The following is a 458,974-nucleotide window of genomic DNA, read 5'->3' on the forward strand; positions in this document are numbered from 1 at the left end:
TCTCTGCGCCGATGGTACTGCAAGGGGGACCTTGTGGGAGAGTAGGACACCGCCGGACTTCAATTGTAAAATAGCCACACCCTTCGGGGTGTGGCTATTTTGCTTTAACCACCAGACAATCATGGCCTCACCAAGGCAATGCCGCGGAATACAGCTTCGCGGAGTAGCGTGATGAGTGGATGCACTCGCGGCCCTCCTGCGAACCTCTCACCTCAGGGCACGCACCAGCATCCTCAACCGCCAGGAGGCGACCATGCAGGTCATCGTGAATACCGATAACAACATCACCCTCAGCGAAGACACGATTGCGTCGATCACGTCGGAGCTCGAGTCCAAGCTTGCTCACTTTAGCTCCCACCTCACGCGACTCGAAGTTCACCTGAGTGACGAGAGCGCCGGCCGGAGCACAGGCGATGACATCCGGTGCCAGCTTGAAGCGCGCCCCGAAAACCGCACTCCTGAACTCGTAACCGACAATGCTTCAACCGTTGAAACTGCAATCAACGGTGCGACTCGCAAGATGCAGCATGTGCTCGAGACGACCTTCGGTCGCGCGGATCAGCACAAGGGCGCCAGCTCGATGGGCGGCGTCGAGCCGAGTTGATGATGCGTTTGTGCGCCTAAGTGCTGCGCGCTCTGTATCTTAGCGAGCAGGGCGCGGCGTGCGGGGCCGCTAACTTCGCATCGACAAAGTGCGTCGCCGCTGCCAGACTGAAAGGCATTGCAATTGCAATAGTACTTAGAAGCGCGGAAAGGCTGGCCGATCGTGGTGGAACAGTACTCGACAGTGGACTATCACACGGGCGGCGAGCCGTTTCGGATCGTCTCGTCGCTGCCGGTGAGCATCGAGGGCGTTGGGGTTCCCGAGAAGCGCGTATACGCGATGCAGTCGCCGGAGCTTGAGCGCATCCGCCAGATTCTCTGTTTTGAGCCCCGCGGCCATGCCGATATGTATGGCGGTTTTATCGTCGAGCCGAACGACGCCGGCGCGCACTTCGGGGTGCTGTTCTGGCACAGAGACGGGTTCTCTACTGCGTGCGGGCACGGCACGATTGCGCTCGGCGTCTGGGCAATCGAGAGCGGACTCATCGCCATAGACCCGAGTGGGATTACCGACGTTGTCATCGATGTTCCCTCCGGACGGGTTACCGCGCGCGTGCACACCGATGACGACAGCGTAACCGGCGTCGACTTCATTAACGTCGCGAGTTACGTGCTTGCCGAACGCGTTCCCGTCGCTACGTCGCTGGGCGAGGTCGTTGTCGATGTGACTTTTGGTGGCGCCATCTACGCGCAACTGGATGCAGCATCGGTCGGACTCACTGTCACGCCCGAGGATGCGGCAGCCGTGATCGCAATCGGGCGGGAGATCAAGTGGGCTCTCAACGATTCGGAGTGTGCCGTGCATCCGTCCGACGAGCGACTAAGCGGCATCTACGGAACTATCGTCTACGAAACGCTGCCACCGCATCCGGGCGGCGCTGTTCACCAACGCAATGCCACGATCTTTGCCGACGGCGAGCTCGATAGGTCGCCGTGCGGTTCGGGCACCTGCGCGCGCCTTGCAACTCTCACGGCGAATGGCACACTCGCGGATGGCGCAACGCTGGTGCACGACTCGATTGTGGGATCGCAGTTTACCGCGCGAGTGCTCGAGCGCGTTGAGGCGGAAGGCTACGACGCGGTGATGCCGCAAGTATCGGGCATGGCGTTCAAGACGGGCGAGCATGTCTTTACCGTCGACGCTCGCGACACCCTCACACCAGGGTTCGTGCTGCGATGAGCGCGGCGCCCCGCTACCTCGACACTGCGGCTCTGTATGCCGCGATCAGCCCGGTCGAAGCTGTTGGTGCAATTCAGGATGCACTGCTCGCCGGCTTCGATACGGGAACCGACCATGTGCGGTCAACCGAGAAGCTGACCCAGGGCGACTTTCTCCTGATGCCCTCGGAGGTCGGGCCCTACGCCGGCATCAAGATCATCACGATCAGTCCGGAGAATCCGGGGCGAGGGCTTGCCCGCATCCAAGGCCTCTACGTATTGTTCGACAGCGAAACCCTGACGCCGCAACTGTTGATGGAAGGTGCGGCGCTCTCGAACATCCGCACGCCAGCAGTGTCGCTGGCGGCCACCGAGGATGCTCTGCTTCGTGCGACGGAACCACTCAACGTTGTGGTTTTTGGGGCAGGCCCACAGGGAATCGATCACCTCGCAACGCTGAAAGCCGTGTTGGGTTCGCGGCGACACATCTCATCCGTCACCTTCGTCGTGCGCACTCCGCGGCCCATTGACGTCGCTGAAGCCGCGGTCGTGGCGGCGGGGAGCGCCGATGCCGAAGCCGCCGTTGCCGAGGCGGGGCTCATAATTTGCGCGACGACAGCCCGCACTCCGCTCTTTGACTCTGCGGCCGTCCGAGATGACGCCGTCGTGATTGCCGTTGGCTCGCACGAACCGGATGCCCGTGAACTCGACTCCGCGCTCATGGCGCGCGCGCAAGTGATCGTCGAAGACGTTCCCACGGCGCTGCGGGAAAGTGGCGACGTGATCCTCGCTATCGAGGAGGGGGTGCTTTCGGCCGAACGTCTACTTACAATGTCTGACGTGATTTGCGGCCGGACCGAACTGGAGGCCGACCGTCCGGTGGTGTTCAAGAGCTCGGGGATGAGTTGGGAAGACCTTGCCGTTGCGTCCGCGATCAGCCGTGCCATGAGTCTCACGAACGATGGCGGAAGTGCTGCCAATGACTGAGCCGACGTTGGCGCCGCGACCGCCGCGCGCGAGCATCCGCCAGTATGTGGCTGACACGCTGCGGGCAGCACTGATCGCGGGGGAGCTAGTGCCAGGTCAGGTCTACTCAGCTCCGGCGCTAGCCAAGCAGCTCGACGTTTCGGCAACTCCGGTTCGCGAGGCGATGCTCGACCTTGCCCGCGACGGAATGGTCGATGTAGTGCCGAATACCGGCTTTCGCATCACCGAGGTCACCCCGCGGGACCTCGACCAGATCACCGAAGTGCGGCTGCTGCTCGAAGTGCCGATCATGGGAGAAGTTGCCGCAGCATCCGGCGCTGAACGGGACACGCAGCTGAACGCGCTGCGACCCATCGTCGACGAGATGGTGGATGCCGCCCGCCGTAAAGACCTCACGGCGTACCTCAGCGCCGATGCGTCTTTTCACACCCGCTTTCTTGCGCTGCACGGCAACAACATCCTCGTGGCGACCGTGCGGGAGCTGCGCGATCGCACCCGCCTACACGGGCTCAAGGGGGTTGCCGATGCGGGCCACCTTGTCGAGAACACGAACGAGCACTACGCGATGATCGATGCGGCGCTTGAGCACGATCGCACCGCGATGGAACAGATCATGCGCAACCACCTCGGTCACGTGCGCACGAATTGGGCAGCCAGCGAATCATCGCGGGACTCACGCTAGAGCGCAGTCACACTGCCGTCGACGACGTCGCTCGGAGGTGCGCACGCCGTTGTACCGCTGGAGCGATCTCAATGGCGGTGAAGCTCGAAGGGCGCACTGCTCCGGTACTGCAGACTCCATCCAGAGGTGTAGCGTGCACTAGCGTGGCTGGCCGTTGGCCGGCACCAACCAAAGGATCACACATGGACGTTGAGAACGAAATTCTGCCCACCAGCAAGGAGCGTCTCGAGGAAATCGGGCAACCCGGTCCGGAAGGTCCTATCTTCATGGTCAACATGCTGAAGTTTAGAGATCACGCCGAGTACCCCGACGGCAGAGAAACCGAGCTCACGGGCCGCGAGGCCTACCACCTCTATGCCAAGGTGGCGGAAGAGTTGATCCGGGGCATCGGCGGAGAAGTGACCTTCGACGGCGACGTGACGTTCCTGAACACCGGCGAAGTCGAAGAGCTGTGGGACGAGATCATGATCGCGCGCTATGGCCAACGGTCCGATCTTGTGGACATGGTCCGCACGGACGAGTGGAAAGCCGCTGCGGTTCATCGCGTGGCAGGGCTGAAAGGCGAACTCAATATTGAAACCGTCGCGTCAGCTACGAGCGTTCAATCGGTGTAACCAGCATCGCTAGGAGCCGAGCCACATTCTGAGCTCGGTCTCCGGCGCGTGGGAGGAGTCGGCCGTTCAGTCCTGAATTGTCGGCTCCTCGGCGAGGGGGAGGTGCAGCTCGAAGGTTGCACCGCCTCCCGAGGTTGGCCGCAATTGCACAGAGCCGTGATGCTGGAGTGCGATCTCCAGAGTGACGGCAAGGCCGAGACCGGCGCCGTCGTGACTGCTCCGTACGCGAGACGGATCTGAGCGGTAGAAGGGCTGGAAGATTTTGTCTCGCTCGTCTTCGGCAATGCCTGGTCCGTGATCCACGATGCTGATCACAGCCTCGTTGTCAATGAGGTTCGCAACGACAGCGACGACGGTATCAGTCGGGGTATGGCGGCACGCGTTCGCGACAAGGTTAAGTAGCGCTTGGTGGAGTTGCGCCGGATTGCCGGTGAGCGGAACGTTCACTACTGCGCCGAGATCGGTCGTGATCGTGCGCGACGGGAAAGCGACCCGTAGATCGTCGACCACGTTCTCTGCCACCGTGACCAGGTCAACATCCTCCTCCACGGCCTCGAGCGGTTTTCCCTCCCGCACCAGTTGCAACATCGAGTTGACGAGCACGTTGAGGCGGATGCTTTCGTCGCCTACGCGGGACATTGCGCGATCGAGAGCGCCCGGAGTGGAAAGCATGTCTTGCGCGTAGAGGTCGCTGTAACCCTTGAGGGCGGTTAGTGGGGTGCGGATCTCGTGAGCGACATCCGCAAGCAGGCGACGCATGTCATTTCGGGCCCGCGTAGCATCGGCGGCGGACTGCTCTCGCTCGGCGAGGGCATCCCGCAGTCGGTTCACCATCCGATCGATATCGGTCGAGAGCTCCGCGATCTCGCGCGAGCCACCCGCTGGTGCAATCGGGGTGTCAAGCCCGCCATCCGCGATCTGCGTAACGCTCCGAGCAACTCCGGCGAGTGGCCGTGCGATCTGCCGGGCGAGGAACCAGGCCATCGCAGCTTCGAGCACTGCGATCGTGACCCCGCCAACCACAAGAGTGCCGCGCAGGCTTGCCAACGCTGCGTTGTAAGAATCGAGCGATAACGCGGTCACGCGAACCACACCATCCGGGGTCGGCGAGATTAACACCCGATAGTTGTCGACCGTGGCTGTAGTGCTCGTGGTCGTTGCCCCGAAGTACGCGAGATCCGCCGCAGCGAATGGGCTTGTGATCCCCAGATTGTCGAGAACAGTACCGTCGGGTGCGACGGTGAACTGGACCGGGAGGCTCTGGTCATCAATGTTCGGAGTGGGTGGCACTTGCTCCGACTCCGTGGTCGGGCCGCTATCGGGAAGAGAATCGGGGCGTGGGGCAGGGGCATCGGGGTCCGCGTCGGCGGGCGGTGGAACAGTGGTCACTTCCGCACGGGCGAGTTCGGCGTCCACTTCTGCGAGCCGACGAGCGCTTTCGCTGACGTCCACAGCAAGGGCGAAGGCGAGGAAGCCTACGACGATCGTCGCGAGAACGGGCAGCAGCAGCATCCACCGCAGAGAGAGGCGTCTCACGGGGCATCCTCGCGCAGAACATAACCTATGCCGCGGCGGGTATGAATGAGGGTCGGATGCCCGTCATCGAGCTTGCGGCGCAGGTAGCCGATGTACAACTCGACCACATTCTCGCTGCCAGAGAAGTCGTCTTGCCACACCTCAACGAGGATCTGGGCCTTAGAGAGCACAACGCCGCGATTGGCCATGAGGTAGTGCAAGAGCCGAAACTCTGTGGCCGAAAGATCAACGAGGGCTCCGCCGCGACGAGCCTGGTGGCCGGCTAGATCAAGAGTGAGCGAGCCAACCTGCAGCATGGTTGTAGCCGTGCTCGGGCTGGTGCGACGCAGGATCGCCGCAACGCGGAACACCAGCTCGTCGACGGTGAACGGTTTGGTCAGGTAGTCGTCGCCACCGGTGGCGAATCCGCGGATGCGATCCTCGGGCTCCGCCAGCGCAGTGAGAAAGAGAATGGGGGTCGTCGACCCGGTGGCGCGCAGTCGGCGGCACACTTCGAGACCGTCAATGCCGGGGAGCATCACATCGAGAACGATGAGATCAGTGGGCTGGGCGAGCGCCGAGCTGAGCGCCTGATGGCCATCGGCGACGCTCATGACCGCATGGCCCTGAAAGCTCAAAGCGGTGGTCACGACGTCACTAATCGCTTCGCTGTCTTCGGCTACGAGGATGCGATGGGCGGGTGACTGCGGTGCGTTCGACACGGCCTGAATCTAGCAAGAAAAACTGTGGCACAGTTGTGGCGCATTCCACAGCGTGACCACAGCAACCGCGCCGAGGGTGTCACTATGAACACAACTGTACGGCGCGACATCCGCCTCAAACGTCCCCCGCTGTTCGCGGGCGTGCTCGTCTTGTCAGCCCTCGCGCTGGCCGCGTGCGCTTCGGCCGACACCACCACCTCGACCTCAACCGACGGTTCCACCACTGCCGTGTCGGCTGGACTCGACCTTGACCTGTTCGTTGATGGAGCGATCGTTGGGGACCCAGCGACCGTTGACTGCACGCTTAACGGCGGCACGGAAACGACCTGTTACGAGATCACGATATCCGGATACCCCACCGACCACGAGATCGGCCCGTTCTGCCCTGACACGACCTCCACTTCGGCTGACGACGCCGGTATTTGGTTCGATGGAGAAGAGGTCTACGACCTCGATGGTGAGTTCATCGCGAACCTCGCGGAGACCTACGGCGATGACGGCTGGCACATGTATGACGAAGACGGCAACGTCTACGTCACCGACACCGTCGAAGCTTTTGAAGCTGCCGCGCGACCAGATGTCGATCCCGATTACCAGAACTACTGCATCGAGGGCAGCTATGACTTCCTCGACAACGGTGAGCCGATCGAGTCGACCGTTCTGATCCCCACCACTCCTGTTGCCGCTGACGCGTCAGCAGCATCGCAGGGCAACCAGGGCATCACTCTTGACGGTGTCGTCATCGCCGAGTCCGCTCCCGTTGACGCCATCCTCGGCGCCTACACGATCGCCTCGTTCGACGACTGCGGCGCCCACTTCAACCCGTTCGAGGGCTACCACCTGCACGGTGCGACAGGGTGCTCCGAAGTTGGCGATGCCGCCGAAGGCGAGACCCCGATCTTCGGTTACGCGATGGACGGCTTCGCCGTGCACAGCCCCTACAGCGACGAAGAGCTCGCCAACGTGGAGCTCGACGAGTGCAACGGACACACCACCGACGAACTCGGTTACCACTACCACGCGAACTCCGCTGAAAAGAACCAGGTTATTCAGTGCCTCGTCGGCGAGACGGTAGCCAGTGACGATGAAGGCGCGGGCGGCCCGCCCGCTGGTGGCGCTCCCGCTGACCCTAACGAATAGCCCCAAAGGCGATTGCAACTGAACCGTTTCTGACGAAACCTTCTGGAGAATCAGTATGAAAACATCCGCCCAATTTGTGTTGGTGCCCTTGGCCTGTCTCGCGCTGTTAGTGAGCGCGTGCACAGCAGCTGACGACTCGACGGACAGCACTAGCGACGCGGTATCGTCGGCGACGGATTCCGAAGTCGCAGCGCTCTTCGCCGACGGAGCGTTGACGTCAGACGCGATCACCGTCGACTGCACCCTCTCCAACGGCAGCGAGTCAACGTGCTACCAATTCGAGGTCGCGAGTCTCTCATCAGCGGTCGATACTGAGGGTCCGTTCTGCCCCGAAACCACCACGGACGAGGGTGGAATTTGGGTCTGGGATGGGGACGAACCTGGTCTCTACGCGCTCGATGAAGACTTCTGGGCCCTCATGGAGTCGCAAGGCTTCGAGTTCGCTGACGCGGATGGCGACATCACGATCGTGGACCCTGCTGGCGGAACTCCGTCGTCATCGACGACAGAGAATTCCTGCCTGCAGGCCACGCCGGATGATAGCTATCACCTTCAGGTGCTGATCCCCACGACGCCCGAGCTTCTCGATGAAGTAACGGACCTCTCGGTGATCTCGCAGATCGGTCTCGCCTTTGATGGTGTGACAATCTTCGGCGACGCTCCCTCGGTGCTCGACACCGGCGGGCTTCCGGCGCTTGATGCCTGCGGTGGCCACATTGACCCCTCGGGGTACTACCACTGGCACTTCGGCGCCGAGTCGATTCAGTCGATCTTGGATGACGCCGGAGCGAACGTGACCTGTGCGATCGAGCAAGATAACGAAGCTCCCGTCGCGCTCGCCTACGACGGCTACGTGATCTACGGCTCAGAAGAGGATGGCGCAGTACCTACCGACCTCGATGAGTGCGGCGGCCACGTTTCTGACACCGAAGAGTTCGGTGAGGTGTACCACTACCACCTCAGCACCGACGCATCCAACCTGCCACTGTGCCGAGTAGGGGCAACGGCAGAGGTAACACTCTCTAGCCCTGACGGCGACAACGTCGCGTTGCCGAACGGCACCGCTGGTGGCGGAGGCGGCGCACCCGGTGACGGTGGCCCGCCCGACGGCGAAGCGCCTGACCAGGGAAACTAGGTAGTGCACCACAGCACCACAGCACGATCCGCACGGCACGGTGGGTTCTCGCCTCTGGCGAGGCTCACCGTGCTGGCCGGGCTTATCGTTGCAACGCTGGCCCTCGTTATGCCGACTGCGGCATACGCTCACGACGGCACGAGTGAAGCCCTCATTCTTACCGTCGATCAGGGAAGAGTTGTCGGGACCGGACTCGTCGAATTCGCCGAACTGGGACTCGAAGACACCAGCGGTGACGGCCTCATCGACGCCACCGAACTAAGCGAACAAGAAGCCGCGGCTGCGGCGACGCTCGTCGGTACAGTTCGCGAAAACGTGACGCTCGCCGTCAACGGCGAGGCGCTTGAGATTATTGGGGCCGGGCTCTCGTTTCAGGGATCCAGCACCGACACCGAACTCGCGGCATCCGAATATGTTGGCGTCGCTTTCGCTTCAGCAGAATTTGAAGGCGAGCTGGATGAACTCGCCGTGACGTGGACATTCCCCTCACCGAGCAACGCGATTCTGCTTTCCGACGCGGAGGGCGCCGTTCTCGGCCACCTCAGCGATGAGGGCGCAGTGTCGTTCACGCTGGGCGCCTGGGCGACCGCAAGTTCATTTCTCTTGCAGGGCTTCGAGCACATTCAGCTCGGCCCTGACCACCTCCTCTTTCTTGTTGTGCTCGCGCTCGGCGTAGTCGGCGTCAAGAAGGGTCGCGCCGTGTGGTGGCCCGCCATCAAACTCGTGACCGCGTTCACCGTCGGGCACGCGATCAGTCTTTGCCTTGCCTACTTCAGCATTGTGTCGATTCCTGCGGGCATCGTTGAACCGCTCATCGCGCTCTCCATCGTTGCCGCCGCGGTTCTCGCACTCCGACGAAAAGCCGGCGAATACCGCTGGTGGATCGCAGGCGTCGTCGGTCTGGTGCACGGCCTCGGCTTTGCATCCAGCCTCTCCGAACTCGGGCTCGTCACCTCTGACCACGTCATTGCGCTCATCTGCTTCAACCTCGGAATTGACATTGCACAGACCATCGTCGTGCTGCTCGTGCTCGCCGTTGCGGCAGTGCTGACTCGACTGGTGCCCAAACGCTTCGAAATCATTCGGGTCAGCGCGAGCATTGCGATCGGGCTCGTCGGACTCTATTGGACCGTCACGCGGGTGTGGCCGTTCTAGGAGGCTGAAGCTAAGGCACTCACGAGCCCGGGTGTCGCCCGCAAGTCTCCCGCACGATCTACCGTGATGACGTCGACATCCCAACGATCAGTAACATCGTCGAGAGCAGCCTGGCCACCCGCCACGATCGTTGTCGCCAGAACATCGGCGGTCACAATGTCATTCGCGACGACACTGACCTGCACGAACTCGGCAGGCTCGAAACTGCCGCCGCGCCAAATGTGATCGCCGCGCTGAGCGCTGCCCGAGGTCGCGATCGCGCGGCGCGGATGCCGCAACTCCAGCGAACACAAGAGCTGCGTTGGGGCGGCAGGGTCGGCGATCCCGGCACGCAGAAGCGCGGGCGCGAGTTGCCCGGCCGGAGAGGTGACCGCGGTGGCTGCGCCGGTGGGGGAGACGAGGATGTCGCCACCCACGTTGATGCTCCACTGCGGGCATCCGACCGACGTGAGGTATTCGCCAGCCTGCTCAATCGCTTCGGCTTTGACAATCCCGTTGAGGTCAATCGTGCCGTCGGGACGGTTCGGAGTGAAGTTGCCGCCGGTGGCAGCGCGCCACTCGAGCGCGCGGGCATAGCTGGCCAACAGGACGCTACTGGCAGAGGGAAGGGTGAGCCGGCTATCGGCAACCTTGCTCAGTTCAGAGTCGGGGCGGTAGAGGCTGAAGCGGTCATCGACCGCGCGAAAGATGCGCTCTAGCTCGGCACGCTCCGAGGCCCAGGCGCTCGGAAGTTCGATTGAAGCAACCGTGCCCATCGTTTCAAAGACGTGCCGCATCACGCACCAGCCTGGTCGAGTGCGGACTGCACCGACGCGAGATAGGCCTGAGTTGTGTAGGTGGCACCACTCACATTCGAGACCTGAGCCGATTGCGATTCGAGCACCGCGGTGCGCAGAATCGGGGCTGCCCGGTTGCTTATTTGCACCGAACGACCATCGTCATCCGTCAGTTGAAGGGCCGTTATGTCGGTGATGGAACCGGAGGAAATCGTCACGGCAACCTGCACATTGCCGAAACGAGTGCTGACGCTTGAACCGGTGTATGTTCCGTCGGTCGGGCCAGTCGCGGCCGTCTCTGGAGCGGCTGCTTCTGGAGCGGTCGAGTCGGTAGTCGATCCCGAAGAAGAACCACTCGACGAATCTGTCGGTGCTGTCTCGGTCGTGGTGGCGTTCGGATCAGTGCCTGCTGCTGAGTCGACCGGCAACGTCAACGACGTGCCGTCACTCGTGGTGACGCTCACGCCTGCTTGGTAGCCGACGATGAGCACGCTCGTGGATGCGAGGATGCTTCCCAGGATCGCTCGTGTTCTCACCAGTCGAACCTTTCTGCGTGAATTTGATGGGAGCGGATGCCCGAAGCGCGCACGTCAACCTCGATGAGGTCGAGCCACGCGGTGGGTCCGCACAGGTACACGTCGGAGTCTGCGAGGTCGGGGAAGGCGCTCTGAAGAGTGACTCCGCGCTCATAGTCCGCTGCGGTCATCCAGCTGTCGACACCCCGCGGGCGGTGGCCGACCATCGAATAACAGGTGGCACCTTTGGCGGCGGCGATCGCCCGAATTTCGTCCCAGTGATAGGTCTCTTCGACGGTGCTGGCCCGCAACAGGATGGTGGCTTCACCCGGAGCAAATGATGATTGTTCGAGCAGGGCACGCACCGGAGTCACTCCAATTCCGGCGGCGATGATGGTGAGCTTGGGTGACGTGCGGGCGGCATCCGAGAACAACCCGTAAGGCCCCTCGATGCTGACGCGTGTGCCTACCGGTATCACCGTGAGTTGGGCACTGCCGGTGCCCAGATTGCGGACGGTGATGCGCGCCGAGCTGGCGGTGGGCATCGCCGACAATGAGATCGGGTGCGAGTGCCACCAGGTGCGTGGTGTCCAAAACCGCCAAATGAAGAACTGGCCTCCGGATGCTCCGAGTGCCCGTAGATCGTTGCCCGCCAGTTGAATCGTGGTGACGCCCGGGGCAATCTCGGTGACTGCGGCCACGCGCATCCGATGGCGGAGGCTCGAGACGAGCGGCTCGGCGAACCGGAACGTCACGATGCTGCCGAGTGCGAGCACGTAGAGTGCGATCCAATACACGCGCTGAAGGCTGCCGTCAGCGAGTACCCCTCCGACACTCAGCTGGTGAGGCAGCGCGAAGGCCACCGACACGTAGCTGAGCAGGTGGATGAGGTGCCAGCCTTCGTAACTGAACCGTCGACGTACCGCGACCAGTGATGACACGACGACGGCGATCATGAGCCCGAGGCCGATGAAGGCGAGCGGCATGTCGGGCAGGGAAAGCATGGGTCCGATTTCGGCAATCGGGTTGATGCCCGTCGACATTCCGTAACCGATCAGGAGGAGCGCACCGTGCCCGAGAAGCAGGTAGAGCGCGGGCTTGCCGAGCGAACGGTGGAGGGCGATGGCGCGATCGTGGCCGATCGTCGCATCGATGAGGGGGATGCGGGCGGCGAGCACCAGCATCACCAGAATGAAGTCGGTGCCGATCAGCCCCGCGACGATTCCGACGCTGGTGAGGATCTCGGTGATCGAAGAGAACTGGCTGAGCCCTCCGGATGCCAAGAAGAGCGCAGCGGCGGCGGCTCCGGAAGCCCACAGCGCGATCACGAGCGCATCGGAACGACGGCCGCGACGCGCGAACGCACGCCGGTAGTCGCCGCCGGCGATGGGGGGCCGGGCGGCGACGCGTCGGGTCGCGGCGTGCGTGGTCATGTGTATACCCTGCGGCTTCAAGCTATGGGATTGCCCGGAACCACCCACCTATTAGCTGAGCGAGCTCCGGGTTGGGAAGAGCGAGGTTCGCGAGCCGCCTCAGGAAGCAGCTTGGTCGAGTGCCGATTGCACCGACTCAAGATAGGCCTGACTCGTGTAGGTCGCACCGCTCACGTGGGAGACCTGAGCAGACTGCGACTCGATAACTTCAGCACGCAGAATCGGTGCCGTTTTGTTGCTGGTCTGGTCAGAGCGACTGTATTTGTCGGCCAGAGTGAGAGCCGCAACCTCGGTGACGATGCCAGCTGAGACTGTCACGGCGACTTGAACGTCGCCGAAACGAGTGTTGATGCGTGATCCGGTATATGTCCCGTCAACGAGATCTAACACGGCCTCCTCTGGCGTGATCACCACGCTCGGAGTGATAGCTGGTGTTGGATCGATTGGAGCCGTCAACGACGTGCCGTCGCTCGTGACAACTCTCATGCCTGCTTGGTGGCTGACTATCAGCACGCTTCCTGCCGCAAGGATGCCCGCCAGCATCGTTCGTGTTCTCACCAGTCGAACCTTTCCGAGTGAATCTGATGAGAGCGCAGTCCGGCGGCTCGCACTTCTGCTTCAACGAGATCGAGCCACGGGGTCGGCCCACAGAGGTACACATCGGAGTCGGCCAGGTCAGGGAAGATGGTGGCGAGGGTGACACCACGATCGACATCGGCGGCAGAGATCCAGCTCGAGGTGGTGCGAGACCGATGACCGATCATTGTATAAAAAGCGGCACCTTTTGTGGCGGCGATCGCCCGAACCTCATCCCAGTGGTAGGCCTCGTCTGGAGTGCTGGCGCGCAACAATACAGTCGCATCGCCGGGATCAAAACTAGCTTGCTCGAGAAGGGCACGCACCGGTGTCACACCGATCCCGGCGGCAATGATCGCCACTTTCGGGCTGGTGCGTGCGACATTCGAGAACAGCCCGTAGGGGCCTTCGAAGCTCACGCGGGTGCCGACCGGCAAAGTTCCTAGTTGAGTGCTGCCTTCGCCGAGGGCTCGAACGGTAATGCGCGCTGACCTGTTGGTCGGCATCGCGGAGAGTGAAAAAGGGTGCGAGTGCCACCACGTGCGTCTCGTCCAGAAACGCCAGATGAAGAACTGGCCACCGGATGCGTCAAGTTCACGCAGCGCATGACCGCTGAACTGAATTGCGGTCACCCCGGGAGCGATCACGTCGACCGCTGAAATGCGAAGGCGGTGACGCACGCTGGACACGATCGGCTCGACAAACCGAAACATCACGATGCCCCCGATCGCCGCAACGTAGAGGGCGATCCAGTAGATGCGCTGAAACGTTCCTTCAGCGAGGACCCCGCCGACGCTGAGCTGGTGCGGAAGCGCAAACACCACCGACGCATAACTGAGCAAGTGAATGAGATGCCAGCCCTCATAGCTGAAACGGCGCCGCACGGCAACGAGCGACGACACCACGACAGCAATCATGAGCCCGAGGGAGATGAAAGCGAGCGGCATATCGGGGAGGGCAAGCATCGGACCGATTTCGGCAATCGGGTTAACTCCTGTGCACAGCCCATAACCGACAATCAACAGGACGGCATGGCCGAGCAGCAGGTAGAGCGCAGGTTTGCCGAGTGAACGGTGCATGGCGATAGCGCGGTCGTGGCCGATGGTCGCATCGATGAAGGGGATGCGGGCCGCGAGCACCAACATCACGAGAATGAAGTCAGTGCCAATCAGACCCGCAACGATGCCCATGCTCGTGATGGTTTCACCGACCGTGAATTGACTGGCGGTTTGCGAGGCTAGGTAGAGCGCGGCAGCGGTAGGCCCGGAGGCCCAGAATGCGATGACAAGGATGTCGGAACGACGGTTGCGGCGGGCATACTTGCGTCGATATTTGGCGGCGGAATTGCGCGGTTGTGAGGCAGCGCGACGGGAAGTGGCCTGGGTATTGGCCTGGGTAGCGGGCATCCTCCCACTCTGCTGCCGCAATCTAAGGGAACGCCAAGAAATGAGGCGCTCTTACATGAGCGAACTCACATGTTTGGCAGAGCAACCGTCACGCGTAAACCGGTTTCGGTATTGTCCAACCTGGCCGTGCCCCGGGCAGCCACGGCGATCGCATGCACCAGAGCGAGTCCGAGACCGCTCCCTCCCGTGGTGGCGGTGCGCGAATTGTCGGGACGGGAGAAACGATTGAAAGCGATCGGGATGAATTCCTCGGACATGCCGGGGCCGGTGTCGTGCACTTCCAACCGCAGTTGCGTCGCATCCTGATGCAGCGTGGCAACAACTTCACCCTTCGCGGCGATCGCGGCCACCGCATTCGACAACAGATTGTCGACGAGTCGACCGAAAGTGTGAACCCCCACGGCATATCGTGCGCTCTCATCAGCCACGTCGACCGTGAACTCTATCCGCGCCGACTTTGCCATGCCCAGAAGCCGCGCTCGGTCGATGCTGCCCATGAACTCATCGAGGAGGCCGCCGGCTGCGGTCTGCATCGTGCCAGGGTCTGTATCTAGTCGATTGAGCTCCAACAGATTCGAAGCCAACGAGGTCAGGCGATTGACGGATGCCTTGGCCAGCGACACGTGAGCGGCAAGAGCAGCCGCATCACCCGAGTCGGAGTGCGCGAGCTCGAGTTGCGTTCTGAGCGCCGCCAGAGGGGTGCGCAACTCATGGGCCGCATCCGACACCATTTGTTTTTCGCGTTCGGTAGAGGCGCGGCTGCTGGCAAGGAAGGCGTTGAGGGTTTCAGCGAGTGCCGAGAGCTCGTCTCGGGCAGGACCAACGGGAAGGGTCGCTTCAGAATCTGCGCTGAACTCTTCGGCTTTGCGACGCATTGCGTTCACCGGCTGGAGGGCGACAGTCGCAAGAATCCACGAGGCGAGAGCGAAGCCGACAAGCAAAACGATGGCGGCGATCACGAGAATTTCGCTGAGGCGGCGCAGGGCGAGTTCGCTGGCGGCCGTGGAACGTGCTGACCACACCATCCACTCGCCGGAGATGGTCGGAACAACAGCGCCGGAGATAACAAACGCGCTCTTTTCATCGTCGCGAAAGTCGAAGGTTCCGGTGGACTGCTCGTGGCTATCGATGGCCTTCCTTACGTCGTACGGCAGCGAGTTGACGTGCACCGTTCCGGAAGGATCGCGAACAAACACCAGTACGCCGGTGCCGGGATTCTCAATCGCGCCGTCGGGGTTTTCAGTGATGTCGGCGATAAGCGGGACTAGGTCGCTTGCGGCAAGAGTGTAATCGGCCTCGATCAGCATCTGCTCGACTGACGCGCGCACCACTAGAAGGGCGATCGTCAAGAGGATCGCAACGGCGGCAACACTGCCCAACGTGATGCGGGCACGGATAGAGAGGGCCGAAAACATCACGCCTTCGCCGATAGCGCGTAGCCGACACCGCGCACTGTGCGGATGGAAAGTGCCGACTGAGTTGGCTGCAGCTTACGGCGCAGATAGCTCACGTACTGATCCACCACGTTGGCATCAATGTGGGCGGTCGTGCCCCAGACCTCCTCCAAGATCACCGAACGGGTGAGCGGTTCACCTTCGTGTGAGGCGAGCATCCAGAGCAGCGCAAACTCTTTAGAACTCATGGGCAGGGGAGTGCCGCCAACGGTAGCGCGCACGGTAGCGGCATCGAGCGTGAGGTTGCCGATGATGAGGGTCGCTCTGCTGATCGCCAGATCTCGACGAACGAGAGCGCGGATGCGGGCCGAGAATTCGACGAAAGCGAACGGTTTCGTGAGGTAGTCATCCGCCCCCGAATCGAGGCCGACCACGCGGTCTTCGACAGCATCCCTGGCGGTCAGTAGGAGCACGGGAAGCAGGTTGCCTTGCTCGCGCAGGTGACGGCAGATTTCGAATCCGGTCATTTCGGGCAACATGACGTCGATCGCGGCGGCCGAGTAGGTGTCGTGGGCGATGGCGATCAGGGCATCGACACCGTTGGTGACGAGCGTGACTTCGTGGCCGTCATCCTCGAGTCCATGTTGGACAAGAGCCCCCATGGTCGCGTCGTCTTCCACGACAAGGATCTTGGTCATGGCGGTCAGACTACGCGAGCGGGCTCGCGCGCAACGGCAGCGAGGGCGCGCCTGTGGACAAGAGCACCCTCACGCTAGTTACTCGCGTCTGAGCGCGCTGGCGGCGCAGACCGATCCCAGGCCGAATTACGTGGCACTATCGGGCGCTGCAGCGCTGATACCGTGGCGGTGCAGCCAGTTCTCACCCGACTGGTGACACCAACACTTCGCTCAAAGGAAACCATGTCGCCGGAATCCGTTCCCATGCCCGATGCCCACCAGCACACCGCTCCCTCAGCGTCAGTGCCGCATCCCGATCGTGGCGACCCGCGCTTGCCGCACCTGCGCAACGCGACCGGGTTCATTGAGTACATGGAAACGGGGTGGGCTACTCCCGACCGCACGCCCGACACCGTGCCGGGCATCGCAGCGGCAACGGCAGCGCACCGCGCACGGCTGAGCCCCGCCTTTGCTGGACGCACGATTGTGGTGGCCGGCGGCACGGCTCCAGTGCGCGTGAACGACAACTACTACGGGTTCCGCCCCGACAGCAATTTCTTCTGGTTGAGCGGATGCTCGGCCGAAGACGCCGTGCTCGTCATGAGCCCCACGGCCGGTGGCCACGACGCAACACTGTTTATTCCTGCTCCGGCATATCCCGGTGAGGCAGATTTCTTTGCGGATGCCGCCCACGGTGAACTCTGGGTCGGCTCCGCCCCCGGGATGCCCGAGTGGACGGCCGCGCTGCAGATTGAGACGCGTCCACTCTCGGAACTCGATGCAGCTTTGGTGCGTGCGAGCGACATCGCGCTGACCGGATCACTGCACGGCGCCCGCCCGCTGTTGCGCGACATCCCGGTCTCGCAGGATCTTGGTCGCGTGCTTTCGGAGATCCGCATGATCAAAGACGAGTGGGAAATCGCCGAACTGCGCGGTGCTGTGAACCACACGATCGAAGGCTTCAAGGCCGTCGCGCGCGAAATTCCGCAGGCCATCGAGTTCGGCGGCGAACGCTGGTTGCAGGGAACTTTTGATCGCTACGCCCGCACCGTTGGCAATGGCACCGGCTACACCACGATCGTCGGCAGCGGAAAGAATGCTCCCGTGCTGCACTGGGTGCGCTGCGACGGCCCCGTGAATCCCGACGCCGCCGTGCTGCTCGACATGGGAGTGGAAGCCCGCTCCTTATATACGGCGGATGTCACGCGCACGCTTCCGGCATCCGGAACGTTCTCTGCCGCCCAGCGTCAAGCGCACGACCTCGTCGAGAAGGCACACCGTGCGGGCCTCGCGGCGGTTGGCCCCGGCAAGATCTTCAGCGACTTTCATCTCGCTGCGCTCGAAGTAATCGCATCAGGTCTGCACGACTGGGGCATGCTTCCGGTCTCGGTCGATGAGGCACTGAGCCCGCAGGGTCAGCACCACCGTCGCTACATTGTCTGCGGCATCGGTCATCACCTCGGTCTCGACGTGCACGACTGCGCACAGTCGAGCTACTCCGCCTACCAGAGCGGCGAACTCGTGCCCGGAATGGTCATGGCGGTCGAGCCCGGACTGTACTTTCACGAGTGGGATAACACGGTGCCACCCGAGCTGCGCGGCCTCGGCGTGCGCATCGAAGACAACGTGATGGTCACCCCAACAGGCCACGAAGTTCTCTCCGAAGCGCTGCCCATTACGGCAACCGGCATCGAAGAGTGGATGCGCAGCCTCTAACCAAGGACAATGGGTGCAGATCGCTCATTTTTTGAAAGGTGCATACATGGAAATCTTCGCCACTGGCGGACTCGTCCTCCTCATCGGAATCGGGGTGGTCATCCTTGTTGTACTTTTCCTGGTCATGTTGCTGATCGCTCGCGCCTGGTTCAAGGTCGCTCGCGCCGACGAGGCTCTCGTCGTTTCGGGTCGTTCGCAGAAGGACGGCCTAGGCAACGATTCCGCCGTCACCGTTATCGTCAACGGCAAGGCTTTGGTCAACCCGATCACGCAGCGCCACGAGACGATTTCGCTGCGTTCGCGCCAGGTGTCAATGACTGCAGAGGCGCAGTCAGCTGACAACGTGACCCTTCAGGTCGAAGCAGTCGCGATCGTGAAGATCGGTTCGGACCCTGCGTTGGTTCGCCGCGCTGCCGAGCGTTTCGCTTCGCAGGATGCCGCCATCGAGCAGTTCACGACTGAGCAGCTTGAAGGTGCTCTTCGTGGTGTTGTCGCAACCCTCTCGGTTGTTGAACTCATGCGTGAGCGCAAGAAGTTCTCTGACCAGATCGCGACGGATGTCTCGACCGAACTGTCGGAGCAGGGACTGATTCTCGACTCCTTCCAGATCAAGGGCATCGGCGACAAGGTTGGCTACATCCAGTCGCTCGGAACCCCGCAGATCGAGTCGAAGCGTCGTGAAGCAGAACTCGCCACGGCTGACGCTAACCGCGAGATCTCGAAGCGCAACATCACTGTTGCCGAGGCAAACCTGATCGAGCAGACCGCGCTCGACAAGAACACCGCAGACTCCAAGGCTGAGGTCGGTAAGGCCAACGCTGAAGCTGAGCAGGCTGAAGCGCTCGCTCGCGCCACGGCCGAGCAGGGCGTTCTGCAGCAGCGTGCCGAGAACCGTCAGGCTGAGCTCGACGCTGACGTGAAGCGCGTCGCTGACGCCAACCTGTACAAGGCGCAGAAGGATGCCGACTCCGACGCCTACCGTCTCGTCAAGGGTGCAGAAGCTCAGGCACAGATCGCGGCTGTTGAAGCAGAGGCAGTGCGCGTTCGCGCCGCCGCTGACGCGGATGCCGTTCGCCTTTCTGGTGAGGCGCGAGCAGCAAGCATCGAGGCAGAAGCTGCGGCTCTCGCCAAGCACCAAGATGCGCTGCTCGCTCAGCGTGCCCTCGAATCCCTGCCGCTCGTTATGGAACAGTGGGCAAAGGGTTACGGTCAGATCGGTTCCGTCACCGTTATCGGCGGCAGCGGATCAAGCGCAGCCGACACCATCGGCAACGAAAGCTCAATCGCTTTGCGTAGCTCCTTCGAATCGATCAAGGCTGCAACGGGTCTCGACCTCGCCTCGATCATCCAGGGCCGTGCCGTTGGTCAGGCTGTTGGTGAAGGTGCTCGCGGCAGCGCCGCCAGCAGCTCACCCACCAACTCGGTTGATGACTCGCTCGCAGCAAAGCTTGCAGAAGTAGCACTCAGCGAGACTTCCGCCGGCGCTACCGAGGGCAGCGACAGCTCGGAATAATCGCATAAAGGCGAAGGGCGGGCATCCAGATCATCGGATGCCCGCCCTTTCGTTCGTTGCGACGTGAACGCTAGTCGTGGTCGCCGATCTGGTCGGGGCGCGCTGCACCGCTGTCTGCGATGCCGAGACCGAGGTAGTTGGCCGTGCGCGCGGCCCGGCGCTGATCGTTGTCTTGGCGCTCCAAGTCGGCTAGCTGGCGCACGATCGCGTGGCCGACTCTTCGGCAAAACTCAGCGGGTTCGACGTCAGCAGAGGGCCATTCTTCGACGATTTCATGAACGATTCCGTCGTCGAGCAGATCCTGAGAACGCACGCGCTGGTCGACGGTCATGCTCGCGGCGTGCGTGGTGTCGCCGAACATGATCACGCTGGCTCCTTCGGGCGGCAGCGGCGCGAGCCACCCGTTCCTGGCTGCAATAACGCGGTCGGCGGGCATGAGCGCGAGTGCGCCGCCTCCGGTACCTTCACCCAAAATTACGGCGACGGTCGGTACGGAAAGATCCAACATCTCGGCTAAGCAGCGTGCGATCTCTCCGCCGAGACCGCCCTCCTCCGCCTCGCGAGAAAGGGCTGCTCCGGGAGTATCAACGACGGTGATGAGCGGCAGCCCTAGTTCCGCGGCGAGAGCCATTCCGCGACGGGCTTGGCGCAGAGCATCCGGACCCAGCTCGGCTTCGCCCTGTGCTCGCCGATCAAGCCCGACAACAACAGTTCCTCGTCCGCCGATGGTGGCCAAGGACACCACGGCCGACTTGTTCGATTCGCCTTGACCGGTTCCGCTCAGGGGAACGATGGAGGTCGCGGCGTAGCGCAGAAGCGAACGCAGGCCGGGGCGCCCGCTGCGGCGCGAAATCTGAATCGACTCCCACGACGATGGAATCTGCGTCGCGGGTTCCTCCGCCGGCGGGGGAGCGGAATCATCAGCGGCAGCGATGATTGCCAGAGCCTCGCCGGCCATGGTGCGCAAATGCTTGGCATCGAGCACGGCGTCGACAATGCCGTGGGCGAAGAGGTTCTCGGCGGTTTGAACACCTTCCGGAAAGTCGGCACCATAGAGCGCCTTGTAGACCTTGGGGCCGAGGAAGCCAACCAAAGCGCCCGTTTGAGCGACTGTGATGTGGCCTAGCGAACCCCACGAAGCGAAAACTCCGCCGGTCGTGGGATGCCGGAGGTAGACAAGGTAGGGAAGTTTCGCTGCTTTGTGCGCCACGACTGCTTCGGTGATCTTGACCATCTGCAAGAACGCCCGGGTGCCTTCCTGCATGCGCGTTCCGCCCGAGACGGGGGCGGCAAGCACCGGCAGGCCCTCTCTGGTTGCGCGTTGGATGGACTCCACCATCCGGGTCGCGGCGTTGACGCCGATGGAGCCACCGAGAAAACGGAACTCACCCACGACGACAGCGACGCGCGCCCCATTGAGTAGGCCTTCGCCGGTGACGAGTGATTCGTCTTCACCGGTCTTGGCGCGGGCCGCCTCCAGTTCGCTGCGGTAGTTCTCCTCGATGGGCAACGGAGCCAGCGGCGAGTTCCAGCTGACAAAGGTGTCATCGTCGAGCGTCATGGCGATGAGCTCGCGAGCACTGGGACGGATGTTCATTGGTTAAGCCAATCACGCACAGAGTCGTTGTGTTGTCCGAGGGTCGGCGGCGCGCTGTGTGCCGTGCGCGTGTGCTCTTCGCCGTCGGCGCTGAAAAAACGCAATGGCGGGCCAGGCAGGCTGATCTCGCCGAGGGTCGCGTGGTCGACATCCACGATGAGTCCCTGCGACTGGGTTTGGTCCCACTCGTACACCTGCTGCAAGTTGCGCACTCGCCCGGCGGGGATGCCTGCCTCCTCGAGAGCGATCAGCAGGGCATCCGCATTCCAATCCGAGAATACTTCTTCTAAGGCGGCGATGAGGGAGTCACGATTGTCTACACGCTGACCATTGGATGCCCAGCGCTCGTCATCGACTGCGATCCCGGTCATGGCGCACAACCGCGCCCAGAGACTCTCCGACCCCACCGCAATTTGCACCGCTCCAGATCCCGTGTGAAAGAGCCCGTAGGGAGCGATGGATGGATGATGATTGCCATTCGCCAGCCCGACTTCGCCGGCGACCGTCCACCGCGTGCCTTGGAAGGCGTGCACTCCGACGACGGAGGCGAGAAGCGACGTGCGAACGACTTGCCCTTTTCCTGTGCGCTCTCTCTCGAGCAGCGCCGCGAGCACGCCATAGGCGCCGTACATGCCGGCGAGCAAGTCGCCGATCGGCACACCAACGCGCTGGGGATCGTCTGGCTTGCTGCCCGTGATCGACATGAGCCCGGCTTCGCCTTGAGCGATCTGGTCGTAGCCTGCCCGTCCGCCCTCGGGACCGTCGTGGCCAAAGCCACTGATCGACAACAACACGAGGCGCGGGTTGAGCTCCTCTAAGCGTGCGGGGGAGAATCCCAAGCGATCGAGCGTTCCTGGTCGAAAATTCTCGAGCAGCACATCAGCCCGCGCAATGAGGTCTGCCAGCAGAGCCGAGTCTGCTGCATCCTTCAGGTTGAGGGTGATCGATTCTTTGTTCCGATTGGTGGAGAGAAAGTAGGTCGACTCCTGAGCTCCGTCGTCGCCGACAAAGGGCGGGCCCCACCCGCGAGTGTCGTCGCCGGTGCCGGGGGTCTCCACTTTGATGACTCGCGCGCCTAAGTCGCCCAGCATCATTCCGGCGTGAGGGCCTGCCAACGCGCGAGTGAGGTCGAGCACGAGATAGCCGCTGAGCGAACCGGTGTCGTTCATGCTCGTGCCTCCAGCGTGGAGACACCGAGCTGGTCGCTGAAGGCGAGGATCATGGCGCTGGTCTCGACCCCAGCGGCGGCGCCAAAGGTATAGAAGTCAGGGCGGATGAGCACGCTCTCGGCGTTGAGCTGGTCGAGCCAGGCAGCGTACGTGCCGTCGACTTCGTCAATCGTGATGACGGCGGGATGCTCACCGGAGAGCGCCACGACGGTGATGCCCCGATCGCGGATCGCAGCGGCGGCCTCAGGGGAGAGAAGCGTGTAGAGCTCTGCCTGCGCCATCATCAGTACCGCCCCTGAATACAGGTCGTCAAAGCGGGCAGCGGAACCGTCGAAGTGAATAGTCGCTTGGGGCGAAAGCTGTCCGCCGTTGGAGAGATGAAGTCCGGGGCCCAGTAGCGGAGCGGGAGGCGCAGGGGGAGCGTGTCCCTTGGCGAGTTCGGCGATCATCCGTTCGTCTCGTTCTGCTGCTTCTGCGGGATCCGTGATGCAGATCACGCGCCCCAATGAGATCGAGAAGTCGATGAACTCGCGAATGTGAGTGAGGCGTTCGGTCTCGTAAGTGTCGAGAACACTCTCGGCGGCGCGACCGTCAAGCACAGCCCCGAGTTTCCAGAACAGGTTCATGACATCGCGCAGACCGGCGCCCAAACCCTGGCCGGCGAAAGGAGGCATGAGGTGGGCGGCGTCTCCCGCCAACAACACGTGGCCCTGACGCCAGCTGGTGGCCCAACCGGCCTGGAAGGTGTACACCGAGTGTCGTTCGAGCTCTGAGTTGTCGGGGCGAATTCCGAACGGTTCGAGCAACTCCCACGCTCGTTCGGTCTTGTTGAGCGACTCGATGGTCTCGTGAGGCAAGCGCATGAACTCCCAACGGCGACGACCGGGCCCGCCCGGAACCATCGTGGCGGGACGAGCGATATCGCAGGTTTGGATCGCGACGTGAGGAAATTCGAGAGAGGGATCGGGGATGACATCGACGACAAGCCAGTCGTAGAAGAAGCCCATGTCGTGCCAGTCGATACCGGCCCACCGGCGAACAGTGCTGTTTGCGCCGTCAGCGCCCACGAGGTAGCGGGATTCAACGATGAGTTCCTCTGCTGTGGCGAGGTTGCTCAGTCGGGTCGAGACAACGTCGTCGTCGGCGATGACCTCTGCCGACCATCCGCGAAGCACGGTCACCGTCGGCAAGGAGAGGAGCACCGCCTCCATGCGGTCTTCAAGCGCAGGTTGGCTGAAGAAGTAAGTGTTGTACCAACCGGATGATCCGATTCCGCTCCAGTCGACTTCGAGAAGGCTTTGGCGCTCGGCATTGCGCCAGACATACATATCGTCGTACGGCTCGGTGATCTCCGGAATCGTGTCCGGGGCCAGACCGATGGATTGCAAGATGCGCGCGAACTCAAAATCATGAGTCACCGCACGGGGCAGGGGATAGCCCTCGGTCTTGCGATCGGCGATGAGGACGCGATGACCGGCACGGCCAAGTTGGATCGCCAGTAGCTTTCCTACGGGACCAAGTCCCACGATCATCACGTCATAGTTGTCGGTTGCCGCTGTTGGCGGCGTAGCTTCATTGCTCACGTCGCCGAGCCTAGAAGTAGCGAAAGCGGGCGCCGAAGTTCTGTCCCGAAATACGGGATGGAAAGTTGTTTGCTTGCCGACAGGGTTTGAGTATGGGGTATCCCGTGCACCACGGGCCGCAATCAAAGGAGATTCGCGATGCACCTCAGTACCCGACGTAGGCGCTTGGCTGGCGGCCTCGCGTTCATCACGGCAACAGCACTTGCCCTGACTGGTTGTTCCCCCATAGGGGCGGATGGAGGAACCTCTGATTCCTCAGAACCCATCCGCATCGGAGCAACAATTCCCCTCAGCGGAGCGCTCGCAGGCTTCGGCAGCTTCCTTCAATGGGGCTACCAGCACGCCGTCGACGAAGTGAATGCTGCTGGCGGCATCATGATCGATGGAACCGCTCGCGAAGTTGAGCTCACTCTCGTCGACGATAAGTCCGACCCCAACGAGGTCACGTCATCGATCAAGACCCTCATCTCTTCCACCAAGGTGGATGCGTTGCTTGGCTCGTGCACCCCTGACTTAGTCAACCCGGGAGCGGTCGTTGCCGATTCTCAGGGCGTTCCGTTCGTCGCGGAGTGCACCCCCATCGAGGTATTCAAGTCCGTGAAGGAGTGGACTTACGCCTGGGACATCTTCTTCTCGGTCGCCGACCAGGCTGTCGCCCCGTTCGAAGCGCTTGAGGCGAATGGGATCGAAACCAACAAGCAAGTGTTCATCCTTCACGACAACGGCCCTGACGGGCAAGCAATCGGTAATGAAATCTGGCCAGCCGTTGCTGCCGACCAGGGGTACACGATCGCGGGAAATATCGAATTCCCCGCCGACAACACCGACTTCTCGGCCGCCATTCAGAAGGCCAAAGAGTCAGGCGCTGACATCGTCTTCATTTCGTCGATCACACCAGCGGCGATCTCCATCCGCAAGCAGATGGCAGCCATCGGGTGGACCCCGAAGGTCATCGTGGCCGAAAAGGGCGCCGAGCCAGTGCAGTTCGCTGAAGCGCTCGGAGACCTCGCCGACGGCATCATCGTCGGAGCCTACTGGGATCCGTCCTTCGGTTACCCCGGCGCAGAAGAGCTGAAAGACGCGTTCGAATCCGAGACCGGCCTGACCTCGAGCCAGCACATCGCTGATAGCTACACGGCAGCAATGGTGCTGATGGATGCCATCGCAGCAGCAGGGTCGCTCGACAAAGACGAAATCAACGACGCCATCGGCGAAACCGACGGCATCTACGCCGTCGGTCCGGTGAAGTTTGATGACGAGCACGCGGCAAAGATCCCCGTCGTGTCGTCGCAGTGGCAAGACGGCGTTCCGATCATCGTGTGGCCGACGGAACAGGCGACAGGGGACTTCCTCTTTCCCGTTCCCTAATCCCGGTGACACAGGGGCCGGCACTGCGGTGTCGGCCCCTCACCCCACCGCCCCTACAACGATGTGGATGACTCTCGGATGAACTCGATTGACCCTGTAGGACTGGCTAACACAGTCCTCGGCGGAGCCCTTCTCGGTGGGCTCATCGCCCTCAGTGCGGTAGGGCTCTCCCTCGTGTTGGGAGTGATGAAACTCGTCAACCTCATGCACGGCCAGATTGTCGTGCTTGGTGCTTACGCCGCCTTCTACTTGGCCGCGTTCTGGGGCATCAGCCCTCTGCTCGCGTTGCCTATAGTCTTTGTGCTTGGCTTCGCCTTCACCGCGCCCGTGCAGCACTTCATCCTCGCTCCCGTCGCCAAGCACGGCGAAGAAGCGGGATTGCTCACCACGTTCGCCCTCGCGATCATTCTCGAGAACCTCTTCATTCGGTTCTTCTCCGGCGACAGCCGATCGCTCGACACGGCCTTCAGCCGCGAAACGCTCGCTATCGGCCCCATCAACCTCCCGACGATTTACCTCATCGGGTTCGCCATTTCGTTGACCGTCTGTCTGGCCGTCTGGATGTTGGTGACCCGCACCTCGTTCGGTCGATCGCTGCGGGCCAGTTCTGAAGACCCGATCTCGGCGGCCATTGTCGGCATCCACGTGAGCCGCGTGCGCTGGGGCACCTTCGCCCTCAACGGAGGGTTGGCATCGATGGGTGGAGTGCTCATCGCACTGTGCTTCTCGTTCACCCCGTCATCCGGTTCCGAATATTTGCTCACCGCGTTCGCAATCATCGTGCTCGGCGGTCTCGGCAACATCATGGGCACCTTTGTGGGCGGAATCGCCCTCGGCGTCATCCAATCACTCGGCGCCTACTTCTTCGGCGACGGTTACCGCACTTTTGTTGGACTCGTCATGCTCATCATTCTTCTGGCCATCGCGCCTAACGGAATCCTCAAACGGAGGCGCTCACTGTGAAGAACGGAATTTCTATCCTGCTCAGTCGCATCGCGACCCCCACTCGTGTGGGCCCGAGAGACTTCATCATCGTCGCCGTGCTGGCCGCAGTCGCCTTCGCCGTGCCGTACTTTGCAGGAACGTATCAGCAAGAGGTCGGCTTTCGCATCCTGCAACTGGGAGCGCTTGCCGCCGCCTGGAATATTGCCGCTGGGTACACGGGGCTAGTGTCGCTCGGCTCGGCCGCGTTCTTCGGAATCGGCGTCTACACGATGGCGATAGCCAGCAACGCGGGCTTGCCGATTGCGCTGTGTGTTGTTCTCGCAGCGCTAGTCGCGGGGCTGTTCGCGCTCATCGTGAGCCCGGCGTTGTTCCGCCTTCGCGGCCTGTACTTCACCGTGGGCACTCTCGCGCTCGCCGAAGCGATGCGCATCTTCGTCGTCAATAGTCCGTGGTTCGGCGGCCAAGCAGGTATCTATCTGACCGCCAGAGCGCCCAAGGCCTATGACCTGTATTGGATCGCGCTGCTGATTGCCGTGTTCGTCGTGGTCTGCGTGCTGCTCTTACTGCGCAGTCGGTGGTCGTACCGGATGCAAGCGGTGCGCGACGATGAAGATGTCGCAAGCCAGCTGGGGGTGCGCACCTATCGCACCAAGCTGTGGGCGTTCGGACTCTCTGGTGCACTCATCGCCATCGTCGGCTCGATTCAGGCGCTCAACCAGGGCATCGTTCAGCCCAACGGTGGGTTCGGGATGAGCTGGACGATCGACATCGTTTCTGTTGCCATCATCGGCGGCATGGGCACCAAGGTCGGCCCGTGGGTCGGTGCCGTATTTATCGTGTTGCTTGGCGAGTTTCTCATCCAGTTCCCCGAGATCCACTTGGCCGTCGTCGGTGTGGTTCTCGTGCTGGTCATCCGCTTTATGCCCAATGGGATCTGGGGCACGCTCACGCTCGCTCTGCAGAAGAACAGGAACTTCTCATGACCGCCGTATTGCAGCTCGAGTCGATTACCAAGTCGTATGGCGGGGTTCGTGCGCTCGATAGCCTTTCGCTCGAAGTAGCGCCCGGCGAAGTTTTGGGTGTCATTGGTCCCAACGGTGCGGGCAAAAGCACTCTCATCGGGGTCATTGGGGGAGCGCTCACGCCGAACTCGGGCACCGTCACGTTCGACGGCCGCGACATCAGCAAACTCAGCTCCGCCGATCGGGCGCGCTTGGGCATCGGTCGCACGTACCAAATTCCACGACCATTCACTCGGATGACCGTGGCCGACAATGTGCGCCTCGCCGCGACAAACTCGGGCCACCACATTTCGCAGCGCGAGCTCGAGCCCTTCGTTGCCGGCATCCTGGAGCGCCTGGGGCTCACCCCTTTTGCCGAAGAGGTTGCGGGCAAGCTGCCCCTGCTGCGCCGCAAGCGGTTGGAACTCGCCCGAGCGTTGGCTCTCAAGCCCCGCGTGCTGCTGCTCGACGAAATCGGAGCCGGCCTGGTTCGCGCGGAGACCGAAGAGCTGATTGCGATCATCCAGAGCCTGCGCACCGAGGTCGAGTCGATGGTGCTCATTGAGCACGTGATGGATGTCATTTCGCAGTGCTGCGATCGCACCGCTGTTCTCGACTTCGGCAAGATGGTCACGATTGATGAGACGCCCAAGGTGCTCGCTGATCCCGTGGTCGCATCGCTTTATCTTGGCTCGGTTGCGGAGAGCGCCGACACTGTCGTGGTTGACGAGGAGAAGCGGGCGGGCATCCGTGCCTCGCTCACGTCGCTTGTGAGCGTAGCGACGTCAGTGCCCGGCACACCTCTGCTCACCGTCGACGACATTTGGGTGCGTTATGGCGGCCTGAATGCGCTCAAGGGCGTCTCGCTCTCGGTGAATGCCGGGGAATGTATCGCCCTCTTAGGGGCGAATGGCGCGGGCAAGACGACGATGGCTCGCTCGCTCGCCGGCGCTGTTCCGTTGACCTCAGGAACGATCTCGTTCGCCGGCAAATCTATTGCGGGCCTCCGCCCGGATGAGGTGACGGCACTGGGGATCGCCCAGTGCATGGAGGGTCGCAAAATCTTCGGAACGCTCTCGATCGAGGAGAACCTGATCGCTGGTGGATTGGATGCGCGCAAGCACGTGAAAGCTGAACGGCTCGAGGCCGTCTACTCGATCTTCCCGATTCTCAAGCAGCGCCGCAAAAACTCGGGAACGGCCCTGTCGGGCGGGCAACAGCAGATGCTCGCTATCGGACGAGCACTCATGTCTGCGCCCACGCTCCTCGTCTTTGATGAGATCTCTCTCGGTCTCTCGCCGATCGCGGTCGACGAAGTGTACGAAGCGCTCGGAGCGATTCGAGATTCTGGCGTCGCGATGATCGTTGTGGAACAGAGCGTGGACCGTGCGCTGGGGCTGGCTGACCGCGCGATGGTGCTCGGCCAGGGCGAGATCACTCTGGAGGGCAAGCCTGCAGAGTTGCTCGCTGATGCCCGGCTGTTGTCGAGTTACCTCGGCTGACCTGCGGGCGGGGTGGCTAGCTAGCTGGCCGAGGGAATGTTGCGAGAGTCGAACAGCAGGTTTCGGGTATCGATGCTTCCCTGCAATTTCATGAGCCGTTCCACGAAGAGCGCCTGCAAGACGTCAAACCGTTCGGTGGGGGCCACGATGGCGACAGCCTGATTGACGCCAGCCGAGTTTTGGATGCACGTGGCGACCGCCGAGATGCCGACGTCGCGTTCCTCGTGGTCGAACGCCAGATTGTTGGCGCGCACTTCATCGAGTTCGGCGATGAACTTGTCGACGTCGGTAATGGTCTTGTTGGTGTGTCCGACGAGTACGTCAGGCAGCACTTCACGCACTTTTTGGTCGGGCAATTGTGCCAGCAGCACTTTGCCAATGCAGCTTCCGTGCAAAGAAAAACTCTTGCCCACTTGAGTGACGGCATGAAGGCGCGCGGTCGAGGCAACCTGGTCGACGACAACGACTTCTCGGCCGCTAAAGATGGCGAGTTCGACATTCTCGTTCACCGCCCGCGCGAGCGAGGTGAGCACGGGGCGCATGCCAGCGACGAGTTGCAAGTGGCTGTTCATCCCGAACTTCAAGACACCGGGACCAAGCGAGTAGCCGCCGGCCGATGACGCTCGAATGACGAAGCATTCACGTTCGAGTTCTTGAATGATGCGGTGCACGCTCGAGCGGGGCAGGCCGCTGCGCTGAGAAAGATCGGTCAGGGAGAGCTGCCCGCGGCCCTCAGCGACAATATTGAGGATCGTTGTGGCGCGGCCGAAGATGGACATCAGCTCACCGGCCACGTTCGAGTGACGATGAGGGAATCGATACCCCAGGTGTGCCCGTCGCGCGAGAATGACATCTCGTACTCTCCCATCGTCGTCAAGAGTGGGGCAGGAGTGAACTCCCACCGGGTATATAAAGCTACGGCTGAGTATCCCAGTTCTGACTCAACAAGGCGAACATTGGTGATGATGTGGCGGTGGTTGTTGGGTTTGCCCCACAGCTCGGAGTAGAGCTCGGTGAGTTGATCGTCACCCGCTACGGTGCGCTGAGGAAACGTGACGGTGGCGCGACGAAAGAGCTCCAGCGCCGCGGGGATGTCTTTGGCGTCGGCGATCGCTCCGTAGCGATAGAGGAGCTGCTGGGCTGCCGAATATGCATCCTCAGTCATGAGTCGCCTCGTACCGTCGCAACAGTGCTCTGCCGTAGTCGTTGCCATTGGGGGTGCGCACGATGGTGTGAATGTGGAACCCCGCAGGCTCGGTGTTGCTGAGGAAGACACCGCAGTGGTGATCGAGTTCGAGGATGACGACGGGGCTCTGTACGCGGATGTAGAACACATCCTCGGGGCCGGTTCCGCCAATCCACGAGATCCAGGTGTCGTCGAAGTGCGCTTCGATTTCTTGTTGCCGGGCTCGGGCCGGGCCCTCGGGCAAGTAATCGATGAACTCGCGCACGAGCTCACGGAGTCGATCGCGCGCATCCGCTTCGAGCTCCGACGCGCGAACTCCCTCGTAAGGAATCACGCGGTTGTCTTGAAACGCGCCGGCAAGGTGGCGCTCATCGCCGGGATGGATGCGGCCCGCCGGCATAGCGGGATCCACCATCGATTCAAAGAGCACGGCGGTGTTCCTCTGAGCCGGAGTCAGCGCAGCCAGCAGTGCGCGAGCCTTCGTCACGCGCGGGGTCAGCGCGGGGTCGTCGTCATCGTGAAGTTTGTCGGGTTCGGCGCCAAAGAAGATCGGCGAGATCACGAGTTGGTCGGCGACGACCGCGCAGTTCAGTGCGAGGTGGTGCCCGAAGATTTGCCAGCCCCACGGTTCGGTGAGCGAAGGGGTTCCGTAGAGAGAAGCGTTGTAGCTGAGGTCGTTCATGATCGGCTCAAGGCCGGTAAGCCAGCCCAGGTAGCCGTTGATGTGCATGAGCTTGCGAGCGAGCGTGGCGCCTTGGGGGCTCAGCGTTGCATCGAGGAGACCGAGGAGCGCTTCGCGAGCGTCGGCGTTGAGAAACTCGAGCCGGAGACCGGTGTCGTGCTGCATGAATTCGGGGTTCGCCCACGATTGCCACTCCACGGCATCCACGGGGTACTGCAGCGTCTCGCGTTGCTCAGGAGTGAGCGCCGCCAGCGCTGCCGTTGCCGCGCTCACCATCGCTGCGACGGGTGCACCGTTGGGGGCTGCTTCGAAGAGGTCGGGGATGATCGTGCCATCAGAAGTGACGCCGACGAACTCTGCGGGGTAGAGCGGCTGCCACCCCCGAATCAGGTCTCCCGTGAAGGCGTCGTGTTTTGCGGCCTCCCGATAGGAGTACGCGTCGAGGCCCCGGAGGCCCACGATCCGTTCATCGTCCGATGGGTATAGGTAGTGCCGGAAACCAGCGTCGTCGCTCATCACGTCGCTATTGAAGCACAGCAGTTGTGCGCTCCCGTAGGAGGTGTCCCGTGAAGTGAGACAGGCAGTTGACCGCGGTCGCTGGCGGGCTGAGGATCGAACTCAAGCAGGGTCGCTTAGCGCTACGCCTGCATCCATCGCTTAGAAAGGCGCGGCATGAGGCTTGTCGGAGCACGACTCTCCCCGGGGAGCGATACGTTCATCGCAGAATTGACGATGAAGGGTGGCGTGGAGGCCGCCCGCATCCTCACGGATCTTGAAACTTTCTGGGCCTCACCGGCCGCAGCCTTGGCAAGCTACTCGTCCGAGGGCGGAACGGTTGTTCCGCTCGACCAATTGCAGTTGGTGCCTCCCGTGTTGCCGGGTGCCCGTGTCATTTGCATCGGGCTCAATTACCTCGATCACGTACTCGAAGGAAGCTATGCCGATGCAGGCTTGCCGGAGTACCCGACGCTTTTCGCACGCTGGACTTCGTCGCTCACCGTGAGCGGTGCACCCATCCCCGTGCCGTCTAATGAGGACGGAATCGACTGGGAGGGCGAGATTGCCGCCTACATCGGTGTGCCTCTGATTGATGCGGATGCGGATAAGGCTCGCGCGGCAGTGATGGGATATTCGGCGTTCAACGACGTCACCTCACGGCGGGCCCAGAAGCTCACCTCGCAGTGGATCTTGGGCAAGAATGGCGACAACAGCGGCCCTCTTGGCGCCCTCGTCACGGCTGACGAAGTCGGAGATTTGCGCGACGGCTTGCGGGTGCAGACTCGCGTGAACGGCGAGCAAGTTCAAGACGGCAATACCAAGAACATGATTTACGAACTGGGCGAAGTTCTCTCGCTCGTGTCGCACAGCTTCACGCTGAAGCCCGGCGACATTATCTGCACCGGTACTCCCTCGGGCGTCGGCTACTCGCGCACCCCAGCCTGGTTACTGCACCCGGGCGACGTGGTCGAGGTCGAGATCGAACGCATCGGAACGATCACCAACCCGATCGTGTCGAACTCACTGCGCAGCGAAAGCTAGTCGTCGTCGCTGACCAGTTCCGAGCCTTCGGGATACACGTCGAGCTGGGGTTTGCGGGCGAGGAAGATGATGCTCGCGATGAGGCCGCCCCACACGAGCACGGCGGCGATGACGAAGAACGTGATGGCGATGCCGCTCATTTGCTGAGTTCCTTCAGTGCTTGGGCGCTGGGCCACGGGGTGAAATCATCCGGATCGTGCTTCCAGCGCAGAGCGGTCATGGTGATCGCGCCGATCAGGATCACCGCGATGGTGCCCCAACCTGCAATCGCGAGGTACCAGAGGGGGTAGCCCTCGTACCCTTCCGTGACGAGCACGATGATTCGCTGGATGAGCATGTAGAGCAGAACGGCCGGCGCCAGAACTCCGACGAGCAGTTGCCACAGGCGCCCCACTTTGAAGGTGGAGACCGAGTTCAAATGTGCCGCCAGCTCTGGTCCTTTGCGGAAGACCCAGATCACCAGGATGGTAGAGGCGATAGCCGCCCCCACGATTCCGATATTGTTCGCCCACTGATCGACGGTGTCGAGAGTGATCACTCCGGTGGTGGTCGAGAACAGCAACACCGAGACGGTCGCTAGCGCGACGCCCACGCGAATCGATGCCTGACGGGCGGTGATCCCGAACTTGTCTTGGAACGCGGATGACACGACCTGCAGCACTGACAACAGCGACGTGAAGCCGGCCATGACGAGCGAGCCGAAGAAGAGGATGCCGAAGAAGGGGCCGCCCGGCATTTGCGAGACGATCGCGGGGAAGGTGACGAATGAGAGGCTCACCCCAGTGATACCTTCGAGCTCATTGACGCCAACGCCCTGCTGGAACGCGAAGAAGCCGAGCGTCGCGAACACTCCGATGCCAGCGATGATCTCGAACGACGAGTTTGCAAAGGCGACGACGAGCGCGGGCGCGGTGACATTAGCTTTGCGGTTGCGGTACGACGAATACGTGATCATGATGCCGAAGGCGATCGACAGTGAGAAGAAGATCTGACTGTAGGCCGCGATCCACACGCTCGGGTCACTCAGGGCGGAGAAATCGGGGGTGAAGAGGGCATCCAACCCGGTCATAGCGCCGTCGAGGAAGAGAGCGCGAACCACAAGGATGAGGAAGGCAACCACCAGCAGCGGCAAGAAGATCACGTTGGCGCGCTGCACTCCCTTGGCGATACCGGAGCCGAGAACCGCGAGCACCGCGACCCACACGAGCACGAGCGGGATGAGCACGGCGGGCACGAACTGCGAGCTGAAGCCGGGGTCAGAGGTTTGAAGGAATTCTCCGAAGAAGAAGCCAGCAGTGTCGTCACCCCAGCGCAGGTCGAAGCTGAACGTGAAGTAGCTGGCTGCCCACGCAACAACGGCGGCGTAGTAGACGGCGATGATGATGCAAATCCAGACCTGGAACCAGCCAAGCGACTCGAGCCACTTGCCGGCCTTGCCGCCGAGACGACGGAATGCGGTCGGCGAGGACCCACGAAAGCGGTGCCCGATCGCATAGTCAAGAAAGAGAATCGGGATGCCGGCCGTGACCAATGCGATCAGGTACGGAATCAGGAATGCCCCGCCACCGTTCTCGTAGGCGACACCGGGGAAGCGCCAAATGTTGCCGAGACCCACGGCGGAGCCGATGGCCGACAGGATGAAACCCCACTGGCCCGACCACTGCTCACGTGGTCGCGAGGCGACGGATCCGTGTTCGCCCGATTGTTGCTGCACCGACACAGTTGCTCCTCTGCGTAATGGCCACCCGAATGGCCGTCGCTGGGGCCACCCCGAAATTGCGGCCCGCTACCCCCGAAGGGGTGTTCTCACGTTAACACTCGGGGGTGCTGCGTTGCGACATGTGACGGTGCGAAGCGGTCAGCGGTCAGCGTGCGGCGATCAGCGTGTAGCGACCAATCGGATGGTTGTTTCGGCAGTGGCGTCTTTGGGCGAACCGGGGGAGACAGTGATTGCTCGTGCCGCGGCATCCAAAGTAATGGTGGCTAATGTTGCCCAGCGGTCACCGAACACTGCGCCGATTGCGGGAACGCAGCAGAGTTGGGCGGCGTCACCCGGTTCGGAGAAGAGGTAGGGGATGAGGGCGCTCGCCGCGGCGGGCAGCGGTGCGGCGGCGGCTCGTTCGGTAAGAACGTCGTAGCGTGCTTGGGTGTCTGGATCGTAGAGCCCCAGTTTTTCGCCCTTGCTCAGTTCGGGGTCAACAAAGTGGTTGGTGTGGATGAGCACGCCATCGGTTGGCTCAAGCACGGCGGCGCCGTCGGGGTTCAGCTCGACGGTGACGGAACCTTCGGGGCTCACGACGGTGATGGCGCTGGACGTGCTCACGGGTGCAGTTCGCAGAATTTCGACCGCTTCGGCCAGGGTCGACGCTTCGGCGAGAACGCGGGCGGCAACAAGGTGCACGGGCACGCCGTCTGGCCGGTCTGCTTGGTGGCCGAGGATGTTGAGCATGATGCCCACTCCGGCGTCATTGATTCCGATTTTTCCGAGGATGCCGTGCTCAGTCAGGCCGACAAAGGTGCGGGGAGTGCCGCTGACTTCGTGCAGGTGCCAGCAGTCGGCGAGGTCGTCGTGCCAGTCCCACGTTTGGGCTCCGACCGGGCTCTCGCGGGCGTTGACGATGGTGGAGCATTCGCCCGGTTTGGTGCCGATCGCTTGAGAGAGAATCTCGGTGCGAGCGTTCACGGCGGCGATCTTCCAGAGCGGCAGGTCGCTTCCTTCGGCTACTCCGCGCATTTCGGCGGCGAGGTCGGCGCTCCAGCGTTCGGTGACGAGCACGGCGTTGTCGGCATGCTTCTGTACATCGCCGAGGCTGATTCCGGATGTCTCGAAGAGGTCGAGATAGATCGCAACGCCGCGTTTCAGAGTCTCAGCAATCGCGACGCCGCGGCTCAGACCGCGGTGGAAGGCATCCGCTGAATTGATCTGAATAAAGGGAGGGGTGGTGCTCATGATGCGATCTCTTCCCGAAGCTTGCGGATCATTCCTCGCTCGGGCTTCCAGCCGGGGCGGGGCGCGCAGGCGAGGAGAAGTTGAGTGTACGGATGCTGCGGGTTGGTGAGTACTTCGGCGGTCGTTCCCCGCTCCACGATGCGGCCCTGGCGCATCACCACAACCTGGTCGGCGATCATCTGCACGACAGAGAGGTCGTGCGTGATGAAGAGGTAGGTGAGGCCGTATGTGGCGCGGAGACTCGCGAGAAGCTCGAGAATCTGGGCTTGGACAGTGACGTCGAGTGCCGCGACAGATTCGTCGAGCACGATGACGGCAGGGTCCGCGGCCAGCGCGCGGGCGATCGCAACCCGCTGTTTCTGGCCGCCCGAAAGCTCGCTCGGCAGAGCGTCAAGGAAACGCGTTTCTAAGCCGACGAGCGTAAAGAGCTCGCTGCAGCGCGCCTCTCGTTCGGCTCGGCTGAGACGCGAATGGGCTCTCAACACTTCGTCGACCGCAACCCGAACGGGGAGCCGACGGTTGAGAGAGCTTTGCGGGTCCTGAAATACCATTTGGATGTCACGCGCCCGACGACGCAGTTCGCGTCGGTTGGCGTGCGCGGCGACGGGCTTGCCGCTGACGGTAACGCTGCCCGAGTCTGGCGTTTCAAGGCCGACGATAATGCGCGCGAGAGTCGTCTTTCCCGAGCCGGATTCTCCGACGACGGCTAGGCACGAACCTTTGTCGACGCTCAGCGTGACCTCGTCGAGCGCCTTTACTTTCTGCTTCGCTCCGGTGTGGAAGGTCTTGTTCAGCGCTTCGACGGTGATAGCTGGGGTAGTCATGAGGTTGGTCCGCCTTCCGGGGTCCAGGTGAGTCCGGCGGGGCGCGATTCCATGAGGGCTCGGGTGTACGGATGCTGCGGGTTGTCGCGAAGCTGTTCAGGAAGGCCGATTTCCACGATTTCTCCCTCTTTCATCACGGCGATCCTGTCGCAGACTGCTGCGGCAAGGTCGAGGTCGTGCGTAACGAACAGCATCGCCATCCCGAGTTCGTGTCGGCACTCGTCGAGGATGGCCATCACCTCTGCTTGGGTGGTGACATCCAGTGCAGTGGTTGGCTCATCGGCGAGCATCAGGCGTGGCTTTCCCGCTATCGCGCCGGCGATGACGACGCGCTGAAGCATGCCGCCGGAAAGCTGGTGGGGGTAGGAACGCAGCACGCGGTCAACGGCATCGATACCGACCTGTTCGAGCAGTTCGCCAGCCCGAAGTTTGGCGGTCTTCGTGGGTTGCCCTTGAGCGTCATGCATTCCCTCAATGAGGTAGCGCTCGACAGGAAGCACGGGGTTGAGCACGGCGTGCGGGTTCTGGGCGATCATCGAGACATCGTTGGCCCGCATCTGGCGGAGAGCTTCTCCGGTGAGACCGCGAACGTCCACACCATCGAAAGTGATCGTGCCGGTGACCCGCGATCCTTCCGGTTCAATGTGCAGGATTGATCGCAGGGTCATGGACTTGCCACTGCCTGATTCGCCAACAAGGCCGACTGCTTCGCCCGCAGCGACAGCGAGCGACACTTCGCGCAGAATCTGCAGATCGGGGCCAATGGTGAGCGAGAGGTTGTCAATGGTGAGCATCAGGCTTTCCTCCCTGCGGCGGCACGGCCACCGAGTCGTTCTCCGACGTAACCGAAGGCGGCCACGGTGATGACGATGCTGAGTCCCGCAAGAACACTTTCTGCGGGGTAGCCGTTCAAGAGTGACTGCTGCCCGCTCGACACCATGAGTCCCCAGTCGGCTGCCGGCGGTTGCACGCCGAGGCCAAGGAACGAGAGTGCCGCGAGCTCGATCATCGCGAACCCGAAGTTGATGGTGGCACCGGTCACGATGAGGGGTGCGACGTTCGGTAGCAAGTGCCGCGCGGTGATCACAATTCCCGGGATACCCTGCAGTTCAGGAGAGCGGATGTAGGGCAGGTTGCGCTCCCGCATCGCCATGCTGCGAACCACCCGCGCGGAATACGGAATGTACGCCACCGATAGAGCCAGTGCCGCGGTGGTGAGGCTGGGGCCGAAGACCGCGATAGCGAGCATGGCGAGCAACAGGTTGGGGAAGGCGAAGAGCAGGTCAAGTACGCGACTGAGGAACGAGTCGACGATGCCACCCCACCAGACGGCGGTGAGAGCAATCAGGGTTCCGAATACTGCCGTAATTGCTACGACGATGAGCGGCCCGGTGAGGCTTGATCGTGCTCCCCAGAGCAGGCGCGAGAAGATGTCGCGGCCCGCCTGGTCTGTTCCGAACAGGTGCTCGAAAGACATCCCTTGGTAGCGCTGGGTGACAGATCCGATGGTCGGGTCGTAAGGAGCGATCAGCGGAGCAAAGAGCGCACCGAGAACGACAACGGCGATGATTCCACACGCAATGAGGCCTAGCGTGCCCATCCGTTCAGCGAATTGTTTCATCGGTTTGTCTCCACTTTCACTCGCGGGTCGATGGAGGCATAGAAGAGGTCAACGAGAAGGTTGATGATGCCGAACGCCGCGACCAGCACGATCGCGATGGCCTGCACGACGGCGAAGTCTTTTCGCTGCACGGCATGAACCAGCAGCGTGCCGATTCCGTCGAGGGTGAAGGCGTACTCGACAACGAATGACCCGGCAATCAGCCCGGCGATGTGAACGCCGACGATGGTGCTCACGGGAAGCATCGAGTTGCGGATGACGTGGCGTCTCATGACGAGACGTTCGGCTACTCCGCGGGCCCGCGCCATCACCGAGTGCTCGGAGTCACGCTCTTCACGAATGGACGTGCGTGTGATGCGCGCCACGACGGCAGACGAGGGGAGGGCGAGTGCGAGCGCGGGCAAAGTGAGATGCCAGACGCGGTCGATGAAGCCGTCGCCCGACCCGAAGACTGGGAACCAGCCGAGGCCGACGCTGAAGATGCTCATGAGGATGAGGGCGGCGAAGAAGGTCGGAACGGCGAAGCCCAAGTTGGAGCCGAGGAGGATGATCTTGTCGACGACGCCACCGCGGGTTCCCGCCAGAATGCCGAAGCCGACGCCGAGAACGATGATGATGAGGGCGGCCATCGTGACCAGCATCAGTGTGGTGGGGAGGCGAGCGGCCAACAGGTCACCGACATCCTGCTGGTTGGCGAGCGATCGACCGAAGTCGCCGTGCAGCACGTTGGTGAGCCAGTTCCAGAAGCGCACTAGGAACGGGTCATCGAGGGAGTACTGCGCTCGAATAGCTTCGAGCACCTCTGGGCTTACCGTTCGTCCTTGAACGAGAAAGTTTTCGGGGCTTCCCGGTGCCGCATACATGGCGGCGAACACGAGGAAGCTGGATGCGATGAGGACGCCGATGAGCGCCGCCAGTCGTCGAAGTATGAAGGTCACGGAATGAGCCTTTTCGTTGGAGCCGAACCCCGGGGGCCGCGGGCGTGAGCCACGCGACCCCCGGGCGTGTGAACTATTCGCCCGAAGCGCCGAGGTCGGCAGCCCAGGGGTAGTACAGGTAAACGAAGGATGCGGGAGCACCCGTGACGCGGTCATTCATGAACAGTCGAACGGCAGGGTCGACGATCGGGATCCAGGTCAGATCCTCCATCACGAGCACTTGCGCTTCGTTCACGAGTTCAGCGCGCGCACTGTCATCGGCGGTTGCAGCGGCCTCGTCCAGCAACGCGTCGATGGAGGAGTTGCTGTAGTCGTTGTAGTTCTGCGATCCACCGGTTCCGGCGATTGCGCGGAGGAACGCGAGCGGGTCAGGAACGTCCATGTAGTTGTAGGTCACGAACGCGTCGTGGCCTTCGCGCGCTGCGGGGTCAGAGAAGAATGCACCGAACTGGGCGCTGGGCACCCCTTCCGGCTCAACAGTCAGGCCAATGGCGCGGGCGCCGTTGGAGATCTCGGAGATGATGTCGGCGTAGTAGGTGCGCTCTGACGGGTACACGATCTTGATCGGCTCGGTGAGGTCGACCTCGGCGTCCTTCAGAACTTCCTTGGCACCTTCGATGTCGATTTCTGCCGAGGCGAGTTCGTCGCGGCCTGCCGTGAATTCGGCGTCGCCATATGACCAGCCGTTGTCGGGAACGAGAGACTGTGACGCGCTCGCCGTGCCTTCAAAGACGGTCGCGGCAATGGCATCCCGGTCGGTCGCCATCATGAGTGCCTGGCGAACGGCGGGGTCGGCGAAGATGCCGTTTCCGGTGCCGATGATGCCGACGATCTGCAACGAGTTGCCGAGGTAAAGGGATCCCTCGGTCGAGCTTTGCAGCGACTTGAGCGCACCGAGCGGCACGTCGTACGAACCATCGATCGCGCCCGTGTCGAGTGCGGTGGCGATAGCGGCTGCGTCAACGATGAAGTTGATGTCGACCTGAGCCGTCTGAGCCTGCTTGTCACTGTTCCAGTAGTTGTCGTTCTTGATCAGCGAGATCGACTGGCCCTGGTCCCAGTCTCCAACGGAGAAGGGGCCGGTGCACATGACCTTGCCGGTCGGGTTGCCGAAGGTGTCGCCAGCTGCTTCGCGGAAGTCTTGCTCCACGATCGTGCCGACGGGGGTCACCATGTAGGAGTTGAAGGCGGCATCCGGCTTCGTGAGGGTAACGGTGACTTCCCAGTCCGCGGTCTTCTCAATGGAAGCGATGTTGCCTACGAGCCCGCCGGCCCAGTAGCTTCCTTCGTCGGCATCCTGATGGCGGCCGAGGCTGTACACGACGTCATCGGCGGTCATTTCCTGGCCATCCCAGAATTCGACGCCCTCGCGAATTGTGTAGATGTAGGTGAGATCGTCGGGGGTTTCGACCTTTTCGGCCAACCCGGGTTCGATCGTGAAGTCGGGCTGCAACTGCATGAGTCCTTCACACAGGTTGGCCACAACGGTGTTCTCGGCGTAGTTGAACGACTTGATCGGGTCGAGCGATGCTGGCTCGCCGAAGGGAAGGTTCCACGTCACCAAATCGAGCTCGCCGGTGGCGGCAGGAGTGAGGGTGAGGAGGTCGTTGTTGTCAACGCTGGATGAGGTGTCGCTGCTGGTGCCTGCTGCGCACCCGGTCAGGGCGAGGGCAAGAATGCTGCCGATCGCTATTGCTTTTTTCTTCATTGAATTGCTCCTAGGTAGATCGAACCTGAACGCTAAGACGCTTGATGTGTGTGAAAACCTAGTTGACCAAAACGTTTTGGGGGAAAAATACCCAAAACGTTTTACATGCCGGAAACTCAGGTAGCCTGCCAGAGTGACCACTAACCCGCCACGCAGACGAGCGACAATCCATGACGTCGCCAAGCGGGCCGGGGTCTCGATCACCACCGTTTCTCACGCCCTCAATGGCAAGGGAGTCATTGCGGATGCCACCAGGAAGCGAGTCGTCGAAACCGCCGCTGATCTGGGATATAGCCCAGATGCGATCGCTCGCGGACTCCGCAGCCGGCGCCTCGGAATCCTGGGACTCGTCATCCGCCCGCTCGACACTCTGGGCTCCTACCAGCCGGAGGGTGTCGACTACTTTTTGCGGTTTGCGGGAGCCGCCGCAGTCGAAGCGTTGGATCGCGGTTACGGGCTTGCGTTAATGCGGGACCCCACCGTCGGCAATGCCCCCGGCATCGCTCTGGCCGCCGATGGCTTCATCATTTCTGACCCGGTGGCCAGCGATCCGGTCATCGAATTGCTCACGCGAAACGGCATCGCTGTCGTGGCAGTGGGGCGCGATATCGAGCGACCGGAATTCACCGCCTGGCTTGGCGCCGGCACTCACACCAACACGGATGCAGTTATCCAGCACTTTCTCGAACGCGGCGCCACGCGCATCGCGATTGTCACCGGAGAAGACAACAACTCGTGGAACGCCGATAGCGAATTGACGTACCGGGCCTGGGCTGCAGAACGCGGGCAAACCCCGCTCGTGTACCACCAAGATGAGGGCTTGGGTGAGGCGGGTGGTCGCGCACTGGCCGAACAGCTGCTGGCCTCAGGCGAGCCGCTTCCGGATGCCATCTATTGCCTGACCGGGCGGCACGCTGCGGGCATGCAAGCTGGGCTGCAAGCGGCCGGCTATCTGATTCCTGACGACATCATGATCGCCTCAGGGTCTGACTCGGAGCAGACCAGAAACAGCGCTCCGCCCATAACTTCGATCGATTTGGCGCCCGAGGCAACAGCGAAGGCTGCGGTCACGTTCTTGGTCGAATTGCTCGATGGCGTGCCCGATGCCGATCCGGATGCCGACCCTGACGGCGACGGCGCTGGCGATCCGGTTCCTCCGGAGGTCGAGTACCGGATCAGAGATCGCGCGTCGACTCGCTCAATGCGCTGAATGACAGTGCGACCCCGAGGATGTTCTCGGCGGCGCGATGACCGGAGCGTAGTGCCGCGGTGACGGTGGCTGGGTCAGCCGTCCACGTTGCTTCGCCCGCAAAGTGCAGCACGTTCTCGACCGGGGTGGCCAGCAGGTCGTGGTCGTCGGGCGTGGACCCCGGGCGCATGTACGCGTACGACCCGTACGAGTAAGGATCGTCTTGCCAGCGCGTCACGAGCACTTCGTCGGGGTGCTCGACGCGCTCGCCGTAGAGCCCGCGCAGAGCATCGAGAACGGACGAGCTGATCTGTTCGTCGCTCCAGTCGCGCGCTTCGATGGCGCTGGGGCCGGCAGCGAACGTGAGCAGGGTGGGAACGCCGTGCAGATCGGTGAGGTCGTACCAGGAATGCCACCACTTGCCCGCCTCGCCCTGCTGGCGAATCGCGTAGACGCTCTCATCCCAGAAGCGAGTGGGGAAGCGCAGAAAGACCTTCTCGAAGTTGTTCATCTCGAAGCCGTCAATGGCGTGGGTGAGCCATTCGGGCAGCGCCGGCTCGAACGCGAGATCGCCGCTCTTGAGCACCCCAATCGGCACCGTTACGACCACGCGATCCGCGGTGAAATCGCCCTGCGCGGTGGCGACCGTTGCGCCCTGCTTTGACCAACGGATGCCGGTGACCACATGCTCGAGGCGAACGTCGAGTCCCTGTGCGAGATTCGTTGCCAGCTCGTCATAGCCGTCGGGGAACACCACCTCGTCGCCCTCGACCGTGTCATCGTCGAGACCGTGCGCATCGAGCAGCCCGGCGTGCACGCCGTACTGCTCCTCGGAGCGGTGCAGCACGAACTCGCGCACGCGCTCCGCCCGATCGGGGTTCCAGCCGAGCGTGGAAAGCGCGACGCCCATCGTCTGCTCATAGCTTGTGCCGAGAGTGGAAGCCTGCACCGCCGTCGCAAGGTGCGCGTCGAACGTGCGTACGTCATCCGCGAACTGGGCGACAGCGTCGTCGCTGAGGCGCTCGCCGGTGGGGCTGTAATAGGCGATGGGGCGGCCGGTGGGCTGGTAGCTGCCAACCGTGAACTCGACCGTGCGCATGCCGAAGGCGTTGACGATATCGGTGAGGGGGTTGTCGTCGACGCCGTGGATCCAGGATGCTCCGCGGTCGGTGGCAACGTCGCCGGAGCGTTCGGTGTGCGTGCGGCCACCCGTGCGGTCGCGGGCTTCGAGCACGAGCACTCGTTGGCCGGACTGGGCGAGAAAGCGTGCCGCGGTGAGCCCGGAGACTCCGGCGCCGACGACGATCGTGTCGAAGGCTGTCGCAGCCGGGTCTGCGGTAGGCGCGCTAGCGATGTCGGTCATGAGGTCACAGTAGCAACGTGGTGCTGGGTTCGGCTGACCTTGACGTCGGTTTAGGGCGAACCCCACGTGGACGGCTCGCGACCGCGAACGTCCGTAACGGGAACCTATTACGGGCGGTAGTCTTCGCGGTCTTCGTAGAGTGAGCGAGCGCTGGGATCTGCGCTTCGGCCACCGTTGGCCGCCCCGCCTAACTGGGTAAACACGAATGCCAGGCGCTTAGCGGCCCGACCCATCAAACTGAGAAACCGTGTGAACATCGTTGGTCCCTTCTCGGTTAGAACAACTATATTCAGCATCGCAGTTCGACTGCAATGCTCGCCTCCGCATCCCGGAGTTCGAACGGCGCCACTGGCGGAGTGCCGAATCCGCGCACCATGTTTCGGCGTGAGATCGTCATGTGGCAGACGCTAGCGTTGGTTTGGGATGAACCCCAATTAGGCAGCCAGTTGGTTAAGTCGCTGCTTCGAGCTCGGCGATATTGGTCAGGATGTACTCCGAGTCCACGAGAAAGATTGCTGGGCTGCATGTCTCGTCAGTGATGTTTACATCGCTGCCAGTCTGGATGTCGAGTGATAACGACCAGCACAAGCTCCTAATGTGACGTGCAGCTACTAGCCCTGAATCGAATCGTGCTAGCCCGGTTGTATATGCAGTAAGCGTCAGACGCTGTTCAGCCGTGTGGCCAGAGACGAGCCAAGTACCGTCCCCTGCAGGGCGAAACTCCGACAAGATCTCTTCATCGGTGAGGTCAAGTATCTGCAAGCTGAATCCACATTGGTCGAGTTTCGATTCGAATAGCTCAACGTCCTCGATAGGTGCTTCCTCCTCGGCTTGGATCTGAATGCAGGCCGAGGCGTCAGCGAATAGGAAGGCGGTGCGCTCTAGCGCCTTTACTTCGAGGTCGGCACCGATCTCATTGGCAGGGACCCCTACGCAGCTTCCAAGCAGACTTGTGCTGGCTAACAAGACGATTACTGATTTCACAGGCCTAGAGGGGCGCAAGTTCTGCCTCCAGGGCGTCAAAATGCAAGTTCGTGTCTACTGCGAAGGCCGGGATGGATGCAGCGGGAGTCCAGATATAAGCCCCGCTTCGGGGATTGCTGATAACGCTAAGCCACTCCTGGCCTAGCTTTTCGAGATGAATTACCTCATCGTTGGTGATCGCACCGCTGAGCTCAGCGAACGATCCAACAGCCGCAACGCCCGCAATGAGTTTTTGGGGCGCACCGTCAGCAGAGCAAAGCAAGTATGACCCTCACTGTCGAAATACGAACATTTTTCGATTTAGGGCGATGCTATCGCTTGTATTACTCCCTGGGCAATAGCGCAGCCGCGTTCGCGAAGGCCTGCTGTGCGGCCGCCAGACGCTCGCTCTGCTGCGCTTCACGGTCGAAATGTCGAGCAGGTAGACAGGTCGGCAAATGTGAGACATTATTGATTTCACATAGTTGAGACCGGAAAATTGGTGTGTGCGAAGACGCGTCGCACACAGCCCCACTTGCGCGGTTCGCTGGAACCGCAACCTGCTAAGGAGCCTAATGAGACGTTTGCTAACCGCGGCCGTATGCGCCGGAATGCTGATCTCTGTTTCTGCATGCACCCAAGTCGAGCCGCCACCGCCCACCGAACCTTCGTCAAGCGCAGCCGCGACTTCGTTGGAGGAGGGCAACGTTGGGCTGTGCCATTCGCTCTCGATCGAACTCATGACGGTGAACGGCGTGGTCTCGGGGTATGAGGCCGGCGAGTTGAATAGGGAATCGTTCGATTACATGATTGCCACTATTGCCGACGGCTTCCCGATCCTTGGAATCTTGCACAAGGACGCGCTTTTGAGCAGCCAAGTCGACGACCTACGTTCGGCAATCACGGAGCTAGGCGCCGACGGTGCCGAACCGGCCGTAGGGGACGCGTCAGCGTTGGGAGAAGCGACGACGGCGCTCGCTGTCGAATGCGATGCAGTCGGCGCACCTTTGAGCTTTTACCAGTAGCCACAGGCGAGTCGCCCTCTCGATGCCGATGACGATGCCGATGCCAGGTGTGAGGTCACAGTAGTAATGCGCCCCCGCATTCGGCTGACCCGCTCGCGATAAAGTGGCGATCACATGAAGAGCTCAGTGAGTCAGTTGCGCGGTCGTGGATTCTTGCGCGACGAAGACCTCGATGCGTCCCGTCATCTGTCGGCGGCCGAACTGACGCGACAGTTGGACTCCACTGACGCTGTCGAGCGATCAGCCGCAGTCCGGTTGCTCTCGCGTGCTGCGGGACCGGATGCTTCGTTGGATCAGCTTTTCGTGGAGCGACTCACACGAGAGACCAAGCTCTATACCAAGCTCGAACTGTGCGAAGCGCTCCAAGCGGGCGGCCAAGAAACCGCCCAGCGGCTCATTCCGCTGCTCGGTGCTATTGGGCGGAATCAGCACGAACAGCCATCCACTGAAGCGTTCAAGAAGACTAGCTACCCGCTTCCGCGAGACATCGTGGCGCGAGTTCTCGCCCGGATGGATCCTGTGGTGTTGCCGCCGTTAATCGCGGCCGTTGTCGACGGGCCACGGACGCGGGCAGTCGAGGCGATCGATGCCGTCGGCTTCCTATGTTTCTACTCAGCGGTGACAACGCCGGATCGGCTGGCAGCGCTGAACGCGCTCACCGAGAAGCTTCGGGGCAACCCTGATGACGAGCTCATGCAGTGGAAGATTGTGCGTGCGCTCGAGAGTTTCAATCATCCCAACGCCAAGCTCCTCCTCGAACGACTCGTCGCGGGAAGTACCAATCCGGTGATAGTCCAGGAGGCTCAGCGATCGCTCGCATTAGTGGTCGAGCAGCCTGCGCTGTAGAGGGTTTTGTGGCGTTCTCCTGCGCCAATCATGCGCAGTAGAAAGATTCGCAACTTTTGCTGGTTCGCCGCATTTTCGAGAAACTACGTCTAGGCGTAGTTTCTTAAAGAGGCTCTCCCAACTTAGGATCAGAACATGGGAATCAGAGCCGCAACAGGTCGCACGCGCACCGCACGCGCGATGCTGATTGCCGCTGCAGCATCCGCCCTTCTGCTCGGTCTCGCTGGCTGCACGGCGGCTTCGGATGCTGGCGCCACGACTGACCCGAACGACGACCGCCCTGTCGTGCTCACGACCTTTACGGTGCTCGCCGATATCGCCGAGAACGTGGCCGGCGACAACCTGCGGGTGGAATCCATCACCAAGGTGGGGGCCGAGATTCACGGCTACGAGCCCACGCCCGGCGACATTGCCAAGGCGGCCGAAGCCGACCTGATTCTCGACAACGGGCTCAACCTTGAGGCGTGGTTCGCTCAGTTCGTCGATGGTCTCGACGTGCCGCACGTGGTTGTTTCTGACGGCGTCGACACGATCAACATTGCCGAGGATGCCTATGAAGGGCTGCCCAATCCGCACGCATGGATGAGCCCCCTCAACGCACAGATTTACGTCGACAATATGGAAGCCGCGTTCGCTGAACTCGACCCCGAAAACGCCGCCGACTACGCCGCCAATGCCGAAGCGTACAAGGCTGAGCTGCAACTTGTGAACGACGAGCTCACGGCCGAACTCGCCGAGTTGCCGGCGTCGCAGCGGGCTCTCGTCTCGTGCGAAGGAGCGTTCTCGTACCTGGCGCGCGACGCTGGACTGAGCGAGCATTACCTGTGGGCGGTCAACGCCGAGCAGCAGTCGACGCCCCGCCAGATCGCGTCGGTGATCGAGTTCGTGCGAGACAACGACGTGCCCGCCGTGTTCTGCGAATCCACAGTCTCCGATCGCGCGATGCAGCAAGTGGTCGAGGCCACTGACACGACCTTCGGCGGAACCCTCTACGTCGACTCGCTGTCGGAGGACGGTGGCCCGGTGCCGACCTACCTCGAGTTGCTGCGCCACGACGCCGAAACCATCATCGCCGGATTGACCGGCGCCACGGAATGAGTGTGCCCGCCATCGACGTGCGCAACGTCACCGTTCACTACGGCGACGTGCTCGCGCTCGACAACGTGAGCCTCAGCCTCGCGCCGGGCCGCATCTACGGCCTCATCGGCATGAATGGCTCGGGCAAGTCGACCCTCTTCAAGACCATTACCGGGATGCTGCGCCCCGACCACGGAACAGTCACGTTGGCAGGTCAGCAGCCTGCACTCGCTCGCAAGGCCGGAGCGGTCGGCTACGTTCCGCAGAGCGAAGACGTCGACTGGGCGTTCCCGCTCTCGGTTCGCGATGTGGTGATGATGGGCCGCTACGGGCACATGGGTTTTTCGCGTCGACCCAAGGCTGCCGATAAGGCTGCCGTCGCCGAGGCTCTCGAACGTGTAGAACTGACGGACCTCGCCGACCGCCAAATTGGCCAACTCTCGGGCGGCCAAAAGAAGCGGGCGTTCGTGGCGCGCGGCATCGCCCAGGGCGCGACGATCCTGCTTCTCGACGAGCCCTTTGCCGGGGTCGACAAACGCTCCGAGGGAACGATCACGAAACTCTTGCGCGAGCTCGCCGCCGAGGGTGCCACGGTTCTCGTCTCGACCCACGACCTCAATGCGCTGCCGAAACTGGCAGACGAGGCAATCTTGCTGATGCGCACGGTGCTGCTGCAATCCACTCCCGCCGAGGTGCTGAAGCCCGAAAACCTTGCGCGCGCCTTCGGCCTCGATGTCACGGCGGGAGACGCCGCGTGAACCCTCTCGACTTCCTTCTCGAACCCCTGAGCTACGACTTCATGGTGCGGGCCCTCGCCACGAGTGTGACCGCGGCTATCGTGTGCGCCGTGCTCTCGTGCTGGCTCGTCCTCATCGGCTGGTCGCTCATGGGTGATGCTGTTTCGCACGCCGTGCTCCCGGGTGTGGTGCTCGCCTACGTCGTCGGCGCCCCCTTTGCCCTTGGTGCGGTCATCTTTGGTTTCCTTGCCGTCGCCCTCATCGGCATCGTGAGAAACACGAGCCGCATCAAAGAGGATGCCGCGATCGGCATTGTCTTCACGACACTGTTCGCCCTGGGAATCGTGCTCATCTCGGTGACCCCGTCGCAGACCGACCTCAACCACATCATCTTCGGCAACCTCCTCGGAGTCTCCTGGGCCGACCTCACCCAAGTGCTCATCCTCGGCGCGATCACACTCACGATCCTGCTCGTGAAGCGCCGCGACTTCACCCTCTACGCCTTCGACGCCACCCACGCCCACGCGATCGGCCTTAACCCCAAGGTGCTCGGCGCTGCGCTTCTCGGGCTCCTCGCCCTTACCGCTGTCGTCGCGCTTCAGGCCGTCGGCGTCGTTCTCGTCGTGGCACTGCTCATCATCCCCGGCGCCACCGCGTACCTGCTCACCGATCGCTTCTCGCGCATGCTCGTGATCGCCCCAGTGATGTCGGCGCTCGCGGCCGTCACCGGGCTGTACCTCAGCTACTACTTAGACACGGCATCCGGCGGCATGATCGTGCTCGTCGAAGGCTGCATCTTCGCGCTCGTTTACCTGTTCAGCCCCACGCAGGGCGTGATCGGCAAGCGACTCGGTGCGATGAAGCGGCAGCGGATGCTCGCCGCCCAGTAGCTCGGAAGACACCGCCAGCGCACCGAACCCGCGCGGTGCGCCTCAAGTCATTCGGCGAGGGTGCCGCCCGATACGTAGAGTGCGTCGGTCGCGCTCCGGCCCAGGCTAATCGGCACAGCGGATTGGCGCACTGCACCACCCGGCGCCTCGCCGCTCGCCCCACCGGTTTCTCCGCCGACGCCACCGAGCACCACCACCTCGAGCGCATCCGAATACGGTGCCCCGGCATTCACGCTGAGGGTCGCTTCGAACCCGATGCCGCGCTCTTCGAAGAACTTGAGCAGCTCGGGGTCGTCGTCGGAGATGCGTTCGACGACCACGGTGCTGCCGGGGGCGACGCGGCTGAGCTGCACGGCATCCGGAATCGTGATCACGCCGTCGGCGCTGGGGATGGGATCGCCGTGCGGGTCACGGGTGGGGTGCTCGAGAAACTCGTCGATGCGTTCGACCATGAAGTCAGAGACGGCGTGCTCAAGGTTTTCGGCTTCGTCGTGCACTTGGTCCCAGGTGTAACCGAGCACGCTCACGAGAAACGATTCGATGAGGCGGTGGCGGCGAACCATCGCGACGGCGTGAGCACTACCCACCGCGGTGAGAGCGATGGAACCGTAGCGGGCATGATCAAGGAAGCCCTGATCGGTGAGGCGACGCACGGCATCCGAGACGCTCGACAGCGTATAGCCGGTGCGCTCGGCGATCACGGTGGCGGTGACGGGCGCATCGGACCATTCGGAAAGGCTCCACACAGTCTTCAGGTAGTTCTGGGTGCTGACCGAGAGCTCTGTGACCGACATGCGCCCAGTCTAAAGCCGAAGATTGAAGTACGGGCAGACGTAGTTAACGAAACTTGCCCCCGCCCGGAGAACATCGGGCGAGGGCAAGCGGGTGAAGAAAGTTAGTTGAAGATTCCATTCAGACCGAGGTCACCGGTGATGTCACCGACGATGTCGTCTGCGTCAACAACATCGTCGAGGATGTCGTCGACATCAACAATGTCAGTGACGTCGGTCACTACGTCAGTGGCGTTGTCGACAACGTCGGTTACCTGAGTGGCGTTGTCGACGACGTCAGAGACGTTGGCGTCGTTCGCTACGTCAGAAACGTTCGCGGAGTCGCTCACGTTGCCAACAGCGGTGTCGTTGCCCGAAGCTACGGGAGCGTTGACCTCGTTGCCTGAAGCAACAGCGTTGCCGTTGAGGAGGTCACCGTTGAGGATGCCGCCGCCGAGAACGTCGCCACCGAGAAGGTCAACGTCGCCGACCTCGGGTGCTACGACGACGGGGATGTCGGTCTGCTTGGGGGAGGAGTAGGAGTATGACTTCGTCGAGGTGTAGCTATCACCGGTTGCTGCCATGGCGGGAGCTGCTGCTCCGACTGCGATGAGGGCTACTGCGGTAGCGGTTGCGCCGAGCGTTGTCTTCTTCGTAAATGCGTTCATGACTGAACTCCTTCTTACGTGGTCGGCCTCCGTAGAGGCTCTGCGTCTCGAGGCTTTCCCGAGGCGCAATGAGTACTCCGGAGTGCGGCCGTAACCGGTTTGGGGGTCATTTCAAAAAAGTTGAAATTCGAGCAATCTGGGGTGCGGATGCGGGCAACTCTCGCCCGCAGATCCGCATGTTTCCGGGGCTGTTGGGCTAGCTGGCAGTCAACTGAGTGGAGTCTGACGAAGTGCCCAGTGCTGCATCCAACGGCTGATTCCAGCTCGCCGGGCGCGCCAAGAACTAACGCCGCGTAGGCCGCGGGGAGTCCTTATTCGGCCGCTGCGGCTTTCACGGCCGTGTACGCCTCGAGGGCTTCGCGGCGGGTTTCGGCAAGATCCACGATCGGTTCGGGATACGCGTCGGTGCCGAGTTCGGGGATCCAGTACGAGACGTAGTCACCCGTGGGGTCGAACTTTTTCTGCTGCAAGACGGGGTTGAACACACGGAAGTAGGGGGCGGCATCCGCACCGGATCCGGCAACCCACTGCCAGTTGGCGGGGTTGCTGGCTTCGTCGGCGTCGACGAGGGTGTCCCAGAACCACTGTTCGCCGGCCCGCCAGTCGATGAGCAAGTTCTTGATGAGGAAGCTCGCGACGACCATGCGTACGCGGTTGTGCATCGTGCCGGTGTGCCAGAGCTCGCGCATCCCAGCGTCGACGAGGGGGATGCCGGTGCGGCCGCGGCGCCACGCGTCGACTTCAGCTACGCCGGCTGGTTCATCAACGTCGCCGAGCTGGTCGACGGTGTAACCCCAAGGGAAGGCGTTGTAGGCGGGGCGGTAGCTGTCGGTCGCGAGGCGCGGGTTGTCGAAGAGCAGGGCGGTGGAGAATTCGCGCCAGCCGATTTCGCTCAAGAACTTGGCGACGTTCTTGCGGGCCGCGGTAGGCACGTCGGCCGAGCCGCTGCCGGAGTCGTTGTCGTTGCCGGCACCGCTACCGTCGCCACGCAGCCGCTGCCAGACCTGGGTGGGGCTGATCTCGCCGAACCGCAGGTGCGGGCTGAGGCCGCTCGTGGCATCCACGGCAGGTTCATCGCGGCAGTGATAGTCGGCGAGACGTTCGGTGACGAAACTCTCGAGGCGATCGTGGGCGCCATCTTCGCCGGGAGTCCAGGTCTCGCGCAGTCCCTCGGCCCAGTCGGGGCGGGTGGGCAGCAGATCCCAGTCGGCGAGGTCGTCGCTCGCGGGGGAGTCGGCAGGCCAACTCAGCTCGGCTGCGGTCGGCGCCGGCAGTGCATCCCGCACCGGACGATCTTGCGCCGCACGCCAATACGGAGTGAAAACCTTGTACGGCTCGCCCTGCCCATTGCGGATATGCCACGGCTCGTTCAACAGGTTGCCCTGATGGCTTTCGACCGTGAGCCCCTGCTCACGCAGTTTCGTTTTGAGGCCAGCGTCAATATCGCGGGCGGCCGTGTAGCGACGGTTCCAGTGCACCGAGGCGGCGCCGAGCTCGTCCACGAGCGCCGGCAGCACGTGCGCGGCAGGGCCGTGACGCAGCGTCAGCTGGCCGCCTAGATTCTGCAGGGCGGCATCCAGAGCAGTCAGGCTGTGATGCAGCCACCACTTACTTGCCGCACCCAGCGGACGGATGCCATCGCCGGTCTCATCATGAATGTAGACGACAACAAGCGGTCGGCCTTCGCTCGCGGCCGCCGTTAGCGCAGGGTTATCGGCTAGTCGCAGGTCGTTGCGCAGCCACACGATGGAGGGCTGATTCTGGTTTCCGCTCACGACTCAACTCTAGGGTCGGCGGCTGACTATTTAGCTGAGCAGGTGAAAGTGCTCACATTGCCACTGCTGAGTGTTCTGGGCTTGGTGGTTGCGGGTGTCGGCCCAGGGTGGGTACACGCGAAATCCGCGCTTGCCGCCGTGGCCGTCGACCGAGACGATGCCGCGGGCGATCAGCACGCTGAGCGGAAAGACGAAGGCGCCGAAGCCGTTGTCGTCGCGGGCGACAACGACGAGCCGCTGAGTGCCGTCGTCGCTGCGGAGGGGTTGCGTCGTGCCGTCAGTGTCTCGCCGCCAGACAGTGACGAAGAAACCGGGCTTAGTCGGGGTGAGCTTCGCGACCCGAATCCGGGTTGCTGCGGGGAGCGTGTTGGCAGCACCGTATTCGGCGTTGTCGGGCTCGACCACGAGTTGATCGTGCTCGGGCAGTGCGTCACCGAGGATGCGGATGGCGTGAGCAACGTCCGGATGCAGCGGGGCAGTGGTCACGGTCATCCGTTCGATTCGGCAGTCGTGCCAGCGTAGGCCGAAGCGAGGGGGATCGCGTGCGGCGCGTGCTGGTAACGCTATGCGTTCTGGGGAATACTCAAGGAATGACCATTCGCACGCCAAGCCCGCTGAATGAACGACATGAGGTGCTTGGCGTTCTGCTGTTCGTCTTCGCGGGATGTGGATTTGTGGTGCTGAGCGCTCTGGCGGGCACTGCGGCCATCATGGCGACTGGGGTGCCCGCGGTGGTTCCGGTGGCCTGGAACGTTGATGCGTTGCACGTTGCTAGCGCAGCATGGTGGCTAGGGCTGCTAGTCGCGCTGGCGGGGTTGGTTATCTGGATTATCCGAGCACAGACGAAAAGGACCTTGCTGCCGTGGGCGATTGTCGACTTCGCCGTGATGGTTTCGCTTGTCGCGACCGTGTGGCTCTGGGCTTTCTAACATCACCCGTTAAATAGTTCGAGGGCCGGTTTCAGAGGCATGAAACCGACCCTCTCCCTTTGCACCAAGAGTGTCCTGCAATCACATTCCGCAGTAGCTGCCACAGCAAACAACTTCTGCTCTATGAATGTATAACGGAAACATAACGCTGTCTAGTTATCATTCTGTTATTTTCAGAAAATTCCTAGAAAACTTTGTCTACCCCCGCGATTGTGGGCGACTACGGGCGGGTAATGAAGCCTTCTTCGACCATCCAGTCGAAAGCAACATCCGCTGGCTGTTCCCCGTCAACATCGACGAGCCCGTTGAGGCGGCGCATCACATCGTTGCTGATGGCGGCCGTGATCGGGGCGAAAACATCCGCAATTTCGGGGTACTGCTCGATGATTTCGGTGCGCACGTTGACGGATGCGCTGTAGGACGGGAAGTAGTTCTTGTCGTCTTCGAGCACGGTCAGATCAAGAGCTTCGATGCGTCCGTCTGTTGCGAAGACTTCACCGAAGTTGCATTCGCCGCGATCGGTTGCAGCATAGACGGCACCGGTGTCGTAGATGCCAATGTTGTTGTCTGCAACGCCGTCAGCAGCGCCACGTTCGATTCCGTAGGTGGTGAGCATGCCATCCAAGCCGTCCTGGCGGGAGTTGAACTCGGGCTCGACGCAGAACGTGAGGTCTTCGGATGCCAGATCTGCAAGTTCAGAGAGAGTGGAGATGTTCTGAAGGTCGGGGAGGGCTTCGGTGCGCACTGCCATGGCATAGGTGTTGTTCATCTCTGCTTGTGGCAGCCACGTGACGCCGTTTGCGAGGTCGGCGTCGTGAACAGCCTGCCATTGCTCTTGAGGGTCGTCGAGGCCCTCCTCTTGAGCCATGTAGACGAGCCAGGCGGTGCCGGTGTAGTCCCATGCGATGTCGGCCTCGCCGGAGAGCATGAGGTTGCGCACCGGTTGGCTGCCGGGCACATTGGCGAGGTCGGTGACGTCGAACCCTGCCGCCTGCATCGCCAAGACGGCGATCTTTTCGAGCACAAGCGCTTCGGTGTAGTTCTTTCCGATGACCGTGATGGGTTGCCCAACCGCATCAGGGATCTCTTGGATCGAACCTGGTCCGGCGGCAGGAACGAATGAGGTCGCTGGCTTGAGCCCACACCCGGTGAGGGCGACGGCGACTGTTGCGAACACTGCGGTGGTCAGCGCCACGCGTGTGCGCAGGCGCTTCCCGCGCTGCGTAGTTGTCGTGATCATGCGAGGCCCTTCGGTTGCGCGAGCTGCTCGACGACCCGGCCGAGCAAATCGATGAGAAGAGCGAGAAGTGCGACGATCAGCGCGCCGGTTATGAGCACACTGCTGAGGTCAAGATTCACTCCGGTTGTGATGAGCAGCCCGAGCCCTCCACCATCGATGAACGTTGCCAGAGCAGCGGTGCCGACGAGCAGCACCAGGGCGGTGCGGATGCCGGAGAGCATGATCGGCACAGCAAGCGGCAGCTCTACTTTGAGGAGCACCGCCGTGGAGCTCATCCCCATGCCGCGTCCGGCTTCGATGAGCCGTTCGTCGACCTGGTCGATTCCGATCATGGTGTTGCGCAGTACCGGGAGCATTGCATAGAGCACGAGCGCGACGACGGCGGCCGTGAATCCGAATCCGAGCCAGAACGCGAGAAGCACGACCAGTCCGATGGAGGGGGCCGATTGTCCGATATTGGCGACGACCAGCACGGGTCTCGTGAGAAAACGCAACGGCTTTCTCGTCAGCAGGATTCCGAGAGGAAGTCCGATGGCCAGCACGATCACTGCAGACACGAAGGTCAACAGAAGGTGTTCACCGATGTAACCGAAGAGGCGTTCGGGGGCAAGCGTGGTGCGTTCGGTCTCAGAGAGATCGGCGGTCGCAAGCCAGATGATGAGCCCAGCGGTCACCACTGTGATGCCCACCAGCTGAAAAATTATTTGTCGCCAGGCACGCCAGCGGGGGTCCTTGGCGAGGGGAGTCGCCACCACATCGGCGACGCTAGGGGCGAGAATCTCGGCAGTCATCAGCGCCCGCCATCGCCGATCGGTTCGGCATCGCTGTCGTCGGTGGTCGCCGGCACGATGTCGAAAGTGTCGGTATTGGTACCGAGCGGGGTGTCTTCTGCGGGGGCTTCAGCCGCAGCGTTGCGTGCGGCGCTGATCGCGTCGGTAACGACGGACACGTCGACGATGCCGATCAGGTTTTGCCGGCTTCCGACCACAATGGCGGCGCCGACATCCGATTCCAGCATCGAGTCGAGCGCGTCATGCAGCGTTGCCTTCAGCCCAACCGTGGGCAGGTTTTCGTTCTTCTGCGTGCCGATGACGTCGATGCGTTTCAGCTGGCGGCGGCTAAGCCATTGCAGTGGCCGCTCCCGCTCGTCAACGATGACGACGTTGTCGTGGCCGGCGCCTTCGAGGCGGGCCAGAACATCCGCAGATCGTTCACCGGGGTGGCCAGTCGTGACTTCGCCCAGCGTGACTTCGCCAACCCTGGTGAGCGTGAGCTGTTTGAGGCCGGCACCAGCGCCAATGAAGTCTTCAACGAATTCGTTAGCGGGGTCAGCCAGGATGCGCTCAGGGGTGTCGTATTGCACCAGGTGCGCGCCCTCAGAGAAGATCGCGATGTAGTCGCCCAATTTCACGGCCTCATCGAAATCGTGGGTGACGAACACAATGGTTTTTTGCACATCTTCTTGAATGTGCAGCAGTTCGTCTTGCAGTCGCTGGCGAGTGATCGGGTCGACTGCACCAAAAGGCTCATCCATCAGCAACACGGGTGGGTCTGCGGCGAGAGCGCGAGCGACACCGACGCGCTGTTGCTGGCCGCCCGAAAGTTGCTTCGGGTAGCGACCACGGTAGAGCGCGGGGTCAAGCGACACCAGTTCGAGCAGTTCCTCTACTCGCTGAGAGATGCGCTCTTTGTCCCAGCCGAGCATTTTGGGAACCATCGCAATGTTCGCTTCAACGGTCATGTGGGGAAAGAGGCCACCGGCTTGGATGACATAGCCGATACGTCGTCGCAGTTGGTCGCCATCGATGTCGGTGACGTCTTCATCACCGATCATGATGCGACCGGATGTCGGTTCGATCAGGCGGTTGATCATCTTGAGGGTGGTCGTTTTTCCACAACCGGATGGCCCGACGAGGGCAACCATTTTGCCGGCGGGAATCTCAAGGGTGAGCCCGTTGACGGCCGGGGCTGCTTGACCGCGGTAGGTCTTGCCGACAGCGTCGAGGAGAAGCCGAACCCCGTAGGAGCCGCCAGTGGCAGAGGATTCGTTGGATGTTTGCAGAATGTTAGACACGGATACCTCGCGAAATGGTGAGGCGGCCGAGGCCGCTGAGCAGTTGGTCCAAAATTATGGCCAAGATCACCACGGCGACTACGCCCGTGACGACAGAGTTGAGAGAGTTAGCGCCGCCGAGGCGGGAGAGTCCGGAGAAGATGAATCCTCCGAGGCCCGGGCCGAGCGCGTAAGCGGTAATGGCGGCGATGCCCATCACCATTTGCGCCGAGATGCGCACACCAGTGAGGATCACCGGCCAGGCAAGCGGTAGTTCTACCTTGGTAAGGATCCCGAGCCGACTCATGCCGAGGCCTTTAGCGGATTCGATCAGCGATGCATCGACGCTCGCCAACCCGACAACAGCATTGCGCAAGATCGGGAGAGTGGCGAAGAACGTGATCACGATCACGGCCGGGGTGACCCCAAAACCGAAGGGCACGATCAGGATGCCGATCAGTGCAAATGACGGAATCGTGAGCCCGATTGCGGTCACTCCGTCGGCGATGCCTCGCAACCAATCAGTGCGGTAAACCAGCACGGCAAGGAGCACCGCAAGGATGGTCGCGATGATCAAACATTGCACTACTAACGAGAAGTGCTGCCAGCTCGAGAATAGAATCCTCGGAAAGGAATCAGCAATAAAATCGCCCATAAACACCCCAAATAAACGTTAGCTACGTTGCGTTGCACGATGCGGTTGGGTGCAAGTACGGCCCTGCCCGAATGGGCGGACTCTGTTGTCTACTGTATCCACAAAGCCTTGCGCGTCAAGCGGTGGACAGCTATCCCGCTCTGTATCCGGCGCTAGTTCAGTGCCACGATCTGGCCGACCGCGGTGTCGAGCTGCACCATGCTGCCAAAGGTTGCACCCTTGAGCGTCATGACGTAATTGGAGCCATCTGCTGAGGGGGCATAGTTGACCACGGTGCCTTCGGGCAAGATCGTGAGCGCGTGCCCGTCCGGTGTCGAGAGGGTGCCGCCGGGGGTGGCAAGGCTGAGGCTGGCGGGCTTGCTCTGCGGCGCGATCTGCTTCAGCACGAACTGCACGGTGCCAAGATGTTGAATGAGTGCCATCCGTTCTTCTTCGGCGGATGCGAACGACGCAGGCGCGGCGACCGGTGCTGGCGTGATGATCTCGGTGGTCTGACCGGTCCCGCCCGTAGCCGCGCTTTCGGCGGGCGTCGACAGGGCTAAGCCTTCCGAATCAAAAGTGAATTCTGTCTGCGCAACTTGGAAGGTGATCGGGGAGTTGAGCGCGGCACCGTTGAGATAGAAGTTGGCGACAAGTGCGGTCATCAGAAGCGTTCCGAAAGCTCCCAGAAGGATGCCAATGATTGGACTTAGTCGGGCGGTAGCCTCCCGGTAGTGGCGAAGTCTGAGGGCATAGAAGCCGTAGGCGATCGCGGTGATTCCCACCGTGGAGGCAATGTATCCGTTCCCTGCTCCCGCCGAAGCGATGGGGAATAGGGCAAGCCCGGCAGCGATGATGCCGAAGAGCAGCGAGAGTCGTCCGGGCCCATTGCGCACCAACTTTCGCGGGGTGAAAGTGTTCGTCGATTGACTCGATGGGTAACGGTAGCTATCTGCCGGGCGATAGTTGTTGTTTTCGGGCGGCGACCAATCCCGTGGTCCAGCTTGCTTCATCGATTCCCCTCGACCCGCACCCCCGCGCGAGCATCACTCAATTCTGGCAGCCTAGTGTCAGGCGGGGACAACCCCAGAAGGGGTGGGCGACTCGGCCGGTTGCGACGGCCGACAGGTGTTCCTTGCCCCACGTTTCCTGCGCAAAGCGGGGAGGCGGCTGACCCCGACCGCGGGTCAATACCGCGAACGCTTCAGAACGCCAGCCCGCCAGCCCGCGACCCACCCTCATTCGCGGGCTGGCGGGAGCGCGCAAAGTGACGCATGCTCGACAGATGATCCTCGGCGCTGGCACTGATAAGTACGCGGCGTTATTCGCTTACGTGGGTGCCACTGCGGTCATGCTCTCCGGTGCCTATCTCAGCTCGCCCGCCGGCGACGAATTCGTTGTGTTCTTTGGCTTAGCCATCTTCTTTGTGTTGGGCCCTCTCGGCGTTATTACGTTTTCCACGCTCGCGCTTCCGATCGTCTTCGTCCTCTGGAACGCCGCGTTACCTTCTGTGCTGGGTCTCGCCATTGTCATCCCGCTATCCGTGGGCACCGCACTGCTCAATGTTGTTGTTGTCTTCGGCTGGATTGCCCGCCTGCGCAGCGGGGTGCGAGTCGCCGACCAGCGTGCCGGTGACACCGTGTTGGGTCGAGTAGCCGCGGCAGTCTTGTTTGTCGTCGCGGGGTTTGTGTTCATCGTGCTGTGTGTAGTGGCGGGATACCTGGCTCTGAGCTCTGGCCAGGGAACAGCCCAACCCGGTGCCGGACCTTACCTGGCATCGTTCTTGTTCGCTGTCTGGTTGGTGGGGCTCGCCGCAGCGCTCGGCGGTCTTGTGCTGTGGGTGCTGAACGAGGTCCGAGGGAGGGGCAGCCTGTCTTGGGCGCTTGCCGACGCCCTTCTCCAACTCGCACTCCTGGCGACGCTGTTGTTCGGGTCGGCTGGAGTCTCGCATCTCGGATAGGAGAAACCGCTCAAGCCGTCGTGAGCTACCCACGGCGCGACATGAGCCACCCTCATTCGCGGGCTGGTGGGGTGCGGCCGTGTGCCCCATGATCAACTAATGACTCTGATCGACAATGCCACGCGCACACCGAAGAAGCGCAAATACATTGTTGGCGCCGGGGTGATGACCGTGGTGGCATTCTCGCTAGCAGGGCCAGGCGTTGTGTTCTCGCCGATCGCCGAGTTGGCCCTAGCCATCTATTTGGGTCCTCTAGGACTTGTCGCGCTCTTCTTGGGAGCGCTCCGACTTCCCGAGGTGTACGGGATTTATGAGTGGATCGCTGCTCTGTTTACCCTAGTAATGGCGGTCGGCATTGCGTTCGTCAATGTCGAAATTCTTGCGCGGTGGCGCAGGCCTGCACCTCCGCTGGAGAGGCCGTTTGAAGCGGAGGAGCGTCGGCATGGTTGGCGCCAGCAGCTCGCCGCCGTTCTGTTCGTGGCGGCTGGGCTCGCGTTTATCTTTCTCTGTTTCTTCGCCGGGGGTACGGCGGGAACCACTGCCGGTATTGCGGTTCGCGAGTCGGCCGAGCGGGCGAACCATCTGATCTTCCTGTCGGCGATCGTGTGGGTGCCGGGTCTTGTCGCCGCGATTGCAGGCCTGCGGCTGTGGATTGTGAATACCCGTCGCGGGGAGCCCGTGCTGCGGTGGGCGATCGCGGACCTCGCGATCATGCTGACGCTCATCGGCATTCTGTGGGCCGACGTCACGCAGGGCGCTGCGCCCTAATCCTGCGCCCTCGGTGCACACTGCGCGCCGCGAGGGGCCGATCGGGCTGAGCCTGCCGCAAGGGCATGTTGGGTTACGCTCACTATATGACTCTCAGTGCCGTCGTCGATCGCTGGGCTATTCAGCTTGAGAGATGGCCTGTCACGGTCGGCTACATCGCCGGGGCCGGGGTGCTGAGTGCACTGCTCATCTGGATCTCTCAATTCGACCTGCGAACCCTTCCGCTGCTGATGATCCTCTACCTTGGACCGCTGGGGCTTGCGGCCGCTGCCCTTCTGGCATTCCCCGTCACCGCGGTGTTTGCTCTAGCGAACTCTGCCTCAGACGTGGCGATCGCGGTTGCGATGGGAGCCGCGGTCGCGATGGCTACCGCGTCACTCAACGTGATCATCGTGAAGGGCAGACGTCGCCGACGAATCGCCGCTGCGACGCCTTCCTCTGAGGGGCTGAGTGGGGACGAGCCGGACGTGGCGCGGAGGTATGGGCTAGCGTTCAGCAAGCTGCTCTTCGCGCTTGCCGGTTGGGCCTTCATCGCGCTCTCCGTGATCGCGGGAGGCGTCATCCTGCTGGCGGATGGAATGTCGTCCGGCGTCTCGGTAGACGAGGCCGACCCGGTGAAATGTGCAGCTGCCGTCATCTGGTGGCCGGGCTTACTGATTGCTGTCGCCGGTCTTGTGACGTGGATTATTCGCGTCGATAAAGGAAGACCCGCTACCGCGTTGGCAGCGATCGATCTCGTGGCAATGCTCGTGCTCATCAGCGTTCTCTTAGACGTCAGTTCCCGCTAGTGAGCGGCGATTCGCGGCACATTATTGATCGTCGGCCCGCGCAGATCGGCTACATCGTCAGCGTGGGTGTCATCGCAGTGGTTGCTTCATCCCTCGGCCTCGCCGGCATCCTTCAAGGATGGATGCTCGTTCTTCTCGTGGTCGTCTGCCTGGGGCCGCTCGGTCTCGCTGTTTTTATCGTGGCCAGTTCGATCGCTCTTTTTGTGACGGCGGTTCCCGCTTGGGCGATTATTGGTCTCGCCGCTGTCGTTTCCCTCGGCGTCGCATCCGTCAATGTCGTCAGCACCCGCCAATGGAGGGCCAGGCGGCTAATCGAACCCGATGCCCTCGCTCCCCGAGACTTTCCGCGTGGCTGGGACCAACTCTATGGAGGCATCCTCTTTGTGTTGGCGGGCGGCGCGTTCATCGTGCTCTCCATCGTCGCAGGCTACGCGGCAGGTACCGCGGGTTATAACGTCCTCGCGTCCAATCTTGCGGATCGTGCTGACGAAGTGAAGTTTGTTGCCTCGGTCACGTGGTGGCCCGGACTGCTCATCGCAGTAGTGGGTCTCTTGTGGTGGAGAATGCGCGTAGGGCAACGGCGGCGAATCTTCTCGTGGGGTGCCCTCGACTTGGCCGCAATGCTGGGGTTAATCGCCGCGGTCGTGCACGTCTCGCGATAGCCCCTGCACTGTGCCAGAGCCGTGGCCGTCGAAAAGCTAGTGCGCCGTGTCGACGAGTTTGAGTCCGACGATGCAGCCGATCAACCCGGTGATGAGCAGCACCTTGATCCACGAGATGGGTTCCCCGCCGAACACCATGGCGTAGGTCACCGTGAGCGCTGCACCAATACCCACCCAGATGGCGTAGGCGGTGCCGATAGGAATCTCGCGCATGGCGTAGCCGAGACCGCCCATGCTTACGAGAATGGCGACACCGAAAATCACGGTTGGCCAGAGCTTTGTGAAGCCCTCCGATTTGCCCAGAGCGGTAGCCCAGACGGCTTCGAGCACGCCAGAAAGAATCAAAACAAGCCAATACACAAGAGTCTCCTTGGCCAGTCTTTTCGCGTACCCGGTACTGATCCGTCGTCGGGAGCCGTCGTTGCGGCTACCCGTTTAGAGTATCAAAGCGGGGGTGAATTGGCAGAGCGGCGGTGTTTGCCGCTAGCGGACATCCGCTACTCGAACGCCCGAACAGACTCAGGCACGCGGATGCCGGAGCGCAGGTCAGGCGTGGCAACAACCTCCACGGCTCGAGCTCCCCACCGCACCTGCCCGCCCCACGCGTCACCAGCGATATCGGCGTCGGTGTCATCGGGCCAGTCGTCGGAGGTGCGCAACGACCACTCCGCGATCGGCAGCGCGAGCACGAGCGTTGCTGCGAGTTCTTTCTTGCTGTTGGGGCGTACTTCGGCCAGGCGGCCGGGGATCAGCTTCTCGGTGATGGCGTTGACGGCGGCAGCTTTCTCCTCGCCCTCCAGCACCCTGAACGATCCGAACAACGCTGCGCTGCTGTAGATGAGCGACGACTCGAAGGCGGAACGGGCCACCACGATGCCACCAACAGCGGTCACCGAGACTGCGACGGGCGCACCAGAAACGAGTCGCATCCAGCGTGAACCGCTCGAGCCGTGCACGATCAACTCATCGCCGAGGCGGGCGACCGCGGTCGGCAGCACCCCGGGGGTTCCGTCGTCATGAACGTAGGCGACGTTCCCGACGATCTCCGAGTCGAGGAGGGCGTCGAGGGCTTCCCGATCGCGCGACATCTTCTCGGGCATCCGGGTGGCATCAGTCGTTGTCATCCGGTCAGTGTGACACGCGCCAGCGTTGAACCTCTACGCCGAGCGAGAGTGGTTCCCTGCGCACGCGAGGGCCGCGCGAGCTGCCTAGATGAAGTCGGGGCTGGGGGTCGAGGCGAAGCGCACCGAGACATCCGGATGACGGTCGTAGCGGTACCCGATGCCACGAACGGTACGAACAACATCTTCGTACGCGCCGAGCTTGGAGCGCAGGCGACGGATGTGCACGTCGATGGTGCGTTCGTTGGGAGCTTCGTCGTCTTCCGCTGACCACAGCGTGGAGATGAGCTGCGCGCGGTCGATGGTCTGTGATTCGCGCAGGATGAGGAACTGCAGTAGTTCGAACTCTTTGTAGGTGAGGGCTGCGGGCGCGTCATCGATGAGCACGCGCTTGCGGGAGAGGTCAACGACCACACCGCTCGCGGGCTTCTCTTCTGGCTCTTCAACCTGGCGGTGCTTGGCGAGAGCAGAAGGGTCCTGCAGGGCGAGGCGCACGACGTCGACGTCGCGTCCACCAGCGCCCACGGGGGCGAGGGCAACGGCGGCGTGAGTTTCGGCGTTCGGTACGAGCTGCTGCGTGAGGAGCTTGAGCTGTTCGACGATCGCGCTGAGGTCGGTGCCAGCGGCGGCAGCCTTGAGCTCGTCGATGCCGACGTAGAGCACGAAGCCACGAGCTTCGGTTCCCTGCGGAACAGCGCGCAAGTGCGGTGCGTCAGCGGCTGGCGCGGCGGGTGCCGGTGTCGGCGTAGCGGGGCGCACGGTGCGAGCGGGCTGCACGGCAATCGACAGGTCGCGGGCCGGCGGAGTGTAGGTCGGTGCCAACGCGGGAGCCGCGGAAGCGAAAGAGGTGCGAGTGGTGCGTTCGATTGTTGCAAGTGACATGGGTCCAGAAATCCTTGGAGAAGGGGTGAAGGGCCTCTGATGATGAGGGTGTGATCCTTCGGAAAAAAATAGTGTGTCGAGCTAGATAGTCGCCGTTATGAGGACGAAGATCTGGGGGCATCCCATCTGGTGAGAATGCCCGGCGCAGGTAGGCCGACTAGGCACACATTCGACAACACGAAACGTCGCTAGCCACCGCGGTGCTCGTAAGCATCGCGCTAGCGGTCCTGGAAGCCACGAGGGCGGTCAGGTCGCGAGTTTGTACAGTCATGGTTGCAATGATGTTTCATGCAGCGCGCCCCTGTCAAGTTGCGCGCGACAATTGTGCTGCTAGACGAGACCGTACAGTCGGTCGCCAGCATCGCCGAGGCCGGGCACGATGTAGCCGTTCTCGTTGAGGCGTTCGTCGAGTGCGCCGAGCACGATCGTGACGTTTTGGCCTTCCATGGCCTTTTCAACAGCGGCGAGACCTTCGGGGGCTCCTAGGATGCAGACGGCCGTGACATCCGTAGCACCGCGGTCGAGCAGGTATTGGATGGCCGCAATGAGCGAGCCACCGGTGGCCAGCATGGGGTCGAGAACGAAGCACTGGCGGTTCGACAGGTCGTCGGGCAGGCGTTCAGCGTAGGTGTCGGGCTTCAGCGTTTCTTCGTTGCGCACCATGCCCAAGAATCCGACTTCAGCGGTCGGAACGAGTTTGACCATTCCTTCAAGCATTCCGAGCCCGGCGCGAAGAATCGGCACCACGAGCGGCTTGGGCGAGCTAATTGCCACACCCTTCGTCGCGGTAACGGGGGTCTCAATGTCGACCTCTTCAACGCGCACCGAACGGGTCGCTTCGTACGCCAAAAGCGTGACTAGCTCTTCCGTCAACGCCCGAAAAGTGGGGGCGGCGGTGTTCTTGTCGCGCAGCACGGTGAGCTTGTGCGTGATGAGCGGGTGGTCGGCAACGTGAACTCGCATAGGCTAAATCTACTTGAGGTACGGACCACTTGGAGAACCGATCGTGACAAAGTTCGATCAATGGATGACGCGGGCCATCGCTGAGGCCAAGCTCACGGCTGATTCTGCTGACGTTCCTGTCGCTGCTCTCGTCATTGATCAGAATGACAATCTCGTCTCCGTTGGGCGCAATGAGCGGGAGCTCACGGGCGACCCCACGGCGCACGCCGAGGTTGTGGCAATCCGAGCAGCGGCCGCGGCCACCGGTTCGTGGCGCCTCGACGAGATGACTCTCGTGGTCACCCTTGAGCCGTGCACGATGTGTGCTGGCGCGATTCTTCAGGCCCGCATCCCGCGCGTGGTGTTTGGGGCGTGGGACGAAAAAGCCGGCGCATCAGGCAGCGTTAATGATTTGCTGCGTGACCGCCGGCTTCCGCACAAGGTCGAGGTTATTGCGGGCATCCAAGAGACTGAATGCGCTGCGCTGCTGACTGACTTTTTCGAAGCCCGACGCTAGCCCGCTAGGCCTGGCTTAGTGCCAGAGCACCGCAACGAACACGTTGATGAGCGCGCCCATGCCCGCAAGGTGCAGGAACGGCAGGGTGGCTTTCTTTTCGCTGGTGCCCGCGCTGAGGGCCTTGGCCTGGCGTGAGCGCGCGATCATGACGGCGACGAGCACAACGATCGCGAAGATCAGCTTCACGGCGATCTTGGCGTTGTTGACGTCTTCGTCGTTCATCTGCACGAGGCCAACAAGGATGAGTCCGGTGACGAGCTGCGTGATGGCACCGATCAGCATCGTGCCGAGTTCGAAGCCTTCTTTGCGGCGCAGCTGAAGAGCGAATGATCCGATGATGAGCGCAAGCCCCAGAATGTGCAGCGCGAGCACGGTGTGAATGATTGGTTCGAAGTTCATGGTTTCGGGTTCCTTCGTTAATCGTTGCCCACGATGACAATGGCATCAGTGGGTGGTGCAGCTTCGGGCGGGCGACGGTAGACATCAGGCTCGATATAGATGACGCGGGCCATCGGCTCTGCCTCACGAATCTCTCGTTCGACACTATCGATACTGGCGGCCACGTCGCTCAGTCGCGTTTGCGCTCCGAAGTCGATCTTGGCCGCAACCATGAGTTCTTCTGGCCCGAGGTAGAGCGTCTTCATGTGGATGAGCGAGCGAACGTCGGGGTGGGCGTTGATGGTGTCGCGAATGAGGTTGCGCTGCTTCGTGGTTGCACCTTCGCCGACGAGCAGGCTCTTCGTTTCGATGCCGAGAACGACAGCGACCAAAATGAGCAGGATACCGATGGCGATCGTGCCGATGGCATCCCACATTGAGTCGCCAGTAGCGATCGTCAGACCGACACCGAAGAGGGCGAGAACGAGACCGAGCAGAGCAGCGACGTCTTCGAGCAGCACGACGGGCAGTTCGGGGGCTTTGGCGTGGCGCACGAAGGCAATCCAGCTCTGCTTGCCCCTCACGAGGTTCGACTCTTTTACCGCGGTGCGCAGCGAGAAACCTTCCAGCACGATGGCAATCAACAGCACCGTGATCGGCAACCACGCTTGCTCGAGAGGGTGCGGGTCTTGCAGCTTGTTGATGCCCTCGTAGAGCGAGAACACGCCACCGACCGAGAACAGAATGATCGAAACGACAAAGGCGTACACGTAGCGCTCGCGACCGTAGCCGAACGGATGCTCGGCATCCGCCTGCTTCTTCGCCTTCTTGCCGCCGAGCAAGAGCAACGCCTGATTGCTGGTGTCCGCTACCGAGTGCACGCTCTCAGCGAGCATCGCACTGGACCCCGAAATCAGAAACGCAATGAATTTGGTGACAGCGATTCCACCGTTCGCCACCATTGCAGCGATGATTGCCTTAGTTCCGCCTGACGCGCTCATGGCATCAATCCTAGGATGTTCACGTGACTACTTCTCTTCCTAGCATTGCAATTGTCGGCGCCGGATCAATGGGGGGTGCCATCCTGCAGGGTTTGCTTGACCCCTCGGTGACTGTAAGCGGGGGCATCCGCGTCACAAATCGCACCGAAGCTAAGGCTGCTGTGGTGCGTTCTGAGGGCGTGGAGTCCTTTGCGCTGGAGAATACTCCTGATGGCAATGCGCGCGCTGTGAAGGGGGCAAAGGTCGTGATGCTGGGCGTCAAGCCCGCCATGATCCCCGACACCCTTACCGCCCTCGCCCCATTCTTGGAACCCGATGCGATCATCATCAGCGTTGCTGCGGGTGTGACAACCGCGCGCATGGAGGGCATCGTCGACAACGTTGTGTTGCGTGCCATGCCCAACACTCCCGCTATCGTCGGCAAGGCCGTAACCGGACTCAGCGCCGGGTCGCGCGCCACCGCGGATGACCTCGCGCTCGGCCGCGCCGTGTTTGAGACGGTCGGCACCGTCGTCGAAACGCCGGAATCGCAGATTGATGCGCTCAGCACCATCTCGGGTTCCGGCCCGGCCTACGTGTTCTTGATCCTCGAGGAGTTTGCTCGCACTGCGGTCGACATGGGCTTCACGCCCGAGCAGGCACTGACCTTGGTGGCGGGAACGTTCGAAGGATCGCTCGCCCTGCTGGCGTCATCCGATAGTTCACCGGCGCAACTGCGTAAGCAGGTTACGAGCCCCAAGGGCACGACCGAGCGTGCGGTTGAACAGCTGCAGGGTGCCGATCTGAAGACGATTTTCGACAAGGCGACCGCTGCGGCGCTCGCCCGGGCCACGGAGCTCGCTGCGGGCTAATCGCTCTCACCTGTTCGCGCCGGGCCATTCGCGCGGCCCCATCCGTGCCGCCTCGCGCATGCGGCTGCGCGACCGCCTTTAGAAGCGGCCGTGCAGTGCGCGCGAACGACGAGACATCGAGTCGATGATCACGGCGAGCAGCAACACTGCTCCCGTGACCATGTAGCGCACCGAGGAGTCAAGGCTCAGCAGCGTGAGGCCGCTTGAGATCGACTGAATGACGACAATGCCGAGCAGTGCAGACCAGGCGCTTCCGCGACCGCCAAAGAGGCTTGCTCCGCCGATGACGGCTGCCGCAATGGCGGTGAGGTTGGTGTCGCCTCCGCCGCTGCTCTGGTTCGCGGCCGCAAGCCGGGATGCGGCCAAGACACCACCAAGAGTGGCGAGCATTGCGCTCACCATAAACACCGAAATGTAGACACGATCAACGCGGATGCCGGCACGCCGGGCTGCTTCAACATTGCCGCCGATGGCATAGATCGAGCGCCCCCAACGCGTGCGCTTGAGCGCAAAGTTGACGGCCATCACGAGCACGACAAAGAGCAGGAACATGAGGCCGATGCCGCGGTCGGTGTTGAGGTACCAGGTTCCCAACAGGAGCGCGACGAGCATGAGCCCGCCGCGAAGCAGGATCGCGGTGCGCGATTCGGGCAGCAGGCCAGCGCGGATGCGGCGGTTGGCCAACGACAGATGGCCACCAACATAGGCGAGGGTTGCCAGCCCGACGAGCACGTAGGAGAGCCACGCAGGCAAAAACATGAGCTGGGCGAACTGCACGATCCATGAATCAAACGGAATATTGATCGAGCCGAGCTTGCCAAGCACCCACAGCTGGAGCCCAAGCACGCCGAGCAGGCCCGCGAGGGTGATGACGAAGCTGGGAACCCCGAAGCGGGTCAGCAAGAACCCGTAGAACCATCCGAAGAGTGCACCAGCGGCGAGCGCGGCGAGGATGGCGAACGGCAGCGGCCAGTTCAGCTGTGTAAACGTGACCGCCAGAATCGCGGCCGCGAGTCCCGAGAGCGACCCGACCGAGAGGTCGATTTGGGCGAGCAGCAATACGAGCACTACACCGAGCGCGATCGTGCCGAGCGCGGCGGACTGCATCGCGAGGTTCACGAGGTTGGCGCTCGACAAGAAGGTGGGGTTCAAGATCTGGAAGACGGTCCAGATGAGGGCAAGACCCACGACAACGGGAATCGCCCCGAGGTCGCCGCCTCGCACGCGTGACCGAAACCCGGCCCAGGATTCTGCGATTCCTGAGGCTGGCGGAAGTTCGACAGCGGGGGTGTTGTTCGTGGGCGGTTGCGTGTCGGAGGCGCTCATGAGCTGAGTCCTTCCTTGATGCGGGTGAAGGTCGCGCCGGTGAGGCCAGCGCGCCGGCTCACCGCGTTATCCGTTGCGCCCGTAATCGCCGCGATGATGTCTTCGTAGGTCACGTCGGCCACCGCAAAGTCACCGTTATTGCGTCCAAGACGCAGCACGACAACGCGGTCAGCCACGGCCTGCACGTCAGCCATGTTGTGGCTCACTAAGACGATGCCGTGACCGCGCTCGCGGAGGTGCTCAATAAGGTTCAGCACCTCAGCGGTCTGAGCGACGCCGAGGGCGGCGGTGGGCTCATCCAACACCACAATCGACGGATTGCCGATGAGCGAACGCGCAATGGCAACGGTCTGGCGTTGCCCGCCCGAGAGCCCCGCAACGGGAGTGCGCACGGACGGAATCTTGGCCGACAGCTGCCGCAAGAGCGCCCAGGTCTGCTGCTCCATCTCGACCTCGTCGAGCGCTCGAGTTCCCAGCTCCCGGCCCAAGAACAGGTTCGACACCACGTCGAGGTTGTCGCACAGCGCCAAATCCTGAAAGACCGTTGCGATACCGAGATCGCGGGCATCCGTCGGGTTCGACAATGACACTTCGTCACCGCGATAGGTAATAGTGCCCGAAGTGGCCGGATGCACGCCCGCGAGTACCTTCACGAGTGTCGACTTTCCCGCACCGTTGTCGCCGACGATCGCCACGACCTCGCCGGGATAAATGTCGAGCGACACATTGCTCAGCGCCTCGATCGCGCCGAACTGCTTGCTGATTCCCCGCAGCGAAAGGATCGGCTCATCGTCTGAGGTGGCCGGAGTGACATCAGTCATTGTGGCTCTCTTCCTTGAGTTCATTGACGTCAATACGCATTACTGAATCCCCGCCGCCGCACACGCTTGGGCATATTCGGTCGTGCAAATTTGCTCAACGGCATAAAAACCATCAGCGACGACGGTCTCCATAATGTTGTCGATCGTCACGATTACGGGAGTGAGCAGCGTTGTCGGAACGCCGTTAGTTTCTTCGCTTTGCCCCACAAGTTGCTTGCCGTCGAGCAGCGCCACCGCGTGCGTCGCCGCGATCTCAGCTTCGCGCTTCAGATCCTTGTAGACGGTCATGTACTGGTCGCCACTCACGATGCGTTGGATGGCGGTGAGTTCGGCATCCTGACCAGTGACGGGAGGCAACGGGGTCACCCCGCCAGCCTTGAGCGCAGCGATCGCACCCCCGGCCGTTGCGTCGTTGGCGGCATAGACGCCGATGAGGCTGTCGCCGAACTGGGTGACCTGGCTCGCCATCCACTCCTGGGCTTTGTCTGGGCTCCAGTCGGGAGTGTCGAATTCGGCGACGACGGTATAGGCGCTGCCATCGATCACGCTGTGCGCGCCCTTCTTGAACAGGCGCGAATTGTTGTCGGTGGGGGAGCCGTTGATCATCACAATGTTGCCCTCGGAGTAACCCTCCTCGGCGAGGCGCTCGACGAGAGCTTTGCCCTGCAGCGCTCCGACCTTTTCGTTATCGAACGACACCCAGAAGGCCAACTCGGGGCTGCCAATCAGGCGGTCGTACGAAATCACCGGAACCTTGTAGGACTGGGCCGTCGCCACGATTGTCACCGCCGCCGAAGAATCAACGGGGTCGAGCACGAGCACGCTAATGCCCTGAGCAAAAGCCGACTCCGCCTGCTGTTGCTGCTTCGCCGGGTCCTGATCGGCATTCGCATAAATCACGTCGCACTCGGGGCACAGCTCAGCAACTTTGGCCTCAAAGAACGGGCGATCGTAAGCCTCGTACCGCGCCGTCTTCGACTCCGGCAGCAGCAGCGCAATCGTGCGCGAACCATCGCTCGAAGCGCCGGGCGTCATCAAGGCGCAGCCACCCAGAGCGAGCACCGCCACAAGCGCAAGAGCGATCAGTCGCATCATTCGCGCACGGACGGATGTCACGAAGCCTCCGCCTCTGCAGGTTCAGCACTCAACGTGGCATCAGCACCAATCGTGAGCTGATCAATCGCAAAAGCGATCGACCCCAACAGTTCGCTGCGCGGCCCCAGCTGGCTCTGCACCAGATCGGCAGCCTGCCCAGACCCCACGATGACCGAACGCTCCATCGCGTGCCGCATCGGGCCCAATAAGAGTTCGCCCGCCTGCGAGAGCTCGCCGCCCACCGCAATGCGCTCCGGATCGAAGACGTTGCTGAGGTTGCCCGCGGCGATGCCGAGATGCCGTCCAGCGTCGGCAATGGCCCGGATGCACGCATTATCCCCAGCGATTGCGCGAACAACCACATCGTGAAGCTTGAGACCGCGACGGCCAGTGCGCACCGACTCAACGATGGCCTGACCACCGGCGAGAGTTTCGAGGCATCCACGATTGCCGCAACGGCAGAGCGCGCCATCTTCGTCGAGAACCATGTGACCGAATTCACCGGCTGTGCCGTGGTGGCCGCGGAACACTGCCCCGTTCAGGATGAGGCCCGCGCCAATGCCGTCGTCGATGCTGACATAGAGAGAGTTGGGCTTGCCGCGTAATGCGCCTGTGCGGTATTCGGCCAGCGCGCCCATGTTGGCGTTGTTGTCGACATACACCGGGCTATTGAGCCGGATGCCGAGAGACTCTGCGACGGGAACGCCGTCCCAGCCGCGCATGATTCCTGTGCGCGAAATGATGCCGGTTGACTGATCCATGGGCGCGGGCATCGCGAGGCCAACCGCCAGGATCTCGTCGTGAGTGGCGTCGACTGACTCGAGCATGTCGGTGATGAGTTGGGCGGCCCGGTTGAGTTCGTTGTCGGCGCGATGGTCTTTCGCGAGCGGCATGTGGTGCTCAGCGACGACAGTGTGCGCGACATCGGAAAGTGCAACGCGCATGTGGCGTTCGGAGAAGTGCACGCCGGCGACAAGGCCAAGCGCGCGGGCAAGCGTGATCTGATGAGCGCGACGGCCACTGCGCGTGCTCATCGTGGTCGCGAGCACTCCGGCGGTGACGAGCTCTTTGACAATGTTGGAGACCGTGGCGGGCGAAAGCCCCGTTACCCCGGCCAACTCGATCTGTGTGAGGCCACCATGGTGCTTCACCGCGTCGACTATGCGAGCGCGGTTAGCTTCGCGGAGCGAAGTTTGCGACCCCGGGGTCGCCCGTTTTTTGCTCACGGAATCAAGATACAGGTAGCGGGTGCGCGCAGATCAGTCCACAAACGGGGCTACGTTGCGAGTGTCGCGAACTTTTCGATGTCGACAGAGTTGCCGCTGACGATCACGAGGTCGTGATTCGAGATCACGGTCTCGGGCGTTGCGTAGGTAAATTCCTTACCGGGCGACTTCACTCCGACCACCGTGATTCCATACTTGCGGCGCACTTGCGACTCGCTCAGCGGCAAACCGCGGATGGGCTTCGGCGGGTACATCTTCACGATGGCGAAGTCATCATCGAACTCGATGAAGTCGATCATCCGGCCCGAAACCAGGTGAGCGACGCGCTCGCCGGCTTCTGCCTCGGGGTAGATCACGTGGTTGGCGCCGATGCGGTTGAGGATCTTGCCGTGCGAGCGGCTGATCGCTTTCGCCCAGATCTGCGGAATCTTGAGGTCAACGAGGTTGGCCGTGATGAGCACGCTGGCTTCGATGGACGAGCCGACAGCCACGACGGCGATCGAGAAGTCTTGCGCGCCGATCTGCTGGAGAGCATCGAGGCTGCGAGCATCCGTCTGCACGGCGTGAGTGACGCGCTCCGACCATTTCTGTACGAGGCTGAGGTCAGCATCGATCGCTAAAACTTCGCGGTCGAGGCGCTGAAGTTGACCGGCAGTGGCCGCACCGAAACGGCCGAGCCCGATTACTAGCACCGGGGCATTGTGGGCGATCTTGTCAACCAACGATGGGCCTCTCTTCTGCTCTCGTGAACAATTGACGGCGCTGACTGGCCGCAAGGGCTGCCGCCAGCGTAACCGTTCCCACTCGTCCAGCCCACATTGTGGCGGCGAGGATGTACTTGCCGCCATCGGGCAGCGTTTCGGTGAGCCCCGTAGAGAGCCCACACGTGGCAAAGGCCGAAATCACGTCAAAGAGCACCCTGTCGAGGGGCTCCTTGGTTATCTGCAAAATAGCGATGGTCGAGATGGCGACGATCGTTGCGCCCCACAGCGTGACGCTGACAGCGAGGCGAAGTACGTCGGTGGGGATGCGACGCTCGAAGGCGTGCATGTCGTTGTCACCGCGAGCTTCCGCAAGGGCAGCCAAGAACAGCACAGCGAGAGTCGTGACTTTGATGCCACCCGCGGTGGAGGCAGAGCCGCCGCCCACAAACATCAGCATGTCGAAGACGAGCAGCGTCGACCCATTCAGCTCATTGATGTCGATGGTGGAGAACCCACCCGAGCGCGTCATGGTCGATAAGAAAGTGGATGTCAGGGGGCGCGAGATCAGGCTTTGCCCACCGATGGTGTTGGTGTTGTTCCATTCCAAAATGAGCACTGCTAGCGCCCCGAGGAAGATCAGCAGCACCGTCGTGAAGAGGGTGAGGCGTGCGTGAACCGAGAGGCGGGCGCCGTCTTTGAGGTTGCGGACTACAGCGAAGATCACGGGGAAGCCGAGGCTTCCGAGGAACACACCGACGCCAATCGCGCCGAGCATCCAAGGGTCTTGAGCGAAGGCTTCCATGCCACTGACCGCCGGCACAAAACCGGTGTTTGTGAAGGCCGATGCCGCGAAGTAGAAGCCCTGCCAAATGGCGGGCCACACGTCGAAACCTTCCACAAGCAGGCGCGGGATGATCACGAGCGAGAGCACGACCTCGATGGCCAGCGCGCTGATTGCTACGGTCGCGAGGAGCCCACCAATTTCGCCAAGACGAATAGCTTGGGATTCAGAAACAGGGCCGACGTGGATGCGCGAGGGGTTCGAGTCGCTCGCGGCGATGAGTCGTTGGCGCAGCCCGAGGCGGCGCGACACGACGAGGCCGAGCATGCTCGCGAGAGTGAGCACGCCGATTCCGCCGACTTGTAGACCGATGAGGATCGCGGAGTTGCCGAAGGCTGACCAGTGCGTCGACATGTCGACGGTGGTGAGGCCGGTCACGCAGATGGCGGAGACGGCGGTGAAGAGTGCATCCACGAGGGGTGTGGCTTGGCCATCCCGAGCCGAGATGGGCAAAACGAGAATGGTCGTGAGCACCACAACGAGCGCCGAGAAGATGGCGATAGCGAAGCGCGCGGGAGTTGCAGCAGCGAAACGATCGATCACATCACGGACGCGGGCGAGGATGCTGCGTTCACGCGGGTGCGCACGCATAGGTGCCCAAGAGCTCATAAATTTATCTCCCCACGCACAGGAGGCCATGGTACTCCTCAGAAACGCCCGGTACCCTATTGCAATGGCCGACATCTTTGACGTAGTAGCCGATTCAACGCGGCGTAGCCTTCTGACCGTGCTGCTTGAGCAGTACATCGCCTCTGATTCTCCGAGCGGCGAGCTGAGCGTAAGTGAGATTGTCGAAAAACTCGATTTGAGTCAGCCGACGGTCTCCAAGCACCTGAAGGTGCTGCGCGATCACGGGTTGGTGTCGGTGCGTGAAGACGGCCAACACCGCTATTACCGCCTCGATTCTTCTCCTCTTGAAGAGATTGAAGACTGGCTGATCCCGTTCTTGAGCGCGGACTTCCAAGAAGACTTTGACGAGGAGCTGCTCGCCTCGACCGGCGCTTTCTCGGCCTGGTCGGGAGCGGATGTTGGAGACAACTTGGGCCGCCAGGTTGCGGATCGCGCCTACCGGGCTCGCACCGCGCTGCACGACGTCGCGGAGGCTGCAAAGCACCTGCCGAGCAGCGTTCGCTCTCGCATCTTCCGCAAGGATTAGGCGGCAGGCGCGCCGGGCGCGCACCTTGAGGGGTGGACAGCGAGTCACACCAGCCCCTATTGTTACCGTTTAGCACTTCAGTCACATGCTGGGTGCTTTGTGCAGTCGTTTCGTGCGTTCTGCAGTTGGTGAAACTAAGGGGCTGGTCCGATGTCACGGGATCTATCTGAGATGCGTTTTCTCACCGTCGCTGAGGTGGCGGACATGATGCGCGTCTCAAACATGACCGTGTATCGTCTCGTTCACTCCGGTGAACTCCCGGCTGTTCGTTTTGGCCGCTCATTCCGCATCCCGGAATCGGCTGTAGCGAGCGCCGTTGCACCCCCAATCTCTGAGGTTGGATAGCGGCGAATCGTCGCTGAGGGTTCATTCCCAGTTCATCGAGACTTTTAAACCCGCCCGGTGCGGTAAACTCTTCCGGTATGTCTTTCCGCGGTTCTGAATCGGACCGGGTCGGTTCGTTCAGAAATCAGTGAGGTTCCTATGGGTTCAGTCATCAAAAAGCGTCGCAAGCGTATGGCAAAGAAGAAGCACCGCAAGCTGCTTCGTAAGACACGCCACCAGCGTCGCAACAAGAAGTAACTAGTCCCAATGACTAGGGGCCGTCTTTCGAGACGGTCACAACTCGAACACCCGAACGTTCATCTGAACGATCGGGTGTTCGGCGTTAACGAGCGTTTTTGCGCACGATCTTGGCTTGCCGCTTCACGCGGCGCCGGGCTTCTTTGAGGCCGGCGCGGCTGAGCGGCAGTACTGGCCAGCCCATTTTTTGGGCATAGTGCGTGAGTTTCACATCCGCGTTCACGGCCACACGATTGCCTACGGCACTCAGTAGCGGGATGTCGTTGCTGGAATCGGAGTATGCCCAGCAGTCTGCCAGGTTGGCCCCGAGCCGCCCAGCGAGCTCTGTGGCGACGGCAGCCTTCTCTGGGCCGTGAAGCACGTGGCCGTCGAGTTCTCCCGTGAGAAAGCCGTCTTCGGCGCGCACGCGGGTTCCGAGGGCGCCCGTAAGGCCGAGCCGTTCGGCGATCACTTGCGCCACAAACTGGGGCGTTGCGGTGATGAGCCACACTTCGTGGCCCTTCGCGAGGTGCTCTTTGGCAAGATCGACGGTTTCGGGCCACAGGTTGGGCAAAATGTCTCGCTCGTAGATGGTCTCGGCGAGATCGATGAGCGTCTGCAGGGAATGTCCGCCCACGATCTCAAGCGCCCGTTCCCGCGCGGAGGTCATGTGCTTGTGGTTTTCTCCCACAGCGACGAACCGAAACTGGTGCCAGGCAAAGCGAGCAATATCTCGCCAGCCCACGATTCCACGCCGCCAGGCTTCCTTGCTCAAATAGAAAGCACTCGCACCACGCATGAGCGTGTTGTCCACGTCAAAGAAAGCCACAACGGCGTTCTGGCTGGGCGGGGGCGACGTTACCTCGTGCATTCGCATTATTCTAGGGTCGTGCCCACGAAACGTCTCACTTTAATTGGCAAGCCGGGATGTCATCTTTGTGACGATGCCCGCGAAACTATCAATCAGGTCATCGCGGCACTGGCCTCAACCATCGAGATCGAACTCACTGAGCTGTCGATTCTGGAGGATGAGCAGTTGAACGCAAAGTACTGGGACGAGATTCCTGTTGTGCTCATCAACGACCGCGTACACACCATTTGGCGTGTCGAACCCGAGCGCCTCAGCGCTGCTCTTCTGGAGGAAACAGAATGATCCGTCACGTTGTTATGTGGAAACTCATCGCCGAAGATCCCGCAGACCAGAAGATCGCAGCGGATGCGATGGCTGCGGCGCTAGAACCTCTCGTCGGCAAGATCGATGGTCTCGAAGCGCTAACCGTGCGCCCGGATGTGGCAACCGTCGCCGGAAATTGGGACGTCATCCTTGTGTCTGATCACACTTCGGTTGAGGCCCTTGCGGCGTACGGAACTCATCCGTTGCACGTGGAGGCGGGTGCTGTGGTGAAGGCAAACACTCGTGAACGGGCCTGCGTCGACTTCGAGCTTTAAGCGGGGGAACGACGCCGCCTCTTGTGGGCCGCTCATGCGCCCGCATTAGGATGTGGGGCACTTACCGCGCTCTCGCGTGGTCCCGAAACGAGGATCGAAAGAGGAAACTATGAAGTTTCAAATCGTCAAAGGCAAGAGCGAGACGCAGCCATTCTTCTGGCGCATCGTTGCGAGCAATGGCCAAACTCTCGCGGTGAGCGAGAATTACGTGGCGAAAGCATCAGCGAAGAGTGCTGTGGAGTCGGTCATCAAGAGCGCCGGTGGAGCCAGCATCGAAGACCTTACGTAATACAGGCTGTCAGCGCTCGCGGGGGATCTTCGCGAGCACGACTGTGTGGCCTGCTACTTACTAACTTCGATCGGGCCCGTCATGTGGTTCTTGATCGAGTCGCGCTCGGCTGCCAGTGATGCCAGCGTTCCACTGTCGAGGCCTGGTTGCAGCATGTCGTCGAAGGGATTGCCCATTCCACTCTTGGAGTGCACTGCTTCGGCGTAGGCCGTTGCTGCTGCCGCTACCTTTGCGCTCGCACGCTGAGCTTTCTTGAGCGAGACAGCACTGCTGCCCACAACCTCAGCATGCTTGTTGAGTGCCTTCTTCAGGTCTTTGAGTGCCGAATCAATTTTCTTTGACATGAGGTCATCCTGTCCTAATTGGCTATGCGCTGGCTATGGGTTCGGTGTGTCGAACTGTGAGGCCCTCGCGAGCCCCCAGGGTGGCTACGGAGTGAGGCGGGTTGGTCCGCGGAAGAGATACGTTGCTTCGCGCAGGTTGGGCAGACCGAGGAGCAACATCAGCACGCGCCCGAGGCCCATGCCGAATCCACCGTGCGGAGGTACGCCGTAGCGGAAGAAGTCAAGGTAGAAGTCGAGCTCGGCCGGGTCCATGCCCTTGTCGCGAATCTGCGCCTCCAGCACGTCAACGCGGTGCTCGCGCTGGGCGCCAGTGGAGATCTCGACGCCGTTGAACACGAGGTCGTAGCTGTTCGTGAGGCCTGCATCATCCGCGTGACGCATGTGATAAAACGGGCGGATACTGGCGGCGTAGTCGGTCAAGAACACGAAATCGTGGTCGTATGTTTCTTTCACGTAGGCGGCGATCTGGCGCTCACCCTCCGGGTCCATGTCGGCGTCGGCGCGCGGCACCGTGTAGCCACGGTCGCTGACGATCTGCTTAGCCTCGGCAAGCGGGATGCGGGGGAAGGGGCGAGTCGGCACCGTCATTTCGATGCCGAACAGCTTCTCGATCTCTTCGCCGTGCTTGTCTTTGACAGCCTGGAAGCCGGCAACCATGAGCTCTTCGTGCAGGTTCATGACGTCTTCGTGGCTGGAGATCCAGCTGATCTCGCTGTCGACCATCGTGAACTCGGTGGCGTGACGCGAGGTAAAGCTGGGGTCGGCACGGAAGCTGGGGGCGATCTCGAAGATCTTGCCGAAGCCAGCGGACTGCGCCATCTGCTTGAAGAACTGGGGGCTCTGCGCGAGGTAGGCCTTGGTGTCGAAGTAGTCGACCTCAAACAGCTCAGCCTTCGACTCGCTGGCGCTGGCCATGAGCTTGGGGGTGTGAACCTCGATGAAGTCGTTCTCGACCCAGTAGGTGCGCCAGGCGTGCTCGAGCGTGGTCTGGATGCGGAAGATCAGGTTGTTGCGCGGCACGCGAAGGTCGAGGAAGCGCCAGTCCATGCGCTTGTCGACGCTGGTGTCTTCGGCGATCGGGGTTTCAGCGATTGCCTCACCAGCAAGTTCGATGCCGTCGAGCTTGATCTCAACGCCGCCGAGCTTCACGCGCTCGTCGTGCTTCAACTCACCGGTTGCGGTGAGGAAGGTGCCCTGAGCGAGGCCCGAAATGATCTCGGCGAGGGGATCCTCGGCCGCGGTGCCGTCGTCGTTGAATGAGCGGGGGTGAACAAGTTGCACCGCACCCGACTCATCGCGCAGCACGACAAACTGCACCTTCTTTTGATCTCGAACAGTGTCGACCCACCCCGAAACGGAGGTTGCTCCATCGCTTGCGGCGGCCAGGTTCTTAGTGAGGGTGCGTGTAGTCACAGCGCCGAGTTTACAAGGGATCACGCAAGAGAAAGTGCGGCAGGGCAGCAGACGTAGACTGAATACCGTGCCAGCAGACCTCATCCATCTCGTTCGCCATGGTGAAGTGCACAATCCCGACCGCATTCTCTATGGCCGTCTCCCCGGGTATCACCTCAGTGAACTCGGTCATAAAATGGCGGATGTCGCCGCCGCAAGCTTCGCCCAGCGGCCCCTCACGGCGCTCTATGCGAGCCCCCTACAGCGCGCTCAAGAGTCAGCGCAACCCTGGTCGGAACGCTACCGGCTGCCTATCACGACCGAAGAGCGCATCATCGAACCATCCAATTGGTTCGAGGGCGGTCGCCTGCGGTTTCCGCAGGTTCTCGGCCAGCCGCGCGCGTGGCCGCACCTGATCAATCCATTCAAGCCCAGTTGGGGCGAGCCCTACGTGAGCATCGAAGCCCGGATGCTCGCTGCCGTTGACGACGCGTGGTCCGCGGCCGACGGTGGCGAAATTGTCATGGTCAGCCATCAACTGCCCATCGTTGTTGTAGCCCGCTCCGTGAAGAAAATGCGGCTCGCCCACGACCCCCGCCACCGCCGCTGCACCCTGTCGAGCATCACGACTCTCGCCCGCGAGGGAGACCATTTCGTCGAGGTTGACTATCAGGAACCTGCGGGAGACTTGCTGGCAGCATCCATCGATTTAGGAGCCGTGTGAATCGCCGTCTCATCGCCGCTATTGTGGCGAGCCTCGCCCTGTTTACTGTGTCGTGCTCCGGCGCCACCGAAAGTCTCGCGCAGCAGTACGAGAACGGATCAGAAGAGGGCTATATCTCCGGCGATGGTTCGACGGTCGAGATCCCGGCCGACAGTCGCGATGAACCCATCACTTACGAGGCAACTCTCGACACCGGCGAGACCGTGTCGAGCGATGACTTTGCCGGTTCTGTTTACGTCGTGAATTTCTGGTACTCGAGTTGCCCGCCGTGCCGCCTCGAAGCGCCCGACTTGGCTGCGCTGAGCGAGCAGTACACCGAGGTTCCCTTCTTGGGCGTGAACGTCTCTGACACTGCCGAAACGTCGCTCACCTTCGCTGACGAGTTCGGCATCCCGTACGCCTCCGTCGTGGATGCCACGACCGCGGGCGTGCAGTTGGCGTTCGCCGGTTCCGTACCCCCGAATGCGGTGCCCACCACTCTCGTGGTCGACCGCGAAGGGCGCGTTGCCGCACGCATCAGCGGTCTGGTGCGCGACCCCAGCATCCTCGCAGCGATGATGGACTCCGTCATCGCTGAGGAACAGTAGTGTCGAGTCCGGTCGGGGAGCTCATTCTCGGCGGCAACCTCCTTCTCGCGATTCCGATTGCTCTCCTTGCGGGCCTCGTCTCGTTTGCCTCGCCCTGTGTTCTGCCTCTCGTACCTGGCTACCTTGGCTATATCGGCGGCTTCACGAGTGCAGAAGAGAAGGGCAGCACGAAGCGCCTTGTTCTCGGCGTGAGTCTCTTCATCCTGGGGTTCACCGTGGTCTTCGTGGCTTTCACGGTGCTGTTTGGCACGGCCGGCCTTCTGCTGCGCCCGTGGCTTGATCTGATCACCCGCATCGCCGGGGCGCTCGTGATCGTCATGGGTGTCGTGTTCATCGGCCAAGTTACCTTCGCCCAACGCACGATCAAGCCGAAGTTCAAAGTCGCGACCGGACTCGCTGGCGCACCGCTACTCGGCGTGGTCTTTGCGCTCGGCTGGACCCCCTGCGTTGGCCCCACTCTCATCGCCGTCGGAAGCATGGTCTTGGATGGCGGAGACCCCGGCCGGGCCGCTATCGTCGGCATCGCCTACAGTCTCGGTCTCGGCATCCCGTTCCTGCTGGTGGCTCTTGGATTGAACTGGGCAACCGGTTCGGTGGCGTGGATGCGCCGCCACATCCGTCTTATTAATCTGATCGGCGGAGCGCTGCTCGTGTTGATCGGTCTACTCATGGTCACCGGTGTGTGGCGTGCAATCGTGACAAGTTTGGGGGCGGTAATCGGTGGCTTCGACACACTCCTCTGATTCAGAAGCTGGCGATTCGGTAACGGGCGGGGATGCCACGCGTCCCAGCGACCACATGGACGCGCCAACGCCTACGCCGGAAAGCAAGATCACGCAGCCGAAGCTCGGGCTTGCGGGCTACGGTCGCTTTTTCTGGCGCCAGCTCACGAGCATGCGCACGGCGTTGTTCCTGCTGCTTCTTTTGGCCGTTGCGGCAATCCCGGGCTCTCTCGTGCCGCAAATCACGTCGGACCCTAACGGCGTCATTGCCTATCGCAACAACTATCCAGACACCGCAGCGATTCTCGACTTCTTTCAAGTCTTCAACACCTACTCCTCGGTGTGGTTCTCGTCGATTTACCTCCTGCTCTTCATCTCCCTCATCGGCTGTGTGCTGCCGCGCACTAAACATCACTTCGATGCGCTTCGTGCTCGCCCACCCAAGACTCCAGCGCGTCTCTCGCGGTTGCAGGGTTTCACCACCCGCACGACAGAGGCGGATGTCGCGACGACGATCGATTCAGCACGTGGCCTGCTGCGCTCGCAGCGGTACCGCACCGAACTGTATGGCGATTCGGTTAGTGCTGAACGCGGCTACCTGCGCGAAACGGGAAACCTTGTCTTTCACGCCGCTCTCGTCGGCGTTCTTGTGACAGTGGGGATCGGCGGCGGCTTCGGCTACACCGGGCAGCGCGTTGTCGTTGAGGGCTATGCATTCAGCAACTCGCTCGCCAGCTATGACTCGTTCAACCCGGGCCGGTTCTTCAGCGATGACGCTCTCGACCCGTACACCGTCGCGCTTGACTCTTTCGAGCCGGTCTACGAAATCGAGAACCAACAGGCGATCGGTCAAGCGATTGACTTCACCGCCAACGTCACGACCACGGTGCGCGGCGACGAGCCTCAGCAGTCTCAAATCAAGGTCAATGAGCCTCTCAGCCTGAGCGGCACCAACCTGTATTTGCTCGGCAACGGCTATGCCCCGGTCATCACCGTGCGCGATGCGGACGACAAAGTCATCTGGTCGCAACCAACGCCGTGCCTGCCGTTCGACGCCAACCTCGGCAGCACCTGCATCATTAAAGTGCCCGACGGACTCGATCAGCAGATTGGGATGCTCGGCTTCCTGTATCCGACCGCCGGAACCCTCAGCTCCGGAGCGCTAGCTTCCGTGTATCCCGACCTGGTGTCACCCGTGCTCACGTTGGAGGTGTACGAGGGCGACCTCGGTCTCGACAACGGGCAAGGCACCAACGCCTATTCGCTCAACACTGACTCTCTCGAACAAATCGCGGGTCGGAGTTCCGACGCTGAAACCTTGCGCCTCACTCCCGGCGACCGGCTCGAACTGCCCAACGGCTTGGGCAGTGTTGAGTTGACGAGCATCCCGCGCTTCGTCTCCCTCGATGTGCACCATGATCCGTCGCAGCTGCCGGTGCTGTTGTTCGCCATGCTGCTCTTTGGCGGCCTCATTACGAGCCTCTTCGTGCCCCGTCGCCGCATGTGGGTGGCCGCCACGACTGACGCCTCTGGCGTGACAACAGTTGAGTATGCCGCGCTGGCTCGTGGCGACGACCCTAACCTCGAAGCGGCAGTCGCCGACTTTGCCGATAAGCATTCCCAGCAACTGAGAGTTAGGGTGGAATCGTGACTGAGACCCTCGTGTCGTATTCGCTGATTGCGGTTTATTCAGCGATGGCAATCTATACCTTTGCGTTCATAATGTTCGCCGTCGATCTGGCACGCCGCTCGGCGGAGTCGAGCGATGCTTCCGCAGCGAGTGCAACCGGGTTGGCTACGGCATCCGCCCAGCAGGCATCTGTCATGCAGGCGGCAAGTTCTGGCGGTACGGCGACGCTGACCGCGAGCCCCGCGTCGACGGGTGATGCCGCTGTTTCTCACTCGCCCAAGTCGTTGCGAATCGCCATGGCACTGACCGTTATCGCGTGGGTGTTGCACGTGAGCGCCGTCATTTTCCGCGGGGTTGCCGCGGGCCGCGTTCCGTGGGCGAATATGTTTGAGTTCACGCTCACCGCAACAGCACTGATCGTCGGCGTTTTCTTGCTGGTGCAGTTCTGGCAAGACCTGCGCTTCCTCGGCTCATTTATCACCGGGTTTGCATTGCTCGCGCTCGGCGTTGGCACCTCAAGCTTCTATGTGGATGTCGTGCCCCTGCCGCCAGCGCTGCAGTCGGCCTGGTTGGTTATCCATGTCTTCGTCGCGAGCCTCAGCACAGGGTTCTTTGCCCTCGCCGCCGGACTCTCGGTGGTTCAGCTCATGCAGTCGCGTCGCGAAGCGGGCAAGGCACTCAAGTTGCGCTTCCTTGACACTCTGCCTGCGGCCGACCGCCTTGAAACTCTCGCCTACCGCCTGACCGTGGTCGGCTTCGTGATGTGGACCTTCACGCTCATCGCTGGCGCTGTCTGGGCCGAGCGGGCCTGGGGTCGCTACTGGGGCTGGGACACCAAGGAGGTCTGGACCTTCATCATCTGGACCATCTATGCCGGTTACATTCACGCCCGGGCAACCCGCGGCTGGCGCGGATCGCGGTCAGCCTGGCTTGCGATCGTGGGCTTTGCAGCCGTTATCTTCAACTTCACCGTCGTGAACCTCTTCTTCAAGGGACTTCACGCCTACTCCGGCCTGTAAAACTCAACTCAGCGGCGCCCACCACGAACGCGGGCTAGGAAGAAAAACGCTGGGGCCGCACCGAGCTGCACCCCAGCGTTTGATTGGGGAGAGCCCCTTCGGGCTCACGGTATTAGTGACTAGCTGGCGGGCGTGAGTTGCATCGGCACGGTGGGGTTTCCCTCTCCCGTGGAGAAGTGGATGATCGGGCCATCGTCACCGCACTCATACGGTGCTGAGTTGATCGGGGCATCCGCCAAGAAGCTATTTGTGAGGTCAGTGCCATCCACGGTGACCCCGGAGACCGTCACCGTGACGGCAATGTCGCTGACTTCCTGAGAGGTCGTAATCACGCTGTCGGTGGCGGAGTAGTCGCCGCTGATACCGCCGGTGATCTCGCCGGTACCTTCGGCGCCGGCAACCTGCAAGAGGATCTCGAAGTCGGGAGTGTAGGTGTAGGTCGCGTCGGTGAAAGCGAGCCCGGTTCCGCCCTCGACTGAGATGTCGAGTCCGTCGTTAGAGCCGCTGACAGCGGAGTAGAAGCCCTGCATCTGATCTTCGGCGATGTACCAGTCACCGATGAGGCACTCGGGGCCGGTGACGGCTTCCTCCTCCGCTTCCTCGGGGGCCGAGGCATCCACTGCGGCATCGGTGGCGGCCGGTTCCTCATCCGGCGGCGTGCACGCGGAGAGCAGCCCGAGGCTGAGTAGGCTGAGCGCGGCTACAGCCTGAAAACGGCGCGATTCAATACTCATGTGTACTCCTCGGAAGTGATTGCCCTCGGAGACAACCAGTTCGTCCACCCTACTGAGCGGCCGCGTTACTGGGCTGAGTAGTTTTTACCTAGTTCGTGACAGCGGACGAGGCGATCTCGCCACCACTGCGTACGTTCGGGATTAGCGGCCCAGCGAGTGAGCAGTGCCTCGTCGGCCTCGATGCGGCGCACTTCGAGGTGCCCGTCGCGAGCGCGCAGGGGAGCAGCGGTAACGTCGGCGGCGAGCAAGGATGCCGTGGCGAGTCCGCAGTCATAGTCGAGGGGATCGATGGCGGCAGCCAAGTGCGCGCCCATCGCGAGCCCCACCGAGGTCTCAAGGGCGCTGGAGACCACAACGGGCAGCCCGGCATTCTTCACGATCTCCACAGCGCGAGAGACGCCGCCCAGGGGCTGTGCCTTGATGACGAGGAGGTCGGCGGCACCCGCGCGGGCGACCGCGAGCGGGTCGGCGGCTTTGCGCACACTCTCGTCAGCCGCGATGGGGATGCCCATGTAGGCGATGCGCGTGTGCAGCTCACCGAGTTCTTCCACCGTCGCGCACGGCTGCTCGACATACTCAAGGTCGAATCCGGCAAGGGCATGCACGGCACGTTCGGCCTCATCGACCGTCCACGCGCCATTCGCATCAATGCGGATGCGGCCAGTCGGCCCCATGACGCGGCGCACTTCGGCGACGCGGGCAATGTCATCCTCGAGGGTCTGATCGGGCTCGGCAACCTTCACCTTGGCGGTGCGGCAGCCATGGAAACGTTCGAGAACCGCTTCGACCAGGTCGGCGGGAACAGCGGGCACGGTGGCGTTAACCCAGATGCGATCACGCACGAGGGGCGGCATCTCGTTGTAGGCATAATCGATCGCGGCCAAGAGCCACGGGGTTGCTTCGACATCGTCGTACTCCACGAATGGTGAGAACTCGCTCCACCCCTGCGGGCCGCGAAACAGGAGTGCTTCGCGTTGATCGATGCCGCGAAAACGGGAGGTCATGGGCAGGGACACCACGTGAGCGGTGTCGAGAATGTCGTTCACTGAAGGGAACATGTTCCCAGTCTGACAAGTTCCACTGTCAGTTAGGGTAATTGCGTGACTAATCCGGGGGATATCGAGCGCATTGCGACCAAAGTGGTGCCCTATTACGTCGTAGGCGTTGTCGACGACGAAGAAACTGAGCTGCCCGCCGACGGCGAGCACGAGCCGACCCCTGACGCCGAAGAGGTGCCAGTTGCGCGGCGATCACGCCCGCGGTGGCTGGGATTTGTTGCCGCAGCACTCGGCGTCGCCACTCTCGTCTTGTTCATCATCGCGATGATCGTCTCTGCTGGCGGGGACTACCCGAACGGCACTGCTCTGGCGTATGCCGCGATCGTGGTGTCAATCTCGGCCGCCATTACCGCCATGCTGTGTCTGATTTTCGGCCTGCAGCGCCGCTGGGCAGCATTTGGGCTTGCCGTCGCCGTTCTCTCGAACCCACTCATCGTGTTGTACGTGTTCCGCTTCTTCGGCAGCTAAAGGGTTCGTCGCGACGAACGAAAGCCGAACATCCCCGGTTCGGCATCAGCCTGCTCTGCACCCCGATGGTTAGGGTGGAGCCATGGCGCCTGTTTCTGAAATTTTCGACGAGAAGTTGTGGCGATCGGTCGCCGGGTTCGATGACCTCACCGACATCACTTACCACCACGATGTGAGCGGAACGATTGCGCGCATCGCGTTCGATCGCCCCGAAGTGCGCAACGCCTTCCGGCCACACACCGTCGACGAGTTGTATCAAACACTGGATGACGTGCGCCAGAATCCTCGCATCGGCGTCGTGCTTCTCACGGGCAACGGCCCGAGCGAGAAAGATGGCGGCTGGGCGTTCTGCTCTGGCGGCGATCAGCGCATCCGTGGCCGTGCTGGTTATGAGTACGAAGGCCAAGAGGGCGCAACGAATCCGACCGCTGCCGCCGGGCTCTCCGCGGCTGAGGCCGAGGCCGACGCGGCTGCCGCTGCGGGAAAGCGCCGCGCCGCCGCCGGACGCCTGCACATTCTGGAAGTCCAGCGCCTCATCCGCTTCATGCCCAAGGTCGTTATCGCTGTTGTGCCTGGCTGGGCAGCCGGGGGAGGGCACTCGCTTCACGTCGTCTGTGACCTCACTATTGCCAGTGCCGAGCACGCCCGCTTCAAGCAGACGGATGTCGATGTCGGCTCCTTCGACGCCGGCTACGGCAGCGCCTACTTCGCTCGCCAGGTTGGCCAAAAGTTTGCCCGTGAAGTGTTCTTCCTGGCCCGCGAGTACGACGCGCAACGCGCCCTTGACGCGGGAGCGATCAACGCTGCCGTGCCGCACGCTGAGCTCGAAGCCACCGCCTACGAGTGGGCGCAAACCATCATGACGAAATCGCCGACCGCTATTCGCATGGTCAAGTTCGCCCTCAATGCGGTCGATGACGGTCTTGTTGGTCAGCAAGTTTTTGCGGGCGAAGCGACCCGCCTCGCCTACGGCACCGACGAAGCCGTCGAGGGCCGCGATTCGTTCCTGCAGAAGCGCGAACCCGACTGGTCGCCCTTCCCTTGGCAGTACTAACGCCCGGAGAGCTCTAACGCCCGGAGAGCTCTAACGCCCGGACAGCTCTAACATTCAGACAGCTCTAACGCTCCCGCAGTTCTAACCCAGAGAGGTTTACCCGTGACCGCTGACACCACTTCGACCCGAGAACTCTGGTCTATCGACGCCCGCGATCCCCGCAAAGTCTGGGCGGCACTGAAGCCGGCACTCGACGGAACGGGAGCCGCGATTCTGCCGCACCCGGCCTCCCCCTCTGGCCTGCCAGAAACCGTGCCCGCGAACGTTGCGGTGATCGTAGAAACGAGCGGATCGACCGGCCGACCCAAGCGCGTGATGCTGAGTGCTGACGCCCTGAAGGCGAGTGCTGCGGCATCCGATGAGCTGCTGGGTGGCCCGGGGCAGTGGCTTCTCGCCGTGCCTGCGCACTACATTGCCGGTATCAATGTGCTGGCTCGCTCCTATTTTGCGGGCACCGAGCCGGTCATGATGTCGACGCGTGACTTCACCGCGGCCACCTTTGTGGAAGCGGCGGCCCAGCTCACGGGGGAACGGCGTTTTGCATCACTCGTGCCCGTGCAATTGGCGCGTCTTCTTGAGTCGGAAGAAGCCGTTGCGGCGCTTTCCACCTTCCAGCGGATTCTGGTCGGCGGCCAGTCGATCCCCGTAGCGTTGTTGGTGGCAGCCCGCGCTCGCGGTCTCGCCGTCTCGACCACGTATGGGTCGAGCGAAACCAGTGGCGGCGCTGTCTGGGACGGCGTGCCGCTGCCCACCGCGCAGGTGCGCCTCGTTGATGACCGCATCGAAATCGCTGGCCCCATGCTCGCCGAGGGATACCTTGACGATCCGCGGCGCAGTGCCTTCTCCTTCCGCGTGCAGGATGGCGTGCGGTGGTACCGCACCGACGATGTCGGCGAGCTCGTCGACGGCGTGCTGCGCGTGCGCGGACGAGCCGACGACATGATCATTTCCGGTGGAGTGAAGGTTTCCATTGCCGAGGTAGAGACCGCTGTGCGCACGCTACCCGGCCAAGACTCGGCCGTCGTCGTTGCCGCTCCCCACCCTGAGTGGGGTGAAGCCCCCGTAGTCATCACGACGCGGGCGATCGCTCTTGATGTGGTGCGCCAAGCGGTGGCAACTCAGTTGTCTTCGGCTGCTGCCGCACCTGCGCGCGTGATGCTGATCGATGAGATTCCTCTGCTTTCGACGGGAAAACCCGATCGACTCGCCTTAGCCACAGTCGTGCTTAAGTAGAATCCCTCCGTGGCCTCTCCTAAAAAGCAACGCATCGACCCCGCAACCGTTTCGACCGCTGCGGCGAAGAAAAAGAGCGGACGTCCCGGTGGGCGACCGCCCAAGGCGCCCAAGATTGCGAAAGCCACCGCGCGCGACTGGATCAGTGGTGCCCGCATCCAAACCCTGCCGTTAGCTTTTGCACCTGTCGCGCTCGGCACTGCCGCGGCCTACGTGCTTCCGCATGACGTTGATGGGGCCGGCTGGCACTGGGTTCGCGCGCTGCTCTGCCTCGTCGTTGCGGTCTCGCTGCAAATTGGTGTGAACTTCGCCAACGACTACTCCGACGGAGTGCGGGGAACGGATGACTACCGCGTCGGTCCTCGTCGTCTCACCGCTTCGGGTGCCGCTCGCCCGCGCACCGTCATCGCTGTCGCCTTTGCCTGGTTCGGTATTGCGGCTATCGCCGGACTCGTCATCGTTGTGCGAACCGGACACTGGTGGATGCTTGCCGTCGGCGCCGCGGCCATTATCGCCGCCTACTTCTACACGGGAGGCAAGCGCCCCTACGGCTACCTTGGTCTCGGCGAAATATTCGTCTTCATATTCTTCGGCCTGGTCGCCACTGTTGGTACCACGTTCGTGCTCGCCGGCACCGTGAACCTCGAGTCGTGGTTGGCAGCCGTTGCTGTCGGGTTGTTTGCCGTTGCAACCCTCATGGTCAACAACATCCGCGATATCGCCCAAGACAAGATTGCCGGAAAGCGCACTCTAGCGGTGCGGATGGGCAACCTGCCATCGCGCATCTTCTACGTCGTCGCGATGCTCGTGCCGTTCGGTATCTTGGGTGTGTTTTCGTTGCTCTACTTCAACGCTTACCTTGTGAACTTCGTGTTGCTCGTGGCGCTGCCCGCCTGCGTGATTGTGCTCACCGCAAAAACGCCAGCCGAGCTGATCTTGGCGTTGCGCCTCACCGGGCTCACCGCGCTGCTGTTCGGTCTAGGGCTCGCGGCAGCAATCGCGTTCTAAACGTCGTTATGAGGCGTCGCTGCGAGGCGTAGGTGTTGTGCTCTGATCGGCGGATGACGCGCTAGCGTCAGCGTCAGCGTCAGCGCTGGCATCCGCTTGCGCCTCAGCAACATCGTGGTCGACAGCGGCATCCTCGGCGTCACGGTCAGGATCGTGGCTGGGGCGCCCGCGACGGGAAGCAAGGTCGAGCGCCACCGCATCCCGAAGCTTCGAGAAAAACACGTACGAAATGGCGAATCCCAGAATTGCGGCGATGAGGGCGGCGATCCACGGCTCAACGTTCGCGATCATCAGCACGGTGAAGGCTGCGGCGAAGACTCCGACGCGGAGAAGAGAGTAGGAGATCCAAGGTTTCACGGCAACAGTCTAGGCTCGCAACCCGCGTGCAGACTGCGAGCATAGAATGGTCGCATGCCTCGCCTATTGGTAGTCCTCGCTTTCGCGCTCGTTGCGGTAGACGTGTTCTCCATTGTGGATGTGATCCTTACCGAACGCAGCCGGGTTCGCGCGATGCCGAAGGTGTTGTGGATCATCGTGATTCTGCTGCTGCCGGTCATCGGTGTTGTGCTCTGGTTCATGCTCGGCAAGGCACGTAGTGCCAGTTCTGGCCACACACGCAGCGTTGCCCCCGACGATGACCCTGACTTCTTGCGCAAGATGCGCCGCCAGGAAGAACAAGATGAGCGCATTCGCCGCCTCGAACAGGAACTAGCAGATCTCGACGATGACGATAAGACCAACTAACTCTCCAGCCACCAACTACTCGGTAGCCCTTCTCGAAGAGTTCGTTCGTCTCGGCGTTCGAGATGTTGTGTTGAGCCCCGGCTCACGCTCGCAGGCTCTCGCATTGGCGGCAGCCGAATTCGAGAAGCAGGGACTGCTGCGGTTGCGCGTGCGCATCGATGAGCGCGTTGGCGCCTTCCTCGCGCTGGGCCTTGCCGTCGAAACAGGTTCGCCCGTGCTGGTTATCACCACCTCGGGCACTGCCGTCGCCAACCTGCACCCTGCGGTTCTTGAAGCGCACCACTCGGCCGTTCCGCTGATCATTATTAGCGCTGATCGCCCCGATTCGTTGCGCGGTATTGGCTCTAACCAGACCACCCAGCAGCCCGGTATTTTCGGCACCGCTGTGCACAAGACGTGGGACGTTGAGGCGCCGACCGGTGCTGCTGGCGAGATGGATGCCGCAGCACAACTCGCTCGCGATGCGATCGCCGCGGTCGATGGCCCCGTGCACCTCAATCTCTCGTTCGACGATCCGCTCTCGGCCCCGTTCGTGTGGGAGCCGACCGCAGCAGACGTGGCCCCCGAGCCGGCAGGCACTCGCGAACCGGTTTTCCCTGACCTTTTTAGTGACCTCGACCCCGTCGTAGAGAACACCACTCACCAGTCGCCGGGTGCGCCAACGACTCTCGCTATCTCACCGTCGCCCGCCACCGTCGTTATTGCGGGCACCGGTGCTGGCCCTCGCGCCGAGCAGGTAGCCCGCGAACTCGGTGCACCGCTCATTGCGGAGGTCGCGAGCGGTGCCCACTTCGGGCCCAACCTGGTGGTCGCCTACCGCGAGCTGCTGAACGCCGCCAACTTCGGCGACCGAGTCGCACGGGTGATCGTGTTTGGGCATCCGACTCTCAGCCGAGAGATTCCTGCGCTTATTCAGCGTCGCGGTGTGCAAACCATTGTGGTGCGGCATCCTTCGGCCGACGACTACAACCCTGGCCGGTGCGTTCGCCTCTTCGTTGACGAGGTTTCGGTCTCGGGCGAAGCCACCGATCGCGCGTGGTTGGGTCGCTGGGTGATGTCGAGCCGTCAGTTGCTCGAAACCGAGAGCATCGCTCCTGATATCGAGGCGGATGCCGGAACCCACGCCAAGTCAGAACTCGCCATCGTGCGCACCCCTGTTGACCGGCGGATGCTCGCCGAAGCCGTCTGGCGCGCCACCTGGCCGCACGACCGCCTCGTCCTCGGCGCGTCACGGTTGATCCGCGAGGTCGACCGTGTGGTGCCGGGCAAGAAGATTTCGGTGCACTCCAATCGTGGCCTCGCCGGTATTGACGGCACGATCTCGACCGCTCTCGGAATCGCGCTCGCGAGCCAAGCCGAAGTCGGCAATGAGGGTGTCACTCGGGTGCTCCTTGGCGATCTGGCGATCTTCCATGACGTGGGCGCGCTGATGTTTGGCGTCGGCGAACCCCGACCGCGCATCCAAGTCATCGTCGGCAACGACAACGGCGGCACCATCTTCGACGGCCTCGAGGTGGCGAGCCAGGCTGGCGACAGTTTCGACCGGGTGTTGCTTACGCAACAGAATGCCTCCATCGAGGCGCTCGCTGTCGCGTACGGCTGGCGGTATGTTTCTGCGGCAACGCGCGGAGAACTCGATCAGGCATTGTCGGCTCACCCCGAGCCGACCATCATCGAGGTTCCGCTCGGGCGCTAACGCCCGAGGTTCTGCCTGCCGTCGAGCACTGTTTCGGTGGTGAACAGAAGCGTGCCGAGTAGCCTTAGGGCATGAGCACACTCACGCCTGTCACCGCCGATTTCGAGCTTGCCAGCATCGATCCGTCCTCCACTCCTGAGTTTGATGGCAGCAAAAAGGATGCCGAAAAAGCTCTCGAGAAGAACGGCGAACGTCTCGCTGCGCTTCAAGAGCGGCTCTTCGCCGAGAGCAAGTTCGGTGGCGAGCGCCGCGTTTTGCTCGTGTTGCAAGCGATGGATACCGCGGGCAAGGGCGGCATCCTGCGTCACGTGATCGGTGGGGTTGATCCGCAGGGCGTGCAGATTCATGCGTTCAAAGCGCCGACCGATGAGGAGAAGTCACACGACTTCTTGTGGCGCATTCGCAAGGAGCTTCCTGAGGCCGGGTTCATCGGTGTCTTTGACCGTTCGCACTATGAGGACGTGTTGATCCACCGCGTGCGTGGCTTCTCGACGCCCGAGACGGTCGAGGAACGCTACGGCATCATTCAGGAGTTCGAGAAAGAATTGATCGCGCAGGGCACGACGATCATCAAGGTCATGTTGCACATCGGCGCCGATGAGCAGAAGGACCGCCTGCAGGAGCGCCTCGATCGCCCCGAGAAGCACTGGAAGTACAACCCGGGAGACGTGGACGAGCGACTGCTGTGGGGTGACTATCAGGAGGCTTACGAGATCGCGTTGCGCCGTACGACGACCGAGAACGCTCCCTGGTATGTGATTCCGGCGAACCACAAGTGGTACGCGCGGTGGGCTGTTCAGCAGCTTTTGCTTGAGGCGTTGGAGAGCCTTGACCTGCAGTGGCCGAGCGCCGACTATGACGTTGAGGCTGAGAAAGTGCGACTCGCGAATAGCTAGTCGGCAGGCGTCAGGCTGGCGGTTCGTGAACAGGAAATGAATCTGCTCGCGAACACTCGAAAATACATAGATGTTCATCTATGCTTTGAGTGTTCAAGCGAAACGAGGAATCATGCGCACCCCATCTTCTGGTCAACTGCCGCTTACTGACCCCAACGATGTTCTTCGCCGTGGCGCTGAACGCCTTGCGGTGCAGTACGACGGCCTCGTGAGCGAGGAAACCATCGAGCGCGTTCTCTTCGAGTCTTACGCTGCGCTCGCGCGCACCGCGAAAGTCTCGACGCACCTCGCGAGCCTCTCCTACCGCTTTGCGCACGACCGTCTCGCCGCTCTCGCTCAGGCGAAGGGCGTGATTCCGAAGACGGTGCCCGAGGTGCTCTTTGTCTGTGTGCAGAACTCCGGGCGCTCGCAGATGGCCGCAGCGTGGCTGCGCGAGCTCGGCAAGGGGCGCGTTCATGTGCGCTCCGCCGGATCAGAGCCGGGCGCCAGCATCCTGTCTCTGGTCGTGGACGCGATGGCAGAAGAGGGCATCGCCCTTACCGACGATTTTCCCAAACCACTCACCGACGATGTCGTGCGTGCCGCGGATGCCGTGATCACGATGGGCTGCGGCGACGCCTGCCCGATTTACCCGGGCAAGCGCTACCTCGATTGGCAGCTCACTGACCCTGCCGACCTCGATATCGACGGAGTTCGACGGGTGCGCGATGAGATCCGCGCGCGTGTGGAAGAACTGCTGCGCGAGATCGCGCCGTAGCTTTCGGCGGCAGCAGCGGCTTCTCCGCGTCGCTACCCGAAGGCTTCGACGATGGGGCGGAACTTCAGTTCGGTCTCGGCGAGTTCCTTCTTGGCGTCAGAGCCCGCCACGACTCCCGCTCCGGCGTAGGCCGTGATGCGCGTACCGGTCACTTGAGCACAGCGCAACGCAACAGCCCATTCGCCGTTGCCGTGGGCATCCACCCAGCCAACCGGGCCGGCGTAGCGCCCGCGATCGAAGCCTTCGAGTTGATCGATGATGCGGATGGCATCGGGTGTTGGTGTGCCTGCGACGGCCGCGGTCGGATGCAGGATCTCGATCAGGTCGAGCGCGCTCGCGTGCTCCCGGAGCTGGCCATCGATGTCAGTCGCAAGGTGCCACAGGTTGGGCAGCTGAAGCGTGAAGGGCGCGGATGCCGCATGCAGTTCGCTGCTGAGCGGTGCGAGCGCATCCATGACGCTGGCAAGCGCGAGCGCATGTTCTTTCTGATCTTTGGGGGAGTTCATGAGGCTTCCGGCGGCTCGCCCGTCGGAGATGCGGTCCCCGCCGCGTGCGGCACTGCCCGCAAGCACGCGCGCACTGACGGCGCCGTTCTGCACTCGCACGAGGGTTTCGGGGCTTGAGCCAATGAGGCCGTCAACGGCAAACGTGAAGGTGTCGGGGTAGCGTGCGGCAAGGGCGCTGAGGGGGATTCGCAGATCGGCGCTCTCGGGCAGCTCAGCGTGCTGGTCTCGCGCAATCACGATCTTGGCTGCCGCGCCGTGCGAGATTTCGCGCAGGGCCGCTTTGACGGTCTTGGTGAAGCCTTTTGCGCTCATCTCGCCGGGGGTGAAAACGATGTGCACGGGGTCCCCGGCGGCCGCTCGAGGATCAGAGGGCAGACCATCGGAGGTCACGGGCAGGCCGCTGGCTTCTCCGGCGGTGATGGTGGTGACCCACTGGATGCCGTCGCGGCTCCCGACAACAATGCGGGGAATGATCAGCACACTCACGGCATCCGAAGAATCGGCGAACGCGAAGCTGCCGAGGGCGATCAGACCGGTGCCAGCGCGCTTCACGCTGTCGTGAATGATTGCGGTGCGCGAGAGTTCGTTCCAGGCGGCCGCGGCGTCGGTGAATCGGGTGGCACCTCGGAACTCGAGTCGCAGCAATTCGCCAATGCCGACAAGGCCTTCGCCGTCGCGAATGAAGCCGAGAGGATGCTGCGGGGTGATCCAGTCGAGTAGTCGATCGACGGATGCGGTTGGGCGCGTAACACTGCTCAGGACGGCATGGGTGCTAGCCATGGCACCTTCTCCGATTCTGCCCGTGACCGGACGGCTTTTGCCCCAACAATGTCTCCCAAGTATCAGAGTACCTGTCAGTTGCGGGCAGGAAAGTGAGCATCCGCTCTGAGCGCCCTAGACTAGAGGCGTGGGTAAGGCTGACATGAACAAGCGACCGGAAGACGTAGCCGGAATGTTCGATGGTGTCGCAAAACACTACGATCGCACCAATAACGTCCTCTCCGCCGGAAATGCGCTGCTGTGGCGCGCTGCTACGGTGCGTGCGGTTGCCCCAGAAGCGGGCGAACGCATCCTCGATATTGCGGCTGGCACGGGCACTAGCTCGGCAGCTTTGCACCGCAATGGTGCTCGCGTTGTTGGTCTCGATTTCTCGACCGGCATGGTCGAGCAGGCGCGCAAGCGTCACAAGAAGATCGAGTTCATTCAGGGCGACGCTCAGCAGTTGCCGTTTGGTGACAATGAGTTTGACGCCGTCACGATCAGCTTCGGTCTGCGTAACATTAACGATCCGCGCGCAGCGCTCTCGGAGATGTACCGCGTTCTCAAGCCCGGTGGCCGTCTGGTGATCACCGAGTTCTCCAAGCCTCCCGTCGCGATTGTTCGTGCCGGTTACTTCACCTACTTGAACCGCGTCATGCCGATCATTGCTGATCGCTCAAGCTCGAACCCTGAGGCCTACACCTACCTCGCCGAGTCGATTCGCGAGTGGCCCGACCAGGGCGAACTCAGCCAGTGGATTCGGGCTGCCGGATTCACTCGCGTTGCGTACCGCAATCTCACCGCAGGCATCGTTGCCATGCACCGTGGCCAGAAGCCTGTTGATGAAACAGTGCTGGCCTCCGTCGCTAAGCGCAAGGGCAATGCCACTCGTCCGATCAAGACGATCACTATGCCCAAGACGCCCAAGACCTCTTCTGACAGCACACCGAAGCCGTAGCGCTTCGCAAAAGAAACCGGTTGATAGTGAACCCGAGTGTTCCGTCTGCTCGCCGCAGCAACACCCTGAGCTCCTCACTGGGCTTGGGCGAGAAGCTCTTTGCCTCGAGCGATGAGCGTCGTTTCGCTGCCGCGATCGAGGAAGGTCTCAATCAGGTAGAGGTCGGCTTGCTCGATCAGATGGCTTTTGCCGACGAAGTTGCGGATGCCACGAGCCGCTACTTGCTCGAAGCTGGCGGCAAGCGCGTGCGCCCGGTGCTGGCGCTGCTCACTGCTCAGCTGGGTGACGGCAATAACGCTGACGTCGTCACGGCGGCTCAGGCTGTAGAGATCACTCACCTCGCTTCGCTCTACCACGACGACGTCATGGACGAAGCACAGTTGCGCCGCGGAGTTCCCAGCGCTCAAAGCGTGTGGGGCAACTCGGTCGCTATTCTCACGGGCGATCTCTTATTCGCGCGGGCAAGCAAGCTTGTTGCGGGCCTCGGCGAAGAAGCGCTGTTGCTGCAGGCGAACACGTTTGAACGGTTGTGCCTCGGCCAATTGCACGAAACTCTCGGCCCGAAGCCGGGCGAGAACCCCGTTGAGCACTACTTGCAGGTATTGGCTGACAAGACAGGCTCGCTTATTGCGACCGCTGCCGAGGTTGGCGTGATGTTCTCGAATGCGCCGGTGGAGTACACGAAGCCGGTTCGCGAGTTCGGCGAAAAGGTCGGCATCGCCTTCCAGCTCATCGACGACGTGATTGATCTGTCTGATGAGACTGGCAAGACGGGCAAGCAGGCAGGAACCGATCTGCGCAGTGGCGTTGCCACGCTGCCGTTGCTGTACTTGCGCGAGCTCGCCGTCACCAACAGCGATGCTGCCGAGTTGTTGACCCGCATTGAGCGCGACGTGAATGCCAACTTCTATGGTGAAGGCGACGAAGAAGCTCTCGATGCCGCAGTGACCGAGCTCCGCGAGCATCCCGTCACGAAGAAGACTCTCGACGAAGCCCGTCGCTGGGGTCGCGAAGCTGTTGATGCGCTTGCACCGCTGCCCGACGGTCCGGTCAAGAAGGCCCTCACGCGCTTCGCCGAAAACGTCGTCGAACGCTCGAACTAACTACTCCCCACTCGCCCGCGCCCCGGGCGCCCCGAGATGAACGGAAACGACAGCTGATGAGCAAACTGCGACTCGCCATTGTTGGTGCTGGCCCCGCCGGAATCTATGCCGCCGACATCCTGCTGAAGGCAGAGCGACAGTTCGAAGTGTCGATTGACCTCTTTGAGCAACTGCCGGCACCGTACGGTCTTGTTCGCTACGGCGTTGCGCCCGATCATCCGCGTATCAAGGGCATCGTGAATGCGCTGCGCGACGTGCTCGACACGGGCAACATCCGCCTCTTCGGCAACGTCACGTATGGCCGCGACATCACGCTCGACGACCTCAAGAAGCACTACAACGCGGTGATTTTCTCGACCGGTGCTGTGCGGGATGCCCCGCTGCCGATTCCCGGAATCGAGCTGCCAGGCAGCCACGGCGCCGCCGACTTCGTCAGCTGGTACGACGGTCACCCTGACGTGCCGCGCGAGTGGACCCTCGATGCGAAAGAGACCGCCGTCATCGGCAATGGAAACGTCGCGCTCGACGTCGCCAGAATGCTCGCTAAGCACGCGGATGACCTGCTGCCGACAGAGATCCCCGCCAACGTCTACGAGGGCCTCAAAGCGAGCCCTGTGACTGACGTGCACGTCTTCGGTCGCCGTGGACCGATGCAAGTGAAGTTCACTCCGCTCGAACTGCGGGAACTCGGCGAACTCAACGACGTCGACCTCGTCGTCTACGAAGAAGATTTTGACTATGACGCGGCCTCGAAAGCGGCCATCGAATCCAACAAGCAGATCATGGTGCTCGACCGCATCTTCACCAAGTGGCGTGGCCAAGAAAAGGGCACGGCGTCACGTCGCCTGCACTTGCACTTCTACGCGGGCCCGGTTGAGGTGCTTGGCACCGACCGTGTTGAAGGCTTCCGGTATGAGCGCACTAAGCCCGACGGCGAAGGCGGAGTGGTCGGCACCGGCGAGTTCCGTGAGGTTGCGGTGCAGAGCCTTTATCGCGCTGTTGGCTACTTCGGGTCGCCGCTTGACGGCATCCCGTTCGACGACCGCCGAGGCGTGATCCCCAACCGCGAGGGTCAAGTCATCGACGACAACGACGAACAGGTCAATGGTGTGTACGCGACCGGCTGGATCAAGCGCGGGCCAGTGGGACTCATCGGTCACACCAAGTCAGACGCGATGGAAACCATCAGCCACGTCATGAACGACCAAGCCAACTGGTGGGCTCCCGAGCATCCCGACGAGCAGTCCGTCATCGACCTGCTGAAGAGCCGGGGCATTGACTACACCAACCTGGCCGGCTGGCAGTCACTGGATGCCCACGAGATCGCTCTGGGCGAGCCTGAAGGCCGCGCGCGCATCAAGCTGGTTGATCGCGACGAAATGATTGCCGCATCCAAGAACACCGACGCCAGCTAACAGCGAGCTTCGTGCTGCTCGTTGCGGGTTGCAAGCGACGGGCAATTAGCTGCAGGTGCTGAGCTACTGAACCGCTGCGGTGAGCCGCGCAATATTGTCGAGCACTTTGGAACGTCGGGGCCGCTGCATCCACTCATCGAGAGTGAGTTCGCGGCTGACGGCACGATACTCGGATTCGAGTTCGCGCATGTCGGCGATGAACTCGGCGCCGTGCACCATGACCGAAATCTCAAGGTTGAGGCTGAACGAACGCATATCCATGTTGCTCGACCCGATGACCGCGATCTCGTCGTCAATGGTGAAGTGCTTCGCGTGCAGCACGGTCGGTGTGGGGAACAACCAAATCTTCACACCGGCCCGCAGCAGTGTTTCGTAGTAGCTGCGCTGGGCGTGATAAACCATCGCCTGGTCGCCGACCTCTGAGACGAAGAGTTGCACGTCGAGGCCGCTCTGGGCTGCCGTCGTGATGGCATAGAGCATCGAATCATCCGGCACAAAATAGGGGCTCGTGATGATCACGCGTTCTTGGGCGGCATAGAGCAACGAGTTGAACAGCCGCAGATTGTTTTCGCCCTCGAAGCCGGGGCCGCTCGGAACAACTTGGGCATCGAGAACTGCGTCGGGAGCAGTGGGCTGCGCGAGTGCCCCCTCGCGCACGAGAAGCTCATCGGTTTCGCTGTACCAGTCGGTGATGAAAAGGGCGTTGATTCCCGCCACGATGGGCCCCTCAAAGCGCACCATGAGGTCTTTCCACTTCAGCCCTCGCTTGAGGTTGGAGCTCTTGTTATACGAGGCATCCACCATATTTTGCGAGCCCGTGTAGGCGACCAAGCCGTCGATGATCAGTAACTTGCGGTGGTTGCGAAGGTCGGGGCGCTGGAACTTCCACTTGAGCGGTTGAAAGGGCAACATGACTTGCCATTCGACGCCAATTTTCTTGAGATGCCGGATGGTTTTGAAATAGCCGGGAGCACGCAGAGACGCAAGGTGATCAAGAAGCACGCGCACCCGAACGCCGCGCTCGACCGCGTGCTCGAGGGCGTCGAAGAACGGTGTCGTTGTGGCGTCGAGGCTCAGAATGTAAAACTCGACATGAACATAGTTTTGGGCTGTGCCAACCTCGGCGGTCATGGCATCCAGTGACTCTTGGTACTCCGAGTACAGTTTCGCGGTGTTGCCGCCCACGAGCGGCATCGCGCCGAGCGTGCGGTTGAGCTCAACAACGGGTTTGAGCCAGACCGGCCACGGTTGCTCCGCGCTCACCTGATCCATCCCCTCGGTGGTGTCGAGGATGAAGTTGTTGATCTCGCTCTGCTTGTCGCGGCGGCCCTTCGGCAACTTTCTGCTGCCCAGAATCAGGAATAGCAGGATGCCGACATACGGAATGAAGAAAATGGCCAGCAACCACGCCATGGCGGTCTGCGGTCGTCGGTTGCGCGGCACGTAGATAAGAGCGAGCACGCGAATTACAAAGTCGAGCAGCACCAAAAACGCGGCAAGCACTGCCGTAAAGCTGAAGTCAATGCCGCTCAGGTCCATGGGCGAAGTCTACCGAGTTCTCGCTACTCGCCCGCTGCAGGGCTGCGATGACGAGAGGGCTACCAGCGCGGGGGAGGGCCCTGCCAAGCGGGGGTCTCATCGGGCTTCACGAACGATCGAGCGACCACGACATCCGTGGACGAATGGGCGACAATCGACATCGCAATTGTGAGCGCCACGATGTGGAAAATCAGGTCGCCAGCGGGGATGTCGGCCGAGACCACGACGAGCACGTACACGACCGATGCGAATCCCTTGGGCCCGAACCACATCGCCGCAACCTGTTCGCGCATCGACAAGCCGGAGCCGAGGAACGAGAAGTACAGCGCGATCGGGCGAGCAGCGATAAGTGCGAGCACGGCGAAGAGCCAGCCCGTCCACGCGATTTCGCCCAAGAACTTGAACGACAAGAGGGCGCCAAACACCATGAGCGCGAGTAGCTTGAGCAACTCGGAAATGATCTCGCCGAACTCCTCGAAGGCTTCGCGTTCCTTCTGACCGATTGTTGCCACCATCACGCCAGCAGCAAACGCCGCCAAGAAGAGGTTGGCGTTGGTGTAGCTCGCCAACGCGAACACGAGCAGCCCGATAGCGATCGGCACAATCGGCTCAAAGACGCCGGCAGCGGCAAAGAGGCGGGTGTGGAGCGCCTTGATGACGATCCACGGCACAGCGACGCCGATGGCGGTGCCTGCGAGAAGCTCTATTCCTAGCTCGCCCAAGTGCAACTCATCCGAGCCAGAACTGACGGCCAAGAACACGACAACGAAAGGCAACGCCAATCCGTCGTTGACACCCGACTCCACATTGAGCAGCTGACGCAACCGCTCCGGCACCTGTTTGTTTCCGACGAGAGCGGCCGCGAACACCGGGTCAGTGGGAGCCAGGATGGCGCCGATCAGTAACGCTTCAGGCCAATCCAGCCCGAGCATGAAATGCGCCAACACCGCGGTGATGGCGAGAGTGAGAGGCAAACCCCACCCGAGAGCGCGACCGGGAAGACGCCACGCCTTGCGCAGGTCGGCCCAGCCCATCTTCATGCCATCCGTGAAGAGCACCACAAAGAGGGCGATCTCGGCAATCGTCGAGACCTCAGTCGACGACGAATCGAGATCGAGGATGCCCGTGGTCTCCGAGCCGATCGCAAAGCCGACCGCCAGAAAGAGCACAGCCGCCGACAAGACTGTTCGCCCCGCGAGCGCAGAGAACAGCACCGCGACCAGCAGGGTCGCAGCAAAGATCAGCAGGAAGACATCCACGCTGGGGGAGTCTTAGCGGAAGTTCACAAACTGGAGAGCGACTTCGATGTCTTTGCCCTTCAGAAGTGCCATCGTGGCCTGAAGGTCGTCGCGGCTCTTCGACTGCACGCGCAGTTCGTCGCCCTGAATCTGCGACTTCACGCTCTTAGGAGCCTCGTCGCGGATGATCTTCGAAATCTTCTTGGCGTCCTCAGACGAGATGCCATTCTTCAGACTGATCTCGATGCGGTACTCCTTGCCGCTGGGGAACGGCTCGCCCGCGTCGAGGCTGCGCAGTGAAATGCCGCGCTTGATGAACTTGGCCTCAAGCACCTCAAGAACCGCCTTCACACGCTCTTCAGCGCTCGCCTTGAGGAGGAGGCTTTCGCCGGTCCACTCCACGGAAGCGCCTACGCCCTTGAAGTCGTAGCGCTGAGCAAGCTCTTTTTGCGCCTGGTTGACGGCGTTTTCCGCCTCCATTTGGTCAACTTTGCTCACAATGTCAAACGAAGAATCAGCCATGCGCCCATGCTACCCGGGGTCAGCCCCGAACTCCCACAGACCAGTTTTCGGGAAGTGGTCACGTGAGGCTCAGATTCCTTGTATTCTGGTTCAGCGCGTTCGGTCAGATGAATACATGTGGCCGGAGGCGTCTCGGCGAGTTACCCAAGTGGCCAAAGGGATCTGACTGTAAATCAGACTGCTTCGCATTCGGGGGTTCGAATCCCTCACTCGCCACCACCTATAAGGACGGCCCCGCGCGCACAGTGTGGGGCCTTTCGTGAATAATGGGCGCGTGAATCTATCTACTCCGCCCGAGAGTCCATCGTTTCGTCGCCGGCTCGCTCAGTTTGTTGACTCAGCCCTCGTTCAAAATTTCGTTCTCGCGGTCATCGTGATCAACGCCGTCATTATCGCGCTGATGACGGCAGCAGAACAGGGAACAGCGACCTACGATGTTTTGCACGCTCTCGACTCAATTGCTCTCGTAGTCTTCGTCGTTGAGCTGGTTCTCAAGCTTGTTGCCTACGGACCTAAGCGATTCTTCACCGACGGCTGGTCTGTCTTTGATTTCATCGTTGTGGGCATTGCCCTTGTGCCCAGTGCTGGACCACTTTCGGTTCTTCGTGCGCTCCGGGTGCTCCGTATTTTGCGAGTGATCAAGTTCATGCCGCAGGTGCGGATGGTCGTTGAAGCCCTCATCCGTTCGTTTCCGGGCATCGGCGCGATCGCCCTGCTGATGTCTCTTGTCTTCTTTGTCGCCTCGGTGATGTCGACGGAACTCTTCGGCGATCAGTTTCCGGAATGGTTCGGCAGTATTGGAAAGTCGACGTATTCGCTATTCCAAATCATGACCCTCGAAAGCTGGTCGATGGGGATTGTGCGCCCGATTATGGAAGTGATGCCGTTGGCGTGGATGTTCTTCGTGCCGTTCATCCTGATCGCCGCGTTCATCACCCTGAACTTGTTTATTGCCGTCATCGTAGACACGATGTCGTCGCTGCGTGTTGAGCGCGAAGAGGCAGATCATGCCGCACAAGAGCGTCTCGCGCCCGCGGTGCAGCTGCAACTGAGCGATGAGGAACAAACGCTGGTGTCGAACGGCCTCAATCGGATGCTGGTGCCCTCGGTGGCGCAGCCAGAATTGTTGCGGATGTGGGGCGTCGATACCCCCGACGCGTTGCACGAGGACATTCAGCGGCTTCAGCTCGCACTCGCCGCTAATCACGAGCATTCGCCCGCCGATTGGGCGCGGATGTTGTTCGCCACTGATCTCGCGCTGGTGAGGGGCCCGTCGCTTGGCTCTACTCCGGCGGAGCGGGATGCCCAGGACGACAAGGCTCTGGCGCTTTCGCGCTCGCTTCGAGCGCGGTTCGATGAACATGCGACGTCAGCGCCGGTCGTCAATTCGCTCGTCAACGCTTCGGTGTGATCGCCCGCACGGTGAAAGCGTCAGGCTGAGAGCTCGTACGCCCTGATGTAATCGAGGCGGTACTCCTGCGGCTGCCTAATGTTGTCGGAGACGTCGCCTCCGAACGTCCCGCCGACCGCCAGATTGACTAGGAGGAAGAAGGGCTGATCGAAAACCCAGGGGTTCGGTGCCACATCCGTAGGCACGGCCTCGTGGTAGACGGTGCCATCGACTTCCCACACGATTCGTCCGGGGGACCACTCCACCGCGACCTCGTGCCACTGGTCGGCGACCGGGATGCCGAGGTCGTAGACACCACCGAAAGACTCTTCGCCGGAATAACCGGGACCATGAATCGTGCCGAAAATCTGGGTCGGTGAATTTCCCACGAACTCCATGACGTCGATCTCGCCCGACTGTGGCCAACCGACATCGGAGAGGTCTTCGCCGAGCATCCAGAACGCCGGCCACACGCCCCCTGCTCCAGGAACCTGGATGCGCGCCTCCACCCGTCCGAACTCCAAGCTCACCTTATTGGCCGATATGAGACGAGCCGAGGTGAAGGAGCAAGGTCCGTACCAGCACGTCTGATCTGACGAGAGGGGATCGAGAGCCCGAGCGGTGAGCACGAGATTGCCCGCTCCATCGAGAGCGGCGTTCTCTGCGCCCTCCGTGTAAAACTGCAGCTCCTCGTTGCCCCAGCCCTCGCCTCCGACCTCGTTGGTCCAGTAGTCGGGGTTGGGCGGCGAGCCCGCCGGTCCATCAAACTCGTCACTCCACACTACGGATCGACCCTGCGGCAGGGGGTTGGATGGCGAGGGCACGAGGCCATCAGACTCGTCACTTGCTACGGGGGAACGGCCCGCAGGATCACCAATCAGGGAAACCAGCAGCACACTAAGTAGCAACGCGACGGCGAGCAGTGTGAAGGCGAGGAGGATGACTCGTTTCCGGTTCATCTTTCACCTTTCGATTCGTTCGCGCTCGGTGTTCCGCGATGCTATACGTGCGACGGCCAAGGGGTGCGCCGAACGGCACCGGGACCTGCGAGAACGCGTTTCTCGATGCACCCGAAGGTGTCCGAATTGATCGAACGATGTGAGGAACCGACCTGAGAGGCCGGGCCTTGTTCTGCCCACCGAATCGACCTCGAACGGAATGTCATGCTACAGGCGCAGGCGGGACCTGCACCACGATTCGCTGCTCGCATCGGCCCCTCCGAAAGAACTCTGCTCCGGAGCTTGCTTCCCTTGGTGTGTCCTAGGCTGAAGGTGTGTCGAACGACGAATTTCTCAACCTTGCCCGCAGTGTTGCCACGCAGGCGGCCGAGCTCGCCGCACGGCGCCGTATCGAGGGCGTCGCCGTTGCCGATCGCAAGACATCGTCAGTAGATGTCGTGACCTACGCCGACCGGGAGAGCGAAGAACTCATCCGCAGCCTGATTGCTGCTGCGCGGCCCAACGACGGATTCCTGGGCGAAGAGGGCGAAGCAAACACGGGCACGAGTGGACTGACCTGGGTCGTCGATCCCATCGATGGCACCGTGAACTACCTCTACGGCATCCCGCACTATGCCATCAGTGTCGCCGTGGTTGAAGGCGAACCTGACCCCACGACTTGGCGGGCACTCGCCGGAGCCGTCGTGAATCTTGGAGCCCAGGAGACCTACACCGCCACTGCTGGAGGAGGTTCGCACCTCAATGGAAATCCCCTGCGCGTGGCTGAAGCGGTAGACCTCTCGCAGGCGCTAGTGGCAACAGGATTCTCCTATTTGCAGGAGTTGCGGGTGAAACAGGGGCGAGTGGTTGCCGGCCTGCTTCCACAAATTCGGGACATTCGCAGAATGGGCACCGCATCCCTCGACCTCTGCATGGTGGCCTCGGGACGCGTGAACGCGTACTACGAAGAAAGCCTGAACCCGTGGGACCATGCGGCTGGTGCGTTGATTGCTCGGGAGGCTGGGGCCACGGTGAAAGGCCGCGGAGATCAGGCAGAAGGAAAGGACTTTATCCTTGCTGCGGAACCAGCTGTTGCCCAGAAACTTGAGGCAGTATTGATGCAGATGGACGCGTGAACTAGACCACTTTAAAAAGGTGTGGCAACTAGACCACTTGCGCGCTAGCCTTTATGAATCTGTTACCTGCGTGCACCCCGTACGCGCGTGGGTTCATACCCGAATTATGCATTCACACCTAGCAGGTGAATCGCGTGGAGGAGAAGAATGTCACTGACGAGCGCCTGCGCCGCAGCGACTTTCTCCTCCCGCTCCACAGGTCTGGTCCTATGAGCCACGATCACCTGTTCCCACAGCAACCGGGAACCACGGGCAACGTTCCGCTCACACGCAAGCAGCTGCGAGAGCTCGAACGTGTGGCCCAACTAGAGGCAAAGCAGAAGCGCGGTTCGAAGCAGCGCGGCACCAAGCAGTCCGCTGCGACTCAGTCGGTGGAGGCGCCGACTGTTCCCGTGCTCGCTGATCTGTTTACGCCCCACTCGGCGGAGGAGCCTGCACGCGACCACGTCGCGGTAGTCGAGCCCGCACCACCGATCGAGCAGGCAGCAGCCGTCGATGTGATCCGCGTCGTTGAAGCGGCTCGCGTTGAAGAAGCGGCTCGCGTTGAAGAATCGGCTCAGGTCGCGGAGGTGGCCCTGGTGGCAGCAGCCGCCCCGGTTGTCGTAGCAACTCCGGTAGCTGAAGCAACTCCTGTGGTCGAAGCGTCGCCCGTGGTTGAAGCGTCGTTGCCGAGCAGGCGCTCATTGCGTGCCCAACAGGCACACGCAGCCCCCGCAATTCCTACGGCACCCGCCACAATGCCAACCTCTGCGCTCGGCACCACTGCACCGGCAGCGGGAGCACCAACGGTTTCCGAACGACTCTTTACGGCTCCCATCGCGACGGTGCCAGCATCCGCGGCCTCCGCCGCCTCTGATTTTGTTTCTCAGGAGGCGTCGGCCGACGAGCCGCTCAGCATCTTCGGCATCACACCTGATCCCGCTGTCGTTACCCAAGCGGTTTCGGTTGCCCCGGCAGCACATGTCGCAGACGAGCGCCCGCGCAAAACGCGCACTAAGTCGGGCAAAGCGGCCAAGAGTGCTCGTGCGCCCAAGCCGGCGAAAGCAGCGAAGGCTGCCACGGCGCCAGCCTCGCGCGCAGCCCGTGGCTCCGCCGTAAAGTCGAAGCGTGTCTGGGTGTCGAGCGCAGCATTCGCGCCCAGTGGAACACCGCGCCGCCGCACGAAAGCCGCGGCATCCAAAGCCTTCTCGTTCGTCGCCATGCTCTTCGCTGGCGCAATCCTGGTCGGCGTCTCGGTGCCCTCAAATGCGTTCGTGGATGGTGATGCTGCCATCACGGCGGCAATCGCCCCGGAAGCTGATCTCGCGGCGCTCAGCAGCAACGTGCGCCCCTCGCAGTCATTGGCTGTGTCGGGTGAAGTCGAAAACGACCTCGCTGCCCGCGACAGCGTCAAGGTCATCTCTTACGCCGAAGTTCTTGCACTGCAGTATGCGGGCGTCGACTACGACTACAACGCGACCGTGGGCGCTGTGCGCTGGCCCTTCCCCTATACGGTGCCCATCACCGACGGATTCGGATACCGCAGCAGCGGCTTCCACAAGGGAACAGACTTCGCGGCCGCATCCGGAACACCCATCTACGCAATCGCCGACGGCACTGTCGATCTCATCCAGGCCGACTGGTCGGGCTACGGTTACCACGCGGTAATCAGCCACGTGATCAATGGTCAGCAGGTTGAAAGCCTCTACGCCCACATGATCACCGACTCCAGCCCTCTTGTGGTTGGGCAACAGATTAACGCCGGCGATTTCATCGGACTTGTCGGCGAAACTGGCATCGCCTATGGCGCACATTTGCATTTCGAAGTACACCTCGATGGTGTTCCCGTTGACCCATATGCGTGGCTCACAGTGAATGCTGTCGACTAATATTCTTGAAGGGTCGATTTTGGCCCAAAAGCGTACTGAGAGGCCCTAAACGGGTGCTAGTCTCTTACGGTGCCAATTGCGCGTTCAGCGCTTTTGTGTGCCCCCTTAGCTCATTGGTAGAGCACTTCCTTGGTAAGGAAGAGGTAGTGGGTCCGATTCCCACAGGGGGCTCGCTTATCCAATAATTGGATGATGCGGCTGAGTAGCTCAGTTGGTGAGAGCGCACGACTCATAATCGTGAGGTCGCGGGTTCGAATCCCGCCTCAGCTACAACCGAGGCCCCCGGAATTCCGGGGGTTTTGCAGTTAAGCGGTGGCGACCGTCACAGTGCCGTCGCCTCGGCAGGCGGAGTAGTACGAAAACGATTCTTCGTGATGATTGTCACTGCTCGCTGTATTTACGAACAGGGCAGCACGATGGCGTTTTGCAGGATGTCGCGCAAACCGGTGCTGTTAGGTTAAACGTCAGTACACAATTCAGTCGGACGCGTGGTCTCGCGACCGCGAAACGTCAACCGAGGTCGATGACTATGTTCGGCATCACACGCCCACGACTGATGCGTGGAGCTTCGCTTCCTGTTCCGGTGGAAGCCCCTATCATCCACACAGAACGGCTCACGCTGCGCCCGTTCTCGATGGCCGACAGCGACCGCTGGTTCGAGATCCAATCTGACCCTCAAGTGCGGACATTCACCTCGTGGCCGGAGCGGAATCGTGAAGAATCCCGCCGCCACCTCAAGAACCGCACCCACCATGTGCTGCTGAAGCAGGCAGACGACTTTCTGGCGCTCGCCGTCGAACACGACGGCATCCTGATCGGTGATGTATCCCTGCACCTGAGGTCTGTCGAAACAGTCACTCGCTCTGCTGAAATTAGTTGGATTCTGCACCCAGACTCCCAAGGGCATGGTTACGCGTTCGAGGCCGCCCAAGCAATGCTGGAGCTGGCATTTACGCGCCTCGAAGCCCGAGTCATTTTCGCGCTCGTGCACCCCACAAACACCGCATCAATGGCTCTGGCGCAGAAGCTCGGGTTCACGCCATTCGATGGCAGCGATGGCGAAATCATCTTCGTCTCTACAGGCCTGCCGGCAAAATAGGGCGCGGAGGCAATGAGGCTGCGGCCAGCGTGATCGCCTACTCTGAGGGTAATGGACCCTTCCCTGCTCAGACAATTCGTCGCCGCTGGGCGACTCCTTCACTTTGCCCACGCGGCTCGAGAATGTGGTGTGCCACGCTCGAGCCTGATTGCGGCCGTCAGATCGCTGGAAGCACAGCTCGGTTATGAGCTGTTTGATAACACCGCGAGTACGACCCAACTCACGCCGAAAGGCGAAGCGTATCTTCTTGACGCCGAGAGGCAATTAGAGAAGTCCGCGAAATCAGCGGCACAGTCCGTCGCGAAACCCGGTGGCAAAGCGAAAGCATCCAAGGGCAGAGGTCGTGCACCCGCAGCCAAGGGCAAGTCGACGCCTGGCCGCCGACGCCAAGCACGGTAGTCACCCGCGCTCTGTGCCCGACGCTGAAGCGCATCCGGCGTAATTTACCTCCTGTTTACAGGAGCGGAACCCCCGCGACTGAATAGTGTCAGCCGTTGTGTCAGACTGCTGCGAACACCATGATTGGCACGCTCGACGGATACATCGGTTCGGTAGGTTCATGCCCAGAAGTGATGCTCGGCCCACGCTCGGATCGCCTCTGCGCGTGCCGATCATCCATACCGATCGCTTGCTGCTGCGACCGCATCGGTTGGCAGACGCCGAACGGTGGCACGAAATCCAGTCGAACCCGCACGTGCGCCAGTACACGACGTGGCCGCAGCGCACCGCGCGATCGTCCTTGCGGCAGCTGAAATTGAGAACACGGCAAACGCAGATGCGCCGCGTGGATGACGTGCTGGCGTTGGCCATTGAACACGACGGCGAGCTGGTGGGTGAGATTACCCTGCAACTGCGGTCGCTCACGGCCGCTGCGCGGTGTCTTGAGGTGAGCTGGATTGTTCATCCCGCGTATCAGGGCCAAGGGATCGCGTACGAAGCGATGCGTCCCCTGCTCGCCTATATGAGAACCACTATTGAGGCGTTACTGCTCGTGGCGGTCGTGCATCCGGACAACGCAGCTTCGGTCGCGCTCGCTCACAAACTGCACCTTCACCCTTTGCCGGGCACTGCGGATCGCACGGTGTTTGTCGGCAGAAATGGGCCGCTCGCCGCGCTGCCGTGAGGGGAAGAGAACGACCGCGCTAGAGGACCCGTTCGCTGGTGCGGCCGGTGCTAACGTGGCAGCTACCGTCGAAGGGAATATCCCGTGTCAAAGAAGACCTATTCACCGGAACAACAAGTCGACCGACTACGCGTCTACAACGTTGTGGCGGGCAGCCTGCACCTGCTGCAGGCCATCGGCTTTGCGATTGTTCTCACAATGCTCAGCACTCAAGTGCTGTTCGCCGTTACGGCCGACTACTTGGCTGGCCCTCCCGGAGCGCCCATTCCGCCCGAGCGGGTGACCGTTTTTGAGGTCAATATCGGCGTCGGCGTTGTGGCCTTTCTCGCGCTCAGCGCGTTTTTCCACTTTTTGGTTTCGAGCCCGTGGTTCTTCGGGCGCTACAAGACGGGTCTGTTGGAGAGTCGCAACTACTTCCGCTGGACGGAGTACTCGCTCAGCTCCTCGATCATGATCTGGCTCATTCTCGCGATCAACGGCGTCACTGATATCGCCGCCCTCTTCGCGGTCTTCGCTGTGAACGCCGCGATGATTCTGTTCGGCGCCTTACAAGAGAAATACGAGAAGCCAGGATCGGGCGGGATGCTGCCGTTCGTATTCGGATCGATGGTCGGCGTTGTGCCGTGGATTCTCATCCTCATCTACTTCTTGCGACCGGGCAGTGCGAACGAAGTGGCGGCCCCCAGCTTTGTCGTCGGCATCGTGATTTCGCTCTTCGTGTTCTTCAACACGTTCGCGCTCAACCAGTGGCTGCAATACAAGCAAGTGGGAAAGTGGAAGAGCTACCTGCAAGGGGAGCGCACCTACATCACGCTCAGCTTGGTCGCGAAGACCGCGCTCGCGTGGCAGGTGTTCTCGGGTGCGATCATCCCGGCGCTCACGAGTTGATGGGCGGAGTATCCGCAAGCACGCTAGACCACTTGGCCGCGAAACAACGCTGACCGCGCTGGGCCAATAGGGTTAGCCGGGTCGGTTCTACTCACGCTCTGCGCCGGATGTTACGAACGCCAGTGTGTGACTCGAACCGATTGTGGATCTGATGATGAATAGTGCTGCCTCTAGCCCCGCGCCGATTGCCGACCGGCCCGCGAACAGGATGGGGCGAATCGCCGCAGTCCTCGTCGCGTCTGCTCTGGTTGCGGCTGGTTCCGCTATCGCCGCGACCCCGGCCTACGCCTTCCCCGTCTTGATCACTCAGGATGGGATGACGTTTGAGGGCGACGACTTTGACCCGGCTGCGGGTGCAACCGTCACCGCCTACAACCCCACAGCCGCAAGCGGCGGCACTGATGCCGTTATCCCTTCTTCAGTCACGATCTCGGGCGACACTTACCCCGTGGTTTCTATTGGTTACGCCGCGTTCCGGGATGAAGGGCTCACGTCGGTCGTCATTCCGAGCAGTGTTAAAGTCATCGGCAACTCCGCGTTTGAAGCCAACCACTTAGATTCTGCAGTGATCCCCAACTCGGTGACGTCCTTAGGCGATTCTGCTTTCAACTACAACGGAATGACAACCGTGACTATCGGGAATTCGGTAGAGAGTATCGGAGAGTACGCGTTTGAGGACAACGACCTAGAAACGGTGGTGATTCCGGATTCTGTCACCACGATTGGCGAGTACGCGTTTTACGAGAACTCGCTCACGTCGGTGACGTTGGGCAGTTCCCTTGTAACGATCGACGACTCTGCTTTTGAGGGCAATCTGCTCACCTCAGTCACTTTCCCCGCGTCTATCGCGGCCATCGGTGCTGGCGCGTTTCAGCTCAATGGTTCGCCGTTCGATGTTGTATTTCTTGGCGCCGCTCCCACAATGTTCGTTCCTGCGGGTCTGAATGGGTCCTTAGGTGCGTCTTCTCCAACCCTTGTGCACTACGGCAGTGCCTTCGCTGCGCCAGCCGTGGCTGCTGGTTTTACCTCACCAACGTGGCAGGGCTACAACGTGATCCTCAATCCCATCGTGACGTTTGACCTCGCCGGTCGCGGAGCAGCGATTGCGCCGACCGAGGTGCCGTTTGGCGCTGCCCTTGCTGCTCCGGCTGAGCCCACGGCATCCGGGTACACCTTCGACGGCTGGTACACGGATGCTGCGCTGACGACTCTCGCGGACTTCAGCACGGTGATCGCCGCCGACACCGCACTGTTCGCCGGTTGGAGTGCGGTCGCTGCTGCTGCTGCTGATGCCGAGCCGATGCTCGCGGCAACGGGCATCTCAGCTCCCCTTCTGCCGATCGGTGTACTGGCAGCGTTGCTTCTCGCCGCCGGAATCGTGTTGCGACGTCGGATGGCCTGACTTGCGCGTTAGTTAAGAAATGCCCCGCAGCGTCAGCTGCGGGGCATTTCTATTTCACACGAGGTGCGTGTTGTGTGCCGTTCGGGTCGGCAGTCGCAAAACGGTTAGACGCGAACGATCGCCTTGCCAGTGTTGGCTCCGTTCATCATGCCGTTGAAGGCGTCGAGCGCGTTGTCGATGCCATCGGTGATGGTTTCGTCGTAGGCGATCTTGCCTTCGGAGAGCCATCCCTGCATTGCCGCGCCAAACTCGGGGGCGAGGTGGAAGTAGCTGCCCATGGTGAAGCCCTTAATGGTCAAGCCACGGGTCACGATGTTGGCGCTGTTCTTGATGCCCTCATCCTTGCCATTGATCAAGGACATGACGCCGCAGACTGCCACGCGGCCGCCGTCCTTGAACGCGCCGAGTGCTGCCGAGAGGTGCTCGCCACCCACGTTGTCGAAGTAGACGTCGATGCCGTCGGGTGCTGCAGCATCCAGCTGGCCAGCAACGTCGCCATTTTTGTAGTTGAAAGCGGCGTCGTAGCCGTACTTGCTCGTGAGCAGTGCAACCTTCTCATCGGTGCCTGCCGAACCGACGACGCGTGCTGCGCCGAGGAGGCGGGCGATCTGGCCAACCATGGTGCCGACCCCACCTGCTGCACCAGAAACGAAGACGGTGTCGCCTTCCTTGATGTGCGCGATCTGGGTGAGTCCGGTCCAGGCGGTGATTCCGGTGATGCCGAGAACGCTGAGGAACAGCGAAGGCGAGATGCCGGGAACGTTGGGGAGCGCCTTGAACTGGCCAGCAGGAGCTTGCGCGATGTCGCGCCATCCGAGCTGGTGCTGAACAAGAGTGCCAACAGGCAGTGATGCGTCGTTCGACTCGATGACTTCACCAACGGCTGCGCCGCCCATGGTCTCGCCGAGGTTGAAGGGAGCAACGTACGAGCGGCCCTCGTTCATGCGACCACGCATGTAGGGGTCGACAGAGAGGAAGGTGTTGCGTACGCGAACGTCGCCGTCGGCGAGCTCGGGGAGCTCGATTTGAACCTTCACTACGTTGTCGGTGGTCGGAACGCCGGTGGGGCGTGAGGCGAGCTGCCATTGGGTGCTTGTAACAGTTGTCATGAAATTCTCCTTGAAATTGATGAAGTGTGAAAAGTGTGAAGTGTGTGTGGTTATGACTTGTCGGCGACGATGCGCTCAGCAACGGCGACGGATGATGCGGGGTTCTGACCGGTGTACAGCGCGCCATCGACGACGACGTACGGGGCGAAAGGTTCTGCTGCCTTCGAGTAGTCGGCACCCAGCTCAACGAGGCGGGTTTCGACCAGCCACTTGACCTTGTCGGCGAGGCCGCCAAGCTCTTCTTCGGTATTCGCGAAGCCGGTCATCTTGCGACCCTTGAGAACCCATTCGCCGGTTGCCTTGTCGTTCGCGGCGAGCAGTGCTGCCGGAGCGTGGCAGAGCACGCCGAGTGTCGTGTTCGATTTCACGGCTTCAACAATGAGCTGGCCGGAGTTGTCGTCGACGGAGAGGTCTTCCATGGGGCCGTGGCCTCCGGGGTAGAAGATCACGTCATAGTCACTGGCGTTGACGGCATCCAAGCGGAGCGGATGCTGCAGCACAGACTGCAGGTCGACGATGCGAGTCTCAAAGTCAGCGAGGCGCTCGGCGGAACCGACGCCACCTTCGCTGAGGCTGATCGCATCAAAAGTGGGGGCAACTCCTGCGGGGCTGGCTATCTGAACCTTCCAGCCGGCTTCGGTGAAGATGCGGTACGGCTCAAGGAACTCTTCTGCCCACACGCCGGTGGGGTGCTGTGTTTCGTCTGCGAGCGTCAAGTAGGACGCTGCCGAGAGGACCATCAATACGTTTGTCATGCTGACTCCTTACACAACCGTGTTGCTCGTTACCGAGCAGGTTGGTTTCTTATCAAACCAATTGGTTCGACAGTACGTCGGCGTGTAGGCTAAGTCAAACCAACCGGTTCGATTAGGAGGTGTTTGGTGGTTTCGACAGAAATGCCGCGTGATCAACTCCGCGGCCGCGAAACAAAACAGCGCGTAATTGAGGCTGCAGCAGCCGAATTTGCGGAGTATGGCGTCGCTGGCGCCCGCATCAATCGCATCGCAGAAACAGCGAAGGCGAGCAAAGAACGTATTTACGCCTGGTTTGGCGACAAAGACGCTCTCTTCGATCACGTCATGCAGACCGGTCTCGACCGTCTCGCTCATGCCGTGCCGATCGATGCTGACCTCGTGGAATATACCGTGCGACTGCACAACTACTTCGTCAACGACCAGAGCGCGCAGCGCGTCACCATGTGGGCGTGGCTGCACGATGCCGAAACGCTCGGATCATTCTCTGAAGGGCGCGTCGAGGGCTACAAGCACAAGCTCGAAGTGATTGCCGACGCCCAGCAACGAGGGATCGTCGATTCCTCGTGGAAACCCGAAGAGCTGCTCGCTCTGCTGCTGGCCGTTGCCAGCAACTGGGAGCGCGCTCCGGCCGAACTGCGCTCCATCGGCTGCCCCGAGTTCGCGGGCAGCGAGAAAGCCCGCTGCGACTCCGTGCGCGAAGCCGCCCGCCGACTCGTAGAGCCCCACTCTTAGCAGCCCGGCGACGGCATCCGTGGGGTGTCCGGGTTCGTTCGGGATCGTCGAAATCGCAGGGGTGCAGTGCTCGCAGGGGGTGTACTGGACGCTGACGACTAGACCCGTGAGTACCGAAAGGGGCGGCATGACAATACACACCAGCGACAATAAACGAGCTATTTCCGCCATCCTCAGTGAGGCGATGATGCAGGCGGATAGCCAGCTCGTTACCGCATCATGCGTTGCTCCCGACCTAGTCGCGATCATCCAACGCACCGATGTCGCCCGCCTTAAGGGAATCAGCAAACTGGAGTTCGCGGCCGTCACCTCTGAGTTGCGTCGAGCGCTCACCGCCTATAACGAGGACCACCAGACGATCGCGCTCGAGGTAGCTGAGAAAGCGCGACACCTGAAGAACCACGATCGTGGACGGATGCTCGCCCAGAGCCTGCTTGTGGCTCTTGCCGTGGGCGGATTCTTCGTCGTTCCGTTCGCGATGGTCTTCTCGCTCGTCATTCTGGTCGGAACGTTCGTCATGCGATCGGTGTGGATCGCTCGCCTCGGGGAACGCGCCGAAATGCTATCCCACGCCTTCGAAGGTCCCGAGGCAGAGCTGCGGGAGAAGCTAGGCGCGACCCCCGCGCAGGCGCGACAGACGATGTGGTCGAGCGCGACAGGCCTCTGCGCGCGCGCCGACGCTCTCTATCTCGAGTCGCTCGAACCAACGCAGCGAGCGTCAGAACTCGCGACGCGCCATCAGGACGCGCAGCGCTGGGCCGATCGTCGGTTCGCGCGGCAGTTCGGGAGCGAGCAATCGCAGGACGAACGGTCGGCGACCTCTCCGGGGCTCAGCGTCGCGTGTTGAGCGCTGGGCCGTTGCGACGGCTGATTTCGGACAGGCCAAGCCTGCCGAGCAGGTGAATGATGGCGAGAGCCGTGTAACCGGTGATGAGCTTGTCGGCGAGTGAGATCGAGATATTCACGGTAAAGACCGACGCCCACAGGCCGTCGCCAATCGCCCGCAGCGTCGCAATAAAGTCGTCACCGGCGTGACCGGCAACGCCGCCAAACACCAGCACGGTAATGGGGACAGCGGTGATCGTGCAGGCGAGCGCCACTAAGACATTAAGCAGCAAAAAACGTAGGCGGGTCTTATCGAGGTGCCAGAGCCGCACCCCGTAACCCCAGACGAGAGCCCCCACGACATTGACGATCGCGTAGGCGAGGGTTGCGGGCACAGTGGAAAAGACGCCGACGACATTGGTTGAGAGCCCGACGAGGGCTCCCTGCCAAGGCCCAAGCACGATCGCGACGACCGCGGTTCCGATCATGTCGAGAAAAATGGGCAACTCAAACTTTGAAACCACGCTGCCGCCGAAAAGATTGAGGCCGACAGCCGCGACCATCAAAACGACGACAAAGGCGAGCCGCGAATCGGAGTTCGAGGTGGGGTTCAGCGGGGCGTGTGGGGGCTGCGCTTTCGCCGTTACGCGAACCGCGAGACAGCGAGTTCGCCAGGCTTCGGCTTCGAGGTCGTCGCGGCCCAGAGCGACGACAATTTCGGCCACAAGCTCGGCATTGATGCGGCTTCGTCCGGTGCGGAAGATGTCGAAGACCGTCGAACGGGCAACCCGCGCAGCGGCAGGACTAACGCCGTTTTTCTCACGGCGATGAGCGATGCGCGATGCAAGCTCGGAGTACGACACTTCTCCGGCATCGATCCGCAGTCGTTGCAGGTCATCCGCTATCTGATCGAGAGAGTCGGCAGGCATAGACGAGTGATCTCTCCCAGTGCTCACGTCTGCCCCCAGACTCTCGACGCCTGCAATAGGCCCATCCGATTCTGATTGTGCCACAGCGAAACGAGAGAAAAGCCCGAGGTAACCCGAACTGGGTGGGGCTACTCGGGTGGACGGCTCGTGCTCGACCGCACGATGAGCTCGTAGTCGATCGGTGAGTTCTCGGGGATCTCGGGATGCTTGCCAGGCACGAGCAGGTTCATCAGGATCTCGACGGCATGCTCGCCCTGAGCCTGCGGGGACTGCGACACCGTGGTGAGCCCGAAGAACTCGGAGAGTTCGTGGCCGTCGATTCCCATGATGGAAATATCGCGCGGCACTACGAGGCCAAGGTCTCTGGCGGCCAAGATGCAGCCGATGGCCATCTCATCCGACGAGGCGAAGATTGCCGTCGGGCGCAGTAGCGGGTTGCCAAGCAGCTGCTTGGCTGCGTGATAGCCACCCTGAATGGTGAAGTCGGCGGTGGCAAAGAACTCTGGTCGTGGCTCAATTCCCGCTGCGCGCAGAGCAGCTTCGTAGCCGTGGCGCCGATTCGTGGGGATGTGAAATTCAAGATCGTAGTCTTCAGAGCCACCGATGTGAGCGATCTTGGTGTGGCCGAGCGCCAACAGATGGCCGGTGGCGAGGCTCGACACGGCGTCGTCATCCAAGGTCAGAGTGCGCACTCCGTCAATGGGGCCACCGACTCCGACCGCTGGCCGGTCGAGGGCGTGCAGCCGCTCCACTTCAGTGGGGGAGAGCTTGAGGGAAACAGTGATGATGCCGTCGATGCGCTTGCGTTGCAAGAAGACGTCGAAGACCTTCTCGCGTTCGGCGACGCTGCCCGAAAGGTTGTACAGAGTGACGTCATAGCCGTGGCGCATCAACGCTTGCTGGGCGCCTTCCACCACAGAAGTGAAGAACCAGCGGGTCAAATACGGCACCATCAGGCCGACATTTTTGGTGCGGCCCGATGCCAAACTCGACGCGCTCGACGAGACAACATAGTCGAGAGCGGCCGCAGCTTCCGTCACTTTGAGACGTGCAGCCGCCGATACAGGGCCATTGCCGCTGAGCGCCCGAGAAACGGTCGCAGTGGACACACCAGCGCGCTGAGCAACATCTTCGATGCTAGCCATCAGTTGCCCTCCGTTGGATTCTGACGAGAATGGATGCCGCCCTACAGCGGTCGCGCCGCTGCTGATTCTATCGACCGGCATCCATTCGCGAGAATTCGGTGCCGCGTTGGTCTATGCCCTCAGCCACACTGTCGTGTCTGCCGGCAGTTGATCGTCGCCGAGAGGGCCGCTCGACAGCAGCACTTCGCCGGCCGGGAGAGCCACGGCGGCGTCCCCGATGTTGGCAAAGACACGTACGTCGCCGGTGCGGAAACCGAGCACCGTTTCGGCGCCGGTATCGAGCCATTCGAGTTCGTTGGTTGCCAACTCGTGAGCGCGACGCAGGGCGAGAGCGTTTCGGTACAGCGAGAGTGTCGAGGTGCTGTCGTCGCGTTGGGCGTCGCGGGCGAGAGTTGCCCATTCTGCGGGTTGCGGCAACCACGAGGCATCCGTGGGGCCGAAGCCGTAGGAGGGCGAGTTCGCCTCCCAGGGGATCGGAACGCGGCAGCCGTCGCGACCGTAGCGTTCACCATTGGTGCGGAACCAGGTCGGGTCTTGGCGAGCCTCATCGGGAAGGTCGATTACTTCGGGCAGGCCGAGTTCTTCGCCCTGATAGAGGTAGGCGCTGCCCGGCAGGGCGAGCATGAGGGCGGTCGCGGCGCGGGCGCGACGAAGACCCAGCTCGGGAATCGGGAGGCCAGCTGACTTCGGTCCGATGCCGTGACCCTGTGGGTTCTCGGCGGTCAGCGCGAGGCGCGACGCGTGACGAACAACATCGTGGTTCGAGAGCACCCACGTGCTGGGGGCTTCTACGGCAGAAAAAGCGCTAATTGACGCATCGATCACCGAGCGCAGCGGGCCGGCAGCCCACGGTGTCTCGAGGTAAGGGAAGTTGAACGCTTGATGCATCTCATCCGGACGCACCCACTTGGCCATGTCGGTGAGCGGATCGACCCACGCTTCGGCAGCCAAAATACGCTCACCGTCGTAGCTGTTCAGAATCTCGCGCCACTCGCGGTAAATCTCATGCACGCCATCTTGAGCCCAAAACGGTGCGCGGGATGCAGCAAGCTCGGCGTCGGTCGTGCCGGCCCCGCCCATGCTGCCGCCGGCGACCGGGGGAGTCCAGTCGGGCAGGCCGTCGGCTTTGATCATGCCGTGGGCGACATCCACCCGGAAGCCGTCAACGTCGCGGTCGAGCCAGAAGCGAAGGATGTCGGCGAATTGGTCGCGCACCCAGCGGTTCTCCCAGTTGAAATCGGGTTGGGTGGTGTCGAAGAGGTGCAGATACCACTGACCAGGCGTGCCATCGGGGTTTGTGGTGCGGGTCCACGCGTCGCCACCGAACACCGACTGCCAGTTGTTGGGCGGCAGCTCGCCATTCTCGCCGAGACCATCGCGGAACATGTAGCGGTCGCGCTCGGGGCTGCCGGGCGCCGCGGCAAGCGCGGCCTGGAACCACCGATGCTCGCTCGAGGAGTGATTGGGCACGAGGTCGACGATGACCCGCAGTCCCAGCTCGTGGGCGCGACTCGTCATGGAGTCGAAGTCATCGAGCGTGCCGAACAGGGGGTCGACGTCGCAGTAGTCAGCAACGTCGTAGCCAGCATCGCGCTGCGGTGACGTGTAAAACGGCGAAAGCCACACGGCGTCAACGCCGAGCTCAGCTAACTCGGGAAGGCGGTCGCGGATGCCGAGCAGATCGCCCATTCCATCGCCGTTCGCGTCGGCAAATGACCGCGGGTAGATCTGGTAAATAACGGCGGAGCGCCACCATTCGGTGTCCTGAAGCACGGAAGTCATAGCCGCCACACTATCGCCATTGGCCCCAAAAGCTAAGCGCTTCCACATTGTTCTTCTCATTCCTCTTGCCGTAAATGCTGAGAATTGTGGAACAGGCTGTTGCCGAACCCGGCCCATAGGAGGTATACATGGAAGCGCTTGCAGTTTGCAATGCTTTCACTGACGAAAGGCAGCACCAATGAGGGTGAACAACAAAGGACTGTGGGCCGTAGGCGCACTCACAGTTACTGCATCGCTAGTACTGACCGGATGCACAGCAGCATCCGACACAGCAGATAACAGCGCCGGAACTGGCGAAGCACTCACCGTGTGGGTCGACGCCGACCGCGCGGCCGTGCTCAAGGACGCCGCAGCAGACTTCACTGCTGAGACCGGTGTCGAGGTCAAGCTTGTACAAAAAGAATTCGGTGACATTCGCGACCAGTTCATCGCCCAAGTGCCCACCGGCAAGGGCCCCGACGTTGTCATCGGCGCCCACGACTGGCTCGGAACCTTCGTGACCAACGGTGTCGTTGCTCCCGTCGAACTCGGCGACAAAGCAGATTCCTTCCAAGACGTCGGAATCACCGCCATGAGCTACGAAGGCCAGGTCTACGGCGTTCCCTATTCGATCGAAAACATCGCTCTCGTGCGCAACACGGCCCTCGCGCCCAGCACACCAGCGACCTTCGACGAGATGGTCACCATGGGCGAAGCTGCCGGAACCGAATACCCGTTCTTGGTAGGGCTCGACCCTGAAGCGGCCGACCCGTACCACCTGTACCCCTTCCAGACCTCGTTTGGGGCGCCCGTCTTCGGCACCGCCGCAGACGGAAGCTACGACGCCGACGCACTCGAAATCGGCAACGCCGGTGGCGACAAGTTCGCGGCCTGGCTCGGTGAACAGGGCGCTGCAGGCGTACTCAACACCAACATCACTGGTGACCTCGCCAAGGAAAAGTTCATCGCCGGAGAATCGCCCTTCTACCTGACCGGACCGTGGAACGTGCCCGCCGCCGTCGAAGCAGGCATCGACGTGGCGATCGACCCGATCCCCTCCGCCGGTGGCGAAACCGCACAACCATTCGTGGGAGTGCAGGGCTTCTTCGTCAGTTCTAAGAGCGAGAATGCGCTCGCCGCCAACGAGTTCATCGTGAACTACATGGGCAGCGAAGAAGTGCAGACCGCACTGTTCGAAGTTGGCGGACGCGCACCAGCGCTCACGGCATCCTTCGAAGCAGCAAGCGCCGACCCGATCGTTGCCGGATTCGGCACCGTCGGTGAGAACGCCGTACCCATGCCCTCGATTCCCGCCATGGGAGCCGTGTGGGAGTTCTGGGGTGTGACCGAAGCCGCCATTATCAACGGCGGCGACGCAACGTCGCTCTGGCAGAAGATGTCAGGCGACATCGAAACCGCTATCGCCGGATAGCTCACGGTGGCCGCCCGTCTGCATGCGGGCGGCCACTTCCGCTGCACCACCGAGCCGGGCACTGCGTTCTTAGGACGCAGCCCCGGTTCGCACCGCTCGACTGACCTGCACGCCTTCAATGGAGAATCCCCGTGACGACACCCCCCGAGACTGATCCCGGCCCCATCCGGCAGTCGGCCCGCGCGAAACGTGCGACCAGAATTGCGGATGCCGCCTCCGGTGGCTGGAAAATTGTCGCCATCAAGATCCTGGGTCTCGGTGTCGTCGACGCGATCGCGATCTACGCGCTGTTTGTGCTCGTGCGCAGCGAATCGTGGCTCGTGGCTGGACTCGTCGTTGCGGTCACGCTGCTCGTCAACTGGATCTACTTCTCCCGCGGCAAGCTGCCCGCCAAGTACCTCGCGCCGGGCCTGATCTTTCTCGCCATCTTCCAAATCTTTGTGCTGCTCTACTCGGGCTACATCGCGTTCACCAACTACGGAACCGGCCACAATTCCACAAAAGCGGATGCCGTCAATTCGCTACTGCTGTCATCGCAGAACCGCGTCGCCGATTCGCCAAACTACCGTCTGACGGTGCTCGAGCAATTGGGCGAAATCTCCTTCCTCGTCACCGAGCCCGATGGCAGCGTGAGCATCGGCGGCAACGAACGACCACTCAAAGAAGTTCAGAACGCCCAGCTTGAGGGAGGCGTCGCGGTTGGCCTCGACGGGTATACGAGTCTTGGCTTCCAAGACATCCTCGGCAAGCAGACCGAGATCGCCGCCATCAGCGTCCCGTTGACCGACGACCCCAACGACGGCATGCTGCGCACCCCCGACGGGTCGAGCGCATTCCTCTACACGTCGTCGCTCGAGTACGACGAAGCCGCGGGCACGATGCGCGACACGAACTCCGGCACTGTCTACTCCGATATCGGCACCGGTGCCTTCACCTCGGATGCTGGCCAAGAGCTGCTGCCGGGATGGAAAATAGAGGTCGGGCTCGACAACTTCGTTCGCGCGTTCAGTGAGGACTCCATCCGTGGTCCGCTGATTAGCGTGACCGTGTGGACCTTCGCGTTCGCGTTCCTCTCGGTCTTCACGACCTTCGCGCTCGGGCTGTTCTTGGCGATTGTGTTCAATGACAAGCGGATGAAGAGTCGCAAGTACTACCGCATCATCATGATCTTGCCGTACGCGTTCCCTGGCTTCTTGTCGGCGCTGGTGTGGGCCGGAATGATGAACCAAGAGTTCGGCTTCATCAATGTGGTGCTGCTCGGCGGAGCCGAAGTGCCGTGGCTCACGAACGAGTGGCTGGCCAAAGGCTCAATTCTGTTCGTGAACCTCTGGCTCGGTTTTCCGTACATGTTCTTGGTGACGACGGGGGCGCTGCAGGCCATCCCTGAAGAGCTCACCGAAGCTGCGACAGTGGATGGCGCGAAGCCGTGGGCCATCTTTAGATTCGTCAAGCTGCCCCTGTTGTTGGTCTCGGTTGCGCCGCTGTTGATCTCGTCGTTTGCGTTCAACTTCAACAACTTCAACCTCATCTACATGCTCACCAATGGTGGGCCGCGCGATGTCTCCGCTGGGGTGAATGTTGGTGCCACGGACATCCTGATTTCGATGGTCTACAAGGTCGCCTTCGTGGGAGCCAACCGCGATTACGGGCTCGCGAGCGCGTTCGCGATCATCATCTTCATTCTGGTGGCGGGCATCGCCATCATCAGTTTCCGTCGCACGAAGTCGCTTGAGGAGTTGAACTGAGATGACTGCAACAACTCAGAAGCAGAACCCGGATGCCGCCGTGCGCTCGGACGTTGTCGTCGGTCACCCGAAGCGGCCCTTCAAGCGCTATTTCCGCGAAACCGGCTGGCGTCACCTCATCGGAATCGCTATGTCGATCTTCGCGGCGTTCCCGTTGCTCTACGTGTTTAGTGCGTCGCTGAACCCTGGCGGCACGCTCGTGACCGCCAACTCGCTCTTCTCGAACTTCAGCTTCGAAAGCTACGTCGATCTCTTCAACCGCCCCCAGCAGCCCTACGCTGCGTGGTTCGGCAACACTCTGCTGATCGGCGGTATCTCGTCGCTCGGCACCGTCTTCCTCGGCGCTCTCGCGGCATATGCCTTTTCGCGCATGCGGTTTATCGGCCGTCGGGTGGGGCTGCTCACACTGCTGCTCGTGCAGATGTTTCCGCAGCTGCTCGCCGTCGTCGCCATCTTCTTGTTGCTTTCCGGAATCTCCGAAATCTTCCCGGCGATCGGGCTTAACAGCCAGATCGGGCTCATCATGGTCTACCTCGGCGGCGCGCTCGGAGTGAACACCTACCTGATGTACGGGTTCTTCAACACGGTTCCGTCATCCATTGATGAGGCGGCGAAGATCGATGGCGCGGGTCATGCACGCATCTTCTTCACGATCATCCTGCGTCTGGTGGCACCTATCTTGGCGGTCGTCGGCCTGCTCTCGTTTGTGGGGACAACGAGCGAGTTCGTGATCGCCAGCATCGTTCTGATCGATCCCGACAAGCAGACTCTCGCGGTTGGCCTCTACCAGTTCGTGTCGCAAGAGTTCTCGCGCAACTGGAGCATCTTCGCCGCCGGCGCCGTGCTCGCGGCCATCCCCGTGATGACCCTGTTCTTGTTCCTGCAGAAATACATCGTCGGTGGCCTGACCGCAGGAAGCGTGAAGTGATGGATGCCCTGCTCCCACACCACGATGGCTCAGCGCTGCACGTCTCCACCCAGACTCCCGCGCTCGGCGATACCGTCACTCTGCGCCTTCGCGTGCCGGTGGGCTACGGCCCGCTGAAGGCAGTGCGGGTGCGCGAGAATCCCGACCACGAACCACGCTGGACGGATGCTCGCCTCACCGGAACCGCCGCCGGTTGGGACTGGTGGCAGGCCGACATCGTGGTGGAGAATCCGCGGCACGGGTACCGCTGGTTGCTCGTGCACGAGGCGGCTGATCACACTGAGTCGAAGCCACGTCACAGCACGTCGAGCGTTGCCGCTTCCGCGCACGGCAATGCCGGTCGCGTCGAGTGGCTCAACCAGAGCGGGCTTCACCCGATCGAAACGCTGGACTCCGAAGACTTTGCGCTGCTCGCGACTCCGGCTGCTCCGGAGTGGTTGGCGGAGACGGTGATGTACCAGGTGTTCCCCGATCGCTTTGCCCGCTCATCCGCTGCCGATTCTCACGCCAAGCCCGAGTGGGCTATTGCTGCGCGCTGGGACGAGCCGGTTGACCCGGTGCTGCCCGGCCGCTCGAAGCAGTTCTATGGGGGAGACCTCGATGGCATCACCGAGCACCTCGATCACCTGACCGAGCTCGGTGTGACAATGCTGTACTTGACGCCGATTTTTCCGGCCCGTTCGAATCATCGCTACGACGCGTCGAGTTTTGTGGATGTCGATGAGCTGTTGGGCGGGCGCGAAGCGCTGATCCGTTTGGTGGGCGAGGCCCACGCTCGCGGCCTCAAGGTCATCGGTGACCTCACGACGAATCACTCCGGTGACGCGCACGAGTGGTTCCAGGCGGCGCTCGGAAAGCCGGATGCGCCCGAGGGGGATTTCTACTACTTCACAAACGACGAGCACACCGAGTACGTGGGCTGGTTGGGCACGCCGAGCCTGCCGAAGTTCAACTGGAATTCGACTGAGCTGCGTGGGCGCTTCATTGAGGGTGATGATTCGGTCGTCGCGCACTGGCTGAAGGAGCCCTACAACTTCGACGGTTGGCGCGTGGATGTCGCGAACATGACCGGGCGGATGGGGGCCGAGGATCTCAACGAGGAGGTGCGGCAGATCATCCGCCGCACTATGGAAGACGTGAACCCGGACACGGTGCTGTTGGCGGAGTCGACGAACGACGCCGCGAGCGATCTGCAGGGCGATGCGTGGCACGGGGCGATGACCTATCCCTCGTTCACGCGCCCGGTGTGGGGCTGGCTCACCGAACCCGGTGATACCTCCCACGTCACCGCGGATGGCTCGATTGACCCCGAGGCGTGGTTCTTCGGGCAGCCCATCGGCGGCATCCCGAACTACAGCGCACGCGACTTTGCGGAGATGACGGTACGGTTCACGGCCAGCATTCCGTGGCGCATCCGGCTCGGCAATATGAACGCGCTCGACACTCATGACACCGCGCGGTTCCGTACCCATGCGCCTGCCGAGAACGTTCCGCTCGCTCTCGCACTCTCCGTAACGCTGCCCGGAGTGCCCGTCGTTTTCGCCGGCGACGAGTTTGGCCTCAGCGGAGACGACGGCGAAATCTCGCGCACGCCCATCCCGTGGGGAACCGAAACCGACCCGGCCGTGGCGCCGACCCTCGATGTCTATCGCGAGCTGATCGCACTGCGGCGTGAGTTGCCCACACTCTCGCACGGCGGTCTGCGCTGGCTGCACGTTGCTGATGACGCGCTCGTCTTCGTGCGCGAGGATGCTGCTGCCACGGTGCTGGTGGTCGTCGCGCGCTCGCCCTTGACGGTGACGCTGCCGGCCAACGCGCTCGGTGTTGAGCTGACAGCGATGGAGGACGCTGCACCTGCGGGTACCTTTGGGTCAGCTAAAAACGAGGCGGATGTTGCGAGCCCCGCGTTCCTCTCCGGCGACGCGACTCTGACATCCGCGGCCGCCGGGCTCACGATCTCGGCGGCCGCCCGCACCTGCGCGATCTGGACTCTGCCCGGCGTCGAGAACCCCGGCGCGCGCTGAGAGCCGCAAGCACAGGGGGTTGCGGCTACGCGACCGTAACGTCGATCAGTACTTTGCCGACGGCTCCGCTCTCGACGAGAGCGTGAGCATCCGCCGTCCGCTCCAGCGAAAAGCGGTGCAGCGGCAGGCCGGTCTCTTCGCCGATGCCGAGCGCCCCATCCTCAAGAGCCGCGTTGATAGCCTCGGCCGCGGCACGAATCGCATCAATGCCCACGGTGTAGAGCAACACGAATTGGTAGCGCACGTTGAGTGCGAAGTGGCGGCGCACATCGAGCGTCATCTCGTCGCCACCGTTGTTGGCGTAGACAGAGATCGAGCCTCGATTGCGAATGACCGCAAGGTCGAGCTCCGCATTCTGAGCGGGCGCGACTTCAACAATCTGATCGACCCCCTCCGGAGCAATCGCGCGAATCTGGTCGACAATATCGGAGTCGGTGTAGGTGAGCACGTGGTGGGCGCCAGCGGCGGTAGCGAGGGCCGCTTTCGACGGTCCGCTCACGGTCGTGATGACGGTGGCTCCGGCCCAGCGGGCAAGCTGAATCGCGGCATGACCGACAGCGCCGGCTCCACCGGCAACGAGCACGACCTTGCCGGTGAGAGCGGTCGGATACAGTTCGTCGGGGCCGTCTTCGGCCACAGTCAGCGCGCGGTAGGCGGTGACCGCGGGTACGCCAAGGCTGGCGCCCTGATCGAAGCTTGCGCTCGCGGGCAACGCAAAGACTCGCTCGGCGGGCAGAACGGCCTGCTCTTGGCTCGAGCCGCTGTTCGAGCGCTGGTAGGCAGCAAGGGCCAGCCATATGCGGTCGCCGACGCTGACATGCTGCACGTCAACGCCGACCGCTTCCACGATGCCGGCACCATCTTGGCCGGGAACAACCTCATCGAAGGCCAAGGCTAGACCGGATGCCGCACCGCGCCGCGACTTCCAATCGGTCGGGTTCACCCCGCTGACGACGATCCGCACGCGCACTTCGTCGGGCCCGGGTTCGAGTACTGGCCGCTCGACGAGCTGAAGTACGGAAGGGGCACCGGTCTCGCTGTAGACAATTGCTTTCATACCAACTCCAACGTTGTCGTGAGGGGGAACAATTCCCGACTGCCGCTACCCGCGGCACACGAGAAAATCTAGTGCCCGGGGATCGCGCTCCACGGTGCGCGCATCGTGCGCACGAAGGAGTACATCACGAGGGTGGGGTGGTGATGTTCGAGAGCGTAGAAGATGCGTTCGCCGCTGAGGGTGACGCCGATGGTCTCCCACATTTTGGCTTCGGTGCCCTTCTCACGTTGCAGCAGATCGGCATACTTGTCGTCGAGCAGCGCAACACCGGCGGTCACGATTTCCCACGCGATGCCTTCGCCCCACAGTTTCTTGGCCGACTCGTAAACCGGGTCGGTGGGGTTGATCGGGTCGTGCTCGCCAGCGGGCAGCGGGATCGTGTATTCGGCGACCATGGCGGCCTGATCGTCGGCGTACCAGCGCAGCACGATCTTCACGGCGCGGGTGGTGCTGAGGGGAGAAAGCAGGGGCGCTAGATCGGCGGGCAACTCGATCGTTTCGGCTGTCAAGATCTCGACCGAGGGCGTGTAGCCCATGCGCGCGAGCACTTCGCCGTAGGACACACTCGCCTCGAAGCGTGCGCTCAGACGCAGAGCAACCGGGTCAACAACAGTGGCCGCGCCCTGGCTGCGAATCACAATCCCTTGACGCTCCAACTGCGCAAGCGCCACCCGAACCTGCGGGCGGCTGCAGTTTAACCACTCGGCAAGCTTGAGCTCGCCGGGCAGCAGAAAGTTGGAGTCATGGGCCGCTTCACGCACATGACGAAGCACGCCACTGAGAATTCGCTCGTCTTCTGTGAGCGAACCGGTGACGATGCGGCCTTCGGGGACCGTTATTTCCATGTGTGCTCCTCTGCGGCGATCGACTTTCGTGCGGCCACAAAAGCCTCAACGCAACGGTTGATGTCCTCGCTTGAGTGTCCAGCCGACAACTGTACGCGAATACGAGCTTTGCCCAGCGGCACGACAGGGAACGAGAAGGCGATTACGTAGACGCCGAGCGCGAGCAGAGCATCCGCCATCGCGACTGCTTCGTGCTCGTCGGCAAACATGACCGGAATGATCGGATGCTCGCCCGGCAGCAGAGTGAACCCGGCCTCGGCCATTCCGGCGCGAAACTGCTCGGCGTTCGCCTTGAGCTTGGCGCGGCTCTCGGCCCCTTCGGCCACGAGGTTGAGCGCTTCGATTGAGCCGGCAACCACCGAGGGCGCGACAGCGTTCGAGAAGAGATACGGGCGAGCGCGCTGGCGCAGCAGTTCCACGATTTCGGCGTGAGCGCTGATGTAGCCACCGGATGCTCCGCCCAGCGCCTTGCCGAGCGTGCCCGAGATGATGTCGACGCGGTCGGAGACGCCGCAGTGCTCGGGCGTTCCCGCTCCGGTCTCGCCGACGAAGCCGACAGCGTGCGAGTCATCGACCATGACCATCGCGTCGTACTGTTCGGCGAGGTCGCAGATCGCTTCGAGCGGGGCAAGGTAGCCGTCCATCGAGAAGACACCGTCGGTGACGATGAGGCGGCGGCGGGCATCCTTCGCGGCAATCAATTGCGCTTCGAGGTCGGCCATGTCGCGGTTCTTGTAACGGTAGCGGGCGGCCTTCGAGAGACGGATGCCGTCGATGATCGACGCGTGGTTGAGCTCATCAGAAATCACGGCATCCTCAGCGCCGAGGAGCACCTCAAAGATGCCACCATTCGCGTCGAAGCACGAGGGGAACAGGATGGTCGCCTCCATGCTCAACAGCGCCGAGAGCCGGTTCTCGAGCTCAACATGCTGGGTCTGGGTGCCGCAGATGAAGCGCACGCTCGCCATCCCGAAGCCCCACTCGTCGAGGGCATCCTTCGCGGCAGCGACGAGGCGCGGGTGGTTGGCCAGACCGAGGTAGTTGTTGGCGCAGAAGTTGAGTACCGGCTTGCCACCCGACTCAACGTGGGCAGCTTGCGCAGTGTCGAGCTGGCGCTCGGTCTTATAGAGGCCAGCGGAGCGGATCTCGCTCAGGGTCTCGGTGAGTTGTTCGCGAACTTTTCCGTACATGGTGTTCTCCTAAAAATGTGGGGTGGGGCCGGCAGCCAGAGCGACGCGCGCTACGACCAGTCGATGATGACCTTGCCGCCATTTCCGCGGCGAGCGGTCGCGAAGGCTTCTTCCCACTGTTCGGCGGGGAAGCGGTCGGTGACGACGGCGGAGACATCCAAACCGGTGTGCACCATGGCGTTCATGGCGTACCAGGTCTCGAACATTTCACGACCGTAGATGCCCTTGATGGTGATCATGTGGGTCACGACGGTGGCCCAGTCGATGCCGATCGGTTCGGCGGGCAGGCCGAGCATGGCGATGCGGCCGCCCTGGTTCATGTTGCTGATCATCTCGGGCAGGGCGGTGGGGTGTCCGCTCATTTCGAGTCCGATATCGAAGCCCTCTTTCATGCCGAGCAGCTCTTGGGCTTCAGCGATGCGCGTTGTCGATACGTTGATCGCGAGGCTGACGCCCATCTCGCGCGCGAGTTGCAATCGTTGTTCGTTGACGTCAGTCATCACAATGTTGCGGGCGCCGATGTGGCGCGCGACCTTGGCGGCCATGAGTCCGATGGGGCCAGCGCCGGTGATGAGTACGTCTTCGCCAACCATCGGGAACGACAGGGCGGTGTGCACGGCGTTGCCCAGGGGGTCAAAGATGGCAGCAAGCTCGGGGTCGATATCGGTGGGATGCGCCCAGACGTTCTGTTCGGGAATAACGACGAATTCGGCAAAAGCACCGTCGCGGTTTACACCAATGCTTGAAGTGAATTTGCAGAGGTGTCGACGGCCTGCTCGACAGTTGCGACAGTGGCCGCAAACGACGTGGCCTTCGCCCGAGACGAGAGCGCCGATCTCGACCGAAGTGACTCCTTCGCCGAGTTCCACGACATGGCCAGAGAACTCGTGGCCAGGAATCAGGGGAGCGTTGATGGCGCCGGCGGCCCAGGCATCCCACGACTCAATATGCAGGTCAGTGCCGCAAATGCCGGTGCGGGCGACCCTGATTTTTACCTCCCCGCGACCGGGGGTCGGCTCGGGGCGTTCGGCCAATATGAGGCCGGGTCCGGCCTTGTCCTTATAGAGGGCCTTCATCATTGATTCCTCTCAGGCGGCGCGACACCGGCGCATGGTCACGCTTGTGGCGCGCCTCATGTGACGTGTCCGCTGCTGTGTTTCAGAGTACTGTCACTTGTTTACAAGTGCCACTCTTCTGCTAGCGTCGTACAAATCATAAGTTGAAGGAGCCATTCGTGACCGAAATATCCCAGCGCATCGAGGGAATATCGCTATGGGATGGAACGGCCGCACATGGCATTGGCTCCCTCAGCTGGACAGGTGACCGGATCGACGCGGTAGAAACCGTCGCCGACAGCACCGCCACCGATTCGGATGCCGCAACCACGACATCCGAATACAGCGTGATTCCCGGGCTCATCGACACTCACGTTCACCTCGGCGGCTACGCCGGACCGAACACTGTCGACTGGGTTTCGTGGCCGCTGATCACGCCGTGGGAAGAGCAGGTCTTCCACATCGCGGCGAACGCCCACCAGGCAGCCCGCAACGGCGTGACCACGCTGCGCGATCTCGCCGGCGACGGCCGTCAACTGGCCGTCAAGCGCGCCTTTGATCAGGGCATCCAGCAGGGGCCGCGCATTCTGGTGCACGGCCCCGTAGGCATGACCGCGGGCCACGGCGATCTCTTCATCCCGCCGCACTACCCGCACCGCACGCCCACCGCCGACAGCCCAGACGAGTGCCGCAAGCTCGTGCGCGAATACGCTCGCGCCGGTGTTGACGGCATCAAGATCTTCACGAGTGGCGGCGTTCTTTCGACCGGCGACAAGGTCGACTGGCGTAACCAGACCACCGCCGAAATCGAGACGACTCTCGACGAGGCCCACGCTCTCGGCCTCAAGGTTGCCGCACACAGTCACTCCACCGAGGGCAACCAGATTGCTCTGGATGCCGGAGTCGACTCCCTCGAACACGGCACCGGCATTACCGAAGAGCAGTGGCCGACGCTGCTCGAGCGCAACATCTCGGTGGCTCCCACGCTCATGATCAACGACGTGATCGCGGAAGCTCGCATTCCCGTCTCGGCCGAAGCGCAAGAAAAAGCGCAAGCCGTTGTGCTCGAGCGCAACACCAACTTTGCTGCAGCAGGGCGCGCCGGAGTGCGCTTCGTGCTCGGCACCGATGCCAATGGCATTTTCGTGAAATTCGGCGATCAGATGGAAGAAGTGCGTCTGATGGCCGAGATGTTTGGATGGAGCGCCGAACGCGCGCTGCAGTCTGCGACCTCGGATGCCGCCGATGCACTCGGCCTGGCAGACAAGGTCGGAACCCTCGCGACCGGATGGGGCGCTGACTTCGTCGTGCTCAAGGGCCGTCCGTGGGAAGACATCACTCAGCTTCGAACCGAAAACATCGTCGCGGTTGTCTCGCGCGGTGTTGTGGTGTTCGGAGAGCTACCGCAGTAATCGCATCACCCGCATCACCCGCGTTACCAGTACGACTACCTCCAGTAGTAAGTGCAGCACCAGCACCACCAGCATCCGCATCACATTCCGCAGTACCACCGCAACGCTCACCACGTTGCGTAGACAGCACTGAAAGGACCGAGTATGAACTCCCCGAAAAACCGAGTACTTCGCTGGGGCATTGCCCCCATCGGAGCGCTTGCCGCACTGGGCCTGTTGGCCTCTTGCACGGCAGGGCCAGCCGCTTCGCCCAAAACGGATATCACGATGGCAGTCACGGGCGACCCCGTCTGCCTCGACCCGCAGCAAGTCACCCTCACGACCGCGCTCAACATTGGCCGCCAGGTTGTTGACTCGCTCATTGATCAGGATGCCGAAACCGGCGAACTGGTTCCATGGCTCGCAGAGAGCTGGGAAACCAACGATGACCTCACCGAGTTCACCTTCGAGCTGCGTGATGACGTCACCTTCAGCGATGAGACTGCGCTGACGGCAGACACCGTGGTCAAGAACCTCGATGCTCTCTTCGAGATGGGTTCCACCGCATCCCTCGCGTCACAATACCTCGCCGGTTACGAAGGCAGCACCGCTGTTGACGAGAACACGGTGACCGTGAACTTCGAGTCGTCGAACGCCCAGTTCTTGCAGGGCGCCAGCACCATCACGCTTGGCCTCGTCTCTGACGCCACCACCGAACTCAGTGCTGAAGACCGTTGCCAGACTGTTGTCGGCTCCGGCCCGTTCACGATCGACTCTTACGTGGCTAACGACTCCGTCGTGATCGCCAAGCGTGTCGGTTACGACTGGGCATCCGAACTTCGCGGCCACAGCGGTGAAGCACTCGTTGACACCGTCACGTTCCCGATCACGCCTGAGGCTGGCGTGCGCACCGGTGGACTCCAGACCGGCGAATTCGACATCATCCAGGACCTTCCTGCTGTAGACGAGACCCGCTTCGACACCGCGGACTACAACATCTACGCTCGCGGAAACCCGGGAATGCCGACGAGCCTCGTGCCCAACACCACACGCCCCGTCGTCAGCGACGAGATCGTGCGTAAGGCAATGCTGCTCGCTACCGATCGTGCGGAAATCACCGCACTCACCGGTTCGTCGCAGTCGCAGCCCGCGTCGAGCGCGCTGAGCTCCGCTACTCCTGGCTACAGCAGCCAGGCAGATGCCATGGCCTACGACCTCGATGCAGCCACCGTGTTGCTCGACGATAACGGTTGGGTAGTCGGCTCTGACGGCATCCGCGAGAAGGACGGCCAGCGTCTCACCATGAGCGTTACCGCGTTCTACGGCCAGGATGTTCTTGAGGCAACTCAGATTCAGCTCGCTAAGGCTGGCATCGACCTGCAGCTCAACATCGTGACCGCCGGAGACTTCTTCGGAGCTATCGCGACTGGTGACTACGACTTCTTGAGCGCCAGCCTCACGCGCACCGACCCCGACGTTTTGCGGGTCACGTTCTCGAAGGATGCCGTCTCGAAGTGGGCCATCATCGACGACGCTGAACTGGAATCGCTGCTCACCGAGCAGGCCAGCACAGCAGACACCACTGAGCGCACGGAACTCATCGCCGAAATTCAGGAGATGATTATTGACCGTGCCTACCTGATCCCGCTTCTCGAAGTTGCTCAGGTGCACGCTTCAACCGCCAACGTTTCTGGTCTGACCTTCGATTCGTCGTCGCGACTGATCATGTACGACGTCAGCGTCTCGGAATAACTCTCCCTAGGTGATGTGACCAGCATGAACGAGCGTCAGTCGTGACACAGGTGAAAGCCTGGGCAGGCTACTTGCTGCCCAAACTCGGACAGTTCCTGTTCGTTGTGGTGGCTACCTACACGCTCGTTTTCGTGCTGGTCCATTTCCTGCCCGGTGACCCGTTGATCGCCGCCCTTGCAGCAAAGGGCGGCGCATCAACGGTCATCGATCCGGCCGAACTCGATGCCCTGCGGGTGCAGTACGGCCTCGACGGGTCGCTCTGGCAGCAGTACTTCGGCCACCTCATCGCGGCGGCTCAGGGAGACCTTGGGGTCTCGATCTCTACCGGTGTTCCCGTGACCGAGATGATTGCCCGAGCGTTCCCGTTCAGCGTGCAGATCGCCTCGCTCGCTCTGCTCTTCGGCGTGACATCCGCCGTTCTCATCACCTTCTTGGCCTACGCCGCGCCGTGGCCGTGGCTGCGCCAACTGCTGCTACAGATTCCGCCATTCGGGATCGCGGTGCCCGCCTTCTTGAGCGGCCTGCTGCTGATCAGCGTCTTCGCCTTCAGCCTCGGCTGGTTGCCCTCGGCCGGCGCTCGCAGCTTCGACGCCGCAATCCTGCCGGCGATCACGCTCGCCCTGCCCGTCGGCGCCCTCTTTTTCCAGGTCTTCTCTTCTGCCGTGCTTGAAGCCCAGAACAGTCCCTATGTCTTTACGGCCGTAGCCAAGGGTGTACCTCCGCGCCGCATCTTCACGAAGCACTTGCTGCGCAACGCGATGCTGCCCTCCATCACCATTCTCGGGTTGCTCATTGGGTACTTGGCGGGAGGAACCGCCGTCGTCGAGACCGTCTTCTCGCGCGACGGAATCGGCCGCATGACCGTCAATGCCGTGCTCGCCCGCGACATCAATGTCATCCAGGGCGTTGTGCTGCTGGTGGGCGCGATCTATGCGCTCGTCAATCTGCTCGTGGATGTCGCCTACGGCTTCATCGACCCACGCACCAGAATCGGTGGCGGCATTCCTTCGCGCGCACGGCTGGGGGCAAAGAAATGACCAATCTGCGCAAGCCCGGCTTCGTTCTCGGGCTCATCATTATCGCGTTGGCGATCGTGGCCTCTCTGGCACCTCAGTTGCTCGCGACCCACGATCCCTTCGAATCAGTAGCCACCGACCGTCTGCTGCCACCGAGCGCTCAGTACCTGTTCGGCACCGATAACTTGGGCCGCGACCTCTACTCGCGCGTCATCTATGGAGCCGCCCTCTCGCTGCTCTCGGCATCCCTCGCCGTCGTCGTCGGCGTTGTTGTGGGTGCCGTTGTCGGCCTCATTTCCGGCTTTGTCGGAGGCCGCACTGACTTCATCATCATGCGCTTCGTGGATGTGCTGATCGCCGTTCCCGGAGTTCTGCTCGCCCTGATCGTCGTCGCCAGTCTCGGCTTCGGCCCCGTCTCGCTCGCCCTTGGCGTTGGACTCGGAGCCGCCGGCAGCTTCGCGCGCGTCATGCGATCGCAAGTGCTGCGCATCCGCAGCGAAGAGTATGTGGAAGCGGCTCGCACGCTCGGGGTTCGTTCGCCAGCCATTCTCGTGCAGCACGTTCTTCCCAACGCCGCCCGCCCCGTGATCGCGATGGCGGCGCTCGAACTCGGTACCGCAATTCTTTCGGTCTCGGCCCTGACCTTCCTCGGCTTTGGGGCTCCGCCGCCCGCTCCCGAGTGGGGCGCACTCGTCTCGGCGGGCCGCGACTACGTGGCGACCAACCCCGGCCTCAGCATCATTCCGGGTGCCGTAATTCTTGTGGTCGTGCTTGCCGTAAACCGGGTCGCGCGATCGATCGGAGGCGACGAATGATCGAGCACGGTTCTGGTGCAAAAGTAGGGTCTGGCGCGAACGCGGTGGACGAGCACACCACGGAAGTGGACGACAACATCCTCGTCGTGCGCGACCTGCACGTCTCCTACGCGACCCGCTCGGGTTCCGTGGCGGCGGTGCGCGGCATCAGCTTCGTCGTTCCGCGCGGCAAGATCGTCGCGATTGTCGGCGAATCGGGCTCAGGTAAAAGCACGACCTCGCAAGCGCTGATTCGGCGGTTGGCATCCGGCGGCCGTATCGACAGCGGCTCCATCGAGTTCGAAGGGCGCGATCTCGGCCCGATGTCGGAGCGCGAGCTGCGCTCCATTCGCGGCGGTCGCATCGGCTTCGTGCCGCAAGACCCCAGCAAGTCACTCAACCCGCTCATGCGCGTCGGCGACCAGATCGCCGAGGCGCTGCGCCTGCACCTCAAGCTGAGCAAAGCCGAGGCGGCGACCGAAGCGGTGCGCATTCTGGCTGAGGTCGGTCTGCCGGATCCGGATGCTCGCGCCACCCAGTTTCCGCACGAACTATCGGGCGGCATGCGCCAGCGAGTGCTCATCGGAATCGCGTGGGCGTGCAACCCCCAACTCGTCATTGCGGACGAGCCGACGAGTGCCCTCGACGTGACCGTGCAACGCCACGTTCTCGACAACATCGACGAACTCGTGCGTCGCCACAACACCTCCGTCGTTCTCGTCACCCACGACCTTGCCGTCGCCGCCGACCGCGCTGATTACGTCGCTGTCATGAGCAATGGCGAGATCGTCGAGCAAGGTACGACCGAACAGGTGCTGTCGGCGCCCACCCACGAGTACACGAAGAAACTCGTGGAATCCGCTCCGGGGTTGGCGAGCAAACGCCTCACCCCGTCATTGACTGTTCTCGGCGAACAACAGCAATCGAGCGCGGGAAAGCTATTCACCCACACCCGCCCGGCGCAGCCTGCGGGCTCATCCACGGCATCCGGAGCCGTCGCTGCTTCCGCCGCCAGCAGCGGGGCGGATGCCGCTGAAGCCACCAACATTCTTGAGGTCTCGAACCTAGTGAAGACTTTCGCTCTGCGCCGCCAGGGCGGTGGCTCGCAAGTGTTGCGCGCCGTCGACGATGTCTCGTTCGTGGTTCCGCGCGGCTCGACCTTCTCGATCGTGGGGGAGTCGGGTTCGGGCAAGACGACGACGGCGCGCATTGCGGCTCGTATCGCGTCGGCCGATTCGGGCACCGTCAGCTTCGACGGCACCGATGTCACCTCGCTCTCGGGCGAAGCTTTGCGTCAACTGCGCCGCCGCGTGCAGGTCGTCTACCAAAACCCCTTCGGTTCGCTCGACCCCAAGATGTCGATCGAGAAGATCATCGCTGAGCCGCTGCGTGCCTTCCGCGTGGGCGATCGCACGCACCGCGCCGAAGTTGCTCGCGAACTGCTCGAGCACGTGAGCCTCAGCCCCACGCTCGCGCAGCGCCGACCGACCGAACTTTCGGGTGGTCAGCGCCAGCGCGTCGCCATCGCGCGTTCGCTCGCGATCGGCCCCGAGTTGATCGTGCTCGATGAGCCCGTGTCTGCTCTGGATGTCTCGGTGCAGGAGCAAATCCTGCAACTGTTGGTCGACCTTCAGGTGCAGTTCGGGCTCAGCTACCTCTTCATCTCCCACGACCTCGGGGTGATTCGCCAAATCTCTGACCACATCGCCGTGATGCGTTCCGGCAAGGTGCTCGAAGCGGGCACCGCCCACGATGTGATGTCGAATCCGCAGCATGAGTACACGCGGGAACTGCTCGAGGCGATTCCGGGCCAGCGCGCGAAATAGTCGGTGGTGTGGCAACCGCCTAGTGGTGGTGCACGTGCTCTTCGTCGATGTTGCTTTCTGGCTCGATCTGGAATGTCGAGTGTTCGATGCTGAGCTCGAAGTGTTCGGCGACGCATTTTTGCAGGGCTGGCAGCATCTCGGCGGCGTGACCGTCGCGGAAGCAGGCGTCACCGACTATGACGTGCGCGGTGAGCACGGGCAGGTCTGAGGAGATGCGCGTGATGTGCAGATCGTGCACCGCGGTGACGTGCTCCATAGCCATGATGTGGGCGCGCACCGCTTCGGGGTCTATGCCCTTCGGGGTGGACTCCAGCAGCACGCCGAGGCTGGCTTTCAGCAGGATGATGGTGCGGGGCACAATCAGCAGGGCGATCAGGATGCCGACCACGGCATCCGCCTGATACCAGCCGAAGAGGGCGATCACGATTGCGCTGATGATGACGCCGACGGAGCCAAGCGCATCGTTCACGACTTCGAGGAACGCTGCCTTCATATTGAGGTTGGAGTTGCGGCCGCCGGTCAGCACTAGCATGGCCGCAAGGTTGGCTACGAGCCCGATGATTCCGAAGATCAACAAGCCGGTTGGCTGAATCTCGGGTGGGTCGAAGAGGCGACGCACGCCTTCGACGAGGGCGTAGATTCCGACGGCGAAGAGCAGGCTCGATTGAGCCATGGCGCTCAATACTTCGGTGCGCTTGAGGCCCCAGGAGTGTTTGCTGGTAGCTGGGCGCTGCATGAGGCCAGCGGCGAGCAGCGCCATGAGCAGGCCGGCAGAGTCGGTGAGCATGTGGGCGGTATCGACCAGCAGTGCGAGGCTGCCGGTGACGATCGCGCCGATGGCCTGGGCAATGACTACGCCCACGGTGATAATGAACGCGATGAGTAGCCGGTTGCGGTTGTCGGTACTCGTAGCGTGATCGTGCCCGGCGCCCACTAGTGCACTCCCGTGGCGCGCGCAGAAGCCAATCGATCCATGGGGCTGATTCTAGTTGCCCGCGTTGCGTATTAGTCCCGGAAAGTTAGACGATCAACGACCAGTGCGCTCGGGGGTCAACGGTCGGCTTTCGCTAGCTGGAACTGCCGGGCGTGGCGGGCTTGAGCCTCATCGAGCGTTGCGCAGGTGCCTAGTGGCTTGGCGCGGTGGTCGGTGATGAAGAATTCACCGGAGGAACTTCGCTCGATCATTCCGGCGAATTCGCCGGCGGCATTGCCTACCCACAAGCCTGCTTGGATGGTCGTCCAAGCGACGGCGGGGCGTGCTCGGTCTGCTGAACTTTCGGTCGGCCGGGGCGCGGCAATCGTCATAGTTTTCTACTCCTTCGAGTTCACACTATTGAAGACCTCAGACACTGCAGGGTTGCATCCCGCTGCTGTGCGGGTGGTGCTCACTACGATTCAACTCCTTAGGAGCGAGTCTGTCGAGGCCTCATTTGAGCAATTTAGTTGTTCCTTACATTCGTTGCTCAGGCGGGGGTTGGCTGCTCGTGTGCGCGCTCATCATCGAGCATCTTGCGGCGGCCGATAAAGAACCAGCAGAGCGGGCCGGCAATGGTGACGACCAAGGAAATCCCTACCCACACGGCAAGTTCGATTGCCCGAAGCTTGTCACGATTGCGATAGAGGGAAACGAGAGCAAGCACCGAGACTGCGAGCGAGACGAGCCCGATGAGCACGAAGAATCCGATGTAGGCGAACCAAAAGATCATCATGAAGACGACCGCGATCGCTGCCGACCCGTCGGGTCCACCGTTGCTCACTGCTGCAAAAATACTCATGTTTCAAGGGTACCGGGCTGGGGCGGCGCACCATAGCCCTCAAAGGGGCGTCGTGTCATTGCGTTAGGCGCAATAAAGCTGCACGATATCGACCCGGAGACGGGGCGGCTATCCGGCACTACCCGCCGCGAGATATCATCGACTAAGAGTGGCTCGGAGCAGTGCTGATCGTTGCCGAACACTCGACTGATTCGCTTTCTGCGGTGGTGATTCGGTCTAGTAGCGCTCGAGGCCCAGGGCCCGAGGCGCATCCGATTGGCATTCCCTATTTCTCGTTTCAGAAAGCTGCCATGACCCCGAACGATTCCATCCTGCGTGGCTACCTGAGTGACAACGCTGCCGGTGCTTCACCGCAGATTCTGGATGCCGTCGTTGCGGCATCCGCTGGCCCCGCTGCGCCCTATGGAAACGATGCGCTCACGGCTCAGATGCGCGCGAAGATGGCGGCAGCGTTCGAGTGCGACCTTGAGGTATTTGCGGTCGGCACCGGATCAGCGGCCAACGGAATCGGCCTTGCTTCGCTCACGCGGCCGTGGGGCAGCATCCTCGCCCACGCCGACAGCCACATTCAGAACGACGAGGCCGGTGCTCCCGAGTTCTTCACCGATGGCTCAAAGATTGTGTTGCTCGGAGGCGAGCACTCCAAGATCGACCCCGACGAGTTGCGGGTCGCAGTGAAGGCTGGTCGTGGCGACGTGCACAGTGTTCAGGCATCCGTGCTCAGCATCACGCAGGTCACGGAGACGGGCAGCGTGTACACGATCGACGAATTGCGCGTCTTGACGGATATTGCGCGCGAGGCTGGCCTGCGCATCCACATGGATGGCGCTCGCTTTGCCAACGCTCTCGTCGCCCTCGATGTGAGCCCCGCCGAGATGACGTGGAAGCTCGGCGTCGACATGCTCTCGTTTGGGGCGACCAAGAATGGCGCGCTGACGGCGGATGCCATTGTCTGCTTCGACCCGACGCTCGCGACCGAGCTGTCGTTCCGCCACAAGCGCGGCGGCCAGCTCACCTCCAAGATGCGGTTCCAGGCCGCCCAGCTCGACGCGTATCTGACCGATGACCTCTGGCTCGACAACGCCCGCCAAGCCAATGCGATGGCGGCGCGCCTTCGCGCGGGAATCGCGGATGTCGCGGGCGTCACTGTCACGAGTAAGCCCGGCAGCAACATCCTCTTCGCTGTCTTCTCTGACGAACTTACTGAAGCCCTCCACGATCGCGGTTTCGGCTTCTACGCCAACCGTTGGGAGCCTGGCGTCGTGCGCATCGTGGTGTCCTTCGCGCACCAGGCGGCAGACATCGACGCGTTCGTCGCTGCCATCCGCGAGCTCGCGTAGCGCGCACGGCTAGCCCGCACCCGCAACGCGCACACCTAGCGCGCCAACACTTTAAACGGAACTAGCCCGACGCACACTCGCCGTGATGGCGAAGTGTTCGTCGGGCCACTCCCTTAAGAGGGCCAGCGCCAATTAGTCCGTGCTGGGGCGATCCGTTTGTTCATTCGAACCTGCGGCTGTCTCACCGGATGCATCACCGGCTGGGTCGCTGTCCGTCGCTGCGTCGGCAGCGGGGGTCTCGCCGCCGGCCTCAGTAACCGTCACTCCGGCAGGCGGAGCCATGCCGATCGTGGTGCGCAGCACCGAGCCGCGGGCCACGGCAATCGCGATCACGGCGGTAGCGCTGACGAGGGCGGCGATCATGAAGATGGAACCAAACGCGTCCGCGTAGGCATGGTGGAATGCCGTCTGAATGACCTCGGGGAGGTCGGTAATGTTGAGGCTGGTTTCTCCCGAGCTGTTCGAAAGCGCGCTGGGGTCGACGCCGATTTCGGCGAGGTCGTCCACGATGTTGGTGCTCACGTGGTTGGTGAGCACCGCACCCAAGACGGTGACGCCAACGGCGCCGCCGAGCGAGCGGAAGAACGCGATTGCAGCCGAAGCAGATCCGACATCCTTCACGTCGACAGTGTTCTGAACGGCGAGCACGACGTTCTGCACGAGAGCGCCGATACCGACGCCCATGAGCACCATGTAGATCACGACTGTCCAGTAGGCGGTGTCGTGGGTGATCGTGCCGAGGCCTGTGAGGCCAGCGAAGAGCAGGATGCTGCCCACCAGCATGACGGGCTTCCAGCGACCGATGCGGCTGACGATGAGACCACCGATGGTTGCTGAGAGCAGTTGCGAAATGATCATTGGGATCGTCATCAGGCCGGCCTGCGTGGGAGTGGCTCCCGTGCCGAGCTGGAAGTACTGAGTCAAGAAGATGCCCGAGCCGAACATTCCGACACCGATGCCGACGCTGGCGACGATCATCCAGATGGTGGTCGAGTTGCCGAGTAGGCGCAACGGAATCATCGGGGTGGGCGCGCGCAGTTCAACGACAACGGCGAAGAAGCCGACGACGAGGAAGGCGGCGAGGAAGACGCCCGACTGCCACGAGATCCAGTCGTAGTCGTTGCCCGCGAAGGTGACCCAGAGCATCGGGAGAGCTGCGGTGATGGAGACCAGAACGGCTCCGAGGTAGTCAAGCTGGGTCTTGGCGTGCGGGTTAGTGGGCAGGTGAAGCTTCATCTGCAGCACAATGAGGGCGATGATGGCCAGCGGAAGGCTCACGAAGAAGCACCAGCGCCATCCGAGCGAGTCGGTAATGATGCCGCCCAGGAGTGGTCCGGAGACCGTGGCGACGGCCATGACGGCACCCATGTAGCCGGCGTAGCGGCCGCGCTCGCGGGGCGCGATGATCGAGCCCATGATCGACTGCACGAGCGCGGTGAGGCCACCCATCGCGATGCCTTGGAGTGCGCGAGCGATCATCAGCACGCCGATAGAGCCAGCGAAGCCGGCGGCAATCGATCCGACGAGGAAGAAGACGATGGAGAGCTGGGTCAGCATCTTCTTGTTGTAAAGGTCAGACAGCTTTCCCCAGATCGGGGTCGTAATCGTCATCGCAAGCAGGCTGGAGGTGATGACCCAGGTGTACTGACGCTGGGTTCCGTCGAGCTCGGCGATGATGGTCGGCAGTGCAGTAGAGACGATCGTGGTGGAGATCATGGCAGTGAAGAGGGCGGCGAGAAGGCCGGTCATCACCTGCAGGATTTCGCGGTGGGTGTAGGTCACGGGAGCGCCCGGCTGATCGGGGGATGGCGCTGCGGGGCGTGCGGGTGCTGTCATTCGTTGTTCTCGTCTTCATCGTGAGCGGTGAGTGTGTCGGTCGGTCTAGCGGAGTCGGGCGTGGCGCTGGTTTCAGCGTCAGCCGGAGTTTCGGAGGGCTCAAGCACGTCAGCCAAACGCTCATTGAGCGCGCTGAGCAGGCTGATGGCCCGCTCGGCTTCTTGGGGAGTCCAGTCGTCGAGAGCAGTAGCAAAATTGCGGATGATGTGGCTGTTGCCTTCGGCCACCGCGGTGCGCCCCTGCTCGGTGATGGAGATGAGGATCGCGCGTGCATCGCTCGGGTCAGGGCGGCGTTCGACGAGCTCTTCTGCTTCGAGCGCCTCGACAGCGCGGGAAGCGACGGGGGCTGAGACAACGAGCTGGGTGGCGAGTTCACCGAGTCGAGCATCAGAGTCGATCAGGCACCGCAAGAATCCGTACTTCGTGCCAGCGAGACTGCGTTCGCGACTGCGTTGGCCGGCCTTGCGAAAGGTGCGGCTGATCGTGACCATGCCGGTAAGTAGCCGTGCGGCATCCGTCTCGTCAATCATGTCTCATCTCCTTAAGCACTTAGCGAGACTAATCATATTGCTTACCTTAAGCAACTAAATCTTTGATGGAGTTTTCTGGCGTGGATCTGACCGTGCTCTGTGCTCGCGCACGGCAGGCGCAGGGGGAGTAGCGTCGGGGCATGAAAACCATTGCAGCCGCTGAGGTCATGGCTGAATTGGCGGCGCTCGAGGATCCCCAAGCTCGCGCCATTAACGAGCGCCACGGCGACGACCATGGAGTCAATCTCGGCAAGCTTCGGGCGATCGCCAAGCGGCTCACAACGCAGCATCCGCTCGCCGTTGAATTATGGGAAACGGATGACACCCCCGCGCAACTGGTGGCGCTGCTGATCTGCAAGCCCAAAGAATTCACCCGCGACGAACTGGATGCCATGGTGCGCCAGGCGAGGGCATCGAAGGTGCGCGACTGGTTGATCAACTATGTCGTCAAGAAGAGCCCCCACTTCGAAGAGTTGCGGGTGGCGTGGACGGATGACCCGGATGCCGGAGTGCGCAGCGCTGGCTGGGCGCTCACCGCCGAGCGAGTGCGCAAGAAGGCTGACGGACTCGATCTCCCCAGCCTGCTCGACGTTGTTGATGCCGAGATGAAGGATGCGCCGGATCGACTGCAGTGGGAGATGAACAACACCCTTGCCTACATCGGAATCGAGCATGCCGACCTGCGCGAGCGAGCGCTCGAGATTGGCGAACGGCTCGAGGTGCTGAAGGGCTACCCCACCCCGCGGGGGTGCACTTCTCCCTATGCGCCGTTGTGGATTGCGGAGATGGTGCGCCGCCAAGAGAAGCGGTAGCGTCGAAGCATGAGTGAGTCGGCGAAGACGAACACGAGTACGGATGCGAGTGCCGGTGCTGGGGTGGCGCGCAGCAGCATGGCCTCCAGCAACACGGCCTCCAGCAGCACGGCCATGCCGGCGGAGGTGGCGGCAACCTTCGAAGACTATCCGGAACCGATACGCGCCGAACTGCTCACGCTTCGTGAGCTGATCTTGGCCACGGCATCCGAGGCTGACGGTGTTGGCTCGATCACCGAAACCCTGAAGTGGGGCGAGCCGGCGTACCTCACGAAGGAGACGCGCAGCGGCAGCACGATTCGCATCGCTCCGACGAACGCGAAGTCGGCACACGACTACGCGATGTTCTTCATTTGCAGCACGAACTTAGTCAGCGACTTTCGGGCCCAGTTCGGCGATACCTTCACGTATGAGGGCGACCGTGCGGTGCAGTTCAACGTCGGCGACAAGATCCCGGTCGAGGAGTTGCGCGAGTGCGTGCGGCAGGCGCTGACCTATCACTTACGACGCGATTAGCGGCTGACTCGAACGAGTGCGGCAGGCGACTCGCGCACGGCTCCCGCGGGCGTTTGGCTATTGACACTAGCCAATTAGCTAACTACATTAGCCACATGACGAATCGCGACTCAATCCACCCGGCTACGCAGCACCTTGCCGTTTCGGGTGGCACAATTGCCTTCGACGAGCGCGGCAGAGGCCCGCTCCTTCTGCTTGTGCCAGGCATGGGCGATTTGCGATCGACGTACCGCTTTCTCGCTCCAGCGCTCGCATCAGCGGGCTATCGAGTGGTCACCACCGACCTCCGTGGCCACGGCGACAGCAGTGTGGGCTTCGACTCCTACGGTGATGAAGCAACCGCATCCGACATCGCTGCGCTGTTGAGGCAGCTGGATGCCCCGGCCGTCGTCATTGGCAACTCCATGGGTGCTGGCGCTGCGGCTATTGCCGCGGCAGAAACGCCCGAACTCGTCGCCGGTCTCGTGCTGGTTGGCCCCTTCGTGCGGGAGCCAGCATCCGCGAACCCGCTCATGAAGCTCGCGATGCGCATCCTTATGGCGCGTCCCTGGGCTGCCGCGGTGTGGAAGAGCTACCTGCCGAAGCTTTATGCGGGGGCAAAGCCTGACGACTTCGCCGAGTATCTGGATGCGGTAATTGCCGCGATCAAGCGCCCCGGTTATGCGCGTGCTTTCAGTCTCACGACGCGCACCGATCACGTAAAAGCGGAGGAGAGTCTGGCTGCCATCACGACCCCTACGCTGGTGGTTATGGGCGACAACGATCCCGACTTTCCCGATCCGCAAGCGGAGGCGGACTGGATCAGCTCCGCGCTCAGCGGCACTACCGTGATGATCGACGACGCCGGCCACTACCCGCAGTCGCAACAGCCTGAGCAGACGGCCGCTGCCATTCTCGACTTCCTCCGCGCTTCGGGACACCGCGGTTCGGGACGCGACGCCGAAGGCCACCGTGCCTAGGGCGGGGCTCAGCATCGCCGCCGTCATCGAGCGGGCCGCTCAGCTCCTCGACGAGCACGGCTCCGAGAGCCTGAATCTGGCAGCCGTGGCGACCAGCTTTGGCGTGAAGATTCCGTCCCTCTACAAGCACGTCGATGGCGTGCAAGGGCTGCGGCGCGGCATCATGCTCGCCGCCAAGGCAGAGCTCACCGCGGCAATGGAGCAGGCCGCGGTGGGGCGCTCGCGCGACGATGCCATCCGCGGAATCGCGGTGGCGTACCGCGAGTGGGCGCTGCGGCATCCGGGGCAGTATCCGCTGACGGTGCGTGCACCAGCGCCCGATGACCCGGATGATGAAGCGGTGTCAGCCGCGAGCGTTGCGGTGATCTTCGCGGTGCTTGCGGGCTACAGCCTGCGGGACGATGACGCAGTGGATGCCACTCGTTTTCTCCGCTCAACACTCCACGGTTTTGTCTCGCTCGAAACGGGCGGAGCCTTCGAACTTCCCGTCGACCGCGAACGCAGCTTCGGCAAGCTTGTCGAGAGCGTGGTGACGGCGCTCGCCGCGTGGGGCAGTGGTCCTGAATCGGTCACGACGGCCGCGCCGTGGTTGCCTGCGGGCTGGCAGCATCCGACCCGCGTCTCCCTGCCGACTGGCCACCACCTCCGCCCGATCCGTGCCTCCGATACCGAGCTCGATATGGCTGCCGTGATGGGGTCGCGGGAACGGCTGTGGTCGATCTATGGCGAGGCCTGGGGCTGGCCGCCAGTTACGATGACCGCCGAGCAGGATCGCGCCGATCTCCAGCGCCATGCCGACGAGATGCAGACCCACGAGTCGTTCAACTTCGCGCTCTTCGATGCGGACGAGACGGAACTCATCGGCTGTGTCTATATTGACCCTGCCGAAACGCCCGCAGCGGATGCCGACGTTTCCTGGTGGGTGCGGGACGAGTACGTCGGCACCGAGCTCGAAGCCGCACTCGATACGTTCGTGCCGGCATGGATCGAACGCGATTGGCCGCTCACGAACCCACGCTTCGACCAGTTTTAGGGGGAAAGCCGCAGATGCAGATTGTGGTGCGCCCACAGTGCTTCGCGCGCGCCGTTCCGCGCTAAAAAATTGCCGCGACGACGGCAAACACCACAGTTGACACAAGTACATCGGTGAGCATGACTGCTGCGATACCGATGCCAATCCCGGCAGCCAGCTGTGGTTTGCTGCGCTGCACTGCGCCAGCGATTCCGAAACCGAGGCCGGCAAGGCTGATGAGTACGATAACGGCGTTGCTGACCAGTCCCCATGAGTTCATTAGTTCGTAGCCGACTGTGAAGGTGAGATTCGTTTGCACCACGAAGAACACAGTGCCGAGGACGGTGGCGGCAATGCCGATGATCAGCGAGACGCGACCGGCAGTGTTGTTCGCGGACCGAACCGCACCTGTGTGATTGTTCGTGTCAGGAATCGTGGTCACGGTGCTGCTCCAAAGGGGTGTGGAGGGATATGTTTTCCGCCTTCGCTCAGACTGCCAGCACGAGGCATCAATTTCAAGAAGTCGCCGGTTAGGGTTACGAGAAATCCGTAGCAACCGCATTGCGGTGGTACTCGAAGATCATGCTCGTGTTGGTCGAGGCAACGCTGTGGCGGGCCGACAAGTGATCAACGACAAAGAGCCGAACCTTTGACGAGTTTTCGACCGCGATGTGCACGAGAAAGTCATCGCCGCCACCCACGAAGAACAGCTGAATCACTTCGGGCAGTCGACGGATTTCTTCGGTGAAGGCTTGGATGCTCTCTTGACGCGCGCCCGGGCGCAGGGAGACTCCGATGATGGCTTGAAGGCCGCGGCCGAGCTTCTCGTGGTTGAGCGCAGCGTGAAATCCCGTGATGAGGCCGCGGTCGAAGAGCGACTTGATGCGAGTGTGGGCAGTGGATGCTGCGATACCCACGGTGCTGGCGACAGCCGCGTTGCTGATCCGGGCATCCCGCGAGAGAAGCGCGAGGATCTTCGTGTCGATCGGATCAAGCTCGTCGGCCATGCGAAGATCCTTCGGTTGAAATGTCGCTGAGGTGCCATTTTCGCACGAATTCACATGACTTTCGAAAAAACGCCGATCAAAATTCTGACTTTTCCACTAAAGGCAGAATTTCTGACAGGGTTGAGCAACTCCACCCCGCTGCGAAAGGTAAGTCGATGCGCATTTCCGTGCCTGCTGAAATCAAGAACAACGAGAATCGTGTCGCCATCACGCCGGCGGGCGTTGATACCTTGGCGGCTGGCGGGCACACCGTCATCATTCAAGCCGGCGCTGGCCTCGGTAGTGGCTTCACCGACGAGCTGTACGCGGCAGCGGGCGCACAGATTGTTGCTGACGCAGCCGAGGTATGGGCATCCGCCGACCTCGTCGTGAAGGTCAAAGAGCCGATCGCTTCGGAGTACGGCTACTTTCGTAAAGACCTCGTTCTCTTCACCTACCTGCACCTCGCGGCGGACCGCGCGCTGACCGAAGCCCTCGTTGCTTCGGGCACCACTGCGATTGCCTACGAGACTGTGCAGGGCGACGACCGTTCGCTTCCGCTTCTTGCCCCGATGAGTGAGGTCGCTGGTCGACTCTCGATCGTCGCTGGTGCGCACGCTCTGCTCAAGGCTGAGGGCGGCAGTGGTCAGCTTCTCGGTGGAGTCGCCGGAACCCCCAAGGCCAAGGTTGTTGTTATCGGTGGTGGTGTTGCTGGTGAGCACGCTGCGGCTAACGCTCTCGGACTGGGCGCGGCCGTCACGATCATCGACATTTCGCTTCCGCGCCTTCGGGTTCTCGAAGAGCGCTTCAACGGCCAGATTCAGACCCGTGTTTCGACGCGCTACGAAATCGCCGAACAGCTTCTCGAGGCCGACCTCGTTATCGGTTCGGTGCTGATCCCCGGCGCCGCAGCTCCCAAGCTCGTCACCGACGAAATGGTTGCCTCCATGAAGCCCGGTTCTGTGCTCGTTGACATTGCGATCGACCAGGGCGGATGCTTCGAAGGCTCCCACGCCACGACCTACGACGACCCCACTTTCACCGTCCACAACTCGCTGTACTACTGCGTTGCCAACATGCCCGGCGCTGTTCCTCGTACCTCGACCCGCGCGCTCAGCAACGCCACGCTGCCGTTCGTTGTCGCCATCGCGAACCACGGCTGGGATGCTGCCGCTGCCGCATCGCCCGCGCTTGCTCGCGGACTCAACGTCGCCAATGGCGAAATCGTCAACGAAGGCGTTCGCGCCGCAATGGCGGTTCGCTAGTCCCTGATCGCTAGCTGCGGACTCACGCGCGACCATCCGGCTTCGAGAGGTTTGTCGAAGCCGGGTGGGAGTAAGTGAGCTCCGCCACTGCGGCCGCCGCCCCTGTACGAGACCATCGCGCCGTTCTCTGCGAAGATTGCGGCGGGACCGCAGCCGGCAGACAAGAGCCAGTCGTCGCCATCTCCGCCTCCCGTGGGAGGGACTGCTACGACGATGCACACGTTGTCTTCACTGTCGTGGCCGGAGTAGATGAGGTTCTCGCCGACTTCGTCGATGCCTTCGCTGACAAGCGTGAGGTCGGAGTACTCTTCCGCGGCGACACCAACGACCCATTCCGGCAGTTGGGCCGGTGCGGCGTTGGTCGGAGCAAACTCAGGGTTAGCGGAGGCGGTGCAGCCCGCCAGAATTAGTGCGGTGCTGGCAGCAAGAAGGGCGAGTGCTAGTTTCCGCATGCTCCTACCGTCGCACTGCGAGCATCCATTCGCAAGGATGCTTCAGCTTTGGAGCGCGCACGGCGAACGCGCCCTTAGCTTTCCGTCATAGACACCGTGCCGAGTGCCTACCAGCGATTGTGGACTGCTTCAGCCCAGCCGAGAAGGCCGTCGACGGAAACCCGTTCCCCACCTTCTACCGCGACCCAGCCGGAGTAGTGTCCGAAACATTGGTGGGTGTTGGATGCCACCACCAGCATGTTCATCGTCGAGACCCGGTCGTAGAACGGGGTGAAGGTGAGGTCGGCAAGCTCACCGCGGATGTGCCAGGGCGCGAGCCAGTCGTTTTCGTCGTAATCCCAGGTGAGCTCTTCGCTGATTTTGTGCAGGCGCCCGTCGACAAGGATTGAGTTCTCCGTTGAGCCGGTACCGTTTGTCCATTGGCCGCCAATCTGTAGCCCCACCGTGCGACCGTCACAGACTCCGGATGCGGCACCCCAGTTCCAGCTCATGGAGTACGGCCAGCGACCGCGGCCATGATCCAGCACCGCCCAGGACTCGCCAGCGGGCACGGTGAACTGTTGGCCGTCGATGGTGACTGTTCCTTGGGCGGGGCGTGCCACATCCTTCACCGTGTATTGAAATAGTCGGGAATTCCACGGCACGACAACGCCGAGAGCTTCGTGCCCGGCTGGCCGTTCCGCGATTACGTCGAAGCTGACGGGGGCGCTACCGGCGGTGCTGCTGGCGCGCAGTCGTGTACCTGTGGGGACCTCGTCGATTTCGATGGTGATCTCTGCGGTGTGAGCTCGCGAGGGTCCTGCCGAGATGCTGCCGGGGAGGGTGACGCTGCTGCCGAGGATCCCTACGGCACTAGACCCGAAGGATTCGTGGGTTGCCCGATCGAGCACCCACACTTCGTGAACCGCCGCGTAATCGAGCGAGGAGACTGTTAACGCGAGGATGTGGGCCGGCGTCGTGATGCCCCAGTACTCCCAACGCTTGTTTCGGCCCCACCCATAGCTTCCGTGGCCGATGCGGTCAGTGTTGTGAAGGGGGAGGCGTGTCCAGCCCACCGCTTTTGGATTGAGTTTGCCGTTGGGTAGGCATAGCGATACTTCGGAGGTGATCTCGTGTTCGTTAACTCTCATCATTGAGCCTTTCGGTGCTGCGCCTACCTGTATTGCGAACTAGACAGCGGCGCTCGCTCGCACTGTGTGGAACTCGCGCGCCTGCGCGGTGAGCCAGCCGAAGAGCAGCTCGCGGTCGCGTTCGCTTGCCTTGTCGTCTTCGGGATGCCACTGCACGGCAATCAGTGGAGAGGTCGGGTCGGTGCTTTCCACCGCTTCGACCACGCCGTCCGCCGCGCGACCCGTGGCGGTGAGTCCGGCGCCCACAACATCGACCGCTTGGTGATGACCGGAACGAATCGTCATCGTGCCGTCGCCATACAGCTCGGAGAGTTGCGAGGCGGGCTCGAGTGTCACGTCGTGGTCGACCATCGCGTCGACTCCGCCGCCGCTGTGAACGACAGCGCTCGGCTCGAGGTGCTGAATCAGCGTGCCCCCGCGCGCGACGTTCACGATGTGCATCCCGCGGCAGATGGCAAGCAGCGGCAGGCGACGCTCGGTGGCCTGGTTCACGAGCTCGATATCGACCCGGTCGGTGGTGCGGTCGATGTTGTAGAGCTTCGGATGCCGCTCGGTCGCCCCGTACTCGTCGGGGTCAACATCGCCACCGCCGAGCAGCACGACGCCGTCTGCCTGGCTGAGCGCAGCATCCACGTCTGCGTCGGTGAAACCATCGACGCTAATCACGCGAGCACCGGTCGCTTCGATGGCCGATTTCATGGATGCTTCGAGCCCATGAATCAGCGCCGTGAGCTCGGGCTTCTCGTGAGCACCACCGGCCGAAGCCTTCGACAAAACGATGGTGGGAACGTACTCAGGGGTGGTGGTCATGCGCGGAATCCTCTTGCCAGCATCCGGTCGCTCAGACCGCTTGCGTTCAGCCTAAGTTATTCCTAGCCAGCTGCGAGCCACGCTCGTTCAACCTAGCGAGTCAGCTCAACGCACCGAGAATTGTGCCGGTGATGATGCAGGCGACCAAGTGGTATCCACCGGTGATCGTGGCAAAGGTGAACGGTCGCGGGGTGTGCGGGGTGAGGGCATTGGTGAACGATGCGGCAGCAATCGCAAGCCCGATTCCCGCACCGACAACGGCACCCGCCCCGAACGCGCCTGTCGCGGAGCTGTTTTGTATCAACAGCGACATAACGATGGTGGTGACGACAGCAGTGATGAAGGGCGTGACGTAGTACGAAGTGGGAAATCGACCGTTATCTTGTGATCGGTCATGACCGATCGATCTATCCCAAGCGCGACCGAACAGCGGTGTGAACCACAGCGCGCCAAGCGCGAAGTACGCGAACGCGGCGGGCAGCGCCCACCAGGTTGCTGCGGCAATGACAAGGTTCATGCGCGTGACGATCGCATCGCGGCCTTATGCACGAGGTCGTCGCGGCGACTGAGCGCGTCGTACTCGGGGGTGCCGAGCCCAATCAGTGCCACACGCTCGTTCTGGTTCTGGTGCACGCCCCAGCCGTAACGTTTACCGAGCGGGGATGCCCGAAGGCAGGCCTGGTCTTTCGCAAAGAATCGTTCGCGTTCGCTATCGCGGTCGGCATCCGCGATCCCGGCGCGGGTGGCATGCACCTCGAAGAGCACATCGTCAGAGGTTAGTTCGTAGGGTCGCGCCGAGATCAGCGCGAACTGCAACGCGGCGACCGTCGGCTTCGCGGTGGTGGGCGGAATTTCAGCGGCAGCGGCCGGGCAATCGGGTGCGACAGCGATGAAAGTGTTGCGGTAGTTCGTGGACATGGCTCAAGCATGCTGGCCCAAACGCCGCCCGTCTTGCAGAATTGCGTCAGATGACAAATTCGCGCGGAAGGAAGATTGGGGCCGACGAGCGCTCCGGCGTTCTGCGACCCCAGAATCTGACGCGGTTCTCGGCTCAGTGGCTCGAACCGGCCACCGATCTGCGCGACGTGGTCGACACCTATTGGGCGGTGCAGTGGAAGTTGGATCCGGGTGAGACCGTGACCCAACGAATCATCGATCACCCGGCACTCACAATGAGCATCGAAGAGGGCGATGTGCCTGCACCATTCATGATGACCGCAATTCGCACTAAGGCGTGGTCCCGGGAGATCAGCGGTGCAGGTTCTGTCTTCGCGATCAGGTTGCGCCCCGCCGGTATCGCCGTAATCACTGACTTCCAGCCTTCGCTTCTCGCCCCCGAAACGGAGATCACTCTAGAGGTCGATACTCGCGCCCATCGGGTCCTTCGAGAGATCGGTGCCCGCAGCAGTGTGGACGATCGTGTGCTCCAAGCCGACAATCTCATCCGGGAGTTTCTTGCAGAACGCCCGCTCACACGCAGCCAGCGCTTGGCTAACTCCGCCGTCGATGCCCTCGTCGCGAGCCCGCGCGTGAGGACGGGCCGCGAGGTCGCTGCGGAGTTGGCAGTGAGCGAGCGAACCCTGCAACGCGCGCTACGCGAGACTGTCGGCCACGGTCCTAACGAGATCGCCCGTCGAATCCGCCTTCAGGAAGTTGTTCGCAGACTCTCGCAGCCGGACACCACGATCGCCGGCGTTGCCTTCGACCTCAACTATGTCGATCAAGCGCACCTCACCAACGAGTTCCGTTCCGTTTCTGGAGTCACGCCCGGGCAATATCTTGCGGAGCTCAGCAGGGCCCGCACCGAGCTGGTCCGTCCGCTTGGCTGACCTGCGGGTGCTGAAGGTCCTATTGCCGTCGAGCACCGTGACGGCAATAAGACCGTCGGCTACGCTGCGTGAAGCTACGGGCGCAACACAATCTTGCCGACGTGCGCCCGGCGAGCGAGTACCTCTTGCGCCTGAGCCGCCTGCTCAAGTGGGAACGTCGCGGCGACGACAGGCACGATTTCTGAGCGCCGCGCCATTCCCATGAGCAACTCGAAGTGCTCGGGCGTGTGCATCGTGGAGCCGATGAGTTGCCGGTTGTGTAGGTAGAGGTCGCGCACGTCGAAGTCGATTGTGTGGCCTCCGAGAGCTCCAGCAACGACCCAGCGGCCGGCTTTGCGCAACAGGGGTAGTCCGTCGTGCACGAGATCTCCGGCGACAACATCGAGGGCAACATCGATGCCATTGGGGGCGGCTGCGCGGACCTGCTCGATGATGTCGGTCGCGCGGTCGACAACAACGTGAGCACCGGCATCCAGAACCGCCTGAATCTTGGAGCCACTGCTAATGGCGATCACGCGGGCGCCACGAGCGCGCGCAAGCTGCACGAGAGCGATGCCGACGCCGCCGGATGCCCCAGAAACGAGCACGGTTTCGCCCGCTTGGAGGCGGCCGCGTTCGATCATGCCGAGGGCAGTACCGTAGGAAATGGGGAGGGCGGCAAGCTGATCGTCGCTGAGCTTCGACTCCCTCACATCGTGGATGCGGTTCAGCGGTGTCGTCACATATTCGGCGTAACCGCCGTCACGTTCGCTGCCCATGAGCCCCGTGATGTTGGCATCCGGCTCGTCGGCATCGTAGACAGCGGGGTCGATCACGACCCGCGAGCCGAGCACGCTCTCGTTGACGCCTTCGCCGACTGCGGCGACATAGCCAGCAACGTCAGCGCCCTGGATGAGCGGAAAGTCGAGCGGCCCACGCCATCCGGCGCGAGGGCCGGGCTTGCCGTATTCGCCTTCGCGAGTCCACAGATCCGTGTTGTTCAGGGCGGCGGCGCTCACCTTCACGAGAACTTCTCCGGCTCCGGGCGTTGGTGTCGCTACCTCGGTCAGCTTCAGAACCTCGGGCCCTCCGTGCTGGGTGAGCTGTACGGCACGCATGGTGGTGGGAACGTCCATGGAAGTCTCCTCGTGGGTATACTGATCGGTGAACTAGACCCACAGTACGCCGATCGGTGAAGGAGTGTCGAGTGTCGGAGACGAAACCGATGTCAGCCGCAGGCCAGCGCATTCTGGTGGCCGCCGGCGACCTCTTCTATGGCCGCGGCATCACCGCGGTCGGTGTCGATCTCATCGCTGAGCACTCGGGCGTGACCAAGCGCACCCTCTACAACCAGTTCGGCTCCAAAGATCAGCTCGTGGTCGCCTACATTGAGGAGCGCGAACAGCGCTGGCGGCTGCTGGTTCGCGAAACCATCGCCGCCGCGTCACCGATGGATGCCGTGCTCGCCCCGCTCGAAGCCCTCCGCACCTGGAACCAGAGCAACCCCCGCGGATGCGCCTTCATCAACGCCCTCGCCGAACTGCCCGACCCCGCGCATCCCGCGCACCTCATCGCCACGCAGCAAAAGCAGTGGCTGCTGACCCTGTTTACCGACCTAGCGACGGCCGCCGGATGCTCGGCTCCCGACACGCTTGCCACCCAACTTCTGGTGCTGCACGAGGGCGCCCTCGTCACGCAGCAACTCCCGCTCGACACCCTCTCGGCGAGCATCGAGTTGGCGCACGAGCTCGTGCGCGCGAGCATTCTTCACTGACTTTCTGGATGCAATTCGCGGACGTTTATTGCCGCAAGTTCTCGGCGAACACGGATCAAGCGGACCCAGGCTATCGCTAGGCCTATGCCTTTGCCGAGGAGCGCTGCTCCGAACGCATAAGCGACAATCCACCACCAGGCGAAGGCACCGCTCAGGCCGGTCGCAATAGCGCCGATAGTCGAAACCATGAGCGCCGCAAAGACGGCCGTCGCACCCTCTTGGCAGCCGCACGCGAAAAAGCTCGAATTGAGCCGTTTTTCGATTTCTTGGTCGGCGAACGGGCCACCGAGTTCCAACTTGGTGGTGCCGGCTGGGAGCGATCGTCGGCGCAACATTGCCAAGCTGGTGTCGTCATCAATGGTGAAGATCACGGGTTTCCCTTTCTTGACGGTCGGGGTAGCGGCTACGGAAGGATGTCATCTCGAGCACTCTCAATTTCTGTAATCCATGTCCACACCGGTTCTGTGTCTTCGGTCGTAAAGATGGGCTCGCCATGGGTTGCGAAGTAGTTGACGAGGGTGTCAACCCACTCGATTCCTTCCTCGGGCACCCACATGATCTGGCCGGGATCGGTGTGACCCGAGTGGTTTAGTCCCAAGTAGTGCCCAATCTCATGAGCGGCCACATACTGGAAGACGACTCGTGGAAAGCGATCCCTGAAGGTGACTCCCGAAGGACCCGTCTGGTTGATTTCTGGTCTGAACCACGACGCGAGCCCGTGCAAACCTGAATTGACGTAGCCGAAAATTCCAACGACGGGCACCTCTGCAAGGTTGTCGTCACCGGTTCGTCCTAGCTGTCGGAGCATTGCGTGTTGAGCTCCTGGCCGGCCCTCATCGCTATCCAGCGGAACAAACTGCCGATCATCGATCACTAGTTCGTCGATCGAGTCCCAAGAGAAATGCACTCCTACAGCACGAAGCTTTCGCACTGCCAACTCGAGCCGCCGTGTGAAGGTCCGCGTCAGGATTGGATAGACCGTGAAAGACGGCGCAGCATCCGGTCCGAGTCGAACGAAGTAATCGATATCAGTTTTTGTGACGGTGGTGCGGGTTCCGGTGTAGACGACCTCACCCTCGAATTGGGTGCCAGCCCACTTCCCTTGGCAATCGCTGTAGCGCCCGGCTAACGCGTACAAATTAACGATTCCATCGTTGTGAAGTTCTCGCAGGAAATCGGAGGAACGAATCGCTTGGCGATAAGGCTTCAGGGTCATCGGAACGCCGAGCGCGCCCCCTGAACCTATACGTGCACGCGAGCGAGCCAGGCGTTCTGGGTCATCGCCGAAAGCATCCTCGAGCTTCTGGTCGATCAACGATTCGAGGTCTCTGAGTACGGCGGTTTCCCGAGGACCGACATACAAAGCCATGCCGATTCCGCGGAATGCGCTGCTGATGACGCGGAGGACATTGAAGACGCCGAGCCCCTTTTGGATTCGGCAGAGGTCGAGACTTAAAACTCCGATAACTAAGTCGATTACGCCCTGCGCAGTGTCTTGGGTCCATTCGATGATTTCGACGGCTGAGTCGATGATCCCTTTCACGAACCCAAAGATGGCTCCGAAGAAGGTGCACGCTGCTTTCCCAAAAATGCAGAATGAGCGACCTATACCGCCCACCAGCTTGCCGAGATCAGTCACTATGTCGCCGACATCGCCGACGAGGTCCACTACGAGATCGAGGACGTCCTCTACTGCGTCGACTACGTCATTGACGATGTCCCAGATTGCGCTCAGCGCGCGAACCGGGTCGGTGAACAAGCACACAAGGAAGGTGATGACTCTCGTGATTAGTTTGAGCACCAAGTTGATGATCGCAGCAAGGAGAACCGTCAAGACTTTGCACACGAGATACGTGACCCATTTGATGATCGTCGTGATCACCCAACTGACGATCCGCACGACGATCGTGACTAGCCAACAGAACCACTTATTGCAGCACGCGCACCACCACTTGCACCGTTGCGACCTGCAGCGTTGTTCTTGCGAGCTGATCCAGTCCTCGACTGGTTCTTCGATCTTCTCTTCGATCTTTCGTTTCGCTTCATCGCACGCGTCGGCTGCCCGCGTTCCGAAGCCTGCAACAGGACCGAGGATGTTCTCGGTGATCCACTGTGGAACCGTGCGACAAGCCATGATTGCTCCCTCCCCAAAGGAATTCGGAGGGCAACGACCACGCCAACGTCGGGTCCACCCCACCGCGTATGCGGCGGCCGACGCAGAGGCGCGCGGCCGCAGGGCAGCAGCGTAGCGCAGCTCTGCCGGTAACCGATAGGCAAAAGTGAATTAATTTCTCTTATTCGATGTGGTCGCGACGTGGCGGTCTCCACCCGCCCTGCGGCTTTCTGTGGCTTGGAAGCCGAAGAGTTGCAGAGGGCTCTTTCGGTAGACTGAGTGAGAATATTTCAGACTCATGGGGGCGTCATGGCAGCGGAACAAACGGCGGCAGCAGCGGCGGCGGAACCAAGCGCGGCACAGCCGATTGCCGTAATCGCCGGGGCCAGCGGATTCGTCGGGCCAGCTATCGCCGACGCCTTCCGCGACGTCGGCTACGACGTGCGGTTCATCGGCCGCAGCGCCGCCGTCACGTGGAATGACCCCGCCGCGATCGCCCAGCTCGTCGATGGCTCGGCGATTGTCGTGAATCTCGCTGGCAAATCCGTGAACTGCCGCTACACCGTCGAGAACCGCAACGAGATTCTGCACTCGCGGGTGGACACAACGCGGGCACTTCGCGAGGCGATCGCCGCGGCATCCGCCCCGCCCGCCATCTGGATGAACGCGTCAACGGCGACGATCTACCGCCACTCAACCGACCGCCCCAATAGCGACGACAACGGCGAACTCGGCAAGGGCTTCTCGGTGGATGTTGCCCGCAACTGGGAGAACGAATTCTTCGAAGGCGACCTGCCGCACACGCGCCGCGTTGCCCTCCGTATGGCGATCGTACTGGGTGATGGCCCCGCCACCAACCTGCTGCTGCGGCTTGCGCGCATCGGACTCGGCGGTCCCCAAATCGATGGCTGGTGGTTCGGCCACAACCGATACCGCGGCATCGGCCCGACGCCAACGGGCAGTGGTCGCGCCGAAGGTCACAAGACCGGCGGGCGCCAGAAGTTCAGCTGGATTCACCTCGACGATGTCGTCAACGCGATCCGCTTTCTGCGCGACAACGACACGATCGACGGCCCCGTCAACCTCGCGAGCCCCAACCCCTCCGACAACCGCACGCTCATGGGCATCCTGCGCGCAGCGGTCGGCGCACCGTTTGGCTTGCCTGCCTGGCGATGGATGCTCGAGCCCGCCATGTGGGCTCTCAGAACCGAGCCCGAACTCATCCTCAAGAGCCGCTGGGTTGTGCCCGGCACGCTCACCGAGGCGGGCTTCACGTTCGAGCATCCCGACGTCGCAGATGCCATTGCCGATGTCGCGGGTAGTGACTCGCGCGCCTAGAGCTAAGCGCGAACTACAGTCGCACGCCTTCGATCGAGCTCAATTCCACCCACCGCGCTTCGTGACGGCCGGCGGCCGCCGCCGGAACGGGCTCGAGCACATCTGCCGCGCTAAGTGCGCCCATGGTCAACCCGGTGAGCTCAGCAATATCGACGATAGGCACTTGGAAGGTGCAAAACGGCCCCAGCGGCGGGGGAGCGCCGTCGGCGATGGCGCGGGCACGAGCCTCATCGAGATCAACCTCGTCTAGCTGCGGGCGCTGGTCAAGCAGAAATCCCGCGGCGCGAACTACGACGGCACCGGCATCGCCAGCGTTCGCCCACGCGGCGATCTTCCAGAACAGTTGCGGGATGCCCACACCCCGGTACACCGGATCGTCGTCGCCGAGCACGGGCGCCGTAAACACGCTGATGCGGTTTCGGTTGGTGCGCGCGTATTCCAACACATGATCTTCAAGGCCCAGCCAGAGCTCTTTCGACTGGTTGAACCCCGCAGCTTGAGGCGCAGCGTTCGTGAACGCAAAGGTGTCGTAGTTGGCTTGGCTTGCGGTCGCCCCGTCGCCCCAGACCGGGTCGCGCCTGCGCACAAGATGCCCCCGGTCGAGGTCATTGCGGGCGTACACGGCCTCGCCGGTCTGCTCCTGCTCGGGGACGCGCGAATCCAGATGCCAGTCATTACCGCGACCCACATCAACGAGTTGATCGCCATCGATGTTCACGCCGGTCGCGCTGGCGAGCCCCCGCAGCGGATCCAGATTTACCGAGAAATGCGTATACGGCAACTCACGAATCGGAGCTCCTGAGGCCGGGGAGGGCAACGGCACGGCAACACCCAAGAAATCAGCGTCGTACCCGTCGGAACTGAGCGATGCGGCATCCATGGAGGTAGTGAAGCAGTCGCTCCTGACATTGAGCCGGACAATTCCAGATGCACGCCCCAGCCAGCGCAAACCAACACACCACAGCTCCGAGCGCGGCCGCGCCACTGCGAGAGTGGGAGACAATGGGGCAGTGCCACTCGTGCACAGAAGAAGTGAGGACCTATGCCGACCGTTGCGCAGCCCCGAATCGGATTTGTCGGCGCAGGCCTCCACTCCTCACTCAACTTGTATCCCGCGTTTGCCGCGACGGGTGTCCCTCTGGTTGGCGTTGCGGAGCGCAATCCTGCTCGCGTCGCTGAGGCTGAAGCCCGTGGCATCCATCCCATCTTCCCGAACCACCTCGCACTCATCGAAGCCTCGAACCTCGATGGCATCGTGGTGTCGCTCGCGCCTCACCTGCAGGCTGACGTCGTTGCCGACTGCGTTCGCGCGGGAGTCGCTGTGTTCGTCGAGAAACCACTCGGGTCGACCGAGGCCGAAGCTGACGAGATTGCCGAAATCGCCGCGGATGCTGGCGTGCCCGTGATGCTCGGATTCATGAAGCGATTCGCCCCGGCTTACACCCAGCTAAAAGCTCTCATCGGCGAAGACACCGAGCAGGGCCCCGTCTTGTCGTACGCCTGCGAGTTTGGTTTTGCCGCGTGGAAGCCCGACTTCACGCCGGTCGAGTTCATCACCCAGGCGGTCATTCACCTCATCGACCTCGTGCGAGACATCTTTGGAGAAGTTGTTGACGTCTCAGCGATCAAGAACAGCGTGGGCGATGGGCTCGCAATCATTGTGCAGGTGCGCCACGAAAGCGGAGTAGTCGGATCGTTGAACTTCGTGTCAGCGAGAGCGTGGTCGCGCGAGACCGAAGAACTCAGCGTGACGTGCACCAACGGCGTCGTGCGGGTCTCCGACCTGAGTCGCATCCAAGTGCTCACGGGCGAAGTTGCCGGTACCACCGCCGGGCCAGGCGAAACCCTTGCCGAGCGGTCCGTCACCTTCGACGTGTCGAACTCTCCCGGCTCCGGGAGCCTCAAAGATCTCTATCTGCGTGGCTACGTCGGCGAGATGAAACACTTCGTCGGAGTGCTGCAGGGCACCGAACAACTCAGTCCGTCGGCAGCGGATAACGTGCGCACAATGGCACTCTGCGACACAATCCTTGCTGCCATCTCCGACTGAGAGACGACCACTGCAGGTCAGTCGTTCAGCGGCACGACATCCCACTGCCCAAAGAGGGTGAAGCCTGCGGCGAGGGCAACAGCGACAGAGCCTGCGTTGTCGGGCTGGCAGCGGTATTGCGGTTCGTAGCCGTCGGCAAGAGCGCGTGCACTGATGGCGCGAACGGTGCGGGTGGCGAGCCCGCGACCTCGGTGCTCCGGCAGGGTGATGATGCCGAGATCGGCAAGCTGCGAGCCGCGCCACGGGTACATGCTGGACGCGGCGACGAGCTGGTCATCGGTAAAGGTTCCGTAGACGAGCCAGTGATCGAGTTCCACGAATGCTTCGTCGAGTTCTCGTTCGGGAATGGCTGCGGTGAACTTCTCGAACGCGGCAGCATCCGCTTCAGTTAGTTGGCGCGTTGTCTCAGGAATCACTTCGGCGCGAAGGGTGTCTTGGGCGTGCCGCGGGAGGTAGAAAAGTTGATCGGCGCCGTTGAGGGCAACCCCGGCGGCATCGAGTTCGGAGCGCAATTGCTCGGCGCTAATGCGTTGCCCCTTGGTGAAATCGAGTCGCTCGGCGAATGACGGCACGAGGCTGACGATGCTGGGTCCGGCGGCGACATCCAGCAGCGTGACGGCGGTGTTCGTCGGGAGCGTTTCTGCAACTCGCACCACATACAGCGCGTCGAAGGCGGGCTCTCGCTCGTACGTCGGCAGCCAGTAGTCAAAGACGATCGGTGAATACATTCGAACCCTCTCGGATGCCGCGGCGGTGCTATCGCGCTGTCGGGCGCTGGCACAGTGGCAGGTTCGCAGACTAGCAAACAGCCCTATGGATGCCGCAGCCGAGCTGTGGAAAACCAGTCAAGAGATACGCCCCAATGGTGCATCGCGACAAGCCCCAAGTACTCCCACACGAAGCACTGCACAGGAGTAGCGTGAGATATATAGCGGTGCATTGATGGACTGTGAATGGCACAGCCCAGAGGTCGCCGCAGAAGGCATGGCATCCCATGAAGTTGGTCGTTGTTGGAGGAGTTGCTGGAGGCGCGTCGGTTGCAGCCCGCGCGCGCAGGCTAGACGAAAGTGCAGAAATTGTCGTGCTGGAGCGCGGCCATCACGTGTCATTCGCGAACTGTGGATTGCCCTACCACATTGGTGAAGTCATCACCGAGAGAGACCGACTGCTTCTGCAGACGCCCGAGAGCCTGCGCGAGTCTCTCAACATCGAAGTGCGTATCGCGCACGAGGTCACTGCGATTGACCGCCAGGCCAAAACCGTTTCGGTACGCGAGGTCGACACTGGGCGCGAGTATGTCGAAAGCTACGACAACCTCGCCTTGTGCACGGGGGCGGAAGCCATCCGCCCACCGCTGCCGGGTATCGACCTTTCCGAGGTGCATGTCCTGCGTCGCATCGGCGACATGGATGCTATCAAAGCCGAACTCGATGCTGACCTGGAGAAGGCGGCCAGTGGCGCTCGCGGGCCCGTGCGTTGCGTCGTGATCGGCGCCGGCTACATCGGCCTTGAGATGGCCGAAAACTTGAAGCACCGTGGTGCGCTCGTGGATGTCGTGGAATTGAGCGACCAGATTCTTCCGCCTCTCGACCACGAGATGTCGGTTCCCGTTGAACACCACCTCCGCAGCCGGGGAATCACTCTTCACCTCTCGACGGGTGCTGCCGCCTTCGCGCCGCGCACCGGCGGAGGAGTAACGGTGGAGCTCACGAACTCGACCACTCTTGAGGCGGATGTCGTCATCCTGTCGGTCGGAGTCCGCCCGAGCGTTGGTCTTGCGAAGGATGCCGGCCTCGACCTGGGCGAGCACGGTGGGCTGGCTGTTGACACCCACATGCGCACCTCTGACCCAAACATCTGGGCTGCCGGCGACTCGGTCGAAACCCCGAACACGGTGCTGCCGGGCTCCTGGCTTGCACCGCTTGCGGGGCCCGCTAACCGCGAAGCGCGCGTTGCTGCCGAAAACATCTGCGGGCGTGACACCGAGTACAAGTCCACTCAGGGCACCTCGATTGTGAAGATCTTCGAGATGGTCGCGGGTGGCACCGGCGCGACGGAACGCCAGTTGCTGGCAGCGGGCGTCACCTATCGGGCCGTGCACGTGCATCCATCCGGCCACGCTGGTTACTACCCGGGCACCGCGATGATGCACATCAAGCTGCTCTTCACGCCGGACTCGGGAAAGGTGCTCGGCGCTCAAGTCACCGGTTTTGATGGCGTCGATAAGCGCCTCGATGTTTTCGCCACCGCGCTTCGTGCAGGCCTCACCGTCTGGGATCTCGAAGAACTCGAGCTCGCCTACGCCCCGCCGTTTGGTTCGGCTAAGGACCCGGTGAACATGGCCGGCTTCGTCGCCAGCAACGTACTGCTCGGCGACCTGAACCTCTGGTACGCGCAGGACTACCCGCAGGCCACCGAGGGCGCACGCATCATTGACGTGCGCACGCCAGAAGAGTTCTCCATCTTCCACCTGCCCGGCGCCGAGAACGTGCCGCTTGCGACCCTCCGCACCGACACCGGCGACTGGGATCGGTCAGTAGGCCTGCGTCTCTACTGTTCCGTCGGTTTCCGCAGTTACCTTGCCTACCGCATCCTTGTGCAGCTGGGATTTACGGATGTCGCCACACTGTCGGGCGGATCCGAAACGTTCCGAGCGTGGCATGAGGTCGAGCCCGACACCGACGGACCGATCGAGCCAGAAACCTCGTACGCCGAAGCAGCCGAAGCGCTCAACTCGGCTCGTGTCGCGGCGCACGTTGCCAACGGCACCGGTGTTTCGGTGAACCTGGACTGTACGGGCCTCGCCTGTCCTGGCCCGATCATGAAGCTTGCGACCGAAATGAAGGGGCTCAACCTCGGCGACGAGATTGTCGTGCACGTTTCCGACCCCGGCTTCGCGAGCGATGCACCCGCGTGGGTGCGCCGCAACGGTCACGAACTCTTGGCCATCGAACCGGAGGGGCCCGGCTATGTGGCCACCATCCGCAAGGCTGGTCCCGAGGCGCTCTTGCTCGCCGGTGGGGGAGGAGTCGTTGCCGCCCCTGCGAAACCCAAGGTGTCATTTGTGGTGTTCTCGGGCGACCTCGACAAGGTGATCGCCGCGTTCATCATCGCCAACGGTGCTGTCTCGATGGGCGAAGAGGTGTCGATGTTCTTCACCTTCTGGGGCCTCAACGCGCTTCGCCAGCAAAAGCCACCGAAGCGTCAGCGTAAGGCGATGGACAAACTCTTCGCCGGCATGATGCCCGCTGGTGCCGACAAGCTCACGCTCTCGCAGATGCACATGATGGGCGCGGGCACCGCGATGATCAAGAAGACCATGAAGAAGAACGGCGTGCACTCGCTACCCGAACTCATGGAATCGGCAATGGCGGGCGGCGCTCGCATCATCGGTTGCACCATGACGATGGATCTGCTCGGCATCGCCGAATCTGATCTCATCGAGGGTGTTGAGCTCGGCGGGGTCGCTACGTTCTTGGGCGAGGCCGCTGAATCTACGACGACGCTGTTCATCTAACACCGTGCTGATTCTCCACACGCTCTCACTCGCGGGTCGTCCCCGTGGGTGAGGGCGGCTGGCGCGAAAAGTTCTTTCGTCAGGGATTCATCAAACTGTCTCCGACGATGGATGCCCGGGGTGGCAACACCCACCGTGCTGAACTTTTTCGCGCTATCTCCGGCACCGTGGTCGAGGTCGGCGCGGGAACCGGCACCACTTTTCAGCACTACGGTTCGGCGGTGGATTCCGTTCACGCCGTCGAGCCGGATGCCGAACTGCGGTCGATCGCCGAGGCTGCGGCACTGAAGGCAAGTGTCCCCATCACTGTCAGCGACGGCACCGCAGAAGCGCTGCCCCTCGCCTCTAACAGCTGCGATTGGGTCGTGTGCAGCCTGGTTCTCTGCACGGTCCCTGATCAACGGGCCGCGCTCGCGGAGTTCACGCGCGTGCTCAAACCGGGCGGGCACCTCGCGTTTTACGAGCACGTGCGTTCGAGCAATCGTGTGGTCGCGGTGATCGAGGATGCTCTTACTCCTGCCTGGGCTGCAATAGCAGGCGGATGCCGCCCCAACCGCGACACCCTTGCCGCGATTGAAGCCGCCGGTTTCGAAGTCGATGCCGTCGACCGGTTCGGGTTCTCCCCGCATCCGGTGTCGCCTCCCGTTGCCCATATCTCGGGCACAGCGCACCTGTAGCGGGAGTGCAGCTTCGCGTCCTGAGGGAGGGCGTTTGCGGTGAAATGTCAGTGGCTGAGGGTAGATTTAAAGAAAATTGGCCGACACGCCGAGACACTACATCTGGGGTAATGACATGGGTGTCATTACCCATATATAGTGAAATCTCCGACAAACCGCCGGAAAACTTCTAGAAGACTTTTAAGGAGGATCGAATGGATAACGAAAACGACACCGTTGGCGGATATGCAATTCCCGTCGACCCAATGGATCTTCTGCAGTGCGACAGCTGCCAGTAAAAACTTACTGAGCTAACGCCTCACAGAATTTCTGAAGCCCCGGCAGACCTCACGGTCACCGGGGCTTCACCCATTTAACAGCCGCAACACAATCCGGCCGCAACACATTCCGGGCCCAATAAACCGGCCCACAAACACAACCCCAATTTCACCCACACACGTATCGCCAACATTGCCTAAGCTGGACACCGTGCCAGTGAATAAAGAACTAGAAGGCCGGGTCTTCCCGCCCACGACCCCCTACCTCGTCGGGCGAGAAAAAGTACGCGAATTTGCGCGCGCCGTCTTCGCTCAAAGTCCGCTCAACCACGACCCCGAAGCCGCCAGAGCAGCAGGCTTCGCCGATGTCGTAGCACCGCCCACTTTCGCCGTCGTCATCCAAGAAGCAGGCCTCGCCCTTCTCTTGGCCGCCCCCGACACTGGCATCGATTTTTCTCGCATCGTGCACGGCGAACAAAAGTTCACCTCCACGCGACCTATCGTCGCTGGCGACGAACTCACCGCCATCCTGACCGTCACGAGCATTAAGTCCCTTGGCGGCAACGACATGATCACCGCCGAAACCGCCATCAGTGATGCCGCAGGCGACCACGTCGTCACCGCGACCTCCGTACTTGTCATGAGAGGCACAGAATGAGCGACCTCGTCGTCGGCCAAGAACTCATCACCGGCAAAGTCACCCTCACCCGCTTCTCGCTCGTGCGCTACGCGGGAGCATCCGGAGACTTCAACCCCATCCATTACCGGGATGACGTTGCCGCCTCCGTGGGCCTCCCCGGTGTGCTCGCCCACGGCATGCTCACCATGGGCCTCGCCGTGCAACCCGTCATTGACTGGATGGGCGACCGCGGCGAACTCGTCGAGTACGGTGTGCGCTTCACTCGCCCTGTCGTCGTCGACGGCAACGGCGGCGTCGTTGTTACTGTCACCGCCAAGGTTGGCGCGATCGAAGACGACGTGACGCGCATCGACCTCACTGTCAGCGCCAACAACCAAACCGTGCTTGGCAAAGCACAAGTGAGGGTCAAACTTCACCAATGACCGACACCGTTTCCCCCGACAGCACAGCACCTGCTGAGAGCACCGTGCTCGCCGACCTCACCACCATCCGAGTCGGCGGGCCCGCACGCACGCTAGTGAGCCCCACGACTGAAGTTGAGCTCCTCGAGAGTGTGCGTGCCGTCTGGGAACGCGGCGACGACTGGCTGCTCATCGGCGGCGGCTCCAATATGGTGATCAGTGACGAAGGATATGACGGCACCGTCATCCACATCGCCACTCGCGGCATCCAAGTCACCAATCAAACGGACACGACCCTCAGCCTCCGCGTGCAGGCGGGCGAATCATGGGACGCCCTCGTTGCGCGCCTCGTCGCCCGCGGCTGGGGCGGGATCGAAGCCCTCAGCGGCATCCCCGGGTCCGTCGGCGCAGCCCCCATTCAAAACATCGGAGCCTACGGCCAAGAAGTCGCCAGCGCCCTCACCGGCATTGACTTTCTCGACTACGACAGCGGCGAACTCGTGCACCTCACGACGGTCGAACTCGAACTCGGCTACCGCAGCTCCGTCATCAAAAGTGGCCTCGCCGGAGTCGTCGTTGCCGTGTACCTCACCGTCACCGCCTCACCCGCCAGCACAGTGCAGTATCCACAACTCGCTACCGCCCTCGGGGTAAACGTCGGCGACGCTGTGCCCCTGCAGCAGGTGCGCGACACGGTGCTCGCCCTGCGTGCCTCCAAGGCGATGGTGCTCGACCCCAACGAACCAGACTCTGCCAGCTGCGGGTCATTCTTTACGAACCCGATCGTGCCAGAACACATCGCTCGCGGGCTTCCCGCGGATGCCCCACGCTGGGTTATCGACGACGATCCCGTCACCGACGTTGCGGTTCCGCTCGGCGAAGTACCCGCCCCGCCACCCGCGCCGAAGCCGCGCCTGGTGAAGCTCAGCGCCGCCTGGCTCATCGAACATTCGGGCGTGAACAAGGGCTTCAGGCTGCCGGGCTCGCGAGCCGCAGTGTCGACGAAGCACAGCCTCGCGATCGTCAACCGCACTGGCGCGGACGCCACCGAGATTGCAGAACTTTCGCGCTACATCGGTGCGTGTGTGCTCAGCCGATACGGCATCCACTTGCAGCCAGAACCCGTCGCCGTTGGCGTCGAACTCGCCTAGTTCGCCGAACTCGCCTAACTCGCCTAGTTCGCCTAACTCGCCTAACCCGTCTAACAACGCGCGCTCACCCGCGAGCCTCGCCTAGCTCAGGCGGCGCTACCGAGAGCGGGGCAGCAACCCCAGCTCCATCGCTTTCGTGACGGCCCGCGTGCGGTCCTTCACGTCAAGCTTTTCGAAGACGTGGATGAGGTGCGTCTTCACGGTAGCCTCGCTCACGAACAGGGCGGCCGCAATCTTTCGGTTGCTGTTGCCCTCGGCCACGAGCCCCAATACTTGAGTCTCACGATCGCTCAGCGACACCTTCGCGGGCTCGCGCATGCGATTCACGAGCAGCGCCGCAATCGACGGTGCTAACGCGACCTCGCCCCGCGCGACCGAACGAAGACCGGCCAGAATCTCTTCTTGCGGTGCCGCCTTCAACAGGTAGCCGCTCGCTCCAGCCTCGATGGCGGTCAGAATGTTCTCGTCGGATTCATACGTGGTGAGGATGAGCACGCGAACGTCGGGGCGAGCGGCCACGAGTTGCGCGGTCGCTTCTGCGCCTCCGAGGCCGGGCATGCGCAAATCCATGAGCACAACGTCGGGGGAGAGCTGCGTGGCTAGCGCGACCGCCTCGACACCGTCGCTGGCTTCGCCGACAACTTCGATGTCATCCGCCGAGCTCAGCAGGCCGACGATTCCACTGCGGACAATCGGATGATCGTCAGCAACAACGACACGGATCATGCAAGAACTTCCTTCGGGATGGTGGCGCGCACGGTGGTGCCGGCGCCCGAACTGTCGACGTCGAGGCGGCCGTTGACGAGCGCCAAGCGTTCGCTCATGCCCTCAAGCCCAAACCCGGTGCGGGCTGTTGTGGGGTCGAAGCCGACACCGTCATCGGCGACCGAGACGGTGAGTCCAGTGTCATCGACCGACACCGAGATCGTCGCGCGCGTGGCCGACGCGTGCTTGCGCACATTCGCGAGGGCCTCCTGAGCGCAGCGCAACACCACCACCTCTGTCTCGCGTTCAATCGCGGGCAGCTGTTCGGCATCCACTGTCACGGTCAGTTGGGTTTCGCGCGTGTAGCGTTCGGCCAGTCGGTGCAGCGCGCTCGAAATACCGTCACCCGTGAGCCCAACCGGGGCGGATGCCGTCACCAGTGCACGCGCTTCCGCGAGCGCTGCGCGGGCACTGTCTTCGATCAGCTCGAGTTGTTCGGCTGCGGCAGCAGGGTGGTTGTTGTCGAGTTCGCGCCTGGCTCTTTGGGCAACGAGCACTAGCCCGGTGAGGTCTTGCGCGATGGTGTCGTGGATTTCGCGGGCAAGCCGCTCTCGTTCGCTGGAGACTCCGGCATCCCGGCTGATGGCGGCGAGCTCGTCTCGGGTCGATTGCAGTTCGAGCACCAGATCGTGGCGTTGGTCGCTGAGCGTGGAGATCTGCGTGATCCAGAGTCCGAGGGCGAGGCTGAAAAGGAGGGAGAGGGTAACGATCGTGGTGGTGTAGAGCAGTGCATTTGCGCTGAGACCCATGGTGATGAGAAACCCGATGCCGACAGAGAGGGCGAGGGCGACGTTGCCGATGATGGCGTTGCGGGTGCGTTCGGCCAGCACCCAGACGAGCGGGTAGGCAAGCGATTGCAGGGTGGCCATCACGGGCATGAACGCGACGGCGGCCCCGACGGTGACCACGAGCACTCCGACATACACGGCGGCGATAGTGGAATTGTCTCTGGCGCGGACGCCGAGGGTGAACCAGGCGAGCGCGAAGGCGGCGAGGGCCACCGCGGCACCGAGCCGACTACCGGAGCCGTAGCCGCCGGAGCCGACGATGAGCACTGCCATGACCGCCGAAGTGGCGATCACAGCAATGCTCATCCACCGAACGAAACCCATTTAGCTATCCTTGCGGATCCAGCGGAAGGTGATGCGCGTCATGATCAGACCGATCACGAGCCAGAGGCCGGTGGCGATGGCAACGCCGGGAAGGTTCCAGCTTTCGGATTGCTCCATCACTTCGAAGCTTGCGGGCAGGAACACTTCGCGCATTCCCTGCGCCATCCACTTCAGGGGGAAGATGCTGGCGAAGTTCTGCAACCACTCGGGCAGCATCGAGAATCCGAGGTACACGCCGGAGATGAACTGCAGCACGAGAGCCACCGGGATCACGACGGCGGTCGCACTCTTACCGCTGCGAGGGAGCCCGCTCAGGGCAATACCGAGCACGGCGGATGTCGTGACTCCGAGCACAAAGACCCAGGCGAAGGTCACCCATTTGCTGGGTTCGCTCGGCAGTTCGACGTCGAATGCGACACTCGCGACCAGAATCACGAGGGCAGCTTGCAGCACGCCGGTCACGAAGACTTGCCCGATCTTGCCGATGAAGTAGCTCATCACCGGCAGGGGTGTGCCGGCGAGGCGTTTGAGGGTGCCGTCGCTTCGTTCCATAGCAATGTCGATCGCCATGTTCTGCAGGCCACTGAGGAGCAGGCCGGCGGCGATCATCCCTGGCAGGTAGAAAGCAGCTGCCGTGAGTGGTTCTTCTTCGGTCCCGAAGTTCTGTTCGCTGAAGGCAACCGCAAAGATCGTGAGCATGACGACGGGGAACAAGAAGGTGAAGAACACCGAATCGCCCTGGCGAAAGTAGCTCCGCACTTCGAGCGTGATGCGGCTGAATCCGAGCTTGAGGCTGCGGCCGATTCCGAGGCCAAAGCTTGGCGTGCTGGCAGCCGTCGCCGCCGAGCTGGTCGTGGTTGGGGTGCTCATCGTGCGTTCTCCACTTCGCGTGCGTGTGCGTGGTCGGAGACCAACTGCAGGTAGATGTCTTCCAAACTGGGGCGAACAATCTCGAGCCCGGTCGGTTCTGCGCCGGCGGCCATGAGGGATGCCACGACAGCGCCAGGAGCGTGGGTGCGTTCTTCGTGCTTGCCGTTGGCATCGCGCCAACGCACGCGTGGGGTGCGCGCTTCTTGCCCGCCAATCTCGTCGATCGCACCAATGTCGATCATCTTTCCGCCCGCAATCACTCCGGCACGATCGCCGAGCTGGGCCGCTTCGTCGAGGTAGTGGGTGGTGAGGAGGATGGTCGTTCCGTCCGCTTTGAGCGAGCGAATGAGCTGCCAAAACTGCTGACGCGCCTCGGGGTCAAAGCCCGTGGTGGGTTCGTCGAGAAAGAGCAGCTCGGGGCTGCCGATGATGCCGAGCGCGACATCCACTCGCCGACGTTGCCCGCCAGAAAGTTTGCGGATCAGCGTTCCGGCCTTCTCCTCAAGCCCGACCGATGCAACAACTTCGTCGACATCGCGGGGATGGGGGTAGTAACCAGCAAAGTGGGTGAGCTGTTCGCGCACCGACACATTGCCGCTCTCGCCACTGGACTGCAGAACGATGCCGAGGCGAGCCTTCCAAGCGAGGCCACCCTTGCCGGGGTCAACGCCGAGCACACTCACGGAGCCACCGGTGCGATCCCGGTAGCCTTCCAAAATCTCGATCGTGGTCGACTTGCCTGCGCCGTTAGGGCCAAGCAGCGCGAAGGTTTCGCCGCGCTGAATCTCAAAACTAACCGAGTCAACAGCGGCAAAAGAACCGTAGGTTTTGCGCAGATTTTCGACCTGCACGACAGGAGCGGTGGTGTTCATGCTTCTATCGTCGCTTGTCTGGGCGCGCTGCGACAGGTGCAGACGGTTAGAGGTCTATCAACCGATCGGTTGATGCGAGGTATGGCGGGGATTGTCAGCCAGCCCCATTACCGTCGAATCATGATCACGCCGGCCCGCTCTCGAACATCTGCTCTCACCGCGCTCGCGCTCGCCGTTACTTTCACCGTGACGGGATGCTCGACTGCGAGCACCTCGAACAACAACACCTCTGAACTCAGCACAACGCCGCCAGCCAGCTCAAGCCCTGACGCGGCCACATTCTTCCCCGATATCGAGGATGTAAGCGTCTCGCCGACGGGAACGAACCTGTTCGATTTCGCCGTCACTGTGAGCTCGCCGTACGACACTCCGGAGCAGTATGCCGACGGATGGCGCGTGCTCGCCCCCGATGGCACGGTGCTGGGTGAGCACACGCTTTCGCACGATCACGCCAGCGAGCAGCCTTTCACCCGAACTCAAGCGGGCGTGGAAATTCCTGAAGGCATCACCGAGGTCACCATCGAGGGTCGCGACCAAGCAAACGGCTACGGCGGCACAACGGTGACGGTCGAACTGCCGGGGCGCTAGTCGCTGTCGCCCTCGGGCTCCTCTGCCGCAGCGGCATCTGCTAGCAGCACGCGCAGCTCCGCATCAAACAGCGCTGCCTCGTAGCCGTCGTCGGGAGATTCCCGCAACAGCAGCGTGGTCAGAGCGTGAAGCCGTACATCCCCAGCGCCGTTTTCGACAATCTCGTCGAGCAGCGGTGTCGCGTACATCCCCAGCGCCGCAAGTGATCGACTGAGACTCATGTGAGCTTCGCGCTCGCCGCGCCCAAGGTGTGCGACCAACTGGGAAGCGAGTTCAGCTTCGTCGCCGTCGGGCACCAAAACGGTAGCAACCCGCCACGCTGTGCGGGCGACGGTCTCATCCGAGTCGTTGAGAAGAGCGGGAGTTATTGCGTCCCACCCGGCGGGGTCACCAATTTTCGAGAGAGTGTGCAGCGCTTGGCTGCGCGCTTGGGCGGTCGCCGATAGTGTTTCGGCAATTAGCAGCGGCACCGTAACCGCTGCTGGATGCCGCATGAGCGCCCACGTGAGTGTCTCGCGAACGTTGAGGTCGGGTTCGAGTGCGCAGTGCTCGAGCAGCACGCTCACGAACTCGTCCCGCGGATGCGTTCCGGCGGAGAGGGCAGCCTGAAGCCGTTGGGAGGGTAGCGCGCCGGTGAGGGCCGCGCTCAACCGGCCGGCGGCATCGAGCGGTGGTGTCGCATCCATAAATCCTCCACCGCGTCGGGGCGGTTGGGTTAGTTAAAAAGTTTCTGCAAGCGCTGCACGCCTTCAAGGAGTGCGTCGTCGCCGAGGGCATAGGAAAGGCGGAGGTAGCCGCTTGGCCCAAACGCTTCTCCGGGGATCACGGCGACTTCGGCCTTCTCAAGGATGAGGTCGGCGAGTTCGAGGCTTGTGGTTGGCGTAACGCCGTCCCATTCGCGGTTCAGCAAGCCGGCGACATCCGGGTACACGTAGAACGCGCCCTGAGGTGTCGGACAGTTGATGCCGTCGATCTTGTTGAGTTCGGAGACCATGAGCTTGCGGCGGCGGTCGAAGGCCACCCGCATCTCTTCCACGGCATCCTGCGGGCCGGTGAGGGCTTCGATGGCGGCACGCTGCGAGATGTTGGACACGTTGCTGGTGAGGTGCGATTGCAGGTTTGCTGCACCCTTCATGGCGTCAACCGGGCCGACCATCCAGCCAAGGCGCCAGCCGGTCATCGAGTAGCTCTTGGCTACACCGTTCACGAGGATGGTGGTGTCGGCAAGCGCCGGAACGACCTCAACGATGGAGACAGCACGCACTCCGTCGTAGACCAAGTTTTGGTAGATGTCATCGCTGATCACCCAGATGCCGTGCTCGAGAGCCCATTCGCCGATGGCCTTGGTTTGTTCTGGCGTGTAGACGGCGCCGGTGGGGTTCGATGGCGAAACGAAAAGCAGAACCTTGGTGTTCTCGGTGCGAGCGGCTTCGAGTTGTTCCACGGTCACGAGGTAGCCCTGGTCTGCGCCAGCAAAAACTTCGACCATGGTGCCACCGGCGAGCTTGATCGCTTCGGGGTAGGTGGTCCAGTACGGGGTAGGAACGATGACTTCGTCGCCCTGATCAACGAGGGTCGCGAAAGCTTGGTAGACGGCCTGCTTGCCACCATTGGTCACAACAACCTGGTTGATGCCGACTTCAAGGCCACTGTCGCGCAATGTCTTGGCAGCGATAGCTTCACGAAGTTCGGGAAGGCCAGCCGCTGGCGTGTAGCGGTGGTTCTTCGGGTCGAGCACTGCCTTGGATGCCGCAGCCACAATGTTCGCGGGTGTCGCGAAGTCGGGCTCGCCAGCCGCATAGCTGATGATGGGCCGCCCGGCCGCAAGAAGCGACTTGGCCTTGGCATCCACCTTGAGGGTGGCTGACTCGGCGATGGCGGAAATTCTGGCTGAGAGGCGAGGTGAGGTCACCCCTCAAGTGTATGGCTTCGGGAGGGTGGATGCCCAGAGATTGCCTACCCAACCAGAGCAGCGCTGGCGCAGAAGATTGCCCCTACCGCGAGAACGCGATAGGGGCAGGGAGAAGCGGCCGGAGCTTGAATCCTGGGGGGACGATAAGCTCCGGCCGCTAGAGGTTACTTACGCAGTCCTAGAGCTCGGACTTGGGGTGTGTACGTAGGTAACCCTGACGCGCGAAGTAGGCACCCGCTGCCAACAACGCGACGATGAGGGCGATGAGAGTCGCAACACCGGCACCGGTGTATGCGAGCTGCCCACCGAGGGCATAGGTCGGAAGATCGAGGAAGTCTGAACCGCCGACGAGGCAGACACCGACACAGGGGTCAGGGTCTCCGTCGGGGTCTCCGCCGGTTCCACAGTTTTCGGTGCAGTTGGGGTCGACCACGGTCTGAACGTTGGGGCCAACAACGGCACGCGCCACGCTGAGTGTTGCGACTCCGGTGGAAGCGAAGCTCGGAGCGGCCGTTACCTGACCAAGTGCACCGTTGAGGAGTCCGCCGGCGCTGGCGAGTCCCGCTGTACTGAGACCTGAACCGACAGTTACTCGCACGGCCGTCTCGCTGAACATGTCACCTGAGACAGCGCCGGTGGAGGTCCACTGTTCCTGCACGTTGACCTTGATCGAAACCAGGTCATGGAGCACTGTCGCCACACTCGAGTCGCCGAGGAGCCCGGTGACGGCGGGGTTGACGAGGCCGGTGTTGAGGCTGTTGACGAGTGAGGTGACAACTCCACCGTTGGAGAAGAGCGACGTGTTGAGGCTCTTGCCGAGGCTGCCGATCAACGTGTTGACCTTCAGGCCGGTCTTGACCGTTCCGCCGAGCAGTGAGATGTCCGCCTTGGCAGAGACTGCAGTGCCGTTGATGAGGTCATCGACATTTCCGATGATGCTCACATCTACGGTGCTGCGGAGGTCGGGAAGAGTGGTGGTAACCAAGTCACACACGGTGTCCGTCGTGTAGCCGATGATGCCCTGGGTGACTCCGTCAGTCAGGCCACCGGTGAGGCCGCCCAGAAGACCTCCGACAAGGCCGCCGCCGCTGGAGTCTCCGTTGAGGATGTCCCCAATGATTGGAACCTGGATGTCACGGCACACCGTGTTCTGTACTGCGTCTTGTGTGGTGAGGAGGTTCAGCTTCGCTGACACCTCAACGTTGGCATCGCGCAGCGCCAGCTCGACGCGGTCGACGATGTCGTCAGCGAGAGTAGCGACGGTTTCGGTGATGCCGTTGAGAATCTTGTTGACAACAGCATCCGTCAGCAACTCTGTGTTCGGCGGAAGATCGTTAAGATCGCTGCCGAGAAGAGTCTCAAGGTCAACCATGACTGCGCCGGTTTCGAGATTGAAGCTCACTCCGCTGTCGCCATAGCTGCCCTTGAGCAGTGAACTCACGGCTTTGTCGAGGTCAACATCGACAACAACTGTGACGTCGGCCGAGGAACCAACCACTCCCAGTACGGGGTCGAGGATGCCGTCGATTGAGTTGCCGAGAGCGCCGTTATCGCTGCCCAGGCTCACGAGCTTGCTGTCAACGCCGCTGAGTGCGGAGGTGACCTTGCTGGTCAGCTTGCTGATAGCGGGGCTCGAGAAGCTCAGCGTCGCGTCGGCGAGGGTGTAGTCGCCGGATGCCGAGGTCATGTTTCCGTCAGCGCGAGCGGAGACCGCATCGAGGTCGAGCTTCAGGTCGGTAAGCACGGAGGCGAACTCGGAGTCAAGAAGGCTGTCGAGGTCGAGGGTGAGGTCACCAGCGGGGCCAGCTGCAACGTTGCCGATGCCGATGCCGCCGTCATCCTGAATGGCGCCGGTGGAGGCGAAGGACTCGCCATCTTTGTCGGCTTGGGCGTACTGGTTGATGACTCCGGCATCCACTACGTCAAGGAGCGGAAGCTGTAGGCCGCCAGGCTGGTTGATGACGGTCGCGCCGAGTGCATCAACGCTGAGGGGGTCGCGGTTGACAACGAGCGACTGGGTTCCGTCATTGGAAGCAACAACTTGGCCGAGGCCGGCAACGTTGTTCAGGTCAGTGCCGAGTACGTCCCCTGAAAGGAACTCGGCGTAAGCGTAGGAGGCGCCGGTAGTCTCTTCTGCGCTTGCTGCGGCTGGTGCGATGAGAGTGAAGCCCGATACGAGGGCTACGGTTCCCAGAGCCGCTCCGAAACGGACTGCTGGGGTGTGCTTGGTGTTCCCGACTGGCTTCCCAGTGCGCGGGATGTGTTGTGTAAACACGACTGGTACCTTCCTGATCCTGTGCGGACAAGGAAGCTGATTCGACAATGAGGCCAACGTGAGGGTTGTGCCACGAACTACTGCCTGATCTCAGCTTCGCTTGCCCATATGGTGGTGCTGGTTTTTTGAGTTATGCGGCGAGATGGTGAGGTCTCGCGTGGTGTTTCCCGAATGGTGTTGCTGGTTGTGCCCGAATGGTGGTGCTGGTCTTGCTGGTGTTGCCCGAATAAGAAGGGTTGGTTTGCCCTGCTTGCATAGAGAGACTGAGACCCCCCTCGGTTATGACGCGGGTTTTCAAACTTTTTCGAAAACTTTTTTTGAGACGCCGAAATGACAGTCGAAGTGGCACCCATTTCTGCCCGTTCACCGCATTGCTCTCCCTAGAGGGGGAGTAGGCACTGCAGGACTGCTCAGGATGACGTACACTTGTTCAGGTTGTTGATAACTGCCATACTTTCGCGCGCCTGCTCCTCACTTCTCAATGTGGATGTGTCGTAGTGTTTGTGCGAAAGTGTGGGTAAGAGATTTACCTCTCTTGCAAAGGGTGGTGGCTCAATTGGTAGAGCAGCGGTCTCCAAAACCGCAGGTTGCAGGTTCGAGTCCTGTCCGCCCTGCAAGTCCCTCTCTGTGAGAAACGGAGCGGGTCGAGTAAGCCGAAGTATCGGAAGGTAGTAAGAGTGGCCAAGAAAGACGTAGACGAGCCCAGCGAGGACGTCGTCGCCAAGGCGAAGAAGGAGAGCGCGCAACGTCGTGGACCCTTCGGCCGCATGACACTCTTCATCCGCCAAGTTATTAACGAACTCAAGAAGGTAGTAACTCCGACTCGGCGCGAGCTGGTCAGCTTTACTCTCGTTGTTCTTGTATTCGTCATCATCATGATGGGTATCGTTTCGGCCCTCGACTTTGGGTTTAGCGCGTTGGTGAACTTCTTGTTCGGCGACCCGAACCTGGTCGTCTAAGCCCTTCATAAACCGCAGCGGTTACGGCCGAACTGCAGAGTAACGAAAAGAGATTTAGTGTCCGAGAACCACCGCGAAGACTCCGAGCTCGCTACGGCAGCAGAGCAGTCCTCCGAGGAGGATGAGGCGCAGACGGGTAACACCTTGGCTGCGGCAGAGCGTTCAGAAGACTCCGCCGAGCACCAGGCAATGCACGTTGAAGGCGATTCGGCTGATGTCGATGCCGATCTTGCTGGTCTCCTTGAGGCTCTGGATGCCGCAGTCGATCCTGCAGCAGATGCTGAAGTAAACGACGCGCTCGACATCGACAACGCTGCTGAGGCTGACGCCTCTGTTGCCGCAACCGATGACGAAGCAGCGGATGAAGCTGAAGCTGAAGGCACCGACGCTGCTGAAGCAGCCGAGGGCGAAGAGGCCGAGGTCGACCCGTACGCCGAGTTCCGCATGGACCTTCGCCTGCAGCCGGGCAAGTGGTACGTCATCCACTCCTACGCTGGCTTCGAAAAGCGCGTCAAGCACAACATCGAGAACCGCAAGGTTTCCATGGCGATGGAAGATTTCGTCTTCCAGGTCGAGGTTCCGATGGAAGATGTTGTCGAGATCAAGAACGGTCAGCGCAAGCTCGTTAACCGCGTTCGCATCCCCGGCTACGTTTTGGTTCGCATGGACCTCAACGAAGACAGCTGGTCGGTTGTTCGTCACACTCCTGGTGTTACTGGCTTCGTGGGCAACGCTCACAACCCCGTACCGCTGCGTTTCGAAGAAGCATTCAACATGCTGAAGAGCCTTGTTGAGATCGTTGAAGCTCCTGTCGCTAAGGGTGCATCGCAGAAGAGCAAGACCGCTGCACGCGCTATCCCCGCAGAGATCGACTTCGAAATCGGCGAGACCATCACCATCAAGGAAGGTTCGTTCGCGGGCCTTCCCGGTTCGATCAGCGAGATCAAGGCGGAGAGCGGAAAGCTCATCGTTCTGGTTTCCCTCTTCGAGCGCGAGACCCCGGTCGAGCTCAGCTTCGATCAGGTCACCAAGCTTTAAGGGCTCACGCCCCTAAAAAACCACCGCGCCCTTCGGGTGCGGGAGAGCTGACCACACGGGTCAGTTCGTACTGAAAAGGAAACACAATGGCACCGAAAAAGAAGGTTACAGGTCTGATCAAGCTTCAGATCCAAGCCGGCGCCGCTAACCCCGCACCGCCCATCGGGCCTGCGCTGGGACAGCACGGCGTTAACATCATGGAGTTCTGCAAGGCGTACAACGCCGCTACCGAGGCTCAGCGTGGAAACGTTATCCCGGTAGAGATCACCGTGTACGAGGACCGTTCGTTCACGTTCATCCTCAAGACCCCGCCGGCAGCAGAACTCATCAAGAAGGCTGCTGGAGTTGCAAAGGGTTCGGGCACGCCGCACACCGTCAAGGTTGCGAAGCTCACCAAAGACCAGGTACGTACGATCGCCGAGCAGAAGATGGCTGACCTCAACGCCAACGACATCGACGGCGCAATGAAGATCATCGCGGGCACCGCTCGCTCGATGGGAATCACGGTGGAGGCATAATGTCCAAGAATTCCAAGGCATACAAGTCCGCCGCTGAGAAGCTCGAAGAGGGCAAGTTCTACACGCCTACCGAGGCTGTTTCTGTTGCTCGCGAAATGAGCTCGAAGAAGTTCGACTCCACCGTTGAGGTTGCTCTTCGCTTGGGTGTAGACCCTCGCAAGGCTGACCAGATGGTTCGTGGCACCGTTATCCTGCCTCACGGCACGGGTAAGACTGCTCGCGTTATCGTTTTCGCAACCGGTCCTGCAGCAGAAGCAGCAATCGCTGCTGGCGCTGACGAGGTTGGTGGCTCGGAGCTCATCGAGAAGGTAGCCGCTGGTTACACCAACTTCGATGCTGCAGTTTCGACCCCCGAGCTCATGGGCCAGGTTGGTCGTTTGGGTAAGGTTCTTGGTCCGCGTGGCCTCATGCCGAACCCGAAGACCGGAACGGTTACCCCTGACACCGCAAAGGCTGTCTCGGAGATCAAGGGCGGAAAGATCGAATTCCGCGTCGACAAGCACTCCAACGTTCACTTCATCGTGGGCAAGGCCGGCTTCACCGCTGAGCAGCTTGACGAGAACATCAAGGCAGCACTCGACGAGGTTCTGCGCGCAAAGCCCAGCTCTTCCAAGGGTCGCTACATCACGAAGGCAACGGTTTCGACCACCTTCGGTCCTGGCATTCCGGTCGACATCAACTCGATCTAATACTGCTTAAATAAACGGGGGTCGGCATCTGCCGGCCCCCGTTTTTTGCATTCCCGGGCATCCTGCTGGAGGGAATATGCTGGTCGGTATCCGCCGTAGGGAGCTTTGTTGTGACCACCACTGTTCGCCGCGCTATCGAGAGTGACGCCGAGTTGCTCCACGAGATCGCTCGCCAGACTTTTCCGTTGGCGTGCCCTGCCAGCACAACACTCGATTCGATCGCGTCGTACATCGCAGAACACCTTTCGGTGTCAGCATTCCGTCACTATCTCACTGACCCTGCCCGCGAGGTGCTTCTGGCCGAGGTAGATGGCCAGCCCGCCGGCTACGCGCTATTTTCTGCTGCCGAGCCCAGTGATCCGGATGTCGCCCAGGTGCTTACTCTTCACCCCACGGTAGAGCTCAGCAAGTGCTACGTTCTCGGCCTCTTTCATGGCGCCGGTGTCGCGCCCGCGTTGATTGGTTCAGGAATCGCGTGGGCCCGCGATCAAGGTTTCGCTGGGATGTGGTTGGGCGTGAATCAGGAGAATGCCCGCGCCAATCGTTTCTACGAAAAGATGGGCTTCGAGCTCGCAGGAACCAAAAAGTTTCTTGTCGGAGACCGCTGGGAAGACGACTTTGTGCGTCAACTTTCGCTCAACGAACCCCTCGCCGCCCACTAACCCGATGACGACTGTTGCGCCGCAGCGCGTTTCTTCTGCAGCTATTGAGGGATTTTCTGCCGTCGTAGGCAGCGTCGCTGTCGGTATTGCGCTTGTCGTAATTTGGGCCTCGCGGCTTATGGTTCCGCGTGAGCTGTATGTCAGCGAGTTGGGGGCGGAGGGCGAACCGACCGCGGCCGCTTTCGAAGTCGCACTGCTGCTCATCGTGGTCGGTGGGTCGGCAGTTGCGTGGAGTGCCCGACGGGTGCGCGCGTGGCCGCCGCTACTGTCGTTCGGTTCGCCAGCGTTGTCTCTCTGGGTGGGGTGCGGATTCTTCCTGATCGCCTCCCAAGTGACGTGCACCTCAGGGTGCCCGTTGCCCTACGGACCTAGTTTCACTTGGCAAGATTTCACGCATACGCTGGCGGCAGTTATCGCCTTTGCCGCAGCATGCTGGGCGATGATCCAAACCTCGTTTGCGAGGGAACACCGCGTGCTGGCGCGCATGTCGCTCATCACCGCTGTGGCGGTTGCGGTAATTGCGGGAACCGGCGGGCTCTTTTCCTTGTTCCGTTTTCAGGTCGTGCTCGGCAGCAGGCTTGAGTTCGTAGCCACGACGATTGCGATTGCGTGGCTCATCATTCTCGGGACCGTGATCGCTGCACGCGCGCTGTCCCGGTCTATCCGGTCCTAGTTACGGCGTTGGACTCAGGGTCTACGGCGCGCGCATGAGATCGAGCAGTCGATCAGCCAAACCCACCAGAGTGTGGATCTGATCTTCGTCGCGCTCAACCCACTGGCACTTCGGCTCAGAATGCACAGGGACAAAATCAGTATGTTGTTCCCACACAACGAGCGTGCGGTCAGCGCCCAGCACATACTGCTGCCACCACACCTGACGAAGATACGAGCGGGGAATGGTGCGCCACGCTTTAGCGGTCGTTTTGATCTCCGAAAGCACGAGGGACCCATCAAGCACCGAGACACCGTCGGGGGTTGCTAAATGCAGAGGCTGATCGTGCGCGTGATAAAGCGCCGAACTTGACTGGATGCCGTGCGCGCCGAGCACCCAGCGAGCGATTTCGGGTTCCCGAGCGCGACCGTGATCGGTAAACGCATTGCCGCTGAAACCGGAGCCGAGCAGCTTGCTCTCCACCACAGCGCGTAAGGATTGTTCTGTGGCCAGGCGGGCGGCATCCGTTGCTGTCACGCCGCGACTGCGGGCACGAAGCCACGCGACGCGATCCTCAGAGTGAGCAACGATGCGATGGCGATGATTGGGCGCAACCGGTTCCCAAAGATCGAGTTCCGGTTGCATAGTCACACCCCATTGTCTCTCGTGCTGGTGGCATCGCGTGCGCGCCCTACAGAGAAACCGGGGATTCTCGCTGCTGTGTGATCACTTACTCCGCGTCTGGACCTGTAATGCCGGTACGAACTGGCAGACTAGGCCCATGCGAGCCATGCACCCCGACACAGCGCCAACTTCGAGTTTTCGCAGTCGGTGGACTGGGGTAGCTGCGGCAGCAATCGTGGCAGTCATGACGTTGGTTCCGGTCGCGGGGGCCTCAGCGTCTGTTGGTTCGACGCCGCCTGACGTCACCTCGTTTGCCAACGACGATGATGGACTCCTTCTGGAACTTGGAGAGTTCTTCGGCCAAGACCAGCGTGGCAGCGGCCTCGACTTCACGGATGGCATTGAGCTTGGTGCGATTGATCGCGTGTTCTTGTGGTCGAACGACTATCACTCGGGTCAACCGACAGAGACTCCGGTTCAGTATGTGAATCGGTGGATGGTTCCGGTGACGATCGGGGAAGAGCCGGTCGGCGTTGCCATGATCGGCATCGATCCGGCGACTGTCGAACCTGAAATGATCGATTTCATCCGTAATCCAGGCATTGCTCTCGCGCTTGACGACGTTGACGACGACGCCACTCTCGTGCAGGAGCCCGAGACGGGTGCGTGGTTCAGTCTCATCGATGGCACCATCACGCCGCTCGTGCGTGGTTCTAGCGAAGTAGCAGGCGAGATGACGCTCGAGGCGTACCAGCCCATCGTGTCGACCCGCCTCATTGAAGTTGTCGAAGAAGATCCGCAGCCGGACCAAGGCTCAGTGCAGTCCGTAGTACTGATCGCCACCACGATTCTTGTGGTGCTGATGGTGCTGCTTGTTCCCACGGTGGTTGGCCAAGTACGCGAGCGCCGTGAGCGTCGCGCTGTTGAAGATGGTGCAGCGGAAGAGAACGACGACGCTGAGGGCGCAACTGCCTCGGCTGATAAAGCCGACACGGCAACCGAGGCTGACGACGAACTTGAGGTTGCCGCTGCAGCGAAAGCAGTGCCAGTGACAACCGCCCCAGCACAAATTGCCGCCCCCGCAAAGCCCGCCGCTAAGAGAGCTCCAGCCAAAAAAGCGGCAGCCACAAAGTCCACCGGGAAAGCCACAACGCCCCGTCCGGCCGCTGCGAAGTCCGCGGCAAAGCCGGCCGCGACGAAAGCAACGACTACCGCGAAGTCCACCACTGCTGCGGTGACGAAGACTCCCGCGAAGACAACAACGAACGCGTCCACGCCAGCGAAACCCACGGCGGCGCCGAAAACTGCCCCCAAGGCGACGCCCAAGGCGGCACCTAAGGCGGTACCTAAGGCGGCGGCGAAGGCTGCGCCGAAAACTACTGCGAAATCCGCCACGGCGACGGCGTCGAAATCCGCCGCTGCTCGACCAGCCGCGAAGAAGCGCGCCTCCACAGCGTCGCCGAAGACAACGACGGCGACCACCCCTGCTCCGAAGACAGCCGCGACGAAAAAGCCCACACCGAAGACACCCGCTGCAAAAAAGCCCGCTGCGAAAAAGCCAGCGACGAAGAAACCAACACCCAAGAAGCCCGCGTCGTCTGCAGGTACACACACGAGCGATAGCTCAGCAGACTAGACAATCGTGGGATTGCTGCACTCTCCGCTTGATCGCGACATCCGCCGCCTCGCCGTTCCGGCGCTGGGCGCACTAGTTGCCGAACCCATCTTCCTGCTTACCGATACCGCTCTCGTGGGGCACCTCGGCAGCGCGCAGCTCGGTGGGTTGAGTGTCGCAAGCGCTGTGCTGCAGACGGCAGTCGGACTATTGATATTTCTGGCCTATTCCACCACTCCCGCGGTTGCTCGTTGGTTGGGTGTCGGCAATAGGGCACGCGCGGTCGCGGCGGGCGTGGATGGCGTGTGGCTGGCGATCGCACTCGGGGTCGTGCTTGTGGCAGTCGGCATCCCCACCACTCCCTGGCTGATTAGCCTCTTCAACCCAGATGCCAGTGTCGTGGGTTACGCCACCGAATACCTGTCAATCTCGATCCTGGGCTTGCCAGCGATGCTCATTACTTTTGCGGCATCTGGTTTGCTGCGGGGTCTGCAGGATACGCGCACCCCGCTTGTGGTTGCCGTTGCCGGGTTCGTTTCCAATGCCCTGTTGAATGCACTCTTCATTTACGGTTTCGGTTGGGGCGTTGCCGGCTCAGCCATCGGCACGGTCGTCGCAAGTTGGGGCATGGCTGCCGCCTACCTCGTGATGCTTGTCACGCTCGCTCGTCGGGAGAGCGCCCGGTTGCGACCGCACGTCACCGGGATGCTGTTGGCCGGTCACGCGGGAGCGTGGCTTCTGCTGCGCACCGCATCCTTGCGCGCAGCAATGCTCGCGACGATTGCGGTCGCCACGAGTTTCGGGGTGCCTGAGCTGGCGACCGTGCAAATTGCGCTCACGATCTTTGCGACGCTTGCCTTTGTGCTCGATGCGCTCGCTATTGCCGGTCAAGCGATGATCGGCAAAGAGCTGGGGGCCAGCGATCTTCCGCGTGCGCGTGCGATCACGCGGCGGCTCATCGAGCTGGGAATCGGCAGCGGCATCGTTCTTGGAGTATTAGTGCTTCTGTCGTCACCGTGGATCGGGTTCGCGTTTAGTTCCGACCCAGAAGTGCGCAGCGGCCTAGCGGCGCTTCTGCCGGTGCTTGCCCTCGGCATCCCGATTGCCGGATTCGTATTTGTGCTCGATGGTGTGCTGATCGGCGCTGGAGATGCGCGCTATCTGGCACTCAGTGGCCTTATCAACCTCGCCGTGTATGTGCCGTTGCTGTGGTGGGTTGATGTCGCCGACCTCACGTCGGTGTCCGCGATCGTGGCCCTGTGGTGTGCGTTCGGGCTCGGCTATATCGGTGCCCGTGCTGTCACTCTCGGCCTGCGGGCTCGTGGCGATCGCTGGCTCATTCCTGGGGCGACGCGCTAGCGAACACGCGCCGCCCGTCCGAGGGATGGGGTGCTGCTATTTCTTTTCGGTTACCGCACCGTGCTTCAACGTCAGGCGACGCTCGGCACGTTTAGCGACCGCAGAGTCGTGGGTCACGATGATGAGAGTGAGGCCCTGATCCCGCCATAGCCCCTCGAGCAATTCCATGATTTCGTCACGGGTCTGCTCATCAAGGTTTCCGGTCGGCTCATCGGCCAGCAGCACGGTCGGCTCCTTCACGAGGGCACGAGCGATCGCAACACGCTGCTGCTGACCGCCTGAAAGCTCAGAGGGGTGGTGGGTGAGGCGCTCGCCCAAGCCCACTTTCTCCAGCGCCGCCGTGGCCCGACTCTTGCGATCCGCGCTGGAAAGCCCGAGAGGGGCTAGCGCCGTCTCCACATTCTCTTGAGCAGTGAGGGTGGGGATGAGGTTGAAGCCCTGAAAGACGAACCCGATTGTGCGGGCGCGAATTTCAGCGAGCCGAGAATCTGGCATCTTCGAAAGTTCGTCATCGCCGAGCGTGACGGTGCCACTGGTTGGACGTTCGAGTGCGCCCAACATTTGCAACAGTGTCGACTTGCCACCACCGGTGGGGCCCTGAATGGCCACCATCTGTCCCGTTGGGATGGTCAAACTCACCTTGTTGAGAGCAGTGACAGTGCCCCGTTTGGTTTCGTAGGTTTTTGTGAGTTCGTTGAGTTCATACATAGAAAGTCTCCTTGAGGTCTAGAGGGTGCGGGGGATCAGGCGACGCTACGGAGAGCTTCGGCCGGGCGCAGTCGCGCTGCACGCCATCCACCGAATGCTCCGGCGATGAGACCTCCCGCGATGGCGAGAGCAACAGCGATCCCGATGATCCCGAAGGTCACGGGTATCTGGAGAGCGATATCGGTTGTTGCGGCTGCCGTCGTTGCGGCATCACCGAAGCGGTTGCCGCCTCCGCCCTGACCGGCTCCTGGGCCTGCAACCGTTGTGGCGACCGCGCTCGCACTGAGCACGGGAGCGATGAGATTGATCGAGAGGATGCCGAGCAAGCCGACGACGACCCCAATAACTCCACCGATGGCACCCTGCACGAGCGATTCGCCGGCAACCTGACGCACTACGGCGCCGTTGCTCCAACCGATTGCTTTCAAGGTGCCGAACTCACGGGTGCGACGGGCGACGCCCGAGGTCGTGAGTAGTACGGAGATGAGGAAGGCCGCGGCGAGCACGATGATCGAAAGCCACGTTCCGAGCTTTCCGACGAGGTCGGAGGCGGTGGAAAGCGAACCAGAAACGCTCGATGCGAGATCTTCCTGGGTCTTGACCGATGCATCCGGGAGCGCCGTCTGCAGCGACGCCTGAACAGCGGCGATATCCGTTGAGCTTGCTGCCTGCACGTACACGGTGGAAATCTGACCCTCAAGGTCAGCTACTCGCTGAGCGGTGTCGAGCGGAATGTAGGTATTGGATGCCGTAGTGGCGTCCGACGAGGTGGAGGTGACGGTTCCGATGATGGTGAATTCTTCGCCACCAATCTCGAGGGTGTCGTCGACGGCGAGTGAGCTCGTGGTGGCGTAGCTCGTGTCGAGGATGACGACGTTGGAGTCACTGTCGGTCGTCTCGAAAGCGCGGCCGTCGACGAGTTCAACGGAAGTGAGCGGGCCAACGCTTTCGCCGGCTACGTCGATTCCGGTAACCGTGAAGGTGTCAACTTCGAAGGCGCTTCCGCCTGCTCCGTCTGGGCCACCGCGGCCGCCCTGCGCTTCGCCCTCGCCGGGTGCTGCGCCTTGCTCGGTACCTTGGTCGGTGGTGACATCGGGTGCTGCTACTTCGCCGCTGAAGCTCACGTTAGTGAGGGCCAACGTGGCGGTGGCTGCAGCGACGGTGTCGAGGCCCTGTGCCGTGGTGAGGGCATCCGCATCGAAGGTGGTGCTGGCGATTCCGCTGGTGAGGCGGGATTGGCTGATTGCTGTGGTGCCGTCGGCGGTTTCGCCGTCATCGGCGCCGAATTCGAACCGAGGCTGTTGTTGCTGCGCGGTTCCCTCTTCGCCTTCGACTGGTGTTTCGGGGTCTTGCGTGATCGTGATGTCGGTTCCGACACCGTAAACGGAGGCCAGCACGGTGGCTTGGGCATCCTTGACGCCGGCTGCGACGCCGTTGACGATCATGACGAGCGCGATGGCGAGTGCCATTCCGGCCGCAATGATGGCTGTTTGTTTGCGTCGATTGCTGAGCTCTCGATACAGGTATGTTCCGAACATGGGTCTCCTCGGGTGATGCGAACGGTGCGGTAGTGGAGCCAAACCTAGGAACGACGTCTATCAGCGATCTATGCCAAGGCTGAGAGTGCGCCGTGAAAGTCACTAACGTGTGCCGCGCTCACCAGATTGATAAGCCGCGCACAGAAATTTCATAGGAAACTCCGAATAACTAGAGGACATGACCCAGTCACACCACCTCCCCGCCGTCCAGGCTCAACCGCGACTTAGCCGCGCCGATGGAACCGCCATTCGTGCGGTGGTGGTCGACGACGAAGATTCGCTCACCGACCTTCTCTCCATGGCATTGCGCTATGAGGGGTGGGATGTGCGGCTCGCGTCAGATGGTCCGCAAGCGCTGTCGACCATCCGCGAATTCAAACCTGACGTCGTCGTTCTCGACATCATGCTGCCTGGCCTCGATGGACTCTCGGTGCTTTCTCGCTTGCGAGCCGATGGCATCCAAACTCCGATTCTTTTCCTCACCGCCAAAGACTCGGTAGACGATCGCATTGCCGGTCTCACAGTGGGCGGCGACGACTACGTCACGAAGCCGTTCAGCCTCGAAGAGCTTGTTGCGCGATTGCGGGCGTTGCTGCGTCGTTCAGCGCTCACGATCTCGGGGGAGGCCAACCCCATCATCGAGGTTGGCGACTTGAGCCTCGATGAAAGCACCTACGAAGTGAGCCGCGCGGGCACCCCGATCGAGCTCACTGCGACCGAATTCGAACTCTTGCGCTACCTTATGCGTAACCCACGCCGTGTTTTGAGCCGAGCACAAATCCTCGACCGGGTGTGGAGTTACGACTTTGGGGGCAAAGCAAGCGTGGTTGAAATCTATATTTCTTACCTTCGCAAGAAGGTCGATGTTCTTGGCCCGCCCATGATCCAAACCGTACGCGGTGTTGGTTACATGTTGCGGGCTCCGGAATGACCAGGCCTCGAGAGGTCCGGGCTCCGGGCACGCGGCGTCCACCGCTGAGTCTCCGCAATCGTTTAGTGCTTGGCAGCGCCGCTCTTATCGCGCTCGCAGCGGTTCTTATCGGTGTTGTCAGTGTTCTTGCGCTTCAGGGTTTTCTCGTGAATCGGCTCGACGTCCAGCTTGAGTCGGCCGCGAACCGTTCTCAGGGTGCCCTCGATATCCGTGACACCAATGATCCGGCTCAGCCGCCACCCGCGCGGGATTACCTCGCGCTCCCCGGGCAGAGCGAGGGCACCATTGCGGGGCTCGTGAGCTCCAGCGGTCAGATCACCGCGGGTGTCCTTGGCAACAGGGGAGCCTCGGCGCCGCTCACAGACGAGCAACTCGAGATTCTGGCTGCCCTTGCAGAAATTGACGAACCCACGACTGTTTCTCTGGGAGGCGACCTCGGCGACTACCGAGCTATCGCATCGCACAATGCGGCAACCGGGGAGTCGCTCATTGTCGCCCTGCCACTGTCTGACGTGCGCGCGACAGTGCTCCAACTCACCACGCTCGTTGTCGGTATCGGCCTGCTCGCAATCGTCATTGCCGCCATTGCTGGAGCAATCGCCGTGCGCTTCGCCCTTCGCCCGCTTGAGCGAGTCGCGAGCACCGCAACACGGGTGTCTGAGCTCCAACTTGATCGCGGTGCTGTCGCGCTCGCAGAACGAGTCCCGGCCGATGACGCCGACCCGCGCACCGAAGTGGGGCAGGTGGGATCCGCTCTTAACCGACTGCTGGAGCATGTGGCATCCGCTCTCTCTGCTCGTGAAGCCAGTGAAAAAAAGGTGCGTTCCTTTGTGGCGGATGCCAGCCATGAGCTGCGTACGCCTCTGGCCTCGATTCGTGGCTATGCCGAGCTCACTCGCCGCGGCAGCCATGAGATTCCGGATGACGTTGCTCACGCGATCGGCCGCATCGAGTCAGAGTCTGTGCGCATGACCGGCCTCGTTGAAAGCTTGCTCCTGTTGGCCCGACTTGATGAAGCTGCGCCTGTGGAGCATGCCTCCGTCGATCTCTCGCGACTCCTCATTGACGCGGTGGGGGATGCCCACGTGGCTGGCCCCGACCATGTGTGGGAGCTGGAGCTTCCGGATGACGCAATAGTGGTCAGTGGCGATAGCGCCCGTTTGCATCAGGTCGTCGCCAACCTGCTCGCCAATGCGCGAGTGCATACTCCTGCGGGCACCACGGTTACCGCGTGCTTGATGTTGGAGGCAGGTCGCGCCGTCATCGAAATCCGAGACACCGGTCCTGGCATTGCCAAGGAGTTGCAGGCGACAGTCTTCGAACGCTTCGTCCGCGGAGACAGTTCACGCTCGCGCGCTGCGGGAAGCACTGGGCTGGGCCTCGCTATCGTTGCTGCGGTGATCGAGGCGCATGGCGGTTCGAGCTCAGTTACCAGTGAGCCTGGCAATACGGTATTCCGCATTGAGCTGCCGGCGGGCGTTATTCTTTAGCCTTGGCTTCCGGCTGGTCTCCTGCTGGTTTGCGCAGATGCTCCCCATCACGTACTCTTATCGAAGCCAAAGACCGCCGGTCGTTTGCACGCACGAAAGTGTGTGTGATCGAAGTTCGTGAAAACGAAGGCCAGCGCAGGTGTGTGAAGTAGTTTTCCGGCCAGTTCTGGCCGCAACTCAGCTCCGTGCCTCTGCGTTAGCGCAGCAGGGCCGGAGCTTTTTCTTTTCTCCAGCCACTCTTTACACTTCCGTGCGGCTCTGAGGCAGACACACATCAACCAGTAGGGAGCACCATGGCGAACAAGGAAGCATCGGTCGCCGAGCTTACGGATCTTTTCCGCAACTCGACCGCCGTTCTGCTAACCGAGTATCGCGGACTCACTGTTGCCCAGCTCAAGACGCTGCGCAAGTCAATCAGTGAGCACGCAACATACGCCGTGGTGAAGAACACGCTGACAAAGATTGCAGCTAACGCAGCAGGCATTTCGTCGTTCGACGAAGAGCTCGTTGGTCCGTCTGCAATCGCATTCGTACACGGAGACCCTGTCGCCGTTGCGAAGGCTATGCGTGACTTTGCCAAGGCAAACCCTCTTCTCGTGGTGAAGGGTGGTTACTTTGACGGTAACGCGCTCACCGCTGAAGAGGTCACCAAGCTGGCCGCACTGGAAAGTCGGGAGGTGCTCCTTGCGAAGTTTGCTGGAGCAGCCAAGGCTTCACTGTTCGGCGCCGCGTATCTGTTCAACGCACCGCTCGCTCAGGCCGTTCGCACGGTCGACGCGCTGCGCGAGAAGCAGGATTCCGCGCAGTAACGCGCGGGTTAATTAGCTTAAGAAATATAGGAGAAAATCATGGCGAAAATGTCAAGCGACGACCTCATCGAGGCCTTCAAGGAACTGACCCTCATCGAGCTCAGCGACTTCGTTAAGAAGTTCGAAGAGGTCTTCGAAGTTACCGCTGCTGCTCCGGTTGCTGCTGCTGCTGCACCTGCTGCTGCTGCTGAAGAGGTTGAAGAGAAGGATTCCTTCGACGTCATCCTCGAAGCTGCTGGCGAGAAGAAGATCCAGGTTATCAAGGAGGTGCGCGCACTCACGAGCCTCGGTCTCGGAGAGGCGAAGGCAGTCGTTGACGGCGCTCCCAAGGCTGTACTCGAGGGTGCAAACAAGGAGACCGCTGAGAAGGCAAAGGCTGCTCTTGAAGAAGCCGGCGCAACCGTAACCCTTAAGTAGTCGAATCCTTTAACTAGGTTCGAGTCTCGTTAGAGACTTACTTGCCAGAAAGGCGTCACCCTTCGGGGTGGCGCCTTTCTGCGTTAATCACCGTGCGCAGCTGGCGCGCGGATGCACATGGAGACTGCCTCACGCTTGCGTGCGGTGGTGGCGGTCGCAGGGAAAGTGCTCTGGGAGCGCTCACGGGCGGTTGAGACGCGATAAAAGCGTCTGGCGTACGCGTTTGCCGGGACGCTCAAACGCCCGCGTGCAGAGCACACGCTGTGCAAACAGGGGAAGTGTCTCGGGGAAGAACCGCTGAGAGAGGGGGTGGGGCGCCTGGTAACCAGCCGAGCGCCCCACCAACGTGCCGAATCCGTTGACACCAGGGATCAGGTTCCGGAGGCGGATGTTTCGGCACGAGACCGCTAGGCGCGTAAAGAATACGGGGCTAGCGGAAGTGGTCTCACTAATGTATCGAGGTGAAACTGAGGCAGCAACAGCGGTGAGGGTGAATAGAGGGTTAGTCGCGGGTGATATCCACTTGAAGACCGAGCTCGCGAGATTTGTGAATCGCTTCGACCCGCGATGTCACCCCCAGCTTTCGGTAAATACTCTTGAGGTGCGATTTCACTGTATTCACCGAAATGAACAGTGTTTCCGCGATTTCTGATGAGCTACTCCCGCGTACAAGCTCGCGGGCGATCGAGCGCTCTCGGTCGCTGAGGGCGAGCGAGTCGCGTGGTGCGAGAACGACGGTGAGGCCGTCGAGTCGTTTGATGAGAGCGCCGACTTCAAGAGGTTGGCTTCGTGTCGACGCACGAGTGAGCATCGCTTGAACCACTTCGCTCGGAATCAGGCGGAATGGGCTGTGCATGCGGTTGCGGGCAGCCAAGCGCAGTGCGCGGTCGAAAGCGACATCCGATTGTTCTTCGCCGCCGAGCGAAAGGTTCGCCGCAGCCTTGACGAGGAACACATCCGCGAGAGTCCGACTTGAGTGATTATCTCCCATGGACTCGCATTCGCGAAGGGCGTCCAGCGCACCTCGAGCGTCGCCGGTAACGAAGCGAAGGTGAGCTACAAGCCGGCTCGGGCACACAGTGTGGTGCTGGGTGGGGGAGAGCGTCGCAAGCACATCCCACGCAGCTCCGCTATCGCCGAGTTGCAGAAAAGCGGCAGCGCGGAGTCCGCGGATCTCGGCGTCCACGAAGCCGACGGGTTGCCACTCATCGAGGGCAAAGAGCGCTGAACGAAGTTTTTCGAGACCCTCGTGGGCATTCCCGACGAAGAGTTCCGTAAAAGCTTGCGCGTAGAGTCCGAGAGCTTCCCAATCACTCTCGCGAATGGCTTCCTGCACTCTGCTCACGAGCGGACCAACCGCGTCTGTGCCGCGTTGCATGACCCCGATCAGTAGCTCGGTTATCAGAGCGGGCGCGTTGAATCTGCTGTCGCGCAACGCAGGGCTTGCGCCCGTTGATTCGGCTCTAGCGACGTAGCTGAGGGCATGCTCAAAGTCGCCCATGAGGAACTGGATGAGGGCGAGACATCCGAAGACTTCAAGCTGGTTAGCGACACTCAAATTTGTTTCGGCTAGCGACCCGGCCAACCGGAAGTCTGCCTTGGCGCGGTCAAAGTCGCCGCCATGAAGGGCTATCGCACCCCGTTGGAGCGCGATTTCTGCGGTGAGCGGAACACGCCGAGCGAGCGGGATGACATCGCGGCTATCTGCGATCGCGCTCGCGCTCGTGATCGCGGCCAGAGCGTCATTCAGACGGCCAAGAGATCGCAGGGCTGCCGCGTAGCGCACGTAAAGGGTGGCGCGCACGAAGGCGGGAGTCTCAGGGGTAAGCAGAGCGAAGGCGGCCTCGTAGTACGGGAGTGCCGTGGTGCGGCTCGCAGTGTCTGCGGAGCGGAAACTTGACGCGTAACACGTGATTAGCCAAGGATCACTGTGCCACAACTCGTCGGGGGTGAAATCGAGCATCGTGCGTAGCGATGCACCCGCAGTGCTGACCACCTGCGGCCAAGCTTCGCGCAATTCGTGCAGTGCGAGTGTGAAGTCACCGGTGGAGCGGGCAGCATCAAAAGCGCGTTCGAGCGCGCTCACGTCTACTGTCGCCATTGCTGTGTTCCCCCCTTCGAGACCACAGTCTCGATGAGTTCGAATGATCTCGCCTGGTCGGGTGGGTGACGCGAGAGTCTACAGACTACTCCTTCTGCGCGTCGCGCTTGCATTCATTCTCGATGACCCCCCATAATAGGCACGTCGCATTCTTGACCCCCGAACGTGTGACATATCCCGATAGAGCTACCCGGAATCCCCCGCCGGGCTAACGCGCCCCCCAGCGCATTGGTTCGAATAGTTCCAGGTCGCTCGTTACCCGAGAGCGAAACCCGAAGTGAATAACTTTTTGGCGCGCTGGCGCGCCGCAAATCGAAGCCCCCGATTCGATAAGGCCACTGGCCAGAAGCGCAAGCTCTGGTCGTTGCGAGACATGCGTGGCGTTTCTGCCATGGTCGCTCTCGCGCTTGTGGTCGGTTCAGGACTGGCAGTTGTTTCTGTCTCCTCCGCAGCCGAAGCCCACACGCCAAGCATCGAAGTTACGTGTGAAGGCGTGACTGTCACTGGCCTCTATTACGCCGCTAGTGGCTCGGGCGAAGGCCAGCAGAACCTCATCAAGTTCCAACTTGAGGGTGGCAAGCAGCAGGTTATCGAGTTCAGCAAGAACGGTTCGCACTTCTTCGCTTTCCCGAACTCCACTGAGGCTCACACCTTCACTGCCTCGGTAACCGCGTGGAACAACCCCACTCACACGAGCTGGAACCGCACGTGGACCAAGACGTCCGAGCCGTGCGTTGCGCAGAGCATCGTCAGCGTAACCGCTCCCCGTTGTGAGGTTCCCGGTGGCTCAACCGACATCACTGCAGAGTTCAAAGATCTCGTCGCGAACCGCACGTACGAAGTAACGCTGTCCGATTCTTCTGGCCACAGCCAGACGGTCAAGTACACGCCGAAGCAAACCACGGGAAGCTACACCTGGGAGGGAACGGCCGCCGGCCCCACCTACACCGTCACGATTACTGACACGACCAACCGCTCACTTGTGGCCTGCAAGACCGTTCATTCGGTTCCCTGCCCCGAAGTTGCTGGTATCGCAATCCTCGCGAACGAATGCACCGTGCCTGGTGAAGGCGCTTCACTCAAGGTCAACGTGAGCGATCTCGTTATCGGCCGTGAGTACCGCATCGACATCGTCAACGCCGCTTCCGACGCAGTCGTAGACAGCAACACCTTCACTGCAGATGCGACCAGCGGGGTCTACAACTCACCCGCAACGCCGTCAGCTACTTACTACGCGACAATCGTTGATACCCGTGAAGCAGACGCGACACCGTTGAAGAGCAACACGCACACGTTCCTTCCCTGCCCCGGTGAAATTGGCGGGCTCACTTTGATCGCTACGCAGTGTGACGTTGTTTCCTCTGATGCAGCGGGCGAGATTACGTTCGCCGTTGATGGTTTGGTTCCTGGCCGCACTTACAACATCGTCATCACCGACGGTTCCCAGCAGCCGGTTCTTTCTGAGAACAACTACGTTGCAACGACCGACCGCTACGACGCCACTCTCACCGGTCTTGCCGAAGGCAAGTACACCGCTACGGTGACGGATGCGGCGCAGTCGGAATACACGAATAGCACTACCGCAACACTCCTGCCCTGCGCCACCAACGAGACCACGGTCGAATTGGCTGCAGAGCAGTGCACCGTTCCCGGAGGCGACGCAGCGATCACCGCGACTGTTTCCAACTACGCAGCTGGTCGCGACTACAAGGTCACGCTTATGCTCGACAACGTTGCAGTCGACGCTCAGTCGCTCGACTCCAGCTCCGGTACCGCTCAGAAGTTCACGTTCGACGGCCTTGAGCCCGACAACACCTACCGAGTCGTAGTGACGGACACCAAGTCGAATCCGAGTGTGACTGCCGCGGCAGACATGTACTTGGATGCTTGCCCGCAAATGCCCGCTGTTCTCGGCTCGCAGGTAGAGTGCACCGCTGGCGGAGATTCGAGCATTGAAGTAACGGCAGACAACCTCTTCGTTGGAGAGAACTACACGGTTACCGTGGTCACGAAGTCGACCGGCGACGCTGTTGAAGGTGTCGCTCCGGTCACCTTCGAAGCCGACATGCCGACTCGAACGATCACAATCGAGAATGTTCCCAACGGGGACACCTACATCGTGACCGTTGCAAGTTCCGACATGGAGCTTGTCAGCCAGAGCGAAGTGACACTCGAAGTGTGTGAGCTGCCTACTTTGCCGCTTCCTCCCGAGGAGCCACCGACCACGGTGCCTTCCTCAGTTGACCTGCCTACCCTGGCATACACAGGCTCGAGCACAATCGTTCCGACACTGGCTGGACTCGGGTTCCTGCAGCTCGGATTGGTGCTCGTAGGGTTCAGCGTTGCGCGACGACGTTCGGTAGTTCGCGGAAACTGATCCTGACTGTTCGGCGGGCAACCCTAGTTGCCCGCCGAACTCCCTTTGTGAGGTTTCTCGCACAGCGCACTCGGGCGCTGTGCGATTGGCCGTTAAGGGCAAAACTGCAAACTAGGCTCGAATCATGAGCACAGTAGGTGGCCCGCGGCGCGGTGGCCGAGTCAGTGGCGGAGACTATTCCGCCCAAAAAGCAGAAAACGCTGCAGCCCCCAAGATTCCCCACCTCCTCGGGCGCATCGCTCAACTCTTTGAGCCTCACAAGCCAGCGCTCACGCTCACCATCACTCTGGTGCTGATCGGCGCCGCCATTAGTGTGTTGCCGCCGCTTCTCACCAAGCAAGCGTTCGACGAGGGCCTCTTCCCGACAGCAGGAACCCCTAACATCCCGGTGCTGACACAACTCGTCAGCACCATGATCGTGCTCTGGGTAGCCTCTGCCGCGCTCGGTGTCTGGCAGACGTATCTCACCGCGACAGTCGGCAATAAGGTCATGGGAGCACTTAGGGTGCGCCTCTTCGACCAGCTGCAGCGTATGGAACTGGCGTTCTTCACCCGCACGAAGACGGGCGTCATCCAATCTCGGCTCCAAAACGATGTCGGTGGAGTCGCCGGTGTGCTCAACAACACCGTGTCGAGCGTCATCGGCAACACCGTTACGGTGATTGCCGCGTTCATCAGCATGCTTGTGCTCAGCTGGCAGCTCACCGTGGTCGCAATCATCGTGCTCCCCGGCATTGTGATTGCTCAACGACGTGTCGGGCAAATCCGTGCGCGCATCGCTACCAAGACCCAAGAGTCGCTCAGCAACATGACGGCGATCACTCAAGAGTCACTGAGCGTCTCGGGCATCCTGCTCTCCAAGAGCTTCAATCAGCAAGACATCGAGACTCAGCGGTACTCCGACGAGAACGAACAGCAGGTCGATCTGCAGGTGCGCCAGCAGATGAGTGGTCAGTGGTTCTTCGCCACCGTCAACATCTTCCTGTCGGTCATCCCGGCGATTGTCTATATGGTCGCGGCGTACCTTATTACTGGTGGCGTTGACGTGACCGCCGGGACGATCGTTGCCTTCACCACCGTGCAGGCACGCCTCATGTTCCCTCTTCTTGGTCTCATGCGTGTGGCGCTCGACCTTCAAACGTCATCGGCACTCTTCGCGCGCATCTTCGAATACCTCGACCTCAAGCCCGCGATTACCGACAAGGCTGACGCCCACCAGGTAAACACAGACAAGCTCGGAGCGGTCGCTTTCGACAACGTGACGTTCCGCTATCCGGATGCCGACGCATCCACGAGACCCACGCTCGACTCGGTGAGCTTCTCGATTGAGGCCGGACAGTACGCGGCGTTTGTCGGCCCGTCCGGTGCCGGCAAAACCACGGTGTCGTATTTGATCCCGCGCCTGCACGAAGCGAGCGACGGGCGCGTGCTCTTTGCCGGGGATGACGTCAAGGACCTCACTCAAGATTCCCTCATTCGCAACATCGGCATAGTGAGCCAAGAGACCTATCTGTTTCACGCGAGCATCGCCGAGAACCTTTCCTACGCGCGACCGGATGCGACTACCGAGCAGATCGAAGCCGCGGCCCGTGCCGCCAACATCCACGAGACGATCATGTCGTTCCCCGACGGTTACGCCACCACGGTAGGGGAGCGTGGTTACCGGCTTTCGGGCGGCGAGAAGCAGCGCATCGCAATTGCGCGTGTGCTGCTCAAAGATCCTGGGGTGCTGATCCTTGACGAAGCAACGAGTGCGTTGGACTCGATCTCCGAGCGCATCGTGCAAGCCGCCCTCGACACTGCTTCGCGGGGTCGAACCACCATCGCGGTCGCGCACCGGCTGTCGACGGTACGTTCAGCTGATGTGATCTTTGTTGTGGTCGCCGGCGCGATTGTCGAGCGGGGAACACACGCTGAGCTGATCACGCGCGGTGGCGAGTACTCGCGGTTGTACGCGGAGCAGAACCGTACCGACTGACGGGTCGCACACATCCTCTCGGAGACCACTGCTGGCGCGGGTGCCGGTGTGGCGTGTGCTGGGCGTAGGCTGGGGGAGCCCTCGGGGTTGCGGGCATCACAATTTTGCCGCGCCCACAACCGGGCCCTTTCTTAGCTAGGAATCGCTTGACTACCGTCGTTCATCCCGGTGACTCACTCTCTGCACGTCAACGGCTTGTGTATGTTCTCGTGCTTGGTGCGCTCACTGCGCTCGGGCCGTTCACCGTTGACCTGTACTTGCCGGCGTTCCCGCTCATTGAAGCGGATCTCGACACGACTGCTGCCATAGTGCAGCTCACGTTGACAGCAACGACACTTGGCTTCGCGCTGGGACAACTGATTGTTGGCCCGCTGAGCGACCGGATCGGTCGACGACTGCCGCTTCTCGTTGCCACCAGCGTTCACTTGATGGCGAGTGTCGGAGTTGCCCTCGCGGCCAATATCGAGCTGCTCTTCGTCTTTCGGCTTATCCAAGGAATGGGGGCGGCGGCGGGTGCTGTTGTCACCATGGCAATCGTGCGTGACCTCTTCGGTGGGCTTCCTCTGGTGAGGATGCTGTCACGCCTTGCCCTCGTGCAGGGACTTGCGCCCATCTTGGCTCCACTCATCGGGTCTCAGCTTCTGCTGATCACCCCGTGGCGTGGAATGTTCGTCTTCTTGGCGATCTACGCCGGTTTGGTATTGATAGCGGCGTGGTTCCTTATTATTGAAACCTTGCCGCCAGCCCGGCGACGAGATCTCGGCCATGCTACGGCAGGGCAACGCTACAAGGCGCTCTTCACTGATCGGGTGTTCGTGGGCACGGCGATCATCGCGGGAATGACCTTCTCCGGGCTTTTCGCGTACCTCGCCTCATCTCCGTTCCTGTTGCAGAACGTCTACGGTCTTGATCCTCAAGCGTTCGGTCTTGTCTTCGCCGTGAACTCGGTGGGGGTCGTGATCGGAGTCCAGTCCGCAGCATTCCTGATGCGATTCATCGGGCCGCAGTGGATTCTTGCAGGCTCCGGAGTGATGCTGCTGCTCTCGGCATCCACGATCGTGTTCCTCGACATTGTAAACGGCGATCTCATTACGGTGCTGATTCCCCTGTTCTTCTTCGTGATGTCCTGCGGCTTCTCGTTCCCCTGCACTCAAGTGTTGGCGCTCGCCAACCACGGGGGAGAAGCAGCGACGGCGGCGTCAGTGTTGGGCGCCGTAAACTTTGGCCTTGCCGGACTCACCTCACCCATCGTCGGCGCCTTCGGAATCACCAACGCAATCCCGATGGGCATTGTGATGGGGAGCACCGCAATCGTGTCGATCATCGTCATGTGGACCGTCATCCGTCCACGCTCCGTGCCCGCGCTATCGCGCTAGGCATCGCGAGCGGTATTGAGTCTCACAAAAGGCTGACAGCCGCGGATTGTCTCGGCAGTCGCGAAGATTCATCCGGTAGCGTGAACCGGTGAACTCTGAAATTTCGCCCGCAGAAGCCCGTCAGATTACGCGGCGGTGGCCTCTCATCAGCGGCGTGAGCGCGCTAGTGCTCGCGGTGCTCCTCGGCGTGCTGATCGCGACACGAGACGGCGTGCTGAGCCTCGACCAGTTGGTGCTCGACGATCTGCTGAGCATCCGAGCCGATATCTTTACCGTGCCGGCCTTAGCAATGAATTTCTTGGGTGGCGGCTGGTTTGGGGTGTTCGTGGTACCGCTCGGAGGAGCACTCGCTTTCTTTCTGGTGAAACGTCGCTGGGCTGCTCTGTACTTTTTGCTGGCATCAGCATTGAGCGCCGGCGTTGTTCAGTTGCTCAAGTCGTTCTATGGCCGTGCTCGTCCCGACGAGATCTTGGTGACCGCTGACCTCGGTTCATTCCCCTCGGGGCATGTAGCCAACGCGGCGACGCTCTCGGTCGTGTTGATCATCCTGTTGCAGCGGCGATGGGTGCTGGTCGTCGGCATCGTGTACACGATCCTGATGATTCTGAGCCGCACGTATCTCGGCGCTCACTGGCTCAGCGACACCATCGGCGGCGCACTCGTTGGTATCGGTGTCGGCGTTATCGTGTGGGCGCCCTTCGCGCATCTCTTGGCGACTGAAGACACACAATTCGGCATCAAAAAGCGCGCTAGGCGACCTCACTCCGTAGGCTAGAAGCATGACGGATGCCGCAGCCCAAGTAGAAGCAGCCAAGAAAGCCCTAGCGGAGGCACAGGCTGCGCTCGCGGCTGCCGAACTGGCATCGGCGGAGGCCGCGCTCGCCGCCGAGCAAGCGGCTGCCGAAGCGTCGGAGGCGGCAACCGCCGAAGCCGCTGCCGAGACCGCGCCGGAAGCTACTGGCGCTGAAGCGGCTGCCGCGAAATCGGCCGCAGCTAAGCCCGCCGCGGCACAACCAACTAAGACCACTGACTCTGGTGACGGGCCTCTCAACGCGGCCGAGGTGACCGAGATTCGCGAGGGCTACGCGTTCGAGGGTGACGTGCTTGAGATGGGCGCTCTCGTCAATGGAGATGCGCTCGCTGATGTTCCCGTGCGCATTCCGATTGCGATGCTTAACCGTCACGGCTTGGTGGCTGGTGCTACTGGAACAGGTAAAACGAAGACGCTGCAGGTGCTTGCCGAGCAGTTGTCGGCCGCCGGGGTTCCGGTCTTCGCCGCCGATATCAAGGGTGACCTTTCGGGTATTGCTACGGCAGGCAGTTCGAGCGAGAAGTTGCTGGAGCGCACCGAGTCGATCGGGCAAGACTGGCAGCCCGCGGCATCCCCGACCGAATATTTCACGCTCGGCGGTAAGGGCATCGGCGTTCCCATTCGTGCGACAGTTTCCAGCTTTGGGCCATTGTTGCTCTCGAAGGTGCTCGGCCTCAATGACACCCAAGAATCGAGCCTGGGCCTGATTTTCCACTACGCCGATCAGACCGGTCTGCCGCTGGTTGACCTGAGTGATTTGCGCGCTGTTGTGCAATACCTGTTGAGCGATGATGGCAAGGCCGAGTTGAAGAATCTAGGCGGGTTGTCCTCTGCGACGGCCGGCGTCATCCTGCGCGAGCTCATTGGCTTTGCGAACGAGGGTGCCGACGAGTTCTTTGGCGAGCCCGAGATCGATACCTCGATTTTTCTGCGCACCAACGCCGAGGGCAAGGGCATCGTAAGCCTGCTCGAGCTGCCGGGCGTGAGCAACAAACCGGCACTCTTCTCGACGTTCTTGATGTGGCTTCTTGCCGACCTCTTTAACGACCTCCCTGAAGTGGGCGACATCGATAAGCCCAAACTGGTGTTCTTCTTTGATGAAGCTCATTTGTTGTTCAACGATGCGTCGAAGGACTTCATCGAATCGATCACGCAAACGGTTCGGCTGATCCGTTCCAAGGGGGTCGGTGTGGTGTTTGTGACGCAGACGCCCAAGGATGTGCCGAGCGATGTGCTCGCGCAGATTGGATCCCGCTTCCAGCACCAGCTGCGCGCCCACACGCCTGACTCGGCAAAAGCGCTCAAAGCGACAGTGTCGACCTACCCGACGTCGGGTTACGACTTGGGCGAGGTGTTGACGTCCCTCGCCACCGGTGAGGCGATCATCACTGTCATGAACGAAAAGGGTGCTCCGACCCCGGTGGCGTGGACTCGGTTGCGTGCCCCACAAGGCTCAATGTCGCCGACGGATGCCGCCACGATGGAGGCTGCGGTCGCGGCATCCCCGCTGATGGTGACGTACGGCACCGCGATCGATCGCGAGTCTGCGCGGGAAATGTTGGCTGTGAAGATGAATGCAGCGGCCGAAGCGGACGCCAAGGCGGAGGCAGCAGAAGCGGCTGAAGCGGCCGCGAAGGTTGCCGCCAAAGACGCGGAGAAGCTCGCGAAGGCGCAGGCCAAAGAGCAGGCGAAGGTGCAAGCCGACTACGAACGAGCGCTCAAAGACATGAATAAAAAGACGACGTCGCGCACCACAACACGCACGACAACGCGCAAGCAACCCAACGTTTTGGGTGACGCCTTGGGTTCACGAACTGGACAGACGGTCGTGCGCGAGGTGCTTCGCGGGATTTTTTCGACACTTAAACGTCGCTAATTTCGACCGACATCCGGAGCGCGCCGTGGTGGACGCCCGGGCGGTCTAACGTGCCTAGACCCCAGTGTTTTAGGGGAACTTGAGTACGAATTCCACTCCGATTGGTGGTGGCAACGAACCGAAATAAGCTTGCTGTTGCCAAATTGTGACCATACCAATGTGGAAAAAGTTGCTGCGTTCACTTGTCAAACCCAACGGTTAGACAGTTTACTGGTGAACGTCCGATTCACTTCTTGAACGGAACAGCACTCATATTCCAATGGAGGAACACAGAATGCGTAAGCCACTTTCCATTATCGCCGGGGCGGTGGCCTTAGGCCTCGTTCTTGCGGGCTGCTCGAGCACCCCTAGCTCAGACCCCGACAACGCTGACCAGGTTGAGGTATTCACCTGGTGGGCCTCAGGATCAGAAAAGGTCGGCCTTGACGCTCTCGTCACGGTATTCGCTGAGCAGAACCCTGACATTGAGTTCATCAATGCGTCTGTAGCTGGCGGTGCCGGCTCTAACGCCAAGGCAGCTCTTGCATCACGCCTCGAGTCGAATGACCCGCCGGACACGTTCCAGGCCCACGCCGGAGCAGAACTCACGGACTACATCAACGCCGGTCAGCTTCAGGACCTCAGCTCGTTCTACCAAGAGAACGGCCTCACGGATGTCTTCCCCGAGAGCCTGATCGAGCGCATCACCGTTGACGGTGCCATCTACTCGGTACCCAGCAACATCCACCGTGCCAACGTCGTCTGGGCCAACACCCAGGTGCTCGAGGATGCCGGGATCGACCCGATGGCCGCTCCCGCCGACATCGACGCCTGGCTTGTTGACCTGAAGAAGCTCAAGGATGCCGGAGTCGAGACTCCTCTCGCCCTCGGAACCGAGTGGACCCAGATGCAGCTCTTCGAAAACGTTCTCATCGCTGACCTGGGCGCTGAGGGCTACTCGGGACTCTGGACTGGCGACACGGCCTGGGATGACGCTGGCGTAGAGACCGCAATCGGTCACTACGGCGACCTGCTCGAATACACCAACAGCGACTTCGCTGGCCTCGACTGGGATGCTGCAACGCAGATCGTTCTTGATGGCAACGCCGCATACAACGTCATGGGTGACTGGGCCGAGTCTGCATTCCAGCAGGCTGGTTGGACCTACGACAACGAGTACACCACCTGGGCAACCCCCGGCACCGATGGAGTCTTCGACTTCCTCGCTGACTCGTTCACCCTCTCGGTAGGCGCTCCTCACGAGGCGGCTGCCATTGACTGGCTGACGACCATCAGTTCGGCTGAAGGCCAGAAGGCATTCAACCTCGCTAAGGGTTCGATCCCGGCACGTACCGACACGGTCGCTTCTGACTACCCCGCGTACCAGCAGACGGCTATCAAGTCGTTCGGCGAAGACACCGTTGTTAGCTCGCTCGCCCACGGTGCAGCAGCAAGCATCGCCTGGTCGGGAGACATCTCCTCGGCTATCGGTAAGTTCGGCGCTGACCGCGACGCAGCGTCGCTCCTGTCCGGACTTGTTGCTGCCGCTGACAAGGCTCAGGGCTAACTAGCACTACGAGACACAGTGGGTGGGGGCGGAGACGTCTCCACCCACTACCGTGCAAACCGAGGAGCTCGCGCGTGAAAAAAGGATATAAAAACTGGGGCCCACCGCTCCTCTTGATATCCCCGACGATTATCGTTCTCGGGATATTTGTTTATGGCTTGATCGGCGCCAACATCTCGGTGTCGCTCAGCAACCGGAACAGTCTTGTTCCCGCTACTGAGTTCGTTGGACTCGATAACTACATCGCTCTGTTTGGCGAAGAGCGCTTCATCCACTCGCTTCAGAACCTGGGTATCTTCACCCTCTTCTTCATCGGTGGCACCATGATCTTCGGATTCTTGTGGGCATGGATGCTCGACAAGGGCGTCACCGCAGAGGGCGTTTTCCGCTCGGTGTTCCTGTTCCCCATGGCGATCTCGTTCGTGGCATCCGGTGTCGTCTGGCGCTGGTTGCTCAACAGTGCTGAGGGTGACCGTGCATCCGGGCTCAACCGGGTCTTTGAGAACCTCGGTCTCGACTTTCTCCAGAACTCGTGGTGGAACGATCCGACCTGGGGCATGGCGGCCATTGCATTGCCCGCCATTTGGCAGCTCGCCGGCTACGTCATGGCGCTCTTCCTTTCGGGCTTCCGTGGCATCCCTGAAGAGCTGCGTGAAGCAGCCCGCATGGATGGCGCGACCGAGTGGAAGCTCTACCGCTACGTGATCTTCCCCCAGCTCAGCCCCGTCGCGCTGTCGGCTCTCATCATCGTGGGCCACATGTCGCTCAAGGTCTTCGACCTCATCATGGCGATCACGAAGTCGATCTACCAGACCGAGGTTCCCGCCACCTACCTGTGGGTTGCCTTGACCTCTAACGACTACGCCAAGTCGGCCACTATCGCGACGATCCTGTTGCTCTTCGTTGCCGTCGTAATCGTCCCCTACCTGATCTACACCGCTCGCGCAGAGAAGAGGCAAGGATGAGTGTCGCAACTGGACTCGACAAAAAGCCAAGCGAACCCACTACCGAGTCGCACATGCCGCAGAGTTCGGCGATCCGTGCGCGGGCTGGGTTGAGTCGCACCGCGAAGTACGTACTGCTGGTGTTCTTCTTGGTCATCGTGCTGATGCCCGTGTACGTGCTGATCGTCACGAGCCTCAAGCCGCCACAGGACGTCAACCCCGCCACCTCGTGGGGGCTTCCGGTTCGCTGGCCGTGGGAACCCGCCTTTGAGGGCGGACCAACCGGCTTCGACAACTGGGCTCTCGCCTGGAACGCGCTGTCGGCATCCATCGGTCGCACGTTCTTGCTGGCGATTCCCGCAGCATTGATCGCGTCGTTCCTGGGAGCAATGAACGGCTTCGTTCTCGCCCGCTGGCGCTTCCCGTACGCCGACGTCGTCTTCACGTTCATCCTGTTCGGAATGTTCATTCCGTACCAGGCGATCATGACGCCGCTCGTGCAGATGAAGACCAGCCTCGGATTGCCGAGCGATGTCTCCACCCTGCTCGTGGTGCACGTGATTTATGGTTTGCCGATCTGTACGTTGATCTTCCGCAACTACTACGCCGGCATCCCTCATGAGCTCATGGAGGCTGCTCGCATGGATGGTTCGGGGATGCTGCGCACGTTCCGCAGCATCGTCTTGCCGCTGTCGCTTCCCGGCTTTGTTGTCACGATCATCTGGCAGTTCACCTCAGCGTGGAACGACTTTCTGTTCGCGCTGTTCCTGTCGAACCAGAATGAGGGGCCGGTGTCGCTCGCGCTCAACAACCTCGCTCAGGGCGCGCAACTAGCCAACTACGGCGCCGCGATGGCGGGCGCATTGCTGGCATCGCTGCCCACGCTGGTCGTGTACATCGTGCTTGGTAAGTACTTCATCGGTGGTCTGATGAGCGGCTCGGTCAAGAGCTAAGTCAGATCTCCTCGCCGCGAATGCCGCGGTGCTGTTGCCCCTCCAGAGGGCATCGGCACTGCGGCTTTTGTGCGTTAAAGGGGAGTCACTGCTACCGCTAACGAGCGAGGGCGTTGATTACCGTGAGCGCTGCGACAAAGATGCCAGCGGCCGCGGCAGTGGTGCCAATCGCGATAGCGACTACGAGGAGGGGATACCGCTCGTACGTGTACAGGGTTTCGGGGTAATCGCGCCGAATTTCACCGTGGGAAACGGTGCCGGGAATCGTTTCAACCGGCACATCGAACTGGGACGCGACGAATTCGAAATCCTCGAGAGCCCAATACTGCCCGCGCATGCGCAACAGGCGACGGCCATTGTGGCCCATCACGGAGAGTTCGGCCCGCGACTCCAAACCATCGCTTGTGTAGACCGTTGACCGCACCATCAGCGTGGCTTCTGACTTATCGAAGTGCCGTAGTCGGCCGAAGAGGAAGCCTCGCTCGGTGACGAGAGGCGAGTCTGCACCGATCCAGATAGCGATGCGAAAGTAAGAGATGGCAGCGAGAGTGGCAGCGGCTAGAGCGATCACCTGAGTGATCACGACCGCTAGCCAAGGCCCATCCGGGATTGTGAGGAGATAAAGTGCGCCGAAGACTACTACGGTGAAAAGAAGACCAGCCACAAACCCACGCCAAAATAGTGAGAGTGGCGGAACGAGCCGACGACGAGGATCGTCACGGCGAGGTTTGAGGCTCACTGGCCTAGTCGACAACGGCGTTCCCTTCGTTTTTTCGCGTGGGCGATCACAATGGGGTAAGTGCGGAGAATGGGGGATTCGAACCCCCGAGGGCTTGCACCCAACACGCTTTCCAAGCGTGCGCCATAGGCCACTAGGCGAATTCTCCTGACAGGTTGAACGCGCGTTAGCGCAAACAGCCTCAAGTGATCATAACGGGGTGGGCGGCCCAGTGGTAATCGGCGTCCCCAACACTCTGGATTAGGGCAGTGCCGCGGGCGCGCGAGGGTCAATAATTTTGGGTAGACTGAGGGCGGCTCCTCGCGTGGCGCCATCCAGGCCAATTCCCCCAGGACGGAAACGTAGCAAGGGTAACCGGGCTCTGGCGGGTGCGCGAGGGGTCTTTTCTGTTAAGCGCCCGGCATCTCCTTCTGGGGCGTATCTTCCGGCGTAGGCTGGAGAGGTGACGCGGAATATCTACATCACCTCCATCGAAGGCCACGCTGGCAAGTCCACCATCGCCCTCGGTCTACTCGACACGCTCAGTCGCGAAGCTAAGAGTCTGGGGGTGTTTCGGCCAGTCGCTCGCACGAGCGATGAGCGAGATTACGTCTTAGAGATGTTGCTCGGTCACGACGCAGTTAATCTCAGCTATGACGAGGCTGTCGGTGTGGGCTACGACGACGTGCACGCGGACCCCGAACTGGCGCTCAGCCGCATCATCGAACGTTTCAAAGCGGTCGAGGCCCAGTGCGACGTTGTCGTGATTGTCGGTTCTGATTACACGGATGTCGGCAGCCCCACCGAACTTTCCTATAACGCGCGCGTCGCCGCGAACCTCGGTGCTCCGGTGCTCCTTGTATTGGGTGGTCAGTCTGAGGACGGCGAGAGCCGTAGCCCCGCTGACATGGCTCAGGTGTATTCGATTGCGCATCAAGAATTGGATGCCGCCCACGCGCGGTTGGTCGGTGTGATCGTCAACAGGTCTGACCCCGATTTCATGACCGACATCATCGCCGGAGTGAGCGCAGCGGTCGGCGACGATACTCCGGTGTGGGCTATCCCCGAGGACCCCTTCCTCATCGCGCCCAGCCTCGCCTCTCTGCTCACTGCCGTTGATGGTGAATTGTTGCGCGGCGACGATGATCTGCTGCAGCGTGAAGCGCTCGGCGTTGTTGTGGCCGGTATGACGATGGAGAACGTGCTGCTGCGTCTCATCGAGGGCTCGGTCGTGGTGGTTGCTGGCGACCGGTCGGATGTGTTGCTGGCGACGCTGATGGCGCACGCGTCGGAGACGTTCCCTTCGCTTGCGGGCATCATCCTGAACGGTGGTTTTGATCTGCTGCCCCAGATCGAGCGCCTTATGGATGGTCTCGATGTCTCGTTGCCGGTGATTCGTACCTCGTTCGGCACCTATGACACCGCGCGCATTATTACCAAGACGCGCGGCCGCTTGGCTGCCGAGTCTCCCCGCAAGTTCGATACGGCGCTTGCCCTATTCGAACAGCATGTGGATGCCGCAGAGCTGCTGCGTCGACTCGACCTGCATCCGCCCACCGTCGTCACGCCGCTCATGTTTGAGTACGGACTGCTCGATCGCGCTCGCAGCATCCCGCAGCACATTGTGTTGCCGGAGGGCAGTGATGACCGCATTTTGCGCGCATCAAGCACGCTGTTGCGGCGCGGCGTTGCCAAGCTCACGATCCTGGGTGACGAGGGCGAGGTGCGTGGCCGCGCGGCTGAACTCGGTCTCGACATCTCGGGTGCGAGCATCCTGAGCCCCTTTGATGAAGAACTGCGCACCCAATTCGCGACGGAATATGTGAAGCTGCGTTCTCACAAGGGAATGACGATGGAGGTGGCGCGAGACACGGTGACCGACGTCTCCTACTTCGGCACCATGATGGTGCACTTGGGGCTGGCCGACGGCATGGTCTCGGGCGCCGCTCACACCACGGCTCACACCATCCGCCCCAGTTTCGAAATCATCAAGACCAAGCCCGATGTGTCGATCGTGTCGAGTGTGTTCCTAATGTGCCTTGAAGACCGCGTGCTCGTCTACGGCGACTGTGCGGTAAATCCCGACCCGGATGCCGCGCAGCTGGCAGACATCGCAATCTCGTCTGCTGCGACTGCCGCCCAATTTGGCATCGAACAGCGCATCGCCATGCTGTCGTATTCCACCGGAGCATCGGGCACCGGCGCCGACGTTGACAAGGTGCGGGCCGCTACCGCGCTCGTGGTCGAACGACGCCCTGATCTTGCCGTCGATGGCCCCATCCAATATGACGCTGCAGTCGATGCCGCCGTGGGTAAATCAAAAATGCCCGACTCAGAAGTCGCCGGCCGTGCCACCGTGTTCATATTCCCCGATCTGAATACAGGCAATAACACCTACAAGGCCGTGCAGCGCAGCGCTGGCGCGGTGGCCATTGGGCCGGTGCTCCAAGGTCTACGCAAACCCATCAACGACCTTTCACGAGGAGCCCTCGTGCAAGACATCGTCAACACTGTGGCGATCACCGCAATTCAGGCTCAATCGGTTGCCGCCGAGGCTGCCGCACTACGTGGCATCGCCGATGATGCCTCTGCCAAGGAGTAAGAATGACAACGGTCTTCGTGGTGAACTCCGGTTCATCGTCGATCAAATGGGAGCTGCTCGATGCCGAGTCCGGTTCCGTCTATAGCGGCGGCATCGTGGAACGCATCGGGGAACCCGGCGGAGGAGCCGCGGACCACGACGACGGAATGCGGCAGATCTTGGCCGAGCTCGGGGACGAGCATCCGGCCGTCGTCGGCCATCGTGTGGTGCACGGCGGGGCGGAATTCACCCAAGCCACCGTGATTACAGATGCGGTTGAAGATCGGCTCGAAGAGATTTCGGTGCTGGCGCCATTGCACAACCCCGCCAACCTCAAAGGGATTCGGGCGGCGAGGGCGACATTCTCGACCGTGCCACACGTCGCAATTTTCGATACCGCGTTCCACGGAACGCTGCCGCCCCACGCCTACACGTACGCGATTAATACGGAACTGGCCCGAGTGCACGGCATCCGTCGCTACGGTTTTCACGGCACCTCATACCGCTACGTTGCGGGGCGGACGGCCGCAGTGCTGGGCAAAGATCTCGCCGACCTCAAACTGATTGTGTTTCACCTCGGCAACGGGGCATCCGTGTGCGCGATCGACGGCGGTCGCAGCGTCGACACCTCAATGGGCATGACTCCGCTCGAGGGGCTCGTAATGGGCACCCGCTCCGGAAACATCGATCCTGGGGCACTTTTTCATCTCGGCCGGGCAGGAATGGACCTCCCCGGATTAGACCACCTGCTTAACCGTGAGAGTGGATTGCTTGGCATGACCGGCACCGGAGATATGCGCGATGTGCAATCGAAGGCGGATGCTGGCGATGAGCAGGCGCAGGCGGCGCTCGGCGTTTACTACCACCGGCTCCGTCACTACCTTGGCGCGTATCTCGTGGCGCTGAGCGGGGCGGACGCAATCGTGTTCACCGCGGGCGTAGGCGAGAACAACGCGAACACGCGTCTGGCGACCGTCGAGGGTCTCGAATCGTTTGGGATCGAGATGGATGTCGCCGCCAACGCCGCAGCAAATCGTGGCGAGCGCATCATCTCGGCATCCGATTCGCGCGTCAAGGTTCTCGTCATTCCCACCAACGAGGAACTGCAGATAGCACGGGAATCGGTTGAGGCTGTAACCCGATAGACCACTTCTTTGTCCCCCTAAAAGGCCTCTTGTATCGCCTCGCGCTGAGGTTTTATCATGGGGCTGAGGCCGGATTCGGGCGGGCTCAACGTGGGGTCAACCACCCTGTGAGTAGCTAACCACTACTCGAGTTGAGACTGTGCATACCAAGCACACTGGCCTCGTGATCAGGGGGATATTGTGGTTTTCGGGGAACCAATTTTTAGTACGAACAAGACCAGTTGGGGGCTTGCTCGGGTAGTTCGCTTGACCGTTTCGACGGTCGCGGCGGCAGCGCTCGTCACGCTCTCGGTCTTTTCTGCCGGTGCTCCAGCGCAGGCGGCAGCCGGGGATGATTCCACCGCGGACGCGACTTTCTTGTCGGGCACGCTACTTGCGGGACTCCTTCCGGCGCAGATTGCACTTCTCGGAGCATCAGCCGCGAGCAATGACGGAACTCAGGCACAGCAGACGGACACCTCCGGTGTCGGCGTGCTCGCGGCAGTAACTGCCACCGCTGGTGGCATCGGGGTGCCCATCGCTCTCGCCGATGCTGGCGTTCTCGGCACCTATGCTCAAGCCTCGAACGACGGTAGCTCAATCGCTGCAACAGGACTGGCTGATGCTTCAGGAGACATCGGGGCTTCCCTCTTCGACCTGACCGATCAGCCGTCGTCACTTTCTTTGGGGCTCGCCGAGGCGTTGGGCGCTGGCCTTGCGAGTGAACTGACAGCGCTCTCCCTTGAGGTCGGAGCAGCCAGCTCTCGTGCGTCCGCCGCCGCACCAGCGGCACCGACGGGATCCTACGAGATTGTGGGCGCTGAACTTCGGCTCACCAGTGACACTGTTGCAGGAGTAAGCGCCACGGTAGATGGCCTTGCAGCGACTCTGTCCGGCGCTGTTGATGCCGTTGCTGGGCCCAGCGGTTCGCTAGTGAGCGGTGTCTCTGGTATCGCTCTCAGCACGCTCAGTAGCCTGGGTGTGCTCTCGGTCGGCGATACCTCAGCGAGCGTGGCGCTTGATCTTCCCGCTGCGCTGGCTCCCGTGTACACACCGCTCACATCCGACGCCGTCACCATCGACTTCGGCACGGGTGAGATTATCGTGGACTTGGCGGAGCTCAAAGGCGGTTCGCTGTCGGGGCTGCCGGTGGACACCTCTGTTCTTACGTCCACCGAACTCGCTGCGATCACCGCTTCGGTAACTACTTTGGTCGGGCAATTTACTGACAATGTTGAGGATGCCGTCACGGCGGCGCTTACGGCGGCCGAAGTAAGCATCACCGTCGAGTTGGGGCTCGACCTTGGAGCTCTCCTTGGGGTTGTGCCGATTGTTGAGGTGACCGTTGATGGCACCCTCGGCGAAATTGCAACGTCCACGGCGACTATTGGGATTTCTGCGCTCTCTGGTCTCGTAAACATCTCCGCGCTTACGACCGCGATCGTCGGGGCGGCCATTGCGCCGCTAGTGTCGGACCTGTTGGATCCAGACACGACCGCCCTCAAAGCATTCGTCGATGGTCTTCAGACCGGTGTTATCACTCCAGTAGTGACGCTTCTGAACCCGGTGCTTGAAGCTCTTGATACTGTTCTCGCGCTAACGGTCAACAACCAGCAGTTGCTCGGTGTTGCACCAGCCCAAGAGTTCGTTGAGACAGCTCTCCGTGTAGGTCTACTCGCCCAGGGTCCGGTTGCAAGCCTTCTGGAGCTGGATGTCGCACGCTCCGCTGTTGGTCCCAACAGCGCCGGAGTTCGCCCCGCTATCGCCGATGTCGATCCCACGAGCGGACCGGCAACCGGCGGCACAGCGGTCACGATCACGGGAACTGATTTCGGAGGCTCAACCGGCGTCACTTTCGATGGCGTCGCAGCCACTGACTTCGTTGTCGTGAGCGACACCGAAATCACCGTGACGAGCCCCGCGCATGCTGCGGGTGACGTCGATGTGATCATCCAACATCCTGCGGGTGCTTCGGATGCTGCCGAGTTCATCTACACGCCGGTACCTCTCGTCTCCTCCCTCACACCGGACTTCGGTCCGATCGCCGGTGGCACTGTGGTGACCATCACTGGCTCTGAATTTACGGATGCCACGGGTGTCACTTTCGACGGAACCGACGGCACGTCATTCACCGTCGACAGCGACACTCAGATCACGGTGACGAGCCCGGCACACGCCCTGGGCGCTGTCGACCTGATTATTGAACGCGCAACCGGCGACTCAGCTCCTGCCACGTTCACGTACCGCGGAGCGCCAACGGTTTCCGGTATGACACCGACCGAGGGTCCGCTCGCGGGCGGCACAGAGGTCACCATCACGGGTGCCGGTTTCACGGGCTCCACGGGGGTTACCTTCGACGGCGCTGCCGGAACGTCGTTCACGGTCGTGAGTGACACCGAGATCACCGTCTCGAGCCCCGCGCATGCTGCAGAAACCATTGAGGTTGTCGTGCAGCATCCGATCGGAGATGTCGCCGCCGGTGACTTCACGTACACCGCTGCACCGATCATCTCCTCGCTATCGCCGAACATCGGACCAGTCGCGGGCGGTACTGCCGTGACGATCACGGGTACTGGTTTCACCGGGGCTACGGGAGTCACGTTCGATGGGGATGCCGGAACGTCGTTCACGGTGGTGAGCGATACCGAGATCACCGTTTCCACCCCGGCGCACGTGATTGGCGTTGTCGACGTGATCGTGCAGAGCACGCCATCCGATTCGTCCCCGGGCACTTTCGGCTATCAAGCCGCTCCGACAGTGTCTTCGATCGCTCCGGATGAGGGCCCGCTCGCGGGAGGAACAGAAGTCACGATCACCGGCACCGGTTTCACCGGGGCAACCGGCGTGACGTTCGACGGCGATGAAGGAACCTCGTTCACGGTCGTGAGTGACACTGAAATCACCGTCACCACCCCGGCAGGCACGGAGGGTGCTGCGGCCGTCGTAGTGGAGCACCCCGCTGGCGACGCTGACGCAGGAGACTTCACCTACGTTGCGGCACCGACCGTCTCCGCGATGAGTCCCGTTCTGGGACCGATCGCTGGCGGAACGGAAGTCACGATCACGGGCACCGGTTTCACCGGGGCAACGGGTGTGACCTTTGATGGGGATGCCGGAACGTCGCTCACGGTTGTGAGCGATACCGAGATCACTGTTGCCAGCCCGGCTCACGCGGTGGGCACCACTGCGGTCATCGTGCAGCACGTCGGCGGAAACGCTGCAGCAGGAGACTTCACGTTCCTCGCGAACCCCAGTGTCTCCGACCTGGCTCCGAGCTCCGGTCCTTTGGCTGGTGGCACCGTCGTCACGATCACCGGCACCGGCTTTACCGGGGCAACGGGAGTGACCTTTGACGGGGATGACGGAACGTCGCTCACGGTCGTGAGCGACACTGAGATCACCGTGACGAGCCCGGCTCACGCAGCGGGTGATGCGGCAGTTGTGGTCGTGCATCCGATCGTCAATGCCGCGGCCGGCGACTTCACTTACACCGCAGCTCCGGCGATCGCGTCGTTGACGCCAAGCACGGGACCGGTAGCAGGCGGCACGGTCGTCACGATCACGGGAACTGGCTTCACGGGGGCGACCGGCGTGACCTTCGACGGAGATGACGGAACATCGTTCACGGTCGTGAGCGACACTGAAATTACCGTGACGAGTCCAGCGCACACCGCGGGAGATGTTGAGGTTGTGGTCACCCACGCGACCGGCGACTCGGCTCCTGCCGACTTCACCTACGTGGCTCCGCCCGCAGTGTCGTCGATTAGCCCGGATGAAGGGCCTCTTACCGGGGGAACTGAAGTGACGATCATCGGTTCTGGCTTCACTGGAGCAACCGGCGTCACGTTCGACGGGGACGACGGAACGTCATTCACGGTCGTGAGCGACACTGAGATCACCGTGACTACTCCCGCTGGCTCGGAAGGTACCGCGGCTGTCGTGGTCCAGCATCCGAACGGCGATGCTGACGGCGGCGACTTCACCTACCTCGTTGCCCCCGTGGTCATGTCGATGACGCCGCTAGTCGGTCCCGATGATGGTGGCACTCTGGTGACGCTTCGCGGATCTGGATTCTCGGCCGCTACCGGAGCACGCTTCGGTGAGGTGTGGGGCTCCAACTTCACGGTTCTGAGTGACACAGTCGCAACGGTGGTCACTCCCGAACACGAAGCGATGTGGGTTCCTGCGATGGTCGCCTCGGGCGCACTAGAGGTCAGCACGCCTGGCTTCACCTTCGAGCTCACCACACTGGCTGCAGCGGATGATGGCCTCGCCTTCACCGGTTCGTCCGGCTACCTAGGCGCTTGGCTCGCTTTTGCGCTCATCGGCGCCGGCGGACTGCTCATGATTTCTCGACGCCCCACCGGGCGCCACCGCGCGTGAATAGGGGTGGCAGCGCACTGGAGCGCTGCCACCCAATCACTCGCCTCGAGAGCTAAGTGCGTGCAGGGTTTTCCCACCCCCCGGGTTGGCCCTGCACGTCTATTCGGGTAACGCTTGCCACGGATCAGGTGTGGCTGTGGTCGGTAACCAGCCGACCAGAGATGATTCGGGGCGGGCGGCGATACGGTTTGGTCGATTTCACACAACTTTGAGATGAGTGTGGGCTGTGCCTGTTCGCTCACCGCACGTTGGGATCGTCAGCGGGCACGACTACGCTAGGGGCGTGGTTGCTGCCCTATATCGCCGATACCGGCCCGAGACTTTTGCTGAACTCATCGGCCAGTCTCAAGTGACCGATCCGCTGCGCACAGCGTTGCGCACCGATCGGGTCAATCATGCGTACCTGTTTAGTGGTCCGCGTGGGTGTGGCAAGACGACATCCGCCCGCATTTTGGCGCGTTGTCTCAACTGTGCCGAGGGCCCGACCGACACTCCCTGTGGGGTGTGTGCGTCGTGTGTAGAGCTGTCGCGTGATGGTGGCGGTTCGCTCGATGTTGTCGAGATCGACGCGGCAAGCCACAACGGTGTTGAGGATGCCCGTGACCTGCGCGAGCGCGCAGTGTTCGCCCCGGCCCGCGACCGTTTCAAGATCTTCATTCTCGACGAGGCGCACATGGTGACGCCTCAGGGCTTCAACGCGATGCTCAAGATTGTTGAAGAGCCGCCGGAGCACGTGAAGTTCATCTTCGCGACGACCGAGCCTGACAAGGTGATCGGCACGATTCGTTCGCGCACCCATCACTACCCGTTCCGTTTGGTTCCGCCGGCCCAGATGCTCGACTACGTTCAGCAGCTGTGCGAAAGCGAGAACGTCGAAGTGGAGCCCGGAGTGCTTCCCCTCGTTGTTCGTGCCGGTGGCGGTTCGGTGCGCGATACTCTCTCGCTGCTCGATCAACTCATCGCTGGCTCCGACACCGCAACGGTCGGCTACGAGCGCGCCGTTGCGCTGCTGGGTTACACCCACGCCGAGCTACTCGACGAAGTGATTGACGCCCTCGGCACCGGCGACGCTGCCGCTGCGTTCTCGTCGGTCGACCGCGTCATCCAGACCGGTCAAGACCCGCGTCGTTTCGTCGAAGATCTTCTGGAGCGGATGCGCGACCTCATCGTTGTCGCAGCCACCGCAGACAACGCCGCCTCCGTGCTGCGCGGCATCCCGCAAGACCAGCTTGAGCGCATGGCGCAGCAGGCCCACACACTGGGTGCCGCTGAGCTATCGCGCGCAGCCGATGTGATCAACGCTGCGCTCTCAGAAATGACCGGCGCAACCTCACCGCGGCTTCATCTTGAACTGATGATCGCGCGCATTTTGGTTCCCGCGAGCGATAACACCCAACGTGGTGCACTCGCGCGGGTTGAGCGCCTCGAACGTCGCATCGGTATCGAGGGTGATGCACCCATCGCCGCGGCTCCCGCTGCCAGTGCGGCACCGTCGCGTGCTGCGGCACCGGCGGCTGCTCCTGCTTCCGCACCGGCGGCTGCCCCCGCTGAACGTGCCGCTGCGCAGACACCTGCCGCGACGCCGCCGGCACCCGCGGCTGGTTCGGCGACTCCGGCTGCCTCACCGCCGGCGCCCGCAGCATCCAGTACGGGGCTCTCTGCCCCCGCTGCGCCGCGCACGACGCCCGTATCGTTTCAGCAGGTCAAAGATGCCTGGCCCGAAATTCTTGATGTGGTCGAGAACCTCAAGCGCACCGCGTGGATGGTCGTGTTCACGGCTAAGCCTCTTGAGCTTCGCGACGAGAAGATTTTGGTGCTCTCGTTCCCCAGCCAACGCGACGTTGATGCTCTCAAGCAGCGCAGTGCTCCCGGCGAAGGAGTCGGCGACTATCTCAAGAAGGCAGTCGTGCACGTGCTCGGTTTCGAGCCCGCGTTCATCGCCAAAGTTGAGGGTGCCCCGTCGGCGCCTCCCGCTGAGCACCCAGCACCGCCGGCAGCACCGCAGCAGGAATCGCGGATGCCGGTCCCGGAGGTTTCGCCGGAACCCACGGCTCAGCCGCGCTCGCCGCAGCGCACCGCGCCCGCCGTTGATGAGGGCCCCGAGCCTGAGGAACCTGCGCCGGCCGAAGATCGTGAACCCGGGGGATGGGCTGTAGCGGCTATCCCTGAGTCCGAGCCAGAATCCGAGGGCGACCCTTCCGCAGCACGCGGTGGCGCTGCAGCGCAACGCACTGCTAACGCGCAAGCGCAGCAAGCTCAGCAAGCGGCGAAGAAGCCGACGGCCGACCGGTTGGCTGAAGCGGCAGCAGCTGCACCTCCAGCCCCACCAGAATCAATGGCGAAAGCAGCGATGTCGGCAACGGCAGCGCAAATGGATCGTTCGCGTTATGGCGAATCCGTTGTGCGCGAACTGCTGAACGCAACCTTTATCGAAGAAGAGCAAGTGGCTCCCCGCGTGGTGCCGCAGCCGAGAGACGAGTAACCCGTGTACGACGGAATTGTTCAAGAACTGATCGACGAGCTCGGTCGGCTTCCCGGCATCGGGCCCAAGTCTGCTCAGCGCATCGCATTCCACATTTTGCAGACCGAAAGTTTTGATGTTCGTCGGCTTGCAGAACTGCTCAACGACATCCGCGACAAAGTGCATTTTTGCGCCATTTGCGGCAACGTAACCGAGCACGACACGTGTTCGATTTGTCGGGATGCTCGGCGCTCGCCGGCCACGATTTGTGTTGTCGAAGAGGCAAAAGACGTCGTCGCTATCGAGCGCACTCGCGAATTCCACGGGCTGTATCATGTACTCGGTGGAGCTATCAGCCCCATCGATGGAATTGGTCCCGACCAGTTGCGCATCAAGCAGCTGTTGGGCCGGTTAGCTGACGGCGTCGTCACAGAAGTCATCATCGCGACCGACCCCAATCTCGAAGGTGAAGCAACCGCTACGTACCTCACGCGGCTTCTCGTTCAACCCAACCTTCGTATTTCTCGCCTCGCATCCGGTCTCCCGGTCGGCGGAGATCTGGAATATGCCGACGAGGTCACTCTCGGTCGTGCATTTGAAGGTCGTCGAACGATCGACAACTAGCCCTCCCGTAACGAACTCGGCGGATGGTGCTGGCACCGTTAGACTCGCATTTTGGGCACCTGCTGCCCGATCAACCACGCTTCAGGAGAACAATGAGCCTCATCGTTCAGAAGTTCGGTGGCTCGTCCGTTGCCGACGCTGAGAGTATTAAGCGCGTCGCTAAGCGCATTGTCGAGACCCGCAAGGCCGGAAACGACGTTGTTGTTGTCGTTTCAGCCATGGGTGACACCACCGACGAACTCTTCGATCTCGCCGCGCAAGTCGTGCCAGTGCCGACCGGGCGCGAGCTCGACATGCTGCTTACCGCAGGCGAACGAATTTCGATGGCGTTGCTCGCCATGGCGATCAAGGGCTTGGGCGTCGACGCTCGCAGTTACACCGGCAGCCAGGCCGGAATGGTCACGGATGCCCAGCACGGTGCCGCGCGTATCGTGGAGGTTTCTCCTCGCCGCGTCAAAGAAGCCCTCGACGATGGCGCTATCGCGATCGTCGCAGGCTTCCAAGGATTCAACCGGGGAACCGGAGACATTACGACTCTCGGTCGCGGTGGCTCAGACACCACCGCGGTAGCCCTCGCCGCCGCGCTCGGTGCCGAGACGTGCGAAATCTATACCGACGTCGATGGCATTTTTACGGCTGATCCCCGCATCGTGAAGTCCGCGGGCAAGGTCGATGTCGTCACGAGCGAAGAAATGTTGGAGCTTGCTGCGGCAGGCGCCAAGGTGCTCGATGTGCGCGCTGTGGAATATGCGCGCCGGCACGGGGTAACGATCCACGTGCGGTCGTCGTTCAATAACAACACGGGCACGTTGGTAGTCAATCCGAAGGATGGAGAGAGCGTGGAAGAAGCAATCATCACAGGTGTTGCCTCCGATCTGAGCGAAGCGAAGATCACGGTGGTAGGAGTTCCTGATGTTCCAGGAAAGGCTGCACAGATCTTTACGATCGTGGCCACCGCTAATGCCAACATCGACATGATCGTTCAGAACGTTTCTGAGGCGGCCACCGGTCGCACCGACATCTCCTTCACTCTGAAGAAGTCGGATGCCGAAGATGTGCTTCGAGCGTTGACCTTCAATCAAGAAGAGGTTGGCTTCGAGTCGCTGCAGCACGATGACCAGATCGGAAAGCTCTCCGTGGTCGGCGGCGGCATGCGCACCAACGCTGGAGTGTCGGCTCGACTGTTCACAGCTCTGTTCGAGGCTGGCATCAACATGGAAATGATCTCCACCAGTGAGATTCGCATTTCTGTCGTCACGCGTGCTGACACCGTCGCCGAGGCGGTTCGCGTGGTGCACACGGCGTTCGGCCTTGATGGCGATGAAGAAGCTGTTGTGCACGCGGGAACGGGCCGCTAACCGCGCTTCGCGGCCAAATTTTCTTCTTGTTCGGCGCTAGTGTGGCGAATACAAACTGTAGGTAGAGGTACTCATGAGTAACGCAGGCATCCGTATTGGTGTTGTTGGTGCAACGGGTCAGGTTGGCGCTGTTGTGCGTCGTCTGTTGGAAGAACGTGATTTTCCGGTAGCGGAGATTCGTTACTTCGCATCTGCTCGCAGTGCGGGCACGACGTTGCCGTTCAAGGGTGAGCAGATCACCGTTGAAGATGCCTCTGTTGCTGATCCCACGGGCCTTGACGTTGCGATTTTCTCTGCTGGTGCCACGACGTCGCTGGCGCAGGCTCCCCGCTTTGCAGCGGCCGGCGTCACGGTGATCGATAACTCGTCGGGCTGGCGCATGGACCCTGAGGTTCCGCTGGTCGTCAGCGAGGTCAACCCCCACGCGATTGACCAGGCCGTTAAGGGCATCATTGCGAACCCGAACTGCACCACGATGGCAGCGATGCCGGTGTTGAAGGTTCTGGATGCCGAAGCCGGTCTTGAGCGCTTGATCGTGAGCACCTACCAGGCTGTGTCTGGCGCAGGCCTTGCCGGTGGCGAAGAGCTACTCGAGCAGGCTGCTGCTGCGGTCGCCCAAAACACGATGGGACTCGTCGAGGATGGCGCGGCCGTCACCATGCCTGCCCCGAACAAGTTCCCCAAAAACATTGCGTTCAACGTTGTTCCGTTTGCCGGCAACATCGTCGACGATGGACTCAACGAGACCGACGAAGAGAAGAAGCTGCGCAACGAGAGCCGCAAGATTCTCGAACTGCCCGGCCTGTTGGTCAGTGGCACGTGCGTTCGCGTCCCAGTCTTCACCGGCCATTCGTTGTCGATCAACGCCGAATTTGCCAAGCCCTTGAGCCCCGAGCGGGCGAAGGAATTGCTGGCGGATGCTCCCGGTGTCAGTCTCAGCGACATCCCGACGCCTCTCGACGCAGCGGGCGCCGACCCCAGCTTTGTGGGTCGCATCCGCACGGATGAGGGCGTGCCGAACGGTCGCGGCCTCGCGTTGTTTATTAGCAACGACAACCTGCGCAAGGGTGCCGCTCTCAACGCGGTGCAAATCGCGGAGCTTGTTGCCGCAAAGATTCTCGCAAAGGTTTCGGCTTAGCGGGCACGCTTCACTGCCCGCCGCTCCGAACTTCCCGTATGACCTTCGGTTCCGCAGCCCGCACGATCATTGCGATGATCGCGGTCTCCGTCACGTTGGGTCTTGCGGGGTGCGCGACGAGCGCGTCCTCGACGGAGCCTCTCGCCGTCGCGGCGGCAGATTCCGATGCTCTTCGGGTCGCTTTCTATGGCGACTCGTATACGCGGGGAACAGGAGCATCAGCGGAGCAATTGCGCTGGTCGACGCTTCTCAGCAGCCAGCATGGCTGGAGTGAGTTCAATCCGAGCGTGAGCGGTCTTGGGTTCATGCGCAACCGCACGGAGTTCGGCGACGGCGACCTGCCCGGCCTCATCATTGCCGACGACCCCGATGTCGTTATTGTCGCGATGGGCCTCAACGACAACTTCGCCTACGACGCGTATGCCGACGAGCTGCCCGGCCAGATCCTGAGCGATTTCGAGCGACTCGTGTCGGAGCTCCCGGATGCCCAGATCATTGTCGTCGAGCCTTTCTGGTACAAAACCCAGCGCCCTGCTTCGGTCGGAGTGATCATTTCGTGGGTGCGTGACGCCGCAACTGAAGCCGGCGCCGATTACGTGTCGGGCGCGTCGTATTGGCTCACGGGGCATCCGGAGTGGATGTCCGATGACAACCTGCATCCCAACGATGCGGGGCATGCGGCGATCGCAACCCAGATGGATCTCGCGCTTCGCGAACTCGGGCTCTAGCTCTCGTGAATTACTCATGGTCTCCCGCGCCGAAGGCCACAGCAATCGTTTGGGCCACCCGCGCCGAACTCCTTCCATGAAGTTTGATTCAGTAGCCCGCATTATCGCGACGACCGTTGTGGTCGCAGCGGCCCTCAGCCTCTCGGCCTGCAGCTCCGAGGAGCCCGCGGCCGAACGCGACCCCAGCGACGTTCGCGTCGCTTTCTATGGTGACTCCTACACTCTCGGCACCGGAGCGTCGGCTTTCGAGAACCGGTGGTCGACGGTGATCAGCGAGCAGCGGGGGTGGAGCGAGTTCAATCCGAGCGTGAACGGACTCGGCTTTATCAACAACCGCAGCACATTCGGCGACGGCGATCTTCCGAGCCTGATCATCGCGGATGACCCCGACATCGTGATCGTGACGATGGGCCTCAACGACAACTTCAGTTTCGATGCCCGATCCGACGACATCCGCGCTCAAATCTCAGCAGATTTCGACCGGCTGACAACCGCGCTTCCGGATGCCCGCTTCATTGTTGTCGAGCCGTTCTGGTACACGGATGAGCGGCCAGAGTCGGTCGAAACGATCATCGGTTGGGTCGAGGCTGCCGCATCCGACAGCGGTGCTGACTACATTCCGGGGGCCTCGCACTGGATCGAGGGGCACCCCGAGTGGATGGCCAGCGACGGGCTGCATCCCAACAATGAGGGTTACGCGGCGATGGCCAGCGAGATGGATCAGGCTCTTCGCACTTTGGGCCTCTAACAGAAGGCTAAAGTGGAGTTGTGAAGAAAACCGTCGACGTCGCGCTTATCGGCGGCGGAATCATGAGTGCCACCCTCGGAACGCTGCTAAAGCAATTGCAGCCGGACTGGGAGATCCAGATTTTCGAACGCTTGGGCGAACTTGCCCTGGAGAGTTCGAATCCGTGGAACAACGCTGGCACCGGACATTCCGCGCTGTGCGAGCTCAATTACACCCCGCAAAAGAGCGATGGCTCTATCGAGATTTCGAGTGCGGTGAAGGTCAACGAGCAGTTCCAGGTGTCACGCCAGTTCTGGTCGTACCTCGTTGATGAGGGCGCGTTGCCCGAACCCGAGTCGTTCATCAATGCGACCCCGCACATGAGCTTTGTATGGGGCGAAACAAACGTCGAATATTTGCGCAAGCGTTTCGAAGCGCTCAAGGATCACCCGCTCTTCGCGGGCATGGAATACAGCGAAGACCCTGCCGTCATTCACGGCTGGGCGCCGCTCATGATGCCAGGTCGCCTCAAGTCAGAGCCAGTGGCCGCGACGCACATTCCTGCGGGCACTGACGTCGACTTTGGTGCGCTTTCGCACTATCTCGTCAACAACCTCGTGGAGTCGGGTGCTGAGCTCAGCACGGGCATCCTGGTCACGAACCTCACGAAACAGCGCGACGGACTGTGGAAGCTCAAGCTGCGTCACGACATCGGCGGCACTCCTGTCGAGCCCGTGACCGCACGTTTCGTCTTCGTGGGTGCTGGCGGTTACGCCCTCAACCTTCTACAGAAGTCGGGCATCAAAGAGATTCGCGGCTTCGGCGGGTTCCCCGTCAGCGGCGAGTTCCTGCGCACCGACAACCCCGAGCTCGTGGCTGCCCACAGTGCCAAGGTCTACGGCAAGGCGGCTGTTGGTTCGCCGCCCATGTCGGTTCCTCACCTCGACCTTCGCGTCGTTGAGGGGGAGGGCAGCCTCATGTTCGGCCCCTACGCCGGATTCAGCCCCAAGTTCTTGAAGACCGGTTCAGTTCTCGACCTCTTTGCGTCCATCCGGTGGCACAACGTGCTCCCGATGGTCGCCGCCGGCCTCAGCAACCTGTCGCTCGTCAAGTATTTGGTTGGTCAGCTCATGGCGAGCCCCGAGACCAAGTTCGAAGAACTCAAGGCATTCGTGCCCAATGCCAAGCCAGAAGATTGGTACAGCATCACGGCTGGTCAGCGCGTGCAGGTGATGAAGAAAGACCCGAAGAAGATCGGTGTCTTGCAGTTTGGCACCGAGGTCGTGTCCTCCGCCGATGGCAGCATTGCTGGCCTTCTCGGCGCATCGCCGGGAGCCTCCACGGCCGTGCCGATCATGCTCGGTCTGGTGGAGAAGTGCTTCCCCGAGCGTATGGATGAGTGGCGTCCGAAGATCGAGAAGATGATCCCGACGTTCGGCCAGCAGCTTGCTGACTCGCCTGAACTTGCTCGAGAGACGATCACCCGCACGGCGAAGGCGTTGCACATCAATCCGTAAGTGGCTTGTAGCGCGCTATTTGTCCCCCGTTTAGTGGGCCTTTGACCCCAACTGTACCCCGCACGCGGGGTACAGTTCGTACCCCGATTGCTGCCATACTGTGTGTGGTGTATTTCCGGCACGAGGAACGGGGGCAGACATGTCTATTGGCTTGCCTGCCCACCTGCGCAAAGAGAGCGTCACTCGGGCTTTCGCGCGGGTTATTAACGCTGTCGCTTTCGTCTGCTTAACCCTCGCGTTCGTGGGGGTGGTGACGTTGTATGCCAGCGACACGAGCCGCAATCTCGTGCCTGCGGCGATCGCACTTATTCCGATGCTCATTACGGTCAGGCTCCTGAACCGCTATCGCACGATGTTCTTTACCGTCGCGCACCTTCTCATCGGCGGCCCCGCTACCTACTGGTTCGCGCTCACGATCATTTCGCAATTGCGACCGGTAGGGGTTGTCGGGCACTACTTGCTCGACCTCGTCCTGATCGCCATGATGTTCGTGGGCGGCGCCGGGCGCAACGTGGTGTGGAGCATCCTCTGGTGCACGGTTGGTGTTGCCGTGTCTCAGGCGTCAGTGGCGTTGGCATCGCTGCAGATTCAGGGCTTTGTTCACCCGCATCCGACAGTCTTTGTGATTTACGTTGCTGCTATCAGCGTGCTCATGATCCTGCGGCTCAGCCAACGCGGGGTGCGGCGCGTGCAGTCTCACCTGCACCGGGCGGCACGCGATGATGAGTTCGCGAGTCTTCGCTATGGCATCGAAGCCACCTCCGCTGCCGTTATGCACGACACGGTTCTTAGTCATCTCGCCGCTATCGCACACGCTCCATTTGGCGCGATGAACCCGAAACTCCAGCGCGACATTAGCCGTGACCTTGAGGTGCTCGTGGGCGAAGAATGGCTTTCGGAGGCGGCTCTCGATTCCTCCGATAGCGTGCGGCACGACTGGCAGAACAGCGCGCTCCTCGCGACGATTACTGAGGCTCGTGCCCTAGAACTCGTCGTTGAAGTCACCGGAGACTTGACGGCGTTGTCCCGCTTGGATTCGAGAGGCGATGCTGCTCTTGCCCCCGCCGTTAAGCAGTGTCTCGTCAATGTCATCAATCACTCCGGCACGATGCGGGCTGAAGTGGCAATCTTCGGCTCCCCGAGCGAAGTGAGCGTGCTCGTCGTGGATGCGGGCAAGGGCTTCAACGAGGCGGAGACCGGTGCTGATCGGCTGGGTTTGCGGCAGTCTGTTCGCCGGCGAATCGAGACGGTGTCGGGAACAGTTCAAGTCTGGTCTACTCCGGGCCTCGGCACATCGGTCATGATTCGGGTGCCCACGGCTGAGAACGCGCCCGCCTTAGAGCGGAGTGCAGCCCAATGACCGCTCTCGCTGACACCGAGTCGGTTCAACAGCTCGACCCCCTCGGGACCCTTGACGCGCGCCCCGTCAGCGTTGTGGCTGCGGCTGGCGTTCTTATTCTCGGCGCTGTTATGACCTGGCTTAGCGGGCCGAACATCGCCCATCCCGTGCTCGCAAATAGTGCGTTGATCTTTGTTGCGCTCTCTTCGGTGACGCTGATCATTGGAACGAGCCCGCTGCGTGCCCCGTTCAGCGGCGGGCTGCACGCGGCTGTTATCGGCTATCTGGTTATCGCGTTCGCGCTCAGTTCGGCGTCGCTGGGAAGCAATGCTGCGCTGCTCACCGATTTCTGGGGGCCGCTGCTCATTGGTATTGCCTGCATGGCCCTTGCCCCCTATCGGCCCATCGCAGAACTGGTCACGATGGGGGTGGTCGCCGCGATCTTCACGGGGTTTATCGCCATCGTGCAGTCGTCCGTTTCGGAAGTTCAGGCGCCAGCGATGATCGTCGCCCTCTTTTCGATGACTCCGGTTCTCACGATGTCGATCGGTGGTGCCGCGTTTTCACGGTCGCTCATCCAGACGCATGAAGAGTGGGCGTCACGCGCCCTGCGAGCGACGTCGCGCCAGATGAGACGTGAGCATGCGGGAGTTGCGCGATCGGTGCAACAGGACCGCGTCACTATCCTCAACCGCGATATTGCGCCGCTCTTTGCTGAACTCGCTCAGCGCGGAATCATCTCGCCCGAGGACCGCGCTCGAGCGGCCACATACTCGGAATCGATCCGTGAACTCATGGTTACCGAAGTTAACCGCAGTTGGCTCGAATCTGTCGTTGCCAACTCTTTCGGTGCGCTCGACGATGGTAATCGGGTCTACGACCCTCATCGACTGGCCGGTGCCATGACAGCCCATCAACGCACTGCCTTGCGCGCGGCCGTATTGGCCGTTGCGACCGGTGGTGAAATTGACCGTCGCAGTGTGCGCCTCGCGATTGAGAAGACTGACTCCGGGGCGGTTATCACAGTGACAGGCCTCATCACCTCATCCGAATCATCGTGGCGTTCGTCTTTGGCGCCCTATCTCGCAGTTTTGCGCGTTGTCTTTACTGGACTTCGCATTTCTTATCGATCGCCCTCTCTCACCGTTAGGTTCACTTATGACACCCCCTGAGACCAACCTCAGCGCTCATCTCGGCGACAGGCCGCCCATTCGTCTTGCGATCCTCGACGATCACGAAGTGCTGCTCGACAGCCTCAACAGTTGGATCACCAACAACGCACCGGACTTCGATGTTGTTCTCACCGCCAGCACGTGGCTCGAGCTCGTGCACAGCGACCGTTTTCCGACCGAGCTCGTCTTTCTCGACTTCCAGCTGAAAGAGCCTGTGTCGATCGAAGCCCGTGTGCGCACATGTCGCGCCGCGGGAGCCAAAGTGATCGTTCTCTCCAGCCTCGATAGCCGCGAGGCTCGTGACCGCGCTCTGGCGGCCGGGGCGGCCACTTTCCTCTCGAAGTCGCTGCCGATGCACGAAGTGATGGATGCCGCCCGCCAGATCATGGGCGTCGAGGGCGAAGGTTCGCAGCAGCATGACTGGCGACCACTGCCATCGGGATCGGCTGACCAGTCGAAGCCGAAGCTGAGTGCCGGCGAGGCTGACGCACTCACCCTGTACGCTTCTGGACTAAGCACACCGCAGGTTGCCGAGCGGATGAACGTTCAATACGAAACGGCAAAGACTTACCTGCGCAGGGTGCGAGAAAAGTACGCAAAGGCCAACCGGCCGGCAAGTAAAAAGGCTGACCTGATTCGTCGGGCTGCTGAGGATGGATTTCTACGCTGATGAGCAAACTGTATTTCCGCTACGGAGCCATGAACAGTGGCAAGAGCACCGCGTTGCTGCAGGCCGCCTACAACTACGAAGAGCGCGATCAGCAGGTGTTGCTGGCAAAGCCGCACATCGATACCAAGGGCGACAACGCGATCATTTCGCGACTGGGCGTAACGCGTCAGGTCGACTTCACAATTTCGCCGACCGACGACGTGTACGAGGTGTTTGCTCGCGAACGAGCAAGCGTGTTCGAGAAGACCGGGCTGCCGGTGAGTTGCTTGCTCGTCGACGAGGCTCAGTTCTTTACCGAAGCCCAGGTCGATGACTTGCTGCGTATCGCCATTGTGGAGAAGGTTCCGGTGCTGGCTTACGGTATCCGCACCGACTTCCAGACGGTCGCGTTTCCTGGCAGCCGTCGTTTGCTCGAAATTGCGCATTCGCTTGAAGAGCTCAAGACCATTTGCCGCTGCGGCCGCAAAGCAGTATTCAACGCCCGCACGGTCGGGGACCAGTTCATTTTCGACGGCGACCAAGTCGCTATCGACGGGGTGGATGTCGGCTACCAGTCGCTGTGCGGAGCGTGCTACCTCGAAGAGAGCGGTGGCGTTCTCAACAGTGGATGGCGCCCCAAGATCGAGTTCAGCTACGGAAGCGCGCCTGACGCCGACTTCTCGTAAGGCTGGGGACGGCACCTGCGCCGTACCGAGAGGCTGTTAACGACGAAACACCCTCCCGAAGGAGGGCGTTTCGTCGTACTTACTGCAGTTTGTCGGGGTAGCGGGATTTGAACCCACGACCTCTTCGTCCCGAACGAAGCGCGCTACCAAGCTGCGCCACACCCCGATCATCGGTCACTTGCGCGACCGATACATCAAGAATAGCCGATATCTCCGGCGGTGAGAGTCACTATCACCGCTTCTGGTTTGCAAGCGAAGCGAACGGGCGCGTAAATCGACGTTCCGAGGCCCGCGCTGACGTTGAGGAACGCAGCACGACGCAAGTGGTGCCAGATGCTGAGGCCGCTCGCCTGCTCGCGAGGGATGTCGCAATTAGTCACGAGGGCAGGCATGCCAGGCACGCGAACTTGGCCTCCGTGGGTGTGTCCAGCGAAGATGGCGTCAGCACCGTTAGTGACGAGGGCATCGAGCACGCGACGGTAGGGGGCATGCGTTACGCCGAGCGCTACGGTTTCGGGGCCGTGGGGGTCATCCGCCCAGCCCACGTTTTCGCGCATTTCTTCGACATTGGCGGGAAGCCGGTCGAGGCGCTCCCAGCCGCGATGCGCATCTGCCGTGCCGAAAAGCTCGAGCCGTGACCCGCGCATCTCGATCGCCCGCGCGTGGTTATTGAGCGAGAGCCAGCCGAGTTGGTCTTCGAAGTACGCATCCAAAGCATCTGTGTCGAGGTGTTCGACGGGGCGATGTCCTGAGGACGGCCCGGTGAAATAGGTAAAAGGGTTTTTGAATTGGGGGCCGTAGTAGTCGTTCGAGCCGTGCACGAAGACTCCGGGAACGCCGGCGAAAGGTTCGAAGGCGCGCTTGATGCCCAGGATGCCGTCGCGGTGGCCCAGGTTGTCGCCAGTGTTGACGACCAGATCGGGCTCATACAGCGCTAACTCGCGAACCCAGTCCTGCTTGCGAGTTTGCCACGGAGCCATGTGCAAATCGGAGAGGTGCAGCACGGTAATGTCGCGCGCACTCGGGTCGAGGATCGGAAGGATCTCGTGTCGAACAGTGAACGCATTGCGTTCAACCAACGAGCCCCACGCGAACGCGGCGACCCCTGCCGCAGCTACCGCACCGAGTGCGGTAGCTGCGGGGGAGAGACGTCTGCCTACGGACACGGCGTTGACTGCGCGACGGTGAGCTTGATCGTGGTGCTCGTCTTTGCGTAGGAGCCTGCCGACGGGCTGGAGGCTGTTACCTTTCCGTCGCTCGGGTCACCCGGCGATACTTCCTCGCAGGACTGGCTCACGTTCGAGAATCCAGACCCGCTGAGGATGCCCTGGGCGGTGGCTAAGTCATCCCCGACGACGTCGGGTACCTCCACCTTGTTGCCCTTACTGGTGTAGACCGTGACGGTGACGCCGGCGGCGGACTGTGTGCCCGCTGCAGGATTCGTCCGGACGACCTGACCTTCAGGGAGCTCAGAATCGACCTGGCCGCCATCTGCGAAGCTGAAGCCCAGGCTCACGAGCACTGACTTGGCCTGTTCCAGCGACTGCAGGGAGAGGTCAGGAACCTCGGTACCCGAACCGGTGAGAAGGCTTGAGTCGGGTTCAGGAAGAGCACCACCGGGGTACTTGATGTTGAGCGCGGTGTCCGTTGCTTTGGTGATGTAGTGGCGCAGACGATAACCGTTCACACCGGCGTAGTAGAGCTGGCTGATGTTTTGGAACCCGGAAATGTTTCCGACCCAGGTTGCCGTGCCGTAACGAGTCGTTCCGCTCGCCATCCACGTGTGGACAGCGCCGTCGGTGGTTCCCGTCTTACCAAAGATCGGGATGCCATCGTTGGGGTCGGAGTAGGCAGCGTTACCGCGGTTCAGTACTTCAGTGAGTACATATGCGGTGGTCGCGGCGACCTCAGGAGAGATGGCCTGACGGCAATTTTGTTCTTGGCCACCAAGGTCGGTGTTGCTGGCGTTGATCGCCTTGTCGATGATGATCGGCTCGCACCAGAGTCCGCCAGCACCAATCGTGGCGTATGCCGACGCCATGCTGAGCGGGGTTACATCGTTCGTGCCGATGATCGATGACGGGAAGCTTTCAAGCTCGGCGCCGTCGGCTCGCTCAACGCCCATGCTTGCAGCGACGTTGCGAATGTTACACAGGTCAAGTTGGGTAGCCATGGAGAAAAACACACCATTGATGGACTCTGCGGTACCTTCGGCGACAGTGTAAATGCCCGACTCATTGGCGTTGTTACCGAACTCCACGGTGTCGCCGTAGGGGCCGTTGCAACTATCCAAAAACTGAGAGCCTGGGATGTCTCGAGCGGTACCTTCAAGACGGTCGTAGATGCCCTTGCCCTGAATGAGCCACTCGATGAGGGTGAACACCTTGTACGTCGATCCGGGTTGGAATCCGCTCGATCCGCCATAGTTGTAGCTGGTGTTGTAGTTCACAGCGGTGCTCTCGATGCCACCGCCGTCGAGGGTGTCGTTGAAGAGTTTATTTTCGGCCATCACGAGCACTCGCCCGGTGCCCGACTCAACGGTGGAGGTGGCGCTTCCCAGGCTGAACGAAGTCTCGTCGTTGGGCGCGTACGTCCAGGTGGCTTTCTGGGCGGGAATTTGAGCGTCGAGGTCGAGGGTCGTGTAGAGGCTGTAGCCGCCCTTCTTCCAATTCTGGTTGCGCTCGTCGACGGTGTCGCCGAGGAACTCGAAGTCGGGAACACTTTTGACGACGTAGTCGCAGAACCACTTGGCGTACTCGTAGGCCGAGGTGCAACCGTTATTCGGCGCGGAGAGGTCTACAGATTCTTCGTCTACTTGAATAGCAACGGCTTCGTCGTATTGTGTGCGATCGATGGCGCCGACGTCGAGCATCGCGACGAGAATAACGTTGCGACGCTCTTGGTTGGCTGCATAGTTTTCAGGATCCGACAGGTTTCGGACGCTGGGCTCTTGCACGATGGCGATCAGGCTTGCTGACTGCTCGAGAGTGAGATCCTTCGCATCAACGCTGTAATAGCGCTGCGCGGCGGCCTGAATGCCGTACGTGGCGTTGCCGAAGTTGGCGATGTTGAGGTACGCGGTCAGGATTTCCTTCTTCGTGTACCGCTTCTCAAGCCCAATTGCGAGCTTCATCTCTTTGAGTTTGCGGTCGAAGGACTGACTCGTGGCGGCAAGATACGCGGCCGAGCGCTCATCTTCGGTTGGCAGAGATTCTGCCTCTGAGATGTAGGTGTTCTTGACGAGCTGCATCGTCAGCGTGGATGCACCACTCTCGATTCCCGAAGAAACGAAGTTACCCACGGCGGCACGCACGAGCGAGGTGAGGTCGACACCACCGTGCTCGAAGAATCGGCGGTCCTCGCCTGCAACTACAGCATCAACGGCGTACTCGGAGATCTCGTCGAATCCGACCTCTTGACGGTTCTGATCGTAGATCGTGGCGATCTGGTAGTAGCCGTCTACGTTGCCGCTGCCGGTGAACTGCGCGAAGATCGCATTGCGTTCTGGCTGCTGATCGATTTCGAGGTAATCGGGCAGTCCATCGAAGATGCCGATGGTACTTGTGGCGGTGATGCCGGTGACCGCGAGCGCGGGGGCAACCATGGCTGTGACGAGCACGCCAGAGAGGACACTGAAGCTGATCAATCCGGCAATAGCCGAAACGATGCCGCGACGCGGAGTTTTTTGGGCAGACATATGATCAAGAGTAGGGGATCATTGATAACGCCATGCTGAACGGGAGCCGCAAATATGCCTAAATGGGAGTACTTGACAACACCACTGATGGTGCACAATTCCACCGCGATTCTTAATAATTGGGGATCCGAAGGGTGGGAGCTTGTGCAGGTCGGTACCGGCCCTGAAGGGGGCCCGGTCGCTTATTTCAAACGCATCAAGGAAGAGAATAAGTAATGTCACAGCTTGATCAGCGGCTCGCAGAGCTGGGCCTGACGGTCCCAGAAAGTTCAAAGCCACTTGCCTCCTATTTGCCAGCAATGGTTTCGGGAAACCTTGTGTACACGTCCGGTCAGCTGCCGATGGTTGATGGCGCACTTCCGGCAACCGGCAAAGTCGGTGCCGAGGTGGATGCTGCTGCAGCACAGGAGTACGCCAAGACCTGTGTTCTCAACGGCCTTGCTGCCGCGAGGGGCGCGATTGGATCTCTTGACCGCATCACGCGCGTGGTGAAGGTCGTCGGTTTCGTGGCATCCGACCCCAGCTTTACCGGCCAGCCCGGTGTAATCAACGGAGCGTCCGAGCTCTTGGTTGAGATTTTTGGTGAGATCGGTAAGCACGCTCGTAGCGCTGTCGGTGTCGCTGTATTGCCGCTCGATTCTCCTGTTGAGGTCGAGTTCGTGTTCGAGTTCGCGTGATCGAAGTCTGGCAGTCCGGTCAAGCCGGAGAGAATGCCCCGCTTCGCTCGCTAGATCTGAGTGAGTGGGATCCTACGCTCGTGGGCGTCACGCTGCAGGCGCGTCGTCTGGTGCAAGACAGTCGCGAGGCTGGGCCGGATGACGTGTTTGTGGCTATCGGCACCACTGCGTCGTCGGCATTGCCGTACATTGATGCCGCTCTCGCCCAGGGTGCTGTCGCTGTGCTCGTGGACGCGAAGGCGGCCGAGAGCGCCCACGGTGACGACCGCGTGTTCGCGATTGCGAACCTCCGCGAGGTAATCGGCGCCCGAGCGGATGCGTTTGTCGAGCATCCGTCTGCCTCGATGTCCATGGTGGGTATTACAGGCACGAATGGTAAAACGTCGACGGCTCACTTGCTGACGCAAGCGTGGCAGCGACTGGGGATGACGTCGGCAACGATCGGAACGTTGGGCGCGGGAATTACGGGCAAGCCCCGCATCAACATGGGCATGACGACTCCGCAAGTGACGGCGGTGCACCAGTTCTTGGATGACTTCCACCGTGCCGGCGTCACAAACGTGGCTATGGAGGTCAGCTCTCACGCGCTCGAGCAACGCCGAGTAGATGGCGTTGCGTTCGACATTGTCGCGTTCACGAACTTCACGCGCGATCACCTCGACTACCACGGGTCGATGGAGGAATATGCGGCGCAGAAGGCAAAGATCTTCACGCTACCGGGCATCCAGACGGCTCTGCTGAATCTTGATGACGCGGCTGCCGAGAATCACTTCCACCACACGATCCCTGCGGGCGTGCGCGCGATTGGCATGACCTCCCACGGCCATGCTGAAGCGAGTGTTCGTGCCGATAACGTGAAGCTCACCACCGAGGGTCTCGAGTTCGATCTCGTGATCGAGGGCGAAAGCCATCACGTCTCCAGCGGTCTCATCGGACGCTTCAATGTGGACAACTTGCTCACGTGCGCGACAGTGCTGTGGGCCCAAGGTGTCGAGCCGCGTGCGATCGCTGAGGTATTGGCGCCGCTCGAGCCGGTGCTGGGGCGTATGACCCGCATCCGCGAAAACGACCAGCTGCCGTTGGTTGTAGTGGATGCCGGCCACACTCCCGATGCGGTGCGTCAAGCAGTCACGGCTCTGCGTGACTCGGGCCACACCCGCATCGTGACCGTCTTTGGTGCAACGGGCGACCGTGATCCGGGCAAGCGCCCGGTGATGGCTCGCATCGTTGAAGACGCCTCTGACGTAATCGTGGTTACCGACGACGATGTGCACAACGAAGATGGCGACCAGATTGTGGACCACATTCGCGCCGGATTCGAACACCCGGAGCGGGTAGTGGAAATTCGCGACCGTACGACCGCCATCGCCTATGCGATTGATGCAGCGAATCCGGATGACGTGGTGCTCTTGCAGGGCAAGGGTCACGAACCGTACCAAATTGTGGGCAACGAGCGCGTGCCGTTCAGCGACATCGACACCGCTATTCGCTTGCTCAAGGAGCGCGCGAAGTAGCGAGAACGCAGCTGTAACGTAGCGAAGGCCGGGTCCCGTTGGGGCCCGGCCTTCGTCATTGCTGTGAGAGCTAGTTGAGCTTGTCGGAGATGATCTGCATCACGGTGGTGTCGGCGAGGGTGGTGGTGTCACCGATCTCGCGACCCTCCGCGACATCCTGAAGCAGTCGTCGCATGATCTTTCCCGAGCGGGTTTTGGGCAGCTCGGCGACGATGAAGATTTCACGGGGGCGAGCGATCGCCCCAATCTCCTTCGCAACGTGCTGACGCAAGAGGGCGCTCGCCTCGGCGGCGGTCTGAGCGTGCTCTTGGTTCGACTTGAGAATCACAAACGCGACTACAGCCTGACCGGTCGCTTCGTCAGCGGCTCCGACCACAGCGGCTTCCGCCACGATCGGGTTGGAGACGAGAGCGGACTCGATTTCGGTGGTCGACAGGCGGTGGCCGGAGACGTTCATGACGTCATCCACGCGGCCCAGCAGCCAAATGTCGCCATCTTCGTCAACGTGGGCACCATCGCCAGCGAAGTACTGTTCGCCGTCGAGCTGCGGGAACTTCGACCAGTAGGTTTCCTTGAAGCGCTCGGGGTCACCCCAGATGCCGCGCAGCATGGCAGGCCACGGTTCGGAGACCACGAGCAGCCCACCGTTGGGCGGATCGACGCGCGTGCCATCTTCACCGAGGATGTCAATCTTGATTCCCGGAATCGGCACCTGGGCCGAGCCTGGCTTCAGCGTCGTGAGCCCCGGCAGCGCGGAGATCATGATGGCGCCGGTTTCGGTTTGCCACCAGGTGTCAACAATGGGGGCGGTGCCCGCACCGATTACATCGCGGTACCAAATCCACGCTTCAGGGTTGATCGGCTCGCCCACCGAACCGAGCACGCGAATCGAGCTCAGGTCGAACTGCTCGGGGATTTGACGACCGGCCTTCATAAACGAACGGATGGCGGTGGGCGCCGTGTAGAAAATGCTCACCCCAAACTTCTGAATGATCTCCCACCAGCGGCCCGGGTTGGGGCTATCGGGCGTGCCCTCGTAGAGCACCTGAGTCGCACCGTTCGCGAGCGGACCGTAGGTGACATACGTGTGACCGGTGATCCAACCCACGTCGGCGGTGCACCAATAGACATCGGTCTCGGGCTTCAGATCGAACACGTTCTTGTGAGTGAATGCAGCCTGCGTGAGGTAGCCACCACTCGTGTGCAGGATGCCCTTCGGCTTGCCCGTCGTTCCCGAGGTGTAAAGCACAAAGAGAGGGTTCTCGGCAGGGAAGCCCAGCGCCTCGTGCTCAGGCTCCGCTGCCTCAATCTGCTCGTGCCACCACAGGTCGCGACCCTCGGTCCACTCGACATCGTTGTCGCCGCGCTTGACGACCAGCACATTCGTGACGCTGGATTCGCCGTTGGCGAGTGCGGCATCCACTGCTGCTTTGAGGGGGAAGACTTTTCCCTTGCGCCAGCCACCATCGGCGGTGACGACAAGCTTCGCGCTCGCGTCGTCGATGCGGCTGCGCAGGCTTTCGGCACTGAAGCCGCCGAAGACAACGGAGTGAGCGGCGCCGAGGCGAACCGTGGCGAGCATCGCGATGACGGCCTCGGGAACGAGCGGCATGTAGATGGCGACAACGTCACCCTGGCCGACGCCGAGGGCAGCCATGGCGTTAGCGGCTCGCTTCACCTCTGCGGTCAATTCGGCGTAGGTGATGCTGCGGCTGTCGCCGGGCTCGCCTTCCCAATGGATGGCGACGCGGTCACCGTTGCCCGCGAGCACGTGGCGGTCGAGGCAGTTGTAGGCCACGTTGAGCTCGCCGTCGGCGAACCACTTGGCGAACGGCGGCGTAGACCAATCGAGGGTTTCTGTGAATGGCTTGTGCCAGTGCACGTATTCACGTGCCTTGTCGGCCCAAAACTCAACGCGATCTTCTTTGGCTGAGGCATAGAGGTCGGCGCTTGCCTCGGAAGCCGCAGAAAAGGCCTCTGACGGGGCAAAACGGCGTGATTCGTGCAGAAGACTGTCAATGGAATTACTAGGCATTTGATCCTCTTCGATCGTGTGATTGCATTTATTGACCACGTGCTTTCTGAAAGTATTCCACCGATTCTAGAACCTCCGTTGCACGCCCACACCGTTGCGTTACACTGAAAGTCGCTGGGCGCAAGTTCAGCAAGTGGCCAATACGATTCCCCCCAATCGTCGGCCGCTGTGGCGGCGCCCTTTCCCCCCACTGGGCGCCGCCCCTCTCTTTTTAATGGCCAGTTGTGAAGGCGTGTTTCGGTGGGACCCCGACGCCCCGCAACCCGGCCCAAGGCTGGGTTAGACCTGCGCACGGTAGAGGTCGACTTCCTCAGCAATCGTGGCACTCTGACGGCTCAGTTGCCGCTGGCATCCGGATTGCTGACAGTCCGCCATATTGCTTTGTGCACAATTTATTTGTGTGCAAAGCTTTCAGGATGGATGACGAACAGAACGAGACGGGATCGGCTCCATCCGCCCTCGACACCATGCTGTGCTTCGGTCTTTATGCGGCCGCCCGGGCGACGAACCGTCGCTACACCGCGCTTTTGGCGCCGTGGGGGCTGACCTACCCGCAATATTTGGTCCTGATTCTCCTGTGGGAACGTCGGTCGTCGACAGTGAGTGGCCTCGCGGACAGCCTCATGCTCGACCTCGGTACCACCTCGCCGCTGATTCGGCGGTTAGAAGATCGCGGATTCGTCGTGCGCGAACGATCGGCTTCAGACGAACGGCGCGTAATGGTGTCGCTCACTGCCTCCGGGCTCGCGCTCCGCGCGGAACTGGCTCACATTCCCGGCTGCATCGCCGAGGCCACTGGCATTACTCTCCCCGAATTCACCTCGACGCTGACAACGCTTCACAACGTCACCACCAACCTCTCCACAGCAACCGCTGCTGGATCTCATGTCATTGAAAGGCAGAACTAATGGAAGCTCTCTACACCGCACAGGCTCTCTCGACTGGCGCTGGCCGCAACGGCCACGTAGCTACGACATCCGGCTCCGTCGACCTCGACTTGGCTGTGCCGCAGTCGATGGGTGGATCGGGCAACGGTGGCAACCCCGAAGAACTCTTCGCCGCCGGTTACGCCGCGTGCTTCCACTCCGCGCTGCAGCTTGTTGCTCGCAACGAGAAGGTCGCCATCGACCACTCCTCCGTGGGCAGCGCTGTGCACCTTCTGCCGATCGACGGCGGAGGATTCAAACTCGCTGTTGAGCTCGAGGTCGTCATCCCTGATCTTGACCACGACCAGGCTCAGGCTCTGGCGGATGCCGCCCACCAGATCTGCCCTTACTCCAACGCCACTCGCGGCAACATCGACGTCACCATCACTGTCGCACAGGACTGATCGCCAGCGGGCGCGTCGTGACGCGTTCGTGCGCATAAAAAACGAGGGGGGTGCCGGTAGGCACCCCCCTCGTTTTCGCTCTCTAGGCAGCGCTGCTCACTAGACGATTGCCGCCTTCAGGGCGGCTGCTGCTGCCGCTGGGTCGGCTGCGCTATAAATCGAGCTCCCGGCAACGGCAACGGTTGCGCCGGCACGCTGCACTGCTGCAATCGTGGAAGCGTTGATGCCGCCAGCGACCGAGAACGGAACCCGCGCGGTCTCACCGTCATTGAGCAAAGTCTCGAAGGTGAATCCGGGCTCCGCCTGCTCATCGAGCCCTGCATGCATCTCGACGAACACGGCACCAAGAGCGGTGACCTCCTTCGCGCGAGTGACCTTGTCGGCAACGCCGATGAGGTCAACAACGATGCCCTTCTTGTGGGCTTTCGCCGCTTTCACGGCACCGATGATGGTGCTGTCTCCGGCGGTGCCCAAGACGGTGACGTAGTCGGCGCCTGCAGAAAATGCGATGTCGGCTTCGAGCTCTCCGGCATCCATCGTCTTCAGATCGGCGAAGACCATCTTGTCGGGGTGAGCATCCTTGATGGCGCGCACGGCACTGAGACCTTCGTGCTTAATGAGCGGTGTGCCCAATTCGATGATGTCAACATACTCAGCAACCTGTCCGGCCAGCGTGAGGGCGGCTTCTGTGGTGAGTACATCCATTGCTACTTGAAGTTTCATTGAGTTCTCTTTCTTTATGGGGGAGTTGGACGAGGGGAATCTGCCGACAGGGGAGTCGGGGAGAAGGTGTAGCCGGGGAGAAGGTGCAGCCTGTGCTGCTGCTGCTGCTGCTGCTGCTACTCGAGGTTGGCGTGCCGCGGCCACAGCTCTTCGGCGGTCGCGCCGGACTCTTGCCACAGCACGTGGAAAAGTGCGTCGCCAAGCAGCAGCAACGATTGTTCGAACAATCCGCCGGAGTATTGAGCCGAACGAGTGTGCCCGTGGTCTTGTTTCTGTGCGGCGGGGATGATCACGGCGACCTGTGCGAGCTGTGCCAGAGGCGAGTCCGCTGCCGTGGTGACGGCGATGACCTGAGCACCAACCTCCTTCGCAGTCGTTGCCGAGCGGATGATGCCGGCGGTCGTTCCCGAGCCGCTTGCTGCGAGAAGAACATCTCCAGCAGCAATTGCGGGAGTGGTTACCTCGCCAACCACGTGCACGGCCAGGCCCGCGTGCATGAGGCGCATCGCGAGCATCCGCAGGGCTAGTCCGGAGCGGCCGGAGCCGAGCACGAACACTCGGGATGCGGTGCTGAGCAGGTCGAGTGCTGATCGCACTGCCTCGGATTCGTCGCGAGCGATTGCGGTGCTGATGCGGGTATTTTCCGCGAGAACAAGTTCGATTGCGGAGGAAACCGTAGTGGTGTCGTTGCTGGCCATTACTTCACTGTGCCACCCGTTTGGGCAGCAGACCGCCCACCTTTTGGCCGGTTTTCCCTATCCGAAAGGGTAGGTCGCGCCTAAAATGGGGGAGTGACTGCTCTCAGCAACGCCAGTTCCCTTGACCTCCTCGATGCCGCCCATTCGGTGGTGTCACGTTCTCTGCTTCAGATTGCGAGCGCCTTTTCTGCGGTGCTTGCGCCCATGGTGGCGCACAGCTCTCTATTGATATTCACGGAAGACTGCACAGGGCGCCCTCAGAAGAAAGCGGGGGATCCTTCGATCACCAATCACGTGAGCATCGCCGAACTCGACGCCGTGCGTGAGACAGTGTCGAGCATCGGGCATCCGGTGTGGGGAATCACGGCGGTAGTTGCCCGCCACGAGCGTCCCGCAGCAGTGTGGATTGCGCCGACCGGTTCGCTGCTCGTCCTCACCGATCCGGTGATCGTGACTGGTGGGCAATCGCAGGAACAGGCGTTGGCGACGATCGCGTCACTGTGGCGATTGGTGGCGGTGAGCATCCAGCAGCAAGTTGCCGTTGCAAGCCCCGACTATCTTCGGGATTCGCGGATGGCATCGCAGGATCGCGCCCAGGTTATTGCCGATCTCACCGACGCGCACTCCACGACTCTGGAACAAATTCTTGCGACGTTGCGCTCTCGTAGTGCGTCGGATGAGACTGCGCGCCAAGAAGCCACCGAGCTGGCCGCTACGGCGATGGTCAATCTGCGGGCGGTGTCTGATCGGGATCGCAGTTTGGCTGAGGAACCGGTTGCGCGCGCTTTCGAACGCCTCAAAGCAGACCTGCGGCCCTTGGCCCGGTTTGGAGGCCTTGACGTGCAATTTGTGGAACCACCCGCTAACGGTCGCGCACTGCCGGGCGAAGTCGCCCACGCTGGCCGAGCGATCGTTCGGGGCGCTGTGCTTGCGCTCGTTGACCAACCGGGAGTCGCTCGGTTGCGGGTGGAGTGGGATTGCGACGGGGAGAATCTGCTGATTGGGATTCGCGATGACGGCCCTGGTGAGCTAGCGGTGGAAGACCCCGCTGTGCGGCAACTTGTTGAGAGGGCAGCTGCCCTTCGTGGTCGGTTGAGCGTGAACGGTACTGCGGGGTGGGGTTCCGAAATCTCGGTTGTCTTGCCTCTGAGCGCTGAGGGGCTTGATCGTTCCCCGAGTGCCCAGTGGCAGGTCACGCAACGGGAAGCCGACGTGCTGGAGCTGGTCGCCTCGGGTGCCCGTAATAAAGCCATCGCGCTCTCGCTCTCCATCAGTGAGAACACGGTGAAGTTTCATGTGGCGAACCTGCTGCGCAAGGCGGGGGTCTCGAACCGGGCTGAGCTCGTTTCGGCCTATCGCTGACTCGGTTTCCTGCGCACTTCTCCCTAACAAAGTCAGGGAGTCGCCGTTCGGCACGAGTGCGGTTGTGCCGCCAAAACTACAGTCGGAGTCTCCTTAATGTTGCCCTGTGACTACGACTCCTTCGCACCCCGACATTGTTCCTTTCGTTGCTCGTCGACGGTTCACAGCTGAGCCCACCCTCACAACCAATGCGCATGCTCGGGGTGTGCCTGTAGCCGGTGGCGGCGCTGGCCTCGGTTCTGGAACGGCGAACGGGGATGCTCTGACCCTGGCACTCCACGAGTTCGGCCCATTAGCCCCTTATGTTGGGCGCCCGAACACCACCGACGTGTTCGTCAACGGTGCCCAGAATGTCTGGATCGACCGCGGCGGAGGGCTTGAATTTGTTGGCGACGTAGGCATGACCGAAGCTGACCTGCGCGCGCTCGCCATTCGCCTCATCAACCTCGGCGGACGTCACGTCGACGAAGCGACACCCTGCGTGGATGTTCGGCTCGCCGGTGGGGTGCGGGTGCACGCTGTTCTCCCTCCCATCTCCGCCACCGGCACGCTGCTCTCGATCCGCGTGCCCAGCCGAGAACCATTCGGGTTGGCAGAACTCGACTTCGCAGGCTTCTTCAACGAGGTGCCGCTGCAGCGAGTGAAAGCCCTCATCGACGGGCGGGAGAATGTGCTCATCTCGGGCGCATCAGGAGCTGGAAAAACCACGTTTCTTGGCGCACTGTTGGCGGCGGCATCCGACACCGAACGCATCGTCGCCATTGAGGATGTCGCGGAGCTGCGCGTCGAACACCCGCACTTTGTATCGCTCGAGGCCCGGCAAGCGAACCTCGAAGGCGCAGGGGGCTACGGGCTGCCCGCGCTCGTGCGCGAAGCGTTGCGGATGCGGCCCGACCGGCTCGTCGTAGGGGAATGTCGAGGTGCGGAGATCCGCGAACTCCTGAGCGCGCTCAACACCGGCCACGACGGAGGCGCAGGAACCCTGCACGCTAACTCGCTGAAAGACGTACCAAGCAGGCTCGAAGCGCTGGGGGCGCTCGCCGGATTAGACGCGACCGCCATCGCACGCCAAGCCGTCAGCGCCATCGGCGCGGTGTTGCACGTCGATCGAGTCGACGGCCGCCGACGCCTCACCCACCTCGGCCGGCTCGTGCTCGACGACAACGACCGCCTCGCGATCGCCGAAATCGAATGAAACGCCTGCCATCGCAACTGCCCGACGTCGCCAGCATCACCCAACGGCTGGCCGTGCTGCTGCACGCCGGGCTGACTCCCACTTCGGCCTGGCAGCACGTCGCGCGCGGCCGCGCCGAGGGAAGCGTCGCGGCGGCGGTAGCGGTGCAAGGCAGCGATTCGGGAGGGGCTCCGGAACGTATTTTGCGGGCATCCGCGGGTCTGCCAGCGTTGGATCGGCAAGCATGGAACTCGCTTGCCGCCGCCTGGTTTGTTGCTGGTCAAGTTGGGGCCCCGCTGGCCGGTGCGCTTCGAACTCATGCGCGAGCGTTGCGGATGCTCGTGCACATCCAGCGCGAAGTGGCCACCGCCCTCGCTGCCCCCGTCGCCACCGCGCGCATGGTCTTGGCGTTGCCCGCCGTCGGGCTCATCTTTGGGGCGCTACTGGGTTTCGACACTCTGGGAGTGCTCTTCACAACCCCGATCGGGTGGGGGTGTCTCGTGGTCGGCGGCGGGCTGATCGTGATTGCTGTGCGCTGGAACAACCGGCTTGTGCGGTCGGCGACGCCCACACACGCGGCACCCGGTCTTGAGTGCGAGCTGATGGCCGTTGCGGTGTCGGGTGGCGGCTCACTCGTGCAGGCTCGGGCAGTCGTGACGCAGGCCCTCGAACGCTTCGGCCTGCCCGACGACGGCTCTCATCTCGACGACGTGCTGCGGCTCTCGCAGGAGGCCGGGGTGCCCGCCGCCGAACTCTTGCGGGCCGAAGCTGACGAGGTGCGGCTGACGGCCGATGCGGATGCTCGTGCCGGTGCCGCAGCGCTCTCGGTGCGGCTCATGCTCCCGCTCGGGCTGTGCGTGCTCCCGGCATTCATGGTGCTCGGAGTGCTGCCGCTCATGGTTGCGGTCATCTCATCCACCGTTGCCGGGTTCTAGCGATGTTCCACACATCGGGCCGCGCTAGGTCGCGAGACCCCCACGCTCGGCAGGCTGGAGTCACTCGGCCGCAGACTGCGCAACAGCGCACGAAGGAGTACCTCATGAATGATCCCTACCTTGTTCCCTTGCCCACTCTCGAACCAGGCCGTGCCCGCCGCCACCGGTTCGGCGGCGTCGCGGGGATGTCGTTACGTGCGCGCCAGTTCCGTGCCCGCGTGCGCACCCGCCTGCGCTCCGAGCGCGGCGCAGCAACCGCTGAATACGCCATCACCACTCTGGCCGCAGTCGGGTTCGCCGGACTGCTCGTCGTGATTCTCCGTTCCGGAGAGGTGCGCGGCATGCTCACCGACCTTGTGCGCAGTGCGCTCTCGATCCCGGCGTGATCGAGCACGAGCAGCGATGAACGAGCGTGGCAGTGTTACCGCAGAGTTTGCGTTGGCGCTGCCCGCTGTCGCACTCGTGCTCGTGTGCTGTCTCAGCGGGGTGCAACTCGCCGGGCTGCAAATCCGGTTGCAGGATGCGGCAGCTGTGTCAGCACGCAGCCTGGCGCGCGACGAAAGCTCCGGCACGGTCGCGGCCACCGCATCCGCTCTGGTCGCGTCGGCACGACTCAGTTCCCATCAGCGCGACGGCCTCGTGTGCGCCACCGTGAGCGCCCCCGCGCGCAACGCACTGCTCGGGCTGCTTCCGATCACGCTCAGTGCCACCAGCTGCGCTCTCGCGGGAGGCCAATGATGGCCACATTGCAGGCGGGAGCTGGGGTTACGGCGTGTGCTGCGCGTCGCCCGCTGAACGACGAACGAGGCTCGGGCACCATCCTGATGGTCGGTCTCATCGCCACCGTGATCGCCGTCGCTGCCCTCGTCATCCCTCTCTATTGGGTGCTCAGCGTGAGGCACGCGCTTGCCGGGGCGACCGACGCTGCCGCGCTCGCCGCAGCCGACACCGCGAGCGGGCTTGTTGCCGGCTACCCGTGTGCCAACGCCGAGCGGCTCGCGAGTGCTAATAACTCCCTTATAGAGGACTGTGTGGTTGATGGGCGTATCGTGACAGTTACCGCTAGTCGCCGCATCCTCGGCATACTGGTCACAACGAGCGCTACAGCAGGCCCACCCCCAACCAGGGCGGATTAGGCAACTGAGCGGTCGGTGTGTGTATTGTGTCGCTGATAGTGGCGCTGCCACCGGTCAAGTGCGTCATCATCCAAGGAGTCCCGTGTCTGGCACCAAAAAACTTGTCATTGTCGAGTCGCCCACCAAGGCCAAGACGATAGCCAAGTACCTCGGTGACGACTACGACGTGCTCTCCTCCGTCGGTCACATTCGAGACCTCGTCGAACCCCGCAATCTGCCGCCCGAGCTCAAAAAGGGTTCGCTCGGCAAGTTCTCTGTCGACGTCGATAACGGCTTCGAGCCGTACTACGTGGTCTCCGACGCCAAGAAGAAAACCGTCGCCGAACTCAAGAAAGCGCTCAGCGGAGCGAACGAACTCTTCCTCGCAACTGATGAGGACCGCGAAGGTGAGGCCATCGCGTGGCACCTCCTGCAGGTGCTGAAGCCCAAAGTTCCCGTCAAGCGCATGGTCTTCCACGAAATCACCGAAGACGCCATCGAAGCGGCTATCAACAACACCCGCGACGTTGACACCGCCCTCGTTGACGCTCAAGAAACCCGCCGCATCCTCGACCGCCTCTACGGCTACGAAATCTCGCCCGTGCTCTGGCGCAAAGTCGGCCCCGGTCTTTCCGCCGGCCGCGTACAGTCCGCCGCGACCCGCCTCGTTGTTGAGCGCGAGCGCGAACGTCTCGCCTTCATCACCGCCAACTACTGGGACCTCATCGCCCAGCTCTCGCCTGACAGCGAAACCAACGGTTTCGAGTCCAAACTTGTACGCCTCGACGGCAAGCGCGTTGCTGCCGGCCGTGACTTCGACGACCGCGGAAACCTCAAAGGCGAAGCAGTAGCGCTCGACGAAAAGGCAGCCCAAACTCTCGCAGATGCACTGCGGATGCCGAGCACCACCATCACGGTGAAGTCGGTCGAAACCAAGCCATACACGCGCCGCCCCGCAGCGCCCTTCACCACCTCAACGCTGCAGCAGGAGGCCGGCCGTAAGCTGCGCTACTCCGCACGCCAGACCATGAGCGTTGCGCAGTCGCTGTACGAAAACGGTTACATCACCTATATGCGAACCGACTCCTCGTCGCTCTCGCAGCAGGCCATCACCGCCGCCCGCACTCAAGCCGTCGCGCTCTATGGCGCTGACGCTGTGCCCGACAAGCCCCGCGTGTACGCCAGCAAGAGCAAGAACGCTCAAGAGGCCCACGAAGCTATTCGCCCCTCAGGCGACACGTTCCGCACGCCAAGCGAACTCCAGTCCACGCTGCGCGGCAATGACTTCAAGCTCTATGAACTGATCTGGAAGCGCACCGTCGCCTCGCAAATGGCTGACGCCAAGGGCTCGACGGCATCAGTCACCATCGCTGCCGGTGAAGCCCCCGTTGCCGAATTCTCGGCCAGCGGAACCATCATCACCTTCCGCGGCTTCATGCAGGCCTACGAAGAAGGCCAAGACGAAGAACGCAACGCCACCGCTGAGCCCAAAGAAGCGAAACTGCCTCCGCTCAAGGAAGGCCAAACCCTCACGCTTCTCGACATCGAAGCGAAGGGTCACGAGACCAGCCCGCCCCCGCGCTACACCGAAGCAAGCCTCGTCAAGAAGCTTGAAGAACTCGGCATCGGTCGCCCGTCGACCTACGCGTCGATTATCTCCACGATCATCGACCGCGGCTACATTACGCCGCGCGGCCAAGCCCTCGTGCCCAACTGGATTGCCTTCTCGGTGATCCGTTTGCTCGAAGAATACTTCGGCGACCTCGTCCAGTACGACTTCACCGCCGGCATGGAAGACGACCTCGACCGCATCGCGGGCGGCACCCAGAACCGCGTTGAATGGCTGCAGTCGTTCTACTTCGGTGACGACAAGTACCGGGGCCTGCGCACCGTCATCGACAACCTCGGCGAAATCGATGCCAAGGAAATTAACTCGATGAAGCTGTCGGATGACGTGACGCTACGCATCGGAAAGTACGGCCCGTACCTGGAGACCCCCAGTGACGACCCGGAGAAGCCGCGCCGCGTCAACATTCCCGAAGCGCTCGCGCCCGACGAGCTCACCCTTGCCAAGGCGATCGAACTGATCGAAGCTCCCGTCGTCGGTGACCGTGTTATCGGCGTCAACCCGGAGAACGGCAAAGAGATCGTGGCGAAAGATGGCCGGTTCGGCCCCTACGTCACCGAGCTCGAGCCAGAGCCTGAGCCCGTTCCGGAGCCCGTCGAAGAGATCGATCCCAAGACCGGCGAAGTGAAGAAGGCCAAGAAGCCTAAGAAGGCTGCCGTCGTGAAGCCGCGCACGGCATCCATTTTCAAGACGATGGAGCTCGATGCGATCGACCTCGATACCGCGCTCAAACTGCTCAGCCTGCCCCGCGTGGTCGGCCTCGACCCCGAAACCGGCGTCGAGATCACCGCACAAAACGGACGCTACGGCCCCTACCTCAAGAAGGGTGTCGAAACGCGTTCGCTCACGAGCGAAGACCTCATCTTCGACATCGACGTCGCTGGTGCCGTAGAGCTCTACGCCCAGCCCAAGTACGGCAACCGCGCGGCATCCAGTGCTCTCAAAGAGTTCGATGCAGACCCGGTGAGCGAAAAGCCGATCAAGATCAAGGATGGCCGCTTCGGTGCGTACGTAACCGACGGCACCACCAACGCCACCATCCCGCGCGGCGAAACTGTCGAAGACGTCGACTTCGAGCGTGCCGTTCAGCTGCTGGCCGACAAGCGAGCCAAGGGGCCGGTCAAGCGCAAGACGGCTGCGAAGAAGCCAGCTGCCAAGAAGCCTGCTGCGAAAAAACCTGCCGCCAAGAAGCCGGCAGCGAAGAAGCCAGCAGCGAAGACGACTGCGGCAAAGACCACAGCAGCGAAGACGCCTGCGGCCAAGAAGCCGGCGGCGAAGAAGCCTGCTGCGCCCAAGGCCGCAGCCAAGGCCACCACCAGCGCCGCTACCGAAGCAGAGTAGCGTGCCCGGATTGTTCATCACGCTCGAGGGCGGCGACGGCGTCGGTAAGACCACGCAGTCGCAGCTTCTCGTGAAGTGGCTCGAAGAAGCCGGTCACACGGTTGTTGTAACTCGCGAACCCGGTGGCACTGATTTGGGCTTAGAGCTGCGCGAAATCGTATTGCACCGTCGGGGCGAGATGGACCCGCGTGCCGAAGCGCTCATCTACGCCGCCGACCGTGCCCACCACATCGCAACGCTGGTGCGTCCAGCTCTTGAGCGCGGTGAGATCGTTGTTCAGGATCGCTACATCGACTCTTCCGAGGCCTACCAGGGTGCCGGTCGAGTGCTCGGTTCCGACGAAGTGCGCGAGCTCTCGTTGTGGGCCACGCAAAACCTGCTTCCGGATGTCACAGTGCTGCTCGACCTCGATCCGGTCGACAGCCGCAAACGTCTAGACAGCGCCCGCACACGCTACGACAGGCTCGAAGCTGAGAAGCAAGAATTCCACACTCGCGTACGCGATGCCTTTCTGGAACGTGCCGCGAAGGAGCCCGAGCGCATCCTCGTCGTGGATGCCGCCAGCGGCATAGACGAGATCGCCACGACGATCCGTGAGCGCATTCAGAACCACCTCCCGCAACCCGCCTAGACTGAGCGCATGTCGTTGTGGGAGGGCCTGACGGGCCAAGCTGAAGCGATCGCCGTTCTTGAGGCCGCGGCCTCGTCATCGGCGTTGGGCAGCTCAGAACAGTCGTCGATGACGCACTCGTGGTTGATCACGGGCCCGCCCGGATCTGGCCGCTCTAATATCGCCTACGCTTTCGCTGCCGCCCTGCTCGGCACGCGCGGCGACGAAACCGAAGAGTCGGTCTATAAGCAGGTTGTTGCCCGCACCCATCCCGACCTTGGTGTGCTCAGCACCGAACGCGTCATCATCTCCATCGACGAGGTGCGCAAGCTGGTGGCCTCGTCGCAGTTCTCGCCGTCGGTCGGCCACTACCGCGTCATGATTATTGAGGATGCCGACCGCATGGTCGAGCGCACCTCCAACGTTCTGCTCAAAGCACTCGAAGAGCCGCCGCCACGCACGGTCTGGATTCTGTGCGCGCCCAGCGAAGCAGACCTCATTCCCACCATCCGTTCCCGCGTGCGCAGTGTTCGTCTCCGCACGCCCGCGATCGAAGATGTTGCCCAACTGCTGCAAGACCGCGATGGCGTCGCACCCGATATTGCGTTGCGTGCGGCACGAGAAGCACAAAGCCACATCGGCATGGCACACCGTCTTGCGACCAATGCGGAGGCCCGCGAACGACGGGAACAGGCACTGACGACCGTGCTCAACATCCGCACGGTCTCGGACGCTGTGATCGCCGCCACTCTCTTGCTCGAGCTGTCGAAGGCGGATGCCACCGCCCTCACCGAGGAGAAGGACGCCCACGAACGCGAGTCCGCGCTTCGCTCGCTCGGTGTTGCCCCCGGCGGCACCATTCCGCCGGCACTGCGGGTGCAGCTCAAGAACCTCGAAGAAGACCAGAAGCGTCGTGCAACACGGAGCCTCCGTGACGGTATTGACCGCATCATGGTTGACCTGCTGTCGCTCTACCGCGACATTTTGTTGACCCAAATTGGTGCCCCGGGAGAACTCATTAACCTCAGCATTGTCAATAACCTCACGGCGGTGGCGAACCGCACAACAGCGCCAGCGACGCTCGCCATCATGGACGGTATCGCTGAAGCGCGCCGTCGCATCGAAAGCAACGTTGCTCCGGCACTCGCCCTTGAGGCGATGCTCGTGAAGGTCGCGGTATCGGGACGCGGGGCATGAGGCACCGCTCTGCACGCCTCGTTGGCCTCACATCGGTCGCGCTGGCGGTCTCGCTGACACTGAGCGGCTGTGTGTCGTGGTTCGTGCCGTCGGAATCCAGCACAACATCGACACCGACTGAAGAAGCCGTTGCGCCGAATCTGACAAAGTTCTATCAGCAGGTGCTGGAGTGGGCGAGCTGTGGAGACGATCTGCAGTGCGCTATGGCGATTGCGCCGGTGGATTGGGAGAATCCCGAGGGCGACACGATCGAGTTGGCCCTTGTGCGTCAAGTTGCTCAAGGCAATAACCGCATCGGATCTTTGCTCGTCAACCCGGGTGGCCCTGGCGGTTCTGGATTCGATTTCATCGCCGACAGTGTGGACTACGCCACCAGCGAGGCCCTTCAGTCGCAGTTTGACGTGGTCGGTTTTGACCCTCGTGGGGTGAACCGTTCGACGGCGGTGTCGTGTTACTCCGACCCTGCCGAGATGGATGAATACATCTACGGAATCACGCCGGGGGAGAAGGGCAGCGACGAATGGATTGCCGCCGCCACTGATGCCTCCGCCCAGTTTGCTCAGCGCTGTAGCGAGGAGACAGGCGAGCTGTTGGGCTTCGTTGACACCCCGAGTGCTGCCCGCGATCTCGACATGCTGCGTGCCGCTCTCGGCGATGAGACGCTGAACTATTTGGGCTACTCCTACGGAACGTTGCTCGGCCAGGTTTATGCCGAGTTGTTCCCGGAGAAGACGGGGCGGCTCGTTCTCGATGGTGCGGTCGACCCCGCGGCATCCGAATTCGAAACTACCAAGGCTCAAGCAGAGGGTTTCGAGGGCGCGCTTGATGCGTTCTTGGCTGACTGCGCCGGCGCGAGCGATTGCCCGTTCACGGGATCTGTCGAGCAGTCGCGCACGACCATCCGCACGTTGCTCGACCGCCTCGACAAGAGCCCGCTCACAAACGCTGACGGGCGCAAATTGGGCAGCGCAACCATGTTCACGGCCATCATCTTGCCGCTCTACAGCCAAGACAACTGGGCCTACCTGCGCCAGCTTTTCGACTCGGTAATGAGGGGCGACGCCACCATCGCTTTCGATTTGGCCGACAACTACAACGGCCGCAGCGCTGACGGCACCTACGCTGAAAACCAGACAGAAGCTTTCATCGCGATCAATTGCTTGGATGCCCGCGAGCCAGCCGATAACGAGAGCATGCGTGCGCAGGCTGCCGAGCTTGCCGCCGCGGCTCCGGTGTTCGGCCCGCAGATGTCGTATGGCGACCCCGGTTGCGCTAACTGGCCGGTGGAAGCGAAGCGGGAGCGCGTGGCGATTGCTGCTCCCGGTGCGGCCGACATGCTGGTGATCGGCACGACGAATGACCCGGCGACGCCGTACATGTGGGCACAAACCGTTGCCGAAAACCTCGACTCGGGCCACCTGATCACCTACAACGGTGAAGGTCATACGGCGTATAACAAGTCGAATGAGTGCGTAAATACGGCGGTAGAAGACTTTCTCCTCAGGGGCGAAGTTCCCAGCGCCGATCCGAACTGCTAACCGCTAGGCTCATGCGGTGAACTTTATCGCCGCCGCCCCCGCCTCTCGCGCTCGCAGGTTTGCCCTTGTGGTGCCCGCTCTCGTTCTCACCCTCGTGCTGAGCGGCTGTGCGAACCTCTTTTCGGGGCTTTTTGGGGACACTTCGCAGCCGACCGGTGAGGCGGTATCGGCAGAACTCGCTCCCTACTACGAGCAAATTCTCACATGGGTGGATTGCGATAACGGCGCTCAGTGTGCGACGGCGATCGCTCCGATGGATTGGGCAAACCCGTCTCCAGAAACTGATATCGAGATCGCGATGGCGCGCCAGGAGGCAACAGGGGAGAGCTTGGGGTCGCTGTTTGTGAACCCTGGTGGGCCAGGCGCCTCAGGTTTTGATCTCATCCATGACGACGTGGACTTTGCGGTGAGTACGAACCTGCGTGAGAACTACGATGTGATCGGCTGGGACCCTCGCGGAGTTGGCCGTTCGACTCCCGTGACGTGCCTAGACGATGACGGTCTCGATGACTTCATTTTTGGTATTCCGGCTGCGGCGGTCGGCAGCGATGAATGGCTTGCGGAGAGCGAGCAGGCGGCCATCGATTTCGGCCAGGCGTGTCTCGACAACACGGGTCCGATCCTGCAGTTCATCGATACCCAAAGCACGGTGCACGACCTCGACATGTTGCGCGCGATTGTGGGCGACGAGAAGCTGCAGTATTTGGGTTACTCCTACGGCAGCGATATCGGCTCTTATTACATCGAAAACTTCCCGCAGAACGTGGGTCGCATTGTGCTCGACGGCGCCACCGACTCGTCTATTTCTGTTTTTGAGGTCGGCCGCGTTCAGACGATTGGTTTCCAGCGGGCACTCGAAAACTATTTGGCGGCGTGCCCGACATCGTTCGATGACTGCCCATTCACCGGCGGGGTGGATGCCGCGTTGGCGACGATCCGCGAACTGTACGACCGCTATGACGCGAATCCGATCGCTGCCCCCGATGGCCGCATGATGGATGCCGGTGTGCTCGATATCGCGATGAGCACTGCCCTCTACTCTCAAGATTCGTGGCCGTTCCTCAACGACCTTTTCTCGGAGGCTGCGCGCGGTGAAACGGATACCGCATTCTTCCTTGCTGATTTCTATTACAGCCGCGATCTCGATGGCAGCTACACCGACAACTCGCTCGAGGCTTTCATCGCGATTTACTGCGTCGACTACCCCGTTGAGACTGACCCTGCCGTACTGGTTGAACAGCAGGAACTCATGCGTGAGGCGTCGCCGACGACCTACCGGGATTTTCCGCCGACCGGCGACCTGACCTGCCTGAATTGGCCGTACCAGTACATCGGGCCCGACATTACGGAGCTGACCGGTGAGGGCGCACCGCCCGTGCTGATCATCTCCACCACGGGCGACCCGGCGACACCCTACGAATGGGGCGTAGCACTCAGCGAGCAGCTAGAGAGCGCCCAGCTCATCACCTACAACGGCGAAGGTCACACCGCCTACAACGGTGGTGTCGGGTGCATCGATGGAGCGGTCGACGCCTATTTCATCAACGGTGTAGTCCCGAATGACGACCCAGATTGTGCTGCCTAACGACAACTTGGCGGAGTGGGCTTTCGGGCTCCAAAACTTCGGCTAAGCTATCTTGCTGTGCCTCATGAAAATGTGGCCGGCCGCCTTAGCTCAGTTGGTAGAGCATCTCACTCGTAATGAGAAGGTCGTCAGTTCGATTCTGACAGGCGGCTCCGTTGAGCATCGAGGATCAGAGAAATCTGGTCCTCGTTGTGCGTTGTGGTGGCGGCAAACTCCCATATCGGAGTCTTAAGCTGAAGGTATGAAGTACCGCAACGAACCCATCTATACAGCAGCCATCGGCGCCGGTCGCGCCATGTTCGGTGCTCTTCGTGTGCGACGCACCGTCATCGGGTCGCAGAATCTGCCCGATGAGGGAGGGGCCGTGATCGCGATGACCCATTTCGGTTACCTAGAGTTCGCTCTTGTCGAGTGGGCGCTGTGGCTGCACAATCACCGCCGCATCCGTTTCATGGCTAAAAAGAGCGTATTCGAGAAGCGCGTTGTCGGCTCGTTCATGCGCAACATGAAGCACATTCCTGTCGACATGAATGCTGGTGCTAAGGCCTACGAGTCTGCCGTTACGGCTCTGCGCACGGGGGAACTGATTGGGGTATTTCCCGAAGCCGGAGTGAGCGCATCCTTCACCATCCGCGATTTCAAAACCGGCGCCGTGCGCCTAGCAGCAGAAGCGGGCGTGCCCGTGATTCCCATCGCACTGTGGGGCGGGCAGCGCCTGATGACGAAGAACCGCAAGATCACCTTGCGTGAACGTGTGGGCATCCCGATCGTGATGGTCGTCGGGGACCCGATGACAGTTGCGACGACGGATGATGCGACAACGGCAACCGCGCGACTCAAGAAGACAATGGAAGGCCTGCTCCAGACGGCGCAGGAGGCATACCCGCTCGATGGCACTGGTCAGTGGTGGCAACCGCGTCACTTGGGCGGAACCGCACCGACGCCAGACGAGGCGGCAGCGGCAGATGCTGAGCGTGATGCGCGACGCGCACAAGCCGCCCGCAAGCACTAACCCCGCACTGCTTTCCCTAGTGCCCCGAACGACGATTTCGGGCTACGAGGGTGTCCCCCAAACAGAGGATAGACCCGTCACCCAGACCCCCCATTAACGGGTATTTCCTTATGTTTCCGGGGTTTTCACCTTGTGGAACGCTGCTTTCGCGCCTAGTTTTGGCAACAGGAAGCAGAGGGGTCTGCCTCCTATTTATTCGTCTGGGGGACGATTTTCATGGGGAGAGTTCCGTTTTTAACGGCCTTAGTCACCGTCGTGATTGTTGGAGTAGTACCGTTCGTCGGGGGAGGCGGACCAGGGCTCACCGAGAGCGCAACCGCTAACTCAGCTGCACGTTCGCCGCTGTTCGCGTCGACGGCGACTGCGCCGATCGAAGAGTCGGTCGATGTCGTCGCGATTGCCAGCCTCGAACGCGTCACCGAAGAGTCACTGGCTGCAGCAATCAAGGCTGAAGCCAAGTCGCTGACCACTGACTCCGAGCACCTCGCGCAGAAAGCAGTGCCGAAGCCGGAGCCAATCGTCGTTGCCTCGGTAACGGGCGGTTCAGCATCCGTTACTCAGCTTCGTGCAGCCTATGCTTCGGCGGGCCAGTCGTGCCCGAGCAACGTTGGTGGTGGCGTACCTGGTGCGCCGAGCCGCAGCTCCTCACAGGGTGTCGCAGGCACGACCTCAGGCGACCTCGCATCCTTCGCTTATGCCTACAACTCGATCCGTGTTGCTAACTGCTTGCAGCCCATCGCGCTGTCGAACTTCCGCTACGACTCCTGCATGGAAGAACGCCTCTTCTGGATGGCAGAATCGCCCAGCTCGAATCCTCTCGACGGTTGGGGCCACAACGGCACCACTCGCTCCGACGGCGTTGCCGCTCGCGGTTGCGACGGAAACCTCGCCGGTGGTTCAGGAAACAGCGGAGCCACCGTTGCTTCCAAGTGGTGGGAATCGTATTCTCACCGCGCATCGCTTTACCGCCCCGGTGTCAGCACCGGTGGCGTGTGCATCGCCTTCGCCATGACCCATGGTGGAATCGATGAGCCTTACAGTTTTACCCGCGCAGCAGCACGATGGACGTACTGTTAGGCCCACTCGAAGCGCTGGGTTGGAACATCCGGGTACTATAACCGGGTGACTGATTCAGCCAGTAGTGAGCCGAAAGCGCCGGGAGGAATACGCGCGTTTATAACTCAGCACCCCACCGCATCCACGGTGACGGTCGCAGCGGTTGTATTCGTACTACTCGCAGTAGTAGCAGTATTCGCCGGAATTTCGGTTGGCTCCGCTAACTCGGCAGTTGATGTCACCCCAGACGAAGTCACTGCAGAGCAGCGGAGCCAACCGGATGTTACACCCGGAGCAGTCGCGGTGCGCACCTGTTCTGTGGATTCTTTGGCCACGGTCGCAGCCTTCCCCTCACTTGTTGGCGTCGTGACGGATGTCGCTACGGGCAACGTGCTGTGGGACCGATCTGCCGACGAAGCGGCCAGCCCCGCCCACATCGTGACGGCGATGACGGCTGCTGCGGCACTTCAGGCTCTCGGTGCAGACACTCGCATCAGCACTAAAGTGATCGACGGTTCATCGGCTGGCGTGATCGTGCTGGTGGGTGGCGGCGACCCGACCCTCGCGACGACCAATGCGTCGTACTATCGCGATGCCCCACAAATTTCGGATCTCGCTTCGCAGGCGATAACCCGCTATGAAGAGCTCCATCCTGGCGTTCCGATTACGGAGATCGTGCTCGACTCCACTCTGTGGAACACGAGCGATGCCTGGGATGCGAATTGGCCCGAGCGGGAACGCACTGGCGGATACCACTCCTACGTTACGGCGCTCATGGTTAACGGCGACCGCGCTGATCCCACCATCGCGATCAGCCCCCGCGGCACCGATCCTGTGCAATCGGCTGGGCAAGCATTCGCCCAAGCCGCTGGATTGCCCGCGGTCACATTCTCGACCGGTGCAGCGGTCGGCAACACGGTGCTGGCTGAAGTCAAATCGCAACCTGTCAGCGTGCTCGTGGAGCAGATGCTGATCAGTGGCGATGACTCTTTGGCTGAGTCGCTTGCCCGCCTCGTTTCCAAACAGCAAGGTCTCAGCGGCGCTGCAAGCACTCTGAACCAGGCCATCCAAAGTGTGCTCTCGGATGCCGGACTCGATGATGCCGGAACCATCACCATCACCGATGGTTCAGGTCTCAGTGCCAAAAACCAAGTCTCGCCGTTGTTCGTCGCACAGTTCATGGCGGCAGGGGCATCGGGTAGCGGCGCAATCGCGACAGCGTTCTCGATGCTTCCGATCGGGGGCGAAAGCGGCGACCTTTATAACCGTTTCGAGGGGGATGCCGCTGCGGCATCCGGTCACGTCGCGGCTAAATCAGGGTGGACGAACCAGGAGCATTCGCTTGGTGGCGTGGTGAATGCCAAGGACGGCACTCAGTTGGCTTTCGCGTTCTACGCGATCGGCGAGGGCATCTCCACCGACGCACGCACCGCGCTCGACAACCTCGTTGCTGGCGTTTATGCCTGCGGAAGCAATCTCTCCAACTACTAGGGTCTGCAACTACTCAGGTCTCCAACTACTCCGGTCCGCGGCGATCGGTCGTGGGGCGTCGGCGCGACTTAGACTGGCATCGTGGTTGCTGCACTTTTCATTATTGATGTCCAGAACGATTTTACCGAGGGTGGCGCGTTAGGCGTCGACGGCGGTGCCGCTGTGGCGGCCGGAATCACCGACTATCTGCGGGCCAATCCCGATCGCTATGACGTGGTGATCGCATCCCGTGACTGGCACGATGCCGACAATGACAACGGTGGCCACTTTGCCACCGATGCCGAGCCCAACTTTGTTGACACTTGGCCCGTTCACTGTGTTGCGGGCACACCTGGGGCCGAGTACCACCCCGCGCTCGACACCTCGCTCGTGCAGGTGCACGTGCGTAAGGGGCAGGGCGTTCCGGCGTACTCAATCTTCGAGGGCACGACCGCGGAGGGCGAGACGGTGCCCGCCCTGCTTGATCGTCTTGGTGTCGACACCATCGATGTCGCTGGCATCGCTACCGACTACTGCGTTCTTGCTTCTGCTCTGGATGCCGCGGGCAGCGGCCGCGATGTGTCGGTGCTCACCGGCCTAGTCGCCGGTGTCGCTCCGGAGTCGAGCGCCGCCGCTCTCAGCACGATGGCAGACACGGGCATCACGCTTGTCTCTACCGAAGACTGACGAGTGGTGGCCGAGAAATGACAAACGATATGAGCGAGCCAGAGCTGAGCCTCCCGGGTTTCATCGCTGAGTCAGACGTTCTGCCGCCCAGTAAGGGCTTGGGCTGGCGTCTGCTGGCGTTGCTGGTGGGTTTGGGGCTCGTGATCGGCCTCGCTATTGCGGGTGGCGCAGCAGTCTTCACAGCGATCTGGCCGACCAGCGAAACACTGTGCGATTCCTCTGCCGGCACCTGTAGCGATGTTTCGGCTGAGCAGATCGCCGAGTTCTCGCTCATTGATCTTCCCGAGGGCGTCGAGGTCGAGAGCGTGCAGTTCGCGACGGTCGAGGATTCGTTCGGGCTGCTGTATGCCACTGTCGTGTTGCCGGAAGGGGCGGCTGATCCGTTGCGTGGAGGAAACTACCGTGTTGCGGCAACGCTGTCGTGGGCATCCGAAGTGGATTCTCTCGGGCTAGACAATGCGCTGCTGTACGAGGGCATTGAGTCGATCACCGGGCCCGACTTTGAGGCCGCGAGCGGGCAGCGTGCCGATGGGCGCACCGTGATTCTCATTCGCGTGAGTCGGGCAATCTAGCGTGCCGGTCATCCCGGTTACCGAACTCAGCGATCCACGGCTCGCGGACTATTCGCACCAGACCGATGTTGCACTGCGCAAAGCACAGGGCACCGAACACGGTCTCTACCTCGCCGAATCGACCCTCGTATTGCAGCGTGCGCTGCGGTCCGGTCACCGGGTGCGCTCGGTGCTGGCGCTCGGCACCTCGGTTGACGAGATTGTCGAGCTCGTGGGCGACGACGTTCCCATCTTCACGGGCGACGGCTCGCTGCTCGCCGAACTCACCGGCTACGTGCTGCACCGCGGCGTCATCGCGTCGATGCACCGCCCGCCGTTGCCGACGCCCGAAGCTCTGTTGGCGGATGCGCGCCGCATCGTCATTCTCGAAAACGTCGTTGACCCCACCAACGTCGGCGCCATCTTCCGCTCGGTCGCCGGCATCGGAGCGGATGCGGTGTTCGTCACCGAGCAGTGCTCCGACCCGTTCTACCGCCGTGCAATCCGGGTCTCGATGGGAACCGTGCTGCAGGTGCCGTGGACCCGTATCGGCAACTGGACAGATACCCGTGCGCTGCTCACGGCATCCGGCTTTCAGATCGCAGCCCTAGCGCTCGAAGACGGTGCGGTATCGCTGCGCGATTATGCGGCGGATGCTCCCGAGAAGGTTGCGCTGGTGCTGGGCACCGAGGGCCACGGCCTCACTCGCGAAGCCATCGATGCCGCCGATTCGATTGTGCAGATCCCGATGCGTCACGGCATCGACTCGCTCAACGTTGCGGCGACGGCCGCGGTCGCGATGTTCGCGCTCGCGGTCGAGTAGCTGTTGCGGCGCACCCGCGAGCCGCTAGACGAGCAGCTGGTGCTTGGCGAGGTCCTTGTAGAGCGGGGTCGACTTGACGAGCTCGGAGTGCGTTCCAACGCCCACGACCTTGCCCTTGTCGAGTACGACGATCTGGTCGGAGTCGACGACTGTCGAGAGGCGGTGTGCGATCACGATGAGCGTGCGGTTCTCGGCAACAGCATCGATGGCTTCGCGGAGCATTTGCTCGTTGAGGCCGTCCAAGCTTGAGGTCGATTCGTCGAGCAGCAGAATCGGGGGAGCAGCGAGCAGCGTGCGGGCGATAGCGAGTCGCTGACGCTCACCACCGGAGAGCATTACTCCGTCTTCGCCGACAGCGGCATCCAAACCAGCAGGGTTGCGTTCGAGCACCGCAGTGAGGTTCACGGCGGCGATGACCTTCACACATTCTTCGTCGGTGGCGTTGGGCGCACCAATGAGAAGGTTTTGGCGGATGGTGCCCGCGAGTACAGGAGCATCCTGTTCGACGTAGCCAATCTGGGCGCGCAGCTCTTCACGATTGAGACCGCGAAGATCATCGCCGCCCAACCGCACAACACCGCCCGTTGGATCATAGAAGCGCTCAACGAGGGCGAGGATGGTGCTCTTGCCGGCGCCCGAGGGGCCGACGATGGCGGTGCGTTCGCCGCGCTTCACGGCGAAGCTGACTCCGCGCAGCACGGTGAGGTCGATCTCGTCGGCGGCAGCTTCGTTGCCTCCGTGCTTGAGCGAGGCCAGTTCCGTTTCGGCTTGCACGAGCACTGAGTCGCGGGGGTACGAGAATTCGACGTTCTCGAACGTGATGGCGGCATCCGATTCGATGCTGGCGACAGCAACCACGCCAGCGTCGGATTCGAGCTCGCTGGGCAGTTTGATGATTTCTTGGATGCGGCCGAGCGCACCGAGTGCCTGGTTGACTGCGGTGACCGCGCCGAAGGCTTGCCCAAGCGGCATGATCATGAGGAACAGGAAGAGGATGAACGCGACGAGGTCGGCAATCTCAATGGCTCCGCTGGCAACGCGGTAGCCACCGACGCCGAGCACGACGAGGAACGAGACCTGCAGGGCGATTCCGGCAATCGGAACAACGAGTGCCGAGATCTTGGCGACGCTGATGCCCATCTTCCAGGCACCGAGAGCGTCTTCGTTCACGGCCTCAATTTCACGCTCGGTGGCGTTGGATGCTCGCAGCGTGCGCACGGCGGAGATCGCACGTTCAACGGCTGCGGCCAGGTCGCCGACCTTGCGCTGGGCGCGCTGGCTGGCCACCCGGATGCGCTTCGACAGGGTCGTAACGGTGACGACCGCGATCGCAATCACGAGCACGGTGAGGCCGAGTAACACGGGGTCGATGATGAGCATCGCGATGAGCGCGCCGATGAAGGTGATCGAGCCACCGATGGCTTCGACGAGTCCCTGCGTGAGCACCGCGCGCAGCAAGGTCGTGTCGCTGCCGACACGGGAGACGAGGTCGCCGGTGCGGCGACGGTCAAATTCTGAGATGGGGAGGTTGAGCATCCGGCTCACTAGTCGACGACGGCTGGAGAGTACGACGCCTTCGCCGGTGCGCTGGAGGAGGTAGTGCTGGTAGCCGCTGATGAGGCCCGAGATGACGACGAGGCCGATGAGTAGCCACACGAGAGTGCCGAGCGATTCGCCGGCCTCGACGATGGTGATGACCTGGCTGACGAGCAGCGGCTGGGCGAGCGAAGCGCCGGCGCCGAGGATGCTCAAGATGATCACGAAGATCAGAACCTTGCGGTGCTCCAGCAGGTACGGGAAGAGCTCGCTGAACTTGGCGCGGGGGCCGTCGTCGGGATTGTCGCGTGATCCAGAGCGTCCGCGACGAGGTGCAGAGGTGTGTGAAGTCGAGCTCATGAAGTTTCTCGTTGTCCCAAAAATGTAGGGCGGAGGTGCCGCGAGTGTTCAGCGACATCGGCATCAGCAATCAGCCTCTAAAACACTAAGCCTTCTGTCTGGGCGCTGCGTACAACATCCGGTGTATCTGTGCGGATGTTGCTACGCCGGTGGGCGGTGAACAGAGGTCGCCGCCGGGAGGCACGGCTGCTCGCGCCGAGCGCCGACGTGGCTAAGGCTCTAGCGTCGCGACGATCCCGAGCGCGGCGAACACCGCACCGACGACGGCGAGCACGAACACGGCTAGCGCCCAGAGAAAGAGCGGCGCAGCACTCGCGAGGCGAACACGGTCGGTGGATGCCTGAACCAACGTCGTATGCACGGCGCGGTATCTACGGTGCCCGACCCAGAACAGCACGGCGGTCATGATGAGGCCGAGCGCTGCCACGGCGTAGCTGCCGATGCTGACGGTGTTGAGGAGGAGGCGGGCAGAGACCAGCGCGGCGATGGCAAACGACAGCACGGTGCGTTGCCAGGCGAGAGCGGTGCGTTCCGCTTGCAGGCCGGCATCGAAGGGGCGGTCGAAGGCGCGCGTCACTGGAGGAGGATACCGATCGCGAGCAGCAGCCCGGCCGCGACAACGCCGCCGCCGATGGGGCCAGCGAGGTTAGGGGAGGGCAGTGGGCGTCCGAGACGCAACGACTGCTCGGCCTTCATCCAGCCGAACCACGCCTGCATCGGGGCAAGTACGCCCAACAGAATCAGCAGCACGGATGCCCCGAGCCGGAACCCGGGAGCGATCGGCAACACGAATGCCTCCAGCGCCACACCCGCAGCGATAAGCGCGAGGGCGGTGCGGATCCATGCCAAGAACGTGCGCTCGTTCGCCAGGCTGAAGCGGGCATCCGGCTCAGTGCCAACGCCGTAGACGCGGCGCGGAAAGCGGCGAGGAGGGGGCTGTACTGGTTCGGTCACGAGCGATCCTTCATGCCCCGATACTATCGGGGGGAGCGAAAGGCGATCACCGAGGAGCCAATCGGAGATCTACTCCGTCGGCCTCACGAACTTCTCGTCGAAGTCGTAATCGTCCCAGCTGCCATTGATGAGGATGTCGCCGAATTCGCCCGCAGGGAGTGAATCAACGGCGACGCTTGGCACGCCCTGCCTGATCTCGAGGATCACGATGCCGGTATCGGGGCCGCCGCCGAGGAGCTCGAGCCCGTCTCCGACTCGGAAATTCCCGGTCAGCGCTTGTCCGGCGAGAACCACGGTGCCCGGACCGTCCGCATACAGCGTGTATTTGTCGTGCATCTGAAAAGCGACCCCGCTGCCGGGAGCCGTGCTTTCGATCGGATCGCTCGTGGGATCGGCCGAAGCTGACGCGCTCTCCTCATCCGGGATGAAGGTCGGCGTTGCGGTGGAATCCGCCTCCGTAGGGCTTCCGGGCGTGCATCCGGAGACCGCAATCGCGAGGCCGAGAATCGCTAGCGCCCCGAGGGATCGAGCAGAGTGCGTCATTCGCTGTGAGTTTCGCATGCCGCCAGCCTAGGGCGGTGTTCCGCTGGATGGCTAGGGTTGCTGAAAAAGGTTCACCCTAGCCATCCCCTCAGAAGTTATTCGCCGCGCAGCTGCCGCAATAACACCGCGGTCGCGATAGCGGCGTTGGCCGCTTCTTCGCCCTTGTCCTCTTTCGAGCCTTCGAGCCCCGCACGATCAAGGCCCTGCTGTTCGTCGTCGAGCGTGAGCACGCCAAAGCCCACCGGTTTGCCGGTCAGGATCGACACCTGCGTGAGGCCGCTGGTGGCGGCATCCGACACGTATTCAAAGTGGGGTGTTCCGCCACGGATGATGACGCCGAGAGCAACCACGGCATCCGCCCCAGCATCCAGGGCTGCTTTGCTCGCGACGGGCAGCTCAAAGCTGCCGGGAACGCGCACCTCGGTCACCTCGGCATTCGCCGCCTTGAGCGCGCGGTGGGCGCCGGCGAGCAGGCCGTTGGTGATGACCTCATGCCACTGACCAGCGATGATCGTGACCTTGAGGCCGGTTGCATCGGTAACGATTTCGGGGGATCCTGCGCCACTCATCAGAGGCCTTTCGCGGTAAGTCGTGCTTCATCGAGCACGGCGGTAGTGGGGAGTTGGTGACCCATGCGGTCACGCTTCGTTTCGAGGTAACCCTCGTTGCCGGCGCCCACGCCAACGACGAGAGGCATCAGCTCGGTCACTTCGACGCCGCGCTCTTCGAGCTGGCGCTTCTTCTCGGGGTTGTTGCTGAGCAACCGCACCGACGAGATACCGAGGTCTTTGAGGATGCCGACAGCAGCCCCATAGTCGCGGGAGTCAGCAGGCAGGCCGAGGGCCAAGTTCGCATCGAGGGTGTCGAGCCCATCTTCTTGCAGGCGGTACGCGCGCAGTTTGTTGATGAGTCCGATGCCGCGACCTTCGTGGCCGCGCAAGTAGATCACGGCGCCGCCCTCACGCTGCACGGTGTCGAGTGAGGCCTCCAGCTGGGGGCCGCATTCGCACTTGAGAGAACCAAATGCTTCGCCGGTGAGGCATTCGGAGTGAACGCGCACCAGAGTGGGCTCATCGCCGATTCGATCCAGGGTTCCCGGCGCGATGAACGCGACGTGGTCGGCACCGGTCGAGTTGTCGCGGTACGCCCGCACCGTGAACGAGCCGTGCACGGTCGGGATCGTGGTTTCGACCTCGAACGTCACCCGGCTCATCTCGGGGATTGGCTCGATCGGCGCCGGGATGGTGTCGCAGCGGTTCTCTTCGAGCCAGCGCATGAGATCCAGAATCGTGATGACGAGCACGTCTTCGCGCGCACCGAACTCGATCAGATCCGGCAGTCGCATCATCTCGCCGGAGTCGAGCACGATCTCCGAGATCGCCGCGACCGGTCGCAGGCCCGCGAGCTTCATCAGGTCGACGGATGCCTCGGTATGACCGTCACGCTCGCGCACGCCACCATCGACGGCGCGCAGCGGCAGGATGTGGCCGGGGCGGTGCAGGCTCGACGGCATCGAGAGCGGATCGGCCAGCACGCGCAGAGTGTGAGCGCGGTCGGAAGCGCTGATGCCGGTGCTGAGACGGTTGGCGGCATCCACTGAGACGGTGTACGCCGTGCCGCGGGGGTCTTCGTTGTGAGCAACCATCGGCGGCAGGGCGAGGGCGTCAGCAATCTCATTCGTCATGGGAGCGCAGATGAAGCCCGAGGAGTGGCGCACCATCCAGGCAATCCATTCTTGGCTGGCGAGCTCGGCGGAGATGATGACATCGCCCTCATTCTCGCGGCCCTCATCATCGGCAACGATGACGGGGCGACCGGCGCGGAGTGCCTCAACGGCATCGGGGATACTGGCGAGGCTCATGACTCGCTCCTTTCGTGACGCGAAGGTGCGTCGGTGAACTCCGCCATCCGGGCCACGTGGCGGGCCAGAATGTCGGTTTCGATGTTGACGGAGTCGCCCACAGCGAGCGCTCCCAACGTTGTGGCGGTAAGGGTCTCGGGAATCAGCGAGACCTCAAACCAATCGTGGCCCACAGCACTCACCGTGAGCGAGACGCCGTGCACCGCGATCGACCCCTTGCGGGCGACCAATGGCGCGAGTTCTTCGGTGAGACTGAAGCGCAGGATGTTCCAACTGCCCTCATCGGTGACGCTCAGCACGGTGCTCGTGCCATCGATGTGGCCCTGCACGATGTGGCCGCCAAGACGATCGCCGACCTGCATCGCGCGCTCAATATTCACGCGGGCGCCGGCGGCAAGCGAACCGAGCGTGCTCATGTCGAGAGTGACGCCCATGACATCGGCCGTGAACCAGTCCGGGCCCTGATCGACAACGGTGAGACACACGCCGCTGACACTGATCGAGTCACCGTGGCCGGCATCCGACACCGCATTCGGGGCGCGAACGGTCAGTCGCGCGCCATCGTCGGTCGCCGCAAACTCGACGACGTCGCCGAGCTCTTCAATGATTCCGGTAAACATGGTTACGCGTCCGTCTCTGTCGCCGGGGCGACCGTTGGCTCTGCTGCCGGCTGGGCGGGCACGCTGGGTGCCACCGGACGGGCGACAATCAGTACGTCGTTGCCCAGCGGGCGAAGTTCGGTAATGCTGAGATCTTTCGCCTCAGCCATGGTTGATACCCCGAGCTCGCCGAGCGCCACTTTGGGGCCGCCCAACAATTTCGGGGCCAAGTAGATGAGCAGTTCATCCGCAAGCCCCGCGGCGATGAAAGCGCTCGCGATGGTCGGGCCACCTTCAACGAAAACGCGACGGATGCCCGCCTCAAACAGTTCGCTCAGTGCGGCGTTGAGGTCGCTGCCGTCAAACTGACGCAGTTTTTCGGGGTGCTGGCGCAGTTGCGCATCCGCCGGAATCTCGCGCCGACCGAGCACCACCGGCTGCGGTTGCGACTCAAGCAGTTCGCCGGCGTCGCCCCGCGCGGTCAGGCTCGGGTCATCGGCGAGCACTGTGCCCGTGCCCACGACGATCGCATCGGCGCGCGCTCGCTGCTCGTGCACGTGCTGGCGGGCGGCGGTGCCGGTGATCCACTGGCTCGTGCCATCGGCGGCCGCAGCACGACCGTCGAGGGTGGATGCCCACTTCACGGTGACGTGTGGGCGCTGCAAGCGAGTGGCCGTGAGCCACGAATGCAAAAAGTCCTCGGCCTCAGCTTTGGCAACACCGGCGATTACTTCGACGCCACCGGAGCGCAGTCGTTCGCCGCCGCCGCCGGAATGCGGCCCGGGATCAGACACCGCGTACACAACGCGGCTCACGCCAGCATCGAGCAGCGCCTGAGCGCAGGGGCCGGTGCGGCCGTGGTGGTTGCAGGGCTCGAGGGTGACGACGGCGGTGAGGCCGGAAGTGTCGCCGCCCAATTTGGCGAGGGCATCAACTTCAGCGTGAGGAGTGCCTGCACCGTGATGCCAGCCTTCGGCAACAATTTTGCCGGTGGCATCCACGAGCACACAACCGACTTGAGGGTTACCGCCGGTGATGGGGCCGTGGCCTGCCAGTGACAGCGCATGACGCATCAGCTTCTCCAGCTGTGCCTGCTGTTCTGGTGTGGTCATCCGGCTCTCGTCTCGTGGGACGCGCTCCGGGAAAATGGGTTCGAAAAACCCACTGAATTATCGAGTTCGCCCAGAATGTGGGCACGCTAGATGGTTCAGCTCGTGCTTCCTCTTATCCGGACTGAGAAGGCTTGCGACTTCATTACCGTCGGTCCCGGAGTTTCACCAGGTCAACCGTTTCGAAGTTGTCACTTCGGCGCGGGTCGCGGACTATAACCGCCGGTTCGGATTCTCACCGAGCCCCGGAGCACGTTTTGCTTTGCTTAGTCTACTCAACGCGTCTCGCCGCAAACTATTCCCGCCCGAACCTCTCAGTTTGTTACGGAGCTATGAAGATGCTCTAGCCGAGCAGCCCCGCCAATTCATCAAGCGAATGGATGACGCTGACGCCGGCCGCCCGCGCTTCGTCGAGCTGGTCGGTGGTTGCGTTGCGCTCGCGGTCGAGCCACACCCCGGTGAGCCCGGCATTCGCGGCTCCCAGCGCATCCGTCGCTAACCGGTCGCCGATGTAGACCGCGTTGGCGGGTTCGACGTTGAAGAGTTCGCAGGTGTGGTGAAAGATGCGCGGGTCGGGTTTGGTGTGCCCGAATTCGCCGCTCGCGACGAGGTGCTCGATTCGGTGCGTGAGACCGACGGTGTCGACTTTGCGCACCTGAAAGTCGAGTTCGCCGTTGGTGATGATGCCGAGGCGGGTGGTGGGGGAGCGGGCATCCAACGAATCGAGGCAGGACAGGGCGTCATCGTGCAGGTGCCAGGCATCGCGGTAGGCCTCGAAGTAGGTGTCGAACCACTGGCTGGATTCGGCGTCGTTGAGCATCACGCCGTAGGGCTCGACGAAACCGCGGGCGCGGGCTTGGCGTTGACCTTCGAAGGTCAGTTCGCCGCCGAGGTAGCGGTGATAGTGGTGTTCTTCGAGCGCGGTCCAGCGCACACTCTCCGCCGCGTCGTCGGGCCACACGGTGCTGCCGTCGCTGGTCGGCCCCGCAGCGAACGCAGCGCCGAGCGATCGCCGGTGGTTGCGAATGCCAAGGTCGACGGATGCCCGGTGGGCAAACAGGGTGTCGTCAAGGTCAAAGAGGGCGACGGTGAATGTCATGCACGTCCGTTTCGGGTCATGTCGGCCACGGCAGCGCCGCGTGGGCTGGTTCAGCGTTGTCGGCAGTGAGGCGAGCGTGCCAACACAGCGGGTGGGTCTCGTCACGAAATTGACCCAACGCAGGCGCGGTGCCGGTGTATTCGAAGCCGACTTTCTCGGCAACGCGTGCCGAGGCGGCGTTTCCCACGACTGCCTCCCAGTGCAGCTCAGCGTGCCCCATCGAGTGAAGCCATTTCGCGGCAGCGGCGACTGCTTCGGGCATAAAACCCTTACCGCGGTGGGGAGCCCCCAACCAATAGCCGAGCGCAGAACTCTTCACGTTGAATCCAACGACACCAAGCAGCAGCGGATCGCCGGATCGGCGAATAGCCCACGTGAATTCGGAGCTCTCTGCCCACCACTGGGGTGCGAGTTCATTAATGAACCCGTCCGCATGCTCCCGCTCGTAGGGCCACGGGACAGGAACCGCATCTTTGAGCACCGTGTCCTGACAGTACGAGGTCATCACGTCGACATCAGCGTCTGTGAGCGCGACGAGAGTGAGTCGTTCGGTCGTCAGGACAACGGGCTGCATGCGTTGCTCGCTACACCGGCCACGGCTGGCCGGATTCGACCTCATACGTGGGGTTCTCGTCTGGAGCGGTGAGCGTTGCCCACCACGATGGCGGATGCGTGCCGCCACGGTACTCGCTCGAGGCGGGCTCGATGCCGGTGTAAATGAAGCCGAGGCTCTTCGCGATCGCAGCAGAGGCCTTGTTGCCCACGAGGGCTTCCCACCGCACTTCGGGGCGACCAGTAGAGAAGACCCAGCGGCAGACCTCCGCGACAGCTTCTTTCATGAGGCCTTTACCGCGGTGGGGTTCGCCCATCCAGTAGCCGATGGTGTCGTTGTAGAGGCGAAAGCTGATGACGCCGAGCAGCTCGGGCTTACCTGTTTCGCGGATCGCCCAGGTGTACTCGTCGTCGTCTTCCCACCACTGCGCTACGAGGTTGTTGATGAAGAATTCGGCATCCGATTTGGCATACGGCCACGGGATCGTGAGCGTGTGCTCAAAGATCGGGTCTTGGCAGTACGCGGTCATGAGCTCAGCATCGTCACCGGTGAGGGTGTCGAGGGTGAGGCGTTCGCTGGCGAGATTAAAGACCTGCATTAGCGCACCCGCGGCAAGAAGCCGATTCGGTCATAAACGCGGTCGATCGTCTTCTGAGCCATCTCGTTGGCGCGCTCGGCGTTCTTGCTGAGCATGCGGTCGAGTTCGGCGGGGTCATCCAAAAGTTCGAGCGTGCGGGCGCGCACGGGAGCGAACTCTTCGGTAACAACCTCAGCAACTTCCTTCTTGAGATCGCCGTAGCCTTTGCCCTCGAATTGCGCTTCGAGATCGGCAATGGATGTCCCACTAAACGTGGAGTGCAGCGTGAGCAGGTTCGAGACGCCGGGCTTTGCCCCGCGGTCGAAACGAATCTCGCGGTCAGCATCCGTCACGGCAGATTTGATCTTCTTTGCCGTCTTGGAGGGCTCGTCAAGCAACCACAGCACTCCGGAATCGGTCGTCGCTGATTTGCTCATCTTCGACTCGGGGTTCTGCAGGTCGTAAATCTTGGCGGTGGCCTTCTGAATCTGCGGTTCGGGCATCACAAAGGTGTCGCCGAATCGCGAATTGAAGCGGGTGGCGAGGTCACGCGTGAGCTCGATGTGCTGACGCTGGTCTTCACCGACCGGCACGATGGCGGTGTCGTAGAGAAGGATGTCGGCGGCCATCAGCACCGGGTAGGTGAAGAGGCCAACGGAGGCGGAATCCGATCCCTGCTTGGCTGACTTGTCTTTGAACTGGGTCATTCGCGAAGCTTCACCGAAACCGGTGATGCTGTTGAGCACCCAGGCAAGTTCGGCGTGAGCGGGAACCTGAGACTGCACGAACAACACAGAGTGTTCAGGGTCGATGCCGCCGGCGATGTATTGCGCGGCGGTGCGACGAGTTTGAGCGCGCAGCAACGCGGGCTCCTGCGGAACGGTGATGGCGTGCATATCGACTACGCAGAAGACGGCGTCGTAGTTCTCTTGCATTTCGCGCCACTGCAGGAGCGCCCCAATGTAGTTGCCTACGTGGAGCGAATCGGCAGAGGGCTGCATGCCTGAAAACAGGCGAGGTGTGGTGCTCATGGGCTAATTCTTTCAGATTGAATAGTCAACAACGACGGGAGCGTGATCGCTCCAGCGCTCATCCCAGGCGCCGGCCTTGTCGATGCGGTAATCCGCAACGGTGGCTGCAAGCGCGGGGGTGGCGACGTGGTAGTCGATACGCCAACCAGTGTCGGTGTCGAAAGCTTGGCCGCGCTGCGACCACCAGGTGTACGGGCCGTCGACTTCACCGGCGAACTGGCGGCCGACATCCACCCAACCGAGGCCGGGCGCGGTCGTGCCATCAACGCATTCGATGGTCTCGCCGGCCGCGCCGAAGATGCGGTCGAAGTAGGCGCGTTCTTCGAGCAGGAAGCCGGCCTTCTTGCGGTTGCCGCGCCAGTTCTTAATGTCGAGTTCGCGGTGACCAACGTTGAGGTCGCCGACGATGAGAGCGTGGTCGCTGTGGGCGGCAAGCTCGGGCAGGCGCACGAGCATGGCCTCTAAGAACTTGTACTTTTCTACTTGCTTCGGGGTGTCAACGACGCCCGAGTGAACGTAGGTGCTGACGACGGTGACGGTTGTGCCGTTGACGTCAAAGTCGGCTTCGAGCCAACGCCCGGCGCTATCGAAATCGTCGGCGCCCAGTGCAACGCGGTGAGCAAGAGGGGCGGATGCCGCCGAACCCTTGCGTGAGGCCAGCGCGACTCCCGCGCGGCCCTTAGCTGTCGCAGCGTCGTGCAGAATGTTCCAGCCATCGCCGAGCAGCCCTTCGATGTCGGCGTCGGCGGCGCGAACCTCTTGCAGTGCCAGAATGTCGATGTCCCGGGCATCCAGCCAATCGCCCATGCCCTTGCGGTAGGCGGCGCGAACACCATTGACGTTGACGGATGCGATGCGAAGACGTGTTGCCATGCCTCAAGACTACCGAGCGCCACTGACCCTGTGGTGACCGTCAGCTACCTCTTGCTGTTGCGCTTCATCATCCTTTTGAAGGTGCGCTTGAACTTCACTTCGTTGGCTTTGTCGAGTTCGCTCTGCTCTTCGGGAGTTGCCTGCGGTGTGCGGCTGGCCTGACGCTGTGCCTTGCGCTCGGCTTTGACGGCCTTGTTCGCTTTCGCGTCATCGGCGGCCTTCGTCGCTGCCACGGCCCGCGGCGCCTCGGCGTCACGCTTCTCGCCGCTGATGTCGAGGTCAGCGTCATCGGCGGAGACTGCAATCCACGCCGAACCGATCAAGATGATTTGGCAGATCAAGTTGAACCAGATCAGCAAACCGATAATCACGGCGAAGGATGCCAACAGCGGGTTGCGGGTGGCACCTTCCAGCAAGAAACCACCACCAAACTTCAGCGCACCAAGCGCAACGGCCGCAATGATCGTTCCCTGAGCGAGCACACGGAAGGGGATCTTGATGCCGGAAACTACCCGATAGAACACGGCAAGAGTGGCCGTGTCGAGAAGCAGCACAATCACGAGGGCGACACCGCGAGTGGCGATGATCGCGACATCGGAGTCTTCATCGATCGATACGAGGCCGAGAATCCAGTTCAGAGCGGCAGAACTCACGACAGACATCGCAGCCGACAGCAGAACGGCAAGGCCGAAGCCAATCGCCAGCCCGACATCTTTCAGCTTCAAAATAAGGAAGTTCGTCTCGGAACTCTCGAGGCCAAACATGGAACGAACGGCACTGCGGCCCGAGGCGATCCAGCCCAGAGCCGTAAACGCCAAACCAAAGGCAGCAATGACACCGGTGATACCCAAAATGCTGGTGTCGGCGAGGGTGTCGCGGCTGATGGCGCCGTTGCCGCTGCCATCGCCAATGAGGCCAGGGATGTTCGTAGAAATGAAGTTGTAGACCGCATCGAGCAATACTGGATCGCCCTGCACAATGAAGCCGGCGACAGCGAAACCGACCCAGATTGCGGCAAAGACGGCGAAGATCGCTTGGTAGGAAAGTCCCGATGAGAGGAGTGGTCCTAACTTTTCCGCGTAGTGCATAAAGACACGCACCGGGCGTAGCTGGAGTACCCACTCAATGGCTGGTTTCAGTCGTTGCGCAAGCTGCATCCAATAAGAATAGCTAGGCTGTCTGTGCGTAACTCAGAGGAGAGGTCAGATCACATGGAACTTCAGGGTGTTGGAGTCGGACGATCGGTTGCTGTCGGAAAAGTCGTGCGGATGCCCGACCCCCTTCCGGAACCGAAAGATGCTCGCCATTCCGGCGATGCTGCAGCAGAGAAAGAAGCGGCAGCATCCGCACTCACTTTTGTGGCTGCTGACCTGCGTGCTCGCGCAGAAAAAGCGGATGCCGAAGCCAATGAGGTTCTCACCGCTACAGCCCTCATGGCTGAAGACCCCTCGATTCTCGATAGCGTCAACGAGCTGATCGACGGCGGCAAAGCTGCCGAACGCGCAGTATTCGAGGCCTTCGCTTCGTTCCGCGAAATGCTTGTGTCTCTGGGCGGCATGATGGCCGAACGAGCCACCGACCTCAGCGACGTGAGCCAGCGTGTAGTCGCTCGCTTGCGTGGCGTGGAAGCCCCGGGTGTCCCGCAGCGCGATGAGCCGTTCGTGCTCGTTGCCGATGACCTCGCTCCGGCTGACACAGCGCTGCTTGAGCTCGACAAGGTTCTCGCTCTCGTTACCCGCCAGGGTGGGCCAACGAGCCACACCGCGATCCTTGCCCGATCGAAGGCTATCCCCGCCATCATGGGCGTCGCAGAAGCACTCGACCTTGCCGACGACACTGTGGTGATTGTGGATGCCGGAGCTGGCATCATCACAACCGAGCCCACCGCTGAGCAAGTCTCCGCAGCAGAAGCCCGCATCGCCGAGCTCGCTGCCGCTGCAGACGCCCCCATCACTGATGGAGCTCTCGCTGACGGAACTCTCGTTCCTTTGCTCGCCAACCTCGGCACTCCGTCTGAGGCCGCGCAGGCGGTCGAACTCGGCGCTGAAGGTGTCGGCCTCTTCCGCACTGAGCTCATGTTCCTTGATGCCACCTCGGCTCCTACGGTTGAAGAGCAGACCAAGGAATACACCGAGATGCTGCAGCACTTCCCGGATAAGAAGGTTGTCGTTCGTGCCCTCGATGCCGGTGCTGATAAGCCGCTGAGCTTCATGGACATGGGTGAAGAAGTAAACCCCGCCCTCGGCCAGCGCGGCCTTCGCTCGCTTCGTGTCAACGAGAACATCCTGCGCGACCAGCTCACTGCCCTCGTCAACGCTCAGAACGCTACCGACGCTGACCTCTGGGTCATGGCGCCGATGGTGTCGGATGCTGAGGAGACCGACTACTTCGTCTCCCTTGGCCGCGAACTCGGTCTCAACACCGTCGGTGTCATGGCCGAGGTTCCCTCGCTCGCCGTGCTCGCTGACCAGGTTGCCGAACGCAGCGACTTCGTCTCGATCGGCTCCAACGACCTCACTCAATACACGCTGGCTGCAGACCGGATGCTCGGCACTCTCGCCAAGTTCCAAGACCCGTGGCACCCTGCCGTGCTTCGCATGGTGAAGATGCTCGGAGACGCTGGGGCCGCTGCCGGCAAGCCTGTCGGAGTCTGTGGTGAAGCTGCCGCCGATCCGCAGCTCGCCATCGTTCTTGTCGGTCTGGGAGTCACGAGCCTCTCGATGACACCCGCGGCGCTCGCCGACGTGCGTGCCGAGCTGCTGACGGTCACGCTCGAACAGGCCAAGGCTCGCGCCGCGGCCGCCATCAACGCGACCACCGGGCCGACCGCTCGTGAGGCCGCTGCGAACGCTGCCTAGCTCGCTCGAATAACTCTTTCGTCGTGCCACGATTCCTTCGGGAATCGTGGCGCTACGTCGTTAAATCGGCCGTCGGAGGTCTCGGCGAGGGTTGTGCCACAAACTTTTTCGAGTACCTACCGGTATGGGCGTCACTACGCTGCGGGCGCACCCGTGGCTCTTAGCAACTCCACGAGCGTGAAAGTGGTCCAGCTAAAAGGTCCATCTCGCGCGAACTGGGAGCGTGCACGCATGGAGCTGAACTCTTCTCAAAAACGTGTTTCGAAAAATCGGGGTACAAAGTGCTTTCACGGGTGGTGCCGCCGGAGCGAGCAATTTGTTGGCCTGACCAGCAAAAGTGGTTCGAGTGGTTGCAGGGAAGCGCACAATCGGCACAAATTCTCCGCTGACCGTCCCGCGCCCGAGAGAGCGCTTCCATCCAGTGCAGGTGGTCTACCAGTGGCAGTGCTCATGAACTCGTCAGCGTTACTCTGAAATTCGCTATAACGCTTGATCATTCGGGACAGAACAAGCTGTTCCCCCCTATGGGGGGCACAAATTTCTGAGAACTTTCGATAGTCTGCGTCATAGAGGACGGGTTCATCGGTCTCTTTGGGTAAGAAGGTTTTGTTTCTGAAATCTTCGCCCCAAAGGGACAAAGAGAGGCCCGGGAAATGGATCAGGGGGATGAGCGGAATCGTGGCACCGAAGCTAACCACTTCGGACGAGCAGCTGCTGGCACAGGCGCGTACGGGGGTACAAAACGCCTTTGCCGAGCTCTGGAGTCGCCACTACCGCTCGGGAATATGTGTTGCCCGTCAGTACACGTCGATAGACGCGGACGATCTCGTGTCTGAGTCGTTCGCGCGTATTTACCAGCGTGTGCTGGCGGGTGGCGGCCCACAGGGTGCCTTTCGCCCCTACCTCTATACGACCATCCGCAACCTCGCGTCGACGTGGGGCGCTGCCTCGCGCGAAGTGCAAGTGGATGAGATCGCCGACTTCGAAGACCCCAAGACTCTCGACGACCCCATTGCAGTTGCGCTCGATCACTCGCTCACCGCCAAAGCCTTCCGTGAACTTCCGGAACGCTGGCAGTCAGTGCTGTGGTACACCGAGGTTGAAGGCATGGACCCTCACGAGGTAGGGCCACTACTCGGCATGAGCGCTAACAGCGTCGCTGCGCTGTCGTACCGCGCGCGTGAAGGTCTTCGCAAAGCCTGGTTGCAGGCTCATATCAACGACGCAACGGCATCCGGCGAATGCCAGTGGGCGATGTCAAAGTTTGGCGAGCATGCTCGCAAGAGCCTCAGCGGCAGAGACACCACACGCATCGAAGCCCATCTCGCTTCGTGCGCTCGCTGTGCGATCGTGTGTGAAGAGGTCGACGAGGTTGGTTCACGCCTAGCACTCGTGATGATCCCGATGCTGCTGGGCGGCGTTGCTGGTGGCGGTTTCCTGAGTGCCTTCGGGCAGGGCGGCGCAGCGTCGCTTACCGCAGCAGCGGCGCCGGCCATGCCGGCAGCGGTGGTCGCCAGTACGCATCTGGTGGGCGCTGGCGGCGTGGCTGCCGCAGGCGGAGCCAGCGCCGGGGCACTTCCCGTTGCGGTCGCCGGCACGCTTGCTGCCGCGCTAGCCCTTACCGGCTCACTTGTTGTTCTTGCTCCTACAGCTCCCGGATCCACGAGTGCCGAGGGCACATCGACGAGCCAAACCTCTGACGGTCAGGGCAACCCCGACGTGACGAACTCGGGAGTCAGTGACAACCTCGGCGGTTCTCGCACCGATCCCAGCGACATCACGATTCCCACGGTCCCCACGGTTCCCTCGATTGAGGCGAGCACCGATACCGGTGGCATTACAACCGGCTCGGGTGGGCTCGTCGATTCTGTTGAAGATGTCGTTGGGGGGCTTGTCGACTCCGTCATCGGCACTGTCACTGGAGGAGCTGCTCCCGAAGGTCACACGGCCCCTGGCGGCGTTGTGGGTACCGACATCGACCTGAACCTCATCGGAACCGCCACTCCGGGCGCGCACCTCTCGCTGCAGGCGGCGGGGCTCGTCTACGCGACGACGACGGTATCGAGCGACGGCACTTTTGCGCTGAACGTCACCGGTATCCCGGGTGGGTTGTCATCGCTCGACTTGGTGCAGACCGTCGATCGTGACTATTTGGGCGGCCTGGTGGGCGGCGGCGGCTTGCTCGGGGGACTCCTCGGCACCGTCGATGGCCTCATCAATGACCTCATCGAACCCCTCCAGCTATCGTCGGGTGATAACCAAGGCGTCAACGTTCGTTTACTGAGCTAAACCCCAGTTCGGGGGTGTTTGCACATTCTTCTCGTCATAATCTGTCGAGAGACCAGTCTCTTTTAGTAGGCAACCCGAATGCCTACTGTGGGCGTTCGCCGTGGGTGACGGACGCACACAAACAAATCGCCCCTGGCGCTACCTCGGTAGCGCCAGGGGCGATCTTGTTTAAGCGAGCGTACGGTTACGGCTTGCCCTTGATGATGGCCTGCTTCACTTCAGCGATTGCCTGAGTGACTTGGATGCCACGGGGGCACGCGTCGGTGCAGTTGAAGGTAGTGCGGCAACGCCACACGCCCTCTTTGTCGTTGAGGATGTCGAGGCGAACGCCGGCGCCCTCATCGCGCGAGTCAAAGATGAAGCGGTGCGCGTTCACGATGGCAGCAGGACCGAAGTACTGTCCGTCGGTCCAGAACACGGGGCAGCTCGACGTGCACGCAGCGCACAGGATGCACTTGGTGGTGTCGTCGAAGCGGGCGCGCTCCACAGGACTCTGCTTGCGTTCCTTGCCGCCCTTGACAGGGCCAGCCATGAGGAACGGGTTGACCTCTTTGAAGGAGTCGAAGAACGGCTCCATATCGACGATCAAGTCCTTCTCTAGGGGGAGACCCTTGATGGCCTCCACGTAGATCGGCTTCGAAATGTCGAGGTCCTTGATCAGGGTCTTGCAGGCGAGGCGGTTGCGGCCATTGATGCGCATCGCATCCGAACCACAAATGCCGTGCGCGCAGGAGCGACGGAAGGTCAGCGACCCGTCCTGTTCCCACTTGATCTTGTGAAGAGCGTCGAGAACACGGTCGGTCTCGTACAGCTCGACGTCGAAGTCTTCCCAGCGCGGTTCTTCATCCACCTCGGGGTTGAATCGACGAATCATGAGCGTCGCAGTGAAGGTCGGAACGACCTCTGCTGCGGCAGGCTTGTTATCAGCGACGGCAGTGCTCATTAGTACTTTCTTTCCATCGGCGGGTAGTTAGTGATCACTACCGGCTTCCAGTCGAGACGGATGTGGTCACCCGCCTCTTCTGATTCTGGGTCGCCCGTGAGGTACGCCATGGTGTGCACGAGGAAGTTCTCGTCGTCACGATCGGGGTAGTCCTCACGCATGTGGCCGCCACGGCTTTCCTTGCGAGACCGAGCCGAGAACACGAGCACTTCAGCGAGGTCGAGCAGGAAGCCGAGCTCTACGGCTTCGAGCAGGTCGGTGTTGAACCGCTTTCCCTTGTCGTCGAGGCGGATGTTCTTGTAGCGAGCGCGCAAAGTCTGGATGAGCTTGGTTACCTCTTCGAGGCTTTCATCCGTGCGGAAGATCTGCGCGTTGCGGTCCATCGAGACCTGCAGTTCCTTGCGGATAACGGCAATGCGCTCGGTGCCATCGCCGGCACGAACCATGTCGAGGATGTTCTTGACGCCCCCGGCAGGATTCTCGGGCAGCGGCACGAATTCAGCAGTCTTGACGTACTCAACGGCTGCCTTTCCGGCACGCTTTCCGAAGACGTTGATGTCGAGCAGCGAGTTGGTTCCCAAACGGTTGGATCCGTGAACGGAAACACACGCACACTCGCCAGCGGCGTAGAGGCCCTTGACGACATCCGTGTTGTTGCGCAGCACTTCGGCCTGAACGTTGGTGGGAATGCCGCCCATCGCGTAGTGCGCGGTTGGCAGCACGGGAACCGGCTCGGTGTACGGTTCGACGCCCAGGTAGGTGCGAGCGAACTCGGTGATGTCCGGCAGTTTCTCGTCAATGACGGCCGGCTCGAGGTGAGTGATGTCGAGGAACAGGTAGTCCTTGTCGGGACCAGCTCCACGGCCTTCACGAATCTCAGTGGCCATCGAACGCGCAACGATGTCACGCGGCGCGAGGTCCTTGAGCGTCGGCGTGTAGCGCTCCATGAAGCGTTCGCCCTCGGAGTTGCGCAGAATCGCGCCCTCTCCACGAGCAGCTTCGGAGAGCAGGATGCCGAGGCCAGCCAACCCGGTGGGGTGGAACTGGAAGAATTCCATGTCCTCGAGCGGCAGGCCCTTGCGCCAGATGATTCCGACGCCATCACCGGTGAGGGTGTGAGCGTTGGATGTCGTCTTGAAGATCTTGCCGAATCCACCGGTAGCGAAGATGATCGCCTTCGACTGGAACACGTGCAGCTCGCCGGTAGCGAGCTCGTAGGCAACAACGCCCGACGGTTCGTCAACGCCATCGACCTCGGTCATGACCAGGTCGAGCACGTAGAACTCGTTGAAGAAGTTGATGCCGAGCTTGACGCAGTTTTGGTACAACGTCTGAAGGATCATGTGGCCGGTGCGGTCAGCGGCGTAGCAGGCGCGGCGAACCGGAGCCTTGCCGTGCTCGCGAGTGTGGCCACCGAAGCGACGCTGGTCGATCTTGCCGTCTTCGGTGCGGTTGAACGGTAGACCCATGTTCTCAAGGTCTACAACGGCGTCGATGGCTTCTTTGGCGAGAATCTCTGCCGCGTCTTGGTCGACGAGGTAGTCGCCACCCTTGACGGTGTCGTAGGTGTGCCATTCCCAGTTGTCTTCTTCAACGTTGGCGAGAGCAGCAGCCATGCCACCCTGCGCTGCACCGGTGTGCGAGCGCGTGGGGTAGAGCTTGGAGATCACGGCGGTCTTGGCGTGCGGGCCGGCTTCAATAGCGGCTCGCATGCCGGCTCCACCGGCGCCCACAATGACGATGTCGAACTGGTGGTAGTGGATTCCGTCAATAACGGTTCCGTCGGCGATGTCGCCGGTGTTAATCGTTGCCAATTAAGATGCCTCACAGAAGCTGGGGAGCAGAGCTGGGTCAGCTCCGGCTGGGCAGGGGTCAAAGGTGGTGATCACGAGCGTTCCCAAAATAATCAGGATGACCGTGGATGCGGCAATTCCGATCATGAGAACCTTGCGCACCTTGGGGTTGGTTGCATAGTCGTTCACGAGCGTGCGCATTCCGTTACCGCCGTGGATGAGTGCGAGCCACAGCATGAGGCCGTCCCACACGATCCAGAACGGGTCAGCGAGCTTTCCGCCGACGAATGCGAAGTCGATAGCTTTGACACCCTCGCCAGCAACGAGGTTGACGAAGAGGTGGCCGAAGATCAGAACGATCAGCACGACGCCAGAAGCGCGCATGTAGATCCATCCCCATTTTTCCCAGTTGATTCCACCGGTGCGGTGGCCACGGGTTGGGGTGCGGGGGGCTTCGATGAGACTCATTCTCAACCTCCGAAGACGTGCATTAGCTGGCGGGGGATGAACGCGGCAAGCAGTACCACCCAGAGACCGATGACGACCCAGAACATGGTGCGCTGGTGCTTGGCACCGAACGCCCAGAAGTCGATCAGGATGATGCGCAGTCCGTTGAGCGCGTGGAACACGATCGCCGCAACGAGAGCAATCTCGCCCAGGCCCATGATGGGCGTCTTGTAGGTGTTAATCACCGCGTTGTAGGCCTCAGGACTAACACGCACGAGGGCGGTGTCGAGAATGTGCACGAGGAGGAAGAAGTAGATAGCAACACCGGTAATACGGTGCAGCACCCACGACCACATGCCCTCTTTACCCCGGTACAGGGTGCCAGCAGGTCTCTTGGGTGAGCGAATCTTGGGCGGCGACTGCGGCTCCGCCACTAGGTTACTCGCCGACTTCTCTGGCACGAGGACCCTCCTTGCGGTGTGGGGTCGCGTCCACCGCGACCGATGAGTGTCCGCACAGGCGGACTCTTACTATTCTATTCCCGCTAGAGGGCCCTCGCTTCCCAGTCGACCCTAAATAGCGAGATATCCGGAATGTTTTCGAGAATATTGTGAAACTTAACGAGGCCTTCTGGCGATGCAGCGCCGAATCTACTGAGCAAGTGCAGCTGACGACAAAGGTTCTGCGAACTGTGGACCAGAATCTTGTCGCTGATCCATCGCTGCTCGATACCACTCAATTTTCAGAGTGATCCCATCGAGGTGCTTCTGTTGTTCGGCTAGGTCGCGCACAACGTTTTCGCGGTGTTGCTCGAGCAAGCGCATCCGTTCCGCTGAGGTGTCTTTGCCGCTCCGCACCAGATCGGCATACTCCCGGATGGTGCGGATGGGCATTCCGGTGCGACGAAGATGGCCGATGAACTCAACGGCCTTGACATCCATCTCGCGGTAACGCCGCTGACCGTTCGCGAGGCGGGGAACCACAAGAAGTCCTGCTTTCTCGTAGTAGCGAAGCGTGTGATCGGTGACGCCGGTCGCCTCGGCAACCTCGCCAATGGTGAGTACTCGTTCGTTAGCGGTTGTCATCGTGCCACCTATGTTCCTTGCTAGAGCGCACTCTAAGTCAAGTCAGTGTGGGCACAGTGCGCAACTAGCTAGCGAGGAAGCGGTGCGGGTACTGCCGCAATTGTTGCTTCGTAGTGCTGGACGAGCTCGGCGCAGATGCCGCTCCACGATTTGCCGAGCACCGTGCGCCGCCCGGCTTCACCCATGCGAGCTCGCAGTGCTGGGTCGATGGCGAGTGCCTCTATATAGGCGCGCAACTGATCCTCGTTGTCGGCTTCGAAAAGGAAGCCGTTAGTGCCATGGTCGATCAGGTCAATCGGGCCGCCAGAGCGGGGTGCCACTACGGGCAAGCCCGCCGAGTGTGCTTCCTGCAAGGTTTGGCCGAACGTCTCTTCCGTTCCCGTGTGCGCAAAAATGTCGAACGCCGCGTAAGCGGTAGCGAGCTCCTCGCCCCCCAACTTGCCCAACCAGGTCACCGGGATGCCGGCAAGCTCCCTCTTAACAAGAGGCACAGATGAACCGTCTCCCACGATCGCTACGCGCACCCCGCTGAGCCCCCGAAGTGATCGCAGCCGCTCCACCTGCTTCTCGGGAGCGATGCGTCCCACGTATCCCACGACGACTTCACCGTGGGGGGAGAGGCGCTTGCGCAGCTTCACCGTCGCGGGCGAGAGCTTCTTGGCGGGGTGATACATCGTGAGGTCCACGCCGCGACCCCAGCGTTCAAGTTTGGTGAGGCCGATAGCGCGCAGATCCGTCATAGCGGTGCTCGACGGGGCAAGCGTGAGCTCGGCACCATCGTGGATCCACCGCACGATGCGCCACGCCAGCTTGGTCGCCTGACCGAGGCGGTGGCGGCGCGCGTAGCCAGCGACATCCGTTTGGAAGATTGCGACAGCAGGGATGCCGAGGCGATTCGCTGACGAGATCGCTTGAGCACCGAGAAGAAAGGGAGCAGCCGCGTGCACCACATCGGGGCGAAAATCGGCGATCAGTTTGTGGACTTGCGGATTAGGCAAGCCAACAGGAAACTGCCGATAAGCCAGCGCGGGCACCGCATGCACCGTGAATCCCGCGTAGGTCTTGGGGGCGCCGGCCGATGGACAAATCACAATGGCCTCATGGCCTTCGGCGCTCAAATAGTCGAGCACCTTCAGCACGCTGTTGGTGACGCCGTTGACAGTGGGGAGGAAGCTTTCGCTCACAATGGCGACTCGCACAATCAGCACCTCAATCGGTTGTCGTGACCCTGACTGTAGAAGGTGCGGATAACCGGCGAGTTAACGGGTGCTGAAGTCTAAGGTGGAGGAATGAGCCACAACCAGGCACCATTCGACAATTTTTACAGCGTGATCCCCGCGGGCGGTATCGGGTCACGCTTGTGGCCGCTATCGCGTGCCGACGCCCCCAAGTTCTTGCACGACCTCACCGGATCAGGCCAGACCTTGCTGCGGGACACCTGGGACCGCCTCGCACCGATCTCCGGCGCCGACCGCATCATGGTCGTCACAGGGCGCGCGCACCGCGCCGCTGTCGAAAAGCAGCTGCCCGAACTCAGCGACCCCAACGTTGTTCTTGAAAGCGAGCCAAAAGACTCCTCCGCAGCGATCGGGCTTGCAGCCGCGATCCTGCTCAAGCGCGACCCCAACGTCATCATCGGATCGTTTGCTGCTGACCATGTGATTCGCGACATCCGCGGCTTTAGGCGCAGTGTTCGCGAATCGATCGCCGTGGCCAACGCCGGCTACATCGCCGCGATTGGCATCACCCCCACTGAGCCGGCCATCGGATTTGGCTACATCCACTGCGGTGAGGCTCTTGAAATTGAAGGTGCTCCGAGTGCGGTCATGGCGAAGTCATTCGTCGAGAAGCCCGACTTCGAGACTGCTCAGACGTACGTCGCCAGTGGCGACTACCTCTGGAATGGCGGGATGTTCATCTCGCGTGCCGACGTGCTGCTCGAACAGCTCGGCAAAGCGCAGCCTGAACTGCTCGCGGGGCTCACCCAGCTTGCCGAGGTCTGGGACACTCCTGAGCGCGGCGCCGTTGTGGATGCCGTGTGGCCGCATCTGGCCAAGATCGCCATCGACTACACCGTGGCCGAACCGGCCGCTGAAGAGGGCCGCCTCGTTGTTATCCCCGGAGACTTCGATTGGGATGACGTTGGAGACTTCGCCTCGATCGCCAAGTTGCACTCGGGTGGGCGCAAATCAGACCTCGCGATCCTCGGCGAAAATGCTCGCGTCCTAGCCGATAAGTCCACGGGCGTAGTGATTAGTCAGACTGACCGGCTTATTTCCCTAATTGGGGTAAACGACATTGTCGTGGTCGATACCCCCGATGCTTTGCTGGTTACTACAACTGCAAACGCTCAGAGAGTAAAATCTGTAGTGGATGCTCTAAAAGTCTCTGGACGTAATGATGTGTTGTGACAACCGTATTTCGCGTTTGTAACCATTCGGCTTCGGCGCTCATATTCGCACAATGCATTCCTTGATTCTTCGGTAGCGTAGGTTCACTATGTTTCGACAATTTCTGTCGGACAGCATCTTGGAGGACACCTTGAGAATCAGCACTCACGGCCGCGCACTCAGCGGCATGGCGCTTGTTGCAACGAGCGCACTCGTACTCGCCGGTTGCGCTGCAGCACCCGAAGAGACCGAAGCCGGATCAGGCGAAATGCTTGACTACCTTCCCTGCATGGTTTCTGACTCGGGCGGATTCGACGACAAGTCGTTCAACCAGCTCGGTTACGAAGGTATCGAAAAGGCAGCCAACGAACTCGGCGTTGAATTCAACGCTGTCGAGTCGACCAGCGATGCAGACTACGCACCCAACATCGAAAGCCTCGTTGCCGAGGGTTGCGACCTGATCGTCACTGTCGGATTTAACCTCTCCGCAGCCACCGTTGAGTTTGCTCTTGCAAACCCTGACATCGACTTCGCCATCGTTGATGACGCAGCTGACAATGACTTCGACGGAGAGATCGACGCTCCGAACATCAAGCCGATTCTCTTCGACACCGCCGGTGCTGCATTCCTCGCAGGTTACGCCGCGGCTAGCTACTCCACGACCGGTGTTATCGGAATGTACGGCGGAATGAACTTCCCCACCGTTTCGATCTTCCTCGACGGAACCGCACAGGGTGTTGAGTACTACAACTCCGAAAAGGGCACCGACGTCACCGTTCGCGGTTGGGACATTGCAGCGCAGGACGGAACCTTCATCGGTACCTTCGCTCCTGGAACCGACTCGCGTGCAGCAGCTCAGAACCTGATCGACCAGGGTGCAGACGTTCTGCTTCCTGCCGGTGGACCGATCTTCCAGAGCGCGGTTGAGGCAATCCGCGACTCCGGCAAGGACATCGCGATGATCGGTGTAGACGCTGACCTGACCGAGACCGAGACCGCAGCTGCGGACTTGTTCCTCACCTCGATCCTCAAGCAGATCGGCGTTGCAGTTGAAGACGTCGTGAACGAGGCATCGACTGGTTCGCTCGACACCACCCCGTACATCGGAACCCTCGAAAACGGTGGAGTTGGCATCGCGCCGTTCCACGAGTTCGAGTCGAAGGTTGACGCAGGGCTCGAAGCTGAGCTCGTCACCGTCAAGGACGGCATCATTTCCGGCGACATCGCCGTAACGTCGTACCTGAACTAATTAGATAGAACTGAGGGGGCTGGCCTGAGGGTCAGCCCCCTTCGTTTTGGACTAGTCCTCTGAGGCTATTCTTGTGAAACCCGACGACGGCGATGATGCCCGTCACAGTACTGAGGAGAGATTGTGAAACTTGAGCTGCGAGGTATTACCAAGCGCTTCGGTGACCTAATCGCGAATGACCATATTGATCTCACGGTCGAAGAGGGCGAAATCCATTGCCTCCTCGGCGAGAATGGCGCGGGTAAGTCAACGTTGATGAATGTGCTCTACGGCCTGTATCAGGCTGAGGAGGGCGAAATTCTCATCGATGACGAGGTGCGTCACTTTGCAGGCCCAGGAGACGCGATGCGCTCCGGTATCGGCATGGTCCACCAACACTTCATGCTGATCCCCGTGTTCACGGTCGCAGAGAACGTGGCGCTCGGCCACGAAGAGGTCTATGGCCCCGGGCTCCTCAACCTCGAAGCCGCCCGCACCCTCGTGCGCGACATATCCGCTCGCTTCGGGTTCGACATCGACCCGGACGCTCTCGTTGAAGATCTACCGGTTGGCGTGCAGCAGCGTGTAGAGATCGTCAAGGCGCTCTCTCGTGAAGCTAAAATTCTGGTCTTCGATGAGCCGACCGCCGTGCTCACGCCTCAAGAGACCGACGAGTTCATGGCCATTATGCGCCAGCTCAAATCCGAAGGCACCTCCATTGTTTTCATCACGCACAAGCTGCGTGAAGTCCGCGAAGTAGCGGACCGCATCACCGTCATCCGCCTCGGAAAAGTTGTCGGCGAAGCAGACCCGAGTGCGAACAAGGAAGAACTGGCATCGCTTATGGTCGGCCGCGCTGTCGACCTCACGATCGACAAGGCTCCGGCGCAGCTCACCGACAACTCCCTCGTGATCGACAAGCTATCGATCGCTGATGAACTTGGGCACCGTGCAGTCAAAGACCTCAGCGTCACGATTCAGGGTGGAGAGATCCTGTGCATCGCGGGCGTACAGGGCAACGGTCAAACTGAACTGGCCGAAGCGCTGCTCGGCATGCAAGAGCGAGCATCCGGGTCAATTGCGTTGAACGGCATCGAATTGCTCGGGCTCAACGCCCGCCAAATCCTTGATGCTGGCGTTGGATATGTGCCGGAAGACCGCACTCTCGATGGTCTCGTCGGTGCGTTCTCGGTTGCCGAAAACTTGATGCTCGACCGCAGTGACGGGGAACCGTTCGTCAAGTACGGCACGTTGCAAACGGACGTGCTCACCGAGTTCGCGACCGAGAAGCTTGAGGAATACGACATCCGCGCTCAGAGCATTGGCGAGCTCGTCTCGAAGCTCTCGGGCGGTAACCAGCAGAAGGTAGTGCTGGCTCGAGAACTCAGCCGCGAGCTGTCGTTGTTGGTCGTTTCGCAGCCCACGCGTGGACTCGACGTTGGTTCTATCGAGTTTGTTCACGAGCAGATCGTTCGAGTGCGTGATCGCGGTGTGCCCGTGATCGTCGTCTCGACTGAACTCGACGAAGTCGTTTCCCTCGCTGACCGCATCGCGGTCATGTACAAGGGACAAATTGTTGGAATCGTGCCTGCGGATACCCCGCGCGAAAAACTCGGCCTCATGATGGCCGGCGAACGCATTACGGAGGAGGCAGCATGAGCGAGCCAACACCACAGAAACCTGAAGACCAGAAGCCTGAAGACCAGAAGCCTGAAGACCTGAAAGCCGAACAAGGGGCCGTGACAGAGACTGCCACGAACTCGGAAACAAACCAGGACACCGTCCGCTGGACGAATGCGTTCCGCGAAATCGCCTCGGGCAACGCACTGCTGTCGCTGCTCGCCGTCGTCTTGGCCATCCTGATTGGTGGCGTGCTCATTGCCTTCACCGATTCCGACGTGCAAGAGACGGCCGGATATTTCTTCGCCCGCCCCGGCGATTTCTTCGCTGCTATTGGCTCTGCCGTCGGTGGTGCCTACCTGGCTCTCTTCCAAGGATCGATCTACGACTTCCGTCGCGATGACTTCCTCTCGGCCATTAAGCCGCTGACGCAGACCTTGGTCTTCGCAACGCCGCTGATCGCCGCCGGGCTCGGCGTCGCGATCGCATTCCGTGTTGGTCTGTTCAACATTGGTGGCCGCGGCCAGATCATCGTCGGTGCAGCATTCGCCGGCTACGCAAGCTTCGCGTGGGATCTGCCCATCGTCATCCACGTTACCGTTGCTGTGATCATGGGAATCATCGGTGGCGCCCTCTGGGGTGCAATCGCTGGCCTCTTGAAAGCGCGTACCGGCGCTCACGAGGTGATCGTCACGATCATGCTCAACTACGTTGCCTACTACCTGATCAGCTTCTTGCTGCGCACTGATCTGCTCAAGAACCCAGGTTCCAACAACCCGAAGACCCCACCGGCAGCGGAAAGTGCGGTCCTACAGCCCATCTTCGGTGACGGCTTCAAGCTGCATTGGGGCTTCGTGCTCGTGGTTGCGGCTACCGTTGTGGCCTGGTGGCTCATTGACCGCTCAAGCCTCGGTTTCAAGTTCCGCGCTGTGGGCCTCAACCCTCACGCGGCTCGCGTCGCCGGTGTCAAGGTCGAGCGCATCTACATCTACGTCATGCTGATCGCCGGTGGCTACGCCGGTCTCGCTGCGAGCACCGAGGTGCTCGGAACGACCACGAGCGGATTCACCTCCGGGGTCGATGCGGGAATCGGCTTCGACGCCATCACCGTTGCTCTCCTCGGGCGTTCAACTCCGTGGGGTACCTTCGCTGCCGGCCTCCTCTTTGGTGCTTTCAAAGCAGGCGGTTTCACCATGCAGGCTTCGCAGGGAATCCCGATTGACATCGTTCTCGTTGTTCAGTCCCTCATCGTGCTGTTTATCGCAGCTCCGCCGCTCGTGAGGGCTGTGTTCCGACTGCCGCAACCCGGCGCTCGCGCAAAGAAGGTGGTCAGCTAATGACTTTCACCAAAACTTCTGAAGGCAAAAGCCACGCAGGATCGAAGATCGATCGTCGTAGCTGGAAGCTCCCGATCGCATTCGCGATTGTCTCGCTGATCTCTGGCGTGCTCTTTGTGGGCTTCGCTGAGGACGCCCCCACCGGGTTCAACCTCTCCACGGGTTCCGACCTGTTCCAACTGCCGGTTGTTCACTTGCCTGCGCTCGCGACCGGTGTCGTCGTTACGATACTGACCGCGCTGATCGCGGTCGGCTCGGCATTCATGATCTCGCAGGATCGCGCAGTTCCTAAGTGGATTCCGATTGTGGGTGCGATTCTCGCTCTCACCGGCTTCCTCACGTGGGCTGCTGCCGATGAGACGCTTCGCGTTCCTGAACTGCTGGCTGGCTCTCTTGTGCTTGCCGTTCCACTCGTATTCGGTGCTCTCGGTGGTGTCATCTCCGAGCGCGTCGGTGTCGTCAACATCGCGATCGAAGCCCAATTGCTGGCCGGTGCGTTTGTCTCCGCCGTCGTCGGAACCCTCACTGGCTCAGCATTCGCGGGACTCTTTGCGGCAGCTGTCGCCGGAATGCTCGTGTCGTTCTTGCTCTCGGTCTTCGCGATCAAGTACCTCGTCAATCAGATCATCGTTGGTGTTGTCATCAACGTTCTGGTTTCGGGTCTCACCGGATTCCTCTACTCGACGTGGCTTACGGACAACCCCGAGCAGCTGAACAACCCGGAAGGGTTCTCGACGCTATCGATTCCGCTGCTGAGCGGCATCCCGATCATCGGCCCGGTGCTGTTCCAGCAGACGCTGATCGTCTACTTGCTGTACGTCATCGTGGCCGCCGTTGCGTTCGCGCTGTACCGCACTCGCTGGGGGCTGCGTCTGCGTGCCGTCGGTGAGCATCCCAAGGCCGCTGACACCGTTGGCATCAACGTGACGCTTACCCGTTTCTGGAACGTCGCCCTTGCCGGCGCGATTGCCGGTCTCGGTGGAGCATTCATCACGCTGAGCCAGACAGGCCAGTTCGGCAAGGATGTCACCGCGGGCGCCGGCTTTATCGCTCTCGCCGCCGTGATCTTTGGTCGCTGGGACCCGATCAAAGCAACGCTCGCCGCGCTGCTCTTCGGCTTCGCCAGCAACCTGCAGAACGCTCTGAGCGTGGTGGGTTCGCCGGTTCCAAGCGAGTTCATGCTCATGCTGCCGTACGTTGTGACAATCATTGCCGTCGCCGGTCTGGTCGGAAAGTCTCGGCCGCCAGCAGCATCCGGAACACCATACATAAAGGGGTAACGCTATGACGATCGAGCCGCAATCTATTGACTGGGATGCGCTGAGGCTCGTCGCCACAGACGCCCTGAGCCACGCTTACGTTCCCTATTCGAAGTTCCCGGTCGGTGTCGCCGCAATCGTCGATGACGGCCGGGTAATTTCGGGGGCGAACGTCGAGAACGCGTCTTACGGCCTCACCCTGTGTGGGGAGTGTTCTCTGGTTTCTGCCCTGCACATGACAGGCGGCGGAAAGCTCGTTGCCTTCACCTGCGTCGATGGCAAAGGCAACGCCCTTATGCCGTGCGGGCGTTGCCGCCAGCTGTTGTTCGAGCACTCCGCCGAAGGCATGTTGCTCGACACGGTTTCTGGTATCAAAACGATTGACGAAGTGATCCCCGACGCGTTCGGGCCACGCACTCTTGAGGAGTACCGCAGTGAATAACAGCGCAGAATCCAAACAGGTCGAACGTTTTGACGCCGTAGACCTCATCCACACCAAGCGTGACAAGGGCGTGCTCAGCACCGACCAGATCAACTGGCTCGTGGATGCCTACACTCGCGGCTATGTCGGCGACGAGCAGATGGCTGCCATGACAATGGCCATCTTCATCAACGGCATGGAGCGCGAAGAGATCCGCGACCTCACCCTGGCCATGATCGCCAGCGGCGAGACGCTGAGCTTCGAAGGACTGGGCAAGCCAACGACAGACAAGCACTCGACCGGTGGCGTTGGTGACAAGATCACTTTGCCGCTCGCCCCGCTCGTCGCCTCCTTCGGCGTCGCCGTGCCGCAGCTTTCGGGCCGCGGTCTTGGCCACACCGGTGGCACGCTCGACAAGCTCGAGAGCATCCCCGGTTGGCGTGCAGACCTCAGCAACGAAGAGTTCTACGCCCAACTGCGCGGTGTTGGCGGAGTGATCTGCGCTGCTGGTTCAGGGCTCGCTCCAGCCGACAAGAAGTTGTATGCCCTTCGCGACATCACCGGAACCGTCGAAGCAATTCCGTTGATCGCGTCCTCCATCATGAGTAAGAAGATCGCCGAAGGAACGTCGGCCCTCGTGCTCGATGTTAAGTTCGGCTCTGGCGCTTTCATGAAGGATGCCGACCGCAGTCGCGAGCTCGCCGAAACCATGGTTCGCCTGGGCAAGGATGCGGGAGTTAAGACTGTTGCGCTGCTCACCAACATGAACGTTCCCCTCGGTCTCACCATCGGAAACGCTAATGAGGTGCGCGAATCGGTTGAGGTTCTCGCCGGTGGCGGCCCCTCCGACGTGCGTGCGTTGACGGTAGCGCTTGCCCGCGAAATGTTGGCTCAGGTCGGTCACGAAGATGCGGATGTGGAAGCGGCTCTCGACAACGGTCAAGCGATGGATGCCTGGCGCGGCATGATCTCCGCTCAAGGCGGAGACCCCGACGCTGCCTTGCCGCAGCCGAAGGAAAGCCACGTTGTTGTCGCCGACCGCGATGGTGTTCTCGTGGAACAAGAAGCTCTGCCCTTCGGGGTCGCTGCGTGGCGTCTGGGCGCCGGTCGTGCTCGCAAACAAGACCCGGTGCAGCACGCCGCTGGCATCGATCTGCATGCCAAGCCGGGCGACGCTGTGCGCAAGGGGGAGCGGTTGTTCACGATGCACGCGGACGAGCCCGCTCGTTTTGAGCGCGCACTTGAGTCGCTCGAGGGCGCCTACCGCATCGGCGATGCCGGGGACACCATCCACGATGGTGGCCCGCTTATCGCTGGGCGTATCGACTAGAGCACGCCCCTGCATTCTGGCTTTGTAAGCTGAACGGTGGGTCTCATCCGCTGACGTAATGTTGTCTCAATGACGACCGCGGATGAGACCGCCGCCAGTGCTGATCCGGCACTGAGCGGCGCACACACTACCGAAACCGAAGCCGAACACTCGGCTAAGTGGCGTGCCTTCTGGGTGTGTGTTGTGGTCGCCGCAATCACGATCCTTGACCTCTCGAAGGTCAACGTGGCCCTTCCGTCGATCGAGGATGCTCTCGGCGCAACATCCACTCAACTGCAGCTCATCGTCTCGGGCTATGTGCTGACATTTGGCCTTGTCCTCGTGCCGGCGGGCCGCCTCGGCGATCAGCGTTCGCGCAAGAAGCTTTTTCTCGTGGGGCTGACGCTCTTCACTCTCGCCAGTGTCGCGTGTGCGCTCGCCCCGAATGCGACCCTGTTGTTGGTGTTCCGGTTGTTGCAGGGTGTCGCGGCTGGCATCCAGATGCCTCAGGTCATTGGCCTTATTCAGCAGCTGTTCCGTGGGCCTGAGCGCGGCCGCGCTTTTGGCCTGTTTGGCGCGATGATCGGTGTTGCCACCGCCTTCGGCCCCACCCTTGGCGGGCTCATGATCGCGATTGGCGGCGCTGACGACGGCTGGCGTTACATCTTCTGGATGAATGTGCCTCTCGGCATCATCGCCCTCATTCTGGCGTGGCGCATTCTCCCCGCTACCTCCAAAGCTGGCTACGAGCGTCTCAGCCTCGACCCGGTCGGTATCGCGATCTTCGGTGTCACGGTGCTTGCGTTGATGTGGCCGTTCCTCTTTACGACGGGTGCTCCGACGGATGACCCGAACCGATGGTGGTTGCTGGTGCTTTTTGTGCTTTCTGCCGCCGCTTTCGTGGCCTGGGAGCGTCGTTACGCAGCAGGGGGACGGGCGCCTCTCGTTCCGCTTCAGCTGTTCCGCATCAGCTCGTTCCGCAACGGAACGTTGCTCGCGACCGTGTACTTCGCGGCGATGCCAGCGATGTTCCTCATGACGACGCTCTACCTGCAGTTGGGGCTTGGCCTCGAACCCGTCTTCGCGGGGATGGTGACGATTGGTTTTGCGCTCACGAGCGCGGTGTCGTCGTGGCGCGGTGGCATCCTCGTCGAACGTTATGGCCGGTCGCTCGTGGTCGTAGGGCTTGCGATCTTGCTCGTCGGGCTCGGGCTTCTCATGGCTGCCGCGATACTGACTCCGCCCGAGCTGACTCCGTACGTCATGGCGGCAGCTTTGATCGTCGGAGGCGCCGGCGGTGGGCTCGTTGTTTCGCCAAACCAGACCCTCACGCTGCACGACATTTCGCCCGTCGAGGGCGGTCTTGCCGGATCCGTGGGTCAACTTGGCCAACGCATTGGCACGGCAATCGGCACCGCCGTAGCGCTCTCGTTGTTCTACTCCACTCTCTATAACGAGCGCAACAACGGCGAGAGCACGGTCGAGCTGTACCACCACGCTTACGGCACCGGGATGCTCGCCACGACCCTGTTCTTCTCGATCGCGATGCTTATCGGTGTTGTCGATCTTGGCGCACGCAAGCGTCGCGCGCGAGCGCTGAAGGTTTAGAGCTGAGGGTCGCCGATGCGCTCGAGGGCGTCGACGATCATGCCCCAGAACTTGGGAACGTCGATATTGCGTGCGACCTGAGTCGTGCAGTCGTCGGGAGCCGGAGCGCGGAAGTCGGTGACGGTCATGCCGAGGGTGAGCGTTCCCGTGAGCTCGACGTTCAGGGGCACCTTTGCGGTGTCCATGATGGTCGGGTCGATCACAAAGGCGACGGCACAGGGGTCGTGCACGGGAGGGTGCTCGAAGCCTTGAGCTTCGCGGTAGGTGGTGCCGAAGAATTCAAGAAGCTCGCCGACGAATGCTGCGGGGGCGGTGCCCACGGCGGCGATCGCAGCGGCGACGTCGTCGGTTGCAAGGGCGTCGTGAGTGACGTCAATGCCCACCATGGTGAGCGGCCAGGATTCGTTGACGACGATGTGCGCTGCTTCGGGGTCGATCACAATGTTGAACTCGGCGGTAGCGCTCCAGTTGCCGACGTTGACGCCGCCACCCATCATGACGACCTGCTTCACGCGTTGAGCGATGCGTGGCTCTTTGCGCACGGCGAGGGCGAGGTTGGTGAGGGCTCCGGTCGGTACGAGAGTGACGGTGCCTGGCTCGTTCTGCATCACGGTGTCGATAATGAAATCGACGGCGTGACGAGCATCCAACTCAATAAGGGGTTCGGGGAGCACGGGGCCGTCGAGACCGGATTCGCCGTGAATGGATTCGGCTACTTCGACTTCGCGCACAAGCGGGCGGTGGGCTCCGCGGGCGAAGGGCACGTCGGTGATGCCGGCGACGCGGGCAACGGCCAGCGCGTTGCGAGTGACTTTCTCAATGGTCTGATTGCCCATCACAGTCGTGACTCCGAGGAGTTCGATGTGGGGGCTACCGTGAGCGAGCAGGATCGCAATCGCGTCGTCGTGCCCGGGATCGCAGTCGAGGATAATTTTTTCAGCCATAGCGAAAAGCATATATGAAAACACCATTCATATATGTAGAGTGAAGATATGACAAATGATCTTATTGCGGGTGCGACCGCCCGGTTGCTCTGGGTGAGATCTCGCATGCCGTTGCTCGCCGAAGTGCGAGAGCGATTCGAGCAGACGAAACCCTTCGCTGGGCACCGCATCGGCATGGCGATGCACCTCGAGCCGAAAACCGCAGTGTTGCTTGAGACCCTGAAGGCCGGGGGAGCGGAGATCGTAGCGACCGGCAATCTCGGGTCGACGCAGGATGATGTTGTTGCATATTTGCGCTCGCAGGGAATGACGATTTTTGGTGCCCGCGATGACTCTGAGTGCGAATACGAGGCGCATATCCGGAACGTGGTGGAGTCGAAACCAGACATCATCCTCGACAACGGCGCCGGCCTGGTTGCTCGTCTCGTTGAGCTCGGGGACACCGAGCGCATCGTCGGCGGCACCGAAGAAACCACCTCAGGAAGTTACCGGCTGCGCGAGGAGCTCGCTCGGCACATCCGTTTTCCCATCATCGTTATCGACGACAACCCACTGACTGTGATCAACGAAAACAAGCATGCGGCAGGACAGTCAGTTGTTGAGAGCTTTATGCGCGTCACGAACGTCATGGTCTCTGGGCGCCGTTTCGTGGTGGCCGGCTACGGCTGGTGCGGTCGCGGCGTGGCGCATTATCTTCGTGCTCTGGGTGGCAAAGTCGCTGTCGTAGAGGTTGATGAGATCAAGGCCCTTGAGGCAGCACTCGATGGCTATCGGGTGGCAAATGTGTTCGACCTCGCCGGCTGGGGCGAGGTCTTCATCACGGCAACCGGCCATCCGCAGGTTCTGACTACCGACTTCTTCGAGGTTGTCGCAGACGGAGCGATGCTCGTGAACTGCGGTCACTTCGACTGGGAAATCGACGTTCTGGCTCTGCGTGATGTGGCGACGAGTACGACAGTGATCGACGGTGCAATCGAGCGAGTTGACCTCCCGGGAAACCGCCACGTCACCTTGCTCGCGGACGGCCGCATGATCAATCTCGCGGGGCGCGAGGCTCGGGGCAACTCGATCGAATCGATGGATCTCGGGTTTCTGCTTCAAGCGCTTTCCCTCGAACGCATCGCGACAGCGGCTGGCACGCTCGAACCGGGTGCTCAACCTGTCCCCGACAGCATCAACCGTGAAGCGGCCCGCCGGATGCTCGCCACGATGAAAGCGGACCGCTAATGGCGACTGCCCCCGAGTACACCGCGCCAGCCCTCGACAAAGGGCTCGACATTCTCGAACTGCTTGCCGAAACATCGGGAGCCCTCAGCCAATCGGAAATTGCGGAAGCAACCGGGCGAAGTATTGGCCAGATTTTTCGAGTTCTTTCCACTCTCGAGCGCCGGGGCTACGTGTTCCGCGACAAGCAATCGGGGCTCTACACGCTGGCTATGAAGCTGTTTGAGCTCGCGCACCGGCATCCGCCACTTCGGGGATTGGTCAGCGTGGCGCAACCCATCATGCAGGTTCTCGCGGAGCAGGTGCGGCAATCGTGCAACCTCGCCGTGCTCGATGGCAGTGAAGTGCGCGTCGTCGCCCAGGTGGAGTCTCCCGCCGACTTCGGTTTTCGAGTGCGCGTCGGGGCAACATTCGATTTGACGACGACAGCGACGGGTTCGGTGCTTTCGGCAACATCACCATTGACGGCTGACACGGTCGTGCGGGCCGATACCTTGCACCCCGGAATCACCGATGTAGTGGCGCCGATTCTCGGGGCGACTGGTGCTGTGGTGGCCGCGCTGACGGTGCCATACGTGGCACCAACGTTCAGCGAAGTGGATGTGGACCGTGTTCAAGAATTAGCCTCCGCCGCCGCAAAAGAAATTTCGATTCTGCTTAGCGGGGGAGCTTTCACAGGATCGTAACGCTGTTCAGCGGAGGCACAGCGCGCTTTCAGCGTGATGCACGGTAGATTTAGAGGCATGAACGCCGCTGTTGAAAACTTTTTGATGCCCGGAGGTGGCGCGAGCATTACTGCGCTTCCCAAGGTTTCCCTCCACGATCACCTCGATGGAGGGTTGCGGCCTCAGACCATCGTTGAACTTGCCGACGAGGTCGGCTATGCGCTCCCCGAGAATGACTCGGAGGCGCTGAAATCATGGTTTGCGACTCAGGCCGATTCCGGCTCGCTCGTGAACTACCTCGCGACTTTCGACGCCACCATCGCCGTCATGCAGACCACCGAGGGTCTCCAGCGGGTCGCCCGCGAGTTCGTGGAAGACCTTGCCGATGACGGTGTCATTTATGGCGAAATCCGTTGGGCGCCGGAACAGCACCTGCAGAAGGGGCTCGACCTCGATCAGGTTGTCACCGCCGTGCAAGAAGGCTTGGAACAGGGTGTGGATGCGGTGCGCTCGAGCGGCCGCAGCATCCGTGTGGGGCAGTTGTTGTCTGCCATGCGCCAAGCCGATCGGGGCACCGACATCGCCGAGTTGGCAATCCGTCACCGCGACCGCGGTGTTATCGGTTTCGACATCGCGGGTCCGGAAGCAGGATTCCCGCCAAGTCGCCTCCGTGGTGCGTTCGACTTGCTCGCGCACAACTACATTCCTGCCACCGTTCACGCGGGGGAGGCGGATGGCCTCGACAGCATCCGCAGTGCCCTTTTTGACGGTCGCGCGCTTCGTCTCGGACACGGTGTTCGCCTGGCTGAAGACATCACGATCGCCAACGAAGACGACGAGAACACTTATGTGACGCTCGGTGATTTGGCGCAGTGGGTCAAGGATCGCGAGATTGCGCTCGAACTGAGCCCGTCATCCAATCTTCAGACCGGTGCCATCGAGCAGTGGGGCGACGAAATCATCGACCACCCCTTCGACTTGCTCTACCAGCTCGGATTCCGGGTGACGGTCAACACCGACAACCGCCTCATGAGCGCCACGACCCTCAGTCGCGAACTCTCGTTGCTCACCGAAGCGTTCGGGTACGACCTCACGGACCTTGAGGTCTTCCAACTCAATGCTGCTGCCGCAGCGTTCCTGCCCCTTGAAGAACGCGAAGAGCTTTCCGAGGCCATCAGCGTCGGTTTCGAAAGAGCGTAGTTATGTCCCTTCCTCCGCTGCCCGAATCAGCGATAGAAATTGATGCCTTCGCGGCTGACTGGCGTGCCGCCGTGCGGCTGTCAGGTGAAGCCCTTGTGCGTTCCGGCGCGGCCAAGTCGGGTTATGCCGACGAGATGATCCGCATGATCGAGGATCACGGTCCCTACGTGGTGATCGCGCCCGGTCTTGCATTGGCTCATGCACGCCCCGGTCCGCAAGTGATCGCGAACGGACTCTCCGTTGTCACGCTCAAAGAACCTGTGCGGTTCGGTCACGCCCACAACGATCCGGTTCGGGTGGTGCTTGGCCTCGCTATTTCTGAGGCAGGCGCACACTTGGCAGCGGTCGCGGCTGTCGCTAACATCTTCAATGACTCCTCGGCGATAAACGAGCTTGCGGCCGCAACGAGCGCCGCCGAGGTGCAACGCATCATGGGAGTGAATCCGTCGTGAAAATCGTGACCATCTGTGGTGCGGGAATCGGCAGTTCCGGTGTGCTCAAGGTCAACGCAGAACGAGCGTTGCGCGCGCTTGATCTCGAAGCCACAGTCGTTGCCGCTGAAGTGAGCACCGTTCGCACGGTTGCCGCGGATGCTCAGATTATTCTCACGACGCAAGAGTTCGTTGAGGCGATCGGCAAGACGAACGCCGATGTCATCGTGATTGTGAACCTCTTTGACACGTCGGAGCTTGCCCAAAAACTAGAGGACGCCCTCGGCTGAGCCGAGGACGCCCTCTTCACGTTTCTCTGCGCACTGCTGTTCGGCAGTAGCGCCAGCGGTATTAGCTGAGAATCTCGCGCATGCCCGCTTCAAGCTGGCTCGCGACCGCTTCGGCCGCAGCCTGACGCTCAGCGCCCTCGCCTGACGTGCTCGAGGCATCCACATAGAACTTGAGTTTGGGTTCCGTGCCGCTGGGGCGCACGATCACCCGTGCTCCGCCCTCGAACTGCATGCGAACAATGTTGCTAGGCGCGAAGCCGTCGACACCATTCTCGAAGTCATCGAACGAGGCAACCGTGAGGCCGCCGACGGTGGCGGGAGCGTTGGCACGCAAGCGCGTCATCGTCTCGCCGATCTCTGAAATCTTGGTGAAGCGCAGCGAGACCTGGCGGGAGGCAAACGCACCGAAGCGGGCCGCAAACTCGTCGAGACGATCGAGCACCGTCTTGCCTTCGGCCTTGAGCTCGGCGGCCATCGAGAGAAAGTCGACCGACGCCGAAATGCCGTCCTTGTCGCGCACCTTGTCGGGATCAACGAGGTAACCAAGGGCCTCTTCGTAACCGAACACGAGGCCGTCGATGCGGGAGATCCATTTGAAGCCCGTGAGGGTATCGGCGTAGTCCAAGTTGTAACCCGCGGCGATTGTTCGCAGCGCTGGAGACGAGACGATGGATGCCGCCAGAACACCAGTGCCGTTGGCGCGTTCTGCCGCGCGCCAGCCCAGCAAAATTCCCACTTCGTTTCCGCTCAGCCGACGCCATTCGCCGTCGCGACCGGGCACAGCCACGGCGAGGCGGTCGGCGTCGGGATCGTGGGCAATGGCGAGATCGGCGCTGACTTCGCGTGCTTTCGCGAAGCTGAGATCCATGGCGCCTGGCTCTTCCGGGTTAGGGAAGGCGACGGTGGGGAACGCGGCGTCGGGGTGAGCTTGTTCTTCGACAAGCGCGGGGGCGGCGAATCCGGCCTTCTCATACACGGCCTTGCTGGTTTCCCAACCCACACCGTGCATGGCGGTATAGGTGTAGACGACGTCCTTGACGGGGCCGGCGAGGGCTGCCGTGCGGGCAATGTATTCGTCAACAACACCCTCGTCAGTGGTGACGAAATCGGTGGAGCGTGGCAGCTCGGCAATCGAGCCCTTGGCGACGATCGCAATGGCGTGTGCAATGTCGGCGTCGGCGGGCGGCACGATCTGTGAGCCGTGGTTGTCGCCGCCGAGGTACACCTTGTAGCCGTTGTCGTTGGCCGGGTTGTGGCTGGCCGTAACCATGACGCCAGCACTCACGTTGAGATGGCGCACCGCGAAGGCGAGCACGGGCGTGGGCAGCAGTCGCGGCAACAGGATGGCGCGCACACCGGCCCCGGCCATGATGGTTGCGGTGTCGCGAGCAAAAACTTCAGAATTGATGCGACCGTCGTAGCCGATCACGATGCTCGGGCTGAGCTCATGGGTGAGCAGATAGGCGGCAAGTCCCGCAGCCGCCTGAGTGACCAACACCCGGTTCATGCGGTTCGGGCCGGCACCGAGCTCGCCGCGCAACCCTGCCGTGCCAAACGCGAGCCGCGAATCGAAGCGGTCATGAAGGCCAGCGATGGCGGCCTCGTCGCCCTGGGCGGCATCCGTAATCAGAGCCTCGAGCTCGGTGTGGGTGACGGCGTCGGGGTCTTGCTCGAGCCACGCGTTCGCGGCGGCGATGAGGTCGGCGGTGCTGAGAATTTCGGTGCTCATAGTGCGGTCACAATCTGGGCGAGAAGACTGCTGATCTGTACTTCAGCATCCTTGCCCGCCTGAATCACTTCTTCGTGGCTGAGGGGAGTGGACTGGATGCCAGCAGCAAGGTTGGTGATGAGGGACATTCCCAAGATTTCCATGCCTGCCTGGCGCGCGGCAATCGCTTCGAGCGCCGTGGACATTCCCACGATGTCACCGCCGATTGTTTTAGCCATCTGCACTTCGGCCGGGGTCTCGTAGTGCGGGCCGCGGAACTGGGTGTACACACCCTCGTCGAGGCTCGGGTCGATCGATTTCGCGATCTCGCGTAGGCGCTTGCTGTAGAGATCGGTGAGGTCGATGAACGTCGCGCCCTCAAGGGGGGAGTCGGCAGTGAGGTTGAGGTGGTCGCTGATGAGAACCGGGGTGCCCGGCTTCCAGGTCTCTTTGATGCCACCGGCACCGTTGGTGAGGATCATGGTTGTTGCGCCAGTGGCGGCAGCCGTGCGCACGGAGTGAACAACGCGGCGTACGCCGTGGTTCTCGTAGTAGTGGGTGCGAGCGCCGATCACGAGGGCGCGCTTGCCGCTTGGCAACAGAATGGAGCGCAGCGTTCCGACGTGGCCTTCGAGGGCCGGCTTCGAGAAACCGGGGATGTCCGAGGCCGGAATCGTGGCGGTGGTTTCACCAATCAGGTCGGCAGCTTTGCCCCACCCGCTTCCGAGTGTGAGGGCAATGTCGTGCTTCTCGACTCCGGTCGCGGCTGCGATTGCTGCAGCGGCGTCTTTCGCGACCGCGAACGGGTCTGCGGTGGGGTCGTCGAGGGGGTTTGTGGTGGGCGACTGTGACATGGCATCCACTCTAAACGGTGGTGACTGCGACTCACCGGTGCATTCAGCGCGAATGTGAGCACGCCGGTGCGCACGACGCGGGTGATTAGGTCCGAGCCGCGCGCCAACCCCCACGTGGGAGGGTGTGGTTTGTCGCTGAGGCAGAACCGCGAGAGAATTGCTGCATGGCCTATGAGTTCGAGCGCACCCAACGAATTGCAGTACTCGGCGGTGGCCCCGGTGGCTACGAAGCAGCCCTGGCGGGCGCGCAACTCGGCGCGGAGGTGACCCTCGTTGAACGCGAAGGTGTTGGCGGCTCTGCCGTGCTCACCGATGTGGTGCCGTCGAAGACGCTCATCGCTACTGCTGAAGCAACCAACGCGATTCGGGATGCCGCAGAGCTGGGCGTGCAGTTCTACTCGCGCTCCGATTCCGGTCGTGCCGTTCGCCCCGAAATCACCGTGAACCTTGCCGCCGTCAACGCGCGCCTCATGCGCCTCGCCCAGCAGCAGTCAGACGACATGAAGTCGCAGCTCATCAAGGCTGGCGTGCGCATCATCCACGGTGAAGGCCGTCTCGATGGCCCCCAGCGTCTGGTCGTCTCGACCGGCAAGGGCAAAGCCGGAACCGACTTCGATGAAGTGGATGCCGACACCGTCATAGTCTCGGTCGGCGCCCGCCCGCGCGTGCTCGATTCCGCAATGCCCGATGGCAAGCGCATCCTCACGTGGACGCAGCTTTACACCCTCACCGAAACCCCCAAACACCTCATCGTGGTCGGTTCTGGTGTCACCGGTGCCGAGTTTGCTTCGGCCTACACCGCGCTCGGCGCCAAAGTCACCCTGATCTCCTCGCGCGACCGCGTGCTGCCCGGGGAAGACGAAGATGCCGCCCGCGTAATTGAAGACGTGTTCAAGCGCAACGGTATGACCGTGCTCTCCAAGTCGCGGGCCGAATCGGTCACCACCACCAAAGATGGCGTGATTGCGACGCTCAGCGATGGACGAACGGTAGAAGGCAGTCACTGCCTCATGGCCGTTGGCTCGCTGCCAAATACTGAAGGTCTTGGACTCGAAGAGGCTGGCGTGCAACTGACCGAGTCTGGCCACATCCGGGTCAACCGGGTTGCCCGCACCTCAATGCCGTCGATCTATGCGGCGGGTGACTGTTCAGACTTCTTCCCGCTCGCCTCGGTGGCCTCGATGCAGGGCCGCACCGCCGTGTTCCACGCGATGGGCGACGGCGTAACGCCGATCGAACTGCGCAACGTGGCATCCAACATCTTCACTCAGCCTGAGATCGCTACCGTCGGCTGGTCGCAAAAGCAGATCGAAGACGGGCTCGTACAGGGCACGATCTACAAATTGCCGCTCGCCTCAAACCCGCGCGCCAAAATGATGGGCATCAAAGACGGCTTCGTAAAGCTCTTTGCTCGTACCGGCTCGGGCACGGTGATCGGTGGCGTGATCGTTGCCCCCAACGCTTCCGAGCTCATCGTCTCGATCGCGCTCGCGGTAGAGCACCGTCTCACCGTCGACCAAATGGCTCGCGCGTTCTCCGTGTACCCGTCACTGACGGGCAGCATTACGGATGCCGCCCGCGCCATGCACGTCGTCGAACAGTAACCGGTCGCCAGCCAGCACACCGGCCGGCCCCAGAGCGGTCGGTGGAGCCTAAGCGCGCGCCCTCTCGGGAGTGCTCTGCTCGCTTTGGAACGCGATTTCCTTATCGGATGCTGCGTCATCCTTGAGCTCGAGAACGTGTTCGACGAGTTTCGTCGCGGTTTGTTCATCGATCACTAGGTCGGTAATAACGCCGGCTCGGAGCGCCGCCAGCAGGGGCACAACCTTGTTGTCGCCCGCGACACCGCAGATGCGGCGGGGGATGGAACGCAGTTCTGCCGGGGTCGGGCCCGTTGCACGTGCGTTCATTGAGAGGTCTTCATAGGTGCCGTCTTCGCGCAAGAAAATGGTGCAGACATCGCCCACGATGCCTTCGCTGTCGAGGGTGGCGATGTCTCCGGCTTCGAGGTAGCCGGCGGAGTAGACGTGGCTGGGCACCTCTCCCGCAATGGCGCCGATCGAGAACAGTGCAATATCGGCTCGGCGCTGGTATTCGAGCACGCGCACAATTGACCGCTCCGACCACATCGCATTGCGGGTTTCCGCGTAATCGAAGAACGCGGGCACTGGGAAAAGGTGCACTTGGGCATCAAAGGCGTCACCGAAGTTGGCGATCAGGTTGCCCGCATATTCCACTCCCGAGGTGCGCACATTGGCAGCTCCGTTGAGCTGCACTACGGCACTGCCACGGGTTGGTTTCTTGCCTAAATACTTGGAGATCGCGGCCAAAGTGGTACCCCAAGCAACCCCCATAATCATGTCGGAGTCGAACCAGCTGGTCACCATTCTGGCGGTGGCACGGGCCACTTGATCGAGCCGTTCTGCCTCATCCGCCAGGTCAGCAACCGGGACAACGTGGGTCTCGACGCCGAAGCAACCCTCGATCTTTTTGGCGAGACCGGGACCGCGCGTGGGGGTGGGGCGCAGAGTGATCTCAACGAGACCACTTTCGCGAGCATCGCGAAGCAGCCGAGACACGCTCGAGCGCGACATATGTAGGTGGTTTGCGATGGTGTCCATCTTGATGTCTTGCAAGTAATACATCGATGATGCCGACAGCATTGCCTCTTCGCGTTCCATGCCTTCCATCCTTGCACGTTCGTGCAGATGTGCTGCTCAGTTTGTCATTGGGTATAGCTACCGTAATACGCTGCTCAACGTGACTCATCTCAGAGGATTCACAGCCGCCCTCGGCGGTACCACCACCACACGTTAGAAGAGCATTGTTCATGGCTGATCAGTCCCTCACTCGAGAAACCCGCGACAGCGCTATCCAGCGCCTCGTTGACAGTGCACAGCCGGGTCGTGAGCTTGACGTGCTCGTTATTGGTGGAGGAATCACCGGTGCGGGGATCGCACTGGATGCCGCAACTCGGGGTCTCGACACCGTTGTTGTCGAAGCCCAAGACTGGGCCGCGGGTTCCTCCAGCCGCGCCAGCAAGCTCATTCACGGTGGACTGCGTTACCTGCAGATGCTCGACTTCAAGCTTGTTCATGAAGCTCTCACCGAGCGCGACCTGCTGCTGAACAATGTGGCACCGCACCTCGTGCGTCCGCTGCCCTTCCTCTACCCCCTGCGCCACCACGTGTGGGAGCGTGCCTTCGTCGGCGCCGGTATTGCCCTCTACGACTTCCTCGCCTCGGTTACCGTCAAGAACTCCCGCGGCAAGCGCAGCGTGCCGTGGCACCGCCACCTGTCACGCAAACAACTCGCGGTGCGATTCCCCGGCCTCGCCCACGACGCTGCCGTTGGCGCGATCGAATACTGGGATGCCAACGTCGATGATGCTCGCTATGTCGTGAGCGTCATCCGCACCGCTTCGGCCCACGGTGCGGCAGCAGCCAGCCGCACCCAGGTCATTGAAATCACTCACAACGAGGATGGCGCCGTTAACGGTGCCGTCATGGTCGACCTCGAAACCGGAAAGACCTTCCCCGTTCGTGCCAAGGCCGTTATCAACTCCACCGGCGTCTGGACGGGCGAGACTCAAGAGCTTGCCCACGAAAGCGGCGGACTCAAGGTCCTGGCCTCCAAGGGCATCCACATTGTTGTTCCGCGCGAGCGCATCAAGGGTGAAGCCGGCCTGATCTTGCAGACGTCCAAGAGCGTGCTCTTCGTTATCCCGTGGTCGCGTTACTGGGTCATCGGCACCACTGATACCCCGTGGAAAGAGAACCTGCTCAACCCCGCGGCTACCGCCGACGACATCGACTACGTCATTGCCGAAGCGAACGCGGTTCTCGCCAAACCCATCGACCGCACCGACGTGATCGGCACTTGGGCGGGTCTTCGCCCCCTGCTGCAGCCCGGCACGATGGAAGGCACCAACTCGGCCAAGGTGTCGCGCGAGCACACCGTGGCATCGCCCATCCCCGGCCTCACCGTGATCGCCGGTGGAAAGTTCACCACCTACCGCGTCATGGCCAAGGATGCCGTCGACTTTGCCATCGGCAAAGAGGCTGCCAAAGCTAATCCGTCGACCACCGCCCGCGTTGCGCTTCTCGGTGCTGACGGTCTCGCGGAGGCCCGCGCTAGTGCCGCCGAGCTCAGCACCAAGTACGGCTGGAGCGATCAGATGATCGATCACCTGCTGCACCGCTATGGCGCAAACGTTAGTGAAATCGCTGCGATGGCGGATGCCGACCCGACGATGGGCAAGCCGCTCACGCACGCGTCCGCGTACCTGCGTGCCGAGATTGCCTACGCCATCACGCACGAAGGCGCCCTGCACCTCGAAGACCTCATGACGCGACGCACTCGGATGAACTACGAGTACCTCAACGAGGGAATGGCCGCCGTTCCTGAGGTCGCCGAAATCGCAGCGAGCTTGCTCGGTTGGGACGAGCAGACCACCGCTCACGAAGTCGCCGTTTACCACCAGATGGCGGATGCCGTGGCTGCTGCTGCGCTCACCCGCGATGACGAAGCCGCATCCACCGTGCGCGAAGCAGCACCGCAGATCGTGCCGCTCGTTACCCCGCCCGTAGCACTCGAATCGAAGTAACCGAACTACTGAAACCGGGCACGAAACTGCCCTAGAGAAGTACAGACGATCAATGGAGATACGCCAAAAATGACACAGTACATTTTGTCAATTGACCAGGGGACGACGAGCTCGCGCTCGATCATCTTTGATCATGACGCGCGTATCATCTCGAACGGGCAGCTCGAACACGAACAGATTTTTCCGCGAGCAGGCTGGGTCGAACATGACCCGATGGAAATCTGGGACAACGTTCGCGAGACAGTAGGCCTTTCGCTGTCACGCGCCAACCTCACCTACCAGGACATCGCCGCGGTGGGCATCACCAACCAGCGTGAAACCACTGTCGTCTGGAATAAGCTCACGGGCAAGCCGGTCACGAACGCGATCGTCTGGCAAGACACCCGCACCCAGCACATCGTGAACGAACTCGCGGGCACCGAGGGGCTCGAAAAGTACAAAGCCATCACTGGTCTCCCGCTCGCACCGTACTTCGCTGGGCCCAAGGTCACCTGGATTCTGCGCTACATCGATGGAGCTCAAGAAGCGGCCGATCGCGGCGAACTACTCTTCGGAACCATCGACACCTGGCTGCTCTGGAACCTCACCGGTGGCGTCGATGGGGGAGTGCACGCGACCGACGTGACCAACGCCTCCCGCACCATGCTGATGGATCTCGACACCCTCCAGTGGCGCGAAGACATCGCGGCCGACATGGGCATCCCGATGTCGATGCTGCCCGAAATTCGTTCATCGAGCGAGATCTTCGGCCACTGCCGCGATCACGGTTCGCTTCCCGGAGTGCCCATTGCGGGCATCCTCGGCGACCAGCAGGCGGCCACGTTTGGTCAGGCGTGCTTCAACGAAGGAATGGCTAAGAACACTTACGGCACCGGCAACTTCTTGCTGCTCAACACGGGCACCAAACGCGTGCACAGCAACAATGGCCTCATCACGACCGTCTGCTACAAAATCGGTGATGCTGCTCCGGTCTATGCCCTCGAAGGGTCGATCGCTGTCACCGGATCGCTCGTGCAGTGGCTGCGCGACAACCTCGGCATGTTCGCCGACGCCCCTGATATCGAACGACTAGCGCTTGAGGTCGAAGACAACGGTGGCGCCTACTTCGTTCCCGCCTTCTCCGGACTCTTCGCCCCCTACTGGCGACCGGATGCTCGGGGAGCCCTTCTCGGACTCACGCGCTACGTCACCAAGAACCACATCGCTCGCGCCGCGCTCGAAGCCACCGCGTACCAAACGCGCGAGGTCATGGATGCCATGAACGCGGATGCCGGAGTCGACCTCGCGGAGCTCCGCGTCGACGGCGGCATGGTGGCCAACGAACTTCTCATGCAGTTTCAGGCTGACCAGTTGGGCGTGGATGTCATCCGCCCCCGCATCACCGAAACGACCGCCCTCGGCGCCGCCTTTGCAGCCGGGATCGCGATCGGTTTCTGGGAGAGCGAGCACGATGTGCTGTCGACCTGGAACGAAGACAAGAGGTGGAAGCCGCAGATGGCTCGCCTCGAGAGAGATCAGCTTTACCGCAACTGGAAAAAAGCGGTAACCAAGACCATGGGCTGGGTTGATGAGGACGTGGAGACCTAATCCGCCTGCCAAACCCATGAAGGACGTGCTGTCAGTCACGTTCGTAATCACACAGCAATCGATACCCACGAAGGGGTAGGGAATCAATGAAAACCTCGTTAGTTAAGAGGAACAGCTTCTGGCTCGTTCTCTCGTTAGTAATGATGTTGGTCGCATCTATTGGTGCGTCCATCGTGCAAACCGGTGCAGGGTCCATCAGCGTCAAGGACATGAACTGGGAGACCTCGTCGGGTCAGACCATGAGCGCTCTGCTCTTCAAGCCTGATTCCGCGACCGTCGACAACAAGGTTCCGGCCATCGTGGTGAGCCACGGTTGGTGGAACAACCGCGAAATGCAGGATGCCAACTATGTTGAGCTCGCCCGCCGCGGTTATGTTGTCGTGTCGATCGACATGTACGGTCACGGCAACTCGTCGCCGTTGACGACCGATGTCACTCTCGGCGGAACCGGAATGTACGACGCTGTGAAGCTCGTCGCCGACTTCCCGTACGTCGACACCGACAAGATTGGTGTGAGCGGTCACTCGAACGGTGCTCGTGCAGCCAACTTCTCGATGTTCATCGACAACGCCGCTGACGAACAGCTGATCTCGGCCGTTCTGCTCGTCGACAACGACGCTGTGTACACGGATGCCGAAGCAGACAACGCGTACTTCAACCTCTACGGCGCCCGCGATGTCGGAATCGTCGCTGACCAGTACGACGAGTTCTTCTTCCGCAGCTACAGCGCTGAGGGTGAAGTTCTCACTCCGCCGCGCGACTACATCGGAACCCCGAACGCACAGTCGTTCCTCCACTTCGGTGCAGCTCCTGACACGATTTCGGACACCCGTGAAAACGGCGAGTTCTACACCGACTCCGTTGATGGCCAGGATGCTCTGCGTATCGTTTACACGCCGGCTCAGACTCACCCGTGGGGAACCATCTCCAAGAGCACGGTCGCACACCAGCTCGACTTCTTCGAAGAAGCGTTCGGCGCACCGAACCCCATCGATTCAGGCACGCAGGTGTGGCAGGTTAAGGAAACCTTCACCCTCATCGGTCTGATCGGGTTCGGAATCTTCCTCCTCGCGTTCACGCGGGCTATGCTCACGACCCGCGCCTTTGCTGGTCTGCGCACTCCTGCTGCCGTCGTGGTTCCTGCTACTCGTAAGGGACTCGCATGGTTCTGGGGCGGAATGGGCGTTTCGGCAATCATCTCCGGTTGGAGCTGGTTGATTCTTGCTAACACCCCGTGGGTGGGCGCGATTGCGTTCAACGCTGTGCAGTTCTTCATGCCGCAGGGCGCCGTATTCTTCGTCGCCTTCTGGGCCGCCATCAACGCGATCGCAGCGATCATCATCATGACGATCTCGTACCTCGTGTTCGGACGCAAGAACGGTCTCGACCTTCGCGCCTCCGGTGTGCTGCCGGGCTGGAAGAAGTTCTTCCACGGCATCGGCCTCGGTGTTGTGGTTGTTGTTGCCGCGTACCTCATCGTGTTCGTGCTTGATTACTTCTTCAAGACCGACTTCCGCTGGTGGGTAGTTGCCGTCAAGGCCTTCACGCCAGACAAGGTGGGCATTGCGCTCATGTACCTGCCGCTCTTCGGCCTCTACTTCGTCGCAAACTCGGTTGCGGTCAACGCCTTCAACCGTTTCTCCATCCGCGGCAAGGAGTGGATCAACACGGCACTGCTCGCGTTCTTCAACGCTCTGGCACCCATCGTTCTCGTCATCGCCCAGTACACGCACTTCTTCACCACTGGATACACGATCGACGGCTTCGGCGGAATCTTCAGCATCTGGCTGTTCCCGGTCATCCTGATCTTGGCCGTAACCGCAGTCATCTCGCGCAAGATCTACCGTGAGACGAACAACCCGTACATCGCCGGCTTCATCAACGCGGCAATCGTTACCCTCATCTCGGTATCGAACACGCTCACCGCAGCGTAAGTACACCCTCTCCGATCATCTGATCGGCTCCAGCAGCGCCCCGGTCTCCATCTCGACCGGGGCGCTGTTGTGCGGAGCCCGCGTGCCCATGGGACAAGTACGGGCGGTGCGGCATCCGCTATTTCGGCGGGCGATGCTCTGTCGCCCGCCGAAAGCCAGGCCGCCTACGCGACGACGGTGATGTCCACGTTTCGACTGTCGTCCGTGGTCACGGGGTGAACGGCCCCGGTGATCGTGACTGTTCCGAGCGGCGCCGCTTCGGTCTCGCAGTCGCTGCCGAGCCACAGCCTCACGTCACCCGGTTCGACGATGCGCGTCATACTGCGATCGCTGAACGCGATGCGGGTGGTCGGGATGCTCATCGAGAGAGTTCGCGACTCTCCCGGCTGAAGTGTCACTCGAGTAAAGGCGACCAACTGACGCATTGGTCGGGTAACAGAACCCACGACATCGTTGGCGTACACCTGAATGACGTCGTCGCCTTCGCGGGTGCCCGTGTTGGTCACCGTGAAGTGGATGTCGAACCTGCCGTCGGCAGCGATCGTCTCGGAGGCGACGCCCGCCTCCGAATAGCTAAAGCTCGTATAGCTGAGCCCGAAGCCGAAAGGGAACGCGGGGGCGGTCGTGAGGTTCGAGACTTCGCTCGGTTCACCGAGTCGCGGGTGAAGGTAGGAGTACGGTTGCGACCCCGCCGAGCGCGGCACCGAGACAGCGAGCCGGCCCGAGGGGTTGATGCGACCGCCAATCGCACCGCTGATCGCCGCGGCACCTTCTTCACCAGGGAAGAACGCTTGAACGATGGCCGCGCCGCGAGCTGCCGCCCAGTCAATGGCATAGGGGCGACCGGAAATGACCACGAGTACAACCGGGGTTCCGGCGTCGAGCACGGCTTCAACGAGCTGACGTTGCACGCCGGGAAGCTCGAGCGAGTCGCGGTCGCAGCCTTCGCCCACGGTGCCACGGCCGAAGAGGCCAGCATGATCACCGACGGCAATAACTGCGACGCCGGCGGATTGTGCGAGCTCAACAGCCTCGGCAATTTGTGAGGTGTCGTCGTCATCCACGGCACAGCCCGGCGCGAAACCGAGCACCGAACTGAAATCGTGGTGGAGGCTCTCGAACAGCGTCTCAGCGTCGAAACCCATTTCGACCTCCGGGTGACGCTCAAGAACATGATTCACAAAGGAGTAGCAGCCAAACAGCGCCGCGGTGCGGTGCGCGTTGGGGCCCAGGACGGCGATGCGAGCATCCGGAGCCAACGGCAGTATGCCGCCGTCGCTCAGCAGCGTGACCGACTTCTCGGCAATGGCTGCGGCGATCGCGCGGTGATGCGGCGGGTCGAGGTCGATCTCGTCGTCAGCGGCATCCACCGAGAATGCGGCGGATTCGGGCTCCAGTAGGCCGAGTTGCTGCTTCTGCACGAGCACTCGGCGCAGTGCCCGATCGACGAGCGCACTATCGACGTCGCCGTTGCGAACCTTCTCGGCGAGCGGTGCCAGGTAGGCCTTGCCCGTCGGCAACTCGATATCGACTCCCGCAGCCAAAGCTTGCGCGGCCGCGTCGCCGAGGTCCCTCGCAACCTGATGCAGTGATTCGAGAAACGCGACGCCAAAGTAGTCGGCGACCACGGTGCCCTCAAAGCCCCAACGGTCGCGCAGAAGGTCGGTCAAAAGAGTGGGGTCGGATGCGACGGGCACGCCGTCAATTTCGGCGTACGAGTGCATGACCGAGCCCACGCCCGCATCCAGCACCGCCATCTCAAAAGGAACAAGCAGCACGTCGGCGACTTCGCGGGGCCCGGCATAGACGGGAGCAAGGTTGCGCCCTGCCCGTGAGTTCGAGTACCCGACAAAGTGCTTGAGGGTGGCGATGACACCCGTGGATTGCAGCCCACGGACGTAGGCGGAACCGAGTTCTCCGACCACGAAAGGGTCTTCGGCAATGCACTCTTCAACGCGGCCCCAGCGCACATCGCGGATCACATCGAGTACGGGAGCGAGCCCCTGGTGCACCCCGAGCTTCGCCATGCTTTCGCCAATGGCGTGCCCCATCTCCTCGATGAGCGCTGGGTCGAATGTTGCGCCCCAGGCGAGCGGCGTAGGGAACGTTGTGGCTTGCCACGCAGCGAGCCCGGTGAGGCACTCTTCGTGCGCAATCGCGGGGATGCCGAGCCGAGTGTTGTCCCGCAGCCAGCGTTGGGTGCGGCCGAGTGCCGACCGGCCAGCACTCGGACTGACAGGAACCGTGCCGAACACACGGGTGAGGTGGCCGAGGCCGTTCTTCGCGAATTCGTTGAAGTCATCGGCGCCATCGTCTTGCGCGCTCTGCATCGGGGCAACACTTTGGCCATCGACGCCGGCCCCGACCCAGATGCCGACGAGTTGGGCGAGCTTTTCTTCGAGAGTCATCTGCGCGATGAGGTTCTCGACCTGATCATTCGTTTCGGGAACGTCAGACAGTGCAGTGCTGGAGAGAGTCATTATTTCTTTCTGGAGTGGAAGCGAAGGGGGAAGCTACGGCAGGTGAGGGCTTAGCCCTTGAACGCGCCATCCATAACACCGGCAACCATCTTGCGGCCGACGAAAATGAACAGGATCAGCAGCGGAATCGTCGCGAGGAATGACCCGGACATGGCGAGGCCGTAGTCGACGAAGTACTGCCGCTGCAGCGCCTTGATGGCCAACTGCACCGTGTAGTTTTCAGGCGATTGGATCACGATGAGGGGCCAGAGGAAGTCGTTCCACGCCGTGACAAACGCGAGCAGGCCCAGCACGAAGGCAGCTGAGCGCACGAGGGGAAACGCGATGCGCCAGTAGATCTGCCAGGTGCTGCACCCGTCGATTCGCGCTGCCTGCATGAGCTCGTTGTTGAGAACGGTCGAGAGGTGCTGACGCATCCAAAAGATGCCGAACGCGCTCGCCATGCCGGGCACAATGAGCGCTTGCAGCGAATCGATCCAGTCGAGGTTCGACATGATCATGTAGAGCGGAATAACCGCGAGCTGCGTGGGAACCATCATCGTGATGAGCACCACGATGAAGAGCGGATCCCGGCCCCGAAACTGCAACTTCGCAAACGCGAAGCCGGCGAGAGTGGAGAGGATCATCTGAGCAATTGCGATGCTCCCCGCCACGATGAACGAGTTCGCCAAGCTCTGCACAAACGGCACCGTCGTGAAGACCTGCTCGGCAAGCGCGAAGAAGTTGCCGCCGGGGAGGATGGTCGGGGGTGTTTGCGAGACCGCAGCCGAATCGTTGGTGGAGACGACGAACATCCAATAGAGCGGGAAGGCGCTCATAAAGACTGAGGCGATGAGGAACGCGTAGGTCCACCAGCGAACGCGGCCGGCAAAGGCGCGTTTGAACGGGCGGCCCGCGGGCCGTGTGACGGGAGCGGCGCTTGAGGAATGAGTGGTCATGATGGCGTCCTTATTCGTCTGAGGTGATGCGACGAGAGAGCAAATAGTTGATGACGGAGAAAACGACGATCAAGCCGAACAGCGTTACTCCAACGGCCGAGCCATAGCCGAACTTGAAGTCTCCGAAGCCTTGCTCGTACATGAACAGGCTGAGGGTCTGGAATTGGCGACCAGCACCGCCCGTGAGCCCGGGGGAGGAGAGCAGCAGCGGTTCGGTGAAGATCTGCAGGCCGCCAATGGTCGAGACGATCACCGTGAAGATGATGACCGGGCGAAGCGAGGGGATCGTGACGAAGATGAACTGCTTGAACCCGCCGGCGCCGTCGATGGCAGCCGCCTCGTAGACGTCTTTGGGGATCGCCTGAAGCGCTGCGAGATAGATCAGGGTGTTGTAGCCAAACCAGCGCCACAGCACCATCGTGGAGACCATGATGTGACTCGCGAACGTGTTCGCCGCAAAGTCAATCGACTCGATTCCGAAGAGGTTGAGGAAGCTGTTGATGAGACCGTAGTCACGGCCGAAGAGCGACGCGAAGACGATTGTCGTCGCCACCACCGAGGTGATGTACGGAACGAGCATCGTCATCCGAAAGAGGTTCGCGAATTTCAACCGCGCATTGTTGAGCAACTGGGCCAGAAAGAGCGCGAGTAGTAGCTGCGGCACCGTCGAGAGAATCCAGATGCTGAAGGTGTTGCGCATCGCATTCCAGAATCGTTCGTCGCCGTAGAGCGTGACGAAGTTCTCGAAGCCGATGAACGTTTGGCCGCCGATCGGGTTCCAGTCGAAAAGAGCAACATAGAAGGTGAAGACGGTGGGGAACAGGCCGAACACCGCGAACAGTGCGAAGAACGGTGCGATGTACATATACGGAGCGAAGGCATCCATGCGCGACGCCGACTTGATGCGACGTCGAGGCTGAGGAGCGGCACTCTTCGTGCGCTGACGAGCAGGGGATGAACGGGGAGGGGCAGACAAAACCATGGCGAACTCCTTGACGGGGGATGGGAGGGGTGGGCTCACGAGCGTGAGCCCACCCCGAGAGCACTAGCCGCCGAGGGCAGTCGTGACGTTCTTCATTGCGTTAGGCCACGCATCCGCCGCGGGCTCTTCGCCGTTCTCGACTTGCGAGAGCGTATTCAAGATCGCGGTGTCGATGATGCGTTGTTGCGGGCCCTCAAAGATCGGCTTGATGGATTTCACGCTGTTCGCGTAGATCGGCCCGACCGGGGCATCGCTGAAGAATTCACTCGTGAAGTTCTGGATGTCTGCAGTTTCGTAGAGTTCCGGAGTCGACGGGAAATTGCCGTGAGCCTGGAAGATCTCGAGCTGACGTTCTGGCGACATGAGCCACTCGATGAAGGCGAATGCCTCTTCAGGGTGATCAGACTTCGCAGGGATGGTGAGCTGGCTACCGCCCCAGTTGCCGGCGTTCTCGGGAACCGCTGCGATGTCCCACTTTCCTGCCGTATCGGGCGCCTGCTGCGAAATGTACGTCATCATCCAGGAGGGAGCGGCAAGCACGGCAAAGTCGCCATTGTTCATGCCTGCGTTCCATGCTTCACTCCAGGATGGCGTGCGTGACGTGATGTCGGCATCGATCGCGTCGAGGGCGTAACCGAACGCTTCTTGCACGTCGGGGTTGCTGTCGTACACGAGGTCATCGTCGCTTGAGCCGTAGTACATTTCGTCGCCTTGGCGGACGGCCGGGTTGAAGATCGCGCTATTGACGTTGTCGATCATGCCCTTGCCGGTGGCTTCGCGATACTGGGCGCCGACGTCAATGAAGTCATCCCAGGTGGGCCAGAGTGCACTCACTTCATCGCGGTCCGTGGGGAGCCCCGCAGCCTCGAAGAGGTCGGTGCGGTACGCCATGGCCAGCCCGCCAACATCGGTCGGGATGCCGACAACGGAACCGTCAGCGGCGACACCTTGAGACCAGCGCCAGTCGAGATACGTGTCTTCAATGTCGTCGGCCCCGAGAGTACGCAGGTCAACAAAGTTTTGCGGCTGAGCTTTGAACTGCGACATATAACCGACTTCAATTGCGGCGACGTCGGGACCCTTGCCGCCGGCGAGGGCAGTGGTGAGCGCCTGCGCTTGTTCATCAGAGCCACCCGCGTTGGTGACCTTGAGAATGATGTCGGGGTTTTCTTCTTGGTATGTCGCGAATGCTTCGTCGAGGCCCATGCCACCAAACGTCCAGACGTCGAGAGTGATCTTTCCGTCGGTGTCACCTCCGCCCGAGCATCCGGCAAGAAGCGCAAGAGCTGCGCCTCCGGCGATCACTGTTCTGGCGATTCTTTTCGCTGACATTGCGTCCTCCACGTTGAGGGGTGATTGGGGAATTAAGGGAGCATCCATTTCGGAAGAGACGTTCGAGGTTTAGTCGAGGAAGCGCTTCCTTGATGAAGTAATGCCACCGTATAGGCTTATGTGGGGAATCACAACAAAAAGATCGCGCTTCCCTAAAATTCGCAACGATCAGCGGTGCGCGTTCCACGAATTGCGACGAGGCAGGGGATGATGTGCAGATGGTTACCCTCGACGACGTCGCGCGTGAGGCCGGTGTATCGCGCACCACGGCCTCTCGCGCGATCAACGGCAAGCTCACCGTGCACCCCGAGCGCAGCGCTGCGGTGCAGCGCGCAGCCGAAAAACTCGGCTTTCGCCCTAACCCGGCAGCTCGCTCGTTGGCTAGGGGGCGCCACGACTCGGTTGCGCTCATCGTCTCGGAAACCAACATTGAGGGCATGACCAACTCGTTCTTCGCGATGGCGCTACACGGAGCCATCCGTGAGATAGCCAAGACCGATCAACAACTCGTGATGCTGCTGCGCGCCAACGATGAAAGCGATGAGAAGTTTCTGCGCTTCCTCGAAGCAAGCCACGTAGACGGCGCCATGGTTATTCTCGAAGCGCACAACACCGAGCTCCCTCGCCTGCTCGCGCAGTCCGATCTTCCCGTCGTATTTCTGGGGCGGCCCACTGAGTCAACCGAGGCGCCCCTGTCATATGTCGACTCCGACAATATCGGTGGCAGCACGCTCGCCGCGGAGGCGCTGATCTCTGCCGGCCGGCGCCGCATTGGTGTCATCACTGGTCCGCAGGGCATGGGAGTCTCTCAAGACCGTCTTCGAGGATTTCAACAGGCCCTCGACGCGCACGGTCTCGATAGTTCCCTCGTCGCCGAGTCAGACTTTCAAACAGCGGGCGGCGCAGAAGCGATGGGACAACTGCTCGATCAGTGTCCCGATCTTGATGGGGTCTTCGTGATGTCCGACCTCATGGCGGCTGGCGCAGTGGGAGCGCTCAAAGCGCGCGGTCGCCGAGTGCCCGAAGATATTTCGCTCGTCTCCTTCGACGACACCGTCATTGCGACAACTCTCGAACCGCGGCTCACCACGGTGCGGCAGCCCCTCGAAGAACTCGGGGCGCGGATGGTCACGGCGCTCGCCGAGCTCATCGCCGCTCCGGCGGCGGGGCCGATCAGGGACACCTTGCCCACAACCCTCGTGCGGCGCGACTCGGTCTAGCGCCCCACGGCCGCGTGGCCAGCATCCGCCCCACCGCCATCTGGCGGGTGCCTGCCCCAGAATCGTGGAATAGCGGATGCCCGACTACGGTTTTGCCTACAGACGCGATCGGCGTCTCAGCGAAAGGGAGCTCGTGAATCAGCAGGTTCAGTTTGGACTCGGCACATTTGGCGACGTCACGGTAGATGAGAATGGCGCGCCGCTCAGCCAGGCGCAGGTCATCCGCAATGTGGTGGCCGAGGGCGTGCTGGCTGACAAGCTCGGCATCGATTACTTCGGTGTGGGCGAGCACCATCGCGACGACTTTGCGATCACCGCCCCCGAAACCGTGCTCGGCGCGCTCGCTGCCGCAACCACGAACATCCAGCTGGGCTCGGCCGTCACAGTCTTGAGCTCTGATGACCCCGTGCGCGTCTACGAACGTTTTGCCACCGTGGATGCCCTGTCGAACGGCCGCGCGGAGATTATCCTCGGTCGCGGCTCTTTCACCGAGTCGTTCCCGCTCTTTGGGTACAACCTTGCCGACTACGAGACGCTCTTCTCCGAAAAGCTCGACCTGTTCTCCGAGCTCATCAAGGAAGAGCCGGTTACGTGGTCAGGCACTCTGCGCGCCGGGCTGAAGAACCAAGAAGTCTTTCCGCGCACCGAATCGGGCTCGCTCAAGACCTGGATCGGTGTCGGCGGAAGCCCCGAGTCCGTCGTGCGCGCGGCCCGCTACGGGATGCCGTTGGTGCTGGCCATCATCGGCGGCCAGCCCGAGCGTTTTGCTCCCTACGCGCAGCTCTTTCACAACGCGCTGGCCGAGTTGGGGCAACCCGACCTGCCGATTGCTGTTCACTCGCCCGGCTACATCACTGAATCCGACGACAAGGTCGTCGAGGAGATGTGGCCGCACTACAAGACCATGCGTGACCGCATCGGTCGCGACCGTGGCTGGCCCGAGTCGAGCGTTGATGAGTTCATCGGCGAAGTGAAGCACGGCTCCATGTATGCCGGATCGCCGGAAACCGTAGCGCAGAAGATAGCGAACACTATCTCTGCTCTCGGCATCCAGCGATTCGACATGAAGTACAGCGCAGGAACCCTGCCTCACGAACGCATGATGCGCAGTATTGAGTTGTATGCCACCGAGGTCATTCCTCGGGTGCGGGAACTGCTGGCGGAAAAGGCTTAGTCGACCTTCGGCTCCTCAGCCGGCTCCTCGCCAGACTCCGGAGCGGCCGGGAGAGTCGTGGCAGACACCGGGCTGACGCGACGGCTGCGGAGGGCAAATCGCACGATCATCACGATGATTGCGGCGATGATGGCGAGGAAGATGATCCACGGGAGCAGGACGCCCACGAGCACCAGCAGCCCGGAGAAGAACGCGACGAGAGCGGCCCAGCCTGCACTGAGTCCGTCGAAGAAGTTGCCGGGCTCGACACTCGGCGCTTCGGCCTCAGACACCAAACTGAGCGTCAACGTGGACATCGCGACCTGATCGTCGAAGTAGCGCTTTTGTGACTTCAGGCTCTCCAGCTCGCCCTGGCGACTGGAGATTGCGGTCTCCAGCTGAATGAGCGTGTCGGTGTCATCTGCTGTGGTGAGCAGCGCCAGCAAACGGTCGACGGATGCCTCAAGTGCGGTGATGCGAGCCTCAAGGTCCTGCGATTGCATCGTGACGTCGACCGCGTTGGTCGATACCTCCTGCAGCTCACCGAGATCCGTGAACTTGTCGAGAGTGGCGGTGAGATCGGATGCCGGAATACGCAGCGTCAACGTCGAACTTCCGCCGCTGTGCTCCGACGGGGCGTATTCGTTGCGGGCGTCGACGCGACCACCGACGGATTCGGTAATGCGAATCGCCTCGGCGGTGGCCTCTGCGGGCGTTTTCACGATCACGGACATGTAGCCCGTGGTGATGACCTCGCGGCTAATGTCCGATTCGCTGACGAGTGCGCCGTCGGCGGCGGGTGCGCCCTGGTCCAGAACGGTCGAGTCGCCGGAGCTTCCGGCATCCACCTGATCCACAAGAAACTCTTGCGACTCACTCGTGGATGTGTCGCTCATCCCTGCCGAACATCCCGACAGGGTTAGAGCGGAAAGTGCTATTGCTGTGGTGATGAATAGTGTTCGCCTCATGGTTTCCATGGTGGGCTGAACAATGGCGAAAAACTACCCAACGTTTGTCACGATTGGGGCGTCACACCCGGATTGTTACCGTGCGCAGAGTGAGTGAGGCATGATCGTGACCTTGACGTCATCTGGGAGCACTCTTGGTGTTCCATGGAAAATATGACCCTGCTCTCACCGCGTGGGTATCGTGAAATAGTGCCTCGATCAGGGGCACAGAAAGACGCGGATTACCAACACAAGGAGGAATCATGGGTCTCATTGATAACGCAAAGGATGCCGGCGAAGCCACTGCCAAGAAGGTAGGCGAATTCGTCGATGACACCAAGGAACGCGTGAGCGACGCCGCCGATCAGGTCGAAGCTGACGCCGAAGTGTCGAAGGCCGAAGCGGACCTCGAGCGGGCGAAAGCCGAGAGTGAAGCCACGAAAGCGAAGAACGAATACAAAGAAGACCTTCGCTAATTTGTGCTCTGGTCCCGCATCCGCGCCTCTAAGGCTGGGATACTAGGGCCATGAACTTATGGGGCGCGCTTCGACGCAGGATTCTGCCGTCACGAGCGCCCCTCTTGAATATCGTCGCCGATGAGGGCGATGGCCCCGTGATTATCTTTCTTCACGGAATCGCCTCATCGGCGGCGACATTCGCGCACGTCATTCCGCAGCTGTCGGATCATTACCGCTGCATCTCGTTCGACCTCTTAGGATTTGGCGAGTCGCCGAGCCCCGCTGACTCGAATTTCACGATCGAAGACCACGTCGATTCGATCCGTGCCACGATCCATTCCCTCAAACTGGATGCCCCCTTCATTTTGGTCGGGCATTCTCTCGGGAGTCTTCTCGCGGCCCGCTATGCCGCAGCCCACCCGAGCAAAGTGAGCAGGCTCGTGCTGGTGAGCCCGCCCATCTATGTTCCGCCGAGTCAGATCGGCGACCCCCTGATTCGTGCGCGCGTGGGCGCCTACATGCGCGCCTACGAATTCTTGCGTGCTAACAAAGAGTTCACGATGGCCACGGCCGAAACGGTTGGTCGGCTCTTTCAAATCGATGACATCCTCGACGTCTCCGAGCGCAATTGGCGCGCCTTCGGATTGAGCCTCCAAAACTGCATTGAAACGCAAACGACGGTGAGCGATATTGCCGCAGTGCGGGTGCCAATCGATGTGATCTATGGTTCGCTCGATCAGTTCATCGCCCCCGGAACGATGCGCATCATCGAACAGATGAGACACGTCACCATGCACCGCGTAGAAGCGAACGATCACATACTGCGCCGGCGTTTAGCTAAGCGTCTCGTCTCCGTGCTCGATGCGGGGCATCAGCTTTCCTAGAGAGCGAGCATTAGCTCCGCAGCGTCAGCTCTCGTTAGCGGTCTGGCCGACCTGAGCGACGGCGGAGTACCGTTGGAGGGCAACGGAGGGAAGTCTCATGACCCAGCAACTTGAAACCACCGTGTGCATTGCGGGCGGCGGCCCTGCGGGAATCGCGGCCGGCCTGATCCTCGCCCGAGCCGGGGTTGACGTCGTGGTGCTGGAGAAACACGCCGACTTTCTGCGGGACTTTCGTGGTGACACTGTTCACCCGTCCACGCTGAATCTGCTCGATCAGTTGGGCATTGGCGCTCAGGCGAAAGCAATTGACCACAGCGAACTGTCTAGCCTCGATGCGGTCATTGACGGCATTCGGCTGAAGGCGGTTGATTTCACTACCCTGCCCGCCCCGCATCGCTATGTCACGCTTATGCCGCAGTGGGATCTGCTGACTCTGCTCGCTGAGGAAGCGCGCACACAACCTTCGTTCCGGTTGGTGCTTGAGGCGACCGCGCATTCGGAAATTCAGGAAAACGGCCGAGTAGTCGGTGTCGAGGCGAGCACGCCTGATGGCCCCTTGCGCGTCACGGCGGCGCTCACGGTAGCCGCTGATGGGCGCGATTCTGCTGTGCGTGACTCTCTCGGCTTAGTGCCCAGTGACTACGGTGTTCCCATTGATGTGCTGTGGTTTCGGGTGCCACGACCAACGGCGCCGATGCCGGACACGTTGGCGAACATTCGGGGTGGTTCGGCCCTCGTGACGATTCCGCGGCCCGGCTATTTTCAGTGCGGGCTCCTTATCCGCAAGGGCACTTTTCCTGAATTTCAGACGGCAGGCATCGAGGCCTTCCGCCACAAGATCGCGAGCATCGCCCCGCGTCTCACCGAAGTCACGGCCGAGATCGGCAGCTTCGACGATGTGAAATTGCTGTCGGTGCAGATCAACCGCTTGCACGAATGGTCGGTTCCTGGCGCGCTGTGCATCGGGGATGCCGCCCATGCCATGTCGCCCGCGTTCGGTGTGGGTATCAACTACGCGATTCAGGATGCTGTTGCTCTCGCGAACATCCTGGTTCCCGCACTGCGTACCAAGGGAACGGATGCCGCAGCGATCGATGCGGCATGTGCTGCGGTTCAGCGTCGCCGTGCGCTTCCGACCGCGCTCATGCAGCGCATGCAACGGGGTGCTCACCGGCTCATCAATCGCGCGACAAGTGGAGTCGTTCTGCACAACCCACCACGGCTGCGCGAACGCTTCGTGATCGCGGTGGTTTTGCCGCGCCTTCGTCCTGTCTTGGCGAGGATCGTCGGCTATGGGTTCCGCCCGGAACGTATCGCGCGCGGCATTCTGCTGCCACGCTAAACGCTGCGTTGCCGCGGTAAACGCGGCGCGACCGCGGCTAGTACGTTTCGAGCACCATGGTGACGGCCCAGACCACGCTGGCGCCGATGAGTGCAGCAAACACGAGCAACCAGAAAATGGATGGCACTCCGGTGCGCTTGAAGAGCAAGTACGCGTCTGAGGTGTTCAGTTGATCGCGGCGACGGGTGTGCACACCGATCACGGTGGCGAGGCCGCGCACGCTTCCCACGAGCAGCGCAATGGCGATGATCAGCAGTACGTAGCTCTGCTGTTCTGGAGTTGCCCATACCCAGAGGGCGGCGCTCGCGGCAGCGGATACCGCCACGACAAGGAAGCCGAAGAGGTTGCGGATAACCAGCAGGGTGAGCACCAAAATGATGCCGCCCACGAATAGGGCCATCGCGGTGTAGCCCTGGGTGACGCACCAGAGTTGCACGGCTCCGACGATTGCGGGTGCCGGATAACCGAGCGATCCGCTGATCACGGAGCCGAGTTTGCCGCGACCGCTACTGACGGCTTCGCCCGAATGGTTCATGCGAATCTTCATGCCGTGAACGAAGCGACCGGTCAGTATGGCGCCAACGGCATGCCCGAGTTCGTGCACAAGGGTCGTGAAGAGTCCGAACCACTTCCAGATGGGCTGCGGGATGCTCAGCACGGCTGCGGCGGCCACGATCACAATCAGCAGGGTCGGCGAAATGTCGACGGGCGTTGTGCGGGCGAGGGAGTCGAGGAGGGCATCCATTGTCGAATTCTCTCACCTGCACTGGGCATTGCGAGCCATCTTCAGACTCCCACGCCGCGCGAAGTCCGTTCATAGAAACCCCATAGGGTTCTCGGGCTCAATGGGTACCAGCGTGAAAGCGCGACTACATCTCGCACCAACCTGGAGTCCCACAATGAGCCAACTCACCATGATCGCCCTCGACCTTGTCGCTATCGGCCTTCTCACCTTCGCTCTGTACTTCCCGCGTCACCGCCGCCGCGACTTGCTCGTGGCCTACCTCATCGTGAACGTTGGCGTTATGGCCGTCACGGTCATGCTCGCCGATAGTGCAGTGGGCGTTGGTCTCGGTCTTGGTCTCTTTGGAGTGCTCTCCATCATCCGTCTGCGTTCGTCTGAAATCGCGCAGCACGAGGTTGCTTACTACTTCGCAGCCCTCGCTCTCGGCCTCATCGCAGGGCTGGGCGCCGCCGATCTCTCGGCCGACACGACCTCTGCAACAACGCTCGCGAGTTTCGTAGCACCCGCCCTCATGGGCATGCTTCTGCTGGTGATGACCTTCGGTGATCACCCGGGACTCTTCCGTGCGTACCGCCAGCAGACGGTGACATTGGACTCTGCGATTGCCGACGAGTCCACCCTGCGACTCCGTCTCGAGAACCTTCTCGGTGCTCGAGTGCACTCGGTCACGATCAACAAGCTTGACCTTGTCAACGACACCACTGTGGTGGATGTTCGCTACCGGATCACTGGCGGCGCTCACGTCACCGGCAACACCACACCCGCCACCGCGTCAGAGCTTCTGGAAGGAGCGAACCGATGACTACCCCCGACACCGAGCGCTTCGCCACGATCTCCCTCGACGAGCTGGCGGAACGGGCCTCTCTTCTGACGCGTGTTGACCGCAAGTATCTGGTTCCGGCATCCGATCTGGCCGCCCTGCTCGCCGAGCTTGAAGACCAGGCTCGCGTGCTGGAGATCGACGGTCATCAGCACTTCGACTACGAATCCGTGTACTTTGACACTCCGGAGGCCGACAGTTACCTGCTGGCGGCCCACCCGCGTCGTCGCCGCTTCAAGGCCCGCACTCGCAGCTACATGGACACCGGCGACTGCTACCTCGAGGTCAAGACCAAGGGGTCACGCGGAACGACCGCGAAGCAGCGACTGCCGTACAGCTTCGACGAGCGCGACCACCTCACTGAGGCTGGTCGTGGCTACATCGACGAACTGCTGCACGACGCTTCGGTCGAAGGAATCGACACGGAGGCGATGGAGCCGGTGCTCACCACCCGCTACACCCGCACTACCCTGTTCTTGCCGGCCAGTGGTAGCCGCTGCACGATCGACAGTTCACTCGCCTGGCAGCGCACCGCCGCCGACGAGCACGCTGCCGACGAGCACGCCAGCTCCGAGTTCGACGATGCTGAGTTCGGCACTTCCGAACTGTCGTTTGCCGACACCGTGATTGTGGAAACGAAGTCGTCAGGCCAGGCCAGCGAGGTTGACCGCATCCTGTGGCGGATGGGGCACCGTCCCGACCGCATCTCCAAGTTTGCGACAGGGCTCGCTGCGTTGCGACCAGAACTTCCCAACAACCGGTGGGCGCGCGTATTGCGCCGCCACTTCGCTCCCGCGCTTGAAGCGCAAGACGCGGCCTCGGTTCTCGCGGCCTAACTGCCCCACCCTAAGGATGCCGTGAGAAAGTCGAAGCTCGTCGCCGCCAGCCTGTCCACGATTGTGTTAACAGTGGTACTGGCCGGATGCTCCGCTACGGCCTTCAGCGACACCGCTGCTGAGACGGCCGCGGTGGGGGCGCTGGGTTTTGACGCGACGCAAAATGCCGAACAGATCATGGCAGCGAACGACACGGAGCCCACGGCATCCACCGACTTTGACTACAACGTGGCGCAGGCGGTGTCGATCGCTTTGCAGGGGTCGACGGCGATCGCCAGCGGTGCCGGTGCCCTGATTGAGGGCAGCACCATCACCATTACAACGGCGGGTACGTACGTGCTTGGTGGAACTCTCGACGATGGCCAGATCGTCGTCGATACTGCCGACGAGGGCATTGTGCGTCTTGTGCTCGATGGTGCCGATATCTCCAGCTCCACGACGGCCGCGATCCATTTCGCGGCGGCGGATGAGGCACAGATTGCTCTAGCGAGTGGCAGCGCCAACTCCCTCAGCGACACGAGCGCTTACGCGGATGACGCTGAGGCAGGCGCGGCTCTGTCTAGCAGCACTGACCTCCTCATCTGGGGCGATGGCTCGCTGACCGTCACGGGCAACGCGAACGATGCGATCGCGAGCTCCGATGGGCTCACGATCGACTCCGGAAGCATCACTGTCGACGCCGTTGATGACGGCATCCGTGGCAAGGATTACCTTGTCATTCAGGGCGGCGACGTCACGGTCACGGCGGGCGGCGACGGACTCAAAGCTGACAACGAAGACGAAGAAACCCGCGGTTTCATTGCGATCACGGCAGGCATTGTGGTCGTGGATGCCGCGGGCGATGGTGTGCAGGCAGAAACTGATCTGGTGGTGTCTGGTGGTTCTCTCGCTGTCGTGTCCGGTGGTGGAGCGGCTGTTCTCGCCGATCCTGATGTGTCGTCGAAGGGACTCAAATCGGGTGACTTCACCGTGCTCGAGGGCGCTAGCATGACCGTCGATTCTTCGGATGACGCGGTGCACTCCGACGGCGCCATTCACCTCGCTTCGGGCGACATTACGCTCGCGACCGGTGACGACGGCTTCCACGCTGAGGGCACCGCTTACATCAGCGACGGAACGTTACTCATTACGCAGAGTGCTGAGGGCATTGAAGGTCAGGCCGTCACGATTTCGGGCGGTTTCATTGACGTCACGGCGAGTGACGATGGCATTAATGTGTCGTCGGCGGATGCTCCAGTTGATGAGGAGGCTGACCGTGCTGCGGCAGAGGCCGAGCAAGCCGTCGCCAGCACGAATAAGTTGCTGATCACCGGCGGTGAGATCCTGATCGATTCTGGCAGCGACGGTATTGACGTGAACGGTGTGGCTCGCATTGAGGGGGGAACAATTGTGGTGACGGGAACCACTGATAGCCGTAATGGCGCACTCGATACCGACAGCACGTTCACTATCTCGGGCGGAACACTTCTTGCGGCAGGGAGCTCGGCAATGGCCGAAGCTCCGGATGCCGAATCCGAACAGGCCACTGTCTCGTTCACATTCGATACAGACCTCCCCGCGGACACCGTGGTAACTCTCGTCGATAGCGCTGGCAATGCGGTGGCGGCCTTCACCACCCTGAAGACCACGCAGTCGATCGTCTTTAGCTCTGACGTCGTTGTGGCTGGGGCAAGCTACGACGCTTACACCGACGGCACCGTGGGCGACATCATCCTTGGCGGCTTTGCACACGCGGGGGACTACTCAGTGGCTACCCTCGTCTCGACGGCGATCGGCGGCGAAGATCCTGCGGGCAGCGTTTCGGGAGACAGGTCAGGCGCCAGGTCAGGCACAAGCTCAGGCACCGATGCTGATGATCGTCCCGAGCGCCGCGCACCCGGCGGAGACGAGCCGACCGACCGCTAGAGGGCGTAGCGTTATCCCATGGATATTCGCACTCTCGGCCGCACGGGCCGCTCTGTTTCCGCAATCGGTCTTGGCACGTGGCAACTTGGTGCTGACTGGGGTGACGTGAGCGAGGCGGATGCCCGCGGCGTCCTCGATGCCGCTGTCACTGGGGGAGTCACCTTCTTTGACACCGCCGACGTCTACGGCGATGGCCGAAGCGAATCGCTCATTGGCGGCTATCTCGCCGATCGCCCAGAGCTCGACATTACGGTCGCCACCAAGATGGGCCGTCGCGAAGCCCAAGACCCGAGCAACTTCACACTCCCCAAGTTCCGCGAATGGACCGACCGCTCGCGCCGCAATCTCGGCACCGAGACCCTCGATCTCGTGCAATTGCACTGCCCACCCACCGCGGTCTTCAGCATGGATGCTGTCTTCGACGACCTCGACACTCTCGTCGCTGAGGGTGCCATCGCGGCCTACGGTGTGAGCGTTGAGACTGCGGATGAGGCGCTCGCCGCCATCGCCCGCCCCCATGTTGCAACCGTGCAAATTATCCTCAATGCGTTCCGCCTCAAGCCGCTGGATGCCGTCGTACCTGCTGCGCTCGATGCTGGCGTCGGAATCATCGCGCGGGTGCCGCTGGCCTCCGGTTTGCTCAGTGGCAAGTACCGCGTCGACACGACGTTTGCGGAGAATGATCACCGCACCTATAACCGCAATGGTGAAGCGTTTGATGTGGGCGAGACCTTCTCGGGCGTCGACTTCGAGACCGGTGTTGCGGCCGCGGGGGAGTTCGCGGCGCTGCTCGCCGCCGAGCCTGCCGTTGCTGATTTCTCTACCCCGCAGGTTGCTCTCGCTTGGGTTGCTCAGCAGCCTGGCGTCAGCTCCGTTATTCCGGGCGCCCGGAATGTGGCGCAGGCCCAGTCCAATGCTGGTGCCGGCGAAGTGCCGGAGTTGAGCGAGGGTTTCATGGCCGGCGTGCGCGACATCTACGACCGCCACTTTCGCGCGGCCGTGCATCCGCGCTGGTAGTACGAGCACAACAATTCGCCCGTTGCGCGCGTGCACGCCTGGTGATATCGCCTAACGTGCGCGCCTAACGTGCTGCTTATTGACGCAGGGTGCTGATGGGCTCAGTGTCGGGGATGGGGCTCGCGTCTTTGCCGCGCAGGTCGGGGTGCCAGCCGCGCAAGACGGTGGGAACAAGCACTCCGAGAGCGGCAATGACGGTGGCAGCCCAGAATCCACCGATGGGGCCATAGGCGTCGATGAGGAAGCCGGCGACGGCGGAACCGAGGGCTGCCCCGATCAATTGGCCGGTGCCGACCCAGCCGTACGCTTCAGCGGTATCGCTGAATTTCACGCTGGCAGACACTATCGCAAAGATGACGGCGAAGGCGGGGGCGATGCCGATGCCCGCGATGAGCAGGGTGATGGAGAGCCACCAGAAGTTGAGGCTGAACATGGCGAGCGCCATGCCGACGAACACAATGAACATGCGGCGGGCGAGTGCCCAGGGGCCGATGGGCAAGTGCCCGAGGAAGAGGCCGCCGAAGAGTGAGCCAATCGCCCAGATGCCCAGCACGAAACCTGCTTGCGGCCCGTCGTGACCAAACACTGACACTACGGATGCCTCGACTGCTGCTGCGGCGCCGACGAGCAGGAAGCCGGTGATGGTCGCCAACATCACGGGGGGACGACGCAGCACGGTTCCGAAGGAGCGCTTGCTGCGCGGGATGCGCACCTGGCCGACTTCGGGGCTTGCGATGAACCACGCGCCTCCGCCGAGCAGGAACGCGCCAGCGACAACGATCGCTGTGGTCGTCGAAATCTGAATAGCGAGGAAGGTTGCCACTACTGGCCCGGCAACCCAAATGATCTCTTGCGCCGAGGCGTCAAGCGAGAAGAGGGGAGTGAGCTGCTTGGAGTTCACCATTTTGGGGTAGATCGTGCGCACGGCGGGTTGCACTGGCGGGTTGCTGAGGCCGGCAATGAGCCCCACGACCATGAACATGCCGACGCTGAGAGGAACCAGCGCGATGGTAAAGATGGCGGCGGCCGAGACAATGAGGGTGAGGATGAGCACTTTGCGCATTCCCCAAATGCCCATCCAGCGGCTCGTGAGCGGGCCGGCAATACCCTGCCCGATACTCGTTGCGGCAAGCACGAGGCCGGCAGCGCCGTAAGAATTGTGGATCTGTTCGACGTGAAGAAGGATCGCCAACGAGAGCATTCCGCCAGGCAGTCGCGCGGTGAGCTGCGCTGCGATGATTCTGGCGATGCCCGGAGTTTTCAACAGGTCGATGTATGCGTTCACAAGAACTCCAGCTTAGCCGTCGAATTGGGCCTCATCCGTGCCGCCGATTGCTGGTTTCATAAGGAATTTTAGGGTGTCAGTGGTTATCCCTAGGCTGTGGAAAACCCCGCGAAGTTATCCACACCTGTGGAGGACACGCCCACTACATCTAGGGTTGGCGAGAGGTGGCACCCACGATATATAGTGGTGAGACCGCTTGGCCGGGGGTCGCGGTTTTCGAGGTTTTATGGGGATTTTAGGGAGTTTTTGTGGCAATCACAGTCGTCAAGCGCAACGGTACGCGAGAGCCGTATGACGCCAACAAGATCAACCTCGCAATCGAAGATGCCGCCACTGGCCTCGACGACAACATCACGTGGGTCACTCAGATCGCGTCCGAGCTTGAGTTGACGCTGTTTGACGGCATCACAACGCAGCAGCTCGACGAAGCGGTCATTCAGGTCGCCCTCCAAAACGTAAAAGACGACCCGGCCTTCGACACTGTCGCTGCCCGTCTTCTTCTCAAGACCATCTACAAGCGCGTTCTCGGTGACTACTCCGACGCTGCTGACCTCAAGCGCCTGCACAAAGAGCACTTCGGCCCCAACGTCATCCGTGGCGTAGAAGAAGGCCTCCTCGACCCGCGCCTCACGAGCATGTTCGACTTGGATGCTCTCGCTGAGCACCTTGAGCCCGCTCACGATGAGCTGCTCAAGTACATCGGTGTTGTTACGCTCAACAATCGCTACGGCATCAAGGGTCGCAACGGCGACGCCCTTGAGGTGCCGCAGTACTTCTGGATGCGCATCGCGATGGGTCTCTCGCTCAACGAAGCGAACCCCAATGAGGCTGCCCTCAAGTTCTACGAAAAAATGTCCAGCCTCGAGTACTTGGCTGCTGGCTCCACTCTCGTGAACGCGGGAACGATCTACCCGCAGCTCGCCAACTGCTTCGTCATGGAAATGCAAGACGACATGGAGCACATCGCCAAGACGACGCGCGATGTCATGTGGCTCACCAAGGGCACCGGCGGAATCGGCCTGTCGGTCACCAAGCTTCGCGCCCAGGGCTCGCCCATCCGCTCGAACAACACGACCTCTACCGGTCCCATCCCGTTCATGCACACGATCGACTCGATCTTGCGTGCGGTCAGCCGCGGTGGCAAGAAGTTCGGCGCCCTCTGCTTCTACATGGAGAACTGGCACATGGACTTCCCGGAGTTCCTCGAACTCCGCAGCAACTCCGGTGACCCTTACCGCCGCACCCGCACCGCCAACACGGCCGTCTGGATCAGCGACGAGTTCATGAAGCGCGTTCAAAACGACGACGCGTGGTACCTCTTCGACCCGCTCGAAGTTGCGGACCTCAACGAGCTGTACGGTAAGGCATTCTCCGAGCGCTACAACGAATATGTTGCGATGGCTGAGGCCGGCGAAATGCACATGTTCAAGAAGATCGGTGCTCGCGAGCAGTTCAAGTCGATCCTCATCTCCTTGCAGACCTCCAGCCACCCGTGGCTGACCTGGAAAGACACGATCAACAACCGTGCGCTCAACAACAACACGGGCACGATCCACCTCTCCAACCTTTGCACCGAAATCACGCTCCCGCAGGATGAAGACAACGTCTCCGTCTGCAACCTTGCGTCGATCAACCTGTCGCGTCACCTTCTCCCCGAAGGCGGAGTCGACTTTGCGAAGATCGCTGAGAGCGCCCGACTGGCCGTACGCCAGCTCGACAACCTCATCGACATCACGCGCTCCAGTGTGAAAGAAGCAGACTTCTCCAACGAGCAGAACCGTGCTGTTGGTCTCGGAGTGATGGGCTTCACTGACATCATCGAGAAGCTCGGCTACAGCTACGAGAGCGAAGAGGCCTACGACCTCATCGACGAAATCATGGAGCACGTTTCCTACGCCGCGATCGACGCCAGCACTGAGCTCGCGAAAGAGCGTGGCGCGTACACGAACTTCGAAGGCAGCGGATGGTCGAAGGGCCTCGTGCCACTCGACTCCATCGCGCTCACCGAAGAAGACCGTGGAATCGAGATCAAGGTCAACCGCAAGACTCGCCTCGACTGGGATGCCATGCGCGAGAAGGTCAAGGGCGGAATGCGTAACGCAACGCTCATGGCGATCGCCCCCACCGCATCCATTGGTCTCGTTGCGGGCACCACGCCCGGCCTCGACCCGCAGTTCTCGCAAATCTTCAGCCGCTCGACCTCGAACGGCAAGTTCCTCGAAGTGAACCGCAACCTCGTGGCGACTCTTCAAGAGCACGGACTGTGGGAAAAGAACCGCGAAGCCATCCTTCGTAGCCAGGGCGACATCCAGAACGTTGCCGGCATCCCGGACGACATCAAGGCTGTTTTCAAGACGAGCTTCCAGCTCTCGCCGTATGCCTTCCTTGAGGTTGCCGCTCGTGCCCAGAAATGGATCGACCAGTCCATCAGCCGCAACATGTATCTCGAGACGCGTGACCTCGGCGACATGATGGACATCTACTTTGACGCGTGGTCGCGCGGCGTCAAGACCACCTACTACCTGCACATGAAGCCCCGCCACCAGGCAGAACAGTCCACGGTGAAGGTCAACAAGTCAGAAGAAATTTCGTCGAGCAAGGCTGCAACAGCCACGGCATCCACATCAACCGCGGGCGCAGCTCCCGCACGCCGAGGTTTCGGCGGATTCGCAAAGAAGGCAGAGTAATTATGAACCGCGAAAATACCGTTGAGGACTACTTCGTACCGGTCGACCCTATGGACGACCTGCAGTGCGACAGCTGCCAGTAAGAGCGGCTACTCACTAACCTCCCCCGGGGAACACGACACCACACCGTCGTGTTCCCCATCACCCACATCGAGCACCAATCGAGAAAGAAGAAGTCACCGGAATGGGAATTCTAGGTACAGGCCTGCAAGACGGCCTCCTGCTGAAGCCAATTAAGTACCAATGGGCTATGGACCTGTACGACCAGGCCGTCGCTAACACCTGGTTCCCTAACGAGATCCAGTTGGGCGAAGACATCGCCGACTTCAAGAAGATGACTGATGAAGAGCGTCACGCGGTGACGTTCCTCATGAGTTACTTCAACCCGAATGAGCTGCTCGTCAACAAGGCACTCGCCTTCGGTGTGTACCCCTACGTTTCTGCCGCAGAGTGCTCGCTGTACCTCGCGAAGCAGATGTGGGAAGAAGCTAACCACTGCATGAGCTTCGAGTACGTTCTCGAAACTTTCCCCATCGATCGTGAAGCGGCCTACAACTCTCACGTTGATGTGCCGTCCATGGCGCGCAAGGAAGAGTTCGAAATGAAGTACATCCGTCGCATGACGGAGCAAACTCTCGACATCAACACCATCGAGGGCAAGCAAGACTTCATCCGCAACCTCGTTGCCTACAACGTGGTGCTCGAAGGCATCTGGTTCTACTCGGGCTTCATGGTTGCCCTGTCGTTCCGCCAGCGCAACTTGCTGCGCAACTTCGGTTCGCTCATGGACTGGGTTGTTCGCGACGAAAGCCTGCACCTCAAGTTCGGTATCAACCTGATTCTCACGGTGCTCGAAGAGAACCCCGAGATTCAAACCGAAGAGTTTGCCGACGAAATTCGCCAGATGATTCTTGATGCTGTGGAAATGGAAGAGGCCTACAACCACGACCTTCTCCCCGGCGGCATCCTCGGGCTCAACGCCAACTACATCAACCAGTACGTCAAGTACTTGGCTGACCGTCGTTTGGAAGAACTCGGATTCGAGGCGCACTACAAGGTCTCGAACCCGGCCAAGTGGATGGCGACAGCCAACGACACTCTTGAGCTCGTGAACTTCTTTGAGTCGACCAACACCTCGTACGAGGCCAACGCGTCGGCAACCACCAAAGCTAAAGTCGAGTGAGCCTGACCGTTGCGCGGGTCGGTTGGTTAGACCCGCGAGCGGTCGAGCAGCGAGCGGCGATGGATGAAGAGACGGGCGCGATTTATGCCGGTCGTCAGGCTGATCTTGACGATGTCGGGCGCGCTGCAGTGAGAGCTGCATTGACGGTTTCGCCCAACGACATCAGCCACACGCTGTTGGTACTCGACGGAGAAACGGTGATTGGTCATGCGGCCCTTCGACCCTTCGAGCAATCGTTTGAAGTGAAAAAGGTATTCGTCGACTCTCGTCACCGTGGCAAAGGCGCAGCGCGCCGGCTGATGCTCGAGCTAGAAGCAGTTGCTCGTGAAGCGAATGCCCACTCGCTGATACTGCAGACGGGAAACCTCCAAACGCCCGCAATGGCGCTCTACGAGAGCCTTGGCTACGAACGAATCGATGTTTTCGGCGTCTACGCAGCGATCCCTTTCAGCGTCTGTTATGAGAAGAATTTGTAGTTCGTTCAGCTTCGCCATCTAAGCTGCACCGGATGGGGGATACCCCTCATCGACCTAACCCGGAACAATTGCACTGTGAGTATTTTTCGGCGGCGCCCGCGCCTTAACTTGGGCAAGTTTCAGGCGCCCGAGCCGGTAGAAGAAGCCCCCATCGAACGAGTCGTTGAAGAGGGCGTTCTCATCGCGCGTAATGCCGTGCGCATGGCCGTGAAAAACCGGATTATTGTGGATGCCGCCCGCGATCACCTCGACTACGACGACGGTGCGCTTGCTGGTCTCGTGCACGTCGAATTCGACCACCTCGCCGAACAAGCCGAGCGCCTCCTTCGCGGCTCCCACACTGATCGCAACCGCGCCGTGCAGGCAGGACTCGCCGAGGGTCTGCGCCAAGCATCAATGGATGGCGAACTCATTTCGGCCATTATCGATGAAGCACGCGAATTGGCGTGGAGCGAGATCGGCACCGCCATCATCGCCAAGCTGCGCGATTCGTATATTCCGACCGCTGATCCGCAGTACCTGAAAGACCGCGATACACGGCTTCGTGAGCTGCGCACCATTAACTTGGCCGAGCTCGAAGCTGCGGCGCACGGCGAGTACTAAGTACTAGGTCCGTGCTCCGGCGTTGCCGCTGAGCCGTGCATCCGCTGAATATTCGTCACAGGATACTTGGTGCAGCAACTACACGGCGCAAGTGAGCGTAATATTGCGCGCACCCGGGGGTAGGCTTCCAGCGTCGATGATTCAGCGGCGCACCCGTCAGGGGCGACGCCTTATCACCGGCACTAGCTTTCATCGGGATAAAGAAAAAGGTTGCACCATGAAAATCACCTACGCGCTGCCAGCATTGGCCGTCGTCACCGTCCTCGCACTGTCGGGATGTGTTGATAACAGCACCGACACCGACACCGGTACAGCCGGCGGCAGCACTGTTGAGGTCGGCGTCGACGAAGCAGCAGTTGCTCTCTTGCCCGACGACATCAAGGAAGCCGGCGTTCTCGTAATCGGTATTGACCCGACCTACGCCCCCAACGAATACAAGGATGACGCGGGCAACCCCATCGGGTGGGAAGTTGACCTTGGCAACGCCATGGCAGCCAAGCTCGGTCTCGACACCCAGTACCAGCCCTCCAGCTTCGACAAGATCATCCCCAGCGTCACTGGCGGTAGCTACGACATCGGGCTTTCTTCCTTCACCGACAATGAAGAGCGCGAGAAGGTCGTCGACTTCGTCAACTACTACGAGGCTGGAATTCAGTGGGCCCAGCTCATTGGCGTCGACGTTGATCCCGCCGACGCGTGTGGCCTGACCGTTGCCGTGCAGACCGCAACCTACGAAGAGACGGATGAACTTCCCGCGAAGTCTCAGGAGTGCACGGATGCGGGCAACGAGCCCATCAACATCCTCAAGTTCGACACTCAAGACGAGGCGACCAACGCTCTCGCTCTGGGCCGTGCGGACGCCATGAGCGCTGACTCGCCCATCACCCAGTACGCGGTGAGCCAAGTCGGCGACAAGATTGAACTCGCAGGCGACTCGTTCGACACCGCACCGTACGGCATCGCTGTAGAAAAGGATTCGGCTCTGTCGGATGCCCTCCAGGCGGCGCTGCAGTCGATGGTCGATGACGGAACCTACAAGTCGATCCTCGATGACTGGGGCGTCTTCAGTGGCGCCGTCTCGTCAATCACCATCAACGCGGCAACCTCTAGCTAAGTAGATGGCTGCAGCACGCTCTGACCGTTCGGCGACACCTGCACAGGTGTCGCCGAACGGCGTTGATCAAGCAGAGGCGATCAAAGCGATTCGTCTCCGTCACCCCTGGCGCAATGTCATCGCGGTCATCCTCGTAGCGATGCTCGTGCTCTTTCTCGTCGACGCGTCTCAGCGTGAGGCTTACGGCTGGGCGAACTTCGGCAAATACATCTTCGACCAGCGCATCTCGCAGGCCGCCGGCTACACCCTGCTGCTGACGGTGTACTCGATGGTCATTGCGATCATCCTCGGTGTCACCCTCGCCGTCATGCGCCTCTCCGATAACCCCGTGGTCAAGGGCATTGCCTGGCTGTACCTCTGGGTTTTCCGCGGCACTCCGGTGTATGTGCAACTCGTGTTCTGGGGACTGTTCGCCACGATCTATTCCACGATCGATGTCGGCATCCCGTTCACTGAGCCGTGGCTGTCGTTCGAGACAAGTGACCTCATCAGCGTGTTCTGGCTTGCCGTGATCGGCTTGGCTCTTAACGAATCTGCCTATATGGCCGAGATCGTGCGCGCCGGAATCCTCTCGGTTGACAAGGGGCAAGACGAGGCGGCAACCGCCCTCGGAATGTCGTGGATGCAAACCATGACGCGGGTCGTCATCCCGCAGGCCATGCGCATCATCATTCCTCCCACGGGCAACGAAGTCATTTCGATGCTCAAGACCACTTCGCTGGTCACCGCCATTCCGTTCAGCCTGGAACTCTACGGTCGCTCGCGCGACATCTCTGTCGTGATCTTCGACCCCATCCCGCTACTGCTCGTAGCCTCAGCGTGGTACCTGCTGTTCACCTCGATTCTGATGGTCGGCCAGTACTTCCTCGAGAAGCGCTTCTCGCGCGGTGTCGGCCAAGCACGCCCCGAAAAGGCGGGCACGGAGACGGGAGCGATCTCGGTGAAGACCGGAGTTATCACCACTCCGGGTGAGGCCTCCGATTCCAGTACGGATCCGTCAGGAAAGGAGCACCGATGACGAACGCAACGACAAGCGGCGCACCGATGGTGCATGCCGACCGCGTCTCGAAGAGTTTCGGTTCTAACGAAGTCTTGAAGAGCATTTCGTTGTCGGTGCCGCAGGGCGAAGTGATGTGCCTTGTTGGCCCGAGTGGTTCCGGCAAATCGACGTTCCTGCGCTGCATCAATCATCTAGAAAATGTGGATGCTGGCCGGCTCAGCGTCGACGGAGTTCTCGTCGGATATGAAGAACGCGGCGACAAACTCTACGAGCTGAAGCCACGCGAAGCCGCCCGCCAGCGCCGCGATATCGGCATGGTGTTCCAGCGCTTCAATCTCTTCCCGCACATGACAGCGCTGGAAAACATTATTGAGGCGCCCATCCGCGTCAACAGGGTGAAGAAAGACGCCGCGATGGCGAAGGGTCGCGAACTGCTGGCTCAGGTTGGACTAGCCGAGAAAGAGGACGCCTATCCCGCTCACCTTTCCGGTGGTCAGCAGCAGCGAGTGGCCATTGCGCGCGCTCTCGCCATGGAGCCCAAGCTCATGCTCTTCGACGAACCGACGTCGGCGCTCGACCCAGAACTTGTGGGTGAAGTGCTCGACGTCATGAAGGGTCTCGCCGAATCCGGCATGACCATGATTGTGGTCACGCACGAGATGGGGTTCGCGCGCGAAGTCGCTGACCAGCTCGTGTTCATGGATGGCGGTGTTGTCGTCGAGTCGGGCGATCCCGATGAGGTACTCGGCAACCCGCAGCACGAACGAACGCGGGCCTTCCTCTCGAAGGTGCTCTAAGCGCGACTCGCTCGGGTCCTTTGGCTCGCTTGCGGGCTTCGGTCGATCCGGGTGCTGCTGCTAGCGCGGCTGCATCCGGATCGCGCCGTCAAGGCGAATGACCTCGCCATTGAGCATGGGGTTCTCCACGATGTGTTGCACGAGCGCGGCATACTCGTCGGGCCGTCCGAGTCGTGACGGATGCGGGACTTGAGCACCGAGAGAATCCTGCGCCTCCTGCGGCAGCCCCGCCATCATCGGCGTCTCGAAGATGCCGGGGGCGATGGTCATGACGCGCACCAGGGCCGAAGCGAACTCGCGGGCCAACGGCAGCGTCATGCCGGCCACGCCAGCCTTCGACGCCGCGTAGGCGGGCTGACCAATCTGCCCATCAAAGGCGGCGACGGATGCCGTATTCACGATCACGCCACGCTCGCCGTCGATCGGGTCGGTTTCGACCATCGCGGCTGCAGCGAGGCGGATGACGTTGAACGTTCCCGTGAGGTTGATGCCGATCACGGTTTCAAAGGTTTCGAGCGGCAGCACTCCCTTGCGACCGAGCGTCTTGCCCGGGGTCGCAACGCCGGCACAGTTCACGACGATGCGGAGTGGTCCGGTTGAGGAGGCGAGGGCAACGGCAGCCTGAACGTCCACTTCGGAGCGAACGTCGGTGGGCGCGAACTGGAAGCCATATTCGGCGGCGATCTCGATTCCACGGGAGCTGGGCAGGTCGGCGATGGTGACCTTCGCACCCTGCGCGGCGAGAGCGCGGGCGGTAGCCAGACCGAGTCCGCTTGCGCCACCGGTGATGAGTGCTGCGGCATCCTGAATCTTCAATTAGAGCCTTTCGATGAGGGTTGCGTTGGCCATGCCGCCGCCTTCGCACATGACCTGGAGGCCATAGCGACCGCCGGTGCTGTCGAGCTGGTTGACGAGGGTGGTGAGCAGGCGCGTACCCGAGGAACCGAGCGCGTGACCGAGGGCAATGGCACCGCCACGCGGGTTCACGATCGTGGGGTCGACGGGGAACTCTTGCAGCCAAGCGAGAGCGACCGAGGCGAACGCTTCGTTGACTTCGATGCTGTCGAGCTGATCGAGACGGATGCCGCTGCGCTCCAACACGCGGTGGGTTGCGGGGATGATCCCGGTCAGCATTTCAATCGGGTCGGAGCCGACGACCGCAAAGGAGTGGAACCGTGCGAGTGGCCGGAGCCCCAAAGCGGCAGCGCGCTCTTCGCTCATGATGAGCACCGCCGAAGCGCCGTCGGTGAGGGGTGAAGAGTTGCCCGCGGTGACCCGCCACTGAATCTCGGGGAAACGGGCGGCAATCTCGGCATCGTAGAAGGCCGGACCGAGGCCGGAGAGAGCTTCTGCCGTCGTGCCGGGTCGAATCGTTTCATCGTGGTTGAACTCGCCAATGGGCAGAATTTCGTTGCTGAAATCGGCGGCGGAAGCACGCGCGTGGGAGAGCGCGGCGAAAACATCGAGGTCGTCGCGGTCGAGCCCCCAGCGTGCCGCAATGAGTTCGGCGGAGATGCCCTGATTCACGAGGCCCGCGGGGTAACGGTCATTGAGCAACGAACTCGTGGTGCCGTAGCCGAGAGTAGCTTGGCCAATGGGGTGGGAACTCATCAGTTCGATTCCGCACGCGATGACGACGTCATTCACGCCAGCCATAATCGACTGCGCAGCGAAGTGAGCGGCCTGCTGGCTCGAGCCACACTGACGATCGATTGTGGTGCCCGGTACCGTCTCGGGAAGCCCCGCTGCGAGCACTGCATTGCGGGCGATGTTGACCGCCTGCATACCGGATTGGGTGACACAGCCCGCCATCACATCATCGATGGTGGTGGGGTCGAGATCATGGCGGTCGACGAGGCTGCGCAACACAACAGCGAGAAGATCCACTGGATGCTCGCCAGAGAGCGCTCCGCCCGGTTTTCCCCGGCCCGAAGGCGTACGAATTGCGTCAACAATGACTGCCGTTGTCATGGTTCAAGACTAACGGCGAGTGCGCTTGAGCACTACGGTTAGGCCGGTTCGACACCGAACGCGCGAGCGAGCTTGTCGATCTTCTGTGCGCGGCCAAGGCGGGGCAGGTCACTGCCGTCGCGGATGACGCGGCCCCGAGCTTCGAAGTCTTCCAAGAATTCGCGAGCCCACGCGACATCCGAACGAGTAGGGCTGATGACTTCGTTGATGATCGGCAACTGCTCGATGTCGAGACACAGCTTGCCTGTCATGCCGAGGGAGACGGCCATGCTGCCCTGTTCGCGAAGAACGGGGTGGCTCGTGCCGACGGTCGGGCCGTCGATGGGGCCGGGCAGGTTGCCGACGCGGCTGGCGATAACCAGGCGCGAGCGAGGGTAGGCCATGGCGAGGTCGTCGGCGCTGGCACCGGTGTCGCGACGGTAGTCGCCACTGCCAAAGGCAAGACGGTAGGCGCCGCGGGCGCGGGCGATCGAGACGGCTTCTTCGATGCCGAGGGCCGACTCGACGAGGGCAATCACGGGCGTGATTCCCTTGAGGCGGTCGAAGGTTTCAGAGACATGAGCCGCTGCTTCGGCCTTAGCCAGCATGACTCCGCGCAAGCCAGGAAGGCCGGCGAGGGCATCCACATCGTCCGACCAGAAATCAGAAGTGCGGTCGTTGATGCGAACCCAGCCACTGCCACCGTTGCTCAACCATTCGACAACGGAATCGCGAGCGATGGACTTGAGGCGAGGGTCTACGGCATCCTCCACGTCGAGGATGATCTGGTCGGCGCGTGAACGCTCAGCGGCGTCGAAGTCTTCGGGACGAGTTGCTGCCACCAGAAGCCACGAACGCGCGATCTCGGCGGAAACATCGTGGGTGGTCGGGTGATCGGTGGTGCTTTCGGACACGCGTGAACTGCTTTCTTTCAGAAGAGAGGCCGGTTATCGTGCTTCTCGCAGCCTCCAGAGTAACTTGTGGGGGTGACGGGCCGCTGAATAACAGGGTTTAGGAAGCGAGCACTTTGGCGATGCGCTGCAGGCTCACCGATTCGGCGGTTCCCAAGTGTTGCGCAAAGAGGCTCAACCGCAGTTCTTCGAGCATCCACCGGGCACGCACGATCTGTGGTTCGGGATGCTTTTCTAGCGGCAGAGTGCCGCCCGCGTCCTTGTAGCGACGGGTCGCTAATTCGACTTCGGACATCCAGCCACGGTCGCGACCGGGGTTCTCGGTGAGTTTCGCCACCCGATGCTCGATGCCCTTGAGGTAGACCGGGAGGCGTCGCAATTGAGTGAGCCCCGTCGCCGAAACGAAGCCGGGGAAGACGAGGGCATCGAGCTGTTCGCGCGCATCCCCGAGCGGTGCAATCAGATGCATACTTGTCGCGGCACGTATTGCCTTATCGGCCAGTCGAACCCCCGACACAATGGATGCCACGAGCGAGACGGTCGTAAACAGCGAGTCGACCAGCCCTGCCGAAATCTCGTTCCGCAGCGCCTCGAATTCGCTCTGCGAGAAGACATCGCGATCGCCCATCACGGAGTCAACGCACGCGCGCAAACAATCGTCGAAGAGAGCATTCGTGGAGCGGTACGGGCTCTGGGCGAGCACCAGTTTTTCGGTGCCGGTGAGATGTTCGTTGATGTAGCCGAGCGGCGAGGGAATCGCCAACAGCAGCAGGCGACGAACACCGCCCGGGTGCGCGATGGCCTGATCGTAGGGCGTCGACATGAGGCGGATGGAGACCGAGTCGCCGTCATCCACGAGCGCGGGGTAAGCGCGGATGGTGTTACCGCCGTGCTTGGTGTCGCGGGAGCGATCGAGCTCTCCGAAGTCCCACGTTGTGATTCCGGAGCGTTCGAGGGTGTCTGCCGGGCGTTCCGGGGACCGCTGAGCGGCGCCTTCAACGGCCCGGGCAACACTCTCCCGGGCGACCGGCTTGAGGCTCGCTTGCAGGCTGCGCAGCGACTTGTTGGCACCGACTTTTTTGCCACGCTCGTTGATCACCGCGAAGGTGACCTTCAAGTGGGCGGGCACGCGGTCGAGTTCGAAGTCGGATGCTGCGACCTTCACATAGGTCAGTCGAGTGATTTCTTTGGCCAGATATTCGGTCACGCCTGGGCCCTCGTCGAGGGCGGCGGCTGCCGGATCGTCGGGAGCATTTTCGAGCAAGCGGCGAGCCCAGTCAGCTGCGGGAACCACGTTGCGGCGGATCGGCTTCGGCAGGGCCTTGATCAACGCGGTTACGAGCTCTTCGCGCAGGCCGGGCACTTGCCAATCGAAGCCTTCTGGCCGAAGTCCGGCGAGCAAGGGCAGCGGCACGGCGACGGTTACTCCGTCATCGTCGGTGCCGGGCTCGAAGCGATAGCTCAGGCTGAGCGTTTGATCGCCGCGCACCCATGTGGTCGGGAAGGCAGTCTCGTCAACTTCGGCGTCATCCGCGTTCTCAAGGAGATCGTCGGTGGAGAGGGTGAGCAGATCGGGGGAGTCGTGACGAGCTTTCTTCCACCAGCCTTCGAAGTCGCGCACGGAGGCCACGGTGGCGGGCACTCGCTTGTCGTAGAACTCGAAAATGGTTTCGTCGTCGTGCAAGATATCGCGGCGACGGCTGCGCTCTTCGAGTTGCTCAAGGTCACGCCGCAGGGCACGGTTGGAGGCGTCGAAGCCCCACACGCGTTTGTCGCGCTTCGTGAGATCATCTTCGCCCTCTACCAAGGCATGGCGAATGAAGAGCTCGCGGGCGGCAGGCAAATCGACGCGCGAGAACTGGATGCGGCGGCGAGCGGCCAGCGTGACGCCATAGAGCGTCACGCGCTCGAACGCGACGGCGGCGCCCTGCTTCTTCTCCCAGTGCGGTTCCGAATAGCTGCGCTTCACGAGATCGCCGGCAAGTTTTTCAGCCCACACCGGATCGATTGACGCATTCATGCGCGCGAAGAGCCTGCTCGTTTCCACGAGCTCAGCGCTCATGATCGCATTGGGCTGTTTCTTAGCCAGTGCTGAGCCGGGGAAGATGACAAACCGAGTCTGACGGGCGCCGATGTAGTCGCGCTTGGCGACATCCTTGAGACCAATGTGGCTGAGCAAGCCGGCCAGCAGTGAGCGATGGATGCCGTCGGGGTTCGAGTGTGCGTCACCGATCACGAGACCGAGCGGTTTGGCCATGCGGCTCAACTGGCGGTAAACATCGTGCCATTCGCGCACGCGCAAATAATTGAGATATTCGTTTTTGCACATACGTCGAAACTGGTTGCCCGAGAGCTCTTTCTGTTTCTCTTCGAGGTAGTTCCAGAGGTTGAGCATCGTGAGAAAGTCACTGGTGGGATCGATAAAGCGCGCGTGCTGCTGGTCGGCTTGCGGGCGCTTATCGAGGGGGCGTTCTCGGGGATCTTGGATGCTGAGCCCGGCAACAATCGCCATAACCTCGCGCGTGGTGCTGTGCTGCTTCGATTCGAGCACCATGCGCGCGAGCCGGGGGTCAATCGGCAGTTGGCTGAGCTGCTTGCCGATGCGAGTAATGCGCGGGGCGGCATCTTTCGGGCCGGTGGCCTTGTGCCCGGCTTTTGTCTGCCCGACCATCGCATTTTCGACAGCACCGAGTTCGGTCAGCAGCTCAAGGCCGTCTTTGATGCCGCGAGAATCTGGCGGCTGCAAGAACGGGAACTCGGCGATATTCCCGAGCCCAAGCGAGATCATCTGCAGAATGACTGCCGCGAGGTTGGTGCGCAGAATCTCGGGTTCCATGAACTCGGGGCGCGAGTTGAAGTCCTCTTCGGAGTAGAGGCGAATCGCGATTCCGTCACTCGTTCGTCCGGAACGGCCCGAGCGCTGGTTGGCGCTGGCCTGGCTGATGGCCTCGATCGGCAGACGCTGAATCTTCGCGCGCGTGCTGTACCGGCTGATACGCGCGGTTCCGGCATCGATGACGTAGCGGATGCCGGGCACCGTCAGGCTGGTTTCGGCAACGTTCGTGGCGAGCACAATGCGGCGTCGCGTGCCGGGCGTGCGGCGCGACTCGAACACGCGGTGCTGCTCGGCGGAGCTCAGCCGCCCATAGAGGGGGAGTACTTCGGTGCCCTCGGAGAGCTTGCCGGCGCTGATGCGTCCGCGGATGGATTCTTCGGCATCCCGAATCTCGGTTTCGCCGGAGAGGAAGACGAGCACGTCGCCGTCGCTCTCGCGAGAGAGCTCGTCGAGGGCGTCGTTGATGCCTTCGAGATAATCGCGGTCGGTGCGGTTCGCGGCAGCTTCTTCGGCATCCTCCGCTTCGAGATCGTCGCCAGTGCTTTCTTCGGCGACGAGCGGGCGGTACCGAATCTCGACGGGAAAGGTGCGGCCAGAGACTTCAATGATGGGCGCGCCATCGAAGTGCTTCGAGAAGCTCTCGGGGTCGATCGTGGCGCTCGTGATGATGATGCTGAGATCGGGGCGGCGGGCCCGCAGCTGCTTGAGATAGCCGAGCAAGAAGTCGACGGTGAGGCTGCGTTCGTGGGCCTCGTCGATGATGATCGCGTCGTACTTCTTGAGGTCGCGGTCGCGGTGGATCTCATTGAGCAAGATGCCGTCGGTCATGAGCTTCACCCGCGTGTTTTTTCCCACACGATCGGTGAACCGCACTTGGTAACCCACGAGGTCGCCGAGTTCGCTGCCCAATTCTTCGGCGATGCGCTCCGCAACGGTGCGCGCGGCAATTCGTCGCGGCTGCGTGTGCCCAATGGATGTCTTGCCCAGTTCCAGCAAAATCTTGGGCAGCTGGGTGGTTTTTCCGCTACCGGTTGCTCCCGCAATGATCACGACTTGGTTCTCGCGAATCGCCTTGGCGATGTCGTCTTTGCGCTGGCTGACGGGCAGCTCGGGTGGGAAGGTCACCACAATGTCAGCGCTCGCGGCAGATGCGGTGCTGGCGGAGTGAACTTCGGAGGCAGACATAGCCCTTCAGCTTACGCGCTGCAGCGCGCGATCACTTCGTCGGCGACAGCCAGCGCCGCAGCATCCGCGTCACGCCTGGCAACAAGACATAGGTCATGATCGGGGTGAGGCACAGGGTCATGAGCAGCACGCGTAGCGCAAGCGGCACGGTATCCCAGCCTGGAATGAGCACGGTTGCGAGGTAGGTGAACAGGAGGTTGAGCGGGAAGAAGCCCAACCAGATAGTGACCGCTTGCTTCCAGCGCGGTGGTGCGGCAGGGGCCGCCGCAGCGAGACCCGCATGCTCAACAGTGACCTCGGTTGGCTCATCGAACCAGCCCTCGATTCCGGTGCGGCGCTCGCTGCGGTGCTGGCTCATGAACGCGCTGCCGCTCTGCAGCCACCACGCACGTTCGGGGGATTGTTCCCAGTGCAAGAGTGCTGCGTCATCCGCGAATCGGTAGAGCATGTGCCACGTGGTGCTGTCGGTGCCGGCGCGTACCCAGCCGGAGCCGAGAAAGCCGGGGTAGGTCGTGGCGAGGTTGATGCCGGTTTGCATCCAGGCTGTGGCTTGCGCGATACGGGCGGGGTCAACGGTGCGTTCGATCGAGATGGTGATCGGGGCGTTTTCTGCAGGCATCAGCGCACTCCTTTCTGTTGTCCAGCGGCAACAGTGACAGCCGGTGTGGGCTTAGCTGGGTTCAAGTCTAGGTTGGATGCCGGGTGCTCTTGCTGTGTGGTTATGTAAATTTCTCGTGTCACACCATTTGTTCGCGCGGTAGGCCAATTTTCGAGCTCGTGCGTTTGACGGGCTTTCGGGAGCACCCCGTGGAGGCCACAAATGCTGTGCCCTCTCACCCTCCGCTCATCCGCGCATCACCCCCACTGTGGGGTAGACACAGGAATCCGCGCAGGATTGTGTCGTTCTTGTTGCGAATTGTGCGAATCGTCAGTTTCTATTGCCCTGACGTTCAGCAATACGGTGTAATGGCGGCCATGGGATTGGTCTACACCGTCCCTTCGACCACCTTTCTACTGGAGGAAAGATGAAGAAGAAGCGCGTCTCAGCTGCCATAGCTGTGCTCGCGGCCGGAGCCCTCGCCCTAACAGGGTGTACTCCGCCGTATGAGTCAGAAGTAATTGCCGACACCGAGATCACGGTGGCGTGGAATGACCTGATTGACAACTTCAACGGAAGCAGCGCAGCGGGCAACAACACCGCTAACGCCGTTGTGTTGTACATGATGAACTCGTCGTTCCTGTACTACAACAGCGAACCGGCACTCGTCCGTAACACCGATTTCGGTACGTTCGAGAAGACGAGCGACGACCCACTGACGGTCAAGTACACGATCAATGACAACGTCACTTGGTCTGATGGAACCCCCATTGACTCCGCCGACCTGTTGCTCGCGTGGACCACCATCTTCGCTGGGGTAACGGATGCTGACGACGCTCCGCTCTTCACACACGCGAACCCGCGTGGTGACCTCGCTTCGGCGCTGCCCGAGATCGACGACAAGAGCATCACGATTGTGTACGACAAGGCTTACGTTGACTGGGAGATCCAGTTCGACCTCGGTGTTGCCGCTCACGGTGTCGTTGAACTTGCTTACCCCGAGATCACTGATCCCGAAGAAGCAAAGGCGATGTTCGTTGAAGCAGTACAAAACGACGACGTTGACTGGCTCACCCCGGTAGCTAAGGCATGGAACGACGAGTACCAGGCGCCGAGCACCCCCGACAGCGACCTTGTTGCCCTCTCGAGTGGTGCCTACGTTCTCGACGAACTCGTAGAAAACGAGTACGTTGCGCTCAAGGCCAACCCGCTCTACACATGGGGCCCGTCGCCCAAGTACGAGCGCATCATCGTTCGTCAGATCGAGGACTCGACCGCTCAGGTACAGGCCATCGAGAACGGTGACGTTCAGATCGCAGCCGGCCAGCCGACTCCTGACGTGCTTGAGCTCGTCAAGGGACTCGACAACGCTGACTACGTAACCGCGGATGAAGCGACTTACGAGCACGTTGACCTCACGTTCAACAACGGTGGTCCGTTCGACCCCGCCACCTACGGCGGAGACGAAGACACCGCGAAGGCTGTTCGTCAGGCATTCCTGAAGGTCATTCCTCGTCAGGAAATCCTCGACAAGCTGATCCTCCCGCTGAACGAAAACGCCACTCTGCGCGACTCGGTCCTCCAGATTCCTGGTGCTCCCGGCTACGACGATATCGCTTCGACCAACGGTTCGGCTGACTACGCCGAGGTTGACATCGAAGGCGCCAAGGCGCTGCTTGCTGACGCCGGAGTAACGACTCCTGTTGAGGTCAAGTTCTGGTACCCCGAGGGCAACGTTCGTCGTGCATCCGAGTTCGAATTCATCCAGCAGTCGGCTGCTCTTGCCGGCTTCACGGTTGTTGACGACTCAGAGCCCACGTGGGCATTCACCGACAAGGAAGCACTGCCGATCAACCCGCACGACGCGGTTATCTTCGCATGGCAGTCGACGAGCCTCGCGCTCACCGGTTCTGACCAGTACCTCGGTAGTGGCCAGCCCAGCAACTTCGGTGGATACTCCAACACCGAGGTAGACGGTCTCCTCAAGGACCTCGAAACCGAGCTGGACCCCGCGGTCCAGACCGAGATTCAGGTTGAGGTCGAGAAGCTGGTATGGGAAGACGCGTACGGCGTCACCATCTTCCAGTTCCCCGGAATCACCGTCTGGAACAACTCAGTAACGAACGTGGACCCGAGTCCGCTGTCGCCGACCTACTTCTGGAACTTCTGGGAGTGGGCACCGGCAGACTCCGAGTAATTTCTCGGTAGCGCTCGCGAGTGGGCCGGGCCTAGTGCCCGGCCCACTTGCGCGAACGTCGTTATGCCGCTCAGCGGCACTGTTTTTGTTCCGTTATGCATGCCCCCGAAATGAGGATCTCCGGTGCTGACCTTTGTCGCCAGGCGCCTTGTAGCCACTCTTTTAGTTCTCCTAGTGGCTTCATTTATCGTCTATGTACTTACCGCCAATTCCGGTGATCCGCTTCGAGAACTTCGGGGCAGCCGAGATCCCAGCGCTCAAGATCAAATTGCGTACTTGAGCGGTCTTCTCAATCTCGACCAGCCACCCGTGCTTCGCTACTTCAGCTGGCTAGGAGGAGTGGGGGCCTGTTTCATCGGCCAGTGTGACCTTGGCATTTCGGTCGCGCGAGGCGAACAGCCTGTGATCGAAGCCATCGGTGGAGCGCTTGGTTCCACTCTCCAACTGGTTCTTGCCGCAACCATCCTCGCGATCGTCATCGGCGTCGCGATCGGAATGACGACCGCATTGCGTCAGTACAGCGGTTACGACTACGTCGTCACTTTCCTCACCTTCGTCTTCTACTCACTCCCCATCTTCTGGGTTGCGGTGCTCCTCAAAGAGTTCGGCGCTATTCAGTTCAACTCTTTCTTGGGTAACCCGGTCATTCCGTGGTGGTCGATTCTTGTCATAGGGATCGTGATGGGCTTCATTGCCTCGTCTGTGGTCGGCGGTGAGCTTCGAACCCGCGTCATTTCATTTGTGAGCGTCGGTGGCGGTGTTGCCGCGTTGCTCATTCTTCTCGATGTCACTCGCTGGTTCGAAAGCCCGTCAATCGGCTACGTCGGCATCGCCTTGATGTCCGTCGCGACTGGTGCGGTCGTGCTCTTCACGTCGACCGGATTCCATAACCGTCGTGCCCTGCTCGCGGTAGGAATTGTCGTCGTGCTGACGATTGCATTGAGCTGGCCCTTCCAGTTCCTCTTCTACTACGTCAATAACCCATGGACCGTCGTGCTCGTGCTCGCGATCATGGTGGGTCTGGGCCTCCTTGTGGGCTTCTTCGTCGGAGGCGATGGCAAAGCCGTCGTCGCCAGAACCGCAGCTATTGTCGGCGGTTTGGGCGTCATCCCGCTTGTACTCGACCAGATGTTTATCCGCTGGGACGAGTACGTTGCCCGCATCCCGCTCAGCAACGGTGTGATCGCCACGATCGGTGCATCGACGCCGGCTATCCGCCGAGTGGATGACACCTGGCTCAACATGCTCGACTCGCTCACCCATATGCTCCTGCCCACCATCGCGCTCATGATCATCTCGCTGGCGGCCTACACGCGCTACGCTCGCGCCAGCCTGTTGGACGTCATGAATCAGGACTACGTGCGCACCGCTCGAGCCAAGGGTCTTGGCGAACGCACCGTTGTCATGCGTCACGCGTTCCGCAACGCCATGATCCCGATCGCTACCATCATTGCGCTCGACTTCGGGGCGGTGATCGGTGGTGCCGTGATTACCGAAAGAGTCTTCGCCTGGCAGGCCATGGGCTCCCTCTTCAATGAGGGGCTGCACCGCATCGACGTGAACCTGGTGATGGGATTCTTCCTTGTCACCGGCATTCTCGCGGTTATCTTCAACGTTATTGCCGACCTCTTGTATTCGGCCCTTGACCCCAGAATTCGGGTGAGCTGATCATGACCGACAAGAACCCCGTAGCCGACGAGCAGTCGGTTGGCCAAGAACTCAGCATCGAACAGCGCGCAACGGTAGGTCTCAGCCAGGGTGCGATTGTGCGTCGTCGCTTCCTGCACCATCGTGGCGCCGTGATCTCGGTGTTCGTGTTGCTCTTCCTCGTACTCCTCGCGTTTACTTCGGTGGGTACCGTTCTTGGTGGCACCGGAAAACTCACCCCGGACCCCACCGGCACACGCCTCATCGTCGATGGGTTCCGCATCCCCGGCTGGTGGGGTGCCACGTGGTGGGAACGCTACGACATCGTGCTCCCCGGCGGCGCTCCTACCTTCACGTGGTGGCCGTTCAGCTTTGGCGAGCATCCCTTTGGTCAAGACAACACGGGTAAGGATGTGTTCGCGCGCGTCATGCGCGGAATGCAGCAATCGCTCAACGTCGTCTTCATCGTCGGCATCATCTCGACCGTTATCGGCGTCGTTCTCGGTGCTCTCGCTGGGTACTACCGCGGTTGGGTTGACCAGCTCATCATGCGACTCACCGACGTCATCATCATCGTTCCGCTGCTCATCCTGGGTGCCGTTCTTGGCCAGACGATCGGTGGCGACGCGTTCTTGTTGGCTGTCATGATCGGGCTCATCGCCTGGACCGGTATGGCGCGACTCGTGCGTGCGGAGTTCCTGAGCTTGCGCGAACGGGAGTTTGTTGATGCAGCGCGAGTGGCGGGTGCCAGCGACTTCCGCATCATTTTCCGTCACATCCTGCCCAACACCGTCGGCGTGATCGTCGTCAGCGCAACGCTGCTCATGAGTGCCGTGATTCTGCTCGAGACCTCACTGAGCTTCCTCGGGTTCGGCATCACTGATCCTGATATTTCGCTCGGTCAGATCATCAGCCAATACAACGAAGCGTTCAAGACGCGGCCGTGGCTGTTCTGGTGGCCAGGTCTCTTCATCGTGGTGATTGCGCTGTGCATCAACTTCATCGGCGATGGTCTGCGCGATGCGTTCGACCCTCGCCAGAAGCGCGTGCCTCGTCAACGCGGGCTCGGTTCCGAGATCGGCAACTTCTTCAAGGCCTACATTCCCGGCACACGTCCCGGCGACGGAACCGTAAACAAGTGAGAACGAGTGAGCTAGCCGAGCGTCGAGACGAAGACCAAAGCCGTCAGCGCAACGAGAGCCGCGATAGTGCGCCAGTGCCACGTGACTCGCAGCTTCGTGAACTCGCTCGTGGCGGCATCCAGATGCCCATCGTCGCGCAGTTGCTCCCAATGGGTGCGGATGACATGGGCCGCTTGACCGGAATCAGACGTGATCAGGTCGCCGGGTCGCACAGTGCCGGCCAGATAACTCGACTCGGGCAGGTTCGCGCCGTCTTGACGCACGGCCGAGAAAACCGAATGGCGACCGGGTGCGGGCGCAGCCCACGCTGTAACGGTGCCGTGCGGAGTCTCGAGAGTGAGCGCATATTTGGTGTCGATGCGACGGATTTCTGGCCACGCGACCTCGATAGTGCGCAAAACGTTGCGCACGCTGACGCCGGCGGCAGTCACGTAAACGTTGGGGCGCCAGAACATCGCCCACGTGAGCAGCGAGAGGAGCCCAAAGATGGGCGCGACTTGCAGGGCATCCAGCCAGCGACCTTGAATAGCCGTGATGACAAGGCCCGCCGCGAAGGCAGCAATGACGATGATCGAAAGTACGCGCCCGAATCGCGAGTGCAGGGTGAAGTTTGGCGACACGGAACTATGTTCCCACGAGCACACCGCATCCAGGGCGAAAGGCGACACTCCTGATGACTGAGACGGCTATGACTGAGACAACAACGAAGACTCCCGCAATTGAGGTCACGAACCTCGGCGTCGACTTCTGGGTTGAAGGCGAGTGGGTTACCGCTGCCAAGAACGTGAGTTACTCGCTGCAGGGTGGCGAAGTTCTTGCCATCGTGGGCGAATCCGGATCGGGCAAGAGCACGAGCGCCATGGGGCTGCTCGGGCTGCTGCCCGAGAACGGGCGTATTTCGGGCAGCGTGAAGTTGGCTGGCGAAGAGTTGGTCGGCGCATCGCTGCACCGCCTGCGCCAGTTGCGCGGTGCCGGCATCGCGGTGATCTTCCAAGAGCCCATGACAGCGCTCAACCCGGTGTACACGATCGGGTTCCAGATCGTTGAGGCGCTTCAAGTGCACAACGCCGGCATGCTGCGGGTGGATGCTAAGAAGCGTGCCCTCGAACTGCTCGCGATGGTCGAACTGCCCGACCCGCAAAAAGCGTTCGACTCCTACCCACACCAGTTGTCTGGCGGCCAACGCCAGCGGGCGATGATCGCCCAGTCCATCTCGTGCGACCCGCGCGTGCTCATAGCCGACGAGCCAACCACGGCGCTCGATGTGACCGTGCAGGCCGAAATTCTGGAGCTGTTGCACCACTTGCGCTCCAAGCTCGACAGCGCGATCATCCTCATCACTCACGACATGGGCGTTGTCGCTGACCTCGCCGACCGCGTGATGGTGATGAAAGATGGCGAAGTCGTGGAGACGGGAACCGCAGAAGCGCTGTTCGAGAAGGCGACGCATCCGTACACCCAGGCGTTGCTCGCCGCGGTTCCTCACCTCGGCGAAGCGGGGGAGGCGTCTGCTTCGAAGGATGACCGCGAGGTTGTACTCACCATGTCAGGTGTCGCGATTGAGTATCCGAAGCGTGGGCGTGTGCCTGCCTTCCGTGCCGCCGACGACATCAACCTCACCATTCGTCAGGGCGAAGTTCTCGGCCTCGTGGGCGAATCCGGTTCGGGCAAGACCACGATCGGTCGTGCCGTTGTCGGTCTACTTCCCGCGGTCGAAGGTACCCTCGACATTGTTGGCACGAACATGGTCGGCATTAACAAGAACGACCTGCGCGCGGTTCGCCGCGACATCGGCATTGTGTTTCAAGACCCCGGTTCGTCGCTGAACCCGCGGATGCCGATCGGCGAAAGCATCGGAGAGCCGCTTCGCCTCGGTGGCGGTTTCAGCCGCAAAGACGAAGAAGCTCGCGTGAGTCTGCTTCTCGACCGGGTGCAACTCTCGTCTCACATGCGTAACCGCTACCCGCACGAACTGTCGGGTGGACAACGCCAACGCGTTGGAATCGCTCGCGCTTTGGCGCTGAGCCCCAAGCTGCTCGTGGCCGATGAGCCAACGTCGGCGCTCGACGTGTCGGTGCAAGCGAAAGTGCTCGAGCTCTTCCAAGAACTGCAGAAGGAGCTCGGCTTTGCGTGCCTGTTTGTAACGCACGACCTCGCTGTGATCGACATCCTCGCTGACCGCATCGCCGTCATGCATCGCGGCAAGATTGTGGAGCAGGGCACGCGTGACCAAGTGTTGCGAAGCCCGAAGGATCCCTACACGCAGCGACTTATTGCCGCCGTGCCGTTGCCTGATCCTGAAGAACAGCGTCGCCGTCGCACCGAACGCGAAGGTCTTGCCTCCTAGCTAAACGGCTACTCAGCAGACGGCGGGAACCCGATTCCCGCCGCCTGCCTCCCGTGACCAACCGGGCATAGAACGGGAAATCTAACGTTCTGTGCTGGCTGGAGCTAGTGTCGCCGACTCGTCAGTAATGCTGCTGTCGGCGATTGCTTTGACTTCGTCAGAGCTGAGCGGAATCCATGGCGAGCCATCCGGATCTGACGAGAATGCGGCAGGGCTGTCGCCCTGGGTCCACCATTTGGCTTCGTAGGGAACACCGTCGAAGAGAACGCGATCGCTTTCTTCGTACACTGACGTGCCATCCCAGTCCGGGTAGGTGCCGTCGGGCACTGTCGGAACCTCGACGGGGGTTTCACCTTCAAGAACCGGGCCGACGAGCGTCCATGGTGTCTCCCACGAGTTGAGTACTGGGTTATCGGGAACATCTCCGCGAGTCCACCACTTGGCTTGATACACGTTGCGGTGCAGCACAACTTTGGTGCCCGCGAGGTAGCTGGCGTCTTCTTGCCAAATCGGGTAGGGGCTGGTCGCTGGGTCGTCGACGAAGTCGGCAGGATCAGACGGCTCTTCGGTCGTGATGGTTTTGGCTGAGCTTGCGATGTGACCGTCGAAGTTCTCCGCTAGCAGATCAGCGAACAAGAAGTCGCCCTGATCCACGCCACTGCACGCGTCGGAAACACGAGTGACATCGGCATAGTTGGGGCCGCAGGTCGTGTCGCGGTTGAGCGACCACATCGACATGCGCCCAAGTCCCTGCTCGGTTGCGAACTCGTTGAGGGTCGTGGCGTCGTCCATCGTGAAGATTTCGTCTTCGTTGTCGTTCTGGCCGATCATCGGGGTCGCGCCGAGCTTCGTCCAGAGGGTGGCATCCGTCAGTTCGATTCCCGCTTGGTCATAGAGGATGCCGAGCTGGCGGTGGGTCTCCTCAAGGGCGCGAATGGAGGCGTCCCCGCTGGTTTCGTCGTCGGTCAAGCTCTGACCGAAGTTCATCGTCATGATGTTGACGCCAGAGACGTCTACGCCGGCATCCAACATTTGAGTGATCGCTGTGGTGCCATCTTCGGTGAGGCCGAAGGTGGCCGCGGGCAACGTGAGCCACACGGCGAGGTCGTCGCCAGCAGCGCGGCGCGACTGCTGCAAGTCAGCAATGGCAGCGGCGCGACGTTCACCGGCAGCGGTATCGCTAAGGTTCTCTCCCTCGATGTCGAGGTCGATCGTGGTGGAGGCGTAGCGGTCAATCACCGAGCTGTAGGCCTCGACGAGACTGTCATGATCGGTGCAGGATGTCGCGAGCTCGTCGTTCAGTAGTCCGCCGAACGATACCCCGACATCCCCACCCTGCTGTTGCAAGCGTGCGATGCGGCGGTCGAGGTCGAGCGAGACTGCTGCCTCATCCATTGTGTAGGCGGTGCCCCAGGTGGGAGTACAGCCGTCGTCGGTTGCGGCGACGATGAACGACAGCATGACCTCTTTGCCACTGTCTGAGGTCGCCGATTCGAACTCGTAGCTTGGCGTTGCCGTGACATCCACGTAGGCGGCGAACCACGGGTCGGGGGCTGGTGCCGCTTGGGTCGATGCCCACGCTTGGTAGGCGAACAGGCCGCCAGCAGCAACGGCGACAGCCACAATCGCTGCAATAACGAGCCGCCAGAAGGAAAGACGACGGGTAGCTGAACTCATGATCGAACCTCTCTGGTTTCGTCAATGGGTGGGAGCATTTCGGCGAAGACAATCGAGTCGCGCACCTTGTGGTGCGATCCGCTGTCATCCCCGTAGTAGAGGATCGCGCGCCAGTCGAGCGTGGTCGATTCCGGCTCGGTTTCCGCCTTTTGTTTCTTGGGTTTGCGCTCGACGAACAGGGGACTGGTGACCCCAATCCAGATGTCGACGATCGCATTCCAGATGCCGATGTAGGAGACGACAGCGAGGCCAGCGAGAATCATGTTGAACGCGGCGAAAGCGGCGTTGCCCCAGTTGCCGGCATTGAGGTCTCGCCAGAAGGTGAAGGCAGAGAACCCAATGATGATCAGCGGTGCAATCACATACAGCAGCGGGGTTGCCGTGCGGTTGCGCACCTTGGGGGTACGGGCGAACGGAATCTTCTTGCTCGTGATGGCCTGCTCGAGCGACTTCAGCACGCCGGCCAAGTTCACCGGAAGAAGGATCAGGTTGAAGCCGTAGATGCGGAAAATATCGCTGAACTTGTAACCGCTGTAGCGCAGGTCACTTCCCATTGCCAAGAAGTACGGAACCGCCGCAAGCAGAACCACCGGGCTCAGCAGTCGGCTGTCGTAGGGGTAGGCGAGGAGGAAGACGAGGCCGAAGCTGGCCCACGTGATCGACGTCATGTAGTTCACGCGCAGGAAGAACTCGGTCCACGGCACCGTTTCGCCGCGGGCCCGGCGCTCACGCATCTGGCGCATGAGCTTCGGCATGATCAACAGGCCACCGTTGGCCCAACGACGACGCTGAACAACCAGCGATCCGAAGTCGGGCGGGGTGGCGCTGTAGCTCAAACGCTCAGGGTAATTGACGAGCGTCCAACCATGGGTGCCGAGGTCGATGCTCGACTCGGTGTCTTCGATAACAGTGCGGTCTTGAACATACCGTTTGACGGTAAAGCCGCCCTCGGTTTCGGTCTCGACAATGTCATCCAGAGCAGCCTTGCGGATGACGGCGTTAGCGCCAACCCAGAAGGTGGCGCCGTAGTACGACTTGCCCTGGTGCAGGATGTGCTGCAGGTCGGTCGTCGCCCCAGCGAGGCGTTCGATGCGCGTGCTAGCACCGCGGAACGAGGAGTACGGAGTCTGCGTCACCGCAACGCGCGCGTTGTCTTTTTGCTCGAGAAGGTAGACGAGACGCAGGCAATAGTCGCGCAGCAGCAGCGAGTCGGCGTCGAGCGTGAGGAGGTATTCCGAATCAGGAATAGAGAGGTCACCGGCTCCGGCCTGGGTTACGGGCCGCAGCACCGTGCCGTCGGGAGTTTCTTCGGGGCGGTAGTTGCCACCCATCAGGCCGATGTAGGCGTTGAGGTTCATTGCCTTGTTTGCTTCGTGAGAAACAGACGCGTAGAGCTTGCGCTCGAAGGTGGAGAGCTCAGCATCGAAGGTGCGCGCGAGGCGACGGTAGAGCTCATGCAAGCGTGTTGCTGGCGGAACCATATTCTCGTCGAGAGCGGCGCCCAACGCATCGGCTGTCAGCTGAAGCTCTCCCGCTAAGCCCTGAAGAACCTGTGTGACGAAGAACTCGTCAACGTGGTCAATGCGCTGTTCCTTGTCGGCTTTGTTCTCCAGCCACGCGGCTGCCCACTGGTAATGACCGGCGAGATCCGCGAGCTCGGTGATGCCCATCGGGCGTTGTTGGCGCAGTCGTGATTCGAAGACCGACAGAGCATCAGCGAATCGCGCGCGGGGCGCTGCGAGCTCGCGCTGGATCTCTTCGGTGAGTTGGCGTGACTTCGACAGCTGGGCTGCGGCATCCGGGTCGTCGGGAAAGGGCGGGTCATCAAGCAGAAGCACGACGCGAAGGCTCGGGTACTCCTGGAGGCATGCCGACCAGAGGGTGGCACGAACAACGTCGGGCTCTTCGCTGTAGCTCGGCACGAGCACGGTGATGGAACCCTGATTGTCGGCAAAGTGACGGTCGAGTTCAGCTCGTGGCACACGAGCGTGTGCACGAAAGCGTTGGAAGGCGCCATGACGGGCGATCAAGTACATGAGCGCCGAGAAGGTCAGGAAGGTCACCACAATGACGTAGGAGACGGCCTCCATTGTGAAGCGGAAACTCTCGGTGCCGTTGTTGATGAACTGACGAGCGATTGTGTAGATGACATAGGTCAGCCAAAACACGACGGTGGCGACAATAGCGAGGCGGGCGAGCGCGATTTTGCGGTCGCTCGGCGCGGGATGGACAGTGGGCAGCGGTTCGAGGCGCGACTCAGCGCCCCACTGGCGACGCCGGGAAGGCGCCACCGTAGGATTTTTGGGCATAGTGGTTAGATCCCTTGTGTGCAAGATCGGTATCTTTCGGGTAGACGCCGGCGGGTATCTTGCACGCCCAGTATTCGCACTGGGTTTTGTCTTTGCAAGGAAACGTTACGCTCCGACAAATTGGTCTACCCGCCAAAAGCGGTCTAGTAAGCTGCGGAAACGCCTTGAATATCGTTGTTCATCCCGGGAGGAACGAATGCCTCGCACCATCGCCATCATCGGCGCTGGTCCTTCGGGACTCGCCGCTGCCCGGGCTCTCGATAAGGCGGGCATCCACTACGTCGGTTTTGAGTCGGCAGACGACGTCGGTGGTCTCTGGAATATCGACAATCCGCGCAGCACGATGTACGAGTCTGCGCACCTCATTTCCTCGCGCACGACGACCGAGTTTCACGAACTACCCATGCAGACCACGGCCGATTATCCGAGCCATCGCGAACTCAAAAAGTACTTTCGGGCCTACAGCGATCGCTTCGATCTGGGCGAGAAGTTCCTGTTCAACACCACCGTGGAACGCCTTGAACCGGCCGATGATGGTGGCTGGAACGTCACGAGCACCACCACGGGGCACGAGCCGCGAACGGAACGCTTCGACGGTGTTGTGCTTGCTAACGGCACGCTAGCCCACCCCAGCATCCCGCAGTTTGAAGGTAAATTTGCTGGTGAGATCATTCATTCGAGCCAGTACAAAAAGGCCACGATGTTTGCCGGCAAACGCGTGCTCGTAGTGGGCGCTGGCAATAGCGGGTGTGACATCGCCGTGGACGCGGTGCACCATGCCGACAGCATCGACCTGAGTGTGCGCCGGGGCTACTACTTTGTTCCGCGCTACCTGTTTGGCAAACCAGCGGACACCCTCAATCAGGGTCGCCCGCTGCCAGCCCGCCTCAAGCAATTCATCGACAAGCGAGTGTTGCGCGCGTTCACGGGTGACCCGGTGAAGTTCGGCTTTCCTCAGCCCGACTACCGCATCTACGAATCACACCCCATCGTGAACACTCTCGTGCTCGGCCATCTCGGCCAGGGCGACCTGCGCGTCGTGCCCGCACCCGAGCGCTTTAACGGGAATACGGTGCACTTTACGGATGGCTCCGAGGCCGACTACGACCTCATCGTGTTGGCTACCGGGTACACGCTTGCGTACCCCTTTGTGGGGGCTGAGCACCTCAATTGGTCTTCCGACGCGCCCGAGCTGTATGTGAATATTTTTCCGCCTAGTTTCAATGGTCTCTACGTCATGGGAATGATTGAAGCGAGCGGCATCGGCTGGCAGGGGCGATACGAACAAGCCAAGCTTCTTGCGGCCTATCTGGCGGCTCAAGACACGGCGCCCCGCGCCGCCGCCCACTTTCGCGAAACAGCCGAAGAACCGTGGCCCGACCTCACCGGCGGCTACAAATATTTGGCGCTCGAGCGCATGTCGTACTACGTCAATAAGGATGCCTACCGACGCACCATTCGACGCTTGCTTGAGACGCTCACCCGAAAGGCCAGCTCATGACGATCGATGATGCGCAACTCAACTTCAGCCCTGGCTCGCTCATCGCGCTCAGCATCGTGCTTGGCCTCATCATGTTCGGAATCGCCCTCGATACGAGCCTCGAAGACTTTCGGGCAGTTGTGAAAGCACCCCGCGCGTTCGCCATCTCGCTCGTTGCCCAACTCGTGCTTTTGCCCGCGGTCACCTTCGGCCTCACCCTGCTGTTGCAGGTCGGCCCGTCGATTGCCCTCGGGATGATTCTGGTCGCGTGTTGTCCGCCGGGAAACATTTCACAAGTGCTCACCTATCGGGCGCGGGGCAACGTCGCTCTCTCGGTCTCGATGACGGCAGTCACCAATGTGATCTACATCGTCATGCTGCCCGTGAACCTGTCCCTGTGGGGCGGCTGGCACCCCACCGCGTCCAGCATTCTAGAAACTGTGAGCCTCAACGCCGGGCAGATGTTGCTCGAAATTGTGCTCATCATCGGGCTGCCGTTTGCTGTGGGCTTCGCCATCAAAAACCGCTGGCCTGCCTTCGCTAAGAAGGTGCAACCCACCGTGAAATGGATCAGTCTGCTCGCGCTCCTCGGCTTCATCATTGCGGCGCTCGCCGGCAATTTCCAGTTCTTCATTGCCTATGTGGGGATCGTGCTGCTCGCCGTGTTTCTGCACGATGCGATCGCGCTCGGTCTCGGCTACGCGAGTGCGCGACTCGGCGGACTCGCGCTCTACGAAGCCAAAGCAGTCACGTTCGAAGTTGGCATCCGCAACGCGGGACTCGGGCTCGGTTTAGTCTTCACCTTCTTTGGGGGACTAGGCGGAATGGCCGTTGTTGCGGGATGGTGGGGTATCTGGGACATCATCGCGGGCCTCGCGCTGGCGACCTGGTGGGGACGCCGAAAGGCTCGGGGCGTCAATGACGGCTCGGGGCCGATCTCCGGCAGCCCCGCAAACGAAGCGGAGGCACACGCATGAGTCGAGTTCTTGTGACGGGTGGCACCGGGTTCTTGGGCACCTCGGTAGTGGCCGGGTTGGCTGCATCCGACGCCATCGAGTGTGTGGTGAGCGCCGATATTCGCACTCCCAGTCCCGGGGTGCGGCTGCCGGGTGTGCTCTACGAACGCCTCGATGTGACGGATGCTGCGGGCCTTCCTGCCCTGTTGCGTCGCCACCACATCGACACGGTGGTGCATCTCGCTTCTATCGTGAACCCTGGCAAGAGCACGACGGTGAGCCAAGAATTCGCGGTTGATGTGGAGGGCTCCCGCGCCGTCTTTGACGCCTGTGTCGAAGCGGGGGTCTCGCGCATCGTCGTGTCGTCGAGCGGTGCCACCTATGGCTATCACGCCGATAACCCGGAGTGGATCACCGAGACCGCTCCTCTTCGTGGCAATGACGACTTTCCTTATAGTCGCCACAAGCGCATGGTCGAAGAGATGCTCGCTGAGTTGCGCGAGACGACCCCGCAGCTGACCCAGACCATTTTTCGGATCGGCACCATTGTGGGCCCGTCTGTTGAGAACCAGATCACCGCGCTGTGGGACAGCCCGCGCGTGCTGAAACTCACCGGCGCAGACAGCCCTTTCGTGTTTGTGTGGGTGGATGACGTTGTTGAGGTCATGGTGCGCGCCGCGAGCGGTGGGCCGGCAGGCATCTTCAACGTGGCTGGCGATGGAAAGATGACTGTTCGCGAGATCGCAGCAGCGCTCGGCAAACGATTGATAATCATCCCGCCGTGGCTCTTTAGTGTCGTCTTGACGGTCGGGCATGCTCTGAAGCTCACGCCGCATAAACGAGCACAGGTGAAGTTCTTGCTCTATCGCCCGGTGCTCGATAACGGCGCTCTCAAGTCAACGTTCGGGTTCACGCCCCGCAAGTCGAGCCGTGAGGCCTTTAGCGCGTATCTTGAGGCGAAGGCGCTGCGCTAGCGGGCTGCTCGCGGTTGGCCGGTGCCCACGGAGAGGCCCACCTCAATTCTGTATACAGTTCATCCAAAATTTGGCTTGATTTCTCTCCGAACATGCTTAGACTGGAGTTCTTGTATACAAAACTGCGTTTGCGGGCTTTTGTCCCTACGTCGGTTTGACGGTCTCAGGAGGCGCGCATGGCAACACCCATCCGTGCCAGTGACCGCGCCTATCAAGCCCTGCGCGACGACATCGTCGAGTGGCGTCTGGCCCCCGGAACGATTCTGGGCGAGGTTGAGCAGGCTGCGCGGCTTGGGGTGTCCCGCACCCCGCTGCGAGAAGCACTGTCTCGACTGATGACGGATGGGCTGGTGTCGAGCCAGTCCGGTCGCGGGCTTGTCGTTACCGATGTATCGGTCGACAACATCCGCGAACTCTTTGATGTGCGCAAAGCGCTTGAAGTGAAAGCGGTGCGTTTGGCAGCACAACACCACACGGGAAGCACGTTTGCTGACCTCGAGCGGGAGTTCGAAACCGTGCCCGAGTTGCTTGCACGTGACGACAGTGACCGCAGCGCCTATTTCGATCTTGTGCGCCGTTTCGACGCGGCCGTCGATGATGCTGTCGAGAATGACTACCTCACCGGTGCGCTCAATTCGTTGCGCACGCATCTGGTGCGGGTGCGGCGTCTCGCCAAAGATAACCCCGAGCGCTTGGCGGCGGCGGCCAAAGAGCACCTTCTTATTGTGCAGGCCATCGTTGCCGGCGATCCGGAGCTAGCCGCCCACGCCACCCATGTTCATCTCCATCACGCGCTCACGAGCGCACTAGCCATGGCCGCAGAATCCCCCCTGCGCGCCGCCAATTGAAAGGCTCCACTGTGAAAAACCATGCCCTCCGCGTCTACCGCAGCGATGAAAACCTCGCTCGCGAAGACCAACTCGCCCACAAGATTGCCGAAATCGCTGCCGAGCAGCTTGAACCAACGGATGCCGTGACCGACATGGTCATCAACCGTGTGATTGACAACGCCGCTGTTGCCACCGCATCCCTCACCCGCGCGCCCGTCGTCTCGGCTCGGGCTCAAGCGGAGCGTCACCCCGCAGAGCCAGGCTCGACGGTCTTCGGCTCCGACGAGCGTGTCAGCCCGGAGTGGGCAGCCTGGGCTAACGGTGTTGCTGTGCGCGAGCTCGACTACCACGACACGTTCTTGGCCGCCGACTACTCGCACCCCGGCGACAACATCCCGCCGATCTTGGCCGTTGCTCAGCACACGGGGCGCACCGGCGCTGACCTGTTGCGCGGAATCGTCACGGGCTACGAGATTCAGATCGACCTCGTGAAGGCGATCTGCTTGCACAAGCACAAGATCGACCATGTTGCCCACCTCGGCCCGAGCGCGGCCGCCGGCATCGGAACCCTTCTCGGCCTCGACACCGAAACCATCTTCCAGGCCGTCGGCCAAGCGCTGCACACGACGACCGCCACGCGCCAGTCGCGCAAGGGCGAGATCTCCACGTGGAAGGCATACGCTCCCGCGTTTGCCGGCAAGATGGCCGTCGAAGCTGTCGACCGTGCCATGCGCGGCCAGACCAGCCCCACCCCGATTTACGAAGGTGAAGACGGCGTGATTGCGTGGATGCTCGACGGTCCCGACGCGCACTATGAGGTTCCGCTGCCCGAGCTAGGGGAGGCGCGCACCGCGATCCTCGACTCGTACACGAAGGAACACTCGGCCGAGTACCAGGCGCAGGCGTGGATCGACCTCGCCCGCAAACTGGGGCGCGAGCATCCAGAGCTGATTGAAGAGAACATCAACCGCATCGTGCTGCACACGAGCCACCACACGCACTACGTGATCGGCTCGGGCGCTAACGACCCGCAAAAGTACGACCCCAACGCGAGCCGCGAAACGCTCGACCACTCCATCCCGTACATCTTCACGGTTGCCCTGCAAGACAAGGAATGGCACCACGTCAACAGCTACGCGCCTGAGCGTGCCAACCGCGCGGACACGATTGCACTGTGGAAGCGGGTCTCGACCGAAGAAGACCCCGAATGGACGCGTCGCTACCACTCGATCGACCCCGCCGAGAAAGCCTTCGGCGGTCGCGTCGAGATCGAAATGACCGACGGCAGCCGCATCGTCGAAGAGATCGCTGTCGCTGACGCTCACCCGCTCGGCGCTCGACCCTTCGCCCGCGAGCAGTACATCACCAAGTTCCGCACCCTCGCGGATGGCGTGCTTGCGAGCGACGAAATCGAACGCTTCTTGGACGTCGCTCAGCGCCTGCCCGAGCTTTCGCCATCCGAACTGGGTGGGCTGACCGTGCGCGGCAACTTCCCCGCCATCACCGCCAAAGGAATCTTCTAATGCTGTACGCCTCCACAGATCCAGCCACCAAGCGTGCCCAGTTTCGCGAGCGTCTTGCCAGCGGCGAACTGCTGCGCGTGCCCGGCGCCTTCAACCCGCTGAGCGCCCGCCTCATTCAAGACAAGGGCTTCGACGGCGTCTACATTTCGGGTGCCGTCATCAGTGCCGATTTGGGTTTGCCCGACATCGGCCTGACGACTCTCACCGAGGTCGCCGGTCGTTCGCAACAGATTTCGCGGATGACCGACCTGCCGTCACTCGTTGACGCCGACACCGGCTTCGGCGAACCCATGAACGTCGCTCGCACCGTGCAGACTCTTGAAGATGCGGGTGTCTCCGGGCTTCACATCGAAGATCAGGTCAACCCGAAGCGCTGCGGACACCTCGATGGCAAAGCGGTCGTCGACACTGACACCGCCCTCAAGCGCATCCGTGCCGCGGTCGATGCCCGACGTGACCCCAACCTGCTCATTATGGCTCGCACCGACATCCGCGCCGTTGATGGCCTAGAGGTAGCGATGGACCGCGCGAAGCAGCTTGTTGATGCCGGAGCTGACGCGATCTTCCCCGAGGCGATGAAAGATCTGAGCGAGTTCGAGGCGATGCGTAAGGCCGTGGATGTTCCGATCCTCGCAAACATGACAGAGTTTGGTAAGAGCGAACTTTTCACGACAACCCAATTGGGCAATATCGGCGTAAACATTGTTATTTACCCCGTAACCCTGTTGCGTAGTGCCATGGGTGCTGCGGAGCGCACTCTCGATGCAATCAACGCCGACGGCACCCAGCAGGCTGCTGTCGGAGAGATGCAGACGAGGGCTCGCCTGTATGAACTGCTCGACTACGAAAGTTACAACACCTTCGATTCATCGGTGTTCAACTTCACGCTCGACAACCACCACTAAACGACGCACTCATTAACTTGAACTCGAAAGACACCACCGAGGAGCACCATGACTGACCTAACAGGTACCCCCGCCACCGAGATTCGCAAGGGGCTTGCCGGCGTTGTTGCCGACACCACCGCGATCTCGAAGGTGAACCCGGAAACCAATTCCCTGCTTTACCGCGGTTATCCCGTGCAAGAACTGGCCGAGAAGTGCACCTTCGAAGAGGTGGCCTATCTGCTGTGGCACGGCGAACTGCCCACCGGCGAGCAGCTCGAAGAGTTCCAGCGCGTCGAGCGGGCGCAGCGTCACCTCGACGCTCACACCAAGCGTGTGATCGACGAGCTGCCGCTCACCGCGCATCCGATGGATGTCGTACGCACCGCCGTTAGCGTGATCGGCGCGATGGATGACACCCTCACCGACCCCGCCAGCATGATCGACGCAGACCTCAACTTTCAGCGCTCGCTGACTCTCTTTGCGAAGCTGCCCGCGATCATCGCGTACGACCAGCGTCGTCGTCGGGATCAGGAACTTGTTGAGCCGCGCGACGACCTCAGCTATTCGGCCAACTTCTTGCACATGACCTTCGGCGAGGTTCCTGACCTCGTTGTCGTGAACGCGTTCGACGTCTCGATGATTTTGTACGCCGAGCACTCCTTCAACGCCTCGACGTTCACCGCTCGTGTCGTTACGAGCACGCTCAGCGACCTCTACAGCGCCGTCACGGCCGCAATCGGCGCCCTCAAGGGTCAGTTGCACGGCGGAGCGAACGAAGCCGTCATGCACGTCTTCGACGAGATCGGCACTGCCGCAAACGCCGAAGAGTGGCTCGAGAAGGCGCTCGCCGACAAGCGCAAGATCATGGGTTTTGGCCACCGGGTCTACAAGAACGGTGACTCGCGGGTGCCCACCATGAAGGCGGCGCTCGAAACGCTCATCGCCGAATATCGCCGCCCCGACATGATGGAACTCTACGAGGCACTCGAAACGGCCATGACGAGCCGCAAGAACATCAAGCCGAACCTCGACTACCCGAGCGGCCCCGCCTACAACCTCATCGGCTTCGACACCGACATGTTCACGCCGCTGTTCGTCGCTGCGCGAATCACCGGCTGGACCGCTCACATCATGGAGCAGGCTGCTTCGAACGCCCTCATCCGCCCCCTCGCGGCGTACTCGGGAGTTGACGAGCGCCACATCAGCTAGCCTTCGTGGTTTGCGTTGGGGCGTAGCGCCCAAGGTTCTCCTCCATGCTGCTGCACGATGGGGGAGAATCCTTGCCCTGAGTTCGTCTCAGGAGTACCTTGATGTGCAACATGGATCTCGTCCATTGTGAGACTCATGTCGAACTAGGGGGAGAGACATGACTTACATGGCAAACTTCGATCTCATCGATTTCGAGATCGAGCGTCCCGATGAATCGAGCGGCGATGAGCCATACCTCATCGCGATCTTTTGGGCTCTAGACGGCAACATTAGTGTCGCTCCTGACGGGTCTTTGACCGGCACTCCTCAAATGGTTTTTCGCGGAGGAAATCACGAAAACATCGTTCGGCGAAGCTTGTCCGCTGCCGATGGCCCGGTGGCCATTCCTGATTCAGTAGGCAGGGCATCCATCCGGATCTACGATTTCCCTCCCGCGATTCCGAGCTTTATCACCCCCAGAGTCGGGATGACTGTTGTTGCGATGGAAGAGGACAACACGCCTGATTCCTGGATCAATGAGATCACTCGCGATATCGGTGTAGGAATTCCTAGTTTTGCGACATCGTTTATCGGCGGGCTAAACACGTCTTCGCTGGTCGACGAGGAGTCCCTTACCGCAACCATTCGCGATTTCGAAGTTCGTATGAAGCAGGAAATCGGCGTAATCTCCCGAAAGGTGGCTGCGCGGCGAATCGGGAGAAGTCTCGGTTTTGGACTCTTTGGTGCGGCCGATCGAGATGATGAGATCGGTCAGTCGAGCACGTGGGCGCAGGCGTCAAGGACGCAGGTCGTGACCTCGGACGCGAGACTCGTGCTTGAACAACCCCCGAGCGGCGGTGGGTTGTCTGGCGGAGGGTCCGGGGCAGATACCGCTGCGGCCCGCTACGTCGTTCGGAGCAGAATTACGATAACGCCGGAAGATGTGGCGCTTCCGCCGCTGTTCGTCGACATCGATTTCTTTGGCAGAGATGACGATAGAACAGATGAGATCCATGACCCGCCTCGTTCGTCGTTCCCCATAGAGCCCGGTAGGCAGGTTAGCCGTGCTTATCGCTGGGGAGGCGAGCTTCGTGTGGAATATGACTTCACCGTTCAGTTCGACGTTGCAAGCGGCGATGCACACTTGACCGTGAACGGCCGGCTGTACGAAGGTACGCACGAGCTGACTCAAGATCTTGACGGTGTTGGCACTCTGAACCTTTCAGCCCGAGCCGGCACTCGGAATACTGCAGAATTGACGATCCGAAACGGTGAATGGCGCTCTGACGATACGGGTCGCCTCGATGTCGTGCTTCGCAATGGAGTCTGAGGGCGGCCTTCTGCGCTGACCGGGGATCCGCTTGCGCCTGCCCGTCGCCTACTCGGGCCTCGACGATTGCGGGATCACTCGAGAGCTACACGAACGTTGATTGAATCGTCAGTCGTGAGTGGCAGGATGGGGACATGACTGTTCCCCAGATTGAACTCAACGACGGCAATTCCATCCCGCAGCTCGGGTTCGGAGTCTTCAAGGTTGACCCCGCAGAAACCGAGCGCATCGTCACCGACGCGCTCGAGGTTGGCTACCGCCACCTTGACACCGCCATGATTTACGGCAACGAGCAGGGCGTCGGCAATGCCATCAAGGCTTCGGGCATCCCGCGCGAAGAAATCTTCCTCACCACCAAGCTGTGGAACAGCGACCAGGGCACAGACTCGGTTCGCGATGCCATGGATCTCAGCCTTGAAAAGCTGGGTCTCGACTACGTCGATCTGTATCTCATCCACTGGCCTCGCCCCGACCTCGACCGTTACCTTGAGACCTGGCTCACCATGGAAGAGCTCAAGGCTGCGGGCAAGACGCGTTCGATCGGTGTCAGCAACTTCCACCGCCCGCACCTCGAGAAGATTCTTGCGGGAAGCGAAACGGTGCCCGCAGTAAACCAGATCGAACTTCACCCCGCTTTTGCTCAGCGCGAGCTCCGCGCCTATGGTGCCGAGCTTGGCATCCACACTGAGGCCTGGGGCCCGCTTGGGCAGGGCAAGTATGACCTCTTCAGCGAGCCAGCGTTGCAGACTGCTGCCGCCGCCCACGAGGTCTCACCTGCTCAAGTTGCGATCCGTTGGCACCTGCAGAGCGGCATCATCCTGTTCCCCAAGTCGAACTCGCGCGAGCGTATGGCCGAGAACTTCGATGTCTTTGGTTTCGAGCTTTCTGCGGATGAGATGGCATCGATTGATGCGATCGATCGCGATCAGCGTGTGGGCACGAACCCCGACGAGGCTACTTTCTAGGGAAGATTCGCGCTTCGTATCGAGGCCGGCATCCGCACTCCTTTCGGTGAGCGGGTGCCGGCCTCTGTCGTGGAGCCGCTGGTACGCTTGAGCTTCACAGAGTGTTGCTCGGGCTGGTTTTCAGCGCGCAACACAACGAATTGAGCGGCGAGGACCAGAGTCATGACAAACCCCGGTCTCTATCAGAGCCCCACCGAAGGCTGGGCGTTCATTCCGTTTCTGGGTGCCGTTGCCACTTTTGGAATTGCCGTAATCGCTGTCCTGTATTGGCTTGCGGGGCCTGGCCGCAAATTCCGGCTCCGAGCGCTTGCGCTAACCGTGCTGGCGATTGCCGCCGGAACGGCCAGCGCGCTTGGCTTGATCGCAACCGCAGCCAGTTTCGAGGAACGGGATATTGCTGCTTTCGCGGACTACACGACTGCCGTGCAGGAGTGGGCGGCAGAAGAATACGGTGTGACGCTCACGGCTGACGATGTCGTCGACATGTCCCAGGGCCGGCCGGCCGTGGTCGATCGATACGGCTCCGACTGGCGGGTACTGCTCGAAGTTTCGGGGCTCAACGGCGACGTGGAGTTTCACGAAACTCGTGAGATTCCGAGTCCCTAAGCGTCGATACCCACCGCAACCCCGGGCGGCGTATCCACAAGTAACCCCGTCCCCGCGAACGCAGCTTCGAAGTCGGCGCGGGTTTCGGTGAAGTGTTCCCAGCCTTCGGTGTGGAGGCCGACCACGTGGCTGGCGCCCACAATGCGGGCGGCTTCAGCGGCATCCGCTGACGTCAAGGTGAGGGGACCGTTGACCGCGGAGATGCGGGCAGCACCCGCGAAGAGCACGGCGATGCTGATGTCGGGGAAGCGGTCGGCGATTTGCTGCACGAGCGGCAGGGAGGCGTTGTCGCCGCTGACGTAGATGGTTGGTTCGCCCTCGGCCTGCAGCACGAAACCGGTGACGGGGCCGAGCCGGGCCTCGGAACCGGGAGGGCCATGCAGGGCCGGCACTGCGGTGACGGTTACGGCGCCGACTTCGCGGGATTCCCACGAGTCGAGGCCGACAACACCGCCACCGAAGAGGTCAGAGCCCGCCTTCATGGTGCTGATCGTCAGCACGCCGGTGGCGAGGAGTTCGAGTCCCTCGTAGTCGAGGTTGTCTTGGTGTTCGTGATGCGACAGCAACACCAGATCGACAGCGCCAACATCCGCTCGGCTCAGCGCCGGACCCGCTGTCTTGGTGAGCGGCACACCGCCCTCGTCGGGGTAGAGCTGTGGGGCATCGAATGTGGGATCAGTCACGATGCGCAATCCCGCATATTCGAGCAACGCGGTGGGGCCGCCAATGTAGGTCACGGTCAACTTCGACATACTCTGAGACTATGCCCAATCGTCTGGAAACTGCTGCGAGCCCGTACCTGAGATCACACGCCACCAATCCGGTGGACTGGTGGGAGTGGTCTGCCGAAGCTTTTGCCGAAGCGGAACGCCGAGATGTGCCCGTGCTCGTCTCCATCGGCTACTCCACGTGCCACTGGTGCCACGTGATGGCGCGGGAATCCTTCAGCGACCCCGTGCTGGCCGCCTACCTCAACGAAAACTTCGTGGCGATCAAAGTCGACCGCGAAGAGCACGCCGAAGTGGACTCCACCTATCTGGCCGCGGCATCCGCCTTCACGCCCAACCTGGGCTGGCCCCTCAACGTGTTCGTCACGCCAGCGGGGCGAGCCTTCTTTGCCGGCACCTACTGGCCGCCGACCGCGGTGGGGCAGCATCCGGCATTTCGGCAAGTGCTCGAATCGGTGTCGGATGCGTGGACTGCGCGGCGTGAGCAAGTCGAGACCAGCGGCAATGCGATTGCCCAAGCGCTCGCTCAGAGCCGCGGTGTCGAGAGCGAGCTCGTCGCCGACTTTGCGCCCGTGATCGATGCGCTCGCGGCCGCCGAAGATCTTTACCATGGCGGATTCGGCGACGCCCCCAAATTTCCGGTCACCCCGGTGCTGCGGTTCCTTCTCGATCGCGGCGCCCGCTCCGCCGAACACTCGCCCGAGGCAGCCGGTCTCGCCGACCGCACGCTGAAGGCGATGGCGGCATCCGCCCTGCGCGACCCGGTTGATGGCGGGTTCTTCCGCTACTCCACCCAGGCCGACTGGACCGACCCGCACTACGAACGCATGCTCTACGACAACGCCCAACTGCTTGCCGCCTACGCGCTCGCCGACTCGGCTGAGATCGCGGCGGGCGTCGCCGAGTTCTTGCGCGACAAGCTGCTGCTGCCCTCAGGAGCATTCGCTTCGGGCCTCGATTCCGAGAGCACCGTCGACGGCAAACGTGTCGAAGGCTTCTACTATTCGCTGGATGCCGCGAGCCGCGCCCGCGTCGAAGCCCCGCCCCGCGACGACAAGATCCTCACCGGCTGGAACGGTCTCGCCATCGAAGCCCTTGCCTTGGCCGGCGCCCGTCACGGCAACGCCGAGTGGATCGCGCTTGCTCGCGGTGCCGCCGACTTCTTGCTCGCGGAGCACGTGGGTGTTGGCGGTGCGGGGCATCGCCTCGTGCGCACCTCCATCGACGGCATCCTCTCCGACGCGGCAGCAACCCTCGAAGACAGCGGGATGCTCGCTCAAGGCCTGCTCGAACTCTCGATCGCCACCGGTGAGGTCTGCTATGCGCTCGCCGCCCGCGACCTCATCGACGGTGCGCTCGCTGCCGGAGCCGCAGGCTCGGGAAGCTCACCCTTTGGCCTCCCCGGCGGCAGCGACTCCGTGCTCGCCGCGCAAGGACTCTCGACCGAAGCCGACATCAGTGACGGAGCCCACCCCAGCGGCCTCAGTGCGATGGCCGCCGCCGCCCACACCCTCTTCGCGCTCACCGGCGACGCCCAATATCGGGATGCCGCCGAGGCTTCTATGAAGCTGGTCGGCCAACTCGCAGCCCAGCAACCCATCTCGTTCGGAACCGCCCTCACCCTCATGTCGGAGCTCGGTGCACCCCTGCGCCAGCTCGTCGTCGTAACCGGGGATGAGGCAGTCGCGGCTGCCTCCGGCGTGGCTGCCGATGCGGCTGGCGACGCCTCCGACGGAAGCGCCGCAACGAGCGGCGAGCTCACGAGTCTGGCGCGCACGCTGCACCGCGCTGGGGGCATTGGTGTTGCGGTCTCGCAGGCTCAGGCCGACGCTTTTGCGGCATCGGGCTTTGAGCTGTTTGCTGCCCGCACCGCTACCGGCGGCGAACCGACGGCCTACCTCTGCGAAGAGTTTGTGTGCCGCTTGCCACTCACTGATGCGCCTGCGCTGGAGGCACTGCTGGGCGCGAACTAGCGCCTGTAGCGGCCGTGCCGACCGGATACAGAATCCCGAGCGCCTGCCGCACGTGCACGTACTGCGTGAGGAAGGCGCGTTCGTCGAGGCGTTTGCGGCGCATCCATGAGGTCACTTCGCTGTTGCTTTTGCTCGCGTTGCAGGAGCCGCAGGCGGGAACGACGTTGCCGACGGTGTAGCTGCCGCCGCGGGAGATTGGCTGCACGCAATCTTTCTGCAGCGCAGCATCGGTGGCGGTGCAGTAGGCGCAGCCGCCCCATTCGCGCTTGAGCTCTTCCCACTGCTCGGCGGTGAGAGTGTTGTCGGCGGCATCGACCCGGCGTTTGCGGCGTCGGGCAGCACGCGCGCGTCGAGTCTGAGCTACAGCCATAGGGCTAAGTTAGTGCACCGCAGCCCTCAACTGGCGGACGACGCAGCAGCCCGCGACATCCGCGAACCCCCACCCGGGTTCTCTAAGGTTCCCGGAGTCATCAGTAGCAGTGCGACGCCACCAACCACGGCAGAGGCGACGAGCAGCACGATGAGGGGCGCCGTCCAGTTGCCCGAGATGGCGTGAACGACACCGAGCGACAGCGGTCCGAGGGCTCCGAGCACGTAGCCGACTCCCTGCACGAAACCGCTGAGCGCGATCGAGCCTTCGAAGGTGAGGGTGCGTAGGTTGACCAGCAGCAGGCTCAGCGGAAAGATCAGCGTGCCGATTCCGAGGATGGAGACCCACAGCCACGTCATGACCGATGGCGCCAGAATGAGGCCGAGATACCCGACAACGAAGGCGGCAACGCCCGGGTAGACGAGGTGCAGGGGTTCGCGCATCCGATTCGCAATTATGGGCACAAAGATGGCGGCGGGGATGCCGATGGTCGCGAATAGCGAAAGAAGTTGCCCCGCTTCGGTTTCGGTACTTCCTGCGGTCGCTACCAGCAGGGGTGGCAGCCACGCGAACATGGCATAGCCGTTGAAGCTGGAGATGGCGAAGATGAGCGAAACGCCCCACGCGATTCGCGATTTCCAGAGGCCACCGATGCGGGGCGTCGGAATGGTGGAGGCGGCATTGGCGGTGTCTCGACTGCGGCGCCCGACAACGAGTGCGATCCACGGGATGATCGCCAGCATGCCTATGAGTGCCCACGAGCCGAGCGACTCACGCCACCCCGTCGCCTGCGCGAGAGGCACTGCCAGCAACGGTGGCACGAGCGCGCCGACGGAGATGAGCGTCACATACAGCGAGGTGACGAGCCCGATGCGGCGCGGAAAGTACTTCTTGACGAGCGGCGGCAGGAGAACGTTCGCGACGCCCATGCCGAGAAAGGCAAAGATGCCGCCGACGAGTAGACCCGCGAATGAGAAGCTCGTGGCGCGCACAAGCTGACCGCCCACAATCGCGACGAGCGCACCGAGCAAGATCCACTCAGCGTGAAAACGCCGACTGACCAGATGCATCGTGAGGCCAGCGAAAGCGAAACATGCCGGCGCAAGCATACCGAGGATGCCGAGAGCCACACTGTCGAGCGAAATGTCCCGCTGCACCGCCACAATGATCGGTGACAGTGAGGCAACGGCGGGGCGAAGGTTCAGGGCGACGAGCAGGATGCCGGCCAGGGCGATGGGGCCACCCCAGCGTCGATTCACAGTGGCCAAGCCGGGTTCGCGCTGCTCGGCCGGGTCTGCTCGTACCAGTGGCTGGCGCGCATAACTTCGAGGTCGTCGTAGCGACGACCGGCGATTTGCAGACCGATCGGGCGACCGTCGGCGGTGAAACCACAGTTCAGAGTCGATGCTGGCTGTTCCGAGAAGTTGTAGGGAGCCGTGTAGGCAATGTGGTGCAGCGAGGTCGCGGCATCATTGCTGGGCATCGGCCACTCGGCAGGGAACGCTGCGACGGGCGATGCCGCCGACAACACGAGATCGTAGGGCGCGGTGGAGCGCACCGTGCTGTCACGCATCGACTGAATGGTTTGGTAATGACGCAGTGATTCAACGCCGGTAACGCCCTGACCGGCGAGCACCCAGTCTTGGATGAACGGCAGCACCATTGCTTGACGCTCCGGGCTCAGCGCCTCGAAGTCTCCGAGCGAACGCACGCGCAAGAACATGTCGAGGTCATCGAGATACTCCTCGGTCATGGGCGGAGCTATCTCGGTGATCTCGGCACCGGCGGCAGCAAAGTGGCTGACGGCATCCTGAATCGCAGCGGCAACCTCGGGGTCGGTCGGCAAGCCAGCGCCACCCTCCAAGTGGAAGGCAACCTTCTTGCCGCGCATCGCGGAGTCTAAGTCGGGATAGTGGATGTCGCTCCAGTCGAGATCTTGCTGGCCGAGGCTCGTGTAGTCACGAATGTCGGGTCGCGTCATCACGCTCATCATGAGAGCAGCGTCATCGACCGTGCGGGTGAGGGGGCCTGCGACGCGCCCCATGTAGGGCGGATCGACGGCGACGCGTCCCGAGCTGGGCTTGAGCGTAAAGAGCCCGAGCCACGTTGCGGGAAGGCGCAGTGATCCGCCGATGTCAGAACCGGAATGCAGTGGGCCAACGCCCGCCGCCGCTGCAGCACCGGCTCCACCGCTGGAACCACCGACAGTCCACGCGGGGTTCCAGGGGCTGCGAGTGATGCCGTGCAGCGACGAGACACCCGAGGAGAGCATCCCGTAATCAGGCATCACCGTGATTCCAAAAATGACGCCACCCGATTCTTTGAGACGGGCCGCGAGAGGGCCGTCAGCGGTGGCCGGAGGTGCGTCGAACTTGGCTGCCGTGCCCGAAGGCTGGCTGAAACCGGCCAGCGCGACGTTCTCTTTGATCGTGGCCGGAACGCCGTCGATGGCGCCCAGCGGTTCGCCAGCAGCCCAGCGCTTCTCGCTCGCCTCAGCCGCAGCGGTAGCCCCCGCGGCGTCGATGGCGTAAAAACAATTCAATTCAGCCTGCTTGGCTTCCGCTCGCTCGAGCACAGCGCGGGTGACCTCCACGGGCGAGATCGCTCGGCTCGCGAAGAGAGAACCTAGTTCGGTCGCAGTCAGCGTTGCCAAGGATGCGGTGCTGCCGGTGGGGTTGATGGTCATGCGAGGACACTCCAGTCGAGGTCAGTGGGGAGAGGGAAACGTTCCAAAGTCACTACCGGGGTCGTCACGGTGCGAGCAGAATCGATGGCATCCAGAATGGCCAGACGCATCGCCTCGGCTGAGGCCGTCTGCAGAGCGAAGAGCGAGGCAACGCGGCCGCTGCGGTCATCGCCGGCCAGTTCCTTTTTGGACGTAGCGAGCACAAAGACGGTGTCGCCATCGGTGAGGGTATGCACCGGGTTCAGCACCCGAGCGAACCCGTCGTGAGCCGTCGTCGCGGTTCGAGAGGCCTCGGCCGGATCGAGAATCGCATTCGTCGCAACTACAGCGATGGTCGTGTTGAGTCCCTGCGGCGGCGATGCCGAACGCACCGGCTCGAGGCCAGCCGCCGCGGCTGCAGCCTTACCGCCTGCTGTCGTCGACGCAGCCGTCTGAGGCAGCCACGGCATCCCGACCGCATTCACGACCACGATCGCCCCGACCACAATTCCGGCGTTGTCTCCCGTGAGGGTGACGGATGCTGTGCCCACGCCGCCCTTGTAGATACCGCCGAGCGCGCCGCCGGTACCCGCACCGACGTTGCCACGGTCGACCGGGCTAAAGGGTGGGCTGGCGGCAGCGGCTGCTGCGGCGTCGTAGCCCATCTGCTCGGTGGGGCGATTGGCGAATTCGCCACCGCGCCCGAGATCGAAAATTGCTGCTGCCGGAACGATCGGCACGACCTCGTGGGGGAGAGTGCCGACCAGAATGCCGCGCTCATCCTCGGCACACCAGCGCTGAGCGCCCTGGGCTGTCGCTAGACCAAAAGCACTCCCGCCCGTAAGCACGACAGCATCGACCGTGGGCACCAGAGTGCGTGGATCGAGGGCATCGGTTTCGTGAGTGCCGGGCCCACCGCCGCGCACATCAACGCCACCAATCGTGTTGGTGTCGGGCAACACCACGGTCACGCCACTGAGCCAACCATCGCCCTGTTTGTTGACCTGTCCAACCCGGATGCCGTCGACATCGGTGATCGAACCAACGTCGCGACGGCCGGTCGCTGCTGCGCCGCTCACGAGCGGGCCCGTCCGGCGAGCTCGGAGATCGACGGCGTCGCACTCACAAGCTTCTGGGTGTACGGGTGAAGTGGATTGTCGTAGACATCATCGGTCGGTCCGCATTCGACGATGCGACCATCCGACAACACTGCGACGGTGTCGCACGCGTGCCGGATAACCCCGAGATCATGCGAGACGAACAAGAGCGTGAGTGCGTACTCGTCGACCAAGTCCGAAAGCAGATTGAGCACCTGCGCACGCACCGACACATCCAAAGCGCTCACCGCCTCATCGGCCACCAACACGCGTGGACGAGTGATGAGGGCCCGCGCGATAGAAATTCGCTGGCGCTGACCACCCGAGAACTGGTGCGGATGACGGTGCATGACATCCGCATCAAGACCGACGGATTCCAACTGGGCAATCACTCGCTCGCGGGACTCCTCGCGGCTGACACCTCGTAGTGGCTCCGCCACGATCTGCTCAACCTTCATGCGCGGATCGAGCGACCCCATGGGATCTTGGAACACGATCTGCACTTGGCTGCGGAAGTCGCGCAACTCGCGCTCCTTCGCGCCCGCAAGCTCTTGCCCGGAGACCGTAATGCTGCCGCCGGTGGGCTCATCGAGAGCACACATCAGACGCATCAGCGTCGACTTTCCTGACCCTGATTCGCCGACAATGCCAAAGCGTTGGCCTTTGGCCACATCGAAATCGAGCCCACGCAAACCATGCACGACGGGCGGCTTGCCAAAGAGTTTGCCACCACCGCGGCGCTTGTACTGGCGCGTGAGCTCGCGAACCCGAATCAGCGGTTCGCCCGGAATCTCGTTGAAGATGATTCGCTCGTCGGGATCGGTGCGGCGCTGGTGCGGGATCACGAAACCTGGCGTGCTGGCGATCGCGGGAGCCGCCACGGCAGGCTCAGCCGCTGCGGCATCCGCAGAAGCAACGTCAGCAACCGCACCAGCGGCGCCAGCAGCGGCAGCGGCAGGCGAGCCAACCGCAGGCTCCTCCAGCGCAGCGGCGAGCTCAGCAGCGGTGGGAAGAGTGATCGCACTCGTGGCAATCGTGTGCAGGCGACCCCGCTCATCCACGACAGAAAGGTTCGACGCGGCAATCAGTGCCTTGGTATACGGATGCTGCGGGTTGGTGATGACCTGCTCAACCGTGCCGTCTTCCACGATGTCGCCCTTGTACATCACGAGTACGCGCTCGCAGACCTCGGCGACCACACCAATGTCGTGGGTGATGAAGAGCAGCGAGGTGCCGCGTTCGGTGACGAGACCTTCGATCAGGCGCAGCACTTCTGCCTGCACCGTGACATCCAGAGCGGTGGTTGGTTCGTCGCACAGCAGCAGCTGGGGGTCGTTCGCCATCGCCATCGCGAGCATGACGCGCTGGCGCTGACCACCCGAGAGCTGGTGGGGGAACGCGAGCGCGGCCTCGGCGGGGTTCGGCAGCTTCACTTGCGCCAACAGCTCTACGGCGCGGGCGGCGGCAGTCTGGCCGGAAGGAACCGTGCGGTGCTGGGTCATGATCTCGGCAACCTGCGCGCCAACCTTCATGAGCGGGTTCAGTGCGGTCATGGGCTCTTGGAAGACCATGGCCATGGTGTTGCCGCGCAATTGGCTCAACGTGGATTCGGAGGCGTGCACGAGATCTCCGTGGCCGCCGGCAAGGTGAATCTCGCCATTGGCGGCGAGAGTCTCGGGTAGTAATCCCATGACGGATGTTGCCGTCAGCGACTTGCCAGAACCCGATTCTCCGATTAGTCCGACGCGCTCGCCGGGAGCGATGTCGAAGCTGATGCCGTGGAGTAGCTCGGCGTAGGCGGAGTTGACGGTGAGGTTGCGAACGCTGAGCGTCGGTTCGATGGGGGCGTCTGTCGTGGTCATCGTTTTACCTGCATTCTGGGGTCGAGCCGGTCGCGTAATCCGTCGCCGAGGAGGTTGAAGCCGAGCACCGCGATCGCGATCGCGATTCCGGGCCAGACCACCAAGAGCGGTTGAACGTAGAGGTAGCCCTGGGCGTCCTGCAGCATGCGGCCCCACGAGGGGGTCGGCGGGGTGGTTCCAAGTCCGAGGTACGAGAGGGCTGCTTCGGCAAGTACGGCGATGCCGAAGGAGACGGATGCTTGCACGATAAGAATTCCGGAGATGTTAGGCAGCACGTGCTTCACTCCCACGAACCAGCCGTTCTTTCCGGAGGCTTTGGACGCCTGCACGTACTCGCGACTCATCACCTGCTGGGTACCACTGCGGGCGATGGAGGCGAAGGACGGTGCTGAACCGATGCCGAGCGCGACCATCGCGGTGGTGGTGTTTGCTCCGAAGACGGCACCGAAGATGATGGCGAGCAGCAGGGCGGGGAAGGCGAGCAGGATGTCGTTGCCACGCATCATGAACTGGTCGAGCCGGCCGGGATTCATGCCCGCGACGATGCCGAAAGGCACACCGAGTATGGCTGCGATACCGACGGCGACGATTCCGACGATCAACGAAATTTGAGCACCACGAAGGATCGAACTGAGTACGTCACGCCCGAAGTTGTCGGTGCCGAGGAGGTGCTCGGCGCCGGGGGGAAGCAGAAGCTCTCCAGGAAAGACACCTTCGGGGTCGAAGGGAGTCCAGAACGCGGAGAGCACTGCGGCGAAGACGACGAGGCCGATCAGGATGATGCCGACGACGAGGTTTCCGTTGCGGCGTTTGCCCGAAGGAATGGCGTTTTTACGCAGGCGCGGAGCTGCGGGAGCGGGAGTGGTTGTCGTCATGATGCGCTCCGGAGTCGGGGGTCAACGATGGTGTATGCGATGTCGATGAGAAGGTTGAGCAGCAGTACCAAGGCCACGAGAACCATCACGATTCCTTGGATGCTGGGCAGGTCGCGCAGGGCTACCTTGTCGAGCAGGAGGCTGCCGAGGCCGGGGATCGCGAAGACGCGTTCGATGACGACGGCGCCAATCAGCAGCGATGCAATCTGAAGGCCGAGCACGGTCATCACGGGGATGGCGGCGTTGCGAAGGCCGTGTCGCATGAGCGCACGGTTGGGGGTGAGGCCCTTGGCGCGGGCGGTGCGGAGGAAATCTTCGCGCATGACTTCGAGTACCGATGATCGGACGTAGCGGCTGAGCACTGCGCCCTGCACCGAGCCGAGCGCGATGGCCGGAAGGATGAGGTGCTCAAGGAACCCGACGAAGTCGTCTCCCGGGTCATCCCAGCCTCCAGCCGGCAGCCATTTGAGCTTCACGGCGAAGAGCGCCACAAGAAGGATTCCGAAGAGAAAGCCGGGGATCGAGATTCCGATTTGGCTGATGCCGGAGATGATCACGCCGTCGGCTTTGTTCTGGCGAACGGCCGAGAGGATGCCCATCGGGATGGCGAAGAGCAGCGCGAGAATCACGCTGGAGATCACGAGCACTCCCGTGATGGCGAGAGCGTCGCCGATCTGGGGCCCGATCTCTTGGCCCGACACTGTTGAGGTGCCGAAGTCGCCGATGAGGAGGTGTCCGAACCAGTCGAAGAACTGCACGTAGAGGGGGCGGTCGAGGCCCATCAGCTGCTCTTGAGCGGCGACTTGAGCTTCGGTTGCCTCGATGCCGAGGGCGACGCGCGCCGCATTGCCGGGGAGGATCGACAACATCAAGAAGGTGATGATGGATGCCGCCACCAGAGTCGCAGCAAAGATGCCGATTCGGCGGGCGATGGTCAACAGCATGTTAGGGCCTTTTCGCAGTGATGGATCTGGGGCCTGGCGGGCGGAGCCGGAGCGTCAGGGATGGTGACGTACCGGCCCCACCCGTCAGGGGAGTGGTGCTGGTGAGGCTAGTTCTAGCGTGCGATTGTTGTCAGGTCGAATGACAACGTCGGCGCGTTCAGCGGAACTCCGGTGAGGTCAGCGTCTGCCGCCGTCACGTTCGGGTTGAGGAAGAGCCAGTCGGCCGCGGCTTCTTCAGCCATGGTCGCGCTAGCTTCCTTCATCAACTCGACGAAGGTTGCTTCATCGCTTGCATCTGCTTCAGCGAACAGGGCCATTACTTCGGGGTTGTCGTAACCCGCGTAGTAGGTCGGCGCTGCAAACGCGCTGATGTCACGCGGTTCTGTGTGGGCGATGATCGAGATGTCGTAATCGTGGTTGGTGAAGACCTCGTCGAGCCAGACTGCGGGGAACTCCAGTGTGGTGACGTCGGCGGTGATGCCGACCTGAGAGAGCTGATCCTTGACGACCTGTCCGGCATCCACGGCGTAGGGCAGGTTGGGGAGCTTCATCGAGACGGTGAGGTCGCTGACGCCTGCTTCAGCCAAAAGTGCTTCGGCCTTGGCGGGGTCGTAGGGGTAGAGGTCAACGAGTGAGTCATCGAACCAGGGGTCAGTGGGCGGAACCATCGAGCCGATGAGCGAACCGTAGCCGCTGTTCACGGTGTCGAGAACGGCCTGGCGGTCGACGGCGTACATGACAGCTTGACGAACGCGAACGTCGCTGAAGGCGTCACTCTGGTTGTTCAGCGTCATCGTGGTCTCGCCGGTTGAGGTTCCTTCGTAGACGGCAAAGTCGTCATCCGATTCGAACTGGCCGATGAGCTGGTACGCGGTGAGCGCGGAGATGAGGTCGATGTCTCCACCCAAAAGCGCGTTGGTCTGGGCGGTGGCGTCGGCGTAGTAGTTGAACGTGACGTCGCTCATGAAGGGTGCTTCGCCCCAGTAGTCGTCACGTTCGGTCAGCTCGAGGCTGGTACCCGAGGTGAATTCGCTCACGTCGTAGGGGCCGGTGCCGACTGGGTCTGTGGCGAGGTCGTCGATGCCGTCGGGGCTGAACATCGTTCCGACCGGGCCAGCCATGTTGAAGAGCCAGCTGTTGCTCGGTGCGCTGAGCGTGATGGTGACCTCGGTGTCAGAAACGACGTCGACGGAGGAGATGGGATCGAGGTACGACGGGCCATTGGCGGTCCAGTTGTCGGCGACGCGTTCGAGGCTGAACTTGACGCTCTCGGCGGTGAAGGGTGAGCCGTTGGAGAAGGTCACGCCCTCGTGCAGGAGGAACGTGTAGACGAGTCCATCGTCACTGACCGTGTAGGACTCGGCGAGCAGGGGCTGGATGTCGCCGGCGTTGTCGATTTTGACGAGGCCTTCGTAGACGTTGTAAAGCAGCGCCTGCGGGATTGCGGCACCACCGGTGGTCGAGTAGTCGAGGCTTGCCGGGGAAGCGAGCAGGCCGACAACGAGTTCGGTGCTGGCGGCGGCATCGCTGGAATCGTCGGCGGCTGAACATCCGACGAGGGCGAGAGAAGCAACCATTGCGGTTGCGGTGATGGCGAGGGATTTCCGCCGGGTAAAGGACCTCATGTCTAGACAATCTCCTTGGTTTGTTTCCGAATTATTGCGGGAATGGAGCGGTGCGAAACGGGGGTGAAATGTGATGGATAACGGCCCGAAACAACTGGTCTGACCAGTACACTTGGGGCGTGTCCGATAGTGTGGCACGGTCGTCGAAGGTCGTCAACACGAGGCGCACAATGATCGAAAACCGGCAACAATGATGTGCAAAAGGAAAGTAGATGACTGACAAAACTGGGTTCGTCGCCGTCAAGCCTGTGCGCGCGTATGAAGCGATCGTGGAACAAATCGAGCAGGCGATCGCCACGCGTCAGCTTAATCCCGGAGATCGTTTGCCGAGCGAACGAGACCTCATGGGCACCTTCGCGGTCAGCCGCGCTACGGTGCGCGAAGCACTCCGCGTGCTCGAAAGCGGTGGGCTGGTGCGCTCACGCCCCGGTGATCCTCGCGGTCCTGAAATTCTTCAAGCGTCACCGGCGACGCTGCATAAAGCGATGAACCGTCTGGTGCGCAGCGGCACGATCAAACTCTCCGAACTGGTCGAGTTTCGCGTCATGCTCGAAGGGGCATCCTGCACGCTTGCTGCCGAACATCGCACCCCCGAGCAGCTCGAAGAGATGCGCGCTGCCGTCGAAGCAATGGAATCAAGCATCGCCGGCGGGTCAGCAGTATTTAGCCAAGCGGATGTCGATTTTCACGCCACCGTGTGGGAAGCAAGCCACAACCAACTCATGCAGATTTGCGGTGATGCGGCTCGCGGCGCACTCGTTGATCTGGTCAATGACCGCATCGACAGCGCTCCTGACTCCGGCGCGCAAATGAAGCTCTCGCTCGCCCATGACTATGAGATCTTCAACGCCATCGAAGCCCAGGATGGTGCTCGGGCCGGGCAGCTGGCCCGCACCTTCGTCATCGAGTACTACGGCGAAATGATCGAGCACGGCGATCGCAACGGCCTTGCCCTTCTGGGAGTGCCGAGCGAGTAATTCCCCTTGGGCCTAGCGCCCCGCGCGTCGTGACGAGATGACCCCGGTGTCGAAACCCATGAGGTTGAGTCCGCCGTTGAAGCGGGCGTGCTCCACCTTGAGGCAGCGGTCCATGACGATGGTGAGCCCCTGCGATTCGGCGTAGACGGCGGCTTCTTCATTCCAGATTCCGAGCTGCACCCACACAGTCGTTGCGCCGATCGCGAGCACATCCTCGATCACGGCGGGAATGTCGCTGGCTTTGCGAAACACGTCAACAATGTCGGGCACTTCGGGCAGCGACGCAAGGTCGGGGTAAGCCTTCTGGCCCAGAATCGTGTCGGCGTTGGGGTTCACGAAATACACCCGGTAGTCGGTGGACTGCAGCAGGTACGTGCCCACGAAGTAACTCGACCGCGAAGGATTGGGGGAGGCCCCGACAATCGCGATCGACTTCGCACCGCGCAGGATCGTGGCACGCTTTTTGGCATCCGGTCCCACCCAGGTGCGCTGCGATTTCAGCAGCTTGGCGAGCGGGGAGCTGGCGGGCAGGTCGCAGGTGAGCCCATTGCTGAGCTGGGTGGTCTGCACTTCTTCTGTCGACATCCTTAGCCCTTCACTGCGGTGGTCAATGCCTGATCGAGATCGGCGATGATGTCTTCGGGGTCTTCGATTCCGACGCTGATGCGCACAACGCCGGGCAATACGCCGCCGTCGATGAGTTGCTGCTCGGTGAGCTGCGCGTGCGTTGTTGACGCGGGATGAATCACGAGCGTTTTTGCATCACCAATGTTGGCAAGGTGGCTGGCCAGCTCGACGCTCTCGATGAACTTCTGGCCGACGGCTCGACTGTTCTGCGTTCCCGTGCCGCGAACCTCGAAGGAGAACACCGAACCGGCACCCTTGGGCAGATATTTCTGCGCACGCTCGAAGTGTGGATGCCCCGGCAGACCTGCCCAGTACACGGTTTCGATGCGCGGGTCAGCTTCGAGCCACTCGGCAACGATGCGGGCGTTGTCGACGTGGGCTTGCATCCGGAAAGGGAGGGTCTCTACGCCGGTCGCGAGCAACCAGGCCGAGTGCGGGGCAAGGGCGGGCCCGATGTCGCGCAACTGCTCAGCGCGCAGCCGGGTGAGGAAGGCGTATTCGCCAAAGTTGCCGCTCCAGTTGAGGCCGCCATAGCTGGGAACAGGTTCATCGAAGAGGGGGAAGTGCTCATTGGCCCAGTCGAAGCGGCCGCTCTCTACGACGACACCGCCGAGAGTGGTGCCCGCGCCGCCAAGAAACTTGGTGGCCGAGTGAGTGACAATATCGGCGCCCCACTCGATCGGGCGGCTCAAATACGGGGTCGCGACCGTCGAGTCAATGACGAGCGGAATGTTGTGGGCATGAGCTACCTCGGCAAGGCCCTCGATGTCGGCAATCTCGCCGGAGGGGTTCGCGATGGTCTCCGCAAAGATCAGCTTTGTCTTCGGGGTGATCGCCGCCGCATAGTCGGCAGGGTCGGAAGAGCGCACAAACGTGGTATCGACCCCAAAACGGCGCAGCGTGACATCCAACTGCGTAATCGAACCGCCATACAGGTTGGCACTCGAGACAATGTGATCGCCAGCACCCGCAAGCGCTGCGAACGTGATGAATTGTGCGCTCAGTCCGCTGCCGGTCGCTACAGCGCCGAGGCCGCCCTCGAGCGACGCGACCCGTTCCTCGAAGCTGGCGACCGTCGGGTTAGCAAGCCGGGAATAGATATTGCCGTACTTCTGCAGAGCGAAGCGGGCGGCAGCATCCGCGGTGTCATCAAAGACGTAGGCGCTCGTCTGATAGATCGGCAGAGCGCGAGCGCCCGTCGCCGCATCAGGGATGTTGCCCGCGTGAATTGCACGCGTGCGGAAACCATAGTCGCGATCAGCCATGGCTTCAGGCTACAGAAACGGATGCCGCCGGCGGTCTTTCGACGTAACAGAACGCCACGAAAGTGGTCGGTCTAGATCCACGTCGGCAGCCACCAGCGCAGCCGCAGCAGGTCGTAGTCGATGGTTTGGCCGGTCCAGAGCGGCCAGAAGAACACGCTGACCGCGATGGCGACGACGACAAAGACGGCCACGACGCCGAGTCCGCTCGTGCGTCGATAGCGATCGTCGTCGGATCTGCCGATGATCACCCCGAGGGCGGCCACGAGCGCCAGGATCAGGTACGGCTCGAACACGATTGTGTAGAACTGGAACACGGTGCGGTTCAGGTAGAGCAACCACGGCAGGTAGCCGGCGGCGACGCCCATCAGAATGAAGCCGGTCTGCCACTGGCGGTAGCGCACCAGTCGGTACACGAGGTACAGCATGGCCGCGGTCGCAGCCCACCAGATGATGGGGTTGGCGATTCCAGAGATGGAGGCGCCGCAAGCATCCGCGAGACAGCCGTCGTCGCCGCGGGACAAGTTTTCGTAGAACATGCTCGTGGGCCGGATAAGCAGCAGCCAAGTGAGCGGGTTTGCCTGATACGGATGTGGTCGGCTTTCGCCCACGTGATAGCTGTAGACGCTCGATTGAAAGTGCCACAGGCTTTGCAGGTCGAGAGGCACCCAGCTGAGAGCGCCGGTCCAGGCGTTGCCGTCACTTTCGGCCCAGTTGCGGTCGTAGCCGTTGTCGCTGAGGAACCAGCCTGTCCACGTGCTGAGGTACACGAGCAGCGCAATCGGCACGGTCAGCAGGAAGCTGACCGGGGCTTGCTTGAAGAGGGTGCCGGAGCCCCAGAAGGTGATGCCGGCCTGGCGGCGAGCGAGGGCATCCACCACCAGGCTGTAGACGGCGAAGGCAGCCAAGAAGTAGAGGCCGTTCCATTTGACGGCGGCAGCGAGGCCGAAGGAAACGGCGGCGAGAATGAGCCAGGGCCGCCACCACAACGCAGGACCCCATTCGGTGCTCGCGCCGCGGAGCCCCCGGCGACTGATCCACAGTGCCAGCCGGGTGGCCGAATGCTCGCGATCCAGCAGCATCGCACCGACCCCGAGCAGGGCAAAGATCATCACAAAGTTGTCGAGCAGCGCGACCCGACTCATGACAATCGCGTTGCCATCGATCGCCAGCAGAAGCCCGGCAAGAGTCGCCAATAGCGTGGAACCGAACAGTTTCTTGGCGATCAGCATGAGCACCACGACCGCGAGAATGCCGACAATGGCGGTCGCGATGCGCCAGCCAAAGGGATCCTCGCCTCCGCCCGGCAGCATGCCCAACCCGATCAGCCACTTGCCGAGCGGCGGATGCACCACAAACGACGGGTCATTCAAAAAGATGTTGACCTTGCCGCTGTTGAACAGGGCATCCGCTTCGGCTGGCCACTGTGCCTCGTAGCCGAGGTTCACGAGCGTCCACGAATCTTTCACATAGAAGGTCTCGTCAAACACCAGCGACGACGGATGCCCGAGGCTCACCAGTCGCGTGAATGCCGCGATCAGCACCACAATCGCCGGCCCAGCCCAGCCGAGCCAGCGGCGGGTTAGCGGACTTCTCGCCGCCCACCAGTGATCGAGCGCCGAGCCCTCGCCGGCGGCATAGTGGCGGCCCGAGGCCTCCGAAACTGATGCAGCATCGGTATTTTCCAGAGCCCTCGCCGACGACTCGTTCGACAGGATGTCGTCGAAGTCGCGCGGGTTCGTCTGGCTCACTCGGCAATCGTACTCAGCGCGGAGCGATCGTGGGGTGCAGTGAAGGTTTGCCAAATCCAGTCGGCGGCGGTGCTGGCGGAGGGGCGCGGAGTCATGGCGAGCCACACCTCGATGATTCCGAAGGTGGCGCCGGTGACGCTGGCGCTCGCGATATCGAGGCCGAGTCCTTCCGGGGCTGCGGGGTCGTGGTCGATGATTCCTTGGCGCACAAAGAGGTTGAGGCGGGCGCGCAAGCGCGAGGCAACGAGGGCTGAACCGCGGGGACCGAGGGCGCTTGTGTACACGGCGGCGTTGGCGTCGACGTGAGAGAGATAGCTGAGCAGCGCGGGCGGCGGAGTGGGGCTGAGGGGGTCGAGGTCGGCCAGCTGAACCCCGGCGTCATCGGCGGCAGCTTCGATCGCAAAGGCGAGCAGTGTCTCTTTATCGGAGTAGTGCTGGTAAAAGCTGCTGCGGTTAACGCCCGCACGTTCCACGATCTGGTTGACGGTCACTTCGTCGAAGGGGTGCTCTTGAGTGAGGGCAAAGAGGGCGTGTTGCAGGCTGTGCCGGGTTCGTTCTACGCGAGCATCCATCCGTCGATCATTGCAGAGATACCCCGCAAAGGGGTGAGTTTTCCGACAAGTGTTGGAAAACTCAGGCAAGGAGACTTAGGCTGGTATCTGGCCCGAAGACGTGCTCGTTTTTGTGTTCCCGACGAGAGGTTTTCTTCAGCATGGCTGAACTCCTGTACCGCCTTGGCCGCCTATCGGCTCGCCGCGCTTGGCTCTTCATCATCAGCTGGCTCGCCGTGCTCGGTCTCGCTGGCGCTGCCTTCGCGGTTTTCGGCGGCACTCTGTCGTCGACCATGACTATTCCCGGCACGGAAACTGAACGTGTGGCCGACGAACTCACCGAGCAACTCGGTGACGTTGGTGGCATTTCCGCCACGGTCGTCTTTGGTTCAGAAGATGGCAGCGCCTTTTCCGCCGAACAACAGGGCGACATCACGGATGCCCTCGCCGAGCTCACCTCGCAGAACAACGTCAGCGACGTCATCGACCCCTTCGAGACCGACGCCCAGCGCAACGATCAAGCGCAAGAAATCGTGGACGGTCGCGAGCAGATCGACGCCGGCAAGCAGCAGCTAGTGGACGGCCAGGCTCAGTTGGATGCCGCCGCCACAGAACTCGAAGCCGGTCAAACTCAACTCGATGCTGCGATTGAGCAGGCTCAAGCCGCGGGCTTCTATGAGGCATCCGTCGATCAATTCGATGCCCAGCAAGCACAGATCGATGCCGGGCTGGCTGAGATCGACACCCAGCAGGCCACGATTGACGAGAACACTGCGCTATTGGCCGAACAAGAGGCGCAACTCGGCTTCGGCGAGCGTCTCATGGATGCCGCATCCGAGATCAGCCTCGTCTCTACCGACGGTGCGACGGCTCTCGGCCTCATCACCTTCGACAGCGAACTCCTCGACATTCCCGGCGAGACGAAGACCGCGATTGCGGATGAGCTCGACGCGATCGACATTGACGGAGTGACGGTCGATTACTCGTCGTCCATCACTACGTCGACCGATGGTCTGTTGGGCGTCGGTGAGCTTATCGGTGTTCTGTTGGCCGGCATTGTCTTGCTCGTGTTGTTCCGTTCGTTCTTGCCCGCAACGCTGCCGATCGTCTCCTCGATCATCGGTGTCGGAGTGGGTGTCGCGGGTTCGCTTGCGTTCTCGGGAGTCGTCGATATGACCTCGGTTACGCCGATCCTGGGCGTCATGCTCGGCCTTGCGGTCGGCATCGACTACACCCTGTTCATTGTGCAGCGTCACCGTCGTCAACTCGCGGCAGGAATGGACCTGCACGAGTCGATCGGTCTCGCCAACGGCACCTCCGGCAACGCGGTGTTGTTTGCCGGGTCGACAGTTCTTGTCGCTCTGCTCGCGCTCAATGTGAGCGGTATCCCTTTCCTCGGCGTTATGGGCACCGTGGGCGCGGTCTGCGTTTTCATCTCTGTGCTGATCGCCGTGAGCCTCACGCCAGCCCTGCTGGCATTGCTGGGCAAGCGAGTTCTTTCTCGCAAGGCCCGAGCCAATATTGGTCACGAGTCGCATACGCTCCCGCCCGCCCGCGCCATGCGCACGAGTCGCGCTGTGGTCATGCTGATCGTGGCGACGCTCGGTCTGTTGATCGTGGCCATCCCGGCGCTGTCGATGCGCCTCGGGCTCCCGGATGGTTCGTCAGAGCCCGCCGATTCGACGCAGTACCGCACCTACACGACGATCGCCGAAGAATTCGGAGCGGGCCAAAACGGTACCCTCCTGGTGACCGCCACTCTTCCCGCCCCCGTGGCGGAAGAGGATGAACTTGAGACTCAAGCCGACCTCGCCGACCAGTTGTTGGCGGTTGACGGTGTTGTGGCTGTCGCCCCGATCGGCGTCTCCGACGATTCGGACTACTTCGCGTTCCAGGTCATCCCGGTCGACGGTCCGTCGAGCGTCTCGACGGGGGAACTCGTTCACGAACTGCGCGACAGCTCGCCACTCGCGGGAAACATCGAGCTCGGTGTGGCCGGCTCGGCCAGCGGAAACATTGACATCTCCGAGAAGCTGGCTGATGTGCTGCCGCTGTACCTCGCGGTTGTTATTGGGCTGTCGCTGATCATCCTGATTCTGGTGTTCCGTTCGCTGCTCGTGCCGGTGATCGCGACCGCGGGTTACGTGCTGTCGTTGTTGGCGGCGTTCGGTGCAATGGTCGCCGTGTACCAGTGGGGTTGGCTGGGGGCGCTCTTCGGCGTGACCGACCCTGGCCCGCTGCTGAACTTTGCCCCGATCATCATCATGGGTGTGCTGTTCGGCCTCGCCATGGACTACCAACTGTTCCTTGTCTCGGGAATGCGCGAAGCGTACATCCACGGTGTGCCGGCTAAGGCTGCCGTCATGAGCGGTCTCCGCAGTGGTCGTGCCGTCGTCACCGCCGCGGCGATCATCATGATTGCCGTCTTCGGAGGCTTCGTCTTCTCGCACCTCGCGATCGTTCGCCCGCTTGGCTTCGGTCTCGCCGTCGGCGTGCTCTTTGACGCCTTTGTCGTGCGGATGATGTTGGTTCCGGCCCTGATGCACCTGTTCGGCAAGTCGGTGTGGTGGTTGCCTCGCTGGCTTGACCGCATCCTGCCCAGTGTGGACGTCGAGGGCTCAGCCCTCGAGCGCAGCCATCCGATGCACGCTGCTGATCCGCATGACGCCGGCGGTGCGGCGCCTGCTCCCGCAGCGCCCGAATCATCGGAGCGCTAAGAACTCACGATCGCTCCCGCTGCCCGGGGAGGCTTCCGCTACAGCGGGGTCTCTTCGGGCAGTAGTGCGTTCGGCCCAGCCCCGGGTTCTCCCGGCACGCGGGATGCCGCCCGCACTGCCCCGATGGAGGCCGCGATCACGAGGGCGATTCCCACTCCTTGCACGAGGGTGATGCTTTGGCCGAGCACGAAGAAGCCAGCCCCGGTGGCGATAGCGGGAGCCAGTGCCATGAGCACCGAGAACGCGGCGGCGGAGATGCGGCGCAGCGCAATAAGTTCGAGGGCGTACGGAATCGCCGAGGAACAAATAGCCACCGCGAGCCCGCGCATCAAAATTGACGGCTCGAGCAGAGTGCTACCCGCTTGCGAGATGCCGAAGGGGAGGCTGATGATCGCGCCGATTGCCATGGCGATGGCGAGGCCATCCAAGCCGGCAAAGACTTGACCGGTTTTGCGGGACGCCAAAATGTAGCCCGCCCATGACACGGCGGCGGCAAGCGCGAAGGCAACACCGACGGGGTCGAGAGCGCCAACGCTGCCGAGGCTGAGCAGGGCGACCCCGGCGAAGGCGAGCACAGCCCACAGCCAGGCGCTGGCCCGACGGGCAACGATGACGGAGAGCACGAGGGGGCCGAGCACTTCAATCGTGACGGTCGCGCCGAGGTCAACGCGGGAGAGTGCTTCGTAGAACAGCAGGTTCATGCCGCCGAGCGAAATGCCGAAAATCAGGGCCATGAGCCAGGCCCGCTTCGAGATAGCGCGCAGGTTGGGGCGGGCAATCGCCAGCAGAATCGCGGCCGAGAAAACGAGGCGCAGCGACACCATTCCGGCGGGGCCGACTTCGGGGAACAGCAGCACCGCTACCGAAGCGCCGACATCCTGAAAGATCAGGCCCAACACCACGAGCATGACAGCACCCAGCGGGGTTCCCCTCAAGGGCGGACGAGTCGACATAGTGCAACCCTACGACCTCAGAAGGGGTGATCTGCGCGCGAAAGAGAGCCGAATTCTGCGCTCGCAGTGCGGGTGGGAGAATGGCCGAGTGATCATTCTTGCGGCGACTCCCATCGGCAACCTTGGCGACGCCTCTCAGCGCCTCATCGAGGCCCTCACGAACGCTGAGGTGATCGCGAGCGAAGACACCCGCACGACCATCCATCTCATGCGCGCTCTCGGCATCGACAACCGGCCGCGGCTCATCCCGCTGCACGAACACAACGAGTCAGAGAAGGCCGCCGAGATCGTCGAGTTGGCTCGCGATGCCGATGTTCTCGTTCTCAGTGATGCGGGGATGCCCGCCATTAGCGATCCCGGATTCCCTCTCGTTTCGGCAGCCGCAGCCGCCGGAGTCACCGTCACTGCTCTGCCCGGACCGAGCGCAGTCCTCACCGCCCTCGCTGTCTCAGGCCTGCCGACTGACCGCTTCAGCTTCGAAGGCTTCCTGCCGCGCAAGGGCCGCGTCGCCTACTTCCGTGGTCTCGCTCGCGAAGAGCGCACGATGGTGTTCTTCGAGAGCCCCAACCGTCTGCCCGCGGCGCTCGCCGACCTCGCCACCGCCCTCGGCGATGACCGTCGCGCTGTAGTCTGCCGCGAGCTCACCAAAATGTATGAAGAGGTTGCGCGCGGCACCGCCGCCGAGCTCGCGGCCAAGTTCAAAGACGGAGCTCGGGGCGAAATCTGTCTCGTTGTCGAGGGTGCGCCGCCCGCGACCTCCGATCTCCCCACCGCAGTCACCTACGTACTTGCCCTTGTGGCCGATGGTGCTCGCCTGAAAGAGGCGGCAACCGAAGTGGCCGAGCAGACCGGGCTCAGCAAGCGCGAACTCTACGAAGCAGCGCTGCAGGCTAAGAAGAAGTAGCCCCTGAACCTAGGCCAGTTAGTCCTGTGACTCGCACGCAACCGTCAATTCGTGGTGGTCTTGAGTGAGCGCCTTCTTTGTTGCTCCGAGGAACAGCAAACCGACCACGCTCATGAGACGTGCCCCGAAGGTGAGCGGTGTCATCGTGAAGTGGTAGTCCATCCGAGTTCCACCGTGACTCGGCGTGAATAGGTACACGCTCTGGTAGTGCATGCCGTGCGACTGCGCATCCACGGTGTACGACACATCCTGCTCGCACGCCGTCACCCACATCACTTCGGTGGCTTCTTTTCCCGCAAACACGCGAGTCTCACGCCACTTTGTGCCGACAGCGAGCTGCGCAGGGCCCTCGAGCACTTCGAGGGAAAGGATGCCGCTGACTCGGGAGGGTGTGTTGTCGAGATCAGTGAAAATCTCGAAGACGCGTTCCGTTGGCGCCTCAATATGCACGCTTTCGGTGATCTTCATTGAATCTCCCTCATTCGACGCCACGACGTGGAGCTCTCGGCGAACGAGCGGCAGCGTTGCGTAGATGAAGCCTACGACGTTATGCCGCGACAGGTACCTGCGCATCCGCGTCAGTGACAGTGCTGCTCTTGCGCACGAAGCGCTTGAGGGCGACGACGATGAGGGCGGTAACGACGGTTCCAGCGGCAATCGCGAGCAGGAACATCGGGAACGGGTTGATCGCGAAGAACACGAATACACCACCGTGCGGCGCCTGCGAAGTGACGCCGGCGGCCATGATGATTCCACCCGTGACAGCGCTACCGATGGCACTCGCGGGGATCACGCGCAGCGGGTCAGCAGCAGCAAACGGGATGGCGCCCTCCGAGATGAACGAAGCGCCGAGCAACCAGGCTGCCTTGCCGTTTTCTTTCTCGACGGGCGAGAACAGACGGCGAGCGAGCACGGTGGAGGCGAGAGCCATTGCGAGAGGCGCAACCATGCCCGATGCCATGACGGCGGCCATGATCATCCACGGTGCCTGGTTGTCGATTGCACCGGCACCGAGGCCAGCGACAGCAAAAGCGTACGCGACCTTGTTCACGGGGCCACCGAGGTCGAAGCCCATCATGGCTCCCAGAATGAGACCAAGGACGACAGCGGATGCGCCGGTGAGGCCGTTGAGGAAGTCGTTCAGAGCAACGGTGAGCGACGCAATCGGTCCGCCAAGGATCAGCACCATGAGGCCGGAGGCGAAGATCGACGCCAGCAGCGGGATCACGACGACGGGCATGAGGCCGCGGAACCAGGCCGCGGTCTTGCGCTGAGCGAGCCAGTGAGCGGCAACACCGGCGAGGAGTCCACCGACGATTCCGCCGAGGAAGCCAGCACCCATGAGGCCAGCAACGGCTCCGGCGGTGAAACCGGGGGCGATGCCGGGGCGATCAGCAATCGCATAGGCGATGTAACCGGCAAGGGCGGGCACGAGGAAGCCCATCGAAGCCGCGCCGATCTGGAAGGCCGCAGCACCGAGGTAGGCGGCGACTCCGCCATCGGGCAGGTTCCAGAGGCTGTTCTGGGTGACGATGTCGGCCGCGGTGTCGGTGATCAAGTAGCCACCGAGCAAGAAACCGAGGGCGATCAGCAGACCGCCACCGGCCACAAACGGAATCATGTAGCTCACACCGGTGAGCAGGGCGCGCTTCACCGTCTGGCCGAAGTGCTCATCGGAGGTGCTACTCGTGCTCTCGATGGCCGCTTCGCCACCGGCAACGTGAGCTGCGTTGGGGTCGCTGGCCGCGGCGAGAGCTTCCGCGATCATCGCGTCTGGTGCATCAATTCCGCGCTTCACGGGCGACTGCACAAGAGCCTTGCCGGCGAAGCGGGCCTTGTCACGAACATCCACATCAACGGCAAAGATGACAGCGGATGCCGCAGCAATAACCGCAGGATCCAGCGGCGTTGCCCCCGACGAACCCTGAGTCTCGACGTGGAGTTCCACGCCAGCACGTTCTGCGGCGGCGGCGAGTGAATCGGCGGCCATGTAGGTGTGGGCGATGCCAGTGGGGCACGCGGTGACAGCGACGAGCACGGGGCGTGCGGCGCCGTCGGTGCCTGCGGTAGCGGTAGCGGTAGCGGTCGCGGCGGCATCGGTTGAGCCGCCGGCGTCGGCGTCGGGGTCGCCAGCGCCAGCAGCGCCGGAACCGCCAGCAGCAGCAGGCGCAGCCTTCTCTTCCGGCGCTGTGGCCTGCTCCACGAGCGCAACGATGTCTTCGCGGGTTTTCGCAGCGCGCAAGCTATCAACGAATTCGGGGTTCACGAGCGAGCGAGCGAGGGCCGAGAGAACCGTGAGGTGTTCTTGGTCGGCGCCGGCGGGGGCGGCGATCAAGAAGATGAGGTCGGCTGCAGCATCCGCAGCACCGAAGTCAACGGCAGGCTTCAGCCGAGCCATCACGAGGGTCGGTTCGGTGACGGCTTCTGAGCGGCAGTGGGGGATGGCGATTCCGCCGGGAACTCCCGTGTCGGTGAGCTGTTCGCGAGCCCACGCGTCGTCAAAGAGTGACTCGGAATCGGTGGCACGGCCCTGTTCGGCGACGAGAGCGGTCAGGGCTCGAATCACGCTTTCGCGTTCGGTGCCGAGATCGGCATCGAGCAATACGAGCTCGGGGGTGATGAGGTGCGACATTGCTTTCTCCTTGTATCCAGCAGTGGGGATGCTGAGGTTTATGGTGCGGTTGGTCGGCCGAGAATGGTGACCTCGGCAGCGGCGGGGGTGGTCTGATCGGGGCGCGGCATGGTGCTGCCGGGCAGGGAGGCGGCGGCTGCTCCGTGCGCGACGGCCTGCGCGAGGCGTCGTTCGGGGGTAGCACCGCGCTGGTCGGCGAGAAGGTAACCGGCGAGGGAGGCGTCTCCGGCGCCGACGGTGCTCTTGGCCGCAACGGGAGGCATCGTCGCGCGCCACGTCTCGCCGGCGGTCACGAGGAGGGCTCCGCGGGAACCGAGGGTCGCGAGAACGGCACGGCAGCCGCGGTGCACGAGCGTGAGTGCGGCGGCGGCCGCGGCATCCGGATCGTCTTCAAAAGTGTCGGGAAGACCGGTCATTTCGGCGAGCTCTTCGGCGTTGGGCTTGATGAGGTCGACGCCAATGCCTGATTCGATGAGCGCCAGCATGGGTGCGCCGGAGGAATCGACGGCGATGCGCGGGCACGCGCCAGCAGCCGTATCGTCAGCAGCGGCAGCGCGAATGGCTTCAATGACGCGAACATAAAAGTCGTCGCTCAGGCCGGGAGGAAGCGAGCCAGCAAGAACAACCCACTCAGCGCGGCGAGCGTGCGAGACCACAAGATCAATCAGCGCTGCATCGTCGTCAGCGGTGAGCTGCGGACCGGGCTCGTTGATCTTGGTGGTCGTGCCATCGGGCTCGGTGATCGTCACATTGGAGCGCACGCGACCCGCGATCGGCAGCCCCGCGGTCGGCGTGTGCTCGGCGCGCAACGCCACCAGCATGGGGTCGGAGTCATCTCCCGGAAGCACCGCAACGGTGTCAAGGCCCGAAGCGATGAGTGCCCGCGAGACGTTGACGCCCTTGCCGCCCGGCTGTTCGCTGCTCGCGACCGAGCGCTGAACTTCGCCGCGGTCAAGGGCTGCCGCGAGTTCGATCGTGCGATCGAGGCTGGGGTTGGCCGTAACGGTGACGATCATGCGATCACCGTTTCGACATCCGCGCGCTCGAGGGCACCGGTGAGGTCATCGTCGGGCGACTCCTCCGTGATGATTGTGTCGACCTCTGCGAGCGTGGCGAAGCTCATGAGCGTTTCAATGCCGAGCTTCGAACTGTCAACGAGGGCAATAGCGCGGCGCGAACCACGCGTGAGAGCACTTTTGACGGCAGCCTCGTCGGGGTCAGGGGTGCTGAAGCCAAACTCGGCGTGCAGGCCATTGGCGCCTACAAAAGCAATATCGGGCCGGATGCTCGCCAGCTGGTTCAGGGTTGTCGCTCCCACCGCAACACCCGTGATGCCCCGCAGCCGCCCGCCGACGACCTGAACGTCGATGTGCGGGTTCTCGCTGACAATGGCGGCAATGAAAATGGAGTGGGTGATAACCGTGAGGGAGCCTGCGGATGTCTCGGGCACCCAGCGTGCGAGCTGCTGAGCAAGACGGCTCGTGGTCGTTCCGCCATCGATACTGATCGCGCCGGTAAAGCTGGACGGAATAAGGGCCATCGCGGCCACCGCGATGCGTTCTTTGGCATCCGAGTTGCGGTCGGTGCGGGCAGCGACACTTTCCTCGACGCGACTAATCCGAGCCGCCGAGACGGCGCCCCCGTGCACGCGGCGCAATACGCCTCGCGCTTCGAGTTGGTCGAGGTCTCGACGGACCGTTTCGCTTGACACGTCGAACGTGCGGGCGAGGTCGATGACGGCGACGCGACCGGCTTCAGCAAGCGTGCCCTCTATGTGCTGCTGCCGCTCTTCCGCGTACATTCCGTAATCCCCTTTGACTGTCAACGCACCGGACTGCGTTTCTGCGAGGGTACGCCTGTTGTCGCAACGATGCAACACAAATGCAGAAAAAACCACACGTTCCCACATCGGGGGAGCGGTGCATCCGACTCCCGACGTGATCTCGGCCCGTCACTGCTGCGCTCAGAGCGCGCTCGGCGTAACGGACCGACACAGGCGAATAGAATGGGGGCATGTCTGCCGGCGACTCCTTCTACATTGCGACGCCCATTTTCTATGTGAACGACGTTCCCCACATTGGGCACGCCTACACGGAGGTGGCCGCCGATGTTCTCGCGCGCTGGCACCGTCAGCGGGGTGAAGACGCCTGGTTGCTCACGGGCACCGACGAGCACGGCCAGAAGATTTTGCGCACCGCCGTGGCCAACAACACGACTCCGCAAGAGTGGGCCGACCGTCTCGTCGCCGACTCCTGGCAGCCGCTGCTCGAGACGATCGATATCGCCAACGATGACTTCATTCGCACGACCGACGAGCGCCATGAGAAGGCAGTCTCGACCTTCCTGCAGCGCCTCTATGACGACGGCCACATTTATGCCGGCGAATACGAGGGCTACTACTGCGTTGGCTGCGAAGAGTACAAGCAGCTCGACGACCTCGTCACGGCCGCCGATGGCGAATACAAAGGCCAACTGGTGTGTGCGATCCACTCGCGCCCCGTTGAAATTCTCAAAGAGAAGAACTACTTCTTCCGCATGAGCGACTTCGGGCAGAAGCTGCTCGATCTTTACGAGAGCCAGCCCGACTTCGTGCAGCCCGCGAGCGTGCGCAACGAAATCGTGCAGTTCGTGAAGCAGGGGCTTGACGACCTCTCCATTTCGCGTTCCAGCTTCGACTGGGGTGTCAAGGTTCCGTGGGATGAAACCCACGTCGTGTATGTCTGGTTCGACGCCCTGCTCAACTACGTGAGCGCCATCGGTTACGGCGTCGACGACGAGCAGTTTGCCAAGCGCTGGCCTGCCGTGCAACTTGTCGGAAAAGATATTGCTCGCTTCCACGCCGTCATCTGGCCCGCGATGCTCATGGCTGCGGGCCTGCCCGTGCCCCGCGCGGTCTTCGGTCACGGCTGGTTGCTCGTCGGTGGCGAAAAGATGTCCAAGTCGAAGCTCACCGGTATTGCTCCGAGCCAAATCACCGACACGTTCGGTTCGGATGCGTTCCGCTACTACTTCATGAGCGCCATCACCTTCGGTCAAGACGGCTCCTTCAGCTGGGAAGACCTGAGTGCGCGCTACCAGTCAGAGCTGGCCAACGGCTTCGGCAACCTTGCCTCGCGCGTCATTGCGATGGTGAATAAGTACTTCGATGGTGAGATCCCGACGCTCGGTGAGCTCACGGCATCCGACGAAGCGATTATTGCCACGCAGAAGCGTGCGACCGAGCAGTCGAACGCGTTTATTGACAAGTTCGCGATCAACGAAGCGCTGGCCTCGGTCTGGGAACTCGTGGATGAACTCAACGGGTACATCACCGAGCAAGAGCCGTGGGCGCTGTCGAAAGACCCCGCCAACCGCGAGCGTCTCGGCACCGTGCTGGCCACCACCGTTAACGGTCTGGGCACTCTCGCGATTCTGTTGTCGCCCGTGCTGCCGAAGGCAACCGAAAAGCTCTGGCAGGCCATCGGCGGTGTTGGTGAACTGCGCGAGCAGCGCATCGACGATGCCACGAACTGGTCGAACACTGGTCGCGTGACCGCGCTCGAATCGTCGCTGTTCCCGCGCATCGAAGTGGATGCCGAGAGCGGCACGGCGTGACCGAACCGTTCATCAGGCAGCGTCACCGCAGCGCCGACGAGAAGGCCTCTGAGAAGCTGCAGTATCCGCCGCTGCCCGAGCCGCTCGAAGGTGTTGTCTACGACAATCACACGCACCTCGAGATCGCTGACGGCGGGCCCGACGGAGCGCTCGACTTCACCGAACACCTCGCGCGCGCAGCCTCGGTTGGCGTGCGTGGTGTCGTGCAGGTCGGCACGGATGTCGCGACGAGTCGCTGGTCGGCTGAGCTCGCCGCCTCCAACCCGCGCGTTCTCGCGGCGGTAGCAATTCACCCGAATGATGCCCCCGAACTCGAGGCAGCAGGGGAGTTGGATGCTGCGCTCGCCGCCATCGACGAACTCGCCGCGCTTCCACGAGTGCGCGCGGTCGGCGAAACGGGTCTCGACTTTTTCCGCACGGATGACGAGGGTCGCCCCGCGCAGTTCCGTTCCTTTGAAGAGCACATTGCGATTGCCAAGCGGCACGGCCTTGCCCTGCAGATTCACGATCGCGATGCTCACGACGAGGTCATTGAGACGCTGTTGCGGGTGGGCGCTCCCGAGCGCACGGTCTTCCACTGCTTCTCGGGCGATGCGGCAATGGCGCGCATCGCGGCCGATAACGGCTGGTTCTTGTCGTTCGCCGGCACGGTCACGTTCAAGAACGCGGCGAACCTGCGTGAAGCGCTCTCGGTGATCGATCTCGATCGCATCATGGTCGAGACCGACGCTCCTTACCTCACCCCGCATCCGCTGCGCGGGCGGCCGAATGCTCCCTACCTGATGCCGTACACGGTGCGCGCAATGGCCGCTCACCTCGAGATCACCGAGCTCGAACTTTCCGCTCAGCTGGCCGCCACCACGGAGGCCGTTTATGGCTCGTGGGACACCGAACTTCCCGAGAATGTAGGCACGCGATGAATACTTTGCTCGGTCCCGCCGAAATCCGCGATCTCGCTGATCTGCTCGGCATCCAGCCCACCAAGAAGTTGGGCCAAAACTTTGTCATTGATCCCAACACGGTGCGCCGCATCGTGAAGGCCGCGCACGTCGTTTCGGGCGAAACGGTGGTCGAGGTCGGACCCGGGCTGGGATCACTCACGCTCGGGTTGCTCGAGACCGGGGCATCCGTCGTCGCCGTCGAAATCGATAAGCGCCTCGCCGCCCAATTGCCGATTACGGTCAGCCAGATGCAGCCGGATGCTCAGCTCACGGTCATCACCGAAGACGCACTGCGCGTCACCGAGCTGCCCGACGAGCCCCGTGTTTTCGTCGCGAACCTGCCGTACAACGTGTCGGTGCCGGTGTTGCTGCACTTCTTGGAGCACTTCGATTCCCTCGACCGTGGTCTCGTCATGGTGCAGGCCGAAGTCGGCAACCGCGTCGCCGCTGGCCCCGGCAGCAAGGTTTATGGTTCGCCGAGCATCAAGGCTGCGTGGTACGGCGAGTTCTCCACCGCGGGTCTCGTGAGCCGTCAGGTGTTCTGGCCTGTGCCCAATGTCGACTCTGTGCTCGTGCGCTTCGAACGCCGCGAACAGCCCGGCACGATCGAAGAACGCAAAGCCACCTTCGCGCTTGTGGATGCCGCCTTCCAGCAGCGTCGCAAAATGTTGCGTCAGTCGCTCTCGAGTCTGTTGGGCAGCTCGACTGCAGCCTCCGACCGTCTCATTGCGGCGGGTGTCGCGCCCACCGCCCGCGGCGAGGAGCTCACGGTGCACGACTTCCTTGCTATTGCCCGCGCTGCGTAGCTAAAATCCTCTCACCGCACTCCGCGGCATTTCCAGAGTGGGCCACAGGCCCAGAACGGGTCTTGGGCCCGAGAGAGGGGGAGAACTGATGACTGTCTTCGTTGCGTCTTCGCTCCATCCCTCATTCATCGAGGTCTCTGCCTAACTCTGCGCGGTGACCTCCGTTCTGGAGATTCATCTATGTCACACGGTGACGATTTTTTTGTTGTACCCGATTTAGTTTTTTCAGCGGTCGAGCCGGGCGATGATCAGCGGTGGTCAACCTGGCCGTCGATCATTCCGTCGTTGCGCGGCCCGCAACCGTGGCCTCAGTGGGTTATCACCTCGGCGGGCGCGATCGATACCGAGTTGGGTGTGCTCAAGTCAGGCAAGGAGGCAGATGTCTTTTTGATTGAACGCGCTGAGCCTGACGGCCATTCGGTGCTGCTGGCGGCAAAGCGCTACCGAAGCTCTGAGACGAGTGACTTTCGGCGGTCCTCTCAATACACCGAGGGGCGACGCACTCGTCGTTCGCGTGACACTCGTGCCTTGCAGAAGAAGTCGACGTATGGTCGAGCGCTCTCGGCGGGGTTGTGGGCTGGTGCCGAATTTTCGGCGCTGAGTACGCTCTACCAGCTGGGCGCTCCGGTGCCGTATCCAGTGCAAGTGGACAACACCGAAGTGCTCATGGAGTTCATCGGCGATGGGCACGTTGCTGCTCCGCGCTTGGCTGCCGTTCGTGCGGAGCCGAGCACAATTGCAGACCTCTGGGCACAGGTGGTCGAACTCATGCGTGTATTTGCGCGAGCTGGCTTCGCGCATGGAGATCTGTCTCCCTACAACCTGCTGGTGCATGCGGGGCGAGTGATGGTGATTGACGTGCCCCAGATTGTCGACATCGTCAGCAATCCGCAGGGCATCGAGTTGCTCGAGCGCGACTGCCACAACGTGTGTTCGTGGTTTTTTCGTCACGGTGTCGAGTGCGATCCTGCGGAGCTTGCGGGGGAGTTGGTCGCCGAAGCCTTCGGGCGCTAGCGCAGAAGCTGGGGGTGCGGTGGCTATTGAGGGTGCGTGATCGCGCCAGTTCCTCACGGCAGCCATTCCGTTTGGTGCCGAACGACGGTAGGTTTACCTCATGTCGGAAGCAACGAACAGCACCCCCAGTGACCGCGACGTTCTGGAAGGAACAGGGCGGCATCCCGATGAGTGGTTCGCCTTTCTGGATATGGCGGGCGCGACCAAATGGCAGCACGCCGAATTTCTCAGCTGGTTCGAAGCCAATGCCGCTCACGTGAGCACCGAGTGGGCGGAGTCGGTTACCGCGCGCTATGCGGCGATCCGTGGGCTCACTATTTCCCAGTGATTTCGACACGGTAACGAGACCCTCACAATTGCGCGCCGGCGCCGGTTATCCCCATCCGGCGCACAGACAGGTCCGCCGCACAAGGTAAGTTTGGTTCATGACTACCGCCCCGGCAGCCTCCACAATGGTTCACGCTCGTGCCCCAGGCAAAGTCAACGTGTTTCTCAAAGTGGGCTCGCTGCTCGACGATGGTTACCACGATGTTGCGATCGCCTATCAGGCACTCTCGCTGTGTGAAGATGTGCGGGCATTCCACGCCGACGACTTCTCCGTTTCTGTCACGGGAACGGTCAATCTCTCGCGGGTTCCCACCGATGGTTCCAACATCGCAATTCAGGCCGCCCGTCTCCTTGCGCGTCGCACCGGCTACCGCGGTGGCGTTCGTCTCGAAATCGAAAAGCATGTTCCTGTCACCGGTGGTATGGGTGGTGGTTCTGCGGATGCCGCAGCAACCCTCCTTGCCTGTGACGCGCTGTGGGGCACCAACATCTCTCGCGAAGAAATGCTCGGGCTCGCATCGGAATTGGGTTCCGACGTGCCGTTTGCGCTCACTGGCGGAACCGCGATCGGAACAGGTCGTGGCGACCGACTCAGCCCGGCTCTCGCCAAGGGACAGTTCCAGTGGGTGTTGGCGCTCGCCGACTTCGGCCTCTCCACTCCGGAGGTGTATGCCGAGCTCGACGTGCACCGTGAGCGTCACTCTCAAGACATTTTTCCCGCCGAGGTTGCACCAACGGTCGAGACTGATGTGCTGCAGGCGCTGCGCGCCGGCGACCCGCACATGCTCGCCGAATGCCTCCACAATGACCTTCAGGCTCCCGCCCTCAAGTTGCAGCCGTCGCTTGCCGCAGTGATCGAACTTGGCGAAAAGAACGGTGCCCTTGCTGGCGTCATTTCTGGTTCAGGGCCGACGGTAGCGTTCCTCACGGCCGACCTCGATTCGGCTCTCGAACTGCAGATCGCGCTGAGCGCAGCGCAGATGAATGTGGTGCGAGCGACTGGTCCAGTGCACGGGGCGCGAATCATTAACGCCTAACCGCAGTAGGCTTGCCCGAATGGCACACCTTCTTGGCGCTGAGTCCCTTCATCTTGAATTTCCGACCCGCGTAATCTTCGACAATGTCACCATCGGCCTCGACGAGGGCGACCGTATCGGCATCGTCGGTCGCAACGGTGACGGCAAAACCACCCTTATGCGGATGCTCTCGGGCAAACTCGACCCCGATGAGGGGCGAGTAACCAGGCGCAACGGCGTCACTCTCGGCATGCTCGATCAGGCCGATGAGCTTGATGGCACGAAGACGGTGCACGAGACCGTTATTGGCGACATTGATGAGCACGTGTGGGCGGGTGACCCCAAGGTTCGCGACGTCATTGCCGGACTTGCTGCTGACATCCCGTGGGAAGCCAAAGTTGGCGACCTCTCCGGTGGTCAGCGCCGCCGTGTTGCTCTCGCTGCGCTGCTGATTGGTGATTGGGATGTCATCTTCTTGGATGAGCCCACTAACCACCTCGACGTCGAAGGTATCTCGTGGCTTGCGAACCATCTCAAGCGTCGCTGGGGCACTAACGCCGGTGGGTTGCTGGTTGTCACTCACGACCGGTGGTTCCTCGATGAGATTTGTACCGCAACGTGGGAGGTGCACGATCGCCTGATCGAGCCTTTCGAGGGCGGCTATGCGGCCTACATTCTGCAGCGTGTTGAGCGTGACCGCATGGCGGCTGCGTCGGAGTCGAAGCGTCAAAACCTCATGCGCAAAGAATTGGCGTGGTTACGTCGGGGTGCTCCCGCGCGCACAACGAAGCCGAAGTTCCGTATTGATGCGGCGAATGATTTGATCGAAAACGAGCCGCCCGCCCGCGATAGCGTTTCGCTGTCGTCGATGGCAATGCAGCGTCTCGGCAAGGATGTCGTTGACCTCGAAGACGTCACGGTCACCTATCAGGTCACGGATCCCGCCTCCGGAGCCGCGGGCGAGAAGACCGTGCTGAAGGATGTCACGTGGCGCATCGCTCCTGGTGAGCGCACCGGCATCCTCGGCGTCAACGGCGCCGGAAAATCGACGCTGCTGTCGCTCGTCTCGGGAACCCTGTTGCCCACCAAGGGTCGCGTCAAGCGCGGTAAAACCATCAAGGTCGCCACCCTCACGCAGCAGCTTGCTGAGCTCGAAGACATTTGGAACGAGCGTGTCAGCACGGTCATCGGTCGCCACAAGAGCACCTATGTCACGGGCGGTAAAGAAATGACGCCGACCCAGATGCTGGAGCGCGTTGGTTTCACAAGCACGCAGCTCTCCACCCCGGTAAAAGACTTGTCTGGTGGCCAGAAGCGTCGCCTGCAGTTGCTGCTCATTTTGCTCTCGGAGCCGAACGTTCTGATTCTCGATGAGCCCACTAACGACCTCGACACCGACATGCTTGCGGCCATCGAAGACCTCCTCGACACCTACCCGGGAACGCTGCTCGTCGTGAGCCACGACCGGTACCTGCTCGAGCGCGTCACCGACCAGCAGTATGCCGTGATGGAGGGCAGCTTCCGCCACCTTCCGCGCGGTGTTGACCAGTATCTCGAATTGCGCACGCAGCAGCTCAAGGGCTCCACGGGTGCAAGCGGCGCTGCCGCTGGTGCTCCGGATGCCACGGCCGCCAAATCGAAGCCCAAGTTGGGCGGTGCTGAACTGCGCAATTCGCAAAAGGAGCACGCTGCTGCCGGTCGCAAGATCGCCAAACTGCAGGGGCAGATTGCTGAGCTTCACCAGCGCATGGCCGCTCATGACCAGTCAGACTTTGCTGGTTTGGGCGCCCTCGTCGGCGAGCAGCAGGCGCTGCAAGAGGCGCTCGACACCGTCGAGACCCGCTGGCTCGAACTCGACGAACTACTCGCTTAGCGGGCTGCCACACCAGTCGGTAGTGCGACGCTGAGACGGAACCCCTCGGGGCCGTTCTCGGCGTTCACGCCGCCACCGTGTGCTTCCACGATCCCGCGCACAATCGCGAGCCCAAGACCAGCGCCACCCGAACCGCTCGACTCCTGATCGGGAGTGCGGGCTTCGGTGGCACGCCAGCCGATCTCAAACATGTGGCTGAGGTCTTCGCTGGCCACACCACTGCCCTGATCGAGCACTGAGAGCACGAGGCTGGTGTCGTCGCGCTGGTCGGCACTCACCAGAATCTGCGAATCGGCGGGCGCATAGCGGATGCTGTTGGTGAGCAGATTCACCACGACGCGAGTGAGCTCGTGGGGGTCGGCCCAGAGCATCCGCCCCTCCACGCCGGCATGGCTGATCTGGATGCCGCGGGCCGCAGCCAGCTGGCTGACGTCGGCAACGGCATCCGACACAATATCGAGCAGCTCGACGTTCTCGGGGCGGAGCTTGAGGGTGCCGCTCTGGATAAGCGACAGCTCGAAGAGATCATCCACGAGCCGGTTCATAGTGCCAACCTGGGCGCGAATCTGGCGCAGGTAGTCACTAGGGTCATCCACGACGCCCGCATCAAGGGCTTCGGCGAGAGCGCTGATGCCGGTCAGGGGAGTGCGCAGGTCATGCGAGATCCAGGCGAAGAACTGGCGGCGCGAGGCATCCAGTCTGGCAATTTCGTCACGGGCAGCAGCGAGCCGTTGGGAGGCATCAGAGAGCTGCACCGAGACTTCGGCAACTTCTTTCCACGTGTTGGCATTGGCGGTCACAACAGCGCCAGCGCCAACTTGCGCGACGCTGTGGCGCAGTTTCGTGAACTCCCGACGAACGGCTCGCCCACTCACGAGGGCCGCGACAAGACTCATGAGGGTGGAGATTCCGACGACCCACAGCACGACCTGCAGGTCGTGGGCCGAGAGATACATTTGGGCGGTCACCACCACGGTCGTGAGCGCGATCGACACGATCGCTGCGCTCACCACAATGGTGAATTGGAACGCAATCGAGCGACGGCGGCCTAGGCGCAGCACGAGCATTGCCATCAGCATCACGAAGGCCGTGCAGCCGGCAGCAATGGCGAGAATAAAGAGCAGCTCGCTGGAGTTGAGGATCATGCGGCATCCTTCACGGTGAAGCGGTACCCCTTGCCCCACTCGGTGAGCAGGTAGCGGGGGTAGCGCGGTTCGGGTTCAATTTTTTCGCGCAGGCGGCGCACGTGAACGGTGACGGTGGAGGCCTCGCCAAAGCTCCAGCCCCAGACCTCGCGCAAAATATCGTCGCGGCTCAGCACGCGTTCGGGGTTTTGCAGCAGAAAGAGAAAGAGTTCGTATTCGCGGGTGGTCAGCGTCATGTCGTGGCCGTCGAGCAAGATCTTGCGATGTGCCGGATCAACCCGAAACTGCCCGAGGGCAAACGGTTCGGATGACACGTGCGAGCTTCGCGTGCGACGCACCATCGCGTCGACCCGCAGCTGCAATTCGCGCAGCGAGAAGGGTTTTGCGATGTAGTCGTCAGCACCGTGCTCGAGACCATCGATGCGTTCTTCAACGGCATCCAGAGCGGTCAGCATGATGATGGGCAGTTGCGGGGATGCCGCACGCGCCTGGCGGCACAGTTCGTCGCCGCCGACGCCGGGCAGCATCCGATCGAGGATGAGTACGNCGGTAACGGAATATCCACGTGAGCGCAGAAATTCGGTGACGACCGAGAGCACGGTGGCATCGTCTTCGACGATCATGACACTCGGTTGGTTTTCCATAACCCCAGCCTAGATTGAGCGGTTGTGGCATAACGGGTTTCAATTCTTACGCTCTTGACACATTCGTCAGTTTCGGGGATGCCTCGACTTAGGTTCGTAACCGTCAGCAGGGTGTAGACCGGCTGGCTTCCTCCATAAACACACGAACTTAGGAACTCCCTCATGAGAAAAACAGCTATTTCAGCCGCAGCAATTCTCGCTCTCTCCCTCATGCTCAGTGCCTGCAGCGGTGCAGCCACCGACACATCGAGCAGTGAGTCCGCAGCCCCGGAGTCGTCCGAGACCGAGACCGAGATGATGCACGAAGAGGTCACAGGAACCTTCGAGGGCGCCGGCGAACACTCCGTCGAAGGAACCGTCACTGTCAGCGACATTGAGATCGTGCTCTCGGGCTATTCCTCTGATGAGGGCCCCGACCTCAACATCTATCTCACGAACGGCAACGACGAGGATGCCGTAGCAGCAGGCATGCAGATCGACTCCGTCGTGTTCGATGAAGCCAGCCAGACCTTCACCTTCGACGCCATGGACATCTCCGGCTACGACACCGTCGTCATCTACTGCGACAAGGTCAAGGCAATCTTCGGATCAGCATCGCTCTCATGATGAATCGTGCGCTTTCCCTCGTCGCTTCCGTGATCACGGGAGCGGCGAGGGTGGGCCTCGGCATCCTGTGGTTGAACGAAGGTCTCTTCAAGATCAAGGCAGGATTCGACGGAGCCGACATCGGCCTTGTCGTTCAAAGCACAGCATCCAACAATCGGGTGGCAGATGGCTTCGAGGCGTTTACCGCTACTTTCCTCGGTGGCGCCCCCGGCTTCTTTGGCTGGGCCATCCCCGCTCTCGAAGTCGGGCTGGGAATCGCGCTGATCTTGGGCGTGCTGACCTTCCCCGCCGTCCTTATGAGCGCAGTGACGCTTCTGTCGTACTGGTCAGCCGATCAGCTGATCGAGGAGTACCCGATCATGCTGGCCCTCTCGGTCGTTGTTGCGGCGTTCGTGGTCAGTGCATCGCGAATCTCGGTCACCACCATTGTCGAGAAGCTCGCACTGCGCACGAAGCCAGAATCTCGTTGGTTCGCAGCGCCCGTAAGACGCTGGCTCTAGTCGGCATCGACGATCCACGAGGTATCGTTCACGGCCCGTTGCTCGCACTCTGCGAGTTGCGGGCCGTTTCGCGTGCCGGCAGCAGAGCTAGCAGGCAGCAGAGCTAGCAGGCAGCAGAATTAGCCGAGGGCCGCGACTCCTGCGGCACGGGCGATCTCGACAGCGCCGAGGGAGATAAGCGCGATGAACGCCCACGAGACGAGGGCGACAACGAGCGAACGACCACCGGTGCGGATGAGATTGCCAATACTGATAGCGGCACCCAGCCCGAAGAGAGCCATGCCGAGCATGAGCTCTTGGCCGTAGGACGCAACCTCAAGGAAGCCATCTGAGAGCGGAACGAAGGTGCGCACCAGCACAGCAGCGAGGAATCCGACCACGAAGAGCGGCAGAATCGCGGGGCGCTTCGCTGGCTTCACATCGACAGAGTCTGCTTCCAGAGTGCCCGCCGCATCGGCGGCGGCCGCAGTCTTGCGATCGCCGCGAGCGACAACAATCCCGGCAAGCGCAACCATCGGTGCCAGCATTGCGACGCGAGTGAGCTTCACGACGACAGCAACGGCGAGGGCTGTTGCGCCTGCGATTTGGGCTGTGGCGACAACCTGGCCCACGTCGTGCACACTCGCGCCCACCCACATCCCGAACTCGGCGGTATCCAGACCAATTAGTGGGCGTAGCGCGGGCAGCAGGGCGATGGCGAGGGTTCCGCACAGGGTGACAAGGGCTACCGGAGTAGCGGTGTCAGATTCTTTGGCGCGAGTCATACCGGCCATCGCGCCAACAGCGGAGGCGCCACAGATGGAGAATCCGGCCGCAATCATCAACGGCTGCTGACCGGGGAGGCGCAGCATCCGCCCCAAGCCCCAGGTGAAGAAGAAGGTGATGACAACAATCGCCACAATCATGCCGAGCACCAACCAGCCGAGCTCAGCAATGCTCACAAGGCTCAGCTTGAACCCCAACAGCACTACACCGATGCGAAGCAGGCGACGGGCCGCAATGGTGAGGCCTGGCTTCATCTCCGCGCGTACAGAGTTACGCCACGGTAGTGCGGTGAACAGGATGCCGAGCACGACGCACGCAGTGAGCGTGGGGATCGCCGGCACTAGAAAACTGATCAGTAGTGCGAGCCCGAATGCTCCTAGTGCCAACCCCAGTCCGGGAATGTTGCGTCGGAATGCGGTTTGCGTAGGGGTGCTATTCACCGTCGAGGCTCAACTTTCTGAGCAGTCCGCTCAATCGTTCTTGTTCGGCGGGAGACATGCGCGCCAGCAAGGCTGTCTCGTCATGTACCAGCGAAGTAATGGCGCCATCGACACTTTCGCGACCGCTCGCCGTCATTCTCACGATCACGCCACGACCGTCATTGGGGTCGGTGCGACGCTGAACGAGACCGCGCGAGACCATCCGGTCGATGCGATTTGTCATGGTTCCGCTCGACACCATCGTCTGCTGCACGAGAGCGGTGGGGCTCAATTGGTACGGGGAACCGGCTTTGCGCAGCGCCGACAACACATCAAACTCCCACGGCTCTACGCCGGCGACGGCGAACGCTGACCGGCGGGCGCGCTCCAAATGCTTAGCGAGACGGCCGACGCGGCTGAGGACATGCAACGGCGCAAAGTCGAGATCGGGGCGCTCGCGCGACCACGCTTCGACAATTCGGTCGACTTCGTCGCGTTGGGGCATCCGGTTATTATCCCAGTTTCACGACACGGATGTGTGCAGCCAAGCCGTCGGGATGGCCCCCAAAACCGTGTGCGAAACCTCCGAATCGGGCTAGGTGCACGACAGAGGGCCAATGACATGGCAGAATTGGTTAGCGCCTTCGGGTGCGGTCCGCTTTGGTGTAATGGCAGCACGGCAGCCTTTGGAGCTGTCCAGTCTAGGTTCGAATCCTAGAGGCGGAGCTTTAAGAGATTCTATAAACCCAAGCGTTCTTATAGTCGGAACTCTTTCAGAAGGATTTCAGGGCAAAGAAAAAGCCGGAACCTGACTTCACGTCGAGGCTCCGGCTTTGTGCTTTCTCAGACCGGTCAGGCGGCCTTTGGCGCTTGTTCGGTCGAGAACCTTGTATCCGGCTGCTTCATCGCTCCCGCAATCTTGCGTGTGGCCCACCACGGCGCGGGTTTCTTCTCGAGGTGCGGCAGATAGATGAAAGCTGCACGGGTTCTTACTGCTCGACTACTTCAAAGGCTGCATTTGGGGTGTTGCGCGACGTGTGCTGAACCCAGAGTTGGGGGCTAGCTGACGTTTGATTGCCGCTGTAATCTCTGGATGATTCCTGACTCGCTAACCGCCTAAATCCGAGAGGCTTTGCCGCCAATGTATCGCCGCTCTGTCGTTGTCCTGTTCGTGTCTGTACTCGCGCTCGCAGGATGTTCGTCCTATTTCGACAGCCAAGACGACTATCAACCACCCGCCGAAAGCGAAGCGAGCGGGGGATGGCTCTGTATCTGGGACCCGACTTTCAACGACGACTGGCACGACGACTACGTCTGTTCGAACGGCACAAACATCGATCGTCCATACCTGCTTCCGGAGGACCCGTTCGTGGAATCGGGGGAGATCGACGCCGCGGCTGCTGCCTACGAGGACAGCTTGAACCGCTAACCGCACGAGCCAGAAGGTGTGGGCTCTCCACTGCCCCTCCAGTTGCACGTGTGCGCTGTGCGGAATGAAGTGGGGCCAGAAGAATCTCTCGCTTTTTCCCTGTCTTTCCCGACTTCGGCCGCGGCGTTTTGAGTGCCGCTCATTCAAGGCAGAATAGGTCTATGACCGAACACAAACTCGCCGTCATTGTTCTCGCTGCAGGCCAAGGCACCCGCATGAAGTCCGCTAAGCCCAAAGTGTTGCACCGCCTTGCCGGTCGCGAGCTCATTGGGCACGTCGTGGCTGTCGCTCGCGAGCTGAACCCTGATCACGTGATTGCCGTTGTGCGTCATCAGCGCGACGAAGTGGTCGCGAGCCTCACGGAGCTCATGCCCGACATCCTCATCGTTGATCAAGATGATGTTCCGGGTACCGGTCGTGCCGTTGAGGTCGCTGTCGACTCTTTGCCGGCTGACTTCGACGGAGATGTCGTTGTCGTCAGTGGCGATGTGCCGCTTCTGGATTCGGCCACTCTGGCTTCACTGCTCGAGCAGCACCGGGCACAGTCCGCTGCCGCCACCGTACTTTCCGCGATTCTCGACGACGCCACCGGCTATGGCCGTGTGGTGCGCGATGCTGCGGGCGGTCTTGACCGCATTGTCGAGCAAAAAGATGCCAATGCCGACGAAATCGCGATCACCGAAATCAACTCGGGCACCTACGTGTTCCGGGTTGGCCCGTTGCGCGAGCAGCTCGTGCGATTGACGACAGACAACGCGCAGGCCGAGAAGTACATCACTGACGTTGTCGGACTGCTGCGGGGCGTTGGCGCTACCGTCGCAGCGATGCCTGTAACCGCTGGCTGGATGGTCGCCGGCGTCAACGATCGCGTACAACTCGCTGAGGCCGCTCGCCGTATGAACGAACTCATTGTGCAGAAGTGGCAGCGCGCGGGAGTCACGATCGAAGACCCCGCCACGACCTGGATCGATGCGGATGTCACGCTCAACCCCGACGTCGAAATTCTGCCCGGCACCCAACTCAAGGGCGCAACGCTCGTGCAGTCTGGCGCCATCATCGGCCCAGACACGACGCTCGTTGACTGTGAGGTTGGCGAGAATGCTGTCGTGAAGCGCACGGATGCCACCCTCAGCGTGATCGGAGCAAACGCCTCTGTTGGCCCGTTTGCCTACCTTCGCCCCAACACCAAGCTGGGCGTCGGCGGCAAGATCGGCACGTTCGTCGAGACCAAGAACTCCACTATCGGTGAGGGAAGCAAGGTGCCTCACCTCAGCTACATCGGTGACACCGAAGTGGGTGTGCAGTCCAATGTTGGTGCCGGAACAATCACGGCAAATTACGACGGAGTGAACAAGAGCCGCACGGTAGTTGGCTCCCACGTGAGAACTGGGTCGCACAACGTCTTCGTTGCTCCGGTTAGAATTGCTGATGGAGCGTATACCGGAGCCGGGTCGGTCATCCGAAAAGATGTACCGGCGGGGTCTCTGGCAATCAATGTCGCTCCGCAGCGCAATATCAGTGGCTGGGTTGAAACCAATCGAGCGGGTACTGCAGCGGCTCAAGCAGCTGCCGCAGCAACCGACGATAACGACGCCTGACCGAAGTACGCCGTAACCGCGGCAGAGAGCGAGTCCCCACGTGGCCAGCATCAAAATCTCCGGTCAGAAGCGACTCGTACTCGTCTCCGGTCGAGCTCACCCCCAGCTTGCGCTGGATATTGCTGAAGAGCTGGGCAGCGATCTGGTTCCCACCGATGCCCGCACTTTTGCGAACGGTGAAATCTACGCCCGCTACGACGAAAGTGTTCGTGGTTGCGACGCGTTCGTCATCCAGTCGCACACCGAGCCCATCAATGAGTGGCTCATGGAGCAACTGATCATGGTGGATGCCCTCAAGCGCGCCTCTGCCAAGCGCATCACCGTCGTCTCGCCCTTCTATCCCTACGCCCGTCAAGACAAGAAGGGCCGCGGTCGCGAACCGATCAGTGCTCGACTGATTGCGGACCTCTACAAGGCTGCCGGCGCCGATCGCATCATGAGCGTTGACCTTCACGCCGCCCAAATCCAGGGCTTCTTTGACGGCCCCGTCGACCACCTCTTTGCAATGCCCGTGTTGCTTGAGCACTTCCAGAAGCTGCTCGACCCTTCAACCCTCACCGTGGTGAGCCCCGACATGGGCCGCGTGCGTGTTGCCGATATCTGGAGCGACAAGCTCGGCGCACCGCTGGCGATCATCCACAAGCGCCGCGACCCCCTCGTGCCCAACAAGGTCACCGTTCACGACATCGTCGGTGATGTTGATGGTCGCGTGTGCCTGCTCGTTGACGACATGATCGACACCGGGGGAACCATCGTGAAGGCAGCCGAAGCGCTCAAGCGTGCCGGTGCCCTCAAGGTTGTTGTTGCCGCAACCCACGCCATCTTCTCCGACCCAGCTCCCACCATTCTGCAGAGCGAGTTCATCGACTCCGTGGTTGTCACCGACACGTTGCCGGTGCCGGAACACAAGCGGTTCCCCACGCTCACGATTCTGCCGATCGCCCCGTTGCTGGCCCGCGCCATCCACGAAGTCTTCGATGACGGATCGGTCACCTCGATGTTCGACGGTGCTGCCTAAGCAATCCCAGCATTTGGCCTGTGCACATGTTTTTTGAGTGCGCCTCACAGGCATACAGTTAACGTATGACTGCGTTGTCCGACCGCCCCTGGCTTACGAGCTATGCCGACGGTGTACCCCAAGAAATTCCACTCCCCGACGGATCACTTTACGATCTGGTCGAGGCCACTATCGCTGAGTACCCACGCAGCGTCGCGCTGGAATTTTTCGGTAAAGAAACGACCTACGAAGAACTTGGCGATCAGATCGACCGCGCTGCGGAAGGCCTTCGCCTCCTCGGCGTTCAAAAGGGCGACCGGGTTGCTCTCGTGCTGCCCAACTGCCCCCAACACGTCGCCGCGTTCTATGCGGTGTTGCGTCTCGGCGCGATCGTCGTCGAGCACAACCCGCTCTATACCGCGCGTGAGCTTCGTCACCAGTTCGAAGATCACGGTGCCCGCGTCGTTATCGCTTGGAACAATGCGGTAGAAACTCTGCAAGATTTTCCGGATGACCTCGCACTCGAGACCATTATTTCGGTCGATGTTCCCCGGGCGATGCGCCTCACGACTCGCGCGCTGCTGCGACTGCCCATCGCGAAGGCGCGAGAATCACGCGCTGCGCTCACCACGAACGTGCGCGGAACGATCACGTGGCACGATCTGCTCAAGTCCGACCCGATCGACGCACACATCGTGCGTCCCGTGTCAGATGACCTCGCGCTCATCCAATACACGAGTGGCACGACTGGCTTCCCTAAGGGCGCCATGCTCACGCACCTCAACCTGCTTACCAACGCCGCGCAGGCTCGTGCGTGGGTGCCGGCGGTGCCGCGGGGAACCTCCGTCGTTTATGCGGTGTTACCGATGTTCCACGCCTACGGACTCACGCTCTGCTTGACGTTTACGACGAGCATCGGCGCGCGGCTCGTTCTGTTCCCTAAATTTGATCCTGACCTTGTGCTTGCGGTCGTGAAAAAGCGTCCCGCGACGTTCTTCCCCGCCGTCCCGCCGATTTACGCGCGACTCACTGCCGCAGCAGACGCTGCCGGTGTTTCGCTCAAAGGTATTGAGGTCGCCATTTCTGGTGCGATGCCGCTGTCGGCCACCGTCGTCGAGCCGTGGGAAGAACGCACCGGCGGCACGCTGGTTGAGGGCTACGGCCTCTCGGAGACCAGCCCGATCCTTATCGCCAACCCCGTCGGTCCCACGCGACGCGCTGGCACCGTGGGATTGCCTTTGCCCAACACCGAAATCCGTGTCGTAGATCCAGACAACCCCACCGTTGATCGCGCGCTGGGGGAGGAGGGCGAGCTCATCGTTCGCGGCCCACAGGTGTTCTCCGGTTACTGGGGCAAGCCCGACGAGACCGCTGAAGTCTTCACGCCTGCGAACGACGACGGCAAAGACTGGTTCCGCACCGGCGATATCGTCACGGTGGATGCCGATGGTTTCGTCACCATCGTTGACCGCATCAAAGAGCTCATCATCACGGGTGGGTTCAATGTTGCACCGAGCGAGGTCGAAGAAGCGCTGCGCCGTCATCCGTCGATCGCGGATGCTGCCGTAGTGGGGCTCCCGAGCACGCACAGCGGTGAAGATGTTGCTGCGGCCGTCGTTCTCGCTCAGGGCGCAAGTCTTGACCAAGAGGCCGTGCGCAGCTTCCTGCGCGAGCATCTTTCGGCCTACAAGGTTCCCAAAACCATTGTGAGCGTCGACGATCTTCCGCGGTCACTCATCGGCAAGGTATTGCGTCGCCAGGTTCGCGACGAACTCCTCGCCGACCGCTAGGTGTTATCGGCCGGGCTTGTCGGAATCACGGCAGGCCCGGGGATCAGGCCAAGCGAACGAAGCAATGTTTCGCCGCCGTTGAACGCGATTGCGTAGCATTTCCAGCCGGGATCGCCATCGCCCGTGAGCTCGAAGCGCACGGAGTACGACACCGCTTGCGGCGCCAGATATTGCACGTAGGTCGCGCACGTGCGATTGGCTGTGTTGTCGGCAGTAGCGGCAGCAGACACGATGCCCGGAACCACGAGCCCGATAAGTCCTAAGACGACAACAACACGCATCACCCACACGAACGTGCGCGAGCGCAACGGTCGTTCGTTGTGCGGCTCGTAACCATCGAGCTCGGGGTGCTCATCAGAGGTGCTCATCGTTGGCCATTCTGTCACTTGCAGGTGGTGACGACGCTACTGTCGCCGAGTTAAGACACGAATGGCGGCGAACCCAAGGTTCGCCGCCATCTCGATTAGTGCGAGTCAGTCGCTTCGATCTCGCTGCGATCGCCTGACCACAGGGTGTGGAACGTGCCATCCATGTCGACGCGCTTGTAGGTGTGCGCCCCAAAGAAGTCGCGCTGGCCCTGAACAAGGGCTGCAGGAAGGCGCGGTGCGCGCAGGCTGTCGTAGTAGGCGAGCGACGAGGAGAATGCCGGGGTGGGGATGCCGGCAGCGGCAGCGCCACCCACAACACGACGCCAGGAATCCTGCGTGCCTGCCATCGCGTCGGTGAAGTATGGCGCGGTAACGAGGGCAACGAGGCCCGGGTTTTCGGCGTACGCCTCGGTGATGCGGTTCAAGAAGCGTGCACGGATGATGCAGCCACCGCGCCAGATCTTGGCGATCTCGCCCTTCTTGATGTCCCAGTTGTACTCTTCAGCGCCGGCGACGATCGCGTCGAAGCCCTGGCTGTACGCGATGATCTTCGAGGCGTACAGAGCTTGGCGAACATCTTCGATGAAGGCAGCCTTGTCTTCGACGGCAGGCACCGAGCTCGGGCCGGGAAGGGCGCTGGCGGCCGCGCGCTGGGCGGGCTTCGAGGAGACTGCGCGAGCGAACACAGCTTCGGCGATGCCCGAGACGGGGACTCCGAGGTTGAGTGCGGTCTGCACCGTCCACACGCCGGTGCCCTTGGAACCGGCCTGGTCGAGGATGACATCCACGAGAGGCTTGTCGGTCTTGGCATCGACCTGGCGCAGAACTTCGGCGGTGATCTCGATGAGGTAGCTCTCGAGCTCGCCCTTGTTCCACTCGGCGAAGATGTCGGCGATTTCGGCGGGGGTTGCGCCGGTGCCGTGGCGGATGAGGTCGTAGGCCTCAGCGATGAGCTGCATGTCGGCGTATTCGATGCCGTTGTGGATCATCTTGACGAAGTGACCTGCGCCGTCGGTGCCCACGTGGGTAACGCAGGGCTCGCCTTCGGCAACAGCGGCGATCGACTTGAGGATCGGGCCGAGGGTCTCCCACGCTTCAGCGGAACCGCCGGGCATGATCGACGGGCCGAGCAGTGCGCCCTCTTCGCCACCGGAGATACCAGCGCCGACGAAGTTGATGCCGGTCTCGCGTACTGCCTTCTCGCGACGGATGGTGTCGGTGAAGAGCGCGTTGCCGCCGTCGACGATGATGTCGCCGGGCTCGAAAGCTTCGGTCAGAGCGTCGATCACAGCATCCGTGCCCTTGCCGGCCTGCACCATGATGATCGCGGTGCGTGGTTTCGACAGCGACGCCGCAAATTCTTCATAGGTGGATGCCGGAACGAAGTGAGCTTCGGGGTGCTCGGTGAGCAGCGTCTCGGTCTTCGAGTAGGAGCGGTTGTAGATGGCAACGGTGTTGCCTTCGCGGCTCGCGAGGTTGCGGGCGAGGTTCGAGCCCATAACTGCGAGCCCTACTACGCCAATGTTTGCGGATGCTTGCTCGGCAGCGGTCATATCGTTCACTCCTTGACTCTGGGACAAAGTGGTGGGCCGATGCAGCGCGACTGGTTGGCCCAATCATCAAGCCTAGGGCACGCCGCGCAGCAGGCTCGCGGCATCCATTCAGGCTTCACGGCCGGCGGGAAGCCACGGGGGAGACTCACGCGGTAGTCGTCCCAGACAACGTACGCGAACTGAGGAGTAGCGTGGGGGTATGAGCAAGCCAATGATCGTTACCGCCATTTTTCACATCCGACCCGATAGCCGCGACGCGGTTGTCGAGGCGCTTCGCACGGCTCTTCCTCTCGTGCATGAGGAACCCGGTTGTGAGCTTTACGCTATCCACGAGACGGCAGATGGCACGCTTGTCATGATCGAGAAGTGGGAGTCTGAAGCGCTTCTTGACGCACACGGTCAAAGCCCGGCTGTCGCCGCTCTTGTCGGCGAAATCGGCCAGTACCTCACGGCAGAGGTCGCCGTGACGCGAATGTCACCCATTCCTATCGGAACCACGGGCAAGGGTGCGCTCTAAGCAGCAGCGCCTCGCTCTAGTAGCGCTCGGGCTCTGCGCCCAAGAGAAAACGTCGCCCGCTGATCTCTGTCGGCGTGATCTCGACCCACGTGTATTTAAGGGTCGGGATGAGGGGCCGAAGCGGCAGCTGGTCTGCTTCGTAAATCTCATCCTGAGATTCGATGACGCGCGCGGTGCCTTTGGCGACGACACTCCACGCGGTGTGCGGCCCCACGAAGTCTGTCTCGAAGGCAACACGGTCATTGATCGTGAGTTTGAGCAGTTTGGTTCCCTGCGATGTGCGCAAAAGTAGTCGCTTGCCCACCGCGATGAAATTGACGGGGGTGATCTCAGGTTCCCCCTGAAAGCTGACGGCGATCCTGCCCAGATCGGCAGTGCGCAGCAAATCCCAGCACGTTTCCAGTGTTAGTTCTTCCACTGGGTCATTCAGATTCTCGCTCATGGAGTCATCCTTCCGTAGCCCAATTCTCCCACTCGGGCCCGCGAGTTACCAGCCTGTGTTGCTGGGAGATGCAGGGGTAGCGGGCAGCACTGGAGGCATCCGTTTACCGGGCTTCGGAGATATATTCTCAACAACTTTGCATTAAGTCTGCTTTAAGGCACACTGGTCAGATTGATATCTGACGTAACGATGCGTCGAGTGTTAGGAAAACAGTGGCTTCACAATTTCCACCCCTCATCGTGATGGGTGTCTCGGGATCCGGTAAATCGACCGTTGGCGCTGCCCTCAGCGAAGCTCTGGGCATGCAATTCATCGATGGCGACGACCTTCACCCGCGAGCTAACAAAGAGAAGATGGCTGCTGGCCACGCTCTCAACGACGAAGACCGCGCACCGTGGCTTGAGATCATCGCCGACCGCATCGGTGCCGAACTCGCTGACGAAAACCCCATCATCGTCGCGTGCTCCTCCCTCAAGCGCTCCTATCGCCGCATCCTCACCGCGTACGCTCCCTCGACGGTCTTCGTCCACTTGCAGGGAGCTCGCGAAGTCATCGCCGAGCGTCAGTCGCACCGCAACCACGAGTACATGCCCAACAGCTTGCTCGACTCCCAGTTCGACACTCTCGAACCGCTCCAGGCCGATGAGCGCGGAGTGCTCGTCGACCTCACCCAGACTCCGGATGACATCGTCCGGTCCATCAAAAAAGACCTCACCGACAACTACGTCGGCTGAGCTGCACTAGAGAAAAAGGACAATGATGACCGATCTCCAACTGCTGTGGGAGTTGCCCACGTGGGGCCTGCTACTGCTCGCTGCCGGCGCCATTGCGCTCCTGCTTGTACTGATCATCGTGGGGCGCGTTCACGCGTTCCTTTCGCTGATCATCGTCAGCCTCGTGACCGCACTTGCTGCCGGTATCCCCACGAACCAGATAATCCCAACGCTCACGTCGGGCTTCGGTGGCACCCTTGCCAGCGTTGCACTGCTGGTCGGTCTGGGAGCGATGCTCGGTCGGATGCTCGAGATGAGTGGCGGAGCGCAAGTGCTCGCCGATTCGCTCATCAATCGCTTCGGTGAAAAGCGTGCGCCTCTTGCTCTCGCTGTAGCGTCGCTCATGATGGGTTTCCCCATCTTCTTCGACGCCGGTCTTGTCGTCATGTTACCGATCATCTTCACGGTTGCTCGTCGCCTCGGTGGATCGCTCCTGTTCTACGCGTTCCCCGCTGCCGTCGCGTTCTCGGTCATGCATATCTTCGTCCCGCCGCACCCCGGCCCCGTTGCCGCAACCGGCCTTCTTGGCGCTGACGTCGGACTCGTTCTGATCTTTGGTCTCATCGTTGCTATCCCCACCTGGTACGTCGTGGGTTACAAGTTCGGTACCTGGACCGGTAAGCGCTTCGATATAGCGATTCCCGACATCCTTTTTGGTGTTCACGACGACGAGAAGGCTGCAGAGTTCAAGTCGAACCCCAAGCTCGGCACCATCCTTTTCCTCCTTCTCCTACCCCTCGTGCTCATCTTCATGAACACCGGCCTCAACGCCCTCGCGACCGCTGGCGTTGTTGACCTTGAGAGCCCGCTCGTTCAGGCGCTTCGTCTCCTCGGCGAAACTCCGATCGCTCTGCTCATCACCGTCGTGTTCGCCATGTGGCTGCTCGGCTGGAAGCGCAACAAGAAGCGCACCCTCATCGAGACCATCGTTGACAGCGCCCTCGGCCCGGTTAGCTCGATCATTCTTATTACGGGTGCCGGTGGAATGTTCGGTGGCGTACTGCGTGCCAGCGGAATCGGCGCCAGCATCGCGACCTCGCTCGACTCGATCGGTATGCCGCTGATTGTTGCCGGCTTCGTGATCGCCGCGATCATCCGCGTCGCCCAAGGTTCCGCAACAGTCGCGCTCACGACTTCGGCGGCGCTCATTCAGCCCGTCGTACTCGCTGACGCAAGCCTCAACCCGGTTGAACTCGCCGCCATCGTGCTCGCGCTCGCCGCCGGTTCGGTATTTGCGGGTCACGTGAACGACTCGGGCTTCTGGTTGGTCAGCCGCTTCTTCGGCATGGATACCCAGACCACGCTTCGCACCTGGACGGTCGGTCAAGCATTGATCGGTGTCATGGGCTTCGCGATTGCGTTCGTCATCTTCATCATCGCCGGAATGTTCTAGGAGATAGCTGTGGCATCCACCATGTTTGACCTCACCGGGCGTATCGCCCTCGTAACCGGCTCTAGTCGAGGAATCGGGCGCGTCATTGCTCAGGCCTTGGCCGTTGCCGGTGCAACGATCGTGCTGAACGGTCGCGACGAAGAGCGGCTCGCCGCCACTCACGCCGACTTCAGCTCCGAGTTTGGGGCCGACCGTGTCTACGCTCGTGCGTTTGACGTCGCGGATGCCACAGCTGTCGCCACCGCAATTGCCGAGATCGAGGCATCCATCGGCGCGATCGGGGTGCTCGTCAATAACGCGGGTATCCAGCATCGCGAACCGATGCTCGACCTCGACGTGGAGGACTGGAACCGGGTCATCTCCACCAACCTCACCAGCGCCTTCCTCGTCGGACGCGAAGTTGCACGCCACATGCTCGAGCGTGGCGAGGGCAAGATCATCAACATTGCGTCGGTGCAGACTGACCTTGCGCGCCCCACTATCGGGCCGTACACGGTGTCGAAGGGTGGCATCCGCAACCTCACTCGTGCCATGACGGCCGAGTGGGCGAGCGGCGGATTGCAGATCAATGCCATTGCCCCCGGCTACATCCACACAGAGATGACGCAGGCGCTCGTCGATGACGACACCTTCAACAATTGGATTTTGGGTCGCACACCTGCCGGTCGCTGGGGTACTCCCGCTGACCTCGGTGGCCCCGCAGTCTGGCTCGCCTCGAGCGGTTCCGACTACGTCAACGGTCAGGTCATCTTCATCGATGGCGGCATGACGGTCGTCGTCTAACCTCCTGCTTTATCGCCGTGCGTCGCTGCCGGCACCGTTCTACAGAAAAGATTGTCATGACAAGTGCAGCCCCCGCCGAAACTCTCGCGGTCACGATCCACGCTCAAGATGACTTGCGCGTGGAGAGCATTCCGTTGGCCGCTCCGGCCGCCGACGAAGCCGTGATTCAGATTGCGTTCGGCGGGGTCTGCGGGTCTGACTTGCACTACTGGTCGCACGGGGCTGCAGGGGAGTCGATTCTCAAGGCTCCGATGATTCTCGGCCACGAAGTTGTTGGCACGGTCATTCAGCAGGCCGCTGACGGAACCGGCCCCGCTGTCGGAACTGCCGTAGCCGTGCACCCCGCAACTCCCGGCGGAACCGAGCCGCGGTGGCCCGAAGACCGCCCTAATCTTTCTCCCGGCTGCACCTACCTCGGCAGCGCGGCACGCTTCCCTCACACCGAGGGTGCCTTCGCCGAGTTCGCCACTCTGCCCAGCCGGATGCTGCGAGCACTGCCCAGCTCATTGACGCTGCGCGATGCCGCCCTCGTCGAACCCGCCAGCGTGGCATGGCATGCCGTCTCGCGTGCGGGCGACGTGCGCGGAAAACGTGCCCTCGTCATTGGCGCCGGCCCCATCGGCGCTCTCATCGTTGCCGTGCTCAAGCGTGCCGGTGCCAGCGAGATCGTGGCCGTCGATATGTTTGCTGGCCCGCTCGCCATCGCCCGCCAGGTTGGAGCAACAGAAACTCTTCACGCCACCGACGTGGATGCCATCGCCGCAGTCGACGCCGACATCGTCTTCGAATCATCGGGCAGCTACCGCGGTCTCGAGTCTGCCGTTCGTGGCGCAACTCGTGGCGGTCGCGTTGTCATGGTCGGGCTCTTACCTTCCGGCCAGCAGCCTGCGCTCATCTCGCTCGCCATCACGCGTGAGCTCGAACTCGTCGGGTCATTCCGCTTCAACGACGAGATCGACGAAGTAATTGCGGCGCTCGCCGACGGCAGCCTCGTTGTAGGGCCGATCGTGACCCACGAGTTCGCGGTATCCGATGCTCACGAAGCGTTCGCTGTAGCCAAGGATTCGGAGAACAGCGGCAAGGTGCTGCTGCGCTTCTAGCTCGCCGAGCTTCGAGGAGGTCCTCTTGCTAGCGGGCTTGGCTCGTAACTGAGCCCCGTGCGGCATTTCTAGTCGAGGAAGATGCGGGGTTCGCCAGCCCAGATGGGCTCGACCTCTTCGATCGTGCGGCTCATTATGCGCTCCATCGACGCGAAGGCGTCCTCGGGGCGCTTTCCCTGGATGGCATCCGCCACGTCGACGTGCAGCTGCAGAGCTTCTTCGTGGGGTGTTGACGGCATGAGGCCGCGATTCGTACGGCCGGTCAGCACTTCGGCGATCACTCGGTCGAGGCGGGCAAACATTTCGTTTCCGCTCGCGGCAAGAACGAGGGAATGAAAGCGGATGTCGAGCTCCAGAAACAGCTCGAGGTCGCCTGAGCGGCCCACGGCCCGCATGCGTGCGGCCAGAGCGAGTAGCTCGCCAGCAGCCTCGTTGGACGCGTGCAACGCGGCAAGCTGCGCGGCTTGAGGTTCGATAGCGCTGCGCAGTTCAGTGAGGGAGCGCAGCTGGCGCCCGTTCTCGGTCTGTTCGAGTCGCCACCGAATCACGAGCGGGTCATACAGACTCCATGCCGACATCGGCTTGACGCGCATCCCGACCCGCTTCACGGAGGCGACCATCCCGAGGGACTGCAGCACGCGAACCGCTTCGCGCACAACCGAGCGCGAGACGCCGTAACGCTCTTCGAGCTGTTCGGCAAGAATCGTGGAATCGGGGGAGATCTCACCAGAAACGATGCTGAGCCCGAGATCATTGAGCACGCGTGCGTGAAGGCCTCCGGACATGCTTCAACAGTAGTGCGCGTGGGCTCCCGCACCGGGCGGCACTCGCAGCCGCAGAGATACAGCGTGCAGACCCCGAATATCCGTGTAAACTCAGCAGTTGAACTTCGGCGAGGGAACCATCTGGTTCCGTTATCGACGCGGCGGGCAAGTCACAGGGCTTTTCCTCACGTGGCAGACCTATGGTCTGCCGGCGTTCGAGTTGAACTACAGACAATGATCTGGGCGCTGCGCCCGCCACGAGCACTTCGCTTGTTGCAGGCACTGCGCTCACAACAGACTTCGGTCTTACTAGGAGATAACAATGGCTAAGCCAGGCGTTAACCACGTAGTCACGGATGCCCGTGAATCCTTCGGCAAGGGTGCTGCTCGCAAGCTCCGCGCTGCAGGCAAGATCCCCGCCGTCATCTACGGTCACGGCACCGACCCCATCCACGTTGCCCTCCCGGGCCACGAGATCGGCCTCATCCTCCGCAAGTCGAACCAGATCTTGGACCTCGACATCAACGGCAAGAGCCAGCTCGCACTGGTCAAGGATGTTCAGAAGGACCCCGTTCGCCAGATCATCGAGCACATCGACCTCGTCGTCATCCGCAAGGGTGAAAAAGTTATCGTTGACGTGCCGATCCACGTCACCGGCGAGTCGGCACCTGGCACCATCGCCAACCTCGACGCACCGACCATCTCGGTTGAGGCCGAAGCAACTCACATTCCTGAGTACTTCACCGTCGACATCGAGGGCCGCGAAGAAGGCGCTCACATCTACGCCAAGGACATCACGCTCATCGAGGGGTCGGAACTGCTTTCCGACCCCGAGCTTCTCGTCATCGGCGTCAGCACCCCGCGTTCGTCGGTTGAGGCTGAAGCTGCTGAAGAAGAAGCCGCAGCAGTTGCTGCCGAGGCTGCTAGCACCGAGGCTGCTGAATAATCAGATTCTTTCGTAAGCGAGAAATCGTGGATGACCAATGGTTAGTAGTCGGGCTCGGTAACCCCGGGCCCGGCTACGCCGGTAATCGCCACAACGTGGGCCACATGGTGTTGGCCCATTTGGCAGATGAATTGTCTGCCACTTTCAAGAACCACAAAGCCAATGCTGCGGTCGCTGAAGGCCGCAGCTTTGGCGATGGCCCCAAGCTGATTCTGGCGAAGCCCAATTCTTTTATGAATCTTTCGGGCGGGCCCACCGCAGCACTCATGCGGTTCTACAAGATTCCGGTCGAGCGCCTCATCGTCGTGCACGATGAACTCGATATCGATTTCGACACGGTGAAGCTCAAGACCGGTGGCGGTCACGGAGGCCACAACGGCATCCGCGATATTGCTGCCGCTGTTGGCTCTCCCGACTTCACCCGCGTGCGCGTGGGCATCGGGCGCCCGCCTGGTCGCCAGCCTGCCGCCGACTTTGTGTTGCGCGACTTTTCGGGCGAAGAACGCAAAGCTCTGCCCAATCTTTTGAGCGATGCCGCGGATGCCGTCACTATGGTGGCGCGCGAAGGTCTCGAAGCTGCCCAGCAGCGTTTCCACAGCCCGCGCTAGTTCTTGCGAGTGCGGCAGTCGCGGTGGCGCCGTTAGCGCCGTTGACCCTGCGCTGCACTACCTGCCTCAGCGCTGCTGCGCTGTGGGTGAACTCGCACCGGAGCGTCAGTGGCCGCGAGTAGAGTAATCCGGTGACTCTCGACGGAATTATCTCAGCACTTTCGCGCGCCCAAACCGTAGAGAGCGCCCTCCGTTTCTCTGAACGTAGCGCAGACTTCTCGCTCGTTGATGGCATGCGTGCACCGCTACTTGGTGGGTTACTCACAAAGTCGAACGCCCCGCGGTCGCTGTTGGCGGTCACGGCGACCGGTCGCGAGTCCGAATCATTGCGCCGTGCGCTCACGAGCTATCTGCCCGATGCGCAGATTGTCGAATTTCCGGCGTGGGAAACCCTCCCGCACGAACGGCTGAGCCCGAGTGCCGAAACAGTCGGCAAGCGGATGCAGGCCCTGCGCGACCTGTCCAAGTGGCAAGCGAACCCGGTTGGCCAGTTTGTGCTGGTGGCATCCGTTCGGGCAGCGCTGCAGCCCATCGCCGATAACCTCACGACGATCGAACCGGTCGAGCTCACCAAGGGCGGCCGCAACTACGACCTCTCGGCGCTGTCGGAGCGACTCGTGGCGCTGGCATATTCCCGTGTCGACATGGTGACGCGGCGCGGTGAATTTGCGGTGCGCGGTGGCATCCTTGACGTGTTTGCGCCCAACCACGAGCATCCGCTTCGTCTCGAATTCTTTGGCGATGAGCTTGAGCAGTTGCGCGAGTTCTCGGTCGCCGATCAGCGCTCTATCGAGGGCGATGTTGAGTCAGTCGAGTTGGTGCCGAGTCGTGAACTGTTGTTGAACGATGCGGTACGTCAGCGTGCCCGCGAGATGCAGCACGAGTTTCCGAGTCTCTCCACAATGCTCGCGAAGATTGCCGAAGGCATTCCGGTCGATGGCATGGAGTCGCTAGCGCCGGCGCTGGTCGACAAACTGGTGCCGATCACTCACTACCTTCCGGCGGATGCTGCTATCGCGGTGCTCTCGCCCGAGAAGGTGTCGTCGCGCGCGATCAGCCTCGCTGAGACGAACCAAGAGTTCTTGAGTGCGGCCTGGAACGCGGCGACGGCTGGCGCTGAAGCGCCCATTGACTTGGATGCCGGTGACTTTGTCACGCTCAACGCGCTTCGGGCGTCCGCGGGGGATCGCCCTTGGTGGACCCTCAGCACCTTCGACTCGGGGGCAGCGGATGCCGTCGACCTGCTGGATGGTGCAGAAGAGGCATCCGAATATGTTCGTATCGCAGCCACGGCAACCCCCTCGTTCGCCGGCACTCTTGATGGTGCTCTCGACCACGTTGGTCACTTGCTCGCCGACGGTTGGACGGTAGCGATCGTTGCCGAGGGAGCCGGGCTTGTGGAGCGCACGGCGGGCCTTCTGGCCGAACGCGAATTGGCAGGGCGTGCCGTTGATTCCTTCCCGGCCGATACCGAGCCGGGAGTGGCGTATCTGCTGCGGGCATCCGTCGACCATGGTTTTGCGATGCCTGAGGCGAAGCTTGCGGTGCTGAGCGAGGGCGAGTTCTTTGGCCGGTCTGTCGGCTACGCTTCGCGCCCGGCACGCAAGCTCGCGGCCAGACGCAAGAACGTTGTCGACCCGCTGCAACTCTCGAGCGGCGACCACGTTGTTCACCAGACGCACGGCATCGGCAAGTTCATCGAGTTGGTGTCGCGCGAGGTCAGCACGGGCGGCCGCAATGCGGTCAAGACTCAGCGCGAGTTCTTGGTGCTCGAGTATGCGCCGAATAAGCGTGGCTACCCTGGCGACAAGCTGTATGTGCCCACCGATCAGCTCGACTTGCTGTCGCGCTATGTCGGTGGCGAATCGCCGGCCCTCAACAAAATGGGTGGCAGCGACTGGTCGGCCGCTAAGACCAAAGCACGTCGTGCCGTTCGCGATATCGCTGTCGAACTCGTCAAGCTCTACAGCGCTCGCATGGCAAGCAAGGGATACGCCTTTGGGCCCGATACCCCGTGGCAGCGTGAGCTCGAAGAGGCTTTCGCCTTTGCGGAAACTCCTGACCAGCTCACCACAATCGACGAGGTCAAAGCCGACATGCAGAGCCCGGTGCCGATGGACCGCCTGCTGAGCGGTGACGTCGGCTACGGCAAGACCGAAGTTGCGGTGCGCGCCGCGTTCAAGGCTGTGCAAGACGGCAAACAGGTCGCAATGATTGTGCCGACAACGCTGCTCGTGCGCCAGCACGTCGAGACGTTCGCCGATCGTTTTGCGGGCTTCCCCGTGCACTTGCGGGCTCTTAGCCGTTTCCAGACCGAGAAAGAATCGCGCGAAACGATCGCGGGCCTTGCTGACGGCACCGTCGATGTCGTCATCGGAACGCACCGTTTGCTCTCAAAGAGCATCGCCTTCAAAGACCTCGGCCTCGTCATTATCGATGAAGAGCAGCGCTTCGGCGTTGAACACAAAGACGCGCTCAAGAAGCTCAAAACCAACGTTGACATTCTCGCGATGACAGCAACCCCGATTCCTCGCACGCTCGAGATGGCGGTCACGGGTATCCGCGAAATGTCGACCCTCGCGACACCGCCAGAAGACCGGCATCCGATCCTCAGCTTCGTTGGCCCGTACTCCGAACGTCAGGTTGGCGCCGCTATTCGGCGCGAACTGTTGCGCGAGGGCCAAGTGTTCTACGTGCACAACCGCGTGAGTTCGATCAACCGGGTTGCGGCCAAAATTGCCGAACTGGTTCCGGATGCTCGAATCGCCATTGCCCACGGCCAGATGCCTGAAGCAGCACTTGAGCAAGTGATGGTCGACTTCTGGGATCGCAAGTTTGATGTGCTCGTCTCGACGACGATTGTGGAAACCGGGCTCGACATCCCCAACGCCAACACGCTCATCATCGACCGGGCCGACAAGTACGGCCTCAGCCAGCTGCACCAGTTGCGCGGTCGAGTGGGTCGTGGCCGCGAGCGCGCTTACGCGTACTTCCTGTACGACGAAGAGAAGCCGCTGAGCGAAACCGCGCATGAGCGACTCGACACTATCGCCGCCAACAACGAGCTCGGTGCCGGCATGCAGATCGCCATGAAGGACCTCGAAATTCGTGGTGCCGGAAACCTGCTCGGTGGCGAACAATCTGGCCACATTGCCGGTGTCGGCTTCGACCTGTACTTGCGGATGATCGGCGAAGCAGTCTCCACGTTCCGCGGTGATGTTGCCGAAGGTCAGACCGAGTTGCGGCTTGAGTTGCCGGTGGACGCCAGCATCCCCGAGGACTACGTCGAAAGCGAGCGCCTGCGTCTTGAGGCCTACCAAAAGCTTTCCACGGCCAGCGCACCATCGGCATCCGCCGACAGCATCGATCGTGTTCTCGACGAACTTACCGACCGTTACGGCGAACCGCCCGAGGAAGTGAAGCACCTCATCGCGGTGTCTCGCCTGCGGCGGATGTCGCAGCGACTCGGACTCAGCGAGGTTGTCGTCATGGGCGACAAGCTACGCATCGCGCCTGCCGATCTGCTCGACTCGAAGCAGATCCGTCTGCAGCGGATGTATCCAGGATCGAAGTATCACTCGGCCGCCTCCGCCGCGATCATTCCGCTGCCCACGGGCGCAAGTGATGGCGACCTCATCGACTGGGCCAAGGAGTTGCTCGTGTCAGTGTTCGGCGCTCAAGATACCGCGGCAGAGCTCGCGGAGGTTGCACTTGCGGCCGAAGCGGCCGAGAAGCTTGCGGCCGACAAGGCAGCAGCCAAGGCGAAAGAAGCTAAAGAAACGAAGGATGCTGCGGGTGCGTCCGGCACATCCGGCGCAAGCTAAGAACTAGGGCGCTGGCTCCGGCGCTGATTCCGGCGTGGGTGCCGGGGCTTCGGTTGTTGAGTCGCTCGAAGCAGGCTCGGCCGTACCCGCACCCGCGCCCTCGGCTTCGGCCTCGGGAAGCGTCGCAGGCTTCGCAGGCTTCGCTGTCGGTTTAAAGGCAAGTGGGTTTCGTCGACCGTCGATTCGGTGAACGCCCCCGATCGCCATCGGAATCAACACGAGCGAGCGCAGGTCGAGAAGCGCGTGCGCGATGATCGTGATGAGAATGCTTCCGGTGAGCACGTAGATGGCCATGAAGACTGCGCCGAGCACCGTTGTGACGATGATGCCCGTGAGTCCCTGGTAAGAGTGCATGAGCCCGAATAGGAGAAGGCTCACCACAACCGCGACGATCGCATTGCCGGTGGTGGCAAAAAGCAGCGCCGGCAGAGCGAGGCGAAAAAGCAGTTCTTCAACGAGCCCGGCATTGATGGAGAGCAATCCACCCAGTACGAGCTCTTGGCGATTGCGGGGAAGGATCGCTTGAACATCACCAAGACTCACGACCTCGTCACCCTCGTTTCGAACCGAGATGATCGCAACTACTGTGACGACGATCACGCCGATCGCGAGCCCAACGAGCACTCCGCCGGTGAGGGAGGGGCGGGCAGTGAGTATGCCAAGCAACCAGGACACCCACGGCCACGATTGAACATCGGCGAGTAGGGGAGCGGCGAATGCTCCGCTCACCACGAGAACCACGAGTGCTAGACCGCCAAACAGCGTGAACGAGATCAGCAACCAGCGGCGCAACATCTTTTGGCGACGTTTGGTGGTGCGAAAACGTTTGAAGCGGCGGTATTCGCGCTGATCCCGGCGGAACGTGCGCAGAGCGAGAGCGGTCAGAACCCCGCCGAGCGTAAGCCAGAGCAGTGCGAGCATGACGGGGTTAGCGGGGTCGAGCATGCACCAATCGTGCCATGCGGTGGCTGAACGGCCGACGCGATGCGTGACCGAGTGCGCTTCGGCCGCGAGCTAGCAGGCGCCCCACATGCCGAGCTTCGCCGCGTAGGCATCATCTTCGGCGTCGCGCAGCTCGGGCCAGTAGCGATCGTTGAGTCCGACTTTGAGAGCTTCAGCGGCGCCGAGTTCGACCATGGCTAAGTTCACGAACGTGCCGTCTTGCAGGTAGACGTAGAGCAGCGAGCGGCCGTAGCGGTCCTCGGGTTCGCGATCCTCAGAGGCCCACACGGTGGTGCCTTCGGGGAGGAAGTCGCGCAGCAATTCACGCGCTTCGATTCCGTAGCATTCTTCGGCATCCGGATTCTGCTGGCTGGCGAGCTCGGGGGTGTCAAGCCCGATGAGGCGCACCTTCAATTCGGTGCTGCCGTTCTGGAGATAAAGCGTGTCGCCGTCGTGCACATAGTTGACGGTCGCCGCGAAAGCGTCAGTCGGGATGCCGATGGTGGCGCTCGCTGCGTCGGCGTTGTCGGCGTTGTCGGCGGTCTCGGGCGCGCTTTCGGGAGCGGGATTCGAGCTGTTCGAGGTGCCCGCGACGTCAGAATCGTCGGGGGTGAAGCCTAGCGTGCCGTTACCGAAGTAGGTCGCGATGGCGATCACCGCGACGAGCACGACAACGATAAGAGTGCCAAGAGTGCGGGGACGTTGAGGGGAGGCTGCCACGGAAAGATTCTTGCATGCTGCGGCGGGGCTGAGACGAAGGGTGCGGCGGAAGGCGACGAATGTTATCTAGTTGTCGTCGTCAATTTCGGTGCTGTCGGGGTGCTGCTGGGCCGCGATCGCCCGCGCCGTGGCGGTGCCGAGCTCTTTGCCCCAGAGAGAGTGCACAGTTTTCCAATTCAGGCTTTGCTCGATGAATGCGGTGCTGGTTTCGAGCGCAGGGAAGGGCGCGTAGGTCACGTCGGGCACCGCCTCGCAGACAGTGAGTGTCGCCTCGTTCAGGCGATTGATCTGCAGGGCGAGGATGCGCTGTACGACGAGCGGCATGGGGCGAAAGCGGTACATAACGGGAACTTCAGACACAATTACGGGGCACTCAGGGTGTGCGCCGTGACGCGCAGCCTCGATCAGCGCCACGAGGCTTTCCCTCCACTTGGTGGCGGTGGTTCCCAGCAGCACATCGGGCGGACCGAGCAAGACGACCACCGCATCCACGTCGACCGAGATGTCGGCAAGCTGGTGGGCGGCGCGAGCCATCGTGAGTTCAGTGTCGGTCATGGTCGTCCACGAGCATCCGGAACCGTGTTCGCGCGCCACGAAGCGTGCAGTTTGCGAGACCACGGCGAGCCCGTGATTGAGCACGCCGAAGCCGGATGCCGCCGAGTCTCCGATGAATAGCATCCGGGAAGGATCGGGGCCGTCCACTTCTCCCTCGGGGACATCGTCGGGAAAGAGTGCGTTGGCGGTTTCGACCCGGTAGGCGATCAAGTTCACTCTGAGGAGAGGCTTGAATAACTGGATGAAGCCAGCGATGAAACGGCGGGTAACCGGAGTGGCAGAAGGTACACCGATGGCGCGCCTAGGAGACGTGTTCTTCGGGTCCACACGACACATAGTGGTCGAGAGCGCGGCACTCTCGCCGGAGGACATCCCGCAACACGGAACGTGACTTTGGCTTAGTTTGAGAAGTGGGAGAATGGCGGCATGACTGAGCCTGCTGCGCCTCATCCCGAACTCGACACCCTTATTGCAACTCTCGAACGGCTGCGTGCGCCGGGAGGGTGCGCGTGGGATCGCGATCAGACGCATGAGTCGCTTGTGAAGCACCTTGTGGAAGAGACCTACGAGTTGGTGGATGCGATCGAAGGTGGCGGTACCGCCGACATGGTCGAAGAGCTCGGCGACGTGCTCTACCAAGTGCTTTTCCATGCCGACATTGCGACTGAAGCGGGGCGCTTCACTCTCGAAGATGTAGCCGCTCACATGAACAACAAAATGGTGAGCCGGCACCCGCACGTGTTTGCCGACGCCACCGCCGAGACGGCCGACGACGTTGTGGCGGCCTGGGACGAACTGAAGAAAACAGAGAAGCCCGAACGTACTAGCGTCACCGACGGCATCCCGCAGAAGATGCCTGCGCTAGCACTCGCTGACAAGCTGCTCGGTCGGGCGCACAAGGTCGGACTCTTGGATGCCACGACTCCGGGCGCGATCAATGTTACGGAAGAAGATGAACTGGGCCCGCTGCTGCTGGCGATTGTGGCATCCGCGAAAGCAAACGGTTTGGATTCGGAACGGGCGTTGCGCTCAGCGCTGCGCCAGTTGACCGAAGAGATCAAGGAGCACGAAGTGTCGGTAGCGAGGGCCGATTCAGCGGACTAGAACCCGGATGGGTGGTGCCCCCCTTAACCCGAATAAGGAGGGCACCGGCGCAACGCCAGCAAACGAGACATGTGATCGCACGTCGATCGTCTACCGAATGGCATCGCGCGCTGAAGGATCGGTGGGATTACCCGGCCTACCGATCCAGCGTTGGAGAAGCCCCTGGTGAGGGGGATTCAAGTAGTTGTGGTGCCGTTAACAGGTTTCCGGCACAAGGAGAAATCATAACCATTGTCGAACCCATAAGCAAACAACCGTTATGTTTATTTTATGGCCCGTAGACCCGACCCGACACGCAAGCCAGCTCTTCTTCAGCAAACTATCGCCTATCTTGCTGATAAACCGCTGTCTAGTCTCACATTCCGTTCGCTTGCGAAAGCGCTCGATGTCAGTACCTTCACGCTGGTTTACCATTTCGGAACGCGCGCAGAGCTCGTCCGTGAAATAGTGCGGATCAACGCGCGGGGAGCGAGCCCTGAAGAAGCTGCGATGCTTCCGTTTGACACTCTTGAGGACTACTTTTCGAGCCTCGCGCAGTCGTGGCGGTGGACGCAACTGCCGGAAAACTTGCACCGCCAACGCCTCGAACTTGAGGCTGGCCTGCTCGAAGCGGTGGAACGCGACGAACTCTCCATCACGCGTGACTACTTTGTGCGGTGGATCGAGATGGGCACAGCAGCGCTAGTAGCCCTAGGAGTAGAACGCGGCGCGGCCGAGGTGGAGGCTCGCTTGTTGGTCAATATGTTCCACGGCGTGCAGTTCGATCTCGTGCTCAACCACGATCGTGAGGCATCTAACGCCGTCTTTGAAGCCGCGATCGCGCACCATCGCTCGCGGATTGAAGCACTAGCGGATCAAGCGACGCACCGATAATCTCACCGGCGGATGTGCTCTGCACTGTTGTTTCGGTTTCACCTCCGGGCGAACTGGGGGGTAGCGCCAGCGGTAGACCACTTTGCTCAATTCATGTTTTTCCCGACGGTGCTGGTTTGGGTTGCGCTAACCTCGATCAACCTAATATTCGCTCAGTTCTGACCTGAATTTTTATGAGGAAAATCTATGAGCTCTGCCTACTTCACTTCCCCAAAAAACCGGTTGAAAGTCACGCTAGCAGCGCTTTTTGCGGCCATCGCGCTAGTCGTCGCTCCTGTGACTTCAGCTGCTCCCGCCTCGGCAATCGGTTTCGCGATCTCTGGATCGTGGAGTGCGCCTGGGGCGACCGGCACGATTGCTTACCTCGAGGCGTACGACACCAGCACGTACGACACGGTTGAGATCACGATCACTGGTTCGACCTTTAAAACTGAGGTTCTCGCAGCGGGCGAATACACGATTTTCGGTGCACACGACGATTCCCGGTTTGCTGGTTATAGCGCGACTGTCGAGGTTTCCGCCAGCGACGTGACGCACGATATCGAGTTTCTTAAAAATGCGTACATCCGCGGAAGCGTGACTGACTTCAACAATGTGGGGGACAGCGGCGATAAGTCGGGCGGCCCCTCGGCGATTAGTCGCACCGTTCTGGTGAGCGTCGAAAACGTCGACGTCAGCAAGAACGGCACCACCCATTGGGTTTCTCTCGTTGACGACAAGCCGTCAACCTATGAAATTCCAATCGCGCCCGGTACCTATACGGTCGGATTCAGTTCGTCAGCCTATTCTGAGACTCAATACTTCCCGGGCACAGAAGACGCGAGCTCGGCGACCGAAATCACGCTTGCGCCCGGCGAAAAAATTTCGTACGTCGACGCAATCTTTCCCGTGAGCTCAAATGAAGCGCTTCGTCTGGGCGGCTCCAATCGCTATGCGACGTCGGTAAAGATCACGCAGCGATTCGCGCCCGGTGTTGAGCGACTCTATATTGCCACTGGAGACGGCTTTGCGGATGGCTTGAGTGCTGTTCCGGCGGCAGCGGCATTCGATTCCCCGCTGCTTTTGACTGAAACAGGCTCGCTCCCGAGTGTCGTCGCGGCGGAAGTCGAGCGACTAGATCCAGAACAGATTGTGGTGGTCGGCGGCACCGGAGTGGTCTCGGCGCACGTTGTCACCCAGCTGAACGCCCTTGTGGCGGACGACGAGCCCGTGATGCGGCTCGAAGGTTCGAATCGCTATGCAACATCTCGCGCTATTGCGCGGGACGCGTTCCCGGACGGTGCCGATGTTGCGTTCATCGCGACCGGAGCCAACTTCCCTGATGCTTTAGCGGCTAGCCCCGCTGCGGCGTACTTGGACGGACCCGTGATCTTGGTGAACGGTGACAGCAACACCCTTGATGCAGCTACACAGGATCTGCTCGTCGAGCTGGGTGTCAGCCACATCAAGATCGCTGGAGGCACTGGAGTCGTAAGCTCAGGAATCGAGGCAGCTCTCGCCACCGTTCCTGGGGTTACCGAGGTTATTCGCTACTCGGGCGGAGGACGTGTAGCCACCGCTGTGGCCATCAACCAGTTGTTCCCGGCAAGCAGCACCGCCTTCGTCGCTACCTCGACGGGCTTTGCAGATTCGCTGGGCGGCGCTGCGCTTGCTGGATTCAAAGATGCACCCCTGTATCTGTCGCCGGCATTCGGTCTTCCGTGTGACGTTCTCGACGACTTCTTCCGGTTGGGCGCGACGAGCCGCGTTGTTCTCGGCGGGGAAGGCGTCCTCAGCCACAGGATTCTCACCGACGACGCCTGCTAGCGACACACGGGTGAGTGCACCATTAGAAACGCGCTCATCCGCGCCAGAGTAGACCCTATGAAAGCCCCGCGCTCCCCAGCGATGCCATCCAGCAGGCTGGGGAGCGCGGCGCTGTGGGTCGCCTTTATCGCGGTAGTCGTGCTGTTGCCAGACGGCCTGAACCGCTGGGTGTTCCCCAAAGAGGCTGCGTTGGCACTCGCCGCGCTTCTTGCTTCTCTGGCTCCGGCCACCGGCAGGCTCCCGCGGTGGTTCCTCATTGCGGTCGGTGCGGGTGCGATTGTGCTGGCGAGCGCTGCGCTTCTTTCGGCAGTACCTCTCCCGCAACTGTGGGGGAGAGCTCCCCGCTTCGAAGGGCTGGTTTCGCTTCCGGTGTATTTTGCGGCGGCATGGATTGGTGCCCGACTGCTCGGACCTCGAAGCTCACATCAAGCGCCCCTTGTTGCGCTTCGAGCGGCTGCCACTATTGCTATCGCGATCGCAGTTGTTGCCCTTCTCGAGGCATCCGGCGCGCGTCCGATTTCGACATCCTTCGAGCGTCCAGGGTCGTTGCTGGGCAATGCCACTGATCAGGGCATCGCCGGTGCCATGCTTTTCGCGTTCCTCAGCTTGCCCGCGTTGCGGGCATGGTTTCCCGACCGAATTATCAGGGTTGGCAAGGGAAAGCCTGCGCTCGCCGTCCACGTCTCTTGGGAATATCGCCTTCTCCTTGCAACGGGCGTTGGTGCGGCGATTACGGCTGTTCTCTTGTCTGCTTCCCGCGGTGCGCTTCTCGCTCTGTTCGCAGCACTGATTGTGGTGGCGGGCTTTGAACTCCGCCGCAGCGCCCGTGTGGTGGAGCTGTCCGGTCGAAAGATTCTGCGCTTGTGGTTTATCGCCGCCGGAATCGCAGCGGGGATGCTCGCGATTGCGCTCGCTATTCCGCTAACTCGAGCTCGACTTTTAGGGGCATCGTCAACCATCGACGATCGAATCCTGATCTGGAAAGAGTCGCTGACCCTGTTCGCGCAAACTCCTTTCCTGGGGCTTGGGCCGAGCGGCTATGTCGATGCAATCGGTCAATCGCACGGTCCGCAATGGTTCGAACAGGTTGAGTCCGGAGCTACTCTCGACTCTCCTCACAACTGGATACTCCAAGCTGTGTCCGCGGGCGGAGTACTCTTTCTCGTTCTCGCGTTGACCATAGTGCTGGCGGTCGGCGTCGTTGGAGTGCGAAAGTGGTTCGTAACCCTCAACGAGGCTCTGGAATCACCCCGCTGGGCGCCACAAATTCTCGGCAAGTCGGATCTGGCCGCGGCAGCGCTGGCGTTGTGTGCAGCGTGGGCAGTGGGGCTGCTGACCCATTTCACTTCGCCTTCCACAAGCATCCTGGGCTGTGTGGTTGTTGGCATGCTCATTGCCCGCGCGCCGACGACTGACGAATCCGCCCGCGCGCCGACGACTGACGAATCCGCCCGCGCGCCGACGACTGACGAATCCGCCCGCGCTGCTCTCGCGAGAGTGGCACGCACCGTGATCATCGGCCTGTGGGCGTCATGGTTGATCATTTCGTGCGTTGCAGAAGTCCCTCTCCAGCAGGCCGTGAACCACGCCGTTGCCGGAGAAGTGGCCACGGCCAACTCGAAGTTTGAGACGGCGATGGCGTTGCGACCATGGGATACCTCGATCGCCTCGACAGCAGCGCAGTACCTCGCCGTTGCCGCCGACAACAGGGTCGATGGTGCGGCGCTTCTCACGGTCGGTTGGGCTGAGCGAGCACTAGCGGATACCCCGGACAGCGTGGCAACGCTCAAGGCGTATGCCGTCGGTCTGCGGGCAGCGGACCGTCCGGAAGATGCGCAGGAGGTCTATGAGCGCCTTCTGAGCATGCGCCCCAACGATGCTGAAGTCATGTTGGGTAGGGCCAGTACTTTCTACCGTGCCGGTGACGCCCCCGCGGCGCTGGAGTGGGCACAGCGTGCGAGCCGCCAGAATCCGAATGACGAGACGATCACCACGTTTCTCGAGTTCCTCGAACAACTGCCCGCAGAAGAGTAGAAATCGCGGCGAGTGGCGAGGGAATGTGCCACGTGCGAGAGAATAGGAAGCATGGCGTCCACTGTTAACCCTCCCCGCGGCATGCGGGATTTCCTCCCTGCAGAAAAAGCTCAGCGTGAGCGTGTGCTCAGTGTCATCCGGGGAAGCTACCGTGCTCACGGGTTCGACGAGATCGAAACCCCGGTGATGGAAGACAGCTCACGCTTGCATGCCGGTTTGGGCGGCGACAACGAGAAGCTCGCGTTCGCTGTCATGAAACGAGGGCTCACGAGTGAGAAGCTGCAGGCGGCATCCGATGCGCTTGAACTCGCCGACCTGGGCATGCGTTTCGACCTCACGGTGCCGCTGGCCCGTTTCTATGCGACGCACCGTGCCGAATTGCCGAAGGTGTTCCGGGCGATTCAGATGGCACCCGTGTGGCGTGCCGAGCGCCCGCAGAAGGGGCGTTACCGCCAGTTTGTGCAGTGCGACATTGACATCATGGGCGAGGCGGGCCCGAGCGCTGAGATCGAACTCATCACCGCTACGGCTGCCACGCTTGATGCTCTCGGCATTGAAGGCTGCACCATTCGCGTGAACGATCGTCGCTTGCTCACGAGTTCGCTCAGCATTCTCGGGTTCCCGGCCAAGGAGCACGAAGCGGTGCTCATCACGGTCGACAAGCTCGACAAACTCGGTGCCGATGGCGTTGTTGCTGAGTTGCGTGAACGTGCCTTCCCCGATGGTCCAGTGGCGGCGCTCGCCGAATTCCTGACGCGTCCGGCCCCCGACACTGCTGTTGAGTTCAGCGCGGATGCCATCCGTGCCGCCCTGCCCGCAGGAGTCGCCGAGGAGGTCATTCTTGAACTCGCGGCGATCGGCCAGGCCGTTGAAGCGGGCCGTGGTGACTCCGGAGCGCTGATCGAATTCGACCCGTGGTTGGTGCGGGGGATGGGCTACTACACGGGCGCCATCTTTGAGGTCGCGCATCCGTCGCTCGGCTATTCCCTCGGTGGCGGCGGGCGCTACGACGGAATGATCGGTCGCTTCTTGGGCAGCGATGTTCCGGCTGTTGGCTTCTCGCTCGGCTTCGAACGTCTTGTCGATCTCGTTGAGCTCGGCGATGCAGACAATGATGACCAGCTTGCGTTGATTTACGACACCGATGTCGATGCGGCGACGCTCGTGCGGTTGCAAGCAGCGTTGATTCGTGACGGCAAACGCGTGCGGCTTGAGGCTCGACCGAAGAAAATGCCCCAGCTTCTCGATCAGTTGAAGGGTGCCGGTTTCACCAGTTTCGCAACGGTCCGTGCAGAAAACATGAGCATTGATAGCCTTGAGTTCAAGCCACTGGGTGGTTAGCTAGCGCCCACTTTTTGAGGGAGAAAACGTGAACGTCAAAGCAAAGCCGATTCTTGTTTTCGTGGGCGTCAGTTTTGGGCTCGCGTGGCTCTTTGCCCTTCCTCTCTGGTTCACGGGCGGTCTCGAGAATCCGTTCTTCACGGTGTTTGCGCTCGCGATGATGTTTACGCCGGCGATCGCGGCGCTCGTGGTCGTCCTTTTTGTCGAGAAGCATCCGGATGCTCGCTCGCGGCGCGCGGCGCTGGGGCTTGGTTCGGTGCGCCCCGTCGGTCGGTTCCTGCGCTACTTGGCGTTGGCGCTCGTCGTTCCGCCCGTCTTGATTCTGGCTGCGCTCGTTGTCGGTGCCATCGTGGGGGTCTACCCGGCCGACTTTGTGAACTTCTCCGGCTTCCAGGCGCTGGTCGATAGCCAGTTGGCGGCGATTGGTGAAGAGCCGCTGCCTGTCCCGATTGGCCTGCTGGTCGCGCTGCAGTTTGTGAACGTGTTGATCGGTGCGGTCATCAATACGATTCCGGCGTTCGGTGAAGAACTCGGCTGGCGCGGCTGGTTGTTGCCCAAGCTGCTGCCCCTCGGCATCGTTCCGGCCATCCTTATTTCAGGAGTGATCTGGGGTCTGTGGCATGCCCCGCTCATCCTGCTCGGCTACAACTACCCTGGTGCTCCCGGCTGGCTCGCGCTCACGGCCATGGTCGGCATGACGATCGTCGTTGGCGGAGTGTTCGCGTGGCTGCGCATCCGTTCGGCGTCGGTGTGGCCGGCCGCCCTAGCTCACGGTGCCTTCAACGCAGCTGCCGGGTTCTCGATCATTTTCATCATGGTTGGCGAATCTTTCGACCCCCTTCAGGCAAGCATTTTGGGCTGGACCGGATGGCTCGTGCCGCTCGTTCTGGTGATAGTGCTGCTAGCCACTGGCCAGTTTCGTTCGCCAGCCCCGTCACCGACTGTTAGCCGTAACGAGTCAGCGCCGGCCGTTGGCTCGGAGTAGGCTTTCACACGGACATCCACCACTGTCAGTCCAAACAAACTTTCTTTAAGGAGACACCCTGTGGCTTTGATCGAAGCAGTTGGCGCCCGCGAAATTCTCGATTCCCGTGGTAACCCCACGGTCGAGGTCGAGGTTTTGCTCGATGACGGCGTAGTTTCTCGCGCCGCAGTTCCTTCGGGAGCATCCACTGGCGCATTCGAGGCTTACGAGCTTCGCGATGGCGACAAGGACCGTTACCTCGGCAAGGGCGTTCAGAAGGCCGTTGACGCGGTTATCGACGACCTTGGCCCCGCAATCGAAGGCCTTGACGCCTCCGACCAGCGCCTCATTGACGCTGAGCTCATCGCCGTTGACGGTTCCGAGAACAAGAAGAACTTGGGCGCTAACTCGATCCTCGGTGTATCGCTTGCTGTTGCCAAGGCTGCGGCTGACTCGGCAGACCTGCCCCTCTTCCGCTACCTCGGCGGCCCGAACGCTCACGTGCTTCCCGTGCCGATGATGAACGTCATCAACGGTGGTTCGCACGCTGACAGCAACGTTGACATCCAAGAGTTCATGATCCTCCCGCACGGTGCAGATACCTTCAGCGAAGGACTTCGCTGGGGCGTTGAGACGTACCACGTGCTCAAGGGACTGCTCAAGAGCAAGGGCCTCAGCACCGGCCTCGGCGACGAGGGTGGCTTCGCCCCCGACCTCTCCAGCAACCGCGCTGCACTCGACCTGCTCATGGAAGCAATCGAGAAGGCTGGCTTCACGCCCGGCAAGGACATCGCCGTTGGACTAGACGTCGCAGCAACCGAGTTCTACAAGGATGGCGCCTACACGTTCGAGGGTGCCTCGAAGTCGGCTGGCGAGATGAGCGCGTACTACGCCGAGCTCGTTGCCGCGTACCCCCTCGTATCGATCGAAGACCCGCTGGACGAAGACGACTGGGAGGGCTGGGCTCAGCTCACCGCCGAGATCGGTTCGAAGACGCAGATCGTCGGAGACGACTTGTTCGTCACCAACCCGAAGCGTCTCGCCAAGGGAATCGAGCTCGCAACGGCGAACTCGATCCTCGTCAAGGTCAACCAGATTGGTTCGCTCACCGAGACCCTCGACGCTGTGGCAATGGCTCAGCGTGCCGGTTACACCGCCGTCATCTCGCACCGTTCAGGCGAGACCGAAGACACCACGATCGCTGACCTCGCGGTCGCGCTCAACACCGGCCAGATCAAGACTGGTGCACCGGCTCGCTCCGAGCGCGTAGCTAAGTACAACCAGCTGCTGCGCATCGAAGAAGAGCTCGGCGATGCCGCTGTTTACGCTGGTCGCACCGCCTTCCCGCGGTTCAACGGCTAGCACTCACTAGCGTCGTCTAGCATCGAACGCATGGCTAGGCGAGTACGAGCACAAAAGGTAGCGGTGTCGCTGCCCGAGGAGAGCGCGCCCGAACACTGGCTGCGCACGATCCGCTTCTCGGGCTTCACCGTGCTTATGCTTGGTTTGCTCATACTCGCCGTCATCGTTCTTGCGCCCAACCTGCGCATTTTGATCGAGCAACAGCAGACGATTGCGCAACTGCAGTCTGAGGTCGAAGAGGCTCAAGAGTCTGTCGACAGCCTCACCGAAAATGTTGCCCGCTGGGATGACCGCGCCTACATCGAGTCCCAGGCTCGCGACCGGCTGTACTACGTGTATCCGGGCGAAGTGAGCTACTTGGTTACCGGGGAAGCGGCCGATGTCACGACCTCAGATGGTGTGCCGGTGAGCGCGACCATCCAAACCACTCAAATTGATTGGGTACAAACTCTCGTGTCGTCCATTTACACTGCTGGTCTCACGGAAGATGCCCCCGACGACCTCACCGCCCCCGTAGTTGAAGGACCTCAGCAATGACCACCCCACCGTTTGACACCGTCAGCGATGAAGACGTGCGCATTGTGTCGCTTCAACTTGGCCGCCCCGCTCGCGATGTGATCGGCATTGCGGCGCGCTGCGTGTGCGGAGCTCCGACCGTGGTCTCGACGAAACCGCGCCTGAGCGATGGAACGCCGTTTCCCACGATTTATTACCTGTGCCACCCGGCGGCCACGGCATCCGTGTCCACGCTTGAAGCTGAGGGCCAGATGCCGGAGCTCGCGGCAATGCTCGAGGGCGAGATTGGTGCGCAGTATCAGGCTGCCCACGAGGCCTACATTGCCGACCGGGATGGCATTGAGGTCGTTCCCGAGCTAGCCGGCGTTTCAGCCGGCGGCATGCCCACCCGCGTGAAGTGCCTGCACGCGCTGGTCGGCCATTCACTCGCCGCAGGCCCCGGAGTTAACCCCATCGGCGACATTGCTCTTGAGCGTGCCTCGTGGAGCCCGACCGTGTGCCAGTGCCCCGACTACACCGAAGCAACTAGCGACCGCGCCTCGGCAGCCGATTCTGCTTCGGTGCCCTCTGCTGCCCCAGCGACGGTGACAGGGGAGACACAATAGTGAAGCGGTGGGCTGCTGGCGCGATACTGATGGCGAGCCTTGCGTCGCTATTGGTGGCGACCCCTGCCCACGCGGATGCGGTGCGTGACCAAGAATATTGGCTTCAGGAGTACGGCATCGAAGCCGCGTGGAAGACCACCAAGGGCGCCGGCGTGACGATTGCGGTGATCGACACCGGTGTTGATGGCTCGGTGGACGAGCTTGCTGGTGTTGTCACGGGCGGAACAGATTTCTCAGGCCAAGGCTCGGCAAACGGCCAGACGCCGGTCGGCGACGATAACCCAGCGCACGGCACGCTCGTCGCGTCGCTCGCGGCAGGGCGCGGCACCGGCACGGACGCTGGCGTGATCGGTGCGGCTCCAGCGGCGAACATTATGGCGATCTCTATTGGTTTCACCGGTGGGGCGATCAGTTCGGATGATCAGATTGCCTTGGCGGTTCGCTATGCAGTCGATCAGGGGGCCGATGTCATTAACCTGTCGCTCACCCGCGAGACTCTCGACTGGCCGCTCAGCTGGGACAGCGCGTTCCTTTACGCGATGGACAACGACGTTGTTGTTGTGGCGGCGGCGGGAAACCGGGGCAGCGGAACTGCCTCCGTGGGTGCGCCCGCGACGATGCCCGGCGTTCTGACCGTTGCCGGCGTCGACGTGAACGGCGTCGCGAGCTTTAACGCATCTACTCAGGGCATCACGATTGGTGTAGCCGCGCCAAGTGAAGACTTGGTGGGTGTTGCTCCCGGCGGTTCGCATGTTCTGTGGAACGGCACCAGTGGGGCGACCCCGATTGTGGCCGGCATCGTGGCGCTCGTGCGTGCCGCGCATCCTGAACTCGACGCCAACAACGTGATTAACCGTATTGTGTCGACGGCGCATGACACTGGTGCTCCCGGTGCAGACGCGATCTATGGTTTTGGTCTCATCGATGCCGAAGCAGCGGTGACCGAAAACGTTCCGCTTGTCGACGAGAACCCGATGGGCAGCCTCGCGGAGTGGATCACGATTTACCGTCGCGCGGCATCAACCCCGATTCCGGTGCCGAGTTTCAGTGCGACACCAACTCCGATTCCTGAGGTGGCTCCCGATGTTGCGGGGCCCGTCAGTCCACTCGGAACAGTGCTGCCAACCGTGAGCATGCTTCGCAATGTGGGCGTACCTCTTGCCATTTACACGATTTTTTTGATGATTTTGGCCGGTTCGGGCGTCTTAGCTTGGCGTCGGTTTAGGAGTCTGCGCGAGACAGAGTAAGTTTGGTGGCGAACTTCCCTTTTAGGAGACTCTAACTCGTGCCAAAAATCTTGATTGTCGGCGGCGGTTACGCCGGTTTTTACACTGCCCGTAAGCTCGAAAAGTGGCTGCGTCGCGGCGAAGCTGAGGTCACCATGGTGGACCCTCTTCCCTACATGACGTACCAGCCTTTCTTGCCTGAGGTTGCAGCAGGCTCCATTGAGCCTCGCCACGCGGTTGTTCCGCACCGTCGCCACTTGAAGACCACCAAGGTCGTCACGGCGAAGGTCACCGGAATCAACCACGAGGCGAAGACTGCAACGATTCAGCCTGAAGTGGGTGACTCGTGGGAGATCGACTACGACCTCGTTGTCGTTACCGCTGGCGCCGTTTCGCGCACCTTCCCGATCCCGGGCGTTGCTGACGAAGCGATTGGCATGAAGACGATCGAAGAGGCTGTTGCCGTTCGTGACCGTCTTCTCACCAACTTCGACAAGGCATCCAACCTGCCTGCAGGCCCTGAGCGCGACCGTCTGCTGACGTTCGTTGTTGTCGGTGGCGGCTTCGCCGGTATCGAAGCCTTCGGCGAGATGCGCAGCCTGGCTTCATCGCTGCTGCCGCTCTACCCGAGCATCAACTTCGAAGACACTCACTTCCACCTCATCGAAGCAATGGGCCGCATCATGCCCGAGGTTTCGCTCGAGACGAGCAAGTGGGTTATCAAGAACCTCGCCGACCGTGGCGCACAGATTCACCTCGACACCCAGCTGAAGTCAGCGGTGGGTGGCGTGGTTGAGTTGTCGACCGGCGAAAGCTTCGAGTCAGACACCATCGTGTGGACCGCTGGCGTTATGGCCAACCCGGTCGTGCGCAGCACTGACCTTCCCATCGAAGAGCGTGGACGCATCCGCGTGCAGGCAGACCTCCGTGTCATCAACGATGACGGTGTTGTCGAGGGTGCCTGGGGTGCCGGCGACGTGTGTGCTGTTCCCGACCTCACCGGTGGTGGCGTTGGCGGCTTCTGCGTTCCGAACGCTCAGCACGCTGTTCGCCAGGCCAAGCTCATGGCGAAGAACATTGTGGCTTCGCTTCGCGGCGAAGAGACCAAGGACTACTTCCACAAGAACCAGGGTGCCGTTGCCGGTCTCGGTCTCTACCACGGCGTTTTCCAGTCGGGCAAGATCGCGGTCAAGGGTTTCCCGGCGTGGTTCATGCACCGTGGCTACCACGGCATGGCGATGCCGATGTTCGAGCGCAAGGCTCGCGTCTTCAGCAACTGGATCACGAACTTCTTCTGGGGTCGCGACACCATTTCGCTCGAGGCACGCGTAGAACCGCGCCGCGCATTCGAAGAATTCGCTTCACGCCCCAAGTAGCGTGACTGCATGCTCCACGCGAAAGCGTGGGGCGTGCCCCGATAGCCCAATTGGCAGAGGCAGATGACTTAAAATCATCACAGTCAGGGTTCGAGTCCCTGTCGGGGCACTGCATGATTAACGAGTTGAAGGCGGTCGCAGTGCGGCCGCCTTCAGTCGTTTAAGTAGTTGTCTAGGCGGGAAGAATCTCCGCGAGCAGCTTCTGGATGCGCGCCTTGATGTCGTCGCGGATCGGGCGAACGTCGTCGATGCCCTTGCCGCGAGGGTCAACGAGCTCCCAGTCTTCGTAGCGCTTGCCGGGGAAGATCGGGCAGACGTCTCCGCAGCCCATGGTGATGACAACATCCGAAGCTTGCACCTGGTCGGTCGTCATGAGCTGAGGGACTGCCTGCGAGATATCGATACCCTCTTCGGCCATGGCCTGAATGGCAATGGGGTTGATCTCATTGCCGGGCTCTGAGCCGCCCGAGCGAACTTCGACGGCGCCGCCGGAAAGTTCCTTCATGTAACCGGCAGCCATTTGCGAGCGGCCAGCGTTGTGAATGCACACGAAAAGAACAACGGGCTTAGCGGTGGTGGTCTCAGTAGTCATGCACAAAGAATAGATGAATGTCTATATCTTCAACGAATTCTGGCGGGGTGCTGGAGGATTAGTTCACTCAGCGTTCACCGAAGGGAGTGACTGAAGTAACTCCCTCACGCGCGCATCGATGTCGTCGCGTACGGCTCGAACGCCATCCATGCCGAGTTCTGCGGGGTCGGGGAGTTCCCAGTCGAGGTAACGACGGCCGGGGTAAATCGGGCAGGCATCGCCGCAGCCCATCGTGATCACGACATCGGCGGCCCGCACAACTTCATCGGTGAGCGGCTTGGGGTATTCGCCCGCGATCGAGACACCGATCTCATCGAGTGCTGCCACGATTTTCGGGTTGATGGTTTCGGTGGGTTGTGATCCAGCGGTGAGCACGCGCACACGGTCGCCAGCAAGAGACCTCAGAATTGCGGATGCCATTTGCGAGCGACCCGCATTCTGCACGCACACAAACAGCACGTCGGTTGGCGCACCGGATGCCGCGGCATCCGACACCTCGTCGGAGTCAACAAGCGCGAGCGAGCCCAGGCGATCGGCGGCGAATCGTGAGGTGTGCGACGACAAGTGGCGGTCGCGCGGCGCCCCCTGGCGTAGCAGTTCGTAGCTGCTCGCCACGTAGTCGGCCACTGTTTCGCGAGAGAAGACGCCCGCGAATCGCAGGGCGAGGTCGTCGGTAATCCGGCTCAACACCGCGGGGTCGACGGCAACGGTGGGTGCGTCGGCGGGGGAGTGTTGCACGAAGTCGAAGACGTCGGCGAGGCGCGATTGCACGAGCGAGTACCAGACTTGGCGACCTTCTTGAGCGCTTTGCAGAATGCCGTCGTTGGCCATGATGCGAACGTGGTGGCTCACGGTGGGCTGGGTGAGGCCGAGGCGTGCGGCAAGGTCGGTGACTCCGCGACGGCCGTCGGGGGCATCCATCAGCAGGCGCAAGATTTGCACCCGGGTGGGATCCGCGATGGCACGCATGCTGTGGGCGATGCGCTCGGCGATAGCGCGCTCACTCTCGCGAGCGGAGACGGGTGACTCGGTCGCTGACATGGGTAAAAGTCTAAGCGACGACATTTGGTTCATAGATCGTTGTCAATGTGTGGGTATGATCGCGGGATGACTGCGACCCATTCCTTTGCCGTGGCCCGACGCCTCACCGCTGAATTTCTCGGAAGCGCTGGCCTCGCCGCCGTCGTTATTGGCTCCGGAATCGCCGCCCAACAGCTTTCGCCGGGCGACGTTGGCCTGCAACTTCTCGAGAACGCCCTAGCGACCGCCTTCGGCCTCGGTGTGCTCATCCTGGTGTTCATGACCGTCAGCGGGGCTCACTTCAACCCCGTCGTCTCGATTGTCGATTCGCTCAGCGGGCTGCGCTCGTGGCGCGACACCGCTCTCTACATTCCCACCCAAATTGTCGGCTGCATCGTCGGCGCGATCCTCGCGAATCTCATGTTCGCGCAGGCTGCCGTGACGATCAGCACGACGGTGCGTCTCACGCCGAGCCACTTTCTCAGCGAGGTCGTGGCAACTGCCGGACTCATCATGGTGATCTTCGCCCTCGTGCGCACGGGGCGCGCGAACCTCGCTCCGATCGCGGTTGGCGCCTATATTGGCGGTGCCTATTTCTTCACGAGCTCCACGAGCTTTGCCAATCCCGCGATCACGATCGGCCGGATGTTCAGCGACACGTTTGCGGGAATCGCCCCGGGCTCAGCTCCCGGCTTCATCGCGGCTCAGCTCATCGGCGCTGCGATCGGCTTCGGGCTAGTGCGCTGGGTCTTCCCGGAGCGCCGTATCGCTTAGGAACGCAGCGGTGACCCGACTACTTCGAAACGGTGACCGCCCATCTCGCCGCTCAGTAGCGGAAGTGCTTCCTTGATCGCTGCCTGCACGCTCGCGAGTTGCAGTGAAAGTTGGTGGGCCTCGGCTGATTCCCAGAGCTCAGAAACGAACACGGTGTCGGGATACTCGTCGCTGACGCCCACCTCGTAGCTGAGGCATCCGGCGCTATCGAGGTCGGTACTGCGGCGCGTGAGAATGGCCACAACCTCGTCGCGGTGGCCGGGCTGCACTCCGATGGTGCCTACGTTTGCGAAAGTCATCCTCTTACCTAAAATCACCTCAGCCAATTCGTCAAGGGCGGAGTGATAATGAGCCGTGCCCAAGAAATCTCGCGACGAAACTGACGTCGACGCCCAGCAAGACAAACTCATCAAACGCCATGCTCGCGGTGAGCATCGGTGGCCGGCCGCTGCCGGTGTGCTGGTGGTGTTGGCCAGCTATGCCTTCTTGCCAACCGTGATCATGCCGGTCGCGGTGCGCACTGTGGTCGTGGTGCTTGGCCTGGTGATGCTGATTCCCGTCATTGCTCTCAATCCGGTGCGGCTGGTCAAACAGACCTCGTGGTCGCGCACTCTGTCGGTGGGCCTTGCCTTGCTGTTGGCGATCGCTAACGTTGCCGCTCTCGTTTTTGTCGTGATTGTGCTCATCACTACCGGGGCGAAAGACGGCCCCTCGATGCTTTTAGCCGCCACACAGGTCTGGCTCACCAACATGATTGCTTTTGCACTTGTCTATTGGGAGTTGGATCGCGGCGGTCCGGTCACGCGCCACACGAGCGATCGTTCTGAGCTTCCGCTCGCCGACTTCCGGTTCGCTCAGGACGAAGACCATGATGCGATCGATGAGGTCAAAGGCCGATCATCCGCCGCCATCGGCTGGACTCCCTCCTTCACCGACTACCTCTACGAATCGGCGATCGGTTCGATGGCGTTCAGCCCCGGTGCCGCAATGCCGCTCTCGCCACGGGTGAAGCTGTTGTTGCTGGTGCAGTCGTTGGGTGCCTTCATCATGCTCGCTCTTGTGATCGCTCATGCCGTGGGCCAATTGGGGGCGTAACTTCGCACCGGATGCTCGCCGCAGTGGTTCGTGGCAATTGTGCTGCGCGCATGGTTCTGGGAAAGTTGAGCAACCAAGGCGCTGGTGCCGCAGCAGGTTGCATCAGCGCATGACCGCCCACGCCCTGCCCGAAGGAACCCGTGAAGCTGCTCAGCACCCCCGCACCTCTCTGGAACAGCCCCGAGAGCTATTGGCAGAGCCTCGCGGATGCCACACACTCTCTCGACGCTCCGTATGGGGTGCTGTCGCTCGAGGCGCTGTCGCACAATGCTGCCGATATGGTTCGCCGGGCATCCGGGGTGCCGATTCGGGTGGCGAGCAAGTCCATTCGGGTTCGCGAGGTGATGGATGCGGTGCTCGACCTCGACGAGTTCCGGGGCGTTCTCGCCTACACGCTCACCGAGGCGCTCTGGCTGGCCGAGACCATTGACGATGTGGTGGTCGGCTACCCCTCGGTGGATCGCGCGGCCATCGCAGCGCTCGGCACAAGCCCGGCGCTCGCCGAACGCGTCACGCTCATGATCGACTCGGTCGAGCACCTCGACTTCGTTGACTCAGTCGTGTCGCCGCAGCACCGCGAAACCATTCGCGTCTGCATCGATGTGGATGCTTCGTTCCACTCACCGTTGCTCGGCCACGTGGGAGCGCATCGCTCGCCCGTTCGCTCGGCGGCGCAGGCTCGCGCCCTGGCCAGCGCCGTGGTGGACCGCGCCGGCTTCACTCTGGTCGGGATCATGGCGTACGAAGCGCAGATCGCGGGAGTGGGCAATCGCCCGCCGCACAAGGCCGCCTATGGTCGCCTGCTCGATGTCATGCAGACGGCATCCGCCAAGGAACTGCGCGAACGTCGGGGCGAGATTGTCGCCTCGATCAGCGAGATTGCCGAACTCGAATTCGTGAACGGTGGCGGCACAGGCTCACTTGAGTCCACAGCCGAAGACACCGCGGTCACTGAAATCGCGGCGGGCAGCGGACTCTTCGGCCCGCACCTTTTCGACAACTACAGCCACTTCACTCCGGCGCCGGCCGCAGCATTTGCGCTCGCGGTCGACCGCAAATACTCCCTCGATATCGCGACAGTGCACGGCGGCGGCTGGATTGCCTCGGGCGAAGCGGGCGCCGACCGGATGCCCCAGCCCACGTGGCCCGAAGGTCTCAAGTATGTGCCGCGCGAGGGTGCCGGCGAAGTGCAGTCACCGCTCACGGGCCCCGCAGCCGAACACCTTCAGATCGGAGACCGCGTGTGGTTCCGCCACACGAAAGCGGGCGAGCTGTCTGAGCACCTCAACGAGTTCGCGGTCGTCGCTGACGGTCGCATCGTCGATACCGTTCCGACCTACCGCGGCGAAGGCAAAGCCTTCCTGTGACGACTCCCGAATGGATGCCGCCGGCGGAGCGCCGCGCATCGAGCCCACCCCCGGCATCCCTGAGTCCCGGTTCCGTGTGGCGCAATTGGGGCCGTTCTGAGCGTTCGCGTCCCGAGTTCGCGGCTCGCCCGGAGAGCGTCGACGAGGTCACTGCGGCAGTGAATTTCGCGCGCGAGAACGGGCTGACCATCAAGGCCTGGGGTGCCGGCCACAGTTTCACGTCGATTGCGGCAACCGAGGGTATTCATCTCGACGTCGGTGCACTCGCCGGCGTGATGGCAGTCAATGGCACCCACGTCACGCTCGGTGCCGGTACACACCTCTTCGAGCTTCCGGCTCTGCTCGAGCCGCTCGGGCTCGCCCTCGCGAACATGGGCGACATCGATCGCCAGACGGTTGCCGGCGCGATCTCCACCGGCACCCACGGCACCGGAGCGCGCTTCGGCGGCATCGCCACCCAGGTGCGCGGCATTACCCTCGTGACGGCGGCGGGCGACCTACTGCGCGTGAACGCGACCGAAAACTCCGAGCTGCTCCCGGCTGCGGCCCTCGGGCTTGGCGCCCTCGGAATCCTCGTCGATGTCACGATCGAGTGCGTGCCGACCTTTTTGCTGCACGCAGTGGAGCGCCCAGAACCCGCTGCCACCGTCCTGCATGAGTGGCTGCAGCGCAGCGCCGAAACTGACCACTTTGAGTTCTACGTCTGGCCGCACACCACCACAGCGCTCACCAAGAGCAACACACGCCTACCGGGTGATGCGCCGCGGCATCCACTCACGAAGTTTTCGCACTGGTTCGACGACGAGTTCATGGCCAACGGGGTGTACCGCGCAATCTGCGCGGCGGGCACAGCCGCGCCAGCGATCATTCCGCCGGTCAACCGTCTCGCCGTGAAGCTCTCGGGCAATCGCGAGTTCACCGACGTCTCGAGCAGCGTGTTCGTCACCAATCGCACCGTGCGTTTTCGGGAAATGGAATATGCCCTGCCCATCGAGGCGGTGCCGGATGCCGTGCGCGCCATCCAGAAGCTGATCACTGATCGCCGGTGGAAAATCTCCTTTCCGATCGAGGTGCGTTCGGCAGCGGCGGACTCATTGCTGCTGTCGACCGCGTCGGGGCGGGCCACCGGCTATGTTGCGGTGCACCGCTATTGGCGCGAAGACCCGGCCGAGTATTTTCGGGAGGTGGAGGCGATCATGATGGCTCACGACGGGCGACCTCACTGGGGAAAATTGCATAACCGGCAAGCCGAATCACTCGCGGCGGCGTATCCGGGTTTCAATGAGTTCTTGAGCATTCGTGACCGGCTCGATCCGGGTCGCGTGTTTGCGAACGACTATCTGCGCCAAGTGTTGGGGCGGTAGTGGCTCACGCTTTAAAGCACGAGTCGAGTAGTACGAGAAAGGGCGCGATTATCAAAGCCATTGTGTGTGGAGCAGGAATCGCTGGACTCACGGTCGCCGGTCAGCTGGCTGAACGCGGGTGGGAGGTTGTGCTCCTGGAGGCTGCTCCCGAGCGCCGCACGCAGGGCTACATGATCGACTTCTTTGGGCCCGGCTATGACGCCGCCGAGAAGATGGGCATTCTGGATCGTTTGCGCGAACTGCGGTACCCGATCAGCGAGGCCCGCTTTGTGCGCCCCAACGGTCGCAGCCAAGCAATTGATTATGAGCTTGTGGCGGCCAATGAGGGCGGCAAATTGATGAGCCTGATGCGCCAAGACCTCGAACAAACCCTTTTCGACGTTCTCCCTGAGAGCGTTGAACTGCGGCTCGGCAGCGCCGTGGTGGCGGTCGAAGACCGCACTGATTACGTCACCGCCGTGCTCGCCGATGGGTCGCGCATTTCGGGAGACATCGTGGTGGCGGCGGATGGCATCCATTCGGCTGTTCGGCATGATCTTTTTGGTGACTCGGCGGCGTTCGATCGCCAGCTGGGCATGCACACCTGCGCTTACACGTTCGACTCTCCGCGGCTTCACGCCAAGCTCGGCGACGCTCTCGTGTCGACAGATGAGTTGGATCGCATGGTCGGCCTCTACGGTTTGCGCGATGGCAAGGTTGCGCTTTTCGCTGCCCACCGCGTGAATGACACGGTGCTTCCGGCCGATACGCGTGCGGCCATTCGCGCTGCCTACGCGGGCATGGGCGATGACGTTGCTGAGGCGCTCGAGAAGTGCCCGGAGCCCGACAAGATCTATTACGACCAGGTTGCCCAAATTGAACTGCCCGTGTGGAGCCGTGGCCGCGTCGTCTTCGCCGGCGATGCGTGCCAAGCGGTTTCGCTGCTTGCTGGGCAGGGAGCGTCGTTGGCGATTGCTGGTGGATTGCTCTTAGCTGAGAAGATTTCGAGCGATCGAGAACTCAGCGCATCCTTCGCCGAATACGAAGAAGAATGGATGCCGGTAGTCGCCGATAAGCAGGCCGCTGGTCGTCGGGCGGCGAACGGTTTTCTGCCGCACACCCTGTTCCAGCTCTGGAAGCGCCGCGCGGGCCTCGCCCTGCTGACAGCGCCGGTGATTGGCAAGTTCGTCACCTCCACGATCACGGGAACGAAGACCTTCACATAGCCGGAGTAGAGCGGTGCGTCGGCCCTTTATTGGGGGTCGCCAGTGGCCCAGTTTCTCGGTGGAGGCACAGGAGCGCGTTCTATAGTTGAAGCATGGAATTCCTGATCGTAATCGGCGTAATCGTCCTGCTCGCAGTCATCGTCGGCATCTACCTCTGGTCGACGTATAACTCGCTGGTCACGCTCAACGTGCGCGTTGACGAAGCATGGAGCGACATTACGGTGCAGCTCAAGCGTCGTGCTGATCTGCTGCCGAACCTCATCGAGACGGTCAAGGGGTATGCCGCGCACGAGAAGGGCGTCTTTGAGGCCGTCACGAAGGCCCGCGCCGAGTCGTTGAACGCTCAGGGTCCCGTCGATGCGGCTGCTGCCGAGAACCACATGCAGTCTGCCCTCAAGAGCATCTTTGCCGTCGCTGAGGCGTACCCGCAGCTGCAGGCCAGCCAGAACTACCTTCAGCTCCAGGGCGAACTCGTTGACACTGAAGACAAGATTCAGGCCAGCCGTCGTTTCTACAACGGTGGTGTGCGCGAGCTCAACACCAAGATCAAGATCTTCCCGAACACGTTGTTCGCGCGCAACCTTGGTTTCCACGAGCGTGAGTTCTTCGAGGTTGCGGATGCCGCATCCATCGCTGAGCCTCCGCGCGTGCAGTTCTAATTCTTCGTCTTTCTAACCGCGTGACCAGGATGTTCTAGATGTATCGCGCCATAGCGAAAAATAAGCGCAACACCGTTCTGATCATCATCCTGTTCGTCATCATCATTGGTTTTCTTGGCTACGCGCTGAGTTTCCTGATGGGGGGCGACCCGATGACGATCACCATCGGCACGATCATTGGTGCCGGAGCGTTCACGCTGATTCAGTACTTTGCCGCCAGCGGCGAGGCTGTGGCAATGAGCGGTGCGGTGCAGATTCAGAAGGCCGACAACCCTCGCCTCTACCGCATTGTCGAAAACCTCGCGATCACTACCGGCACGCCGATGCCGAAGGTCTACATCGTCAACGATCCGGCACCCAACGCGTTTGCTACCGGGCGCGATCCAGAGCACGCCATTGTGGCTGCGACGACCGGTTTACTTGACCTGATGACGGATGCTGAGCTTGAGGGCGTTATGGCGCACGAGCTCGGTCACGTGCGCAACTACGACATCCGCGTTTCGATGATCGTGTTTGGCCTTGTGGTTGCGGTCGGTTTCATCTCGGACATTGCACTGCGTTTCACCCTCTTTGGTGGTCGCGGTAATAACCAGAACAGCAACCCGATCATGATCATCGTTGGTCTTGCGGCGCTCGTGATTTCGCCGCTTGTCGCGGCGGCCGTGCAGGCGTCGATTTCGCGTCAACGCGAATACTTGGCCGATGCAACGGGTGCGCTCACGACTCGTCACCCGGATGCTCTCGCTAGCGCTCTGCAGAAGCTGGGCGACTACAGTCGGCCGATGGTGAAGCAGAATTCGACGATGGCCCACATGTGGATTTCGGATCCGACGAAGCCGGGCATCATGGACCGCATGTTTAGCACGCACCCGCCGATTGCGGATCGCGTGAAGCGCCTTGGCGAAATCGGTTCGACCTTCTAGCGCTGCAACTCTGCATCGATAGCGGGGGAGAGGGTGCCGCGCCCGGTGACGGCGATGTCACCCATGCCTTGCCAGTGTGCGATCTTGCGCAGGGTCGGAACGATGCGTTCGGCGAGAGCTCCGGTGCCTCCGGGCAGGGCGTCGAGTCCCTCTTCGTGCCAGGCGGATTGCACGCGCAGCACACCCGACTGCCGATCCGTCTTGAGGTCAATGCGGCCCACGAGCGCGTCATCCACGAGCACAGGCAGCGAGTAGTAACCGAACTGGCGCTGCGGCTCGGGCGTGTAAATCTCGATGCGGTAGTGGAACCCAAACATGCGCTCGGCGCGTTTGCGATCCCAGACCACGGGGTCGAAGGGCGAGAGCAGGGCGACGTGGTCGATGCGCCGGGGGATTCGCGCCTCCCGGTGCAGCCAGGCGGGCTGATCCCAGCCGCGCACAGTTACGGGAACGAGCTCGCCGGCATCCGCTAGGTCGGCAATAGCCGGACGAACGTCAGCGCCTTTGAGTCGAAAGTAGTCGGCGAGGTCGGATGCCGTGGCGACTCCCAGCGCCCGTGCCGATTCAGCGATCAGGGCGCGATGCGCGTCGGCGCGGGACACCTCGCGCTCGCGCAGCTCGGCCGGAATGAGGTGCTCGGTCAGGGCGTAGGTGCGTTCGAAGCGCGTGCGGCCGGCGCTGACGACTTCGCCCCAGCGGAACAGCATCTCGAGGCCCTGCTTCACGTCGGACCAACCCCACCAGGGTCCGGTGCGGCGGTTGGCGTCGTGCTCGATCTCGCGGGCGGTGACGGGGCCGGTGGTGGCGAGTTCGTCGCGGAGCCACTGCAGCATGGGCTGGTTCTCGCGCACCCATTCGTAGCGCACGGCATCGCGTTCGCGCAGCGACTCCATCTTCCAGCGCCACAGCGGCCACGATTCCAGAGGAATCAGCGCGGCTTCGTGCGCCCAGTATTCGACGTAGCGGCCGGGCGTGCGCGCGGTTGGCGTGCGGAACGTCAGCGCATCAAGAGCGGCCTTGTCGTAGTGCCCTAGGCGGGCGAACACCGGCTGGTAGTGACTACGCTCGAACACGTTGACCGAGTCGAGTTGCAGCAGCCGGATGCGGTCAAACAGTAGGTTGAGCTGGCGCGTTCCCGCGGGGCTGCCTGCGCTCGCGGTGCCGCGCCCGAAGCCTTGGGCAGCGAGCAGCACTCGGCGCGCTTGCGCTGCAGAGAGGGAATCGACCACGGCTCGACTCTACTGAGCGGTGGCGACATCCACTCGCTAGGGCGGCGAACAGCTCCACCGAGCAATTGTGTTTGTGTCGTTCATCGTTCGTTTACCAAGATGAAAGGGAACGCCGCATCAGGCTGCGTACCGTCAACTCCGGATCGTTTCGGTACCCTCTGCCCGTTTACAGCGCGGGCGGCTGCGACGGTCGTTGGAGGAAGTCTTGTTCACTAAGCGCACCCTCGCCGCTGTTGCACTCGTTGCAGCTTCGGCGATTTCACTCAGTGGTTGCAGCACCACTGAGGCAGCTGCTGGCGATGTTGACGCATCGACCGCCACCACCGTTGAAGACTTCGGTGGAATGGACGCTCTTATCGCAGCCGCGCAGGCTGAGGGCGAACTCAATGTCATTGCGTTGCCTGATAACTGGGCAAACTATGGCGAGATCAAGGCTCTTTTCGAAGAGAAGTACGACATCATCGTCAACTCGGCTGACCCCGACGTTTCTAGCGCCGAAGAAATCGCCGCTGCGGACAACCTCAAGGGCCAGGACACCGCCCCCGACGTCTTCGACCTCGGTACTGCTGTTGCTCTCGACAGCCTCGACTACTTCGCTCCCTACATGGTTGCCAACTGGGATGAGATCCCCGAGGGCAACAAGGAAGCTACTGGCCTCTGGGTCAACGACTACACCGGCAGCATGTCGATCGGCTATGACTCCAACTCGGTTCCCGAGCCCACGAGCCTCGACGACCTGCTCAGCGCTGACTACCGCGGCGCTGTTGCGCTGAACGGTGACCCCACGCAGGCCGGAGCCGCTTTCGCTGCTGTCGGACTCGCCACGGTTCACAGTGGTGGAACCCTCGATGACTTCACGCCCGGCATCGAGTTCTTCGAAGAGCTCAACGACGCAGGCAACTTCATCCCGGTCAACGTCACGGGAGCAACCATCGCTGCCGGCGAGACCAAGGTTGCCTTCGACTGGAGCTACAACAACCTCGCTGCCGCAGCAACGGTTGACGGCTGGAAGGTCACGACTCTTCCCGGCGCTGTTTACACGAGCTTCTACAACCAGGCCGTCAGCAAGGATGCCCCGCACCCGGCTGCTGCTCGTCTCTGGCAAGAATTCCTCTACAGCCCCGAAGCGCAAAACCTCTTCATCGTCGGTGGCGCGTACCCCGTCACGATTCAGGCGCTGCAGGATGCCGGAACCGTTGACACCGCAGCACTCGACGCTCTCGGAGCCCTCGAGGGTGAACTTGTCACCCCGACCCCCGAGCAGGCTGAAGAAAACGCAACGATCCTGGCTGAGAAGTGGGCTGCGGCAATCGGCTAACGCTGATTCCCTCACGCACCTTTAGCTAATACATCGTGTCGCTAGCCACCGCGCCAGCGCCCGAACAGGATGGTGTCGAGCTCACCGCTCGGCACCATCCTCGGGTGGCCCTGGTCAAGCCGTCGAATCGGCGTCGTCGCCTCGCTTATGCGGGGCTAACGCCGTTTGCGGCCTACGTTCTCATCTTCCTTGCCCTTCCCACCATCCTTGCGGTGGTCACGGGCTTCTTCTCCGACGACGGTTCGCTGACGTTCGACAACATCACGGGACTGTTTACTCCGACCATCCTGGCCACCTTTGGTAGCTCGTTCTGGCTCTCGGGCGTCACCGCCGTGATCGGTGCCGTTGTGGGTGCCCTCATTTGTTACGCGATGCTCGGCACCAAGGTTGGTGGTCTGCTGCGTACGATCATCGAATCGGCGGCCAGCGTTCTCGCCCAGTTCGGCGGTGTGATGCTCGCCTTCGCGTTCATCGCGACGATCGGCGTGCAAGGGCTCGTCACGGTCATCCTGCGTGACACCTTCGGCGTCGACATTTTTGCGGATGGTGTGTGGCTTTATCAGGTGCCCGGCCTCATCCTTCCTTACGTCTACTTTCAGGTTCCCCTCATGGTGATCACCTTTTTGCCCGCCCTCACCGCGCTGCGCCCACAGTGGGCCGAAGCCAGTGCGACGCTCGGCGGTACCCGCTTCGCCTACTGGCGCTACATCGCAGCCCCCGTGCTCGCTCCGGCCTTCCTCGGCTCACTACTGTTGCTCTTCGCGAACGCCTTCTCGTCGTTCGCCACGGCCGCTGCCCTCATCAGTCAGGGCTCGCAAATTGTGCCCCTCCAGATCCGTGCGGCGCTCGTCAGTGAAACCGTGCTCGGCCGCGAGAACATGGCGGGCGCGCTTGCGCTCGGGATGATCGTGGTCATGGTCGTTGTCATGTGGGCGTACTCCGTGCTTCAGGCTCGCACCTCACGGTGGCAAAAGTGAGCGCCGACGTGGCCGCGCCGCTGAGCCCGGTGGAGCCCGCTCCCGCGTCAGCGCCCGCAGAACGGCGCCCGAAAAGCGCGAACCAGGCCGTGCGCATCGGAGCCGAACCGAGCACGGTTGCCCGCCGACTCATCCTCGGCATCATCGGCGGCATCTTCCTGATTCCCGTGATTGCGATGATCGAGTTCACCTTCCGCAACGGCCTCGCCGGCGACTACACGACCAGCCACTGGACGGGACTCTTCACCGAAGACAGCGCCCGCACCTACCGTGGTCTGTATCAGGCGATCGAGAACTCGCTCGTGCTCGCCGCCGTGACCGTCGCCATCGTGCTCGTGTTGCTTCTGCCGACGATGGTGCTCGTGCACATGCAGTTTCCGCGCCTCAAGCGCACCCTCGAATTCATCTGCATCATCCCCATCACGGTGCCCGCTATAGTGCTGGTTGTCGGGCTTGCGCCGGTCTACTCGGTCGTCGTGCAAGTGCTCGGCGGCTCTACCTGGACTCTCGCCTTCGCCTACGGCATCACGGTGTTGCCGTATGCCTATCGCGCCATTCAGGGCAACCTCGATGCGATCCCCGTGAAGACCCTCAGCGAAGCGGCCAGCACGCTCGGCGCCGGCTGGCTGACCGTGCTGTGGACGATCTTGCTGCCGAACCTGCGCCGGGGAGTGCTCGCGGCATCCTTCATTTCGATCGCGGTCGTGCTTGGCGAGTTCACCATTGCGAGCCTGCTCAATCGTCGCAACCTGCAAACCGCGCTGCTTCAGGTCTCGCAATCTGACCCCTGGGTTGCTGTGATCTTTGCGCTCGCAGCCCTTGCCCTCGCTTTCATCTTGCTGCTGATCATTGGCCGCCTCGGATCAGCAACGCCTTCAAGGAGAAAATCATGACTGCCACGTTTACTATGACTGGCCCCACCGCCACCCACACGCCGACTGCGGGAGCAACAGTTCAGCTCAGTGCCGTCGTGAAGGCTTTCTCGGGCCACACTGCGCTCAACAGCATCGACCTCGAAGTCGCCCCTGGCGAACTCGTTGCGCTGCTCGGCCCTTCGGGCTGCGGCAAGACCACCGCGCTCCGCAGTATCTCCGGGCTTGAGAGCATCGACAGCGGTCGCATCGTGATCGATGGTGTGGATGTCGCCGACACTCCCACGAATAAGCGCGACATCGGGATGGTCTTTCAGGCCTACTCGCTGTTCCCGCACATGACGGTGCTCGAGAACGTGGAGTTCGGCCTCAAGATGCGCAAGGTCGCCGCCGCTCGTCGCCGCGAACGCGCCCTCGAAACCTTGGACATGGTGGGTCTCACGAAGCACCGCGACCGCTTCGCCCACCAGCTCTCGGGTGGCCAACAGCAACGCGTGGCTCTCGCCCGGGCCCTCGTCACGCGCCCCCGCGTGCTGCTGCTCGACGAACCGCTGAGTGCCCTCGACGCGAAGGTGCGGGTGCAGCTGCGCGAAGAGATTCGTCGCCTGCAAACCGAACTCGGCATCACGACCGTGTTCGTGACCCACGACCAAGAAGAGGCGCTCGCCGTCGCCGACCGCGTCGCCGTCATGCGAGACGGTCGCATCGAACAAATCGGCACGCCAGAAGAGCTCTACGCAACCCCCGCCAATGCCTTCGTCGCCGACTTTGTTGGCCTGAGTAACCGGATGCCCGCCGAACTCGTCGACGGCCAAGTCACGCTCCACGGCTGCAGCCTCAACCTTCTCGGCGACCCCATGCCCGATGGTCCCGTCATCGCGCTCGTTCGCCCGGAGGACATCGCCCTCTCCGCTGACGGCATCGCCGGCACGGTCATCTCGTCGAGCTTCTTGGGCTCCCTGCGCCGCACGCGCGTGCGACTCTTCGATGACACGGTCGTCGCTATCCAGCACGAGGTGGAGCGGCATCCGCTGCCCGGTGAGGCCGTTACGGTGCGTCTTAAGGGCGCACCCGTGAGCGCTCTGCCCCCCAAGGTAAAGAAGTAGCGGTCACGCGCGACCACTTCGAGGCGCAGCAAGCGCGCACTCTGGCACAACTAAGATAGGCACGTGATATTCGGTCGACGTAATAACCCTGACAGTCGGATCCCGTCACGCGCCAGTACAACAGACGCGGCTGAGGTTCCCGCCGGGCTTTCGATAGCTGCTGCCTATTCGTGGCGCATGCTCGTTGTGCTCGCCGTGGTTGCAGTTCTCATTTATTTGGTAATCACGCTCAAGTACATCGTCATTCCGTTCCTGATCGCGATTCTTATCGGAGCGCTACTCGTCCCCGTCGTTGGTTTCTTGGTGCGCATCAAGTGGCCGCGCTGGCTTGCCGTCACCGTAGTTCTGATCGGATTCTTCGCCGTCGTCAGCGGTCTTGTTGTGGTCGTTGTAGGTCAAGTCCGTTCCGGGCTTCCCGCTCTTCAAACCCAGTCGGCCACCGCCTACGAGAACCTCCGCGAGTTCCTGCGCAACTCTCCGCTGCAGCTCAGCGACCAAGACCTCGACGGTTATCTCACCGAAATAATCGACGTGGTTCAGCGCGACTCACAAGCTCTCGTCTCGGGCATCCTCTCGGTCGGGTCTACCGCCGGTCACGTGCTCACCGGGGCGTTATTGAGCCTGTTCGCCACCATCTTCGTATTGGTCGATGGCAAGGGCATCTGGGCGTGGACTGTTCGACTCTTCCCGCGCAAAGCCCGCAGCGCGGTCGATGGCGCCGGAGTAGCGGGATGGCTCACCCTCACCACGTTCGTCAAGGTGCAAATTTTTGTGGCCGCAGTGGATGCCATCGGCATCGGCGTCGGTGCGTGGATCCTCGGTTTGTTCTACGGTGGTTTCCCGCTCGTCATCCCCATTGCTGTCGCCGTGTTCTTAGGTTCGTTTATCCCCGTCGTGGGTGCACTCGTAACGGGGGCGCTCGCGGTGTTCATCGCCCTCGTCTTCTTGGGTCCCCTCCCCGCCGTGATCATGTTGGGAATCGTTTTGCTTGTGCAACAGCTTGAAGGTCATATTCTCCAGCCGCTCGTGATGGGCACGGCCGTGAAGGTTCACCCCCTCGCCGTCGTGTTCGCGGTAGCCGCTGGCTCATTCGTGGCCGGCATCCCCGGCGCACTGTTTGCCGTGCCGCTCGTCGCGGTCGTCAATGTCATGACCAAATACATAGCCAGCGGCGATTGGCGTCTCAATGGTCGACCCACGATCACGGATGTGCTCGGTAATGGTAAATAACCGGACGCCCGGCCCCACGCTCGCTGACTACGAAGCAGCACGTGAACGGGTCGCAGAAGTTGCCGATGTAACCCCCATGCAAACCTCGCGATTTCTCGCGGAAATTTTGGGATCGCCCGTCTTTCTGAAGTGTGAAAACCTTCAGCGCACGGGCTCCTTCAAGTTGCGTGGAGCCTACAACCGTCTCGCGGGGCTCTCCGAGGAGGAGAAGGCGCGCGGAGTCGTGGCCGCCTCGGCCGGAAACCACGCCCAGGGCGTCGCTTTCGCCGCCCGCGAGCTGGGCATCAAATCGACCATTTTCATGCCCGTAGGCGTGCCCCTGCCGAAACTGCAGGCCACGCGAGATTACGGTGCCGAGGTTGTACTGCGCGGTCACACCGTCGAAGAGCCATTGCGTGCGGCCGCCCGTTTCTCAGAAGAGACCGGTGCCGTGCTCATCCATCCCTTCGATCATGAAGATGTGGTTGCGGGTCAAGGCACTCTCGCTCTCGAAGTGTTCGATCAGGTGCCCCAGGTCGACACGATCATCGTTCCCATCGGTGGCGGCGGACTCGTCTCCGGTGTTGCTGGCGCGATCAAGCAGCGTGCCCGCCTCGAAGGCCGCAACGTGCGCGTCATCGGGGTTCAGGCAGCCAATGCCTCTGCGTACACTCCATCGCTCGCGAAGGGCGAAATCGTTGAAGTGCGCACCACTCCCACGATCGCTGACGGCATCGCCGTCAGTCGTCCCGGTGTGCTCAACTTCACCATGGTGCGCGATCTGGTGGATGAGGTAGTCACCGTTTCCGACGACCAAATCGCGTATGCGGTGCTCGTTCTTCTCGAGCGTGCTAAACAGGTCGTCGAGCCGGCGGGTGCCGTCGGAGTCGCCGCTATCTTGGCAGGCAAGATCTCACCAAGCGGCAACACCGTGGTGTTGCTGAGTGGTGGCAACATCGACCCCATGATGATGGAACGCATCATCAGTCACGGCCTCTCGGCATCCGAACGCTATTTGCGTTTGCGCATCCCGCTGCCTGACCGCCCCGGTCAATTGGCGCGCATCTCGGCGCTCGTTGCCGAAGCGAACGCCAACGTTGTTGAGGTGCTGCACAGCAGGCACAACAACAAAGTGCAGTTCAGCCAGGTTCAGCTCGAACTGCACATTGAAACCCGTGGCCCTGAGCACGCGGAGTCAGTGCTCGCGCGGCTCAGAGACGAAGGATTTGACCCTCAGGTCGACTTCTAAATCGAAGTTGGCTGGTGCCAGCAGGCCCCAGCCCGAAAGGCTTAGCCCGAGTAGGTAGCGATCTTGGTGACCTCTACCGTGATCGACTTGCCGTTGGGTGCCGTGTAGGTGGTTGATTCGCCGACCTTGAGGCCGTTGATCGCCATACCGAGCGGGCTCTTCTCGCTGTAGACATCGAGGTCGCTATCGTCGGCGACAATCTCCCGGCTGCCGAGAAGAAATACGCTCTCGTCGCCCATAATCTTGGCGGTAACAAGAATGCCGGGCTCAACAACACCGTCGTCGTCTTGAACATCGCCGACTACGGCATGGCGAAGAAGCTGGGTGAGAACGCGGATGCGGGCCTCAATTTTGCCCTGCTCTTCCTTGGCAGCGTGGTAGCCACCGTTCTCTTTGAGGTCGCCTTCTTCCCGCGCAGCCTCAATCTTCTTGGCAATTTCGTACCGTGCTTCGCCCGTAAGTTGTTCCAGTTCGGCGGTGCGACGATCGAACGCCTCCTGGGTCAACCACGTGACATCGTTTTGTGCAGCCACTGTGCTTCTCCCTATACAAAAGAGAAACCGGCCGAAGACGACCGGTTTCGAGATGATTTGCTACAGCCTAGGTGAGCCAGCACCGGTAGATCAAGCCTGACACCGCTTGTTCGGTGGTGCGAACAGTGGTGCTCAACTCTCGATTGCGCTGATCGCCCCCGGGAACGTCGACGACTTTCCAGCCGATGATGGCAAAAGTGGAGTTGAGGGCCTGCACTGCACAGCGAGCATCTTGGTTCTCGGCAACGTTGAATTGCCACCGCACCTCGACCGCAGTGTCATCAATGAGTTCGTAGCCGGTGTCTTTCGCCTCGAACTGGGCGGGTGATTCCAGCAGGCCACCCCAGACGAGCCAGGCCGTAAAGACCGCAACGAAGGCTACGGCCACGGCGATCACAATCACCCGATTGTTGCGCTTCGCTTTCGGGCTGCGACCATAGCGGGCGTCCAAATCGGTGGCTGCTGCGGTGCCGGATGCGGCGCTGTCAGCGGTGCCAGTGGGGTTACTGGGTGCTTCGGGCACGCGGGGCTCCTTCTTGCGACGGTATTCTTGTTACTGCAAGGTTATTCGCAAACTCGCATGATGAAATCATGGAGTGAACATCCCAGAGGACAACAGTTGATTTCTTTCACTTCGCTCGCAACCAGTGCGATTCTCTGGACGGCTACTCCCAGCCCCGAACCGACGCTGTACCCGGCCTATGAGGGCGACCCGAACTTGGTCACTCCCGGCGTGCTCGGCTTTATCGGCATCCTGTTCGTCGCGGTGGCCACGTTGTTTATCGTCATGGATATGAACCGTCGCGTGCGCCGCGTTCGCTACCGGGCGCTTGCTCAAGAAACGATCCAGGCCGAGCAGGCTGCGGCCGCCGGCGAGACCGATGGTCTCACCGATGCTGACGCCGATGGTGCCGCTGGTGCTGGCGATGCTGATGATGCTGCGCCTACACAACGGGCGGATTAGTCGCCACGAGAAAGATACCGACCCAGTGGCAGAGGAACGCCAGTAGCGTCAACGTGTGAAAGATCTCGTGGAACCCGAACACTCCGGGCACGGGATTCGGTCGCTTGAGACCGTAGATGACAGCGCCAACGGTGTAGAAAAGTCCACCGGCCAGGATGAGGGTCATCATGATCCAGTTGGCTTGGAAGAAGTCGACGATGAACATCATCGCGCCCCAGCCGAGCAACACATACAGCGGAACGTAGAGCCAGCGCGGGGCCCCCACCCAGAAGATGCGGAAGCCGATGCCGAGAGCAGCACCGCTCCACACGATCCAGAGCAGAATGGTGGCCTTCTCGGGCGGAAGCGCCAGAACCGTGATCGGGGTATAGGAGCCGGCAATCAGCAAGAAGATATTGGAGTGATCGAAACGCTTCAGCATCATCCGCGTCTTCTCGCTCCAATTGAAGCGGTGGTACAGGGCAGAGATTCCAAACAGCATGAGCGACGACGCTACGAAGACCGCTGAGCTGACCTTGGCAGCGGTGCCATCGGCCATGACCAGCAGGATGACGCCGAGCACAATCGCCAGCGGGAACGTGCCGGCGTGGATCCAACCGCGCCACGTTGGTTTCGTGTCGGCCGGGTCGCTCGTCATCACATCATCGACGAACGGAAGCTCGGGAAGGCGCGATGCGTCTTCCTTCTCAACGGCCGCTGCAGCAGCGAGATCGGCGGCATCTTGGTTCATGCTCACAGTTTACGCCTGACGTAGATTCACTTGTTCAGTGCCAGAGTGGTCTAACGTAGTTCCGTGAGTAAGCGACAGTCTGCATTAGCTCGCGGTTTTCTTTACGGTCTTTACCAGAAAAAACTGCGGCGCCAGCTAGAGGGCCAGCAATTGCCGCGCCACGTAGCCATGATCATCGATGGCAACCGGCGTTGGGCCAAATTGAAGGATCTTGAGACGGCCGCCCACGGTCATCGCGCCGGCGCGGCCAAGTATCGAGAATTTCTGGTCTGGTGCGACGACCTCGACATTTCAGTGGCGACGCTCTACCTGCTCTCGACCGACAATCTCACCAGTCGATCTCCCGAAGAATTGAACGAGCTGTTCACGATAATTGGTGATCTTGCCGAAGATCTGTCGCACTTTCGCGACTGGCGCGTTCAACATGTGGGATCGGATGCTGGCCTTCCCGAGCAGCTCAAAGCCCAACTCAAGGGCGCTCACGAGCGCACCGCAGATAACACCGGCCTGCACGTAAACCTCGCCATCGGCTACGGCGGACGCCACGAAATCGCTGAAGCCATGCGCCGTATCGTGCGCAACCACAGCGATGAGGGCCACAGCCTTGACGCTCTCGCTGAGCTTCTCACCCCGGAACTCATTGGTGAGCACCTTTACACCAAGGGCCAGCCAGACCCCGACCTCGTCATCCGTACCTCGGGGGAGCAGCGCATTAGCGACTTCATGCTCTGGCAATCTGCCCACAGCGAGCTGTACTTCATGGAAGCGTTGGGCCCCGATCTTCGCGAGGTCGATTTCTTGCGCGCCCTTCGTGATTTCTCGCGGCGTAACCGCCGCTTCGGTGCCTAGCCACGAACGAAATGTGACGCGATGGTGTCTTATGGCGTGTCGCTGCGCCCAGATTGCGTGACGGGTTTAGCGTTCAATCCATCAGGTATGGCGCCTGATCGAGACGGCCACGTAAGTTCGTTTTCGTAAAGTACTGGCCGTCTTCGCAGACTGGATCCGAGTGCTCGCACTCGGGGATGGAGTGCACGTTGGCCGACCTAGCAACCCCCAAGACCACGATCACCACGTCGAAGGCGGGAGGGCGGGCCCAACGACAAGCCGAGCGCACGTACGTGCTCGATACTTCTGTTTTGCTCTCCGACCCGAGCTCGATCAAGCGGTTCGCTGAACACAATGTTGTTCTGCCCGTCGTGGTCATCACCGAACTCGAAGCCAAGCGCAACGACCCCGAGATTGGGTACTTCGCCAGGCAAGCGCTGCGCAGTCTTGACGAGATGCGCGTCAAGCATGAGCGCCTCGACTTTCCCATCTCGGTGGGTGACGACGGCGGCACGCTGCGTGTCGAGCTCAATCACTCCAATATGTCTGTGCTTCCCTCCGGGCTGCAGCTGGGCGATAACGATTCGCGAATCCTTGCGGTTGCGCTCAACCTCGCCAACGAGGGGCTGGATGTCACTGTCGTTTCGAAAGATCTTCCCCTGCGAGTGAAGGCGGCATCCATCGGTCTCGCGGCCGAGGAGTACCGCGCTGAGCTCGCGGTGGACTCGGGCTGGACTGGTCAAGCTGAGATTGAACTCAGCGGCGATCAGGTCGCCGAGCTCTACGACAAGGAGCGTTTGCAGACGCGTGCGGTGGGAGACCTGCCCATCAACACCGGGCTTGTGGTTACCTCCGAACGAGGTTCAGCCTTGGCGCGAGTAACAGCGCGCGGCACGATGTCGCTCGTTCGTGGCGATCGCGAAATCTTCGGATTGCATGGCCGCAGCGCCGAGCAGCGACTGGCTATCGAGATGCTTCTCGATCCTGAACTGGGCATCGTCTCGCTCGGGGGAAGTGCCGGTACAGGAAAGTCTGCCCTTGCCCTCTGCGCCGGTCTCGAAGCGGTGCTGGAGAAGCAGCAGCACCGCAAGATCATGGTGTTCCGTCCGCTCTACGCCGTCGGTGGCCAGGAGCTGGGCTATCTGCCCGGTGATGCGGCCGAGAAGATGAACCCGTGGGCGCAGGCAGTGTTCGACACTCTCGGCTCGGTTGTCTCGGAAAACGTTCTCGAGGAAGTGCTTGATCGGGGACTGCTCGAGGTGCTTCCGCTCACTCACATCCGTGGTCGTTCCCTTCACGATGCGTTTGTGATTGTGGATGAGGCGCAGTCGCTTGAACGGAATGTTCTGTTGACAGTGCTTAGTCGCATCGGTCAGAACTCACGTGTCGTGTTAACTCACGATGTGGCGCAGCGCGACAACCTCCGCGTCGGACGCCATGATGGCGTCGCTTCGGTGATTGAAACCCTCAAGGGCCATTCCCTCTTTGGGCACATCACACTCACGCGCTCGGAACGTTCCGCTATCGCCGCTCTCGTCACCGAGCTTTTGGAAGGTAACGACATCGCCTAACGAACACGGTCGTCTTACGGCTTAGCTCGTCTAACGATTGGCTGACAAAGTCTGAGCACGCAGCGTGAGTGTCAGCGGGGCGTGCTCAGACAACGTAAGGTTTTCTCGTGGGCTCGGTGTGGTGGTTTTTGGCAATTCCCCTTGGGATTGCCGCGGTGTGGGCGATACTCGCACCCCGAAACCAATGGCGGAGCCTTTTTTCGTGGTCGGTAGCTAACGCCCACTCCTCAGAACCAGGTGGGGCCGCTTATGCCTCCCGCCAGCTCATCGCTGGCATTGCGCTCGGGCTAGCCCTGCTCGTAGTGGTATTCGCCGTGATCGCTAGTACCGCACGCACCCCGCAAGAGCCCTCGCACGTCAGTGTTCTCGAACAGACGTGGGGGTCGCCAGCGCCGTTGTTCGTGTACCGCACGTTCCAACCCGCGAAGTCGCCTGATCCCGCCCTCGTTGACGTCCCGATTGAGGATTACCTCCCGGTGAACGACGATGAGGCGGCGCCGCTGTATTTGCTCGACCTCGAACCATTTTCGCGGCTCGGCACCACGAACATTCCGGGTTACATCGGCAGTGAGCCCGACGAAACAGATTCGACGATTGGTCGAGCAGATGTCTTGATTCATGTGCGTGGCCCGCTGCTGTGCGTTCCTCGTCGGGTTGTCGTCGTCGAGGGCCCCGAGAGCGTGCAAATCGCTGTTCAGTATGGCTTGCCCACGCCGAGCGATGGGTCAAAACCTGATAACGCTGAAGCATGCCCGCTCGGTGAAGACCTCACCGGCTCAGTGCTCATCCCGATCACGTTGAAAGACGTAATAGGAGAGCGTTCCGTCGAAAGTCTCGACGGAACGCCCCTCACACTGGTGCAAACAGGTAGTTAGCCAGGCGTCGTCATCGACAGAACGTCGAGGGCGGCATCAAGCTGTTCGAGCGTGACTTCGCCCCGCTCGACAAAGCCGAGGTCAATCACGGCTTCACGCACGGTGATTGACTGTGCAACAGCGTGCTTGGCGATCTTGGAAGCTGCTTCGTACCCGATGATCTTGTTCAGCGGCGTCACGATCGACGGCGATGATTCCGCGAGAGCCAGAGCACGCTCGAGGTTCGCTTCGAGACCGTCAACGGTCTTGTCGGCGAGGGCGCGCAACGAGTTCGAAAGCAGACGGCTCGACTCGAGCAGCGACGTGCCCATGACGGGGATCGCGACGTTGAGTTCGAATGCTCCGGATGCTCCGCCCCAAGCGATGGTCGCGTCGTTGCCGATAACGCGAGCGCACACCATGAGTACGGCTTCGGGGATTACCGGGTTGACCTTGCCGGGCATGATCGAGGAGCCGGGCTGGAGGTCGGGGATCTGAAGCTCGCCGAGGCCGGTGTTGGGGCCGGAGCCCATCCAACGGAGGTCGTTGCAAATCTTGGTGACGGAGACAGCGATAACGCGAAGTGCCCCAGACGCTTCAACAAGCGAATCGCGAGCACCTTGAGCTTCGAAGTGGTCTTCGGCTTCGGTGATCGGCAGGCCGGAGTTCTCGGCGAGGATCTCGATCACGCGCTGCGGGAAGCCGAGCGGAGTGTTGATTCCGGTGCCCACGGCGGTGCCGCCGAGGGGAACCTCTGCGACGCGGGGGATCGCCGACTGGATGCGGGCGATGCCGAGACGAATCTGGCGGGCGTAGCCGGCAAATTCTTGGCCAAGGGTCACGGGGGTGGCATCCATGAGGTGGGTGCGGCCAGCCTTGACAGCGCCCTTCCACAGCTCGGCCTTCACGTCGAGGGCTGCAGCGAGGTGCTCGAGCGACGGGATGAGGTCACCGATGAGCGCACCGGTCACGGCAAGGTGCACCGAGGTGGGGAACACGTCATTCGACGACTGTGATGCGTTCACGTGGTCGTTGGGGTGAACGGCACTGCCGAGCGAGTCGGTGGCGAGTCGAGCAAGAACTTCGTTCATGTTCATGTTCGAGGAGGTGCCGCTGCCGGTCTGGTACGTGTCTACCGGGAACTGGTTGTGGAACTGACCGTCGATGATCTGGTCTGCAGCGCCCACAATGGCGTCCGCGATGGCGGGGTCGAGCTTGCCGAGTTCGCTGTTGGCGATTGCGGCGGCACGCTTGACGCGGGCGAGAGCGACGATCTGTGCGGGCTCAAGGCCAGTGCCCGAGATGGGAAAGTTCTCTACTGCGCGCTGCGTCTGAGCGCCGTAGAGGGCATCCTTGGGCACGCGAACCTCGCCCATGGTGTCGTGTTCGATGCGGTATTCGGTGGAACTCGTCACAGCGTTGTAATCCTTTGTTTGCGAGCGAACTGGGTGAGACGTGGTGGAGGGCGCTAAACCGTGCCGATAACGAGGTCGGGGACTGCCCGACCCTCAAGCAAACGGTAGTTCGCGCCTACTACTGCAAGGGTACCTGCGGCTACCGCATCACTGATGAGTTCTGACGCATTCATGAGCTCAAGAATGGTGGCGCGCAAATGAATGCGTCCAACGTCGTAGGCATTGATCTCATCGATCGTTACCGCGCCTGATTCGCTGCCCGCAACGCGACGAACGGCGGGCACAATTTTTGAGATCAACGATTGGATGTGCGGGGGCAGTGCGGGAGCATCCGCTGTCTGGGATTCGATGGCCGCAGCAACAGCACCGCACTCGTCGTGGCCGAGAACGAGAATCAGCGGCACATTGAGCACGCTCACCGCATATTCGAGGGAGCCCACGACGGAGCTGGAGATGACTTGACCCGCGTTTCGCACGACGAAAAGATCTCCGAGGCCTTTATCGAAAATGATTTCGGCGGCGAGACGGGAGTCGCTGCAGCCGAACAGTGCGGCGTGCGGGGCTTGAGCATTGGCCAACTCAGTGCGACGCTCGACATCTTGACGGGGATGCGCGGGTGCGCCAGCAACGAATCGCTCGTTGCCGCGCGACATTTCATTCCAGACCTGGGCAGGTGTTTTGGTGGGATTCGTCATGGTGTCTCCACATCGGCGGCGATGGACGCCGCAAGTAGTTCAAACTCGGAATCTGCGGCGGTTCCATGCAAAACAACAGTGCTGCCCGCGAGCTCCGCCGAGAGCGCGTAGGCATAGTTTCCGGTGTCGGAATCAGAGCGGCGATCGTAAATCGTCCATTTGATGCCGTCGATCACGATCGTGCCGGTAGCGAGGGCGCCATCCGTCACGATTCCGACCCACGTGGGGTTCGCTTCGATGCCCTGTTCAAGCGCGATGAACTGTGCCCCCGAGGTGTCAGTGGATGGCGTAACGAGTCCGATGTACCAGGTCTGCACGGATGATGTGGTTCCCAATCGCGCCGAGTTGGCGTACCAGGACTCCGGCAGCGAGGGAGCAAGAAGTGGTTCGCTCGCATCGGTCTGGGCATCCGCGGCGATCGTCTGGTAATCAGCGACCACGGGGGTTTCTTCGCTAGGGCGAACAACAACAAGCACAAGAAACAACACGACAACGAGGGACGCCACAGTGGCGCCGACCAAATTGAGGAGCGTCTGGTTGGCGCGGTGCTTGCGCGAGTTCTCTGCCTTGCGCGCGAAAGTCTCTTCGGGAGTTTCGGGGCGACCCAGCTCGGCGACGATGCGCGGTTCGGTGCTCTTAGCCATTAGTGGTCGGTGCTCGCGTCAGCAGCGCCATCAGCAGTGCCGCCGCTGCGGGCAGCATCGAGGCGGGCGCGGGCGCCGATAAGCCACTCCTCGCAACGCTGGGCGAGAGCTTCGCCACGTTCCCAGAACGCCAACGACTGTTCGAGTGTTGCCGAGCCCTGCTCGAGCTCGTTGACTACAGCAATGAGCTCATCCCGAGCTTCTTCATAACTGAGCTCGCTGACGGGGGTTTCGCTGGGGGTAGCCACGATGTAATTCTACTGTTCTCTAGGTGTCAGACGGCTGGCCGGTGACGGTGGTGGAAATCTTGCCGTCGGCAACGGTGAGCAGGAGCTCGGTGCCGTCGGGGGCATCAGAAGTGGAACGCACGGCAGTGCCATCAGGCAGCTGCGCGATGGCATAGCCGCGCTGCAGCGTGCGTTGAGGGGAGAGGGCTCGCAATTGGCCCGTCAGCTCGGTGACGCCGGCGTGCGCTTTCTCGATTGCGCGCTCCACCAGCTCGTTGCTGCGCGAGACGTACCGTGAAAGCTCATCGGCGTGCGCGTCGACAAGCGACACCGGGTTCGCTAGCACCGGGCGGGTGCGGAGCGCTTCCAAACGATCGCCCTCATAACTGAGCCGCTGAGTGATGCGCAGCCGCATGCCGGAGCGTGCCTGCTGCACTCGACTCAACTCTTCAGCGACATCCGGAACGACTCGCTTTGCCGCATCGGTGGGGGTGGATGCCCGCAAATCTGCAACCTCGTCGAGCAGCGGTCGATCGTTCTCGTGCCCAATCGCCGACACCAGCGGAGTAACGCAGGCCGCTGCGGTTCGCACTAAGGATTCATCGCTGAACACGAGCAGGTTCTGAAAATCGCCACCACCGCGGGCGACGATGATGACATCGACTTCGGGGTCGGCATCCAATTCTCGGATGCCCTGCGAAACCTCAGAGACGGCGCGCTCACCCTGCACTGCGGCGTGGGCCGTACGGAACTTCACGGCGGGCCAGCGCAACTGAGCGTTGCGAATGACGTCTTTTTCAGCGTCGCTGTCTTTCGCCGTGACAAGCCCGATGCAGTTCGGTAAGAAGGGGAGGGGCTTTTTGTGCTCGAAGAGACCCTCGGCGCGCAATTTCTGGCGCAGCAGTTCAAGTTTCTCGAGTAAGTCGCCGAGCCCGACGTGGCGCATCTCGAGCACCTGCATCGTGAGGGTGCCACCCTTGACCCAGTAGTTGGGCTTGACGAGCGCGACGACGCGATCGCCCTGCTTGAGATCTTTGGGCAGCTTGGTGCGCACCGACGACCAAATGGTGAACGAGATGGTGGCATCCACTTCAAGGTCTTTGAGCTTGCCGTAGATGTTGCCACCCGAGCCACCCCACTGAGTGATCTCGCCTTCGACCCAAGCTGTGCCGAGCCGCTCGATCCAACCGCGGATCTTCTGCGACAGCACCGACACTGGCCACGGAGTATCGACGGTGGGCGGTCCCTCTGTGATCGTCACCTAGCCTCCTCAAGCTTCTGATTACAGGGTAGAGGATGCCGCTGATACTGCTCTCCGTTCGGCGTTCGTGCAGCGGTGTTCGGTAGAATCATCCAAGTGAGCACCATTTCTAACGGAAGCGCCCAAGCGCTAGCGATGCCCCCGATGCCCGCACGCCGAGAGCAATTGAAAAATTTGCCGGTCGCAGGCGCAAAACGCGTCGTCTTGGCGGCCCCGCGCGGCTATTGCGCGGGAGTCGACCGCGCTGTCATTGCTGTCGAAAAGGCGCTCGCTAACTACGGCGCTCCGGTCTATGTCCGCAAGCAGATCGTTCACAACATTCATGTTGTAACAACGCTCGAAGCACAGGGCGCAATCTTTGTGGATGAGGTTGACGAGATCCCCGAGGGATCAACCGTTGTCTTTTCGGCCCACGGTGTCTCGCCGGCTGTCGTTAAGGGAGCCTCCGATCGCGAGCTGCACGCGATCGACGCCACCTGCCCCCTCGTTACCAAGGTTCACCGCGAAGCGACTCGCTTCGCCCGCGACAACTACCAAATCTTGCTCATCGGCCACGATGGCCACGAAGAGGTTGAAGGCACGATGGGCCACGCGCCCGAGCGCACCATCCTCGTCAACAGCCCCGCCGATGTGCCCAACATCGTGGTGGAAAACACCGACAACCTCGTCTGGCTTTCGCAGACCACATTGAGCGTCGACGAAACGATGGAGACGGTTCGCCTGCTGCGCGAACGTTTCCCCACTCTGCAAGACCCGCCGAGCGACGACATTTGTTACGCCACGCAGAACCGTCAGGTTGCCATCAAGAAGGTCGCCGAAGACGCTGAACTCGTGATTGTGGTTGGCAGCGCCAACAGCTCCAACACGGTCCGCCTTGTGGATGTCGCTCTTGAGTACGGCGCCAAGGCTGCGTACCGGGTCGATTACGCGAGCGAAATCAAGCAAGAGTGGCTCGACGGTGTCGCCACTGTTGGCGTCACGAGCGGAGCATCCGTTCCCGAAGTTTTGGTTCAAGAAGTGCTGGCTGACCTCGCAGAAGCAGGCTATGGCGATGTCTCCACCGTCGTCACCGCCGAGGAAGACCTCATGTTTTCGCTGCCCAAAGAACTGCGCACCGACGCTGCAGGCAACCCCGATGAGCGCGGCCTCGGTGGCCGCAATCGCAAACTTGATTGGCAATAGAGTTCATGACTGACCCGCGCCCACGCCCCCAATACGGCGAGTATGCACCGTTGCCTCCTGCTGCACCCGAAGGCACGAGTGAGGAGCCTTCGGTCGAATCACCCGCTGATCCAGGCGCGATGTTGCCGCCGATCATGCCCGATTCTTCGCTGAACGCGCAGTATCAGCGCGGTGCAGCGGCCGGTCTTACCGGTCACGGCACTTCCACCGCAGCCCCCGAGCGCAAATATCGCCTGTGGGACGTCTTTCTCACCGCAACCCTGTTGCTCTTTGGCGTCGTGGACATCATCAACACGTTCAGCACGGTGGCGAACCTTGGCCCAGTATTGCGGGAGGGCCTCGCCGCTCAGGGCATGGACAACTTCACGTCAGACGCCCTCGCGAGCGACGCCGGAGGCGTTGCCAACGTCGTTCGCATAGCCGCTCTCGTGCTCACGATCATCTTCGCGTTGCTGCAAATTCAACGCAAACGAATCGCATTTTGGATTCCCCTCATCGGTGCGAGCATCGCCGGGATAGCGCTCATGGTCGCGATCTTCGTTGCCGTGCTCAGCGATCCCGGGTTCATTGCTTACGTCGAGAGCCTGCAGTAATCGCATCAGCTGCCGTTAACGACAAATAGGGGCTGACCCGAAGGCCAACCCCTATTCGTTGAGAGCGTTACTTGCTGGAGAATCCAGCCGAACCGAGCTGCTTCGTTGCTTCAACAACGCGCAGTGCGAGAGCGGATTCTGCGGCCTTGCCCCAGGCGCGGGGGTCGTAAACCTTCTTGTTTCCGACTTCGCCGTCAACCTTGAGGAAGCCGTCGTAGTTGCGCAGCACGCTGTCAGCGACGGAGCGGCTGTAGGCGTACTGGGTGTCGGTGTCGATGTTCATCTTGATGACACCGTTGGCAACAGCGGTCGCGATTTCTTCATCCGTCGAGCCTGATCCACCGTGGAAGACGAGGTCGAGCGGGTTAGCGCCTGTGCCGTACTTCGCAGCGATACCGGCCTGAATTTCGCCGAGCAGTTCAGGGCGAAGCTTCACGTTGCCTGGCTTGTAGACACCGTGCACGTTGCCGAAGGTGAGGGCTGCGATGTAGCGACCCTGCTCACCAAGGCCGAGCGCGTCGACGGTAGCGATGACGTCATCCAGCGTCGTGTAGAGGCTGTCGTTAATGTCGTGGCTGACACCATCTTCTTCTCCGCCGACAACGCCGATCTCAACTTCGAGAATCGAGTTGATGGCCTTCATGCGCGGCAGGATCTCTTTGGCGATCTCAAGGTTCTCCGCAAGAGGAACAGCCGAGCCGTCCCACATGTGCGACTGGAAGATCGGGTTGCGGCCGGCCTTGACCTCGGCTTCGGATGCCGCAATGAGCGGGTAGACGAAGTCATCGAGAGCGTTCTTGGGGCAGTGGTCGGTGTGCAGCGCAACGGTGACCGGGTAGTTCTTGGCAACCTCGGTGACAAACGCGGCGAAAGCGAGAGCTCCGGAAGCGCGAGCCTTGACCGACTGGCCAGCGAAGTAATCTGCGCCACCGGTGGTGACCTGAATGATGCCGTCGGAACCAGCATCGCTGAGTCCCTGAAGCACACCGTTGATGGTGGACGACGACGATACGTTGATGGCGGGGTAGGCGAAGGAGTTCTTCTTCGCCTTGTCGAGCATTTCTGCGTACTGATCTGGGGTTGCGACGGGCATTGTTGTCTCTCCTCGTACGGTACCGATTACCGCTCTGGTCCGGCTCGCCTCGATTCTAGCCACCCCTTCTGGGCGGCGCGAACTGTTGCAGGGCGCGATGTCTCATGAGGTAACCGACAACGTTTGATCAGCGTCGAGTTCGCTCCGCTCCGTTAGACTGACTCTGCGCTGACCACCACCGGCGCGTCCCCAGTCGACCAATTTCAACGAAGGATGCCTCTAGGTGAGTACAGAAACCGGCACGCTATTCCTCCATCCCGATCGCAACCTCGCTCTCGAGCTTGTGCGGGCAACCGAAGCGGCCGCGATTCGCGCCGTTCCCTTCATTGGTAAGGGCGACAAGCTTGGCGCTGATGGTGCCGCGGTTGATGCCATGCGCAAGTTCTTGGGCACCGTCGACTTCGACGGCCTCGTCGTTATCGGTGAGGGCGAAAAAGACAACGCCCCCATGCTCTTCAACGGTGAGCACGTGGGCACCGGCCGTGGCCCCGCCTGCGATATCGCGGTTGACCCGATTGACGGCACGTCGCTGACGGCGGCCGGGCGACAGAACGCTATCTCGATGATTGCTGTGTCTGACCGCGGCACGATGCTCGACGCCTCCTCTGTCTTCTATATGGACAAGATCGTCACGGGTGCTGAAGGTATCGGCATCATTGATATCCACCGTCCCATCGGCGACAACATTCGTGCTCTGGCGAAGGCCAAGGGCAAGCGTCCCGAAGACATCGTGGTTGCTGTGCTTGACCGTCCGCGTCACGCTCAACTCATCGACGACATCCGCGAAGCTGGTGCGGGTACACGCCTCATGCTCGACGGTGACGTTGCTGGCGGAATCAACGCTGCGCTGTACGGCACACGCATTGACATGTGTGTCGGCATCGGCGGCAGCCCTGAGGGTGTTGCTACGGCGTGTGCCATCAAGGCACTCGGCGGCGAAATCCAGACGATCCTGTACCCGCAAACCGACGACGAGCGTCAACGCGGAATGGATGCCGGGCTCAAGTTCGATCACGTCTACACGGCCGACGAAATGGTTTCCAGCGATAACACGTTCTTCGTTGCGACGGGTGTAACCGATGGTGGACTCGTGAAGGGTGTGCGTCGCTACGGCCCCATCATCCGTACCGAGTCGATCGTCTTGCGCTCACACTCGGGCACGATCCGCCGCATTTCGGCTGACCACCTCGCCGAGAAGTGGCTCGATCACTAAAGACAGCCTTCAACTGGCGCGTTCTCCGTCTCGGAGAGCGCGCCAGTTCTCGTTAACGCTCGTCGCTGTCGGTGGGTAGTTCGAGTTCTAATTCGGCCGCCGTGATGTGTTTCGGCGTGCCCTCGACCAGCTGCGTGTCGCCGATGACTTTCGACTCGTCGAGAGCATTGAGCTTGCGGGCGGTCACGAGCACGCGGCTTTCGAGCGAGTTCGCGAACTGGTTGTAACTGTTCACGGTGGTGTCGATCGAGCGACGCAGTTTGTCGGCGTGCTCGGCAAGCGTGGTGAGGCGCTGGTAGAGCTCTTTGCTGAGATCAAACAGCGTCTTGGCTTGGTCGGTGAGCACGTCTTGCTGCCAGGAGAACGCCACCGTCTTCAACACTGACCACAGGGTCACGGGGGAGGCGAGAGCGACGCGCTTGCTGAAGGCGTAATCCATGATCGACGGGTCAGCCTCCATCGCCGACGAGACGAGCGATTCGCTCGGGATGAACGCGATCACAAGCTCGGGAGAGGCCTCGAGCCCTGCCCAGTAGGCCTTGCTCGCGAGGGTGTCGATGTGGCCGCGCATCACCTTGACGTGCTGCTTGATGAGGGCCTCGCGGCGGGCACCTTCTTCTCCCGTTGCCGTGACCGAGATTTGGCTCGCCTCCAAGAAGGCGGTGAAGGGCACCTTGGCGTCGACCGCGATGTTCTTGCCGCCGGGAAGGTGCACGACCATGTCGGGGCGGCCGGCACCGGCATCCGAATTGATGCTCGATTGCAGGTCGAAGTCGACCCGTTCGATGAGGCCAGCGGCCTGCACGACGTTGCGCAATTGGGTTTCGCCCCAGACGCCACGAGTCGAGTTGTTGCGCAGGGCCGATGCCAACGATTCGGCCGTGCTGCGCAGGCGCTCTTCGGATTCGGTGGCCGACTTGAGCTGCTGGCTCAGTTCGCCGTGCTGCAAGCTGCGCTGCGACTCCAACTCGGTGACCTTGTTTTGCATCGTGCGCAGTGTCTCTTGCACCGGGGTGAGCGCCTGCAGCACCTTAGATTCACGACGTTCGCGCTCAACGAGAGCCGCAGCCTCATCACGCTGACGATCGAGAGTCTCGCGGTACTGCACTTGCAGTGACGCCACTTGCTCGCTCAGCGCTTCAGACCGTGCCGTGATGGATGCCAGCTCCGCTGCCAGCCGAGACTGCTGTTCGCGCTCGGCGGCAGTCACATTCGCGATCGCCGCCTGATGGCGAGCCTCCAGTACCTCGGGGTCAACGCGGCCCGTCGGCGCGGTCGCGCGAACACGGGCAATGAGCAGGCCAATCACGACGCCGAGGACGGCGCCCACGAGTAGACCAACGATGAGGGCGACGAGGGGATCCATTCGGCCAGTGTGCCAGCCGGCGACGACATTGCGGGATGCCCTGCGGCAGTTGTCCCGAAGCGCCCCTAGGGTTGAGGCATGGCCAGCGACTCCGTGCATCCGCTCGATGTGAGCACCGACGATCTGCGCTACCTCATTGCTGTAGCCCGCGCCGGCCGGATGGTGTCTGCCGCCACGCTGCTCGGCGTCGACCACACCACCGTGCGTCGCCGCATCGACCGGCTCGAAGCAGCCCTCGGGGTGCGCCTCCTTGACCGTGGCGCTGACGGCTGGGAGCTCACCGCCATCGGCCGCGAAGTCGCTACCCGCGCCGCCGGGCTCGAGAACATCGTCGAAAATGTTGTCGGGGCGACCAGCGGGGGAGCCGACGAAGTGCGTGGCACCGTGCGCATCGTCGCGCCCGATGGATTCGGGGCCACCTTTGTGACGGCAGCGCTCGCGGCGGTGCAGGCGGAGCATCCGGCCATCACGGTCGAGTTGGTCACCTCTACCCGCCCGCTGAGTTTGCGTGGCGCAGGCTTCGACCTGGCGATCACGATCGGCACCACGGCGACTTCACGCCTCGCATCCGAACCACTCGCCGCGTACGCGTTGCGCCTCTACGCTTCGCCCGGCTATGTCGCGACGCACCCACCGATTCATTCTGTTGCTGACCTCGACAGCCATCCGCTGGTTTTTTATGTGGATGCCCTGCTTACGGTTCGCGAGCTCGACCTTGCCCCGGTGCTCGGCGGTATGCGCGTCGGATTCGGTTCCACGAGTGTGTTTGCGCAACTCGAGGCCACGCGTCAGGGAGCCGGCATTGGGCTGCTGCACGCCTTCATGGCTGAGCCCGAACCCGGCCTGGTTGCGGTGCTGCCCGATGAGGTCAGTTTCCGCTTGGAGTTCGCTCTTTCGGTGCGCAAAGAGGCCGCGGATGTCGAGGCCGTTCAGCTGGTGCGAGCGGCTCTGCACCGCGAGGTTGCGCGTCGCGGCTCAGAGCTATTGCCCTTCAACTAGCGCCCCACACCACCGTGTGCGTTTCTGCAGATTGTCCGTGCACTAATAGGCCTTGATTGCAGATCGGATGGGTTGCAGACTGGGCACACCTCCGATCGAAAGTAGGCCCATGTACTCCACGATTCCGCACTGGATCAACGGCTCCGCTACCGAGGGCGATTCGCCCAACCGTGGCGATGTCTTCAACCCCGCAACGGGCGCTGTCGCTCGCACCGTTCCTCTCGCATCCGTCGCTGATGTCAACGCTGGTGTTGCCGCGGCTAAGGCTGCGTTCCCCGCCTGGGGCAACACGTCGCTTGCCAAGCGCACCGCCGTGATGTTCGCTTTCCGTGAGCTGTTCAACGCTCGCAAGGATGAGCTTGCTGCCATCATCACCGCTGAGCACGGCAAGGTGCTTTCGGATGCTGCTGGCGAGATCGCCCGTGGCCTCGAGGTTCTCGACTACGCCTGTGGCATCGCTCAGCTCAGCAAGGGCGAGTACAGCGAGAACGTGTCGACCGGTGTTGACGTGTACTCGTTGCAGCAGCCGCTCGGCGTTGTCTCGATCATCAGCCCCTTCAACTTCCCGGCCATGGTGCCGATGTGGTTCTTCCCGATGGCTGTCGCCGCCGGTAACACCGTCGTGTTGAAGCCCAGCGAGAAAGACCCATCGGCATCGGTCTGGATGGCTGAACTCTTCTCTGAGGCTGGCCTTCCGGATGGCGTCTTCAACGTCGTTCACGGCGACAAGGTCGCCGTTGACACTCTTCTTGAGCACCCCGATGTTGCCAGCGTCTCCTTCGTTGGTTCCACCCCGATCGCCAAGTACATCTACGAAACCGCTGCTCACCACGGCAAGCGCGTTCAGGCTCTCGGTGGCGCCAAGAACCACATGCTGGTGCTTCCGGATGCGGACCTCGACCTCGTTGCTGACTCTGCTGTCAACGCCGGTTTCGGTTCCGCTG

General features: G+C 61.7%; 430 protein-coding genes, 9 tRNA genes, 1 other RNA gene and 2 riboswitches (1 of these 442 cut by a window edge). Of the genes, 255 read left to right on the plus strand and 185 right to left on the minus strand.

Going from position 1 to position 458,974, the window contains the following annotated elements:
• The first annotated feature begins 175 nt into the window (after positions 1–175).
• The 5 genes from I6E52_RS09870 (at position 176) to I6E52_RS09890 (ending at position 4,044) form a co-directional block, all read left to right on the plus strand.
• Positions 176–604, plus strand: a complete 429-nt coding sequence (locus I6E52_RS09870; protein WP_197157081.1) for an HPF/RaiA family ribosome-associated protein — start codon at positions 176–178, stop codon at positions 602–604.
• A gap of 183 nt (positions 605–787) precedes the next feature.
• Positions 788–1,783, plus strand: coding sequence for a proline racemase family protein (locus I6E52_RS09875; RefSeq protein ID WP_307842494.1), 996 nt, complete (start codon positions 788–790; stop codon positions 1,781–1,783).
• Positions 1,780–2,748, plus strand: coding sequence for an ornithine cyclodeaminase family protein (locus tag I6E52_RS09880; RefSeq protein ID WP_197157083.1), 969 nt, complete (start codon positions 1,780–1,782; stop codon positions 2,746–2,748). The genes I6E52_RS09875 and I6E52_RS09880 overlap by 4 nt, the downstream gene beginning before the upstream one ends.
• Positions 2,741–3,430, plus strand: coding sequence for a GntR family transcriptional regulator (locus I6E52_RS09885; protein WP_197157085.1), 690 nt, complete (start codon positions 2,741–2,743; stop codon positions 3,428–3,430). Before I6E52_RS09880 ends, I6E52_RS09885 begins: the two co-directional genes overlap by 8 nt.
• A gap of 182 nt (positions 3,431–3,612) precedes the next feature.
• Positions 3,613–4,044, plus strand: coding sequence for a hypothetical protein (locus I6E52_RS09890; protein WP_197157087.1), 432 nt, complete (start codon positions 3,613–3,615; stop codon positions 4,042–4,044).
• A gap of 66 nt (positions 4,045–4,110) precedes the next feature.
• Here the strand turns inward: I6E52_RS09890 and I6E52_RS14575 are convergent, their stop codons facing one another.
• Together I6E52_RS14575 and I6E52_RS09900 are read right to left on the minus strand one after the other, a co-directional pair.
• Positions 4,111–5,580 carry a cell wall metabolism sensor histidine kinase WalK gene (locus I6E52_RS14575; protein ID WP_197157089.1) on the minus strand — a complete coding sequence of 490 codons (1,470 nt, stop codon included), beginning with the start codon at positions 5,578–5,580 and terminating at the stop codon, positions 4,111–4,113.
• The gene (locus I6E52_RS09900; RefSeq protein ID WP_307842495.1) at positions 5,577–6,281 is read right to left on the minus strand and encodes a response regulator transcription factor; all 705 of its coding nucleotides are present in this window, start codon (positions 6,279–6,281) and stop codon (positions 5,577–5,579) included. Before I6E52_RS09900 ends, I6E52_RS14575 begins: the two co-directional genes overlap by 4 nt.
• An 84-nt stretch (positions 6,282–6,365) precedes the next feature.
• Here I6E52_RS09900 and I6E52_RS09905 point away from each other — a divergent pair, with 84 nt between their 5' ends.
• From I6E52_RS09905 to I6E52_RS09915, 3 genes are all read left to right on the plus strand, one after another.
• Complete coding sequence (locus I6E52_RS09905) at positions 6,366–7,421, plus strand: YHYH protein (protein WP_197157091.1); 1,056 nt, start codon at positions 6,366–6,368, stop codon at positions 7,419–7,421.
• Positions 7,422–7,476: 55 nt separating this feature from the next.
• Positions 7,477–8,556, plus strand: coding sequence for a YHYH protein (locus I6E52_RS09910; protein ID WP_197157093.1), 1,080 nt, complete (start codon positions 7,477–7,479; stop codon positions 8,554–8,556).
• Positions 8,557–8,625: 69 nt separating this feature from the next.
• Entirely contained in the window at positions 8,626–9,711 is a 1,086-nt protein-coding gene (locus I6E52_RS09915) for a HupE/UreJ family protein (protein WP_197157095.1), read from the plus strand.
• Here the strand turns inward: I6E52_RS09915 and I6E52_RS09920 are convergent.
• From I6E52_RS09920 to I6E52_RS09950, 7 genes are all read right to left on the minus strand, one after another.
• Positions 9,708–10,487: an FAD:protein FMN transferase gene (locus tag I6E52_RS09920; RefSeq protein ID WP_231602062.1), complete on the minus strand. Its 780-nt coding sequence runs from the start codon at positions 10,485–10,487 to the stop codon at positions 9,708–9,710. The two genes, I6E52_RS09915 and I6E52_RS09920, sit on opposite strands and share 4 nt — an antisense overlap.
• A complete protein-coding gene (locus I6E52_RS09925) occupies positions 10,487–11,023 on the minus strand; it encodes an FMN-binding protein (RefSeq protein ID WP_197157097.1) in 537 nt (178 codons plus the stop codon). The genes I6E52_RS09920 and I6E52_RS09925 overlap by 1 nt, the downstream gene beginning before the upstream one ends.
• On the minus strand, positions 11,020–12,435 hold the full coding sequence (locus tag I6E52_RS09930; RefSeq protein WP_197157098.1) for a ferric reductase-like transmembrane domain-containing protein: 1,416 nt from the start codon (positions 12,433–12,435) through the stop codon (positions 11,020–11,022). Before I6E52_RS09930 ends, I6E52_RS09925 begins: the two co-directional genes overlap by 4 nt.
• A gap of 99 nt (positions 12,436–12,534) precedes the next feature.
• Positions 12,535–12,993, minus strand: coding sequence for an FMN-binding protein (locus I6E52_RS09935; protein ID WP_307842497.1), 459 nt, complete (start codon positions 12,991–12,993; stop codon positions 12,535–12,537).
• Positions 12,990–14,417: a ferric reductase-like transmembrane domain-containing protein gene (locus I6E52_RS09940; protein ID WP_197157099.1), complete on the minus strand. Its 1,428-nt coding sequence runs from the start codon at positions 14,415–14,417 to the stop codon at positions 12,990–12,992. The genes I6E52_RS09935 and I6E52_RS09940 overlap by 4 nt, the downstream gene beginning before the upstream one ends.
• 65 nt (positions 14,418–14,482) lie before the next feature.
• Positions 14,483–15,832: a cell wall metabolism sensor histidine kinase WalK gene (locus tag I6E52_RS09945; protein WP_197157987.1), complete on the minus strand. Its 1,350-nt coding sequence runs from the start codon at positions 15,830–15,832 to the stop codon at positions 14,483–14,485.
• The gene (locus I6E52_RS09950; RefSeq protein ID WP_197157100.1) at positions 15,832–16,509 is read right to left on the minus strand and encodes a response regulator transcription factor; all 678 of its coding nucleotides are present in this window, start codon (positions 16,507–16,509) and stop codon (positions 15,832–15,834) included. Before I6E52_RS09950 ends, I6E52_RS09945 begins: the two co-directional genes overlap by 1 nt.
• Before the next feature lie 222 nt (positions 16,510–16,731).
• Between I6E52_RS09950 and I6E52_RS09955 the strand changes: the two genes are divergently transcribed.
• Together I6E52_RS09955 and I6E52_RS09960 are read left to right on the plus strand one after the other, a co-directional pair.
• Positions 16,732–18,204, plus strand: coding sequence for an aminopeptidase P family protein (locus I6E52_RS09955; RefSeq protein ID WP_231602063.1), 1,473 nt, complete (start codon positions 16,732–16,734; stop codon positions 18,202–18,204).
• A 46-nt stretch (positions 18,205–18,250) separates the two neighbouring features.
• A complete protein-coding gene (locus I6E52_RS09960; RefSeq protein ID WP_197157101.1) occupies positions 18,251–19,717 on the plus strand; it encodes a flotillin family protein in 1,467 nt (488 codons plus the stop codon).
• Between the two features lie 70 nt (positions 19,718–19,787).
• Here the strand turns inward: I6E52_RS09960 and I6E52_RS09965 are convergent, their stop codons facing one another.
• Genes I6E52_RS09965 through I6E52_RS09975 form a run of 3 tightly spaced genes read right to left on the minus strand, consistent with a single transcriptional unit; the run spans position 19,788 to position 24,066 of the window.
• Positions 19,788–21,314, minus strand: a complete 1,527-nt coding sequence (locus I6E52_RS09965) for a carboxyl transferase domain-containing protein (RefSeq protein WP_197157102.1) — start codon at positions 21,312–21,314, stop codon at positions 19,788–19,790.
• Positions 21,311–22,483 (minus strand): CaiB/BaiF CoA-transferase family protein, encoded by a 1,173-nt coding sequence (locus I6E52_RS09970; protein WP_197157103.1) that lies wholly within the window; start codon positions 22,481–22,483, stop codon positions 21,311–21,313. Before I6E52_RS09970 ends, I6E52_RS09965 begins: the two co-directional genes overlap by 4 nt.
• On the minus strand, positions 22,480–24,066 hold the full coding sequence (locus I6E52_RS09975; RefSeq protein ID WP_197157104.1) for a bifunctional 3-(3-hydroxy-phenyl)propionate/3-hydroxycinnamic acid hydroxylase: 1,587 nt from the start codon (positions 24,064–24,066) through the stop codon (positions 22,480–22,482). The genes I6E52_RS09970 and I6E52_RS09975 overlap by 4 nt, the downstream gene beginning before the upstream one ends.
• 138 nt (positions 24,067–24,204) lie before the next feature.
• Here I6E52_RS09975 and I6E52_RS09980 point away from each other — a divergent pair, with 138 nt between their 5' ends.
• From I6E52_RS09980 to I6E52_RS09995, 4 genes are all read left to right on the plus strand, one after another.
• On the plus strand, positions 24,205–25,434 hold the full coding sequence (locus I6E52_RS09980; RefSeq protein WP_197108451.1) for an amino acid ABC transporter substrate-binding protein: 1,230 nt from the start codon (positions 24,205–24,207) through the stop codon (positions 25,432–25,434).
• A gap of 78 nt (positions 25,435–25,512) precedes the next feature.
• Positions 25,513–26,397, plus strand: a complete 885-nt coding sequence (locus tag I6E52_RS09985) for a branched-chain amino acid ABC transporter permease (protein ID WP_197108448.1) — start codon at positions 25,513–25,515, stop codon at positions 26,395–26,397.
• Positions 26,394–27,362 carry a branched-chain amino acid ABC transporter permease gene (locus I6E52_RS09990; protein ID WP_197108446.1) on the plus strand — a complete coding sequence of 323 codons (969 nt, stop codon included), beginning with the start codon at positions 26,394–26,396 and terminating at the stop codon, positions 27,360–27,362. Before I6E52_RS09985 ends, I6E52_RS09990 begins: the two co-directional genes overlap by 4 nt.
• On the plus strand, positions 27,359–28,882 hold the full coding sequence (locus I6E52_RS09995; protein WP_197157105.1) for an ATP-binding cassette domain-containing protein: 1,524 nt from the start codon (positions 27,359–27,361) through the stop codon (positions 28,880–28,882). Before I6E52_RS09990 ends, I6E52_RS09995 begins: the two co-directional genes overlap by 4 nt.
• A gap of 20 nt (positions 28,883–28,902) precedes the next feature.
• Here the strand turns inward: I6E52_RS09995 and I6E52_RS10000 are convergent, their stop codons facing one another.
• The 3 genes from I6E52_RS10000 to I6E52_RS10010 are packed head-to-tail and all read right to left on the minus strand — an operon-like array spanning position 28,903 to position 31,266.
• A complete protein-coding gene (locus I6E52_RS10000; RefSeq protein WP_197108436.1) occupies positions 28,903–29,676 on the minus strand; it encodes an IclR family transcriptional regulator in 774 nt (257 codons plus the stop codon).
• A complete protein-coding gene (locus I6E52_RS10005) occupies positions 29,661–30,047 on the minus strand; it encodes a nuclear transport factor 2 family protein (protein ID WP_197157107.1) in 387 nt (128 codons plus the stop codon). The genes I6E52_RS10000 and I6E52_RS10005 overlap by 16 nt, the downstream gene beginning before the upstream one ends.
• Positions 30,040–31,266, minus strand: coding sequence for a DUF3500 domain-containing protein (locus I6E52_RS10010; protein ID WP_197157991.1), 1,227 nt, complete (start codon positions 31,264–31,266; stop codon positions 30,040–30,042). The genes I6E52_RS10005 and I6E52_RS10010 overlap by 8 nt, the downstream gene beginning before the upstream one ends.
• A 156-nt stretch (positions 31,267–31,422) precedes the next feature.
• On the opposite strand from I6E52_RS10010, the gene I6E52_RS10015 reads away from it, so the two are divergent.
• On the plus strand, positions 31,423–32,289 hold the full coding sequence (locus I6E52_RS10015) for a fumarylacetoacetate hydrolase family protein (protein WP_197157109.1): 867 nt from the start codon (positions 31,423–31,425) through the stop codon (positions 32,287–32,289).
• Here the strand turns inward: I6E52_RS10015 and I6E52_RS10020 are convergent.
• From I6E52_RS10020 to I6E52_RS10055, 8 genes are all read right to left on the minus strand, one after another.
• Positions 32,286–32,429 (minus strand): MetS family NSS transporter small subunit, encoded by a 144-nt coding sequence (locus I6E52_RS10020; protein WP_197157111.1) that lies wholly within the window; start codon positions 32,427–32,429, stop codon positions 32,286–32,288. The genes I6E52_RS10015 and I6E52_RS10020 overlap by 4 nt on opposite strands.
• A complete protein-coding gene (locus I6E52_RS10025; RefSeq protein WP_197157113.1) occupies positions 32,426–34,009 on the minus strand; it encodes a sodium-dependent transporter in 1,584 nt (527 codons plus the stop codon). The genes I6E52_RS10020 and I6E52_RS10025 overlap by 4 nt, the downstream gene beginning before the upstream one ends.
• Before the next feature lie 159 nt (positions 34,010–34,168).
• Entirely contained in the window at positions 34,169–35,239 is a 1,071-nt protein-coding gene (locus I6E52_RS10030; RefSeq protein WP_197157115.1) for a C45 family peptidase, read from the minus strand.
• On the minus strand, positions 35,236–36,063 hold the full coding sequence (locus tag I6E52_RS10035) for an ABC transporter ATP-binding protein (RefSeq protein ID WP_197157117.1): 828 nt from the start codon (positions 36,061–36,063) through the stop codon (positions 35,236–35,238). The genes I6E52_RS10030 and I6E52_RS10035 overlap by 4 nt, the downstream gene beginning before the upstream one ends.
• Positions 36,060–36,857, minus strand: coding sequence for an ABC transporter ATP-binding protein (locus I6E52_RS10040; protein ID WP_197157119.1), 798 nt, complete (start codon positions 36,855–36,857; stop codon positions 36,060–36,062). The genes I6E52_RS10035 and I6E52_RS10040 overlap by 4 nt, the downstream gene beginning before the upstream one ends.
• Positions 36,857–37,684, minus strand: a complete 828-nt coding sequence (locus I6E52_RS10045) for an ABC transporter permease (protein WP_197138347.1) — start codon at positions 37,682–37,684, stop codon at positions 36,857–36,859. Before I6E52_RS10045 ends, I6E52_RS10040 begins: the two co-directional genes overlap by 1 nt.
• Positions 37,681–38,622: an ABC transporter permease gene (locus tag I6E52_RS10050; RefSeq protein ID WP_197157121.1), complete on the minus strand. Its 942-nt coding sequence runs from the start codon at positions 38,620–38,622 to the stop codon at positions 37,681–37,683. The genes I6E52_RS10045 and I6E52_RS10050 overlap by 4 nt, the downstream gene beginning before the upstream one ends.
• Positions 38,623–38,695: 73 nt before the next feature.
• Positions 38,696–40,330 carry an ABC transporter substrate-binding protein gene (locus tag I6E52_RS10055; protein WP_197138351.1) on the minus strand — a complete coding sequence of 545 codons (1,635 nt, stop codon included), beginning with the start codon at positions 40,328–40,330 and terminating at the stop codon, positions 38,696–38,698.
• A 133-nt stretch (positions 40,331–40,463) separates the two neighbouring features.
• Between I6E52_RS10055 and I6E52_RS10060 the strand changes: the two genes are divergently transcribed.
• A complete protein-coding gene (locus tag I6E52_RS10060) occupies positions 40,464–41,540 on the plus strand; it encodes a LacI family DNA-binding transcriptional regulator (protein ID WP_197157123.1) in 1,077 nt (358 codons plus the stop codon).
• Here I6E52_RS10060 and I6E52_RS10065 read toward each other — a convergent pair.
• From I6E52_RS10065 to I6E52_RS10075, 3 genes are all read right to left on the minus strand, one after another.
• Positions 41,506–42,882 (minus strand): NAD(P)/FAD-dependent oxidoreductase, encoded by a 1,377-nt coding sequence (locus tag I6E52_RS10065; protein ID WP_197157125.1) that lies wholly within the window; start codon positions 42,880–42,882, stop codon positions 41,506–41,508. The two genes, I6E52_RS10060 and I6E52_RS10065, sit on opposite strands and share 35 nt — an antisense overlap.
• A gap of 450 nt (positions 42,883–43,332) precedes the next feature.
• On the minus strand, positions 43,333–43,866 hold the full coding sequence (locus tag I6E52_RS10070) for a hypothetical protein (RefSeq protein WP_197110523.1): 534 nt from the start codon (positions 43,864–43,866) through the stop codon (positions 43,333–43,335).
• Positions 43,867–43,870: 4 nt separating this feature from the next.
• A complete protein-coding gene (locus I6E52_RS10075) occupies positions 43,871–44,128 on the minus strand; it encodes a hypothetical protein (protein ID WP_197110522.1) in 258 nt (85 codons plus the stop codon).
• A 292-nt stretch (positions 44,129–44,420) separates the two neighbouring features.
• On the opposite strand from I6E52_RS10075, the gene I6E52_RS10080 reads away from it, so the two are divergent.
• The 5 genes from I6E52_RS10080 to I6E52_RS10100 all read left to right on the plus strand — a co-directional run bounded on the left by I6E52_RS10080 (position 44,421) and on the right by I6E52_RS10100 (position 48,420).
• The gene (locus I6E52_RS10080) at positions 44,421–44,870 is read left to right on the plus strand and encodes a hypothetical protein (protein ID WP_197110521.1); all 450 of its coding nucleotides are present in this window, start codon (positions 44,421–44,423) and stop codon (positions 44,868–44,870) included.
• 114 nt (positions 44,871–44,984) lie between these two features.
• A complete protein-coding gene (locus I6E52_RS10085; protein WP_197110520.1) occupies positions 44,985–45,716 on the plus strand; it encodes a hypothetical protein in 732 nt (243 codons plus the stop codon).
• 135 nt (positions 45,717–45,851) lie between these two features.
• Entirely contained in the window at positions 45,852–46,814 is a 963-nt protein-coding gene (locus I6E52_RS10090; RefSeq protein ID WP_197110519.1) for a metal ABC transporter substrate-binding protein, read from the plus strand.
• Positions 46,811–47,551 carry a metal ABC transporter ATP-binding protein gene (locus I6E52_RS10095; protein ID WP_197110518.1) on the plus strand — a complete coding sequence of 247 codons (741 nt, stop codon included), beginning with the start codon at positions 46,811–46,813 and terminating at the stop codon, positions 47,549–47,551. Before I6E52_RS10090 ends, I6E52_RS10095 begins: the two co-directional genes overlap by 4 nt.
• Positions 47,548–48,420 carry a metal ABC transporter permease gene (locus I6E52_RS10100; protein ID WP_197108391.1) on the plus strand — a complete coding sequence of 291 codons (873 nt, stop codon included), beginning with the start codon at positions 47,548–47,550 and terminating at the stop codon, positions 48,418–48,420. Before I6E52_RS10095 ends, I6E52_RS10100 begins: the two co-directional genes overlap by 4 nt.
• A gap of 47 nt (positions 48,421–48,467) precedes the next feature.
• On the opposite strand, the gene I6E52_RS10105 is transcribed toward I6E52_RS10100, so the two are convergent.
• The 4 genes from I6E52_RS10105 to I6E52_RS10120 form a co-directional block, all read right to left on the minus strand.
• Positions 48,468–49,214 (minus strand): metal-dependent transcriptional regulator, encoded by a 747-nt coding sequence (locus tag I6E52_RS10105; protein WP_197110517.1) that lies wholly within the window; start codon positions 49,212–49,214, stop codon positions 48,468–48,470.
• A 101-nt stretch (positions 49,215–49,315) separates the two neighbouring features.
• Positions 49,316–49,858, minus strand: coding sequence for a hypothetical protein (locus I6E52_RS10110; RefSeq protein ID WP_197110516.1), 543 nt, complete (start codon positions 49,856–49,858; stop codon positions 49,316–49,318).
• A gap of 311 nt (positions 49,859–50,169) precedes the next feature.
• The gene (locus I6E52_RS10115) at positions 50,170–51,633 is read right to left on the minus strand and encodes a deoxyribodipyrimidine photo-lyase (RefSeq protein WP_197157127.1); all 1,464 of its coding nucleotides are present in this window, start codon (positions 51,631–51,633) and stop codon (positions 50,170–50,172) included.
• Positions 51,634–51,663: 30 nt separating this feature from the next.
• On the minus strand, positions 51,664–52,125 hold the full coding sequence (locus tag I6E52_RS10120; protein WP_231602064.1) for a MepB family protein: 462 nt from the start codon (positions 52,123–52,125) through the stop codon (positions 51,664–51,666).
• 98 nt (positions 52,126–52,223) lie between these two features.
• Between I6E52_RS10120 and I6E52_RS10125 the strand changes: the two genes are divergently transcribed.
• The gene (locus I6E52_RS10125) at positions 52,224–52,562 is read left to right on the plus strand and encodes a hypothetical protein (protein ID WP_197157129.1); all 339 of its coding nucleotides are present in this window, start codon (positions 52,224–52,226) and stop codon (positions 52,560–52,562) included.
• Between the two features lie 220 nt (positions 52,563–52,782).
• On the opposite strand, the gene I6E52_RS10130 is transcribed toward I6E52_RS10125, so the two are convergent.
• The 5 genes from I6E52_RS10130 to I6E52_RS10150 all read right to left on the minus strand — a co-directional run bounded on the left by I6E52_RS10130 (position 52,783) and on the right by I6E52_RS10150 (position 57,502).
• Positions 52,783–53,802 carry a glycine betaine ABC transporter substrate-binding protein gene (locus tag I6E52_RS10130; RefSeq protein ID WP_197157131.1) on the minus strand — a complete coding sequence of 340 codons (1,020 nt, stop codon included), beginning with the start codon at positions 53,800–53,802 and terminating at the stop codon, positions 52,783–52,785.
• Complete coding sequence (locus tag I6E52_RS10135; protein ID WP_197157133.1) at positions 53,799–54,593, minus strand: ABC transporter permease; 795 nt, start codon at positions 54,591–54,593, stop codon at positions 53,799–53,801. Before I6E52_RS10135 ends, I6E52_RS10130 begins: the two co-directional genes overlap by 4 nt.
• A complete protein-coding gene (locus I6E52_RS10140; protein ID WP_374059105.1) occupies positions 54,593–55,876 on the minus strand; it encodes an ABC transporter ATP-binding protein in 1,284 nt (427 codons plus the stop codon). The genes I6E52_RS10135 and I6E52_RS10140 overlap by 1 nt, the downstream gene beginning before the upstream one ends.
• Positions 55,869–56,510 (minus strand): ABC transporter permease, encoded by a 642-nt coding sequence (locus I6E52_RS10145; protein WP_197138389.1) that lies wholly within the window; start codon positions 56,508–56,510, stop codon positions 55,869–55,871. The genes I6E52_RS10140 and I6E52_RS10145 overlap by 8 nt, the downstream gene beginning before the upstream one ends.
• 152 nt (positions 56,511–56,662) lie before the next feature.
• Entirely contained in the window at positions 56,663–57,502 is an 840-nt protein-coding gene (locus I6E52_RS10150; protein ID WP_197157135.1) for a hypothetical protein, read from the minus strand.
• A gap of 272 nt (positions 57,503–57,774) precedes the next feature.
• Here I6E52_RS10150 and I6E52_RS10155 point away from each other — a divergent pair, with 272 nt between their 5' ends.
• The 4 genes from I6E52_RS10155 (at position 57,775) to I6E52_RS10170 (ending at position 60,667) form a co-directional block, all read left to right on the plus strand.
• Positions 57,775–58,449 carry a hypothetical protein gene (locus I6E52_RS10155; RefSeq protein ID WP_197157137.1) on the plus strand — a complete coding sequence of 225 codons (675 nt, stop codon included), beginning with the start codon at positions 57,775–57,777 and terminating at the stop codon, positions 58,447–58,449.
• 99 nt (positions 58,450–58,548) lie between these two features.
• A complete protein-coding gene (locus I6E52_RS10160; protein WP_197157139.1) occupies positions 58,549–59,217 on the plus strand; it encodes a hypothetical protein in 669 nt (222 codons plus the stop codon).
• A gap of 86 nt (positions 59,218–59,303) precedes the next feature.
• Positions 59,304–60,005 carry a hypothetical protein gene (locus I6E52_RS10165; protein WP_197110509.1) on the plus strand — a complete coding sequence of 234 codons (702 nt, stop codon included), beginning with the start codon at positions 59,304–59,306 and terminating at the stop codon, positions 60,003–60,005.
• Positions 60,005–60,667 carry a hypothetical protein gene (locus I6E52_RS10170; protein WP_197157141.1) on the plus strand — a complete coding sequence of 221 codons (663 nt, stop codon included), beginning with the start codon at positions 60,005–60,007 and terminating at the stop codon, positions 60,665–60,667. Before I6E52_RS10165 ends, I6E52_RS10170 begins: the two co-directional genes overlap by 1 nt.
• Positions 60,668–60,703: 36 nt before the next feature.
• Here I6E52_RS10170 and I6E52_RS10175 read toward each other — a convergent pair whose 3' ends face one another.
• The 4 genes from I6E52_RS10175 to upp all read right to left on the minus strand — a co-directional run bounded on the left by I6E52_RS10175 (position 60,704) and on the right by upp (position 63,633).
• Positions 60,704–61,027, minus strand: coding sequence for a multidrug efflux SMR transporter (locus I6E52_RS10175; RefSeq protein WP_197108374.1), 324 nt, complete (start codon positions 61,025–61,027; stop codon positions 60,704–60,706).
• Between the two features lie 9 nt (positions 61,028–61,036).
• Positions 61,037–61,100: riboswitch (guanidine-III (ykkC-III) riboswitch) on the minus strand.
• 64 nt (positions 61,101–61,164) lie between these two features.
• A complete protein-coding gene (locus tag I6E52_RS10180; RefSeq protein ID WP_231602065.1) occupies positions 61,165–61,791 on the minus strand; it encodes a pyridoxamine 5'-phosphate oxidase family protein in 627 nt (208 codons plus the stop codon).
• Between the two features lie 84 nt (positions 61,792–61,875).
• Positions 61,876–62,670: a winged helix-turn-helix domain-containing protein gene (locus I6E52_RS10185; RefSeq protein WP_197126171.1), complete on the minus strand. Its 795-nt coding sequence runs from the start codon at positions 62,668–62,670 to the stop codon at positions 61,876–61,878.
• Between the two features lie 330 nt (positions 62,671–63,000).
• Positions 63,001–63,633, minus strand: coding sequence for a uracil phosphoribosyltransferase (upp, locus tag I6E52_RS10190; protein WP_197108370.1), 633 nt, complete (start codon positions 63,631–63,633; stop codon positions 63,001–63,003).
• Positions 63,634–63,676: 43 nt separating this feature from the next.
• Between upp and tadA the strand changes: the two genes are divergently transcribed.
• The gene (gene tadA / locus I6E52_RS10195; protein ID WP_307842499.1) at positions 63,677–64,129 is read left to right on the plus strand and encodes a tRNA adenosine(34) deaminase TadA; all 453 of its coding nucleotides are present in this window, start codon (positions 63,677–63,679) and stop codon (positions 64,127–64,129) included.
• Between the two features lie 15 nt (positions 64,130–64,144).
• Here the strand turns inward: tadA and I6E52_RS10200 are convergent, their stop codons facing one another.
• Together I6E52_RS10200 and I6E52_RS10205 are read right to left on the minus strand one after the other, a co-directional pair.
• On the minus strand, positions 64,145–64,528 hold the full coding sequence (locus tag I6E52_RS10200) for a hypothetical protein (RefSeq protein ID WP_197108368.1): 384 nt from the start codon (positions 64,526–64,528) through the stop codon (positions 64,145–64,147).
• Positions 64,529–64,545: 17 nt separating this feature from the next.
• Entirely contained in the window at positions 64,546–65,508 is a 963-nt protein-coding gene (locus I6E52_RS10205; protein ID WP_197157143.1) for a cation diffusion facilitator family transporter, read from the minus strand.
• 23 nt (positions 65,509–65,531) lie between these two features.
• Here I6E52_RS10205 and proC point away from each other — a divergent pair, with 23 nt between their 5' ends.
• Positions 65,532–66,359 (plus strand): pyrroline-5-carboxylate reductase, encoded by an 828-nt coding sequence (gene proC, locus I6E52_RS10210; protein WP_197157145.1) that lies wholly within the window; start codon positions 65,532–65,534, stop codon positions 66,357–66,359.
• 78 nt (positions 66,360–66,437) lie between these two features.
• On the opposite strand, the gene I6E52_RS10215 is transcribed toward proC, so the two are convergent.
• The 6 genes from I6E52_RS10215 to I6E52_RS10240 are packed head-to-tail and all read right to left on the minus strand — an operon-like array spanning position 66,438 to position 72,981.
• Positions 66,438–67,685: a sugar ABC transporter permease gene (locus I6E52_RS10215; RefSeq protein WP_197157147.1), complete on the minus strand. Its 1,248-nt coding sequence runs from the start codon at positions 67,683–67,685 to the stop codon at positions 66,438–66,440.
• Complete coding sequence (locus I6E52_RS10220; protein WP_197157149.1) at positions 67,682–68,506, minus strand: ATP-binding cassette domain-containing protein; 825 nt, start codon at positions 68,504–68,506, stop codon at positions 67,682–67,684. Before I6E52_RS10220 ends, I6E52_RS10215 begins: the two co-directional genes overlap by 4 nt.
• Before the next feature lie 39 nt (positions 68,507–68,545).
• Positions 68,546–69,622 carry a sugar ABC transporter substrate-binding protein gene (locus I6E52_RS10225; RefSeq protein ID WP_307842500.1) on the minus strand — a complete coding sequence of 359 codons (1,077 nt, stop codon included), beginning with the start codon at positions 69,620–69,622 and terminating at the stop codon, positions 68,546–68,548.
• On the minus strand, positions 69,619–70,827 hold the full coding sequence (locus I6E52_RS10230; RefSeq protein ID WP_197138420.1) for an ROK family transcriptional regulator: 1,209 nt from the start codon (positions 70,825–70,827) through the stop codon (positions 69,619–69,621). The genes I6E52_RS10225 and I6E52_RS10230 overlap by 4 nt, the downstream gene beginning before the upstream one ends.
• Positions 70,828–70,877: 50 nt before the next feature.
• A complete protein-coding gene (locus I6E52_RS10235; protein WP_197108335.1) occupies positions 70,878–71,549 on the minus strand; it encodes a TrkA family potassium uptake protein in 672 nt (223 codons plus the stop codon).
• A complete protein-coding gene (locus I6E52_RS10240; protein ID WP_231601500.1) occupies positions 71,542–72,981 on the minus strand; it encodes a TrkH family potassium uptake protein in 1,440 nt (479 codons plus the stop codon). The genes I6E52_RS10235 and I6E52_RS10240 overlap by 8 nt, the downstream gene beginning before the upstream one ends.
• A gap of 64 nt (positions 72,982–73,045) precedes the next feature.
• On the opposite strand from I6E52_RS10240, the gene I6E52_RS10245 reads away from it, so the two are divergent.
• From I6E52_RS10245 to I6E52_RS10255, 3 genes are all read left to right on the plus strand, one after another.
• The gene (locus I6E52_RS10245; RefSeq protein ID WP_197126244.1) at positions 73,046–73,528 is read left to right on the plus strand and encodes a helix-turn-helix transcriptional regulator; all 483 of its coding nucleotides are present in this window, start codon (positions 73,046–73,048) and stop codon (positions 73,526–73,528) included.
• Positions 73,529–73,678: 150 nt separating this feature from the next.
• The gene (locus tag I6E52_RS10250; RefSeq protein ID WP_129072959.1) at positions 73,679–73,873 is read left to right on the plus strand and encodes a helix-turn-helix domain-containing protein; all 195 of its coding nucleotides are present in this window, start codon (positions 73,679–73,681) and stop codon (positions 73,871–73,873) included.
• A gap of 138 nt (positions 73,874–74,011) precedes the next feature.
• Positions 74,012–74,110 (plus strand): 30S ribosomal protein bS22, encoded by a 99-nt coding sequence (locus tag I6E52_RS10255; RefSeq protein ID WP_003792170.1) that lies wholly within the window; start codon positions 74,012–74,014, stop codon positions 74,108–74,110.
• 85 nt (positions 74,111–74,195) lie between these two features.
• Here the strand turns inward: I6E52_RS10255 and I6E52_RS10260 are convergent, their stop codons facing one another.
• Positions 74,196–74,960: an HAD family phosphatase gene (locus I6E52_RS10260; RefSeq protein ID WP_197157151.1), complete on the minus strand. Its 765-nt coding sequence runs from the start codon at positions 74,958–74,960 to the stop codon at positions 74,196–74,198.
• Between the two features lie 18 nt (positions 74,961–74,978).
• Here I6E52_RS10260 and I6E52_RS10265 point away from each other — a divergent pair, with 18 nt between their 5' ends.
• The 3 genes from I6E52_RS10265 (at position 74,979) to I6E52_RS10275 (ending at position 75,827) form a co-directional block, all read left to right on the plus strand.
• Positions 74,979–75,242, plus strand: coding sequence for a glutaredoxin family protein (locus I6E52_RS10265; RefSeq protein WP_197157153.1), 264 nt, complete (start codon positions 74,979–74,981; stop codon positions 75,240–75,242).
• The gene (locus tag I6E52_RS10270; protein ID WP_197108327.1) at positions 75,239–75,538 is read left to right on the plus strand and encodes a Dabb family protein; all 300 of its coding nucleotides are present in this window, start codon (positions 75,239–75,241) and stop codon (positions 75,536–75,538) included. The genes I6E52_RS10265 and I6E52_RS10270 overlap by 4 nt, the downstream gene beginning before the upstream one ends.
• A 109-nt stretch (positions 75,539–75,647) precedes the next feature.
• Positions 75,648–75,827, plus strand: coding sequence for a YegP family protein (locus I6E52_RS10275; RefSeq protein ID WP_197126240.1), 180 nt, complete (start codon positions 75,648–75,650; stop codon positions 75,825–75,827).
• 53 nt (positions 75,828–75,880) lie between these two features.
• Here the strand turns inward: I6E52_RS10275 and I6E52_RS10280 are convergent, their stop codons facing one another.
• Positions 75,881–76,171 (minus strand): hypothetical protein, encoded by a 291-nt coding sequence (locus I6E52_RS10280; RefSeq protein WP_197126239.1) that lies wholly within the window; start codon positions 76,169–76,171, stop codon positions 75,881–75,883.
• Positions 76,172–76,255: 84 nt separating this feature from the next.
• Positions 76,256–77,584 carry an aspartate--tRNA(Asn) ligase gene (aspS, locus tag I6E52_RS10285; RefSeq protein ID WP_197126238.1) on the minus strand — a complete coding sequence of 443 codons (1,329 nt, stop codon included), beginning with the start codon at positions 77,582–77,584 and terminating at the stop codon, positions 76,256–76,258.
• 67 nt (positions 77,585–77,651) lie between these two features.
• Here aspS and I6E52_RS10290 point away from each other — a divergent pair, with 67 nt between their 5' ends.
• The 5 genes from I6E52_RS10290 to ccsB are packed head-to-tail and all read left to right on the plus strand — an operon-like array spanning position 77,652 to position 82,245.
• Entirely contained in the window at positions 77,652–78,287 is a 636-nt protein-coding gene (locus I6E52_RS10290) for a histidine phosphatase family protein (RefSeq protein WP_197157155.1), read from the plus strand.
• Positions 78,284–78,874, plus strand: a complete 591-nt coding sequence (locus tag I6E52_RS10295) for a TlpA disulfide reductase family protein (RefSeq protein WP_197157157.1) — start codon at positions 78,284–78,286, stop codon at positions 78,872–78,874. Before I6E52_RS10290 ends, I6E52_RS10295 begins: the two co-directional genes overlap by 4 nt.
• Positions 78,874–79,617, plus strand: a complete 744-nt coding sequence (locus tag I6E52_RS10300; RefSeq protein WP_197126235.1) for a cytochrome c biogenesis protein CcdA — start codon at positions 78,874–78,876, stop codon at positions 79,615–79,617. The genes I6E52_RS10295 and I6E52_RS10300 overlap by 1 nt, the downstream gene beginning before the upstream one ends.
• Positions 79,618–79,672: 55 nt before the next feature.
• Positions 79,673–81,247 (plus strand): cytochrome c biogenesis protein ResB, encoded by a 1,575-nt coding sequence (locus tag I6E52_RS10305; RefSeq protein ID WP_197158005.1) that lies wholly within the window; start codon positions 79,673–79,675, stop codon positions 81,245–81,247.
• Positions 81,244–82,245, plus strand: coding sequence for a c-type cytochrome biogenesis protein CcsB (gene ccsB / locus I6E52_RS10310; protein WP_307842502.1), 1,002 nt, complete (start codon positions 81,244–81,246; stop codon positions 82,243–82,245). The genes I6E52_RS10305 and ccsB overlap by 4 nt, the downstream gene beginning before the upstream one ends.
• A 119-nt stretch (positions 82,246–82,364) precedes the next feature.
• On the opposite strand, the gene I6E52_RS10315 is transcribed toward ccsB, so the two are convergent.
• Positions 82,365–82,979, minus strand: coding sequence for a hypothetical protein (locus tag I6E52_RS10315; protein ID WP_197157159.1), 615 nt, complete (start codon positions 82,977–82,979; stop codon positions 82,365–82,367).
• A 65-nt stretch (positions 82,980–83,044) separates the two neighbouring features.
• Positions 83,045–84,037 carry an o-succinylbenzoate synthase gene (locus I6E52_RS10320; protein ID WP_197157161.1) on the minus strand — a complete coding sequence of 331 codons (993 nt, stop codon included), beginning with the start codon at positions 84,035–84,037 and terminating at the stop codon, positions 83,045–83,047.
• Positions 84,038–84,079: 42 nt separating this feature from the next.
• On the opposite strand from I6E52_RS10320, the gene I6E52_RS10325 reads away from it, so the two are divergent.
• The 4 genes from I6E52_RS10325 (at position 84,080) to I6E52_RS10340 (ending at position 87,800) form a co-directional block, all read left to right on the plus strand.
• Positions 84,080–84,505 (plus strand): 1,4-dihydroxy-6-naphthoate synthase, encoded by a 426-nt coding sequence (locus I6E52_RS10325; protein WP_197157163.1) that lies wholly within the window; start codon positions 84,080–84,082, stop codon positions 84,503–84,505.
• Positions 84,506–84,587: 82 nt separating this feature from the next.
• The gene (locus tag I6E52_RS10330; protein ID WP_197126229.1) at positions 84,588–85,559 is read left to right on the plus strand and encodes a 1,4-dihydroxy-2-naphthoyl-CoA synthase; all 972 of its coding nucleotides are present in this window, start codon (positions 84,588–84,590) and stop codon (positions 85,557–85,559) included.
• Between the two features lie 102 nt (positions 85,560–85,661).
• Complete coding sequence (locus I6E52_RS10335) at positions 85,662–86,792, plus strand: AMP-binding protein (RefSeq protein WP_197157165.1); 1,131 nt, start codon at positions 85,662–85,664, stop codon at positions 86,790–86,792.
• Positions 86,793–86,801: 9 nt separating this feature from the next.
• Positions 86,802–87,800, plus strand: a complete 999-nt coding sequence (locus I6E52_RS10340) for a 1,4-dihydroxy-2-naphthoate polyprenyltransferase (RefSeq protein WP_197157167.1) — start codon at positions 86,802–86,804, stop codon at positions 87,798–87,800.
• 6 nt (positions 87,801–87,806) lie between these two features.
• Here the strand turns inward: I6E52_RS10340 and I6E52_RS10345 are convergent, their stop codons facing one another.
• Positions 87,807–88,157: a DUF4229 domain-containing protein gene (locus I6E52_RS10345; RefSeq protein WP_197157169.1), complete on the minus strand. Its 351-nt coding sequence runs from the start codon at positions 88,155–88,157 to the stop codon at positions 87,807–87,809.
• A gap of 54 nt (positions 88,158–88,211) precedes the next feature.
• On the opposite strand from I6E52_RS10345, the gene I6E52_RS10350 reads away from it, so the two are divergent.
• From I6E52_RS10350 to I6E52_RS10365, 4 genes are all read left to right on the plus strand, one after another.
• The gene (locus I6E52_RS10350; protein WP_197126222.1) at positions 88,212–88,544 is read left to right on the plus strand and encodes a PLD nuclease N-terminal domain-containing protein; all 333 of its coding nucleotides are present in this window, start codon (positions 88,212–88,214) and stop codon (positions 88,542–88,544) included.
• Positions 88,525–90,240: a 2-succinyl-5-enolpyruvyl-6-hydroxy-3-cyclohexene-1-carboxylic-acid synthase gene (gene menD / locus I6E52_RS10355; protein WP_197157171.1), complete on the plus strand. Its 1,716-nt coding sequence runs from the start codon at positions 88,525–88,527 to the stop codon at positions 90,238–90,240. The genes I6E52_RS10350 and menD overlap by 20 nt, the downstream gene beginning before the upstream one ends.
• Positions 90,241–90,311: 71 nt before the next feature.
• A complete protein-coding gene (locus I6E52_RS10360) occupies positions 90,312–91,136 on the plus strand; it encodes a polyphosphate kinase 2 family protein (protein WP_197157174.1) in 825 nt (274 codons plus the stop codon).
• 112 nt (positions 91,137–91,248) lie between these two features.
• Positions 91,249–91,893 (plus strand): arsenate reductase ArsC, encoded by a 645-nt coding sequence (locus I6E52_RS10365; protein WP_197157176.1) that lies wholly within the window; start codon positions 91,249–91,251, stop codon positions 91,891–91,893.
• Positions 91,894–91,925: 32 nt separating this feature from the next.
• On the opposite strand, the gene I6E52_RS10370 is transcribed toward I6E52_RS10365, so the two are convergent.
• On the minus strand, positions 91,926–93,179 hold the full coding sequence (locus tag I6E52_RS10370; RefSeq protein ID WP_197157178.1) for an isochorismate synthase MenF: 1,254 nt from the start codon (positions 93,177–93,179) through the stop codon (positions 91,926–91,928).
• Positions 93,180–93,306: 127 nt separating this feature from the next.
• Between I6E52_RS10370 and ubiE the strand changes: the two genes are divergently transcribed.
• The 3 genes from ubiE to I6E52_RS10385 are packed head-to-tail and all read left to right on the plus strand — an operon-like array spanning position 93,307 to position 96,634.
• Positions 93,307–94,116, plus strand: coding sequence for a bifunctional demethylmenaquinone methyltransferase/2-methoxy-6-polyprenyl-1,4-benzoquinol methylase UbiE (ubiE, locus tag I6E52_RS10375; RefSeq protein WP_307784473.1), 810 nt, complete (start codon positions 93,307–93,309; stop codon positions 94,114–94,116).
• 26 nt (positions 94,117–94,142) lie between these two features.
• Positions 94,143–95,219, plus strand: coding sequence for a polyprenyl synthetase family protein (locus tag I6E52_RS10380; RefSeq protein ID WP_197157180.1), 1,077 nt, complete (start codon positions 94,143–94,145; stop codon positions 95,217–95,219).
• A gap of 56 nt (positions 95,220–95,275) precedes the next feature.
• Complete coding sequence (locus tag I6E52_RS10385; protein ID WP_197157182.1) at positions 95,276–96,634, plus strand: FAD-dependent oxidoreductase; 1,359 nt, start codon at positions 95,276–95,278, stop codon at positions 96,632–96,634.
• 63 nt (positions 96,635–96,697) lie between these two features.
• Here the strand turns inward: I6E52_RS10385 and cls are convergent, their stop codons facing one another.
• The 3 genes from cls to I6E52_RS10400 are packed head-to-tail and all read right to left on the minus strand — an operon-like array spanning position 96,698 to position 99,933.
• Positions 96,698–98,173, minus strand: a complete 1,476-nt coding sequence (cls, locus tag I6E52_RS10390; RefSeq protein ID WP_197157184.1) for a cardiolipin synthase — start codon at positions 98,171–98,173, stop codon at positions 96,698–96,700.
• A gap of 59 nt (positions 98,174–98,232) precedes the next feature.
• Positions 98,233–99,432, minus strand: coding sequence for a sodium:proton antiporter (locus tag I6E52_RS10395; RefSeq protein ID WP_197126202.1), 1,200 nt, complete (start codon positions 99,430–99,432; stop codon positions 98,233–98,235).
• Positions 99,433–99,444: 12 nt separating this feature from the next.
• Positions 99,445–99,933: a YajQ family cyclic di-GMP-binding protein gene (locus tag I6E52_RS10400; RefSeq protein WP_197108252.1), complete on the minus strand. Its 489-nt coding sequence runs from the start codon at positions 99,931–99,933 to the stop codon at positions 99,445–99,447.
• A 134-nt stretch (positions 99,934–100,067) separates the two neighbouring features.
• Here I6E52_RS10400 and I6E52_RS10405 point away from each other — a divergent pair.
• Both I6E52_RS10405 and I6E52_RS10410 read left to right on the plus strand, forming a co-directional pair.
• Positions 100,068–100,152: transfer RNA gene (locus I6E52_RS10405), tRNA-Tyr, on the plus strand.
• A gap of 55 nt (positions 100,153–100,207) precedes the next feature.
• Positions 100,208–101,344 (plus strand): ion transporter, encoded by a 1,137-nt coding sequence (locus I6E52_RS10410; protein WP_197157186.1) that lies wholly within the window; start codon positions 100,208–100,210, stop codon positions 101,342–101,344.
• A gap of 20 nt (positions 101,345–101,364) precedes the next feature.
• Here I6E52_RS10410 and I6E52_RS10415 read toward each other — a convergent pair whose 3' ends face one another.
• Positions 101,365–102,282, minus strand: coding sequence for a family 16 glycosylhydrolase (locus tag I6E52_RS10415; RefSeq protein ID WP_197157188.1), 918 nt, complete (start codon positions 102,280–102,282; stop codon positions 101,365–101,367).
• 314 nt (positions 102,283–102,596) lie between these two features.
• Here I6E52_RS10415 and I6E52_RS10420 point away from each other — a divergent pair, with 314 nt between their 5' ends.
• The 9 genes from I6E52_RS10420 to I6E52_RS10460 all read left to right on the plus strand — a co-directional run bounded on the left by I6E52_RS10420 (position 102,597) and on the right by I6E52_RS10460 (position 109,777).
• Positions 102,597–103,397, plus strand: coding sequence for an inositol monophosphatase family protein (locus tag I6E52_RS10420; RefSeq protein WP_197157190.1), 801 nt, complete (start codon positions 102,597–102,599; stop codon positions 103,395–103,397).
• A gap of 209 nt (positions 103,398–103,606) precedes the next feature.
• Positions 103,607–105,265 (plus strand): M23 family metallopeptidase, encoded by a 1,659-nt coding sequence (locus I6E52_RS10425; protein ID WP_231602067.1) that lies wholly within the window; start codon positions 103,607–103,609, stop codon positions 105,263–105,265.
• Positions 105,266–105,364: 99 nt separating this feature from the next.
• Positions 105,365–105,436, plus strand: a tRNA-Thr gene (locus tag I6E52_RS10430).
• Between the two features lie 25 nt (positions 105,437–105,461).
• A tRNA-Met gene (locus tag I6E52_RS10435) sits at positions 105,462–105,535 on the plus strand.
• Positions 105,536–105,794: 259 nt separating this feature from the next.
• On the plus strand, positions 105,795–106,364 hold the full coding sequence (locus tag I6E52_RS10440) for a GNAT family N-acetyltransferase (protein WP_197157193.1): 570 nt from the start codon (positions 105,795–105,797) through the stop codon (positions 106,362–106,364).
• A 51-nt stretch (positions 106,365–106,415) separates the two neighbouring features.
• Complete coding sequence (locus I6E52_RS10445; RefSeq protein WP_197126183.1) at positions 106,416–106,763, plus strand: LysR family transcriptional regulator; 348 nt, start codon at positions 106,416–106,418, stop codon at positions 106,761–106,763.
• 160 nt (positions 106,764–106,923) lie between these two features.
• Entirely contained in the window at positions 106,924–107,487 is a 564-nt protein-coding gene (locus I6E52_RS10450; RefSeq protein WP_197157195.1) for a GNAT family N-acetyltransferase, read from the plus strand.
• Between the two features lie 84 nt (positions 107,488–107,571).
• Positions 107,572–108,375 (plus strand): heliorhodopsin HeR, encoded by an 804-nt coding sequence (gene heR, locus I6E52_RS10455; RefSeq protein ID WP_197157206.1) that lies wholly within the window; start codon positions 107,572–107,574, stop codon positions 108,373–108,375.
• A 151-nt stretch (positions 108,376–108,526) separates the two neighbouring features.
• Positions 108,527–109,777: a leucine-rich repeat protein gene (locus tag I6E52_RS10460; protein ID WP_197157208.1), complete on the plus strand. Its 1,251-nt coding sequence runs from the start codon at positions 108,527–108,529 to the stop codon at positions 109,775–109,777.
• 104 nt (positions 109,778–109,881) lie between these two features.
• Here I6E52_RS10460 and I6E52_RS10465 read toward each other — a convergent pair whose 3' ends face one another.
• Both I6E52_RS10465 and I6E52_RS10470 read right to left on the minus strand, forming a co-directional pair.
• Entirely contained in the window at positions 109,882–110,886 is a 1,005-nt protein-coding gene (locus tag I6E52_RS10465; RefSeq protein ID WP_197157210.1) for an NADP-dependent oxidoreductase, read from the minus strand.
• Positions 110,887–110,936: 50 nt separating this feature from the next.
• Entirely contained in the window at positions 110,937–111,641 is a 705-nt protein-coding gene (locus I6E52_RS10470; protein ID WP_197157212.1) for a type 1 glutamine amidotransferase domain-containing protein, read from the minus strand.
• Between the two features lie 126 nt (positions 111,642–111,767).
• On the opposite strand from I6E52_RS10470, the gene I6E52_RS10475 reads away from it, so the two are divergent.
• Both I6E52_RS10475 and I6E52_RS10480 read left to right on the plus strand, forming a co-directional pair.
• Positions 111,768–112,373 carry a TetR/AcrR family transcriptional regulator gene (locus tag I6E52_RS10475; protein ID WP_197126168.1) on the plus strand — a complete coding sequence of 202 codons (606 nt, stop codon included), beginning with the start codon at positions 111,768–111,770 and terminating at the stop codon, positions 112,371–112,373.
• A 127-nt stretch (positions 112,374–112,500) separates the two neighbouring features.
• Positions 112,501–113,220 (plus strand): hypothetical protein, encoded by a 720-nt coding sequence (locus I6E52_RS10480; protein WP_197157214.1) that lies wholly within the window; start codon positions 112,501–112,503, stop codon positions 113,218–113,220.
• On the opposite strand, the gene I6E52_RS10485 is transcribed toward I6E52_RS10480, so the two are convergent.
• The 3 genes from I6E52_RS10485 to I6E52_RS10495 form a co-directional block, all read right to left on the minus strand.
• A complete protein-coding gene (locus I6E52_RS10485; RefSeq protein ID WP_197157216.1) occupies positions 113,204–114,127 on the minus strand; it encodes an ECF transporter S component in 924 nt (307 codons plus the stop codon). The genes I6E52_RS10480 and I6E52_RS10485 overlap by 17 nt on opposite strands.
• A 128-nt stretch (positions 114,128–114,255) precedes the next feature.
• Positions 114,256–115,272: a LacI family DNA-binding transcriptional regulator gene (locus I6E52_RS10490; protein WP_197157218.1), complete on the minus strand. Its 1,017-nt coding sequence runs from the start codon at positions 115,270–115,272 to the stop codon at positions 114,256–114,258.
• 111 nt (positions 115,273–115,383) lie between these two features.
• Complete coding sequence (locus I6E52_RS10495) at positions 115,384–117,054, minus strand: glycoside hydrolase family 13 protein (protein WP_231602068.1); 1,671 nt, start codon at positions 117,052–117,054, stop codon at positions 115,384–115,386.
• Between the two features lie 178 nt (positions 117,055–117,232).
• Between I6E52_RS10495 and I6E52_RS10500 the strand changes: the two genes are divergently transcribed.
• The 4 genes from I6E52_RS10500 (at position 117,233) to I6E52_RS10515 (ending at position 123,162) form a co-directional block, all read left to right on the plus strand.
• Positions 117,233–118,465 (plus strand): maltose ABC transporter substrate-binding protein, encoded by a 1,233-nt coding sequence (locus tag I6E52_RS10500; RefSeq protein ID WP_197157220.1) that lies wholly within the window; start codon positions 117,233–117,235, stop codon positions 118,463–118,465.
• 131 nt (positions 118,466–118,596) lie between these two features.
• Complete coding sequence (locus I6E52_RS10505) at positions 118,597–120,210, plus strand: ABC transporter permease subunit (protein ID WP_197157222.1); 1,614 nt, start codon at positions 118,597–118,599, stop codon at positions 120,208–120,210.
• 1 nt (position 120,211) lies between these two features.
• A complete protein-coding gene (locus tag I6E52_RS10510; protein ID WP_197157224.1) occupies positions 120,212–121,138 on the plus strand; it encodes a sugar ABC transporter permease in 927 nt (308 codons plus the stop codon).
• The gene (locus tag I6E52_RS10515; protein ID WP_197157226.1) at positions 121,138–123,162 is read left to right on the plus strand and encodes a glycoside hydrolase family 13 protein; all 2,025 of its coding nucleotides are present in this window, start codon (positions 121,138–121,140) and stop codon (positions 123,160–123,162) included. The genes I6E52_RS10510 and I6E52_RS10515 overlap by 1 nt, the downstream gene beginning before the upstream one ends.
• 25 nt (positions 123,163–123,187) lie before the next feature.
• Here I6E52_RS10515 and I6E52_RS10520 read toward each other — a convergent pair whose 3' ends face one another.
• From I6E52_RS10520 to tdh, 4 genes are all read right to left on the minus strand, one after another.
• On the minus strand, positions 123,188–124,219 hold the full coding sequence (locus I6E52_RS10520) for an NADPH:quinone reductase (RefSeq protein ID WP_197157228.1): 1,032 nt from the start codon (positions 124,217–124,219) through the stop codon (positions 123,188–123,190).
• Between the two features lie 68 nt (positions 124,220–124,287).
• Positions 124,288–125,064, minus strand: coding sequence for a GntR family transcriptional regulator (locus I6E52_RS10525; RefSeq protein WP_197157230.1), 777 nt, complete (start codon positions 125,062–125,064; stop codon positions 124,288–124,290).
• Complete coding sequence (locus tag I6E52_RS10530; RefSeq protein WP_197157232.1) at positions 125,055–126,254, minus strand: glycine C-acetyltransferase; 1,200 nt, start codon at positions 126,252–126,254, stop codon at positions 125,055–125,057. Before I6E52_RS10530 ends, I6E52_RS10525 begins: the two co-directional genes overlap by 10 nt.
• A gap of 50 nt (positions 126,255–126,304) precedes the next feature.
• Entirely contained in the window at positions 126,305–127,330 is a 1,026-nt protein-coding gene (tdh, locus tag I6E52_RS10535) for an L-threonine 3-dehydrogenase (protein WP_197158011.1), read from the minus strand.
• A 158-nt stretch (positions 127,331–127,488) separates the two neighbouring features.
• Between tdh and I6E52_RS10540 the strand changes: the two genes are divergently transcribed.
• The 5 genes from I6E52_RS10540 (at position 127,489) to I6E52_RS10560 (ending at position 134,088) form a co-directional block, all read left to right on the plus strand.
• A complete protein-coding gene (locus tag I6E52_RS10540) occupies positions 127,489–128,721 on the plus strand; it encodes an amidohydrolase family protein (protein WP_197157234.1) in 1,233 nt (410 codons plus the stop codon).
• A gap of 144 nt (positions 128,722–128,865) precedes the next feature.
• Positions 128,866–130,452, plus strand: coding sequence for an ABC transporter substrate-binding protein (locus I6E52_RS10545; protein ID WP_197157236.1), 1,587 nt, complete (start codon positions 128,866–128,868; stop codon positions 130,450–130,452).
• A 41-nt stretch (positions 130,453–130,493) separates the two neighbouring features.
• Positions 130,494–131,489 (plus strand): ABC transporter permease, encoded by a 996-nt coding sequence (locus I6E52_RS10550; RefSeq protein ID WP_197157238.1) that lies wholly within the window; start codon positions 130,494–130,496, stop codon positions 131,487–131,489.
• Positions 131,486–132,283 carry an ABC transporter permease gene (locus I6E52_RS10555; RefSeq protein ID WP_197157240.1) on the plus strand — a complete coding sequence of 266 codons (798 nt, stop codon included), beginning with the start codon at positions 131,486–131,488 and terminating at the stop codon, positions 132,281–132,283. Before I6E52_RS10550 ends, I6E52_RS10555 begins: the two co-directional genes overlap by 4 nt.
• The gene (locus I6E52_RS10560) at positions 132,280–134,088 is read left to right on the plus strand and encodes an ABC transporter ATP-binding protein (RefSeq protein ID WP_197157242.1); all 1,809 of its coding nucleotides are present in this window, start codon (positions 132,280–132,282) and stop codon (positions 134,086–134,088) included. Before I6E52_RS10555 ends, I6E52_RS10560 begins: the two co-directional genes overlap by 4 nt.
• A 19-nt stretch (positions 134,089–134,107) precedes the next feature.
• Here the strand turns inward: I6E52_RS10560 and I6E52_RS10565 are convergent, their stop codons facing one another.
• The 3 genes from I6E52_RS10565 to I6E52_RS10575 all read right to left on the minus strand — a co-directional run bounded on the left by I6E52_RS10565 (position 134,108) and on the right by I6E52_RS10575 (position 135,863).
• The gene (locus tag I6E52_RS10565; RefSeq protein WP_197157244.1) at positions 134,108–135,022 is read right to left on the minus strand and encodes a cation diffusion facilitator family transporter; all 915 of its coding nucleotides are present in this window, start codon (positions 135,020–135,022) and stop codon (positions 134,108–134,110) included.
• Positions 135,023–135,138: 116 nt separating this feature from the next.
• Positions 135,139–135,393 carry a hypothetical protein gene (locus I6E52_RS10570; protein ID WP_197157246.1) on the minus strand — a complete coding sequence of 85 codons (255 nt, stop codon included), beginning with the start codon at positions 135,391–135,393 and terminating at the stop codon, positions 135,139–135,141.
• A 158-nt stretch (positions 135,394–135,551) separates the two neighbouring features.
• Positions 135,552–135,863, minus strand: a complete 312-nt coding sequence (locus I6E52_RS10575) for a PLDc N-terminal domain-containing protein (protein ID WP_197157248.1) — start codon at positions 135,861–135,863, stop codon at positions 135,552–135,554.
• A 290-nt stretch (positions 135,864–136,153) separates the two neighbouring features.
• Here I6E52_RS10575 and I6E52_RS10580 point away from each other — a divergent pair, with 290 nt between their 5' ends.
• Positions 136,154–137,203: a low specificity L-threonine aldolase gene (locus I6E52_RS10580; RefSeq protein ID WP_231602070.1), complete on the plus strand. Its 1,050-nt coding sequence runs from the start codon at positions 136,154–136,156 to the stop codon at positions 137,201–137,203.
• Positions 137,204–137,335: 132 nt separating this feature from the next.
• On the opposite strand, the gene I6E52_RS10585 is transcribed toward I6E52_RS10580, so the two are convergent.
• Positions 137,336–139,039 carry an MDR family MFS transporter gene (locus I6E52_RS10585; RefSeq protein WP_231602071.1) on the minus strand — a complete coding sequence of 568 codons (1,704 nt, stop codon included), beginning with the start codon at positions 139,037–139,039 and terminating at the stop codon, positions 137,336–137,338.
• Positions 139,036–139,569, minus strand: coding sequence for a MarR family winged helix-turn-helix transcriptional regulator (locus tag I6E52_RS10590; protein WP_197157252.1), 534 nt, complete (start codon positions 139,567–139,569; stop codon positions 139,036–139,038). The genes I6E52_RS10585 and I6E52_RS10590 overlap by 4 nt, the downstream gene beginning before the upstream one ends.
• 140 nt (positions 139,570–139,709) lie before the next feature.
• On the opposite strand from I6E52_RS10590, the gene I6E52_RS10595 reads away from it, so the two are divergent.
• The 4 genes from I6E52_RS10595 to I6E52_RS10610 all read left to right on the plus strand — a co-directional run bounded on the left by I6E52_RS10595 (position 139,710) and on the right by I6E52_RS10610 (position 142,889).
• A complete protein-coding gene (locus I6E52_RS10595) occupies positions 139,710–140,381 on the plus strand; it encodes a DNA alkylation repair protein (protein ID WP_197157254.1) in 672 nt (223 codons plus the stop codon).
• A 9-nt stretch (positions 140,382–140,390) separates the two neighbouring features.
• Positions 140,391–140,897 (plus strand): DUF1801 domain-containing protein, encoded by a 507-nt coding sequence (locus I6E52_RS10600; protein ID WP_197157256.1) that lies wholly within the window; start codon positions 140,391–140,393, stop codon positions 140,895–140,897.
• Positions 140,898–140,992: 95 nt separating this feature from the next.
• Entirely contained in the window at positions 140,993–141,856 is an 864-nt protein-coding gene (locus tag I6E52_RS10605) for an alpha/beta fold hydrolase (RefSeq protein WP_197157258.1), read from the plus strand.
• Entirely contained in the window at positions 141,849–142,889 is a 1,041-nt protein-coding gene (locus I6E52_RS10610; RefSeq protein WP_197157260.1) for a GNAT family N-acetyltransferase, read from the plus strand. Before I6E52_RS10605 ends, I6E52_RS10610 begins: the two co-directional genes overlap by 8 nt.
• A 61-nt stretch (positions 142,890–142,950) precedes the next feature.
• Here the strand turns inward: I6E52_RS10610 and I6E52_RS10615 are convergent, their stop codons facing one another.
• Positions 142,951–143,310 (minus strand): hypothetical protein, encoded by a 360-nt coding sequence (locus I6E52_RS10615; RefSeq protein ID WP_197157262.1) that lies wholly within the window; start codon positions 143,308–143,310, stop codon positions 142,951–142,953.
• Between the two features lie 94 nt (positions 143,311–143,404).
• On the minus strand, positions 143,405–143,875 hold the full coding sequence (locus I6E52_RS10620; protein WP_197138583.1) for an Lrp/AsnC family transcriptional regulator: 471 nt from the start codon (positions 143,873–143,875) through the stop codon (positions 143,405–143,407).
• A 155-nt stretch (positions 143,876–144,030) separates the two neighbouring features.
• Here I6E52_RS10620 and ald point away from each other — a divergent pair, with 155 nt between their 5' ends.
• Positions 144,031–145,119 carry an alanine dehydrogenase gene (gene ald / locus I6E52_RS10625; RefSeq protein WP_197157264.1) on the plus strand — a complete coding sequence of 363 codons (1,089 nt, stop codon included), beginning with the start codon at positions 144,031–144,033 and terminating at the stop codon, positions 145,117–145,119.
• On the opposite strand, the gene I6E52_RS10630 is transcribed toward ald, so the two are convergent.
• The 5 genes from I6E52_RS10630 to I6E52_RS10650 all read right to left on the minus strand — a co-directional run bounded on the left by I6E52_RS10630 (position 145,116) and on the right by I6E52_RS10650 (position 148,429).
• Positions 145,116–145,571, minus strand: a complete 456-nt coding sequence (locus tag I6E52_RS10630) for a hypothetical protein (RefSeq protein ID WP_197157266.1) — start codon at positions 145,569–145,571, stop codon at positions 145,116–145,118. The genes ald and I6E52_RS10630 overlap by 4 nt on opposite strands.
• 107 nt (positions 145,572–145,678) lie before the next feature.
• Positions 145,679–146,704 (minus strand): DUF2804 domain-containing protein, encoded by a 1,026-nt coding sequence (locus I6E52_RS10635; RefSeq protein WP_197157268.1) that lies wholly within the window; start codon positions 146,702–146,704, stop codon positions 145,679–145,681.
• A 36-nt stretch (positions 146,705–146,740) separates the two neighbouring features.
• Complete coding sequence (locus I6E52_RS10640) at positions 146,741–147,511, minus strand: gamma-glutamyl-gamma-aminobutyrate hydrolase family protein (RefSeq protein ID WP_197157270.1); 771 nt, start codon at positions 147,509–147,511, stop codon at positions 146,741–146,743.
• Between the two features lie 100 nt (positions 147,512–147,611).
• Positions 147,612–148,028: a DUF1761 domain-containing protein gene (locus I6E52_RS10645; protein WP_197157273.1), complete on the minus strand. Its 417-nt coding sequence runs from the start codon at positions 148,026–148,028 to the stop codon at positions 147,612–147,614.
• Complete coding sequence (locus tag I6E52_RS10650) at positions 148,025–148,429, minus strand: DUF6157 family protein (RefSeq protein WP_197157275.1); 405 nt, start codon at positions 148,427–148,429, stop codon at positions 148,025–148,027. The genes I6E52_RS10645 and I6E52_RS10650 overlap by 4 nt, the downstream gene beginning before the upstream one ends.
• Positions 148,430–148,479: 50 nt before the next feature.
• Here I6E52_RS10650 and I6E52_RS10655 point away from each other — a divergent pair, with 50 nt between their 5' ends.
• Complete coding sequence (locus tag I6E52_RS10655) at positions 148,480–149,340, plus strand: helix-turn-helix transcriptional regulator (protein ID WP_197157277.1); 861 nt, start codon at positions 148,480–148,482, stop codon at positions 149,338–149,340.
• Between the two features lie 74 nt (positions 149,341–149,414).
• Here the strand turns inward: I6E52_RS10655 and I6E52_RS10660 are convergent, their stop codons facing one another.
• Positions 149,415–150,455 carry a zinc-binding dehydrogenase gene (locus I6E52_RS10660; RefSeq protein ID WP_197157279.1) on the minus strand — a complete coding sequence of 347 codons (1,041 nt, stop codon included), beginning with the start codon at positions 150,453–150,455 and terminating at the stop codon, positions 149,415–149,417.
• Positions 150,456–150,526: 71 nt separating this feature from the next.
• On the opposite strand from I6E52_RS10660, the gene I6E52_RS10665 reads away from it, so the two are divergent.
• The gene (locus I6E52_RS10665; RefSeq protein ID WP_197157281.1) at positions 150,527–151,093 is read left to right on the plus strand and encodes a TetR/AcrR family transcriptional regulator; all 567 of its coding nucleotides are present in this window, start codon (positions 150,527–150,529) and stop codon (positions 151,091–151,093) included.
• Here the strand turns inward: I6E52_RS10665 and I6E52_RS10670 are convergent.
• Together I6E52_RS10670 and I6E52_RS10675 are read right to left on the minus strand one after the other, a co-directional pair.
• Entirely contained in the window at positions 151,087–151,464 is a 378-nt protein-coding gene (locus I6E52_RS10670) for a hypothetical protein (protein ID WP_197157283.1), read from the minus strand. The genes I6E52_RS10665 and I6E52_RS10670 overlap by 7 nt on opposite strands.
• Positions 151,465–151,496: 32 nt before the next feature.
• Positions 151,497–153,227, minus strand: a complete 1,731-nt coding sequence (locus tag I6E52_RS10675; protein ID WP_197157285.1) for a hypothetical protein — start codon at positions 153,225–153,227, stop codon at positions 151,497–151,499.
• 288 nt (positions 153,228–153,515) lie between these two features.
• On the opposite strand from I6E52_RS10675, the gene I6E52_RS10680 reads away from it, so the two are divergent.
• A complete protein-coding gene (locus I6E52_RS10680) occupies positions 153,516–154,544 on the plus strand; it encodes an epimerase (protein WP_197157287.1) in 1,029 nt (342 codons plus the stop codon).
• 13 nt (positions 154,545–154,557) lie between these two features.
• Here I6E52_RS10680 and I6E52_RS10685 read toward each other — a convergent pair whose 3' ends face one another.
• The gene (locus tag I6E52_RS10685; protein ID WP_197157289.1) at positions 154,558–155,424 is read right to left on the minus strand and encodes a DNA/RNA non-specific endonuclease; all 867 of its coding nucleotides are present in this window, start codon (positions 155,422–155,424) and stop codon (positions 154,558–154,560) included.
• Positions 155,425–155,586: 162 nt separating this feature from the next.
• On the opposite strand from I6E52_RS10685, the gene I6E52_RS10690 reads away from it, so the two are divergent.
• On the plus strand, positions 155,587–156,594 hold the full coding sequence (locus I6E52_RS10690) for a Gfo/Idh/MocA family protein (protein WP_197157291.1): 1,008 nt from the start codon (positions 155,587–155,589) through the stop codon (positions 156,592–156,594).
• 17 nt (positions 156,595–156,611) lie between these two features.
• Here the strand turns inward: I6E52_RS10690 and I6E52_RS10695 are convergent, their stop codons facing one another.
• Positions 156,612–157,322: a GNAT family N-acetyltransferase gene (locus I6E52_RS10695; protein WP_197157293.1), complete on the minus strand. Its 711-nt coding sequence runs from the start codon at positions 157,320–157,322 to the stop codon at positions 156,612–156,614.
• Positions 157,323–157,588: 266 nt separating this feature from the next.
• Here I6E52_RS10695 and I6E52_RS10700 point away from each other — a divergent pair, with 266 nt between their 5' ends.
• The 5 genes from I6E52_RS10700 (at position 157,589) to I6E52_RS10720 (ending at position 163,237) form a co-directional block, all read left to right on the plus strand.
• Positions 157,589–160,111, plus strand: coding sequence for an FAD-dependent oxidoreductase (locus tag I6E52_RS10700; RefSeq protein ID WP_197157295.1), 2,523 nt, complete (start codon positions 157,589–157,591; stop codon positions 160,109–160,111).
• A gap of 107 nt (positions 160,112–160,218) precedes the next feature.
• Positions 160,219–160,788: a class I SAM-dependent methyltransferase gene (locus I6E52_RS10705; RefSeq protein ID WP_197157297.1), complete on the plus strand. Its 570-nt coding sequence runs from the start codon at positions 160,219–160,221 to the stop codon at positions 160,786–160,788.
• A gap of 468 nt (positions 160,789–161,256) precedes the next feature.
• Positions 161,257–161,703 (plus strand): MaoC family dehydratase N-terminal domain-containing protein, encoded by a 447-nt coding sequence (locus I6E52_RS10710; RefSeq protein WP_197126099.1) that lies wholly within the window; start codon positions 161,257–161,259, stop codon positions 161,701–161,703.
• Positions 161,700–162,107, plus strand: a complete 408-nt coding sequence (locus I6E52_RS10715; RefSeq protein WP_197126098.1) for a MaoC/PaaZ C-terminal domain-containing protein — start codon at positions 161,700–161,702, stop codon at positions 162,105–162,107. Before I6E52_RS10710 ends, I6E52_RS10715 begins: the two co-directional genes overlap by 4 nt.
• Entirely contained in the window at positions 162,104–163,237 is a 1,134-nt protein-coding gene (locus tag I6E52_RS10720) for a UDP-N-acetylmuramate dehydrogenase (protein WP_197157299.1), read from the plus strand. Before I6E52_RS10715 ends, I6E52_RS10720 begins: the two co-directional genes overlap by 4 nt.
• Before the next feature lie 96 nt (positions 163,238–163,333).
• Here the strand turns inward: I6E52_RS10720 and I6E52_RS10725 are convergent, their stop codons facing one another.
• From I6E52_RS10725 to I6E52_RS10740, 4 genes are read right to left on the minus strand one after another with little or no spacing between them, the layout of a single operon-like run.
• Positions 163,334–163,963, minus strand: a complete 630-nt coding sequence (locus I6E52_RS10725; RefSeq protein WP_197157301.1) for a response regulator transcription factor — start codon at positions 163,961–163,963, stop codon at positions 163,334–163,336.
• A complete protein-coding gene (locus tag I6E52_RS10730; RefSeq protein ID WP_197157303.1) occupies positions 163,960–165,114 on the minus strand; it encodes a sensor histidine kinase in 1,155 nt (384 codons plus the stop codon). The genes I6E52_RS10725 and I6E52_RS10730 overlap by 4 nt, the downstream gene beginning before the upstream one ends.
• Entirely contained in the window at positions 165,115–165,984 is an 870-nt protein-coding gene (locus tag I6E52_RS10735) for an ABC transporter permease (protein WP_231602072.1), read from the minus strand.
• On the minus strand, positions 165,981–166,856 hold the full coding sequence (locus I6E52_RS10740) for an ABC transporter ATP-binding protein (RefSeq protein WP_197157305.1): 876 nt from the start codon (positions 166,854–166,856) through the stop codon (positions 165,981–165,983). Before I6E52_RS10740 ends, I6E52_RS10735 begins: the two co-directional genes overlap by 4 nt.
• 120 nt (positions 166,857–166,976) lie before the next feature.
• Here I6E52_RS10740 and I6E52_RS10745 point away from each other — a divergent pair, with 120 nt between their 5' ends.
• A complete protein-coding gene (locus tag I6E52_RS10745) occupies positions 166,977–167,444 on the plus strand; it encodes a hypothetical protein (protein ID WP_197157307.1) in 468 nt (155 codons plus the stop codon).
• Here the strand turns inward: I6E52_RS10745 and I6E52_RS10750 are convergent.
• The 3 genes from I6E52_RS10750 to I6E52_RS10760 form a co-directional block, all read right to left on the minus strand.
• Positions 167,441–168,130: a HEAT repeat domain-containing protein gene (locus I6E52_RS10750; RefSeq protein ID WP_197157309.1), complete on the minus strand. Its 690-nt coding sequence runs from the start codon at positions 168,128–168,130 to the stop codon at positions 167,441–167,443. The two genes, I6E52_RS10745 and I6E52_RS10750, sit on opposite strands and share 4 nt — an antisense overlap.
• A gap of 29 nt (positions 168,131–168,159) precedes the next feature.
• Positions 168,160–169,356 carry a pyridoxal phosphate-dependent aminotransferase gene (locus I6E52_RS10755; protein WP_197157311.1) on the minus strand — a complete coding sequence of 399 codons (1,197 nt, stop codon included), beginning with the start codon at positions 169,354–169,356 and terminating at the stop codon, positions 168,160–168,162.
• Positions 169,357–169,534: 178 nt separating this feature from the next.
• Positions 169,535–171,631: a choice-of-anchor G family protein gene (locus I6E52_RS10760; protein WP_197157313.1), complete on the minus strand. Its 2,097-nt coding sequence runs from the start codon at positions 171,629–171,631 to the stop codon at positions 169,535–169,537.
• Between the two features lie 541 nt (positions 171,632–172,172).
• On the opposite strand from I6E52_RS10760, the gene I6E52_RS10765 reads away from it, so the two are divergent.
• From I6E52_RS10765 to I6E52_RS10795, 7 genes are all read left to right on the plus strand, one after another.
• A tRNA-Trp gene (locus I6E52_RS10765) sits at positions 172,173–172,245 on the plus strand.
• A 63-nt stretch (positions 172,246–172,308) separates the two neighbouring features.
• Positions 172,309–172,590 (plus strand): preprotein translocase subunit SecE, encoded by a 282-nt coding sequence (secE, locus tag I6E52_RS10770; RefSeq protein ID WP_197108034.1) that lies wholly within the window; start codon positions 172,309–172,311, stop codon positions 172,588–172,590.
• 57 nt (positions 172,591–172,647) lie between these two features.
• Positions 172,648–173,628 (plus strand): transcription termination/antitermination protein NusG, encoded by a 981-nt coding sequence (nusG, locus tag I6E52_RS10775; RefSeq protein ID WP_197157315.1) that lies wholly within the window; start codon positions 172,648–172,650, stop codon positions 173,626–173,628.
• An 86-nt stretch (positions 173,629–173,714) separates the two neighbouring features.
• Positions 173,715–174,146 (plus strand): 50S ribosomal protein L11, encoded by a 432-nt coding sequence (rplK, locus tag I6E52_RS10780; protein ID WP_197138627.1) that lies wholly within the window; start codon positions 173,715–173,717, stop codon positions 174,144–174,146.
• Positions 174,146–174,835: a 50S ribosomal protein L1 gene (gene rplA / locus I6E52_RS10785; protein WP_197157317.1), complete on the plus strand. Its 690-nt coding sequence runs from the start codon at positions 174,146–174,148 to the stop codon at positions 174,833–174,835. Before rplK ends, rplA begins: the two co-directional genes overlap by 1 nt.
• A 110-nt stretch (positions 174,836–174,945) precedes the next feature.
• Positions 174,946–175,497 carry a GNAT family N-acetyltransferase gene (locus I6E52_RS10790; protein ID WP_197157319.1) on the plus strand — a complete coding sequence of 184 codons (552 nt, stop codon included), beginning with the start codon at positions 174,946–174,948 and terminating at the stop codon, positions 175,495–175,497.
• Positions 175,498–175,501: 4 nt separating this feature from the next.
• The gene (locus I6E52_RS10795; RefSeq protein WP_197157321.1) at positions 175,502–176,170 is read left to right on the plus strand and encodes a DUF998 domain-containing protein; all 669 of its coding nucleotides are present in this window, start codon (positions 175,502–175,504) and stop codon (positions 176,168–176,170) included.
• Between the two features lie 21 nt (positions 176,171–176,191).
• On the opposite strand, the gene I6E52_RS10800 is transcribed toward I6E52_RS10795, so the two are convergent.
• Positions 176,192–176,794, minus strand: coding sequence for a YqaJ viral recombinase family protein (locus I6E52_RS10800; RefSeq protein WP_197158015.1), 603 nt, complete (start codon positions 176,792–176,794; stop codon positions 176,192–176,194).
• A 223-nt stretch (positions 176,795–177,017) separates the two neighbouring features.
• Between I6E52_RS10800 and I6E52_RS10805 the strand changes: the two genes are divergently transcribed.
• Together I6E52_RS10805 and I6E52_RS10810 are read left to right on the plus strand one after the other, a co-directional pair.
• Positions 177,018–178,409: a hypothetical protein gene (locus I6E52_RS10805; RefSeq protein WP_197157323.1), complete on the plus strand. Its 1,392-nt coding sequence runs from the start codon at positions 177,018–177,020 to the stop codon at positions 178,407–178,409.
• 6 nt (positions 178,410–178,415) lie between these two features.
• Positions 178,416–179,747 (plus strand): MATE family efflux transporter, encoded by a 1,332-nt coding sequence (locus I6E52_RS10810; protein ID WP_197157325.1) that lies wholly within the window; start codon positions 178,416–178,418, stop codon positions 179,745–179,747.
• A 36-nt stretch (positions 179,748–179,783) separates the two neighbouring features.
• Here I6E52_RS10810 and I6E52_RS10815 read toward each other — a convergent pair whose 3' ends face one another.
• Together I6E52_RS10815 and I6E52_RS10820 are read right to left on the minus strand one after the other, a co-directional pair.
• Positions 179,784–180,455 carry an ABC transporter ATP-binding protein gene (locus I6E52_RS10815; protein WP_197108020.1) on the minus strand — a complete coding sequence of 224 codons (672 nt, stop codon included), beginning with the start codon at positions 180,453–180,455 and terminating at the stop codon, positions 179,784–179,786.
• Positions 180,456–180,490: 35 nt separating this feature from the next.
• Positions 180,491–181,993 carry an ABC transporter permease gene (locus I6E52_RS10820; protein WP_197157327.1) on the minus strand — a complete coding sequence of 501 codons (1,503 nt, stop codon included), beginning with the start codon at positions 181,991–181,993 and terminating at the stop codon, positions 180,491–180,493.
• Between the two features lie 178 nt (positions 181,994–182,171).
• Here I6E52_RS10820 and I6E52_RS10825 point away from each other — a divergent pair, with 178 nt between their 5' ends.
• The 4 genes from I6E52_RS10825 (at position 182,172) to rplL (ending at position 185,640) form a co-directional block, all read left to right on the plus strand.
• Positions 182,172–182,924 carry a response regulator transcription factor gene (locus tag I6E52_RS10825; RefSeq protein WP_197138635.1) on the plus strand — a complete coding sequence of 251 codons (753 nt, stop codon included), beginning with the start codon at positions 182,172–182,174 and terminating at the stop codon, positions 182,922–182,924.
• 65 nt (positions 182,925–182,989) lie between these two features.
• On the plus strand, positions 182,990–184,414 hold the full coding sequence (locus I6E52_RS10830; protein ID WP_307842507.1) for an ATP-binding protein: 1,425 nt from the start codon (positions 182,990–182,992) through the stop codon (positions 184,412–184,414).
• Positions 184,415–184,707: 293 nt separating this feature from the next.
• Positions 184,708–185,223, plus strand: a complete 516-nt coding sequence (rplJ, locus tag I6E52_RS10835) for a 50S ribosomal protein L10 (RefSeq protein ID WP_197126066.1) — start codon at positions 184,708–184,710, stop codon at positions 185,221–185,223.
• Between the two features lie 39 nt (positions 185,224–185,262).
• Positions 185,263–185,640 carry a 50S ribosomal protein L7/L12 gene (rplL, locus tag I6E52_RS10840; protein WP_197108011.1) on the plus strand — a complete coding sequence of 126 codons (378 nt, stop codon included), beginning with the start codon at positions 185,263–185,265 and terminating at the stop codon, positions 185,638–185,640.
• 502 nt (positions 185,641–186,142) lie between these two features.
• On the opposite strand, the gene I6E52_RS10845 is transcribed toward rplL, so the two are convergent.
• A complete protein-coding gene (locus I6E52_RS10845) occupies positions 186,143–187,741 on the minus strand; it encodes a helix-turn-helix transcriptional regulator (protein ID WP_197157331.1) in 1,599 nt (532 codons plus the stop codon).
• A gap of 277 nt (positions 187,742–188,018) precedes the next feature.
• On the opposite strand from I6E52_RS10845, the gene I6E52_RS10850 reads away from it, so the two are divergent.
• The 8 genes from I6E52_RS10850 (at position 188,019) to I6E52_RS10885 (ending at position 199,602) form a co-directional block, all read left to right on the plus strand.
• Positions 188,019–190,118, plus strand: a complete 2,100-nt coding sequence (locus tag I6E52_RS10850) for an RTX toxin (RefSeq protein ID WP_197157333.1) — start codon at positions 188,019–188,021, stop codon at positions 190,116–190,118.
• Positions 190,119–190,242: 124 nt separating this feature from the next.
• Positions 190,243–192,096 (plus strand): ABC transporter ATP-binding protein, encoded by a 1,854-nt coding sequence (locus I6E52_RS10855; RefSeq protein ID WP_197157335.1) that lies wholly within the window; start codon positions 190,243–190,245, stop codon positions 192,094–192,096.
• A 146-nt stretch (positions 192,097–192,242) separates the two neighbouring features.
• Positions 192,243–193,472: a multidrug effflux MFS transporter gene (locus tag I6E52_RS10860; protein WP_197157337.1), complete on the plus strand. Its 1,230-nt coding sequence runs from the start codon at positions 192,243–192,245 to the stop codon at positions 193,470–193,472.
• An 88-nt stretch (positions 193,473–193,560) separates the two neighbouring features.
• Positions 193,561–194,247 carry a phosphatase PAP2 family protein gene (locus tag I6E52_RS10865; protein WP_307842508.1) on the plus strand — a complete coding sequence of 229 codons (687 nt, stop codon included), beginning with the start codon at positions 193,561–193,563 and terminating at the stop codon, positions 194,245–194,247.
• Positions 194,248–194,251: 4 nt separating this feature from the next.
• Positions 194,252–196,159: a helicase HerA-like domain-containing protein gene (locus I6E52_RS10870; RefSeq protein ID WP_197157339.1), complete on the plus strand. Its 1,908-nt coding sequence runs from the start codon at positions 194,252–194,254 to the stop codon at positions 196,157–196,159.
• A 274-nt stretch (positions 196,160–196,433) separates the two neighbouring features.
• On the plus strand, positions 196,434–197,705 hold the full coding sequence (locus I6E52_RS10875; protein ID WP_197157341.1) for an ABC transporter substrate-binding protein: 1,272 nt from the start codon (positions 196,434–196,436) through the stop codon (positions 197,703–197,705).
• 74 nt (positions 197,706–197,779) lie between these two features.
• Positions 197,780–198,670 carry a carbohydrate ABC transporter permease gene (locus I6E52_RS10880; RefSeq protein ID WP_129073069.1) on the plus strand — a complete coding sequence of 297 codons (891 nt, stop codon included), beginning with the start codon at positions 197,780–197,782 and terminating at the stop codon, positions 198,668–198,670.
• Positions 198,667–199,602, plus strand: coding sequence for a carbohydrate ABC transporter permease (locus I6E52_RS10885; protein WP_129073070.1), 936 nt, complete (start codon positions 198,667–198,669; stop codon positions 199,600–199,602). Before I6E52_RS10880 ends, I6E52_RS10885 begins: the two co-directional genes overlap by 4 nt.
• Positions 199,603–199,699: 97 nt before the next feature.
• Here the strand turns inward: I6E52_RS10885 and I6E52_RS10890 are convergent, their stop codons facing one another.
• Positions 199,700–200,341, minus strand: a complete 642-nt coding sequence (locus tag I6E52_RS10890; protein WP_307842509.1) for a hypothetical protein — start codon at positions 200,339–200,341, stop codon at positions 199,700–199,702.
• A 63-nt stretch (positions 200,342–200,404) separates the two neighbouring features.
• A tRNA-Ser gene (locus tag I6E52_RS10895) sits at positions 200,405–200,489 on the minus strand.
• A 143-nt stretch (positions 200,490–200,632) separates the two neighbouring features.
• Here I6E52_RS10895 and ffs point away from each other — a divergent pair.
• The 15 genes from ffs to I6E52_RS10970 all read left to right on the plus strand — a co-directional run bounded on the left by ffs (position 200,633) and on the right by I6E52_RS10970 (position 220,807).
• Positions 200,633–200,729: signal recognition particle sRNA small type (gene ffs, locus I6E52_RS10900), an RNA gene on the plus strand.
• A 54-nt stretch (positions 200,730–200,783) separates the two neighbouring features.
• Entirely contained in the window at positions 200,784–202,922 is a 2,139-nt protein-coding gene (pta, locus tag I6E52_RS10905; protein WP_197157345.1) for a phosphate acetyltransferase, read from the plus strand.
• A gap of 2 nt (positions 202,923–202,924) precedes the next feature.
• The gene (locus I6E52_RS10910) at positions 202,925–204,046 is read left to right on the plus strand and encodes an acetate/propionate family kinase (protein WP_197157347.1); all 1,122 of its coding nucleotides are present in this window, start codon (positions 202,925–202,927) and stop codon (positions 204,044–204,046) included.
• Positions 204,047–204,292: 246 nt separating this feature from the next.
• Entirely contained in the window at positions 204,293–208,408 is a 4,116-nt protein-coding gene (locus I6E52_RS10915) for an IPT/TIG domain-containing protein (RefSeq protein ID WP_197157349.1), read from the plus strand.
• Between the two features lie 283 nt (positions 208,409–208,691).
• Entirely contained in the window at positions 208,692–210,890 is a 2,199-nt protein-coding gene (locus I6E52_RS10920; RefSeq protein ID WP_197157351.1) for a DNA polymerase III subunit gamma and tau, read from the plus strand.
• Positions 210,891–210,893: 3 nt separating this feature from the next.
• Positions 210,894–211,493 carry a recombination mediator RecR gene (recR, locus tag I6E52_RS10925; protein ID WP_197107976.1) on the plus strand — a complete coding sequence of 200 codons (600 nt, stop codon included), beginning with the start codon at positions 210,894–210,896 and terminating at the stop codon, positions 211,491–211,493.
• A 92-nt stretch (positions 211,494–211,585) separates the two neighbouring features.
• On the plus strand, positions 211,586–212,851 hold the full coding sequence (locus tag I6E52_RS10930) for an aspartate kinase (RefSeq protein WP_197157353.1): 1,266 nt from the start codon (positions 211,586–211,588) through the stop codon (positions 212,849–212,851).
• A 73-nt stretch (positions 212,852–212,924) separates the two neighbouring features.
• On the plus strand, positions 212,925–213,989 hold the full coding sequence (locus I6E52_RS10935; RefSeq protein ID WP_197157364.1) for an aspartate-semialdehyde dehydrogenase: 1,065 nt from the start codon (positions 212,925–212,927) through the stop codon (positions 213,987–213,989).
• 38 nt (positions 213,990–214,027) lie between these two features.
• Entirely contained in the window at positions 214,028–214,717 is a 690-nt protein-coding gene (locus tag I6E52_RS10940) for an SGNH/GDSL hydrolase family protein (RefSeq protein ID WP_197157366.1), read from the plus strand.
• Between the two features lie 76 nt (positions 214,718–214,793).
• Positions 214,794–215,465, plus strand: a complete 672-nt coding sequence (locus I6E52_RS10945; protein ID WP_197157368.1) for an SGNH/GDSL hydrolase family protein — start codon at positions 214,794–214,796, stop codon at positions 215,463–215,465.
• A gap of 20 nt (positions 215,466–215,485) precedes the next feature.
• Positions 215,486–216,961 carry a malate:quinone oxidoreductase gene (locus I6E52_RS10950; protein ID WP_197157370.1) on the plus strand — a complete coding sequence of 492 codons (1,476 nt, stop codon included), beginning with the start codon at positions 215,486–215,488 and terminating at the stop codon, positions 216,959–216,961.
• Positions 216,962–217,100: 139 nt separating this feature from the next.
• Positions 217,101–218,321, plus strand: coding sequence for a sensor histidine kinase (locus I6E52_RS10955; RefSeq protein WP_197157372.1), 1,221 nt, complete (start codon positions 217,101–217,103; stop codon positions 218,319–218,321).
• Positions 218,318–219,472 carry a hypothetical protein gene (locus tag I6E52_RS10960; RefSeq protein ID WP_197157374.1) on the plus strand — a complete coding sequence of 385 codons (1,155 nt, stop codon included), beginning with the start codon at positions 218,318–218,320 and terminating at the stop codon, positions 219,470–219,472. Before I6E52_RS10955 ends, I6E52_RS10960 begins: the two co-directional genes overlap by 4 nt.
• Complete coding sequence (locus I6E52_RS10965) at positions 219,459–220,142, plus strand: response regulator (RefSeq protein ID WP_197126021.1); 684 nt, start codon at positions 219,459–219,461, stop codon at positions 220,140–220,142. The genes I6E52_RS10960 and I6E52_RS10965 overlap by 14 nt, the downstream gene beginning before the upstream one ends.
• Positions 220,142–220,807 (plus strand): thymidine kinase, encoded by a 666-nt coding sequence (locus I6E52_RS10970; protein ID WP_197157377.1) that lies wholly within the window; start codon positions 220,142–220,144, stop codon positions 220,805–220,807. Before I6E52_RS10965 ends, I6E52_RS10970 begins: the two co-directional genes overlap by 1 nt.
• A gap of 92 nt (positions 220,808–220,899) precedes the next feature.
• Here I6E52_RS10970 and I6E52_RS10975 read toward each other — a convergent pair.
• The 3 genes from I6E52_RS10975 to I6E52_RS10985 form a co-directional block, all read right to left on the minus strand.
• Positions 220,900–220,973: transfer RNA gene (locus tag I6E52_RS10975), tRNA-Pro, on the minus strand.
• Positions 220,974–221,001: 28 nt separating this feature from the next.
• The gene (locus I6E52_RS10980) at positions 221,002–221,973 is read right to left on the minus strand and encodes a metallophosphoesterase (RefSeq protein ID WP_197157379.1); all 972 of its coding nucleotides are present in this window, start codon (positions 221,971–221,973) and stop codon (positions 221,002–221,004) included.
• A complete protein-coding gene (locus I6E52_RS10985; RefSeq protein WP_197157389.1) occupies positions 221,964–224,504 on the minus strand; it encodes a transglycosylase domain-containing protein in 2,541 nt (846 codons plus the stop codon). The genes I6E52_RS10980 and I6E52_RS10985 overlap by 10 nt, the downstream gene beginning before the upstream one ends.
• 215 nt (positions 224,505–224,719) lie before the next feature.
• On the opposite strand from I6E52_RS10985, the gene I6E52_RS10990 reads away from it, so the two are divergent.
• Complete coding sequence (locus I6E52_RS10990) at positions 224,720–225,181, plus strand: RidA family protein (protein WP_197125985.1); 462 nt, start codon at positions 224,720–224,722, stop codon at positions 225,179–225,181.
• The gene (locus I6E52_RS10995) at positions 225,178–226,695 is read left to right on the plus strand and encodes a UDP-N-acetylmuramoyl-L-alanyl-D-glutamate--2,6-diaminopimelate ligase (RefSeq protein ID WP_197157391.1); all 1,518 of its coding nucleotides are present in this window, start codon (positions 225,178–225,180) and stop codon (positions 226,693–226,695) included. Before I6E52_RS10990 ends, I6E52_RS10995 begins: the two co-directional genes overlap by 4 nt.
• A 70-nt stretch (positions 226,696–226,765) precedes the next feature.
• Here I6E52_RS10995 and acs read toward each other — a convergent pair whose 3' ends face one another.
• Positions 226,766–228,730, minus strand: a complete 1,965-nt coding sequence (gene acs, locus I6E52_RS11000) for an acetate--CoA ligase (protein WP_197157393.1) — start codon at positions 228,728–228,730, stop codon at positions 226,766–226,768.
• A gap of 416 nt (positions 228,731–229,146) precedes the next feature.
• Between acs and I6E52_RS11005 the strand changes: the two genes are divergently transcribed.
• Positions 229,147–229,638: a MarR family winged helix-turn-helix transcriptional regulator gene (locus tag I6E52_RS11005; protein ID WP_197157395.1), complete on the plus strand. Its 492-nt coding sequence runs from the start codon at positions 229,147–229,149 to the stop codon at positions 229,636–229,638.
• Positions 229,638–230,060 (plus strand): organic hydroperoxide resistance protein, encoded by a 423-nt coding sequence (locus I6E52_RS11010; protein WP_197157397.1) that lies wholly within the window; start codon positions 229,638–229,640, stop codon positions 230,058–230,060. The genes I6E52_RS11005 and I6E52_RS11010 overlap by 1 nt, the downstream gene beginning before the upstream one ends.
• A gap of 99 nt (positions 230,061–230,159) precedes the next feature.
• On the opposite strand, the gene hxlA is transcribed toward I6E52_RS11010, so the two are convergent.
• Together hxlA and hxlB are read right to left on the minus strand one after the other, a co-directional pair.
• Positions 230,160–230,783: a 3-hexulose-6-phosphate synthase gene (hxlA, locus tag I6E52_RS11015; protein WP_197157399.1), complete on the minus strand. Its 624-nt coding sequence runs from the start codon at positions 230,781–230,783 to the stop codon at positions 230,160–230,162.
• 116 nt (positions 230,784–230,899) lie between these two features.
• Positions 230,900–231,481: a 6-phospho-3-hexuloisomerase gene (gene hxlB, locus I6E52_RS11020; RefSeq protein ID WP_197157401.1), complete on the minus strand. Its 582-nt coding sequence runs from the start codon at positions 231,479–231,481 to the stop codon at positions 230,900–230,902.
• Between the two features lie 93 nt (positions 231,482–231,574).
• On the opposite strand from hxlB, the gene I6E52_RS14580 reads away from it, so the two are divergent.
• From I6E52_RS14580 to I6E52_RS11110, 18 genes are all read left to right on the plus strand, one after another.
• Complete coding sequence (locus I6E52_RS14580) at positions 231,575–232,843, plus strand: response regulator transcription factor family protein (protein ID WP_197157403.1); 1,269 nt, start codon at positions 231,575–231,577, stop codon at positions 232,841–232,843.
• A gap of 106 nt (positions 232,844–232,949) precedes the next feature.
• Positions 232,950–234,038: a TadA family conjugal transfer-associated ATPase gene (locus tag I6E52_RS11030; protein WP_197157405.1), complete on the plus strand. Its 1,089-nt coding sequence runs from the start codon at positions 232,950–232,952 to the stop codon at positions 234,036–234,038.
• A complete protein-coding gene (locus I6E52_RS11035) occupies positions 234,035–234,952 on the plus strand; it encodes a type II secretion system F family protein (RefSeq protein WP_197157407.1) in 918 nt (305 codons plus the stop codon). The genes I6E52_RS11030 and I6E52_RS11035 overlap by 4 nt, the downstream gene beginning before the upstream one ends.
• Positions 234,953–235,056: 104 nt before the next feature.
• Complete coding sequence (locus I6E52_RS11040) at positions 235,057–235,338, plus strand: DUF4244 domain-containing protein (protein WP_231602074.1); 282 nt, start codon at positions 235,057–235,059, stop codon at positions 235,336–235,338.
• A gap of 16 nt (positions 235,339–235,354) precedes the next feature.
• Entirely contained in the window at positions 235,355–235,690 is a 336-nt protein-coding gene (locus I6E52_RS11045; RefSeq protein ID WP_197157409.1) for a TadE family type IV pilus minor pilin, read from the plus strand.
• On the plus strand, positions 235,690–236,088 hold the full coding sequence (locus tag I6E52_RS11050; RefSeq protein ID WP_197157411.1) for an Rv3654c family TadE-like protein: 399 nt from the start codon (positions 235,690–235,692) through the stop codon (positions 236,086–236,088). Before I6E52_RS11045 ends, I6E52_RS11050 begins: the two co-directional genes overlap by 1 nt.
• Before the next feature lie 82 nt (positions 236,089–236,170).
• Complete coding sequence (gene topA / locus I6E52_RS11055; protein ID WP_197157414.1) at positions 236,171–239,035, plus strand: type I DNA topoisomerase; 2,865 nt, start codon at positions 236,171–236,173, stop codon at positions 239,033–239,035.
• A 1-nt stretch (position 239,036) separates the two neighbouring features.
• Positions 239,037–239,666 carry a dTMP kinase gene (gene tmk / locus I6E52_RS11060; RefSeq protein ID WP_197157416.1) on the plus strand — a complete coding sequence of 210 codons (630 nt, stop codon included), beginning with the start codon at positions 239,037–239,039 and terminating at the stop codon, positions 239,664–239,666.
• 9 nt (positions 239,667–239,675) lie between these two features.
• Positions 239,676–240,842: a DNA polymerase III subunit delta' gene (locus I6E52_RS11065; RefSeq protein WP_197125951.1), complete on the plus strand. Its 1,167-nt coding sequence runs from the start codon at positions 239,676–239,678 to the stop codon at positions 240,840–240,842.
• Positions 240,839–242,380 (plus strand): alpha/beta hydrolase, encoded by a 1,542-nt coding sequence (locus tag I6E52_RS11070; protein ID WP_197157418.1) that lies wholly within the window; start codon positions 240,839–240,841, stop codon positions 242,378–242,380. The genes I6E52_RS11065 and I6E52_RS11070 overlap by 4 nt, the downstream gene beginning before the upstream one ends.
• A gap of 16 nt (positions 242,381–242,396) precedes the next feature.
• On the plus strand, positions 242,397–243,965 hold the full coding sequence (locus I6E52_RS11075) for an alpha/beta hydrolase (protein ID WP_197157420.1): 1,569 nt from the start codon (positions 242,397–242,399) through the stop codon (positions 243,963–243,965).
• 79 nt (positions 243,966–244,044) lie between these two features.
• Positions 244,045–244,117: transfer RNA gene (locus I6E52_RS11080), tRNA-Thr, on the plus strand.
• Positions 244,118–244,206: 89 nt separating this feature from the next.
• Entirely contained in the window at positions 244,207–244,977 is a 771-nt protein-coding gene (locus tag I6E52_RS11085; RefSeq protein ID WP_197157422.1) for a 1-acyl-sn-glycerol-3-phosphate acyltransferase, read from the plus strand.
• A 255-nt stretch (positions 244,978–245,232) separates the two neighbouring features.
• Positions 245,233–246,054 carry a hypothetical protein gene (locus I6E52_RS11090; RefSeq protein ID WP_307842511.1) on the plus strand — a complete coding sequence of 274 codons (822 nt, stop codon included), beginning with the start codon at positions 245,233–245,235 and terminating at the stop codon, positions 246,052–246,054.
• Between the two features lie 45 nt (positions 246,055–246,099).
• Positions 246,100–247,524 carry a D-alanyl-D-alanine carboxypeptidase gene (locus tag I6E52_RS11095; RefSeq protein ID WP_197157426.1) on the plus strand — a complete coding sequence of 475 codons (1,425 nt, stop codon included), beginning with the start codon at positions 246,100–246,102 and terminating at the stop codon, positions 247,522–247,524.
• A gap of 81 nt (positions 247,525–247,605) precedes the next feature.
• On the plus strand, positions 247,606–248,190 hold the full coding sequence (locus I6E52_RS11100) for an isochorismatase family protein (RefSeq protein WP_197157428.1): 585 nt from the start codon (positions 247,606–247,608) through the stop codon (positions 248,188–248,190).
• A gap of 17 nt (positions 248,191–248,207) precedes the next feature.
• Positions 248,208–248,762, plus strand: a complete 555-nt coding sequence (locus I6E52_RS11105; protein WP_231602075.1) for a hypothetical protein — start codon at positions 248,208–248,210, stop codon at positions 248,760–248,762.
• A 1-nt stretch (position 248,763) separates the two neighbouring features.
• Entirely contained in the window at positions 248,764–249,564 is an 801-nt protein-coding gene (locus I6E52_RS11110) for an RNA methyltransferase (protein ID WP_197157430.1), read from the plus strand.
• A gap of 24 nt (positions 249,565–249,588) precedes the next feature.
• Here I6E52_RS11110 and I6E52_RS11115 read toward each other — a convergent pair whose 3' ends face one another.
• The 14 genes from I6E52_RS11115 to I6E52_RS11180 form a co-directional block, all read right to left on the minus strand.
• Positions 249,589–251,460, minus strand: coding sequence for an ABC transporter ATP-binding protein (locus I6E52_RS11115; RefSeq protein WP_197157432.1), 1,872 nt, complete (start codon positions 251,458–251,460; stop codon positions 249,589–249,591).
• 211 nt (positions 251,461–251,671) lie between these two features.
• Positions 251,672–252,037, minus strand: a complete 366-nt coding sequence (locus I6E52_RS11120) for a DUF202 domain-containing protein (RefSeq protein WP_197157434.1) — start codon at positions 252,035–252,037, stop codon at positions 251,672–251,674.
• Positions 252,034–252,414 carry a DUF202 domain-containing protein gene (locus I6E52_RS11125; RefSeq protein WP_197157436.1) on the minus strand — a complete coding sequence of 127 codons (381 nt, stop codon included), beginning with the start codon at positions 252,412–252,414 and terminating at the stop codon, positions 252,034–252,036. The genes I6E52_RS11120 and I6E52_RS11125 overlap by 4 nt, the downstream gene beginning before the upstream one ends.
• Before the next feature lie 69 nt (positions 252,415–252,483).
• Positions 252,484–252,975, minus strand: a complete 492-nt coding sequence (locus I6E52_RS11130) for a hypothetical protein (protein ID WP_197157438.1) — start codon at positions 252,973–252,975, stop codon at positions 252,484–252,486.
• A 77-nt stretch (positions 252,976–253,052) separates the two neighbouring features.
• Positions 253,053–253,526 carry a 6,7-dimethyl-8-ribityllumazine synthase gene (gene ribH / locus I6E52_RS11135; RefSeq protein ID WP_100389547.1) on the minus strand — a complete coding sequence of 158 codons (474 nt, stop codon included), beginning with the start codon at positions 253,524–253,526 and terminating at the stop codon, positions 253,053–253,055.
• Positions 253,526–254,818, minus strand: a complete 1,293-nt coding sequence (ribB, locus tag I6E52_RS11140; RefSeq protein WP_197157440.1) for a 3,4-dihydroxy-2-butanone-4-phosphate synthase — start codon at positions 254,816–254,818, stop codon at positions 253,526–253,528. Before ribB ends, ribH begins: the two co-directional genes overlap by 1 nt.
• Complete coding sequence (locus tag I6E52_RS11145; protein WP_197157442.1) at positions 254,815–255,438, minus strand: riboflavin synthase; 624 nt, start codon at positions 255,436–255,438, stop codon at positions 254,815–254,817. Before I6E52_RS11145 ends, ribB begins: the two co-directional genes overlap by 4 nt.
• Positions 255,439–255,440: 2 nt before the next feature.
• Positions 255,441–256,529, minus strand: a complete 1,089-nt coding sequence (gene ribD, locus I6E52_RS11150) for a bifunctional diaminohydroxyphosphoribosylaminopyrimidine deaminase/5-amino-6-(5-phosphoribosylamino)uracil reductase RibD (protein WP_197157444.1) — start codon at positions 256,527–256,529, stop codon at positions 255,441–255,443.
• A 99-nt stretch (positions 256,530–256,628) separates the two neighbouring features.
• Positions 256,629–256,783: riboswitch (FMN riboswitch) on the minus strand.
• Between the two features lie 86 nt (positions 256,784–256,869).
• The gene (locus tag I6E52_RS11155; protein ID WP_197157446.1) at positions 256,870–257,625 is read right to left on the minus strand and encodes an HAD family hydrolase; all 756 of its coding nucleotides are present in this window, start codon (positions 257,623–257,625) and stop codon (positions 256,870–256,872) included.
• Positions 257,626–257,641: 16 nt separating this feature from the next.
• Positions 257,642–258,199 (minus strand): GNAT family N-acetyltransferase, encoded by a 558-nt coding sequence (locus I6E52_RS11160; RefSeq protein WP_197157449.1) that lies wholly within the window; start codon positions 258,197–258,199, stop codon positions 257,642–257,644.
• Between the two features lie 10 nt (positions 258,200–258,209).
• The gene (locus tag I6E52_RS11165; RefSeq protein ID WP_197157452.1) at positions 258,210–258,776 is read right to left on the minus strand and encodes a GNAT family N-acetyltransferase; all 567 of its coding nucleotides are present in this window, start codon (positions 258,774–258,776) and stop codon (positions 258,210–258,212) included.
• The gene (gene trpS, locus I6E52_RS11170; protein WP_197157454.1) at positions 258,776–259,786 is read right to left on the minus strand and encodes a tryptophan--tRNA ligase; all 1,011 of its coding nucleotides are present in this window, start codon (positions 259,784–259,786) and stop codon (positions 258,776–258,778) included. The genes I6E52_RS11165 and trpS overlap by 1 nt, the downstream gene beginning before the upstream one ends.
• Positions 259,787–259,798: 12 nt before the next feature.
• On the minus strand, positions 259,799–260,659 hold the full coding sequence (locus tag I6E52_RS11175; protein WP_197157456.1) for an exodeoxyribonuclease III: 861 nt from the start codon (positions 260,657–260,659) through the stop codon (positions 259,799–259,801).
• A 44-nt stretch (positions 260,660–260,703) separates the two neighbouring features.
• Positions 260,704–261,816, minus strand: coding sequence for a YihY/virulence factor BrkB family protein (locus I6E52_RS11180; RefSeq protein ID WP_197157458.1), 1,113 nt, complete (start codon positions 261,814–261,816; stop codon positions 260,704–260,706).
• Between the two features lie 54 nt (positions 261,817–261,870).
• Here I6E52_RS11180 and ptsP point away from each other — a divergent pair, with 54 nt between their 5' ends.
• Positions 261,871–263,517: a phosphoenolpyruvate--protein phosphotransferase gene (ptsP, locus tag I6E52_RS11185; protein WP_197157460.1), complete on the plus strand. Its 1,647-nt coding sequence runs from the start codon at positions 261,871–261,873 to the stop codon at positions 263,515–263,517.
• Between the two features lie 666 nt (positions 263,518–264,183).
• Positions 264,184–265,806: a sigma-70 family RNA polymerase sigma factor gene (locus I6E52_RS11190; protein ID WP_197157462.1), complete on the plus strand. Its 1,623-nt coding sequence runs from the start codon at positions 264,184–264,186 to the stop codon at positions 265,804–265,806.
• 184 nt (positions 265,807–265,990) lie between these two features.
• Here I6E52_RS11190 and I6E52_RS11195 read toward each other — a convergent pair whose 3' ends face one another.
• The 6 genes from I6E52_RS11195 to I6E52_RS11220 form a co-directional block, all read right to left on the minus strand.
• The gene (locus tag I6E52_RS11195) at positions 265,991–266,749 is read right to left on the minus strand and encodes a succinate dehydrogenase iron-sulfur subunit (RefSeq protein ID WP_197157464.1); all 759 of its coding nucleotides are present in this window, start codon (positions 266,747–266,749) and stop codon (positions 265,991–265,993) included.
• Positions 266,749–268,563: a succinate dehydrogenase flavoprotein subunit gene (gene sdhA / locus I6E52_RS11200; protein WP_197125910.1), complete on the minus strand. Its 1,815-nt coding sequence runs from the start codon at positions 268,561–268,563 to the stop codon at positions 266,749–266,751. The genes I6E52_RS11195 and sdhA overlap by 1 nt, the downstream gene beginning before the upstream one ends.
• The gene (locus I6E52_RS11205; RefSeq protein ID WP_197157466.1) at positions 268,564–269,010 is read right to left on the minus strand and encodes a succinate dehydrogenase hydrophobic membrane anchor subunit; all 447 of its coding nucleotides are present in this window, start codon (positions 269,008–269,010) and stop codon (positions 268,564–268,566) included. It lies immediately after the preceding gene.
• 2 nt (positions 269,011–269,012) lie between these two features.
• Positions 269,013–269,423, minus strand: a complete 411-nt coding sequence (gene sdhC, locus I6E52_RS11210) for a succinate dehydrogenase, cytochrome b556 subunit (protein WP_374059113.1) — start codon at positions 269,421–269,423, stop codon at positions 269,013–269,015.
• A gap of 216 nt (positions 269,424–269,639) precedes the next feature.
• Positions 269,640–270,074, minus strand: a complete 435-nt coding sequence (locus I6E52_RS11215; RefSeq protein WP_197157470.1) for a MerR family transcriptional regulator — start codon at positions 270,072–270,074, stop codon at positions 269,640–269,642.
• Between the two features lie 68 nt (positions 270,075–270,142).
• Complete coding sequence (locus I6E52_RS11220) at positions 270,143–271,273, minus strand: glycosyltransferase family 1 protein (protein WP_197157472.1); 1,131 nt, start codon at positions 271,271–271,273, stop codon at positions 270,143–270,145.
• Between the two features lie 90 nt (positions 271,274–271,363).
• On the opposite strand from I6E52_RS11220, the gene I6E52_RS11225 reads away from it, so the two are divergent.
• The 8 genes from I6E52_RS11225 to I6E52_RS11260 all read left to right on the plus strand — a co-directional run bounded on the left by I6E52_RS11225 (position 271,364) and on the right by I6E52_RS11260 (position 281,246).
• Positions 271,364–272,485: a mannose-1-phosphate guanylyltransferase gene (locus I6E52_RS11225; protein WP_197157474.1), complete on the plus strand. Its 1,122-nt coding sequence runs from the start codon at positions 271,364–271,366 to the stop codon at positions 272,483–272,485.
• Positions 272,486–272,573: 88 nt separating this feature from the next.
• Positions 272,574–273,713, plus strand: a complete 1,140-nt coding sequence (locus I6E52_RS11230) for a BMP family protein (RefSeq protein WP_197157476.1) — start codon at positions 272,574–272,576, stop codon at positions 273,711–273,713.
• A gap of 123 nt (positions 273,714–273,836) precedes the next feature.
• Entirely contained in the window at positions 273,837–275,351 is a 1,515-nt protein-coding gene (locus I6E52_RS11235; protein WP_197125902.1) for an ABC transporter ATP-binding protein, read from the plus strand.
• Positions 275,348–276,649, plus strand: coding sequence for an ABC transporter permease (locus I6E52_RS11240; protein ID WP_197157478.1), 1,302 nt, complete (start codon positions 275,348–275,350; stop codon positions 276,647–276,649). The genes I6E52_RS11235 and I6E52_RS11240 overlap by 4 nt, the downstream gene beginning before the upstream one ends.
• Positions 276,649–277,929 (plus strand): ABC transporter permease, encoded by a 1,281-nt coding sequence (locus I6E52_RS11245; RefSeq protein WP_197157480.1) that lies wholly within the window; start codon positions 276,649–276,651, stop codon positions 277,927–277,929. Before I6E52_RS11240 ends, I6E52_RS11245 begins: the two co-directional genes overlap by 1 nt.
• A gap of 4 nt (positions 277,930–277,933) precedes the next feature.
• Positions 277,934–278,350, plus strand: a complete 417-nt coding sequence (locus I6E52_RS11250; RefSeq protein ID WP_197157482.1) for a cytidine deaminase — start codon at positions 277,934–277,936, stop codon at positions 278,348–278,350.
• Entirely contained in the window at positions 278,343–279,659 is a 1,317-nt protein-coding gene (locus I6E52_RS11255; RefSeq protein WP_197157484.1) for a thymidine phosphorylase, read from the plus strand. Before I6E52_RS11250 ends, I6E52_RS11255 begins: the two co-directional genes overlap by 8 nt.
• 69 nt (positions 279,660–279,728) lie before the next feature.
• Entirely contained in the window at positions 279,729–281,246 is a 1,518-nt protein-coding gene (locus tag I6E52_RS11260) for an MFS transporter (RefSeq protein WP_197157486.1), read from the plus strand.
• Here the strand turns inward: I6E52_RS11260 and I6E52_RS11265 are convergent.
• On the minus strand, positions 281,243–282,190 hold the full coding sequence (locus tag I6E52_RS11265) for a nucleoside hydrolase (RefSeq protein ID WP_197157489.1): 948 nt from the start codon (positions 282,188–282,190) through the stop codon (positions 281,243–281,245). The two genes, I6E52_RS11260 and I6E52_RS11265, sit on opposite strands and share 4 nt — an antisense overlap.
• A gap of 48 nt (positions 282,191–282,238) precedes the next feature.
• Here I6E52_RS11265 and I6E52_RS11270 point away from each other — a divergent pair, with 48 nt between their 5' ends.
• The 5 genes from I6E52_RS11270 to I6E52_RS11290 are packed head-to-tail and all read left to right on the plus strand — an operon-like array spanning position 282,239 to position 286,000.
• Positions 282,239–283,417 carry an adenosylhomocysteinase gene (locus I6E52_RS11270; protein WP_197157491.1) on the plus strand — a complete coding sequence of 393 codons (1,179 nt, stop codon included), beginning with the start codon at positions 282,239–282,241 and terminating at the stop codon, positions 283,415–283,417.
• On the plus strand, positions 283,417–284,100 hold the full coding sequence (locus tag I6E52_RS11275; RefSeq protein WP_197157493.1) for an IclR family transcriptional regulator: 684 nt from the start codon (positions 283,417–283,419) through the stop codon (positions 284,098–284,100). Before I6E52_RS11270 ends, I6E52_RS11275 begins: the two co-directional genes overlap by 1 nt.
• 57 nt (positions 284,101–284,157) lie before the next feature.
• The gene (locus tag I6E52_RS11280; RefSeq protein WP_197157495.1) at positions 284,158–285,279 is read left to right on the plus strand and encodes an adenosine deaminase; all 1,122 of its coding nucleotides are present in this window, start codon (positions 284,158–284,160) and stop codon (positions 285,277–285,279) included.
• A 2-nt stretch (positions 285,280–285,281) separates the two neighbouring features.
• Positions 285,282–285,731, plus strand: a complete 450-nt coding sequence (locus I6E52_RS11285) for a PTS sugar transporter subunit IIA (RefSeq protein WP_197125891.1) — start codon at positions 285,282–285,284, stop codon at positions 285,729–285,731.
• Positions 285,728–286,000, plus strand: coding sequence for a PTS sugar transporter subunit IIB (locus I6E52_RS11290; protein ID WP_197107762.1), 273 nt, complete (start codon positions 285,728–285,730; stop codon positions 285,998–286,000). The genes I6E52_RS11285 and I6E52_RS11290 overlap by 4 nt, the downstream gene beginning before the upstream one ends.
• Before the next feature lie 61 nt (positions 286,001–286,061).
• Here I6E52_RS11290 and I6E52_RS11295 read toward each other — a convergent pair whose 3' ends face one another.
• Both I6E52_RS11295 and I6E52_RS11300 read right to left on the minus strand, forming a co-directional pair.
• On the minus strand, positions 286,062–287,729 hold the full coding sequence (locus I6E52_RS11295) for a phospho-sugar mutase (RefSeq protein WP_197157497.1): 1,668 nt from the start codon (positions 287,727–287,729) through the stop codon (positions 286,062–286,064).
• Positions 287,726–288,562 carry a purine-nucleoside phosphorylase gene (locus I6E52_RS11300; protein WP_197125887.1) on the minus strand — a complete coding sequence of 279 codons (837 nt, stop codon included), beginning with the start codon at positions 288,560–288,562 and terminating at the stop codon, positions 287,726–287,728. The genes I6E52_RS11295 and I6E52_RS11300 overlap by 4 nt, the downstream gene beginning before the upstream one ends.
• Before the next feature lie 164 nt (positions 288,563–288,726).
• On the opposite strand from I6E52_RS11300, the gene I6E52_RS11305 reads away from it, so the two are divergent.
• On the plus strand, positions 288,727–290,166 hold the full coding sequence (locus I6E52_RS11305; RefSeq protein WP_197157499.1) for an NAD(P)H-quinone dehydrogenase: 1,440 nt from the start codon (positions 288,727–288,729) through the stop codon (positions 290,164–290,166).
• Between the two features lie 48 nt (positions 290,167–290,214).
• On the opposite strand, the gene I6E52_RS11310 is transcribed toward I6E52_RS11305, so the two are convergent.
• Positions 290,215–291,243 carry a sugar-binding transcriptional regulator gene (locus tag I6E52_RS11310; RefSeq protein ID WP_197157502.1) on the minus strand — a complete coding sequence of 343 codons (1,029 nt, stop codon included), beginning with the start codon at positions 291,241–291,243 and terminating at the stop codon, positions 290,215–290,217.
• A gap of 149 nt (positions 291,244–291,392) precedes the next feature.
• On the opposite strand from I6E52_RS11310, the gene I6E52_RS11315 reads away from it, so the two are divergent.
• The 3 genes from I6E52_RS11315 to I6E52_RS11325 all read left to right on the plus strand — a co-directional run bounded on the left by I6E52_RS11315 (position 291,393) and on the right by I6E52_RS11325 (position 296,689).
• Complete coding sequence (locus I6E52_RS11315; RefSeq protein ID WP_197157505.1) at positions 291,393–293,168, plus strand: glycerol-3-phosphate dehydrogenase/oxidase; 1,776 nt, start codon at positions 291,393–291,395, stop codon at positions 293,166–293,168.
• Positions 293,169–293,237: 69 nt separating this feature from the next.
• On the plus strand, positions 293,238–294,755 hold the full coding sequence (glpK, locus tag I6E52_RS11320; RefSeq protein WP_197157507.1) for a glycerol kinase GlpK: 1,518 nt from the start codon (positions 293,238–293,240) through the stop codon (positions 294,753–294,755).
• Positions 294,756–294,895: 140 nt separating this feature from the next.
• Entirely contained in the window at positions 294,896–296,689 is a 1,794-nt protein-coding gene (locus I6E52_RS11325; protein WP_231602077.1) for a S9 family peptidase, read from the plus strand.
• Positions 296,690–296,853: 164 nt separating this feature from the next.
• Here the strand turns inward: I6E52_RS11325 and I6E52_RS11330 are convergent, their stop codons facing one another.
• The 4 genes from I6E52_RS11330 to I6E52_RS11345 form a co-directional block, all read right to left on the minus strand.
• Positions 296,854–299,169: a glycoside hydrolase family 3 N-terminal domain-containing protein gene (locus I6E52_RS11330; RefSeq protein ID WP_197157511.1), complete on the minus strand. Its 2,316-nt coding sequence runs from the start codon at positions 299,167–299,169 to the stop codon at positions 296,854–296,856.
• 50 nt (positions 299,170–299,219) lie between these two features.
• Complete coding sequence (locus I6E52_RS11335; protein ID WP_197157515.1) at positions 299,220–300,107, minus strand: carbohydrate ABC transporter permease; 888 nt, start codon at positions 300,105–300,107, stop codon at positions 299,220–299,222.
• A gap of 10 nt (positions 300,108–300,117) precedes the next feature.
• Complete coding sequence (locus I6E52_RS11340) at positions 300,118–301,089, minus strand: carbohydrate ABC transporter permease (protein WP_197157518.1); 972 nt, start codon at positions 301,087–301,089, stop codon at positions 300,118–300,120.
• A 63-nt stretch (positions 301,090–301,152) separates the two neighbouring features.
• Positions 301,153–302,421 carry an extracellular solute-binding protein gene (locus I6E52_RS11345; RefSeq protein WP_197157520.1) on the minus strand — a complete coding sequence of 423 codons (1,269 nt, stop codon included), beginning with the start codon at positions 302,419–302,421 and terminating at the stop codon, positions 301,153–301,155.
• A 218-nt stretch (positions 302,422–302,639) separates the two neighbouring features.
• Here I6E52_RS11345 and I6E52_RS11350 point away from each other — a divergent pair, with 218 nt between their 5' ends.
• Positions 302,640–303,641 (plus strand): LacI family DNA-binding transcriptional regulator, encoded by a 1,002-nt coding sequence (locus I6E52_RS11350; protein WP_197157522.1) that lies wholly within the window; start codon positions 302,640–302,642, stop codon positions 303,639–303,641.
• A 133-nt stretch (positions 303,642–303,774) separates the two neighbouring features.
• A complete protein-coding gene (locus I6E52_RS11355; RefSeq protein ID WP_197157524.1) occupies positions 303,775–304,815 on the plus strand; it encodes an LLM class flavin-dependent oxidoreductase in 1,041 nt (346 codons plus the stop codon).
• Here the strand turns inward: I6E52_RS11355 and I6E52_RS11360 are convergent.
• Entirely contained in the window at positions 304,812–305,690 is an 879-nt protein-coding gene (locus I6E52_RS11360) for a DUF4349 domain-containing protein (RefSeq protein ID WP_197157527.1), read from the minus strand. The genes I6E52_RS11355 and I6E52_RS11360 overlap by 4 nt on opposite strands.
• A 314-nt stretch (positions 305,691–306,004) precedes the next feature.
• Here I6E52_RS11360 and I6E52_RS11365 point away from each other — a divergent pair, with 314 nt between their 5' ends.
• From I6E52_RS11365 to I6E52_RS11375, 3 genes are all read left to right on the plus strand, one after another.
• Positions 306,005–306,217, plus strand: coding sequence for a hypothetical protein (locus I6E52_RS11365; RefSeq protein ID WP_197107727.1), 213 nt, complete (start codon positions 306,005–306,007; stop codon positions 306,215–306,217).
• A gap of 50 nt (positions 306,218–306,267) precedes the next feature.
• Positions 306,268–307,083 (plus strand): alpha/beta fold hydrolase, encoded by an 816-nt coding sequence (locus I6E52_RS11370; RefSeq protein WP_197157529.1) that lies wholly within the window; start codon positions 306,268–306,270, stop codon positions 307,081–307,083.
• A gap of 97 nt (positions 307,084–307,180) precedes the next feature.
• Positions 307,181–308,425, plus strand: a complete 1,245-nt coding sequence (locus I6E52_RS11375) for an FAD-dependent oxidoreductase (RefSeq protein ID WP_197157531.1) — start codon at positions 307,181–307,183, stop codon at positions 308,423–308,425.
• Positions 308,426–308,462: 37 nt separating this feature from the next.
• Here I6E52_RS11375 and I6E52_RS11380 read toward each other — a convergent pair whose 3' ends face one another.
• Positions 308,463–309,170, minus strand: a complete 708-nt coding sequence (locus tag I6E52_RS11380) for a M50 family metallopeptidase (RefSeq protein WP_197157533.1) — start codon at positions 309,168–309,170, stop codon at positions 308,463–308,465.
• Positions 309,171–309,324: 154 nt separating this feature from the next.
• Between I6E52_RS11380 and I6E52_RS11385 the strand changes: the two genes are divergently transcribed.
• From I6E52_RS11385 to I6E52_RS11400, 4 genes are read left to right on the plus strand one after another with little or no spacing between them, the layout of a single operon-like run.
• Positions 309,325–309,972, plus strand: a complete 648-nt coding sequence (locus I6E52_RS11385; protein ID WP_197157535.1) for a DUF4956 domain-containing protein — start codon at positions 309,325–309,327, stop codon at positions 309,970–309,972.
• Positions 309,969–310,826, plus strand: coding sequence for a VTC domain-containing protein (locus I6E52_RS11390; RefSeq protein ID WP_197157537.1), 858 nt, complete (start codon positions 309,969–309,971; stop codon positions 310,824–310,826). Before I6E52_RS11385 ends, I6E52_RS11390 begins: the two co-directional genes overlap by 4 nt.
• Positions 310,827–310,847: 21 nt before the next feature.
• The gene (locus I6E52_RS11395; RefSeq protein ID WP_197157539.1) at positions 310,848–312,731 is read left to right on the plus strand and encodes a carbohydrate-binding domain-containing protein; all 1,884 of its coding nucleotides are present in this window, start codon (positions 310,848–310,850) and stop codon (positions 312,729–312,731) included.
• A gap of 18 nt (positions 312,732–312,749) precedes the next feature.
• Positions 312,750–313,748, plus strand: coding sequence for an aldo/keto reductase (locus I6E52_RS11400; RefSeq protein ID WP_197157541.1), 999 nt, complete (start codon positions 312,750–312,752; stop codon positions 313,746–313,748).
• Between the two features lie 76 nt (positions 313,749–313,824).
• Here I6E52_RS11400 and I6E52_RS11405 read toward each other — a convergent pair whose 3' ends face one another.
• Positions 313,825–315,033: an MFS transporter gene (locus tag I6E52_RS11405; protein WP_197125837.1), complete on the minus strand. Its 1,209-nt coding sequence runs from the start codon at positions 315,031–315,033 to the stop codon at positions 313,825–313,827.
• 248 nt (positions 315,034–315,281) lie between these two features.
• Here I6E52_RS11405 and I6E52_RS11410 point away from each other — a divergent pair, with 248 nt between their 5' ends.
• From I6E52_RS11410 to I6E52_RS11440, 7 genes are all read left to right on the plus strand, one after another.
• Positions 315,282–317,720: a ribonucleoside-diphosphate reductase subunit alpha gene (locus I6E52_RS11410; RefSeq protein ID WP_197157543.1), complete on the plus strand. Its 2,439-nt coding sequence runs from the start codon at positions 315,282–315,284 to the stop codon at positions 317,718–317,720.
• Positions 317,721–317,904: 184 nt separating this feature from the next.
• Complete coding sequence (locus tag I6E52_RS11415) at positions 317,905–318,903, plus strand: ribonucleotide-diphosphate reductase subunit beta (protein ID WP_197107705.1); 999 nt, start codon at positions 317,905–317,907, stop codon at positions 318,901–318,903.
• Complete coding sequence (locus tag I6E52_RS11420; protein WP_197157545.1) at positions 318,900–319,379, plus strand: GNAT family N-acetyltransferase; 480 nt, start codon at positions 318,900–318,902, stop codon at positions 319,377–319,379. Before I6E52_RS11415 ends, I6E52_RS11420 begins: the two co-directional genes overlap by 4 nt.
• A 75-nt stretch (positions 319,380–319,454) precedes the next feature.
• Complete coding sequence (locus I6E52_RS11425; RefSeq protein WP_307842513.1) at positions 319,455–319,982, plus strand: hypothetical protein; 528 nt, start codon at positions 319,455–319,457, stop codon at positions 319,980–319,982.
• A 217-nt stretch (positions 319,983–320,199) separates the two neighbouring features.
• Positions 320,200–321,096, plus strand: a complete 897-nt coding sequence (locus I6E52_RS11430) for an ABC transporter substrate-binding protein (protein ID WP_197157547.1) — start codon at positions 320,200–320,202, stop codon at positions 321,094–321,096.
• Positions 321,097–321,100: 4 nt separating this feature from the next.
• The gene (locus I6E52_RS11435) at positions 321,101–322,114 is read left to right on the plus strand and encodes an amino acid ABC transporter permease (protein WP_197157549.1); all 1,014 of its coding nucleotides are present in this window, start codon (positions 321,101–321,103) and stop codon (positions 322,112–322,114) included.
• A 26-nt stretch (positions 322,115–322,140) separates the two neighbouring features.
• Positions 322,141–322,893, plus strand: coding sequence for an amino acid ABC transporter ATP-binding protein (locus I6E52_RS11440; RefSeq protein ID WP_197126313.1), 753 nt, complete (start codon positions 322,141–322,143; stop codon positions 322,891–322,893).
• A gap of 60 nt (positions 322,894–322,953) precedes the next feature.
• Here the strand turns inward: I6E52_RS11440 and I6E52_RS11445 are convergent, their stop codons facing one another.
• From I6E52_RS11445 to I6E52_RS11465, 5 genes are all read right to left on the minus strand, one after another.
• Positions 322,954–323,709 (minus strand): 3-hydroxyacyl-CoA dehydrogenase, encoded by a 756-nt coding sequence (locus I6E52_RS11445; RefSeq protein ID WP_197157552.1) that lies wholly within the window; start codon positions 323,707–323,709, stop codon positions 322,954–322,956.
• The gene (locus I6E52_RS11450) at positions 323,710–324,864 is read right to left on the minus strand and encodes a thiolase family protein (protein ID WP_197157554.1); all 1,155 of its coding nucleotides are present in this window, start codon (positions 324,862–324,864) and stop codon (positions 323,710–323,712) included.
• Positions 324,865–324,902: 38 nt separating this feature from the next.
• The gene (locus tag I6E52_RS11455; RefSeq protein WP_197125746.1) at positions 324,903–325,757 is read right to left on the minus strand and encodes a CoA ester lyase; all 855 of its coding nucleotides are present in this window, start codon (positions 325,755–325,757) and stop codon (positions 324,903–324,905) included.
• Between the two features lie 97 nt (positions 325,758–325,854).
• A complete protein-coding gene (hrpA, locus tag I6E52_RS11460) occupies positions 325,855–329,775 on the minus strand; it encodes an ATP-dependent RNA helicase HrpA (protein WP_197157556.1) in 3,921 nt (1,306 codons plus the stop codon).
• 31 nt (positions 329,776–329,806) lie between these two features.
• Complete coding sequence (locus tag I6E52_RS11465) at positions 329,807–330,394, minus strand: antibiotic biosynthesis monooxygenase (RefSeq protein ID WP_197157558.1); 588 nt, start codon at positions 330,392–330,394, stop codon at positions 329,807–329,809.
• Positions 330,395–330,800: 406 nt separating this feature from the next.
• On the opposite strand from I6E52_RS11465, the gene I6E52_RS11470 reads away from it, so the two are divergent.
• From I6E52_RS11470 to I6E52_RS11480, 3 genes are all read left to right on the plus strand, one after another.
• Positions 330,801–332,570, plus strand: a complete 1,770-nt coding sequence (locus tag I6E52_RS11470; RefSeq protein WP_197125815.1) for an ABC transporter family substrate-binding protein — start codon at positions 330,801–330,803, stop codon at positions 332,568–332,570.
• A 174-nt stretch (positions 332,571–332,744) separates the two neighbouring features.
• On the plus strand, positions 332,745–334,238 hold the full coding sequence (locus tag I6E52_RS11475) for an ABC transporter permease (RefSeq protein ID WP_374059107.1): 1,494 nt from the start codon (positions 332,745–332,747) through the stop codon (positions 334,236–334,238).
• A 2-nt stretch (positions 334,239–334,240) separates the two neighbouring features.
• Positions 334,241–335,359 carry an ABC transporter permease gene (locus I6E52_RS11480; RefSeq protein ID WP_197157562.1) on the plus strand — a complete coding sequence of 373 codons (1,119 nt, stop codon included), beginning with the start codon at positions 334,241–334,243 and terminating at the stop codon, positions 335,357–335,359.
• Positions 335,360–335,370: 11 nt separating this feature from the next.
• Here the strand turns inward: I6E52_RS11480 and I6E52_RS11485 are convergent, their stop codons facing one another.
• Positions 335,371–335,979, minus strand: a complete 609-nt coding sequence (locus I6E52_RS11485) for a PH domain-containing protein (protein WP_197125808.1) — start codon at positions 335,977–335,979, stop codon at positions 335,371–335,373.
• A 53-nt stretch (positions 335,980–336,032) separates the two neighbouring features.
• Here I6E52_RS11485 and I6E52_RS11490 point away from each other — a divergent pair, with 53 nt between their 5' ends.
• Positions 336,033–337,706 carry an ABC transporter ATP-binding protein gene (locus I6E52_RS11490; RefSeq protein WP_197157564.1) on the plus strand — a complete coding sequence of 558 codons (1,674 nt, stop codon included), beginning with the start codon at positions 336,033–336,035 and terminating at the stop codon, positions 337,704–337,706.
• A gap of 81 nt (positions 337,707–337,787) precedes the next feature.
• Here I6E52_RS11490 and I6E52_RS11495 read toward each other — a convergent pair whose 3' ends face one another.
• Together I6E52_RS11495 and I6E52_RS11500 are read right to left on the minus strand one after the other, a co-directional pair.
• Positions 337,788–339,383: a chitinase gene (locus I6E52_RS11495; RefSeq protein ID WP_197157566.1), complete on the minus strand. Its 1,596-nt coding sequence runs from the start codon at positions 339,381–339,383 to the stop codon at positions 337,788–337,790.
• Positions 339,380–341,692: a glycosyltransferase family 2 protein gene (locus I6E52_RS11500; protein WP_197157568.1), complete on the minus strand. Its 2,313-nt coding sequence runs from the start codon at positions 341,690–341,692 to the stop codon at positions 339,380–339,382. The genes I6E52_RS11495 and I6E52_RS11500 overlap by 4 nt, the downstream gene beginning before the upstream one ends.
• A gap of 196 nt (positions 341,693–341,888) precedes the next feature.
• On the opposite strand from I6E52_RS11500, the gene I6E52_RS11505 reads away from it, so the two are divergent.
• From I6E52_RS11505 to I6E52_RS11550, 10 genes are all read left to right on the plus strand, one after another.
• Entirely contained in the window at positions 341,889–343,193 is a 1,305-nt protein-coding gene (locus I6E52_RS11505; protein ID WP_197157570.1) for an NAD(P)/FAD-dependent oxidoreductase, read from the plus strand.
• On the plus strand, positions 343,190–344,149 hold the full coding sequence (locus I6E52_RS11510; RefSeq protein ID WP_197157572.1) for a bile acid:sodium symporter family protein: 960 nt from the start codon (positions 343,190–343,192) through the stop codon (positions 344,147–344,149). Before I6E52_RS11505 ends, I6E52_RS11510 begins: the two co-directional genes overlap by 4 nt.
• Positions 344,146–345,102 (plus strand): NAD-dependent epimerase/dehydratase family protein, encoded by a 957-nt coding sequence (locus I6E52_RS11515; RefSeq protein ID WP_197157574.1) that lies wholly within the window; start codon positions 344,146–344,148, stop codon positions 345,100–345,102. Before I6E52_RS11510 ends, I6E52_RS11515 begins: the two co-directional genes overlap by 4 nt.
• A 176-nt stretch (positions 345,103–345,278) precedes the next feature.
• Positions 345,279–345,950, plus strand: a complete 672-nt coding sequence (locus I6E52_RS11520) for a GntR family transcriptional regulator (RefSeq protein WP_231602078.1) — start codon at positions 345,279–345,281, stop codon at positions 345,948–345,950.
• Positions 345,951–345,961: 11 nt separating this feature from the next.
• Positions 345,962–347,455: an MmgE/PrpD family protein gene (locus I6E52_RS11525; RefSeq protein WP_197157576.1), complete on the plus strand. Its 1,494-nt coding sequence runs from the start codon at positions 345,962–345,964 to the stop codon at positions 347,453–347,455.
• Positions 347,455–348,360 (plus strand): methylisocitrate lyase, encoded by a 906-nt coding sequence (prpB, locus tag I6E52_RS11530; protein WP_197157578.1) that lies wholly within the window; start codon positions 347,455–347,457, stop codon positions 348,358–348,360. The genes I6E52_RS11525 and prpB overlap by 1 nt, the downstream gene beginning before the upstream one ends.
• Positions 348,361–348,408: 48 nt before the next feature.
• A complete protein-coding gene (locus tag I6E52_RS11535; protein ID WP_197157581.1) occupies positions 348,409–349,551 on the plus strand; it encodes a bifunctional 2-methylcitrate synthase/citrate synthase in 1,143 nt (380 codons plus the stop codon).
• Positions 349,552–349,708: 157 nt separating this feature from the next.
• Entirely contained in the window at positions 349,709–350,860 is a 1,152-nt protein-coding gene (locus I6E52_RS11540) for a hypothetical protein (RefSeq protein ID WP_197157583.1), read from the plus strand.
• A gap of 134 nt (positions 350,861–350,994) precedes the next feature.
• Positions 350,995–351,825 (plus strand): aldo/keto reductase, encoded by an 831-nt coding sequence (locus I6E52_RS11545; protein WP_197157585.1) that lies wholly within the window; start codon positions 350,995–350,997, stop codon positions 351,823–351,825.
• Between the two features lie 162 nt (positions 351,826–351,987).
• Positions 351,988–352,431, plus strand: a complete 444-nt coding sequence (locus I6E52_RS11550) for a hypothetical protein (RefSeq protein WP_197157587.1) — start codon at positions 351,988–351,990, stop codon at positions 352,429–352,431.
• Here I6E52_RS11550 and I6E52_RS11555 read toward each other — a convergent pair.
• On the minus strand, positions 352,428–353,183 hold the full coding sequence (locus I6E52_RS11555) for an MBL fold metallo-hydrolase (RefSeq protein ID WP_197157589.1): 756 nt from the start codon (positions 353,181–353,183) through the stop codon (positions 352,428–352,430). The genes I6E52_RS11550 and I6E52_RS11555 overlap by 4 nt on opposite strands.
• An 11-nt stretch (positions 353,184–353,194) precedes the next feature.
• Between I6E52_RS11555 and I6E52_RS11560 the strand changes: the two genes are divergently transcribed.
• Positions 353,195–355,132, plus strand: a complete 1,938-nt coding sequence (locus I6E52_RS11560; RefSeq protein WP_197157591.1) for a thioredoxin domain-containing protein — start codon at positions 353,195–353,197, stop codon at positions 355,130–355,132.
• On the opposite strand, the gene I6E52_RS11565 is transcribed toward I6E52_RS11560, so the two are convergent.
• From I6E52_RS11565 to I6E52_RS11600, 8 genes are all read right to left on the minus strand, one after another.
• Positions 355,089–355,502: an HNH endonuclease gene (locus I6E52_RS11565; RefSeq protein WP_231602080.1), complete on the minus strand. Its 414-nt coding sequence runs from the start codon at positions 355,500–355,502 to the stop codon at positions 355,089–355,091. The two genes, I6E52_RS11560 and I6E52_RS11565, sit on opposite strands and share 44 nt — an antisense overlap.
• 26 nt (positions 355,503–355,528) lie before the next feature.
• Positions 355,529–356,761 carry a CynX/NimT family MFS transporter gene (locus tag I6E52_RS11570; RefSeq protein WP_197157593.1) on the minus strand — a complete coding sequence of 411 codons (1,233 nt, stop codon included), beginning with the start codon at positions 356,759–356,761 and terminating at the stop codon, positions 355,529–355,531.
• Positions 356,758–358,188, minus strand: a complete 1,431-nt coding sequence (locus I6E52_RS11575; RefSeq protein ID WP_197157595.1) for an amidase — start codon at positions 358,186–358,188, stop codon at positions 356,758–356,760. Before I6E52_RS11575 ends, I6E52_RS11570 begins: the two co-directional genes overlap by 4 nt.
• Positions 358,185–359,246, minus strand: a complete 1,062-nt coding sequence (locus tag I6E52_RS11580; RefSeq protein ID WP_197157598.1) for a P1 family peptidase — start codon at positions 359,244–359,246, stop codon at positions 358,185–358,187. Before I6E52_RS11580 ends, I6E52_RS11575 begins: the two co-directional genes overlap by 4 nt.
• Positions 359,243–361,126, minus strand: a complete 1,884-nt coding sequence (locus tag I6E52_RS11585; protein WP_197157600.1) for an ABC transporter ATP-binding protein — start codon at positions 361,124–361,126, stop codon at positions 359,243–359,245. Before I6E52_RS11585 ends, I6E52_RS11580 begins: the two co-directional genes overlap by 4 nt.
• Positions 361,123–362,001: an ABC transporter permease gene (locus I6E52_RS11590; RefSeq protein WP_197157602.1), complete on the minus strand. Its 879-nt coding sequence runs from the start codon at positions 361,999–362,001 to the stop codon at positions 361,123–361,125. Before I6E52_RS11590 ends, I6E52_RS11585 begins: the two co-directional genes overlap by 4 nt.
• Positions 361,998–362,945 (minus strand): ABC transporter permease, encoded by a 948-nt coding sequence (locus I6E52_RS11595; RefSeq protein ID WP_197157604.1) that lies wholly within the window; start codon positions 362,943–362,945, stop codon positions 361,998–362,000. Before I6E52_RS11595 ends, I6E52_RS11590 begins: the two co-directional genes overlap by 4 nt.
• 113 nt (positions 362,946–363,058) lie before the next feature.
• Entirely contained in the window at positions 363,059–364,570 is a 1,512-nt protein-coding gene (locus tag I6E52_RS11600) for an ABC transporter substrate-binding protein (protein WP_197157606.1), read from the minus strand.
• A 212-nt stretch (positions 364,571–364,782) separates the two neighbouring features.
• Here I6E52_RS11600 and I6E52_RS11605 point away from each other — a divergent pair, with 212 nt between their 5' ends.
• Positions 364,783–365,547 carry a FadR/GntR family transcriptional regulator gene (locus I6E52_RS11605; RefSeq protein WP_197157608.1) on the plus strand — a complete coding sequence of 255 codons (765 nt, stop codon included), beginning with the start codon at positions 364,783–364,785 and terminating at the stop codon, positions 365,545–365,547.
• A 12-nt stretch (positions 365,548–365,559) separates the two neighbouring features.
• On the opposite strand, the gene I6E52_RS11610 is transcribed toward I6E52_RS11605, so the two are convergent.
• The 4 genes from I6E52_RS11610 to I6E52_RS11625 all read right to left on the minus strand — a co-directional run bounded on the left by I6E52_RS11610 (position 365,560) and on the right by I6E52_RS11625 (position 369,759).
• Positions 365,560–366,132, minus strand: a complete 573-nt coding sequence (locus I6E52_RS11610) for a CoA-binding protein (RefSeq protein WP_197157610.1) — start codon at positions 366,130–366,132, stop codon at positions 365,560–365,562.
• 2 nt (positions 366,133–366,134) lie between these two features.
• Positions 366,135–367,439 (minus strand): O-acetylhomoserine aminocarboxypropyltransferase/cysteine synthase family protein, encoded by a 1,305-nt coding sequence (locus I6E52_RS11615; RefSeq protein ID WP_197157612.1) that lies wholly within the window; start codon positions 367,437–367,439, stop codon positions 366,135–366,137.
• Positions 367,440–367,510: 71 nt separating this feature from the next.
• A complete protein-coding gene (locus tag I6E52_RS11620) occupies positions 367,511–369,187 on the minus strand; it encodes a dolichyl-phosphate-mannose--protein mannosyltransferase (RefSeq protein ID WP_197157614.1) in 1,677 nt (558 codons plus the stop codon).
• A complete protein-coding gene (locus tag I6E52_RS11625) occupies positions 369,184–369,759 on the minus strand; it encodes a TetR/AcrR family transcriptional regulator (RefSeq protein ID WP_197157617.1) in 576 nt (191 codons plus the stop codon). Before I6E52_RS11625 ends, I6E52_RS11620 begins: the two co-directional genes overlap by 4 nt.
• Before the next feature lie 140 nt (positions 369,760–369,899).
• Here I6E52_RS11625 and I6E52_RS11630 point away from each other — a divergent pair, with 140 nt between their 5' ends.
• On the plus strand, positions 369,900–372,455 hold the full coding sequence (locus I6E52_RS11630; protein ID WP_197157619.1) for an MMPL family transporter: 2,556 nt from the start codon (positions 369,900–369,902) through the stop codon (positions 372,453–372,455).
• 38 nt (positions 372,456–372,493) lie between these two features.
• Here I6E52_RS11630 and I6E52_RS11635 read toward each other — a convergent pair whose 3' ends face one another.
• Complete coding sequence (locus tag I6E52_RS11635) at positions 372,494–373,363, minus strand: DMT family transporter (protein WP_197158028.1); 870 nt, start codon at positions 373,361–373,363, stop codon at positions 372,494–372,496.
• A gap of 133 nt (positions 373,364–373,496) precedes the next feature.
• Here I6E52_RS11635 and rsmI point away from each other — a divergent pair, with 133 nt between their 5' ends.
• The gene (gene rsmI / locus I6E52_RS11640) at positions 373,497–374,312 is read left to right on the plus strand and encodes a 16S rRNA (cytidine(1402)-2'-O)-methyltransferase (protein ID WP_197157621.1); all 816 of its coding nucleotides are present in this window, start codon (positions 373,497–373,499) and stop codon (positions 374,310–374,312) included.
• 18 nt (positions 374,313–374,330) lie between these two features.
• Here rsmI and I6E52_RS11645 read toward each other — a convergent pair whose 3' ends face one another.
• The 4 genes from I6E52_RS11645 to I6E52_RS11660 all read right to left on the minus strand — a co-directional run bounded on the left by I6E52_RS11645 (position 374,331) and on the right by I6E52_RS11660 (position 378,745).
• On the minus strand, positions 374,331–374,780 hold the full coding sequence (locus I6E52_RS11645; protein ID WP_197157623.1) for an SRPBCC family protein: 450 nt from the start codon (positions 374,778–374,780) through the stop codon (positions 374,331–374,333).
• A gap of 79 nt (positions 374,781–374,859) precedes the next feature.
• Complete coding sequence (locus I6E52_RS11650) at positions 374,860–376,944, minus strand: fructose-specific PTS transporter subunit EIIC (RefSeq protein WP_197157625.1); 2,085 nt, start codon at positions 376,942–376,944, stop codon at positions 374,860–374,862.
• A 38-nt stretch (positions 376,945–376,982) separates the two neighbouring features.
• On the minus strand, positions 376,983–377,960 hold the full coding sequence (locus tag I6E52_RS11655; protein ID WP_197157627.1) for a 1-phosphofructokinase family hexose kinase: 978 nt from the start codon (positions 377,958–377,960) through the stop codon (positions 376,983–376,985).
• Positions 377,957–378,745 (minus strand): DeoR/GlpR family DNA-binding transcription regulator, encoded by a 789-nt coding sequence (locus I6E52_RS11660; RefSeq protein ID WP_197157629.1) that lies wholly within the window; start codon positions 378,743–378,745, stop codon positions 377,957–377,959. Before I6E52_RS11660 ends, I6E52_RS11655 begins: the two co-directional genes overlap by 4 nt.
• A 212-nt stretch (positions 378,746–378,957) precedes the next feature.
• Here I6E52_RS11660 and metG point away from each other — a divergent pair, with 212 nt between their 5' ends.
• From metG to I6E52_RS11695, 7 genes are all read left to right on the plus strand, one after another.
• Positions 378,958–380,538, plus strand: a complete 1,581-nt coding sequence (gene metG, locus I6E52_RS11665) for a methionine--tRNA ligase (RefSeq protein WP_197125720.1) — start codon at positions 378,958–378,960, stop codon at positions 380,536–380,538.
• Positions 380,535–381,458: a TatD family hydrolase gene (locus I6E52_RS11670; RefSeq protein ID WP_197157631.1), complete on the plus strand. Its 924-nt coding sequence runs from the start codon at positions 380,535–380,537 to the stop codon at positions 381,456–381,458. Before metG ends, I6E52_RS11670 begins: the two co-directional genes overlap by 4 nt.
• The gene (gene rsmA / locus I6E52_RS11675; RefSeq protein WP_197157633.1) at positions 381,455–382,285 is read left to right on the plus strand and encodes a 16S rRNA (adenine(1518)-N(6)/adenine(1519)-N(6))-dimethyltransferase RsmA; all 831 of its coding nucleotides are present in this window, start codon (positions 381,455–381,457) and stop codon (positions 382,283–382,285) included. The genes I6E52_RS11670 and rsmA overlap by 4 nt, the downstream gene beginning before the upstream one ends.
• Positions 382,286–382,465: 180 nt before the next feature.
• Positions 382,466–383,299: a serine protein kinase RIO gene (locus tag I6E52_RS11680; RefSeq protein ID WP_197157635.1), complete on the plus strand. Its 834-nt coding sequence runs from the start codon at positions 382,466–382,468 to the stop codon at positions 383,297–383,299.
• A 100-nt stretch (positions 383,300–383,399) separates the two neighbouring features.
• The gene (locus tag I6E52_RS11685; protein WP_197157637.1) at positions 383,400–383,627 is read left to right on the plus strand and encodes a 4-diphosphocytidyl-2C-methyl-D-erythritol kinase; all 228 of its coding nucleotides are present in this window, start codon (positions 383,400–383,402) and stop codon (positions 383,625–383,627) included.
• Between the two features lie 97 nt (positions 383,628–383,724).
• Positions 383,725–384,663, plus strand: a complete 939-nt coding sequence (locus I6E52_RS11690) for a 4-(cytidine 5'-diphospho)-2-C-methyl-D-erythritol kinase (RefSeq protein ID WP_197157639.1) — start codon at positions 383,725–383,727, stop codon at positions 384,661–384,663.
• A 19-nt stretch (positions 384,664–384,682) separates the two neighbouring features.
• Complete coding sequence (locus I6E52_RS11695) at positions 384,683–386,515, plus strand: ABC-F family ATP-binding cassette domain-containing protein (protein ID WP_197157641.1); 1,833 nt, start codon at positions 384,683–384,685, stop codon at positions 386,513–386,515.
• Here I6E52_RS11695 and I6E52_RS11700 read toward each other — a convergent pair.
• Positions 386,512–387,660 carry a cell wall metabolism sensor histidine kinase WalK gene (locus I6E52_RS11700; protein ID WP_197157643.1) on the minus strand — a complete coding sequence of 383 codons (1,149 nt, stop codon included), beginning with the start codon at positions 387,658–387,660 and terminating at the stop codon, positions 386,512–386,514. The two genes, I6E52_RS11695 and I6E52_RS11700, sit on opposite strands and share 4 nt — an antisense overlap.
• A complete protein-coding gene (locus I6E52_RS11705) occupies positions 387,657–388,304 on the minus strand; it encodes a response regulator transcription factor (RefSeq protein ID WP_197157645.1) in 648 nt (215 codons plus the stop codon). Before I6E52_RS11705 ends, I6E52_RS11700 begins: the two co-directional genes overlap by 4 nt.
• A gap of 162 nt (positions 388,305–388,466) precedes the next feature.
• Here I6E52_RS11705 and I6E52_RS11710 point away from each other — a divergent pair, with 162 nt between their 5' ends.
• On the plus strand, positions 388,467–388,910 hold the full coding sequence (locus I6E52_RS11710; protein ID WP_197125705.1) for a DM13 domain-containing protein: 444 nt from the start codon (positions 388,467–388,469) through the stop codon (positions 388,908–388,910).
• Entirely contained in the window at positions 388,907–389,410 is a 504-nt protein-coding gene (locus I6E52_RS11715) for a DoxX family membrane protein (RefSeq protein ID WP_197157647.1), read from the plus strand. Before I6E52_RS11710 ends, I6E52_RS11715 begins: the two co-directional genes overlap by 4 nt.
• 119 nt (positions 389,411–389,529) lie before the next feature.
• Here I6E52_RS11715 and I6E52_RS11720 read toward each other — a convergent pair whose 3' ends face one another.
• Positions 389,530–390,615, minus strand: a complete 1,086-nt coding sequence (locus tag I6E52_RS11720; RefSeq protein WP_197157649.1) for a YeiH family protein — start codon at positions 390,613–390,615, stop codon at positions 389,530–389,532.
• Positions 390,608–391,099, minus strand: coding sequence for a MarR family winged helix-turn-helix transcriptional regulator (locus I6E52_RS11725; protein WP_197157651.1), 492 nt, complete (start codon positions 391,097–391,099; stop codon positions 390,608–390,610). The genes I6E52_RS11720 and I6E52_RS11725 overlap by 8 nt, the downstream gene beginning before the upstream one ends.
• Before the next feature lie 149 nt (positions 391,100–391,248).
• Here I6E52_RS11725 and I6E52_RS11730 point away from each other — a divergent pair.
• From I6E52_RS11730 to I6E52_RS11750, 5 genes are all read left to right on the plus strand, one after another.
• A tRNA-Gln gene (locus tag I6E52_RS11730) sits at positions 391,249–391,320 on the plus strand.
• Positions 391,321–391,735: 415 nt separating this feature from the next.
• Positions 391,736–392,023, plus strand: a complete 288-nt coding sequence (locus I6E52_RS11735) for a hypothetical protein (protein ID WP_197157653.1) — start codon at positions 391,736–391,738, stop codon at positions 392,021–392,023.
• Positions 392,024–392,184: 161 nt separating this feature from the next.
• A complete protein-coding gene (gene glmU, locus I6E52_RS11740; protein WP_197157655.1) occupies positions 392,185–393,621 on the plus strand; it encodes a bifunctional UDP-N-acetylglucosamine diphosphorylase/glucosamine-1-phosphate N-acetyltransferase GlmU in 1,437 nt (478 codons plus the stop codon).
• Positions 393,622–393,661: 40 nt separating this feature from the next.
• Complete coding sequence (locus I6E52_RS11745; RefSeq protein WP_197125695.1) at positions 393,662–394,639, plus strand: ribose-phosphate diphosphokinase; 978 nt, start codon at positions 393,662–393,664, stop codon at positions 394,637–394,639.
• A 65-nt stretch (positions 394,640–394,704) separates the two neighbouring features.
• On the plus strand, positions 394,705–396,408 hold the full coding sequence (locus I6E52_RS11750) for a long-chain-fatty-acid--CoA ligase (protein WP_197157657.1): 1,704 nt from the start codon (positions 394,705–394,707) through the stop codon (positions 396,406–396,408).
• Here the strand turns inward: I6E52_RS11750 and I6E52_RS11755 are convergent.
• Together I6E52_RS11755 and gndA are read right to left on the minus strand one after the other, a co-directional pair.
• Positions 396,405–396,776, minus strand: a complete 372-nt coding sequence (locus I6E52_RS11755) for a hypothetical protein (protein ID WP_197157660.1) — start codon at positions 396,774–396,776, stop codon at positions 396,405–396,407. The two genes, I6E52_RS11750 and I6E52_RS11755, sit on opposite strands and share 4 nt — an antisense overlap.
• A 95-nt stretch (positions 396,777–396,871) precedes the next feature.
• Positions 396,872–398,329: an NADP-dependent phosphogluconate dehydrogenase gene (gene gndA / locus I6E52_RS11760; protein WP_197158031.1), complete on the minus strand. Its 1,458-nt coding sequence runs from the start codon at positions 398,327–398,329 to the stop codon at positions 396,872–396,874.
• A 199-nt stretch (positions 398,330–398,528) separates the two neighbouring features.
• Here gndA and I6E52_RS11765 point away from each other — a divergent pair, with 199 nt between their 5' ends.
• Positions 398,529–398,846: a putative quinol monooxygenase gene (locus I6E52_RS11765; RefSeq protein WP_197125689.1), complete on the plus strand. Its 318-nt coding sequence runs from the start codon at positions 398,529–398,531 to the stop codon at positions 398,844–398,846.
• A gap of 16 nt (positions 398,847–398,862) precedes the next feature.
• Here the strand turns inward: I6E52_RS11765 and I6E52_RS11770 are convergent, their stop codons facing one another.
• On the minus strand, positions 398,863–399,288 hold the full coding sequence (locus I6E52_RS11770; RefSeq protein WP_197157662.1) for a pyridoxamine 5'-phosphate oxidase family protein: 426 nt from the start codon (positions 399,286–399,288) through the stop codon (positions 398,863–398,865).
• A gap of 212 nt (positions 399,289–399,500) precedes the next feature.
• On the opposite strand from I6E52_RS11770, the gene I6E52_RS11775 reads away from it, so the two are divergent.
• Genes I6E52_RS11775 through I6E52_RS11790 form a run of 4 tightly spaced genes read left to right on the plus strand, consistent with a single transcriptional unit; the run spans position 399,501 to position 403,337 of the window.
• A complete protein-coding gene (locus I6E52_RS11775; protein WP_197157664.1) occupies positions 399,501–400,022 on the plus strand; it encodes a gluconokinase in 522 nt (173 codons plus the stop codon).
• A 22-nt stretch (positions 400,023–400,044) separates the two neighbouring features.
• On the plus strand, positions 400,045–401,454 hold the full coding sequence (locus tag I6E52_RS11780; protein WP_197157666.1) for a GntP family permease: 1,410 nt from the start codon (positions 400,045–400,047) through the stop codon (positions 401,452–401,454).
• A 9-nt stretch (positions 401,455–401,463) separates the two neighbouring features.
• On the plus strand, positions 401,464–402,237 hold the full coding sequence (locus I6E52_RS11785) for an SDR family oxidoreductase (RefSeq protein WP_307842517.1): 774 nt from the start codon (positions 401,464–401,466) through the stop codon (positions 402,235–402,237).
• A 56-nt stretch (positions 402,238–402,293) separates the two neighbouring features.
• Entirely contained in the window at positions 402,294–403,337 is a 1,044-nt protein-coding gene (locus I6E52_RS11790) for an L-idonate 5-dehydrogenase (protein WP_197157668.1), read from the plus strand.
• 68 nt (positions 403,338–403,405) lie between these two features.
• On the opposite strand, the gene I6E52_RS11795 is transcribed toward I6E52_RS11790, so the two are convergent.
• On the minus strand, positions 403,406–404,122 hold the full coding sequence (locus I6E52_RS11795; RefSeq protein ID WP_197157670.1) for a FadR/GntR family transcriptional regulator: 717 nt from the start codon (positions 404,120–404,122) through the stop codon (positions 403,406–403,408).
• A 301-nt stretch (positions 404,123–404,423) separates the two neighbouring features.
• Here I6E52_RS11795 and I6E52_RS11800 point away from each other — a divergent pair, with 301 nt between their 5' ends.
• The 3 genes from I6E52_RS11800 to mfd all read left to right on the plus strand — a co-directional run bounded on the left by I6E52_RS11800 (position 404,424) and on the right by mfd (position 409,479).
• Positions 404,424–405,047: a 50S ribosomal protein L25/general stress protein Ctc gene (locus I6E52_RS11800; RefSeq protein WP_197157672.1), complete on the plus strand. Its 624-nt coding sequence runs from the start codon at positions 404,424–404,426 to the stop codon at positions 405,045–405,047.
• Between the two features lie 26 nt (positions 405,048–405,073).
• Positions 405,074–405,655: an aminoacyl-tRNA hydrolase gene (gene pth, locus I6E52_RS11805; RefSeq protein ID WP_197125589.1), complete on the plus strand. Its 582-nt coding sequence runs from the start codon at positions 405,074–405,076 to the stop codon at positions 405,653–405,655.
• 131 nt (positions 405,656–405,786) lie between these two features.
• A complete protein-coding gene (gene mfd, locus I6E52_RS11810; protein ID WP_307842519.1) occupies positions 405,787–409,479 on the plus strand; it encodes a transcription-repair coupling factor in 3,693 nt (1,230 codons plus the stop codon).
• Positions 409,480–409,482: 3 nt separating this feature from the next.
• On the opposite strand, the gene I6E52_RS11815 is transcribed toward mfd, so the two are convergent.
• The 3 genes from I6E52_RS11815 to I6E52_RS11825 all read right to left on the minus strand — a co-directional run bounded on the left by I6E52_RS11815 (position 409,483) and on the right by I6E52_RS11825 (position 411,912).
• Positions 409,483–410,424 (minus strand): CPBP family intramembrane glutamic endopeptidase, encoded by a 942-nt coding sequence (locus I6E52_RS11815; protein WP_197157674.1) that lies wholly within the window; start codon positions 410,422–410,424, stop codon positions 409,483–409,485.
• Positions 410,425–410,493: 69 nt separating this feature from the next.
• Complete coding sequence (locus I6E52_RS14585; protein WP_197157676.1) at positions 410,494–411,141, minus strand: thermonuclease family protein; 648 nt, start codon at positions 411,139–411,141, stop codon at positions 410,494–410,496.
• 66 nt (positions 411,142–411,207) lie between these two features.
• Complete coding sequence (locus I6E52_RS11825; protein ID WP_307842520.1) at positions 411,208–411,912, minus strand: SGNH/GDSL hydrolase family protein; 705 nt, start codon at positions 411,910–411,912, stop codon at positions 411,208–411,210.
• A 210-nt stretch (positions 411,913–412,122) separates the two neighbouring features.
• On the opposite strand from I6E52_RS11825, the gene I6E52_RS11830 reads away from it, so the two are divergent.
• The 12 genes from I6E52_RS11830 (at position 412,123) to I6E52_RS11885 (ending at position 425,012) form a co-directional block, all read left to right on the plus strand.
• Positions 412,123–412,800, plus strand: coding sequence for a MazG family protein (locus I6E52_RS11830; protein ID WP_197157678.1), 678 nt, complete (start codon positions 412,123–412,125; stop codon positions 412,798–412,800).
• A 270-nt stretch (positions 412,801–413,070) separates the two neighbouring features.
• A complete protein-coding gene (locus tag I6E52_RS11835) occupies positions 413,071–413,673 on the plus strand; it encodes a TetR/AcrR family transcriptional regulator (protein WP_197157680.1) in 603 nt (200 codons plus the stop codon).
• Positions 413,674–413,859: 186 nt separating this feature from the next.
• On the plus strand, positions 413,860–415,479 hold the full coding sequence (locus tag I6E52_RS11840; RefSeq protein WP_197157682.1) for a cell wall-binding repeat-containing protein: 1,620 nt from the start codon (positions 413,860–413,862) through the stop codon (positions 415,477–415,479).
• Between the two features lie 57 nt (positions 415,480–415,536).
• Positions 415,537–417,513 (plus strand): O-antigen ligase family protein, encoded by a 1,977-nt coding sequence (locus tag I6E52_RS11845; protein ID WP_197157684.1) that lies wholly within the window; start codon positions 415,537–415,539, stop codon positions 417,511–417,513.
• 51 nt (positions 417,514–417,564) lie between these two features.
• Positions 417,565–418,854 (plus strand): histidine--tRNA ligase, encoded by a 1,290-nt coding sequence (gene hisS, locus I6E52_RS11850; protein ID WP_197157687.1) that lies wholly within the window; start codon positions 417,565–417,567, stop codon positions 418,852–418,854.
• Between the two features lie 28 nt (positions 418,855–418,882).
• Positions 418,883–419,839 carry a CPBP family intramembrane glutamic endopeptidase gene (locus tag I6E52_RS11855; protein WP_307842521.1) on the plus strand — a complete coding sequence of 319 codons (957 nt, stop codon included), beginning with the start codon at positions 418,883–418,885 and terminating at the stop codon, positions 419,837–419,839.
• 60 nt (positions 419,840–419,899) lie between these two features.
• On the plus strand, positions 419,900–421,180 hold the full coding sequence (eno, locus tag I6E52_RS11860) for a phosphopyruvate hydratase (protein ID WP_197157689.1): 1,281 nt from the start codon (positions 419,900–419,902) through the stop codon (positions 421,178–421,180).
• A 30-nt stretch (positions 421,181–421,210) separates the two neighbouring features.
• Entirely contained in the window at positions 421,211–421,717 is a 507-nt protein-coding gene (locus tag I6E52_RS11865; protein WP_231602082.1) for a septum formation initiator family protein, read from the plus strand.
• The gene (locus I6E52_RS11870; RefSeq protein ID WP_231602083.1) at positions 421,714–422,301 is read left to right on the plus strand and encodes a DUF501 domain-containing protein; all 588 of its coding nucleotides are present in this window, start codon (positions 421,714–421,716) and stop codon (positions 422,299–422,301) included. The genes I6E52_RS11865 and I6E52_RS11870 overlap by 4 nt, the downstream gene beginning before the upstream one ends.
• Entirely contained in the window at positions 422,301–423,548 is a 1,248-nt protein-coding gene (locus I6E52_RS11875; RefSeq protein ID WP_307842523.1) for a S8 family serine peptidase, read from the plus strand. The genes I6E52_RS11870 and I6E52_RS11875 overlap by 1 nt, the downstream gene beginning before the upstream one ends.
• Before the next feature lie 38 nt (positions 423,549–423,586).
• The gene (locus I6E52_RS11880) at positions 423,587–424,903 is read left to right on the plus strand and encodes an NAD(P)/FAD-dependent oxidoreductase (protein WP_197125661.1); all 1,317 of its coding nucleotides are present in this window, start codon (positions 423,587–423,589) and stop codon (positions 424,901–424,903) included.
• A 35-nt stretch (positions 424,904–424,938) separates the two neighbouring features.
• Positions 424,939–425,012: transfer RNA gene (locus I6E52_RS11885), tRNA-Leu, on the plus strand.
• Positions 425,013–425,075: 63 nt separating this feature from the next.
• On the opposite strand, the gene I6E52_RS11890 is transcribed toward I6E52_RS11885, so the two are convergent.
• Together I6E52_RS11890 and I6E52_RS11895 are read right to left on the minus strand one after the other, a co-directional pair.
• On the minus strand, positions 425,076–425,495 hold the full coding sequence (locus I6E52_RS11890; RefSeq protein WP_197157691.1) for an arsenate reductase ArsC: 420 nt from the start codon (positions 425,493–425,495) through the stop codon (positions 425,076–425,078).
• Between the two features lie 63 nt (positions 425,496–425,558).
• Entirely contained in the window at positions 425,559–426,536 is a 978-nt protein-coding gene (locus I6E52_RS11895; protein ID WP_231602084.1) for a metalloregulator ArsR/SmtB family transcription factor, read from the minus strand.
• Between the two features lie 66 nt (positions 426,537–426,602).
• Here I6E52_RS11895 and I6E52_RS11900 point away from each other — a divergent pair, with 66 nt between their 5' ends.
• Positions 426,603–427,289: an MIP/aquaporin family protein gene (locus tag I6E52_RS11900; RefSeq protein WP_231602085.1), complete on the plus strand. Its 687-nt coding sequence runs from the start codon at positions 426,603–426,605 to the stop codon at positions 427,287–427,289.
• On the opposite strand, the gene I6E52_RS11905 is transcribed toward I6E52_RS11900, so the two are convergent.
• Positions 427,286–427,588 carry a putative quinol monooxygenase gene (locus tag I6E52_RS11905; RefSeq protein WP_197107480.1) on the minus strand — a complete coding sequence of 101 codons (303 nt, stop codon included), beginning with the start codon at positions 427,586–427,588 and terminating at the stop codon, positions 427,286–427,288. The genes I6E52_RS11900 and I6E52_RS11905 overlap by 4 nt on opposite strands.
• A gap of 55 nt (positions 427,589–427,643) precedes the next feature.
• Here I6E52_RS11905 and I6E52_RS11910 point away from each other — a divergent pair, with 55 nt between their 5' ends.
• The 6 genes from I6E52_RS11910 to I6E52_RS11935 all read left to right on the plus strand — a co-directional run bounded on the left by I6E52_RS11910 (position 427,644) and on the right by I6E52_RS11935 (position 433,902).
• On the plus strand, positions 427,644–428,384 hold the full coding sequence (locus I6E52_RS11910; RefSeq protein WP_231602086.1) for a hypothetical protein: 741 nt from the start codon (positions 427,644–427,646) through the stop codon (positions 428,382–428,384).
• Positions 428,385–428,524: 140 nt separating this feature from the next.
• Positions 428,525–429,751: an amino acid deaminase/aldolase gene (locus tag I6E52_RS11915; RefSeq protein WP_197157695.1), complete on the plus strand. Its 1,227-nt coding sequence runs from the start codon at positions 428,525–428,527 to the stop codon at positions 429,749–429,751.
• Complete coding sequence (locus I6E52_RS11920) at positions 429,748–431,115, plus strand: D-arabinono-1,4-lactone oxidase (protein ID WP_374059109.1); 1,368 nt, start codon at positions 429,748–429,750, stop codon at positions 431,113–431,115. Before I6E52_RS11915 ends, I6E52_RS11920 begins: the two co-directional genes overlap by 4 nt.
• The gene (locus I6E52_RS11925; RefSeq protein WP_307842526.1) at positions 431,115–432,320 is read left to right on the plus strand and encodes an FAD-dependent oxidoreductase; all 1,206 of its coding nucleotides are present in this window, start codon (positions 431,115–431,117) and stop codon (positions 432,318–432,320) included. The genes I6E52_RS11920 and I6E52_RS11925 overlap by 1 nt, the downstream gene beginning before the upstream one ends.
• Before the next feature lie 92 nt (positions 432,321–432,412).
• The gene (locus I6E52_RS11930; RefSeq protein WP_197107474.1) at positions 432,413–432,979 is read left to right on the plus strand and encodes a LemA family protein; all 567 of its coding nucleotides are present in this window, start codon (positions 432,413–432,415) and stop codon (positions 432,977–432,979) included.
• Between the two features lie 38 nt (positions 432,980–433,017).
• Positions 433,018–433,902, plus strand: coding sequence for a M48 family metalloprotease (locus I6E52_RS11935; protein WP_197157697.1), 885 nt, complete (start codon positions 433,018–433,020; stop codon positions 433,900–433,902).
• Here I6E52_RS11935 and I6E52_RS11940 read toward each other — a convergent pair.
• Entirely contained in the window at positions 433,899–435,131 is a 1,233-nt protein-coding gene (locus I6E52_RS11940) for a winged helix-turn-helix domain-containing protein (protein WP_197157699.1), read from the minus strand. The two genes, I6E52_RS11935 and I6E52_RS11940, sit on opposite strands and share 4 nt — an antisense overlap.
• A 205-nt stretch (positions 435,132–435,336) precedes the next feature.
• On the opposite strand from I6E52_RS11940, the gene I6E52_RS11945 reads away from it, so the two are divergent.
• The 6 genes from I6E52_RS11945 (at position 435,337) to ilvA (ending at position 441,862) form a co-directional block, all read left to right on the plus strand.
• Positions 435,337–436,449, plus strand: coding sequence for an ABC transporter substrate-binding protein (locus tag I6E52_RS11945; protein ID WP_197157701.1), 1,113 nt, complete (start codon positions 435,337–435,339; stop codon positions 436,447–436,449).
• Between the two features lie 35 nt (positions 436,450–436,484).
• Positions 436,485–437,426, plus strand: a complete 942-nt coding sequence (locus I6E52_RS11950; protein WP_197107453.1) for an ABC transporter permease subunit — start codon at positions 436,485–436,487, stop codon at positions 437,424–437,426.
• The gene (locus I6E52_RS11955; RefSeq protein WP_197157704.1) at positions 437,423–438,319 is read left to right on the plus strand and encodes an ABC transporter permease; all 897 of its coding nucleotides are present in this window, start codon (positions 437,423–437,425) and stop codon (positions 438,317–438,319) included. Before I6E52_RS11950 ends, I6E52_RS11955 begins: the two co-directional genes overlap by 4 nt.
• Entirely contained in the window at positions 438,316–439,404 is a 1,089-nt protein-coding gene (locus tag I6E52_RS11960; protein ID WP_197157706.1) for an ABC transporter ATP-binding protein, read from the plus strand. The genes I6E52_RS11955 and I6E52_RS11960 overlap by 4 nt, the downstream gene beginning before the upstream one ends.
• A 63-nt stretch (positions 439,405–439,467) precedes the next feature.
• Positions 439,468–440,634 (plus strand): AI-2E family transporter, encoded by a 1,167-nt coding sequence (locus I6E52_RS11965; protein ID WP_307842527.1) that lies wholly within the window; start codon positions 439,468–439,470, stop codon positions 440,632–440,634.
• The gene (ilvA, locus tag I6E52_RS11970; protein WP_197157708.1) at positions 440,624–441,862 is read left to right on the plus strand and encodes a threonine ammonia-lyase; all 1,239 of its coding nucleotides are present in this window, start codon (positions 440,624–440,626) and stop codon (positions 441,860–441,862) included. The genes I6E52_RS11965 and ilvA overlap by 11 nt, the downstream gene beginning before the upstream one ends.
• Before the next feature lie 41 nt (positions 441,863–441,903).
• Here the strand turns inward: ilvA and greA are convergent, their stop codons facing one another.
• The gene (greA, locus tag I6E52_RS11975) at positions 441,904–442,395 is read right to left on the minus strand and encodes a transcription elongation factor GreA (protein ID WP_197157710.1); all 492 of its coding nucleotides are present in this window, start codon (positions 442,393–442,395) and stop codon (positions 441,904–441,906) included.
• Positions 442,396–442,462: 67 nt separating this feature from the next.
• Complete coding sequence (locus I6E52_RS11980) at positions 442,463–442,918, minus strand: DUF4307 domain-containing protein (protein WP_197157712.1); 456 nt, start codon at positions 442,916–442,918, stop codon at positions 442,463–442,465.
• 96 nt (positions 442,919–443,014) lie between these two features.
• On the opposite strand from I6E52_RS11980, the gene I6E52_RS11985 reads away from it, so the two are divergent.
• Positions 443,015–443,359, plus strand: coding sequence for a hypothetical protein (locus I6E52_RS11985; protein WP_197157714.1), 345 nt, complete (start codon positions 443,015–443,017; stop codon positions 443,357–443,359).
• Here I6E52_RS11985 and I6E52_RS11990 read toward each other — a convergent pair.
• Complete coding sequence (locus tag I6E52_RS11990) at positions 443,340–444,089, minus strand: hemolysin III family protein (RefSeq protein ID WP_197157716.1); 750 nt, start codon at positions 444,087–444,089, stop codon at positions 443,340–443,342. The genes I6E52_RS11985 and I6E52_RS11990 overlap by 20 nt on opposite strands.
• Positions 444,090–444,152: 63 nt before the next feature.
• On the opposite strand from I6E52_RS11990, the gene I6E52_RS11995 reads away from it, so the two are divergent.
• The 3 genes from I6E52_RS11995 to I6E52_RS12005 all read left to right on the plus strand — a co-directional run bounded on the left by I6E52_RS11995 (position 444,153) and on the right by I6E52_RS12005 (position 447,363).
• A complete protein-coding gene (locus tag I6E52_RS11995; protein WP_197157718.1) occupies positions 444,153–444,938 on the plus strand; it encodes an isoprenyl transferase in 786 nt (261 codons plus the stop codon).
• 176 nt (positions 444,939–445,114) lie between these two features.
• The gene (locus I6E52_RS12000) at positions 445,115–446,488 is read left to right on the plus strand and encodes a PhoH family protein (RefSeq protein WP_374059110.1); all 1,374 of its coding nucleotides are present in this window, start codon (positions 445,115–445,117) and stop codon (positions 446,486–446,488) included.
• A 128-nt stretch (positions 446,489–446,616) separates the two neighbouring features.
• Positions 446,617–447,363 carry a fumarate hydratase gene (locus I6E52_RS12005; RefSeq protein WP_231602087.1) on the plus strand — a complete coding sequence of 249 codons (747 nt, stop codon included), beginning with the start codon at positions 446,617–446,619 and terminating at the stop codon, positions 447,361–447,363.
• On the opposite strand, the gene I6E52_RS12010 is transcribed toward I6E52_RS12005, so the two are convergent.
• The 5 genes from I6E52_RS12010 to xseA are packed head-to-tail and all read right to left on the minus strand — an operon-like array spanning position 447,360 to position 451,584.
• Positions 447,360–448,757: a class II fumarate hydratase gene (locus I6E52_RS12010; RefSeq protein WP_197107433.1), complete on the minus strand. Its 1,398-nt coding sequence runs from the start codon at positions 448,755–448,757 to the stop codon at positions 447,360–447,362. The two genes, I6E52_RS12005 and I6E52_RS12010, sit on opposite strands and share 4 nt — an antisense overlap.
• Positions 448,758–448,810: 53 nt before the next feature.
• On the minus strand, positions 448,811–449,452 hold the full coding sequence (locus I6E52_RS12015) for a carbonic anhydrase (RefSeq protein WP_197157722.1): 642 nt from the start codon (positions 449,450–449,452) through the stop codon (positions 448,811–448,813).
• Complete coding sequence (locus I6E52_RS12020; protein ID WP_197157724.1) at positions 449,449–450,096, minus strand: DUF4245 domain-containing protein; 648 nt, start codon at positions 450,094–450,096, stop codon at positions 449,449–449,451. The genes I6E52_RS12015 and I6E52_RS12020 overlap by 4 nt, the downstream gene beginning before the upstream one ends.
• Positions 450,096–450,344: an exodeoxyribonuclease VII small subunit gene (locus I6E52_RS12025; protein WP_197157727.1), complete on the minus strand. Its 249-nt coding sequence runs from the start codon at positions 450,342–450,344 to the stop codon at positions 450,096–450,098. Before I6E52_RS12025 ends, I6E52_RS12020 begins: the two co-directional genes overlap by 1 nt.
• 19 nt (positions 450,345–450,363) lie before the next feature.
• Entirely contained in the window at positions 450,364–451,584 is a 1,221-nt protein-coding gene (gene xseA / locus I6E52_RS12030; protein ID WP_197157729.1) for an exodeoxyribonuclease VII large subunit, read from the minus strand.
• Positions 451,585–451,719: 135 nt separating this feature from the next.
• Between xseA and I6E52_RS12035 the strand changes: the two genes are divergently transcribed.
• Together I6E52_RS12035 and I6E52_RS12040 are read left to right on the plus strand one after the other, a co-directional pair.
• Positions 451,720–452,766: a 4-hydroxy-3-methylbut-2-enyl diphosphate reductase gene (locus I6E52_RS12035; protein ID WP_197158055.1), complete on the plus strand. Its 1,047-nt coding sequence runs from the start codon at positions 451,720–451,722 to the stop codon at positions 452,764–452,766.
• Between the two features lie 5 nt (positions 452,767–452,771).
• Positions 452,772–453,359, plus strand: coding sequence for a DUF6264 family protein (locus I6E52_RS12040; RefSeq protein ID WP_197157731.1), 588 nt, complete (start codon positions 452,772–452,774; stop codon positions 453,357–453,359).
• A 67-nt stretch (positions 453,360–453,426) separates the two neighbouring features.
• Here the strand turns inward: I6E52_RS12040 and fbaA are convergent, their stop codons facing one another.
• Positions 453,427–454,452, minus strand: a complete 1,026-nt coding sequence (gene fbaA, locus I6E52_RS12045; RefSeq protein WP_197157733.1) for a class II fructose-bisphosphate aldolase — start codon at positions 454,450–454,452, stop codon at positions 453,427–453,429.
• Positions 454,453–454,675: 223 nt separating this feature from the next.
• Between fbaA and glpX the strand changes: the two genes are divergently transcribed.
• Positions 454,676–455,665: a class II fructose-bisphosphatase gene (gene glpX / locus I6E52_RS12050; RefSeq protein WP_197157735.1), complete on the plus strand. Its 990-nt coding sequence runs from the start codon at positions 454,676–454,678 to the stop codon at positions 455,663–455,665.
• A gap of 52 nt (positions 455,666–455,717) precedes the next feature.
• Here glpX and rmuC read toward each other — a convergent pair whose 3' ends face one another.
• Positions 455,718–457,031, minus strand: a complete 1,314-nt coding sequence (gene rmuC, locus I6E52_RS12055) for a DNA recombination protein RmuC (protein WP_197157737.1) — start codon at positions 457,029–457,031, stop codon at positions 455,718–455,720.
• Positions 457,032–457,109: 78 nt separating this feature from the next.
• Between rmuC and I6E52_RS12060 the strand changes: the two genes are divergently transcribed.
• A complete protein-coding gene (locus tag I6E52_RS12060; protein WP_197107421.1) occupies positions 457,110–458,030 on the plus strand; it encodes a LysR family transcriptional regulator in 921 nt (306 codons plus the stop codon).
• A gap of 109 nt (positions 458,031–458,139) precedes the next feature.
• A protein-coding gene (locus I6E52_RS12065; RefSeq protein WP_197157739.1) for a CoA-acylating methylmalonate-semialdehyde dehydrogenase crosses the window boundary here: on the plus strand, positions 458,140–458,974 show its 5' portion. It continues 662 nt past the right edge of the window; the window shows 835 of its 1,497 coding nt (coding positions 1–835); the start codon lies at positions 458,140–458,142; its stop codon lies off the right edge, out of view.

Source organism: Salinibacterium sp. NG253, from assembly GCF_015864945.1.
Lineage (GTDB): Bacteria > Actinomycetota > Actinomycetes > Actinomycetales > Microbacteriaceae > Rhodoglobus.

What these genes read in the sequence shown, in the direction of transcription:
- I6E52_RS11585 (WP_197157600.1), bottom strand. Translation starts at nt 361,126, where the DNA reads ATGACCACGACAGACGCCCCCATCGAACCGACGCTCAGCGTTCGCAAC.
- I6E52_RS09890 (WP_197157087.1), top strand. Translation starts at nt 3,613, where the DNA reads ATGGACGTTGAGAACGAAATTCTGCCCACCAGCAAGGAGCGTCTCGAG.
- I6E52_RS10245 (WP_197126244.1), top strand. Translation starts at nt 73,046, where the DNA reads ATGGCCGACATCTTTGACGTAGTAGCCGATTCAACGCGGCGTAGCCTT.
- I6E52_RS11610 (WP_197157610.1), bottom strand. Translation starts at nt 366,132, where the DNA reads ATGTCGACAGAAGAAGTGCAGACCACCCAGCTCAGCAATGGGCTCACC.
- I6E52_RS10715 (WP_197126098.1), top strand. Translation starts at nt 161,700, where the DNA reads ATGAGCGACCTCGTCGTCGGCCAAGAACTCATCACCGGCAAAGTCACC.
- I6E52_RS09940 (WP_197157099.1), bottom strand. Translation starts at nt 14,417, where the DNA reads ATGCCCGCTACCCAGGCCAATACCCAGGCCACTTCCCGTCGCGCTGCC.
- I6E52_RS10270 (WP_197108327.1), top strand. Translation starts at nt 75,239, where the DNA reads ATGATCCGTCACGTTGTTATGTGGAAACTCATCGCCGAAGATCCCGCA.
- I6E52_RS10200 (WP_197108368.1), bottom strand. Translation starts at nt 64,528, where the DNA reads ATGAACTTCGAACCAATCATTCACACCGTGCTCGCGCTGCACATTCTG.
- I6E52_RS10990 (WP_197125985.1), top strand. Translation starts at nt 224,720, where the DNA reads ATGTCACAGCTTGATCAGCGGCTCGCAGAGCTGGGCCTGACGGTCCCA.
- I6E52_RS10560 (WP_197157242.1), top strand. Translation starts at nt 132,280, where the DNA reads ATGATCGAGCACGGTTCTGGTGCAAAAGTAGGGTCTGGCGCGAACGCG.
- I6E52_RS11645 (WP_197157623.1), bottom strand. Translation starts at nt 374,780, where the DNA reads ATGAAGATCACCGAAAGCGTGCATATTGAGGCGCCAACGGAACGCGTC.
- I6E52_RS10165 (WP_197110509.1), top strand. Translation starts at nt 59,304, where the DNA reads ATGACTCTCAGTGCCGTCGTCGATCGCTGGGCTATTCAGCTTGAGAGA.
- I6E52_RS10970 (WP_197157377.1), top strand. Translation starts at nt 220,142, where the DNA reads ATGAGCAAACTGTATTTCCGCTACGGAGCCATGAACAGTGGCAAGAGC.
- I6E52_RS11265 (WP_197157489.1), bottom strand. Translation starts at nt 282,190, where the DNA reads ATGGCTGAAAAAATTATCCTCGACTGCGATCCCGGGCACGACGACGCG.
- metG (WP_197125720.1), top strand. Translation starts at nt 378,958, where the DNA reads ATGTCTGCCGGCGACTCCTTCTACATTGCGACGCCCATTTTCTATGTG.
- I6E52_RS09985 (WP_197108448.1), top strand. Translation starts at nt 25,513, where the DNA reads ATGAACTCGATTGACCCTGTAGGACTGGCTAACACAGTCCTCGGCGGA.
- I6E52_RS11545 (WP_197157585.1), top strand. Translation starts at nt 350,995, where the DNA reads ATGACTGTTCCCCAGATTGAACTCAACGACGGCAATTCCATCCCGCAG.
- I6E52_RS11225 (WP_197157474.1), top strand. Translation starts at nt 271,364, where the DNA reads ATGAGCCACAACCAGGCACCATTCGACAATTTTTACAGCGTGATCCCC.
- prpB (WP_197157578.1), top strand. Translation starts at nt 347,455, where the DNA reads ATGCTGTACGCCTCCACAGATCCAGCCACCAAGCGTGCCCAGTTTCGC.
- hisS (WP_197157687.1), top strand. Translation starts at nt 417,565, where the DNA reads ATGGCGTCCACTGTTAACCCTCCCCGCGGCATGCGGGATTTCCTCCCT.
- I6E52_RS11815 (WP_197157674.1), bottom strand. Translation starts at nt 410,424, where the DNA reads ATGCTCGACCCCGCTAACCCCGTCATGCTCGCACTGCTCTGGCTTACG.
- I6E52_RS11050 (WP_197157411.1), top strand. Translation starts at nt 235,690, where the DNA reads ATGGCCACATTGCAGGCGGGAGCTGGGGTTACGGCGTGTGCTGCGCGT.
- I6E52_RS11105 (WP_231602075.1), top strand. Translation starts at nt 248,208, where the DNA reads ATGACAAACGATATGAGCGAGCCAGAGCTGAGCCTCCCGGGTTTCATC.
- I6E52_RS10590 (WP_197157252.1), bottom strand. Translation starts at nt 139,569, where the DNA reads ATGATTGACGAGACGGATGCCGCACGGCTACTTACCGGCATGGTCACG.
- I6E52_RS10370 (WP_197157178.1), bottom strand. Translation starts at nt 93,179, where the DNA reads ATGGCTAGCACCCATGCCGTCCTGAGCAGTGTTACGCGCCCAACCGCA.
- I6E52_RS11990 (WP_197157716.1), bottom strand. Translation starts at nt 444,089, where the DNA reads ATGAACCAAGATGCCGCCGATCTCGCTGCTGCAGCGGCCGTTGAGAAG.
- I6E52_RS11960 (WP_197157706.1), top strand. Translation starts at nt 438,316, where the DNA reads ATGACTGCCACGTTTACTATGACTGGCCCCACCGCCACCCACACGCCG.
- I6E52_RS11905 (WP_197107480.1), bottom strand. Translation starts at nt 427,588, where the DNA reads ATGACTTTCGCAAACGTAGGCACCATCGGAGTGCAGCCCGGCCACCGC.
- I6E52_RS12040 (WP_197157731.1), top strand. Translation starts at nt 452,772, where the DNA reads ATGACTGACCCGCGCCCACGCCCCCAATACGGCGAGTATGCACCGTTG.
- I6E52_RS11295 (WP_197157497.1), bottom strand. Translation starts at nt 287,729, where the DNA reads ATGAGCACCGAAATTCTCAGCACCGCCGACCTCATCGCCGCCGCGAAC.
- I6E52_RS10660 (WP_197157279.1), bottom strand. Translation starts at nt 150,455, where the DNA reads ATGGACGTTCCCACCACCATGCGTGCCGTACAGCTCACCCAGCACGGA.
- I6E52_RS11840 (WP_197157682.1), top strand. Translation starts at nt 413,860, where the DNA reads ATGAGCTCTGCCTACTTCACTTCCCCAAAAAACCGGTTGAAAGTCACG.
- I6E52_RS11790 (WP_197157668.1), top strand. Translation starts at nt 402,294, where the DNA reads ATGACAAGTGCAGCCCCCGCCGAAACTCTCGCGGTCACGATCCACGCT.
- I6E52_RS10035 (WP_197157117.1), bottom strand. Translation starts at nt 36,063, where the DNA reads ATGACTACCCCAGCTATCACCGTCGAAGCGCTGAACAAGACCTTCCAC.
- I6E52_RS10135 (WP_197157133.1), bottom strand. Translation starts at nt 54,593, where the DNA reads ATGACTGCCGAGATTCTCGCCCCTAGCGTCGCCGATGTGGTGGCGACT.
- I6E52_RS10690 (WP_197157291.1), top strand. Translation starts at nt 155,587, where the DNA reads ATGCCGACCGTTGCGCAGCCCCGAATCGGATTTGTCGGCGCAGGCCTC.
- I6E52_RS10030 (WP_197157115.1), bottom strand. Translation starts at nt 35,239, where the DNA reads ATGAGCACCACCCCTCCCTTTATTCAGATCAATTCAGCGGATGCCTTC.
- I6E52_RS10800 (WP_197158015.1), bottom strand. Translation starts at nt 176,794, where the DNA reads ATGCAACCGGAACTCGATCTTTGGGAACCGGTTGCGCCCAATCATCGC.
- I6E52_RS11010 (WP_197157397.1), top strand. Translation starts at nt 229,638, where the DNA reads ATGGAAGCTCTCTACACCGCACAGGCTCTCTCGACTGGCGCTGGCCGC.
- I6E52_RS10645 (WP_197157273.1), bottom strand. Translation starts at nt 148,028, where the DNA reads ATGAACCTTGTCATTGCCGCAGCAACCTGGTGGGCGCTGCCCGCCGCG.
- I6E52_RS10745 (WP_197157307.1), top strand. Translation starts at nt 166,977, where the DNA reads ATGATCACGCCGGCCCGCTCTCGAACATCTGCTCTCACCGCGCTCGCG.
- I6E52_RS10425 (WP_231602067.1), top strand. Translation starts at nt 103,607, where the DNA reads ATGAGCCACGATCACCTGTTCCCACAGCAACCGGGAACCACGGGCAAC.
- I6E52_RS11315 (WP_197157505.1), top strand. Translation starts at nt 291,393, where the DNA reads ATGGCTGATCAGTCCCTCACTCGAGAAACCCGCGACAGCGCTATCCAG.
- I6E52_RS10855 (WP_197157335.1), top strand. Translation starts at nt 190,243, where the DNA reads ATGAGCACAGTAGGTGGCCCGCGGCGCGGTGGCCGAGTCAGTGGCGGA.
- I6E52_RS10320 (WP_197157161.1), bottom strand. Translation starts at nt 84,037, where the DNA reads ATGTTCCCTTCAGTGAACGACATTCTCGACACCGCTCACGTGGTGTCC.
- I6E52_RS09930 (WP_197157098.1), bottom strand. Translation starts at nt 12,435, where the DNA reads ATGACCACGCACGCCGCGACCCGACGCGTCGCCGCCCGGCCCCCCATC.
- I6E52_RS10125 (WP_197157129.1), top strand. Translation starts at nt 52,224, where the DNA reads ATGACCATTCGCACGCCAAGCCCGCTGAATGAACGACATGAGGTGCTT.
- I6E52_RS10940 (WP_197157366.1), top strand. Translation starts at nt 214,028, where the DNA reads ATGACCTTCGGTTCCGCAGCCCGCACGATCATTGCGATGATCGCGGTC.
- I6E52_RS10215 (WP_197157147.1), bottom strand. Translation starts at nt 67,685, where the DNA reads ATGAGCGCCTCCGACACGCAACCGCCCACGAACAACACCCCCGCTGTC.
- I6E52_RS10220 (WP_197157149.1), bottom strand. Translation starts at nt 68,506, where the DNA reads ATGACTGATGTCACTCCGGCCACCTCAGACGATGAGCCGATCCTTTCG.
- I6E52_RS09950 (WP_197157100.1), bottom strand. Translation starts at nt 16,509, where the DNA reads ATGACCAAGATCCTTGTCGTGGAAGACGACGCGACCATGGGGGCTCTT.
- rsmA (WP_197157633.1), top strand. Translation starts at nt 381,455, where the DNA reads ATGAATACTTTGCTCGGTCCCGCCGAAATCCGCGATCTCGCTGATCTG.
- I6E52_RS11655 (WP_197157627.1), bottom strand. Translation starts at nt 377,960, where the DNA reads ATGATCGTCACCGTTACGGCCAACCCCAGCCTCGATCGCACGATCGAA.
- I6E52_RS10805 (WP_197157323.1), top strand. Translation starts at nt 177,018, where the DNA reads ATGACGTTGGTTCCGGTCGCGGGGGCCTCAGCGTCTGTTGGTTCGACG.
- I6E52_RS10160 (WP_197157139.1), top strand. Translation starts at nt 58,549, where the DNA reads ATGACTCTGATCGACAATGCCACGCGCACACCGAAGAAGCGCAAATAC.
- I6E52_RS11300 (WP_197125887.1), bottom strand. Translation starts at nt 288,562, where the DNA reads ATGTCACAGTCGCCCACCACAAACCCCCTCGACGACCCCACCGCAGAC.
- I6E52_RS10180 (WP_231602065.1), bottom strand. Translation starts at nt 61,791, where the DNA reads ATGACAACGACTGATGCCACCCGGATGCCCGAGAAGATGTCGCGCGAT.
- I6E52_RS11540 (WP_197157583.1), top strand. Translation starts at nt 349,709, where the DNA reads ATGACTTACATGGCAAACTTCGATCTCATCGATTTCGAGATCGAGCGT.
- I6E52_RS11430 (WP_197157547.1), top strand. Translation starts at nt 320,200, where the DNA reads ATGAAAATCACCTACGCGCTGCCAGCATTGGCCGTCGTCACCGTCCTC.
- I6E52_RS09995 (WP_197157105.1), top strand. Translation starts at nt 27,359, where the DNA reads ATGACCGCCGTATTGCAGCTCGAGTCGATTACCAAGTCGTATGGCGGG.
- I6E52_RS09970 (WP_197157103.1), bottom strand. Translation starts at nt 22,483, where the DNA reads ATGAACGACACCGGTTCGCTCAGCGGCTATCTCGTGCTCGACCTCACT.
- I6E52_RS10695 (WP_197157293.1), bottom strand. Translation starts at nt 157,322, where the DNA reads ATGTATTCACCGATCGTCTTTGACTACTGGCTGCCGACGTACGAGCGA.
- menD (WP_197157171.1), top strand. Translation starts at nt 88,525, where the DNA reads ATGACGATAAGACCAACTAACTCTCCAGCCACCAACTACTCGGTAGCC.
- I6E52_RS10385 (WP_197157182.1), top strand. Translation starts at nt 95,276, where the DNA reads ATGAGCAAACTGCGACTCGCCATTGTTGGTGCTGGCCCCGCCGGAATC.
- I6E52_RS11070 (WP_197157418.1), top strand. Translation starts at nt 240,839, where the DNA reads ATGAGGCACCGCTCTGCACGCCTCGTTGGCCTCACATCGGTCGCGCTG.
- I6E52_RS10955 (WP_197157372.1), top strand. Translation starts at nt 217,101, where the DNA reads ATGTCTATTGGCTTGCCTGCCCACCTGCGCAAAGAGAGCGTCACTCGG.
- I6E52_RS10585 (WP_231602071.1), bottom strand. Translation starts at nt 139,039, where the DNA reads ATGACAGCACCCGCACGCCCCGCAGCGCCATCCCCCGATCAGCCGGGC.
- I6E52_RS09955 (WP_231602063.1), top strand. Translation starts at nt 16,732, where the DNA reads ATGTCGCCGGAATCCGTTCCCATGCCCGATGCCCACCAGCACACCGCT.
- I6E52_RS11260 (WP_197157486.1), top strand. Translation starts at nt 279,729, where the DNA reads ATGACGACCGCGGATGAGACCGCCGCCAGTGCTGATCCGGCACTGAGC.
- I6E52_RS10570 (WP_197157246.1), bottom strand. Translation starts at nt 135,393, where the DNA reads ATGACGATTGCCGCGCCCCGGCCGACCGAAAGTTCAGCAGACCGAGCA.
- I6E52_RS10675 (WP_197157285.1), bottom strand. Translation starts at nt 153,227, where the DNA reads ATGGCTTGTCGCACGGTTCCACAGTGGATCACCGAGAACATCCTCGGT.
- I6E52_RS11680 (WP_197157635.1), top strand. Translation starts at nt 382,466, where the DNA reads ATGTCACACGGTGACGATTTTTTTGTTGTACCCGATTTAGTTTTTTCA.
- I6E52_RS11700 (WP_197157643.1), bottom strand. Translation starts at nt 387,660, where the DNA reads ATGATCCTCAACTCCAGCGAGCTGCTCTTTATTCTCGCCATTGCTGCC.
- I6E52_RS09965 (WP_197157102.1), bottom strand. Translation starts at nt 21,314, where the DNA reads ATGAACATCCGTCCCAGTGCTCGCGAGCTCATCGCCATGACGCTCGAC.
- I6E52_RS10305 (WP_197158005.1), top strand. Translation starts at nt 79,673, where the DNA reads ATGGACGCGCCAACGCCTACGCCGGAAAGCAAGATCACGCAGCCGAAG.
- I6E52_RS11770 (WP_197157662.1), bottom strand. Translation starts at nt 399,288, where the DNA reads ATGAGCGAGAATCTGAATGACCCAGTGGAAGAACTAACACTGGAAACG.
- I6E52_RS10965 (WP_197126021.1), top strand. Translation starts at nt 219,459, where the DNA reads ATGACACCCCCTGAGACCAACCTCAGCGCTCATCTCGGCGACAGGCCG.
- I6E52_RS11890 (WP_197157691.1), bottom strand. Translation starts at nt 425,495, where the DNA reads ATGACTACTGAGACCACCACCGCTAAGCCCGTTGTTCTTTTCGTGTGC.
- I6E52_RS10045 (WP_197138347.1), bottom strand. Translation starts at nt 37,684, where the DNA reads ATGAAACAATTCGCTGAACGGATGGGCACGCTAGGCCTCATTGCGTGT.
- I6E52_RS10185 (WP_197126171.1), bottom strand. Translation starts at nt 62,670, where the DNA reads ATGTCACTTGCAACAATCGAACGCACCACTCGCACCTCTTTCGCTTCC.
- I6E52_RS10815 (WP_197108020.1), bottom strand. Translation starts at nt 180,455, where the DNA reads ATGTATGAACTCAACGAACTCACAAAAACCTACGAAACCAAACGGGGC.
- I6E52_RS10275 (WP_197126240.1), top strand. Translation starts at nt 75,648, where the DNA reads ATGAAGTTTCAAATCGTCAAAGGCAAGAGCGAGACGCAGCCATTCTTC.
- I6E52_RS10685 (WP_197157289.1), bottom strand. Translation starts at nt 155,424, where the DNA reads ATGGATGCCGCATCGCTCAGTTCCGACGGGTACGACGCTGATTTCTTG.
- fbaA (WP_197157733.1), bottom strand. Translation starts at nt 454,452, where the DNA reads ATGCCCGTCGCAACCCCAGATCAGTACGCAGAAATGCTCGACAAGGCG.
- I6E52_RS10415 (WP_197157188.1), bottom strand. Translation starts at nt 102,282, where the DNA reads ATGAACCGGAAACGAGTCATCCTCCTCGCCTTCACACTGCTCGCCGTC.
- cls (WP_197157184.1), bottom strand. Translation starts at nt 98,173, where the DNA reads ATGGACCTGAGCGGCATTGACTTCAGCTTTACGGCAGTGCTTGCCGCG.
- I6E52_RS10110 (WP_197110516.1), bottom strand. Translation starts at nt 49,858, where the DNA reads ATGAACGCATTTACGAAGAAGACAACGCTCGGCGCAACCGCTACCGCA.
- I6E52_RS11465 (WP_197157558.1), bottom strand. Translation starts at nt 330,394, where the DNA reads ATGCCTGCAGAAAACGCCCCGATCACCATCTCGATCGAACGCACCGTT.
- I6E52_RS10885 (WP_129073070.1), top strand. Translation starts at nt 198,667, where the DNA reads ATGAGTGTCGCAACTGGACTCGACAAAAAGCCAAGCGAACCCACTACC.
- I6E52_RS11360 (WP_197157527.1), bottom strand. Translation starts at nt 305,690, where the DNA reads ATGAGCGACACATCCACGAGTGAGTCGCAAGAGTTTCTTGTGGATCAG.
- I6E52_RS11725 (WP_197157651.1), bottom strand. Translation starts at nt 391,099, where the DNA reads ATGCCCCAACGCGACGAAGTCGACCGAATTGTCGAAGCGTGGTCGCGC.
- I6E52_RS11190 (WP_197157462.1), top strand. Translation starts at nt 264,184, where the DNA reads ATGAGCGGAATCGTGGCACCGAAGCTAACCACTTCGGACGAGCAGCTG.
- I6E52_RS10575 (WP_197157248.1), bottom strand. Translation starts at nt 135,863, where the DNA reads ATGAGTATTTTTGCAGCAGTGAGCAACGGTGGACCCGACGGGTCGGCA.
- I6E52_RS11370 (WP_197157529.1), top strand. Translation starts at nt 306,268, where the DNA reads ATGAACTTATGGGGCGCGCTTCGACGCAGGATTCTGCCGTCACGAGCG.
- I6E52_RS11040 (WP_231602074.1), top strand. Translation starts at nt 235,057, where the DNA reads ATGAATGATCCCTACCTTGTTCCCTTGCCCACTCTCGAACCAGGCCGT.
- I6E52_RS10870 (WP_197157339.1), top strand. Translation starts at nt 194,252, where the DNA reads ATGACGGATGCCGCAGCCCAAGTAGAAGCAGCCAAGAAAGCCCTAGCG.
- I6E52_RS11270 (WP_197157491.1), top strand. Translation starts at nt 282,239, where the DNA reads ATGACAAATGATCTTATTGCGGGTGCGACCGCCCGGTTGCTCTGGGTG.
- I6E52_RS11205 (WP_197157466.1), bottom strand. Translation starts at nt 269,010, where the DNA reads ATGAGTCTCATCGAAGCCCCCCGCACCCCAACCCGTGGCCACCGCACC.
- I6E52_RS10545 (WP_197157236.1), top strand. Translation starts at nt 128,866, where the DNA reads ATGAACTCCCCGAAAAACCGAGTACTTCGCTGGGGCATTGCCCCCATC.
- I6E52_RS10595 (WP_197157254.1), top strand. Translation starts at nt 139,710, where the DNA reads ATGAAAACCATTGCAGCCGCTGAGGTCATGGCTGAATTGGCGGCGCTC.
- I6E52_RS11160 (WP_197157449.1), bottom strand. Translation starts at nt 258,199, where the DNA reads ATGCAGCCCGTTGTCCTGACGACCGAACGACTCACTCTCGTCGCGCTC.
- gndA (WP_197158031.1), bottom strand. Translation starts at nt 398,329, where the DNA reads ATGACCGCTGCCGAGCAAGCATCCGCAAACATTGGCGTAGTAGGGCTC.
- I6E52_RS11510 (WP_197157572.1), top strand. Translation starts at nt 343,190, where the DNA reads ATGACGATCGATGATGCGCAACTCAACTTCAGCCCTGGCTCGCTCATC.
- I6E52_RS10555 (WP_197157240.1), top strand. Translation starts at nt 131,486, where the DNA reads ATGACCAATCTGCGCAAGCCCGGCTTCGTTCTCGGGCTCATCATTATC.
- I6E52_RS11045 (WP_197157409.1), top strand. Translation starts at nt 235,355, where the DNA reads ATGAACGAGCGTGGCAGTGTTACCGCAGAGTTTGCGTTGGCGCTGCCC.
- I6E52_RS10820 (WP_197157327.1), bottom strand. Translation starts at nt 181,993, where the DNA reads ATGTTCGGAACATACCTGTATCGAGAGCTCAGCAATCGACGCAAACAA.
- I6E52_RS11535 (WP_197157581.1), top strand. Translation starts at nt 348,409, where the DNA reads ATGACTGACCTAACAGGTACCCCCGCCACCGAGATTCGCAAGGGGCTT.
- acs (WP_197157393.1), bottom strand. Translation starts at nt 228,730, where the DNA reads ATGCCTAGTAATTCCATTGACAGTCTTCTGCACGAATCACGCCGTTTT.
- I6E52_RS10485 (WP_197157216.1), bottom strand. Translation starts at nt 114,127, where the DNA reads ATGCCTGCCGACTCTCTCGATCAGATAGCGGATGACCTGCAACGACTG.
- I6E52_RS11505 (WP_197157570.1), top strand. Translation starts at nt 341,889, where the DNA reads ATGCCTCGCACCATCGCCATCATCGGCGCTGGTCCTTCGGGACTCGCC.
- I6E52_RS11555 (WP_197157589.1), bottom strand. Translation starts at nt 353,183, where the DNA reads ATGTCGAAGTTGACCGTGACCTACATTGGCGGCCCCACCGCGTTGCTC.
- I6E52_RS11435 (WP_197157549.1), top strand. Translation starts at nt 321,101, where the DNA reads ATGGCTGCAGCACGCTCTGACCGTTCGGCGACACCTGCACAGGTGTCG.
- I6E52_RS11215 (WP_197157470.1), bottom strand. Translation starts at nt 270,074, where the DNA reads ATGACAACCGCTAACGAACGAGTACTCACCATTGGCGAGGTTGCCGAG.
- I6E52_RS11385 (WP_197157535.1), top strand. Translation starts at nt 309,325, where the DNA reads ATGAGCCAACTCACCATGATCGCCCTCGACCTTGTCGCTATCGGCCTT.
- I6E52_RS10330 (WP_197126229.1), top strand. Translation starts at nt 84,588, where the DNA reads ATGGCGCCTGTTTCTGAAATTTTCGACGAGAAGTTGTGGCGATCGGTC.
- I6E52_RS11750 (WP_197157657.1), top strand. Translation starts at nt 394,705, where the DNA reads ATGACTGCGTTGTCCGACCGCCCCTGGCTTACGAGCTATGCCGACGGT.
- I6E52_RS11550 (WP_197157587.1), top strand. Translation starts at nt 351,988, where the DNA reads ATGACAAACCCCGGTCTCTATCAGAGCCCCACCGAAGGCTGGGCGTTC.
- I6E52_RS10090 (WP_197110519.1), top strand. Translation starts at nt 45,852, where the DNA reads ATGGGAATCAGAGCCGCAACAGGTCGCACGCGCACCGCACGCGCGATG.
- rmuC (WP_197157737.1), bottom strand. Translation starts at nt 457,031, where the DNA reads ATGGATCCCCTCGTCGCCCTCATCGTTGGTCTACTCGTGGGCGCCGTC.
- rplA (WP_197157317.1), top strand. Translation starts at nt 174,146, where the DNA reads ATGTCCAAGAATTCCAAGGCATACAAGTCCGCCGCTGAGAAGCTCGAA.
- I6E52_RS11600 (WP_197157606.1), bottom strand. Translation starts at nt 364,570, where the DNA reads ATGAGGTCCTTTACCCGGCGGAAATCCCTCGCCATCACCGCAACCGCA.
- I6E52_RS10630 (WP_197157266.1), bottom strand. Translation starts at nt 145,571, where the DNA reads ATGCGGAAACTAGCACTCGCCCTTCTTGCTGCCAGCACCGCACTAATT.
- I6E52_RS11935 (WP_197157697.1), top strand. Translation starts at nt 433,018, where the DNA reads ATGTATCGCGCCATAGCGAAAAATAAGCGCAACACCGTTCTGATCATC.
- I6E52_RS10845 (WP_197157331.1), bottom strand. Translation starts at nt 187,741, where the DNA reads ATGGCGACAGTAGACGTGAGCGCGCTCGAACGCGCTTTTGATGCTGCC.
- I6E52_RS10605 (WP_197157258.1), top strand. Translation starts at nt 140,993, where the DNA reads ATGACGAATCGCGACTCAATCCACCCGGCTACGCAGCACCTTGCCGTT.
- I6E52_RS10720 (WP_197157299.1), top strand. Translation starts at nt 162,104, where the DNA reads ATGACCGACACCGTTTCCCCCGACAGCACAGCACCTGCTGAGAGCACC.
- I6E52_RS10500 (WP_197157220.1), top strand. Translation starts at nt 117,233, where the DNA reads ATGAGGGTGAACAACAAAGGACTGTGGGCCGTAGGCGCACTCACAGTT.
- I6E52_RS11245 (WP_197157480.1), top strand. Translation starts at nt 276,649, where the DNA reads ATGACTTTCACCAAAACTTCTGAAGGCAAAAGCCACGCAGGATCGAAG.
- I6E52_RS11490 (WP_197157564.1), top strand. Translation starts at nt 336,033, where the DNA reads ATGACTGAGACGGCTATGACTGAGACAACAACGAAGACTCCCGCAATT.
- I6E52_RS11240 (WP_197157478.1), top strand. Translation starts at nt 275,348, where the DNA reads ATGAGCGAGCCAACACCACAGAAACCTGAAGACCAGAAGCCTGAAGAC.
- I6E52_RS11710 (WP_197125705.1), top strand. Translation starts at nt 388,467, where the DNA reads ATGAGAAAAACAGCTATTTCAGCCGCAGCAATTCTCGCTCTCTCCCTC.
- I6E52_RS10150 (WP_197157135.1), bottom strand. Translation starts at nt 57,502, where the DNA reads ATGAAGCAAGCTGGACCACGGGATTGGTCGCCGCCCGAAAACAACAAC.
- I6E52_RS11350 (WP_197157522.1), top strand. Translation starts at nt 302,640, where the DNA reads ATGGTTACCCTCGACGACGTCGCGCGTGAGGCCGGTGTATCGCGCACC.
- I6E52_RS10725 (WP_197157301.1), bottom strand. Translation starts at nt 163,963, where the DNA reads ATGATCCGTGTCGTTGTTGCTGACGATCATCCGATTGTCCGCAGTGGA.
- I6E52_RS11695 (WP_197157641.1), top strand. Translation starts at nt 384,683, where the DNA reads ATGGCACACCTTCTTGGCGCTGAGTCCCTTCATCTTGAATTTCCGACC.
- I6E52_RS11930 (WP_197107474.1), top strand. Translation starts at nt 432,413, where the DNA reads ATGGAATTCCTGATCGTAATCGGCGTAATCGTCCTGCTCGCAGTCATC.
- I6E52_RS11575 (WP_197157595.1), bottom strand. Translation starts at nt 358,188, where the DNA reads ATGACCATCAACCCCACCGGCAGCACCGCATCCTTGGCAACGCTGACT.
- I6E52_RS11275 (WP_197157493.1), top strand. Translation starts at nt 283,417, where the DNA reads ATGGCGACTGCCCCCGAGTACACCGCGCCAGCCCTCGACAAAGGGCTC.
- I6E52_RS11085 (WP_197157422.1), top strand. Translation starts at nt 244,207, where the DNA reads ATGAAGTACCGCAACGAACCCATCTATACAGCAGCCATCGGCGCCGGT.
- I6E52_RS11625 (WP_197157617.1), bottom strand. Translation starts at nt 369,759, where the DNA reads ATGGATGCTCGCGTAGAACGAACCCGGCACAGCCTGCAACACGCCCTC.
- I6E52_RS09945 (WP_197157987.1), bottom strand. Translation starts at nt 15,832, where the DNA reads ATGTTTTCGGCCCTCTCTATCCGTGCCCGCATCACGTTGGGCAGTGTT.
- I6E52_RS10440 (WP_197157193.1), top strand. Translation starts at nt 105,795, where the DNA reads ATGTTCGGCATCACACGCCCACGACTGATGCGTGGAGCTTCGCTTCCT.
- I6E52_RS11560 (WP_197157591.1), top strand. Translation starts at nt 353,195, where the DNA reads ATGCCCAATCGTCTGGAAACTGCTGCGAGCCCGTACCTGAGATCACAC.
- I6E52_RS11520 (WP_231602078.1), top strand. Translation starts at nt 345,279, where the DNA reads ATGGCAACACCCATCCGTGCCAGTGACCGCGCCTATCAAGCCCTGCGC.
- I6E52_RS10480 (WP_197157214.1), top strand. Translation starts at nt 112,501, where the DNA reads ATGACAATACACACCAGCGACAATAAACGAGCTATTTCCGCCATCCTC.
- I6E52_RS11515 (WP_197157574.1), top strand. Translation starts at nt 344,146, where the DNA reads ATGAGTCGAGTTCTTGTGACGGGTGGCACCGGGTTCTTGGGCACCTCG.
- I6E52_RS10040 (WP_197157119.1), bottom strand. Translation starts at nt 36,857, where the DNA reads ATGCTCACCATTGACAACCTCTCGCTCACCATTGGCCCCGATCTGCAG.
- I6E52_RS11895 (WP_231602084.1), bottom strand. Translation starts at nt 426,536, where the DNA reads ATGTCAGCGACCGAGTCACCCGTCTCCGCTCGCGAGAGTGAGCGCGCT.
- I6E52_RS11195 (WP_197157464.1), bottom strand. Translation starts at nt 266,749, where the DNA reads ATGAGCACTGCCGTCGCTGATAACAAGCCTGCCGCAGCAGAGGTCGTT.
- I6E52_RS10250 (WP_129072959.1), top strand. Translation starts at nt 73,679, where the DNA reads ATGTCACGGGATCTATCTGAGATGCGTTTTCTCACCGTCGCTGAGGTG.
- I6E52_RS09880 (WP_197157083.1), top strand. Translation starts at nt 1,780, where the DNA reads ATGAGCGCGGCGCCCCGCTACCTCGACACTGCGGCTCTGTATGCCGCG.
- I6E52_RS11325 (WP_231602077.1), top strand. Translation starts at nt 294,896, where the DNA reads ATGATGTTGGTCGCATCTATTGGTGCGTCCATCGTGCAAACCGGTGCA.
- I6E52_RS10120 (WP_231602064.1), bottom strand. Translation starts at nt 52,125, where the DNA reads ATGACCGTGACCACTGCCCCGCTGCATCCGGACGTTGCTCACGCCATC.
- I6E52_RS10935 (WP_197157364.1), top strand. Translation starts at nt 212,925, where the DNA reads ATGAGTAACGCAGGCATCCGTATTGGTGTTGTTGGTGCAACGGGTCAG.
- I6E52_RS10945 (WP_197157368.1), top strand. Translation starts at nt 214,794, where the DNA reads ATGAAGTTTGATTCAGTAGCCCGCATTATCGCGACGACCGTTGTGGTC.
- I6E52_RS10530 (WP_197157232.1), bottom strand. Translation starts at nt 126,254, where the DNA reads ATGTACGGAAAAGTTCGCGAACAACTCACCGAGACCCTGAGCGAGATC.
- I6E52_RS10255 (WP_003792170.1), top strand. Translation starts at nt 74,012, where the DNA reads ATGGGTTCAGTCATCAAAAAGCGTCGCAAGCGTATGGCAAAGAAGAAG.
- I6E52_RS10510 (WP_197157224.1), top strand. Translation starts at nt 120,212, where the DNA reads ATGACTGCAACAACTCAGAAGCAGAACCCGGATGCCGCCGTGCGCTCG.
- I6E52_RS10445 (WP_197126183.1), top strand. Translation starts at nt 106,416, where the DNA reads ATGGACCCTTCCCTGCTCAGACAATTCGTCGCCGCTGGGCGACTCCTT.
- I6E52_RS10145 (WP_197138389.1), bottom strand. Translation starts at nt 56,510, where the DNA reads ATGGGCGATTTTATTGCTGATTCCTTTCCGAGGATTCTATTCTCGAGC.
- I6E52_RS10655 (WP_197157277.1), top strand. Translation starts at nt 148,480, where the DNA reads ATGACAAATTCGCGCGGAAGGAAGATTGGGGCCGACGAGCGCTCCGGC.
- I6E52_RS11340 (WP_197157518.1), bottom strand. Translation starts at nt 301,089, where the DNA reads ATGGTTTTGTCTGCCCCTCCCCGTTCATCCCCTGCTCGTCAGCGCACG.
- I6E52_RS11285 (WP_197125891.1), top strand. Translation starts at nt 285,282, where the DNA reads ATGTCCCTTCCTCCGCTGCCCGAATCAGCGATAGAAATTGATGCCTTC.
- I6E52_RS11450 (WP_197157554.1), bottom strand. Translation starts at nt 324,864, where the DNA reads ATGACAACGGCAGTCATTGTTGACGCAATTCGTACGCCTTCGGGCCGG.
- I6E52_RS12060 (WP_197107421.1), top strand. Translation starts at nt 457,110, where the DNA reads ATGGCCAGCGACTCCGTGCATCCGCTCGATGTGAGCACCGACGATCTG.
- I6E52_RS10910 (WP_197157347.1), top strand. Translation starts at nt 202,925, where the DNA reads ATGACAACGGTCTTCGTGGTGAACTCCGGTTCATCGTCGATCAAATGG.
- I6E52_RS10700 (WP_197157295.1), top strand. Translation starts at nt 157,589, where the DNA reads ATGAAGTTGGTCGTTGTTGGAGGAGTTGCTGGAGGCGCGTCGGTTGCA.
- I6E52_RS10520 (WP_197157228.1), bottom strand. Translation starts at nt 124,219, where the DNA reads ATGAAAGCAATTGTCTACAGCGAGACCGGTGCCCCTTCCGTACTTCAG.
- I6E52_RS11470 (WP_197125815.1), top strand. Translation starts at nt 330,801, where the DNA reads ATGAAGAAGAAGCGCGTCTCAGCTGCCATAGCTGTGCTCGCGGCCGGA.
- I6E52_RS09980 (WP_197108451.1), top strand. Translation starts at nt 24,205, where the DNA reads ATGCACCTCAGTACCCGACGTAGGCGCTTGGCTGGCGGCCTCGCGTTC.
- I6E52_RS10360 (WP_197157174.1), top strand. Translation starts at nt 90,312, where the DNA reads ATGAGCACACTCACGCCTGTCACCGCCGATTTCGAGCTTGCCAGCATC.
- I6E52_RS11735 (WP_197157653.1), top strand. Translation starts at nt 391,736, where the DNA reads ATGTATCGCCGCTCTGTCGTTGTCCTGTTCGTGTCTGTACTCGCGCTC.
- I6E52_RS10095 (WP_197110518.1), top strand. Translation starts at nt 46,811, where the DNA reads ATGAGTGTGCCCGCCATCGACGTGCGCAACGTCACCGTTCACTACGGC.
- I6E52_RS10795 (WP_197157321.1), top strand. Translation starts at nt 175,502, where the DNA reads ATGACGACTGTTGCGCCGCAGCGCGTTTCTTCTGCAGCTATTGAGGGA.
- I6E52_RS11280 (WP_197157495.1), top strand. Translation starts at nt 284,158, where the DNA reads ATGAACGCCGCTGTTGAAAACTTTTTGATGCCCGGAGGTGGCGCGAGC.
- glmU (WP_197157655.1), top strand. Translation starts at nt 392,185, where the DNA reads ATGACCGAACACAAACTCGCCGTCATTGTTCTCGCTGCAGGCCAAGGC.
- I6E52_RS11175 (WP_197157456.1), bottom strand. Translation starts at nt 260,659, where the DNA reads ATGGCAACACGTCTTCGCATCGCATCCGTCAACGTCAATGGTGTTCGC.
- I6E52_RS10705 (WP_197157297.1), top strand. Translation starts at nt 160,219, where the DNA reads ATGGATGCCCGGGGTGGCAACACCCACCGTGCTGAACTTTTTCGCGCT.
- I6E52_RS10600 (WP_197157256.1), top strand. Translation starts at nt 140,391, where the DNA reads ATGAGTGAGTCGGCGAAGACGAACACGAGTACGGATGCGAGTGCCGGT.
- I6E52_RS10580 (WP_231602070.1), top strand. Translation starts at nt 136,154, where the DNA reads ATGACCCCGAACGATTCCATCCTGCGTGGCTACCTGAGTGACAACGCT.
- I6E52_RS10260 (WP_197157151.1), bottom strand. Translation starts at nt 74,960, where the DNA reads ATGCACGAGGTAACGTCGCCCCCGCCCAGCCAGAACGCCGTTGTGGCT.
- rplJ (WP_197126066.1), top strand. Translation starts at nt 184,708, where the DNA reads ATGGCGAACAAGGAAGCATCGGTCGCCGAGCTTACGGATCTTTTCCGC.
- I6E52_RS10490 (WP_197157218.1), bottom strand. Translation starts at nt 115,272, where the DNA reads ATGGCTAGCATCGAAGATGTTGCTCAGCGCGCTGGTGTGTCCACTGCG.
- I6E52_RS10365 (WP_197157176.1), top strand. Translation starts at nt 91,249, where the DNA reads ATGCGCACCCCATCTTCTGGTCAACTGCCGCTTACTGACCCCAACGAT.
- I6E52_RS12000 (WP_374059110.1), top strand. Translation starts at nt 445,115, where the DNA reads ATGGAGTGCACGTTGGCCGACCTAGCAACCCCCAAGACCACGATCACC.
- I6E52_RS11035 (WP_197157407.1), top strand. Translation starts at nt 234,035, where the DNA reads ATGAAACGCCTGCCATCGCAACTGCCCGACGTCGCCAGCATCACCCAA.
- I6E52_RS12015 (WP_197157722.1), bottom strand. Translation starts at nt 449,452, where the DNA reads ATGACGAATCCCACCAAAACACCTGCCCAGGTCTGGAATGAAATGTCG.
- I6E52_RS10005 (WP_197157107.1), bottom strand. Translation starts at nt 30,047, where the DNA reads ATGACTGAGGATGCATATTCGGCAGCCCAGCAGCTCCTCTATCGCTAC.
- I6E52_RS09960 (WP_197157101.1), top strand. Translation starts at nt 18,251, where the DNA reads ATGGAAATCTTCGCCACTGGCGGACTCGTCCTCCTCATCGGAATCGGG.
- I6E52_RS10465 (WP_197157210.1), bottom strand. Translation starts at nt 110,886, where the DNA reads ATGACAACTGTTACAAGCACCCAATGGCAGCTCGCCTCACGCCCCACC.
- I6E52_RS10065 (WP_197157125.1), bottom strand. Translation starts at nt 42,882, where the DNA reads ATGACCGACATCGCTAGCGCGCCTACCGCAGACCCGGCTGCGACAGCC.
- I6E52_RS10960 (WP_197157374.1), top strand. Translation starts at nt 218,318, where the DNA reads ATGACCGCTCTCGCTGACACCGAGTCGGTTCAACAGCTCGACCCCCTC.
- I6E52_RS10875 (WP_197157341.1), top strand. Translation starts at nt 196,434, where the DNA reads ATGCGTAAGCCACTTTCCATTATCGCCGGGGCGGTGGCCTTAGGCCTC.
- I6E52_RS11305 (WP_197157499.1), top strand. Translation starts at nt 288,727, where the DNA reads ATGGCCTATGAGTTCGAGCGCACCCAACGAATTGCAGTACTCGGCGGT.
- I6E52_RS10525 (WP_197157230.1), bottom strand. Translation starts at nt 125,064, where the DNA reads ATGGAAATAACGGTCCCCGAAGGCCGCATCGTCACCGGTTCGCTCACA.
- I6E52_RS11165 (WP_197157452.1), bottom strand. Translation starts at nt 258,776, where the DNA reads ATGCAGGTCTTTAATCTCGCCAGCGAACGCCTCACCCTCGACACCCTC.
- ribH (WP_100389547.1), bottom strand. Translation starts at nt 253,526, where the DNA reads ATGAGTGGCGCAGGATCCCCCGAAATCGTTACCGATGCAACCGGCCTC.
- I6E52_RS11845 (WP_197157684.1), top strand. Translation starts at nt 415,537, where the DNA reads ATGAAAGCCCCGCGCTCCCCAGCGATGCCATCCAGCAGGCTGGGGAGC.
- ald (WP_197157264.1), top strand. Translation starts at nt 144,031, where the DNA reads ATGCGCATTTCCGTGCCTGCTGAAATCAAGAACAACGAGAATCGTGTC.
- I6E52_RS11115 (WP_197157432.1), bottom strand. Translation starts at nt 251,460, where the DNA reads ATGAGCTCGACTTCACACACCTCTGCACCTCGTCGCGGACGCTCTGGA.
- I6E52_RS11595 (WP_197157604.1), bottom strand. Translation starts at nt 362,945, where the DNA reads ATGCTGTTGACCATCGCCCGCCGAATCGGCATCTTTGCTGCGACTCTG.
- I6E52_RS10640 (WP_197157270.1), bottom strand. Translation starts at nt 147,511, where the DNA reads ATGACCACCACCCCTGAGTACGTTCCCACCATCGTTTTGTCGAAGGCT.
- hxlB (WP_197157401.1), bottom strand. Translation starts at nt 231,481, where the DNA reads ATGGCCAGCAACGACACCACTACGGTTTCCTCCGCAATCGAACTTGTT.
- I6E52_RS11835 (WP_197157680.1), top strand. Translation starts at nt 413,071, where the DNA reads ATGGCCCGTAGACCCGACCCGACACGCAAGCCAGCTCTTCTTCAGCAA.
- I6E52_RS10015 (WP_197157109.1), top strand. Translation starts at nt 31,423, where the DNA reads ATGAGGCTTGTCGGAGCACGACTCTCCCCGGGGAGCGATACGTTCATC.
- I6E52_RS09920 (WP_231602062.1), bottom strand. Translation starts at nt 10,487, where the DNA reads ATGCGGCACGTCTTTGAAACGATGGGCACGGTTGCTTCAATCGAACTT.
- I6E52_RS11415 (WP_197107705.1), top strand. Translation starts at nt 317,905, where the DNA reads ATGGGAATTCTAGGTACAGGCCTGCAAGACGGCCTCCTGCTGAAGCCA.
- I6E52_RS10650 (WP_197157275.1), bottom strand. Translation starts at nt 148,429, where the DNA reads ATGTCCACGAACTACCGCAACACTTTCATCGCTGTCGCACCCGATTGC.
- I6E52_RS10470 (WP_197157212.1), bottom strand. Translation starts at nt 111,641, where the DNA reads ATGACAAACGTATTGATGGTCCTCTCGGCAGCGTCCTACTTGACGCTC.
- glpK (WP_197157507.1), top strand. Translation starts at nt 293,238, where the DNA reads ATGACACAGTACATTTTGTCAATTGACCAGGGGACGACGAGCTCGCGC.
- tdh (WP_197158011.1), bottom strand. Translation starts at nt 127,330, where the DNA reads ATGAAGGCCCTCTATAAGGACAAGGCCGGACCCGGCCTCATATTGGCC.
- I6E52_RS11830 (WP_197157678.1), top strand. Translation starts at nt 412,123, where the DNA reads ATGACTGAGCCTGCTGCGCCTCATCCCGAACTCGACACCCTTATTGCA.
- I6E52_RS11615 (WP_197157612.1), bottom strand. Translation starts at nt 367,439, where the DNA reads ATGGCTGATCGCGACTATGGTTTCCGCACGCGTGCAATTCACGCGGGC.
- I6E52_RS10085 (WP_197110520.1), top strand. Translation starts at nt 44,985, where the DNA reads ATGAAGAGCTCAGTGAGTCAGTTGCGCGGTCGTGGATTCTTGCGCGAC.
- I6E52_RS11685 (WP_197157637.1), top strand. Translation starts at nt 383,400, where the DNA reads ATGTCGGAAGCAACGAACAGCACCCCCAGTGACCGCGACGTTCTGGAA.
- I6E52_RS11795 (WP_197157670.1), bottom strand. Translation starts at nt 404,122, where the DNA reads ATGTCCGGAGGCCTTCACGCACGCGTGCTCAATGATCTCGGGCTCAGC.
- I6E52_RS11250 (WP_197157482.1), top strand. Translation starts at nt 277,934, where the DNA reads ATGACGATCGAGCCGCAATCTATTGACTGGGATGCGCTGAGGCTCGTC.
- I6E52_RS11870 (WP_231602083.1), top strand. Translation starts at nt 421,714, where the DNA reads ATGACCACCCCACCGTTTGACACCGTCAGCGATGAAGACGTGCGCATT.
- I6E52_RS11130 (WP_197157438.1), bottom strand. Translation starts at nt 252,975, where the DNA reads ATGCGAAACTCACAGCGAATGACGCACTCTGCTCGATCCCTCGGGGCG.
- I6E52_RS11390 (WP_197157537.1), top strand. Translation starts at nt 309,969, where the DNA reads ATGACTACCCCCGACACCGAGCGCTTCGCCACGATCTCCCTCGACGAG.
- I6E52_RS10010 (WP_197157991.1), bottom strand. Translation starts at nt 31,266, where the DNA reads ATGAGCGACGACGCTGGTTTCCGGCACTACCTATACCCATCGGACGAT.
- I6E52_RS11690 (WP_197157639.1), top strand. Translation starts at nt 383,725, where the DNA reads ATGACTACCGCCCCGGCAGCCTCCACAATGGTTCACGCTCGTGCCCCA.
- I6E52_RS10280 (WP_197126239.1), bottom strand. Translation starts at nt 76,171, where the DNA reads ATGTCAAAGAAAATTGATTCGGCACTCAAAGACCTGAAGAAGGCACTC.
- I6E52_RS10240 (WP_231601500.1), bottom strand. Translation starts at nt 72,981, where the DNA reads ATGAGCTCTTGGGCACCTATGCGTGCGCACCCGCGTGAACGCAGCATC.
- I6E52_RS11765 (WP_197125689.1), top strand. Translation starts at nt 398,529, where the DNA reads ATGAGCAAGCCAATGATCGTTACCGCCATTTTTCACATCCGACCCGAT.
- I6E52_RS12035 (WP_197158055.1), top strand. Translation starts at nt 451,720, where the DNA reads ATGCCCCCGATGCCCGCACGCCGAGAGCAATTGAAAAATTTGCCGGTC.
- I6E52_RS10450 (WP_197157195.1), top strand. Translation starts at nt 106,924, where the DNA reads ATGCCCAGAAGTGATGCTCGGCCCACGCTCGGATCGCCTCTGCGCGTG.
- I6E52_RS11635 (WP_197158028.1), bottom strand. Translation starts at nt 373,363, where the DNA reads ATGCTCGTGGTGTTGGGCCTGATCTTTCAGGATGTCGGCGCTTCGGTA.
- I6E52_RS10930 (WP_197157353.1), top strand. Translation starts at nt 211,586, where the DNA reads ATGAGCCTCATCGTTCAGAAGTTCGGTGGCTCGTCCGTTGCCGACGCT.
- upp (WP_197108370.1), bottom strand. Translation starts at nt 63,633, where the DNA reads ATGCGAGTTCACGTTGCCGACCACCCGCTCATCACGCACAAGCTCACC.
- ribB (WP_197157440.1), bottom strand. Translation starts at nt 254,818, where the DNA reads ATGAGCCTCGCCAGTATCCCCGATGCCGTTGAGGCACTCCGCGCCGGT.
- I6E52_RS11400 (WP_197157541.1), top strand. Translation starts at nt 312,750, where the DNA reads ATGGATATTCGCACTCTCGGCCGCACGGGCCGCTCTGTTTCCGCAATC.
- I6E52_RS11375 (WP_197157531.1), top strand. Translation starts at nt 307,181, where the DNA reads ATGACCCAGCAACTTGAAACCACCGTGTGCATTGCGGGCGGCGGCCCT.
- hxlA (WP_197157399.1), bottom strand. Translation starts at nt 230,783, where the DNA reads ATGAAACTTCAAGTAGCAATGGATGTACTCACCACAGAAGCCGCCCTC.
- I6E52_RS10020 (WP_197157111.1), bottom strand. Translation starts at nt 32,429, where the DNA reads ATGAGCGGCATCGCCATCACGTTCTTCGTCATCGCCGCCGTGCTCGTG.
- I6E52_RS09885 (WP_197157085.1), top strand. Translation starts at nt 2,741, where the DNA reads ATGACTGAGCCGACGTTGGCGCCGCGACCGCCGCGCGCGAGCATCCGC.
- I6E52_RS11005 (WP_197157395.1), top strand. Translation starts at nt 229,147, where the DNA reads ATGGATGACGAACAGAACGAGACGGGATCGGCTCCATCCGCCCTCGAC.
- I6E52_RS10205 (WP_197157143.1), bottom strand. Translation starts at nt 65,508, where the DNA reads ATGAGCGCGTCAGGCGGAACTAAGGCAATCATCGCTGCAATGGTGGCG.
- rplL (WP_197108011.1), top strand. Translation starts at nt 185,263, where the DNA reads ATGGCGAAAATGTCAAGCGACGACCTCATCGAGGCCTTCAAGGAACTG.
- I6E52_RS10155 (WP_197157137.1), top strand. Translation starts at nt 57,775, where the DNA reads ATGATCCTCGGCGCTGGCACTGATAAGTACGCGGCGTTATTCGCTTAC.
- I6E52_RS11605 (WP_197157608.1), top strand. Translation starts at nt 364,783, where the DNA reads ATGACTGACAAAACTGGGTTCGTCGCCGTCAAGCCTGTGCGCGCGTAT.
- I6E52_RS11310 (WP_197157502.1), bottom strand. Translation starts at nt 291,243, where the DNA reads ATGGAACGCGAAGAGGCAATGCTGTCGGCATCATCGATGTATTACTTG.
- I6E52_RS11180 (WP_197157458.1), bottom strand. Translation starts at nt 261,816, where the DNA reads ATGCAGCTTGCGCAACGACTGAAACCAGCCATTGAGTGGGTACTCCAG.
- I6E52_RS11330 (WP_197157511.1), bottom strand. Translation starts at nt 299,169, where the DNA reads ATGACTCTCTCCAGCACTGCACTGTCTGACGTTCCCGAAACGAATGAT.
- I6E52_RS11630 (WP_197157619.1), top strand. Translation starts at nt 369,900, where the DNA reads ATGGCTGAACTCCTGTACCGCCTTGGCCGCCTATCGGCTCGCCGCGCT.
- I6E52_RS11565 (WP_231602080.1), bottom strand. Translation starts at nt 355,502, where the DNA reads ATGGCTGTAGCTCAGACTCGACGCGCGCGTGCTGCCCGACGCCGCAAA.
- I6E52_RS11335 (WP_197157515.1), bottom strand. Translation starts at nt 300,107, where the DNA reads ATGACCACTCATTCCTCAAGCGCCGCTCCCGTCACACGGCCCGCGGGC.
- I6E52_RS11660 (WP_197157629.1), bottom strand. Translation starts at nt 378,745, where the DNA reads ATGTACGCGGAAGAGCGGCAGCAGCACATAGAGGGCACGCTTGCTGAA.
- I6E52_RS11500 (WP_197157568.1), bottom strand. Translation starts at nt 341,692, where the DNA reads ATGCCCAAAAATCCTACGGTGGCGCCTTCCCGGCGTCGCCAGTGGGGC.
- I6E52_RS11755 (WP_197157660.1), bottom strand. Translation starts at nt 396,776, where the DNA reads ATGAGCACCTCTGATGAGCACCCCGAGCTCGATGGTTACGAGCCGCAC.
- I6E52_RS11480 (WP_197157562.1), top strand. Translation starts at nt 334,241, where the DNA reads ATGACCGACAAGAACCCCGTAGCCGACGAGCAGTCGGTTGGCCAAGAA.
- I6E52_RS11065 (WP_197125951.1), top strand. Translation starts at nt 239,676, where the DNA reads ATGTCGTTGTGGGAGGGCCTGACGGGCCAAGCTGAAGCGATCGCCGTT.
- I6E52_RS11155 (WP_197157446.1), bottom strand. Translation starts at nt 257,625, where the DNA reads ATGACATTCACCGTCGCCCTCTTTGACCTTGACGACACCCTGTTTGCC.
- I6E52_RS11780 (WP_197157666.1), top strand. Translation starts at nt 400,045, where the DNA reads ATGATGACCGATCTCCAACTGCTGTGGGAGTTGCCCACGTGGGGCCTG.
- I6E52_RS12020 (WP_197157724.1), bottom strand. Translation starts at nt 450,096, where the DNA reads ATGGCTAAGAGCACCGAACCGCGCATCGTCGCCGAGCTGGGTCGCCCC.
- rplK (WP_197138627.1), top strand. Translation starts at nt 173,715, where the DNA reads ATGGCACCGAAAAAGAAGGTTACAGGTCTGATCAAGCTTCAGATCCAA.
- I6E52_RS11145 (WP_197157442.1), bottom strand. Translation starts at nt 255,438, where the DNA reads ATGTTTACCGGAATCATTGAAGAGCTCGGCGACGTCGTCGAGTTTGCG.
- I6E52_RS10130 (WP_197157131.1), bottom strand. Translation starts at nt 53,802, where the DNA reads ATGATCACGACAACTACGCAGCGCGGGAAGCGCCTGCGCACACGCGTG.
- ilvA (WP_197157708.1), top strand. Translation starts at nt 440,624, where the DNA reads ATGGTAAATAACCGGACGCCCGGCCCCACGCTCGCTGACTACGAAGCA.
- I6E52_RS10825 (WP_197138635.1), top strand. Translation starts at nt 182,172, where the DNA reads ATGACCCAGTCACACCACCTCCCCGCCGTCCAGGCTCAACCGCGACTT.
- I6E52_RS11365 (WP_197107727.1), top strand. Translation starts at nt 306,005, where the DNA reads ATGGGTCTCATTGATAACGCAAAGGATGCCGGCGAAGCCACTGCCAAG.
- ptsP (WP_197157460.1), top strand. Translation starts at nt 261,871, where the DNA reads ATGGAACTTCAGGGTGTTGGAGTCGGACGATCGGTTGCTGTCGGAAAA.
- I6E52_RS11230 (WP_197157476.1), top strand. Translation starts at nt 272,574, where the DNA reads ATGTTTCGACAATTTCTGTCGGACAGCATCTTGGAGGACACCTTGAGA.
- I6E52_RS09905 (WP_197157091.1), top strand. Translation starts at nt 6,366, where the DNA reads ATGAACACAACTGTACGGCGCGACATCCGCCTCAAACGTCCCCCGCTG.
- I6E52_RS11495 (WP_197157566.1), bottom strand. Translation starts at nt 339,383, where the DNA reads ATGAGTTCAGCTACCCGTCGTCTTTCCTTCTGGCGGCTCGTTATTGCA.
- I6E52_RS10105 (WP_197110517.1), bottom strand. Translation starts at nt 49,214, where the DNA reads ATGTCGGTCACAGAGCTCTCGGTCAGCACCCAGAACTACCTGAAGACT.
- I6E52_RS10055 (WP_197138351.1), bottom strand. Translation starts at nt 40,330, where the DNA reads ATGAAGAAAAAAGCAATAGCGATCGGCAGCATTCTTGCCCTCGCCCTG.
- I6E52_RS10315 (WP_197157159.1), bottom strand. Translation starts at nt 82,979, where the DNA reads ATGAGTATTGAATCGCGCCGTTTTCAGGCTGTAGCCGCGCTCAGCCTA.
- I6E52_RS10515 (WP_197157226.1), top strand. Translation starts at nt 121,138, where the DNA reads ATGGATGCCCTGCTCCCACACCACGATGGCTCAGCGCTGCACGTCTCC.
- I6E52_RS11865 (WP_231602082.1), top strand. Translation starts at nt 421,211, where the DNA reads ATGGCTAGGCGAGTACGAGCACAAAAGGTAGCGGTGTCGCTGCCCGAG.
- I6E52_RS11590 (WP_197157602.1), bottom strand. Translation starts at nt 362,001, where the DNA reads ATGACGACAACCACTCCCGCTCCCGCAGCTCCGCGCCTGCGTAAAAAC.
- I6E52_RS11800 (WP_197157672.1), top strand. Translation starts at nt 404,424, where the DNA reads ATGGCTAAGCCAGGCGTTAACCACGTAGTCACGGATGCCCGTGAATCC.
- I6E52_RS10680 (WP_197157287.1), top strand. Translation starts at nt 153,516, where the DNA reads ATGGCAGCGGAACAAACGGCGGCAGCAGCGGCGGCGGAACCAAGCGCG.
- I6E52_RS10400 (WP_197108252.1), bottom strand. Translation starts at nt 99,933, where the DNA reads ATGGCTGATTCTTCGTTTGACATTGTGAGCAAAGTTGACCAAATGGAG.
- I6E52_RS11345 (WP_197157520.1), bottom strand. Translation starts at nt 302,421, where the DNA reads ATGTCAGCGAAAAGAATCGCCAGAACAGTGATCGCCGGAGGCGCAGCT.
- I6E52_RS10750 (WP_197157309.1), bottom strand. Translation starts at nt 168,130, where the DNA reads ATGGATGCGACACCACCGCTCGATGCCGCCGGCCGGTTGAGCGCGGCC.
- I6E52_RS10460 (WP_197157208.1), top strand. Translation starts at nt 108,527, where the DNA reads ATGATGAATAGTGCTGCCTCTAGCCCCGCGCCGATTGCCGACCGGCCC.
- I6E52_RS10730 (WP_197157303.1), bottom strand. Translation starts at nt 165,114, where the DNA reads ATGGGTTTCGTTCGGTGGATGAGCATTGCTGTGATCGCCACTTCGGCG.
- I6E52_RS10350 (WP_197126222.1), top strand. Translation starts at nt 88,212, where the DNA reads ATGCCTCGCCTATTGGTAGTCCTCGCTTTCGCGCTCGTTGCGGTAGAC.
- I6E52_RS10740 (WP_197157305.1), bottom strand. Translation starts at nt 166,856, where the DNA reads ATGAACACCACCGCTCCTGTCGTGCAGGTCGAAAATCTGCGCAAAACC.
- I6E52_RS10495 (WP_231602068.1), bottom strand. Translation starts at nt 117,054, where the DNA reads ATGACTTCCGTGCTTCAGGACACCGAATGGTGGCGCTCCGCCGTTATT.
- I6E52_RS11380 (WP_197157533.1), bottom strand. Translation starts at nt 309,170, where the DNA reads ATGGATGCCCTCCTCGACTCCCTCGCCCGCACAACGCCCGTCGACATT.
- I6E52_RS10735 (WP_231602072.1), bottom strand. Translation starts at nt 165,984, where the DNA reads ATGAGCACCCCAACCACGACCAGCTCGGCGGCGACGGCTGCCAGCACG.
- I6E52_RS10985 (WP_197157389.1), bottom strand. Translation starts at nt 224,504, where the DNA reads ATGTCTGCCCAAAAAACTCCGCGTCGCGGCATCGTTTCGGCTATTGCC.
- I6E52_RS11440 (WP_197126313.1), top strand. Translation starts at nt 322,141, where the DNA reads ATGGTGCATGCCGACCGCGTCTCGAAGAGTTTCGGTTCTAACGAAGTC.
- I6E52_RS10635 (WP_197157268.1), bottom strand. Translation starts at nt 146,704, where the DNA reads ATGATGAGAGTTAACGAACACGAGATCACCTCCGAAGTATCGCTATGC.
- I6E52_RS09910 (WP_197157093.1), top strand. Translation starts at nt 7,477, where the DNA reads ATGAAAACATCCGCCCAATTTGTGTTGGTGCCCTTGGCCTGTCTCGCG.
- I6E52_RS10620 (WP_197138583.1), bottom strand. Translation starts at nt 143,875, where the DNA reads ATGGCCGACGAGCTTGATCCGATCGACACGAAGATCCTCGCGCTTCTC.
- I6E52_RS11900 (WP_231602085.1), top strand. Translation starts at nt 426,603, where the DNA reads ATGACTGCGACCCATTCCTTTGCCGTGGCCCGACGCCTCACCGCTGAA.
- ribD (WP_197157444.1), bottom strand. Translation starts at nt 256,529, where the DNA reads ATGACCACACCAGAACAGCAGGCACAGCTGGAGAAGCTGATGCGTCAT.
- I6E52_RS11715 (WP_197157647.1), top strand. Translation starts at nt 388,907, where the DNA reads ATGATGAATCGTGCGCTTTCCCTCGTCGCTTCCGTGATCACGGGAGCG.
- hrpA (WP_197157556.1), bottom strand. Translation starts at nt 329,775, where the DNA reads ATGTCTGCCTCCGAAGTTCACTCCGCCAGCACCGCATCTGCCGCGAGC.
- I6E52_RS10080 (WP_197110521.1), top strand. Translation starts at nt 44,421, where the DNA reads ATGAGACGTTTGCTAACCGCGGCCGTATGCGCCGGAATGCTGATCTCT.
- trpS (WP_197157454.1), bottom strand. Translation starts at nt 259,786, where the DNA reads ATGAGCACCACACCTCGCCTGTTTTCAGGCATGCAGCCCTCTGCCGAT.
- I6E52_RS11650 (WP_197157625.1), bottom strand. Translation starts at nt 376,944, where the DNA reads ATGTCGCACCTCATCACCCCCGAGCTCGTATTGCTCGATGCCGATCTC.